The 455,951-nt window shown below is 72.3% G+C and carries 423 protein-coding genes, 3 tRNA genes, 2 pseudogenes and 1 riboswitch (1 of these 429 only partly in view); of the genes and pseudogenes, 176 read left to right on the top strand and 252 right to left on the bottom strand.

Annotation, left to right across the window (positions count from 1 at the left end; translation table 11 throughout):
• The 4 genes from CP980_RS10375 to CP980_RS36365 all read right to left on the bottom strand — a co-directional run.
• Positions 1-1,040 carry the 5' portion of a hypothetical protein gene (locus tag CP980_RS10375; protein ID WP_150528034.1) on the bottom strand. It extends 259 nt beyond the left edge of the window, so 1,040 of the gene's 1,299 nt are visible here — the first part of the coding sequence; it begins with the start codon at positions 1,038-1,040; its stop codon lies off the left edge, out of view.
• The gene (locus CP980_RS10380) at positions 1,030-1,587 is read right to left on the bottom strand and encodes a DUF6114 domain-containing protein (RefSeq protein ID WP_132756842.1); all 558 of its coding nucleotides are present in this window, start codon (positions 1,585-1,587) and stop codon (positions 1,030-1,032) included. Before CP980_RS10380 ends, CP980_RS10375 begins: the two co-directional genes overlap by 11 nt.
• A 107-nt stretch (positions 1,588-1,694) precedes the next feature.
• Positions 1,695-2,345, bottom strand: coding sequence for a DUF6230 family protein (locus CP980_RS10385; protein ID WP_132756840.1), 651 nt, complete (start codon positions 2,343-2,345; stop codon positions 1,695-1,697).
• A gap of 572 nt (positions 2,346-2,917) precedes the next feature.
• On the bottom strand, positions 2,918-3,925 hold the full coding sequence (locus CP980_RS36365) for a tetratricopeptide repeat protein (RefSeq protein WP_150528035.1): 1,008 nt from the start codon (positions 3,923-3,925) through the stop codon (positions 2,918-2,920).
• Positions 3,926-4,165: 240 nt separating this feature from the next.
• Between CP980_RS36365 and CP980_RS10395 the strand changes: the two genes are divergently transcribed.
• A complete protein-coding gene (locus CP980_RS10395; RefSeq protein WP_099895363.1) occupies positions 4,166-4,801 on the top strand; it encodes a TetR/AcrR family transcriptional regulator in 636 nt (211 codons plus the stop codon).
• A 62-nt stretch (positions 4,802-4,863) separates the two neighbouring features.
• On the opposite strand, the gene icmA is transcribed toward CP980_RS10395, so the two are convergent.
• The 4 genes from icmA to CP980_RS10415 all read right to left on the bottom strand — a co-directional run bounded on the left by icmA (position 4,864) and on the right by CP980_RS10415 (position 8,836).
• Positions 4,864-6,564 (bottom strand): coenzyme B12-dependent isobutyryl-CoA mutase large subunit, encoded by a 1,701-nt coding sequence (gene icmA, locus CP980_RS10400; protein WP_099889408.1) that lies wholly within the window; start codon positions 6,562-6,564, stop codon positions 4,864-4,866.
• Positions 6,565-6,650: 86 nt separating this feature from the next.
• Positions 6,651-6,980, bottom strand: coding sequence for a DUF3817 domain-containing protein (locus CP980_RS10405; protein ID WP_048474691.1), 330 nt, complete (start codon positions 6,978-6,980; stop codon positions 6,651-6,653).
• Between the two features lie 71 nt (positions 6,981-7,051).
• A complete protein-coding gene (locus tag CP980_RS10410) occupies positions 7,052-7,558 on the bottom strand; it encodes a MarR family winged helix-turn-helix transcriptional regulator (protein WP_030153818.1) in 507 nt (168 codons plus the stop codon).
• A 21-nt stretch (positions 7,559-7,579) separates the two neighbouring features.
• Complete coding sequence (locus CP980_RS10415; RefSeq protein WP_229906914.1) at positions 7,580-8,836, bottom strand: MFS transporter; 1,257 nt, start codon at positions 8,834-8,836, stop codon at positions 7,580-7,582.
• Between the two features lie 148 nt (positions 8,837-8,984).
• Here CP980_RS10415 and CP980_RS10420 point away from each other — a divergent pair, with 148 nt between their 5' ends.
• Both CP980_RS10420 and CP980_RS10425 read left to right on the top strand, forming a co-directional pair.
• Positions 8,985-9,983 (top strand): ArsR/SmtB family transcription factor, encoded by a 999-nt coding sequence (locus tag CP980_RS10420; RefSeq protein WP_150528037.1) that lies wholly within the window; start codon positions 8,985-8,987, stop codon positions 9,981-9,983.
• Between the two features lie 91 nt (positions 9,984-10,074).
• Positions 10,075-11,094 carry a glycoside hydrolase family 6 protein gene (locus CP980_RS10425; RefSeq protein WP_150528038.1) on the top strand — a complete coding sequence of 340 codons (1,020 nt, stop codon included), beginning with the start codon at positions 10,075-10,077 and terminating at the stop codon, positions 11,092-11,094.
• 10 nt (positions 11,095-11,104) lie between these two features.
• Here the strand turns inward: CP980_RS10425 and glxA are convergent, their stop codons facing one another.
• From glxA to CP980_RS10445, 4 genes are all read right to left on the bottom strand, one after another.
• Positions 11,105-13,117 carry a radical copper oxidase GlxA gene (gene glxA, locus CP980_RS10430; protein ID WP_150528039.1) on the bottom strand — a complete coding sequence of 671 codons (2,013 nt, stop codon included), beginning with the start codon at positions 13,115-13,117 and terminating at the stop codon, positions 11,105-11,107.
• A gap of 3 nt (positions 13,118-13,120) precedes the next feature.
• On the bottom strand, positions 13,121-14,920 hold the full coding sequence (locus CP980_RS10435; RefSeq protein ID WP_150528040.1) for a glycosyltransferase family 2 protein: 1,800 nt from the start codon (positions 14,918-14,920) through the stop codon (positions 13,121-13,123).
• 91 nt (positions 14,921-15,011) lie between these two features.
• Positions 15,012-15,302 carry an MTH1187 family thiamine-binding protein gene (locus CP980_RS10440; RefSeq protein WP_099889415.1) on the bottom strand — a complete coding sequence of 97 codons (291 nt, stop codon included), beginning with the start codon at positions 15,300-15,302 and terminating at the stop codon, positions 15,012-15,014.
• Entirely contained in the window at positions 15,299-15,649 is a 351-nt protein-coding gene (locus CP980_RS10445) for a DUF3817 domain-containing protein (RefSeq protein ID WP_150528041.1), read from the bottom strand. The genes CP980_RS10440 and CP980_RS10445 overlap by 4 nt, the downstream gene beginning before the upstream one ends.
• Positions 15,650-15,832: 183 nt before the next feature.
• Here CP980_RS10445 and CP980_RS10450 point away from each other — a divergent pair, with 183 nt between their 5' ends.
• The 6 genes from CP980_RS10450 to CP980_RS36710 all read left to right on the top strand — a co-directional run bounded on the left by CP980_RS10450 (position 15,833) and on the right by CP980_RS36710 (position 19,367).
• The gene (locus CP980_RS10450) at positions 15,833-16,471 is read left to right on the top strand and encodes an AIM24 family protein (protein WP_150528042.1); all 639 of its coding nucleotides are present in this window, start codon (positions 15,833-15,835) and stop codon (positions 16,469-16,471) included.
• Entirely contained in the window at positions 16,471-17,121 is a 651-nt protein-coding gene (locus tag CP980_RS10455; protein ID WP_099889418.1) for an AIM24 family protein, read from the top strand. Before CP980_RS10450 ends, CP980_RS10455 begins: the two co-directional genes overlap by 1 nt.
• A complete protein-coding gene (locus CP980_RS10460) occupies positions 17,118-17,948 on the top strand; it encodes an AIM24 family protein (protein ID WP_373312829.1) in 831 nt (276 codons plus the stop codon). Before CP980_RS10455 ends, CP980_RS10460 begins: the two co-directional genes overlap by 4 nt.
• A gap of 64 nt (positions 17,949-18,012) precedes the next feature.
• Positions 18,013-18,489, top strand: a complete 477-nt coding sequence (locus CP980_RS10465) for a MarR family winged helix-turn-helix transcriptional regulator (protein ID WP_099895365.1) — start codon at positions 18,013-18,015, stop codon at positions 18,487-18,489.
• 139 nt (positions 18,490-18,628) lie between these two features.
• Positions 18,629-19,198 carry a PepSY domain-containing protein gene (locus CP980_RS10475; protein ID WP_150528043.1) on the top strand — a complete coding sequence of 190 codons (570 nt, stop codon included), beginning with the start codon at positions 18,629-18,631 and terminating at the stop codon, positions 19,196-19,198.
• Between the two features lie 94 nt (positions 19,199-19,292).
• Positions 19,293-19,367 carry a 50S ribosomal protein bL37 gene (locus tag CP980_RS36710; protein ID WP_099895366.1) on the top strand — a complete coding sequence of 25 codons (75 nt, stop codon included), beginning with the start codon at positions 19,293-19,295 and terminating at the stop codon, positions 19,365-19,367.
• A gap of 74 nt (positions 19,368-19,441) precedes the next feature.
• Here the strand turns inward: CP980_RS36710 and meaB are convergent, their stop codons facing one another.
• Positions 19,442-20,401, bottom strand: a complete 960-nt coding sequence (meaB, locus tag CP980_RS10485; protein ID WP_099889421.1) for a methylmalonyl Co-A mutase-associated GTPase MeaB — start codon at positions 20,399-20,401, stop codon at positions 19,442-19,444.
• Positions 20,402-20,450: 49 nt separating this feature from the next.
• Complete coding sequence (locus CP980_RS10490) at positions 20,451-21,653, bottom strand: acetyl-CoA C-acetyltransferase (protein ID WP_099889422.1); 1,203 nt, start codon at positions 21,651-21,653, stop codon at positions 20,451-20,453.
• 136 nt (positions 21,654-21,789) lie between these two features.
• Here CP980_RS10490 and mce point away from each other — a divergent pair, with 136 nt between their 5' ends.
• The 7 genes from mce to CP980_RS10525 all read left to right on the top strand — a co-directional run bounded on the left by mce (position 21,790) and on the right by CP980_RS10525 (position 32,217).
• The gene (mce, locus tag CP980_RS10495) at positions 21,790-22,218 is read left to right on the top strand and encodes a methylmalonyl-CoA epimerase (RefSeq protein ID WP_150528044.1); all 429 of its coding nucleotides are present in this window, start codon (positions 21,790-21,792) and stop codon (positions 22,216-22,218) included.
• A gap of 192 nt (positions 22,219-22,410) precedes the next feature.
• A complete protein-coding gene (scy, locus tag CP980_RS10500; RefSeq protein WP_189998464.1) occupies positions 22,411-26,946 on the top strand; it encodes a polarized growth protein Scy in 4,536 nt (1,511 codons plus the stop codon).
• Positions 26,947-27,139: 193 nt separating this feature from the next.
• The gene (locus tag CP980_RS10505) at positions 27,140-28,078 is read left to right on the top strand and encodes a coiled-coil domain-containing protein (RefSeq protein WP_030153801.1); all 939 of its coding nucleotides are present in this window, start codon (positions 27,140-27,142) and stop codon (positions 28,076-28,078) included.
• Between the two features lie 149 nt (positions 28,079-28,227).
• Positions 28,228-29,250 (top strand): ABC transporter ATP-binding protein, encoded by a 1,023-nt coding sequence (locus CP980_RS10510; RefSeq protein WP_150530192.1) that lies wholly within the window; start codon positions 28,228-28,230, stop codon positions 29,248-29,250.
• A 2-nt stretch (positions 29,251-29,252) separates the two neighbouring features.
• A complete protein-coding gene (locus CP980_RS10515) occupies positions 29,253-30,029 on the top strand; it encodes an ABC transporter permease (protein WP_099889424.1) in 777 nt (258 codons plus the stop codon).
• A gap of 179 nt (positions 30,030-30,208) precedes the next feature.
• Positions 30,209-31,348, top strand: coding sequence for an ABC transporter ATP-binding protein (locus CP980_RS10520; RefSeq protein ID WP_132756821.1), 1,140 nt, complete (start codon positions 30,209-30,211; stop codon positions 31,346-31,348).
• A complete protein-coding gene (locus tag CP980_RS10525) occupies positions 31,345-32,217 on the top strand; it encodes an ABC transporter permease (protein ID WP_150528045.1) in 873 nt (290 codons plus the stop codon). The genes CP980_RS10520 and CP980_RS10525 overlap by 4 nt, the downstream gene beginning before the upstream one ends.
• Before the next feature lie 67 nt (positions 32,218-32,284).
• On the opposite strand, the gene CP980_RS10530 is transcribed toward CP980_RS10525, so the two are convergent.
• Entirely contained in the window at positions 32,285-32,611 is a 327-nt protein-coding gene (locus CP980_RS10530; protein ID WP_053784706.1) for a hypothetical protein, read from the bottom strand.
• A gap of 240 nt (positions 32,612-32,851) precedes the next feature.
• Here CP980_RS10530 and CP980_RS10535 point away from each other — a divergent pair, with 240 nt between their 5' ends.
• The gene (locus CP980_RS10535; RefSeq protein WP_150528046.1) at positions 32,852-33,871 is read left to right on the top strand and encodes an LLM class flavin-dependent oxidoreductase; all 1,020 of its coding nucleotides are present in this window, start codon (positions 32,852-32,854) and stop codon (positions 33,869-33,871) included.
• Between the two features lie 56 nt (positions 33,872-33,927).
• Here the strand turns inward: CP980_RS10535 and CP980_RS10540 are convergent, their stop codons facing one another.
• Positions 33,928-34,320 (bottom strand): SCO5389 family protein, encoded by a 393-nt coding sequence (locus CP980_RS10540; RefSeq protein ID WP_030153794.1) that lies wholly within the window; start codon positions 34,318-34,320, stop codon positions 33,928-33,930.
• Positions 34,321-34,540: 220 nt separating this feature from the next.
• Here CP980_RS10540 and nucS point away from each other — a divergent pair, with 220 nt between their 5' ends.
• Positions 34,541-35,212 (top strand): endonuclease NucS, encoded by a 672-nt coding sequence (gene nucS, locus CP980_RS10545; protein ID WP_030857179.1) that lies wholly within the window; start codon positions 34,541-34,543, stop codon positions 35,210-35,212.
• A gap of 25 nt (positions 35,213-35,237) precedes the next feature.
• Here nucS and CP980_RS10550 read toward each other — a convergent pair whose 3' ends face one another.
• The 3 genes from CP980_RS10550 to CP980_RS10565 all read right to left on the bottom strand — a co-directional run bounded on the left by CP980_RS10550 (position 35,238) and on the right by CP980_RS10565 (position 39,236).
• Positions 35,238-37,703 carry an ATP-binding protein gene (locus CP980_RS10550; RefSeq protein WP_167535819.1) on the bottom strand — a complete coding sequence of 822 codons (2,466 nt, stop codon included), beginning with the start codon at positions 37,701-37,703 and terminating at the stop codon, positions 35,238-35,240.
• Positions 37,704-37,891: 188 nt separating this feature from the next.
• Complete coding sequence (locus CP980_RS10560; protein ID WP_054224709.1) at positions 37,892-38,215, bottom strand: STAS domain-containing protein; 324 nt, start codon at positions 38,213-38,215, stop codon at positions 37,892-37,894.
• Between the two features lie 172 nt (positions 38,216-38,387).
• Entirely contained in the window at positions 38,388-39,236 is an 849-nt protein-coding gene (locus CP980_RS10565; RefSeq protein ID WP_099889430.1) for a 3-hydroxyacyl-CoA dehydrogenase family protein, read from the bottom strand.
• Positions 39,237-39,647: 411 nt separating this feature from the next.
• Here CP980_RS10565 and CP980_RS10570 point away from each other — a divergent pair, with 411 nt between their 5' ends.
• On the top strand, positions 39,648-40,220 hold the full coding sequence (locus CP980_RS10570) for a cob(I)yrinic acid a,c-diamide adenosyltransferase (RefSeq protein ID WP_132756811.1): 573 nt from the start codon (positions 39,648-39,650) through the stop codon (positions 40,218-40,220).
• A 15-nt stretch (positions 40,221-40,235) separates the two neighbouring features.
• Here CP980_RS10570 and CP980_RS10575 read toward each other — a convergent pair whose 3' ends face one another.
• A complete protein-coding gene (locus tag CP980_RS10575) occupies positions 40,236-40,805 on the bottom strand; it encodes a hypothetical protein (protein WP_150528048.1) in 570 nt (189 codons plus the stop codon).
• 187 nt (positions 40,806-40,992) lie between these two features.
• Between CP980_RS10575 and CP980_RS10580 the strand changes: the two genes are divergently transcribed.
• The 3 genes from CP980_RS10580 to CP980_RS10590 all read left to right on the top strand — a co-directional run bounded on the left by CP980_RS10580 (position 40,993) and on the right by CP980_RS10590 (position 44,894).
• Complete coding sequence (locus CP980_RS10580) at positions 40,993-42,210, top strand: sensor histidine kinase (RefSeq protein ID WP_229906915.1); 1,218 nt, start codon at positions 40,993-40,995, stop codon at positions 42,208-42,210.
• Complete coding sequence (locus CP980_RS10585) at positions 42,207-42,860, top strand: response regulator (protein ID WP_150528049.1); 654 nt, start codon at positions 42,207-42,209, stop codon at positions 42,858-42,860. The genes CP980_RS10580 and CP980_RS10585 overlap by 4 nt, the downstream gene beginning before the upstream one ends.
• Positions 42,861-43,028: 168 nt before the next feature.
• Positions 43,029-44,894 carry a glycosyl hydrolase family 18 protein gene (locus CP980_RS10590; protein WP_189998466.1) on the top strand — a complete coding sequence of 622 codons (1,866 nt, stop codon included), beginning with the start codon at positions 43,029-43,031 and terminating at the stop codon, positions 44,892-44,894.
• Between the two features lie 89 nt (positions 44,895-44,983).
• On the opposite strand, the gene CP980_RS10595 is transcribed toward CP980_RS10590, so the two are convergent.
• The 25 genes from CP980_RS10595 to CP980_RS10715 form a co-directional block, all read right to left on the bottom strand.
• Positions 44,984-45,430 carry a DUF2550 domain-containing protein gene (locus tag CP980_RS10595; protein WP_030153784.1) on the bottom strand — a complete coding sequence of 149 codons (447 nt, stop codon included), beginning with the start codon at positions 45,428-45,430 and terminating at the stop codon, positions 44,984-44,986.
• A gap of 129 nt (positions 45,431-45,559) precedes the next feature.
• Positions 45,560-45,934 (bottom strand): F0F1 ATP synthase subunit epsilon, encoded by a 375-nt coding sequence (locus CP980_RS10600; protein WP_008738187.1) that lies wholly within the window; start codon positions 45,932-45,934, stop codon positions 45,560-45,562.
• Between the two features lie 140 nt (positions 45,935-46,074).
• Positions 46,075-47,517 (bottom strand): F0F1 ATP synthase subunit beta, encoded by a 1,443-nt coding sequence (atpD, locus tag CP980_RS10605; RefSeq protein WP_030857157.1) that lies wholly within the window; start codon positions 47,515-47,517, stop codon positions 46,075-46,077.
• Positions 47,517-48,434, bottom strand: coding sequence for a F0F1 ATP synthase subunit gamma (locus tag CP980_RS10610; protein ID WP_132756805.1), 918 nt, complete (start codon positions 48,432-48,434; stop codon positions 47,517-47,519). The genes atpD and CP980_RS10610 overlap by 1 nt, the downstream gene beginning before the upstream one ends.
• Positions 48,435-48,454: 20 nt before the next feature.
• Positions 48,455-50,050, bottom strand: a complete 1,596-nt coding sequence (atpA, locus tag CP980_RS10615; RefSeq protein ID WP_132756803.1) for a F0F1 ATP synthase subunit alpha — start codon at positions 50,048-50,050, stop codon at positions 48,455-48,457.
• Between the two features lie 132 nt (positions 50,051-50,182).
• Positions 50,183-50,998 carry a F0F1 ATP synthase subunit delta gene (locus CP980_RS10620; RefSeq protein ID WP_123512516.1) on the bottom strand — a complete coding sequence of 272 codons (816 nt, stop codon included), beginning with the start codon at positions 50,996-50,998 and terminating at the stop codon, positions 50,183-50,185.
• Positions 50,995-51,534, bottom strand: a complete 540-nt coding sequence (locus CP980_RS10625; protein WP_030857149.1) for a F0F1 ATP synthase subunit B — start codon at positions 51,532-51,534, stop codon at positions 50,995-50,997. Before CP980_RS10625 ends, CP980_RS10620 begins: the two co-directional genes overlap by 4 nt.
• 43 nt (positions 51,535-51,577) lie before the next feature.
• On the bottom strand, positions 51,578-51,811 hold the full coding sequence (gene atpE, locus CP980_RS10630; protein ID WP_007266589.1) for an ATP synthase F0 subunit C: 234 nt from the start codon (positions 51,809-51,811) through the stop codon (positions 51,578-51,580).
• A gap of 80 nt (positions 51,812-51,891) precedes the next feature.
• Positions 51,892-52,716 (bottom strand): F0F1 ATP synthase subunit A, encoded by an 825-nt coding sequence (gene atpB / locus CP980_RS10635; protein WP_150528050.1) that lies wholly within the window; start codon positions 52,714-52,716, stop codon positions 51,892-51,894.
• Between the two features lie 225 nt (positions 52,717-52,941).
• A complete protein-coding gene (locus CP980_RS10640; protein WP_150528051.1) occupies positions 52,942-53,379 on the bottom strand; it encodes a Cg1360 family ATP-synthase-associated protein in 438 nt (145 codons plus the stop codon).
• Between the two features lie 299 nt (positions 53,380-53,678).
• A complete protein-coding gene (locus CP980_RS10645; RefSeq protein WP_185091912.1) occupies positions 53,679-55,001 on the bottom strand; it encodes an MraY family glycosyltransferase in 1,323 nt (440 codons plus the stop codon).
• Positions 55,002-55,117: 116 nt separating this feature from the next.
• Positions 55,118-56,347, bottom strand: a complete 1,230-nt coding sequence (locus CP980_RS10650; RefSeq protein ID WP_150528052.1) for a serine hydroxymethyltransferase — start codon at positions 56,345-56,347, stop codon at positions 55,118-55,120.
• A 104-nt stretch (positions 56,348-56,451) separates the two neighbouring features.
• Positions 56,452-57,141, bottom strand: coding sequence for an arsenate reductase/protein-tyrosine-phosphatase family protein (locus tag CP980_RS10655; protein WP_373312831.1), 690 nt, complete (start codon positions 57,139-57,141; stop codon positions 56,452-56,454).
• Positions 57,138-57,785, bottom strand: coding sequence for an L-threonylcarbamoyladenylate synthase (locus CP980_RS10660; RefSeq protein ID WP_030153769.1), 648 nt, complete (start codon positions 57,783-57,785; stop codon positions 57,138-57,140). The genes CP980_RS10655 and CP980_RS10660 overlap by 4 nt, the downstream gene beginning before the upstream one ends.
• Before the next feature lie 49 nt (positions 57,786-57,834).
• Positions 57,835-58,680 (bottom strand): peptide chain release factor N(5)-glutamine methyltransferase, encoded by an 846-nt coding sequence (gene prmC, locus CP980_RS10665; RefSeq protein ID WP_030153768.1) that lies wholly within the window; start codon positions 58,678-58,680, stop codon positions 57,835-57,837.
• Between the two features lie 73 nt (positions 58,681-58,753).
• Positions 58,754-59,833 (bottom strand): peptide chain release factor 1, encoded by a 1,080-nt coding sequence (gene prfA / locus CP980_RS10670; protein WP_099889439.1) that lies wholly within the window; start codon positions 59,831-59,833, stop codon positions 58,754-58,756.
• Positions 59,834-59,944: 111 nt separating this feature from the next.
• Complete coding sequence (gene rpmE / locus CP980_RS10675) at positions 59,945-60,163, bottom strand: 50S ribosomal protein L31 (RefSeq protein WP_030153765.1); 219 nt, start codon at positions 60,161-60,163, stop codon at positions 59,945-59,947.
• A gap of 190 nt (positions 60,164-60,353) precedes the next feature.
• Positions 60,354-61,454: an LCP family protein gene (locus CP980_RS10680; protein ID WP_132756800.1), complete on the bottom strand. Its 1,101-nt coding sequence runs from the start codon at positions 61,452-61,454 to the stop codon at positions 60,354-60,356.
• Between the two features lie 248 nt (positions 61,455-61,702).
• Positions 61,703-63,811 (bottom strand): transcription termination factor Rho, encoded by a 2,109-nt coding sequence (gene rho, locus CP980_RS10685; RefSeq protein WP_132756799.1) that lies wholly within the window; start codon positions 63,809-63,811, stop codon positions 61,703-61,705.
• Between the two features lie 431 nt (positions 63,812-64,242).
• The gene (gene thrB, locus CP980_RS10690; RefSeq protein WP_048476407.1) at positions 64,243-65,169 is read right to left on the bottom strand and encodes a homoserine kinase; all 927 of its coding nucleotides are present in this window, start codon (positions 65,167-65,169) and stop codon (positions 64,243-64,245) included.
• Between the two features lie 320 nt (positions 65,170-65,489).
• Positions 65,490-66,560 (bottom strand): threonine synthase, encoded by a 1,071-nt coding sequence (gene thrC, locus CP980_RS10695; protein ID WP_123512518.1) that lies wholly within the window; start codon positions 66,558-66,560, stop codon positions 65,490-65,492.
• A 6-nt stretch (positions 66,561-66,566) separates the two neighbouring features.
• Positions 66,567-67,859 (bottom strand): homoserine dehydrogenase, encoded by a 1,293-nt coding sequence (locus CP980_RS10700; protein WP_165937277.1) that lies wholly within the window; start codon positions 67,857-67,859, stop codon positions 66,567-66,569.
• Between the two features lie 158 nt (positions 67,860-68,017).
• The gene (lysA, locus tag CP980_RS10705) at positions 68,018-69,409 is read right to left on the bottom strand and encodes a diaminopimelate decarboxylase (RefSeq protein ID WP_150528053.1); all 1,392 of its coding nucleotides are present in this window, start codon (positions 69,407-69,409) and stop codon (positions 68,018-68,020) included.
• Positions 69,410-69,428: 19 nt separating this feature from the next.
• Positions 69,429-70,439 (bottom strand): ArgS-related anticodon-binding protein NrtL, encoded by a 1,011-nt coding sequence (gene nrtL, locus CP980_RS10710; protein WP_150528054.1) that lies wholly within the window; start codon positions 70,437-70,439, stop codon positions 69,429-69,431.
• Positions 70,440-70,516: 77 nt separating this feature from the next.
• Complete coding sequence (locus CP980_RS10715; RefSeq protein WP_373312832.1) at positions 70,517-70,918, bottom strand: response regulator; 402 nt, start codon at positions 70,916-70,918, stop codon at positions 70,517-70,519.
• 174 nt (positions 70,919-71,092) lie between these two features.
• Here CP980_RS10715 and CP980_RS10720 point away from each other — a divergent pair.
• Together CP980_RS10720 and CP980_RS35865 are read left to right on the top strand one after the other, a co-directional pair.
• A tRNA-Arg gene (locus tag CP980_RS10720) sits at positions 71,093-71,164 on the top strand.
• Positions 71,165-72,153: 989 nt separating this feature from the next.
• Positions 72,154-72,360: pseudogene (locus CP980_RS35865) on the top strand (NUDIX hydrolase); the annotation flags it as partial.
• Positions 72,361-73,347: 987 nt separating this feature from the next.
• Here CP980_RS35865 and CP980_RS10730 read toward each other — a convergent pair.
• From CP980_RS10730 to CP980_RS10750, 4 genes are all read right to left on the bottom strand, one after another.
• The gene (locus CP980_RS10730) at positions 73,348-73,812 is read right to left on the bottom strand and encodes a hypothetical protein (protein ID WP_150528055.1); all 465 of its coding nucleotides are present in this window, start codon (positions 73,810-73,812) and stop codon (positions 73,348-73,350) included.
• A 425-nt stretch (positions 73,813-74,237) separates the two neighbouring features.
• Positions 74,238-74,627, bottom strand: coding sequence for a hypothetical protein (locus tag CP980_RS10735; RefSeq protein ID WP_150528056.1), 390 nt, complete (start codon positions 74,625-74,627; stop codon positions 74,238-74,240).
• A gap of 133 nt (positions 74,628-74,760) precedes the next feature.
• Positions 74,761-75,216 (bottom strand): Panacea domain-containing protein, encoded by a 456-nt coding sequence (locus tag CP980_RS10740; RefSeq protein WP_150528057.1) that lies wholly within the window; start codon positions 75,214-75,216, stop codon positions 74,761-74,763.
• Positions 75,217-76,364: 1,148 nt separating this feature from the next.
• The gene (locus tag CP980_RS10750) at positions 76,365-76,700 is read right to left on the bottom strand and encodes a hypothetical protein (protein WP_150528059.1); all 336 of its coding nucleotides are present in this window, start codon (positions 76,698-76,700) and stop codon (positions 76,365-76,367) included.
• A 276-nt stretch (positions 76,701-76,976) separates the two neighbouring features.
• Here CP980_RS10750 and CP980_RS10755 point away from each other — a divergent pair, with 276 nt between their 5' ends.
• Entirely contained in the window at positions 76,977-77,246 is a 270-nt protein-coding gene (locus CP980_RS10755; RefSeq protein ID WP_150528060.1) for a hypothetical protein, read from the top strand.
• A gap of 1,223 nt (positions 77,247-78,469) precedes the next feature.
• Here the strand turns inward: CP980_RS10755 and CP980_RS10765 are convergent.
• From CP980_RS10765 to CP980_RS10800, 9 genes are all read right to left on the bottom strand, one after another.
• Positions 78,470-79,321, bottom strand: coding sequence for a M23 family metallopeptidase (locus CP980_RS10765; RefSeq protein ID WP_132756794.1), 852 nt, complete (start codon positions 79,319-79,321; stop codon positions 78,470-78,472).
• On the bottom strand, positions 79,318-80,781 hold the full coding sequence (locus tag CP980_RS10770) for a phytoene desaturase family protein (protein WP_150528062.1): 1,464 nt from the start codon (positions 80,779-80,781) through the stop codon (positions 79,318-79,320). The genes CP980_RS10765 and CP980_RS10770 overlap by 4 nt, the downstream gene beginning before the upstream one ends.
• Positions 80,778-82,574 (bottom strand): ABC transporter ATP-binding protein, encoded by a 1,797-nt coding sequence (locus CP980_RS10775; protein WP_229906917.1) that lies wholly within the window; start codon positions 82,572-82,574, stop codon positions 80,778-80,780. Before CP980_RS10775 ends, CP980_RS10770 begins: the two co-directional genes overlap by 4 nt.
• Positions 82,571-82,747, bottom strand: coding sequence for a hypothetical protein (locus tag CP980_RS35870; protein ID WP_229906918.1), 177 nt, complete (start codon positions 82,745-82,747; stop codon positions 82,571-82,573). Before CP980_RS35870 ends, CP980_RS10775 begins: the two co-directional genes overlap by 4 nt.
• 1 nt (position 82,748) lies before the next feature.
• On the bottom strand, positions 82,749-83,528 hold the full coding sequence (locus CP980_RS10780) for a class I SAM-dependent methyltransferase (RefSeq protein WP_150528064.1): 780 nt from the start codon (positions 83,526-83,528) through the stop codon (positions 82,749-82,751).
• Between the two features lie 49 nt (positions 83,529-83,577).
• Positions 83,578-84,165 (bottom strand): hypothetical protein, encoded by a 588-nt coding sequence (locus tag CP980_RS10785; protein WP_099889448.1) that lies wholly within the window; start codon positions 84,163-84,165, stop codon positions 83,578-83,580.
• Positions 84,162-85,964: an alpha/beta fold hydrolase gene (locus tag CP980_RS10790; RefSeq protein ID WP_132756788.1), complete on the bottom strand. Its 1,803-nt coding sequence runs from the start codon at positions 85,962-85,964 to the stop codon at positions 84,162-84,164. The genes CP980_RS10785 and CP980_RS10790 overlap by 4 nt, the downstream gene beginning before the upstream one ends.
• A gap of 321 nt (positions 85,965-86,285) precedes the next feature.
• On the bottom strand, positions 86,286-86,486 hold the full coding sequence (locus CP980_RS10795; protein WP_132756786.1) for a hypothetical protein: 201 nt from the start codon (positions 86,484-86,486) through the stop codon (positions 86,286-86,288).
• Positions 86,487-86,540: 54 nt separating this feature from the next.
• The gene (locus CP980_RS10800; protein ID WP_048476417.1) at positions 86,541-86,735 is read right to left on the bottom strand and encodes a hypothetical protein; all 195 of its coding nucleotides are present in this window, start codon (positions 86,733-86,735) and stop codon (positions 86,541-86,543) included.
• A 219-nt stretch (positions 86,736-86,954) separates the two neighbouring features.
• Here CP980_RS10800 and CP980_RS10805 point away from each other — a divergent pair, with 219 nt between their 5' ends.
• The 6 genes from CP980_RS10805 to CP980_RS10830 all read left to right on the top strand — a co-directional run bounded on the left by CP980_RS10805 (position 86,955) and on the right by CP980_RS10830 (position 92,675).
• Entirely contained in the window at positions 86,955-87,440 is a 486-nt protein-coding gene (locus tag CP980_RS10805; protein WP_229906919.1) for a helix-turn-helix domain-containing protein, read from the top strand.
• A gap of 273 nt (positions 87,441-87,713) precedes the next feature.
• Positions 87,714-88,184, top strand: a complete 471-nt coding sequence (locus CP980_RS35065; protein WP_165937276.1) for a hypothetical protein — start codon at positions 87,714-87,716, stop codon at positions 88,182-88,184.
• Positions 88,185-88,196: 12 nt separating this feature from the next.
• Positions 88,197-89,402, top strand: a complete 1,206-nt coding sequence (locus CP980_RS10815) for an MAB_1171c family putative transporter (protein ID WP_150528066.1) — start codon at positions 88,197-88,199, stop codon at positions 89,400-89,402.
• Positions 89,403-89,639: 237 nt separating this feature from the next.
• Complete coding sequence (locus tag CP980_RS10820; protein ID WP_150528067.1) at positions 89,640-90,746, top strand: acyl-CoA dehydrogenase family protein; 1,107 nt, start codon at positions 89,640-89,642, stop codon at positions 90,744-90,746.
• Entirely contained in the window at positions 90,743-91,729 is a 987-nt protein-coding gene (locus CP980_RS10825) for an aldo/keto reductase (protein ID WP_150528068.1), read from the top strand. The genes CP980_RS10820 and CP980_RS10825 overlap by 4 nt, the downstream gene beginning before the upstream one ends.
• A gap of 136 nt (positions 91,730-91,865) precedes the next feature.
• A complete protein-coding gene (locus CP980_RS10830) occupies positions 91,866-92,675 on the top strand; it encodes an AfsR/SARP family transcriptional regulator (protein WP_132756779.1) in 810 nt (269 codons plus the stop codon).
• Between the two features lie 114 nt (positions 92,676-92,789).
• On the opposite strand, the gene CP980_RS10835 is transcribed toward CP980_RS10830, so the two are convergent.
• The 3 genes from CP980_RS10835 to CP980_RS10845 all read right to left on the bottom strand — a co-directional run bounded on the left by CP980_RS10835 (position 92,790) and on the right by CP980_RS10845 (position 95,542).
• Positions 92,790-93,290: a flavin reductase family protein gene (locus tag CP980_RS10835; protein ID WP_132756777.1), complete on the bottom strand. Its 501-nt coding sequence runs from the start codon at positions 93,288-93,290 to the stop codon at positions 92,790-92,792.
• Positions 93,291-93,501: 211 nt separating this feature from the next.
• Complete coding sequence (locus tag CP980_RS10840; RefSeq protein WP_132756776.1) at positions 93,502-94,122, bottom strand: NADH oxidase; 621 nt, start codon at positions 94,120-94,122, stop codon at positions 93,502-93,504.
• Positions 94,123-94,276: 154 nt separating this feature from the next.
• Positions 94,277-95,542 (bottom strand): MFS transporter, encoded by a 1,266-nt coding sequence (locus CP980_RS10845; RefSeq protein WP_150528069.1) that lies wholly within the window; start codon positions 95,540-95,542, stop codon positions 94,277-94,279.
• 252 nt (positions 95,543-95,794) lie between these two features.
• Between CP980_RS10845 and CP980_RS10850 the strand changes: the two genes are divergently transcribed.
• On the top strand, positions 95,795-97,063 hold the full coding sequence (locus CP980_RS10850) for an acyltransferase family protein (RefSeq protein ID WP_229906920.1): 1,269 nt from the start codon (positions 95,795-95,797) through the stop codon (positions 97,061-97,063).
• An 89-nt stretch (positions 97,064-97,152) separates the two neighbouring features.
• On the opposite strand, the gene CP980_RS10855 is transcribed toward CP980_RS10850, so the two are convergent.
• The 4 genes from CP980_RS10855 to CP980_RS10870 all read right to left on the bottom strand — a co-directional run bounded on the left by CP980_RS10855 (position 97,153) and on the right by CP980_RS10870 (position 100,800).
• The gene (locus CP980_RS10855) at positions 97,153-97,803 is read right to left on the bottom strand and encodes an NADPH-dependent F420 reductase (RefSeq protein WP_150528070.1); all 651 of its coding nucleotides are present in this window, start codon (positions 97,801-97,803) and stop codon (positions 97,153-97,155) included.
• A gap of 102 nt (positions 97,804-97,905) precedes the next feature.
• Complete coding sequence (locus tag CP980_RS10860; protein WP_165937275.1) at positions 97,906-98,940, bottom strand: beta-ketoacyl-ACP synthase III; 1,035 nt, start codon at positions 98,938-98,940, stop codon at positions 97,906-97,908.
• Positions 98,941-99,106: 166 nt separating this feature from the next.
• A complete protein-coding gene (locus tag CP980_RS10865) occupies positions 99,107-99,934 on the bottom strand; it encodes a helix-turn-helix transcriptional regulator (protein WP_099889463.1) in 828 nt (275 codons plus the stop codon).
• Between the two features lie 47 nt (positions 99,935-99,981).
• The gene (locus CP980_RS10870) at positions 99,982-100,800 is read right to left on the bottom strand and encodes a thioesterase II family protein (protein WP_150528071.1); all 819 of its coding nucleotides are present in this window, start codon (positions 100,798-100,800) and stop codon (positions 99,982-99,984) included.
• A 137-nt stretch (positions 100,801-100,937) separates the two neighbouring features.
• Between CP980_RS10870 and CP980_RS10875 the strand changes: the two genes are divergently transcribed.
• From CP980_RS10875 to CP980_RS10980, 22 genes are all read left to right on the top strand, one after another.
• Entirely contained in the window at positions 100,938-101,798 is an 861-nt protein-coding gene (locus tag CP980_RS10875) for a helix-turn-helix transcriptional regulator (protein WP_132756770.1), read from the top strand.
• A gap of 203 nt (positions 101,799-102,001) precedes the next feature.
• Positions 102,002-102,244, top strand: coding sequence for an acyl carrier protein (locus CP980_RS10880; protein WP_099889465.1), 243 nt, complete (start codon positions 102,002-102,004; stop codon positions 102,242-102,244).
• A 118-nt stretch (positions 102,245-102,362) separates the two neighbouring features.
• Entirely contained in the window at positions 102,363-102,983 is a 621-nt protein-coding gene (locus CP980_RS10885) for a hypothetical protein (protein ID WP_150528072.1), read from the top strand.
• Complete coding sequence (locus CP980_RS10890) at positions 102,976-103,815, top strand: hypothetical protein (protein ID WP_099889467.1); 840 nt, start codon at positions 102,976-102,978, stop codon at positions 103,813-103,815. The genes CP980_RS10885 and CP980_RS10890 overlap by 8 nt, the downstream gene beginning before the upstream one ends.
• A 12-nt stretch (positions 103,816-103,827) precedes the next feature.
• The gene (locus CP980_RS10895; protein ID WP_099889468.1) at positions 103,828-104,046 is read left to right on the top strand and encodes a tautomerase family protein; all 219 of its coding nucleotides are present in this window, start codon (positions 103,828-103,830) and stop codon (positions 104,044-104,046) included.
• 41 nt (positions 104,047-104,087) lie between these two features.
• The gene (locus CP980_RS10900) at positions 104,088-104,948 is read left to right on the top strand and encodes an AfsA-related hotdog domain-containing protein (protein WP_229906922.1); all 861 of its coding nucleotides are present in this window, start codon (positions 104,088-104,090) and stop codon (positions 104,946-104,948) included.
• Positions 104,945-105,676 (top strand): HAD family hydrolase, encoded by a 732-nt coding sequence (locus tag CP980_RS10905; protein ID WP_229906923.1) that lies wholly within the window; start codon positions 104,945-104,947, stop codon positions 105,674-105,676. The genes CP980_RS10900 and CP980_RS10905 overlap by 4 nt, the downstream gene beginning before the upstream one ends.
• A complete protein-coding gene (locus CP980_RS10910; protein ID WP_150528074.1) occupies positions 105,673-106,302 on the top strand; it encodes a nucleoside/nucleotide kinase family protein in 630 nt (209 codons plus the stop codon). Before CP980_RS10905 ends, CP980_RS10910 begins: the two co-directional genes overlap by 4 nt.
• Complete coding sequence (locus CP980_RS10915) at positions 106,299-107,990, top strand: GH3 family acyl-acid amido synthetase (RefSeq protein ID WP_229906924.1); 1,692 nt, start codon at positions 106,299-106,301, stop codon at positions 107,988-107,990. The genes CP980_RS10910 and CP980_RS10915 overlap by 4 nt, the downstream gene beginning before the upstream one ends.
• A 99-nt stretch (positions 107,991-108,089) precedes the next feature.
• Entirely contained in the window at positions 108,090-108,944 is an 855-nt protein-coding gene (locus CP980_RS10920) for a class I SAM-dependent methyltransferase (RefSeq protein WP_099889472.1), read from the top strand.
• A 2-nt stretch (positions 108,945-108,946) separates the two neighbouring features.
• Positions 108,947-110,437 carry an NAD(P)/FAD-dependent oxidoreductase gene (locus CP980_RS35875; RefSeq protein ID WP_189998468.1) on the top strand — a complete coding sequence of 497 codons (1,491 nt, stop codon included), beginning with the start codon at positions 108,947-108,949 and terminating at the stop codon, positions 110,435-110,437.
• Positions 110,434-111,576 (top strand): hypothetical protein, encoded by a 1,143-nt coding sequence (locus CP980_RS10930; protein WP_132756764.1) that lies wholly within the window; start codon positions 110,434-110,436, stop codon positions 111,574-111,576. Before CP980_RS35875 ends, CP980_RS10930 begins: the two co-directional genes overlap by 4 nt.
• Positions 111,573-112,313 carry a DUF6182 family protein gene (locus tag CP980_RS10935; protein WP_132756762.1) on the top strand — a complete coding sequence of 247 codons (741 nt, stop codon included), beginning with the start codon at positions 111,573-111,575 and terminating at the stop codon, positions 112,311-112,313. Before CP980_RS10930 ends, CP980_RS10935 begins: the two co-directional genes overlap by 4 nt.
• Before the next feature lies 1 nt (position 112,314).
• On the top strand, positions 112,315-112,974 hold the full coding sequence (locus tag CP980_RS10940) for a LysR substrate-binding domain-containing protein (RefSeq protein WP_150528075.1): 660 nt from the start codon (positions 112,315-112,317) through the stop codon (positions 112,972-112,974).
• Positions 112,971-113,771, top strand: coding sequence for an alpha/beta fold hydrolase (locus tag CP980_RS10945; RefSeq protein ID WP_150528076.1), 801 nt, complete (start codon positions 112,971-112,973; stop codon positions 113,769-113,771). The genes CP980_RS10940 and CP980_RS10945 overlap by 4 nt, the downstream gene beginning before the upstream one ends.
• Positions 113,765-114,637 (top strand): methyltransferase domain-containing protein, encoded by an 873-nt coding sequence (locus CP980_RS10950; protein WP_150528077.1) that lies wholly within the window; start codon positions 113,765-113,767, stop codon positions 114,635-114,637. Before CP980_RS10945 ends, CP980_RS10950 begins: the two co-directional genes overlap by 7 nt.
• Positions 114,634-115,545 (top strand): carboxymuconolactone decarboxylase family protein, encoded by a 912-nt coding sequence (locus CP980_RS10955; protein ID WP_229906925.1) that lies wholly within the window; start codon positions 114,634-114,636, stop codon positions 115,543-115,545. Before CP980_RS10950 ends, CP980_RS10955 begins: the two co-directional genes overlap by 4 nt.
• 139 nt (positions 115,546-115,684) lie before the next feature.
• Positions 115,685-116,875: a cytochrome P450 family protein gene (locus tag CP980_RS10960; RefSeq protein ID WP_150530197.1), complete on the top strand. Its 1,191-nt coding sequence runs from the start codon at positions 115,685-115,687 to the stop codon at positions 116,873-116,875.
• Positions 116,876-117,025: 150 nt separating this feature from the next.
• On the top strand, positions 117,026-117,223 hold the full coding sequence (locus CP980_RS10965; RefSeq protein WP_150528078.1) for a hypothetical protein: 198 nt from the start codon (positions 117,026-117,028) through the stop codon (positions 117,221-117,223).
• A complete protein-coding gene (locus CP980_RS10970; protein ID WP_132756753.1) occupies positions 117,220-119,541 on the top strand; it encodes a TOMM precursor leader peptide-binding protein in 2,322 nt (773 codons plus the stop codon). Before CP980_RS10965 ends, CP980_RS10970 begins: the two co-directional genes overlap by 4 nt.
• A 177-nt stretch (positions 119,542-119,718) precedes the next feature.
• The gene (locus CP980_RS10975; protein ID WP_229906926.1) at positions 119,719-120,870 is read left to right on the top strand and encodes a sensor histidine kinase; all 1,152 of its coding nucleotides are present in this window, start codon (positions 119,719-119,721) and stop codon (positions 120,868-120,870) included.
• A gap of 99 nt (positions 120,871-120,969) precedes the next feature.
• Entirely contained in the window at positions 120,970-121,578 is a 609-nt protein-coding gene (locus CP980_RS10980) for a response regulator transcription factor (RefSeq protein ID WP_099889481.1), read from the top strand.
• Positions 121,579-121,587: 9 nt separating this feature from the next.
• Here CP980_RS10980 and CP980_RS10985 read toward each other — a convergent pair whose 3' ends face one another.
• A complete protein-coding gene (locus CP980_RS10985) occupies positions 121,588-122,889 on the bottom strand; it encodes a phosphoribosyltransferase family protein (RefSeq protein ID WP_150528079.1) in 1,302 nt (433 codons plus the stop codon).
• A 248-nt stretch (positions 122,890-123,137) separates the two neighbouring features.
• Between CP980_RS10985 and CP980_RS10990 the strand changes: the two genes are divergently transcribed.
• Complete coding sequence (locus tag CP980_RS10990; protein ID WP_150528080.1) at positions 123,138-124,118, top strand: XdhC family protein; 981 nt, start codon at positions 123,138-123,140, stop codon at positions 124,116-124,118.
• Between the two features lie 32 nt (positions 124,119-124,150).
• Here CP980_RS10990 and CP980_RS10995 read toward each other — a convergent pair whose 3' ends face one another.
• Positions 124,151-124,474, bottom strand: coding sequence for a plasmid stabilization protein (locus tag CP980_RS10995; protein WP_132756746.1), 324 nt, complete (start codon positions 124,472-124,474; stop codon positions 124,151-124,153).
• Positions 124,475-124,606: 132 nt separating this feature from the next.
• Between CP980_RS10995 and CP980_RS11000 the strand changes: the two genes are divergently transcribed.
• Positions 124,607-125,008 carry a DUF6479 family protein gene (locus CP980_RS11000; protein WP_229906927.1) on the top strand — a complete coding sequence of 134 codons (402 nt, stop codon included), beginning with the start codon at positions 124,607-124,609 and terminating at the stop codon, positions 125,006-125,008.
• Positions 125,009-125,074: 66 nt separating this feature from the next.
• Here CP980_RS11000 and CP980_RS11005 read toward each other — a convergent pair whose 3' ends face one another.
• Together CP980_RS11005 and ligD are read right to left on the bottom strand one after the other, a co-directional pair.
• Positions 125,075-125,971, bottom strand: coding sequence for an ATP-dependent DNA ligase (locus tag CP980_RS11005; RefSeq protein WP_150530198.1), 897 nt, complete (start codon positions 125,969-125,971; stop codon positions 125,075-125,077).
• Complete coding sequence (ligD, locus tag CP980_RS11010) at positions 125,971-126,876, bottom strand: non-homologous end-joining DNA ligase (protein ID WP_132756744.1); 906 nt, start codon at positions 126,874-126,876, stop codon at positions 125,971-125,973. Before ligD ends, CP980_RS11005 begins: the two co-directional genes overlap by 1 nt.
• Before the next feature lie 31 nt (positions 126,877-126,907).
• On the opposite strand from ligD, the gene ku reads away from it, so the two are divergent.
• Complete coding sequence (gene ku, locus CP980_RS11015) at positions 126,908-127,978, top strand: non-homologous end joining protein Ku (RefSeq protein ID WP_150528081.1); 1,071 nt, start codon at positions 126,908-126,910, stop codon at positions 127,976-127,978.
• A 27-nt stretch (positions 127,979-128,005) separates the two neighbouring features.
• On the opposite strand, the gene CP980_RS11020 is transcribed toward ku, so the two are convergent.
• A complete protein-coding gene (locus tag CP980_RS11020) occupies positions 128,006-128,536 on the bottom strand; it encodes a PaaI family thioesterase (RefSeq protein ID WP_132756740.1) in 531 nt (176 codons plus the stop codon).
• Positions 128,537-128,644: 108 nt separating this feature from the next.
• Between CP980_RS11020 and CP980_RS11025 the strand changes: the two genes are divergently transcribed.
• Positions 128,645-129,604 (top strand): GlxA family transcriptional regulator, encoded by a 960-nt coding sequence (locus tag CP980_RS11025; RefSeq protein WP_132756738.1) that lies wholly within the window; start codon positions 128,645-128,647, stop codon positions 129,602-129,604.
• A gap of 13 nt (positions 129,605-129,617) precedes the next feature.
• Here the strand turns inward: CP980_RS11025 and CP980_RS11030 are convergent, their stop codons facing one another.
• The gene (locus CP980_RS11030) at positions 129,618-130,475 is read right to left on the bottom strand and encodes a nuclease-related domain-containing protein (protein WP_150528082.1); all 858 of its coding nucleotides are present in this window, start codon (positions 130,473-130,475) and stop codon (positions 129,618-129,620) included.
• A 182-nt stretch (positions 130,476-130,657) separates the two neighbouring features.
• Here CP980_RS11030 and CP980_RS11035 point away from each other — a divergent pair, with 182 nt between their 5' ends.
• The 3 genes from CP980_RS11035 (at position 130,658) to CP980_RS11045 (ending at position 133,339) form a co-directional block, all read left to right on the top strand.
• On the top strand, positions 130,658-131,260 hold the full coding sequence (locus tag CP980_RS11035; protein WP_132756734.1) for a hypothetical protein: 603 nt from the start codon (positions 130,658-130,660) through the stop codon (positions 131,258-131,260).
• A 73-nt stretch (positions 131,261-131,333) separates the two neighbouring features.
• Complete coding sequence (locus CP980_RS11040) at positions 131,334-132,059, top strand: hypothetical protein (RefSeq protein WP_150528083.1); 726 nt, start codon at positions 131,334-131,336, stop codon at positions 132,057-132,059.
• Positions 132,056-133,339, top strand: coding sequence for a sensor histidine kinase (locus CP980_RS11045; protein ID WP_150528084.1), 1,284 nt, complete (start codon positions 132,056-132,058; stop codon positions 133,337-133,339). The genes CP980_RS11040 and CP980_RS11045 overlap by 4 nt, the downstream gene beginning before the upstream one ends.
• On the opposite strand, the gene CP980_RS11050 is transcribed toward CP980_RS11045, so the two are convergent.
• The 3 genes from CP980_RS11050 to CP980_RS11060 are packed head-to-tail and all read right to left on the bottom strand — an operon-like array spanning position 133,340 to position 135,349.
• Positions 133,340-133,663 (bottom strand): hypothetical protein, encoded by a 324-nt coding sequence (locus CP980_RS11050; protein WP_150528085.1) that lies wholly within the window; start codon positions 133,661-133,663, stop codon positions 133,340-133,342.
• A 10-nt stretch (positions 133,664-133,673) separates the two neighbouring features.
• The gene (locus CP980_RS11055; RefSeq protein WP_030153674.1) at positions 133,674-134,390 is read right to left on the bottom strand and encodes a TetR/AcrR family transcriptional regulator; all 717 of its coding nucleotides are present in this window, start codon (positions 134,388-134,390) and stop codon (positions 133,674-133,676) included.
• A 29-nt stretch (positions 134,391-134,419) separates the two neighbouring features.
• Positions 134,420-135,349: an AurF N-oxygenase family protein gene (locus CP980_RS11060; RefSeq protein ID WP_244328232.1), complete on the bottom strand. Its 930-nt coding sequence runs from the start codon at positions 135,347-135,349 to the stop codon at positions 134,420-134,422.
• A 169-nt stretch (positions 135,350-135,518) separates the two neighbouring features.
• Here CP980_RS11060 and CP980_RS11065 point away from each other — a divergent pair, with 169 nt between their 5' ends.
• The gene (locus tag CP980_RS11065; protein ID WP_150528086.1) at positions 135,519-136,649 is read left to right on the top strand and encodes a ferritin-like domain-containing protein; all 1,131 of its coding nucleotides are present in this window, start codon (positions 135,519-135,521) and stop codon (positions 136,647-136,649) included.
• 24 nt (positions 136,650-136,673) lie between these two features.
• Here the strand turns inward: CP980_RS11065 and CP980_RS11070 are convergent, their stop codons facing one another.
• Both CP980_RS11070 and CP980_RS11075 read right to left on the bottom strand, forming a co-directional pair.
• Entirely contained in the window at positions 136,674-138,143 is a 1,470-nt protein-coding gene (locus CP980_RS11070) for a penicillin-binding transpeptidase domain-containing protein (protein ID WP_150528087.1), read from the bottom strand.
• Entirely contained in the window at positions 138,140-139,513 is a 1,374-nt protein-coding gene (locus CP980_RS11075) for an FtsW/RodA/SpoVE family cell cycle protein (RefSeq protein WP_132756721.1), read from the bottom strand. The genes CP980_RS11070 and CP980_RS11075 overlap by 4 nt, the downstream gene beginning before the upstream one ends.
• A gap of 95 nt (positions 139,514-139,608) precedes the next feature.
• On the opposite strand from CP980_RS11075, the gene CP980_RS11080 reads away from it, so the two are divergent.
• From CP980_RS11080 to CP980_RS11090, 3 genes are all read left to right on the top strand, one after another.
• Positions 139,609-139,998: a DUF6325 family protein gene (locus CP980_RS11080; RefSeq protein ID WP_132756720.1), complete on the top strand. Its 390-nt coding sequence runs from the start codon at positions 139,609-139,611 to the stop codon at positions 139,996-139,998.
• Positions 139,998-140,354: a hypothetical protein gene (locus tag CP980_RS11085; protein WP_150528088.1), complete on the top strand. Its 357-nt coding sequence runs from the start codon at positions 139,998-140,000 to the stop codon at positions 140,352-140,354. The genes CP980_RS11080 and CP980_RS11085 overlap by 1 nt, the downstream gene beginning before the upstream one ends.
• Positions 140,355-141,175: 821 nt before the next feature.
• Positions 141,176-142,252 carry a C40 family peptidase gene (locus CP980_RS11090; RefSeq protein ID WP_229906928.1) on the top strand — a complete coding sequence of 359 codons (1,077 nt, stop codon included), beginning with the start codon at positions 141,176-141,178 and terminating at the stop codon, positions 142,250-142,252.
• On the opposite strand, the gene CP980_RS11095 is transcribed toward CP980_RS11090, so the two are convergent.
• The 5 genes from CP980_RS11095 to CP980_RS11115 form a co-directional block, all read right to left on the bottom strand.
• The gene (locus tag CP980_RS11095) at positions 142,213-143,463 is read right to left on the bottom strand and encodes a styrene monooxygenase/indole monooxygenase family protein (RefSeq protein ID WP_150528089.1); all 1,251 of its coding nucleotides are present in this window, start codon (positions 143,461-143,463) and stop codon (positions 142,213-142,215) included. The genes CP980_RS11090 and CP980_RS11095 overlap by 40 nt on opposite strands.
• Positions 143,464-143,510: 47 nt before the next feature.
• Entirely contained in the window at positions 143,511-144,161 is a 651-nt protein-coding gene (locus tag CP980_RS11100; protein WP_373312833.1) for a GTP-binding protein, read from the bottom strand.
• Positions 144,142-144,516 carry a DUF742 domain-containing protein gene (locus tag CP980_RS11105; RefSeq protein ID WP_132757242.1) on the bottom strand — a complete coding sequence of 125 codons (375 nt, stop codon included), beginning with the start codon at positions 144,514-144,516 and terminating at the stop codon, positions 144,142-144,144. The genes CP980_RS11100 and CP980_RS11105 overlap by 20 nt, the downstream gene beginning before the upstream one ends.
• 92 nt (positions 144,517-144,608) lie before the next feature.
• Positions 144,609-145,112, bottom strand: a complete 504-nt coding sequence (locus CP980_RS11110; protein ID WP_099889502.1) for a roadblock/LC7 domain-containing protein — start codon at positions 145,110-145,112, stop codon at positions 144,609-144,611.
• Entirely contained in the window at positions 145,109-148,159 is a 3,051-nt protein-coding gene (locus tag CP980_RS11115) for a nitrate- and nitrite sensing domain-containing protein (RefSeq protein ID WP_167535820.1), read from the bottom strand. The genes CP980_RS11110 and CP980_RS11115 overlap by 4 nt, the downstream gene beginning before the upstream one ends.
• 471 nt (positions 148,160-148,630) lie before the next feature.
• Between CP980_RS11115 and CP980_RS11120 the strand changes: the two genes are divergently transcribed.
• Positions 148,631-149,404 (top strand): protein phosphatase 2C domain-containing protein, encoded by a 774-nt coding sequence (locus tag CP980_RS11120; protein ID WP_132756710.1) that lies wholly within the window; start codon positions 148,631-148,633, stop codon positions 149,402-149,404.
• 3 nt (positions 149,405-149,407) lie between these two features.
• Here CP980_RS11120 and CP980_RS11125 read toward each other — a convergent pair whose 3' ends face one another.
• The 4 genes from CP980_RS11125 to CP980_RS11140 form a co-directional block, all read right to left on the bottom strand.
• Positions 149,408-149,860, bottom strand: coding sequence for a MarR family winged helix-turn-helix transcriptional regulator (locus CP980_RS11125; protein WP_054225493.1), 453 nt, complete (start codon positions 149,858-149,860; stop codon positions 149,408-149,410).
• 196 nt (positions 149,861-150,056) lie between these two features.
• Positions 150,057-152,456, bottom strand: a complete 2,400-nt coding sequence (lon, locus tag CP980_RS11130) for an endopeptidase La (RefSeq protein ID WP_150528091.1) — start codon at positions 152,454-152,456, stop codon at positions 150,057-150,059.
• A 108-nt stretch (positions 152,457-152,564) separates the two neighbouring features.
• Positions 152,565-153,443 carry a sulfurtransferase gene (locus CP980_RS11135; RefSeq protein WP_150528092.1) on the bottom strand — a complete coding sequence of 293 codons (879 nt, stop codon included), beginning with the start codon at positions 153,441-153,443 and terminating at the stop codon, positions 152,565-152,567.
• 123 nt (positions 153,444-153,566) lie between these two features.
• Positions 153,567-154,871, bottom strand: coding sequence for a glycosyltransferase family 39 protein (locus CP980_RS11140; protein WP_150528093.1), 1,305 nt, complete (start codon positions 154,869-154,871; stop codon positions 153,567-153,569).
• 182 nt (positions 154,872-155,053) lie between these two features.
• Here CP980_RS11140 and CP980_RS11145 point away from each other — a divergent pair, with 182 nt between their 5' ends.
• Positions 155,054-155,662: a hypothetical protein gene (locus CP980_RS11145; protein ID WP_150528094.1), complete on the top strand. Its 609-nt coding sequence runs from the start codon at positions 155,054-155,056 to the stop codon at positions 155,660-155,662.
• Between the two features lie 63 nt (positions 155,663-155,725).
• Here the strand turns inward: CP980_RS11145 and CP980_RS11150 are convergent, their stop codons facing one another.
• A complete protein-coding gene (locus tag CP980_RS11150; protein ID WP_132756701.1) occupies positions 155,726-156,382 on the bottom strand; it encodes a TetR/AcrR family transcriptional regulator in 657 nt (218 codons plus the stop codon).
• Positions 156,383-156,559: 177 nt separating this feature from the next.
• Here CP980_RS11150 and CP980_RS11155 point away from each other — a divergent pair, with 177 nt between their 5' ends.
• The 4 genes from CP980_RS11155 to CP980_RS11170 all read left to right on the top strand — a co-directional run bounded on the left by CP980_RS11155 (position 156,560) and on the right by CP980_RS11170 (position 164,579).
• Positions 156,560-158,332 carry a glycoside hydrolase family 3 protein gene (locus CP980_RS11155; RefSeq protein WP_150528095.1) on the top strand — a complete coding sequence of 591 codons (1,773 nt, stop codon included), beginning with the start codon at positions 156,560-156,562 and terminating at the stop codon, positions 158,330-158,332.
• Between the two features lie 226 nt (positions 158,333-158,558).
• Entirely contained in the window at positions 158,559-159,299 is a 741-nt protein-coding gene (locus tag CP980_RS11160) for a response regulator transcription factor (RefSeq protein ID WP_030153642.1), read from the top strand.
• Between the two features lie 65 nt (positions 159,300-159,364).
• A complete protein-coding gene (locus tag CP980_RS11165; protein ID WP_099895382.1) occupies positions 159,365-160,417 on the top strand; it encodes a HAMP domain-containing sensor histidine kinase in 1,053 nt (350 codons plus the stop codon).
• A 259-nt stretch (positions 160,418-160,676) separates the two neighbouring features.
• Positions 160,677-164,579, top strand: a complete 3,903-nt coding sequence (locus tag CP980_RS11170) for a multifunctional oxoglutarate decarboxylase/oxoglutarate dehydrogenase thiamine pyrophosphate-binding subunit/dihydrolipoyllysine-residue succinyltransferase subunit (protein WP_132756698.1) — start codon at positions 160,677-160,679, stop codon at positions 164,577-164,579.
• Between the two features lie 619 nt (positions 164,580-165,198).
• Here the strand turns inward: CP980_RS11170 and CP980_RS35070 are convergent.
• The 3 genes from CP980_RS35070 to CP980_RS11180 all read right to left on the bottom strand — a co-directional run bounded on the left by CP980_RS35070 (position 165,199) and on the right by CP980_RS11180 (position 166,890).
• Positions 165,199-165,372 (bottom strand): hypothetical protein, encoded by a 174-nt coding sequence (locus CP980_RS35070; RefSeq protein WP_167535821.1) that lies wholly within the window; start codon positions 165,370-165,372, stop codon positions 165,199-165,201.
• Positions 165,372-165,593 (bottom strand): hypothetical protein, encoded by a 222-nt coding sequence (locus CP980_RS11175; RefSeq protein WP_150528096.1) that lies wholly within the window; start codon positions 165,591-165,593, stop codon positions 165,372-165,374. The genes CP980_RS35070 and CP980_RS11175 overlap by 1 nt, the downstream gene beginning before the upstream one ends.
• Positions 165,594-165,705: 112 nt before the next feature.
• Entirely contained in the window at positions 165,706-166,890 is a 1,185-nt protein-coding gene (locus tag CP980_RS11180; RefSeq protein WP_150528097.1) for a helix-turn-helix domain-containing protein, read from the bottom strand.
• Between the two features lie 111 nt (positions 166,891-167,001).
• On the opposite strand from CP980_RS11180, the gene CP980_RS11185 reads away from it, so the two are divergent.
• The 3 genes from CP980_RS11185 (at position 167,002) to CP980_RS11195 (ending at position 169,059) form a co-directional block, all read left to right on the top strand.
• On the top strand, positions 167,002-167,451 hold the full coding sequence (locus CP980_RS11185; RefSeq protein ID WP_150528098.1) for a hypothetical protein: 450 nt from the start codon (positions 167,002-167,004) through the stop codon (positions 167,449-167,451).
• A gap of 428 nt (positions 167,452-167,879) precedes the next feature.
• Positions 167,880-168,554: a hypothetical protein gene (locus CP980_RS11190; RefSeq protein ID WP_132756690.1), complete on the top strand. Its 675-nt coding sequence runs from the start codon at positions 167,880-167,882 to the stop codon at positions 168,552-168,554.
• Between the two features lie 130 nt (positions 168,555-168,684).
• On the top strand, positions 168,685-169,059 hold the full coding sequence (locus CP980_RS11195) for a hypothetical protein (RefSeq protein ID WP_132756689.1): 375 nt from the start codon (positions 168,685-168,687) through the stop codon (positions 169,057-169,059).
• A 160-nt stretch (positions 169,060-169,219) separates the two neighbouring features.
• Here CP980_RS11195 and fxsT read toward each other — a convergent pair whose 3' ends face one another.
• From fxsT to CP980_RS11230, 7 genes are all read right to left on the bottom strand, one after another.
• Positions 169,220-172,228 carry an FxSxx-COOH system tetratricopeptide repeat protein gene (fxsT, locus tag CP980_RS11200; RefSeq protein ID WP_150528099.1) on the bottom strand — a complete coding sequence of 1,003 codons (3,009 nt, stop codon included), beginning with the start codon at positions 172,226-172,228 and terminating at the stop codon, positions 169,220-169,222.
• Positions 172,229-172,292: 64 nt separating this feature from the next.
• On the bottom strand, positions 172,293-173,549 hold the full coding sequence (locus CP980_RS11205; RefSeq protein WP_132756685.1) for an HEXXH motif domain-containing protein: 1,257 nt from the start codon (positions 173,547-173,549) through the stop codon (positions 172,293-172,295).
• The gene (locus CP980_RS11210; protein WP_150528100.1) at positions 173,546-174,811 is read right to left on the bottom strand and encodes an FxsB family cyclophane-forming radical SAM/SPASM peptide maturase; all 1,266 of its coding nucleotides are present in this window, start codon (positions 174,809-174,811) and stop codon (positions 173,546-173,548) included. The genes CP980_RS11205 and CP980_RS11210 overlap by 4 nt, the downstream gene beginning before the upstream one ends.
• Before the next feature lie 156 nt (positions 174,812-174,967).
• Positions 174,968-175,162, bottom strand: a complete 195-nt coding sequence (gene fxsA / locus CP980_RS11215; protein WP_099889521.1) for an FxSxx-COOH cyclophane-containing RiPP peptide — start codon at positions 175,160-175,162, stop codon at positions 174,968-174,970.
• A gap of 67 nt (positions 175,163-175,229) precedes the next feature.
• Positions 175,230-178,451 carry an SAV_2336 N-terminal domain-related protein gene (locus CP980_RS11220; protein ID WP_150528101.1) on the bottom strand — a complete coding sequence of 1,074 codons (3,222 nt, stop codon included), beginning with the start codon at positions 178,449-178,451 and terminating at the stop codon, positions 175,230-175,232.
• A gap of 6 nt (positions 178,452-178,457) precedes the next feature.
• Positions 178,458-179,552, bottom strand: a complete 1,095-nt coding sequence (locus tag CP980_RS11225; RefSeq protein ID WP_132756679.1) for an AAA family ATPase — start codon at positions 179,550-179,552, stop codon at positions 178,458-178,460.
• Between the two features lie 25 nt (positions 179,553-179,577).
• Positions 179,578-181,659, bottom strand: coding sequence for a VMAP-C domain-containing protein (locus CP980_RS11230; protein WP_150528102.1), 2,082 nt, complete (start codon positions 181,657-181,659; stop codon positions 179,578-179,580).
• Between the two features lie 133 nt (positions 181,660-181,792).
• Here CP980_RS11230 and CP980_RS11235 point away from each other — a divergent pair, with 133 nt between their 5' ends.
• From CP980_RS11235 to CP980_RS11245, 3 genes are all read left to right on the top strand, one after another.
• Entirely contained in the window at positions 181,793-181,978 is a 186-nt protein-coding gene (locus CP980_RS11235) for a DUF6104 family protein (protein ID WP_030190019.1), read from the top strand.
• Positions 181,979-182,203: 225 nt separating this feature from the next.
• The gene (locus CP980_RS11240) at positions 182,204-183,133 is read left to right on the top strand and encodes a DUF4097 family beta strand repeat-containing protein (RefSeq protein ID WP_150528103.1); all 930 of its coding nucleotides are present in this window, start codon (positions 182,204-182,206) and stop codon (positions 183,131-183,133) included.
• 1 nt (position 183,134) lies between these two features.
• Positions 183,135-184,118, top strand: coding sequence for a PadR family transcriptional regulator (locus CP980_RS11245; protein ID WP_150528104.1), 984 nt, complete (start codon positions 183,135-183,137; stop codon positions 184,116-184,118).
• Positions 184,119-184,154: 36 nt separating this feature from the next.
• On the opposite strand, the gene CP980_RS11250 is transcribed toward CP980_RS11245, so the two are convergent.
• The 4 genes from CP980_RS11250 to CP980_RS11265 all read right to left on the bottom strand — a co-directional run bounded on the left by CP980_RS11250 (position 184,155) and on the right by CP980_RS11265 (position 187,602).
• Positions 184,155-184,715, bottom strand: a complete 561-nt coding sequence (locus CP980_RS11250; protein WP_150528105.1) for a Clp protease N-terminal domain-containing protein — start codon at positions 184,713-184,715, stop codon at positions 184,155-184,157.
• A complete protein-coding gene (locus CP980_RS11255) occupies positions 184,715-184,924 on the bottom strand; it encodes a helix-turn-helix domain-containing protein (RefSeq protein WP_008741547.1) in 210 nt (69 codons plus the stop codon). Before CP980_RS11255 ends, CP980_RS11250 begins: the two co-directional genes overlap by 1 nt.
• Positions 184,925-184,982: 58 nt before the next feature.
• Positions 184,983-185,945 carry a zinc-binding dehydrogenase gene (locus CP980_RS11260; protein ID WP_123512629.1) on the bottom strand — a complete coding sequence of 321 codons (963 nt, stop codon included), beginning with the start codon at positions 185,943-185,945 and terminating at the stop codon, positions 184,983-184,985.
• A gap of 454 nt (positions 185,946-186,399) precedes the next feature.
• Entirely contained in the window at positions 186,400-187,602 is a 1,203-nt protein-coding gene (locus CP980_RS11265; RefSeq protein WP_123512631.1) for an NAD(P)-dependent malic enzyme, read from the bottom strand.
• A 524-nt stretch (positions 187,603-188,126) separates the two neighbouring features.
• On the opposite strand from CP980_RS11265, the gene CP980_RS11270 reads away from it, so the two are divergent.
• The 3 genes from CP980_RS11270 to CP980_RS11280 are packed head-to-tail and all read left to right on the top strand — an operon-like array spanning position 188,127 to position 190,847.
• Positions 188,127-189,086 (top strand): ABC transporter substrate-binding protein, encoded by a 960-nt coding sequence (locus tag CP980_RS11270; protein ID WP_099889530.1) that lies wholly within the window; start codon positions 188,127-188,129, stop codon positions 189,084-189,086.
• A gap of 46 nt (positions 189,087-189,132) precedes the next feature.
• Complete coding sequence (locus CP980_RS11275; RefSeq protein WP_132756666.1) at positions 189,133-190,083, top strand: amino acid ABC transporter permease; 951 nt, start codon at positions 189,133-189,135, stop codon at positions 190,081-190,083.
• Complete coding sequence (locus tag CP980_RS11280; RefSeq protein ID WP_053691788.1) at positions 190,080-190,847, top strand: amino acid ABC transporter ATP-binding protein; 768 nt, start codon at positions 190,080-190,082, stop codon at positions 190,845-190,847. Before CP980_RS11275 ends, CP980_RS11280 begins: the two co-directional genes overlap by 4 nt.
• Before the next feature lie 105 nt (positions 190,848-190,952).
• Here CP980_RS11280 and CP980_RS11285 read toward each other — a convergent pair whose 3' ends face one another.
• Positions 190,953-191,708 (bottom strand): class I SAM-dependent methyltransferase, encoded by a 756-nt coding sequence (locus CP980_RS11285; RefSeq protein WP_099889532.1) that lies wholly within the window; start codon positions 191,706-191,708, stop codon positions 190,953-190,955.
• An 82-nt stretch (positions 191,709-191,790) separates the two neighbouring features.
• Here CP980_RS11285 and CP980_RS11290 point away from each other — a divergent pair, with 82 nt between their 5' ends.
• On the top strand, positions 191,791-192,420 hold the full coding sequence (locus CP980_RS11290) for a CGNR zinc finger domain-containing protein (RefSeq protein WP_099889533.1): 630 nt from the start codon (positions 191,791-191,793) through the stop codon (positions 192,418-192,420).
• On the opposite strand, the gene sodX is transcribed toward CP980_RS11290, so the two are convergent.
• Positions 192,324-192,743 (bottom strand): nickel-type superoxide dismutase maturation protease, encoded by a 420-nt coding sequence (gene sodX / locus CP980_RS11295; protein ID WP_132756664.1) that lies wholly within the window; start codon positions 192,741-192,743, stop codon positions 192,324-192,326. The genes CP980_RS11290 and sodX overlap by 97 nt on opposite strands.
• Before the next feature lie 183 nt (positions 192,744-192,926).
• On the opposite strand from sodX, the gene sodN reads away from it, so the two are divergent.
• Positions 192,927-193,322, top strand: coding sequence for a superoxide dismutase, Ni (gene sodN / locus CP980_RS11300; protein WP_008741558.1), 396 nt, complete (start codon positions 192,927-192,929; stop codon positions 193,320-193,322).
• Between the two features lie 86 nt (positions 193,323-193,408).
• Here sodN and CP980_RS11305 read toward each other — a convergent pair whose 3' ends face one another.
• Positions 193,409-194,341 carry a LysR family transcriptional regulator gene (locus tag CP980_RS11305; RefSeq protein WP_189998477.1) on the bottom strand — a complete coding sequence of 311 codons (933 nt, stop codon included), beginning with the start codon at positions 194,339-194,341 and terminating at the stop codon, positions 193,409-193,411.
• Between the two features lie 207 nt (positions 194,342-194,548).
• Between CP980_RS11305 and snpA the strand changes: the two genes are divergently transcribed.
• Positions 194,549-195,220 (top strand): snapalysin, encoded by a 672-nt coding sequence (gene snpA / locus CP980_RS11310; RefSeq protein ID WP_132756663.1) that lies wholly within the window; start codon positions 194,549-194,551, stop codon positions 195,218-195,220.
• On the opposite strand, the gene CP980_RS11315 is transcribed toward snpA, so the two are convergent.
• The 4 genes from CP980_RS11315 to CP980_RS11330 all read right to left on the bottom strand — a co-directional run bounded on the left by CP980_RS11315 (position 195,221) and on the right by CP980_RS11330 (position 198,811).
• Positions 195,221-195,403, bottom strand: coding sequence for a hypothetical protein (locus CP980_RS11315; protein WP_229906930.1), 183 nt, complete (start codon positions 195,401-195,403; stop codon positions 195,221-195,223).
• Positions 195,404-195,552: 149 nt separating this feature from the next.
• On the bottom strand, positions 195,553-196,161 hold the full coding sequence (locus CP980_RS11320) for a GNAT family N-acetyltransferase (protein ID WP_150528106.1): 609 nt from the start codon (positions 196,159-196,161) through the stop codon (positions 195,553-195,555).
• 138 nt (positions 196,162-196,299) lie between these two features.
• Positions 196,300-197,355 carry a family 2 encapsulin nanocompartment cargo protein polyprenyl transferase gene (locus tag CP980_RS11325; protein WP_132756660.1) on the bottom strand — a complete coding sequence of 352 codons (1,056 nt, stop codon included), beginning with the start codon at positions 197,353-197,355 and terminating at the stop codon, positions 196,300-196,302.
• Positions 197,356-197,404: 49 nt separating this feature from the next.
• On the bottom strand, positions 197,405-198,811 hold the full coding sequence (locus CP980_RS11330) for a family 2B encapsulin nanocompartment shell protein (RefSeq protein ID WP_132756658.1): 1,407 nt from the start codon (positions 198,809-198,811) through the stop codon (positions 197,405-197,407).
• A gap of 237 nt (positions 198,812-199,048) precedes the next feature.
• Between CP980_RS11330 and CP980_RS11335 the strand changes: the two genes are divergently transcribed.
• The 5 genes from CP980_RS11335 (at position 199,049) to CP980_RS11355 (ending at position 203,026) form a co-directional block, all read left to right on the top strand.
• The gene (locus tag CP980_RS11335; protein WP_132756656.1) at positions 199,049-199,504 is read left to right on the top strand and encodes an RrF2 family transcriptional regulator; all 456 of its coding nucleotides are present in this window, start codon (positions 199,049-199,051) and stop codon (positions 199,502-199,504) included.
• A 132-nt stretch (positions 199,505-199,636) separates the two neighbouring features.
• Positions 199,637-200,833, top strand: a complete 1,197-nt coding sequence (locus CP980_RS11340; RefSeq protein WP_132756654.1) for a globin domain-containing protein — start codon at positions 199,637-199,639, stop codon at positions 200,831-200,833.
• Positions 200,834-200,985: 152 nt separating this feature from the next.
• The gene (locus tag CP980_RS11345; protein ID WP_189998479.1) at positions 200,986-201,576 is read left to right on the top strand and encodes a peptidoglycan recognition protein family protein; all 591 of its coding nucleotides are present in this window, start codon (positions 200,986-200,988) and stop codon (positions 201,574-201,576) included.
• Between the two features lie 41 nt (positions 201,577-201,617).
• Positions 201,618-202,100, top strand: coding sequence for a GNAT family N-acetyltransferase (locus CP980_RS11350; RefSeq protein WP_132756652.1), 483 nt, complete (start codon positions 201,618-201,620; stop codon positions 202,098-202,100).
• Complete coding sequence (locus CP980_RS11355) at positions 202,097-203,026, top strand: 1-aminocyclopropane-1-carboxylate deaminase/D-cysteine desulfhydrase (protein ID WP_150528107.1); 930 nt, start codon at positions 202,097-202,099, stop codon at positions 203,024-203,026. Before CP980_RS11350 ends, CP980_RS11355 begins: the two co-directional genes overlap by 4 nt.
• 7 nt (positions 203,027-203,033) lie before the next feature.
• On the opposite strand, the gene CP980_RS11360 is transcribed toward CP980_RS11355, so the two are convergent.
• On the bottom strand, positions 203,034-204,611 hold the full coding sequence (locus CP980_RS11360; RefSeq protein WP_132756648.1) for a Na+/H+ antiporter: 1,578 nt from the start codon (positions 204,609-204,611) through the stop codon (positions 203,034-203,036).
• Between the two features lie 76 nt (positions 204,612-204,687).
• Here CP980_RS11360 and CP980_RS11365 point away from each other — a divergent pair, with 76 nt between their 5' ends.
• The 3 genes from CP980_RS11365 to CP980_RS11375 all read left to right on the top strand — a co-directional run bounded on the left by CP980_RS11365 (position 204,688) and on the right by CP980_RS11375 (position 206,621).
• A complete protein-coding gene (locus tag CP980_RS11365; protein ID WP_132757237.1) occupies positions 204,688-204,948 on the top strand; it encodes a UBP-type zinc finger domain-containing protein in 261 nt (86 codons plus the stop codon).
• A 204-nt stretch (positions 204,949-205,152) separates the two neighbouring features.
• Positions 205,153-205,566, top strand: coding sequence for an ATP-binding protein (locus tag CP980_RS11370; protein ID WP_030153599.1), 414 nt, complete (start codon positions 205,153-205,155; stop codon positions 205,564-205,566).
• Positions 205,563-206,621: an RNA polymerase sigma factor SigF gene (locus CP980_RS11375; RefSeq protein ID WP_132756646.1), complete on the top strand. Its 1,059-nt coding sequence runs from the start codon at positions 205,563-205,565 to the stop codon at positions 206,619-206,621. The genes CP980_RS11370 and CP980_RS11375 overlap by 4 nt, the downstream gene beginning before the upstream one ends.
• A gap of 27 nt (positions 206,622-206,648) precedes the next feature.
• Here CP980_RS11375 and CP980_RS11380 read toward each other — a convergent pair whose 3' ends face one another.
• Positions 206,649-207,086: a hypothetical protein gene (locus CP980_RS11380; protein ID WP_132756645.1), complete on the bottom strand. Its 438-nt coding sequence runs from the start codon at positions 207,084-207,086 to the stop codon at positions 206,649-206,651.
• An 84-nt stretch (positions 207,087-207,170) separates the two neighbouring features.
• On the opposite strand from CP980_RS11380, the gene CP980_RS11385 reads away from it, so the two are divergent.
• Together CP980_RS11385 and CP980_RS11390 are read left to right on the top strand one after the other, a co-directional pair.
• Complete coding sequence (locus tag CP980_RS11385; RefSeq protein WP_099889547.1) at positions 207,171-208,136, top strand: diacylglycerol/lipid kinase family protein; 966 nt, start codon at positions 207,171-207,173, stop codon at positions 208,134-208,136.
• A gap of 322 nt (positions 208,137-208,458) precedes the next feature.
• Positions 208,459-208,716, top strand: coding sequence for a WhiB family transcriptional regulator (locus tag CP980_RS11390; RefSeq protein ID WP_004937597.1), 258 nt, complete (start codon positions 208,459-208,461; stop codon positions 208,714-208,716).
• A 159-nt stretch (positions 208,717-208,875) separates the two neighbouring features.
• Here CP980_RS11390 and CP980_RS11395 read toward each other — a convergent pair whose 3' ends face one another.
• Together CP980_RS11395 and CP980_RS11400 are read right to left on the bottom strand one after the other, a co-directional pair.
• Positions 208,876-210,345 carry a sensor histidine kinase gene (locus CP980_RS11395; RefSeq protein WP_053691844.1) on the bottom strand — a complete coding sequence of 490 codons (1,470 nt, stop codon included), beginning with the start codon at positions 210,343-210,345 and terminating at the stop codon, positions 208,876-208,878.
• Between the two features lie 391 nt (positions 210,346-210,736).
• A complete protein-coding gene (locus tag CP980_RS11400) occupies positions 210,737-211,330 on the bottom strand; it encodes a TetR/AcrR family transcriptional regulator (protein ID WP_150528108.1) in 594 nt (197 codons plus the stop codon).
• 85 nt (positions 211,331-211,415) lie between these two features.
• On the opposite strand from CP980_RS11400, the gene CP980_RS11405 reads away from it, so the two are divergent.
• Complete coding sequence (locus CP980_RS11405; protein WP_099889549.1) at positions 211,416-212,177, top strand: SDR family oxidoreductase; 762 nt, start codon at positions 211,416-211,418, stop codon at positions 212,175-212,177.
• Between the two features lie 163 nt (positions 212,178-212,340).
• The gene (gene nagB, locus CP980_RS11410) at positions 212,341-213,126 is read left to right on the top strand and encodes a glucosamine-6-phosphate deaminase (protein WP_099889550.1); all 786 of its coding nucleotides are present in this window, start codon (positions 212,341-212,343) and stop codon (positions 213,124-213,126) included.
• 194 nt (positions 213,127-213,320) lie between these two features.
• Here nagB and CP980_RS11415 read toward each other — a convergent pair whose 3' ends face one another.
• The 4 genes from CP980_RS11415 to CP980_RS11430 form a co-directional block, all read right to left on the bottom strand.
• A complete protein-coding gene (locus CP980_RS11415; RefSeq protein ID WP_150528109.1) occupies positions 213,321-214,829 on the bottom strand; it encodes a glycoside hydrolase family 3 protein in 1,509 nt (502 codons plus the stop codon).
• Between the two features lie 6 nt (positions 214,830-214,835).
• Entirely contained in the window at positions 214,836-215,654 is an 819-nt protein-coding gene (locus CP980_RS11420; RefSeq protein WP_132757236.1) for a carbohydrate ABC transporter permease, read from the bottom strand.
• Between the two features lie 80 nt (positions 215,655-215,734).
• A complete protein-coding gene (locus tag CP980_RS11425; RefSeq protein WP_132756640.1) occupies positions 215,735-216,751 on the bottom strand; it encodes a carbohydrate ABC transporter permease in 1,017 nt (338 codons plus the stop codon).
• Between the two features lie 104 nt (positions 216,752-216,855).
• Positions 216,856-218,142, bottom strand: coding sequence for an extracellular solute-binding protein (locus CP980_RS11430; protein WP_099889553.1), 1,287 nt, complete (start codon positions 218,140-218,142; stop codon positions 216,856-216,858).
• A 286-nt stretch (positions 218,143-218,428) separates the two neighbouring features.
• Here CP980_RS11430 and CP980_RS11435 point away from each other — a divergent pair, with 286 nt between their 5' ends.
• The 3 genes from CP980_RS11435 to CP980_RS11445 all read left to right on the top strand — a co-directional run bounded on the left by CP980_RS11435 (position 218,429) and on the right by CP980_RS11445 (position 221,747).
• The gene (locus CP980_RS11435; protein WP_099889554.1) at positions 218,429-219,193 is read left to right on the top strand and encodes a GntR family transcriptional regulator; all 765 of its coding nucleotides are present in this window, start codon (positions 218,429-218,431) and stop codon (positions 219,191-219,193) included.
• 206 nt (positions 219,194-219,399) lie between these two features.
• Entirely contained in the window at positions 219,400-221,553 is a 2,154-nt protein-coding gene (locus CP980_RS11440; protein WP_132756638.1) for a carbon starvation CstA family protein, read from the top strand.
• Positions 221,550-221,747: a CstA-like transporter-associated (seleno)protein gene (locus CP980_RS11445; RefSeq protein WP_150528110.1), complete on the top strand. Its 198-nt coding sequence runs from the start codon at positions 221,550-221,552 to the stop codon at positions 221,745-221,747. Before CP980_RS11440 ends, CP980_RS11445 begins: the two co-directional genes overlap by 4 nt.
• A 48-nt stretch (positions 221,748-221,795) precedes the next feature.
• Here CP980_RS11445 and CP980_RS11450 read toward each other — a convergent pair whose 3' ends face one another.
• On the bottom strand, positions 221,796-222,380 hold the full coding sequence (locus CP980_RS11450; protein WP_132757234.1) for a Uma2 family endonuclease: 585 nt from the start codon (positions 222,378-222,380) through the stop codon (positions 221,796-221,798).
• 78 nt (positions 222,381-222,458) lie between these two features.
• Between CP980_RS11450 and CP980_RS11455 the strand changes: the two genes are divergently transcribed.
• The 4 genes from CP980_RS11455 to CP980_RS11470 all read left to right on the top strand — a co-directional run bounded on the left by CP980_RS11455 (position 222,459) and on the right by CP980_RS11470 (position 228,001).
• Positions 222,459-222,959, top strand: a complete 501-nt coding sequence (locus tag CP980_RS11455; protein ID WP_132756635.1) for a GNAT family N-acetyltransferase — start codon at positions 222,459-222,461, stop codon at positions 222,957-222,959.
• 51 nt (positions 222,960-223,010) lie between these two features.
• Positions 223,011-223,134: riboswitch (cobalamin riboswitch) on the top strand.
• A gap of 140 nt (positions 223,135-223,274) precedes the next feature.
• A complete protein-coding gene (locus tag CP980_RS11460) occupies positions 223,275-225,671 on the top strand; it encodes a ribonucleoside-diphosphate reductase subunit alpha (RefSeq protein ID WP_132756634.1) in 2,397 nt (798 codons plus the stop codon).
• A complete protein-coding gene (locus CP980_RS11465) occupies positions 225,671-226,687 on the top strand; it encodes a ribonucleotide-diphosphate reductase subunit beta (protein WP_099889559.1) in 1,017 nt (338 codons plus the stop codon). Before CP980_RS11460 ends, CP980_RS11465 begins: the two co-directional genes overlap by 1 nt.
• Positions 226,688-227,032: 345 nt before the next feature.
• Complete coding sequence (locus tag CP980_RS11470; protein WP_099889561.1) at positions 227,033-228,001, top strand: helix-turn-helix domain-containing protein; 969 nt, start codon at positions 227,033-227,035, stop codon at positions 227,999-228,001.
• Here the strand turns inward: CP980_RS11470 and def are convergent.
• The 8 genes from def to CP980_RS11510 all read right to left on the bottom strand — a co-directional run bounded on the left by def (position 227,998) and on the right by CP980_RS11510 (position 235,673).
• Positions 227,998-228,633 carry a peptide deformylase gene (def, locus tag CP980_RS11475; RefSeq protein ID WP_099889562.1) on the bottom strand — a complete coding sequence of 212 codons (636 nt, stop codon included), beginning with the start codon at positions 228,631-228,633 and terminating at the stop codon, positions 227,998-228,000. The genes CP980_RS11470 and def overlap by 4 nt on opposite strands.
• A 65-nt stretch (positions 228,634-228,698) precedes the next feature.
• On the bottom strand, positions 228,699-229,709 hold the full coding sequence (locus CP980_RS11480) for a tetratricopeptide repeat protein (RefSeq protein ID WP_099895388.1): 1,011 nt from the start codon (positions 229,707-229,709) through the stop codon (positions 228,699-228,701).
• Positions 229,710-229,847: 138 nt separating this feature from the next.
• The gene (locus tag CP980_RS11485) at positions 229,848-231,185 is read right to left on the bottom strand and encodes an HD-GYP domain-containing protein (RefSeq protein ID WP_189998483.1); all 1,338 of its coding nucleotides are present in this window, start codon (positions 231,183-231,185) and stop codon (positions 229,848-229,850) included.
• Entirely contained in the window at positions 231,182-232,687 is a 1,506-nt protein-coding gene (locus tag CP980_RS11490; protein ID WP_150528111.1) for an HD-GYP domain-containing protein, read from the bottom strand. The genes CP980_RS11485 and CP980_RS11490 overlap by 4 nt, the downstream gene beginning before the upstream one ends.
• Before the next feature lie 151 nt (positions 232,688-232,838).
• Positions 232,839-233,141: a mycothiol system anti-sigma-R factor gene (rsrA, locus tag CP980_RS11495; RefSeq protein ID WP_048477498.1), complete on the bottom strand. Its 303-nt coding sequence runs from the start codon at positions 233,139-233,141 to the stop codon at positions 232,839-232,841.
• Positions 233,138-233,782 carry a sigma-70 family RNA polymerase sigma factor gene (locus CP980_RS11500; protein ID WP_008741505.1) on the bottom strand — a complete coding sequence of 215 codons (645 nt, stop codon included), beginning with the start codon at positions 233,780-233,782 and terminating at the stop codon, positions 233,138-233,140. The genes rsrA and CP980_RS11500 overlap by 4 nt, the downstream gene beginning before the upstream one ends.
• Positions 233,783-234,145: 363 nt before the next feature.
• Complete coding sequence (locus tag CP980_RS11505) at positions 234,146-234,811, bottom strand: alpha/beta hydrolase family protein (protein WP_189998485.1); 666 nt, start codon at positions 234,809-234,811, stop codon at positions 234,146-234,148.
• 46 nt (positions 234,812-234,857) lie between these two features.
• Entirely contained in the window at positions 234,858-235,673 is an 816-nt protein-coding gene (locus CP980_RS11510; RefSeq protein ID WP_150528113.1) for an SOS response-associated peptidase, read from the bottom strand.
• A 53-nt stretch (positions 235,674-235,726) separates the two neighbouring features.
• Between CP980_RS11510 and CP980_RS11515 the strand changes: the two genes are divergently transcribed.
• The 4 genes from CP980_RS11515 to CP980_RS11530 all read left to right on the top strand — a co-directional run bounded on the left by CP980_RS11515 (position 235,727) and on the right by CP980_RS11530 (position 239,331).
• A complete protein-coding gene (locus CP980_RS11515) occupies positions 235,727-236,452 on the top strand; it encodes a M50 family metallopeptidase (protein ID WP_165937272.1) in 726 nt (241 codons plus the stop codon).
• 94 nt (positions 236,453-236,546) lie between these two features.
• A complete protein-coding gene (gene aroA / locus CP980_RS11520; RefSeq protein ID WP_150528114.1) occupies positions 236,547-237,896 on the top strand; it encodes a 3-phosphoshikimate 1-carboxyvinyltransferase in 1,350 nt (449 codons plus the stop codon).
• Between the two features lie 9 nt (positions 237,897-237,905).
• On the top strand, positions 237,906-238,916 hold the full coding sequence (gene rsgA, locus CP980_RS11525; RefSeq protein ID WP_150528115.1) for a ribosome small subunit-dependent GTPase A: 1,011 nt from the start codon (positions 237,906-237,908) through the stop codon (positions 238,914-238,916).
• A 91-nt stretch (positions 238,917-239,007) separates the two neighbouring features.
• A complete protein-coding gene (locus CP980_RS11530) occupies positions 239,008-239,331 on the top strand; it encodes a DMT family transporter (protein WP_030225858.1) in 324 nt (107 codons plus the stop codon).
• On the opposite strand, the gene CP980_RS11535 is transcribed toward CP980_RS11530, so the two are convergent.
• Positions 239,325-239,882, bottom strand: a complete 558-nt coding sequence (locus CP980_RS11535) for a TetR/AcrR family transcriptional regulator (protein WP_132756626.1) — start codon at positions 239,880-239,882, stop codon at positions 239,325-239,327. The two genes, CP980_RS11530 and CP980_RS11535, sit on opposite strands and share 7 nt — an antisense overlap.
• Before the next feature lie 151 nt (positions 239,883-240,033).
• Between CP980_RS11535 and hisN the strand changes: the two genes are divergently transcribed.
• Complete coding sequence (hisN, locus tag CP980_RS11540) at positions 240,034-240,840, top strand: histidinol-phosphatase (protein ID WP_132756624.1); 807 nt, start codon at positions 240,034-240,036, stop codon at positions 240,838-240,840.
• 146 nt (positions 240,841-240,986) lie between these two features.
• Positions 240,987-241,382 carry a CBS domain-containing protein gene (locus CP980_RS11545; RefSeq protein ID WP_099889569.1) on the top strand — a complete coding sequence of 132 codons (396 nt, stop codon included), beginning with the start codon at positions 240,987-240,989 and terminating at the stop codon, positions 241,380-241,382.
• Between the two features lie 59 nt (positions 241,383-241,441).
• Here the strand turns inward: CP980_RS11545 and CP980_RS11550 are convergent, their stop codons facing one another.
• The gene (locus CP980_RS11550) at positions 241,442-242,911 is read right to left on the bottom strand and encodes a catalase (protein WP_150530202.1); all 1,470 of its coding nucleotides are present in this window, start codon (positions 242,909-242,911) and stop codon (positions 241,442-241,444) included.
• Between the two features lie 130 nt (positions 242,912-243,041).
• Between CP980_RS11550 and CP980_RS11555 the strand changes: the two genes are divergently transcribed.
• Positions 243,042-243,458, top strand: a complete 417-nt coding sequence (locus CP980_RS11555; protein ID WP_099889571.1) for a Fur family transcriptional regulator — start codon at positions 243,042-243,044, stop codon at positions 243,456-243,458.
• Between the two features lie 120 nt (positions 243,459-243,578).
• On the opposite strand, the gene CP980_RS11560 is transcribed toward CP980_RS11555, so the two are convergent.
• The 4 genes from CP980_RS11560 to CP980_RS11575 all read right to left on the bottom strand — a co-directional run bounded on the left by CP980_RS11560 (position 243,579) and on the right by CP980_RS11575 (position 248,829).
• Positions 243,579-243,652, bottom strand: a tRNA-Met gene (locus CP980_RS11560).
• A gap of 86 nt (positions 243,653-243,738) precedes the next feature.
• Positions 243,739-245,595 (bottom strand): SEL1-like repeat protein, encoded by a 1,857-nt coding sequence (locus tag CP980_RS11565; protein ID WP_132756618.1) that lies wholly within the window; start codon positions 245,593-245,595, stop codon positions 243,739-243,741.
• A gap of 229 nt (positions 245,596-245,824) precedes the next feature.
• A tRNA-Met gene (locus tag CP980_RS11570) sits at positions 245,825-245,898 on the bottom strand.
• A 45-nt stretch (positions 245,899-245,943) separates the two neighbouring features.
• Complete coding sequence (locus tag CP980_RS11575; protein ID WP_229906955.1) at positions 245,944-248,829, bottom strand: UPF0182 family membrane protein; 2,886 nt, start codon at positions 248,827-248,829, stop codon at positions 245,944-245,946.
• A gap of 140 nt (positions 248,830-248,969) precedes the next feature.
• Between CP980_RS11575 and CP980_RS11580 the strand changes: the two genes are divergently transcribed.
• Positions 248,970-249,545 carry a PPA1309 family protein gene (locus CP980_RS11580; RefSeq protein ID WP_030153531.1) on the top strand — a complete coding sequence of 192 codons (576 nt, stop codon included), beginning with the start codon at positions 248,970-248,972 and terminating at the stop codon, positions 249,543-249,545.
• 38 nt (positions 249,546-249,583) lie between these two features.
• Here CP980_RS11580 and CP980_RS11585 read toward each other — a convergent pair whose 3' ends face one another.
• The 4 genes from CP980_RS11585 to CP980_RS11600 all read right to left on the bottom strand — a co-directional run bounded on the left by CP980_RS11585 (position 249,584) and on the right by CP980_RS11600 (position 252,902).
• Complete coding sequence (locus CP980_RS11585) at positions 249,584-250,675, bottom strand: YlbL family protein (protein ID WP_150528117.1); 1,092 nt, start codon at positions 250,673-250,675, stop codon at positions 249,584-249,586.
• A gap of 118 nt (positions 250,676-250,793) precedes the next feature.
• Complete coding sequence (locus tag CP980_RS11590; RefSeq protein ID WP_099889576.1) at positions 250,794-250,991, bottom strand: hypothetical protein; 198 nt, start codon at positions 250,989-250,991, stop codon at positions 250,794-250,796.
• Positions 250,992-251,148: 157 nt separating this feature from the next.
• Positions 251,149-251,610 (bottom strand): molybdenum cofactor biosynthesis protein MoaE, encoded by a 462-nt coding sequence (locus tag CP980_RS11595; protein WP_132756613.1) that lies wholly within the window; start codon positions 251,608-251,610, stop codon positions 251,149-251,151.
• A 137-nt stretch (positions 251,611-251,747) separates the two neighbouring features.
• Positions 251,748-252,902: an SDR family oxidoreductase gene (locus tag CP980_RS11600; RefSeq protein WP_132756611.1), complete on the bottom strand. Its 1,155-nt coding sequence runs from the start codon at positions 252,900-252,902 to the stop codon at positions 251,748-251,750.
• A 192-nt stretch (positions 252,903-253,094) separates the two neighbouring features.
• On the opposite strand from CP980_RS11600, the gene CP980_RS11605 reads away from it, so the two are divergent.
• On the top strand, positions 253,095-254,597 hold the full coding sequence (locus CP980_RS11605; protein WP_132756609.1) for a zinc-dependent metalloprotease: 1,503 nt from the start codon (positions 253,095-253,097) through the stop codon (positions 254,595-254,597).
• Entirely contained in the window at positions 254,594-255,118 is a 525-nt protein-coding gene (locus tag CP980_RS11610; RefSeq protein ID WP_132756607.1) for an NUDIX hydrolase, read from the top strand. Before CP980_RS11605 ends, CP980_RS11610 begins: the two co-directional genes overlap by 4 nt.
• A 73-nt stretch (positions 255,119-255,191) precedes the next feature.
• On the opposite strand, the gene CP980_RS11615 is transcribed toward CP980_RS11610, so the two are convergent.
• From CP980_RS11615 to CP980_RS11630, 4 genes are all read right to left on the bottom strand, one after another.
• Complete coding sequence (locus CP980_RS11615) at positions 255,192-255,947, bottom strand: AIM24 family protein (protein WP_132756605.1); 756 nt, start codon at positions 255,945-255,947, stop codon at positions 255,192-255,194.
• Positions 255,948-255,966: 19 nt separating this feature from the next.
• Entirely contained in the window at positions 255,967-256,647 is a 681-nt protein-coding gene (locus CP980_RS11620; protein ID WP_099889582.1) for an AIM24 family protein, read from the bottom strand.
• 29 nt (positions 256,648-256,676) lie between these two features.
• Complete coding sequence (locus CP980_RS11625) at positions 256,677-258,383, bottom strand: TerD family protein (protein ID WP_150528118.1); 1,707 nt, start codon at positions 258,381-258,383, stop codon at positions 256,677-256,679.
• A 116-nt stretch (positions 258,384-258,499) separates the two neighbouring features.
• A complete protein-coding gene (locus CP980_RS11630) occupies positions 258,500-259,138 on the bottom strand; it encodes a M48 metallopeptidase family protein (RefSeq protein ID WP_132756602.1) in 639 nt (212 codons plus the stop codon).
• A gap of 110 nt (positions 259,139-259,248) precedes the next feature.
• Here CP980_RS11630 and CP980_RS11635 point away from each other — a divergent pair, with 110 nt between their 5' ends.
• Positions 259,249-260,355 (top strand): ThiF family adenylyltransferase, encoded by a 1,107-nt coding sequence (locus CP980_RS11635; RefSeq protein WP_150528119.1) that lies wholly within the window; start codon positions 259,249-259,251, stop codon positions 260,353-260,355.
• 5 nt (positions 260,356-260,360) lie between these two features.
• Here the strand turns inward: CP980_RS11635 and CP980_RS11640 are convergent, their stop codons facing one another.
• Complete coding sequence (locus CP980_RS11640) at positions 260,361-263,477, bottom strand: tetratricopeptide repeat protein (protein ID WP_167535822.1); 3,117 nt, start codon at positions 263,475-263,477, stop codon at positions 260,361-260,363.
• A gap of 209 nt (positions 263,478-263,686) precedes the next feature.
• Between CP980_RS11640 and CP980_RS11645 the strand changes: the two genes are divergently transcribed.
• A complete protein-coding gene (locus CP980_RS11645) occupies positions 263,687-265,015 on the top strand; it encodes an ABC1 kinase family protein (RefSeq protein ID WP_132756596.1) in 1,329 nt (442 codons plus the stop codon).
• Positions 265,016-265,046: 31 nt separating this feature from the next.
• Here CP980_RS11645 and CP980_RS11650 read toward each other — a convergent pair whose 3' ends face one another.
• The 5 genes from CP980_RS11650 to CP980_RS11670 all read right to left on the bottom strand — a co-directional run bounded on the left by CP980_RS11650 (position 265,047) and on the right by CP980_RS11670 (position 268,988).
• Positions 265,047-265,253, bottom strand: coding sequence for a hypothetical protein (locus CP980_RS11650; protein WP_132756595.1), 207 nt, complete (start codon positions 265,251-265,253; stop codon positions 265,047-265,049).
• 122 nt (positions 265,254-265,375) lie between these two features.
• Entirely contained in the window at positions 265,376-265,705 is a 330-nt protein-coding gene (locus tag CP980_RS11655; protein ID WP_132756593.1) for a hypothetical protein, read from the bottom strand.
• Positions 265,702-266,073, bottom strand: coding sequence for a WhiB family transcriptional regulator (locus tag CP980_RS11660; protein WP_030153506.1), 372 nt, complete (start codon positions 266,071-266,073; stop codon positions 265,702-265,704). The genes CP980_RS11655 and CP980_RS11660 overlap by 4 nt, the downstream gene beginning before the upstream one ends.
• A gap of 185 nt (positions 266,074-266,258) precedes the next feature.
• The gene (locus CP980_RS11665) at positions 266,259-266,594 is read right to left on the bottom strand and encodes a hypothetical protein (protein WP_099889589.1); all 336 of its coding nucleotides are present in this window, start codon (positions 266,592-266,594) and stop codon (positions 266,259-266,261) included.
• Positions 266,595-266,762: 168 nt separating this feature from the next.
• A complete protein-coding gene (locus CP980_RS11670; protein WP_150528121.1) occupies positions 266,763-268,988 on the bottom strand; it encodes an ATP-dependent DNA helicase UvrD2 in 2,226 nt (741 codons plus the stop codon).
• Positions 268,989-269,111: 123 nt separating this feature from the next.
• Here CP980_RS11670 and CP980_RS11675 point away from each other — a divergent pair, with 123 nt between their 5' ends.
• Positions 269,112-269,372, top strand: coding sequence for a mycoredoxin (locus CP980_RS11675; protein ID WP_030153502.1), 261 nt, complete (start codon positions 269,112-269,114; stop codon positions 269,370-269,372).
• Positions 269,373-269,490: 118 nt separating this feature from the next.
• Here the strand turns inward: CP980_RS11675 and nudC are convergent, their stop codons facing one another.
• From nudC to CP980_RS11700, 5 genes are all read right to left on the bottom strand, one after another.
• Positions 269,491-270,432: an NAD(+) diphosphatase gene (gene nudC / locus CP980_RS11680; RefSeq protein ID WP_099889591.1), complete on the bottom strand. Its 942-nt coding sequence runs from the start codon at positions 270,430-270,432 to the stop codon at positions 269,491-269,493.
• A 108-nt stretch (positions 270,433-270,540) separates the two neighbouring features.
• The gene (locus CP980_RS11685; protein WP_150528122.1) at positions 270,541-271,956 is read right to left on the bottom strand and encodes a dipeptidase; all 1,416 of its coding nucleotides are present in this window, start codon (positions 271,954-271,956) and stop codon (positions 270,541-270,543) included.
• A gap of 10 nt (positions 271,957-271,966) precedes the next feature.
• Positions 271,967-275,569, bottom strand: coding sequence for an ATP-dependent helicase (locus CP980_RS11690; RefSeq protein WP_150528123.1), 3,603 nt, complete (start codon positions 275,567-275,569; stop codon positions 271,967-271,969).
• A gap of 82 nt (positions 275,570-275,651) precedes the next feature.
• On the bottom strand, positions 275,652-279,143 hold the full coding sequence (locus tag CP980_RS11695) for a UvrD-helicase domain-containing protein (protein ID WP_308439344.1): 3,492 nt from the start codon (positions 279,141-279,143) through the stop codon (positions 275,652-275,654).
• Positions 279,144-279,356: 213 nt separating this feature from the next.
• A complete protein-coding gene (locus CP980_RS11700) occupies positions 279,357-279,713 on the bottom strand; it encodes an MGMT family protein (protein ID WP_280116532.1) in 357 nt (118 codons plus the stop codon).
• 110 nt (positions 279,714-279,823) lie between these two features.
• Between CP980_RS11700 and CP980_RS11705 the strand changes: the two genes are divergently transcribed.
• Entirely contained in the window at positions 279,824-282,724 is a 2,901-nt protein-coding gene (locus CP980_RS11705; protein ID WP_229906932.1) for a lysylphosphatidylglycerol synthase transmembrane domain-containing protein, read from the top strand.
• Between the two features lie 210 nt (positions 282,725-282,934).
• Positions 282,935-284,515, top strand: coding sequence for an alpha/beta hydrolase (locus tag CP980_RS11710; protein ID WP_132756580.1), 1,581 nt, complete (start codon positions 282,935-282,937; stop codon positions 284,513-284,515).
• Between the two features lie 31 nt (positions 284,516-284,546).
• Here CP980_RS11710 and moeZ read toward each other — a convergent pair whose 3' ends face one another.
• The 12 genes from moeZ to CP980_RS11765 form a co-directional block, all read right to left on the bottom strand.
• Complete coding sequence (moeZ, locus tag CP980_RS11715) at positions 284,547-285,725, bottom strand: adenylyltransferase/sulfurtransferase MoeZ (RefSeq protein ID WP_132756579.1); 1,179 nt, start codon at positions 285,723-285,725, stop codon at positions 284,547-284,549.
• A 63-nt stretch (positions 285,726-285,788) separates the two neighbouring features.
• Positions 285,789-286,538, bottom strand: a complete 750-nt coding sequence (locus CP980_RS11720; protein WP_150528126.1) for a spherulation-specific family 4 protein — start codon at positions 286,536-286,538, stop codon at positions 285,789-285,791.
• Positions 286,526-287,587, bottom strand: coding sequence for an SDR family oxidoreductase (locus CP980_RS11725; RefSeq protein ID WP_132756575.1), 1,062 nt, complete (start codon positions 287,585-287,587; stop codon positions 286,526-286,528). Before CP980_RS11725 ends, CP980_RS11720 begins: the two co-directional genes overlap by 13 nt.
• 157 nt (positions 287,588-287,744) lie before the next feature.
• Complete coding sequence (locus CP980_RS11730; protein ID WP_150528127.1) at positions 287,745-288,641, bottom strand: hypothetical protein; 897 nt, start codon at positions 288,639-288,641, stop codon at positions 287,745-287,747.
• Positions 288,638-290,557, bottom strand: coding sequence for a GT4 family glycosyltransferase PelF (gene pelF, locus CP980_RS11735; protein ID WP_150528128.1), 1,920 nt, complete (start codon positions 290,555-290,557; stop codon positions 288,638-288,640). The genes CP980_RS11730 and pelF overlap by 4 nt, the downstream gene beginning before the upstream one ends.
• 189 nt (positions 290,558-290,746) lie before the next feature.
• Positions 290,747-292,396: a dipeptide ABC transporter ATP-binding protein gene (locus tag CP980_RS11740; protein WP_150528129.1), complete on the bottom strand. Its 1,650-nt coding sequence runs from the start codon at positions 292,394-292,396 to the stop codon at positions 290,747-290,749.
• Positions 292,393-293,385 (bottom strand): ABC transporter permease, encoded by a 993-nt coding sequence (locus CP980_RS11745; RefSeq protein ID WP_132756569.1) that lies wholly within the window; start codon positions 293,383-293,385, stop codon positions 292,393-292,395. The genes CP980_RS11740 and CP980_RS11745 overlap by 4 nt, the downstream gene beginning before the upstream one ends.
• Entirely contained in the window at positions 293,382-294,371 is a 990-nt protein-coding gene (locus tag CP980_RS11750; RefSeq protein ID WP_150528130.1) for an ABC transporter permease, read from the bottom strand. The genes CP980_RS11745 and CP980_RS11750 overlap by 4 nt, the downstream gene beginning before the upstream one ends.
• Positions 294,368-296,110: an ABC transporter substrate-binding protein gene (locus CP980_RS11755; RefSeq protein ID WP_132756565.1), complete on the bottom strand. Its 1,743-nt coding sequence runs from the start codon at positions 296,108-296,110 to the stop codon at positions 294,368-294,370. The genes CP980_RS11750 and CP980_RS11755 overlap by 4 nt, the downstream gene beginning before the upstream one ends.
• A 226-nt stretch (positions 296,111-296,336) precedes the next feature.
• Entirely contained in the window at positions 296,337-296,432 is a 96-nt protein-coding gene (locus CP980_RS36550) for an Ms4533A family Cys-rich leader peptide (protein ID WP_311318607.1), read from the bottom strand.
• Positions 296,433-296,502: 70 nt separating this feature from the next.
• Complete coding sequence (locus tag CP980_RS11760; RefSeq protein ID WP_150528131.1) at positions 296,503-297,960, bottom strand: DUF3152 domain-containing protein; 1,458 nt, start codon at positions 297,958-297,960, stop codon at positions 296,503-296,505.
• A gap of 5 nt (positions 297,961-297,965) precedes the next feature.
• Positions 297,966-298,982, bottom strand: a complete 1,017-nt coding sequence (locus tag CP980_RS11765) for an alpha/beta fold hydrolase (protein WP_150528132.1) — start codon at positions 298,980-298,982, stop codon at positions 297,966-297,968.
• A gap of 162 nt (positions 298,983-299,144) precedes the next feature.
• Between CP980_RS11765 and CP980_RS11770 the strand changes: the two genes are divergently transcribed.
• The 4 genes from CP980_RS11770 to CP980_RS11785 all read left to right on the top strand — a co-directional run bounded on the left by CP980_RS11770 (position 299,145) and on the right by CP980_RS11785 (position 301,000).
• Entirely contained in the window at positions 299,145-299,360 is a 216-nt protein-coding gene (locus CP980_RS11770; protein WP_132756562.1) for a hypothetical protein, read from the top strand.
• A gap of 136 nt (positions 299,361-299,496) precedes the next feature.
• Positions 299,497-300,153 (top strand): TetR/AcrR family transcriptional regulator, encoded by a 657-nt coding sequence (locus tag CP980_RS11775; RefSeq protein ID WP_030153469.1) that lies wholly within the window; start codon positions 299,497-299,499, stop codon positions 300,151-300,153.
• Between the two features lie 184 nt (positions 300,154-300,337).
• Positions 300,338-300,565 carry a DUF3107 domain-containing protein gene (locus tag CP980_RS11780; protein WP_099889612.1) on the top strand — a complete coding sequence of 76 codons (228 nt, stop codon included), beginning with the start codon at positions 300,338-300,340 and terminating at the stop codon, positions 300,563-300,565.
• Between the two features lie 132 nt (positions 300,566-300,697).
• The gene (locus tag CP980_RS11785) at positions 300,698-301,000 is read left to right on the top strand and encodes a hypothetical protein (protein ID WP_373312834.1); all 303 of its coding nucleotides are present in this window, start codon (positions 300,698-300,700) and stop codon (positions 300,998-301,000) included.
• A gap of 115 nt (positions 301,001-301,115) precedes the next feature.
• Here CP980_RS11785 and CP980_RS11790 read toward each other — a convergent pair whose 3' ends face one another.
• Positions 301,116-301,874 (bottom strand): ferritin-like fold-containing protein, encoded by a 759-nt coding sequence (locus CP980_RS11790; protein WP_099889613.1) that lies wholly within the window; start codon positions 301,872-301,874, stop codon positions 301,116-301,118.
• A gap of 476 nt (positions 301,875-302,350) precedes the next feature.
• Here CP980_RS11790 and CP980_RS11795 point away from each other — a divergent pair, with 476 nt between their 5' ends.
• The 3 genes from CP980_RS11795 to CP980_RS35075 all read left to right on the top strand — a co-directional run bounded on the left by CP980_RS11795 (position 302,351) and on the right by CP980_RS35075 (position 305,697).
• Positions 302,351-304,474, top strand: coding sequence for a DEAD/DEAH box helicase (locus tag CP980_RS11795; RefSeq protein WP_229906933.1), 2,124 nt, complete (start codon positions 302,351-302,353; stop codon positions 304,472-304,474).
• A gap of 117 nt (positions 304,475-304,591) precedes the next feature.
• Complete coding sequence (locus CP980_RS11800; protein WP_132756559.1) at positions 304,592-305,449, top strand: alpha/beta fold hydrolase; 858 nt, start codon at positions 304,592-304,594, stop codon at positions 305,447-305,449.
• A gap of 95 nt (positions 305,450-305,544) precedes the next feature.
• A complete protein-coding gene (locus tag CP980_RS35075) occupies positions 305,545-305,697 on the top strand; it encodes a hypothetical protein (protein WP_099889616.1) in 153 nt (50 codons plus the stop codon).
• A gap of 88 nt (positions 305,698-305,785) precedes the next feature.
• Here the strand turns inward: CP980_RS35075 and CP980_RS11805 are convergent, their stop codons facing one another.
• The 4 genes from CP980_RS11805 to CP980_RS11820 form a co-directional block, all read right to left on the bottom strand.
• Positions 305,786-306,391: a MarC family protein gene (locus CP980_RS11805; protein ID WP_132756557.1), complete on the bottom strand. Its 606-nt coding sequence runs from the start codon at positions 306,389-306,391 to the stop codon at positions 305,786-305,788.
• Between the two features lie 81 nt (positions 306,392-306,472).
• The gene (locus tag CP980_RS11810) at positions 306,473-307,339 is read right to left on the bottom strand and encodes a PHP domain-containing protein (RefSeq protein WP_099889618.1); all 867 of its coding nucleotides are present in this window, start codon (positions 307,337-307,339) and stop codon (positions 306,473-306,475) included.
• Positions 307,340-307,483: 144 nt separating this feature from the next.
• Positions 307,484-308,125 carry a DUF6758 family protein gene (locus CP980_RS11815; RefSeq protein WP_132756555.1) on the bottom strand — a complete coding sequence of 214 codons (642 nt, stop codon included), beginning with the start codon at positions 308,123-308,125 and terminating at the stop codon, positions 307,484-307,486.
• A gap of 75 nt (positions 308,126-308,200) precedes the next feature.
• The gene (locus tag CP980_RS11820; protein ID WP_150528134.1) at positions 308,201-308,785 is read right to left on the bottom strand and encodes a suppressor of fused domain protein; all 585 of its coding nucleotides are present in this window, start codon (positions 308,783-308,785) and stop codon (positions 308,201-308,203) included.
• Between the two features lie 395 nt (positions 308,786-309,180).
• Between CP980_RS11820 and CP980_RS11825 the strand changes: the two genes are divergently transcribed.
• Both CP980_RS11825 and CP980_RS11830 read left to right on the top strand, forming a co-directional pair.
• Positions 309,181-310,296, top strand: a complete 1,116-nt coding sequence (locus CP980_RS11825; protein WP_099889621.1) for a magnesium and cobalt transport protein CorA — start codon at positions 309,181-309,183, stop codon at positions 310,294-310,296.
• A 56-nt stretch (positions 310,297-310,352) separates the two neighbouring features.
• Positions 310,353-310,865 carry a hypothetical protein gene (locus CP980_RS11830; RefSeq protein ID WP_099889622.1) on the top strand — a complete coding sequence of 171 codons (513 nt, stop codon included), beginning with the start codon at positions 310,353-310,355 and terminating at the stop codon, positions 310,863-310,865.
• 17 nt (positions 310,866-310,882) lie between these two features.
• On the opposite strand, the gene CP980_RS11835 is transcribed toward CP980_RS11830, so the two are convergent.
• Positions 310,883-311,680 (bottom strand): hypothetical protein, encoded by a 798-nt coding sequence (locus CP980_RS11835; RefSeq protein ID WP_229906934.1) that lies wholly within the window; start codon positions 311,678-311,680, stop codon positions 310,883-310,885.
• A gap of 194 nt (positions 311,681-311,874) precedes the next feature.
• On the opposite strand from CP980_RS11835, the gene CP980_RS11840 reads away from it, so the two are divergent.
• The 3 genes from CP980_RS11840 (at position 311,875) to CP980_RS11850 (ending at position 315,040) form a co-directional block, all read left to right on the top strand.
• Positions 311,875-313,146, top strand: a complete 1,272-nt coding sequence (locus CP980_RS11840; protein WP_132756553.1) for a magnesium transporter MgtE N-terminal domain-containing protein — start codon at positions 311,875-311,877, stop codon at positions 313,144-313,146.
• A 139-nt stretch (positions 313,147-313,285) separates the two neighbouring features.
• Positions 313,286-313,837, top strand: a complete 552-nt coding sequence (locus CP980_RS11845) for a DUF1003 domain-containing protein (protein ID WP_132757226.1) — start codon at positions 313,286-313,288, stop codon at positions 313,835-313,837.
• An 87-nt stretch (positions 313,838-313,924) separates the two neighbouring features.
• On the top strand, positions 313,925-315,040 hold the full coding sequence (locus CP980_RS11850) for an Mrp/NBP35 family ATP-binding protein (RefSeq protein ID WP_099895398.1): 1,116 nt from the start codon (positions 313,925-313,927) through the stop codon (positions 315,038-315,040).
• A gap of 80 nt (positions 315,041-315,120) precedes the next feature.
• On the opposite strand, the gene CP980_RS11855 is transcribed toward CP980_RS11850, so the two are convergent.
• From CP980_RS11855 to sigE, 5 genes and pseudogenes are all read right to left on the bottom strand, one after another.
• The gene (locus tag CP980_RS11855) at positions 315,121-315,903 is read right to left on the bottom strand and encodes a hypothetical protein (protein WP_150528135.1); all 783 of its coding nucleotides are present in this window, start codon (positions 315,901-315,903) and stop codon (positions 315,121-315,123) included.
• A gap of 150 nt (positions 315,904-316,053) precedes the next feature.
• Positions 316,054-316,491, bottom strand: coding sequence for a sec-independent translocase (locus tag CP980_RS11860; protein ID WP_132756551.1), 438 nt, complete (start codon positions 316,489-316,491; stop codon positions 316,054-316,056).
• A gap of 106 nt (positions 316,492-316,597) precedes the next feature.
• A complete protein-coding gene (locus tag CP980_RS11865; RefSeq protein ID WP_229906956.1) occupies positions 316,598-318,217 on the bottom strand; it encodes a S1C family serine protease in 1,620 nt (539 codons plus the stop codon).
• A 383-nt stretch (positions 318,218-318,600) separates the two neighbouring features.
• Positions 318,601-318,690, bottom strand: a pseudogene (locus CP980_RS36715) (hypothetical protein); the annotation flags it as partial.
• The gene (gene sigE / locus CP980_RS11875) at positions 318,687-319,466 is read right to left on the bottom strand and encodes an RNA polymerase sigma factor SigE (RefSeq protein WP_078864465.1); all 780 of its coding nucleotides are present in this window, start codon (positions 319,464-319,466) and stop codon (positions 318,687-318,689) included. The gene sigE and the pseudogene CP980_RS36715, both read right to left, overlap by 4 nt.
• A gap of 216 nt (positions 319,467-319,682) precedes the next feature.
• Here sigE and CP980_RS11880 point away from each other — a divergent pair, with 216 nt between their 5' ends.
• Positions 319,683-320,345 (top strand): O-methyltransferase, encoded by a 663-nt coding sequence (locus CP980_RS11880; protein WP_132756547.1) that lies wholly within the window; start codon positions 319,683-319,685, stop codon positions 320,343-320,345.
• Between the two features lie 28 nt (positions 320,346-320,373).
• Here CP980_RS11880 and CP980_RS11885 read toward each other — a convergent pair whose 3' ends face one another.
• Positions 320,374-320,991 carry a phosphatase PAP2 family protein gene (locus CP980_RS11885; RefSeq protein WP_229906935.1) on the bottom strand — a complete coding sequence of 206 codons (618 nt, stop codon included), beginning with the start codon at positions 320,989-320,991 and terminating at the stop codon, positions 320,374-320,376.
• Positions 320,992-321,126: 135 nt separating this feature from the next.
• On the bottom strand, positions 321,127-321,294 hold the full coding sequence (locus tag CP980_RS11890; protein WP_003966491.1) for a DUF3117 domain-containing protein: 168 nt from the start codon (positions 321,292-321,294) through the stop codon (positions 321,127-321,129).
• A gap of 333 nt (positions 321,295-321,627) precedes the next feature.
• Here CP980_RS11890 and chcB point away from each other — a divergent pair, with 333 nt between their 5' ends.
• Complete coding sequence (chcB, locus tag CP980_RS11895; RefSeq protein ID WP_132756543.1) at positions 321,628-322,431, top strand: 2-cyclohexenylcarbonyl CoA isomerase; 804 nt, start codon at positions 321,628-321,630, stop codon at positions 322,429-322,431.
• A 23-nt stretch (positions 322,432-322,454) separates the two neighbouring features.
• Here the strand turns inward: chcB and CP980_RS11900 are convergent, their stop codons facing one another.
• Together CP980_RS11900 and CP980_RS11905 are read right to left on the bottom strand one after the other, a co-directional pair.
• A complete protein-coding gene (locus tag CP980_RS11900) occupies positions 322,455-323,030 on the bottom strand; it encodes a DNA-3-methyladenine glycosylase I (protein WP_132756541.1) in 576 nt (191 codons plus the stop codon).
• Positions 323,027-323,386, bottom strand: a complete 360-nt coding sequence (locus CP980_RS11905; protein WP_132757224.1) for a DivIVA domain-containing protein — start codon at positions 323,384-323,386, stop codon at positions 323,027-323,029. The genes CP980_RS11900 and CP980_RS11905 overlap by 4 nt, the downstream gene beginning before the upstream one ends.
• Before the next feature lie 85 nt (positions 323,387-323,471).
• Between CP980_RS11905 and folP the strand changes: the two genes are divergently transcribed.
• Positions 323,472-324,332, top strand: a complete 861-nt coding sequence (folP, locus tag CP980_RS11910; protein ID WP_099889633.1) for a dihydropteroate synthase — start codon at positions 323,472-323,474, stop codon at positions 324,330-324,332.
• Positions 324,333-324,382: 50 nt separating this feature from the next.
• Here the strand turns inward: folP and CP980_RS11915 are convergent, their stop codons facing one another.
• Together CP980_RS11915 and dapE are read right to left on the bottom strand one after the other, a co-directional pair.
• Complete coding sequence (locus CP980_RS11915) at positions 324,383-325,141, bottom strand: LOG family protein (protein ID WP_132756539.1); 759 nt, start codon at positions 325,139-325,141, stop codon at positions 324,383-324,385.
• Between the two features lie 64 nt (positions 325,142-325,205).
• Positions 325,206-326,285 (bottom strand): succinyl-diaminopimelate desuccinylase, encoded by a 1,080-nt coding sequence (gene dapE / locus CP980_RS11920; RefSeq protein WP_132756537.1) that lies wholly within the window; start codon positions 326,283-326,285, stop codon positions 325,206-325,208.
• Positions 326,286-326,363: 78 nt separating this feature from the next.
• Between dapE and CP980_RS11925 the strand changes: the two genes are divergently transcribed.
• Positions 326,364-327,344 (top strand): hypothetical protein, encoded by a 981-nt coding sequence (locus CP980_RS11925; RefSeq protein ID WP_444545606.1) that lies wholly within the window; start codon positions 326,364-326,366, stop codon positions 327,342-327,344.
• Positions 327,345-327,583: 239 nt separating this feature from the next.
• The gene (locus CP980_RS11930; protein ID WP_150528139.1) at positions 327,584-328,015 is read left to right on the top strand and encodes an ATP-binding protein; all 432 of its coding nucleotides are present in this window, start codon (positions 327,584-327,586) and stop codon (positions 328,013-328,015) included.
• A gap of 81 nt (positions 328,016-328,096) precedes the next feature.
• Here CP980_RS11930 and dapC read toward each other — a convergent pair whose 3' ends face one another.
• Entirely contained in the window at positions 328,097-329,197 is a 1,101-nt protein-coding gene (gene dapC, locus CP980_RS11935) for a succinyldiaminopimelate transaminase (protein ID WP_150528140.1), read from the bottom strand.
• Between the two features lie 160 nt (positions 329,198-329,357).
• Positions 329,358-329,687, bottom strand: a complete 330-nt coding sequence (gene fdxA, locus CP980_RS11940) for a ferredoxin (protein ID WP_048475372.1) — start codon at positions 329,685-329,687, stop codon at positions 329,358-329,360.
• 117 nt (positions 329,688-329,804) lie between these two features.
• Here fdxA and CP980_RS11945 point away from each other — a divergent pair, with 117 nt between their 5' ends.
• Positions 329,805-330,803, top strand: a complete 999-nt coding sequence (locus tag CP980_RS11945; RefSeq protein ID WP_150528141.1) for a GNAT family N-acetyltransferase — start codon at positions 329,805-329,807, stop codon at positions 330,801-330,803.
• Entirely contained in the window at positions 330,800-331,591 is a 792-nt protein-coding gene (locus CP980_RS11950; protein WP_132756527.1) for a transglutaminase-like domain-containing protein, read from the top strand. Before CP980_RS11945 ends, CP980_RS11950 begins: the two co-directional genes overlap by 4 nt.
• A gap of 12 nt (positions 331,592-331,603) precedes the next feature.
• Here CP980_RS11950 and CP980_RS11955 read toward each other — a convergent pair whose 3' ends face one another.
• The 22 genes from CP980_RS11955 to CP980_RS12070 all read right to left on the bottom strand — a co-directional run bounded on the left by CP980_RS11955 (position 331,604) and on the right by CP980_RS12070 (position 358,497).
• Entirely contained in the window at positions 331,604-332,221 is a 618-nt protein-coding gene (locus CP980_RS11955; RefSeq protein WP_132756525.1) for a response regulator transcription factor, read from the bottom strand.
• Positions 332,218-333,309, bottom strand: coding sequence for a sensor histidine kinase (locus CP980_RS11960; protein ID WP_229906958.1), 1,092 nt, complete (start codon positions 333,307-333,309; stop codon positions 332,218-332,220). Before CP980_RS11960 ends, CP980_RS11955 begins: the two co-directional genes overlap by 4 nt.
• 134 nt (positions 333,310-333,443) lie before the next feature.
• Entirely contained in the window at positions 333,444-334,199 is a 756-nt protein-coding gene (locus CP980_RS11965) for an ABC transporter permease (protein WP_132756523.1), read from the bottom strand.
• On the bottom strand, positions 334,199-335,155 hold the full coding sequence (locus tag CP980_RS11970; protein WP_132756521.1) for an ABC transporter ATP-binding protein: 957 nt from the start codon (positions 335,153-335,155) through the stop codon (positions 334,199-334,201). Before CP980_RS11970 ends, CP980_RS11965 begins: the two co-directional genes overlap by 1 nt.
• A gap of 158 nt (positions 335,156-335,313) precedes the next feature.
• A complete protein-coding gene (locus CP980_RS35880) occupies positions 335,314-337,233 on the bottom strand; it encodes a peptidoglycan binding domain-containing protein (RefSeq protein WP_167535823.1) in 1,920 nt (639 codons plus the stop codon).
• Between the two features lie 205 nt (positions 337,234-337,438).
• Positions 337,439-337,822 (bottom strand): DUF6113 family protein, encoded by a 384-nt coding sequence (locus CP980_RS11990; RefSeq protein ID WP_150528142.1) that lies wholly within the window; start codon positions 337,820-337,822, stop codon positions 337,439-337,441.
• Positions 337,819-338,730, bottom strand: a complete 912-nt coding sequence (gene mshB / locus CP980_RS11995; protein WP_150528143.1) for an N-acetyl-1-D-myo-inositol-2-amino-2-deoxy-alpha-D-glucopyranoside deacetylase — start codon at positions 338,728-338,730, stop codon at positions 337,819-337,821. The genes CP980_RS11990 and mshB overlap by 4 nt, the downstream gene beginning before the upstream one ends.
• A 32-nt stretch (positions 338,731-338,762) precedes the next feature.
• The gene (locus tag CP980_RS12000; RefSeq protein ID WP_030153401.1) at positions 338,763-338,957 is read right to left on the bottom strand and encodes a hypothetical protein; all 195 of its coding nucleotides are present in this window, start codon (positions 338,955-338,957) and stop codon (positions 338,763-338,765) included.
• A 311-nt stretch (positions 338,958-339,268) separates the two neighbouring features.
• Complete coding sequence (locus tag CP980_RS12005) at positions 339,269-340,300, bottom strand: ABC transporter ATP-binding protein (protein WP_132756515.1); 1,032 nt, start codon at positions 340,298-340,300, stop codon at positions 339,269-339,271.
• Complete coding sequence (locus tag CP980_RS12010; protein WP_132756513.1) at positions 340,293-341,267, bottom strand: ABC transporter ATP-binding protein; 975 nt, start codon at positions 341,265-341,267, stop codon at positions 340,293-340,295. Before CP980_RS12010 ends, CP980_RS12005 begins: the two co-directional genes overlap by 8 nt.
• Positions 341,268-341,279: 12 nt before the next feature.
• Positions 341,280-342,305, bottom strand: coding sequence for an ABC transporter permease (locus CP980_RS12015; protein WP_373312835.1), 1,026 nt, complete (start codon positions 342,303-342,305; stop codon positions 341,280-341,282).
• Entirely contained in the window at positions 342,298-343,221 is a 924-nt protein-coding gene (locus CP980_RS12020; protein ID WP_132756511.1) for an ABC transporter permease, read from the bottom strand. The genes CP980_RS12015 and CP980_RS12020 overlap by 8 nt, the downstream gene beginning before the upstream one ends.
• A 30-nt stretch (positions 343,222-343,251) precedes the next feature.
• The gene (locus CP980_RS12025; RefSeq protein ID WP_132756509.1) at positions 343,252-344,880 is read right to left on the bottom strand and encodes a peptide ABC transporter substrate-binding protein; all 1,629 of its coding nucleotides are present in this window, start codon (positions 344,878-344,880) and stop codon (positions 343,252-343,254) included.
• A gap of 107 nt (positions 344,881-344,987) precedes the next feature.
• Complete coding sequence (locus tag CP980_RS12030) at positions 344,988-345,953, bottom strand: GNAT family N-acetyltransferase (protein ID WP_229906937.1); 966 nt, start codon at positions 345,951-345,953, stop codon at positions 344,988-344,990.
• A gap of 66 nt (positions 345,954-346,019) precedes the next feature.
• The gene (locus tag CP980_RS12035; protein ID WP_150528144.1) at positions 346,020-347,639 is read right to left on the bottom strand and encodes a peptide ABC transporter substrate-binding protein; all 1,620 of its coding nucleotides are present in this window, start codon (positions 347,637-347,639) and stop codon (positions 346,020-346,022) included.
• Positions 347,640-347,731: 92 nt separating this feature from the next.
• Positions 347,732-348,784 (bottom strand): ABC transporter ATP-binding protein, encoded by a 1,053-nt coding sequence (locus CP980_RS12040; RefSeq protein ID WP_132756505.1) that lies wholly within the window; start codon positions 348,782-348,784, stop codon positions 347,732-347,734.
• Entirely contained in the window at positions 348,777-349,823 is a 1,047-nt protein-coding gene (locus CP980_RS12045; protein WP_373312846.1) for an ABC transporter ATP-binding protein, read from the bottom strand. The genes CP980_RS12040 and CP980_RS12045 overlap by 8 nt, the downstream gene beginning before the upstream one ends.
• Before the next feature lie 20 nt (positions 349,824-349,843).
• Positions 349,844-350,791 (bottom strand): ABC transporter permease, encoded by a 948-nt coding sequence (locus CP980_RS12050; RefSeq protein WP_132756501.1) that lies wholly within the window; start codon positions 350,789-350,791, stop codon positions 349,844-349,846.
• Positions 350,784-351,716, bottom strand: a complete 933-nt coding sequence (locus CP980_RS12055; protein ID WP_132756499.1) for an ABC transporter permease — start codon at positions 351,714-351,716, stop codon at positions 350,784-350,786. The genes CP980_RS12050 and CP980_RS12055 overlap by 8 nt, the downstream gene beginning before the upstream one ends.
• 174 nt (positions 351,717-351,890) lie before the next feature.
• A complete protein-coding gene (locus CP980_RS12060; protein ID WP_132756497.1) occupies positions 351,891-353,528 on the bottom strand; it encodes a peptide ABC transporter substrate-binding protein in 1,638 nt (545 codons plus the stop codon).
• 429 nt (positions 353,529-353,957) lie between these two features.
• A complete protein-coding gene (gene typA / locus CP980_RS12065) occupies positions 353,958-355,862 on the bottom strand; it encodes a translational GTPase TypA (RefSeq protein ID WP_132756495.1) in 1,905 nt (634 codons plus the stop codon).
• A 331-nt stretch (positions 355,863-356,193) separates the two neighbouring features.
• On the bottom strand, positions 356,194-358,497 hold the full coding sequence (locus CP980_RS12070; RefSeq protein WP_132756493.1) for an ABC transporter family substrate-binding protein: 2,304 nt from the start codon (positions 358,495-358,497) through the stop codon (positions 356,194-356,196).
• 349 nt (positions 358,498-358,846) lie between these two features.
• Between CP980_RS12070 and CP980_RS12075 the strand changes: the two genes are divergently transcribed.
• The 7 genes from CP980_RS12075 (at position 358,847) to CP980_RS12105 (ending at position 369,048) form a co-directional block, all read left to right on the top strand.
• Positions 358,847-359,077, top strand: a complete 231-nt coding sequence (locus CP980_RS12075) for a hypothetical protein (protein ID WP_099889657.1) — start codon at positions 358,847-358,849, stop codon at positions 359,075-359,077.
• A 146-nt stretch (positions 359,078-359,223) separates the two neighbouring features.
• Positions 359,224-360,045, top strand: a complete 822-nt coding sequence (locus CP980_RS12080) for a hypothetical protein (RefSeq protein WP_132756489.1) — start codon at positions 359,224-359,226, stop codon at positions 360,043-360,045.
• A gap of 1 nt (position 360,046) precedes the next feature.
• The gene (locus tag CP980_RS12085; RefSeq protein WP_150528145.1) at positions 360,047-361,966 is read left to right on the top strand and encodes a fumarate reductase/succinate dehydrogenase flavoprotein subunit; all 1,920 of its coding nucleotides are present in this window, start codon (positions 360,047-360,049) and stop codon (positions 361,964-361,966) included.
• A complete protein-coding gene (locus CP980_RS12090; RefSeq protein ID WP_150528146.1) occupies positions 361,963-362,736 on the top strand; it encodes a succinate dehydrogenase/fumarate reductase iron-sulfur subunit in 774 nt (257 codons plus the stop codon). Before CP980_RS12085 ends, CP980_RS12090 begins: the two co-directional genes overlap by 4 nt.
• A gap of 60 nt (positions 362,737-362,796) precedes the next feature.
• Positions 362,797-366,078, top strand: a complete 3,282-nt coding sequence (locus CP980_RS12095; RefSeq protein WP_167535824.1) for a serine/threonine-protein kinase — start codon at positions 362,797-362,799, stop codon at positions 366,076-366,078.
• Between the two features lie 83 nt (positions 366,079-366,161).
• On the top strand, positions 366,162-368,300 hold the full coding sequence (locus CP980_RS12100; RefSeq protein ID WP_132757214.1) for a TPM domain-containing protein: 2,139 nt from the start codon (positions 366,162-366,164) through the stop codon (positions 368,298-368,300).
• Between the two features lie 31 nt (positions 368,301-368,331).
• Positions 368,332-369,048, top strand: coding sequence for a PspA/IM30 family protein (locus tag CP980_RS12105; RefSeq protein ID WP_150528148.1), 717 nt, complete (start codon positions 368,332-368,334; stop codon positions 369,046-369,048).
• Between the two features lie 51 nt (positions 369,049-369,099).
• Here CP980_RS12105 and CP980_RS12110 read toward each other — a convergent pair whose 3' ends face one another.
• The 7 genes from CP980_RS12110 to CP980_RS12140 form a co-directional block, all read right to left on the bottom strand.
• Positions 369,100-371,658, bottom strand: coding sequence for a SpoIIE family protein phosphatase (locus CP980_RS12110; RefSeq protein ID WP_150530205.1), 2,559 nt, complete (start codon positions 371,656-371,658; stop codon positions 369,100-369,102).
• Positions 371,659-371,870: 212 nt separating this feature from the next.
• Positions 371,871-372,299 carry an ATP-binding protein gene (locus CP980_RS12115; protein WP_099889665.1) on the bottom strand — a complete coding sequence of 143 codons (429 nt, stop codon included), beginning with the start codon at positions 372,297-372,299 and terminating at the stop codon, positions 371,871-371,873.
• Positions 372,300-372,462: 163 nt separating this feature from the next.
• A complete protein-coding gene (locus CP980_RS12120; protein WP_150528149.1) occupies positions 372,463-372,894 on the bottom strand; it encodes a (deoxy)nucleoside triphosphate pyrophosphohydrolase in 432 nt (143 codons plus the stop codon).
• 28 nt (positions 372,895-372,922) lie between these two features.
• Positions 372,923-373,108: an SPOR domain-containing protein gene (locus CP980_RS12125; RefSeq protein WP_132756477.1), complete on the bottom strand. Its 186-nt coding sequence runs from the start codon at positions 373,106-373,108 to the stop codon at positions 372,923-372,925.
• 470 nt (positions 373,109-373,578) lie between these two features.
• Positions 373,579-374,331 carry a GntR family transcriptional regulator gene (locus CP980_RS12130; RefSeq protein WP_150528150.1) on the bottom strand — a complete coding sequence of 251 codons (753 nt, stop codon included), beginning with the start codon at positions 374,329-374,331 and terminating at the stop codon, positions 373,579-373,581.
• Between the two features lie 227 nt (positions 374,332-374,558).
• Positions 374,559-375,662, bottom strand: a complete 1,104-nt coding sequence (locus CP980_RS12135; RefSeq protein WP_150528151.1) for a DUF4190 domain-containing protein — start codon at positions 375,660-375,662, stop codon at positions 374,559-374,561.
• Between the two features lie 148 nt (positions 375,663-375,810).
• Positions 375,811-377,394, bottom strand: coding sequence for a S8 family peptidase (locus CP980_RS12140; RefSeq protein ID WP_132756473.1), 1,584 nt, complete (start codon positions 377,392-377,394; stop codon positions 375,811-375,813).
• Positions 377,395-377,619: 225 nt separating this feature from the next.
• On the opposite strand from CP980_RS12140, the gene CP980_RS12145 reads away from it, so the two are divergent.
• From CP980_RS12145 to CP980_RS12155, 3 genes are all read left to right on the top strand, one after another.
• Complete coding sequence (locus CP980_RS12145; RefSeq protein WP_132756471.1) at positions 377,620-378,729, top strand: pyridoxal-phosphate dependent enzyme; 1,110 nt, start codon at positions 377,620-377,622, stop codon at positions 378,727-378,729.
• A 140-nt stretch (positions 378,730-378,869) separates the two neighbouring features.
• On the top strand, positions 378,870-379,679 hold the full coding sequence (locus tag CP980_RS12150; RefSeq protein ID WP_150528152.1) for an isocitrate lyase/PEP mutase family protein: 810 nt from the start codon (positions 378,870-378,872) through the stop codon (positions 379,677-379,679).
• A gap of 51 nt (positions 379,680-379,730) precedes the next feature.
• On the top strand, positions 379,731-380,669 hold the full coding sequence (locus CP980_RS12155) for an EamA family transporter (RefSeq protein WP_150528153.1): 939 nt from the start codon (positions 379,731-379,733) through the stop codon (positions 380,667-380,669).
• A 29-nt stretch (positions 380,670-380,698) separates the two neighbouring features.
• Here the strand turns inward: CP980_RS12155 and CP980_RS12160 are convergent, their stop codons facing one another.
• From CP980_RS12160 to CP980_RS12175, 4 genes are all read right to left on the bottom strand, one after another.
• The gene (locus tag CP980_RS12160) at positions 380,699-381,496 is read right to left on the bottom strand and encodes a trypsin-like serine peptidase (protein ID WP_132756465.1); all 798 of its coding nucleotides are present in this window, start codon (positions 381,494-381,496) and stop codon (positions 380,699-380,701) included.
• Positions 381,493-382,563 carry an alpha/beta hydrolase gene (locus CP980_RS12165; protein WP_229906938.1) on the bottom strand — a complete coding sequence of 357 codons (1,071 nt, stop codon included), beginning with the start codon at positions 382,561-382,563 and terminating at the stop codon, positions 381,493-381,495. The genes CP980_RS12160 and CP980_RS12165 overlap by 4 nt, the downstream gene beginning before the upstream one ends.
• Positions 382,564-382,761: 198 nt before the next feature.
• Positions 382,762-383,814, bottom strand: a complete 1,053-nt coding sequence (locus CP980_RS12170; protein WP_308439340.1) for an alpha/beta hydrolase — start codon at positions 383,812-383,814, stop codon at positions 382,762-382,764.
• A 165-nt stretch (positions 383,815-383,979) separates the two neighbouring features.
• Positions 383,980-384,417 (bottom strand): MarR family winged helix-turn-helix transcriptional regulator, encoded by a 438-nt coding sequence (locus CP980_RS12175; RefSeq protein ID WP_180291017.1) that lies wholly within the window; start codon positions 384,415-384,417, stop codon positions 383,980-383,982.
• A 79-nt stretch (positions 384,418-384,496) separates the two neighbouring features.
• Between CP980_RS12175 and CP980_RS12180 the strand changes: the two genes are divergently transcribed.
• Complete coding sequence (locus tag CP980_RS12180; protein ID WP_150528155.1) at positions 384,497-385,516, top strand: SMP-30/gluconolactonase/LRE family protein; 1,020 nt, start codon at positions 384,497-384,499, stop codon at positions 385,514-385,516.
• A 28-nt stretch (positions 385,517-385,544) separates the two neighbouring features.
• Here CP980_RS12180 and CP980_RS12185 read toward each other — a convergent pair whose 3' ends face one another.
• Complete coding sequence (locus tag CP980_RS12185) at positions 385,545-387,728, bottom strand: DEAD/DEAH box helicase (protein ID WP_150528156.1); 2,184 nt, start codon at positions 387,726-387,728, stop codon at positions 385,545-385,547.
• A 212-nt stretch (positions 387,729-387,940) separates the two neighbouring features.
• On the opposite strand from CP980_RS12185, the gene CP980_RS12190 reads away from it, so the two are divergent.
• Together CP980_RS12190 and CP980_RS12195 are read left to right on the top strand one after the other, a co-directional pair.
• A complete protein-coding gene (locus tag CP980_RS12190) occupies positions 387,941-388,510 on the top strand; it encodes an RNA polymerase sigma factor (protein WP_099889679.1) in 570 nt (189 codons plus the stop codon).
• Entirely contained in the window at positions 388,507-389,214 is a 708-nt protein-coding gene (locus tag CP980_RS12195; protein WP_132756457.1) for a hypothetical protein, read from the top strand. Before CP980_RS12190 ends, CP980_RS12195 begins: the two co-directional genes overlap by 4 nt.
• A gap of 3 nt (positions 389,215-389,217) precedes the next feature.
• Here the strand turns inward: CP980_RS12195 and CP980_RS12200 are convergent, their stop codons facing one another.
• The gene (locus tag CP980_RS12200) at positions 389,218-389,682 is read right to left on the bottom strand and encodes a hypothetical protein (protein WP_150528157.1); all 465 of its coding nucleotides are present in this window, start codon (positions 389,680-389,682) and stop codon (positions 389,218-389,220) included.
• A complete protein-coding gene (locus tag CP980_RS12205) occupies positions 389,675-392,917 on the bottom strand; it encodes a M36 family metallopeptidase (RefSeq protein WP_150528158.1) in 3,243 nt (1,080 codons plus the stop codon). Before CP980_RS12205 ends, CP980_RS12200 begins: the two co-directional genes overlap by 8 nt.
• A 312-nt stretch (positions 392,918-393,229) precedes the next feature.
• Between CP980_RS12205 and CP980_RS12210 the strand changes: the two genes are divergently transcribed.
• Positions 393,230-393,499: a type II toxin-antitoxin system Phd/YefM family antitoxin gene (locus CP980_RS12210; RefSeq protein WP_071271322.1), complete on the top strand. Its 270-nt coding sequence runs from the start codon at positions 393,230-393,232 to the stop codon at positions 393,497-393,499.
• Positions 393,492-393,755: a type II toxin-antitoxin system RelE family toxin gene (locus CP980_RS12215; protein ID WP_132756451.1), complete on the top strand. Its 264-nt coding sequence runs from the start codon at positions 393,492-393,494 to the stop codon at positions 393,753-393,755. The genes CP980_RS12210 and CP980_RS12215 overlap by 8 nt, the downstream gene beginning before the upstream one ends.
• A 134-nt stretch (positions 393,756-393,889) precedes the next feature.
• Here CP980_RS12215 and ychF read toward each other — a convergent pair whose 3' ends face one another.
• On the bottom strand, positions 393,890-394,978 hold the full coding sequence (gene ychF / locus CP980_RS12220; RefSeq protein WP_099889686.1) for a redox-regulated ATPase YchF: 1,089 nt from the start codon (positions 394,976-394,978) through the stop codon (positions 393,890-393,892).
• Positions 394,979-395,113: 135 nt separating this feature from the next.
• Between ychF and CP980_RS35085 the strand changes: the two genes are divergently transcribed.
• Positions 395,114-395,659: a DUF6542 domain-containing protein gene (locus CP980_RS35085; protein ID WP_165937266.1), complete on the top strand. Its 546-nt coding sequence runs from the start codon at positions 395,114-395,116 to the stop codon at positions 395,657-395,659.
• A gap of 5 nt (positions 395,660-395,664) precedes the next feature.
• Here the strand turns inward: CP980_RS35085 and ppgK are convergent, their stop codons facing one another.
• Together ppgK and CP980_RS12235 are read right to left on the bottom strand one after the other, a co-directional pair.
• The gene (ppgK, locus tag CP980_RS12230; RefSeq protein ID WP_132756449.1) at positions 395,665-396,411 is read right to left on the bottom strand and encodes a polyphosphate--glucose phosphotransferase; all 747 of its coding nucleotides are present in this window, start codon (positions 396,409-396,411) and stop codon (positions 395,665-395,667) included.
• 26 nt (positions 396,412-396,437) lie between these two features.
• Positions 396,438-397,442, bottom strand: a complete 1,005-nt coding sequence (locus tag CP980_RS12235) for a 4-hydroxy-3-methylbut-2-enyl diphosphate reductase (protein ID WP_189998493.1) — start codon at positions 397,440-397,442, stop codon at positions 396,438-396,440.
• Between the two features lie 86 nt (positions 397,443-397,528).
• Here CP980_RS12235 and CP980_RS12240 point away from each other — a divergent pair, with 86 nt between their 5' ends.
• The 4 genes from CP980_RS12240 (at position 397,529) to CP980_RS12255 (ending at position 401,215) form a co-directional block, all read left to right on the top strand.
• Positions 397,529-398,896: an APC family permease gene (locus CP980_RS12240; protein WP_150528159.1), complete on the top strand. Its 1,368-nt coding sequence runs from the start codon at positions 397,529-397,531 to the stop codon at positions 398,894-398,896.
• Between the two features lie 117 nt (positions 398,897-399,013).
• Positions 399,014-400,255 (top strand): exodeoxyribonuclease VII large subunit, encoded by a 1,242-nt coding sequence (xseA, locus tag CP980_RS12245; RefSeq protein ID WP_150528160.1) that lies wholly within the window; start codon positions 399,014-399,016, stop codon positions 400,253-400,255.
• A complete protein-coding gene (locus tag CP980_RS12250; protein ID WP_132756441.1) occupies positions 400,252-400,506 on the top strand; it encodes an exodeoxyribonuclease VII small subunit in 255 nt (84 codons plus the stop codon). The genes xseA and CP980_RS12250 overlap by 4 nt, the downstream gene beginning before the upstream one ends.
• Positions 400,507-400,624: 118 nt before the next feature.
• Entirely contained in the window at positions 400,625-401,215 is a 591-nt protein-coding gene (locus tag CP980_RS12255) for a malonic semialdehyde reductase (RefSeq protein WP_099889691.1), read from the top strand.
• Between the two features lie 141 nt (positions 401,216-401,356).
• On the opposite strand, the gene CP980_RS12260 is transcribed toward CP980_RS12255, so the two are convergent.
• Positions 401,357-401,881, bottom strand: coding sequence for a DUF4245 domain-containing protein (locus tag CP980_RS12260; protein WP_229906960.1), 525 nt, complete (start codon positions 401,879-401,881; stop codon positions 401,357-401,359).
• A gap of 224 nt (positions 401,882-402,105) precedes the next feature.
• Here CP980_RS12260 and glpX point away from each other — a divergent pair, with 224 nt between their 5' ends.
• On the top strand, positions 402,106-403,137 hold the full coding sequence (gene glpX / locus CP980_RS12265; RefSeq protein ID WP_132756439.1) for a class II fructose-bisphosphatase: 1,032 nt from the start codon (positions 402,106-402,108) through the stop codon (positions 403,135-403,137).
• A gap of 90 nt (positions 403,138-403,227) precedes the next feature.
• Here glpX and CP980_RS12270 read toward each other — a convergent pair whose 3' ends face one another.
• The 3 genes from CP980_RS12270 to CP980_RS12280 all read right to left on the bottom strand — a co-directional run bounded on the left by CP980_RS12270 (position 403,228) and on the right by CP980_RS12280 (position 405,180).
• On the bottom strand, positions 403,228-403,626 hold the full coding sequence (locus CP980_RS12270; protein WP_099889694.1) for a WhiB family transcriptional regulator: 399 nt from the start codon (positions 403,624-403,626) through the stop codon (positions 403,228-403,230).
• A 208-nt stretch (positions 403,627-403,834) separates the two neighbouring features.
• Positions 403,835-404,434 (bottom strand): TIGR03086 family metal-binding protein, encoded by a 600-nt coding sequence (locus CP980_RS12275; RefSeq protein WP_150528161.1) that lies wholly within the window; start codon positions 404,432-404,434, stop codon positions 403,835-403,837.
• 68 nt (positions 404,435-404,502) lie between these two features.
• Entirely contained in the window at positions 404,503-405,180 is a 678-nt protein-coding gene (locus CP980_RS12280) for a DUF1707 SHOCT-like domain-containing protein (RefSeq protein ID WP_150528162.1), read from the bottom strand.
• A gap of 160 nt (positions 405,181-405,340) precedes the next feature.
• On the opposite strand from CP980_RS12280, the gene CP980_RS12285 reads away from it, so the two are divergent.
• Together CP980_RS12285 and CP980_RS12290 are read left to right on the top strand one after the other, a co-directional pair.
• Entirely contained in the window at positions 405,341-407,008 is a 1,668-nt protein-coding gene (locus CP980_RS12285; protein ID WP_099889696.1) for a fumarate hydratase, read from the top strand.
• Positions 407,009-407,290: 282 nt separating this feature from the next.
• Positions 407,291-408,052, top strand: coding sequence for a glycerophosphodiester phosphodiesterase (locus CP980_RS12290; RefSeq protein ID WP_132756431.1), 762 nt, complete (start codon positions 407,291-407,293; stop codon positions 408,050-408,052).
• Between the two features lie 74 nt (positions 408,053-408,126).
• Here CP980_RS12290 and CP980_RS12295 read toward each other — a convergent pair whose 3' ends face one another.
• On the bottom strand, positions 408,127-409,662 hold the full coding sequence (locus CP980_RS12295; RefSeq protein ID WP_150528163.1) for a ricin-type beta-trefoil lectin domain protein: 1,536 nt from the start codon (positions 409,660-409,662) through the stop codon (positions 408,127-408,129).
• A gap of 104 nt (positions 409,663-409,766) precedes the next feature.
• Between CP980_RS12295 and CP980_RS12300 the strand changes: the two genes are divergently transcribed.
• The 3 genes from CP980_RS12300 (at position 409,767) to CP980_RS12310 (ending at position 414,575) form a co-directional block, all read left to right on the top strand.
• The gene (locus CP980_RS12300) at positions 409,767-411,170 is read left to right on the top strand and encodes a class II fumarate hydratase (protein WP_150528164.1); all 1,404 of its coding nucleotides are present in this window, start codon (positions 409,767-409,769) and stop codon (positions 411,168-411,170) included.
• A gap of 103 nt (positions 411,171-411,273) precedes the next feature.
• A complete protein-coding gene (gene fomD / locus CP980_RS12305; protein ID WP_150528165.1) occupies positions 411,274-411,969 on the top strand; it encodes a cytidylyl-2-hydroxypropylphosphonate hydrolase in 696 nt (231 codons plus the stop codon).
• 332 nt (positions 411,970-412,301) lie between these two features.
• The gene (locus tag CP980_RS12310) at positions 412,302-414,575 is read left to right on the top strand and encodes a SpoIIE family protein phosphatase (RefSeq protein WP_425281779.1); all 2,274 of its coding nucleotides are present in this window, start codon (positions 412,302-412,304) and stop codon (positions 414,573-414,575) included.
• A 140-nt stretch (positions 414,576-414,715) separates the two neighbouring features.
• On the opposite strand, the gene CP980_RS12315 is transcribed toward CP980_RS12310, so the two are convergent.
• Entirely contained in the window at positions 414,716-416,956 is a 2,241-nt protein-coding gene (locus CP980_RS12315; protein ID WP_132756423.1) for a transglycosylase domain-containing protein, read from the bottom strand.
• Between the two features lie 231 nt (positions 416,957-417,187).
• Between CP980_RS12315 and CP980_RS12320 the strand changes: the two genes are divergently transcribed.
• Positions 417,188-418,099, top strand: coding sequence for an SPFH domain-containing protein (locus CP980_RS12320; RefSeq protein ID WP_132756421.1), 912 nt, complete (start codon positions 417,188-417,190; stop codon positions 418,097-418,099).
• The gene (locus CP980_RS12325) at positions 418,096-418,371 is read left to right on the top strand and encodes a type II toxin-antitoxin system antitoxin (protein ID WP_132756419.1); all 276 of its coding nucleotides are present in this window, start codon (positions 418,096-418,098) and stop codon (positions 418,369-418,371) included. Before CP980_RS12320 ends, CP980_RS12325 begins: the two co-directional genes overlap by 4 nt.
• A 43-nt stretch (positions 418,372-418,414) precedes the next feature.
• Here CP980_RS12325 and CP980_RS12330 read toward each other — a convergent pair whose 3' ends face one another.
• Entirely contained in the window at positions 418,415-419,983 is a 1,569-nt protein-coding gene (locus tag CP980_RS12330; RefSeq protein ID WP_150528167.1) for a DUF2079 domain-containing protein, read from the bottom strand.
• Between the two features lie 213 nt (positions 419,984-420,196).
• Between CP980_RS12330 and CP980_RS12335 the strand changes: the two genes are divergently transcribed.
• From CP980_RS12335 to CP980_RS12345, 3 genes are read left to right on the top strand one after another with little or no spacing between them, the layout of a single operon-like run.
• The gene (locus CP980_RS12335) at positions 420,197-420,721 is read left to right on the top strand and encodes a PadR family transcriptional regulator (RefSeq protein ID WP_150528168.1); all 525 of its coding nucleotides are present in this window, start codon (positions 420,197-420,199) and stop codon (positions 420,719-420,721) included.
• Entirely contained in the window at positions 420,718-421,413 is a 696-nt protein-coding gene (locus CP980_RS12340; RefSeq protein WP_132756413.1) for an ABC transporter ATP-binding protein, read from the top strand. The genes CP980_RS12335 and CP980_RS12340 overlap by 4 nt, the downstream gene beginning before the upstream one ends.
• Positions 421,410-423,770: an ABC transporter permease gene (locus CP980_RS12345; protein ID WP_150528169.1), complete on the top strand. Its 2,361-nt coding sequence runs from the start codon at positions 421,410-421,412 to the stop codon at positions 423,768-423,770. The genes CP980_RS12340 and CP980_RS12345 overlap by 4 nt, the downstream gene beginning before the upstream one ends.
• Positions 423,771-423,782: 12 nt before the next feature.
• Here the strand turns inward: CP980_RS12345 and CP980_RS12350 are convergent, their stop codons facing one another.
• Positions 423,783-424,757 (bottom strand): hydrogen peroxide-inducible genes activator, encoded by a 975-nt coding sequence (locus CP980_RS12350; RefSeq protein WP_099889709.1) that lies wholly within the window; start codon positions 424,755-424,757, stop codon positions 423,783-423,785.
• A gap of 242 nt (positions 424,758-424,999) precedes the next feature.
• Between CP980_RS12350 and CP980_RS12355 the strand changes: the two genes are divergently transcribed.
• A complete protein-coding gene (locus CP980_RS12355; RefSeq protein ID WP_132756409.1) occupies positions 425,000-425,554 on the top strand; it encodes a peroxiredoxin in 555 nt (184 codons plus the stop codon).
• Between the two features lie 3 nt (positions 425,555-425,557).
• A complete protein-coding gene (locus tag CP980_RS12360; protein WP_099889710.1) occupies positions 425,558-426,106 on the top strand; it encodes an alkyl hydroperoxide reductase in 549 nt (182 codons plus the stop codon).
• 60 nt (positions 426,107-426,166) lie between these two features.
• Here CP980_RS12360 and CP980_RS12365 read toward each other — a convergent pair whose 3' ends face one another.
• From CP980_RS12365 to CP980_RS12385, 5 genes are all read right to left on the bottom strand, one after another.
• Positions 426,167-426,850: a hypothetical protein gene (locus CP980_RS12365; RefSeq protein ID WP_150528170.1), complete on the bottom strand. Its 684-nt coding sequence runs from the start codon at positions 426,848-426,850 to the stop codon at positions 426,167-426,169.
• Positions 426,834-428,234: an AI-2E family transporter gene (locus CP980_RS12370; protein ID WP_132756405.1), complete on the bottom strand. Its 1,401-nt coding sequence runs from the start codon at positions 428,232-428,234 to the stop codon at positions 426,834-426,836. The genes CP980_RS12365 and CP980_RS12370 overlap by 17 nt, the downstream gene beginning before the upstream one ends.
• A gap of 107 nt (positions 428,235-428,341) precedes the next feature.
• Positions 428,342-429,040, bottom strand: a complete 699-nt coding sequence (locus CP980_RS12375; RefSeq protein ID WP_483028301.1) for an aggregation-promoting factor C-terminal-like domain-containing protein — start codon at positions 429,038-429,040, stop codon at positions 428,342-428,344.
• Between the two features lie 426 nt (positions 429,041-429,466).
• Positions 429,467-430,783, bottom strand: a complete 1,317-nt coding sequence (gene phoH2, locus CP980_RS12380) for an RNA 5'-3' helicase PhoH2 (RefSeq protein ID WP_030159550.1) — start codon at positions 430,781-430,783, stop codon at positions 429,467-429,469.
• A gap of 318 nt (positions 430,784-431,101) precedes the next feature.
• Complete coding sequence (locus CP980_RS12385) at positions 431,102-431,863, bottom strand: isoprenyl transferase (protein WP_099889713.1); 762 nt, start codon at positions 431,861-431,863, stop codon at positions 431,102-431,104.
• A 129-nt stretch (positions 431,864-431,992) separates the two neighbouring features.
• Between CP980_RS12385 and mgrA the strand changes: the two genes are divergently transcribed.
• A complete protein-coding gene (gene mgrA, locus CP980_RS12390) occupies positions 431,993-433,030 on the top strand; it encodes an L-glyceraldehyde 3-phosphate reductase (protein WP_132756403.1) in 1,038 nt (345 codons plus the stop codon).
• 131 nt (positions 433,031-433,161) lie between these two features.
• Here mgrA and CP980_RS12395 read toward each other — a convergent pair whose 3' ends face one another.
• Positions 433,162-433,902, bottom strand: coding sequence for a prepilin peptidase (locus tag CP980_RS12395; protein ID WP_150528171.1), 741 nt, complete (start codon positions 433,900-433,902; stop codon positions 433,162-433,164).
• Between the two features lie 70 nt (positions 433,903-433,972).
• Between CP980_RS12395 and CP980_RS12400 the strand changes: the two genes are divergently transcribed.
• The 3 genes from CP980_RS12400 to CP980_RS12410 all read left to right on the top strand — a co-directional run bounded on the left by CP980_RS12400 (position 433,973) and on the right by CP980_RS12410 (position 436,616).
• On the top strand, positions 433,973-434,350 hold the full coding sequence (locus tag CP980_RS12400; protein ID WP_099889716.1) for a DUF192 domain-containing protein: 378 nt from the start codon (positions 433,973-433,975) through the stop codon (positions 434,348-434,350).
• A gap of 59 nt (positions 434,351-434,409) precedes the next feature.
• Positions 434,410-435,027 carry an SMI1/KNR4 family protein gene (locus CP980_RS12405; RefSeq protein WP_132756399.1) on the top strand — a complete coding sequence of 206 codons (618 nt, stop codon included), beginning with the start codon at positions 434,410-434,412 and terminating at the stop codon, positions 435,025-435,027.
• A gap of 302 nt (positions 435,028-435,329) precedes the next feature.
• Positions 435,330-436,616 carry an ABC transporter substrate-binding protein gene (locus CP980_RS12410; protein ID WP_165937265.1) on the top strand — a complete coding sequence of 429 codons (1,287 nt, stop codon included), beginning with the start codon at positions 435,330-435,332 and terminating at the stop codon, positions 436,614-436,616.
• A gap of 234 nt (positions 436,617-436,850) precedes the next feature.
• On the opposite strand, the gene CP980_RS12415 is transcribed toward CP980_RS12410, so the two are convergent.
• The 4 genes from CP980_RS12415 to CP980_RS12430 form a co-directional block, all read right to left on the bottom strand.
• Positions 436,851-437,477, bottom strand: a complete 627-nt coding sequence (locus CP980_RS12415; RefSeq protein ID WP_150528172.1) for a hypothetical protein — start codon at positions 437,475-437,477, stop codon at positions 436,851-436,853.
• A gap of 88 nt (positions 437,478-437,565) precedes the next feature.
• Positions 437,566-437,886: a nuclear transport factor 2 family protein gene (locus CP980_RS12420; protein WP_150528173.1), complete on the bottom strand. Its 321-nt coding sequence runs from the start codon at positions 437,884-437,886 to the stop codon at positions 437,566-437,568.
• A gap of 139 nt (positions 437,887-438,025) precedes the next feature.
• The gene (locus CP980_RS12425; RefSeq protein ID WP_150528174.1) at positions 438,026-438,880 is read right to left on the bottom strand and encodes a polysaccharide deacetylase family protein; all 855 of its coding nucleotides are present in this window, start codon (positions 438,878-438,880) and stop codon (positions 438,026-438,028) included.
• A 280-nt stretch (positions 438,881-439,160) separates the two neighbouring features.
• Positions 439,161-440,750: an MDR family MFS transporter gene (locus tag CP980_RS12430; RefSeq protein WP_150528175.1), complete on the bottom strand. Its 1,590-nt coding sequence runs from the start codon at positions 440,748-440,750 to the stop codon at positions 439,161-439,163.
• Positions 440,751-440,868: 118 nt separating this feature from the next.
• Here CP980_RS12430 and CP980_RS12435 point away from each other — a divergent pair, with 118 nt between their 5' ends.
• The gene (locus tag CP980_RS12435) at positions 440,869-441,447 is read left to right on the top strand and encodes a TetR/AcrR family transcriptional regulator (RefSeq protein ID WP_099889722.1); all 579 of its coding nucleotides are present in this window, start codon (positions 440,869-440,871) and stop codon (positions 441,445-441,447) included.
• 249 nt (positions 441,448-441,696) lie between these two features.
• Here CP980_RS12435 and CP980_RS12440 read toward each other — a convergent pair whose 3' ends face one another.
• Complete coding sequence (locus CP980_RS12440; RefSeq protein WP_150528176.1) at positions 441,697-442,122, bottom strand: nuclear transport factor 2 family protein; 426 nt, start codon at positions 442,120-442,122, stop codon at positions 441,697-441,699.
• 95 nt (positions 442,123-442,217) lie between these two features.
• On the opposite strand from CP980_RS12440, the gene CP980_RS12445 reads away from it, so the two are divergent.
• Positions 442,218-442,775: a TetR/AcrR family transcriptional regulator gene (locus CP980_RS12445; protein WP_132756387.1), complete on the top strand. Its 558-nt coding sequence runs from the start codon at positions 442,218-442,220 to the stop codon at positions 442,773-442,775.
• Here CP980_RS12445 and CP980_RS12450 read toward each other — a convergent pair.
• The 14 genes from CP980_RS12450 to CP980_RS12515 form a co-directional block, all read right to left on the bottom strand.
• On the bottom strand, positions 442,772-443,419 hold the full coding sequence (locus CP980_RS12450) for an OmpA family protein (RefSeq protein WP_132756385.1): 648 nt from the start codon (positions 443,417-443,419) through the stop codon (positions 442,772-442,774). The genes CP980_RS12445 and CP980_RS12450 overlap by 4 nt on opposite strands.
• A 4-nt stretch (positions 443,420-443,423) precedes the next feature.
• Positions 443,424-444,011, bottom strand: a complete 588-nt coding sequence (locus tag CP980_RS12455; protein ID WP_150528177.1) for a hypothetical protein — start codon at positions 444,009-444,011, stop codon at positions 443,424-443,426.
• A gap of 28 nt (positions 444,012-444,039) precedes the next feature.
• Entirely contained in the window at positions 444,040-444,669 is a 630-nt protein-coding gene (locus tag CP980_RS12460; RefSeq protein WP_229906940.1) for a pilus assembly protein TadG-related protein, read from the bottom strand.
• Positions 444,666-444,866, bottom strand: a complete 201-nt coding sequence (locus CP980_RS12465) for a hypothetical protein (protein WP_150528178.1) — start codon at positions 444,864-444,866, stop codon at positions 444,666-444,668. The genes CP980_RS12460 and CP980_RS12465 overlap by 4 nt, the downstream gene beginning before the upstream one ends.
• 110 nt (positions 444,867-444,976) lie before the next feature.
• Complete coding sequence (locus CP980_RS12470; protein ID WP_132756377.1) at positions 444,977-445,663, bottom strand: response regulator; 687 nt, start codon at positions 445,661-445,663, stop codon at positions 444,977-444,979.
• Positions 445,660-446,934 carry a sensor histidine kinase gene (locus CP980_RS12475; protein WP_150528179.1) on the bottom strand — a complete coding sequence of 425 codons (1,275 nt, stop codon included), beginning with the start codon at positions 446,932-446,934 and terminating at the stop codon, positions 445,660-445,662. The genes CP980_RS12470 and CP980_RS12475 overlap by 4 nt, the downstream gene beginning before the upstream one ends.
• 3 nt (positions 446,935-446,937) lie before the next feature.
• Positions 446,938-447,831, bottom strand: a complete 894-nt coding sequence (locus CP980_RS12480) for a DUF5936 domain-containing protein (RefSeq protein ID WP_132756373.1) — start codon at positions 447,829-447,831, stop codon at positions 446,938-446,940.
• 16 nt (positions 447,832-447,847) lie between these two features.
• A complete protein-coding gene (locus CP980_RS12485) occupies positions 447,848-448,786 on the bottom strand; it encodes a type II secretion system F family protein (RefSeq protein ID WP_150528180.1) in 939 nt (312 codons plus the stop codon).
• Positions 448,783-450,129, bottom strand: a complete 1,347-nt coding sequence (locus tag CP980_RS12490) for a TadA family conjugal transfer-associated ATPase (protein WP_132756369.1) — start codon at positions 450,127-450,129, stop codon at positions 448,783-448,785. The genes CP980_RS12485 and CP980_RS12490 overlap by 4 nt, the downstream gene beginning before the upstream one ends.
• Before the next feature lie 7 nt (positions 450,130-450,136).
• Positions 450,137-450,490 carry a TadE/TadG family type IV pilus assembly protein gene (locus CP980_RS12495; protein ID WP_132756367.1) on the bottom strand — a complete coding sequence of 118 codons (354 nt, stop codon included), beginning with the start codon at positions 450,488-450,490 and terminating at the stop codon, positions 450,137-450,139.
• A 1-nt stretch (position 450,491) separates the two neighbouring features.
• A complete protein-coding gene (locus tag CP980_RS12500; RefSeq protein WP_132756365.1) occupies positions 450,492-450,896 on the bottom strand; it encodes a TadE/TadG family type IV pilus assembly protein in 405 nt (134 codons plus the stop codon).
• 3 nt (positions 450,897-450,899) lie between these two features.
• On the bottom strand, positions 450,900-452,177 hold the full coding sequence (locus CP980_RS12505) for a CpaE/TadZ family protein (protein ID WP_150528181.1): 1,278 nt from the start codon (positions 452,175-452,177) through the stop codon (positions 450,900-450,902).
• 7 nt (positions 452,178-452,184) lie between these two features.
• Positions 452,185-452,886, bottom strand: coding sequence for a Flp pilus assembly protein CpaB (gene cpaB, locus CP980_RS12510; protein WP_099889739.1), 702 nt, complete (start codon positions 452,884-452,886; stop codon positions 452,185-452,187).
• A 39-nt stretch (positions 452,887-452,925) separates the two neighbouring features.
• Positions 452,926-453,843: a hypothetical protein gene (locus CP980_RS12515; RefSeq protein WP_132756361.1), complete on the bottom strand. Its 918-nt coding sequence runs from the start codon at positions 453,841-453,843 to the stop codon at positions 452,926-452,928.
• A gap of 383 nt (positions 453,844-454,226) precedes the next feature.
• On the opposite strand from CP980_RS12515, the gene CP980_RS12520 reads away from it, so the two are divergent.
• Entirely contained in the window at positions 454,227-455,921 is a 1,695-nt protein-coding gene (locus tag CP980_RS12520) for a chitinase (protein WP_150528182.1), read from the top strand.
• Positions 455,922-455,951: the final 30 nt, after the last annotated feature.

A 455,951-nucleotide genomic window follows, 5' to 3' on the forward strand; every position in this document is an offset into this window, starting at 1 on the left:
CCGACCGTCTGGTAGAGGTCCTTGATGTCCAGCGAGTCCGCCGTGAACTTCAGGACCTTCTTCGTCTTGCCGCCCGCCGTTTTCACCTCGACTATGCCGTGGTAATCCAGGCCGTAGAGGGTCAGGAGCGAGCTGTCGAGGTACCAGGGCTCGTCCGGCAGGAGCGGGATGCCCGGCTCCAGTTCGGCGTCGGCCAGCGCCTTGGCGTCGTACGTCGGGCAGGGGAAGGGTTGCTTCCCGTCCGCGTCCTTCGTCTCGTCCGCCTTGCCCGTCTCGTCCTTCGGGGTCTTCTCGGTGTCCTTGACGTCCTCGGACAGTTCCTTGACGTCGACGCCGGCCTTCTTCGCGGCGTCCCTGATCGCGTCCGCGGCCGGGTCCGGCTCGGGATCCGTCTTCGGGTCCGGCTTCGGGTCGGGCTTGGGGTCCGTCTTCGGATCGGGCTTCGTCGTCGGCGCGGACTTGGTCGGCGTGGGCGTGGGCGTCGGGGTCGCCGACGGATGAGCGCCCAGGATCGGGGTCGTGATGCCGTCGACGATGCCCTTGACCTTGTCGCCGATGCCCAGCGGGTCCAGCGGGTTCGGGGTCTTGGACGGGGACGGCGCGGCGGCCGGCCCGGCGGGGGCCGAGGGGGCCGTCTGCTTCGACGCGGCGGAGGACTGCGCCGACTTGCCGGCGTCCGGCTTCGGGGCCGTCTTCGGCGCCTTCGACGCACCCGGCGAGGGGCTCGCGGAGGGCGAGGAACCCGGCGAGGGCGACGTGAACGCCGACGGGCTGGGAGAAGCCGACTCCGCGGGTTCGTCGGACCGCGTCACGCACGGGCCGGGCGCGAAGGGGATCTCCTCGTCGGCGAGCGCCAGCTTCGGCGCCATGCCCATCCCGACGAAGACCGCGGTCGGCATAGCCGCCAGCGCCATCGTCTTGCCGACGGGTATCTGGATCTTGTTCAGCAGCGACTTCCGTGGCGCGGCGTGCCGCGGACCCCTTCGTTCACGGGACTCTGCGCTCGGGGTCACGGCCCGCTGCGTCTCGTCACCCCGCACTGTTCCTCCCGCCATCGGCGTGGGCAGTCGTTTCTGTCGCGTAAGCCGTATCCGTCTCCGTGTCGCGGGGGCCGGGAACGCCCAGGGGACCGCCCCCGTACGCCTCCGCCTTGTCCGCCGCGGCGTCGCCCTGCGCACCGTTGGCCTTGCCCGGCGCCCACGACAGCGCGAGGGCTCCGCCGACCAGGGCGAACAGGAAGCCGAGGAAGAAGCCGCCCAGGTTGGACACCGGCAGGGAGACCAGGGCCAGCAGGATCGACGCCACACCGGCGAAGACCCGGATGCCCTGCTGGAACCAGAGGGCGAGGCCCAGGGTGATCAGCAGGACGCCGATGATCAGCGAGCCCGCGCCCGCGGTCGTCGCCATGGCGATGGTGACGTTGCCCAGCCGGAGGTCCGCGTACGGGAAGTACGCGATGGGAATGCCTCCGATGAGAGTGAAGAGGCCCGCCCAGAAGGGCCGGCCACCACTCCAGGCGTGGAAGCGGTAGTACACCGCGGTGAGCCATGCGTCGTCTGCGGCGCGAACCGGGGCCTGGGGGTTCATGGACAACAGCTCCCTGGAAACGGTGGTACGGAGAACTGGGGGAGCCCGGCGGGACGGGCGGCGGCCACGGCCGCCACCCGCCTCCACCGGTCACGCCCCGGGACGGACTACTTCTCGTCCTGGTAGCACGGCTGGTCGCCGCTGAGCAGGCGCAGCTTGAGGTCGGGCAGCGTGAAGGTGCCCGCCGTCGTCGCCCAGGCCTTCTGACGCACGTTGGTCAGAACGGCCTTCTTGGCGCGCTGCGAGAACAGCGCGCCGTTCGCCACCGTGCCGGCCTGCGGCGCGGTGGGGTGCTTGTCGTCGGCCGCGGCGCCGACCGCGACACCGATGTCCAGGTCGGTGAACGTGGCGTCGGTGTCGAGCTCGGCGACATCCAGGTAGATGTTGTCCGCGACGGCCGGCTTGCCCTTGTTGCCCGTACGCAGCTGCATCGTGACGTTGCCGAGGCCGGGAATCGGGGTCACCAGCGACTGGCACATGTTGGTGATCTCGGCGTGGCGGAACCCGGAGATGGTGACCGGGTGCGCCGCGTCCTTGCCGTCCAGGCCCTTGCCCTTGGCGACGCTGCCGTACTGGAGCAGGTCGTCACCGTCGAGCTTGTCGGCCGAGACCTTGAAGTCCTGGCCGGAGACGCTGAAGGACGCCGCGAGGGCACCCTGCGCCAGACCCACACCGACCGCGGCGGTGGCCGCGATGCTCGGCACCATGACGAGCGCGAAGCGCTTCCATCTGGTCCCGCCACGAACCTGAGAACTCATTATTCGTTCCTCCTTCTCGGACGTACATCTCCGGTCCGGGCCGTACCCGTCCTGGGATGGGAGAAGTGCTACGTCCTCGGGAAGGAGCGCAGGCGGCCGAAGCGCGGCCGAGCCGCGTCCGGTACACCGGCGTTCACCCCCGAGCGACAACCACTGGGTCACGCGTTCGCGCAACCAGGAGGACAGGCTCCGCCGGTGCGGCGAAGACCCCCCTGTCCAGCAGCCGGCACCCCTGGCACCGGCCGGCCCGGTGGGGACCCTCCGCCGCGGCTCCGATGAGCGGGACTGCGGGAAGGACCGAGCGTCGCCGATCGTGGTCCATTCCAGGCCGGGACACAAGGGGGTTCGTTACTGGCGGGTAACGGGAAGATAACCGGGCATCGACCCGGCGCCATCGGGCGACGACGCTGGGTGTCACCAAGGGCCACGACAGAGCGGTGGATTCACGAACACACCGGACAGTTCACGGGGTTCTATTTACTGCGAGTAACAGCAGCCGCAATTGCCAAGTTTTGGCAAAGTGCGGCTGCTGTTTATCTACGTGTCAACAAATCGTCGGGCGGGGATCGGGGCTAGAACAGCACCCGCGCGAGCGCCGTACGGGCCGCCGCCACCCGGGGGTCGTCGGCCCCGATGACCTCGAACAGCTCCAGCAGCCGGACCCGTACGGCGTCCCGGTCCGCACCCGCCGTCACCCGGACCGTGTCCACCAGGCGCCCGAAGGCGTCCTCCACGTGACCGCCGACCAGATCCAGGTCGGCCGCGGCGATCTGGGCCGCCGGGTCCTTCGGGTCCTCGGCCGCCGCGGTGCGCACGGCCTGCGGGTTCATGTCCTTGACCCGGGCGAGCAGCTCGGCCTGGGCCAGGCCCAGCTTGGCCTCGGTGTTGGCCGGATCGTCGGCCAGTACGTTCTTGTACGCCTGCACCGCTCCGCCCAGGTCACCGGCGTCCAGCGCGACGACGGCCGCTTCGAGCAGCGCGTCGTACGGGCCCGCCGGGGCCTCGTACGCAGCGTCGGCCGCGGTGCCCGCGGGGACGCCCTCGGCGTTCGGGTCCACCTCGATGCCGATGATGCCGAAGCGCTCCTCGGCGACCTGGACCAGCTGGGCGAGGGTCGCGCGGATCTCCTGCTCGGGCGCCATTCCCTGGAACAGCGGCAGCACCTGGCCCGCGACCACGGCGAACACGGCCGGAATGCCCTGGATGCCGAACTGCTGCATCAGCATCTGGTTGGAATCGACGTCGACCTTGGCCAGCAGGAGGCGGCCGTTCGCCTCGACCGTCAGGCGCTCCAGGAGCGGGCTGAGCTGCTTGCACGGCTCGCACCACTCGGCCCAGAAGTCCAGGACGACCGGGACCTCGGCGGAGAGCTGGAGGACGTCGCGTTCGAAGCCGGCCTCGTCGACGTCGATCACGAGCGCGGACGGCGGCACGGCACCGGCGGACGCGGGCGCGCCGCCCTGGGCGGCCTGCCGGGCCGCTTCGGCACGGGCCTGCTCGGCCTTCGCCTTGGCCTCGCCGGCCGCCTTCACCGCGGCGAGGTCGACGACGCCGCTCATGGACATGTTTCTGGGCTGCATGCGTACATCCTCCCCCGTGTGCGCGCGCCGACGAAAAAGATCGGCCGAAATGCCTTCTTGAGTACCCTCGGTGGTGCGGTGTTGGCGCCGGGTCCCCACCTGGCGCCGGTAGCTTCGCGTGGTCGTCGCTCTTACGCTACGAGCCGTAGCGTAACTGCCCGCGGCCCTTCGCGCCCCGTGATCTGAACCACAGCGTTGCGGGGCCCGCCGCTTTGGCTACCGACGGGTATGGTCTCGGCCATGCGCAACCCCAGCCCCCCGCCCGGACGCACCGGCCGCCCCGGCCGCCCCCGCAGCGCCGCCGCGGACGCCGCGATCCTCGCCGCGACGCGGGACGCGCTGGTCGAGCTGGGCTGGTCGAAGCTGACGATGGGGGACGTCTCCACCCGGGCCGGGGTCGCCAAGACCACCCTCTACCGCCGCTGGGCGGGCAAGAACGAGCTGGTCGTGGACGCCGTCGCGGAACTCTTCGACTCACTCGAACTCCCCGACCGCGGCTCCCTCGAAGCCGACATCGAGGACGTGGTCCTCCAGTTCGCGGCGCTGCTGCGCCGGCCGGAGGCCCGTACGGCCCTGATGGCGGTCGTCGCCGAGTCCACCCGCGACGAGGCCCTGCGCGACCGGATCCGGTCGGCGATCGTGGACCGGCAGAAACGTCTCGTCGTACTGGGTCGCGAACGGGCGCAGGCCCGCGGCGAACTCCCGTACGAGGAGGACGAGGAGCTCGCCTGCCGCACGACGGACCTGATCTTCGACGTGATCGCGGGCACGGTGGTGCACCGGGCCCTGGTCAGCTCCGAGCCGGTGGACGAGCTCTGGGTGGCCACCTTCACGGCCCTGCTGATGCACGGCCTCCGCGGCCCGGCCCACGCCTGACACGCCGGAGGCCGGCCGCGGCCCCCGGCGGGGATGCCGCGACCGGCCTCCGGGCCGGCGGATCAGAAGCCGGGCGGCTCCGTGTACGTGCCCCACTCGTCGCGCAGCACGTTGCAGATCTCCCCGAGCGTGGCCTCGGCGCGCACCGCGTCGAGCATCGCCGGGATCATGTTCGACCCGTCGCGGGCCGCGGCCAGCATCGCGTCCAGCGAGGACTTCACCTTCGCGTCGTCGCGCCGCGCCTTGCGGGCCGCCAGGTGCTCCACCTGTACGCGCTCCACCTCGTGGCTGACGCGCAGGATCTCCAGGTCCCCGGTCACCGAGCCGTGGTGCACGTTGACGCCGACGACCCGCTTGTCACCCTTCTCCAGCGAGCGCTGGTACTGGAAGGCCGACTCGGCGATCTCCCCGGTGAACCAGCCGTCCTCGATGCCGCGCAGGATGCCCGAGGTGATCGGCCCGATCGGGTGCTGCCCGTCCGGGTGGGCGCGCAGGCCGCGCTCCTTGATCTGGTCGAAGATCTTCTCGGCGTCGGCCTCGATGCGGTCGGTCAGCTGCTCCACGTACCAGGAACCGCCCAGCGGGTCGGCCACATTGGCCACCCCGGTCTCCTCCATCAGCACCTGCTGGGTGCGCAGGGCGATCTCGGCGGCCTGCTCGCTCGGCAGCGCGAGGGTCTCGTCGAGGGCGTTGGTGTGCAGCGAGTTGGTGCCGCCGAGGACGGCGGCGAGGGCCTCGACCGCCGTGCGGACGACGTTGTTGTACGGCTGCTGCGCGGTCAGCGAGACGCCGGCCGTCTGGGTGTGGAAGCGCAGCCACATCGACTTCTCGCTCTGCGCCCCGTACACCTCCTTCATCCAGCGCGCCCAGATCCGGCGGGCGGCGCGGAACTTGGCGATCTCCTCGAAGAAGTCGAGGTGGGCGTCGAAGAAGAAGGAGAGGCCGGAGGCGAAGTGGTCCACGTCCAGACCGCGGGACAGGCCCAGCTCCACGTACCCGAAGCCGTCGGCGAGGGTGTACGCGAGCTCCTGCGCGGCCGTGGCCCCGGCCTCGCGGATGTGGTAGCCGGAGACGGACAGCGGCTTGTACGCCGGAATGCCCTTGGCGCAGTACTCCATGAGGTCGCCGATGAGGCGCAGGTGCGGCTCCGGTTCGAAGAGCCACTCCTTCTGGGCGATGTACTCCTTGAAGATGTCCGTCTGGAGCGTGCCGTTGAGCAGGGCCGGGTCCACGCCCTGGCGTTCGGCGGCGACCAGGTACATGCAGAAGGCGGGCACGGCCGGGCCCGAGATCGTCATCGAGGTGGTCACGTCGCCCAGCGGGATGTCCCGGAACAGGACCTCCATGTCGGCGGCGGAGTCGATGGCGACCCCGCAGTGGCCGACCTCGCCGAGCGAGCGCGGGTCGTCGGAGTCACGGCCCATGAGGGTCGGCATGTCGAAGGCCACGGAGAGCCCGCCGCCGCCGGCGGCCAGGATCATCTTGTAGCGCTCGTTGGTCTGCTCCGCGTTGCCGAAGCCGGCGAACTGGCGGATGGTCCAGGTCCGGCCGCGATACCCGGTGGCGTGCAGACCGCGGGTGTAGGGGTACTCCCCCGGCCAGCCAATGCGCTCGAATCCCTCGTACGCGTCGCCGGGGCGGGGCCCGTAGACGGGATCGACGTCATCCCCGGAGAGCGTGGTGAAATCGGCCTCGCGCTTGCGGGCCTTGTCGTAACGGGCCTGCCAGCGACGGCGGCCCTCCTCGATGGCGTCAGCGTCCATACCCACGAATTTACTAGGACGTCCTAGTAAATGTCGATGGGAAACCCCGGGGAGTATCCCCGGGGCAGCCGGACGCGAGCCGCGCTCTAGGCGTCGGCGGGCGCCAGGGCGCCCTCGACCAGCGGCTCGATCTCGGCGCGGACCTTGCGCTCGACGAAGAAGGCGGCCAGCGGGATCGTGCCGGAGACCAGGACCCACAGCAGCTTCGGGAACGGCCAGCGGGCCTTGGAGCCGAGGTCGAAGGCGAACACCAGGTAGATCATGAACAGCACGCCGTGCACCTGCGAGACCGCGAGGGTCAGGTCGGCGCCGGTGTCGAAGCCGTACTTGAAAACCATGCAGGTGCAGAGGATCAACAGCATGACCGCGGTCAGGTAGGCCATGACCCGGTAGCGGGTCAGCACGCTCTTCTTCATGCCGACGAGCCTAACCGTCCGTTTTGCTCGATCTTGACGGGGGCCCGGCGAGCGCGATCCGCGGGCGCCCGCTACTCCTCGAAGTCCGCCGCGGCCACCCGCAGCGGGCGCAGGAGCGCGAAGATCTCCTGGCATTCCTCGGCGTCGTACGCGCGCAGCCCGAAGTCGACGGCCATCAGGTCCTTCGTCGCCGCCTCGACGACCTCGCGGCCCTTGTCCGTGATGGACGCGAGCGTGCCGCGGCCGTCGTTCGGGTTGGGCCGCTTGGCCACGAGCCCGGAGCGCACCAGCCGGTCCACCGTGTTCGTCACCGACGTCGGGTGGACCATCAGCCGCTCGCCGATCTTCGACATCGGCAGCTCGCCGGCCTTGGAGAAGGTGAGCAGCACCAGCGCCTCGTACCGCGCGAAGGTCAGCCCGTACGGCTTGACCACCGCGTCGACCTCGCCGAGCAGGATCTGGTGCGCGCGCATGATCGAGGTGATGGCGGCCATCGAGGGCACCGGTCCCCAGCGGCGCTGCCAGAGCTCGTCGGCGCGGGCGATGGGGTCGAAGGGGAGGCTGAGCGGCTTGGACACGCACCCGACCCTACCGGGCGGTCATTTGGCAGCGGGCCCCGTCTCATTCTTCGGTCGGCCGCCCTGCGGGCCCGCGGACCGCAGCGCGGCGAGGAGGCCCAGGACCACCGCCGTACCGAGCACGCCCGCGCCCGCGACCACCACGTGCACCGGCAGGAACTCGGCGGCCAGCCCGGCCAGGGCCATGCCGACGCCCTGGAGGGTCATCAGCCCGGTGCTCAGCAGGGTCATCGCCCGGCCGCGCAGCGCGTCGGGGACGGCGTCCACGTACCACTGGTCGAGGCCGAGGGTGTACGCGTGCGCCAGCCCGGCGAGCAGCAGGGCGGCGAGTACGACGGGCACCCCCGGCCGGAAGGCGTACGCGAGCAGCGGCAGCAGGCCGGCCGCCGCGAGCGGGGCCACGAGCCGGGAGCGGGCGCGCGGCCCGAGCGCCGAGCCGGCCCACAGTTCACCCGCGATGGTGCCGACGGGCAGCGCGCACATCATCACTCCCAGGGCGGCGGTGCCGGCGCCGATGCCGTCGGCGTACGGGACGAGCAGCGCCTCGGGGGCGATGACGAAGACGGGCGGCAGCCAGAACAGCAGGGTCAGGGCGCGCAGCCGCCGGTCGCCGAGGACGGCCCGCAGCCCGGCCGGCGGGGAGGTGCGGACGGTGGCGGCGGCGCGGGCGGCGCGGGCCGGGCGGGAACGGGTGCCGAAGCGCAGCAGCAGGGCCGAGCACAGGAACCCGGCGGCGGTCAGCGCCACGGCGGCGCGCGGGGCGAGGACGGTGAGGAGCAGCCCGCCGAGGCCGAAGCCGATGAGCTGCGCGCTCTGGGCCACCATGCGCATCAGCGAGCGGCCGAGGACGAAGGCGTCGCCGGGGCCGAGGACGTCGGCGAGGGAGGCGTTGCGGGTGCCCTGGAACAGCGGGGCGACGAAGGCCATGGCGCAGCGCAGGGCGAGGAGCCCGGCGACGGGGGTGCCGGGCCGGACCATGGCCGCCGCGCAGGCGGCGCAGAGGAGGTCGCAGCCGACGAGCACCCGTCGGGCGGGGTGCCGGTCGGCGATCCCGGCGAGGAGGGTGCCGCCGAGGGCGTACGGGAGGAAGCCGAGCGCGAAGGTGAGCGCGCTCATCAGGGGCGAGCCGGTCGTGCGGAACACGAGGACGGTGAGGGCGATCTCGGCGACGACGACGCCGAGGACGGACAGCAGGTGGGCGGCGAAGACGGCCCGGAACTCCCGGACCCGGAACACGCCCCGGTAGCCGCCCGCGGCCTCGTTGACGGTGATGGACATGCGGCGACCCTGCCGGGCTACCGTGGGGGCACGGCAGTGATTCGTCCTGTGCCGAATCACTCGGCCGATCATGCCCGCTCACGCGACCGAGGACGTGCCCGAGCACCCGACCGATCGCCCACCCCGCACCGCACGCCCCCGGAGGGACATGGCGTACCACTTCCGGTTCGGAGCCGGGGACCTGCTCCGCTGCCGGTTCTCCCTCTCGCCCCTGTGGGAGACCCAGGAAGCGGTGCGGACCCTGCGGCGGCCGGCCCGGCAGCAGTACCACCTGCCCTGGCTGCGCCGTATCCGCGCGGCCGCCGACGGTCTCGACCTGCGCCCCCTGTGGCTGCTGATGCCGCGCGCCGGCCACCACCCCGACTTCCTGAGCCCGCCCCCGCTCGGCCCCAGCGTCACCTTCGAGGAGGAGGTGGACCGCGTCCGCTCCGCGGCGGCCGGTCCGGAGGCGGTACGGGAGGACCTGCGGCGCTCCCTGGTCTGCACGCCGGGCGCCGCCGAGAGCGACCTCGGGCGGCGGATGCTCGCCGATCCGGCGCGCGCCGTACGGGAGCTGGCCGACCTGTACGAGCAGGCCTGGGCCGCGCTGATCGCCCCGCACTGGCCCCGGCTGCGGGCCCTGCTGGAGGCCGACATCCTGTTCCACTCGCGGCGGCTCGCCGCCGGCGGGCTGGAGGCCCTCTTCGACGGCCTCCACCCGGACCTGCGCTGGTCGCGGGGGACGCTCACGATCGACCGCCCCACCCACCACGACCGCTCCCTCGACGGACAGGGCCTGCTCCTCATGCCGAGCGCGTTCGTGTGGCCGGAGGTGGTCGGGGGCTACGACCCTCCCTGGCAGCCGACGCTGGTGTACCCGGCCCGCGGCATCGGCGCGCTGTGGACGGCTTCGGCGGGCCCCACCCCGCAGGCGCTGGCGCGGCTGCTGGGCCGGGGCCGGGCCGACGTGCTGTGCGCGCTCGACGAGCCGGCTTCCACGACGGCGCTGGCCCACCGGCTGGGTCTCGCCCCGGCCACGGTCTCGGCGCACCTGAAGGCCCTGCACGGCGCGGGCCTGCTGATCTCGGCCCGGCACGGCCACCGGATCCTCTACGAGCGCACCCCGCTCGCCATCGCCCTGACGACGGGCGGTCAGCCCCGGACGTAGGCACGCCCGGTGTCGCGGAACGGGGGTAACTGACCGTCATGTCACGATATGCCGGTCGTGATTGCGTGCGTCGACCCTTCGAGGAAACCGGATGCCAGGCCGCCCCCGCCCCAGATCCCTCGCCGCCGCGCTCGGCGTCGCGGTGCTGATCGCCGCGGCCCCCGGCTGCGGGAGCGAGGAGTCCGCCCCCTCGCGCGCGCCCGCCGAGGCCCCGCCCGAGGCCCCGCCCGCCGGATCCCCGTACTGGGTGGACCCGGAGAGCGACGCGGCCCGGCAGGTCGCCGCCTGGGAGGCGCGGGGCCGCAACGGCGAGGCACAGCTGCTGCGCCGGATCTCGGAACGGCCCATGGCCCTGTGGGGGCCGGGCGACGACCCCGGTCCCGCGATCCGCCGCGCCGTGAAGGGCGCCAGGGCGGCGGGCCGGGTCCTCGTCCTCGCCGCGTACAACATCCCCCACCGCGACTGCGGCCGGCACTCGGCGGGCGGGGCCGCGGACGCCACCGCGTACCGCAACTGGATCGGCGCCTTCGCCGACGCCGTCGGCGACGCCCGGGCGGTGGTGGTCCTGGAGCCGGACGCCGTCCCGCACATCGTGGACGGCTGCACGCAGGCCGCCCACCACGAGGAGCGCCTGCGGCTGCTCTCCGAGGCCGTCACCCGGCTGAAGAGGAACCGGAACACCAAGGTCTACCTGGACGCCGGCAATCCGGCCTGGATCCCGGACCCGATGAAACTCGTCGAGCCCCTCTTCAAGGCCGGGCTCGGCCAGGCCGACGGGTTCTCCCTCAACGTGTCCAACTTCCAGCCGGACGCGGCCGGCCGGGAGTACGGCGCCCGCCTCTCCGAGGCCGCCCACGGCAAACACTTCGTCATCGACACCAGCCGCAACGGCCGGGGCCCGCTCCCGGGCGGCGGTCACGAGTCCTGGTGCAATCCCCCCGGCCGGGCCCTGGGCACCGCGCCGACCGACCGGACCGGCGACCCCCTCGTCGACGCGTACCTCTGGATCAAGCGGCCCGGCGAGTCCGACGGGCCCTGCCGCGGCGGCCCGGCGGCGGGCCGCTGGTGGCCGGAGTACGCGCTGGGGCTGGCGAGCCGCGCCACGCAGTGACGGCCCTCCCCTACTCGCCCGGCTCCCGCGCCTGCGCCGATGGCGGCTCCGCGGAAGGCCGCTCCGGCTCCCGTACCTGGATCCACTTCGCCCGCGAGGGCGTGCCGTCGGCGTCCGTCACGAACAGCATGTACCAGCCCGGCGGCACCAGCGACGGATCCTTCGGCACGTCCACCGTCACCGACCCCGCCCCCCGCGTCAGCCCGAGCTCGATCGAGCGCTGCTCCACGTCCGTGGTGTGCGTGACCGCGCTGGGCCGCATCAGCCGGGCCCGCCGGATCCGCTCCGGGTGCGCCGCCGCGAACGTGGCCCGCCCGTCCGGGCCCACCTGGGCCGGTCCGGAGCCCAGGGCCGGCCGCAGCCCCGGGTTCCGGTACAGGTAGGGCGGCGAGTACACCTCCAGCCGGTGCTCGAACTTGCCGAGCCGGGTGTTGTCCTTGTCCGCGAAGAGCGGGTCGGAGCCGAAGGTCGCGATCCGCCCGTCGGGCAGCAGCAGTGCCTCGGAGTGGTAGTTGCGGCCCACCGTCGGATCGGCGGCGGCCACGAAGGAGTCGGTGCGCGGGTAGTAGAACTGCGCCTTGTACACGTCGCTGGCGCCCCGGCCGCGGTAGTCGCGGGAGCCGCCCGTGGTGAACACGGAGTCGTCCGGCAGCAGCACGCTGCTCAGGTACCGGGTGCCCTGCGGCAGCCGCGCGGAGGACCGGAAGACCGGGGTGTCCTCCTTGAGGTCCACGATCGCCGTCCGGCTCGACGACAGCTTCGATTCGCCGACCCCTCCGCCGCCCAGCACCATCACCCGCTGGTCCTGGGCGGGTGGCAGCAGCACCGAGGAGGAGGTCTCCAGCCGGTCGGGCTCGGCCAGCCCCCCGACCTTCCGGAACGTGTTGGTCCGCAGGTCCCACACGCCGGGCTCGCGCCCCTTGTCCGCCGGCCCGTAGCCCGCGTTGGAGCCGGTGTAGAGCAGCTTGCCGCCCTGCATGAGGAAGAGCGCGGGGTAGGTCGGGAAGTAGCGGGAGGGGCCGCGGGTCCACTTCCTCGTCTTCGGGTCGTAGTACTCGTTGTCACCGGGGACCACGTCCCCCACGTCGTTGAGCCCGGAGACCGCGAGGACCCGCCCGTCCTGGAGGGCCACCAGCGTCGGGTACCAGCGGGCGTCCTTCATCGGGTCGACGGGGACGTACTTCTCGGCCCTCGGGTCGAACTCGTACGCCGACCTGATGCCCTGGAAGTCCTGTTTCTCGACGCTGAGGCGCTCCGCGAGCCCGTAGACGTTGTCGGCGTCCTTCCCCTTGAGGCCGAGGACCCGGTACTGGGCGGCCTCGGTCGTCAGTCCCCCGGCGCCCGCCTCCACCGCCTCGACGAAGACCCGCGCCTCCGAGGCGACCACCTTGCTGCGCCAGGGCTTCAGGTGCCCCTTCTTCCCGTACGTGATCTCGAACTCGCGCGTGGCCCTGGGCACGGTGACGTCGAACTTCGAGACGTATTCGACCCCGGACGGGGACCGGAACCGGGTGCCCTTCTTCAGCCGGGCCGCCTTGTCGGGGTTCTCGTTCTTGACCCGCATGCCGCCGCCCGCGCGGGTCACCTTGCCGTCGAGGACCTCGTACCGGGCGGTGCCGCCCGCCACCAGCAGCCGTCCGTCGGGCAGTTGGCCGTGGCCCGAGCAGAAGAAGTCCTCGGGCGTCGGGATCTTCTTGAAGCTGTCGTCCTTCGGGTCCCACAGGACGGTGTCGAAGGTGCCCTGGTCGAACTTCTTCTGGTTGTTGCCGGAACCGGCGATCAGCAGCACCTTGCCCGTGTGCAGCAGGGCCGCGTGCATCGCGTTGATCCGGTATTCCTCGGGGAGGCGGACCTGCCCCCACGAGCCGTACTGGATCTTGTAGCTGGACTGCCCGATCTTGTACGAGTGGTAGCGCTCCTGGGCGAAGGACAGCGCGGCGGGGGCGTTGAGCGCGGCCAGCACCACCACGGCCCCGGTGCCCAGCACGGTGTTCTTGAACTGCTTGGAGGGCCGGTAGCCCATGGGTCAGCTGCCTCCCGTCGGTGTCGCGAAGGCCGGCTCCGGCTCCTCGCCCGGCCCGTGGCCGAGCCCGAGGTCCAGCGGTCCGGCTGTCCGGGCGGGGGCGGCGGCCGCGGCCCGGCGTTCGCGCAGCAGGGTCCAGGCCCGTACGGCGACCGGCGCGAGGGCGATGAGCAGGGCGAGCACCGCCCAGGTGCGCATGGCCGCGTGCGTGTGGCCGAGGCGGACCGAGGCGGCGAGGGAGAGGGCCAGGACGGCGGCCCAGCCGAGGTGGATCCGGAAGGTCGCCACCCGGTCGGGGCTGGCGTCGCCGCCCTTGGGGGTGACGACGAAGGCTCCCCGGGTGCGCAGCAACGCCGAGGTGAGCGAGGCGAGGTAGACGGGGGCGCAGATCGCGGACATCGCCATGCCGGCCAGGCCGCCGGAGCCGTCGGGCTCGTGGGGGGAGACGTTGTGCCGGCGGTTCCAGAGGTAGAGCCCCACCTGGAGGGCGGCGGCGTCGGTGTAGAGCATGAGCCAGACCTCGGAGGAGACCTGGGTGCCGGAGGCGCCGAACCACAGGAACAGGACGCAGCTGAGGACGCCGAGGAGCCAGTTGACGGCCGTCATGGGGTAGTAGACGAGCATCAGCGTGTAGTTGAGGGCCCGCCCCGGGGGCATCCGGTGGAAGCCTTTCCAGTACTGGCGCAGCAAGGTCTCGTACGTCCCCCGCGACCAGCGCAGCTGCTGGGTGAAGAAGTCGGTCCACGAGGCCGGGCCCTCGCCGACGGCGAGCACGTCGGGGGTGTAGACGGACCTCCAGAACCGCCCGGTGGCCGGATTGCGCCGGCGGTGCAGCTCGAAGCCGGTGGCCATGTCCTCGGTGAGGGAGTCCTGGAGCCCGCCGATCTGCCGGAGGGCGCTGATCCGCACGGCGTTGTTGGTGCCGACGAACATGGGGGCGCCGTAGCGGTTGCCGGCGCGCTGGATCAGCGCGTGGAAGAGGTACTGCTGGGACTCGGCGGCCTTGGTGACGACCCCGGTGTAGTTGCCGTACACCTGCGGACCGACGACGAAGGCGATGTCCGGGTCGCGGAAGTAGCCCAGCATCCGCTCCAGGAAGTTCGGCAGCGGGACGTGGTCGGTGTCGACGGAGGCGAAGAACTCGTAGTCGTCCCCGTGCGCGACCAGCCAGGCGTTGTAGTTGCCGTGCTTGGTCCGCTCCCGGTGGGGGCCCTCGCGGGTGTTCCAGCCGGCGACGCCCTTGCGGGTGAAGTGCCGTACCCCGAGCTCCGCGCACAGGGCCCGGACCTCGGGATCGTCCCCCTCGTCGAGCAGCCATACGTCGAGCGGGCCGTCGTGGCGCAGGGCGACCGCCCCGAGGAGGGTGGCCCGCACCGTCTCCAGCGGTTCCTTGCCGGGGACGTACGTGGTCAGGAAGGCGACCTTGGTGCCGGGTTCGGGCGGGACCGGTACGGGATCGCGGGCGACCATCGTGGCGTGGGCCACCGACACGACGTTGACCAGCATGAAGAGCATGATCAGCGCGATGGAGCCGAGCATCACGGCGTCGAGGCGGATCAGCCAGCGCTCGCCGCCCTCGCGGACGGTCCGGTGCGTGGGCCAGACGAGGTAGAGCAGCAGCCCGGCCGCGGCGAGGGGGGCCAGGGCCATCAGGAGCACGGCGCGTATTCGGGCGCGCGGCTCCTCGCGCGACAACAGGGAGCGGTAGGCCACCCGGTAGGGGGCGGCGGCGGTGCGGTCCGGCTCCGCGAACGGGCCGGCGAGCAGGCTGTGGGTCTCGTAGTCGAAGCCTTCCGGCCGCACGGCCCCTCCAGTGCTCGAAGCCCAGGGTTTACATCACCACAAAAGGTGACAAACCCTGGGCGTGTCGAACGGGGCTCGGCCGAACGGGGGATCAGGCCAGGTGGCGCTCCACCGTCTCCACCTTGGACGTCAGCCCGTCGGCCACCCCGGGGCGGATGTCGGCCTTGAGGACCAGCGAGACCCGCGGCGCCCGCTCCTCCACGGCCGCCACCGCGCGCTTGACCACGTCCATCACCTCGTCCCACTCCCCCTCGACCGAGGTGAACATGGCGTCCGTGCGGTTCGGCAGCCCCGACTCCCGTACGACGCGCACCGCGTCGGCCACGTACTCGCCGACCTCTTCACCGACCCCCAGCGGGGTCACCGAGAACGCGACGATCACGCTGCGTTCGCCGCCTCGCGCCGGGCGCGGGCCGCCATGACGCTGTCGGCCTCCTCGCGCTTGAGGAGCCTGTCGCCGTAGAGGCCGCCGAAGGGCAGCAGCGCCAGCAGGAAGAACAGGGCGACCTTCTTGACCGGCCACTTCGCCTTGTTCCACACGTCCAGCAGGAAGAGCGCGTAGATCACGAACAGGATCCCGTGCAGGATGCCGAGCGGCATCATCAGGTAGTCGATGTCGGAGATCCGGCTCAGCACCGATCCGAAGATCAGCAGGGCCGGGAACGACAGCGCCTCCGGGACGGAGATGAGGCGCAGCCGGTGCAGGGCGGAAGCGGTCTTGATGTCCACGATGAGCCTTCGAGGTGGTGGCCGGGGGTCCGTTCCAGTCTCTCAGCCGCCCTGCCGGATCTTGCGGCGGGGCCGCCGCGGCGGGGTGGGCGGCGGGTGTCCGGGGTGTGCGGGATGCCGCAGTCGCCGGATATCGGCCACCGGGCCCTGTTCGCCTCCGCCCGGTGCCGATAACGTCATCCCGTGGCTCAGTTCCGACTCCAAGGCAGCAAGGTGCTCGCCGTCGACCTGACCGGGGATGCCGTGAAAGCGAAGAACGGCTCCATGGTCGCGTACGACGGTCAGATGGCCTTCAAGAAGATGACCGGCGGCGGCGAAGGTTTGCGCGGCATGGTGACCCGTCGGCTGACGGGTGAGCAGATGACCGTGATGGAAGTGCAGGGGCACGGCACCTGCTTCTTCGCCGACCGCGCGAGCGAAATCAATCTGGTCAACCTGCGCGGCGAGAAGCTGTACGTGGAGTCCAGCAACCTCCTGTGCACCGACGCCGGCCTGCGCACCGGCACCACCTTCACCGGCCTGCGCGGCGGGGCGACGGGCAACGGCCTGTTCACCACCACCGTCGAGGGCAACGGGCAGGCGGCGATCATGTCCGACGGGCCGGCGGTGGTGCTGCGCGTCAGCGCCCAGTACCCGCTCTCCGTCGACCCGGGGGCGTACATCGCGCACACCGGCAACCTCCAGCAGTCCTTCCAGTCCGGGATCACCTTCCGCACGCTGATCGGCGAGGGCTCGGGCGAGGCGTTCCAGATCCGCTTCGAGGGCGAGGGCCTGGTCTACGTGCAGCCCAGCGAGCGCAACACCATCGGGGGCGACATCTGATGCCGTTCCGCGAGATCAACTCGAAGATGGTCGAGGCCCAGGTGATCCCGGGGCAGAGGATGTTCAGCCAGCGCGGCGCGATGCTCGCCTACCGCGGGGACGTCTCCTTCACCCCGAGCCTGACCGGTGGTCAGGGCGGGGTGATGGGCATGATCGGGCGCCGCGTGGCGAACGAGCAGACCCCGCTGATGTCGGTCGAGGGCAGCGGCACCGTGATGTTCGGCCACGGCGGCCACCACATCCAGGTGATCAACCTGACCGGCGAGACCCTGTACGTCGAGGCCGACCGGCTGCTCGCCTTCGACGGCACGCTCCAGCAGGGCACGATGTTCATGGGCTCGCAGGGCGGTGTCATGGGCATGGTCCGCGGCCAGGTGACCGGCCAGGGCCTGTTCACCACCACCCTCAAGGGGCACGGCTCGGTGGCCGTGATGGCCCACGGCGGGGTCATCGAGCTCCCCATCACCCCGAACCGGCCGGTCCACGTCGACCCGCAGGCGTACGTGGCCCACCACGGGGACGTCAGGAACAAGCTCTCCACCGCGCTCGGCTGGCGGGACATGGTGGGGCGCGGCTCGGGCGAGGCGTTCCAGCTGGAGCTGTCGGGCCAGGGAGCGGTGTACGTGCAGGCCTCGGAGGAGAAGCTGTGAACTTTGGTCCCGTGATCGGCGGCCCGGGAGGCCCGACGGTCTTCGACCCGCACACCCTGCCCTCCGACGACAACGTGAACGCCTACACCTTCTGCGTGGAGCTCAAGGGGAGCCAGTGGTTCCTGCAGAAGGGCAAGATGATCGCCTACTACGGGCGCGTCGAGTTCAACGGCGTCGGCAACGGCCGCTTCGACCGGCTCCTGCGCACGAGCTTCCACTCGCCGATGCACGCCGCCGACTGGGTGGTGGCCGAGGGCTCGGGCAAGATGCTGCTGGCCGACCGGGCGTTCGACGTGAACTCGTACGACCTGGACAACGGGAACCTGACGATCAGGTCGGGCAACCTGCTGGCCTACCAGCCCTCGCTCGCCCTGAAGCAGTCGATCGTGCCGGGGTTCCTGACCCTGATCGGAACCGGGAAGTTCGTGGCGGCGTCCAACGGACCGGTGGTGTTCATGGAGCCGCCGCTGCGCGTGGACCCGCAGGCGCTGGTGGGCTGGGCGGACTGCCCCTCCCCCTGCCACCACTACGACCACGGCTACATGTCGGGTGTCATCGGCGGGCTGCGCTCGCTGACGGGCCTCGGCGGCAGCTCCGGCGAGGAACACCAGTTCGAGTTCGTCGGGGCCGGGACGGTGCTCCTGCAGTCCTCGGAGATGCTGATGGCGGAGCAGGCGATCGGGACCGTCGGCGCCGGCGCGGAGTCGGCGGGCGTACCCGGGGCCGGGTACGGCGGCGGCCACGGACAGCAGGGGCCGCTGGGCCAGCTGGGCGTGCCGAGGATGCCGGGGCAGCTGGGTGACATCCAGCGGCGCCTGGGACTCTGACGTATTCCGCCATCCATTTTTGTACGTAATTCAACTTCTTAGGTAGAGTTCAGTCATGGAGACCATGGAGACCGAGACGGCCACACGCTGGCTGACCGAGGCCGAGCAGTGCACCTGGCGCACCCATCTGGACGTCAGCCGGCTGCTGATGCACCAGCTGGAAAAGGATCTCCAGCCCTTCGGACTCACCAACAACGACTACGAGATCCTGGTGAACCTCTCGGAGTCCGAGGGCCACCGGATGCGGATGAGCGATCTCGCGACGTCGACGCTGCAGTCCAAGAGCCGGCTGTCCCACCAGATCACCCGCATGGAGACCGCGGGCCTGGTCGTCCGGGTGAACTGCGAATCCGACCGCCGGGGGCTGTACGCCGTCCTGACCGACGAGGGCATGGAGCTCATGCGGAAGGTCGCCCCGCACCACGTGGCGTCCGTCCGCCGGCACTTCATCGACCTGCTGCCGCCGGAGGCCCTGGCGGCGCTGCGCGCCTCGCTGGAGCCGGTCGCGAACCACCTGCGCGACGAGCGCGGCAAGGCCTGACCCGGGCGGGGCGGCGGTGCCGCGGCGGCCCGTCCGGGGTGCCGTCCGCCGCGGCCGCCCGGAGAATGGGTGGTAACGCTCGCTCGCCGGCCGCCCGCCGAGCAACCGTAAGCGCATGGCCGGCCAGAGGAGGTCAGCCATGCACCCCAAGCACAAGGCCTGCGTCGGCGCGGCCGCGGCCGCGCTCCTGATCGCCGGGGGCCCGGCGGCGGCCGCCGCCGCGCACACGGCCGACGCGGCGAGAACCGCCCCCGCGGCCGCCGCGGTCCGCGCCGACGTCGACGCCGCGGGCGCGGCCGCCGCCGCGCTGAAGAAGTACCCCGGCGTCGTGTCCTCCGTCGACAAGGACGGCGCCGTCTGGCACGTCGACGTCATCGGCAAGGACGGCAAGCACGCGGAGCTGACGGTCGACACCCGCAGCGGCAAGGTGTTCACCGAGAACGCGGACGACGACAGCGGCGACGACGGCCAGAACAAGGCCCTCGCCGCCGCGAAGGTCACCGCCCAGCAGGCGATGAAGGCGGCCGTCGCCGCCCACTCCGGCCAGGTCCGGTCCGTGGAATGGGACGACGATGACGACAACGGCTCCCGCTACTGGAACGTCGAGGTCCAGTCCGGGGACAAGACCACCAACGTGCACGTCGACGCCGCCTCGGGCAAGGCCACGGTGTCCACGTCGGACTCCGACGGCGACGACGACGGCAACTGACCCGCGCCGGTCCGCGGGTTCCCGTGCGGAGCGGATCGGGCGCCCCTAGACTGGCGAACGCCCGGATTACCCCGATCTTCGAGGGAGTGGCGTCATGGCCAAGCGCGGCAACAAGAAGCGAGCACGCAAGAAGAAGAAGGCGAACCACGGCAAGCGTCCCAACGCCTGACCGGTCCGCCCCGCAGACGTACGAGAGCCGCGCCCCGGTCTTCCGGGGCGCGGCTCTCGTACGTCGGACCTGCGTCAGGACTCCGTCAGCGTCGCCAGCAGGGTGTCCGAGGCCGCGTACGGGTCCAGCTCGCCCGCCGCGACCCGGGCCGCGAGGGCGTCCAGGTGCGCGTCCCCGCGCACGTCCGCCATCCGGGCCCGCAGGGCCGTCACCGCGATGGTCTCCACCTCGCGGGCGGCCCGGGCCGTACGCCGCTCGGCCAGCACCCCGCGCTCGTCCATCCACGCCCGGTGCTTCTCCAGGGCCTCGACCAGCTCGTCGATGCCCTGGCCGCGCGCCGCGACCGTCTTGACGATCGGCGGCCGCCAGTCGCCCGCGCCCCGGGACTCGCCCAGGCCCAGCATGTGGTTGAGCTCCCGGGCGGTGGCGTCGGCGCCGTCCCGGTCCGCCTTGTTCACCACGTACACGTCGCCGATCTCCAGGATGCCCGCCTTCGCGGCCTGGATCCCGTCGCCCATGCCCGGCGCCAGCAGCACCACCGAGGTGTCGGCCTGCGAGGCGATCTCCACCTCCGACTGGCCGACCCCGACCGTCTCGACCAGGATCACCTCGCAGCCGGCCGCGTCCAGCACCCGGATCGCCTGCGGGGCGGCCCAGGCCAGGCCGCCCAGGTGGCCGCGGGTGGCCATGGAGCGGATGTAGACCCCCGGGTCGGAGGCGTGGTCCGACATCCGGACCCGGTCGCCGAGCAGCGCGCCCCCGGAGAACGGCGAGGACGGGTCGACGGCGAGGACGCCGACCCGCTTGCCCGCCTTGCGGTACGCGGAGACCAGCGCCGAGGTGGAGGTGGACTTGCCGACGCCGGGCGAGCCGGTGAGGCCCACCACGTACGCCCCGCCCGTCAGCGGGGCCAGGGCCGCCATCACCTCGCGCAGCTGCGGGGACGCCCCCTCGACCAGGGAGATCAGCCGGGCCACCGCTCTCGGCCTGCCCTCACGCGCCTGGGCCACCAGCTGGGGGACGTCCACCGTCATACGTGCTGCGCTCCTCGGTTCGGGTAGGGAAGGTCCGGCGGGCCCGGGGCTACTTCTTCGGGACGCGGACGATCAGGGCGTCGCCCTGGCCGCCGCCGCCGCACAGCGCGGCCGCGCCGGTCCCGCCGCCCCGGCGCGCCAGCTCCAGGGCCAGGTGCAGCACCACGCGGGCGCCGGACATGCCGATCGGGTGGCCCAGGGCGATGGCGCCACCGTTGACGTTCACCCGTTCCGGGGTCACGCCGAGATCCTTCATTGACTGTACGGCGACCGCCGCGAAGGCCTCGTTGATCTCGATGAGGTCCAGGTCGGAGACCTGGAGCCCCTCCTTCTTCAGGGCGTGCAGGATCGCGTTCGACGGCTGCGACTGCAGCGAGTTGTCGGGACCGGCCACATTGCCGTGGGCGCCGATCTCGGCGATCCACTCCAGCCCGAGCTCCTCGGCCTTCGCCTTGCTCATCACGACGACGGCGGCGGCGCCGTCGGAGATCTGCGAGGAGGTGCCGGCGGTGATCGTGCCGTCCTTCGCGAACGCCGGGCGCAGCTTGCCGAGGGACTCGACCGTGGTCTCGGCGCGGATGCCCTCGTCCTGGGTGAACAGGACCGGGTCGCCCTTGCGCTGCGGGACCTCGACGGGGACGATCTCGGCCTCGAAGACGCCGTTCTTCTGCGCGGCGGCGGCCCGCTGGTGCGAGGCGGCCGCGAACTCGTCCTGCGGGGCGCGCTCGATGCCCAGGCGGCTGTTGTGCTTCTCGGTGGACTCGCCCATCGCGATGTGCTCGAAGGCGTCGGTGAGGCCGTCGTAGGCCATCGCGTCGAGCATCTCGATCGCGCCGTACTTGAAGCCCTCTCGGGACTTCGGCAGCAGGTGCGGGGCGTTGGTCATGGACTCCTGGCCGCCCGCGACCACGATGTCGAACTCGCCCGCGCGGATGAGCTGGTCGGCCAGCGCGATCGCGTCGAGGCCGGAGAGGCACACCTTGTTGATCGTGAGCGCCGGGACGTTCATGGGGATGCCGCCCTTGACCGCCGCCTGACGGGCAGGGATCTGGCCCGCACCGGCCTGGAGCACCTGCCCCATGATCACGTATTGCACCTGGTCACCGGCGATGCCCGCCCGCTCCAGCGCGGACTTGATGGCGAACCCGCCGAGATCGGCACCGGAGAAGGACTTCAGCGAGCCGAGCAGCCGCCCCATGGGCGTGCGGGCCCCGGCGACGATCACTGACGTGGTGTTGTTCGTTCCGGACATGGAGCACAGCCCCTTGAAGATGAGGGTGAACGAGGGTTTACATGAATGTACTGAGCAGTACCCGCGCCGTCACCGGGCAGTCGGTGTGATCGCTGGCACGTTGCGTGACCGCCCTCCGCAGCGGTGCACTGGTCCCATGCTGACAAGAATCGACCACATCGGGATCGCCTGCTTCGACCTGGACAAGACCGTCGAGTTCTACCGTGCCACGTACGGCTTCGAGGTGTTCCACACCGAGGTCAACGAGGAGCAGGGTGTCCGCGAGGCCATGCTCAAGATCAACGGGACCTCCGACGGCGGCGCCTCCTACCTCCAGCTCCTCGAACCCACCCGCGAGGACTCCGCGGTGGGCAAGTGGCTGGCCAAGAACGGCGAGGGCGTGCACCACATCGCCTTCGGCACCGAGGACGTCCTCGGCGACTCGGAGGCCATCCGCGGCAAGGGCGTCCGGGTCCTCTACGACCAGCCCCGCACGGGCTCGATGGGCTCCTCGATCACCTTCCTGCACCCCAAGGACTGCCACGGAGTCCTCACCGAACTGGTCACCTCGAACCCTGACCACTGACGGACCACTGATGGCCCGATTCCCCGGCCGGTAGAGTGGCCATGGCTCGGCCGGGGTTCGGTGCGGAGACGGGGTCGGGGCCTGTGACCCCTGCCCCGGTATCTGACACCATTCCCCGGGGGCGTCGTTCAGCGGGCGAGCGATGCTCAATTGGGAGTGAGCTTGCGACCAGGGGACGGATGGGACCGCGCTGTGCGGGGCTACGAAAGCCAGGAGAGCCATCAGGCTGAAGCCGACCATCTCTCGCGCTTCGAAGCCGAGATGGAGCGGCTGAAGAAGGAGCGCGGGAAGGCCGTCCAGCACGCCGAAGACCTCGGCTACCAAGTCGAGGTGCTGCGCGCCAAGCTCCACGAGGTGCGCCGCAATCTGGCGTCCCGCCCCGTCTACGACAGTGCGGACATGGGCTACCAGGCGGAGCAGCTGCTCCGTAATGCCCAGATCCAGGCCGACCAGATGCGTTCGGACGCCGAGCGCGAACTGCGCGACGCCCGGGCACAGACCCAGCGCATCCTCCAGGAGCACGCCGAGCACCAGGCGCGGCTCCAGGCCGAGCTGCACGCCGAGGCCGTCAACCGCCGCCAGCGGCTGGACCAGGAGCTCAACGAGCGCCGCCAGACCGTCGAGGCGCACGTCAACGAGAACGTGGCCTGGGCCGAGCAGCTGCGCGCCCGTACGGAGTCCCAGGCCCGCCGGCTCATGGACGAGTCCCGCGCCGAGGCCGAGCAGTCCCTGAACGCGGCCCGCGCCGAGGCCGCCCGCGTCGCCGAGGAGACCCGCCGCCGGCTGACCGCCGACGCCGAGGCCGCCCGCGCGGAGACCGAGGCGATCCTGCTGCGCGCCCGCAAGGAGGCCGAGCGGCTGCTGACCGCCGCCTCCGCGCAGGCCCAGGAGGCCACCGAGCACGCCGAACGGCTGCGCAGCAGCACCAGCGCCGAGGCCGAGCAGACCCGGCAGCAGACCCTCGACCTCGGCCGGGTGGCCGAGCAGCGGGTCCAGGAGGCCGACGGCGCCCTGCGCGCCGCGCGCGCCGAGGCCGAGAAGCTCCTCGCGGACGCCAAGGAGAGCGCCGCCCGGCAGCTCGCCTCGGCGGAGTCGGTGAACGAGCAGCGCACCCGCACCGCCAAGGAGCAGGTGGCCCGGCTGGTCGGCGAGGCCACCAAGGAGGCCGAGGTCCTCAAGGCCGAGGCCGAGCAGACCCTCGCCGACGCCCGCGCCGGCGTGGAGCGACTGCGCGCGGAGGCCGCGGAGCAGGCCCGCGCGGCGGCGGCCGAGGACACGGCCGCCCAGCTGGCGAAGGCGGCCCGCACCGCCGAGGACGTACTGAACAAGGCCTCGGAGGACGCGCGGGCCACCACCCGCGCCGCGTCCGAGGAGGCCGAGCGGATCCGCCGCGAGGCCGAGTCCGAGGCGGAGCGGCTGCGCGCCCAGGCGGCGGCCACGGCCGCCGAGCTCAAGGGCGCGGCGAAGGACGACACCGAGGAGTACCGGGCCCGGACCGTCGAACTCCAGGAGGAGGCCCGGCGGCTGCGCGGCGAGGCGGAGCAGCTGCGCGCCGAGGCCGTCGCCGAGGGCGAGCGGATCCGCGGCGAGGCGCGCCGCGAGGCCGTCCAGCAGATCGAGGAGGCGGCCCGGACCGCCGAGGAGCTGCTGGGCAAGGCCAAGTCGGACGCGGACGAGCTGCGCGGCGGCGCGAGCGCCGAGAGCGAGCGGGTCCGCGCCGAGGCCGTCGAGCGGGCCACCACCTTGCGCAAGCAGGCCGAGGAGACGCTGGAGCGCACCCGCGCCGAGGCGGAGCGGCTGCGCAGCGAGGCCGAGGAGCAGGCGGAGTCCGTACGGGCCGAGGCGGACGCGGCGGCGCGGGCGCGGCGCGAGGAGACCGAGCAGGCCCTCGCGGCGAAGCGCGCGGAGGCCGAGGAGGAGCTCGTACGGCTGCACGCCGAGGCCGAGAGCCGGCTGGGCACGGCCGAGCAGACGCTGCGCGACGCCCGCGGGGCGGCGGAGAACATCCGGCGGGAGACCGCCGAGGAGGCCGACCGGCTGCGCGCCGAGTCGGCCGAGCGGATCCGCAGCCTCCAGGCGCAGTCGCAGGCGGAGGCCGACCAGCTGCGCACGGACGCGGCGGACGACGCCGGGCGTACCCGCGCGGAGGCCGAGCAGGTCGCCGTACGGCTGCGCAGCGAGGCGGAGTCCGAGGCGGAGCGGGTGCGCGCGGAGGCCCAGGAGACCGCGGACCGGCTGCGCGCGGAGGCGAAGGCGGCCGCCGAGCGGGTCGCCGCGGAGGCCGCCGAGGCCTTGGCCGCCGCGCAGGAGGAGGCCGCGCGGCGCCGCCGGGAGGCCGAGGAGACCCTCGCGTCGGCCCGGACGGACGCGGACAGCGAGCGGGCCCAGGCCCGCGAGCAGAGCGAGGAACTGCTGGCCTCGGCCCGCAAGCGCTCCGAGGAGGCGCAGGCCGAGGCGGCCCGCCTGACCGAGGAGGCGGAGCGGCGCGCCGCGGAGCTGGTGTCGGCGGCGGAGGCCACCGCCCAGCAGGTGCGCGACTCCGTGGCCGGGCTGCGCGAGGAGGCCGACGAGGAGATCGCCGGGCTGCGCAGCGCCGCCGAGCACGTGGCGGAGCGTACGAGGACGGAGGCCGAGGAGGAGGCCGCGCGGGTCCGCGCGGACGCCTACGACGAGCGCGAGCGGGCCACCGAGGACGCCAACCGGATCCGTACCGAGGCGCGGGCCGAGACGGACGCGGCGAAGGCGCTGGCCGAGCGCACGGTCGGCGACGCGATCGCCGAGGCGGAGCAGCTGCGGGGCGACACCGCCGAGTACGCGCAGCGTGTGCGTACGGAGGCGACGGACGCGCTGGCCGCGGCCGAGCGCGACGCGGCCCGTACCCGGGCCGACGCCCGGGACGACGCGAACCGGATCCGCGGCGAGGCGGCGGAGTCCCTGGAGGCCGCGCGCGCCGAGGGCGGCCGGATCGTCGCGGAGGCGACGGCGGAGGCAGAGCGGCTGACCGGCGAGACCGAGGCGGCGAACGCCGTGACGCTCGGCGAGGCGGCGGCGGAGGCCGAGCGGCTCACCACCGAGGCGCAGGAGGCGGCGGACGCCACCCGTGCCGAGGCGGCGGGCACCCTGGACGAGGCGCGCTCGGAGGCCAATCGGCTGCGCAGCGAGGCCGCGGAGCAGGCGGACCGGCTCATCACCGAGGCCGCGTCGGAGGCGGAGCGGCTCACCGAGGAGACGCGCGCCGCGAACGAGGCGGCGGTCGAGCAGGCGACGGCGAAGGCCGAGCGGCTCACCCGGCAGGCGTCCGACATGCTGGCCGCGGCCGAGCGGGACGCGGCGCGGGTCCTGGTCGACGCCCGCAACGAGGGCGACCGGCTGGTCGACGAGACGCGTGCGGCCAACGAGGCCACGGTCGGCGAGGCCGCGGCCGAGGCCGAGCGGCTGCGCGCCGAGGCGGCGCGGACCCTGGACGACGCCCGCGCGGAGGGCGGCCGGATCATCGGCGAGGCCACCGCGGAGGCCGACCGGGTCACGGTCGCGGCGAACGAGACGCTGGCGAGCGCCGAGCGGGAGTCGCAGCAGACGCTCGACGACGCGCGCGCCGAGGCGGGCCGGCTGCGCAGTGAGGCGGCCGAGCAGGCGGACCGGCTCATCACGGAGGCGGCGGCCGAGGCGGACAAGCTCACCGAGCAGACCCGCAAGGACAACGAGCGCACGGTCGGCGAGGCCCGGTCCGAGGCCGAACGGCTGCGCGCGGAGGCCTCGGAGGCCCTGGCCTCGGCGCAGGAGCACGCGACCCGTACCCGCGCGGAGGCCGAGCGCGTCAAGGCCGAGGCGGCGACGCAGGCGGAGCGCACCCGTACGGAGGCCCGCGCGGAGTCCGAGCGGCTGCTCGACGAGGCCCGCGAGGAGGCCAACAAGCGGCGCAGCGAGGCCGCGGAGCAGGTGGACCGGCTCATCACCGAGGCGGCGGCCGAGGCGGACAAGCTCACCAGCGACGCGCAGGCGCAGGCCCTGGCGGCCACGACGGCGGCCGAGGAGCAGGCCGACGCGATGGTCGACGCGGCCCGCAAGGAGGCCGCGCGGATCTCCTCCGAGGCGACGGTCGAGGGCAACTCCCTGGTGGAGAAGGCCCGTACGGACGCGGACGAGCTGCTGGTCGGCGCGCGCCGCGACGCGGCGGCCATAAGGGAGCGGGCGGAGGAGCTGCGCTCCCGCGTCGAGGGCGAGGTCGAGGAGTTGCACGAGCGGGCCCGCCGGGAGTCCGCCGAGCAGATGAAGTCGGCCGGCGAGCGCGTGGACAAGCTGGTGCGCGCGGCGACCGAGCAGAGCGTCGAGGCCGAGGCGAAGGCCAAGGCGCTGGTGTCGGACGCGAGCAGCGAGGCGAGCAAGGTGCGCATCGCGGCGGTGCGCAAGGCGGAGGCGCTGCTCAAGGAGGCCGAGCAGAAGAAGGCCGAGCTGGCCCGGGAGGCGGAGAAGGCCCTGTCCGAGGCGAAGGCGGAGGCCGAGCGGCTGGTCGACGAGGGCCGCCGTGAGCTGGAGGTCCTGGTGCGCAGGCGCGAGGACATTCAGGCGGAGATCTCCCGTGTCCAGGACGTTCTTGAGGCGTTGGAATCATTCGAGGCGCCTTCGGGCGGCGGAAAGCCGGCGGTCGGCGGTCAGGGCGCGGGGGGCGTGAAGGCCGGAGCCACAGCCGGTTCCACCCGTTCGGGTGGCAAGGCGTCGGAGGGCTAGCAATCGATCAGGTTGTGTGTTCCTGATGAAGATTCAGCCGAACGAGTGACAAGCATTCTGTCGCCTTGCCACTCAAAAGGGGTGTCATTGTCCAGATCAAACGTGGATTGACTCGATGACACGCCGCTCGGGCGCCTAGGATTCCCCTAACACCTCACGTAGCACCTCATCGGTCTCATTCGACAGGAACCCCATGAGCGACACTTCCTCCCCCTTCGGCTTCGAGCTCGTGCGGCGTGGTTACGACCGCGGTCAGGTGGACGACCGCATTACCAAGCTGGTCTCCGACCGCGACAGCGCCCTTGGACGTATCAACTCTCTGGAAAAGCGGATCGAGGAGCTGCACCTCGAAACGCAGAACGCCCAGGCCCAGGTGAGCGACGCCGAGCCGTCGTACGCCGGCCTCGGTGCCCGGGTCGAGAAGATCCTGCGCCTGGCCGAGGAGGAGGCGAAGGACCTGCGCGAGGAGGCCCGTCGCGCGGCCGAGCAGCACCGCGAGCTCGCCGAGTCGGCTGCCCAGCAGGTGCGCAACGACGCCGAGTCGTTCGCCGCCGACCGCAAGTCGAAGGCGGAGGACGAGGGCGTCCGCATCGTCGAGAAGGCCAAGGGCGACGCCTCCACCCTGCGCGCCGAGGCCCAGAAGGACGCCGCCTCCAAGCGCGAGGAGGCCGACGCCCTGTTCGAGGAGACCCGCGCCAAGGCCGCCCAGGCCGCCGCGGACTTCGAGACCAACCTGGCCAAGCGCCGCGAGCAGTCCGAGCGCGACCTGGCCTCGCGTCAGGCCAAGGCCGAGAAGCGCCTCGCCGAGATCGAGCACCGCGCCGAGCAGCTGCGCCTGGAGGCCGAGAAGCTCCGTACGGACGCCGAGCGCCGCGCCCGCCAGACGGTGGAGACCGCCCAGCGCCAGGCCGAGGACATCGTCGCCGACGCCAACGCGAAGGCGGACCGTATCCGCAGCGAGTCCGAGCGCGAGCTGGCGGCGCTCACCAACCGCCGCGACTCGATCAACGCCCAGCTCACCAACGTCCGCGAGATGCTGGCGACGCTGACCGGTGCGGCCGTCGCCGCGGCCAACCCGATCGTCGACGACGAGCCGGTCACCCGCGGCGTTCCGGCGCAGCAGAGCCGCTAGTACGCCCGGTACCGCGCCCGGCAGTTCACCGGTGGTCGGCCGGCCGGACCGCCGCCGTCTACCGGTTCGTGGACGAACGTCCTGCCCGAGGGCCCTATGTCACCTGTTTGAGGTGGCGTGGGGCCCTCGGGCGTTCTAGCGTGAGCGGCATGATCGAGCTTGAGGGCCTTACCAAACGATTCGGCGCGAAGACCGCCGTGGACCACCTCAGCTTCCAGGTCAGACCGGGGGTGGTGACCGGCTTCCTCGGCCCCAACGGGGCGGGCAAGTCGACGACCATGCGCATGATGCTCGACCTCGACAACCCGACCAGTGGCACGGTCCGGATCGACGGGAAGCACTACCGGGACCTGCCGGAACCGCTGAAGCACATCGGGGCACTGCTGGACGCGAAAGCCATGCACGGCGGCCGCAGCGCGTACAACAACCTTCTCTGCCTTGCCCAGTCGAACCGGATCCCCGAGAGCCGGGTGGCCGAGGTACTGGATCTCGTCGGACTGACGGCCGTGGCGAAGAAGAAGTCGAAAGGATTTTCGCTGGGGATGTGCCAGCGGCTGGGAATCGCCGCCGCCCTGCTGGGCGATCCGGAGATCCTCATGTTCGACGAGCCCGTCAATGGTCTGGACCCGGAGGGAATTCTCTGGATCAGGAATCTTATGAAGGGGCTGGCGTCCGAGGGACGGACGATCTTCGTCTCGTCCCACTTGATGAGCGAAATGGCGCTGACCGCAGACCATTTGATCGTCATCGGCCAGGGAAAGCTGCTGGCCGACATGTCCATGGCTGATTTTATTCACGAGAACTCGCGCAGCTACGTCCGGGTCCGCTCGCCCCAGCAGGAGCGGCTCAAGGACGTCCTGCACGAAGCGGGCATCGACGCCATCAGCGTCCCGGCCACCGGCACGCTGGAGATCGACGGCGTGGCCTCGGAACAGCTCGGCGAGCTGGCCGCGCAGCACCAGATCGTGCTGCACGAACTCAGCCCGCAACGGGCGTCACTGGAGGAAGCGTTCATGCGCATGACGGCGGACTCCGTCGAGTACCACGCCCACGCACCGGGTTCCCCGGGCCTGCCGCCCGGCCCCGGCATGGCCGCCGACAACCCGGCCCGCCCCGCCGACGTCCCCGCCTGGGGCGCCGGTTACGAGGCGACGCGCAAGGGTGGTGAGTGACCATGGCGTTCTCCGCCGTCCTCAAGTCCGAGTGGACCAAGATCCGTACGGTCGCCTCGACCAGCTGGACCCTGGTCGCGGCGCTTGTGGTCACGGTCGGCGTGAGCGCCGGCCTGTGCGCCGCCTTCAACGCCACCTTCAAGGACATGCCGCAGGAGCAGCAGGCCACCTTCGACCCGACGCTGGCCAGCTTCGCGGGCATGACCCTCGGCCAGCTCGCGATGATCGTCTTCGGAGTGCTGGTCGTCGGTACCGAGTACAGCTCGGGCATGATCCGCACCTCGCTGGCCGCCGTACCGCGCCGGGCGAGCTTCCTGGCGGGCAAGCTCATCGTGGCCACCGGCCTCGCGCTGGTCGTGGGCCTCGTCACCAGCTTCCTGTCCTTCTTCCTGGGACAGGCCATCCTGGGTGAGCGCAGCATCGGCATCGACGAGCCGAACGTGCTGCGCGCCGTGATCGGCGCCGGACTCTACATGGCCATGATCGCCCTGTTCTCGATGGGGGTGGCGACGATCCTGCGCAGCTCGATGCTGTCGCTCGGCATCCTGATGCCGTTCTTCTTCCTGGTCTCGACGATCCTCGGGGCGGTCAGCGCCACCAGGAAGGTCGCCCAGTACTTCCCGGACCAGGCCGGCTCCAAGATCATGCAGGTGGTCCCGGGGGCGATGGACAGCGGGGAGACCCCCTACGGACCGTGGGGCGGCTTCGGGATCATGGCGCTGTGGGTGCTGGCCGCCGTGCTCGGCGGGTACCTGGTGCTGAAGAAGCGCGACGCCTGAGTGAGGCTCCGTCCCCCTCGGGACGGACGCCGCAGGTCGTACGGGTCATCCCCGGGTCGGATCAGGGACAGCTCAGGGATCCGGCCCGGGGTGGAACCGTAGGCGACTCGATATCCTCTTAACCCTTACGCGGACGAAAGTCGTCCGGTCCTGGCAAGGGGCAGAGCAGAGGCAGAGCAATGATCGAGGCTGTCGGCCTGACCAAGCGCTACGGCGCCAAGACCGCCGTCGACCAGCTGTCCTTCCAGGTCAGGCCGGGTCACGTGACGGGATTCCTGGGGCCGAACGGCTCCGGGAAGTCCACCACCATGCGCATGATCCTCGGCCTGGACCGTCCCACGGCGGGCAGCGTGACGATCAACGGCCTGCCCTTCCGGCAGCTGCCGAACGCCCAGCGGCACGTCGGGGCCCTGCTCGACGCCAAGGCCGTGCACGGCGGCCGCCGGGCCCGCAGGCACCTGCTCTCCCTCGCCCAGCTCTCCGGCATCCCGGAGAAGCGCGTGGACGAGGTGCTGGCCGTCGTCGGCCTCCAGGACGTCTCCCGGCAGCGTACGAAGGGCTTCTCGCTCGGCATGGGCCAGCGGCTCGGCATCGCCGCCGCCCTCCTCGGCGACCCCCAGGTCCTGCTCTTCGACGAGCCGGTCAACGGACTCGACCCCGAGGGCATCCTCTGGGTGCGCACCCTGATGCGCCGGCTCGCCGCCGAGGGCCGCACCGTGTTCGTCTCCTCACACCTGATGAGCGAGATGGCGCTGACCGCCGACCACCTCATCGTGATCGGCCGCGGCCGGCTGCTCGCCGACATGGGCACCCAGGAATTCATCGCGCACAACTCGGCCGGATTCGCGCGGGTGCGCGCGGCCGACAATGATCACGGTGGCCGGGATGCACTGGGTGAAGCCCTGACCAAAGCCGGCGGCCGGGTCCTCCAGGAGCCCGAGGGGACACTGCGCGTGACCGGGCTGGAGCTCCCCCGGATCTCCGACCTCGCCCACGAGGCCGGCGTACGGCTGTGGGAGCTGTCCCCGCACCGGGCCTCGCTGGAGGAGGCCTACATGCGGATGACCCAGGCCGACGTGGAGTACACCTCCACCGAGGACCCGCGCGCCGAGCTCTGGGAGCCGGAGCCGCTGACCGTCCCCGCCTGGGAGGACGAGCTCCGGACGCCGGAGGTGCCGCGGGGAGCCTTCTTCGCTCCCCCGCCGCCCGGCGCGGGCGGGCAGCCCTTCCTGATGCCCGCCGACCCCGGCGAGCTCGCCGGCGCCGACCGGACCGCCGCCCAGAACACCTCCAAGGACACCCGCGAGGACACCCGATGACCGGCCCCAAGAGCCCCGCGCGCCCCACGACCGGTACGAGCGCCGCGAGCTCCTCGGACAACCGCCCGAAGAGCTACAGCTCGCCGCTGGAGACCCCCCGGCCCCACCTCGGGCACGCCGTGGCCTCCGAGTGGACGAAGATGATCTCGGTGCGCTCGACCGTGTGGACGCTCGGCTCGCTGGTGCTGCTCGTCGTCGGCATCGGCGTGCTGGCCGTCGCCGAGACGCGCGCGACCGACTTCCAGGAGGTGCCGCTCACGGCGCCCGCGCTGTTCGGGCTGCTGGTGGGACAGATCTCCGTGATGGTGCTCGGCGTCCTGACCATCAGCTCCGAGTACGGCACGGGCATGATCCGTACGACGTTCACCGCCGCCCCCGACCGGGCGCGGGTGCTGACCGCGAAGTACCTCGTCTTCGCCGGCGTCGCCTTCGCCGCCGTCGCCGGGTCGGTGGCGGCCGTGGGCCTGGCCTCCGCGATCCTGCGGGGCGGCGCGGGCGCCGGTGCGCACGGCGGCGGCGAATGGGCCCGGGCACTGGCCGGCTGCGTCTACGTCACCCTGCTCGGGGTCCTCGCCCTCGCGGTCGGGGCCATGCTGCGGCACTCCGCCGGAGCGATCGCGGTGATGCTGGGGCTGGTCACGCTGCCGCCGGTGGTCGGGGGGATGCTCAGCATGTGGGAGACGCTGGCCCCGCTCGGCAGCGTCATCCTGCGGTACAACGCCCCGGTCGCCGTGATGGGGCTGTTCGGCCTGCCGAACGCCGACACCGGGAACGCGCCCGGAAGCGCCCTCCAGCTGCTGCTGATCGCGCTGGTGACGGGGGCCGCGGTGGCGGGCTCCTACGCGGTGGTCGGCCGCCGCGACGTGTGATCCGTACGCGGGAGCCGGTACCGGTGCCGGGCCGGTGCTGGTGCCGGTGCCGGTGCCCGTACCGGGGTCAGTACTTGGGGGCGTTCCTGGACCGCTGCACCCTGGAGGTGCGGCGGTCCTTCGCGTTCCAGCAGGCCTTGTGCCAGTGCCGGCGGTCGTCCACGCCGCCGTACTCGGGCCAGGCCACCAGGTGCGGGGTGCCCGAGGGGATCTCCTGGTCACAGCCGGGGCAGCGGTAGCGCTTGCCCGCCGCGCTCGCGCCCGCGACGTGCCGGACCTTCCACTCCTCGCCCTGGTACTCCTCCGTGCGCTCCAGCCCGAACCGGTCGAGGCCGGTGCTGGGGCGTTCGTCCGGGGTCTCGCCGCCCCTGGGGCGGTTGTGGCGCGGTGACACGTATACCTCACGTAGGGGCGAACGGAAGTGACTTTCTCCCAGACTACGCGCAGCGAGGCCGGGTACCCGCAGGGTGGCTGACAGAGGCGGCCGGAGGTGACGCGCCCGCAGTCGGGTGGCCTGACTATCCCAATAACTTTCGTGTCAGGCCGTGCCTTTGGCACGTGTCAGACGTTGTTGCCATCAGATGAACCGGTCCACCTGGGGGAGGCCGCGTCAGCCACGAGGAGGGTAAAGGCGATGCGTGTAGGAGCGTTTGTACTGGCGGCCCAGTTCCCGGGCCAGGGGCAGGGGGAGGCGCTGCACCGGGCGGTGCGGACCGCGGAGGTGGCCGAGGAGGCGGGGCTGGATTCGGTGTGGCTCGCCGAGCACCATTTCGTCCCGTACGGGGTGTGCCCCTCGGCGGTGACCCTGGCGGCCCTGCTGCTGGGGCGGACCCGGCGGCTGCGGGTGGGCACGGCGGTGAGCGTGCTGCCGAACACGCATCCGGTGACCCTCGGGGAGCAGGCGGCGCTGCTGCACCTGACCTCGGGCGGCCGGTTCACGCTCGGGGTGGGCCGGGGCGGGCCCTGGGTGGACCTGGAGGTGTTCGGCGGGGGCCTGGACTCCTACGAGAAGGAGTTCCCGGAGGGGCTGGACCTGCTGCGCCGCTGGCTGGCCGAGCCGCGGGTGGCGGCCGCCGGCGAGCGGTACGGGTTCCGCGAAGTGGCCGTCGTACCGCGCCCGTCGGAGGCGCTGGACGGGGACGGATCAGGGCCGGAAGTGATCGTCGCGTGCACCTCGCCCGCCTCGGTGCGCCTGGCCGCCGAGCGGGGGCTGCCCATGCTGCTGGGCATGCACTGCGGGGACGAGGACAAGGCGGAGATGGTGGCGCTGTACCGGCGTACGGCCGCGGCGGCCGGGCAGGACCCGCACGCCCCGCACGTGTCGGCGGGCGTGTGCCAGCTGGCGGACCGTACGGCGGACGCCCGCGAGGCCCTGCTGAAGGCGATGCCGGGCTGGTTGAAGCAGGGGCTGGACGCGCACGTCACGGTGGACGGCCGGGAGCGGGCGATGCGGGACCCCGTCGCCTACACGGAGCTGCTGTGCGCCCTGCACCCGGTGGGCACCCCGCGGATGGCGGCGAGCCGGCTGGCGGCCACCTCGGAACGGACGGGCATCACGCGGTTCGCACTGCTGGCGGAGGGCTCCGGGGACCTCGCCGCGACGGAGGAGAACGTACGGCGCCTCGGCGCCGAGGTCCTGCCCCGTCTCGGTTGAGGCTGCCGCCCCGGTATCACCTCCCCCGATACGGAGCGGCAGCGGAGTACGGTCGGTCAGCAGTCCCGGAGCTCGGGCGACTGGTTGAGCAGCTGGCCGCGGATCGAAGTGAACTTGGCGAGCCGGTCGTCCGACGAGGGATCCAGCGGGAACACGGCCACCCGGTGGCAGTTCTGGAACGCCAGGCGCACCCCGAAGTGGCGCTGCAGCGCACCACGTATCGCGTCACTCGCGAGAGCGCGCAGCAGCTGGCCACGCGCCTGCTCGTCGGGCGGCGGCGTCTGGTTGTCGGCGAACTCTCCGCCGTCCACCTTCAGCTGGGCCACCAGCGAGCTGATCATCTCCCATGCGAAGGGCAGGGAGGTCCGGACGCAGTCGACGAAAGCGGCTTCGTCGACCTCGCCTCGCTCGGCCTGTTCGAGTAGGGCCGGTGAGACGTCGAGCGACATGGGTTCTCCTCTCGCGACCCCGGCGGTTCGGGTTGCCGGAGTCTTACGGGCAGGGAAGGAGGCCGCGACGCAGAGTGCACGCTCCGCCACCTCCCGCTCACCACGGTAGGCGCCCCATGGGTGGCGCACCAGGAGAATGCGCATACAACGCGCCATCGGCGAACGGGGCTTTCGGGGGCGAATCGCGTGCAGGCCCGCTCGTCGAGTAGCGTTGCCGACCATGCGTCTCGTCATTGCCCGCTGCTCCGTCGACTACGCGGGCCGGCTCACCGCCCATCTGCCCTCGGCACCCCGTCTGATCCTCGTGAAGGCCGACGGCAGTGTCTCGATCCACGCGGACGACCGGGCGTACAAACCGCTCAACTGGATGTCGCCCCCCTGCACCCTCAAGGAGGGGAGCGGGGATGAGGCCGGCGTCTGGACGGTCGTCAACAAGGCGGGCGAGAAGCTCATCATCACCATGGAGGAAGTCCTCCACGACTCCTCCCACGAGCTGGGCATCGACCCGGGCCTGATCAAGGACGGCGTCGAAGCACACCTCCAGGAGCTCCTGGCGGACCGCATCGAAACGCTGGGCGACGGCTACACGCTGATCCGGCGGGAGTACATGACGGCGATCGGGCCGGTGGACATCCTGTGCCGGGACGCCTCCGGCGCGACGGTGGCCGTGGAGATCAAGCGGCGGGGCGAGATCGACGGCGTCGAGCAGCTGACCCGCTACCTGGAACTGCTGAACCGGGACCCGCATCTGGCGCCGGTGCGCGGCGTTTTCGCGGCCCAGGAGATCAAGCCCCAAGCCCGCGTTCTGGCCACGGACCGGGGCATGGACTGCGTGGTCCTGGACTACAACGCCCTGCGCGGCATCGAGGACGACAAGCTCCGCCTGTTCTGACGGACGGCCGCGGCCCCCGCCGGCGCTACAGCGTCGCCGTCGGGCTGGCCGGTGTGGTCGTCGTGGTGGGGGTCGGATCCGGCGTCGTGGGCGGCGTCGTCACCGGGTCCGGGGACGGCGGCTTCGGGTTGTCCGGGGACGGCGGCCTCGGACCGTCCGGGGACGGCTTCTGCGAAGGCGGCGGGGTGACCGGCTTGCGCGACGGGGGCCGCGGCGGCTGGTTCGGGTCCGGTGTCAGGGTCGACGCCGGGGAGCCCGGGGCCGGGTCTTCGGGGGCCACGGTTCCCGGGCCCGCTGCAGGATCGTTCCCGCTCTGGTCCGTCACGCCCGGCGCCGACGCCCCCGGAGTCGGCGTGGAGGACACCGCCGGGCCGTCCTCACCCGCCGGGCTCCGCGGATCGTCCGGGCCCGACATCGCCAGGGCCATCACCGTGCCCAGCGCCACCACCGTCAGCGCCCCCGCCGCGGCCAGCAGCGCGGGCTTGCGGCGCGGGCGCGGGCGGGTCGCCGGCGCGGTCGCGTAGGCGGTCGCGGGCGCCGCCTGCGGCGCGGGCTTCGGCGTGAGGGGGAAGGCCTCCTCGAACACCTCGGTGAGGCTCGTCGGGGAATCCGAGCGGCCGATCACCGCCGCCACGGGGGTCACGGCCGCCAAGGGCGTCGTGGGCGCCACGGGGGTCACGGGCGTCGTGGACGCCGTGGACGTCACGGGCGGCGCCCCGGGCGCGGCCACCGGCATCACGGTCGTGACGGCCTCGGCGGATCCACCGCCCGGCGCGGGCGCCGGCGGCTCCAGCCGCAGCGGCGGCGAGACCTCCACCCCCGCCTTCTCGCGGTCGGCGACCAGCGCGAGCGCCCTCCGCCCCGCCACCGTGCCCCGCTTGTCGGCGAGTGCGCCCTTCAGGCCTATGGAGGCCTCCAGTTCGGCCCGCGCCCGGTCCAGGCGTCCCTCGCACAGCGCGAGTACGCCGAGCTCGTGGTGGAAGTACGCCTGTTCCGCGACCTCCCCGGCCTTGCGCGCGGCCTCGGCGCCCGAGCGCAGCACCCGCTCCCACGCCTCCCAGTGCCGCGAGGCCGCGAACGCCGGGGCCGCGGTGCGGGCCAGCAGTACGGCGGCCACCACGTCCGCGCCGGCCAGCGCGGCCAGCACCGCGTCGGCCTCCGCCGCGACCCGCTCCGGGGTCACCGAGGCGTGCCCGGTCCACCAGGCGTAGTGGCGGGCGGCCGTACGGGCCTCCTCCGCGGCGGTGTCCCCGTACCCGGCCTCCTCCAGCTGCCGCAGCACCCCGGCGGCCAGCCGGTAGCGGGTGCCGACCGGGGTGAGCAGTCCGCAGCCCAGCAGTTCCGCGACCGCCGCGTCGGCGTGGGTGTCCCCCACCAGCGCCGGGAGGTGGGCGTGGTGCGGGAGCTCCCCGCCCAGCGCGCTCGCGATCCGCAGCGCCGCCCGCGCCGACTCGCTGACCCGGGAGGCCAGCAGCTCGGCGGGGGCCGCGCCCTCGGCCAGCGTGGGCAGCGCCACGAACTCGGCGTCGCGCGGCCGCTCGTCGAAGACCCCGGGCTCGTCGTGCTCGTCCTCGGCCCAGGTCCGGTTCCGCTCGTCGCGCTGGCGCAGCAGGGCCGCCGCCTGGACGAAGCGCAGCGGGAGCCCCTCGGAGGCGAACCGCAGGTCTCCCGCCCAGGCGGTCTCCTCCTCCGTCAGCGCCCGGCCCGTGCCCGCTTCCAGCAGCGCCACGCAGTCGGCCCGGTCGAGGCCGCCGAGGAAGACCTCTTCCAGGTGCGAATCGTCGGAGGGGGCGCGGGTCTCGGGGGTGGCGGCCAGCAGATAGGCGCACTCGGGGGTGGCGCGCAGCAGTTCGTCGAGGGCGGCGCCGCCCATCTCCAGGTCGTCGAGGAGCACGATGGCGCCGATGTCCCGTACGCGGGCGAGGAGTTGGGTCCGCTCGGGGCGCTCGCGGGGGGCCTCGTACACGGCGTCGTACAGCGCGTACAGCAGCTCGCCGGGCTGCTGGTGCCCGTACCCGCTCAGCCGGACGACGCCGTCGGGCGCCAGTCGCCCGCAGTCGGCGGCGACCGCGTCGAGCAGGGAGCTGCGGCCGGAGCCGGCGGGTCCGGTCAGCCGTACGGAGCGGCCGCGGCCCAGCAGTCGTACGAGGCGCTCCCGCTCCTCGTCGCGGGCCATGAGCGGCGGGAGGGGGGCGGCGGGGCCGGGCAGGACGGGCGGCCGCGCCGCGGCGTCCCGGGCGGCGCGGGCGGCGGCGTCGCGCTTGGCGGGGGCGCTGCCGCCGGTGCCCGGGCGGCGCGGCTCGATCTCGCTGCCGTCGACGGGGTTCACGGTGAGCGTGAAGTCCCCGGCGGTGAGGGTGACGATCCGCGCGACGGCGGCGGGCGCGGAGCCCGCGGCGGCCGGGGCGGGCGCCTCGGCAGCCGTCGCGGCGGGCACGGGCGCCGCCGCGGGCTGCTCCACCGGTTCGGGCTGCCCCTGCGTGCGGTCCATGACCTTGTCCCCCGATCGCGCCCTGCGCCGTAGCCGTCGTGTCGTACCGTCCGGCCTGCGCACATTCCGCTGTCGCTACGGGTCCGGTTTCCGCCCGACCCTAGACGGGCCCGGTCGCGCACGGAACCGCAGGGGTGCCATCACCACCGGACCGTTACGTTTCCGCAGAAGGGTAGACGGTGGCCGGTTCAGACCCGCGGGAGGGATTCCGCTTCCAGCCCGCCCTCGATCGCGAGGATGCGGTGCAACCGGGTGGCGACGAGGAGGCGCTGCATCTGCGGCGGCACTCCGCGCAGGACGAGGCGGCGGCCGGTCCGGCCGGCCCGCCGGTGGGCTCCCATGATCACGCCGAGTCCGGTCGCGTCCCAGGAGTCGAGCCCGGTGAGGTCCAGCACGAGGTCGCCGTGGCCGTCGTCGAGGGCGGAGTGGAGGGCCGTACGGGCGTCCGCCGCGCTGCGCACGTCGAGGCGGCCCCCGACAGCGAGTTCGGCGTGGTCGCCCCTGATGTGCATATGTGCTCCCGGCAGTCCTGGGTACGGGTACGTAGGGATCCGACTGGCCCGCGGTCGGCAACTCTCACTGCATCTGACTGCCGTTCCGGCAGCGAGGTTGCCGACCGTGAGCGAACCGATACCTAATTCACCCGTGCGGGTGCGGATATTCGAACTGGCGCTCAGTGTCGCCTCAGTGCTTGTAGAAGCCCTGACCGCTCTTGCGGCCGATGTCGCCGGCGTCCACCATGCGGCGCATGAGCTCCGGCGGCGCGAACTTCTCGTCCTGGGACTCGGTGTAGATGTTGCTGGTGGCGTGCAGCAGGATGTCGACGCCGGTGAGGTCGGCGGTGGCGAGCGGCCCCATGGCGTGACCGAAGCCCAGCTTGCAGGCGATGTCGATGTCCTCGGCGGAGGCCACGCCCGATTCGTAGAGCTTCGCGGCCTCGACGACCAGGGCGGAGATCAGACGGGTCGTCACGAAACCGGCGACGTCGCGGTTGACGACGATGCAGGTCTTGCCGACGGACTCGGCGAAGGCGCGGGTGGTGGCGAGGGTCTCGTCGCTCGTCTTGTAGCCGCGGACGAGCTCGCAGAGCTGCATCATCGGGACGGGCGAGAAGAAGTGCGCGCCGACGACGCGCTCCGGACGCTCCGTCACGGCCGCGATCTTGGTGATCGGGATGGCGGAGGTGTTGGACGCGAGGATCGCGTCGTCCCGTACGAGCTTGTCGAGCGCGCGGAAGATCTCGTGCTTGACCTCCAGCTTCTCGAAGACGGCCTCGACGACGATGTCGGAGTCGGCGACCGCGTCGAGGTCGGTGGTGGTCGTGATGCGGGCGAGCGCGGCCTCGGCGTCCTCGGCCGTCATCTTGCCCTTGGAGACGAACTTGTCGTACGAGGCCTTGATGCCGTCCGTGCCGCGGGTCAGCGCGGCGTCGGTGACATCACGCAGTACGACGTCCCACCCCGCCTGAGCGGAGACCTGAGCGATTCCGGAACCCATCAGTCCGGCACCGATGACGGCGAGCTTCCCAGCCACTGCACACCCCACGTTCTTCCATACGGCCCAGTCTCGTAGCCTCTCCGGCGGAGACTAGCGCCAGCGGGGGGTCGTGTGACCGCGAAGTAACACGCGTCACGTCTCAACTGACGGACATCACACCGTCCGGCCGAGAACCCGTGCACGGCCCGAGAGTTCACCCGCCGGTGGCGGCGCAGCGGCGGCCCGGCTCACGCAGCCCTTCCAGTTCCCGCCGCGCGCCGGGCAGATGGCCCAGGCCGACGGCCATGGCACCGCGCCCCGCGAGGTAGTGGGCGTCCGCCCGGCCGGCGGCGTCCGCACCCGGCAGCGCGCAGACCGCGGTCCTGCGCCGCGCCCCCGCAGGACGGTACGCCGTGCAGCGGCGGCCTCGCCCGGAATTTCTCCGGCGCGCCCGTCTACGCTGGCCGCATGGTGAACCTCACGCGCATCTACACCCGTACCGGCGACAAGGGCACGACCGCCCTCGGCGACATGAGCCGCACGGCCAAGACCGACCTGCGGATCTCCGCCTACGCCGACGCCAACGAGGCCAACGCGGCCATCGGCTCGGCGATCGCCCTCGGCGCGCTGCCGGAGGATGTCGTGAAGGTCCTGGTACGGGTACAGAACGACCTCTTCGACGTCGGCGCCGACCTCTGCACCCCGGTGGTCGAGAACCCCGAGTTCCCGCCGCTGCGCGTCGAGCAGTTCTACATCGACAAGCTCGAAGCGGACTGCGACACCTTCAACGAGCAGCTGGAGAAGCTGCGCAGTTTCATCCTCCCCGGCGGCACCCCCGGCGCGGCCCTCCTCCACCAGGCCTGCACGGTGGTCCGCCGCGCCGAGCGCTCCACCTGGGCGGCCCTGGAGGTGCACGGCGAGGTGATGAACCCGCTGACCGCCACCTACCTGAACCGTCTCTCCGACCTCCTCTTCATCCTGGCCCGTACGGCCAACAAGGAGGTCGGGGACGTCCTGTGGGTGCCGGGCGGCGAGCGCTAGGTCGAAGGACACGGCCTAGCGGTCGGCCCGCACGGACTCCTCCTGCGGCTGCCCGGCCGGGGCCTTGCGCGGCCACAGCGTGTAGGTGGCGGCGATCACGGCGTGGATGCCGAGCACCCGCAGGGCGGCGTACTGCCAGCTCTCCAGGGCCTCGGTGTCGGCCGCGCCGCCGGCGTACCAGATCGCGGCCTGGAGCAGTCCGAGCGCGACCGCCGCGCCGGCCAGCGTGCGCAGCCACAGCTTCCACTCGTGGACCGCCCTGGCCTTCCCGTACGCCGGGCCGGGCGGCTTGGGGCCCCCGGCGAGGCGGTACGCCGCGTGCCGGTCGAGCCACTTCACCGTGTAGTGGCCGTAGCCGACGGTGTAGCCGATGTAGAGCGCGGCCAGGCCGTGCGTCCAGCTCGGCTCGCCCCCGTTCCTGAGGTCCACGGCGGTGGCCACCAGCAGGGCCAGCTCCAGCAGCGGTTCGCACAGCAGGACCGCCGCCCCCAGCCTCGGCATCTTCGCCAGGTAGCGCAGCGCCAGTCCGCCGGCCAGCAGCACCCAGAAGCCGACCTCGCAGGCGATGATCAGTGCGACGAGCACCGGTTCCTCCCTTCCGTTGCCGTGAGCGACCTTCCGGCAACCACGGGATCCAGCCTCCCGCCCGATCCGCGCCGCTTCGTCGTCGCCGGTGACGAACCGTGACTGCATCCTTCGGTGTAGTGCCGCCCCGCCCGGCCTCCGCCCCGGCGGCGACGCCCCGCCCTCCTCCACCCTGTTGGATGGGACCGTGACCGTGACCCCGACCCAGCCGGACCCGGCCGAACGCGCCAAGACCTTCCGCCCGCACCGCGACGACGTCCTCCTCGCGGTGCTGAGCGTGCTCGCGGGCCTCCTGCTGTGGTCGCTCGGCCTCTACAGCACGAACAACCGGCACTTCTTCCCCCCGTGGGCCGCCCTGGTCCCCCTGCTCGCGCTCGGCCCGATGGAGCTGCTGCGGCGCACGGCGCCCCACACCACGCTGGCCGTCGGCACCGCGGGGGTGATGGCCGACCAGTTCACCGTGGGGAACCTGGGCACCGTCCTGATCTTCACCGACCTGATGTACGCGGCCGTCGTCTACGGAAAACCCGCCATGGCCCGGCGGCTCCCGGTCACGACCGGCCTGATCACCATCGCCGTCACCATCGCCTCGGTCGCCTGGCTGCGCACCCCGCAGGCCCTGATGATCGGCGTGATCACCGGAATCGTCAGCTTCGGCCCGGCCCTGACGGGCGCCACTCTGCGCAACCACCGCGAGGCCGCCGAGGCCGCCCGGCTGCGGGCCGAGCAGACCGCGCTGCTGGCCGAAATGGACCGCAGCCAGGCCGTCGTCGCCGAGCGCGCCCGGATGGCCCGCGAGCTGCACGACATGGTGGCCAACCACCTCTCGGCCATCGCCATCCACTCCACGGCCGCCCTCTCCATCGACACCGCCGAGACCAGCCGGGAGGCGCTCGGGGTGATCCGGGAGAACAGCGTGCAGGGGCTGGCCGAGATGCGCCGGCTGATCGGGCTGCTGCGGGACGCGGGCGCGGAGCAGGAGGCCGTCGCGACGCCCTCCCTGGACGGGCTCGACGCCCTCCTGGAGCAGGCCCGCGCGAGCGGCGCCGCGAGCGGTCTGGACTTCGCGCTCCGGGACGACCGGCCGCCCGGGGAGCCGCTGCCGGCCCCGGTGGAGCTGGCGGCGTACCGGATCGTCCAGGAGTCGCTGACGAACGCGCTCAAGCACGCCTGCCCCGGGACGGTCCGGGCCCGCGTGACGCGCGCGGACGGGCTGCTGACCGTACGGGTGGAGTCCCCGTACGGGGACCGGCCCGGCCCCCGCGCCCCGGGCTCGGGGGCCGGGCTGATCGGCATGCGGGAGCGGACGGAGCTGCTGGGCGGGGAGTTCTCGGCGGGCCGGACGGGATCGGTGTGGCTGGTGCGGGCGGAGCTGCCCGCGGAGGAGAAGGCGGTGACCGGATGAGCATCCGGGTGGTGGTGGCCGAGGACCAGAGCGCGGTACGGGCGGGGCTGGTGCTGATCCTGCGCAGCGCCGGCGACGTGGAGGTCGTGGGCGAGGCTGCCGACGGGGAGGAGGCGGTGCGCCTGGCGCGGGAGCTGAGGCCCGACCTCGTCCTCATGGACGTGCAGATGCCGCGGCTGGACGGGGTCTCGGCGACCCGGCAGGTGGTCGCGGAGGGGCTGGCCGACGTCCTCGTCCTGACCACCTTCGATCTGGACGAGTACGTCTTCGGGGCCCTGCGCGCGGGAGCGGCGGGCTTCCTGCTGAAGAACGCGGACGCGGCCGAGCTGATCGGGGCGGTACGGACGGTCGCGCGCGGGGAGGGCCTGATCGCCCCGGCGGTGACCCGGCGGCTGATCGCCGAGTTCGCGGCTCCGCGGCCCGTCAAGGCTGCGGTCGCCCCGGAGACGGCCGCGGCGGTGGCCTCGCTGACGCGGCGGGAGCGGGAGGTGTTCGGCGCCCTGGGCGAGGGGCTCTCGAACGCGGAGATCGCGGTGCGGCTGGAGATGGCGGAGGCGACGGTGAAGACGCACGTCAGCAGGTTGCTGGGGAAGCTTGAGCTGCGCAGCCGGGTCCAGGCGGCCGTGCTGGCCCAGGAGTTGGGCCTCTAGAGGCGCACCGGAGCGAAGGTCTGGACCTCTTGACGGTTGGTCCAGACCTTTCTACGCTCGCGGCAACTGTGGTGAGCGTGCCATGACAAGCGTGCTCACGGGCGGCGCAGGTCCCATCCCCAGTCCCGGTCGGCCCCACGACCGGGACGGACCTACGGAGGAGCACCCTTGAGCACAGCACGCGCAACCGGTACGGCACCCCCACCCCGCACGCGACTGCTGCGAAGGCTCGCCGCGAGCGTGGCCGCCTTCGCCCTGCCCATCGCCGGGCTCGTGGCCCTCGCCGGCCCGGCCGAGGCCGCCGCCTCCGCGACGGCCACGTACACGAAGGTCTCCGACTGGGGCACCGGCTTCGAGGGCAAGTGGACGGTGAAGAACACCGGCACCACCACCCTCACGAGCTGGACCGTGGAGTGGGACTACCCCTCCGGCACCACGGTCACCTCCGCCTGGGACGCCACCGTCACCAGCTCCGGAACCCACTGGACCGGCAAGAACGTCGGCTGGAACGGCACCCTCGCCCCCGGTGCCACGGTCAGCTTCGGCTTCAACGGCGCCGGCTCCGGCGCCCCCGGCGGCTGCAAGGTCAACGGCGGCTCCTGCGACGGCGGCTCCAACCCCACCGACAGCCCGCCGTCGGCCCCCGGCACCCCCACCGCCAGCGGGGTCACCGACACCTCGCTGACCATCGGCTGGGCCGCCGCCACCGACGACAAGGGCGTCAAGAACTACGACGTCTACCGCGGCGGCGCCAAGATCGCCACGGTCACCGGCACGAGCTACGGCGACTCCGGGCTGACCAAGGGCACGACGTACACCTACAGCGTCGTCGCCCGCGACACCGCCGACCAGACGGGCCCGGCCTCCGGCTCCGTCTCCGTCACCACGACCGGCGGCGGCACCACTCCCCCGGACCCGGGCGGCAAGGTCAAGCTCGGCTACTTCACCGAATGGGGCGTCTACGGGCGCAACTACCACGTGAAGAACCTGGACACCTCGGGGACCGCGAGCAAGATCACCCACATCAACTACGCGTTCGGCAACGTCCAGGGCGGCAAGTGCACCATCGGTGACGCCTACGCCGACTACGACAAGGCCTACACCGCCGACCAGAGCGTCGACGGCGTCGCCGACAACTGGGACCAGCCGCTGCGCGGCAACTTCAACCAGCTGCGCAAACTGAAGGCGAAGTACCCGAACATCAAGGTGCTGTGGTCCTTCGGCGGCTGGACCTGGTCCGGCGGCTTCGGCCAGGCCGCGGCCAACCCGGCCGCCTTCGCCGACTCCTGCTACAGCCTGGTCGAGGACCCGCGCTGGGCGGACGTCTTCGACGGCATCGACATCGACTGGGAGTACCCGAACGCCTGCGGGCTCTCCTGCGACACCAGCGGCGCCGCCTCCCTGAAGAACGTCCTGTCGGCGCTGCGCGCGAAGTTCGGCAGCAGCAACCTGGTCACCGCGGCGATCTCCGCCGACGGCTCCAACGGCGGCAAGCTCGACCTCGCCGACTACGCGGGCGCGGCGCAGTACGTCGACTTCTACAACGTCATGACGTACGACTTCTTCGGCGCCTGGGACGCCAAGGGCCCGACCGCCCCGCACTCCCCGCTCACCTCCTACACCGGCATCCCGATCGCCGGCTTCAGCTCCGAGGCCGCGATCACCAAGCTCAAGGGCAAGGGCATCGCCGGCTCGAAGCTCAACCTCGGCATCGGCTTCTACGGCCGCGGCTGGACCGGAGTCACGCAGGCCGCCCCCGGCGGCACCGCGACCGGGCCCGCCCCGGGCACGTACGAGCAGGGCATCGAGGACTACAAGGTCCTCAAGAACAACTGCCCGGCCACCGGCACCGTCGCCGGCACGGCCTACGCCAAGTGCGGGAGCAACTGGTGGAGCTACGACACCCCCGCCACCATCGCCGGGAAGATGAGCTGGACCAAGCAGCAGGGCCTCAGGGGCGCCTTCTACTGGGAGTTCAGCGGCGACACGGCCAACGGCGAGCTCGCGAACGCGGTCCACACCGGGCTCCAGTAGCCCCCGCCTGCCGGCCCCGGTGAACGACGAAGCCGGGGAGACGGGTCCGCCCCCCGTCTCCCCGGCTTCTGCGCGTCCGTGCCGAAGGCTCAGGCCACGTTCACCCTCTGCCCGGGGGGCGCCGCCTCCAGCCAGGCCAGGAAACCCGTCAGCGCGTCCTCGCTCATCGCCAGCTCCAGGCGGGTCCCCCGGTGGAGACAGCCGAGCACGACGGCGTCGGACAGCAGCGCCAGCTCCTCCTCGCCCTCGGGGGCACGGCGGGCGACGACCTCGATGGAGGACCGCTCCAGCAGCCGGCGCGGGCGCGGGGAGTACGAGAAGACGCGGAACCACTCGATGCGGTCACCGCTGTAGCGGGCGACCCCGTACACCCAGCCCTTGCCGGAGATGTCGGGCTCCTCGGAGACCCCCCAGCGCAGGCTGCAGTCGAAGGTGCCGCCGGAGCGCTGGATCAGTCTGCGGCGCAGCCCGAACACAAACAGCCCGATCACCACCAGGGCTACGACCAGGCCGCTCACAAGCAGAGCGAGGAGCATCTTCACCGACCTCCTCGCTCATCGAATACCGCAAAACGAAAAACGACCTGCATCGCCTCAGCCGCGACCCGGTCTGGAAAATTCCAGACCGGACCGCGGCTGAGGTCTCAAACCTGTTCGGTACGGGGCTCAGTGCCCCGTGACCGCGCGCAGCCGGACATCGGCGCGACGCTCGGCGGCCGCATCGGCCTCCGACTTCGCGCGCTCCAGTGCCCGCTCCGCCCGCTGGACGTCAATCTCGTCAGCGAGCTCGGCGATCTCGGCCAGCAGGGACAGCTTGTTGTCCGCGAACGAGATGAATCCGCCGTGCACCGCGGCGACGACAGTGTTGCCCTCGCTGGTACGGATGGTCACCGGGCCCGATTCCAGCACACCGAGAAGCGGCTGGTGACCGGGCATGACGCCGATGTCGCCGGACGTGGTGCGGGCGACGACCAGGGTGGCCTCGCCGGACCAGACATTGCGGTCCGCCGCGACCAGCTCGACGTGCAGCTCAGCAGCCAAGGTGGCTCCTCGGGTCACCACCCGGCGGGTCAGCCGGGTGTTGGGTCAAATTCTAATGGGCGTGGGGAGAGGGACGGGACACACCCGCCCCTCTCCATGGGTCCTTCGGACCCGGAGCGCTCCGCGGGGAGCGCGCCGGATCAGGAGACGCCCAGCTCCTTGGCGTTGGCCTTCAGGTCCTCGATGCCACCGCACAGGAAGAACGCCTGCTCGGGGAAGTGGTCGTAGTCACCGTCGCAGATCGCGTTGAACGCGGTGATCGACTCGTCGAGCGGAACGTCCGAACCGTCCACGCCGGTGAACTGCTTGGCGACGTGGGTGTTCTGCGACAGGAAGCGCTCGACGCGACGGGCACGGTGGACAACGAGCTTGTCCTCCTCGCCCAGCTCGTCGATACCGAGGATCGCGATGATGTCCTGGAGGTCCTTGTACTTCTGCAGGATCCCCTTGACGCGCATCGCCGTGGCGTAGTGGTCCGCCGCGATGTACCGCGGGTCGAGGATGCGGGACGTCGAGTCCAGCGGGTCCACGGCCGGGTAGATGCCCTTCTCGGAGATCGGACGGGAGAGAACCGTCGTCGCGTCGAGGTGGGCGAAGGTGGTGGCCGGCGCCGGGTCGGTCAGGTCGTCCGCGGGGACGTAGATCGCCTGCATCGAGGTGATCGAGTGACCGCGGGTCGAGGTGATGCGCTCCTGCAGCAGACCCATCTCGTCAGCCAGGTTCGGCTGGTAACCCACGGCGGACGGCATGCGGCCCAGAAGGGTCGACACCTCCGAACCGGCCTGGGTGTAACGGAAGATGTTGTCGATGAAGAAGAGCACGTCCTGCTTCTGCACATCGCGGAAGTACTCCGCCATGGTCAGACCGGCCAGGGCGACGCGCAGACGGGTGCCCGGGGGCTCGTCCATCTGGCCGAAGACGAGCGCCGTCTTGTCGATGACGCCGGAGTCGGCCATTTCCTCGATGAGGTCGTTGCCCTCACGGGTACGCTCACCGACGCCCGCGAAGACCGACACACCGTCGTGGTTGTTGGCGACGCGGTAGATCATTTCCTGGATCAGAACGGTCTTGCCGACACCGGCACCACCGAACAGACCGATCTTTCCACCCTTGACGTACGGGGTGAGAAGGTCGATGACCTTGACGCCGGTCTCGAACATCTCGGTCTTCGACTCGAGCTCGTCGAAGCGGGGCGCCTTGCGGTGGATCGGCCAGCGCTCGGTGACGTTGGCGTTCTCCTCCGGGTAGTTCAGCACCTCACCCAGGGTGTTGAAGACCTTGCCCTTGGTGAAGTCACCGACGGGGACGGTGATGCCCTCGCCCGTGTCGGTCACCGGGGCCTGGCGGACCAGGCCGTCGGTCGGCTGCATCGAGATGGTACGGACGAGGCCGTCACCCAGGTGCTGCGCGACCTCAAGGGTCAGGGTCTTCAGCGCGCCGTCCTCGGCCGGGTCGGCGACCTGGACCTTCAGCGCGTTGTAGATGTCGGGCATCGCGTCGACGGGGAACTCCACGTCGACGACCGGGCCGATGACCCGGGCGACGCGGCCCGAGGCGGCGGCCGTCTCAACAGAGGTCGTCATTACTTGTCACTCCCCGCGGTCGCGTCGGCCATGGCGCTGGCGCCACCGACGATCTCGCTGATTTCCTGGGTGATTTCGGCCTGGCGGGCCGCGTTGGCAAGCCGGGAGAGGCTCTTGATGAGGTCTCCGGCGTTATCGGTCGCCGCCTTCATCGCGCGGCGGCGGGCGGCGTGCTCGGAAGCGGCCGACTGCAGCAGTGCGTTGTAGATACGGCTTTCGACGTAGCGCGGCAGAAGGGCGTCGAGGACGTCCTCCGCCGACGGCTCGAAGTCGAACAGCGGAAGGATCTCGCCCTTCGTACCGCTCTCCTCCGCAGCCTCGTCGAGGCTGAGCGGCAGCATCCGGCCGTCGACCGGGTTCTGCGTCATCATCGACACGAATTCCGTGTAGACGATGTGCAGCTCGTCGACGCCACCCTCGGCCGTCTCCGTCTGGATGGCTTCGATCAGCGGCTCCGCGACGCGCTTGGCGTCGGCGTAGGCCGGGCTGTCGGTGAAGCCGGTCCACGAATCCGCGACCTTGCGCTCGCGGAAGGCGTAGTAGGCCAGACCCTTACGGCCGACGATGTAGGTGTCGACCTCCTTGCCCTCGCCGCGCAGCCGCTCGGTGAGCCGCTCCGCCTGCTTGATGGCGTTGGAGGAGTAGCCGCCGGCCAGACCGCGGTCGCTCGTGATGAGCACGATCGCGGCCCGGGTCGGCTGCTCGACCTCGGTCGTCAGGGCGTGCTTGGTGTTCGAACCGGTCGCCACCGCGGTCACCGCACGGGTGAGCTCGGTCGCGTACGGCATCGACGCCGCAACCTTGCGCTGCGCCTTGACGATGCGCGAGGCGGCGATCATCTCCATCGCCTTGGTGATCTTCTTGGTCGCCGTGATGGCACGGATGCGACGCTTGTAGACCCGGAGCTGCGCTCCCATGAGTCAGGTCCCTTCCGTCGTCACTTGGAGACGTTGACGGCCGGTGCGTCCTCGCCCAGGAGCTTGCCGTCCGAGGTCTCGAACTGGCGCTTGAAGCCGGCGATGGCGTCCGCGATGGAGGACAGGGTGTCGTCCGACATCTTGCCGCCGTCCGCGATGGAGGTCAGGAGGTCCTTGCGCTCACGGCGCAGGTGCTCCAGCAGCTCCGACTCGAAGCGACGGATGTCGTTCACCGGAACGTCGTCCATCTTGCCGGTGGTGCCGGCCCAGACGGAGACGACCTGCTCCTCGACGGGCATCGGCTGGTACTGGCCCTGCTTCAGCAGCTCGACCAGGCGCTTGCCGCGCTCCAGCGCGGCCTTCGACGCGGCGTCCAGGTCGGAACCGAAGGCGGCGAACGCCTCCAGCTCACGGTACTGGGCGAGGTCCAGACGCAGACGGCCGGAAACCTGCTTCATGGCCTTGTGCTGGGCCGAGCCACCGACGCGGGAGACCGAGATACCGACGTTCAGCGCCGGGCGCTGGCCCGCGTTGAACAGGTCGGACTCCAGGAAGCACTGGCCGTCGGTGATGGAGATGACGTTGGTCGGGATGAACGCCGACACGTCGTTCGCCTTGGTCTCGACGATCGGCAGACCGGTCATCGAACCGGCGCCCATGTCGTCGGAGAGCTTCGCGCAGCGCTCCAGCAGACGGGAGTGCAGGTAGAAGACGTCACCCGGGTAGGCCTCGCGGCCCGGCGGGCGGCGCAGCAGCAGCGACACGGCGCGGTAGGCGTCGGCCTGCTTCGACAGGTCGTCGAAGATGATCAGGACGTGCTTGCCGGCGTACATCCAGTGCTGGCCGATGGCGGAGCCGGTGTACGGCGCCAGGTACTTGAAGCCGGCCGGGTCGGACGCCGGGGCGGCGACGATCGTCGTGTACTCGAGCGCACCGGCGTCTTCCAGGGCGCCGCGAACGGACGCGATGGTCGAGCCCTTCTGGCCGATGGCGACGTAGATGCAGCGGACCTGCTTGTTCACGTCGCCGGAGCGCCAGTTGTCGCGCTGGTTGATGATCGTGTCGACGGCCAGAGCGGTCTTGCCGGTCTGACGGTCACCGATGATCAGCTGACGCTGGCCACGGCCGACGGGCACCATGGCGTCGATGGCCTTGTAGCCGGTCTGCATCGGCTCGTGCACCGACTTGCGGACCATGACGCCCGGAGCCTGAAGCTCCAGGGCGCGACGGCCTTCGGTCGCGATCTCGCCGAGACCGTCGATCGGGTTGCCGAGCGGGTCGACGACACGGCCGAGGTAGCCCTCGCCGACGCCGACGGAGAGCACCTCACCGGTGCGCTGCACCGGCTGGCCCTCCTCGATACCGCTGAACTCGCCGAGGACGACCGCACCGATCTCGCGCTCCTCGAGGTTGAGGGCGAGACCGAGGGTGCCGTCCTCGAACTTCAGCAGCTCGTTCGCCATGGCGGAGGGCAGGCCCTCCACCTTCGCGATGCCGTCGCCGGCAACGCTGACCGTTCCGACCTCCTCGCGCGAGGCCGCGTCCGGCTGGTACGACTGGACAAAGTTCTCCAGTGCGTCCCGGATCTCCTCCGGCCGGATCGTGAGCTCCGCCATCTGGGTTCCCTGCTCTCCTTGTTGGGCCTGAAGCTTCTTAGGGGTCTGGGGGCGACCCCCAGGAATCTTCTGCAAGTTCTGCACGGCCCAACCGGGCCGCTAGGAATGCTTTTGTTCTGTTGCTGGCTGAGGTCAGCCGGCCATGCGGCGGGTCGCCTCGGCGAGGCGGTCCGCGATGGTGCCGTCGATGACCTCGTCGCCGACCCGCACCGTGATCCCGCCGAGGACCGCGGGGTCCACGTCGAGGTTCAGGTGCATCTGGCGGCCGTACAGCTTGGCCAGCACCGCGCCGAGACGCTGCTTCTGCACGTCGCTGAGCGGAACCGCGGTGGTCACGGTGGCGACCATGCGGTCACGGCGCTCGGCGGCGAGCTTGGAAAGGGACTCCAGTCCCGCTTCCAGGCTACGTCCACGCGGGTGCGTGACGAGACGCGCGACCAGACGCTCGGTGACGGCGTTCGCCTTGCCGCCGAGCAGGCTGCGCAGCAGCTCGTTCTTGGCGGAGGCGGTGGCACCGCGGTCGGTCAGTGCGGCACGCAGCTCGGTGTTCGAGGCGACGATCCTGCCGAAGCGGAAGATCTCGTCCTCGACGTCGTCGAGCGCGCCACCCTGCTGGGCCGCCGTGAGGTCGGCGGTGGCCGCCAGCTCCTCCAGCGAGTCCACCAGGTCGCGGGACTGCGACCAGCGGGACCGGGCCATGCCCGACACCAGGTCGAGGGCCTCGCCGCCGACCTGGGAGCCCAGCAGCCGGCCGACCAGCTCGGCCTTGGCCTCGCCGGACTGCGCCGGGTCCGTGATGACCCGACGCAGCGAGACCTCACGGTCGAGCAGCGCGGTGACGGCTGCCAGCTCACCGGCGAGCTTCGCCGCGTCGACGGACGTGTTGTCCATCAGCGCGTCGAGACGCTCGCGCGCGGAGGCCAGCGCCTCGCGGCTCGCTCCGTTCATCGGGCCGCCTCGGCCTTCTCCTCAAGCTCGCTGAGGAAGCGGTCGATCGTGCGGCTCTGGCGGGCGGCGTCCTCAAGGGACTCGCCGACGAGCTTGCCGGCCAGGTCGGTGGCGAGCTTGCCGACGTCCTGGCGCAGCGCCTGAGAGGCGGCCTTGCGGTCGGCCTCGATCTGGGCGTGGCCGGCAGCGATGATCTCCTCACGCTGCCGCTGGCCCTCTGCGCGCAGTTCTTCCTTGAGCGCAGTGCCCTGCTCCAGCGCTTCCTGGCGCAGGCGCGCGGCCTCGTGCCGGGCTTCGGCGAGCTGGGCCTTGTACTGCTCCAGCACGCTCTGGGCCTCGGTCTGAGCGGCCTCAGCCTTCTCGATACCGCCCTCGATCTGCTCGCGACGCTCGTCCAGAACCTTGTTGATGTTCGGGAGGAGCTTCTTCGCGAGGAAACCGAAGACGATGACGAAGGCGATCAGACCGATGACGAGCTCGGGGATCGGCGGAACGAGCGGGTTTTCCGTCTCGGCCGCGAGAACCAGGAGGTTCACATCAGTGCCTTTCGTCTAATGGACTGTTCGTCGAGACCGAAGATCAGGAGCTCGGGTAGACGAACGGCATGACCAGACCGATGAGGGCAAGCGCCTCACAGAAGGCGAACCCGAGGATCTGGTTGGCGCGGATCAGACCGGCAGCCTCGGGCTGACGGGCGAGGGCCTGGGTGCCGTTACCGAAGATGATGCCGACGCCGACGCCGGGGCCGATGGCCGCGAGACCGTAACCAACAGAGCTGAGGGAGCCGGTGACGGCGGCAAGGGTCTGGGACATGCCAGTTCTTCCTTCTCTTTCACGGACCGGTGGGGGTTGGCCACCGGACGAATGGGGGCTGAGCGGGAGCGGGGCCTGGCTCAGTGGTGCTCGGCGAGCGCGCCCTGGATAAAGCTGCAGGCCAGTAGCACGAAGACGTACGCCTGAACCGCCTGGATGAAGAGTTCGAAAGCGGTCATGACGATGACCATGATGAACGAGACGCCCGCGTAGGCGATCCCGATCCCGTTCAGCAGGTACCAGCTGGCGATGGTGAACAGCAGCAGCAGGGTGTGACCAGCGAACATGTTCGCGAACAGTCGGACCGCGTGGGTGAACGGGCGCACCAGGACGTTCGAGAAGAACTCGATCACCATGATGAGCGGCAGGACGCCACCCAGGCTCTTGTCGTAGCCCGTCAGGTTCTTGAATCCGCCGACGAAGCCGTGACGCTTGAACGTCACCGACATCCAGATGAAGTAGACGATCAGCGCGAGCGCCGCCGGGTACGCGATGATCGCGGTCACCGGGAACTGGGCCACGGGAACGATCGACCAGACGTTCAGGACCCAGACGAAGAAGAACAGCGACACCATGAAGGGGACGTACTTCTCGCCCTCCTTCTTGCCCAGCGTCTCGTACACGATGCCGCGGCGCACGAAGTCGTAACCGGCCTCGGCGACCATCTGCAGCTTGCCCGGTACGACCTTCGGCTTCCGGAACGCGGCCCAGAAGAAGGCGACGATGATCACCGAGCCCAGGAGGGCCAGCAGCATCGGCTTGTTGAAGTACGCACTGGTGGTGCCGGCTTCGCCCCACAGCGGCTCGAAGAGGAACGAGTGCAGGCCCGGGCCGGGGAAGCCACATCCGTCGAAGATGTGACAGTCGGTCTCGAAAGCGAGCACCTGCGTCAGGTCAGCACTCACCGCGGGCTCCTTCAGCGTGGCGCATAGGTACGGCAACCTCGTTGTGTCGGCGCGGCGCACAGCCGCTGTTCGGCACTGGACTGGTGTTACGGGTGTGGGGGCGGCGATCAGGCATCGAGCCTCGCGATGGAACAGGCGTCAGCTCAGATGCCCGCGCCCGCAATGCCGCAGTTGGAACCGGACGATAGCAGCATCTCGAACGCGCGCTTATCCCGGCCCTACCCCTCACGACTTCGGCCCCGAATTTTCGGGCTTGTCGCCCTTCGTCGAGTCCGGTTCTACGTACAGGATCTTGGCCTTCATGTGAGCACGCGTCTGTGCGCCGATCCACACCAGGGTGGTGGCGACGAGCGTGATCGCGAATGCACGGGGGTTGAACAGCGTCGTGTTCTTGAACACGGCGAGAAAGACGAAGAGCAGCAGGATCTGGGCCGTGTAGAGCATGAGCCCCATGGCCTGGAACAGGTGCGGCAGCGATTTCGCGGTGCGTTGCAGAACCACGAATCCGATGCCCATGAACAGCATCACCAGCAGCGTGGCGATGACGGCCCCGAGAGCCCCCTTGCCGCCTGTCACCACCGCGCTGATGACGGCGGCGAGAGCGCCGGCGACAGCCGTGGGTACAGCGGCGTGCAGAAGGGATCGGACGTCATCAGACCGCATGGCGGGTTGCTCCGCGTGGTGGTGGGGGCACGGACTCGTACGGGACTCGTACTACGGGGACTCGTACGGGACGAGCGTAAGCCCGGTCCGAGATCGAACCTCGGGCCGATGGGCCGTCGCACTACGGTCCTTCGGCTCTGTCGCCGGGTTTAGTGAACGGTATCACAAACTATTTGATGAGAGCTTTACCCACCGAGTGTGCCGACTGTCACACATGAGAGCTAACCCGCCCGTGTGTGCGCGACAAGCCCTCATTGTGTGTGGTAAAGGCGGTTCATGTCCGACATGTACCGGGGGCGTCAGCGCGCCGACTCGGCCTTACGCCGGTCGGGGAAGCGCGAACGGGGGCCTACCGCGGTCGCTCCGTTGACGCCCGAGACTCCGACCCGGATCGGCCCGACGGACTCCGGCTCCCGGCCCGAGGCATCCAGCGCGGCCGCCTCGGCGGCGCGCTCGCGGTGCCGGTAGCGCGGAGGCACGAGGCCCTCGGCCCAGCGCGGGGCGCGCGGGGTGAAGCGCGGCAGGAGCAGCAGTACGAGGCCGGCCGCGCTCAGCCCGACGATGGCGAGCACGATCCACATCGAGGCGGAGTGCACCGAGTACGCCACCGCGCCGAAGGCGATCAGCCCCGACCAGAAATACATGATCAGCACCGCGCGGCTGTGCGAGTGCCCGAGCTCCAGCAGCCGGTGGTGCAGGTGCCCGCGGTCGGCCGCGAAGGGCGACTGGCCCTTCCAGGTGCGCCGCACGATGGCCAGGACCAGGTCCGCCATCGGGATCGCGATGATCGTCAGCGGGAGCAGAAGCGGAATGAAGACCGGGAGCATCGCGTGCGTCGCGTTGCGCTCACCGCCGGCGAACAGGGCCATGGTGTCCGGGTCCACCTGCCCGGTGATCGAAATCGCCGCGGCGGCCAGAACCAGGCCGATGAGCATCGATCCGGAATCGCCCATGAAGATCCGGGCCGGATGCATGTTGTGCGGCAGGAAGCCGAGGCACATCCCCATCAGGATCGCGGCGAACAGGGTCGCGGGGGCGGCCGCCTCGATCCCGTACCCGAACCAGATCCGGTACGCGTAGAGGAAGAACGCGGCGGAGGCGATGCAGACCATGCCGGCGGCCAGGCCGTCGAGTCCGTCCACGAAGTTCACCGCGTTGATGGTGATCACGACGAGCGCCACGGTCAGCAGGTTGCCCTGCCACTGGGTCAGCGACACGTTGCCGATGCCCGGGACGGGGATCCACAGGATGGTCAGCCCCTGGATGACCATCACACCGGCTGCGATCATCTGCGCGCCGAGCTTGATCAGGGCGTCGATCTCGAACTTGTCGTCGAGGACGCCGATCAGCCAGATCAGGGCGGCCCCGGAGAGCAGCGCCCGCGGCTCGTTCGACAGCTCGAAGACGCCGTTGAGGTTGTGCAGGTGGTCCGCGACCAGCAGCCCCGCGCACAGCCCGCCGAACATCGCGATGCCGCCGAGCCGCGGGGTGGGCTCGCGGTGCACGTCGCGGGCGCGGATCTCCGGCATCGCACCGGCCGCGATCGCGAACTTCCGCACGGGCCCGGTGAGCAGGTAGGTCACCGCGACCGTGACGCAAAGCGTCAGCAGATATTCACGCACGGGCTGCCCCAGATGTATCGCCGGCCATCTCAGCCCCACACATTAGCTGCGATGTACCCCTCACCGAGGACGCGAGGGGGCGCTATCCCGGTTGCGGTACGCCCCGCTTGTCCCCCTTACTCCCCGTACGGGGGAAATCCGCGCGTCAGCTCGGCCACCTCCGCGCGGGTGTTCGCGCCTTCCCCGCGCAGCGCGGCGGCAAACAGCGCGGCGATGCGGGTCATCTCGGGCTCCCCCATGCCCTGGGTGGTGACGGCCGCCGTGCCGAGCCGGATCCCGCGCTGGTCCCCGTACGGGAGGGCGCAGGTGTCCAGCACCACCCCGGCGGCGGCGAGCCGGCCGCGCGCGGTGGGGCCGTCCACGCCGAGCGGCGCCGGGTCGGCGGTGATCAGGTGGGTGTCGGTGCCGCCCGTCGTCACCGCGAAGCCGTGCGCGGCGAGGGCGTCGGCCAGCGCCCGCGCGTTGGCGACCACCCGGTGGGCGTACGTGGTGAACGCGGGGGCCGCGGCCTCGCCGAAGGCCACGGCCTTGGCGGCGATCGTGTGCATCTGGGCGCCGCCCTGGGTGAAGGGGAAGACGGCCCGGTCGATCCGCTCGGCGAACTCGGCCCCGCACAGGACCATCCCGCCGCGCGGACCGCGCAGCACCTTGTGCGTCGTCGCGCAGACGATGTCGGCGTACGGGACGGGGCTGGGGGCGGCCCCGCCGGCGACGAGCCCGATCGGATGCGCGGCGTCCACGATGAGGTGGGCCCCGACCTCGTCGGCGATCTCCCGGAACACCGAGTACTCGGGGTGGCGCGGGTAGGAGATCGAGCCGCAGACGATGGCCTTGGGGCGGTGCATCCGGGCGAGGCCCTGCACCTGCTGGTAGTCGATCAGGCCGGTCTCGGCGTCCACCCCGTACCCGACGAAGTCGAACCAGCGGCCGGAGAAATTGGCGGGCGAGCCGTGCGTGAGGTGGCCGCCGTACGGAAGGCCCATCGCGAGGACGGTGTCCCCGGGCCGCAGCAGGGCGGCGTACGCGGCCAGTACGGCGGCGGAACCGGAATGCGGCTGCACGTTGGCGTGCTCGACCCCGAACAGCGCGCGGGCCCGCTCGACGGCCAGCCCTTCGGCGAGATCGGCGTACTCGCAGCCGCCGTGGTAGCGGTGGCCCGGGTAGCCCTCGGCGTACTTGTTGGCGAGCGCCGAGCCGAGGGCCGCGAGCACGGCGGGCGAGGTGAAGTTCTCGGCGGCGCTCAGCTGCAGCGTGATCGCCTGGCGCTGCGCCTCCCCCGCGAGCACGTCGGCCATCTGCGGATCCTGCCGGCGCAGCAGGTCCGAGGGCGGGGTGATGACGCTCATGGCGCGGCTCCAGTGGGCTGTCCGGAATAGCCCCACTCTAGGGCGCCCAGTCCCGCTCTGCCCGATTTCGACCCCTTCGATGTGCGGGGCGCGGGGGATCCGGGTCAGTGCCGGGCGTTGACGCCCGTCAGGGCCGTGACGACCGGGTCCAGGGCCTGGTTGATCTCGTCGCCGATCGAGCGGAAGAAGGTGATCGGCGCCCCGTACGGGTCGTACACCTCGTCCGCGTCCGGCGACGGCGCGAGCAGCCAGCCCCGGAGGGCGGCGGCGGCCCGCACCAGGGCTCGGGCGCGCTCCGCGACCCCGCCGTCCAGCGGCGGCAGCGTGGCCGGATCTATCGCCCGCACCAGCCGCGTGAACTCCTTGAGCGTGAACGTCCGCAGCCCTGCCGAATGCCCCATCGAGATGACCTGGGCCCGGTGGTCCCGGGTGGCGGTGAGCACCAGGTCCGCCCGTATGACGTGCTCGTCCAGCAGCTCGCGCCCGGTGAAGCCGGTCGCGTCCGCCCCGAAGTCCGCGAGCACGGCCGCCGCGTTCGCCTCCATCGGGGCCCCCTCGTGGCCCCACGTCCCGGCGCTCTCCACGATCAGGTCGCCGGCCGGAATACCGCCCAGCCGGTGCGCCAGCGCATGCCGGGTCAGCCGCTCGGTGATCGGCGAGCGGCACACGTTGCCGGTGCTGACGTGGAGGATGCGGAAGGTGTCCCCGCCGGCGCCCGCCGGGTGGGGGTCCCCCCAGCCGTGGCTCGCGCCGGAGGTGTGCCCGCTTGCTATGCCACGCCCCTCAGGGCTCACGGGGCCACCTCGAGGTCGGGTACGACCTCCCGCAGCTGCTCGGCGGTCAGCGCCCCCTCGCGCAGCAGGACGGGAACCTTCCCGGTGACGTCGACGATCGACGACGGCTGGATCCCCGGGGTCGGGCCGCCGTCCAGGTACACGGACACGGAGTCGCCGAGCATCTCGCGCGCCGCGTCGCAGTCCTCCGGCGCCGGGTGGCCGGTCAGGTTCGCCGAGGACACGGCCATCGGGCCGACCTCGGTCAGCAGCTCGATCGCGACGGGGTGCAGGGGCATCCGTACGGCCACGGTGCCGCGGGTCTCCCCCAGGTCCCAGGCGAGCGAGGGCTGGTGCTTGGCCACCAGCGTCAGCGCGCCCGGCCAGAAGGCGTCGACGAGCTCCCAGGCCTGCTCGGAGAAGTCCGTGACGAGCCCGTGCAGGGTGTTCGGCGACCCGATGAGGACGGGGGTCGGCATGTTGCGGCCGCGCCCCTTGGCGGCGAGCAGGTCGCCGACGGCCTCCGCGCTGAAGGCGTCCGCGCCGATCCCGTAGAGGGTGTCGGTGGGCAGCACGACGAGCTCGCCGCGGCGCACGGCGGATGCGGCTTCACGCAGACCCGTCTTGCGGTCCGTCGCGTCGTTGCAGTCGTATCGCCGGGCCATCAGCGGGACTCCTCGTGCAGCAGGGGGGTGGAGGGGCGGGTCGGGGGCGTCACGGCATGGCCTTGCGGGCCGTGGCGAAGCGCGGGCGGTTGTTCAGGTCGGGGTGGTCGGCGGCATCCGCCCATCCCCGCTCCTCGGCGAAGATCCACGGCACCTGGCCGCCCTGGGTGTCGGCGTGCTCGATGACGACGATGCCGCCGGGCCTCAGCAGGCGGTGCGCGGTGCGCTCGATGCCGCGGATGGTGTCCAGGCCGTCCTCGCCGGAGAACAGGGCCATCTCCGGGTCGTGGTCCCGGGCCTCGGGGGCGACGTACTCCCACTCGGTGAGCGGGATGTACGGCGGGTTGGAGATCACCAGGTCGACCTGGCCGTCCAGCTCCGGCAGGGCGCTCAGCGCGTCGCCCTGGTGGACGGTGACCCGCGACCCCTCGGCGTTCTTGCGGGTCCACCGCAGGGCGTCCTCGGACAGCTCGACCGCGTGCACGCGCGAGCGCGGCACCTCCTGGGCCATGGCCAGCGCGATGGCGCCGGAGCCGGTGCACAGGTCCACGATCAGCGGCTCGACGACGTCCATCGCGCGGACGGCGTGTATGGCCCAGTCCACGACCGACTCGGTCTCGGGCCGGGGCACGAAGACCCCGGGCCCGACCTGGAGCTCCAGGTACCGGAAGAAGGCGCGGCCGGTGATGTGCTGGAGCGGCTCGCGCGCCTCGCGGCGGGCGACGGCCTCCCAGTAGCGGGCGTCGAAGTCCGCGTCCTTGACGTGGTGCAGTTCCCCCCGCTTGACGCCGTGCACGAAGGCCGCGAGCTCCTCCGCGTCGAAGCGCGGTGAGGGCACGCCGGCGGCGGCCAGCCGCTGGGTGGCCTGGGCCACCTCGGCAAGCAGCAAGTTCACGCTGGTCCTCCGGGCTGCTGTCGTACGGGGGTGGTGCGGGGGTCGTGCACGGTGAAGCGGGTCGAGCGGGGGATCAGTGCGCGGACGCCAGCTTGGCGGCCGAGTCCGCGTCGACGCAGGCCTGGATCATCGGATCGAGGTCGCCGTCGAGCACCTGGTCCAAGTTGTACGCCTTGAAGCCCGTCCGGTGGTCCGAGATCCGGTTTTCCGGGAAGTTGTACGTACGGATCTTCTCGGAGCGGTCCACGGAGCGCACCTGGCTGCGGCGCACGTCGGAGGCCTCCTGCTCGGCGGCCTCCTGGGCCGCGGCCAGCAGGCGCGACCGGAGGATGCGCATGGCCTGCTCCTTGTTCTGGAGCTGGCTCTTCTCGTTCTGGCAGGAGGCGACCACACCGGTGGGGATGTGCGTGATGCGCACTGCCGAGTCGGTGGTGTTGACGGACTGGCCGCCGGGGCCCGACGAGCGGTACACGTCGATGCGCAGGTCGTTCGGGTTGATCTCGACCTCGACCTCCTCGGCCTCCGGGGTGACGAGCACGCCCGCGGCGGAGGTGTGGATGCGGCCCTGGGACTCGGTGGCCGGAACGCGCTGCACGCGGTGGACGCCGCCCTCGTACTTCAGGCGGGCCCACACGCCCTGGCCGGGCTCGGTGGCGCCGTTGCCGCCCTTGGTGCGTACGGAGACCTGGACGTCCTTGTAGCCGCCGAGCTCGGACTCGGTGGCGTCGATGATCTCGGTCTTCCAGCCCACGCGCTCGGCGTAGCGCAGGTACATGCGCAGCAGGTCGCCGGCGAACAGGGCGGACTCGTCGCCGCCCGCGCCCGCCTTGACCTCCAAGAGCACGTCCTTGTCGTCGCTGGGGTCGCGCGGGACCAGCAGCAGGCGGAGCTTCTCGGTGAGCTCCTCGCGCTGGGCGCTCAGCTCCTTCACCTCGGCCGCGAAGTCCGGGTCGTCGACCGCGAACTCCTTCGCCGTCTCGATGTCCTCGGCGGACTGCTTCCAGGCACGGAAGGTCGCGACGATCGGGGTCAGCTCCGCGTAGCGCTTGTTGAGCTTGCGCGCGTTGGCCTGATCCGAGTGGACCGAAGGGTCGGCGAGCTTCTTCTCAAGATCGGCGTGCTCGCCGACCAGTTCCTCGACCGCCTCGAACATCGGGGGCTCCTGAAGTGAAAAGTGTGAAAAAGGGCTGCGGGACGACAAAGGCGCCGGTCCGGCTGCCCCCGTGTGGACAGGGTGCAGCCGGGGTCCGGCGCCGGGGGCTCGCTACTTCGAGCCGGCAGCCTTGCCGAAGCGGGCCTCGAAGCGGGCGACACGGCCACCGGTGTCGAGGATCTTCTGCTTGCCCGTGTAGAACGGGTGGCACTCGGAGCAGACCTCGGCACGGATGGTGCCCTCGGTCAGGGTGCTACGGGTGGTGAACGACGCGCCACAGGTGCAGCTGACCTGGGTCTCGACGTACTCGGGGTGAACATCGCGCTTCAAGGTGTCTCCTAGATTCGGGAGGGCGCCGGGTCGCAGGAGCCGAATTGCGCACTGCGTGAACCGGGGCCGACAGACCAGTCTGCCAGGACCGGGCTGCCTGTCAAAATTCTGAGGACGCCTCCCTCAACGAGGGGGGTCAGGCATCTATTCCGCTCCCCTACGGGAAGCCCCTGACCAGGCATTTCGCGGACTATTGGACGATCTGCCCGGCGCTGCCCTTGTCGCCCATGGAGTTCGCGGTCGCCTCGGCCGGGACCGGCTGCTCGGCCAGCAGGGCGTCCCAGACCATCTTGGACTCCTTGGCCAGCGGGGCGACCCGGTCGGGGTCGCGGGGGTCCGGGCCCACGGGCAGGGTGATCATCTTCATGTCCTGGGCGTCGATGCCCTGGAGGCTCTGCGCGAAGCCCATCAGGGACTTCACGTCGCCGAGGGACTTGTCGGTGGTCAGCGCCTTGGTGCCGGTGTCGGCGAGGTCGAGCAGCCGCTTGGGGTTGTCGAAGACGCCGATGCCCTTGACCTGCTTGATCAGGGCCTTCATGAACGCCTGCTGGAGCTGTATTCGGCCCAGGTCGGAGCCGTCGCCGACGGTCTTGCGGGTGCGTACGAGGCCGAGGGCCTGCTCGCCGTTGAGCTTGTTGGGGCCGGCCGGGAGGTCGAGGTGGCTCCCGTAGTCCTTGATCGGCTTGTTGGTGGTCACCTCGACGCCGCCGAGGTTGTCGATGATCTTCTTGAAGCCCGTGAAGTCGACCTCGATGTAGTGGTCCATGCGGATCCCCGACATCTTCTCGACGGTCTTGACCGCGCAGGCGGCCCCGCCGATGGTGAACGACTCGTTGAACTGGGAGCGCGAGCTGCCGCGGTCGGTCTTGCCGTTGGCCGTCGTGCAGGCCGGCCGGTTGACCATGGTGTCGCGCGGTATCGAGACGACGGTCGCCTTCTTGTGGCCGTCGTACAGGTGGACGATCATCGCGGTGTCGGAGCGGGCGGAGCCGCCGTCGTCCGGGCCGTACTCGGAATTGGCGCCGCCGCGGGAGTCGGAGCCGAGGACGAGGATGTCCATCGAGCCGTTGTCCACGTTCTGCGGGCGGTCGGTGCCCAGGGCCTGGTCGATGTCGACCGTCTTGAGGTTCCCGTTCAGGTGGAAGTAGAACCAGCCGAGACCCGCCCCGCCCAGCAGGACCACGCCGGCGGCGCTCCACGCGGCGATGACCAGGGCCCTGCGGCGCTTCGGCGGTTTCCGTCGGCGCCGGCCCGCGGCACGCCTGCCGCCGCCCCTGCTGTCCTCGCTCATGCTCTCCGCTCTCCTCGTCCTCCTGTGCTGCCTCTGACACAGACGGCCTAACATCCCCCAGGGTTCCACGACCCCTGGGGGACAGTACGGCGGCAAGGCAGGCAAACGCGGCATGTGTGGCGAAGCTCGCACGGTCCCCCTACCCTGCGCGGGGCTCGGAAACGGCGCGGGAAAACGCGGGACCGCCCCCGCCGCGGCTGCGGTGGGGGCGGTCCCGGTGATGCCGTGTACGGCGACGGATCGAGGGATCAGTCGTCGTTCTTGCCCGACGGGGTCGTCTTGGCGATCTGCATCAGGAACTCGGCGTTCGACTTCGTCTGCTTCATCTTGTCGAGGAGCAGCTCGATGGCCTGCTGCGAGTCGAGCGCGTGCAGCACCCGGCGCAGCTTCCAGACGATGGCGAGCTCCTCGCTGTTGAGGAGGATCTCCTCCTTGCGGGTGCCCGACGGGTCGACGTCGACGGCCGGGAAGATGCGCTTGTCGGCGAGCTTCCGGTCGAGCTTGAGCTCCATGTTGCCGGTGCCCTTGAACTCCTCGAAGATCACCTCGTCCATGCGCGAGCCGGTGTCGACCAGCGCGGTGGCCAGGATGGTCAGCGAGCCGCCGTCCTCGATGTTGCGCGCGGCACCGAAGAAGCGCTTCGGCGGGTACAGCGCGGTCGAGTCGACACCACCGGACAGGATGCGGCCGGAGGCGGGCGCCGCGAGGTTGTACGCGCGGCCCAGACGGGTGATGGAGTCCAGCAGGACGACCACGTCGTGACCCAGCTCGACGAGGCGCTTGGCGCGCTCGATGGCCAGTTCGGCGACGGTGGTGTGGTCCTCGGCCGGGCGGTCGAAGGTCGAGGAGATGACCTCGCCCTTGACCGACCGCTGCATGTCGGTGACCTCTTCCGGACGCTCGTCGACCAGGACGACCATCAGGTGGCACTCGGGGTTGTTCGTGGTGATCGCGTTGGCGATCGCCTGCATGATCATGGTCTTGCCGGTCTTCGGCGGGGCCACGATCAGGCCTCGCTGGCCCTTGCCGATCGGCGACACGAGGTCGATGATGCGGGTCGTCAGCACGCCCGGGTCGGTCTCCAGACGGAGCCGGTCCTGGGGGTACAGCGGGGTCAGCTTCTGGAACTCCGGGCGGCCGCGGCCGGATTCGGGCGCCATGCCGTTCACCGAGTCCAGGCGCACGAGGGCGTTGAACTTCTCGCGGCGCTCGCCGTCCTTGGGCTGGCGCACGGCACCGGTGGTGTGGTCGCCCTTGCGCAGACCGGCCTTGCGGACCTGGGCGAGGGAGACGTACACGTCGTTGGGGCCGGGCAGGTAGCCCGAGGTCCGGATGAACGCGTAGTTGTCGAGGATGTCCAGGATGCCCGCGACGGGGATCAGGACGTCGTCGTCGGCGACCTGCGGCTCGTTCGGCGCGAACTCGTCGCGGCCACGACGGCCGCGGCGGTCGCGGTAGCGTCCGCGACGGCCGCGACGGCCGCCCTCGTCGTCGAAGTCGTCCTCGGGACCGTTGCCCTGGGGGCCCTGGCGGTCCTGGCGGTCCTGACGGCCCTGCTGCTGGCGGTCCTGACGGCCGCCCTGCTGCTGGCGGTCCTGGCGGTCGCCCCGGCCACCGCCCTGGGCCTGGCCGCCCTGGCCGCCGCCCTGACCCTGGCCGGCCTGGCCCTGACCCTGGGCGCCCTGGCCCTGGTCGTCGGCCTTGGCGCCGCGGTCGCGGCGGTCACGGCGGCCGCCCTCGCGCTCGGCACGGTCACCGCGGTCGCGGCGGTCGCGCCGGCCGCGGCCCTCGCCCTCCTGGGCGGGAGCGGAGACGGCGGTGGCCGCCTCCGCCTTGACCTCGGCCGGAGCGGTCGCGGTGGTGGTGGCGGTCTCGGTCTTGGCCTCTACCTGCACGGCGGCGGGGGCCGCGGTCTCCGGGCTGCCGGAGGGGGCCGTGGCCCGACGGCGGCGGCGCTCGCCGGCCGGGGCGTCGTCGGAGGCCGGCTGGCCCGGGATCTCGATCTGCGCCTGCGCGGCAGGCTTCTCGGCGGGCGCCTCTGCGGCGGCCTCACCCGTACGGGCCTTGCTGGTGGCGCGGCGCTTCGGCTTGGCCTCGGCGGCGTCCGCGGCGGGAGCCGCGGCCTTGGGGGCGCCGCCACCCGCCTGCGCCTCCTTGATGACCTCGATCAGCTGGCTCTTGCGCATCCGCGCGGTGCCCCTGATACCGAGGCCCGACGCGACCTGCTGGAGCTCGGCCAGGACCATGCCCTCAAGGCCGGTGCCGGAGCGGCGACGCTTGGGGGCGGCGCCCGCGGCGGGGGCACTGGTGTCGACAGTGGTGTCGGCAGCGCCCATCAGATCGGTGGTGTCGCTCACGAAGGGTCCTTCCCTGGAGCGGACGTCGGCCTGTCTGGCTCGGCGACCGGTTGTGCTGTCCGGCGACGGTCCATGGCTTGGTGGGTCATGGGCCGCAGCCGGGGCGGTGGTCCGCCGAAAGAGGAACGGCGGAGAGAAACGTGCGTGGGTGGTTCCGGCGAGAAGCCCCCGAGCTGGAAGCGTGGGAATGTCACGCCGATTCCGGAGCGTGCTCGAAACTGCTGGCAGCGATCAAAGCAGTCGGGGAGGCTCCCGGAAGAAAGGTGGTCCCGGATGGGGACACTGAGCACCGAGCCATGGCGGCTTCGGCTGCGCACTTGAGACTAACACTACCGGATCCAACAGATATTCCCCCTCTCAATCACCGGCAATCGCGCCTTCAGCGCGGGCGGCCTGCCCTGGCCGCCCGCCCCTGGCGGGTATGCCCCGACCTAGCCGCCCTGGTTTCCCAGCGGCAGGACGCTCGCGCCCGCGGCGTCGAGGGCGAGCCGGTTCGCCGCCCACCCCTCGCCCGCGAGCTGCGCGACCTTGTCGGCCGCGCCGTTGTCGACCAGCGCGAGGACCGTGGGGCCCGCGCCGGAGATGACCGCGGGGATCCCGTCCGCCCGCAGCCGGTTGACGAGAGCGACGCTCTCCGGCATCGCCGGGGAGCGGTACTCCTGGTGGAGCCTGTCTTCGGTGGCGGGCAGCAGCAACTCGGGACGCCTGGTCAGGGCTTCGACGAGCAGGGCCGCACGGCCCGCGTTGACGGCCGCGTCCACGTGGGGGACGTTGCGCGGCAGCAGACCGCGCGCGGTTTCCGTCAGGACCGGCTTGGAGGGGACGAAGACCACCGGAACGATGGAATCGGCGGGCTCCATACGGATCGCCTTGGCGCTGCCGCCGTCCATCCAGGCGAGGGTGAAGCCGCCGAGGAGACAGGCGGCGACGTTGTCGGGGTGCCCCTCGATCTCGGTGGCGAGTTCGAGCAGGGCCGCGTCGTCCAGCTTCGCCTCTCCGCCTATGGTCACGGCGCGGGCGGCGACGATGCCGGCGCAGATGGCGGCGGAGGAGGACCCGAGGCCGCGGCCGTGCGGGATGCGGTTGGCGCAGACGACCTCAAGGCCGCGCGGCTGCCCGCCCAGCAGGTCGAAGGCGGTGCGCATGGAGCGTACGAGCAGGTGGCTCTCGTCCCGCGGGAGGGTGTCTGCACCCTCCCCCGCGATGTCGATGTTCAGACCCGAGTCGGCCACCCGGACGACGACGTCGTCGTAGAGCCCCAGGGCCAGGCCGAGGGCGTCGAAGCCCGGGCCGAGGTTGGCACTGCTGGCGGGGACGCGCACCCGTACGGCGGCGGCGCGGAACGCTGGACCGGCCATCGTCCGATGACACTCCTTGTGACTGTGCGAGACGAGATCTTCGCTGGCTCGCTGCGAATGTACTGGAGAACGTACGACACCCGAAGGCCCTCTGGGCAGCACCACGGTCATATGCGCGGTGGCGGATGTAAGTACAGCGTATCGAAGGAAGGTTCTCTCGCGACATAGGGCGCACAGGAGGCGCACGATGCGTGTCGGTGTCTTCCGGTGGATCTCGGCGAACGCCGTTGACTTTTGTGCCGTACGGCCTGAGTTGCCGGATTCCGTGAGCCTCCGGGAGGCTCACGGAATCCGGCAACCGGGTGACCGGGTGACCGGGGTCAGACCAGGCCGAGGCGGACGGCCGCGGCCTCCGCGTCCACCGGGACGGTGACCGGCTGCGGAGCGCCGGCGACGGCCCAGTCGGGGTCCTTGAGGCCGTTTCCGGTCACGGTGCACACGATCTTCTGGCCGGGGTCGACCAGACCCAGCTCGGCGGCCTTGAGCAGGCCGGCCACGGACGCGGCCGAGGCGGGCTCGACGAAGACGCCCTCCTGGGCGGCCAACAGGCGGTAGGCCGCCAGGATCTGGCGGTCCGTCACCTCGTCGATGAAACCGCCCGACTCGTCGCGCGCGGCCAGCGCGTAGTCCCAGGAGGCCGGGTTGCCGATCCGGATCGCGGTGGCGATGGTGTGCGGTTCCTTGACGATCTCGCCGCGCACGATCGGTGCGGAGCCGGAGGCCTGGAAACCCCACACGCGGGGCGTACGGGAGGCCAGGCCGTCGGCCTTGTACTCCTTGAAGCCCTTCCAGTACGCGGTGATGTTGCCGGCGTTGCCGACGGGCAGCACGTGGATGTCGGGGGCGTCGCCGAGCGCGTCGACGATCTCGAACGCGGCCGTCTTCTGACCCTCGATGCGCACCGGGTTGACCGAATTGACCAGCGCGACCGGGTAGTTGTCGGACAGCGCGCGGGCCAGGTCCAGGCAGTCGTCGAAGTTGCCGTCGACCTGGAGGATCTTGGCGCCGTGCACCAGCGCCTGGCCCATCTTGCCGAGCGCGATCTTGCCCCGGGGCACGAGGACGGCGGAGACCATCCCGGCGCGCACCGCGTACGCGGCTGCGGAGGCCGAGGTGTTGCCCGTCGAGGCGCAGATGACCGCCTTGGCACCCTCTTCCTTGGCCTTGGTGATGGCCATGGTCATGCCGCGGTCCTTGAAGGACCCGGTGGGGTTCGCGCCCTCGACCTTGAGGTGGACCTCGCAGCCGGTGCGCTCGGAGAGCACCTGCGCGGGCACGAGCGGCGTACCGCCCTCGCGGAGTGTGACCACGGGAGTCGTGTCCGTCACCGGCAGGCGGTCCCGGTACTCCTCGATGATGCCGCGCCACTGGTGGGTGCGATTGCTGCTCATGGGTCCTTACTCCCCTTCAACACGCATGATGCTGGCGACACCGCGCACGGTGTCCAGCTTCCGCAGTGCCTCGACGGTCCCGGAGAGGGCGGCGTCGGGCGCGCGGTGAGTGACGACGACGAGGGAGGCCTCGCCGTCCTTTCCCTGCTGGCGGACGGTGTCGATGCTGACCCCGTGCTCCGCGAACGTGGTCGCCACCTGGGCGAGGACGCCCGGCTTGTCGGCCACATCGAGGCTGATGTGGTACCGGGTGACGACGTCGCCCATGGGGCTGACCGGCAGCTGGGTGTACGCCGACTCGCCGGGCCCCGTTGCCTCGGCGAGCTTGTTGCGGCAGACGGCGACGAGGTCGCCCAGGACCGCCGAGGCGGTCGGAGAACCGCCCGCGCCGGGCCCGTAGAACATGAGCCGCCCCGCGGCCTCCGCCTCGACGAAGACGGCGTTGTACGCCTCGCGTACGGAGGCGAGCGGGTGGGTCAGCGGGATCATCGCCGGGTGCACGCGGGCGGTGACGGACTCGCCGTCGGCGGCGCGCTCCAGGATGGCGAGGAGCTTGATGGTGCAGCCCATGCGCTTGGCGGAGGCGAAGTCGGCGGAGCTGACCTCGGTCATGCCCTCGCGGTAGACGTCGTCGAGGCGGACCCGGGTGTGGAAGGCGATGCCGGCCAGGATCGCGGCCTTGGCGGCGGCGTCGTAGCCCTCGACGTCGGCGGTCGGGTCGGCCTCGGCGTACCCGAGGGCGGTGGCCTCGTCGAGCGCCTCCTGGTACCCGGCGCCGGTGGAGTCCATCTTGTCGAGGATGAAGTTCGTCGTGCCGTTGACGATGCCCATGACCCGGTTGATCTTGTCGCCGGCGAGGGACTCGCGCATCGGGCGGACCAGCGGGATGGCGCCGGCGACGGCGGCCTCGTAGTACAGGTCCAGCCCGTGCTGGTCGGCCGCGGCGTGCAGGGCCGCGCCGTCCTGGGCGAGCAGCGCCTTGTTCGCCGAGACGACGGAGATGCCGTGCTCGAAGGCGGTGGTGATCAGGGTGCGGGCGGGCTCGATGCCGCCGATGACCTCGATCGCGACGTCGATGTCGCCGCGTTTGAGGAGGGCGGTCGCATCGGTGGTGACCAGCGCGGGGTCGATGCCCTCGCGCACCTTGGAGGGGCGGCGCACGGCCACGCCGGCGAGCTCGACGGGCGCGCCGATGCGGGCCGTGAGGTCGTCGGCGTGCGTCGTCATGATGCGCGCCACCTCTGAGCCGACCACTCCACAGCCCAGCAGCGCCACCTTCAGCGGACGCGTACGCATCATTCGACCTACGCCTTTCGATCTTCCATCACCACCCGGCGTGCGGTATTGCCCGCCGGGTCTCAACCAGTCTCACTCAATGGACAGCACTTTCCATCCTCGGTCCATTGAGTGAGACACCTATTTTGGGGGTATGGGGGCTTCTCCCTGAAATAACCGGATCATCCGAGGTCGAGACGCAGGAGATCTTCCTCCGTCTCGCGCCGGACGATCACCCTGGCCCCTCCGTCGCGCACGGCGACGACGGGCGGGCGCAGGGCGTGGTTGTAGTTGCTGGCCATGGAGCGGCAGTACGCCCCGGTGGCGGGTACGGCGAGGAGGTCTCCCGGGGCCAGGTCGGCCGGCAGGAAGGCGTCCTTCACCACGATGTCGCCGCTCTCGCAGTGCTTGCCGACGACGCGGACGAGCATGGGCTCGGCGTCGGAGACGCGGGAGACGAGGGTGACGGCGTACTCGGCGTCGTAGAGGGCGGTGCGGATGTTGTCGGACATGCCGCCGTCGACGGAGACGTACGTGCGCAGCCCTTCGAGCGGCTTGATCGTGCCGACCTCGTACAGGGTGAAGGCGGTGGGGCCGACGATGGCGCGGCCGGGCTCGACGGAGATGCGGGGCGCGCGCAGACCGGCGGCCTCGCATTCGCGGGCGACGATCTCGTGCAGGGCCTTCGCGATCTCGTGGGGCTCGCGCGGGTCGTCGGAGGAGGTGTAGGCGATGCCGAGGCCGCCGCCGAGGTCGATCTCGGGCAGCTCGACGCCGTGCTCGTCCCGTACGGCGGCCAGCAGCCGCACCACGCGCTTGGCGGAGACCTCGAAGCCGGCCATGTCGAAGATCTGCGAGCCGATGTGGGAGTGGACGCCGAGCAGGTCGAGGCTGTCGTGCCCGAGGGCGCGCCGTACGGCCTCGGCGGCGGAGCCGTCGGCGACGGCGATGCCGAACTTCTGGTCCTCGTGGGCGGTCGCGATGAACTCGTGCGTGTGGGCCTCGACGCCGACCGTCACGCGGATCTGGACGGGCTGGCGCACGCCCAGCTCGCGGGCGATGTGCGCGACGCGGGCGATCTCCTGGAAGGAGTCGAGCACGATCCGGCCGACGCCGGCGGTGACGGCCCGGGTGATCTCGTCGACGGACTTGTTGTTCCCGTGGAAGGCGATCCGCTCGGCGGGCATGCCGGCGGCAAGGGCGGTGGCCAGCTCTCCGCCGGAGCAGACGTCGAGGTTGAGCCCTTCCTCCCGCAGCCACTTCACGACGGCCTTGGACAGGAACGCCTTGCCCGCGTAGAACACGTCGGCGTCGGGCCCGAAGGCGTGCGCCCAGGCCCGGCAGCGCGCCCGGAAGTCCTCCTCGTCGAGGAAGTAGGCCGGGGTTCCGAACTCCTGGGCGAGGGTGGTGACGGGGACGCCCCCCACGGTCACCACCCCGTCCTCGTCCCGCCGCACGGTCCGCGCCCAGACCTTCTCGTCGAGCGCGTTGAGGTCGGCGGGCGGCGGGGAGTAGTGGCCCTCGGGCAGGACGTCGGCGTGGCGGGGCCCGGCGGGGTGCGCGGAACGGCTCATCGGTATCTCTCTTCGCAGATCACAGGCAGTCAGGTGCGTCTATGCCGAGAAGGGCCAGGCCGCCGGCCAGCACCGTCCCGGCGGCTTCGGCAAGAGCCAGCCGGGCGCGGTGGGCGGCCGAGGGTTTCTCGTCCCCCTTGGGCAGGACGCAGTGCTGAAAATCGAGCAGCTCGTCGGCGAGGGCGACGAGGAACCGTACGAGCCGCTCCGGCGCCCGCCGGTGCGCGGCGGCCTCCAGTACGAGGGGGTACTCGGCGAGGAGGCGCAGCAGGGCGGGGGCGGGGGCGTCGGCGGGTCCGGGGGCGGGGGCGTCGACCTCGCCGGGCTCGGCGTGGAAGCCGAGGCGGGCGGCGCCGCGGCCCAGGGCCTTGGCGCGGGCGTGGGCGTACCGCACGAGGAAGAACTCGCTGGACTCGTCCTGGACCAGGAGCGCGGGCCCGAACTGGGGGGTCTCGCGGGCCGGAACGCAGAGCGCGGCCCAGGTGGCGGCGTCCCGCCCGTAGGCGGCGACCACGTCCCCGTCGCGGCGCGCGACGGGGGCGACGCCGGGCGCCGCTGCGCCGTCTTGCGGCCCTTCCCCTCCCTGGCTCCGCAGGATGCGTACGACGGCCTCGTGGACGGCGCGCTGCCGGAACCCGGCGGTGGGGGCCCAGCAGAAGGGCCCGGCTTCGAGGGCGTCGTCCGCGTACCCGTAGCGCGCTCCGCGCGCCAGCACTTCGGCGACGAGACCGGCGCCGCCGCGGGGGGCGAGGGTGAAGTTCAGGAACCCGGCGCCGGTGATCTCGACGCGGTCGAGCCCGGGCTCGACGGCCAACCGCCGAGCGAGCACCTCAGCGACGTGGCCGGGAGCACTTCCCCCGGTCTTGGCGACCTGGAAGGCGACGGGGGTGGCGTAGTCACCCACTCCGCCGGGCCGGGTCCGCTCGACGACGACCCGCTCGGGCACGCCCGCCCCGGCGGGCAGCTCCCCGTCCTCGACGGCGCGGCGCACGGCGCGTGCGACGGTGCTGGAGAGGTCGGCGGGGGTCACGGGACCAGCCTAGGGGAGAAGCCCTCCCATCCCGCGAACGGTTTCGCCATGTGAACAGGTGACCGCCGCCACCGCCGCTACCCTCTGCCCCGCCCGGCCGGCGTGCCCTTCCGCTCGCGCCGGTCATTGCGCTCGATGAGCCGGCGTACGACCCGTACGAGCTCGGCGGGCTCGAAGGGCTTGGCGAGGAACGCGTCCACCCCGGCGTCGATGCCCGCCTCCACCTCGTGCTGCGTACAGGCGCTCACGATGGCGAGGGGCAGATGGCGCGTACGCGGATCGGCACGCAGCTGCGCGGCGGTCCCGAACCCGTCCAGGCGGGGCATGACCACATCAAGGGTGATCACGTCGGGGCACACGCGGTGCACGATGTCCAGGCATTCGGCACCATCGTTCGCGGTCACGACCTCGAAGCCCTCCAGCTCGAGATTGACCTTGATCAGCTGCCGGATGACCTTGTTGTCGTCGACAACAAGCACCCGGCCCGAGGCGCCTGGCACAACTCGAGAGTAGGTCCGCCTAAGCCCCCGCGTCCGGGTTTTTGCCACTTCCACCCCCTCCGAGCGACCCGGGCCCCCCAGGGCCGTAATCGGTTCCTGATCACCCCGCGGAAGCTGGTAGTGTTCCACCCGTCGCCGCAACGCGAACGACACGCCCCCGTAGCTCAGGGGATAGAGCAACGGCCTCCGGAGCCGTGTGCGCAGGTTCGAATCCTGCCGGGGGCACTTCGCAGGAAGTGCCCAAAGACCCCGCCATCAGCGAGTTCGCTGAGACGGGGTCTTCGCGTATGTGCAGCCACATGCCAGGCCAAGCAGCCGTATGACAGCCTCTGCGGCCTATTCGCGGCCTGGAGTCGTCCACAACTCCCCAGGTCAGCCTGGGGAAACACGAAGGCCCCCAGGTTTCCCCAGGGGCCTCGGGCCGCAACGGCTCCCCTCTTACTCGTACTCGCGGAGCAACTCCTCGATCCGCCGGTTGCCGACCTCCTGCCGGCCGTCGGGGGCACTTGGCGTACCGGCCGAGCAGCACCTCCACGCTGTTGCCTGCTCGCGCCGCAATCTCGGTCGGGTCGACGCCCGCGTTGAGCCAGCCGAGCCAGGAGCCGAGCCTCCTGCCAGGCCGGTAGTACGTCGAGGACGACACCGCTCCCCCGTGCTCGCTGTAGAAGAGCCGACCGTGCGCCGCAGTCTCGAAGGTGTCGACGTGCCCCTGCAGGACGGAGACGAGCTCGGGCGGAATCGGCACGCGCCGCACTTCTTCGGCAAGCCGGCTCTTGAGCCCGCTGTCTTCATGGCTCAGGCTGGAGTCGGTCCACTGCTCCCCGACGCTCGACCGTGACCGGTTCAGCAAGGCCTCTCCCCAGCCCCGGTCAGGGAGGGTGAGATCGGAGAGGGACAGCCCCACCGCCTCGGCCGGCCGGAATCCCCCTAAGTACATTCCGGCGAAGAGCCCGACCAGGCTTCGGCCACGCGCCCGTTTGAAGCCGCCGACATAGGACACGGCACACAGCAGCGACCGCGCTTGCTCCAGATTCACCCCGACACGGGGGTCCACGTCGTTTGCGCCCTCCGGCTTCTGCCAGCCAACAGCAGACAGCGGGTTGTACTGAAACTCGCCGAGATCCCGCGTAGTGCATGGAATTGACCAAGGTCCGCCGCTTCCGGTGTACGGTCTCCGCGGCGGCAGCGGCCCCATCGGCTTGAGATCTCACCGGGTCTACGAGAACACCACCCGCGGCATCGCCGCCCTGGTCTTCCGCTGCCAGCCGCCCGGCGGTACGGAGCACACGTCGGAGGAGTCGACCGCGGTCGCCTGGCTCACCCCGGAAGAGGTGTCTGCTCAGATGTCCGAGGTCCACGTAATCCGCCTCCTGGACGCCCTGGACGAGGCCGGCCCCCACGTCCGCAGCCACGGCGGCCGAACCTGGTCCAAGCGCGCTGACCAAGCCGATCACATCGCGACCCACCGTGGGCTACGTTCCTGCCATGGTGGACCCCTTTCTGAGATCGACTCCGTCGAGGAGTTCATACGGCTGCGCCGAAGTGAGGATCCTGCGGAGCGCGACCGGTCGGCACGGGCCGCTATGCCACTGACGGTGTGGCGGCAGCTAGTCCGGAAGCATTCAGAGATGCGTTTCTGGGCAGCCCACAACCGCACGTGTCCACCGGAGATCATGACTGAGCTGAGCAAGGACGCAGACTGGCGGGTACGGCAGCGCGTACTCGGCAAACGTTCCTGCCCACCAGAAATCATGCGGCAGCTGGCGGACGATCCTCACGACGCAGTCCGTAACACTGTTGCCACCCACCCACGTTCGCCACGGTCCGCGGTCGCTCGGCTCGTCGACGACCCCTGGCCGGTAGTCGCTGAAGCGGCACGCGCCCGCCTGGCGAACTGGACCACCCAATAGCCCACCATCACGCTTTGGAGACCGCCCTCAAGGCCAAACCTCTCGGTGGTTGTTCGCCGCCCTGCCCTCTGAACCTCATGCGTGGTAAGAGTTTCCCTACTTCATCAAGCACCCGGCTGCGCTCCGCTCCGTTGGGCGGCCTTCCCGGCTCCGCTCGGGGCGACGCTCCTGCCTTCGGCCCGCTCCGCCCCCCGCTTCGCCGACGCCCGCCCCCGCGAGACGGGATAGGCCCAAGGGCATGAGTCGAGCCCCTACGGGCCGCCGGTTCCCTCTGTCACCGACATGCCTCCGGCGGGGGCGCTCAGACTCCGGGATGGCGGGGGCGCCGTACGCGGGTGCCGACCGAGTGGGGTTGAGGTGGGGAGCTCCCATCCCGTCTGCCATCGACCCGGGCAAGCCGAGCAGACACGGGCCCTGGCGGCCCGCGCCCGCTCCACATACGTGTGGGTCGACGGCAGACGGGATGGGAGCAGTGCTCAGTGTGGCTGGCCCAGCTATTTAGGCGGCAGCAGCGTCCAGCGGCGCATCTGCTGGAGGGCGGAATGTCTGATGAAGCCCGATGCCGCAGAGGATGAGCGTGAGAATCAACAAGAGCGTGAAGATCACCCATGACCACCATGAGCCAGGGAGAGTCAGGAGCCACAGCAGCGGGAGCGCGATGGACAAAACCATTAGGACTGCACCCAGATTGCTCCAGCTGCGCCGTTGCTCGACATAGGTCTTCTGGCGTGCGGCAGCCGCCGCCAGCTGAATGCGTACGAGAACGTCGAGCTGATGGACTTCGGCGTCCCACGTCCCAGCCTCGTATCCCCTGAGTTTCTCCAGAAGATCGAGGTTTCGTGTCAGATCTGCGGCCAATCTCGCGTCACGCCGGTTCTGGACGGCTCCTGTCACGAGAGGGCCAGCCGCTGCGGCTATCACTACGCCCGCCGTGCCTAGCAGTGGTGCAAGTTGGAGCGCCATGGGCCTCCCCTTCCTACGGTGGGGAGAGCGTAGGTCTGTTTCTGGCCATGCGTCTTCGTTTCAGCCAACCTAGTGACTGACTATTGATCGAAGGCTCCGTGGCCGGGCCGTCTATGGGCCGTGGGGCGGTGGGCGGAGGCAACCAAGGGCGACAACCGATGGCTGCTCGATCGCAGGTCAGAGGCTGTCCGTCCGATATCGGCCCAGGTCGGAGCAACAACTAGGGCAAGACGTAGCCCTGATGGTTGTAAAGCTCCGCCAGCCGCTCGATACAGATGCTGGCCTTCCCGACCATGCGCCGGTCCGAGCAGGTCGAACGTGGCCTCTGTGGCCCCATCGGCGACAGGTGATGCATCCGACGCTCTGACCTGCTGAGACGGGCGCGGTGCACGTGTCCTTCAGATCCACCGAAGGGCGGATCAGGGTTACTGGTCCTTGCTTGGACATACCTTGTGGTCGGGATCCCACCAGATCGGATAGAAGATCCGCGGACTGTCGCTAGAGAGCACTCCCCAGAGGCGCTCCATGTTGCCGGTGCGAAATCGGAACAACTCATCGAAGTCGTCGAGCTGGAGCTCAACTAGTCGATCCTGCGCTTCCTTGCACAGGTGATTGCGGGGGATCGTCTTGTGCTTAGGACCGCGGCGCCGGCCTCCAGTCTGCTGCTGTCGTATTTCCCGCCAGGTCAGACGTTCCATTTCCGACAGAAAGTTCACGATCTTCAATAGCGTCTGATCGGTGATCTTCCACGACCACGACCCGTCGTGCTCGCGATCCAGCAGCGCAGTCCGCCACACAGGGTGTTGCTCGTCCATTTCACCCGGCACGGCGACGCCCCGGACGCGACGGGGGACGCGCTCCGGAGCGGACGGTACAGCAGCCGTGGGGACCTGCTTGTTAGCAGGTCTCTTGTTGTTCCCTCCCACATGCCCCCCCTGATGTGGCCTATCAGACGCTCTCTGTGTCGTTTCGTTTGACCAGAGACGCATAGAAGGACTGCATCGATTCGGGCGGGATTTCTGCTTCGCTGCGCTCAGTCGGCGGTACGCCGTCGCGAGCGTCGATCCACGGGCGCTCACTATGTGTGAGGTCGCTTAGCTGCTGGGCAGTGAGCTTCGCGTAAGCGTCGATCACTGCGTCAACGGTGGCCTTCTGGTCGGCGCTGAGCTGGGCGGGATCACCGGAGGGCCAGTTATGGATCGTGAACTGACCTCGGTGCTGCGCATACAGGGCGCGTACCACCGGCCCATTCGCCCAAGCCTCGATGCGATCATCAAAGAGAGGCTGCTCGTCCCAGACGAGGGACCAAGCCTGGGAGTAGTAGCAGAGCTTCTGCAGCTTCATCGCGGACAGCGGACCGGTCTTCGTCAGGATGTACGCCGCCACGTCGTGCGCGTTCCCCATGGTGCCCCCCTTTCGTCTCGTCCCTTCCACGTTAGACCAAGCGCCTGCCTGTCGTGTTGGCGGGTGGCGTGGCGGACGAGGCTCTCCCCCAGACAGTCTCAGCGTATCCACCGGCACTGACACTCGTAAGTGGGCGGGTGAAGATGTGGACGCAATGCGACCCTTCGAACGTAGGATCGGACGGATTGCCGGTGTAATGACACGCGAGGCCTCTGACATGGGGCTTTCGCGGCAGGCTGACCAAAAATCCAAACGATCGACCGCGGCGAGAGGCGGTTCCAGGTCTCAGGCACTCAGAGCCATCGCTGTGCTGCCGGTGGTGCGGTTGACCTGCCGCCCCGATAGCGCACAGGCTTAGCCAGGACTGCTTGTGGACGGCTGGCGCGCTGCCCGTGACCCGCGCAGGCGCCGAGCCCCACAGACACTCCGAAGCCGTGTGCTGGCGGTGCCCCTGTCCGCCTTGTCTGCGCCTTCCCAGCGGCCCTCCTTGGCGAGACCATCCCGGGGTCCGATGGCCGACGACGCTGGAAGCAGGTGGGGGCGATGGCCCAAGGGGCGGTCGTGCACCAAGCCCGCGATCATGAACAGCTCTCGGTGCCAGTTACACGAGGGCGGCTGGTCGAGCTATGGAGTGGCACAGCGGAGGAAGAAGCAAGCCGAAGCCAAGATGCGGAAGCTTCGGAAGAGGAAGTAAGACGGTGAGCGGCTTGCCTCTGACATCCACGGGTGACATCAACGGGGGTGGACGCCAGCAGTGCAGGGCGGTCGTGGAGAGGTGTTGCTGCATGGGCTGAGTGGGCAACGGGCGTGGGCCGGGCGAGCTTACAAGGCAGATGTCGACGCCCTCAAGCCGTGTACGCCCCCGCCACCGGGCTCGAGCGGCTACGCCTTGAGGATGGACTGCGACGAGGCAGGCAGGTCGTCGGCCCTTGATCCAGTGAGGTGTCTCAAGGCTTGCGAGCCGAATCCCGGATTTCACGACGCTCGCCCGGAAGCTCAAGTTGGATAGATCCATGGATACCAAAGACCTCCTGGAGAGTGGCATAGCCGGCGCAGCCGCAATGTTCAGCGGGTGGGCGGCGTGGAGTGCCCGGCAAGCTGCTCGGTCCTCGGACAGCAACTCGCAGAGAGCGAACCAAATATCCGAGTCAGCTCACCGCACAGCAGAGGCCGCTCGAGCCACCGCCGATGCTGTAGCTCGGATCGAGGAGGGCCGCTTCCACCGCGAACTGACCCCAGAGATGACCGTCCAGATCCTTGTGCACGACCAGGGTGTGCCTCAGCGGCGCCTCAAGATCCACTGGCTCGGCCCTGCAGTGCTTCACCGCCTCGACTCTGTCAACATCTCGATTCGGGATGACTGGGACCGCACCACCGTCCCTGTTTTGGGAGACGGACGCGACGTCGAGGAACGCGACCGCACGATCTGGGGACCGTTGCGATTCCCGCCCCGCACCGACAATGCCGACGAGCTCGGTCGCCACCTCGGTAGCTTCCCTATGGAGCTCCACGATACGAGGGAGTTCCAGCTCGAAGGCTCGTTCCGCCCCTCTTGGTACGAGGGAGCGGAGGGTGAGGAGCGGTGGCAGAGGCAGTACTCCAGGAGTCCACTGCGCCTATGGATCACATGCACGTCGGGCAGCTACAGACCCTGGACGCTCAGCGCCGAGGTGGACAGGACCACTCTCACGTCTGCCCAGATCGGCGGCCCGGGGCGATAGATCTACCTCACGGCTCACACCGTACGCGGGGGTACCCGCATGGACGCGGAGCGAGAGGCTCGTATAGCCGAGGTGGCCGTGAAGGCGCGGCCCCTATGGGCGGAGCACCGCGATAGCGGGGTTCTGCAGGAGTTCCTGAAGGAGATCGGCTGTGACAGCGTGGACGCGGTCATGGTGACCAGGCAGGTGGTCAAGTGCAGCCTCGGCGAGGCTCAGGAAATGTTCCTCACCGCGCCCTGCCGGGCCACCGAGCTCGCCGCCCACAATGCGCTCATGGACGCCCTTGAGCGGTCTCAGGGCGCCACCTGACAGGCCACTCGTACTCCTTATTGGTCCGGGATCCTGTCCGCCCTGCGTACGCCAGCACAGGCCACGAGTTCGCGGCCGTCAGCGGTGAGGAAGAACGTATAGACCCACAACCTGTCGGACGCTGTGATCTGCCCGATCCGGATGGGCTGAGGGCGCTCACGGAGGAGTTCCTCTGCTCGTTCCCATCCCAGGGTCTCCGCACCCATCCGCTGCATGCACCGATGCCGGATCGCGAAGGTCCCTGCATGTCCGTCTGAGAGCCGCGTTCCTGCGTCCCAGACGTCGTACTCGGCGCCGTCGGCGAGGGCGGCCAAGGCAGCTGTGGACGCCGCGTCGTCACCAGCGAGCAGCCGCATCAATTCATGTCGCTCCATAGCTCCTCCCTGGGTGGCATCCTGCGATCGGCAGCCGATGCGGCGCAACCGCGTATAGCACCCGACAACACTGCCTCCAGAACTCAGAGAGCCGTGTCCCCCGCGTGCCCGAGCGGGCGGGGTTTCGCGGGGAACGTCGTGGAGCGTGTGGGAACGTGCAGGTCAGGGGGTTGGCTGGTGACTGGGTGGGCGCGTGCGCGATCTTCCAAACTAGGGCCCCAGGCGCCAGGGTGATTACTATTCCGAGGGCCTTGACTGAGAAGGGGGACCTTGTGGCCGACTATGCAGCGCATGCTCACAAAGCGCAGGAGCTGTTGGACGCGAGCGAGAAGTGGGCGAAGGGGCGGCTCAGTGCCGATCAGCTCATTGCCAGCGCTCAGGTTGAAGCCCTACTCGCCCTCGCTGCGGCAGTTGCCCGTCGGGATGACTCGTCGGGCTACATCGTTGATCAACTGAGGTAGCTGCCTCCGTGGTTTGCGGCCTATACGTGGACGGCAGTGGTCAGGCAAGGCGCTGGTAGTCGCTTGACCTGCGGGAACGCGTGAGACGCACGGGGCCTCCGGAGCCGTGTGCGCAGGTTCGAATCCTGCCGGGGGCACTTCGCAGGAAGTGCCCAAAGACCCCGCCATCAGCGAGTTCGCTGAGACGGGGTCTTCGCGTATGTGCAGCCGTACGTCGGCGGTCGTGGAAGCGGCACCCGACGGGCCTCCTCGGCGCAGCGGTTCTTCAGCCCGTGGTCAGCCGCCGGTGCAGGAGACCGCGGAGAGCAGCGACCGCGCCTGCCGCGGCGGCAGTTCCCTCCAGATTGATTCTCAGCCCCGTGCACCGCCGGTCCGGGCAGGACCGATGTCACGCCGTGAAGAGGGTGGTGTTGGAGGGGATGCCGGTTCGGGGTTCGCGGGTGCCGAGGTGGTAGTGCCAAGTGAAGGGGACGCCTTGGGCGGTGGTGGGGTCGGCGGTGGTCATGAGCTGGAAGTGGAGGTGGGGTTCGGAGGAGTTTCCGGAGTTCCCGCAGTCCGCCAGGTGCTGGCCGGCTCGGACGTGGTCTCCGGGGCGTACGCGCAGGGAGCCTCGGCGGAGGTGGGCGAAGCCGGCGACGACGTTGTCCCCGGTGTCCAGAAGGATGTAGTTGCCCCAGAGGTGGCAGGGCCAGCCGAGGCTGCGGACGAAGCCTTCGAGGTAGAGGTACGCGAAGGACGGGAGTGAGGAGCGGGTCCAGTGGTCGCGCATGCGGTGCGCGGTGGCGACGACCACCCCGTCGGCGGGGGCCAGGACCGGTTGGCCGAAGGTCGGGTAGTGCTCGGGGCGGCGGGCCAGTGGCCAGAGGTTGGTGAACGGGGGCGCCTCGGGGCCCTCGGCGGGGTGGTGGATCAGGTCGATGGCGTAGGTCTGGGCGTGGCTGTGGGTGTGGCTGGGGACCTTGTCGGCGGGGCTGTTGTGTGCGGTCCAGGGGCCTTCGACGGGGATCCGCATCGGGACCGGGGGGTGGTCGCCGGTCGGGCGCTGGCGGCGGGTCAGGGTCCAGCGCATGGTGCCGCCGACGGCGAGGAGGAACAGGCCGGTGAACCACAGGGGGCTCAGGCCGTCGGTGTTGGCGAGGACGCAGAGCGTGCCGGCGGCGAAGAGGAGGCCGTGGCGCTTCCAGAGGGTCGTCCGGAGGGTCGTCCGCGGCGGCGTCCGGACAGTCGGCCGAAGGGTCATGGTGTGGGCCTCGGGGGGGAGAGGGGCGGGGCCGTGCGCAGGCCGTGGTGGCGGCGGAGGGCTGTCCGGGCGGCGAGGTGGCCGCACATGCCGTGCACCGAGGGGCCGGGTGGGGTGGCCGCCGAGCAGAGGTAGACCCCGGGGAGCGGGGTGCGGTAGGGGTCGGCCTGGAGGGTGGGGCGGGCCAGGGACTGTTTGAGGGTGAGGGCTCCGGCGGCGATGTCGCCGCCCACGTAGTTCGGGTTGTACGCCTGCCAGTCCGCGGCGGCCCGGCCGCGGGAGGCCAGGACGGTGTCGGAGAAGCCCGGGGCGTACTCCTCGATGCGGCGGCGGACCAGGTCGACCGGGTCGCGGGTGTCGCCGTTGGGTACGTGGGCGTACGCCCAGACCGGGCGGCGGTCGCCGCGGGCACGTCCCGGGTCGGTGACCGCGGGGTCCACGACGAGGGTGAAGGGGGCGGCGCCGGGTCGGCCGGCCGCCACCTCCCGCTCCTGGCGGGTGACGGCCTCGGCGCTGCCGCCCAGGTGTACGGTGCCGGCCCGGCCGGTCAGGGGGTCCGCCCAGGGGATGGGGCCGGACACCAGGAAGTCGGCCTTCGCGGCGCCCGGTCCGTACCGGTAGCGGGTGAGGGCGCGCCGGTAGCGGGCGGGGAGCCGGTCGCCGGCCAGGCTGAGGAACTCGGTGGGGCCCACGTCCAGCAGGACCAGCGGGATGCCGGTGAGTTCGGCGAGGTCTCGGACGCGGTGGCCGGTGACGAACTCGCCGCCGTGCGCGGTGATGTCCTGCGCGAGAGCTTGGGCGATGCGGTCGCTGCCGCCTTCGGGGAGGGGCCAGCCGGTGCTGTGCGCGGTGTGGCCGAGCAGCATGGCGACGGCGGCGGAGGCGAGTGAGGGCAGCGGTCCGACGGCGTGCGCGGCCACGCCGGCGAGCAGGGCGCGGGCCTCCGGGGTGGTGAAGGGGCTGCGCGGGAGGGCGTGGGTGAGGACGCGGGTGGCCAGGCGGAGCGCCGCAACGGGGTCGCGGGGTGGATGGCGGAGATCGGAGAGGAGGAGTTCGACGACCGCGGCGGAGCGTTCCACCAAGGGGCCCATCAGCCTGGACCAGCGGGGGCCGTCCGGGCCGAGCTGTTCGGCGGTCCGGGTGAGGCTCCGCCAGGCGGCGACGGAGCGGCCGCCGGTCAGCGGGTGGGCGTACGGGATCTCGGGCTGGAGCAGCCGGACACCTCTGGAGGGGAGGTCGAAGGCGGTGAAGAAGGGGGAGGCGGCGGCCATCGGGTGGACGGCCGAGCAGGTGTCGTGGCGGATGTCGCTGTCGAACAGGGACCGGGTCCGCAGGCCGCCGCCGATGGTGTCGGCCTGTTCGTACAGGACCACTCGCAGGCCTGCACGGGCCAGGGTGACGGCGGCCGCCAGGCCGTTGGGACCGGTGCCGACGACGGCCGCGTCGGGGTGGCGGCTCATCGGGCCGGCCCTTCGGCTGCGGGGGCCAGTTGGCGGGTGGCGAGGCGGCGGTAGGTGGGATCCCGGTCCAGCAGATCGGCGTGGGAGCCGCGCGCGCGGAGGCGGCCGTCCTCGACCACCAGGATGCGGTCCGCGTCGATGGTGGCGGAGAGCCGGTGCGCGATGGTGAGGACGTGGCAGCGGGTGCCGACCTCGGCGATGGTCTGCCGGAGGGCGGCTTCGGCGTCGGCGTCCAGGTGGGCGGTGGCCTCGTCGAGGAGGAGCAGGTCGGGGCGGGTGAGCAGGGCGCGGGCGATCGCCAGCCGCTGGCGCTGGCCGCCGGAGAGTCCGGTGCCGCCTTCACCGAGGGGGGTGTCCAGGCCCTGCGGGAGGGCTTCGACGACCTGGTCGAGGTGGGCCGCGCGTATCGCATCGGCCATCTCGGCCTCGGTGGCATCGGGGCGGGCGTAGGTGAGGTTCTCCCGTACGGTGCCGCGCATCAGCGGGGACTCCTGCTCCACCAGGCCGATCCTGGCGCGGAGTTCGGCCAGGGGGAGGGCCGCGGTGTCGGTGCCGCCGAGGTGGATGCTGCCCCGGTCGGGGGCGTGGAACCGTTCGATCAGCTGGAAGAGGGTGGTCTTGCCGGCTCCGGAGGGACCGACGACCGCGGTGACGCCGGTCGGGGGGAGGCTGAAGGAGATGCCGTCGAGGGTGGGGGCGGCCGCCCTGTGGTGCCGGAACGACACCTCCCTGAATTCGATGGCTCCGGCCGCTTCCCGGCGCTGTCCCGGATCCGACCCCGGCTCCGCCCGCGGCACCGATCCCTGTTCCTGTGCCGAGCCCTGCTCCTGCTCCTGCTCCTGCTCCTGCTCCTGCTCCTGCTCCTGCTCTATGGCAGCCAGTTCCCGGACCCGGTCCACCGCGGCGCGGCCCTGCTGGAGTTCACCGAGCGACATGAAGAGCATGACCAGGGGGCTGACCAGGTAGAACAGGTACATGATGAAGGCCGTGAGGTCTTCGATGGGGAGTTCTCCGGTGGCCGTGCGGGCCATGCCCCAGGCGATGACCACGGCCAGGGAGACCTGGGTGCCCACGTTCATCGAGGGCATGAGCAGGGCCGTCAGCCGGGTCACCCGGATGCCGCTGCGGCGGGCGGCGTCGGCCAGTTCGCCGATGCGTTCGGCTTCGCGGGCTTCGGCGCGGGATGCCTTCACCGTGGTCAGGGCGCCCAGGACGCGCAGCAGACCGGAGCCGAAGTCGCTGGTGTCCTCCCGGTTGGTGACGGCGGCGGCCCGGACCGCGCGGGCCAGGCCGAGGGCGACGGCGGAGGCGACGCCGAGGCAGCCGGCGGTGACCAGGAGCATCTGCCAGTCGATCCAGGCCATCACGGCGACGCAGCCGATGGTGGTGAGGGCCGAGGTGATGATCTGGGAGAGCGAGGAGGACAGCGCGATCCGGGCCACCGAGGTGTCGGCGACGGTACGGGTGAACACGTCGCCGTGTTCGAGCCGGTGGAAGGCTCCCAGCCGGGAGTGCAGCAGCCGGCCGGTGAGGGTGGTCCGCATGTCGAGAACCATGTTCTCGCCGGCCCGCCCGATCAGGTAGAAGTGGCCGGCGGCCAAGGCCGCGTCGGCCGCGAACAGGCTCGCGATGAGGACGATCGGCCAGACCGGAGAGCGGTCCAGGGCGACGGCCTCGATCAGGTCGCCGATGAGCAGGGGCTGGATCAGGGTGGCGGCGGTGCCGGCCACGCCCAGCAGGATGCCGGTGGCCAGGAGCGTACGGTGCCGGGCCGCGATCGCCGCCGTGTTCACTGCCGGGCCCGGCCCGCGGCGATGGCGGCGACGACCGCGACGGCGGTGCCGAAGATCAACCCCTTGGTCCAGGACTGGCTGGTGAAACGGCCGTCCTCGCGGAACATCACGGCCATGACGGGTACCGCCACGGCGAGGGCGGCGACGAACCATACGGCCCGCTGGGTGCTCATCTCAGGCCCCTTTCAGATAGGTGGTGAGGAAGAGCGGGAACCGCTCGTCGTACGGGGAGAGGTCCCAGCCGCTGTGGCGGCCCTCCGGGGCCAGTCCGACGGCCAGAGCCTGGGCGTCCGCTTCGTCGGGGGTGATCGGCCGGGACAGTTCGGTGCCGACCCGGGTACTTCCGTCGGATTCGTACCAGATGTGGGAGCACTGCCAGAGGTCGGATCCGGGGGGAAGGGTGGAGTGGGTCTGGAGTCCGGTACCCGGCTCGGGGTACGGCGTGAAGAGGGTGATGCGTGACCGGCCCTCGTGGAGGGCTTCGACGGCCGGGCGGTTGCCCGTCTCGACGACCAGCCGGCCGCCTGGGGTGAGCAGGTCGGCCGCCCGACGGAACATGGCCTGCTGGTCCTGGGGGGTCAGCAGCATCGACAGGACTCCGCACACGGCGTAGACGAGGCCGTACCGGCGGTCGTCGGTGTAGGTGCGGATGTCCCCGTGAATTCCCGTGACTTCGGCACGGTTGCCGCCGGGGCCGGGGCCGGTGGTCCGGGCCAGCAGGTCGAGCATCTCCGGGGAGGAGTCCACCCCGGAGACCGGGCCGGTGCGGGCGGCCAGCGGGAGCGCGATCCGGCCGGTGCCCACGCCGAGTTCGAGGGTGCCGGACCCGGGGTCGGGGTGGAGGGCGGCGAGGGTGTCGGCGACGGCTGCCACGCTCGCGTCCGTGGGGAAGATGCGGTGGTACCAGGACGCGAACTGCGTTCCGTAGCCGATGTCCTCGACTGCGCCGGCCATGGCTGGGCACCTCTCTGTCGGTGGGTCGGACGGTGGGGTCGGACGGGGGTCAGACCGCGGTCGGGTGGCCGGCCCTCGCCGGCCGGTCCAGGGGGGTGTACGGGGAGAGGAACAGGGGTTCCGGATCCTCGCTGGTGTCGTGGCCGGAGGCGCGGACCACGGAGAACTGGAAGCCCTGGACGGTGCCTTCGGGGTGCCGTTCACGGATGGTGTGCCGGATGAAGCCGAGCAGCACCTGGTACGCCGAGTTGGTCTGGGCGGCGCCGGCGCCGCCCTTGGCGGCGAGCTGGAGCACGGCGGTGCAGATGTCGAAGACGGCCTTCTCGGGGCGGCGCGAGGCGAACCAGAACGCCTGGTGCAGCCGGCGCGGTTCGATCATCTCGATCTCCTGCCAGTCGCCGGTCACACCGGCCGGGTCGAGGGTCCGGTACACGTAGTGGAAGTCGTGGACCGCCGGGTTCGGGGCGAAGAACTTCCAGTTGGGGACGAGCGAGTACACGTCCCGGGTGCGGGGCCGGTCGAACGCCGGGTGCGGGTGCTGTGCGGCGACGGTGGCCACCAGCATTCCGGCGCCGAGCACCCGGGCCCACGCGCCCTCGCCGGTGAAGGCCGACTTCAGCAGGGCGCCGGGGTTCATCGGGCGGTTCCTTCCGTACGGGCCGCGTCCTGCGGCTGGTCCTGCAGCTCGCCCTGCCGGGCTTCGGCCGGGACACGGGCGTCCGGAACACGGGCGGCCCGGGCCTCGGCCAGGAAGGTGGCGATCAGGTCGGCGGCGCGGTGGGCGTGGGCGGCGTTGGTCAGCAGGGAGTCGTGGTCGGATCCCTCGACCACCTCGATGCCGCCGGTCTCGCCGTGGCCGGGGTGGGCGTGGGAGAGCTCGTTGTAGAGGAGCAGTTGCTCGGGGTCCTGGTCGACGGTCTGCTGCGCCGCGATGATCAGGCCGGGGACGGGCAGCGGCGCGATGGTGCCGTCGAAGGCGCGGAAGTCTTTCTCGACGGCTTCCCATTCACGTTTGCCGGCGGTCCACAGCCGGGCGTCGGTGTACTGGGCGAACACCCGCTGCCGGTATTCCTTGGGCAGCCGGTCCAGCCATTCGGGGCGGCTCATCAGGATTCCGCTACCCAGGCGGAGGTATCGGGATGCCTGCGCGATGGTCTCGCTGAGGGCCTTGGAGCCCTCGCTCTGCCGTTCCGAGCGCTGGAGTTCGGCGGGGTGGGCGGGGTCCAGGTAGACCAGGCCGGCCAGCCTGTCGGACAGCCGGTCGGCGGCCCGGCGGATGATCTCGCCGCCGAGGGAGTGGCCGACCAGGACCACCTTGCGGCCGGCCGGCAGGACCCCGCGGACCAGGTCCTCCAGGTCGTCCACGGACTCGGCGAGTTCGTACGGGGCGGTGGTGCGGCGGAGGCTGCCGCCGTAGCCGGCCCGCGCGTAGGAGACCACCGGGTGGTCGGTCTCGTTGACGAAGCGCTCCGTGATCCAGGCGAAGTGCTCGGAGGTGGAGGCCAGTCCGGCGGCGAAGACGAGGACGGGCTCTTCGCCGTGGCCGGTGCCGAAGGTGTCGCCGGTGCCGAACGCGTCGCCGGTACCGCCGCCGGTCTCGTAGAGCAGTTCGTTGCCGTGCCGGGTGACGAACCTGCGGGAGGTGGGCCAGCCCTCCAGGACGGTGGAGCGGCGCTGCGCGGCCAGCGCTGCGCTCGCCGCGACCCCGGCGGCCAGCAGCAGTCCGGCGGCCTTCACGGCCCGGTCGTCGCGGCCGGCGACGGCGGGGTGGGAGGCGGGGGTGGTGGTGTAGGCGACCATCGGGTGCATGGAGGGGAAGGCCGTCATGAAGCGGCCGAGGCCCATGATGAACCCGTTGGCGACGTGGAAGCTCGCGGCGGAGGCCAGGACGGGCCGGGTGAGCCGGCCGCCCGCGAGGTGGACCAGGGGGAAGAGGCATTCCAGGGCGAGCACGCTGTGCTGGACGTACTTGGAGGTCTTCGGGTGGCGCTGGGTCAGCTGGTAGATCTTCTCGGAGCCGTAGGTCCGTGTCCGCATGACTCCGGGGAGCGCGGAGGCGTCGCGCCAGCGTTCGCCGAGGAGCTTGACCCAGCCGGAAGCCGCGTACGAGAGGTTGGCCTGCAGGGCCACGTACCAGAGGAGGGCGTCCTGGGTCTGGGTGCTGCGGGAGAGCCGGGCGAGGCCGGTGGCGCCCTGGACGAGGGTGGCGACCTGGTCGGAGCCGTCGGTGCCGTAGCGGTGGCGGGCGGCCAGCAGGCAGGTGGTGCCGCCGAGGAAGAGGCTGCCGGCGCCGCGCCAACGGCTGTTGCCCGGCAGCAGCATGCCGACACCGACGGCCGCGCGGGCAGCGTGCAGTGCGAGGGTGACCTCGCGGTGCGCGACGGCATTGCTGATTTTCCTGATGACCGGGTTGGTGGATTCCGGGGACTTCTTCATGATGTCCCAGTCATTGAGCCCGCCGGGCTCCAGGTGTTTCCGCTGGTTCAGGTATTCCAGGGAGGAGGACAGCGTGGTGAGGGCGGACAGCCGCTCCGAAATCCCCAGGGCCCTATCCCGGGAAACCGGAACGGGCGAGAAAACCGCCGAGGCCAGTTTCCTTATGTACCGCAAAACGCGCCTACCTCTCGGCTCGGCAAATGGCTTCGATTGGCGTTCGGTTAGCATGGACGGGCTGTCCGGCCGCGATTCCAGCGCGGCCGGACAGCCCTCGTTCCCACGTGGGGAGCGATGGCGAATACTCCGCCGATCCGGCGGGGGTCAGCCCTTGGCGGCGGCCCGGCCGGCCTCGTAGGCGCCGACCGCCGCGGCACCGGCCGCCAGCCCGCCCGCGGCGTACGGCGTGGTGACCAGGACGGCCGGGGTGAAGGCCACCGGCATCATTCTGGTGGTCTGCTCGCCCGAGTCCTCGGACAGCGTCGCGCCCGCGATGACGCGGACGCTCTCGGTGATGCTGTGCATCTGTACCCCTCCCTGTTTTCTGGTGTCATCCGGCGCGACGGCCGGAATCCGGAATCAGTTGACGACGCGGCCGGTGACGTACGCACCGACCGGAATGGTGAAAGCGACGATTCCGGCCGTGATCTTCACGGAGGCCGGAACGGCGACGACGGCCGGGGTTGCCATGACGGGCGTACCGCCGACGGAGAGCTCGCTCTCCGCGATGGGGCCCATGTCCTGCTGGTTCATGAAGGCCGCAATCTTGGCCATGACATTCCTTTCGGTGGGGGTGGGTGAGATGGGGGCGGGTGAGAACAGCCCACATCGGCATCGACTGATGTTCGATCATTTCCTGCTTCATCGAAACCCCAGTCGATGGCGCGACTCTAGGCACGAGCCGATCAAGCCGTCAACTGACATTGATTGCGAGATTGTGAATCTGACACACCAGTGTGGTGATAGGGTGCGCGCCGGAGAGGGAGGTACGTCATGGCCGATCAGGCGGATCAGGCGGACGGGGCCGGGCAGGCGGACCCGGTGGGGCCGCCCGCAGCCCCGAAGTCACTGGCCGAGAAGTTGGAGCACCTCTTCGCCCACACGGCCCCCGCCGGCCGGGGCCCGTACAGCGTCGAGGAAGTGGCGCGAGCCATCACGGCGGAGCGGATCCCGATCTCGGGCAGCTACATCTGGCTGCTGCGCAAGGGGCAGCGCGACAACCCGACTTTGCGCCACCTGGAAGGGCTGGCCCAGTTCTTCGGGGTGCCGCCCGCCTACTTCTTCGACGACCGGGTCACCGACGCCGTCGACGCGGAACTGGGCCTGCTCGCCGCGCTGCGCGACGCGAAGGTGCAGCATGTGGCGCTGCGGACGGCCGGGCTGTCCGAGAAGAGCCTGAAGTCGATCACCGAGATGATCGAGCGGGTCCGCGAGCTGGAAGGCCTCGGCGACGCCGACAACGGGCCGATGGTGTCCTGAAATCCCCTATGCGTCGACCGAGTCGCCATGCTGCGATGGAACGTATGGCAAGCAACGGGGCTGATCCATCCATCACGAACAACGGCCGGGTGACCACTGCCGATGTTCTCTAAGCCGCACGTCAAGCCGGGATTCCGAGCCGCCGCACCGGAGTCGGACCGAAGAGCACGGCGCCTCAGTCGCCGGTTCGTGAAGGGGCTCGACCTCCCACCGGCCGCCGATGTCCGGGAACTGATCCCGGCCATCCAGAGAATTTCCGGCCATCCCATCCGCTTGGCGCCCGCACCCGCCGGCAGCTTCCAGGGCATCTGCGGCATGTGGATCCGCACGGCGGCCGGCATCGACTACATCTTCGTGCACGAGAACACCAGCCGGGTGCACCAGGACCACATCATCGCCCACGAGATCGGGCACATCATCCGGGGCCACGGTCTCACCCGCGGCCTCGCCACGGACCCGGGCGCGGGTACGGGCAGGGGCGCTGGTACGGGCGCTGGTACGGGTACGGGCGCTGGTGCCGCGCGGCAGCAGCCGCCGACGGCCGACCAGCTGGACCGGCTCGTCCCGCACCTGGACCCGGCGAAGGTCCGGGTGATGCTCGGCCGCACCGACTACGTGCACGAGGAGGAGCGGGAGGCCGAACTGATCGGCACCCACCTCCAGCACCTGCTCCACCGGCCGGCGCGCGGGCGGACCACCCGCCAGGACCGGGCCGCCCGGACGCTGCTCCGCGGGTGGCGGTGACCGGCCCGCACCATGCAGCAGCTACTCCATCCCCTCTGCCTGACGCTGGCCGTGGCAGGGTTCTGCCTCCTGCTGCGGCCGGCCCGCAGGCACCCCCGTGACACCGCGCTGACCGCGCTCGCCGGGGTGTACGGCTTCTGCGCGCTGTCCTTCCTGGTGTCCCTGGAACCCACCTGGATCCATCTCGGCGAGGTGACGAACAGTCATTCCATCGCCCTCCTGGCCTCGTTCGCCTGCGTGATCGCCCAGGTTTCCCTGCAGCCGGTCGTGCTCGCCTGCTGGATCCTGCCGCCGGACGCGGCCCGCCGGGCGGCCCGGACCTCCCTGCTGGCGGGTGCGGCCGTGATCGCGGGCCTGGTGCTGCTCTTCGCACTCCTCCCGACGACCGGGCCGACCACCCCCCAGACGTTCACGGCGCGCCACCTCGGTGTCGGCGTCTACCAGGCATATCTGGGGCTGTACATCTCGGCGTACGGTGCCGGCCAGGCACTCCTCGTCGTCGGCTGCCTGCGGGCCGCTCGCCGCACGGACGAGGTGTGGGTGGCGCGCGGCCTGCGGATCGTCGGGGCCGGCGCCCTTCTCACCCTCGGCTACTGCGCGATCCGGCTGACCGCGCTGCTGGCCGCGGTGCGCGGCGACGCCCGTATCCCGGCGGCCGTGGAACATCTCGCCTGGGCCTGCGCCGACGGCGGCACCCTCATGGTCCTCACCGGATTCCTGGTCCCCGCGCTCGGCGTGCATCTGGTCCCGGGCGTACGGGGCTGGCTGCGCGCACAGCAGCAGTACCGGACGCTGGGGCCGCTGTGGGAGGTGATGCACCGCTCCATGCCCGCGATCGCTCTCCAGCCGGGCCGCCGCCCCACCCGCGTCAACCTGCCTGTCTGGAACGTCAGCTGGCAGCTGTACCGGCGCTGCGTGGAGATCCGGGACGGCCAGTGGGCGCTGGCCGTCCATCTGGAACCCGCCGTCCGCGAGGCTTCCGGCACCCGGCACTGCGGCCACGGCCTCCGCGACGGCGAACTGGCCGCCGCGATCACCGCCGACCAACTGCACGCCGCCCTCGCCGCACGCCACGACGGCCGGCGGCCGGCCGTACCCGCCGAATACGCCGACTCCGTCCGGCACCCGGATCTGCGGACCCCGGAGGACGACGTCCGGGAACTGCTCCGGATCGCCGCCCACTTCACCGCCGCGGCGCAGCCGTCCCACCGTCACTGAACGACCTGGCGCCGGCCGGGTGGTGGACCGCCACGCGCATCTCCGGCCTACCGCCAGGCGCGGACGAACGGCTCGACGGCCCGGCCCCGCCAGGTCGTCCACGACTGTGCTCGATCTTCGCGCACCCGGGGGGCCGGGCGCCGTCAGCAGCCGTCGGGCTCTAGGGGGGTGCGAGTGGGGGTTGAGGGGGCTGTGGGATGGTCCGGGCCGCTTGTCGGTGGCTTTTGGGGAGGCAGGATGGTTACGGGGACCGGGCTCGTGGAGCGGGCCGGGGGGTTGGGTGAGGTGGCGCGGCGGCGGGCCGCCGATGCCGAGGAGCGGCGAAAGCTGACTCCCGATGTGGTGGCGGGGGTGCTGGAGAGCGGTTTCGCCCGGCATTTCGTGCCCGTCGGGTTCGGCGGGGCCGGGGGGACTTTCCGCGAGTTCGCCGACGCCGTGGCCGTCGTCGCCGAAGGGTGTGCCGCTGCCGCCTGGTGTGCTTCCGTGGCGTCCAGTCTGGCCCGGGTGGCCGCCTTTCTGCCCGCTCAGGGGCAGGAGGAGGTGTGGGCGGAGGGGGCCGACGCGTTCGTCGTCGGGTCGCTCTCGCCCGCGGGGAAGGCCGCGGCGGCGCCCGGCGGGTGGCGGGTGTCCGGGAGTTGGGCCTGCGTCAGCGGCGTCGACTTCTCCGACTGGGTCGTCGTCTGTGCCGTGCTTCCCGGGCAGGCCGGTGCGCGGCTGTTCGCCCTGCCCCGCGGGGCCTACGCCGTCAAGGACACCTGGAGCGCGTCCGGGATGCGGGGTACCGGGAGCAACACGGTCGTCGTCGACGACGTGTTCGTGCCCGAGTCGCGGAGCGTGGACCGGCAGCGGCTGTTCGACGGGCCCGCCGTGCCGATCCAGGCCGTGAACGGGCTGTCGTGCGCGCCCGCCGCCCTCGGGGCCGCGCGCGGCGCGCTCAAGCTGTGGACCGGCGACACCGCGCGGCGGCTCGCGCGGGGCGCCGGGAAGGCGGGGGGTCCCGGGCCCTCCCTCGGTACGTATGAGGCCGCCCTGGCCCGCAGCTCCGGCGAGATCGACGCCGCCGCGCTGCTGCTGGAGCGGGCCGCGGACGTCGCCGACCGGGGCGCGCGGATCACCGAGGCGGAGATCGCCCGCAACGTGCGCGACTACGCGCTGTCCACCGAACTCCTCGTCACCGCCGTGAACCGGATGTTCGCCACCGCCGGAACCTCGGGGCAGAGCCTGGAGAGCCCGTTGCAGCGCGCCTGGCGGGACGTGAACTCCATCGCCACCCACATCGCCTTGACCTTCGACCCGGCCGCCGTCCTCTTCGCGGCCCGTCCCTTCGCCCTGGAGGCAGCATGACCGACATCCCCACCCGGCCCCTGGGTGGACTGGCCGTTTCCGCGCAGGGCCTGGGCTGCATGGGCATGAGCCACGGCTACGGCGCCACCGACGACGCCGAGTCGGTGGCGACCCTGCACCGCGCCCTCGACCTCGGGGTGACCCTCCTCGACACCGCCGACTTCTACGGCAGCGGGCACAACGAGGAGCTCATCGGGCGGGCCGTCGCCGGCCGCCGTGACGAGGTCGTGCTGGCCACGAAGTTCGGCTTCGCGAACCGGCTCGGCGAGCCCACGCTCGTACGGGGCGACGCCGCCTACGTACGGCAGGCCTGCGAGGCCTCGCTGCGCCGGCTCGGGGTCGACCACATCGACCTCTACTACCAGCACCGGGTCGATCCGAAGGTGCCGATCGAGGAGACCGTCGGGGCCATGGCCGAGCTGGTGCGGGCCGGGAAGGTGCGCCACCTCGGCCTGTCCGAGGCGGGCGCGCAGACCGTCCGGCGGGCGCACGCGGTGCACCCGATCGCCGCGCTGCAGAGCGAGTGGTCGCTGTGGTCCCGGGACCTGGAGGCGGAGATCGTCCCGGTCTGCCGCGAGCTCGGTGTCGGCGTGGTCCCGTACGCCCCGCTCGGGCGCGGGTTCCTGACCGGCCGGTACGGCTCGGTGGAGAAGCTGGCGGACAGCGACGTACGGCGCGGGCACCCGCGCTTCGCCGACGGCAACCGCGAGCGGAACCAGGCGATCGTCGCGAAGCTGGACGAGCTCGCCGCCGCGAAGGGGATCACCGCCGGGCAGCTGGCCCTGGCCTGGGTGCAGCACCGGGGCGAGGACGTGGTGCCGATCCCGGGCACCCGGCGCACGCGCTACCTGGAGGAGAACCTCGCGGCCCTGGCCGTCGGGCTCTCGCCCGAGGACCTCACCGCGATCGAGGCCGCGGCGCCGCCCGAGGAGATCGCGGGCACCCGTTACGACCCGACCGGGCTCACCTTCGTCAACGGCTGAGCCCACGAAGCCGGTTCCGTTCGCCCTCCGCCCGCCCGCTGCCCGTCAGCAGGCGGGCGGAGGCGTATGAGAATTTCATGTCCGCTCGTGCCTTCGTCACTGGCCGCCCGCTCAAGCCGGCTGCGATGCTGAATCCATGGAATTCGGAGTTCTCGGACCGCTCGAAGCCCGTATGCACGGCATGTCCATCGCACCGACCGCAGGAAAACCCCGCCAGATCCTCGCGCTGCTCGCCATCCGCGCGGGACGTGTCGTACAAGTGGAAACGCTGATGGCGGAATTGTGGGGCAATGCCATTCCCCGCAGCGCCGCCACCACGCTCCAGACCTACATCCTCCAATTACGCCGGAAACTGACGCAGGCCGGCGTGCAGCAGCAATCCGGCCGGAGCGCCAAGGACGTACTGGCGACCTGTTACGGGGGCTACCGGCTCGCTCCCGAGGAGTTCTCCCTCGACCTGCTGGCGTTCCAGCAGCTGGTGCGCCTCGGCGGCCGGACGATGGCGGAGAACGACCCCAGGACGGCGTCCGAGCAGCTCGGCCGCGCCCTGGACCTGTGGCGCGGACCGGCCCTGACCGACGTACCGGTCGGTGAGGTCCTCGCCACGGAGGTCATCGGTATGCAGGAGGAACGCGACTGGGCGCTGGAGATGCGCCTCGAAGCCGACCTCAGCCTCGGCCGGCACGCGGAGATCCTCGGCGAGCTGCGGATGCTCGTGAGCCAACAGCCCCTGCACGAGACCCTGTCCGCCCAGCTGATGACCGCCCTGTACCGGGCCGGGCACCCCTGGCGCGCGCTCGACGCCTTCCAGTCGCTGCGCCACGCGCTGATCAGCGAGCTGGGGGTCGAACCGTCCCCGCGGCTCCAGCGGCTGCACCAGGCCATCCTGGCCAACGACACCGGTCTGCAGGTCCCTTCCTCCACCCTGCATGCACTCTCCGCCTAGCCGGCGCCGCCCCCCACACAGCGGTACGGCCGCCGCCCCGTACGAACGACGAAGCTCCCGGCAGACACCGCGTCCGCCGGGAGCTTCGCCGTTCCGCCGCCTGCGAGGGCCCCGTCAGTGCTGCACGGCCAGCTCGCGGTCCGGCTCCCACCGGCCGAACTCGCCCCGCTGGTACAGGGCGGCGGCGCCGGGGAAGGTCTCGCTCTCCTCGATCCGCCCGATCAGCAGCAGGTGGTCCCCCGCCTCCACGGTCTCCACGAGCGCGCAGCCGGCGTACGCCACCGCGTCCTCGGTCAGTACGGGAACCCCCGCCAGCCCGCCGCGCCAGGCCACGCCGTCGAACTTGCGCTCCGCCTTCCCGGCGAAGGCCCGGGCGGTGTCCCGGCCCCGGTGGGCCACGAAGTTCATCGCGAAGGCCCCCGAGGCGAGGATCGCGGGCAGGGTCCTGGACCCCTTTCCCACGCACACCAGGAGCAGGGGCGGGGCCGCCGACACGGCGGAGAACGCGTTGCAGGTGAAGCCGGCCGGTTCGCCGTCCCCGCCGAGCGCGGTGACGATCGCGACCGGGGTCGGAAAGGAACCGAAAACCTTGCGGAAGGTGTCCGTGTCCAGCATGGTGTCCACTCCGTCGAGTCAGATACGGGACGTTCCCGCTGCATGCGCCGCACTATCGGGCAAGTGGCTTGAAACCATCTGGACGGGAACTCGGCCGGAACCCAAGCGTCCCTTGAGCCGCCCGGGCGTGACGGCGGACGGGGACCGGCGGACGGGAAAGAGCAGACGGGGACGGGGAACGGCGGACGGGGAACGTCGGGCGACGGCGCCGCTACGCCGGTTCGTCCACGGACGTGACCAGCCCGGCGGCGGCCAGGTAGCCGACGATGTCCTCGGTCACCTGCGGCGGCAGCGGCAGGGCGGCCGAGACCGCGGTGAGCGTGGTCGGCCACGCGAGCGTCATCGCCACCCACGCCGCCTCCTGCCGGTGCAGGACGACGCGGTGCGGGGAGCGCTCCGACTCCAGGACGCATCCGGTACCCGACTCCGGCACGGTGAAGGCCACGTGCCGGGGCAGGCACACCCGGCGCTCGCCGGCCGGCCGGATCAGGACGAACGAAGCCGCCGACGACAGCGGGACCACGGACAGCAGCGGCCCTTTCAGGTCGTCCACTCCGAGGGTGCGCACCACGAGGTGCGACAGCTTGCTGAGCGCCGGCAGCGTGAAGGGGCACTGGTCCTCGGGCTCGCTGAGGGCGTTGGCCAGCAGGACCGGCCCGAGCTCCATCCTCCGCAGCACCTCGCGCACCGCCGGGCTGGGCCGGTCGAGCCGGTCCTCGCCCCAGCGGCTGGTGAGCAGGAGGACGTCGCCACCGGGCCCCTGATCGACGATCACGTCCTCGGACAGCGACCAGAGATGGAAGGTCTGGACACCCCCGGTCGTATACCGCATGTTGCACCTCTCTAGCCGGCGGAGGGTTTCACGAGTATGGCCGCGCGCCCGAGCCTGACGACAGGTCGTGCGCCATACGGCCACCATGAATTCCTCATGCCGCCGCCGCGGGCCCGTCACCCGGGCCGGATCGTGATGTGTGGACTCGTGGCGGTCAGGACCCGGCGCGCCGGGGCGCCTCTCCCCCGGCCCGGCCGAAGACGGCCGTCGTCAGCATCGCGGCGAGCGCGAAGGCCCCGGCCACGATCATCGCCAGGCGCGGCCCGTTGGAGTCGATGATCAGGCCTCCGATGAACGACCCGACGCCGATGGCCCCGTTGAAGGCGGCGACGTACAGGGACGAGGCGGCTTCGCTCTCCTCGGGGACGAGGCGCATGACCCAGGTCTGCAGGGCGACCGGGAGCGCCGCGTAGAGCACGCCCCAGCACACGAGCATGGTGATGACGAGCGGGCCGCTCGCCCCGCCCGCGTACATGACCCCCATGACGACGGCCAGCAGCCCGGTGCAGCCGATGATGCTCGCCCGCAGGGCCCGGCCGACGACGGCGCCCGCCGCGAAGTTGCCCGCCAGCCCGGCCGCGCCGAAGACCAGCAGCAGCGCGCCGACGAGGGAGGGCCGCACGCCGGTGACCTCTTCCAGGAAGGGGGCCACGTACGTGAAGGCGAGGAAGTGGCCGCTCATGATCAGCGCGGTGACGCCGACGGCGACGCGCAGCGCGCGGTGGCGCAGTACGTGCCGCAGCGCGGCCAGGCTCCCGCTGCCCTTGGCGGGCAGGGCGGGCATGAACAGCAGGCTGGCCGCCAGGACGAGGAAGCCGAGGAAGCCGACGCACACGAAGGCCGCGTGCCAGCCGGCGGACTGGCCGACGGCGGTGCCGAGCGGGGTGCCGGCGACGGAGGCGAGGGAGATGCCGCCGAGGACCACCGAGGTCGCGCGGACGGCGTGCCGCTCGGGGACCAGCCGTACGGCGATCGAGACGGCGATGGACCAGAACACCCCGTGCGCCAGGGCCACGATGAGGCGGGCGGTCAGCAGCAGCGCGTAACCGGAGACGGCGGCGGCCATGAAGTTGCCGGCGACGTAGAGGACCATGAGGCCGACCAGCAGCCATTTGCGGTCCACGCGCCCGGTGAGCGCGGTCAGGGGCGCGGCGGTCACGGCGGCGAGCACCGCGAAGCCGGTGACGAGGAAGCCGGCCGAGCCGAGCGAGACCTTCGTGCCCTCGGCGATGGAGGGGAGCAGGCCGATGGGCAGGGTCTCCGTGGTGACGAAGGAGAAGACGCCGAGGGCCAGTCCGATCACGGCCAGCCAGGACCGCCAGGGCGAGCCCGGTGGGGCGGTGGCCTCGGGGTCCGGGCGGTCCGTCACCGGGGGCGTCGTGCTGCTGGGGCTGGTCACGCTGGTCACGCTGGTGGACATGGTGGCTCCCGGGTCGAGGAATATGCGCGAAACGCGATACGCGAAAGGCGAAACGGCGCCATGCGATGGCGCCCGTATTTCACAGCGGAGAGTTCCGTCGGTGGAATTCTTCCGCGCCCGCACCCGGTGATGAAGTGCCTCCAACTGCTGGTGGTGGCACCAACTGGATAAGTACGCCCAGGCAATGGGGCCGCGGCTCGGGTAGCTTTCCTGGCGTCTTTCCCAGCATCCCTCTTCTGAAGGAGCAGCATCGTGTCGACGGACAGAATGCGTACCCGGGTGACCCGCCTCGACACGCTGACCGGGTTGCGATTCCCCGCCGCCTTCGTGGTGTTCCTGTACCACGCGGCACTTCTGGCCTTCCTCGGCGTCCCCTGGCTGAGCAGCGGCTCGGCCGTCACCACGTACTACGACGCCGTGGCCCACGTCGGCGCCCTCGGCGTGACGTTCTTCTTCGTGCTGAGCGGCTTCGTACTGACCTGGTCGGCCCGGGACACCGATACCGCGCCGCGCTTCTGGCGCCGGCGCTTCCTCAAGATCGTCCCGAACTACGTGATCGTCTGGGCGCTGGCCATGCTGGTGTTCGCGGCGCCCGTCACGGACATGACGATCGGCCTGCTCAACCTGTTCATGGTCCAGGTCTGGTACCCGGACTTCGCGATCAACTTCGGGGTGAACCCGGCCGGTTGGTCACTGGGTGTGGAGGCGGTCTTCTACCTCCTCTTCCCCGTCCTGCTCCACTGGATCAAGAAGATCCCGGCCCACCGCCTGAACTCATGGGTCGTCGGCGTCGTCGCCGGCATCATCGCGACCCCGCTGCTGTCGACCCTGCTGGTGCCGGCCGGGGCGATGATGGCCACCGAGCCCGACACCTCGGTCAACCAGTACTTCTTCTCCTACATCCTGCCGCTGCCCCGGGTGCTGGACTTCGCCCTCGGCATCCTCGTGGCCCGTTCGGTGATGGCGGGCCGCTGGCGCAACATCGGCATGGTCTGGTCGGGCGTCCTGCTCGCCGCCGCCTTCGTCCTCGGCTACTTCACTCCGCCGATCTACTCGACGCGCGCGGTCTGCGTCATCCCCGCCGCCCTGCTCATCGCGGCCGGCGCCATCGCGGACGACGAGGGCCGGTTCACGCCCTTCCGCAACCGCGTGATGGTCTGGCTCGGCGACATCTCCTTCGCCTTCTACCTGGTGCACTACACGGTGATGGTCGCGGTGTGGAAGCTGCTCGGCAGCCACGCCTACTCGAACGCGGCGGCCGTCGGGCTGATGGCGGTGGCCATGGCCGTGGCGATCCTGGCCTCGTGGGCGCTGTACACCCTGGTCGAGCGGCCGATCACGCGGCGCTGGTCGAATCCGGGGAAGAAGCGCGCGGCGGCCGCTCCCGTCACGGATGCCGCCGCCGCTCCCGCTCCCGCTCCCGCTCCCGCCGCCGCTGCCTCTGCCTCTGCCGCTGCCGAGCCGCGGCCCCTCGCGGCCCGAGTCGCGGGCGAGACGGTGGGCTCCGCCCCCGCCGGGTGACCGTACGGGCGCGCGGATCGGGGCCGCCCGGTCCCTCCGGCTACGGCCGGAGGGACCGGGCGGCCCCTCGCGTGCGTCGCACGCGTACGTCACAGGCCCGCCGCGGCGCGCAGGCCCGCGGGCGTGGACACGTAGCCGAAGAGCGCGCCGCCGGGATCCAGGGCGGACGACTCCTTCAGCCCGCCGAGGGGGACCGGTACGAAACCGGCGTCGCGCACCAGGGTTTCGGTGACCTTCCCGGCGCCGGGGTCGTCGGAGGCGGTGCCCACGCCCCAGAAGTGCGGCTGCCGGGTGCCGCGCGACCACAGCAGTTCGTCGGGGAAATGGCAGAACGCGCGGGCGACGGGGCTGTCGGGCAGCCGCCCGGCGGTCCAGCTGCCCTGCGTGAGGTCCGCCCCGATCACCGAGACGAACAGTCCGTCGTCCGAGACGCCGATCGGGCTGGTCGCGTCGATCACGGTCTTCCCGGCCAGCGCGCCCGCCAGCTGCCGCAGCAGTCCGTCGAGGGCCGGGTGCGGAACGGCCAGCAGGACGACCTCGCTCGCCTCGGCCGTCTCCGCGTACGCCGCGGCCCGCGCCCGCCCGCCCAGGGGTTCCACGAAGGACCCGAGCCGGCCCGGGTCCCGGGAGCCGAACGTCACGCGGTGCCCGGCGGCCGCCCAGTGCCGGCCGAGCGGGCGGCCGATGTTGCCCGCGCCCAGGATGCCGATGTCCATGTTCGTGTTCGTGTTCGTGTTCATGGCGGAACTCCTCGTTTCCGTGTCCGTGCGTACGTACGACGTCGGCCGCCGGTCATGGTGACCGGCGGCCGACTGAGGGGAATCGATGAAGGGACCGGTGGTTCAGTACGCGGTGATCTCCGGCCAGACCAGGGCGGTCGAACCCCAGGTCACGCCACCGCCGAAGGCGCTCATCAGCACGCGGTCGCCCGGGGTGACCTGACCGTCGGCCACGGCGTCGGCCAGGGCCAGCGGGATGGAGGCGGCCGAGGTGTTGCCGACGCGGTCGAGGTTGACGACCGTGCGCTCCCGCGCCATGCCGAGCTGGTCGGCGACGGCGTGCAGGATCCTTACGTTCGCCTGGTGGCCCACGAAGCGGTCCACCGAGTCCGCCGCCCAGCCCGCGCGGTCGAGCATGGCCCGGGAGGAGGCCGCCATCCGGGTCACGGCGTGCCGGAACACCGCCTTGCCCTGCATGGTGAAGTACGCGTCGGCGCGGTCCGGTTCGGGCGCGCCGGGCGCGGCGGCGGCCGAGCGCTGCCGCGAGCCCCCGCCCGGGACGATGATCAGGTCCTTCAGCGAGCCGTCGCTGCCGAGGTCGTACCCCAGCAGCGCACCGGGCTCGGTGGCATCGCCGGCCCGCAGCACCACGGCTCCGGCGCCGTCGCCGAAGATCACCGAGGTGGTGCGGTCCTCCGGGTCGAGGATCGTCGAGTACGTCTCCGCGCCGATGACCAGGACGCGCTCGGCGAGGCCCGCGGCGATGGCGCCGGCCGCGGAGGCCAGCCCGTAGACGAAGCCGCTGCACACCGCGGCCACGTCGTACGCCGCCACGCCCCGCAGGCCCAGCCGGGAGGCGACTTCGGGAGCCGTCGCCGGGCAGGGGTGGTCCGGGGTGGTCGTGGCCAGCACCACCAGGTCGGCCTCCCCGGAGCCGGCCGACTTCAGCGCCCGCTCGCCCGCTTCCACGGCGAGGTCGCTCGTGGCGGTCCCCGGGTCGGCCCAGTGCCGCTGGGTGATGCCCGTACGGGTGCGGATCCACTCGTCCGAGGTGTCCATGGTCCGGGACAGCTCCTCGTTGGTCACGACGCGGGGCGGGACGAACGTCCCGAGCCCGGTGAGGACCGCTGTCCGGCCGTGGGGCAAGGCATGAGTCAAGGGAGGCCTCCATGGTCGCCGGTGCGGAACGCCGCTACCGGGCTCGGTGGAAACGGGCCGCTCTCCACACGGGGGCCGGCCACCCGACGATTCTGCGGCGGCGGCCGGAGCCCAACCAGAGCGCGCCGCCGGTGGTGTTGGGACCACCACCCTCGCCGCGTCCCTCCTACGACCAGGCCGACACGGGCCCCGCGGCGCCCGGCGGCAGGTACACCAGGAGCCGGGTGCGCGCGGCCTCGTCCAGGTCCATGGTGAAGAGCACGAAGGAGACCCGCCCCTCGTGGGGGTGGTCCACCTCGACGCCCACCGGCGCGAACTCCTCGACCTCGTGGCGCTCCCACAGCTCGGCGAAGCGCGGGTCCCTCCCGGCCAGTTCGCCGGCGATCTCCTCGTACCGCTCGTCGTCGGCCCCGTACGAGGACTGCAGGCGGAACCGGGCCGTCATGCGGCGGGCCAGCTGGGGCCGGTTCACGTACCTCTCGCCGTGGGTCCCGGAGAACAGGCTGGTCAGGAAGTTGTCGTTGCCCTCGCGGCCCAGGCGCAGCACCTCGGCGGCCGCTTCGTTGGCCGCGAGGACGTCCCAGTACCGGTCGATCACGCAGGCGGGACCCGACAGCTGGGTGTCGACCATCCGCTGGTAGAGGCCGGAATCGGGGAGGCCCGGCGCCGCGAGCGGGAGCGGGGGGTTGGCGTCGGCGAGCCGGTACAGGTGCACGCGCTCGCGTTCGTCGAAGCGCAGGGCGCGGCTGATCGCGTCGAGTATCCCGTCCGAGACCTTGATGGGGCGGCCCTGTTCGAGCCAGGCGTACCAGGAAGCGCTCACCCCGGCGAGGACCGCGACCTCCTCACGGCGCAGCCCCACCCGGGGGCGCCGGGCGGCCGTCGCCAGTCCGACGTCCTCGGGGGAGAGTGCGGCGCGGCGGCTCCGCAGGAAGTGCGCCAGCTCGGTGCGCTTCCTCTTCGTACGGTCGGTCCCTAACGGCATGGCGTCCATACCGCCCGAAGGTAGGTCACACCACCACGCGGTGTCAGCGGCGGGAATCACACGGCTCGGTTTTCGACCGAGCCGAGGATGCGCCCCAACTCCGCGAAGAACAGGTCCTTGTGCTCCCGGTTGAAGAAATGGCCCCCCGGGAGGGTGCGGAAGGAGAACTGCGCGCTCGTGTGCAGGCGCCACGCCTCGGCGTCCGCCGCCGGGACCAGGGGGTCGTGGCGGCCGAGCAGGACGTGGACCGGGCAGGGCAGCGGCCGGCCGCCGCCCGCCGGATGCCGGTAGGTGGCGCATATCCGCAGGTCATCGCGGAGCCGTGCCACGACGGCCCGCATCCGTACCGGGTTCTCGCGCAGCAGTCTTCCGGCTCCACCCAGGCCCAGCATCAGCTCTAGGGAGGCTCGATCCGATAGCCCTACGGTCAGGTCGGGCGCAGCCTGGACATGCGGCGCGCGGTGGGCCCCGGCCACGAGAGCGGCGGGTGGACGCCGTCCCGCGGCGATGTGCCGCTGTGCCACGCCGTAGGAGACCAGCGCTCCCATGCTGTGTCCGTAGAAGGCGTAGGGCTCGTCGAGGAAGGGGGTCAGCTGACTTGTCACCTCGCGTACGAGGTCGTCCATCGTGCTGACGGCACCGGGGGCGCCGGCCGCGTGCACCGACCTGGGGGGCATGGACACCGGCACCACCTCCACGCCGCGGCCGAGCCATTGTCCCCAGCCCGAGAAGGACCAGGCGCTGCCGCCGGCGTGGTGGAAGCAGAACAGGCGCAGCCGGGCCGATTCGTCCTTCGCCGCAACGCTTTTCGCCGGAACGCTTTTCGCCGTACGCGCCGCCGTGGCGGCCGGGATGTTCGCCGCTGTGTGGAACATGCCGCCAGTGTGGCGGGCGGGCGCGGCGGAAGGGAGTGTCTGTCGAACGGGGTGGTGGCACCACCACCGGTGGGCCTGCCCGGCGGGGCGCGGTCCACGGAAGTTTTCTTCAGTCGGAGAGAGAAAGAGGTCGAGGAATGCAGACGACTGCGTCCCCTCCGGTATCGGGGCTTTTACGGCGGACGAGGCTGCGGCATTTCCTGCGGGCGCGCAGGGAGCAGATCACGCCGGAGGAGGTCGGTCTGGTGAACATCGAGCGCAGACGTACGCCGGGGCTGCGGCGCGAGGAGGTCGCGGCTCTGGCCGGGGTGGGGGTGTCCTGGTACACCTGGCTCGAACAGGGGCGGGACATCAACGTCTCCGAGGGCATCGTGAACGCGGTCAGCAATGCGCTGCGGCTCGGGGACGCGGAGCGCACGTATTTCTACCGGCTGGCCGGCCACAATCCGCCGCAGCCGACGGCGGGGCGCCGGTGGGACAGCGAGTACGCGCGGATGAACGCGCTCGTCGAGGGGTGGTCGCGCAATCCGGCGTACATCACCGACCGGTACGGGCGCATCGAACTGGCCAGCCGTTCGGCCCGGTCCCTGTTCCGCATCGAGGCCCGCGGGGACAACTGCGTGCTGAAGTTCTTCACCGAGGCGTCGACACGTGAGAAGTACCCGGAGGCGGAGGAGGTGGGGCGCGGGCTGGTCGCCCAGTTCCGGGCCCAGTCGGCGCGTTTCCCGGAGGACCGGGAATTCGGCCGGATCGCCGAGCGGCTGAGCGAGCGCAGCCCGCGCTTCGCCGCGCTGTGGGACTGTCACGAGGTGGTCGGCCCGAACCGGAGCCGGCGAAAGATCGCGCTGCCGCAGGCCGGGGTGCGGGTGTTCGACCGCGTGGAGATGAGCGTGCCGCAGAGCCCCGAGTCGTTGCTGACCCTGTACATCGCCCGGCCCGGAGTGGATTCGGTCGCGCGGGAGCGCGATGCGGTCGGCTGTCACGCCGAGGCCGCCTGATTCCGCCGCCTCCTGATTCCCCGGCCTCCTGATTCCCCTGCCGGTGGTGTTCGCACCACCATGATCGGGAGACACTTCCTCCGCCCGTTCCCGGATCCCATGATGAATCCGTGGGACGCGGAGGGCATTCGATCCGCTGAATTCACCAGCTCCGATCCCGCAACGCGAAAGTCGGCGTTCCAAGTGATTCACGGAGGATTCTCATGGATGTTTCGATCGTCAGCCGTATCGTCGTGGTCCTGGGCGAGCTGGACGTGCCGACGGCGGATGTCACGCCGGACACCACGTTCGAGGCGATGGAGATCGACTCGCTGCTGCTGGAGGAACTGGCGCTGCGGTTGCAGAAGACGTTCGGCGTCGAGATCGAGATGGGTGAACTCGTCCCCGAGCAGACCGTCGCGGAGGCGGCGGCGGTGATCGCCTCGAAGAGCGTCACGGTCGCCTGAGGCGTTCCCCCGTCCGCACCTTCCCGCATTCACACCTTCCCGTATTCGCGCATTCGCGGTCCGCGCGTCATGCATTCCCGTACTCACGTATTCACGTATTCATCGAAAGGGCACAGCCATGTCTTCGACCCTGCTCGTCCTCAATGAAGTCGCCGTCGCCCCCGGCCGCCTGGACCAGGTCCTCGCCGAGTGGAACCGGCTGCACCAGAAGGAGCCGGTGGCCGGCCGCGCGCTGTACGTCAGCGTGGACGACGGCAACGTCCTGGAGATCACGCCGGTCAAGGAGCTCTCCGAACTGGACGGCCTGAACGCGGGCTGGAAGCAGCTGTGGGAGGCCGTGTCGGCCGACCTCGTCACCGACTTCCGGCGCCACCTGCTGGAGTTCGTCGAAGCCCCCAAGGACACCGCCGACCCGCTGCCGCAGACCCCGTACGTCCAGCTGCGCTACATAGAGGTGAAGCCGCGCGAGTACGCCGCGTACCGCGAGTGGCGCGAGAACACCATCTTCGACGTGGTCCGGCGCGCGGAAGAGGTGCAGACCTTCCTCGCCTACCACTCGCTGATCAGCTCGCAGCCGGGCGTCATGTTCGTGTCCGGCTTCGAGGTCGAACCGGCCGCGTACCAGGCCGTCTTCACCTCGCCGGAGTACCAGGAGATCGTCCGCCAGGCGGGCGACCGCTACATCGTGGGCGGCGAGAGCGGTCTCTACACCCGCGTCTACAAGCGCGCCGATGTCTGAGAAGTACGAGCTCGCCCTGACGACCCAGGGTCCGCTGTACCCGCCGAGCGAGGTCATGGACGGCGACGGCAACTTCCTGGTGGTGGGCATGATCAACCGGCCCACCGCCGGCGGCGGGGCCGCGCCCGAGTGGGGCGCGGCCGTGGTCTCACCGGCCGGCCCGGTTCCCGAGTTCGGCCGGCTCGCCCCCTACACGGTGCTGCGCGAGCTGGACACCGACCCCGGCGGGGCGGACCGGGACCTCGTCCTGCACACCCTGCCGCTGCCCCTGCCCTGCAACAACTACCCGATGGTGTTCGCGCCGGAGCAGCTGCCGTACGCCGACCGGGTCCGGCGGCCGAGCCACGCCTTCCACGAGGTGCCGATCCCGGACCTGCGGCCCGAGGACGGCCCGAAGGTCACCGAGCCGGTGACCTTCGGCCGGTGGATGGAGGCGAGCGGGACCCTGGAGGTGGCCGTCACCCCCGACGGCCGGTCCGCGACGTTCGACTTCGACTTCTCGCGCCTCGTGCCGGACAGCGTCTACACGGTGATGTCGCTGCGCGCCCGTGACCTGGATCCGGCCGGCCCCACCCGGCCGGGCCCGCTCGGGGTGCCGAACGTCTTCACCACGGACGCGGACGGCTCCGGCCGCTACCACGCCACCATGCCGGACCCCTTCCCGGACCCGGAGCTGCCCGGCGCCAACCGGATCATCAACGTCGTCGTGCTGTGGATGAGCTACCAGCGCAGCTACGGCGGCGCCATCGGGGAGTTCGGCCTCGGCGGGGACATCCACGCCCACCTGAAACTGCGCGGCCCGTCCTTCCAGGACCTGCGCACCACACCCTGAGAGGCCCTTCCCATGCCCATCATCTCCGTCACCACCTGGGACGGCCAGGACGACGCCCAGAGCCGGGAGCTCATGGAGGAGCTGACCCGGACCGTCAGGAAGGTCACGGGAGCACCCCTGGACAAGATCACGGTCTACATCCAGGAGGTGCCGCGCAACCGCTGGGCCGAGGGCGGGGCCCTGGGCAGCGACCCGGAGTTCCCGGTGCTGAGCCGGCGCCTGACCGAATGACGCGACCCCCACCACCACCCGAACAGGAAAGGTCGAAAGCCATGTCCGTGCCCATGCCCCATGAGTCGTCCCAGGCGGCCGCCACCCATGCCAAGCCCGGCACGCTGTTCCTCGTGGGCGACGTGTTCGCCGAGTTCGCCCACCACGAAGGCGTGTTCACCGTCTCGCAGCTGGCCCGCCTGATCAGGAACGGGACGTTCCCCGAGAGCCCCGCCGGCCCCGGCGGGGTCCGCGTGAGCGTGGGGCAGGGCGTCTCCCTGTTCGACGTGCAGTACGTACGCGACACCCTGGCCCGGCGCGGGCTGACGGACCTGGTCGTCATCGACGACCAGGCACTGCACACCCGCGCCGGCCGGGAGATCGCCCACAAGCACCGCCCCGAGAACGTGCTGATCTCCGAGCCCCGCCCGGTCGGCGACGACTGGTACGAGGCGGACCTGCTGGTGGACGGCGACAACGAGGTGATGTCCGACCACCTCACCGGACAGCACATGCAGGGGATGCTGGCCACCGAGGCCGGCCGGCAGATGTTCATAGCGGTCGCCGAGCAGTTCTACCTGCCGCCCGAGGCGGTCGGGAGCAGCTACTTCGTCATCGATTCCTTCGCGACCCGGTACCGCAACTTCCTCTTCCCGCTGCCCGCGGTGGTGCGCTGCCGCGTCCTCGCCCACCGCACCCCGCACCGTACGCGGATGACCTTCCACTGCGAACTCTCCGTGAGCCAGGGCGGGTCGGAGACGGCGGGCATGGAGGTCCGCTTCACCGCCTTCGACACCCAGGTCTCGCACGCCAAGGAGACGCGTGCGGCGCAGCGTTCCCTCCAGGACGGGGTGGCGCTGGCCACGGCGGCGGCGGCCGCGGAGGCCGCGTCCCCCGTCCGCGCGGAGGTCCGTACGTCATGACCGACCACCTGCCCGGCTACATGGCCGAGTACGTCAGCGCCTCCCTGTCCGCGGCGGTCCGGCCCTACATCGTCTTCAGCGACGTCGACGAGACGCTGATCACCGTCAAGAGCATGTTCGACTTCCTCCACTACCAGCTGGTGCGCCGGCACGGCGCGGCCGGCGAGGAGGAGTACGAGCGGATCGCGGCGGTGATCGGCCGCCGGGCCGCCGCCGGCGCCCCCCGCTCGGAGATCAACCGCTTCTACTACAGCCATTACGCCGGCGAGTCCGTGGAGACGATCACGCGGCTGGCGGACGACTGGTTCACCGAACGCACCTCCTCCACCCGGGGCTTCTACATCGACTCGACGCGCCGGGCCCTGCGCGGGCACCGGGCCGCGGGGGCTCCCCTGGTCCTGGTCTCCGGTTCCTTCCCGCCCCTCCTGGAGCCGCTGGCGCGCGAGATCGGCGCGGAAACGGTTCTGTGCACCCGTCCGCTGACCGAGGACGGCCGCTACACCGGCGAGGTCGGCACCCCGGTCATCGGCGAGGGCAAGCGCGCCGCGGTCCTCGCCCACCTGGCGGCGCGGCCCGCCGTCGACCCGCGCGACTGCTTCGCGTACGGGGACCACCTCTCCGACCTGCCGATGCTCGAACTCGTGGGGCATCCGGTGGCCGTGGGCGAGGACCCCGAGCTGCGGGCCCACCTGGCGGCCCGCCGCCCCGAGACCACCGCCACGCGATGACCGGGCCCCGGTTCCACGTGCTGCTCGGTCCCGACGGGGCCGGCAAGTCCTCGGTCATGAAACGCCTGGTGTCGAAGCTGCCCGAGTGGCGGATGGTCTCGACGGACAGTGCTTTCGTCGCCCCCGAGCACGCCCTGATCCCCCGGCTGCGCCGGGACGTCCACGAGCACCTGCTGCCCGGTCTCGGCGCCGCATACTCCGCAGACTTCCTGGCCAGCGTCCTGCAGACCGCCGTGGTCCACCTCAGGGACCAGGTGCGGGAGGCGGACCCGTGCGTGCCGGTCCTCATGGACTCGTACTACTACAAGATCCTGGCGAAGTGCCGGATGGCCGGGGTCCAGGACCGCGCGATGTACAGCTGGTGGCGTTCCTTCCCGCGGCCGAGCTCGGTGGTCTTCCTCGACGTCTCGCCCGAGTCCGCCTGGCGCCGCAGGGGGGACGGCGCACGGCTCAACTCCCTGGAGTACGACGGGGAGGACGGGACCTGGGCCGAGTTCGAGCGCTACCAGCGCAGCCTGCGCAAGCTGCTGCTGGAGGAGGTGCGGGAGGTTCCGGTCACGATGCTGGCGGAGCAGCCCGACGCCGGCCGGGCGGCCGAGGCCGTACGGGAGGTGCTGACCTCGTGAACGCCGATTCCGTCTGGCACACCCCCGGCCACACCGGCCGCTACCGGGCGCGCGTGTTCGCGGCGCGCGAGCGGCTGGCCGCCGAGCACGCCGATCTGCGCGGGGCGCAGCAGCGCGTCCTCACCGACCTGGTGGGCTTCAACGCCTCCACCCATTTCGGCAGGCGGCACGGGTTCGGCCGTGTGCTCACCGTGGACGACTTCCGCGAGGCCGTCCCCGTACGGGACTACGCCGACCACGCCGACCTCATCGAGCGGACGGCCGCCGGGGAGCGCAACCTGCTGTCGGCCGACGCCCCCGCCGTCTACTTCACCAGCAGCGGCAGCACCGGAGCGCACAAGAAGGTGCCGGTCACCCCGCGCTTCATGCGGACCACCTTCATGCCGTTCTACCTCGCGGCCTGGGCCCCGCTGATCGAGCACTTCCCCGACGTGCTGGAGCGGCCCGACGCCGTGCTCAACCTCAAGCACGACCCGCTGAGCGCCCCGCCCACCACCGGCGACGGCCGCCCCCATGTGGGCGCCAGCCAGGTGGACTTCGGCGCCCGGTTCGGCGAACCCCTCTCGGCCGAGCCCGGTACGGGCGCACCGTGGGCGGCTCTGCCGGTGCCGACCGAGCCGGGCGACCACCTGGAGCGGGCGTACCTGCGGCTGCGGCTGGCGGTGCAGAGCGATCTGCGCGCGCTGATCGGCATCAACCCGGCGATGGTCGCCGCCGTTCCGTACCAGCTCAACCTGTGGTGGCCGAGGATCGTGAAGGAGGTACGGGACGGCACCCTCGGGGGTCTGCCGCACCGGGCGCCGGACCCCGAGCGGGCCGCCGAGCTCGAACACCTCGCGGAGTACTTCGGCACCGTACGGCCCGCGCAGGTGTGGCCCCGGCTGCGCGCGGTCTTCTGCTGGACGACCGGGGTGGCCTCGCTCTACCTGCCCGCGCTGCGGGAGGAGTTCGGCCCCGGGGTGAGCGTGCTGCCGGCGCCGGTGGCCGCCTCGGAGGGCCCGGTCGGCGTGGCGCTGGACCGGCACGCCTCGGCCGGCAGCCTGGTCGCCTCGGCCTCGGTGTACGAGTTCGTACCGGCCGACCGGGACCTCGCCCCGGACTCGGCCACGCTGCTGCCGCACGAGCTCGAAGCCGGCCGGGACTACCACGTGGTCTTCAGCCACGTGGGCGGCCTGTACCGGTACGCGGTCGGGGACGTGGTCCGCGTCGTGGACGTGTCCGGCGGGGTGCCGAGGCTGGAGTACGCGGGCCGCGGCGGCCGCTCCGACGCGGCCGGCGAGCGGCTGCGGGACGCGGAGGTGGTCCGGGCCCTGCACACGGCCCTGGCCGGCGGCGGACTCGCCCTGCGCAACGTGGCCTGCCGGGTCGAACCGGCGGGTCCGGCGCAGCTCGGGGCTCCGCACTACGTCTTCGCGATCGCCCCCCGCACCCCCTGGCACGAGGCCGAGACCGTACGTTTCACCGCCGCCCTGGACCGCTGCCTCGCGGAGCAGTCCGCCGGGTACGCCGGGGCCCGGGCGGCCGGCCGGCTGGGCGCCCCCGCCGTACGCCTGCTGGACGCCGAGGCGTTCGACCGCGACTGGCACGAGGCCGTCGGCGCGGGCATCCGCCCGACGCAGGTCAAGGACCGCCTCTTCCGGCAGGACGACGCCCTCTGGGAGCGCCTGACCCGGGCCCCGCTCGTCTGACCCGGTCCCTTTCCCGCCCGCCCCGGTCCCGCCCGCCCCGGTCCCGCTCGCCCGCCCCGGTCCCGCTCGCCCCGCCGCACCCCCGTACAAGGAGCCACCATGCCCGTGCTCAACCCCGTCGAACGGACCGCCCTGCTCACCGCCGCCCTGCGGGCCGCCGAGACCCGCCGCGAGGACCGGCTGTACGAGGACCCGTACGCCGCCGGACTCGTCGGCGAGGCGGGTCCCGGGCTGCTCGCCGAGATCCGGGCGGCGACGTTCCCGCCCGACCGGCCGCGGACCCTGCCCAGCACCCCCGACTACAACGCCATCCGCACCCGCTTCTTCGACGACCTGCTCCAGGAGGCCGCCCAGGATCCGGGGACCACCCAGCTCGTACTGGCCCCGGCCGGCATGGACTCGCGCGCCTACCGCCTCCCGTGGCCCGGGCACATCCGGTACTTCGAGGTCGACCGCCCGGCGGTGCTCGACTTCAAGGCCGGGCGGCTGCGGGGCGCCGAGCCCCGGGTCGACCACCGTACGGTCGCCGTCGACCTCACCGCCGACGACTGGGAGGAGCGCCTCGTCGCCTCCGGCTACGACCCTTCCGTCCCCTCGGCGTGGCTGCTGGAGGGACTGCTCTACTACATCCCCGAGGCCGACGCCCACCGGATGCTGGAGCGGGTCGCGGCGATCTCCGCACCCGGCAGCCGCATCGCGGCCGACATCGTCAACGCGGCCGCCCTGACCCTCCCCCACATGCGCGGCCTGCTGGACGTGTTCGCGGGCTGGGGGTGCCCCTGGGTGTTCGGCACCGACGAGCCGGAGGCCCTGTTCGAGCGGTACGGGTTCGACGTACGGGCCGTCCAGCCGGGCGAGCCCGGCGCCGACTTCGGGCGCTGGCCCGACCCGGTGCCGCCGCGATCGGTGGCGGACGTACGGCGGGTGTTCTTCGTGCACGGCCGGCGTCGCTGACCATGACGAGCACCGTGATCGCGGGCGGCGGCACCGCCGGCCTCGCCCTGGCCCTGGCACTCGGCGCGCGCGGCCACCGGGTGCGCGTCCTGGAGCGCGGCGGACCACCGCCGCAGGGGCCGGTCCTCAAGAGCGCCGGGCTGTGGGAACGGCCCGGCGTGCCCCAGGCCGGGCACGACCACATCCTGAACGCGCTCGGCGTGCGCATGCTGCGCACCCACGCGCCCGCCGTGCTCGACGCGGCGCTGGCGGAGGGGGCCCGGCTCGCCGACCTCACCGCCGCGGCGCCGCCGGGTGCCGCGGAGCCGGGGGACGAGGACCTCGTCACGCTGCTCGTCCGCCGGTCCGTCCTGGACCTCGTACTGCACCGCGCCGCCTCGGCCCTGCCCCGCGTGAGCGTCAGCCACCGCACCACGGTCAGGGGCGTGCTGACCGCGCCGACGGGCCGCCGCGTGACGGGCGTCGTCACGGACGGCGGCGAGCGGATCCAGGCCGGCCTGGTGGTGGACGCGTCCGGCCGCAGGGCGGCGTCCCGGTCCTGGCTGGCCGCGGCGGGCGTACCGGAGGCGGCCGACCTGACCGGCCCCAGCCGGCTGCACGCCTTCGGCCGCTTCTACCGGCTGCGCGACCCCGACGGCCCGCCGCCGGGCCCGCTCAACCGCGCCAACGCGGCCGGCGGGATCTGGGACCACTACTCCGCCGTCCTGCACCCGGCGGACAACGAGGTCTTCGCCGTCACCTTCGGCGCGCTGCCCGGCGACCGCGCCATGGCCGCCCTGCGCACGCCCGCCGCCTTCACCGCCGCCTGCCGCCTCTCCCCCTACCTGGCCGCCTGGGTCGACGAGGGCGCGGCGCGGCCGATCGGACCGGTACGCGCCATCGCCATGCCGCCGAACGTCCTTCGCGGCGCCGGGCCCGGCCTCCGGGCTCCGGTGGCCGGGCTGCTGCGGACCGGGGACGCCGCCTGCGTCACCGATCCGATGTTCGGCCGCGGCCTCTCCCTCGCCCTCGCGCACGCCTTCGGGCTCGCGGAGCTGATCGGGGAACACCCGGCGGCGGACGAACGGTTGGCCCTGGCCGCCGCGGACCTCGCCGACCGCCTGCTCCGCCCCTGGTACGAGGAGGGGGTCCACGACTCCCGGTCACGGGCCGAGCGGTGGCGGGCGGCGGCCGGACCGCCGCCGGACCCCGGGCCCGCGGCGCCCGCGGCGCCCGCAGCGCCCGAGGGCGGCCCGACCGTTGCGCCCGTGCCCGGGCCGGTCCGGACCGCCGCGCTCGCTGCGGCGGCCACCGACCGCACCGTCTGGCGGGGGATCACCCGGATCGGGACGAGCCTCGCCACCCCCGCCGAGGTCTTCGCCGACCCGGGTTTCACCGCCCGCGTACGGGCGGCCCGGGCGGGCGCCCCCGCACCCGGCGGTCCCCGCCCGCCCGCGTACGCCGAACTCCGCGGGGCGATCACCGCCCGCGTCCCGGACCGGAAGGAAGGATGAACGTGCTGACCCGCAAGAACGTCCTGCTGGCACCGGTCACGGTCACCCCCACCAAACCGCTGACCCCCAGCCACCTCAAGGGCCTGCTGTGGACCGACGTGATGTTCCGGGCCACCGCACCGCTCGCCACGGTGACGTACCGCTACAGCCACACCACCTACCACGTCACCGAGCAGACCGTCGGCTTCTGGGAGTACCTCGACCGCACCCACGGGGAGGCGGACTACGCGCAGCTCTCCGAGGAGGAGATCGGCGAGCTGTACGTCCACTACCGCTCCCGGGAGCCGCACCAGGACGCCGCCGTCCTGCGGCCCTACCGGGACGCCGTCGAGCACAACGGCTGGGTGCACCCGGCGAGCGAGCGGATGCTGCGGCTGTGGGCCGGCCACTACGAGCGGCTGGGCATGTACGACCCGGGTCTGCGCGAGCACCAGCCGCCCGGGCTCGGACTGGAGGAGATGGTCGAGCGGCTCGCCGCCGTGGGCCTGGTCCTCGACCAGCGGCACTGCGGGGGCCCCGTCTACCTGGACCTCACCCGCCACGGAATGCCGCTGCGCCGCATCGTCACGGCCGACGGCCGCCCCAACTACCTGGCCTGCGCCCTGCGCGAGCTGCTGCCGCTGGTGCCCTGGTACGACGAGGTGGTCCTGCTGTACGACCGCGAACTCGACGCGGACTACCGGCTGCTGCACCGGGTGCTGACCGCCTTCGGGCCGCCGGTGCGCCGGGTGCCCATCGGCCGGGTGCCCATCGGGGGAAAGATCACCTCGGCCCGGCACGGCGGCTGGCACGACCACACGGCCGGCGCGCTGCTGCGCGCCTCGGCCGAGGTCTGCGAGGGCCCGGACGGCCACGGCGAGGCCGCGCTCCGGCTCGGCATGCGGCTGTACTTCATCGCCACCCTCGGCCCGGGCGAGCAGCAGTCCTTCCGCCACGACCTGCTGCGCCACTGCCTGACCGTGGCCGCCCGGCTGCTGCGGCGCTCCGGGGCCGCGAGCGGCGGGGGCGACCTGCCCGGGGTGCTGGAGCGGCACCGGCGCGGCCACGCGTACGTCGACCCCTACCGGCTGGCCTGCTCGCTCCTCGGCAAGGGCCGCCCCGCTCCCGATCCCGTACTCCTGTCGGCGGTGTTCCTGTGAGTGCCCTTCCCCTGTCCTCCGCGGCCCTGCTCAAGTCGGCCGCGGACCGGGTCCGCTCCGCGCGGCCGGAGTTGGCGGACGGGCTCGACCTGTCCAGTACGCAGGCGCTGCGCGCCGTCCGGGCCGGGCTTCACGGCCGCCCCGCCCCGGCCGACGAGGCGCTGGCCGTGGTCGTCATCGGCCGGCTCGACCTGCCCCGGTGGGTGGGCGAGACCTGCGCCTTCGCCCTCGCGCTGGCTCCCGGGCGACGGGAGGCGTGGCGGCGCTCGTTCACCCGTACCGTCTACCTCGCCGGCAGTCCGTCCAACCTGCGCGAGCGGTTCGCCTTCGACCACGTCGCGGGCGACGACTCCATGGCCTGGGCGGGGCCCGCGCCGGGCACGGAGACGGCCACGCTGCGCCGACTGCTCAAGACCTTCGAGGCCGCGCACGAACTGACCGCGCAGCGGCCGGCCACCGTGACCGTGCCCGGCCGCCCGGGCGCCCGTACGCCGGTCCACCGCGAGCTGTACATCGCCACCGCCAGGGTGTCGGTCACCGCGGCGCTCGTGCACGTCAACCACCTGCTCGCCGAGGCCGTCCTGGACGGGCTGATCGGTCCCGGGGACCGCCTCACGCTGCGGTTCGTACCGCGGCTGACCGGCCTGGGCGCACGGCTCGCCGTGTTGCGGGTCGACACCGATGTCCACCGCCCCGACGAACTCCAGGCCTATGCCGGACTGACCACGGAGGTCTGAAATGCCCACCCCCGCCACCCTCACCCCCGCCACCCTCACCCCATCCGCCCCCGCCCCCGCCGTCCGCCTGGGCGTCCACGGTTCCACGCACCTGGCTTCCCGCCTGGTCGCGGCCGCCGGCCACGCCCCGGAGTCCGTGGAGTACGTCCCGTACGAGGTCACCGAGCCGTTCGGCCCGCTGCGGGCCGGTGACGCGGACATCATGATCGTCAAGTACGACCCGCTGGAGCCGGACCTCGCCCTGAGCCGCCCGGTCGGCTTCGACGGGCGGGCCGTGCTCGCCGGGGCCCACCACCCGCTGGCCGGGCGCGCCTCGGTGTCGGTCGAGGAGGTCGCCGAGTACGGGGGCTTCCGGTGCCCCGGCTCCTTCCCGGCGCACGTCTGGGACCTGGTGGTACCGCCGCGGACCCCGCTGGGCCGGCCGATCCGCCGCGTCCACGCCATGACCACGCTGACGGCGATGGCGGAGCTGCTCAGGAGCACGTACGCGGTCCACGTCTCGTTCCGGTCCCTGGACGCGGTGGTCCCCCCGGACATCAAGGTCGTACCCGTGCACGACCTGCCGCCCTCACCGGTCGCCTTCGCCCGGCTGCGTGGCGCCGAACCACCCGAGCACGTACGGCGGTTCGTCGCGGACGCGGAACGGGCGGCGCTGCGATGAGCCTTCCCCTCGCCCTGCTGCACGCCCTGCCCCTCGACTCGTCCATGTGGGAGGCGACGGCCCGGGAGCTGCGCGCCCGGGGCCGGCGGGTCCTCACCCCCGACCTGTGCGGTTTCGGTTCCGCGCCGCTCCCTCAGGGCCCGCCCTCCCTCGACGCCGTGGCCGACGCGCTGGCCCGCGAGCTCGACCGGCAGGGTGTCGGCGAAGTCGCCCTCGCCGGCTGCTCCATGGGCGGCTACGTGGCGATGGCCTTCCTGCGCCGCCACCCGGACCGCGTCCGCGCCCTGGCCCTGCTGGCGGCCAGGAGTACGGCCGACGGCGCGGAGGCGGCCGCGCAGCGCCTGCGCTTCGCCGAGGCGGTCCTCGACGACGCGGCGCGCCCCGCGCTCGTCTCCGCGACCACCCCTTCCCTGCTGGGCGCCACCACCAGGGCCCGGCGGCCGCGGCTGCCGGCCCGGGTCAGCGGCCTGGCGCTCGCGGCCCCGCCGCGGTCGGTCGCCTGGGCGCAGCGGGCCATCGCGGCCCGTACGGACTCCACGGCCGCCCTGCGCGCGGCGGACGTCCCCGCGGTGGTGGTGATCGGCGCCGAGGACGCGCTCGTCTCCCTCGACGAGGCCTGCCGGACGGCCGAGGCGCTGGGGCGCGGCCGGCTCCTCGTCCTCCCCGGGGTCGGCCATCTCGCCCCCCTGGAGGCACCGGAGGCGGTGGCGGGGATCCTCTCGGACCTGCTCGCACGGGCGCGGACCACGGCCGAGGGGGCCACCGTACGGACCGGGGCGCAGGCGGCGGCATGCTGACGGCCGGACACGCGGCATGGGGGTACACGACCTCCACCGGGCTGCCGTTCACCCACGAGGAGATCGTCGACCCGCACTTCGAGGCCTGCGCCGTCCCCTACCTGGACGCCCTGGACGGGGTCGGCATCCGGCCCGGCTGGCACGTGCTCGACGCGGGCTGCGGCAGCGGCGCGTTCCTGCCCCGGATCGCCGAACTCGTCGGCCCGGCGGGCCGGATCTCGGCCGTCGACCTGGCCGCGGAGAACGTGGAGCGCGCCGCCGGGCGGCTGCGGGACCGGCCGGACGCCCCGCCGCTGGTGGTGCGCCGGGCCGGTCTCCTGGATCTGCCTTACGCGGACGGCATGTTCGACGCCGTGTGGTGCGCGAACACGACGCAGTACCTGGACGACGCGGAGCTGGCGCGCGCACTGGCGGAGCTGCGCCGGGTCACCCGGCCCGGCGGCCTCGTCGCGGTCAAGGACGTGGACGGTTCGCTGAGCACGGTCCGCCCGGCGGACCCGTTCCTGATCACCGATTTCCTCCGGGCGTCCGCCGCCTCCCCCGGCTACGCCCGCCAGCTGCTGCGCGGCCGCGACCTGTACCGGTGGCTGCGGGCGGCCGGTCTGACGGACGTACGGCAGCGCACGATCCTCATGGAGCACCACGCTCCGCTCACCCTGGCCGCCCTGCGCTTCTACGCGAACGCCTGCGCGCGCTTCGCCCGCCAGGCGGCGGACGAAGGCATCGCGGGGGACTGGGCCCCCTTCCTCGACCCCGACGATCCGGCGGGCCCGCTGCGCGACCCGGACGGATACGTCAGCGAGGGCAACGTCATCGCGATCGGCACAGTGCCGTTCGCACCGATGGATGGAGACGACACACCATGAACGACGTACGGAGCACCGCCGAGATGACCCGCCGCGCCACCCTCACCGGGGGCGCCCTCGTCGGCATCGGCCTCGCCGAGGGCCTGCTGAACCCCGCGCCGGCGGCGGCCGCGGCCGCCTCCCGCGACGACTCCCGCTACGCGCGCGGGCTGGCCGTCCTGCACGAGACCTCGGGCGAGCGCGGCGCGGCGGTGATCGAGTCGCTGCGGGACATCGCCCCGGACCTCGGCCGCTTCGTGGTCGAGTTCGCGTACGGGGACGTCTACTCCCGCGCGGGGCTCGACCTGCGCGAGCGGGAGCTGTCCACGGTCGCCGCGCTCGCCGCCCAGGGGGACGCCGCCCCGCAGCTGGACTTCCACATCGACGCGGCGCTGCACGTCGGCGTGGAGCCCGAGGAGATCATCGAGGCCCTCATCCACATCGTCCCCTTCATGGGGTTCCCCCGGGCGCTCAACGCGGTCGCCGTCGCCCGGAAGGTCTTCGCCGACCGGGGCGTGGGCTTCGAACCGCCGGTCATGGACGATCCCCGCGACCGGTACATGCGCGGGACCGAGAAGCTGGTGGAGATCGACGGGCACCACGGGCTGGAGGTCATCGAGTCCCTCAAGGACATCGCCCCCGACCTGGGCCGGTTCATCGTCGAGTTCACCTTCGGCGACGTCTACCACCGGCCGTGGCTGTCGCCGCGGCGCCGCCAGCTGGTCACCGTCGCCGCCCTGACGGCCTTCGGCGACACCGCTCCCCAGCTGCGCGTGCACATCGGGGCCGCCCTGAACGTGGGCCTGAGCCCGGCCCAGGTCGTGGAGACGCTGATCCACGTGGTGCCGTACGCCGGGTTCCCGCGGGTGCTGAACGCGATCGGCGTGGCCCGGGAGGTGTTCGAGAAGCGGAACACCCCCGTGCGGTGAGGCGACAGGACCCATGACGAGCGGACGGCAGAAGGGCTGACCCGTGCGAACGGACACCACGGCCGACACCACGGCCGGCATCACGGCCGGCGTCTCGGCCGAGACCACGGCCGGCGGCGGGGCCGGCGTCTCGGCGGACATCGCGGCCGACTTCGGGGCGCTCGGGGAGGAGTTCGTCCGCGATCCCCACCCGGTGTACGCCGCGCTGCGCGCCCGCGGCCCGGTGCACCGCGTCCGCGTGCCGGAGGGAGCCGACGCCTGGCTCGTCGTCGGCTACGAGGCCTGCCGCTCCGCGCTCACCGAGCCCTCCCTGTCCAAGTCCTGGCGGGACGCCTCGCCCGCCCTCCCGCTCACCCGGCTCTCCGCGGGCGAGAACCTGCTGAGCTCGAATCCGCCCGACCACACGCGGCTGCGCAAGCTGGTGGCCAAGGAGTTCACCCCGCGCCGCGTCGGGGCGCTCGCCCCCCGGGTGCGGGCCCTGACCGGCGAGCTCCTCGACGCCATGCTCGCCCGGCCGGCCGGCTCGGCGGACCTCGTCGAGGCGCTCGCGTTCCCGCTGGCCATGGGCGTCATCTGCGAGCTGCTCGGCGTGCCCTCCCTCGACCGCGCCGCCTTCCGCGACTGGGCCGAACAGGCCCTGAGCAGCCCGGACCACGCCACCAGGACGGCGGCCACGGCGGCGATGACGCGCTACCTCGCCGGCATGCTCGACGCGATGCGCGCGCGGCCCCGGGACGATCTGATGAGCGCCCTCATCCGCGCCACCGACGAGGACGGCGGCCGGCTCTCCCCCGACGAACTCATCGGCATGGCCTGGCTGCTGCTCGTCACCGGCTTCGAGACCACCGTCCAGCTGATCTCCTCGGGCGTCCTCGCCCTGCTGCGCCACCCCGACCAGCTCGCCGCGCTGCGCGCCGACCCCTCGCTCGTCGACGACGCCGTGGAGGAGGTGCTGCGGTACGAGGGGCCGGTCGAGACCACCACGTACCGGTTCACCACCGGGCCCGTGGAGATCGCCGGCGCCGTGATCCCCGGGGGCGGCGAGCTGGTGCTGGTCGCGCTCGCCGACGCCGACCGGGACCCCGCGCGCTTCCCCGACCCGGACCGCTTCGACATCCGCCGGCCCGCGGGCGGGCACATCGCCTTCGGCCACGGCATCCACTACTGCCTGGGAGCGCCGCTGGCCCGCCTCCAGGCCCGTACGGCCGTCACCTCGCTCCTCGCGCGCTGCCCGGCCCTCTTCCTGGACGCCGGCCCCGGCGACCTCGTATGGCGCGCGGGGCTCCTCATCCGCGGCCCGCGGAAGCTGCCCGTCCGCTGGCGGGCCTGACCGTCCGGCCCCGCCGGCGGCGCCGGTCCATGTGAAAACTTCACCTCGCGCTGGTGACCGCGGCACTGTCCCGCGATCACCGGATCCTCGCAGAATCGTCAGTGAACGGACCGACCCGCGCCACGACGACGCAGAGGGAACTCCACCGCCATGACCAGCCTTTCGGCCAACGCCCGTATCAGCCCCAGCACCGGATCCGCACCGATACCCGTCCGCTCCACGAAGCCGGGCCTGGTGATCGAGAACCTCGACGCCCTGCCGGACACCGCGTACGCCCTGTTCACCGTCTGCAGCCGGACGCAGGTCACGGAATCGGCCGCGACGCCCGCCGGACGGCTGGGAGCATGAGCGCTGCCGGGCGCGAGCGGCCCGACCTGCCGCTCCCGGCCGCGCCGGCCGCCGCCGAGGCGCTGGTGGGCTTCAAGTCCCACCTGCGGCCCACCGTCGTCCCCGGCGACGCCGCCTACCTGGTGTCCCGGCGCGGGGTGACCGCCCTGGGCGGGAGCGGGGCGGAGGTCCTCGTGCCGCTGCTCGACGGGACCCGGACCGCGGGGGCGGTCCGCCGGGAGGCCGCGCGGATCCTGGGGGCCGAGGACGCCGAGGCGGCCCTCCTCTCGCTGGCCGACGCCGGGTTGATCCGCTCCACCACCCCGGCGGCGGAGGCCGAGGCCGAGGCGTACTGGGACCTGGCCGGGCTGGACGGCGGGGTGGCCGCCGCCGGGCTGGCCCGGGCCGCCGTCGCCGTCGAGGCGCTGCCCGGGCTGGATCCGGAGCCGGTGGCCCGGGCCTGCCGGGAGTCGGGGATCGCGGTCGTCGCGGACCCCGGCGCCGCCGACCTGGTCCTCGTCCTGTGCGAGGACTACCTCTCCCCCGGGCTGGCCGCCGTGGACGCCCGCCAACGCGCCTGCGGCCGGCCGTGGCTGCCGGTCAAGGTGTGCGGAACCGACCCCTGGGTGGGCCCGTTCTTCCGGCCCGGCTCCGGCCCCTGCTGGCACTGCCTGGCCGTACGGCTGCGCGGCCACCGCCACTCCGAGGTGCCCGTGCGGCGCGCGCTCGGCCTGGAGGGTCCCGTACCGCGGCCCGCCGCCGGGCTCGCCGCCGGGACCGCGCTCGCCGTGAACCTCGCCGTCCTGGAGGCCGCCAAGTGGCTGGCCGGGCTGCGCCGCCCCGAGCAGGCCCACATCCGCACCTTCGACACGCTGAGCCTGAGCACCGCCGGCCACCCGGTGGCCCGGCTCCCGCAGTGCGCGGCCTGCGGGGATCCCGGTCTGGTGGCCCGCCGGGCCGGCGCCCCCTTCGTCCCCGTCTCCCGGCCCAAGGCCGCCGCGACCGGGGGCGGGGACCGCGCCCTGACCCCGGCGCAGATGCTGCGTACGTACGGACACCTGGTGGACCCGGTGACCGGGGTGGTCAAGGAGATCCGGCAGGCCCCCGGCGCCCCGGAGTTCGTCCACGCGTACACCTCCGGGCACAACCTGGCCATGGAGTCGGCGTCCTTCGCCGGGCTCAGCTCGGGCCTGCGCGCGCTCAGCGGCGGCAAGGGCCGCACCGCCGAGGAAGCCCGTACGAGCGCGCTGTGCGAGGCGGTCGAGCGCTACAGCGGTACCCGGCACGGCGACGAGCCGGTGGTCCGCGACTCCCTGCGCGGCCTGGGCGGCGCGGCCGTGCACCCCAACGACTGCCAGCTCTACAGCGCCCGCCAGTTCGCGGAGCGGGAGGAGTGGAACGCGCGGCACTCCCGCTTCCACCACGTACCGGCGCCGTTCGACGAGACCCGGCCGACCGACTGGACCCCGGTGTGGTCGCTGACCGGCGGCGTCCGGCGGCTGCTCCCCACCTCGATGCTGTACTTCGGGCGGGCGACGGACGTCGCGGCGGACCCCGCGGCCGGGGAGCCGTGGGCCGACTCCAACGGCAACGCGGCGGGCAGCAGCCCCGAGGACGCGCTGGTCCAGGGCTTCCTGGAGCTGGTGGAGCGGGACGCGGTCGCCCTGTGGTGGTACAACCGCACCCGTCAGCCCGGGGTGGACCTGGGCTCCTTCGAGGACGAGTGGGTCGAGCGGACGCGCCACGGGCTGCGCCGGATGAACCGGGAGGTGTGGGCGCTCGACCTCACCTCCGACCTGGGGATCCCGGTGATCGCGGCGCTGTCGCGGCGCACCGACAAGCCGGCCGAGGACGTGCTCTTCGGCTTCGGCGCGCACTTCGACCCCCGGGTGGCGCTGTGCCGGGCCCTGTCGGAGCTGGGGCAGCTGCTGCCCGCCGTCGGCGCGGCGCGCGGGGACGGCGGCGGATACCGGATCACCGACCCGGAGCCGCTGTCCTGGTGGCGCGGGGCCACCATCGCCAACCAGCCATATCTGGCGGCCGATCCGATGGCGCAGACCCGTACGCCGGGCCACTGGACCGTGGCCGCGGGGGCCGATCTGCTCGACGACGTACGCATGATCACCGAGCTGGTCCGGAGCAAAGGACTGGACCTGCTCGTACTCGACCAGAGCCGACCTGACCTCGGACTTCCCGTGACGAAAGTGGTCGTACCGGGACTGCGCCACTTCTGGGCGCGGTACGGCCCGGGCCGCCTCTTCGACGTCCCCGTGGGCCTGGGCCGGCTGGCCGAACCCACACCGTACGACCAGCTCAACCCCGTCCCGCTGTTCGTATGAGGGATCGAATCCCGCCCCCGGTCCACGCCCCTCCCCTATGCTCACATCTGGCGTGTAACAGAGGAACGCTTAAGGGGGATTGACATGCCTGGCCGCCTCAAGTCCTCGGATGGACCGTCGGAGGCGGTCCTGGTCGAGGGCATTCTGCGACGGAGCCGGGACTTACCCGCACCCCGGATGGCGCAGGTCATCCTCATCGCCGCGCTCCTCTGCTACGTGGGCATCACCGCCCTGAACATCCTCAGCGCCGGAGTCGAAGGGCTCGCCCTGGCCGCCGCCTTCGGCTGCCTGGGCGCGGTCTTCGCCCTCCAGCTCCTGCACTCCCGGACGAGCACGCAGCGCGTCCCGACCGGACACCGGGCGCTGACGCTCGGCGCCCAGGCCGCCTTCACCTACCTGCCGCTCATCGCCCTGAAGTCGCAGTGGGGCGCCATGGCCGGCTTCCTCGCCGGGTCCCTGCTGCTGCTCCTGCCCCCGCGCCTGGGCTGGATCCTCTACGGGATCGTGGGCGTCAGCATGCTGGTGCCCCCGCTCCTGGAGGGGCGGCCCGTCATCGACAGCGTCTACCTGGTGCAGACCACCCTGCTGACCGGGCTCGTCACTTTCGGCCTGACCCGGCTGTCGGAGCTGGTCCGCGTCCTGCACGAGAGCCGCGGCGAACTCACCCGCGCCGCCGTCACCCGCGAACGGCTGCGCTTCGCGCGGGACCTGCACGACCTGCTCGGGTACAGCCTCTCGGCGATCCAGCTCAAGGGGGAGCTCATCCACCGCCTGATCCCGGCCCATCCGGCGCGGGCCATGGACGAGATCGAGGACGTGCTGGCCATCTCCCGCCAGTCGCTGGCCGACGTACGGCGGGTGGCGAGCGGGTACCGGGACATGTCGCTGGAGGAGGAGATCGCCTCGGCCAAGTCGGTGCTGGGCGCCGCCGAGGTCGACGCGGTGACCGACATCCGCATGGGGGAGGTCAGTCCGCCCGTGGACACGGTGCTCGCCACCGTCCTGCGGGAGGCCGTCACCAACGTCCTGCGCCACAGCAGGGCCGTGCACTGCGAGATCACCGCGGTCGAGGAGGACGGCCTCATGACCCTGTCGGTCACCAACGACGGGGTCACCGACGGCTACCGCGACACCTCGCCGCACAGCGGCAGCGGCCTGGGGAACCTGGGGCTGCGACTGCGGGCGGTGGGCGGGGAGCTGACGGCCGAGCGGGGCCCCGGCACCCTGTTCCGGCTGGTGGCACGGGTCCCGGCACACGGGGACGTCGACCCCGACCTCGACGAGGCGGACGAGGCGGCGGAGGGCGAGCGCTCATGGCTCCTCGCCTGACGTGAGCGCCCGCCACCGGCTGCCAACCGGTCGCCGGACCAGGCCGGTTGCTATGATCACAAGTACACGATCGACCGCGCGGACGGGGGGCTCGTCACGGTGATCAGAATCCTGCTGGCCGAGGACATGCACATGGTGCGCGGAGCGCTCGTCGCCCTGCTGGACCTGGAGGACGACCTGGAGGTCGTCAGCGAGTTGTCGCGCGGGGACGAGATCCTGGCCGCCGCCCTCGACGTCCGGCCGGACATCGCCATCATCGACATCGACCTCCCCGGACTCGACGGCCTGAGCGCGGCCGTGCAGATCCACGAGCACCTCCCGGAGTGCCGGACGCTGATGCTCACCAGCCTGGGCCGCCCCGGAACGCTGCGCCGGGCCCTGGCGGCCCAGGTCTCCGGCTACCTCCTCAAGGACGACTCCCCGAAGGAACTGGCCAGCGCCATCCGCCGGGTCGTGGCCGGGCACCGGGTCATCGACTCCAAGCTGGCCGTCGCCGCGTGGAACGGGCTGGAGAGCCCGCTGACCGACCGCGAGACCGAGGTGCTGCGCATGGCGGCGCAGGGCTCGGAGGCCGCCGAGATCGCCGGGGAGCTCCACCTGTCCACCGGGACGGTGCGGAACTACCTGACGACGGTCGTGATGAAGCTGAAGGCCCGCAACCGCGTGGACGCGATCCGCATCGCCCGCGACGCGGGCTGGCTGGTCTGAGCCCCGGGTTCACTCCCCCGCGAGGGAGCCCCCGGGGCGCGGACGGTGGGTGGTGAACCAGTGCTCGGCGAGGGCGGACACCTCGTGGAGGGCCCCGGGCTCCTCGAAGAGGTGGGTGGCGCCCTCCACGATCTCCAGGCGGCTCTCGCAGCGCAGCCGGGTCCGGGCCTCGCGGTTGAGGGCGAGGACCTGGTGGTCCTGCGAGCCGACGATCAGGAGGGTGGGCGCGCGGACCCCGGCGAGGAGGGATCCGGCCAGGTCCGGGCGGCCGCCGCGGGAGACCACGGCGTAGACCGGCGAGTCGGGCCCGGCCGCGGCCGCGAGGGCGGCCGCCGCCCCCGTCGAGGCGCCGAAGTAGGCGGGCGGGACCGGGGTGCGGGTGCCGAGCCAGGTCGTGGCGGCGGCGAGGCGGGCGGCCAGGGCGGCGATGTCGAAGACGTTCGTACGGTCCGCCTCCTCGGCCGGGGTGAGCAGGTCGAACAGCAGCGTGCCCAGACCGGCCCGGTTCAGGTCCGCGGCCACCCGGCGGTTGCGCGGGCTGCGCCGGCTGCTGCCCGAGCCGTGCGCGAACACGACCACCGCGCCGGCCCCCGGCGGGAGGGTGAGGTCTCCGGGAAGGCGCAGGCCCGCCGCCTCCACCGCCACCTCCACCCCGGCCTGCTCCGCTGGGGCCGGGCGCCGCGGCGACTGGGCGAGCAGGGCGACGACCTCCTCGTCCGGGGTCTGGGAGAAGTCCCGGTACCACTGGCCGACCGAGGAGAACCCCGGCGGCGAGCCCAGGCAGACCACCTCGTCGGCCACCGCCCCCACCCGGGCCAGCGCGTCCGGCGGGGCCACGGGGGCCGCCATGACGATGCGGGCCGCGCCCTGCGCCCGTACGACCTGGCAGGCCGCGGCCGCGGTGGCGCCGGTCGCGATGCCGTCGTCCACCACGATCACCGTCCGCCCGTGCAGGTCCTCCTGCGGCCGGCCCGCGCGGTAGCGGGCGGCCCGGCGGGTCAGCTCCGCCTGCTCCGCCTCCTCCACGGCGGCGATGTCCTGCGGGCGCAGCCGCCCGCGCCGGACGATGTCCTCGCTGATGACGCGTACGCCGCCCTCGCCGATCGCGCCGAACGCCAGCTCGGGCTGGTACGGCACCCCCAGCTTGCGGACGACGATCACGTCGAGCGGGGCGCCGAGGGCGTGGGCCACGTGGAAGGCGACCGGGACCCCGCCGCGCGGCAGCCCCAGCACCACGGGACGGTCCGGCGCGTACCTCGCCAGCTCGGCGCCGAGCCTTCGACCTGCGTCGTCGCGGTCCGTGAAGAGCATTGCGGGTCATCCCCAAGGGTCGTCCCCGGCGTTCCCTGCCGTACTTCGAAACAACGCCTCCCGGCGCCCGCGTGCAACTCGGGTGCGGCGGCCGGTGGGTGGTCCGTACGAGGGAGGCGGGTCCGGGTCTGTGGGTTTTGAGGGATGGGTAGGGGTGGGGTGCGTGCGTAGGTTGGCCGTCAGGCGGCGTCCGCGCCGCCGGCCTGGTGCTTTGGGGCGGGCTCTGACGACGAGGATGGGGCGGCGCGATGCGTGAGCTGGTGGAGACGGCGCGGCGGTGGACGGCGGAGGGGCGCACCGCGTTCCTGGCCCGGCCGGTGGCCGAGCAGGGCTTCGGGCCGCGGGACCCGGCGGGGGCCCTGCTCGTGGACGCGCGCGGGGAGTGCGTCGGGGCCCTGTACCGGGGGGTCTTCGACGCCGAGCTGGTGGCGGAGGCTGCGGCCGTGCCCGCCGGGGCCACCGCCCGGGTGTGCGAGGTCTCGGTCGGCGCCGACGAGGCCGTGGAGGCGAAGCTGACCTGCGGCGGGCGGGCCGAGATCCTGCTCCAACCGCTGTCGGCCGTGCCCGCCGCGTGGTGGGACCTGCTCGGCGAGGGCGTGGGCGTCGCGCTCGTGACCCGGCTCGACGAGCAGGCCGGGCACGCGCTGAGCGAGGTGGTACGGGCCGTCGACACCCCGGCCGACGACGCCGAGCGGCGGGCCGGGGAGCTGCTGGCCACGCGCCGGCCCGGGCGGGACGCGCTGTACGGGGAGCGCGGGCTGGTGTTCGTGGAGGCGTACCCTTCCGCCCCGTACGTGCTCATCGGCGGGGGCGGCGAGCTCGCCGAGATCATCGAGGCGCAGGCCCTGCTGCTGGGCTGGGGCGCCGGACTCGTCGATTCCGTCGCCGAGGCCGGGAAACTGCTGGAGGCCCGCCGGGACGCCGCCTGCCTGGTCATGCTGAGCCACGATCCGGAGTTCGACGTGCCGACCGTACGGACCGCGCTCGCGCTGGGGATCCCGTACGTCGGCGCACTCGGCTCCCGCAAGACGACGGCGCGGCGCCGCGAGGGGCTGCTGGCCTCGGGGGTCTCCGAGGCGGAGATCGCGCGGGTGCACGGGCCGATCGGCCTGGACCTCGGTGCCCGGACGCCCCCGGAGACGGCGCTGGCGATCTGCGCGGAGATCCTGGCCGTGCTCGGGGGGTACGAGGTCCGGGCGCTGCGGGATTCGGAAGGGCCGCTGCGCTAGGCCGCGCCGGGCGGTGCCCGTCCGGGGCCGGCTCAGCTGCCGAGGGCGCGCTTGAGCTGCGTCTTGTTCATCTCGGAGCGGCCGTGGATGTTGCGGCGCCTGGCCTCCGCGTAGAGCTGTTCGTACGTCGGCCCCTGCGCGCCCGAGTGGGAGTGCAGGCCGCCGCGCCGTCCGGAGGACATGTCCTCCAGGGACAGTTTGCTCGCGGTCTCGGACTCGCCGGCCCGGGCCCGTTCCTTGTTGACGGTCCGGGCGGCGATCTCCTTGGCCCGCTCCTCGGACTCGCCGCGCTGCTCGGCGCTCTCCTTGATGTGCTCGTACTGGCGTTCTCGTTTGGGTGAAGATCCGCGGGGCATTTTCAGGCTCCTTCCGGGGCGGGTCGCCGCTGCGCCTGCCCCCGATCCGGTGCGGTAGTCGCCCGGTCCTCTGATCAGAGGATCTCCCCGCGTTCAGGGTGAAACAGGCACCAATGCGGGAAAATAGTGCGTATGGACATGACCTTGAGTCTGGACCAGACCCTGAGCAACATCGCGTGGTTCCTGGTCGTCGGGATCATCGTGGTCGGCTTCCTGCTGGGCGCCTTCAAGCTCGGCCAGCGGGTCCGGGCCAAGGAGCCCCCGCCGCCGACCGCCGAGAGCCAGCCCCATCTGCCCGAGGGCGGCGCGGTCCACGAGCTCCGCGAGGAGCGCGAGAGCGTGGAGATCCCCGAAGGCGGTCTGCGCCCGCACGAGATGCAGGGCTACGGGAACTTCGGCTCCACCACGAGCAGCCACCAGGAGGAGGCCCGGGCCGAGCGGGAGGCCGGGTACCGGAACCCGCCGAGCTACCCCGGCCCGCAGCAGCCCCCGCACGGCGAGCCGCCGGTCTACAAGCCCAGCGGGAACGCCTGACCCGCCCGCCGGCCCGCGCCCCGCACCCGTGACCCGTGACCCGCGCCGCGGCGCGGGTCACGGGTGTCAGAGCTCCGTCCGCAGCCGGATCACCTCCGGCGGCGGGTGCCGGGCCGTCGAGGGGTGGCGGACCTCGGCCGTCAGCGGCGGATCGAGCGGCCGGTAGGGGACCTCGCCGAGCCCGATCGCGGTGACCGTGGCCCCGGCCGGGGTGCGGGAGGGCGCGTCCCGCTCCGCCACGGCCGCCACCACCTGCGCCCGCAGCGCCGCCGTCAGCGGGCTCGACACCAGGGGGGTCTCGTCCCCGACCGGCAGGACGAGGACCAGCGCGAGCGGGCGGCGCGGGGTGCCGGTGTACCCGACCACCGCCGCGTCCCGCACCTGCGTGTGCCGCAGCTTCTGCCAGCCGCGCCGGCCCGCCGGGTACGTCTGGTCCAGCCGCTTGACGACCAGGCCCTCGATACCGCTGGCGGGCAGGGTCTCGTACCAGGTGGCGGCCAGTTCCGGGTCGGTCGTCATCGGGACCGGCTGCAACGGCGGGCCCAGCGGGAGCAGCAGGTCGACGAGGAGCGCCCGGCGCCGCTCGTACGTGCGCCCGCGCAGGTCCAGCCCGGCCAGTTCGAGCACGTCGAAGGCGGCGTACGAGGCCGGCAGGCTCTGCGCCAGCACGGCGGCCCGGGCCGCCGTGGGCGCCGCCGCCCGGCGCTGGACGAGGGCGAAGTCCGTACGGCCCGCGTGCCAGATCACCACCTCGCCGTCGAGGACCGTCTCGGCGGGCAGCCTCCGGGCCGCGGCCGCCAGATCGGGGAAGGCCGCGGTCACGATGCGGCCGGAGCGCGCCTGGAGCACCACGTCCTCGGCGGTGCGCACGATGACCAGGCGGTGGCCGTCGAACTTCGGCTCGTACGCCAGGCCGTCCCCGCGCGGCAGGGTGCGTACGGTGGCGGCGAGCGCGACGCGGATCACGGTCGACCCCCGGGGGGTGCGGGCAGCCGGTGGGCGCGGTCGGGGTCGGTCAGCGGGGCGAAGAGGTCCCCGTCGCGCTCCAGCCGCGGCGGGATGTCGTCGGCGAGGAACACCAGGTCTTCGGGGGTGCGGCAGGCCGCGACCTCCTCCCAGGAGACGGGGGCCGAGACGGTGGGCCGGGCCCGCGCGCGCAGTGTGTAGGGGGCGGCGGTGGTCTTGGCTGCCGCGTTCTGGCTGTGGTCGACGAAGACCTTGCCGGGGCGCAGGGCCTTGGCCATGCGGTGCAGGGCGAGGTCGCCGAGTGCGCGCTCGGCCTCCTGTGCGAGGCCCTTGGCGTACGCCGACACCCGCTCGGACGGGGTCGGCTCCAGCGCCACGGCCAGGTGCATGCCCTTGGAACCGGAGGTCTTCGGGTACGCCTCCAGGCCGTCGGCGGCCAGGCGCTCGCGCAGCCACAGCGCGACGGCGCAGCACTCGACGGCGGTGGCGGGGGCGCCGGGGTCGAGGTCGATGATCAGCCGGTCGGCGACGGCCGGGCCGCCGGCCGGCCACTGGGGGGTGTGGAACTCGACGACGAGGTTGGCGGCCCACATGAGGGAGGCCAGGTCGGTGATGACCACCTGTTCGGCGGAGAGGTCCTCGGAGCGGGGCACGGGAGTGGTCTTCACCCAGTCGGGGGTGCCGGGCGGCGGGTTCTTCGTGAAGAAGAGCTGTCCGTCCGGGCCGTCGGGATAGCGCAGGAACGACACCGGCCGGTTGTGGATGTGGGCCAGCAGCGAAGGGGCGACGGTGGCGTAGTAGTGCAGCACCTCGCCCTTGGTGAATCCGGTCTCGGGGTACAGGACCTTGTCGAGGTTGGAGAGCGGGATGCGACGCCCCTCCACCATGGTGATCGGCGTCATACGATGAGATTGCCATGAATCGGGAGGAACCGTGCGATCCATCTGGAACGGGGCGATTTCCTTCGGCTTGGTCAGCATTCCGATCAAGCTGGTGAACGCCACCGAGAGCCACTCGATCTCCTTTCGCCAGATCCACCTGAGCGACGGCGGACGGATCCGCTACCGCAAGGTGTGCGAGCTGGACGGCGAGGAGGTGGCGACCGCCGAGATCGGCAAGGGGTACGAGGAGGCGGACGGGTCGATCATCCCGATCACGGACGAGGACCTGGCGCAGCTGCCGATCGCCACGGCGAAGACGATCGAGATCGTGTCGTTCGTCCCGGCGGACGAGATCGATCCGCTGCAGATGGACGCCGCCTACTACCTCGCGGCGAACGGGCCGACTGCCGCGAAGCCGTACACCCTGCTGCGGGAGGCGCTCAAGCGCAGCCGGAAGGTCGCGATCGCCAAGTACGCGCTGCGGGGGCGGGAGCGGCTCGGCATGCTGCGGGTGGTCGACGACGTGATCGCGATGCACGGGCTGCTGTGGCCGGACGAGATCCGGGTGCCGGAGGGCGTGGCTCCGGAGGGGAAGGTGTCGGTGCGGGAGGCCGAGCTGGACCTGGCGGACGCGCTGATGGCGACGTTGGGCGAGGTGGAGATGGACTCGCTGACGGACGAGTACCGGGAGGCCGTGGAGGCGATGATCTCGGCGAAGTCCGAGGGCGCGTTCGAGCCCGCGGCGGAGGCCGAGGTGGAACCGGCCGGCGGGAAGGTCATCGACCTGATGGCGGCGCTGGAGAAGAGCGTGAACGCGGCGAAGGCCTCGCGCGGGGAGGCGACGGCGACGGCGGAGAAGGCGGGGGTCACCCCGATCCGCCGCAAGGCGGCGGCGGCCGCGCCGAAGGCGGTGGGCGGGAAGAAGTCCACTGCCGCGACGAAGAAGACGGCCGGCGGTACGAAGAAGACCGCCTCGGCCAAGTCCACGGCGACCAAGTCGGCCTCGGCCAAGTCGACGGCCACCAAGTCGACCGCCACCAAGTCCACGTCGAAGGCGGCCTCGCCGAAGAAGGCGGCGGCCACGGCGAAGAAGGCGGCTCCGCGCAAGCGCGCCTCGGCCTGAACGCACACGCACCCGGACGCCCGCCGGTCAGGGGCGCAGGACCACGCAGGTGGTCGTGCCGTGCGCGTACAGCTTGCCGTCCTCGGCGCCGACCACCCGCGCCTCGGCCGTGGCGGTGGTGCGCCCCACGTGCAGGGCCCTCCCCTCGCACCGCAGCGTGGGCGTCTGCGCCAGCACCGGGCGGATCATGTGCACCCCCAACTGCACGGTCGTGTACGTGGTGCCCGCCGGGAGGCGGGTCATCACGGCCGAGCCGAGCGCGGAGTCGAGGAGCGTGGCGAGGAACCCGCCGTGCACCGTGCCCATCGGGTTGAGGAGGTGGTCGCCCGGATCCCCCTCGAAGACGACGAGGCCCTCCTCGGCCTCCGTCAGCCGGAAGCCCAGGGTGCTCATCATCGAGGCCCCGGGCAGCACGCCCTTCAGGCATGCCTGGAGGACTTCGAGCCCGCTCATGCCCAGGATCTCCGGGGTGGGTTCGGGGCGCGAATGCCACGTGTGGGTGCGGGAGCGGTCGGCGTCGGCGGAAGCGGCGTACGGGATGGTCCGGGGCGTCGTCATGATCCGAGCCTAGGCGGGGCCCGGCCCGCCGCGGGAGTGACGGATCCGGCGCCTTGCGCACCGATTCCGACACCCCCGCTCATCCGTCCCCGCCGCTAGGGTGGGCTGGTGAAAACCGCCGTCCTGGTCCTCGACGGGGTGTTCGACTCCGGAGTCTCGGCCGTCCTCGACGTCCTGCACACGGCCAACGCCCTGCGCGGACGGCTGCCGGGAGCCCCGCCGCCCGCCTTCGACATCCGTACCGTCGGCCTCAGGCGCACGGTCCGCACGGGCCTGGGCCACCGGATCGACACCGAGCCCGCGCGCACCGCCGAGGACGCCGACCTCCTCGTCGTGCCCGCCCTCATGGAGCGCCGCCCCGAGGCGCTGGTGGAGACGGTGGCCTCCGCCGGGCACCGCACCGCGCGCCGGCTGCTCGCCGAGGCCCGGGAACGGCGCACCCCCCTCGCCACGTCCTGCACCGGGACGTTCCTGCTGGCCGAGTCCGGGGTGCTCGACGGCCACCGGGCCACCACCAGCTGGTGGCTCGCCCCGGTCTTCCGGGACCGCTACCGCAAGGTCACCGTGGACGAGACGCGGATGGTCACCACCTCGGACGGGATCACCACCGCCGGGGCCGCGTTCAGCCACCTCGACCTCGCGCTGGCGATCGTGGGGACGCGCAGCCCCGCCCTCGCCGACCTGGTGCGGCACTACCTCGTCGTCGACGACCGGGCCTCGCAGGCCGCGTACGCCATTCCCAGCGCCCTGGCCCGCCACGATCCGCTGGTGGCCGCCTTCGAGCAGTGGGTCCGGGCCCGCATCGCGCAGCCGCTGTCCATCGCCGACGCGGCCCGCGAGCTCGGGGTCAGCGAGCGCACCCTGCAGCGCACGGTCTCCCGCACGCTCGGCCGCACGCCGATCCGGCTGGTGCAGGACCTGCGGGTGGAGCAGGCCGAGCACCTGCTGCGCACCACCGGCCTGCCGCTGGCGGCGGTCGCCCGCCGGGTCGGGTACGAGAGCCCGGGCGCCCTGCGGGCCCTGCTCCGCCGCCGCCTGGGCAAGGAACCCCGCGCGCTGCGCCCCTGAACGGCCCCGGGGCCTATCGGCCGTTCCTGGGCCTGCGGGCCGTGAAGGACCGCGACCGGGGCCGGTGCGGGAGCGGCGGGAGCCAGGTGCGGGTGTCCCGCGCCTGGGTGAACAGGGCCTCCGTGTCCGGGGGTTTGAGGGTGGTCGGGGCCGAGGCGAGGTGCGCCGCGGCGGTCGCCGGTTCCAGGATGCGGATGTCGCGGACCGTCGGGGCCACGTCCACGCGGGAGGCGTCGACCAGGGCCAAGGCCGGCTGGACCGGGGCCGCGAGCGCCCGGGTGGCCGCCGCGGCCGCCCGGCGTATCCAGCGCGGGTCCGGGCGGGGCTCGGCGCGGCCCACCGTCATCAGCAGGTCCCCGACGGCCGCGCGCTGCCGGCGGCCCGGGAGGGTACGGACGCAGAAGATCCCCGCCGGGCCCATGAGGAGGTGGTCGATGGGGCCGAGGCCCGGCAGCGGGACGCCGTGCAGGACCCGCCAGCCCTCCGGTTCCAGGGAGTCCAGGAGCTCGCCCATGCGCTGCTGGGCCGTCAGGTCCTGGCGGAGCCGGTGCCGGGTCCGGGTGCCCGCCGAGCCGTGTTCCAGTTCGCCCAGCAGGAGTTCGCCGGGGCGGTTCGGGGCCAGGTCCTCGTCCGGTGCGAGGGCGAGTCTGCGCAGGTCGGCCGGGGTGGGCACCGGCGGCGGACCGACCGTGAACGGGCCGGCGATGTACGGGCGCAACGCCGCCACGACCGCTTCGCGGTGCTGGTCGGCGAGCACGCTGATCCGGTTGGTCTGCCGGTCGTACCAGGCCACCGCCTGACCGTCGGGCAGGTTGACGTAGAGCCGGCCGCGGCCGGGGCGGCCGCTCGGCAGCACCCTGAGTCCCCGCATGGACCTCACCCCCCGCCGTACATGGGAGCAGCCCGGGCGGCTCCCGGCAATCCCCCGGCGGAGTTCTCGGTCGTGTAACAGCTTCTACGGAACTCCGCCGGGTGCCTGTTACATGCTCATCGCGGTACTGACACAGCGGACTCCTAGGTTGGTCGCACCTGGACCGGACCGAAGGATTTCCCGTGAGCACCGTCAGCCGCCGCACTCTCGTACGAGCCGCCGCAGTGACCGTCTGCGCCGGAACCCTCCTCGCCCTGCCCGCCGCGGCCGCGCTCGCCGAGGGGGTGCCCGCCGCGTCGGCGGCGCACTCCGCGGGTGCGCCCCGGACCCTGGTCAAGAGCCTCGCCCTCGCGGACGGCGTGTCCCGGGCGAACGTCTACCGGGTCGCGCGGGGCGGCTTCCAGGCCGACATCCTGGCCGCCGACGGCACCAAGGCCGCCACCCTGACCAGCCACGACGGCATCGCCGGCGTCGGCGGCGCCGGCCCGCTCCACGCGGCGCTGCGGCCCGACGGCCGGCTCTCCTCCTGGGTCGGCGAGACGGGCGGGGCGGACGGCCGCACCGCCACGCCGGTCTCCGACGGGTACAAGACCGGGGTCCGCGACGGCCGGGTCGTCCAGGCCTCGGCCGGGCACGCCCGTACGCCCGTCGGCGGGGCCCTGGACACGCTGGCCGACGGGCCGGGCGACGGCGTCCTGCTGCTCGCCGCGGGCGGCGGCATCGCGGCCGTGGGCGCGGCCGGGCTCGGTTTCGCCATGCTGCGCCGCGGCCGTACCGAGGGCTGACCGACCCGGGCCCGTCGGCGGCCCCGAAGCCTTCATAAACGGTCATATCTCCACATAAGGCTAAGATTCGCCGATGAAACGCGCCGCCCTGCTCGCCCTGCCCCTGCTCCCGCTGCTGCCCCTGCTCGCGGGCTGCGGCGACGCGGGCGGCCTGGTGGCCGCCGGTCCGACCGCGACCGCGAGCGGTCCCGTACACCTGTGGCCCTCGCACCGCGGGGCTTCCGTACCGCCCGCCGAGCCCGGGGGTGCGCCGCCGGAGTACGTGCAGGGGCTGGCGCCGGTGACCGACCAGAACGTGCACGGGGTGGATCCGGTGGCCCTCGTCCAGGCCGAGCTGGCCGCCCATCCGAACACCGACGTCGGCCCGGACGGGATGCCCCCGGAGACCGTCGCCGCGATCAAGGCCTGCGGGCGGGCGGGGCAGCCGCGCGAGAAGTGCCCGGTGCTGGCCCCCTACTACCGGGACCTGACGGGCAACGGCCGCGACGAGCTCGTCGTCGGCATCGAGATGCCCGACCGGATGATGTCCGTACGGGCCTACACGGCGGACCCGGACGGACGTCTCAACCGGATCATGGCGACGACGCAGACCGTCGTCGCTGTGGACCTGGCCGGGCAGGACGTGGTCCTGCGGGTGCCGAGCGGGAATCCCGGCTACGAGCTGATCACCGCGTGGTCCTGGGACGAGAAGCAGCGGACCATGCTGCCGGCGCGCGAGCAGATCGTACGGCTGCCGGGCACGGCGCAGAGCCCCGCCCCGTCCCCGCCGCTGAAGCCGTCCGTCGAGGGGGTCCGGTGAAGCGGGTACGGGGGCGGCTGCCCGCGTGGACGGCCACGCTGACGTGGAAGTCCGGGCTGTTCATCGTCGTGATGTGCTGCTCGCTCGCCGCCGTGCTCGGCGCGCTGGTGCACGTGCAGGTGACCCGGCAGACGGTCTCCGCGGCCCGGGACAAGGCGCTGGAGAAGCTGCACGACGTCTCCCGTGAGTACGAGGCCGGGGAGGCACTCCCGCCCGACGCGGGGATCGACCCGGCGGGGCTGCCCCCGCGGCTGCGGGCGCTGGCGGTGTCGGGGCAGCGCGCCACGATGGTCGCCGAGTACGAGGGCCGGCCGACGATGTGGGCGGCGGCCCCGGCGGACGGCAAGGCCCTGGCCACGGCCGTGGACTACGCGCAGAGCGCGCGGACGATCACCGGCCTGGACAACGCGATCATCGGCTCCTCCGTGCTGGCCATCTGCGGAACGCTGCTGGTGGGCGCCTTCGCGGTGACCCGGGTGACCCGGCGCCTGCACCAGACGGCGACCGTGGCCCGGCGGATCAGCCAGGGCGATCTGGACGCGCGGGTGGACGACCCGCGCACCAAGGACCCCTCCCGGCACCAGGACGAGGTGGCGACCGTGGCCGGCGCGCTCGACACGATGGCCGGGACCCTCCAGGCGAAGCTGCTGAGCGAGCAGCGGTTCACGGCGGACGTCGCCCACGAGCTGCGCACCCCGCTGACGGGGCTGCAGGCCGCGTCGGAGCTGCTGCCCGAGGGGCGGGCCACGCAGCTCGTGCAGGAGCGGGTACGGACCATGCGCGGGCTGACCGAGGACCTGCTGGAGATCTCACGGCTGGACTCGGGGCGCGAGGTGGTGGAGACGGATCTGCACCAGCTGGCGCGTCTGGCGCGACGGGTGGTCCGGGCGTCGGGGACCCCGACGGAGCTGGTGGTCGTCCGGGACGCGCACGTGGAGACGGACCGGCGCCGGCTGGAGCGGGTGCTGGGGAACCTGGTGGCCAACGCGCACAAGCACGGGCGGGCGCCGGTGGTGCTGACGGTGGACGGCCCGGTGGTCACCGTACGGGACCACGGCGACGGGTTCCCGGAGTACCTGATGGCGCACGGCCCGCAGCGGTTCCGGACCGGGGGCGTGGGCTCGGGCAAGGGGCACGGGCTGGGGCTGACCATCGCGATGGGGCAGGCCGAGGTCATCGGCGCGCGGCTGGAGTTCCGGGGCGCGGAGGGTGGCGGGGCGCTGGCCGTGCTGACGCTGCCGGAGCCCCCGCCCGCTCCTGCGCCCTGCCCTTCGGCCTGATCAGGCGGTGGGCGGGGCCGGCTTCTGCTCCGCCTCGGGCTCCGGTCGGGGCTCCGTCCGCGGCTTCGTCTTCGTCCAGGGCCAGCGGAGCGCGGGCTTGCGGCCGGAGGGGGTGTACGTGTACTTCCAGCCCTTCTGGAGGTGCAGCCGCTTCGAGTGGCCCGCCGGGACCCGCTCGTACAGCAGGACCGTCGGGGGGCCGCCGTCGGCCGCCGGGACCGGGATCTCGTACCACTTCGGCGGGTGGCCGGTCGGGCCGAGGAGGACCGGCAGGACCCGCCCGTCCATCGGGCCGCCCTCGAAGGGCGTGCGTTCGCTTCTCACCCCACCAGTGTCACAGCAGGTGGGCGGCCTCGGAGACCACCGGGATCACGCGGCGGGCCAGGACCCCGACCGGGCCGTCCGCCGATTCCAGGGCCAGTGCGGCGCGCGCCGCGGCGGCCGTCTCCGGATCGGTGGCCGCGGTCGCCGTCAGGAGGGCTATGAACTGGTCGACGAGCCAGTCGCGCAGGGCCGAGACCTCCGGCTGCTTGCCCTCGTCGATCCAGATGAGGGAGGCCGCCTCGACGGCGGTGATCCAGGTGCGGACCATCATCCGCAGCCGTGGCCCGGGGGCCGGGACGGCCAGGTGGTAGAGGATCTGCTGGGCGGCGGCCCGGCGGATGCCGTCCACCGTGGCCGTCGTACGGGAGGTCTCGACGACGCTGCCGCCCTGGAGGAGGGCCGAGAAGCCCGCGTCGTGCTCGTCCACGAAGGCCAGGTAGCGGTCCAGGGCCCGGGAGAGGCGCTGGGTGAGCGGCCCCGCCTGGGGTTCGGCGAAGCACTGCTCCAGCAGCTCCGCCGCCGAGCGCAGGGCGGCCTCGTACAGCTGCTGCTTGCCGCCCGGGAAGTAGCGGTAGACCAGGGGCCGCGAGACACCCGCCGCCTCGGCGACGTCGTCGAGCGAGACCTCCTCCGGGGCCCGGTGCGCGAACAGCGACAGGGCGGCGTCGAGGAGCTGGGCCCGCCGCTCCTCGACGCTCAGCCTGCGGTACGCGCGTACGGTCGTCATGCCCGCAGGGTAGCCCCGAAACAGCCGGTTCAGGCGAGGAGTCCCGAGCTCTTCCAGAGCTTGCGGCCGACCCCGCGCAGGACGCCGATGTCGTCGAGGAAGTCCGTGAGCCGCTTGGCGCCGGTCTGCATGACCTCGCGCCGGTGGCCGCTCGCCTGGACCTGGGCGAGGGCCTCGCGCCGGTCGAGCCCGACGTTCTCGTAGACCTTCGGGTTGACGAAGGCCAGCGAGAAGACGCGGGCGGCCTGCCCGCAGCTGACGCGGGTCAGTTCCTGCTCCCAGCGGGGGGCGGTCAGCATCTGGCGGCGCAGTTCCTCGCGGGCGTAGCGGACGTGCCGGGCCTCCTCGATGACGTGGATGCGGGTGACTCCGCGCACGAGGGGCTGGATGCGCTCGTCGGGGAAGGTGAGGCGCTGCATCCAGTCGAGGATCTCCTCGCCGAGGAGGGTGCAGGCGAAGGAACCGGGGGTGGTGGAGATGGTCTTGAGGATGCGCGCGAGGTTGTGGTTGGTGCGCGAGACCGGGTAGGCGGGGGCGCCGGCCTTCTGGATCATGCGGGCGAACATCATGGAGTGGCGGCACTCGTCGGCTATCTCGGTGAGCGCGTAGCGGACGTGGTTGCTGGTCAGGGACTTGTCGTAGATGTGCCGGACCATCAGCTGCATCAGGATGATCTCGAACCAGATGCCGAGCGAGCCGAGCGCCGCCGCCTCGTGGCGGGAGAGGTCGATGCGCTGCTCCTCGCCCATCTTCTTCCACAGGGGGGTGTCGTAGAGGGAGAGCAGCTCGGGCGGCCAGTAGTACGCGCCGTCGACGGGCGGGGCGTCCCAGTCGAGTTCCTTGTCCGGGTCGAAGGAGTGCTTGGCCGAGGATTCGAGCAGTCGTGCGGCGATCTCTTCGCGGTCCTTGAGGAGGCCGAGCGCGTCCTGCAGCACGCCTCGATCGGTCACGGTCGTCATGGCTTCGGATACCTCGCTCATCGGGTTACCGGCGGTCAGTAGTTATGAGACTGCTTGTCAGCAAGACCGTCAATCCCCTGCGCACGACTTGTTGACCCCGCGTCTACCAACGTGTGACGCTGCCAACCATCCAGTCCTGTAGGGAAGTACACGAGCCGAGGGGGCGTCAGTGTCGACGCACGAGCTCTACACCAAGGACCCGGGCGCGGACGTCTGGCAGGTCCCGGCCACCGGCGCGGCCCGCTTCAGCTGGGAGGCCATGTACGTCGGCCAGGAGGACGGCGCGGGCCGCGAGCGGCTCCTCGCCCTGTACCAGAAGGGCAAGGACAAGCAGTGGGACGGCGCCAAGCGCATCGACTGGGAGCTGGAGGTGGACCCGCACGACCCGCTCGGCACCCCGGACGAGGCACTGACCCTCTACGGCACCCGGCACTGGTCCAAGCTCACCGAGAAGGACAAGGGCGAACTGCGCCGGCACTACTCCGCCTGGAACTTCAGCCAGTTCCTCCACGGTGAGCAGGGCGCGATGGTCTGCGCGGCGCGCATCGTGGAATCGGTGCCCGACCTGGACGCGAAGTTCTACTCCGCCACCCAGACGATGGACGAGGCCCGGCACGCCGAGATCTTCGGCCGCTTCCTGCACGAGAAGGTCGGGATGCTCTACCCGATCAACGACAACCTCCAGGCGCTGCTCGGCGACACCCTGCGCGACTCCCGCTGGGACATGCCCTACCTCGGCATGCAGGTGCTCATCGAGGGACTGGCGCTGGCCGCCTTCGGGATGATCCGCGATACGACCGACAAACCGCTCCCCCAGCAGATCCTCGCGTACGTGATGCAGGACGAGGCCCGGCACGTGGCCTTCGGACGGATGGCGCTGCGGGACTACTACAAGCAGCTGACGGACGCCGAGCTGCGCGAGCGCGAGGAGTTCGTGATCGAGGGCTGCCACCTGATGCGGGACCGGCTGCGCGGGGTGGAGGTGCTGGAGAATTTCGGCATCTCCCGCAAGGAGGCCGAGGAGTTCAGCGAGCAGTCGGAGTTCCTGCACCTGTTCCGCAAGCTGCTGTTCAGCCGGATCGTGCCGTGCGTCAAGGACATCGGACTGTGGGGCGAGCGGCTGCAGAAGGCGTACCTGGACATGGGCGTCTTCGAGATGGGCAACTCCAACCTGGACCTGCTGATGGCCCAGGACGAGGAGATCGCCGAGGCACTGGACCGCGAACGCTTCGCCGCGGAGGAGGCGGACCGGGTGGCGGAGGTGGCGGAGGCGATCGCGCAGGGCGCCGACCCCGAGTAGGAGGGGCTGCGGAGGCCGGCCCCGTCAGCGTTTCGCCGGTGCGGACAGCACGGCCTCCATCACCGCCCGGGCGATCGGGGCCGCCGCGCCGTTGCCGCTGATGTCCCCGCGGCGCGCCTCGGCGTCCTCCACGACCACCGCCACCGCGACCCCCGGCAGCGGCGCGTCCTCGGCCTTGGCCCAGCCGATGAACCACGCGTACGGGGTCCCGGCGTTCCCGACCCCGTGCTGCGCGGTACCGGTCTTGCCGCCCACCACCGCGCCCGGGATCGCGGCGCCCGGTCCGGTCCCGCTCTCCACCACCTGCACCATCATCTCCTGCAGCCGCAGCGCCGTCGCCGGACTCATCGCCCGGCCCAGAGCGCGCTGCTGCCCGCGCCGGACCGGGTCCCCGTCGTCCTGGGTGGTCCGTTCGACCAGGTAGGGGTACTTGAGCTCGCCGCCGTTGGCCACCGCCGCCGCCACCATCGCCATCTGGAGCGGGGTGGCCCTCGTGTTGAACTGGCCGATCGAGGAGAGGGCCAGCTGGTCCGGGCTCATGTCGGTGTCGAAGTTCGACCGGGACACCCAGGCTGGCACCCTCAGCCCCTCCTCGTTGAACCCGAACCGGCGCGCCGCGTCCACCATCGCGCGCAGCCCGACCCGCACACCGATCTTCGCCATCACCGTGTTGCAGGACCACTGCACCGCCTCCGCCATCGAGGCGTCCTGGCAGCCGGTGCCCGCGTTCGGCAGCAGGGTGCTGGTGCCGGGCAGCGGGTAGGGGTCGGGGGTCTGCGTGGGCGCGTCCACATCGCTGACCACGCCCGTGTCCAGGGCAGCGGCCGCCGTCACGATCTTGAAGGTGGAGCCGGGCGGGTACGTCTCGCGCAGCGCCCGGTTCAGCATCGGCCGGGCGGGGTCCGCGTTCAGCCGGGCCCAGGCCGCCTTGACGGGCCCACCGGTGCCCGAGAGCGCCGCCGGATCGTACGAGGGGCTGCTGACCAGGGCGAGGATCCGCCCGGTGGCGGGCTCCAGGGCGACCGCGGCGCCGCGCCGGCCCGCGAGCCCTGCGTACGCGGCCCGTTGCGCGCCGGCCCGCACGGTCGTCTCCACGTTCCCGCCGGACGGGCGGCCGCGGGCGAGGTCGTACCAGAGCGGGAAGGCCGAGAGCCCCGGATCGGTGCCGGCGAGGAGGGCGTCCTCGGCGCGCTCCAGCAGGCTGGTCCCGTACGTCTGCGAGGAGAACCCGGTGACCGGCGCGTAGAGCGGGCCGTTCGCGTACGTCCGCTCGTAGCGCAGCAGTTGCCCGCTGTCCCGGGATCCGGTGACGGGCCGGCCGTCGACCAGGATGTCCCCGCGGGGCTCGGCGTAGCGCTCGATGGCGGGCCGCTTGTTGGCCGGGTTCGCCCCGTACGCGGCGGCCTCCCAGACCTGCACCCGGGCCACGTTGACGAGCAGGGCCGCGAGCAGCAGGGCGCAGAAGTACGCGCACCAGCGGATGTAGCGGATCACGCGGCGGCCTCCGCTCCGGCCGGGCGGGGCCGGCGGGCGCTGTCGCCGAGCCGGACGAGCAGCGCGACGATGACCCAGTTGGTGACGACGGAGGAGCCGCCCTGGGCGAGGAAGGGCATGGCCATGCCGGTGAGCGGGATCAGCCCCGTGACTCCCCCGGCGATGACGAACACCTGGAGCGCGACGATCGAGGCGAGTCCGGTGGCCAGGAGGCGCCCGAAGGGGTCGCGCAGCGCGAGCCCGGCGCGGAAGCCGCGGTGGACCAGCAGTCCGTAGAGCAGCAGGATCGCGGTGATGCCGACGAGGCCGAGCTCCTCCCCGGCGGTGGCGAGGATGAAGTCCGACTTGGCGGCGAAGCCGATGAGGAAGGACTGGCCGTGGCCGAGTCCGGAGCCGAGGAGTCCGCCAGCGGCGAAGGCGAAGAGGGACTGGGCGAGCTGGCCGGGCCCCTCGCCCCTCTCGATGGAGGCGAAAGGATTCAGCCAGTCCTCGACGCGGCTGTGCACGTGCGGCTCGAAGGTCCCGACGGCGTACGCGCCGACGGCGGCGAGCAGCAGCCCGATCGCGATCCACCCGATCCGGCCGGTGGCGGTGAACAGCATGATCACGAACAGCCCGAAGAACAGCAGCGAGGTCCCCAGATCCCTCTCCAGGACCAGCAGGCCGACGCTGAGCAGCCAGATCGCGAGGATCGGCCCGAGCACCCGGCCGGGCAGCAGCCGCAGCTTCCAGAACAGCCGTCGCCCGGTGAGCGCGAGGGCGGTGCGGTTGGCGGCGAGATACGAGGCGAAGAAGACGGCCAGCAGGATCTTGGCGAACTCGCCGGGCTGGAAGGAGAGTCCGGCGAACCGGATCCAGATGTGGGCGCCGTTGACGGCCGGGAAGAAGACGGGGACGAGCATCAGCGCGAGGGCCGCGGCGACGGAGAGGTACGCGTACCTCTGGAGCACGCGGTGGTCGCGCAGCGCGACCACGACGAGGACGAAGAGGGCCACGCCGAGGGCGGACCAGCGCAGTTGGCCGCCGGCGGTGAGCTGGGCGGGGGTGGTCGCGTCGAGGCGCTGGATGAGCACGAGGCCGAGTCCGTTGAGCAGGACGGCGATGGGCAGGACGAGCGGATCGGCGTACGGGGCCCGGAGGCGGACGGCGAGGTGCGCGAGCAGGGCGGCGCCCGCGAGCCCGGCGGCATAGGGGCCGACGGGCTCGGGGGTGCGGCCGGTGGTCGCGAGGCCGACGTAGAGGTGGCCGAGGACGCAGATGAGGACGGCGCCGGCGAGGAGCATCAGCTCGACGCCTCTGCGCGTGGGCGCGGAGCCGTCGGGGGGCGGGGGCGGCGCGGGCTCCGCCACCTCTGCCGTCAGAGCGGTCATATCGGAAACGTAGCAAGCGGACGGATGGTATGTCCGCTTATGTCATAGAGTGCCGAGGAGTAGTCAGAATCGGTCACGAGTGGGAGCGGCGAGACATGGGACCAGTGGAATTCATCGTCCTGGCGTTCCCGGAGGAGCAGCTGCGGGTGCCGGCGGTCGAGGCCGTGATGGGGCTGCGCAAGGCGGGGGTGGTACGGCTGATCGACGGGCTCGTGGTCACAAAGACGGCGGGGGGCGAGGTGCTGGCCGCGGAGTTCGACGCGTTCATGGAGCTGCAGGGGCTGCTGCGGCACCGGGAGGCGGCGCAGCTGATCGGGGACGAGGACGTCGAGGAGTCGGCGCAGCTGCTGGAACGGGGCAGCTGCGCGCTGCTGCTGCTGGTGGAGCACGTGTGGGCCGAGGACGCGGCGATCGCCGTACGGGCGGCGGGCGGCCGGATCGCGGGCTCGGTCCGGATCCCGCCGGAGCGGACGGAGGCGGCCTGATGTTCATCCGCCCGATCGGCGTGCGGGTGGAGCCGGCCCGCCGTCCCACCGGCCGCCCCCTGCTCCGAGGCCTCCTGACCCGGGCGGCGGGGGCCGCGTCGCCGTCCGGGTCCGGTGCGGCCGCGCGGGCGACGGGTGGACCGGAGTCCGATGCGGGGCGGCCGGGGGCGGCTTCCCCCGGGGCGGCTTCCCTGGGGGCGGCTTCCTCGGGGGCGGCTTCCCCCGGGGCGGCTTCCCCGGGGGCGCCGCAGCAGGGGCTGGCCTCGGAACTGGCGCAGCTCGCGAACCTGGCCCGGGAAGGCCTGCTCACTCCGCAGGAGTTCAAGGAGGCGAAGACCCGGCTGCTGCACTCCTGACCGCTCCCGCGCGCCGAACGGGGGCGATGCCTGGGCCGGGGGCCGGGTCGGCCGGGGCCGGGGGCCGGGGTCGGGGGCGGGGTGGGGTGCCGGCCGGGGCTAAAACGTGATTTGTGGCGCGAACCGCCAGCCCTTGTCCGACCCGGAAAGGGCGCCATAAATCATGCCCGCCCCGGACGGCACCCCACCCCGCCCCCGACCCCGGCCGGCGCGAAGCCGCCCCGGCAGGGCCCCGGACCGGCCCCTACCGGTTCGCAGGGCACCGGCGTACGCATCGGAAGTGGCCGCGTGGGGGAACGGCCGGCTCCGGAGCGAGCTCGGGGCGGGCTGGGCCGGACGGGTGGGTGTGGGGAACTGGCCGTTCCGGGTGGGGGATTTGTCATACCGGGCGTGGCAGCATCGGCCGCCTGGAGGTGATCACATTGTCACGCCGCGTGCTCCGTACCGTCTGTATCGCCGCCCTGTTCGTGTCGGCCGGGCCGCTCCCCGTCACTCACGCCGGATCCCTGCCCGGCTTCCTCTCGGAGCCGGCCGCTGCCACGAACCCCCGGACCCGCGCCACGGCAGAATCCCCCGCCCCCCGACACGCCGCCACGAGTGACACCGCCCTGAAGGAGCTCCGTTCGGCGGGCGTGGACCCCGGCGGTTCGGCGAGTTCCGGGGATGCGGGGGGAAGTCGCCCCGTGGGTGGATCCGGCGTGTCCATGCCCGGCCCCGCCGGTACCGGGCAGGAGCCCGCCTCGGGGAGTGCCGGCGAGGCGGCGGCCGGGGTGGGGAGTGGGGGTGCGGGGGGCAGCGGGGGTGCGGGGGGCAGCGGGGCCGTGGCTCAGGGCGGTGGGGCCGAGGCGCTCCAGGGGCTCGGGGTGGGGGAGTTGCTCGCCCGTTTGCAGGGGCTCTACCGGGAGGCCGAAGCCGCCGCCGAGGGGTACAAGGCCACCGAAGAGGCGCTCAAGGCCGGGCAGGAGGAGGAGGGCCGGCTCAGCGCCGAGCTCGCGAAGGCCCGTACCGCCCTCGGCGCCGAGAAGGCCGCCGCCGGCCGGGTGGCCCGGGCCCAGTACCAGGGTGTCGGCGGCTTCTCCCCGTACGCCCGCATGCTGCTCACCGGCGACCCCCGGGGCGCCCAGGACCAGCGGCGGCTCGCCGCCCGTGAGGGCGCCCGCCGGGCCGGGGTGCTGGCCCGCCTCACCCGTACCGAGCGCCGCGCCGACCTCCTCGCCACCGCCGCCCGCAAGTCCCTCGACGCCCGGCAGACGCTGACCGCACAGCGCATGCGGAACAAACAGCAGGTCGACCTCAAGCTCAAGCAGGTCGAGCGGGTCCTCGCCTCGCTCACCCCCGACCAGCTCACCCGGCTCGGCACCCGCGAGGCCGCGAACACCGCTGCCGCCCAGCGCGAGCTGCTGGAATCCGGCCGGCTCGCCGCCACCCCCCGTACGCCCACGGCCGCCGGCGGGGCCGCGCTGACCTACGCCACCGAGCAGATCGGCAAACCGTACGTCTGGGGCGCCGAGGGTCCGGGGGCCTTCGACTGCTCCGGGCTCACCTCGCAGGCATGGGCGCACGCCGGCCGCTCGATCCCCCGGACCAGCCAGGAGCAGTGGGCGCAGCTTCCCAAGGTGCCCCTGGACGAGCTGCGCCCCGGCGATCTGGTGGTCTACTTCCCCACCGCCACCCACGTGGCCCTGTACGTCGGCGACGGCAAGGTGATCCAGGCCCCCCGCCCCGGCGCGAAGGTCAAGGTGTCCCCCATCGCCGCGAACCCGCTGCTCGGCGCCGTACGGCCCGATCCCGGCGCGGCTCCGCTCGCCGAGTTCACCGCCCCGTCGCTTCCCGACGGCGAGGCCGGCGACGACACCGGCTACTCGGCCACCGAAGCGCCCGCGACCTCCGCCAGGTAGTCCTCCACGTCCTGCGCGTCGTAGAAGTACCCGTCGAAGTCGGCCGGCTGGTCGTAGCCGTTGGCGAATCGATCCGCCACCGCCTGGAACCGCCCGGCCGCGCCGATCAGCTTCCGCACGTGTTCCGGCAGGCCGCCCAGCATCGCGTTCGTCCACTGGGTCACCGGCTTGCCCGTCGTGAACCAGAACCTGTCGAACGTCGCCTTCATCCACGCCTCGTCGAACGGCTTGTCCCCGTGCATGAGGATCGACGACAGGTACGAGGCCGCGCACTTCGCGGCCGCGTTCGAGCCCTGGCTGGTGATCGGGTCGTTCGCGACGACCACGTCCGCGACGCCGAGCACGAGCCCGCCGCCCGGGAGCCGCCCGATCGGGTTGCGGACGACCGGCGGGTACCGGCCGGCCAGCACGGCGCCCGCGTCCGTGAGCTCCGCCTGCGCCGCCCGCGCGTACTCCCAGGGCGTGAAGGTCCTCATCAGCTCCAGCGTCAGCGCGAGGTGCTCCCCCGGCTCCCGCACGCCCTTGAAGGCGTCCAGCGGACCGCCCGGAACGCCCTCCCAGAACAGGACGTCCGCCCGCCCCGACGTCGTCAGCGTCGGCATGACGAACAGCTCGCCCACGCCCCGCACCAGGTTGCAGCGCACCGCCTCCGTCCCCGGGTGCTCCGGGCGCGGCTCCAGCCCGTGCACGTACGAGACGGCCAGCGTGCGCTGCGGCGCCTCGTACGGGGAGCGGGCCGCGTCCCGCCCGAACAGCGACACCAGCTCTCCCTTGCCCGCCGCGACCAGCACCAGGTCGTAGGTACGGGAGAAGAAGTCCAGGTCGGCGACGGACGCGCCGTGGACCACCAGCTGTCCGCCGCGCTGTACGAAGACGTCCAGCCAGCCCGCCATCTTCACCCGCTGGTCGACGGACTGCGCGTACGCCTTGAGGCGGCCGAGCCAGTCGATCGGGCGCGAACCGTCCCCGGCCGCCACCGAGAAGCCCAGGCCCTCGATCCGCGGCGCCTGGCGCTCCCAGAAGTTCAGGGCGAGGTCGCGCTCGTGGCGCAGCGCCGAGTCGAACATGACCTGCGTGGACATGACCCGCCCGGTGCGGATCTCGTCCGCGGTCCGGTTGGACATGAGGGTGATCTCGTACCCCTTGGCCTGGAGGCCGAGGGCGAGCTGGAGGCCCGACTGGCCGGCCCCCACGACGAGTATCTTGCGCATCTCACGTTCTCGATTCGGGTGTCCGGTGGGGCAGTTCTGCGGCGGTTCTAGGCTTCGGGCGTCTCGTCCAGCGCGTGGCCCACCAGGGTGAGCAGGGACTCGACGACCGTGTCCCGGCGCCGCGCGTCCATGATCAGGACCGGTACGTGGGGGCCGATGGTCAGCGCCTCGCGCACGTCCTCGGGTTCGTACGCGTGCGAGCCCTCGAAGTGGTTCACGGCGACGGCGTACGGGAGCCCGCAGCTCTCGAAGTAGTCGAGCGCCGGGAAGCAGTCGCGCAGCCTGCGCGTGTCGGCCAGGACGATGCCGCCGATCGCGCCGCGCACCAGGTCGTCCCACATGAACCAGAACCGCTCCTGGCCCGGGGTCCCGTACACGTACAGCACGAGGTCGTCGTCGAGGGTGATGCGGCCGAAGTCCATGGCGACGGTCGTGGTGCTCTTGTCCGGCGTGCCGGACAGGTCGTCCACCGGGACGCTGGCCTGCGTCATCACCGCCTCGGTGCGCAGCGGGGTGATCTCGGAGACGGAGGACACGAAGGTGGTCTTGCCGACGCCGAAGCCGCCCGCGACCAGCACCTTGACGGCGACGGGAGCGCGGGAGCGGTCGTACTGCCAGGGCTGGACGGGCTCGTCCGCCAGGGCCTCGGCGTAGGAGGGCGGCGCGCCGGCGGGCGGGTCAGAGACGGCGAAGACCACTGAGCACCCTTTCCAGCAGCGCGCGTTCGGGGCGGCCGGGGCCGTGCCCGGTCCCGTAGACGCGTATCCGCCCCTGGTCGGCGAGGTCGCTGACCAGGACGCGGACCACCCCGAGGGGCAGTTTCAGCAACGCGGATATCTCGGCGATGGTGCGCATGCGGCGGCAGACCTCGACGATGGCGGGCATCTCGGGCATGCGGTCCTCGGGCTCGGGCCGCCGGGGCTCCGACGCCCGGGTGTCGCAGGCGGCGACGAACGTCTCCACGTGCAGGATCTGCGCGAAGCGGGTGCGTCCGCCCGTGAGGGAGTACGGGCGGACGCGGGCGGGCCGGCGGTCGGCCCCGCGTATCGGCAGCCGGTCGGACGCGGACGCCTCACCCGAAGCGGACGCGGACGCCGCCGGGGGCGACGCCGGCTCCGACTCCGCCGACGCCGGGGCCGTACTCCTCACGGGGTCTTCTCCATCGACTGGCGCAGCTCGCTGCGGACTTCGGGGGTCAGGACGTGGCCGGCCCGGCCCACGAACAGGGCCATGTGGTACGCCACCACGCTCATGTCGCAGTCGGGGGTGGCGTGCACGCCGAGCAGCGAGCCGTCGCTGATGGCCATGACGAAGACGGAGCCGTGCTCCATCGCCACCATCGTCTGCTTGACCGCCCCGCCCTCCATCAGCTCGGCGGCGCCCGTGGTGAGGCTGCCGAGCCCGGAGACGATGGTGGCCAGGTCGGCGGAGGCACCGCGCGGGCCCTTGGTGCGCGCGGGGCCCTCGCCGGAGGGGGCGGCGGCCGCGGAGGCGGCCGCTCCGCCGGGGTCCGAGGACAGCAGCAGGAGCCCGTCCGAGGACACGACGGCGACGGAGTTGACGCCGGGCACCTCCTCGACCAGGTCGGTCAGCAGCCACTGCAGGTTGCGGGCCTGGGTGCTCAGTCCGTACGTACTGGGCGCGGTCATGTGCGTGCCTCCTGTGCGGTGTCCCCCTGGTCGGTGTCCTGTGCGAGTTCGGCGGCCACGACGCGCCGTCCGTCCCGCGTCCCCTGGTAGAAGCCGCCGAGCCGGCGGCGCAGCTCTTCCGCGTCGACGCGGCGCGGCGGCCGGGGCGGTGCCGCCTCGGGGCGCGGCGCGGCCACCGTGCGCGGGGTCCGCTTGGGCAGCCCCTTGTCGGTGACGGCCGCCGTCTCCGGTCCGGCGTCGGGGTGGCTGCCCTGGCGGGGGACCCAGTCGGCCCCGTCGGGCGCGTGCCGGTGGGGCTCCGCCGGGCCGTCGGGGGCGACGGCGGGGGCGGACCGCCCGGGCAGCGGCAGGCCTGCTTCCGGTACGTCGACCCGCGGGCCGGCATCGGGCAGCGGCTCGGGGGACGCCGGGTCGGGGCCGGGCTCCGCGAAGGCGTCCGGTCCCGTGTCGGGGACGACGCGCGCGAGGAGTTCCTCGCCGGGGCCGGGCTCGCCCGGCGCCGCTCCGGCGCTGCCGGCCGCGGTGAACACCTGGTCGGCGGGCGGCAGCTCCGGCTCGTCCGCCGGGGCGGCGTCCGGCACGACCCGGGCCAGGAGCTCCTCGGCGGGCTCGCCGAAGCCGTGCCCGGCGGTGAACACCTGGTCGGCGGGTGGCAGCGGGCCGTCCGCGCCCGGGCCGTACGCCTGCGCGTCCGGCTCCAGCCCGCCGGCCAGGTCGGGGCCGAGCACCGGCTCGGGGGCCGGGGTCGCGTGCGGGACGGGCGTCTCGTCGGCGGTGTCCGGCGCCGCCGGGTCCCATTCCATGCTCCGCAGGAGCTCCGCGTCCGCCTCCGGGCCCGGGTCCCGGAAGGGCTCGGCGGCCGGGGCGGGCTCGGCGGGCTGGGCCGGCTCGGCGGGCTCCGCGGCCGGTGCGGGCTGCGCCGAGGCCTCGGCCTCCCGCTCCACCGCCGGGGGCTGCGGCAGTCTGCGGCCGGGGATCGTGTTCTCGTTCGCCTCCGCGATCACACCCGGCAGCCGCAGCTCCGGCACGCCCTGTGCCGGCTTCGCGTAGGTGTGCACCGGCGAGCTCGGCGGCGTCGTCGGCAGCAGCGTGGCCGGGACGACCACGAGGGCCTCGGTGCCCGCGTGGGTGCCGGGGCGCAGTTCGGCCGTGACCCCGTGCCGGGCCGCGAGGCGGCCCGCCACGTACAGGCCGAGGCCGAGGCCGTGTTCGGACTCCGGCTCCTCGTCGTAGGCCTCCGGCGTGGCCAGGCGGGCGTTCAGCGCCTCCAGCCGGTCTCCGGTGACCCCGATGCCCTCGTCCACGACGGACAGCACCACGTCGCCCGAGTCGAGCAGCCATCCGGAGACCCGCACCTTGGCCTCGGGCGGCGAGAACGCCGTCGCGTTCTCCAGCAGTTCGGCGAGCACGTGCGAGATGTCGTCCGCCGCGTGCCCCGCGACCTGCGTGAACGGCGGCAGCGCCGCCAGGTCGACGCGCTCGTAGCGCTCTATCTCGCTGACCGCGGCCCGCATCACGTCGACCAGCGGGACGGGCGCGGACCCGGCGCCGTGACCGTGCTCCTGGCCGGCCAGGACCAGCAGGTTCTCGTTGTGGCGGCGCATGACCGTCGCCAGGTGGTCCAGCTTGAACAGGGTCGCCAGCCGGTCCGGGTCCTGCTCCTTGGACTCCAGCTCCTCGATGACCTGGAGCTGGCGCTCCACCAGCCCCAGCGTGCGCAGCGAGAGCGAGACCGAGGTCGTCGACATGATGCGGCGGTGCTCCTCCAGCCCCGCCCGCAGCTCCGTCAGCTCCTGCTCCAGCGTCTCGCGGGTGGAGGCCAGTTCCCGCTCCAGTGCCTCGCGGGCGGCGGAGAGCGCCTCGTTGCGGCCGATGAGGCGGCGCCCGTCGGCGTCGAGGCCCGCGATGCGGGTGTGCAGGGAGACGGTCTGGTCGCGGACGGCGTTGAGGTGGCGTACGACCTCGGCGAACTCGTCGTTGCGGCCGGTGAAGCGGACGGGCTCGACCGAGCCCTCCGGGGTCGCGAGCCGGGCCGCGCCGCGGCGCAGTACGGACAGCGGCCGGGTCAGCGAGCGCGCGACGCCGGTCGCGAAGCCGACGGCGACCAGGAACAGCAGGCCGAGGGCGGCGACCAGCATCTCCAGCCGGGTCACGTCGTCGTCGCGCAGGGTGGCGAGCGCGGTGGCCCGCTGCCCGGCGAGCGTGGCCTCGACGGAGCGCATGCGGTCGATGCGGGCGGTGAGCGGGGGGGCGACGGCCGCGCCGTCGAGGCGGCGGTCGGCCGTGGACAGCGTGGGCCGCTCGGTGAGCCGCTTGAGGTAGTCGTCGGCCGTCTTGACGTCGGGACCGGTGACGGTGGCGGCGAGGGTCTGGCGCACGTCGGGGCGCGCGACCCGGTTGAAGTCGTCGAGCGCGGCCTGCTCGCGTACGCGGGCCCGCTGGGCGGCGGTGGTCAGTTCGTCCACGGCGGCCGTGTTGGAGGACTGCTCGCCGCGGGGGACGGCCAGCGCGGCGAGCAGCAGTCCACGGGTGGCCGAGGCCTGTTCCACGGCCTGGCCGAGGGGGGCCAGCGGGCGGGTGGTGGCGAGGGCGGCGACGGCGCGCGGCGGGGTCCGCTCGGCGAGCAGGTCGCCGGGCGCGAGGAGTTCCGCGATGACGCCCGCGTACGCCTGGTGGGCGGCGAGGGCGGTGCCCTTGCCGTCGACGGCTTCGGCGCGGACGGCCTGGACGCGGCCGAGGGCGCGGGCGAGCGCCTCGTCGGCCTCGTTCTGGACCTCGGCGAGCTGGCGGTCGGTGAGGGCGGTGCGCTCCTGGACGGGGCCCTTCGCCTGGGCGCCCGGGCGCCCCTTGGCCACGTATTCGACGACGGCGTCGCGCTCGTCGCCGAGGAGGTGCGCGAGGGTGAGGGTGTGCTGGGTCTGCTCGGCGAGCGTGACCAGCTGCTGGGAGTCGTTCAGTTCCCGTGTCGCGGAGACCACGGCCGGGGCACCGGCCGCGAGGACGGTGAGGCCGGCGACGGCGACGCCGATGACGAGCCTGCTGCGCACGCGGACGGGGCGTCCTGCGGGGGCGGGTCCGTCGGTGGCGGTGCCGTTCTTCCGAGACCGCTTCTTCTGCACCGGTGCTCGCAATCCTGTACGTGTGCTCGTGCTCGTCTACTCGTGTGGCCGAGGTAACGGCCGGTCAACAAGTAAACGCCCCCTGCCCCCTCGTACCGCCTCAGACCTTTGCAGTGTGTTGGGGAGAGAGCCCGACATCGCCCACCCGGCCACTCGAACGAGTGAACATCACGGATGAGTTGGCGACCAACTCGGCGGTGCGCCTTCAGGGCGCCGTCATGGACGGGTGGTTGAAAGATCGGTGAGGGCTTTGGCACTATGCCCGCCCACATCCCCGGCGGGGCGGCTCCAGGCCCTGTCGGCCGGGGCGGCAGGGCGCGGGGGACGGACCCCAGATTGGTACGGACTTTTCATATCGGCGCCCCCGCCCCGGCGGGGCGGGGCGGGCAGAATGTCCGTATGCGCATCGACCTCGCCTCGGCCCCCGGCCACCCGGAACGCCCCAACGAGGACTGGCTATCGGCGGCGATACCCGCCGCGGGCGGCGGCGTCCTGGTCGCCCTGGACGGGGTCACCCCGCCGAGCGGTGAGGTGGGCTGTTCGCACGGCGTGCCCTGGTTCGCGGCCCGGCTCGGCGGCCGGCTGACCGAACTGTCCGGATCGCGGCGGGACATGCCGCTGGGCCGGATCCTGGCCGAGTCCATCCGCGACACCGCGGACGCGCACCGCGAAACCTGTGACCTTTCTCACGTACGGACCCCGCAGGCGACCGTGGTGATGGCGCGGTGGGACGAGGCCTACGTGGAGCACCTCGTGCTCTCGGATTCCGTACTGCTCCTCGAAGCGCCCGGCGGTGAGGTGACGCCGGTGCTCGACGACCGGCTGGACCGGATCCCGCGCGAACTGCTGCGGACGGCCGCCTCGGCGGACGCGCTGCGCAACGCGGAGGGCGGTTTCTTCACGGCGGCGGCGGACCCGGGGGTCGCGGCGCGGGCGGTGACGGGCCGGACCCCGCGCGAACGGGTCCGGGCGCTGGCGGCGCTCACCGACGGGGCGAGCCGGTGGACGGACACGTTCGGGGAGGGCGACTGGGCGCAGTGCCTGGCGGTGCTCCGCAAGGAGGGCGCGCAGTCCCTGATTTCCCGGGTCCGCACCCTGGAGTCGGACCCGGCCCGCGCGCACGGGCGCGGCAAACGCCACGACGACGCGTCGGCGGCCTACGCGGAGCTGTAGCGACTACTCCTCGCCCTGGTTCAACTGGTTCAGGAGCCGGGCGAGTTCGGCCACTTCGCCCCGGTCCCAGTCGGCGAGCTTGCGCATGTACTGCTCGCGCCGGGCCCCCCGTACGCGCAGGAACCGCTCCCGGCCCTCGTCCGTGAGGCCGACCAGGAAGGCCCGGCCGTCGGCGGGGTCCGGTTCGCGCGCCACCAGCCCCAGCAGCTCCAGGGCCCGCAGCTGGCGGCTCATGGTGGCCTTGCCGACGCCGAAGTAGGCGGCGAGCTCGGTGGCCCGCTGCCGGCCCGCCGCCTCCAGCCGCACGAGCAGCCCGTACGCCGCGGGCTCCAGCTCGGGGTGGAGCGCGCGGGCCATCTCCCCGGACGAGGCCCTGGCGCGCCGGAGGAAGACGGACAGCTCCCGCTCCAGGGCGAGGAACTCCTGGTCTTCGCTTCCGTGCACGTCCGCTCCCATCGGTGGTGTCCTGAGGCACCAGTATTTCGCAGCCCCCCGGCGGTGGCGGCGAGACCCCGCCGCACCGGTCCTCCGGGGAAAACGGCGAAGCCGGCCCCCCGGGACCCGATGGGTCCGGGGGGCCGGCTTCGCCGCCGGCGGGACGGGTCGGCGCGGCCGGTCCGCGGGACCGGCCGACGACCGGTCAGGCGGCCGGTCAGGCGGCCGCGGTCACCGCGACGGCCTCCGCCTGGCTGAGGGCCAGTTCCAGCACCTGGCGCACGTCCGTGACCGGGTGGACCTCCAGACCCTCCAGCACCTCGGACGGGACGTCGTCCAGGTCGGCCTCGTTCCGCTTCGGGATGATCACGGTGGTCAGACCCGCCCGGTGCGCGGCCAGCAGCTTCTGCTTGACCCCGCCGATGGGCAGGACGCGCCCGGTGAGGGAGACCTCGCCGGTCATGGCCACGTCGGTGCGCACCTGCCGCCCGGAGAGCAGCGAGGCGAGCGCCGTGGTCATCGTGATGCCCGCGCTCGGGCCGTCCTTGGGGACCGCGCCCGCCGGGAAGTGGATGTGCACGCCCCGGTCCTTCAGGTCGGCGACGGGAAGCTCCAGCTCCGCGCCGTGCGAGCGCAGGAAGCTGAGCGCGATCTGCGCCGACTCCTTCATCACGTCACCGAGCTGTCCGGTGAGGGTCAGTCCGGCGGCCCCGGTCTCGGGGTCGGCCAGCGAGGCCTCCACGAACAGGACGTCGCCTCCCGCGCCGGTGACCGCGAGCCCGGTGGCCACGCCGGGGACGGCCGTGCGCCTCTCGGCGGGGTCCTGCGCGGACTCCGGGACGTGGTGCGGGCGTCCGATCAGCCCGCGCAGGTCCTCGGCGCCGACGCGCAGCGGCAGCTCCCGCTCCCCCAGCTCGTGCTGGGAGGCCACCTTGCGCAGCAGCCGCGCGATGGACCGCTCCAGGGTGCGCACGCCCGCCTCGCGGGTGTACTCCCCGGCCAGCCTGCGCAGGGCGTCCTCCTCCAGCACCACCTCGTAGGCGCCGAGTCCGGCGCGCTCCAGCTGGCGGGGCAGCAGGTGGTCCCGGGCGATGACGACCTTCTCGTCCTCGGTGTAGCCGTCGAGGCGCACGAGCTCCATGCGGTCGGCGAGCGCCTCGGGGATGGCCTCCAGCACGTTGGCGGTGGCCAGGAAGACCACGTCGCTCAGGTCCAGCTCCACCTCCAGGTAGTGGTCCCGGAAGGTGTGGTTCTGCGCGGGGTCCAGGACCTCCAGCAGCGCGGCCGCCGGGTCCCCGCGGAAGTCCGACCCGACCTTGTCGATCTCGTCGAGCAGGACGACCGGGTTCATGGAACCCGCCTCCTTGATCGCCCGGACGATCCGGCCGGGCAGCGCGCCCACGTACGTGCGCCGGTGGCCGCGGACCTCGGCCTCGTCGCGGACGCCGCCGAGGGCGACGCGGACGAACTTGCGGCCCATGGCGTGCGCGACGGACTCGCCGAGAGAGGTCTTGCCGACGCCGGGCGGGCCGACGAGAGCCAGGACGGCGCCGCCGCGGCGGCCGCCGATGACGCCCATGCCGCGCTCGCCGCGCCGCTTGCGCACGGCGAGGTACTCGGTGATGCGGTCCTTGACGTCGCTCAGCCCGGCGTGCTCGGCGTCGAGGACGGCCCGGGCTCCGCGGATGTCGTACTCGTCCTCGGTCCGCTCGTTCCAGGGCAGTTCCAGGATGGTGTCGAGCCAGGTGCGGATCCAGGAGCCCTCGGGGGACTGGTCGCTGGAGCGCTCCAGCTTGTCGACCTCCTTGAGCGCGGCCTCCCGTACCTTCTCGGGCAGGTCGGCGCCCTCGACGCGGGCCCGGTAGTCGTCGGACTCCTCGCCTTCCTTCTCGCCGTTCAGCTCGCGCAGTTCCTTGCGGACGGCCTCCAGCTGGCGGCGCAGCAGGAACTCGCGCTGCTGCTTCTCGACGCCGTCCTGGACGTCCTTGGCGATGGACTCGGCGACGTCCTGCTCGGCGAGGTGGTCGCGGAGCCAGGTGATGGCCAGCTTGAGGCGGGCGACCGGGTCGGCGGTCTCCAGCAGCTCGACCTTCTGGGCGACGGTGAGGAACGGCGAGTACCCGGAGTTGTCGGCGAGCGCCGACACCCCTTCGATCTGCTGGACGCGGTCCACGACCTGCCAGGCGCCGCGCTTCTTGAGCCAGCTGGTGGCGAGCGCCTTGTACTCCTTGACGAGTTCGGTGACCGACCCCGGCAGCGGGTCGGGCAGTCTCTCGTCGACGCTTTCGCCCTCGACCCAGAGCGCGGCCCCGGGCCCGGTGGTCCCGGCCCCGATCCTGACGCGGCCGACACCGCGGATGAGCGCGCCGGGGTCCCCGTCGGAGAGCCGCCCCACCTGCTCGACGGTCCCGAGCACACCGGTGCCGGCGTACTTGCCGTCGACCCGCGGCACGAGGAGCACCCGGGGCTTCCCGCTGCGGACCGCCGCCTGGGCGGCCTCGACGGCCCCCCGCACCTCGGCATCGGACAGGTCCAGCGGAACGACCATCCCAGGCAGCACGACCTCGTCGTCGAGCGGCAGCACGGGCAGGGTGAGCGTTACGGACGTCGAAGCCATGATCTTCCCTCCGGCAGTGAAGTTGAGCTATGCCGACTCAATGCATGTGCGCCTCCCAATGTTCCCCAACTCCCGTTCGCCCCCGGCGAACACCGGGAGCACCCCCGCTCAAGGCCGTCGGTCCGAGACCGCCGGGAGCTCCGGGCGGGTGGCCCAGTCCGTCCAGGAGCCGTCGTAGACCGCCAGGGAGGAATAGCCGGCGAGGGTGGCGCCCAGGGCGAGGACGCAGGCCGTCACGCCCGAACCGCAGCTGAAGTAAAGCCGCTCCCGGTCACCCGTCAGCGCCGCGAAGGTCTCGCGGAGTTCCCCGGCGGGCCGCATCAGGCCCCCGGCCTGCTGGAGCTCCCCGAACGGCAGGTTCACCGCACCCGGCATGTGCCCCCCGCGCAGCCCCGGCCGAGGCTCCGGGGCCGCGCCGGTGAAGCGCTCGCGCGTACGGGCGTCCAGTACGAGCGCCCCCGGATCGGCGAGGGCCGCCCCGACGGCGGCGAAGTCCACCAGCAGGCCCGGCCGCGGCCGGGCCGTGAAGGAGCCGCGCGGGCCCTCGTACGCGGGTCCGCCCGCCTCGACGGGCAGTCCGGCGGCGGTCCAGGCGGGCAGCCCGCCGTCCAGGACGGCCGCCCGGTCGAAGCCCATGGCCCGCAGCATCCACCAGGCCCGCGCACTGGAGTAGACACCGGCGCCGTCGTAGACGACGACCGTGCTCGTGTCGTCCACCCCCAGCCCGCGCAGCGCCTCCTCGAAGGCCGCGGCTGCGGGCATGGTGTGCGGGGCGGGGGCCTCGTGGTCGGACAGGGCCCCGTCGAGGTCGAAGGGGCGCGCCCCGGGGATCCGCCGGCCGGCGCCGCGGTGGGCGCCGACGGAGGCGTCGAACACGACGAGCCCCGGCTCGCCGAGCCGGCCGGCCAGCCAGTCCGCCCCGACCAGCGGCCCGGGCGGCGGTCCGGGCAGCGCGGGAGCCTCTGCGGCGGGGCGGGTCTCGGTCATGGGGCACCTCCGGGTGGTCGGCGGGCCGAAGGCGGAGCGGCCCGTCACCCACATCCTGCTACGGGGGCGTGTTCGGATCGGCTGCTTTTCGCCGCTGCTCCGGGCTGATCCGTGAGGAACGCGCTAGCGATCGGCGCAGTGGCCCGGGCGGGCGTAGACGGCGATGCGGGCGCCCCTGACCTCGTCCACCGAGCAGCGCTCGAAGTGCGAGGCCAGCGTCTGGCGTTTGACCGCCTCGCGCGGGTACGGGTCCAGCGGCTGGTCCGCCGGGTCCATGAGGGCCACGACCCGGGGGGCGTCCACCAGCCGGGTCCAGATCCGCTCCGTCGGGAGCTCCGTGCCCTGGAGGCTGCGCGAAGCCGCCGGGGTGCGCTCCAGGGCCAGGTCGCCCAGGCTCCCGTACAGGTCCGGCGAGGACAGCAGCCACTCGCGGCGGCGCGCGGGCAGGAACAGTACGGCGTCTCCCGGCCGGGCCCGTTCCCGTACGGCGGCGGCCACCGCGAGCACGTCGTCCTTGCGGCTCTCGGGGGTGCGCAGCCACAGCGACCACCATCCGAACGGCACCAGCAGGGCGGCCACCAGCAGCCAGGGCCGCCATCCCCGCGCCGCCGCCAGCCGGGTCCCGGCCAGCAGGGCGAGTCCGGCGAGCGCATAGAGCACGTACCGGTCCACGTACCAGGGGTGGACGAGGGAGACCGCCATCAGCAAGCCCGGCGGCAGCAGGGCCAGCGGCAGGGCCACCCGGACCAGCTCGCGCGGCAGCGCCGGGCTCCGCGCGAGCAGCAGCGAGAGCGCCGCCAGCACCCCGTACGCCGCCCAGTCGCCCCAGCTCGGCCGGCCGAGCCAGCCCAGCTGCTGCTCCGCCTGCCGGGCGCTCACCACGGCCAGCGGCAGCAGCAGGGCCACCACCGCGGCGGCGCTCCACCGCCAGCCGCGCGAGCGCCGGGCACCGAAGCCGTGCGCGAGCAGGGCCAGTACGGCGAACTCGTGCAGCCAGCAGCCCACCAGCATGGCCGCGGTGTACGCGATCCAGCGCTCGCGCAGCATCAGGTACGTCGCCCAGACCACGGCGGCCGCGACGAGGGCGTACGAGCGGCCCTCCTGGGCGTACATCTGCACGGGCGGCAGCACCGCGTACGCCGCGCCGGACCACAGCGCGGCCCGCTCCCCCGCGAGCCGGTGCGCGATGGCGGCCACCCCGGCGGCGGCCAGCGCGGCGGCGGCGACGGAGGGCAGGCGCAGCGCCCACAGGCCGCCCGCACCCGGCCCGCCGCCCGCCCCGGCTCCGCCGCCGTCCCAGACGAGGAACACCGCGTGCATCAGCACGTAGTACAGCCCGTGCACGGCGTCGACCTGTCCGAGCAGCTCCCCGATCCCGCCGAGCGGCCGGTGCGCGACCTGCCAGGTGACGGACTCGTCGCGCCACATGCTGCCGCGGCCGTCCGCGCCGGCGCGCTCCAGGCCCCAGAGGCCGAGGAGGACGGCGAGCAGCGGCGGCAGCCAGCGCCAGGCGGCGGTGCGGCGGCGGATGTCGTCCTCCTGGTGCTATCCGTGCGGGCGGTGCCGACTCCATACTCGGGGATCGGTCCGAAAACCTCGGGGGTGGGAGTGTGCGCACCTTACGCGCGGTCGCGGCGGCACTGCTGGGTGCGGTGGTCCTGGCCGGGTGCGGTACGGGGGGCGGCGGGTCGGACGGGCCGTCCGGGAGTCCCCCGACGGGGTCCGCCGGCAGCGCCGCGGCGTCGGCCACCGCTCCGGCGCCGTCGTCATCCGGCTCCGCGTCCCCGGGGGCGACGGACCCCGCGCCGGGGAAGCCGTCCGGCGCCCCGAGCGCCTCCTCCGTGCCCGTCTCCCCCGGGCCCTCCTCCGCGCTGGAGCGCCTGGTCACCGTCACCCGCACCGGCGGCTACGCCGGGAAGTCGGCCACCCTGGCGGTCAAGGGCGACGGCTCGTGGACCCGGCTGGACCGGCAGCTGAACCCGGCCGGCACCGGGAAGCTGCCGGCGGACCGGGAGGCGAAGCTGCGCACGGCGCTCGCCCAGGCGGACCTCCCGCACCTGCCGCGGTTCCCGACGGGCGGCCCTGCGGTGTTCGACGGGTTCGTCTACACCTTCGTGCACGGCGGCCACGAGGTCACCATGGCCCAGGAGTCCCTGACCCCGGCCCTGCGCGCGGTCCTGGCCGAACTGCCCCCGTTCGAGGCGGACCCGTCACCCTGAACGGGCTGCCCTTGCGGGAAGGCGGCGCCCCGGACGCCGTACCGCGCCGAGGCGCGTGGCCCGTCAGGCCGCCCGCAGCCCCGTGCCGGACGTGGAGATCGCGCGCAGCTGGCGGTCCAGGTACGCGTGCAGCAGGGCCGGCATGTCCACGGCCCCGGGGGCCAGGACCCACTGGATCTGGAGGCCGTCCATCACGGCGAGGGTCTCGCGGGCGAGGGCCTCGCAGTCGGTGCCGGGCCGCAGCTCGCCCCGCGCGACGCCCGTCTCCAGCAGCCGGACGTTGTGGGCGAGCACCCGCGCGTAGCGCTGTGTGAAGTAGGCGTGGGCCGGGTGCCCGGGGTTCCCCGATTCGCCGACGAGCGTGTGGTACATCCGTACGAGGCCGGGTCGGCGGGCGTTGTCCGCGGCCAGGGCGACGACGGTGGCGTAGTACGCGGCGACGGACTCGGCCGGCTCGCTGAACAGCCGCTCCACGTCGTGCTGCTCGCTCTGTGCCAGCACCGACAGCAGCAGGTCCTCCTTGCCGCGGAAGTGGTGCAGGAGCCCGCCCTGGGTGATGCCGCAGTCCTGGGCGATGCGGGCGAGTGAGGAGGCGTTGAAGCCCCACTGCGCGAAGTGCTCCACCGCGGTGTCGAGGATCTTGCGGCGGCGGGCGTCGCCCACCGCGTAGGTGCCGCGGCCGGCGGCCTTCGGGGCGGCCGCCTCCTTGTGCTGTGCCATGCGGACCACCCTAGGCGGTCCCGTCACGGGCCCCGGAAGCGGTGACCCAGGTCACTTTTCCAAAACCTAGTGGGTACAAGGTTTTCGCGCTTACGGTGGTGCGCACCCTCCCCGGAACAGCCGTACTCCCCGCACCGCACCGCACCGCACCGCACCGCACCCAGGAGCCGTACGCCGATGAACGCCACGCCCCCCGCCGCCGTCCCCCCGTACAAGGACGCCGCGCTCCCCGTGGACGAGCGCGTGGCGGACCTGCTCTCCCGGATGACGCTGGAGGAGAAGGCCGGCCAGCTCTTCCACTCCATGCTGATGATGAATCCGGACGGCACCCCGGTCACCGAGACCGACGGCTCGATGCTGCCGTTCACCACCCCCGAGCTGATCGGGGAGAGGTTCATCAGCCACTTCAACCTGCTCGGCAGCCACGGCGCCCGCGAGATGGCGCAGTGGCAGAACGCGGTGCAGGAGATGGCCGCGGCCACCCGCCTCGGCATCCCGGTCACCCTCTCCACCGACCCGCGCCACGCCTTCACCGACAACGTGGGCGCCTCCTTCGACTCCGGCGCCTTCTCCGCCTGGCCGGAGGCGCTGGGCCTGGCCGCGATCGGCGACCCGGAGCTGGTCTTCCGCTTCGCCGACACCGTCCGCCGCGAGTACCTGGCGGTCGGCTTCCGGGTGGCCCTGCACCCGCAGATCGACCTGGCCACCGAGCCCCGCTGGGCCCGCCAGAGCGGCACGTTCGGCTCCGACGCGCGGCTCACCGCCGAGCTGGTGCGGGCGTACGTACGAGGGCTCCAGGGCCCGGAGCTCGGCCCCGGGTCCGTCTCGGCGATGGTCAAGCACTTCCCCGGCGGCGGCCCGCAGAAGGACGGCGAGGACCCGCACTTCGCGCACGGCAAGGAGCAGGTCTACCCGGGCGGGATGCGCGAGCACCACCTGGAGCCGTTCAGGGCGGCGATCGCCGCCGGCTGCGCGCAGATGATGCCGTACTACGGTCAGCCGATCGGCACCGACTGGGAGGAGGTCGGCTTCGGCTCCAACAAGGGCGTGGTCACGGGCCTGCTCCGGGAGGAGCTGGGCTTCGAGGGGATCGTCTGCACCGACTGGGGGCTGCTCAACGACTCGTCCGTCTTCGGCGAGACCCATCCGGCGTGCGCCTGGGGCGTGGAGCACCTGAGCGTCGCCGAGCGGGCGGCCCGCGCGCTGGACGCCGGATCGGACCAGTTCGGCGGGGAGCAGTGTCCCGATGTGGTCGTGGAGCTGGTCCGTTCGGGCCGGATCCCCCGGTCCCGGATCGACGCGTCGGTGGCGCGGCTGCTGCGGGAGAAGTTCGTCCTGGGCCTGTTCGAGAACCCGTACGTGGACCCGGACGAGGCGGCGCGGACCGTCGGCCGGGCCGACTTCGCGGCGGCGGGGGCGGCGGCCCAGCGCCGTTCGCTCACGGTGCTGACCAACCCCGGCGGCCTCCTGCCGCTCTCCGGGTGCCCGAAGCTGTACGTGGAGGGCGTGGACGAGGCCGTGGCCGCCGGCTACGGCGAGGTCGTCCCCGATCCGGGCGCGGCGGACCTGGCGGTGGTGCGGCTGCGCACCCCGTACGAGCCGCGCGAGAACGTCTTCGAGTCCTTCTTCCACTCGGGCTCGCTGGCCTTCCCGGAGCCGGAGCTGTCCCGGATCCTGGCGCTGCTGGCCCGTGTACCCACCCTGGTCTGCATCAACCTGGAGCGGGCGGCGGTGATCCCGGAGATCGCCGAGCGGGCCGCGGCGCTGATCGCGGACTACGGCGCCGAGGACCGCGCGCTGCTGGACGTGGCCTTCGGCCGGGCCGCGGCCGAGGGGCGGCTGCCCTTCGAGCTGCCGCGGTCGATGGCGGCGGTGGAGGCCTCGCGGCCGGACGTGCCCAACGACACGGTCGACCCTGTGTTCCCGTACGGCCACGGCCTGTCCCTGTAGGGGGTCGACAAAAGGGTCGTCACATGCGCGCGGTGGCAGACGATCACCGCGCGCCGGGTGGCCGTTCAGTGGGGGGACGGCCACCCGGCATCACCGCCCATATCCCCATTCCCGCCATAATCGGAACGACAGGTTCCGCACGTTTCCCTGTCCGAACCCCGCATAGCCGCAGGCCGGTGCCTCCTCTACGCTGCACCCCTACCACGCGGATCTTCAGGGGCGGGACATGGAACAGACACACACCACCCACGGCGGTGCCGCGGCGACCCCAGGGGCACAGCGGCGCGTGCTCGTGGTCGAGGACGACCGTACGATCGCCGACGCCATCGCCGCCCGGCTGCGCGCCGAGGGTTTCCAGGTGCAGGCCGCGTTCGACGGACCGGCCGCCGTGGCGGCGGCCGAGAGCTGGCAGCCCGAGCTGCTGGTCCTCGACGTGATGCTGCCGGGCTTCGACGGTCTGGAGGTCTGCCGCCGGGTCCAGGCGCAGCGGCCGGTGCCGGTGCTGATGCTCACCGCGCGGGACGACGAGACCGACATGCTGGTCGGCCTCGGGGTCGGCGCGGACGACTACATGACGAAGCCGTTCTCCATGCGCGAGCTCGCGGCGCGGGTCCACGTACTGCTGCGTCGCGTGGAGCGGGCCACCCTGGCCGCGACCGCCCCGCGCGGGGCCACCCTGCGCCTGGGCGACCTGGAGATCGACCACGCGCAGCGGCGGGTCCGGGTGCAGGCCGAGGACGTGCACCTGACGCCGACCGAGTTCGACCTGCTGGTCTGCCTGGCCGGGACCCCGCGGGCGGTGCTCTCGCGGGAGCAGCTGCTCGCCGAGGTCTGGGACTGGGCCGACGCCTCCGGCACCCGTACGGTCGACAGCCACATCAAGGCCCTGCGCCGCAAGATCGGGGCGGAGCGGATCCGTACGGTCCACGGCGTCGGGTACGCCCTGGAGACCCCGGCGCAGGCGTGAGCACCGGGCGCGATCGAGGGCGCGGCGCCGGCCGCTCCGGTGGAACCGGTGCCCGCACCGGGGGACTGCGGCCCTTCTCCCCGTTCTCGATCAAGACCAAGCTGGGCACGCTCGTCGTGGTCTCGGTCTTCATCACGACGGGGCTGCTGATGGTGGCGGTGCGCACCAGCACCGAGTTCCGGTTCATCACGGTCTTCTCGGTGATCGCCTCGATGCTGATCACGCAGTTCGTGGCGCACAGCCTGACCGCGCCGCTGGACGAGATGACCACGGTGGCCCGGGCGATATCCGACGGGGACTACACGCGCCGGGTGCGCGACGCCGGGCGCCGCGACGAACTGGGCGACCTGGCCTCCACCATCAACCTGATGGCGGACGACCTGGAGGCGGTGGACCGGCACCGCAAGGAGCTGGTCGCCAACGTCTCGCACGAGCTGCGCACGCCGATCGCGGCGCTGCGGGCCGTACTGGAGAACGTGGTGGACGGGGTCTCGGCCGCCGATCCCGAGACCATGCGCACGATGCTGAAGCAGACCGAGCGCCTGGGCCGGCTCGTGGAGACCCTGCTGGACCTGTCCCGGGTGGACAACGGGGTCGTGCCGCTGAAGGCGCGCCGCTTCGAGGTGTGGCCGTACCTGTCGGGCGTGCTGAAGGAATCGGGTCTCGCGGCCGCCGGCCGGCCGGGCCTGACCTCCGGCTCCGGCGGGCACACGCGCAACGACGTACACCTGCACCTGGACGTGTTCCCGCCCGAGCTGACGGCGTACGCGGACGCCGAGCGCCTGCACCAGGTGGTGGCGAACCTGATCGACAACGCGGTCAAGCACAGCCCGCCGCACGGCCGGGTCACCGTCCGGGCCCGGGAGGCCGACGCGCCCGGGAGCCTGGCGCTGGAGGTACGGGACGAGGGCCCGGGGATCCCGGAGGCCGAGCGGCACCGGGTCTTCGAGCGGTTCAACCGGGGCAGCGCGAACGGCGGCGACGGGGGCACCGGACTGGGCCTGGCGATCGCCCGCTGGGCCGTGGGCCTGCACGGAGGACGTATCGGGGTGGCCGAATCGTCACGCGGGTGCCGCATCCTCGTCACGCTTCCGGGCAGCTCCCCGGCGTCACATTGACGTAGGGTTCGAGTGCGTAGGACATGATCTCGGCCACACGTGCCCGGGGTCCGTCAGGGGTGCGAAGCCATGGGGGCCGCAACCACGCTGCCCCCTACCCGAACCAGGCTCGTTTCCCGCCATTCAGAGCGGCGAAACCCGCCGTTCGGTGTGACCTACATGACGTATCTCCCGCCCGGTCTGCATCCACCGGCCAGGGAGGCGTAGCCTTTATTCCCGCTGTCCATACCTTGTGAAGCGGAAGAGGGCGGTTGCCGCCGTGTCGCCACAGTCCCCCAGTAACCCGAGCACCACGACCGAAGCAGCAGAGGGCGGGAAGACCCCTGCCTCAGGCTTCGGTGCCAACGAGTGGCTCGTCGACGAGATCTATCAGCAGTACCTCCAGGACCCGAATTCGGTCGACCGGGCCTGGTGGGACTTCTTCGCCGACTACAAGCCGGGGGGCGCTGCGTCTCCGGTGAAGCCGGACGAGCCCAGGAAGTCCCCGACGACGGACGGCGCCTCCGCACAGGCCGCCGCCGCTGTCACCCCGCAGGTCTCCGACGCCGCCGCCACGGGGGCGGCGCGCGCCGCCGCCGCGCCCTCGCCTGCCGCCGCGCCCACGCCTGTGTCAGCTCCTGCCCCTGCTCCTGCCACCCCCTCTGGTGCCCCTGCTGTGACTGTCACCTCCCAGGCCCAGGCCGCCGCACCGGCCGCCGCAGCCCCTCAGGCCCCGGCTCCGGCCGCCGCGCCCGTCGCCGCCCCCGCCGCCGCCCAGAAGGCCGCGCCCGCCGCCGAGGCCCCCGCGGGCCCCGAGCTGGTGACGCTCCGCGGCCCGGCGGCCGCCGTTGCCAAGAACATGAACGCCTCCCTCGACGTCCCGACGGCCACGTCCGTCCGCGCCGTCCCGGTGAAGCTGCTGTTCGACAACCGCATCGTCATCAACAACCACCTCAAGCGCGCCCGGGGCGGGAAGATCTCCTTCACGCACCTGATCGGCTACGCCATGGTGCAGGCCATCAAGGCCATGCCGTCGATGAACTACTCCTTCGCGGAGAAGGACGGCAAGCCCACCCTGGTCAAGCCGGAGCACGTGAACTTCGGCCTCGCGATCGACCTGGTGAAGCCGAACGGCGACCGCCAGCTCGTCGTCGCCGGCATCAAGAAGGCCGAGACCCTCAACTTCTTCGAGTTCTGGCAGGCGTACGAGGACATCGTCCGCCGCGCCCGCGTCGGCAAGCTGACGATGGACGACTTCACCGGCGTCACCGTCTCGCTGACCAACCCCGGCGGCCTGGGCACCGTCCACTCCGTGCCCCGCCTGATGCCCGGGCAGTCGGTCATCATGGGCGTCGGCTCCATGGACTACCCCGCCGAGTTCCAGGGCACCTCGCAGGACACCCTGAACAAGCTGGGCATCTCCAAGGTCATGACCCTGACCTCGACCTACGACCACCGGGTCATCCAGGGCGCGGCCTCCGGCGAGTTCCTGCGCATCGTCGCGAACATGCTGCTCGGCGAGAGCGGCTTCTACGACGACGTCTTCGAGGCGCTGCGCATCCCGTACGAGCCGGTCCGCTGGCTCCGGGACATCGACGCCTCGCACGACGACGACGTCACGAAGGCCGCCCGCGTCTTCGAGCTGATCCACTCCTACCGGGTCCGCGGCCACGTCATGGCCGACACCGACCCGCTGGAGTACAAGCAGCGCAAGCACCCCGACCTCGACATCACCGAGCACGGCCTCACCCTGTGGGACCTGGAGCGCGAGTTCGCGGTCGGCGGCTTCTCCGGCAAGTCGATGATGAAGCTGCGCGACATCCTCGGCGTCCTGCGCGACTCGTACTGCCGCACCACCGGCGTCGAGTTCATGCACATCCAGGACCCGAAGCAGCGCCGCTGGATCCAGGACCGCATCGAGCGCCCGCACACCAAGCCGGAGCGCGAGGAGCAGCTGCGCATCCTGCGCCGCCTGAACGCGGCGGAGGCCTTCGAGACCTTCCTGCAGACGAAGTACGTCGGCCAGAAGCGCTTCTCGCTGGAGGGCGGCGAGTCCGTCATCCCGCTGCTCGACGCCGTCATCGACTCGGCCGCCGAGGCCCGCCTCGACGAGGTCGTCATCGGCATGGCCCACCGCGGCCGCCTGAACGTGCTGGCGAACATCGTCGGCAAGTCGTACGCGCAGATCTTCCGCGAGTTCGAGGGCAACCTCGACCCGAAGTCCATGCACGGCTCCGGCGACGTCAAGTACCACCTGGGCGCCGAGGGCACCTTCACGGGCCTGGACGGGGAGCAGATCAAGGTCTCGCTCGTCGCCAACCCCTCGCACCTGGAGGCCGTCGACCCGGTCCTGGAGGGCGTCGCCCGCGCCAAGCAGGACGTCATCAACAAGGGCGGCACGGACTTCACCGTCCTGCCCGTCGCCCTGCACGGTGACGCGGCCTTCGCCGGCCAGGGTGTCGTCGCCGAGACCCTGAACATGTCGCAGCTGCGCGGCTACCGCACCGGCGGCACCGTGCACGTGGTCATCAACAACCAGGTCGGCTTCACCGCCGCCCCGGAGTCCTCGCGTTCCTCGATGTACGCGACCGACGTGGCCCGCATGATCGAGGCGCCGATCTTCCACGTGAACGGCGACGACCCGGAGGCCGTGGTCCGCATCGCGCGGCTCGCCTTCGAGTTCCGCCAGGCGTTCAACAAGGACGTCGTGATCGACCTCATCTGCTACCGCCGCCGCGGTCACAACGAGTCGGACAACCCGGCGTTCACGCAGCCGCTGATGTACGACCTGATCGACAAGAAGCGCTCGGTGCGCAAGCTGTACACCGAGTCCCTCATCGGTCGCGGCGACATCACGCTGGAAGAGGCCGAGCAGGCGCTCCAGGACTTCCAGGGCCAGCTGGAGAAGGTCTTCGCGGAGGTCCGCGAGGCCGCGACCTCCCCCGCCGCCGGCACCCCGGTGACGCCCGCGCAGACCGCGCAGGAGTTCCCGGTCCCCGTGAACACCGCGATCTCGCAGGACGTGGTCAAGCGGATCGCCGAGTCCCAGGTCAACATCCCGGACCACGTCACCGTGCACCCGCGTCTGCTGCCGCAGCTGCAGCGCCGCGCGGCGATGATCGACGAGGGCACGATCGACTGGGGCATGGGCGAGACCCTGGCCTTCGGCTCGCTGCTGATGGAGGGCACCCCGGTCCGCCTGTCGGGCCAGGACTCCCGCCGCGGTACGTTCGGCCAGCGCCACGCGGTCCTCATCGACCGGGAGACGGGCGAGGACTACACCCCGCTCCAGTACCTGTCGGACGACCAGGCCCGCTACAACGTCTACGACTCGCTGCTCTCCGAGTACGCGGCCATGGGCTTCGAGTACGGCTACTCGCTGGCCCGCCCGGACGCGCTGGTGCTGTGGGAGGCCCAGTTCGGTGACTTCGTCAACGGCGCGCAGACCGTCGTCGACGAGTTCATCTCCTCGGCCGAGCAGAAGTGGGGCCAGACCAGCGGCGTCACGCTGCTGCTGCCGCACGGCTACGAGGGCCAGGGCCCGGACCACTCGTCCGCCCGCCCGGAGCGCTTCCTCCAGATGTGCGCGCAGGACAACATGACGGTGGCCATGCCCACGCTGCCGTCGAACTACTTCCACCTGCTGCGCTGGCAGGTCCACAACCCGCACCACAAGCCGCTCATCGTCTTCACCCCGAAGTCGATGCTGCGTCTGAAGGCGGCGGCGTCGAAGGCCGAGGAATTCACGAGCGGTTCGTTCCGCCCGGTCATCGGCGACTCGACGGTGGACCCGAACGCGGTCCGCAAGGTCGTCTTCTGCGCGGGCAAGGTCTACTACGACCTGGAGGCCGAGCGGGAGAAGCGCGGCATCACGGACACCGCGATCATCCGCATCGAGCGGCTGTACCCGCTGGCGGGTGAGGAACTCCAGGCGGAGATCGCCAAGTTCCCGAACGCGGCGAAGTACATCTGGGCGCAGGAGGAGCCGGCGAACCAGGGCGCGTGGCCCTTCATCGCCCTCAACCTGATCGACCACCTCGACCTGGCGGTCGGCGCGGACGTCCCGGCGGGCGAGCGCCTGCGGCGCATCTCGCGCCCGCACGGCTCCTCCCCGGCGGTCGGCTCGGCGAAGCGCCACCAGGCGGAGCAGCAGCTCCTCCTGAACGAGGTCTTCGAGGCGTAAACCTAGCCGCCCGACCGGAAGGCCCGGCCCCCTCACGGGGGCCGGGCCTTCCGGCTGTTCGGGGGGCTTCGCCGGGCGGGGCGGCGAGCGACGGCATCCCCTTGGGCAGGGTCGGCCTGCGAGGGCGGTGTCTCCGTGGGCGGCATCCCACCACCCCGCATCAGGGAGGGCTTGGGGGTTTCCCGTCAGTCTCATCGTCTCTCCGCGCCGAGCCGCCCTGTCAAGGGCGCTCCCTCCGGTCGCGTCGCTCCGCGATGGCCTTCGGCCACCCTGGACAGGCCGCCCCGGCCCGGACATACGAAGACTGCCGGGAACCCCCCAAAAGAACGGCACGGGGCGGAGAGCAATGCACGGGCAGATCAGGGAGCGACTGCCCGCTTCCCCGGGGCCGACCGGCCAAGGCCCACCACCCCGGCCGGGCAGGGTCGGGGGCGGCTCTACCTGCATGAAACGGCGAGCAGCAGCCCATCGGGAGCCGCCGATCGCGTCTGCTCGCTACACGCTCCTCACCGACGGCGTCCGACGGCCGTCGGTGGCTGGACATGGGCCGCCACGGATCGCCATGCGGCTGAGCCGGTCTGGCGGCGAGCAGCCCGCCATGGGCTGGTCGCCGGGGCGTTCACCGGCGGGCCCGGAGTTCGGGGTGGTGGCGCATGATCAGGACGTTCATGTCGCTCACGCGCGAGCGGTCACGGTCCACCTGGGCCTGGAAACGGGCCAAGACGAGGGCGGCGCACTCGGCGCAGGAGTCCGGAGGGACCGGCAGCCGCGGGAACAGGTCGGCGGCCTCCATCAGACGGCCTGGATGTTGGCCACGGCCGTGGAGATCTCCCGCCCGGACGGGCCACGGACGTACGCCAGCTTCACCCAGTGCTCACGGGCGGGGGTGTCCGAGACGTCCTCCCGGACCACCGCCATGAGCTCACCCTCGACACCGGACGCGATGTCACGCACCCGCTTGCGGAGCAGCTCGTGAGGGAGATCCTCGAAAGGACGGGGTACTGCTTCATGCATCACGGGGTATCACTCCCTGCCTCGTCTGCCGGTGGTGAGACGAGTGTGGGAGCAGGACAAGGCCCCGACTATCACGACATATTGATAGCCGGGGCGGATGGTTCACGCAGCGTTATGCGCCGAGCCAGGAGCCGTACGACAAGAAAGAATCAGGGAGTTGGCGGCGGGCTGCTTCCAAACCTGCGTACGTCTCACGGACGGTCTGGTGATATCGAGCCTGCTGGGGCGCGGACTTCCTCGCCCTCAGCAGGTTCTGGAACGAGGCGTCGAGGTCGCCAGTCCACATCTGCGCTCGGGCCAGCTCCGCATAGTGGTGCGATCTACGGGACTTCGGCCAGTCGGCCGGGATCGTCACGCTCCGGCCCGCTTGCGCGGCCTGACCGTACTCGTCGAGTTCGGCAAGCACACTCACCCTGTGCACGGCAACGTTCGTCGGCCCGAATGCCAGCCAGTACGTGCTGACGGCCTCCCCCGTGCCGGCGGCGATCCGCTCAGCTTCGGAGAGATGTCCCTCGGCGCGACCGCCGTCCTTCGACCGTCCGGCCATCACCGCCGCGCCGAGATGCAACTGTCCGGTGACGACCTCCCGTTCCCGGGACGGGTCCGCCTGCGCCAGGGTCCGCAGTCCGAGGTCTACCAGTCGCTCGCCGGTACGGTACTCGCCGTCCCTGAGGTAGGTGAGCGCACGCATGTACCGGTACATGCCGCCGAAGACGGCGTCGGATGCCCGCTCCGCCGCCCAGTCCATACGGGCCAGGGCCAGCGCGGCCAGGTCGTAGTACCCGAGCTTGCTGGCGACGTCATAGGAGGTGCGGTACAGGCTGGCCAGCAGCAGCCACCGTTCCCGGCCGGGCAGCGCGTGTGCTGCCGTGGTGGCCTCTTGGATGAGACCGGGGAGCCGGCTCGCAGTCTGCTTGATCTCCCCGGCGCGGACCGCGACGAGGAGCGCCTCGGCGTCATCGATGAGGAGCGGGTGGGCTCGCGGACGGATGTCCGGGTCGGCGCCGAGGTCGTACACATCGAGGGCCTGGCGGATCGGCCGGATCAAGATGTCCAGTTCGTCAGCACGCAGTTCGGTGGCGTACGGCTGCCCGGTGATCGTGTCGACGGACACCCGAAGAGCGCGGGCGACGGCGGCGATCAGGTGCGGACTGGCCGGAATGACGCCCTGTTCGGTCTTGGTGTACGTGCTGTACGGGACCTGGGAGAGGTCCGATACCGCCTGCTGGGTGAGGTGGCGTTCGAGACGCAGGCGCTTCATGCGCGCGCCGGTGTGGTCGTTCGATAGAGAGTGCATGCTGGCTCCCGTTCAGACTCGACACGTGAACGGTACCGGTACACGGCGAAATCTCCTTCTCGGTCCATGTGCTGGGCTTGGGACAGATGCCATTGGCAGGAGAGGAGCGGGGTGGGGACGATCCTCAAGGGCATAAGCCGCATACGGTGGTACCAGCTGACGCATGCCTATGGGTCCGCGCAGGACGTGCCGGGTCGGCTCTCGCGAGTGGCGTGGGGCGATGTGCGAACGAGCGTCGATGCACTGAGTGACCTGGGCTTGTGGCTCGGCGAGCTGGCGGTCTTCGATGCAACCGTCGCGGCTGTTCCGTTCCTCTGGGATCTCGCCACGGCCGACTCGGTCAACAACCGGGCCGCAGTGATCGAGCTGCTGCAAGCGATCCTCGAACATGGCAATCCTCCGCAGATCGAAGTGCAGCTAGCGGCTCACCGCGCCGTGCTCACCGGCAGGGACACCTTGGGCATGCTGGCCACCGGCTCGGATCCGGCGGTACGTGCGGCGGCCCATGCTCTGCGGGCAGCGATCGACGGCCATACCTGCGAGGCCTGCCGTCCAGCCTGACGGCCGTCGCGTGGACACACCCTTCGGGCGACCAGCCCCGGAAGGGCGTCGGACGCCGGCGATGAGGAGCGCGTAGCGATCGACGCGATCAGTGGCCCCTGATGGGCTGCTGGTCGCTGTTGCGTGCAGGTTGGGCCGTCGCCCGGGTCGGGGGGCGTCTGGTGGTGCGGCTTGGGTGGGTGCCGCCCACGGAACCACAGCCCGGCGGTGAAGACCCCGCGCGCGAAGCCCCGCGAGCTCCTCACGACCGGGCGCCCCCGGTCGTTGATGATCTTACCGATCCATGACGTGGCCCTTGCGGATCGTCCACAACTCCCTTTCCGCCCCTAGCGTGTTCGTACATCCCCGAGTGCGATCGGTCGGCGCGAGCCGCAGCCGATACCGGTTCGATCTCTGGGAAGCCCGAAATTTCACGAGAAGGCGGAACAATGACGGTCGAGACGCTTCCCCTCTGCGCCTACCCGGAGTGCACCAACCACCCCGAAGCGCCGACGCCCGGCAACCCCGAGCCCCGGTACTGCGCCCACCCCGACCACAACGCGCTGGGCGCGTTCCGCAAGTTCCGGGCCAAGCGGCAGCAGCGCAAGGACGAGAAGCGTCAGGCGGCCGAGGCCAAGAAGACCGCCGGAGCGGCCCCCGCCGCGGACGCCCTCCCCGCCTCGGACGTGTCCGGCCCCCGCGCCGACCTCGTGTCGCTCATCTCCCGGCTGTCCACGGACCTTCCCGGCTACATCGAGGAACTGGCCCTCATCACGGACTCGGCCGCCGCCGAGGAGCGCATCCGGACCGTGACCCAGGCCTCGGCCCAGCGGACCCTGGACGCCGAACAGCGCACCGCGCTGGCGGAGGAGGCCGCTGACATGGCCGTCGCCCAACTGGACTTGGCCAAGCACCGGTTCGAGGAGGAGGCGGACAAGATCCGCCAGGAGGCCGCGCAGCAGATGGCGGACGTGGCGTTCGTACGGGCCGAGCTGGAGCGCTACCGCGAGCGGGTCGCCCAGCTGGAGGAGCGGCTCGACGCGGTACGCGAGGAGGCGGACGCGGCGCGCCGGGAGCGCAGCGAGCTCGCACAGCAGGCCGAACAGCACCGGTGCGGGGTCTGAGATCCGGCAACTCCAATCGGACCGCAGGTCGATGCGACGACTCGCCAGAGGTCCCCCGACCCGACGTGCCCCATGTGTTCTCAGGCCCGTCCCACCACACCATCACTTCATCACCACCACCGGAGGAAACATGTCCAAGACCGTCAAGCGGAGCACCCGGCTGGCAACCGTCGCCGGGATGGTGGCGGCCGTCGGTGCGGGAATGCTCGTGACCGCGCCCGCGAGCCAGGCGGCTCCGGTGGCGGCCTTCCGCCTCAGCAACTTCTCGGCGACCATCGCGAACATCTGCGTCCACACGGACGTCGCGACGAAGTGCTCGGGAAACATAGCGGCAGGAAAGAGCGAGGTGTACAAGGTGGAGTACAAGGGGGCCGGCAACTGGTACTGCACTTCGACCGCGAAGGGGCTGACCGGCACCGCGAGCACCCCTTATTTCAGCCGGGCCAACGTCAAGGAATGCGCCGAGGTCGGCAATATTTTCGGTGCCAGCATCATGCTCAAGTGACCGTCACCGGGAGTTCTGGAATACCCCTTCGCCTCCTCTTACGGCTAAGCGGTCCGGAGGGCTCCGGCGCCGTCGTCGCGTCGCACGACGGTTGAGGGCCCCGCCCCGCCCGGTCTCGTGGCCGCCGCCACCGGACCGGGCGCCGGGCGCGACGCGGGCGCTACGGCTGCGGTTCGAAGTCCCAGTACGGGCGGTTCTGCTGGCGGGCCGAGACCGTGTGGACGTGTTGGGGGCCCAGGGTGCGGGTCAGGGCCTTCAGGGCCGCTTCCTCGTGTTTGCCCGCCTCCGCGTCCTCGCGGGCCGAGCGGAGGTCGGCCGCCAGGGCGATCTGGGCGCTCAGGGTCATCGGGTGGTCCGGGCCCAGGACCTGTTCGCAGTTCCGCAGGGTTTCACGGCTCAGGGAGACCGCGTCCTCGAAGTGCCCCGTGATGTTGCGGTGGCCCGTGGCGTTCAGGGCGCAGCCCAGGGTCCACGGGTGGCGGTCCCCGACCGCGCCGCGCATGCCGACCAGGGCCTGTTCCGCCAGGTTGAGGGCCTCGACCCGTTCGCCCTGCGCGCGCAGGACGAGGCCGAGGTTGCCGACCGTGCCGATGCTGTACGGGTGGGCGAGTCCGAGTTGGGTCTGGTAGCCGCGGACCACCTCCTCCGAGATCCGGCGGGCCTCGCCGATGTCCCCGTACTCCCGCAGGTAAGTGGCGTAGTCCGAGGCGACCATCAGGGTCCAGGGGAACTCGGCGCCGAAGACCCGGGTCGAGCGTTCCAGGACGCTGCGCAGGCGGGCCCCGGCGCCCGGGATGTCCCCGGAGCGGCGCAGGCACATGCCAAGGTTGTGCTCGGCGCGCAGGGTCTGGGGGTGGTTGGGGCCGAGGACCTGGGAGTTGAGCTTGAGCCCCTGTTCCTGGCGGGCGAGGGCCTCGCGGTAGCGGCCCATCAGGCGCAGTCCCATGGCGCAGCCGATGCCCGAGGAGAGGGTGGCGATGTGCCGTACGCGCAGCACCCGCTCGCGCCGGCGCAGGGTGTCGAGGTCGGCGTCGTAGGCCTCCTGGTAGCGGCCGAGCAGCCGCAGCGCGACCGCGACGTTGTTCTCGGCGTTCAGCGTCGTGGAGTCGTCCTCGCCCAGCAGTTCGCGGTAGCGGGCGAAGGCGTGCTCCAGCAGCTCGCGGGCCTGGTCGAACTTGGCGGTGCTGAGCAGCACCCCGGCGTACGTGCTGGTGGCGCGCAGGGTTTCCAGGTCCCGGTCGCCCCGCTCGGCCAGCAGCCGGTCGGCGACCGATTTGGCGAGGGTCTCGGCGCGCTTGAAGTGCCCGAGCATCCGCAGGGCGCCGCCGTAGTGGTAGCTGAGCTCGCGGACCTGGTCGTGGTCGTCGCCGAGCATCGCGCGCCACACGGAGTCGGTCTGCTCGGCGAGCCGCAGGCAGGTGCGGTACTCCCCGGCGAGGATCAGGTAACGCAGGCAGTGCAGCAGGAAGGTCTGGATCCGCGGGTTGCTGCTGGTCAGGACCCCGGCGCTCTCCAGGTGCGGGATCAGCTCGGCGTACCGCGGCCACAGGCGGGAGTCGGAGGGGCGGCCCGGGTCGGCCGCGGCGAGGACCTGCCGGACGGCGCGCGAGAGCGGTTCGGCCTCCTCCTCGGAGAGGTTCTCGCGGACGATCCCGTGCACCATGCGGTGCAGCTGCACGGTCTCCAGCCCACCGCCGCCCTCCTCCACCGACAGGTCGGAGTATTCGAGGCGGACGACGGAGAACTGCACGAGCTTGTTGAGGGCGGCGTTCCACCGGATCTGGTCGTTGATCAGCCCGGCGAGCTGCTCGGGGACGTCGGCGGCGGGGAACTCCCGCAGCAGCCGCAGCGGCACCGGTCCGGGCGCGAAGAACACGAACAGCCGCAGCAGGGCGAGCGCGTCGGGGAAGTTCTCGCGGACGTTGTTCAGCAGTATCGCGAGCGCCGTCGGGAAGGGCAGCGGGTAGTCGTCGGAGACGGTGACGGCCTCCCGGGTGTCCAGTCTGCGCTGGAGCAGGGCCAGGTAGTCGCCGACCGTCAGCGGGGAGTCGGCGAGCCAGCCCGCGGTCTGGTCGAGGGCCAGGGGGTAGTCCTCCAGCGCCTCGGCGAGCTGGTCGGCCTCCTCGCCGGTGAGCCGGCGGGCCCGGCGGCGGATGAAGGTGATCGACTCCGGCCGTGCGTACAGCGGGACTTCGAGGAGGCTGGTGTGCCGGGAGGCCCATTCGCGGTTGCGCGAGGTGATGATCACGTCGCCGGCGCCCGAGGGCAGCAGATCGGTGAGGTCGTCGGGGTTGTCGCAGCCGTCGAAGACCACCAGCCAGCGGCTGTACGGGGATCCGCGGCGCAGCGCCTCCAGGACGGTCCGGATCTGCTCGCCGTAGCTGCCCGCGCCGCGCGGCAGGCCCATCGCCGGGGCCAGGTCGGCGAGCCGCTCGCGCAGGGTGGGCCGGTCCTCGGCCGGGACCCACCACACGACGTCGTACTCGGAGGCGAAGCGGTACGCGTACTCGGTGGCGACCTGCGTCTTGCCCACCCCGGACAGCCCGAGCAGGGTGACGGTCGAGGCGCCGGGCGGGGCGTCGGCGAGGGCGGCGCGCAGCCGGCCGATGACGTCGTTGCGGCCGGTGAAGCGCGGGTTGCGGCGCGGGACCCGGCCCCAGATCTCGGGCGGGTCGTTGGGGAAGCGGGGGCCGCGCCGCCCGGTCTCGGCGCCGATCCGTTCGGTGGGCAGTTCGAGCCGGCGCAGCACCCGGTACTCGGCCTCGTACGCGTCCAGGCCCCACAGGTCGGTCTTCTCCAGTACGGCCACGGCGCTGGGCAGCGGCGCGTCGGTGAGGCAGACGGCCGCGAACCGGTCGGGGTGGGCGTCGGTGACCGTGCGCAGGGCGGTGTTCCACTCCTCGTCGGTGTGGGCCGCGGCGGAGAAGTAGCGCTCGCTGAGGATGAGCAGGACCCGGCTGCCGCTGCGGGCGAGGTCGTCGAGGGCGGGGGCGAGGCCGGGGGCGGACTGCGGGTCCCAGCGCGCGAGGGCGACCCGGTGGCCGTGCTCCTCCAGGCGGTGGGCGATCCACACGGCCCAGGGCCGGTTGAACCCGGCGAAGCTGATGACGAAGCGCTGCGGCTGCGCTGCTGCGTCGCGGTCTCGGTCCTGCCGAAGTCCGGTGGTCATGCGGCCGTCTCCCTGGCATCCGGGCGGTGGACGGGTTTGAAAAGGTACCGCAGCGGACGGCCCGTCAGCCCTCTGTGAACGGGGCGAGTTCGGGGTGCCGTGCGCACCAGTCGCGGCGCTCCCGCTCGACGGCGCGGCGGGCGACGGCGTGCTGGTCCCCGGGCGGCGGCAGATCGTCCATGGACCGTTCGGCCACGGCCATGGCGTCCGTGAACTGCCGTCCCGCGGTGGTCAGTCGGGGGTGCCGGCGGAGCGCGGGCAGGACGGCGGCGACCTGGGCCCGGATCCGGGCGTGCTGGGCCCAGGCCCCGCGGGCGCCGTAGAGGGCGGCGCGCTGCCAATAGCCGGCCAGGGCCAGGTGGGCGTACGCGCCGTGCAGGAGCCCCTCCAACGGGCGGGGGTCGCTGCGCCAGGGGGCCCAGTGCCGGGGGGTGCGGTCGGCGGTGTGCAGGGTCAGTACGTCGGCGAGGGCGGTGAGCTTGCCGTGCTGGACCTCGTGGACGAGGGTGGCGGCCAGCGCGGGCGGGGCCTGCGTACGCGCGAGCACGGAGCCGGCGGCCGCGGGCAGGGTGGCGCCGCTGGAGCGGGAGCCGCCGCCCAGCGGGACGACGGAGCGCAGCAGCAGGCCGATCTCCTCGGCGCGGGCGGTGTCGTACCGGTCGAGCAGGGTGAGCGCTCCGGACCACTGGGTGTCCCAGCGCTTGTGGCCCTTGGGAGTGAGCCGCCGGGCGGGGCGGACGGGCCCGGGGTGGGCGGGTCCGGGGGCCCGGTAGGGGTCGAGGTCGTCGAGGGCGGTACGGCCGCCGGGCAGGGCGTGCAGGAGGAGGGCTCCGGGGTCCTCGGGGTCCCAGCAGCGCTCGGTGAGGGCGAGCGGGCCGGGCCGGGCGGGGCGCAGCAGTCCGAGGGTGGGCAGGACGAGGCGGCCGTGGACGGGCCGGAGCGTGGCTTTGAAGGTGATGCCGGAGCGCAGGGCCGCGGCGACGGCGAGCGCACCGAGGTGGCCGAGGTCGGCCGGCGGCCCGTACGGGGCGTGCAGCCGGCGCAGGGTCTCCTCGGCCCAGACCCCGGTGGCCGGGTAGTGCAGTACGTCGCGGACGGCCTCGGGGTCGTGCCGTTCGGCCTCCTCCAGCAGGGCCCAGTGGTCGGCGGCCTCTCCGGCCCGGCCGCCGGGGGCGGCGTCGAGGACCCCGCGCAGCAGGACGAGCCGCTTGGAGCGGCGGATGTCGCGGACCAGGCGGGTGCCGTCGGCGGAGGGCTCGGTGGAGGCGAGGGCGCCCAGGGTGGCCGAGGTGACGGTGAACCCGGTCAGGGCCGCGCTCACGAGGCGGCCGCCCGGCCGGGCTCCCGTGCGGCGGCCCGGTGGAGGGCCGCCGCGATGTGACGGATGAGGACCTGGAGGTCGGCGCAGTACACGGAGGGCTGCCGGAAGCCTTCCGCGGCGCGGTAGCGGTGCGGGTAGTGGCCGCCGCCGCAGACCTCGACGAGCTCGCAGGCGCGGCAGGTTTCGGCCAGCGCCTCCCGCCCCAGCTGGCGGGCGGCGAGCCCGGGGTGGTCGAGGAACGCGTCGAAGCCGTGGCTCTCCACCGTCATCCCGGTGGCCGCGGCGCCCTCGTAGGCGGATTTGAGCGAGTCGGCCTGCTCGATGCCCCCGTCGGTCTCGATCACGGCGGTGGCGGCGGGGGCGAGGCCGAGGGTTTCGGTGGCGGCGGGCAGTCCGAGCAGCAGGGCGATGATCTCCTCGAAGATCCGGATCCGGGTCCGCAGCTCCGCCTCGTGCCACCAGCGCTCGAAGACGGCGACGAGCCAGTCGGCGTACGGGGTGCGGGGCGGCCGGTGGCCGGGCGGCGGGGTGTTCCAGTTGGCCAGCGGCAGCAGCAGCCCGATGACCGGCGGGGTGAAGGCGAGCAGGGACTCGTACGTCTCCACCGGGTCCTGGGCGAGGTCGACGACGCAGAGCACCCCGGCATAGCTCTCGGGGTGGCGGGCGAGCAGGCGCAGCCCCCGCGCCGCGGCCCCGAACCCCGGGCGCCCGGTGCGGTCCACCCGGCGCGCGTTGTGCGCGGGCAGCCCGCCGTCGAGGCTCACGCCGACCCGGATCCCGGCGGCGGCGAGGGCCCCCAGCCGGCCGCGGGTGAGCAGGGTGCCGTTGGTCTGGACGGTGGCGGTGACCCGGGTCCGCGGCGAGGTCCGGGCGAGGGCGGCCCGTACGGCGTCGACGGGCGCCGCCAGCTCGGCGGGGGCGGTCAGCAGGGGTTCCCCGCCGTGCAGGACCAGGTCGACGCGGGGCAGCTCGTGGGCGGCGGCGTGCTCGGCGATGCGCGCGGCGGCGCGGGCGGTGGTGGCCGGGGACATGGCGGCGGGCTGGCCGCGCCAGCCCTGGTCGGCCATCTCGTACACGTAGCAGTAGGTGCAGGCGAGGTTGCAGCGGCTGCGGGTCTTGAGGACGAACTGCCGTACCGGGTGCGGCCGGTGGCCGGCCGCGCGGAGCCCGGGCACGTCGAGGCGTGCGTACGGCCACGGGGCGTGGACCAGGTGGTTCCGTAAGGAGGGCAGCACGGCGCCGCTCGTGTCGGTCTGCCTCATCGCCTGCACCTCCCGCGCCGCGGACGGTCCATCCCTGCCCGGCGGACGGCACCGGCTAACGGCGGAAACGGGTCAACTGTGGGTGCGCTGCGTGGCCTTGGGACTGCGGTGCGTGAGGGGCCGGCGCCGCCCGCCACCGCCGCCCCGCCGCCGCGGTCAGGCGACGCCCGAGTCGAAGGCGTTGAGGATCTCGGCGGGGTGGGTGACCCGCTCCACCATGCCCTCGATGACCCGGGCCAGCACGGGGTGGTCGATCCCGCGCAGTGCGGCCAGATCGAAACCCGAGAGGTCCGGCAACTGCCCCGGGCAGGCCGAGGCCGCCGTTTCCGCTTCCTGCTGCCGAGTCACCATGGGCTGCCCGTCCCCCCGTTGAGTCGCGCGTCGCGATGTCCGATGGTCCCTTACCCGGCGGCCGGGATCACAGCCCCGCCTCCAGGGTGCGGACCCGGGATCCCAGTGCCTCCCGCCGGCCTGCGGCCGCGTCCCCCAGCCGGGTCCACAGCTCCAGCGCCGAGCGGTACGCGTCCAGCGCCGCCCGGGGCCGCGCCAGGCGCTCCAGTACTTCCCCTCTCAACTCCTGGACCCGGGCCCCCAGTTCCACCGCCACGTCCCGCCGGTCCTCGCGGTCGGCGGCGAGCGCGCAGCGCCAGGACCGCCGGTAGGAGTCGGCCGCCCGGTCGAGGCGGTCCGGTGCCCGGGTGTGCGCGTGGATCTCCTGCTGGACGTCGCCGTGCTCGCGCCAGGCGCGGGCCTGTTCCAGCGGGCTCCGGCTCTGCCGGACGGCCAGTTCCAGCAGGTACTCGGCTTCGCGCAGGTCCACCACGTCGCCCTCGTACGCGTGCCGCAGCCGCAGCCCCTCCGCCAGCCGCACCAGGCGCTCCGCCGAGCGCGGGTCGGACTGCGGGACCGCCGCCCGGCTGTCGCGCAGCACCCGTACGGCCGCCGAGGTGAAGCGCCGCCCGTCGGCCGCCCGCGCCCGCTCCAGCAGTACGTCGCCCCACTCGGGCAGCAGTTCCCCGTACGCCTCCGCATCGCGGGGGATCAGCCGGCGGGCCCGGCCGTACGCCTCGGCCGCGTCCTCCAGGGCCGCCGGGTCCGCGTCCCGCGCGGAGCGCGCCCGGTGGACCCGCGCCAGGCACACCAGGGCGGCCAGCCGCAGCTCGGCCTCGCCGGCGGCGGCCTCGGTCAGGGCCAGGCCGAGCTGCCCGGCCGCCTCCTCCAGCCGCCCGGGCAGGTACCGCAGGGCGGTGGCCAGCTCCACCCGGAGGCGGGCGGCGGCCGCCCCGGGGGGTCCGTCGGGCGGCGCGGCGGCCAGCGCGGCGGCGAGGCCGGCCGCCAGGTGCCCGGCGGCTTCCCCGGCCAGCGCCGTGCGCTCCGCCGGGTCGGGGGTGCGGGGCAGCAGCGCGAGCAGGACCCGTCCGAGGGCGGGCCGCAGCACCGGGTCGGAGGCGGGGGCTCCGCTGACCGCCTCCAGCGCGGAGCGGGCTTCGCGCAGCGCGCCCGTGTCCTCGCGGAGCTCGCCGAGGCGGACCAGGGTCTGCGCCCGGCGGACCACGCAGTCCAGGCGCAGCCCCGGGTCCAGCCCGGGGTCGGGGTCGCCCCCGACGGCGGCGAACTCCCGTTCCGCCGCGGCCAGCAGCTCCGGGTCCGGCTCGGCGGCCAGGGCCCGCTCGTACAGGATCCGGCCGAGTACGGCCCGGGCGGGCGGGGTGCCGAGTCCGGCCACCGCCCGCTCGGCCTCCGCCAGCAGTTCGGGGTCCCGCTGGCCGGCCCACAGCCGCAGCAGGACCGTGGCCAGCTCGCACTCGGCCTCGCCGGGTACGTCCCCGGGTCCGGCCGGTGCGGCGACGGCCCGGCGCAGTACGGCGACGGCCTCGTACAGCCCGCGCGGTCCGCCCTCGCCCCCCTGGCGGTCCTGGGCGGCGAGCCGGTCGCGGGCCGTGCGCACCGCCCAGGCCCGCCCGGGCGGGGGTGCGACCGGTTCGGGGACGCCCGCGTCCTCTGCGGGCGGCCCGGGCAGGTAGCGCCGTACGACGCGGGCCGAGACCTCGGCGAAGGCCTGCGGGAGCCGCCCGGCCGGGACCCGCTCCTCGCCGCCCTCCTCGATCAGCGGGGCGCCGGTGAGCTGGGAGACGGCCAGCGCCGGGAAGTTCCGTACGCCCCGCCCGAAGTGCGCGAGCACGTACTCGGAGCAGTGCTTGAGCACGAGCGCGGCCTCGTCCCGGCCGAGCGGCCCGAGCAGCACGTCCTGGACGCCGGGCACGAACTCGTACCACTGCCCGGCGGCCTGGCCGCGCCGCAGCAACCCGCTGAGCAGCACCTCCGCCAGGTCCGAGGGCTCCGAGTCGGGCAGCATCGTGCGCTGTACGAGGGCCATCACGGGCAGGGTCAGCGGCGCCGCCGACAGGTACACGGCGAGCTGGACGGCGCGCGGCGAGGCCGAGGCCCGGAAGCGGCGCACCAGTTCGCGCGGCGGACGCGCGGCGCGCGGCGGCGGCAGGGGCGCGGCGGGGTGGTCGGCGAGGACGCGGCCGACTTCGGCGGGGACGGGTCCGGTGCCGAGTCCGGCGACGAGGCGGGCCCAGGAGCCGAGGGCGACGGCGCTGGGCGGCAGGACGGGGACGATGAGCCCGCCGGCGGCCCGGCCGCCCCGGACCGGCCGGTCGGGGCGGAACCGCAGCTTCCCGGAGCCCCCCTCGGCCCGGGTGAGGGAACCCCGCTCGGTCGGCAGCCAGCTGCGGCTCCACAGCCGCTGCGGCAGCGGCTGGACGACGACGCAGGGGGTGCACTCGGCCCAGCGGTGCAGCAGCCGCTGGGCCTCGCCCTCGCGCCACAGCGGACCGGCGCAGTCGGAGACGACCATGGTCAGCGCCCGCCCGGTGGGGTCGCGCAGCTGGTCCCCGGAGCGCAGGCGGGTGCCGGGGCCGGGTCCGCGTCCGACGGCGGCCCGGCCGTCGCCGAGCCGGTGCAGGTAGTGGACCTGTACGTCGCGGAAGGCGCCGAGCCGCTCGCAGACGGAGCGCAGTTCCTCGAACATGTCGTGCCAGACGGCCATCGACGGGGAGGCGTCCATGACGAGCCGGACGGTCGCCTCGCGCCGGCTCTCGGGCCGCAGCACGGGGATGACCAGCCCCAGGGCGCGGGCGCTGGCCTCGGCGGTGGCGGGCTCGTCGAGGACCAGGCGGGTGGGCGGGCCGGGCGGCCGGTGCCGCTGGAGGGCGCGCAACGCCCGCTGGATCTCCAGGATCCGGGGCAGCGCGGCCGCGCCGGGGACCCGTACGGGCACTCCGGCGCCCCCCGGGAACTCGGCCGCCTCCTCCGCGACGGCCCCCAGGAGCCGGGAGGCGTAGAGCCGGACCGGATCCTCCGGATCGGGCTCGGGCCGTACGGGCTCCTCCTCGGCCGGAGCCGCCCCGCCGGGGGCCCGCGTCCGCCGGACCGGGGCGGTCCGCTCCCGCCCGGGCCCGGCGGGGCCCGCCGGGCCGATCCGCCCGGCCAGCCACAGCGCGTCGGCGAGCTCCTCGGCGGTGGGGTCGAGCCCGGCGGCGCGCAGCAGCCCGGCGAGGTCGCGCAGGGCGGCGGGGACGGGCGCCGGGCCGGGGGGCGCGGCAGCGGGCAGGGGCGGCCGTTCGGGGTGCACCGGCGCTCACCTCGGGCGGTCGAGGCGCTGGATGAGCAGGTCGGCGAGGTCCTCCCGGGTGGGCGGGGCGGCGTAGTGGGTGAGGTAGATGGCGTTCAGCAGCTGGTCGGCGGCGACGAGTTCGGACTGGGAGCGGGTGAGGAACTCCCGGATCAGGTCGGCCCCGAGCTGGGCGGCCTCCTCGCCGAGGTGCGCGCGGACCATGGTGGCGAGCCGTTTCTCGCCGGGCTGGCCGAGTTTGAGCTGGATGCAGCGGCGCAGCAGGGCGGCGGGGAAGTCCCGTTCGCCGTTGCTGGTCAGGATGATGAAGGGGAAGGCCCGGCAGCGCACGCGGCCGCCCCGGACGGTGACCTTCGCGCCGTCGTCGGTGAGCACCTGCACCTCGGGTTCGGTGTCGGCGACGCGTTCGAGCTCGGGGAGGGCGAACTCGCCTTCCTCCAAGACGTTCAGGAGGTCGTTGGGCAGGTCGATGTCGCTCTTGTCGAGCTCGTCGATGAGCAGGACGCGGGGGCGTTCGGTGGGCAGCAGGGCCGTTCCGAGGGGGCCGAGGCGGATGTACTTGCCGATGCCGGGGGGCGTGGCGGGGCCGGGCCCGGGTCGGGCGCCGGGTCCGCCGCCGGGGCCCGCGCCGGGTTCCCCGCCCGCTCCCCCGCCCGGCGGGCCGCCCGACAGGCCGCCGCTCGCGGCGATCTGCACGTCCTGGAGCCGGGCGATGGCGTCGTAGCGGTACAGGCCCTCCTGGAGCACGGTCCGCGAGACGACGGGCCAGCGCAGCACCCGGCCGAGCTTCAGCTCGTGGGCGACGGCGTGCGCGAGGGTGGACTTCCCGGTTCCGGGGTAGCCGGTCACCAGCAGCGGCCTGCGCAGGTACAGGGCCGCGTTGATGGCCTCCAGCTCCTCCGGTTCCGGCCGGTGCAGTTCGGCGGCCTGCCGGTGTGCGCCGAGGCGCCGCGTGACGTTGCCGTCGGCCGTGTCCGCCGGTCCGCCGGGCTCGCCGACGGGGCCGCCGTCGAAATCCCGCCACGGCGGCGGATCGGGCAGGGCCTCGATCCCGTCGTGGGGTTCGCCGACCCCCCGGTAGATGAGCCATTCCTCGTTCACGCCTGCTCCCTCCCCCTCCCGCCCGTCACAGGTCGCCCTGCAGCGGCTCGTCTTCGGGCAGCGCGCGGGCCGGGTCGTCCCATACGAGGGCCATCCCGTCCGCCCAGTACGCGTCCGGGTCGGCCCCGTGCGCGCGTGCCCGCAGTGCCTGGAGCCGGACCGGCAGCGGCGCTCCCCGCGCCGCCTCGGTCAGCTCCTCGCGCAGTCCGCGGTGGAACGGCGCGCAGTCGGCCGCCGGGTCGGCCGGGGGCCGCCGGGTGACGGCCACCCCGTACCCGGCGTCGCGGACCCCGTACAGGGAGCCGCGGGTGGGCTCCGCCTCGGCGGCCCGGCAGTGCACGGGCACGGTGTTGTCCGGCAGCGCGTCGAGCCATTCCGGCGCCGGTGCCCTGGGGCGGCCGCGGTCGCAGTCGGCCCGCTCGTCGGCCAGGGGTCCGGCCTGGACGCGGGTCCAGCGGTCGGCCCGGCGGTGGTCGGCCTCGTCGTCGGTGGGGATCGCCCCGGTGCCGGCCGGGTAGCGGAACACCACCGGCCGCTGGACGCCGAGCGGGGTACGGCCGGCCACCGTCCAGGTGTCCACGGGCAGGCCGAACAGCTCGGGGGCCACGGCGACTTCGAGGAGGGCCGCCGCCTCGTGGGTGTCGCAGCGGCGGAAGGCCTCGGCCAGCGGGACCCGCAGCGCTTCGGCGAGGCCGGCGCGGGTGGCCCGTACGCCCGAGTCCACCGGGGTCACCCGGCCGGGGTGGGCGGGCCCGTAGAGCACCGAGACGCGCCAGTCGTAGACGTCCTCCCAGCCGTGCGCCCACGCCTCCAGCAGCACGGAGGGCCCCTGGGGCAGGGCGCCGGACGGCCGGGTGTGCCCGTTCGGCCGGCTGTCGGCGCGGGCCCGGCGGCGCCGGTCGCGCTGCGCCAGGCCCCGTTCGTGGCGCTCGCCGAGCTCCCGCCGCAGGGGCCGCCACAGCCGCTCGGCGGTGGCCCGTACCCAGTCCCACAGCTCCTCGTCGGCGCCCGGGGCGGGGGGTTCGCGGTGGTCGGCGACGCTGACGTCGGTGGCGTAGCGCAGCATCGCGGCGGCCTCGCCGGCACCGCCCGGCGGGTCGTGCAGCATGCCGAGCCCGTCGCGCCAGCTGAGCGGGGCCGGCAGCCCGGGGTCCGGCTCCTCGCCGCGGGCCGCCTCGACCAGCGCCCGTACCTCCTCGGAGGAGCGCGGCGGGGGCAGTTCGGCGAGCAGCCCGCACAGGGTGGTGCGTTCGGCGGCGGTGAGGCGTCTGCGGCCCTCGTACGGGTCCTCGCGCGCCGGGAGTTCGTCGTGGACGTCGGTCCAGGTGCGGCGGCTGTTCAGGTCGCTGAGGTGCTGGTCGTAGTGGTAGAGGTCGTGTGCCTGCATGACGCGGCGGTAGAGCCCGACCTGGCCGGTGGCGGCCAGCGGCAGGGTCCGTAACTGCACGACGGACACGGCGAGTCCGCCGCCGCCGGTGTTGCGGCGGGCCTTGACCACGCCGACGACCTCGCCGCGGGCCAGGTCGACGACCGGGCCGCCGGACATGCCGGGCTCGATCTCGTCGTCGTCGCCGAGGCGCAGGGCGGCGCCGCCGGCGGCCGTGCCGCGCAGCCGGGTGGTGCGGCCGGTGATCTCGGGGGCGCCGAGGTCCTCCGTGCATCCGAAGTAGGCGACCTCGTCCAGGCGCGGTCTGCCGCGGTCGGTGAGCCGTACGCAGGCGTGCGTGACCGGGGCGAGGACCCGGACCAGCGCCAGGTCGGGCAGGTCCCACAGGGCGCGGCGGGCGGGGCGCCGCTCCTCCAGCCGCTCGGGCAGGACGCACTCGACGCGGCCGGTGACGGTGCCGGTGGCGCCGTCGGCGCCGGAGGAGAAGGTGATGCCGAGCTCACGCCCCACGAGACGCACCGCCGCACCCCCTTCGCCGATGACGTGCGCGCACGTCAGGACCCAGCCCGGGGCGATGAAGAACCCGCTCCCCCAGGTGGGACCGGTCCCAGGGGGTGCATACCCGTCCGGAGCCGCGTGGACGCGCACGGTGGCCGCCTGGACGAGGGGTTCGAGGAGCTCGTAGGCGCGCGCGGTGCCGCCCGTGCGCCCGTCCTGCATCCCCTGCCCCCTCAGGTGTGGAGGCCGTCCAGGCTAGCGCCGGGGCCCGCAAGAGGGGAGGTCTCGCCGGGTATGCGGATTATCCTGGCGGGAAACGTCCCCTGCACGCCTTCATCACGGCACGGAGCCCGACTTGTACTTCACCGATCGCGGCATCGAGGAGCTGGAGAAGCGGCGCGGCGAGGAGGAGGTCACCTTCGAGTGGCTCGCCGAGCAGCTCCGCACCTTCGTCGACCTCAACCCGGACTTCGAGGTCCCGGTGGAACGGCTGGCCACCTGGCTCGCCCGCCTGGACGACGAGGACGAGGACGAGGAGTGACCCCGAAGGGGCCCCGCCCACCCGGGCGGGGCCCCTTCCCACAGGCCTGAACCGAGCCCCCGCCGTGCGGCGGGGGCTTCCGTGTGCCGCCCTCCGGCGGCGGTGGACGGCCGCCGGTCCCGGGGCGGGCGGAGGCTTGACTTCGGGGATCCGCGATATATCGTGTTCCTCAGAAGACGCGATATGTTGCGTGCCGTGTCCGTACGCCGAGGAGGCTCAAGCACCATGGCAGAGCAGAAGACGTGGTCGATCGCCGAACCGCAGAAGCTCACCTTCGAGGAGCCGGTGACCGAGCTCCGCGTCCGCGTCGTCGGCGGCACGGTGAACGTGGTCGCCGACGAGGGTCCGGCCCGGCTGGAGGTGGCCGCCCTCGACGGGCCGCCGCTGTACGTCGTGCAGCACGGCGCCACCCTCACCGTCTCCTACGAGGACCTCCCCTGGAACGGCGCCCAGGGCTTCAAGGAGTGGTTCGAGACCAAGCCCTGGAAGTCCTGGTCCCGTACGGGCCTGGGCCGCAAGGCCTGGGAGCGCAGCGCCACCGTGACCCTGACCGTCCCCGCCGCTACCCGCGTGCAGCTCGCGGCCGTCAGCGCCGCCGCGGTCGTCTCCGGCATCGCCGCCGACACCGACGTCCACGGGGTCTCCGGCGACGTCACGCTGGTGGGCCTGTCCGGCAAGGTCGGCGCGAACACCGTGTCCGGCGGCGTCGAGGCCCAGTCCCTCACCGGAAAGCTCGGCTTCCACTCCGTCTCCGGCGGCCTGACCGTCGTCGACGGCGCCGGCGGCAGCGTACGGGCGGACTCGGTCAGCGGCGACATGCTCGTCGACCTCGCCCCCGACCCGGCCGCCCCGCGCCCGGTGGACATCTGCCTGAACTCCGTCTCCGGGCAGGTGGCGATCCGTCTCCCGCACCCCGCCGACGCCCGCGTGGAGGCCAACACCACCACCGGCAGCCTCTCCAACGCCTTCGAGGACCTGGTCGTCTCCGGCAATTTCGCCGCCAAGCACATCACCGGCACGCTCGGCTCCGGTTCCGGCACCCTGCGGGCCACCACCGTCTCGGGCTCCATCGCCCTGCTGCGCCGCCCGGCCGCCGAGTCCACGGCCGACGAAGGCGCCGCCGCCCCGCTCGTGCTCGACAAGAAGGTGCTCTGACATGCCGCCCGTCTTCGCCCACGGCCGCCTCCGCCTCTACCTGCTCAAGCTGCTGGACGAGGCCCCGCGGCACGGGTACGAGGTGATCCGCCTGCTGGAGGAGCGCTTCCAGGGCCTGTACGCGCCCTCCGCGGGCACGGTGTACCCCCGGCTGGCCAAGCTGGAGGCCGAGGGCCTGGTCACGTACGCCACCGAAGGCGGGCGCAAGGTGTACTCCATCACCGAGGCGGGCCGCGCCGAACTGGCCGACCGCGGCGGTGAACTCGCCGACCTGGAGCTGGAGATCCGCGAATCGGTCTCCGAACTGGCCGCCGAGATCCGTGACGACGTACGGGGCGCCGCGGGCGCGCTGCGGCGCGAGATGCGGGCCGCGGCCTCCGCGTCGGCGACCCCGGTCGAGGACGCGTCCTGGGCGGCGGCCAAGGAGGAGCTGCGCAAGGCCAGGCAGGAGTGGAAGGAGCAGGCCCGCCGGGCGAAGGACGAGAGCCGCCGGGCCCGCGAGGAGGCGCAGGCGGCCCGCCGCCAGGCCAAGGAGGCGCAGGAGCGGGCCCGCGAGGAGGTCATGCGGATCGCGAGCCAGTTCCAGGAGCAGTTCGCGAAGTCCGGCGGAATGCTGGGCAACCTGGCCGGAAGCTGGCTCGGCGGAAGCGGCGCGGGCACCGGCGCGGGCACGAGCACCGGCACGGCCACCGGCGCGGGCACGAGCACCGGCACCGGCACCAGCACCGGCAAGGCCGCCACGACCGCGGCCGATCCCGCCTCCGGCGCCGCGCCCTCGGCCCCCGCCGCCCCGCACTGGGCCGAGGACCTCGCCTCCACCGGCGACCCGGCGCGTGACCTGGACCGGCTGCTGGACCGCTTCCGCGACGACGTGCGCGACGCGGCCCGCGACCACGGGGTCACCCCGGCCAGGCTGGCCGAGGCCCGCGCCCACCTCGCGGCGGCCGCGGACCTGCTCGCCCGTACCCTCGGGCCGCGCCGCTGAGGCGGCCGCGGCCCCCTCGCGATACGTCGCGAGTGCTCAGGCCGCCAGGGCCGCCTCCGCCGCCGCGTACGTGACGCCGTGGTCCGCCAGGACCTCGGCGGCCGTGCCCGGGAGCGAGAGCAGCGCCAGCAGCAGGTGCAGGGTGGCGATGTGGCCGTCGTGGCGGCCCAGCGAGATGCGCAGGGACTTCTCCAGCGCCTTCTTCGCCCCCTGGGCGAAGGGGACGTGCCGGCTCTTCAGCTCCGGTCGGCCCAGCGCCGAGCGGAGCGAGGAGCCCAGGGTCCGCCGCCGCGGGGCCGCGGCGGCCAGGACGCCCTCGCCGTGGGCCTCCTCGACCCGGGAGACGATCGCGGTCAGGTCGATGCCGAGGCCCGCGAGGGCCTCCTCGTCCGCCCGCGACATGCCGCCCCGGCGGCGGGCCGCCGCGAGGTCCGCCGCCATCGCGGCGCGGTCCACGCCCAGCGGGTCCAGCGCTCCCCGGCCCAGCAGGGCGAGCAGCAGGTGCTCCTCGGTGACGGTGTCGGCCCCCGTACGCCGGGCCTCGGCCACGGCTCCCACCACGGTGTCCCGTGCGTCCTGCGTGAAGCGCTCGAACATCAGACCCTCCCGTGCTTCTTGTGTACGGCCTGCCGGCTGACGCCCAGCTCGGCCGCGATCTCCTGCCAGGACCACCCCTGCGCACGGGCGCTGCGTACCTGTACGGCCTCCAGCTGCTCCAGCAGCCTGCGGAGGGCGGCCACGGCTCGCAGGCCCACGCGCGGATCGCGGTCACCGGCCCGCTCGGCGAGATCGGTCGCTTCTGTCATGCCCGTCAATGTAGGTTGACAGACGAGCGGGTGTCAACAGCGGTTGACATCCGCGCGGCTACACCGTCAGGACGACCTTCCCGAACAGGTCGCCCGCCTCCAGCTTCTCGAACCCCTCCCGCGCCCGGTCCAGCGGCAGCACCTCGTCGATCACCGGCCGCACCCCGGTCGCCGCGCAGAAGGCCAGCAGGTCCTCCAGCTCGTCCTTGGACCCCATCGTCGAACCGACCACCTTGAGCTCCAGGAAGAAGATCCGCGTCAGCTCGGCGTGCGCCGGCCGGTCCCCGCTCGTGGCGCCGGAGATGACCAGGGTGCCGCCGGGGCGCAGCGATTTGACCGAGTGCGACCAGGTGGCCGCGCCGACCGTCTCGATCACCGCGTCCACCCGCTGCGGGAGCCGGGCGCCCGGCTCGTACGCCTCCACGGCGCCCAGTTCCACCGCCCGCTTGCGCTTGGCCCCGTCCCGGCTGGTGGCGAAGACCCGCAGGCCGGCCGCCTTGCCGAGGACGATCGCGGCGGTCGCGACCCCGCCGCCCGCACCCTGCACCAGTACCGAGTCGCCGGGGCGCACGCCCGCGTTGGTGAACAGCATCCGGTAGGCGGTCAGCCAGGCCGTCGGCAGGCACGCGGCCTCCTCGAACGACAGCTCGGCGGGCTTGCGCAGGACGTTCCAGGCGGGGACGGTCACCTGCTCGGCGAAGGTGCCCTGGTACCGCTCGGTCAGGATCGAGCGCGGCTCGTCGGGGCCGACGCCGTGGCCGCTCTGGCCGATCACGGAGTGCAGGACGACCTCGTTGCCGTCCTGGTCGGTACCGGCCGCGTCGCAGCCGAGGATCATCGGGAGTTTGTCCTCGCCGAGGCCGACCCCGCGCAGCGACCACAGGTCGTGGTGGTTGAGGGAGGCGGCCTTGACGTTCACGGTCACCCAGCCGGGGCGGGCCTCGGGGGCCGGGCGCTCGCCCAGCACGAGGCCGCTGAGCGGCTGGTCACGGTCGATTCGGGCGGCGTAGGCAGCGAACATGCCGCGACGCTACCGCTCGGTAGCGCCTCGGGCCAGACCTGTCGGGGCCGCGGCGGTGAGGTCTTCGTCGCACGGCCGCGCGTACGGACCGGTGCCGGCCGGCGGGAACCGCCCGGGGTGCCCCCGGCGTCCACATCAGAGTCTCCGGAACCCGAACGGAACCGTTCGTTGCGCGCTCAACCAAGCGCGCCACGTGCGGTCTTGTGCGAGGTGAAGGGTGAAGCGGAACGTCGGGAACAAGCCTCGTGGAGCGGTACTATTCACGCCATGCCGCCCGGCTCGCCATGAGCCTGCCACCCCGTGGCCGCACCCTCGTTGACGGAGCGTCGGCTTCCTCGGTGCGCCGAGGCGGAGCATCCCCTCCCGGCTCGGGGGCGGGGAGGGTGTGCCCCACGCAAAGAGGGGCCCGGCCGGATGTCCGTCCGGCCGGGCCCCTCTTTCGTACGTCCGCCGGTCAGGCGAGGCGGGCCACACCTTCGGCCTTGGCCGCCGCCGCGACCGCGGCCGCGACGGCCTCGGCCACGCGCGCGTCGAACGGCGACGGGATCACGTAGTCCGCGGCGAGCTCGTCACCCACGACACCGGCGATGGCGTCGGCGGCGGCGATCTTCATGCCCTCGGTGATCCGGCTGGCGCGGACCTTGAGGGCGCCCGCGAAGATGCCCGGGAAGGCCAGCACGTTGTTGATCTGGTTCGGGAAGTCGCTGCGGCCCGTGGCCACGACCGCCGCGTACTTGTGCGCGACGTCCGGGTGGACCTCCGGGTTCGGGTTGGCCATGGCGAAGACGAAGGCGTCCTTCGCCATCGAGGCCACCGCCTCCTCCGGCACGGTGCCGCCGGAGACGCCGATGAACACGTCGGCGCCGTTCAGGGCCGCTTCCAGGGAACCGGTCTGGCCGGTCTTGTTCGTCAGGCCCGCGATCTCCGCCTTGACGTCCGTCAGGTCGGAGCGGTCCGAGGAGACGACGCCCTTGCGGTCGGTGACGCACACGTCGCCGATGCCCGCGTCCACGAGGATCTTGGCGATGGCGATGCCCGCCGCGCCCGCGCCCGAGATCACCGCGCGCAGGTCGCCGAGCGTGCGCCCGGTCAGCTTCGCGGCGTTGCGCAGGGCGGCCAGGGTCACGATCGCCGTGCCGTGCTGGTCGTCGTGGAAGATCGGGATGTCCAGGGCTTCCTGGAGGCGCCGCTCGATCTCGAAGCAGCGGGGGGCGGAGATGTCCTCCAGGTTCACCCCGCCGAAGGACGGCGCCAGACGGATGACCGTCTCGACGATCTCGTCCGTGTCCTTGGTCGCGAGCGCGATCGGCACCGCGTCCACACCGCCGAACTGCTTGAACAGGATGGCCTTGCCCTCCATCACGGGGAGGGAGGCCTCGGGACCGATGTCACCGAGTCCGAGCACGGCCGTACCGTCGGTGACGACGGCGACCACGTTGGACTTCCAGGTGTACTCGTTCACCAGCTCGGGCTGCTCCGCGATGGCGCTGCAGACCTTCGCCACGCCCGGCGTGTACGCGAGGGACAGGTCGTCCTTGTTCTGGACCGGCACCGTGGCCTGGATGGCCATCTTGCCGCCCCGGTGCAGTGCGAACACCGCGTCCGGGTTGTTGTCCGTCGCGCTGTCGCTGCGAGGATTGACGATCTCCGCTGCCACTTTCTTGGCCCCTTAAGTCTTTGAATCGTTGAGGGTGACCACACCTGGTTAAGGGGTGGGCGGGCACCGCGTCCGTACTCCGCATCGACGGTTGGCCCGTCTCCGCGGAGGGGAGGTTCGTACGCGCGGGCGCGCCGCACGCGCGCCCTGAGCCCCGGATGAGGGGTGTAAGGATCCGTTGTACCCGAAGAACGCTCACCCAGACGAGTCGATTCCTGCTCGACTGTAGACCTCTTGTCCGGTTTTCGGCGAAAGGTCCAAACGACTCTGTCCAATGGACGAGACGGACCGCAAATACTCCGTCAAAAAGGCCAGGTCACAGCGGTTCCTCCGGCCGCGAACCCCCCATTCCGCAGTCCTGTTGGGTACCAGCGCCCACCCGTTATCCGATTTTGACCTGACGAACTGCCTGAATGCGTCAGTCCGAATGGCAAGATGCCGTAATCACACGAGGTCGCGACACTCGAAGGTGCGTGCTCGACCCGTTCTCGGATGCTCCCCCAGCCTGCCGGAGGAACCAGCTCATGACCGCAAGCACCACCCGTCGTACGACCGCCGCCCGGTCCCGGATCGCCGCGGTCGGCGCGATCGCGGTCGCCGGCGCCCTGATCCTCACCGGTTGCGGCGACCAGACGGAGAAGGGTTCCTCGTCGACCCCCTCCGGCGGCACCTCGAAGGACAGCAGCGCCCCGCTCTTCTCGGCCCTGCCGAAGAAGATCCAGGACGCCGGTGTCATCAAGATCGGCACGGACTCCGCCTACGCCCCGATGGAGTTCGTCGAGGGCGGCAAGATCGTCGGCGTCGACCCCGACATCGCCGAGGCGCTCGGCAAGCAGCTCGGCGTGAAGATGCAGTTCACCGCGGGCACCTTCGACGGCCTGATCACCTCGGTCTACACCGGCCGCGAGGACGCGATCATGTCGTCGATCACCGACAACAAGAAGCGCCAGGAGGGCCTGGACGACAAGGGCCAGAAGATCGGCAAGGGGATCGACTTCGTCGACTACTTCTCCTCCGGCCTCTCGCTCCTCGTCAAGAAGGGCAACCCCGAGGGCATCAAGTCGATGGACGACCTCTGCGGCAAGACCGTGGCCGTCCAGCGCGGCACGATCTACGAGGACACCTTCAAGGCGCAGGCCGAGAAGTGCGGTGACAAGAAGCTCACCATCCAGGCCTTCGACACCGACGCCGAGGCGCAGACCCGCGTCAAGGCCGGCGGCGCCGTGGCCGACCTGAACGACTACCCGGTCGCCGCCTACACGGTGAAGACCTCCGGCGGCGGCAACGACTTCGAGGTCGCCGGCCAGCAGAGCGATGTCGGCCTCTTCGGCATCGGCGTCAGCAAGGAGAACACCCAGCTCCGCGACGCCCTCAAGCAGGCCCTCGACGCCATCATCAAGGACGGCTCCTACGCCAAGGTCCTGGAGAAGTGGAACGTGCAGGACAGCGCCGTCAAGTCCGCGACGGTCAACGCAGGTCAGTAAGTCCGGCGAAGTCCCTCGCCCCACGCTCCACTGAAGGGCAGTCATTGTGACTGACAAGATCGAAAAGGGTCCGGCCGAGAACCCGCCGGCCGGACCCGGCGCCTCGGGCCTCCCGTACGAGGCCATCAAGGCCATTCCGGTGCGGCACTACGGCCGCTGGGTCAGCGGCGTCGTGGTCGTCGCGCTGCTCGCCTGGCTCGTCTACGCGTTCGCCAACGGCAACGTCATCTGGGCGACGGTCGGCGACAAGCTGTTCGACCCGGCCGTGCTGAGCGGTCTCGGCAACACCGTGATCATCAGCGTCTCGGCCATGGCGCTGGGCCTCGTGCTCGGCATCATCTTCGCGGTGATGCGGCTCTCGAAGAACCCGGTGACGGGCGCCGTCTCCTGGCTCTACATCTGGTTCTTCCGCGGTACCCCGGTGTACGTGCAGCTGCTGGTGTGGTTCAACCTGTCGCTGATCTTCCAGTACATCAACCTGGGTCCGATCTACAAGAACGAGACCGTCGACGTCATGACCCCGTTCATGGTCGCCCTCCTGGGCCTCGGCCTGAACGAGGGCGCGTACATGGCGGAGATCGTCCGGGCCGGCATCCAGTCGGTCGACGAGGGCCAGACCGAGGCCGCCCACGCGCTCGGCATGCCGCAGACGAAGACCATGCGCCGCATCGTGCTGCCGCAGGCGATGCGCGTGATCATCCCGCCGACCGGCAACGAGTTCATCAACATGCTGAAGACCTCCTCCCTGGTCTCGGCGGTGCAGTACACCGAACTCCTGCGGGCCTCGTCGAACATCGGCAACACGGCCGGTGCCATCATGGAGATGCTGTTCGTGGCCTCCTTCTGGTACCTGGCCCTGACCAGTGTGTTCAGCGTCGGCCAGTACTACCTGGAGCGCCGCTTCGCCCGTGGTTCCACGCGGAACCTGCCGCCGACGCCGTTCCAGCGCCTGAAGGCCAACCTGAACATGTTCCGCCGTACGGAGGTCGCGCGATGACCGCTCAGCCGATGGTCAAGGCCGAGGGCGTCCACAAGTCGTACGGCGCCGCCCACATCCTGCGCGGCATCGACCTGGAAGTCGCCCCCCGCGAGGTCTTCTGCCTGGTCGGCCCGTCCGGCTCCGGCAAGTCGACCTTCCTGCGCTGCATCAACCACCTGGAACGCATCAACTCCGGACGCCTGTCGGTGGACGGCCAGCTGGTCGGGTACAAGCAGAAGGGCGACAAGCTCTACGAGCTGAAGGACAGCGAGGTCGCCGCCCAGCGCCGCGAGATCGGCATGGTCTTCCAGCGCTTCAACCTCTTCCCGCACATGACGGCCATCGAGAACGTCATGGAAGCCCCCGTCATGGTCAAGGGCGAGAGCAAGGCCGTGGCGCGCGAGCGTGCCGTGCGCCTCCTGGACCGCGTGGGCCTGGGCGACAAGGGCGGGAACTACCCCTCCCAGCTCTCCGGCGGCCAGCAGCAGCGCGTGGCCATCGCCCGCGCGCTGGCCATGGAGCCGAAGCTGATGCTCTTCGACGAGCCCACCTCGGCGCTCGACCCGGAGCTCGTCGGCGACGTCCTCGACGTCATGCGGGACCTGGCCGAATCGGGCATGACCATGATCGTGGTCACCCACGAGATGGGCTTCGCCCGCGAGGTCGGCGACAACCTCGTCTTCATGGACGGCGGCGTCGTCGTCGAGTCGGGCCACCCCCGCGAGGTGCTCGGCAACCCCCAGCACGACCGCACGAAGGCGTTCCTGTCCAAGGTGCTGTAGCCCGGCGGGTGCGCTGAACGCACGAGAGGGGCGGTACGGGATTCCCGTACCGCCCCTCTCGCGCGTCCGTGCGGGGCGGAAAGTTCTCACTTTCCTACAAGGGCCCTACTTCAGGCCCAGGACCAGCGCGTCGGAGGGCGAGCGCCAGACCGTGCGGGCCTCCGCGAAGCCCGCCTCGCGCAGGGTCCGCACGTGCCAGGCGTCGTCCGGGGTGTCCCCGTCGGCGTGCTCGCCGTAGATCTCGTACCGGCGCTTCGTCGGCTCGGCGAGCACCGGGTCGGCGGCCGCGAGGGCCCACCAGTCGGCCCAGTCCAGCGCGCCGGCCGCGCGGGCCCGGTCCATCCCGGCGTGCCGGTGGGCGCGCTCGGCGGCGTTGATGCGCGGGGTCGCCGGATCGGGCATGTGGTCGGCGTTCATGAAGACCCCGCCCTCGCGCAGCAGCGGGGCGAGCTGCCCGTACAGGACGGCGAGCTGCGGGGAGTGCAGCCAGTGCAGGGCGGTGGCGGTGAGGACCGCGTCGTACGTGTCGTACGGGAGCGCCGAGGTCCAGTCGGGGTCCTTGAGGTCGGCCGTGACGAACGTGACGCGGCCGTCGCCGTCGAAGTGGCCCCGGGCGATGGTCAACAGCGCCGGGTCGAGATCGACGCCCGTACTGGTGGATTCCGGGAACCGGCGCAAGACGCGGTCCGTAATACTTCCCGTACCGCACGCCAGATCCAGTACCCGGGGGGTGGGTCCCACCAGTGCCTCGACCATGTCCAGCATCACCCGGAACCGCTCCTCGCGGTCGGGCATGTACCACTCCTGCTGCCGGTCCCAGCTCTCCTGCCAGGCCTGCCAGTCGGTCGTGGTCTCCGCCATCGTCCACCCTCCAGTCGTAATACCCTCGAATAAGTCTCGGCCGTTACTTCGAGACCCTAAACCGCAGCCGTAAGGACTACAAGTGGAACTGGCCCATTACTCGGACTATGCCGTGCGCTTGGTCAACACCGAGGAGCCGGCCCGCAACAAGGACTCGCTGACCTCGGTGGACGCCGTCCGGGCGCTGTTCGGTGCCAGCGCGCAGATGGCCCGCCGCGTCACCGAGACCGACGTCACCCGCTTCCGCAACGTCCGCGGCCGGCTGCGCTCCGTCTTCGAGGCGGCCGACGGCGGCGACCACGTCCTCGCCGTCGACCTGCTGAACTCCCTGCTCATGGAGTTCCCGGTCAGCCCGCAGGTCTCCGGCCACGAGTACCTCGACGACGAGGGCCGCCCCGACTGGCACATCCACCTCGCCGACCACCCCTCGAACGCCTCCGCCGGCTACGCCGCGCTCGCGTCCTTCGGGCTGGCCTTCCACCTCACCGAGCACGGCCCCGACCGCCTCGGCCTGTGCCAGGCCGCGCCCTGCCGCAACGCCTACCTCGACACCTCCACCAACCGCTCCCGGCGCTACTGCTCCGACCGCTGCGCCACCCGGGCCAACGTGGCCGCCTACCGCGCCCGCAAACGGCTGGAGGCCGAGGCGTCCGGCCACAGCGGCCGCAGCGCCGACACCGCCCAGGACAGCCGCGCCCTCAGCGAACTCTGATCCGCCGCGCGCGGCCTGAAGCGCAGCACCGCCGTCGCCAGCACCAGCTCCTCGGGGACCGTCCCGTAGTCGGTGCTGTCGCCGGTCTCGTTGTACGGGTTGTCCCCGAGCACCCACCAGCCGCCCGGCCGCCGCTCCACCGCCCGCTTGACGACCAGCAGGTCCTGCTGGAACGGGTGCCGCAGCACCACCACGTCACCCGGACGCACGACCGCCCCGTACCGGACCACCAGCCGGTCCCCGTGCAGCAGCGTCGGCACCATCGAGGGCCCCGCCACCTCCAGTACCTCGAACGCCGTCCGCGCGTGCCTTCTCTGCGCCATGCCCGACCTCCTCGCCCGCTCTCGCCTCACTGCGCATGCTGCCGCAGCCTCCCGTACATTCGCTCACCGGTCCGGACGCCACCCTGGACTTTTGTCCTAAGCCCACGGGGCCGCTCGCGAAATCCCCTTTCCCACGGAGTAATCTCCCCTCTTGAGAAGACGATCACGAGGAGGACAAACTCCATGCTTTCCCGCCTCTTCGCCCCCAAGGCGAAGGTCTCCGCCCACTGCGATCTTCCGTGCGGCGTGTACGACCCTGCCCAGGCCCGCATCGAGGCCGAGTCCGTCAAGGCCGTCCAGGAGAAGTACCAGGCCAACGAGGACGCCGACTTCCGCGCGCGCGCCATCACCATCAAGGAGCAGCGCGCCGAGCTCGCCAAGCACCACGTCTCGGTGCTGTGGAGCGACTACTTCAAGCCCCCGCACTTCGAGAAGTACCCGCAGCTGCACACGCTGGTCAACGACACCCTGAAGGCCCTCTCGGCCGCCAAGGCGTCCAACGACCCGGCGACCGGCCAGAAGGCGCTCGAACTCATCGCCGAGATCGACCGCATCTTCTGGGAGACCAAGGCCGCCTAGTCCGGCTCACGAGCGGGGGCCCGGCCGGCAGTCGGCCGGGCCCCCGTTCGGCTGTCCGGACCCCGTCCGGGCGCCGGGAAGGGCCCTCACACGGCCAGGAGCGGGCTTTCGTGGTGGTGGAGCCAGGCGCGGTACGGCGGGGTGCGCAGGGCGGCTTCGCGGTAGGCGGCGCGCAGGTCCTCGAAGACCTCGGCGTGCGCGCCCGGGCGCGAGGCCAGCAGCAGCCGGACCGCCAGGGGGTCGCCGGACAGCGGGCGGATCGCCATGTCGTCGCGCGGCCCCGACGTCGGCTGGCAGGGGGCCACCGCCTCGCCGGAGACGATCAGCGAGGTCGCGGTGTGGTAGTCGGCGTGCAGGACGGGCGGGTCCAGCCCGGCCCCGGCGAACACCCGGCGCAGGCCGTCCCATTCGCCGTCCACGGAGGGGTCGACCGTCCACCGGTCGGCCGCCAGGTCCTGTAACTCGACCACCGGCCGGCGCGCCGCCGGATGGTCGCGCGACATCGACACGAACTGCGGCTCCCGCTCCATCAGGACCCGCAGCTCCAGCCCGGCCGGCACCCGCAGCGGACTGCCCTCCACCTCGTGGACGAACGCCACGTCCAGCTGCCCCGACGCCACCATCCGCAGCAGGGCGTTGGCGGAGACGTCCACCACCAGCGAGGTCTCGGTGTCCGGCATCCGGCAGTGGATCCGGCGCAGCCACCCCGGTATCGCCCGGCTGGCCGTGGAGCCGATGCTCAGCCGCGGCCCGCGCGCCAGGGCCCTTGCCTCGGCGACGAGCGCGGCCATCTCGGCCAGCAGCGGCCGCGCCCGGCCGAGCACGCTGCGGCCGAACGGGGTGGGTCGGCAGCCGGTGCGCTCACGCAGGAACAACTCGCCGTCCAGGGCGCGTTCGATGCGGCGCAGCTGGGTCGTCAGGGAGGGCTGGCTCACGCCGAGCTGCCGCGCGGCCTTGTGCAGACTGCCGGCGTCGGCAATGGCGCACAGTGCGCGCAGGTGCCTCACCTCGAGCTCCATGACCCGAGGGTAGGCCGGTCCCAGCGGACCGCACCAGCCACTGATACCCCATCGAATCCCGCCATTCTCATGGAAGTTGACCTTCCGAAATCTTCCCGATAGGGCGGCGCTATCGGTGGCTGACATCATCCGCCGCCCGCTCCCGCTCCCGCAGACTCCGGTACCGAACGACCCACCCCCCGCACCGGATGAGTAGGAGCCCCCCACATGCGCCACTCCCGTACGTCCAGAAGGGCCGTCCTGGCCGCCACCATCGGCCTCGGCTTCGCCGCCGCGCTCGGCGCCGTCCCCACCGCCAGCGCCGCCCCCGCCCCCGCCCCCGCCGGCAACTCCGCGAGCTACGCGGCGTACGAGCGCTCGCAGGAGAACCAGGACGCGAACCGCGCCTTCTTCGAGGCCGTGCAGCGCTCGGTCGCCGAGCAGCGCGCCGCGAACCCGGGCGTCCTCGCGGTGACCGTCACGTACAACACGCGCAACGCGCCCAGCTTCCGCAGCCAGATAGCCAGCTCCACCCAGATATGGAACAGCTCGGTCTCGAACGTGAAGCTCCAGGAGGTCTCCTCCGGCGGGAACTTCTCGTACTACGAGGGCAACGACTCGCGCGGTTCGTACGCGAGCACGGACGGCCACGGCCGGGGCTACATCTTCCTCGACTACCGGCAGAACCAGCAGTACAACTCCACCCGGGTGACCGCGCACGAGACCGGACACGTGCTCGGCCTGCCGGACCACTACTCGGGCCCCTGCTCCGAGCTGATGTCGGGCGGCGGCCCCGGCACCTCCTGCCAGAACCCCTACCCGAACAGCACGGAGCGCTCGCGCGTGAACCAGCTCTGGGCCAACGGGCTGGTCGCGTCGGGCCTGGGGACGAAGGGCTAGTCAGACCTCGGGCAGTTTGGCCACCTCGGCTTCGTACTCGGGGCAGTCCGGGTTCCCGCAGGGACCCGGCACCCATTCCGGGACGAAGATCCCGAGTGCCTTGCGCCGCCGTACGAGGGTGTCGACGGAGCGACCGCAGACCGGGCACGTGTGCTGTTCGTGCCCGGCCTGCGGGGCCACCACGTCGTGCGGTCGCGGGTGGCGCCGATCCTTTTGTTGGTGCTGTTCACCGGCCATACCTCCACGGTAGGCCGGTTCCGCGCATCCGGCGGTCCCGGCCCCCGAGGGCGTACCGCGACCGCGCCCGTACCGCCCGTACGCGGGCCCGGCCCTTACGCCGCCGCCTGCGGCTTGCGCCACATGGGCCACATCAGCGGCCCCTGCGGCAGGCGGACCGCCTCGCCCGTGAACTCCCAGCCGAGCCGTTCGTACAGCCCCTTGCTGCGCTCGCTGCTCGCCTCCAGGTACGCCGGCACGCCCTCGCGGTCGCAGCGCTCCAGCACCGGCCGCATCAGCTCGGTCCCGAGCCCCCCGCCCTGGCGGTCCGGGGCGACCGCGATCATCAGCAGGTACTCGTGCTCCTCGGCGGTCGGGTGGACCTCCCCGGTCAGCCGGCCGACGAGCTCGCACCGCTCGTTGTCGGGGTCGGCGGCCTCCCGCATCCGCGCCGGGACCTCGTCCTCGGCGGCTTCGCCCGCCGGATCCCCCGCCGGGACGCGCAGCCACAGGGCGGCCGCCGAGCCGTCCACCGCGTAGTCGATCCGGCCCTCCTCCAGCGCCACGTCCACGAAGACGCCCAGGAACTTGGCGTGCACCGCCGCCCGGTGCGCCGGATCCGGGAAGACCCAGCTGCTCACGGGGTCGGTGCGGAAGGCCTCGTCGAGCAGGCGCGCCACCGCGTCCCGGTCCGACGGGCCGGCCTGACGTATCTCCAGCGCCACTGGTCACACCCTTCGCTCACGTCTCAACTACCGTGAGCGATCCTAGAGTTGGCCCACAGCGGCGGAAAGCCCTGTTCCGGCACCATGAGGTGCCGGAACAGGGCTTGCGCCGGGCGCGCGGCCGCCCCCGCTACGGGCTCACCGCGTACGCCGCGTCACGAACTCCGCCAGCGCCAGCAGCCCGCCCGCCGCCCCCAGGTCCGGCACGGCCCGGGACAGCAGCTGCACCGCCCGGCCCATCCGGTCCGCGGCATGGGCCTGCGCCCAGTCGCGCCCGCCGGCCCGGTCGACCGCCTCGGCGGCCTTGCGCACGTCGTCCCCGGTCATGGGGCCGGCGTACAGTGCAGCCAGCTCCTCGCCGGCCGCGGTGCCCGAGGTGAGGGCGGCCACGACCGGGAGGGACTTCTTGCGGGCGATCAGATCGGCCCCGGCGGGCTTGCCGGTGTGCCCCGGATCCCCCCAGATGCCGATCAGGTCGTCGATCAGCTGGAAGGCCAGCCCGGCCTCCCGCCCGAACGCGTCCATCGCGTCGACCTCGTCCGGTCCGGCGCCCGCGTAGAGCGCGCCGAGCGCGCAGGCGCAGCCCAGCAGGGCCCCTGTCTTGGCCGTCGCCATGGTCAGGCACTCGTCGAGGGAGACGTACGGGCGCTGCTCGAACGCGCAGTCCGCCTGCTGGCCGGCGCACAGCTCGATGACGCAGGCCGAGAGCCGCGCCGAGGCCGCCGCCGAAGCGGGGTGCGGATCCTGCGCCAGCAGCCGCAGCGCGAGCGCCATCATGGCGTCGCCGGTGATGATCGCGTCCGGTATCCCGAACACGGTCCAGGCGGTGGGCCTGCCCCGGCGTTTGGTGTCCTTGTCGATGACGTCGTCGTGCAGCAGCGTGAAGTTGTGCGCCAGCTCCACGGCCACCGCCGCCCGTACGGCGCCCTCGGCCTCCTTCTCCTCCCGGCCGCCCCGCAGGGCCCGTGCCGCGGCGAGCACGAGGGCGGGCCGGATCGCCTTGCCCCCGTTGCCGGCGGCCGCGGTGCCGTCCGCCCGCTCCCAGCCGAAGTGGTACATCGCCACGCGCCGCATGGAGCCGGGCAGGCTCTCCACCGTACGGCGCAGTTCCGGGTTGACCGTTTCTCTCGTGCGTTCCAGCAGGGCAGCGGCCTCGTGCCCCTCGCCGGTCGTGATCGCCTCAGTGGTGCCCATGGCGTCTCCCCGATCCCCGATCCCCGGTGGTCCCGCTCAGGCCGGCCGCTCAGCGCCAGCGGGCGATCTCGACGTTCTCCAGGATGCCGAGCGCGTCCGGCACCAGGACCGCCGCCGAGAAGTAGGCGGTGACCAGGTACGAGATGATCGCCTGCTCGCTGATCCCCATGAAGCGCACCGACATGCTCGGCTCGATCTCGTCCGGGATGCCGGGCTGGTGGAGGCCGATCACGCCGGACTCTTCCTCGCCGGTGCGCATGCAGAGGATGGACGTCGTCCGGGCGTCGCTGATCGGGATCTTGTTGCACGGGAAGATCGGGACGCCCCGCCAGGTCGTCACCCGGGTGCCGCCGACGTCGATCGTCTCGGGGACCAGGCCGCGCTTGTTGCACTCGCGGCCGAAGGCGGCGATGGCCTTGGGGTGGGCGAGGAACAGGTCGGAGCCGCGCCGCATGCTGAGCAGCTGGTCCAGGTCGTCGGGGCTGGGGCCGCCGTCGTGCGGCTGGATGCGCTGGTCGTACTCGGCGTTGTGGAGCAGGCCGAACTCCGGGTTGTTGAGCATCTCGTGCTCCTGGCGCTCGCGCAGCGCCTCGACCGTGAGCCGCAACTGCTGCTCGGTCTGGTTCATCGGCTGGTTGTAGAGGTCGGCGACGCGCGTGTGCACCCGCAGGACCGTTTGTGCAATGGAGAGCTCGTACTCGCGCGGCCTGGCCTCGTAGTCCACGAAGGTGCCGGGAAGGACGGCCTCGCCGTGGTGGCCGGCGGAGAGGTCGATCGCGGCCTCGCCGTACTGGTTGGAACGCTGGGCGGGCAGCGAGCGCTGGGCCTCCACGTGCGCGCGCAGCGAGTCGACGCGGTCGGCGAGCAGCTGGAAGTCTTGGCGGGACAGGACGAGCGCGGTGCCGGAGGTGACGGCGCGGGCGGTGTACTCCCAGATCGCCTCGTCGTCGACGAGGGAGTCCTCGCCGAAGTAGGCGCCGTCGGCGACGGTCCGCAGGACGGCGTCGTCGCCGTAGGGGCCGGGGCCGATCTGCTCGACGCGGCCGTGCGCGAGCAGGAACACGGTGTCGGAGGCGCTGCCGAAGGAGGTCAGCTCCTGGCCGGCCTCGAAGTCGATCTGGCGGCACCGCTGGGCGAGCTCGGTGAGCACGTCCAGGTCCTCGTAGGTGCGCAGCAGCGGGAGTTCACCGAGCTCGGCGGGGATGACCTGGACCTGGGTCCCGGTCTTGACGAACTCCACCCGTCCGTCGCCGACCGAGTAGCTCAGCCGCCGGTTGACCCGGTACGTGCCGCCCTGCACGGACACCCACGGGAGCATCTTCAGCAGCCACCGGGAGGTGATCTCCTGCATCTGCGGCGCGGACTTGGTCGTGGTTGCCAAGTTCCGCGCGGCCGCGGTCGCAAGACTCCTCTGCGGTGCCTGGACCTCGGATTCGGAACCTGCCTGGACCGACATGTGTATCCCTTTCGATCACTCCATGGATCTGCGGGATGCAGCCTTCCAGTACGGAACGTGGTGGGACCATTACACAAAAGGGTGGGACTACTCCGTGTGGGTGTGGGCACTCTTTGGAGTTCACCTCGTGCACACGAGGCCGCTTCCACCCCACGGGTTTCAGCCACCCCTCGCTCCGGGGCGGGCGGGAGGGCTCCTTAAATTGCATCACAGATGCGAGTTTTCTAGGGTGGGGGCATGCGGCTGACCCGATTCACCGACCTGGCGCTGCGCGTCCTGATGCGCCTCGCCGTCGCGGACGCGGACCTCCCGACCACGCGCGAGGTGGCGGCGACCATGGAGGTCCCGTACACGCACACGGCGAAGGTGGTCGCCCGGCTGCAGCACCTCGGCCTGGTCGAGGCGCGGCGCGGCCGCGGCGGCGGGCTCGCCCTGACCGCCGCCGGACGGGCCGCCCCGGTCGGCGGGGTGGTCCGCGAACTGGAGGGGGCGGGCGACGTCGTCGACTGCGAGGGCGCCGCCCCCTGCCCGCTGCGCGGGGCCTGCGTCCTGCGGGGCGCGCTGCGCCGGGCACAGGAGGCGTTCTTCGCCGCGCTGGACCCGCTGACGGTGGACGACCTCGTCGCGGCGCCGACCGGCCCGCTGCTGCTGGGCATCTCCGGCGGGCCGCCGGGACGGACGGCAAGCCCCTGATCCCCGGGGCCGGTTGGCCGGTTCCCGCCACCTGACATCAACGGTGCGAACGGGTGTACCCGGGCGCGCCCGCACCCAAAAATAAGCATCTCACATACCCATTAGCCGATGCGGCTGTGAAGAGGAGCCCCCATGCTGTCCGAGAAGTCGACCGACACCGTACGCGCCACCCTGCCCGCCGTCGGCGCGGCCATCGGCGACATCACGGACCTCTTCTACACGAAGCTGTTCGCGGCCCACCCGGAGCTGCTCCGCGACCTGTTCAACCGCGGCAACCAGAGCGCAGGCCTCCAGCAGCAGGCCCTCGCCGGATCCGTCGCCGCCTTCGCGACCCACCTCGTCGACCACCCCGACACCCGCCCCGACGTGATGCTGCGGCGCATCGCGCACAAGCACGCCTCGCTCGGCGTCACCCGCGAGCAGTACGCGGTGGTCCACCTCCACCTCTTCGCCGCGATCGCCGAAGTCCTCGGCGAGGCCGTCACCCCGGAGGTGGCCGAGGCCTGGGACGAGGTCTACTGGCTGATGGCCAACGCCCTCATCTCCCTGGAGGAGCGGCTCTACGCCGAGCAGCAGGTCCTCGCCGGCGACGTCTGGCGCACCTGGACGGTCGCCGCCCGGGTCGAGGAGACCGCGGACTGCACCACCTTCCACCTGGTCCCGGCGGACGGCGCCCCGGCCCCCTCCTTCACGCCCGGCCAGTACGTCTCGGTACAGGTGGAACTGGCCGACGGGGCCCGGCAGATACGCCAGTACAGCCTCTCCAGCGCCCCCGGCTCCCCGGTCCGCTCGATCACCGTCAAGCGCGTCCACGGGGCGGCGGCCGCCGGCCCCGACGGCGAGGTCTCGAACCACCTGCACGCCCGGATCGCGACCGGCGACGCCCTGCGGGTCTCGGCCCCGTACGGCGACCTCGTCCTGCGGGACTCCACCGCGCCGGTACTGCTCGCCTCGGCCGGGATCGGCTGCACCCCGATGCTGTCGATGCTGGAGCACCTCGCCGACACCGGCCACGCCGCCCCCGTGACCGTCCTGCACGCCGACCGCTCCCCCGCCGACCACGCGCTGCGGGCCGACCACCGGGCCCTGACCCACAAGCTCGCCGCCGCCTCGGCCCGCTTCTGGTACGAGGCCGCGGCCGAGCCGGGCGACGGCGAGGGCCGCCTCGACCTGGCGGAGGTCGCGGTGGCCCCCGGCACGACGGCGTACCTGTGCGGGCCGCTCCCCTTCATGCGGTCCGTGCGCGCGCAGCTGCTCGCCAAGGGCGTCCCGGCCGCGGACATCCACTACGAGGTGTTCGGCCCGGACCTGTGGCTGGCCTCCGCGTAACCCCCGTGGCGGGTGGGCCGATCGGGACGAGTGTCCGGATCGGCTCGCTCGCTGTACGAAGGCACTAGCCCGGAGGGGCCGCCTCCACTACACCGGAGAGCAACGAGGCGGACACGCAAGGTGACCGCCGCGCACCCGGAGAGGAGGCGGCCATGTCCGCACCCATGTCCGCGGACCGGTTCATCGGCGCACTGCGGACCGAGGGCCTGACCGTCGTCGAGGTCGGCGCCTGGCGCACCCACAACCGCAACCACAAGGGCCCGTGGGGCCCCGTGAACGGGGTGATGATCCACCACACCGTCACGCACGGCACGAAGTTCACCGTGGACCTGTGCCGCGACGGGGACGAGGACCTCCCCGGCCCCCTCTGCCACGGCGTGATCACCAAGGACGGCCGGGTCCACCTGGTCGGCTACGGCCGCGCCAACCACGCCGGGGCGGGCGACTCCGACGTCCTGGCGGCGGTGATCGCGGAGAAGCGGCTCCCGCCGGACCGCCGCGCGAACACCGACGGCAACCCGCACTTCTACGGCTTCGAGTGCGAGAACCTCGGCGACGGCCACGACCCCTGGCCGGAGGTCCAGCTCGACGCCATGGCCCGCGCGGCGGCGGCGGTGTGCCGGGTCCACGGCTGGACCGAGCGCTCGGTGATCGGCCACCTGGAGTGGCAGCCCGGCAAGATCGACCCGAAGGGCTTCACGATGGACGCCTTCCGCGCCCGGGTGGGAGAGCGCCTCGCATAAGAGGGTTGACGCCGAGAAGATCCACGGGCTTCCCTGACCCGGTGACCGATGATCTCCGCATAGAGCGGGTGGCGGACGAAGCCTCCCTCCAGGACTGGCGCCACGTCCACAACCTGATCGTCCCCCCGGACGCCCTCACCCTCGACCAGGTGCGCGAGCGGTCCGGGCGCCACCTCCTGGACGTCGCGTACCTCGGCGGCGTACTCGTGGGCTGCATGACGGTGCGCCGGCCCACGGCCGACGCACCGGCGGTGGCCACCGTGATCGCCCGGATCCTGCCCGCCCACCGCGGGCAGGGCCTCGGCGCCGCGCTCTACGAACACGGCGTCGCCGCCGCGCGGGCCCTCGCCCCGTCCCCCGACACGATCGAGACGATCGTCCTCGCCTCCAACGAGGCGGGCCTGCGCTTCGCCCTCCGCCGCGGCTTCACGGAGTCCGACCGCTACACCCTCGACGGCGCCGCGGTCCCCCACGTCCACCTGCGCCTGCCCGCGGAGGACGCACGGCGGACAATGGGCGGGTGAACCACTCCCCTGACCTCGGCGTCCTCCTCCGGCCCCGGCCCGCTTCGCCGCTCGCGGAGGTCCGGGACGAGCGGTTCGGGCGGTACGGGGTACGGCTGCTGGTGAAGCGGGACGACCTGGTCCATCCCGAGCTGCCCGGGAACAAGTGGCGCAAGCTGGCGCCGAATCTGCGGGCCGCCGTCGAAGGGGGATTCCCGGGGATCGTGACCTTCGGCGGGGCCTACTCGAACCACCTGCGGGCCACCGCGGCGGCCGGGCGGCTGCTGGGAATGGAGACCGTCGGAATCGTCCGCGGTGACGAGCTCGCCGGCCGGCCCCTCAACGACTCCCTGGCCCGGTGCGCGGCGGACGGGATGCGGCTGTGCTTCGTCACGCGTTCGGAGTACCGGCGCAAGGCCGAGCCGCAGGCCAGGGCACGGCTGCTGGCCGGTGCGGGGGCCTCCTCGCTGTACCCCGTCCCCGAGGGCGGCAGCAACGCGCTCGCCCTGGAGGGGTGCGCCGAGCTCGGGCGCGAGCTGCGGGGCGTGTCCGAGGTGGTCGCGGTGGCGTGCGGTACGGGCGGCACGCTGGCCGGGCTGGCGGCGGGGCTGGGCCCGGGGCAGCGCGCGCTGGGGGTTCCCGTACTGGCGGGAGGGTTCCTGGACGCGGAGATACGTTCCCTCCAGGAGGCGGCGTTCGGAGGGCCGGCCGGGGCGTGGAGCCTGGCCGAGGGGTTCCACCACGGCGGGTACGCGCGGGTGCCGGCGCGGCTGGAGGCGTTCGCCGCCGATTTCGAGGAGCGGCACGGATTCCCCGTCGAGCGGATCTACGTGGCCAAGCTGCTGTGGGCCCTGGCCGCGCTCGCGGAGTCGGGGGCGTTCCCGGCGGGCACGGCCGTGACCGCCGTCGTCACCGGCCGCCCGCAGGCCGTGCCCTCCGGGTCGTGACGGGCCCTCAGGCCGCGTCCTCGCGGTACGCCGCAGCCTCCTCCAGGTCCAGTCTGCGCAGCAGGCTGCGGAGCATTTCGTCGTCGATGCGGCGCTGGTCCCGCAGGGTCACGAAGACCTCCCGCTCGGAGGCGATCATCTCCCCCGCCAGGCGCCGGTAGACGTCGTCCGCCGATTCGCCGGTGACCGCGTTGACCTCCCCCAGCCGCTCCCACACCGCGTTGCGCCGCCGCTCCATGACCGTGCGCAGCCGCTCGGCCAGCGGCGGCGGCAGCGCGTTCTCCGGCTCCGCCAGCAGCTCCGCGAGCCGTTCCTCCGCCGCGCGCGAGGCCTCGCTCTGGGCCTGGGCCTCCGCCAGCGTCTCCGCCTGGGCGTCCCGCTGCGGCAGCCGCAGCAGCCGGATCAGCGGCGGCAGGGTCAGCCCCTGCACCACCAGCGTGCCGATCACCGTCGTGAAGGTCAGGAAGAGGATCAGGTTGCGGTGCGGCACGCTGATCGGCACCGAGAACGCGATGGCCAGCGAGACCACCCCCCGCATCCCGGCCCAGCCCACGATCACCGGCGACTTCCAGTCGGTGTCCGGTTCCCGCTCCCGGATCCGCTTCGAGAGCCGTGGCAGGAACGTGGCCGGGAACACCCACACGAAGCGGGCCACCACCACCGCGACGAACACCACCAGCGCGTAGGTGGCCGCGTGCCAGCCCTCGTACTCGCCGAGCCCCTTCAGCACGACCGGCAGCTGGAGGCCGATCAGCGCGAAGACCACCGACTCCAGGATGAAGGCGATCATCCGCCACACCGCCTCCTCCTGGAGCCGGGTCGCGAAGTCGACCTGCCAGTTCCGGTGTCCCAGGTACAGGGCGACCACGACCACCGCGAGCACGCCCGAGGCGTGCACCCGCTCGGCCGCCGCGTACGCCACGAAGGGGATCAGCAGCGACAGCGTGTTCTGCAGCAGCGGCTCCCGCAGCCGCTTGCGCAGGTGGTGGATCGGCACCATCAGCACCAGGCCCACGCCCACGCCGCCCACCGAGGCCAGCAGGAACTCCGCGATGCCGCCCGCCCAGCCGGCGCTCACCCCGACCGCCGCCGCCAGCGCCACCTTGTACGCGGTGATCGCGGTGGCGTCGTTCACCAGGGACTCGCCCTGCAGGATGGTCGTGATCCGGTGCGGCAGCCCCAGCTTCCGGGCGATCGCCGTCGCCGCCACCGCGTCGGGCGGCGCGATCACCGCGCCCAGCACCAGCGCCACCGGCAGCGACAGCCCCGGCACCGCCAGGTACGCCACGTATCCGACGGCGACCGTCGCGAAGAGCACGTACCCGACCGACAGCATCGCCACGGGCCGGATGTTCGCGCGCAGGTCCAGGTAGGAGCTGTCGACCGCGGCGGTGTACAGCAGCGGCGGGAGCAGCAGCGGCAGCACGATGTGCGGGTCGAGGGCGTACGAGGGCACGCCCGGGACGTACGAGGCGATCAGACCGGCGGCGACCAGCAGCAGGGGCGCGGACACCCGGGTCCAGCGGGCCGCCCCGGCCACGATCGCGCTGCCGGCCACCAGCGCCACCAGCGGCAATACCTCCATCGAAGATCCACCCTCGCTCGTCGTGGCTGATCGCCATATCGTCCTGCGGCGCCCGTACGTCAGTACGCTGGCCATCATGAGCGAGTGTTCCCACGTTGCCGAACTGCCGCGCCCCGAGCCCGTCCCGTCTGCCCTGACATGCTCTGAATGTCTTGCCCTCGGCAGCCATCCGGTGCAGTTGCGCATGTGCCTGGAGTGCGGGTACGTGGCATGCTGCGATTCTTCGCCGCACCGGCACGCCACCGCGCACCACCACAGCACAGGCCATCCGGTCATGCGGAGCTTCGAGCCGGGCGAGACCTGGCGGTGGTGTTATGTCGACGGTTCGATCGTCTGAGGCGGGGTAGGTCAACCCTCCGCCGGTTCCCCCGATTTGGGCCCGCAGACCCCTAGCCACTGTGCGTACCCGAGGGCATACCATCAGTCACTGGCCGTAGGCGGGGGTGCCTGAAACGGGTGCCATGAGGGGTGCCGCGACACGATCGCCCGGATCGCGATAGCGTCACCGGCGAACAGAGCTCGTACCACCTTGGAGGTGAGGGTGTCCCAGATCGCAGGCGAGCCCGGGACCCAGGACTTCGTGGAAGTCCGGCTGCCCGCTGCGGGTGCCTACCTGTCGGTGCTGCGAACGGCCACGGCCGGCCTCGCGGCACGTTTGGACTTCACCCTCGACGAGATCGAGGACCTCCGCATCGCGGTGGACGAGGCCTGCGCGATCCTGCTCCAACAGGCCGTGCCGGGTTCCGTCCTCAGCTGCGTGTTCCGGTTGGTCGACGACTCGCTGGAGGTGACGGTCTCCGCACCGACCACGGACGGACGTGCGCCCGAGCGCGACACGTTCGCCTGGACCGTCCTGTCGGCGCTGGCCGGCAAGGTCGAGTCCACGGTCGAGGAGGACCGGACGGTGAGCATCAGCCTCTACAAACAGCGCGGCGCGGGTCCAGGCCCGGCGTGAGCGGCGGGGAGATCCCGGTGCGGGGCGGGGATCGGCCCCGGGTACGGCACGAGGTCGACGGCGGCATCCCGGAGCAGCAGCACGCCCGGCCGCACCCGGCTGACGCGGATGCGGAAGACGGCTTTTTGGACTCGGCGGAGCGACGGGCGGGCCCTATGAGCGAGAACCAGCACGAAGAACCACACGTTTCACAGCCACCCGGGGCCGCTGCCACGGCCCCGGACACGGAACCGGAACCGGTGGGGGCACAGGTGGAGGCGGGGCCGCCGCTGCTGCCGGTGCCCCCGGTGCTGCCCGATCCGCGCGACCGCAGCGGCGCGCGGGCCCTGTTCATCGAGCTGCGGGCGCTGCCCGACGGCTCGGTGGAGAAGGCGGAGCTGCGCAACCGGCTCGTCCGGATGCACCTGCCGCTGGTCGAGCACCTCGCCCGGCGGTTCCGCAACCGCGGTGAGCCGCTGGACGACCTGACCCAGGTCGCCACCATCGGCCTGATCAAGTCGGTGGACCGGTTCGACCCGGACCGCGGGGTCGAGTTCTCCACGTACGCGACGCCCACCGTCGTCGGCGAGATCAAGCGGCACTTCCGCGACAAGGGCTGGGCCGTGCGCGTGCCGCGGCGCCTGCAGGAGCTGCGGCTCTCGCTGACCACGGCCACCGCCGAGCTCTCCCAGCAGCACGGCCGCTCCCCCACCGTCCACGAACTCGCGGAACGGCTCGGGATCTCCGAGGAGGAGGTGCTGGAGGGGCTGGAATCGGCCAATGCCTACAGCACGCTCTCCCTCGACGTCCCCGACACCGACGACGAGTCGCCGGCGGTGGCGGACACCCTGGGCGCGGAGGACGAGGCCCTGGAGGGGGTCGAGTACCGCGAGTCGCTCAAGCCGCTCCTGGAGGGACTGCCCCCGCGGGAGAAGCGGATCCTGCTGCTGCGGTTCTTCGGCAACATGACCCAGTCGCAGATCGCGCAGGAGGTCGGCATCTCACAGATGCACGTCTCGCGCCTGCTGGCCCGCACCCTGGCCCAGCTGCGCGAGAAGCTCCTCGTGGAGGAGTAGGGAGACCGCCGCGGACAGCGGTACGGGCTATCGGGTCTGCTCGCCGGGCCCGATCCCCAGCGCCTCGGTCGCCGTCGGGTTCACCAGCAGGGCCGCGACGGCCACCGCGGCCACGGCCAGCGCCACGGCGGCGGCGACCATCGCCCCGCCCGTGGAGTACAGGGTCCACGCCACCGGCAGCGCCATCAGCTGGGTGATCAGCGCGGGCCCGCGGCTCCAGCGGCGGCCCAGCCGCAGCCCCCGGGCCGCGGCCAGCGGCAGCGCCGCGAGCACCAGCAGGGTGATCCCGCCGGTCTCGGCCTGCTGCGGGGAGTCGGCGTCGCCGGCGATGCCCACGAACAGCAGGTACGCGCCGAGGCCGGCCAGCGCCAGGCCCTCCAGCGCGGTCAGCGCGGCGGCGGCGGTCAGCCGCCTGGGCAGCGGGGCGGTCGGCTGGGCCGGGGCGGGGGTGGGCTTCGTACTCACCCCAGCAGGGTAGCCGCGCCCGCGCGGCCCGGTACGGGACGGGCAGTATGGGCGGCCCCCGTACGGGTCGGTAGGCTGGCGGTCATGCGTGCACTTCTCGTGGCCAATCCAGCAGCAACGACCACCAGTGCGCGCACGCGCGACGTCCTGACCCACGCCCTGGCCAGCGAGATGAAGCTGGAGGCGGTGACCACCGAGTACCGCGGCCACGCCCGGGACCTGGGCCGCCGGGCCGCCGAGCACGGCATCGACCTCGTCGTGGCGCTCGGCGGCGACGGCACGGTCAACGAGGTGGTCAACGGACTGCTGCACAACGGTCCGGATCCGGAGCGGCTGCCCCGGCTCGCGGTGGTCCCCGGCGGGTCGACCAATGTGTTCGCCCGCGCGCTCGGACTGCCGAACGACGCCGTCGAGGCGACCGGCGCGCTGCTCGACGCGCTGCGCGAGCAGCGCGAGCGGACGGTGGGGCTGGGGCTGGCGGCCGGCACCCCGGGCACGGAGGACGAGTCGGTTCCGGCGCGCTGGTTCACCTTCTGCGCGGGCTTCGGTTTCGACGCCGGGGTGGTGGGCCGGGTCGAGCAGCAGCGGGAACGCGGCAAGCGTTCGACGCACGCCCTGTATGTACGACAGCTGATGCGCCAGTTCTGGGACGAGCCGAACCGGCGCCGCGGCGCGGTGACGCTGGAGCGTCCCGGCGCGGATCCCGTGACGGACCTGGTGCTGTCGATAGTCTGCAACACCTCGCCCTGGACGTATCTGGGGAATCGCCCGATTTACGCCTCACCGGAGGCCTCGTTCGATACTGCGCTTGACGTACTGGCACTCAACCGTTTGTCAACTCCGGCCGTCGCCCGCTACGCCACACAGCTCCTGACCTCGACTCCTGAGCGGGGCCCGCGCGGCAAGCATGCGGTGTCTCTGCACGATCTGACGGACTTCACCTTGCATTCGAAGGTTCCACTTCCGTTCCAGATGGATGGAGACCACCTCGGTCTGCGCACCAGCGTTCGGTTCACAGGCGTACGCCGTGCACTGCGTGTGATTGTGTGAGTGGAAGGGCCAAAAGTCCTTTCACTCGAACGTTTACACGCCGGTCCACCCTCACGATGTAGGGCTGTGACCTAGTAGACACCGACGAATCAAAAAAAACTTTCCGGAAGGGGTTGTATCCCCGTCCGAGGTTTGCGAATCTCTTCATGGCGATCGGGACAGCCCGCAGAACCCGGCACCCACACAGGCCGCCAGAACCCCTCCACGAGTCCCTGACGGACCTTCCAGGAAACTGGGCGGTCGCCCTTCCCTCACGGGGGGATTCGTGAAAGCGTTCACATTCACAAGCAACCTGCCCGCAATACAAGGAGATGGAGCAGCCATGGACTGGCGTCACAACGCCGTTTGCCGCGAGGAAGACCCGGAACTCTTCTTCCCCATCGGCAACACCGGTCCTGCGCTGCTGCAGATCGAGGAAGCCAAGGCCGTCTGCCGCCGCTGCCCCGTCATGGAGCAGTGCCTGCAGTGGGCGCTCGAGTCCGGTCAGGACTCCGGCGTCTGGGGCGGTCTCAGCGAGGACGAGCGCCGCGCGATGAAGCGCCGCGCCGCTCGCAATCGGGCGCGCAACGCCACCGCCTGACATCGACTTTCGAGCCTCGAGCCGCAGCGCGTAGTAACACCACACCAGCGCTCAGCAACGTGCTCTTGAGCCCCGGACCGAGAAGTCTTCGGTCCGGGGCTCAGTGCTGTCCGGGGTGGACCGCTGCGGCTTGCGTCACGCTGGGTGACCGAACGATCGTTACTTCTGCGGGCTGGCCGGGATGTCGAGGACGACCTTGGTGCCGCGCGGTTCGGCCCGGAGCATGTCGAACGTGCCGCCGAGCTCACCCTCGACCAGGGTCCGGACGATCTGGAGTCCGAGGTTCCCGGCGCGCTGCGGGTCGAAGCCCTCGGGCAGACCGGAGCCGTCGTCGAGCACCGTGATCAGCAGCCGGCCGTCGGCGCGGCCGGAGCCGGTGCGGGTCGCGGAGACCTCGACCCGGCCGCCCTCCCCCTGGGTGAAGGCGTGCTCCAGGGCGTTCTGCAGGATCTCGGTCAGCACCATCGACAGCGGAGTGGCGACCTCCGCGTCCAGGATCCCGAACCGGCCGGTGCGCCGGCACTCCACCTTGCCGGGCGAGATCTCCGCCACCATCGCGATCACGCGGTCGGCGATCTCGTCGAACTCGACGCGCTCGTCCAGGTTCTGAGAGAGCGTCTCGTGCACGATCGCGATCGACCCCACCCGGCGCACGGCCTCGTTGAGCGCCTCGCGGCCGCCCTCGGAATCCATCCGGCGGGCCTGCAGCCGCAGGAGGGCCGCCACGGTCTGGAGGTTGTTCTTCACCCGGTGGTGGATCTCCCGGATGGTCGCGTCCTTGGTGATCAATTCGCGTTCGCGACGGCGCAGTTCCGTGACGTCCCGGCACAGGACGAGGGAGCCGATGCGCACGCCCTTGGGCTTGAGCGGGATGGCGCGCAGCTGGATGACCCCGCCGTTGCCCTCGACCTCGGTCTCGCGCGGGGCCCAGCCGCTGGCCAGTTTGACGATGGCCTCGTCCACGGGGCCGCGGGTGGGGGCCAGTTCGGAGGTGGTCGTACCCAGGTGCTGGCCCACGAGGTCGGCGGCGAGGCCGAGCCGGTGGTACGCGGACAGCGCGTTCGGGGAGGCGTAGGTGACCACGCCGTCGGCGTCGAGCCGCATCAGGCCGTCGCCGGCGCGCGGCGAGGCGTCCATGTCGACCTGCTGGCCGGGGAAGGGGAAGGAGCCGGCCGCGATCATCTGGGCCAGGTCGGAGGCGGACTGGAGGTAGGTGAGCTCCAGCCGGCTCGGTGTACGCACAGTGAGCAGGTTGGTGTTCCGGGCGATCACTCCGAGTACCCGGCCCTCGCGGCGCACCGGGATCGACTCGACGCGCACCGGCACCTCCTCGCGCCACTCCGGGTCCCCCTCGCGCACGATCCGGCCCTCGTCGAGGGCGGCGTCCAGCAGCGGGCGCCGGCCGCGCGGCACCAAGTGCCCGACCATGTCGTCCTGGTACGAGGTGGGGCCGGTGTTGGGGCGCATCTGCGCGACCGAGACGTACCGGGTGCCGTCGAGGGTGGGGACCCACAGCACGAGGTCCGCGAAGGAGAGGTCGGAGAGCAGCTGCCACTCCGAGACCAGCAGGTGGAGCCACTCCAGGTCGGTTTCACTGAGAGCGGTGTGCTGGCGTACGAGGTCGTTCATGGAGGGCACGGGCCGAGCGTACCCCGGGTATGGGCCATGACTTTCCCCACGGCTACTACTCAGGAGTATCCAGGAGGCACTCGGGCCGCGTACTGTTGGATGAAGTGACGGGATCGTAGAGCCCGCCATTGGATGGACAGAACAGATTGGTCTAGTCCACAATTGCCTTATGCTTCCGCCCTCCCCGCACAGGAGGACGGATCGAGGTAAGCCGCGCGCTCTGCCCTGACCGCGCAGGCACCTCCCACCGGCCGCCGGGAACCGCACACCCGCCGGCCGTAAGTACTCCGGGCTACGGTGCCGGACGGGTTGAGGGTCCCGACCCGGCACCGTGGCCCAGAGGAATCCGGGTCTCGCGGCGCGATTCCAGTGGCCCTTTCCCTTACCGCGGCTACCGCGGCCAGGCCCCCATCGCCAGTTCCGCCACCGCTTCCAGTTCTTCCCGGCTCGCGCCGTCGCGCGACTGCTGGGACATCCCGACCAGCACCGCCAGCGCGTAGCGGGCCAGCGCGTGCGCATCCGTACCGGCGGGCAGGACTCCGGCGGCCACGTCGGCCCGGATCCGGCGCTCGAACATCTCCAGGTTGGCGTCACGGCGCTCGCGCAGGGCCTGCGCGACCTCCTGCGAGGTGGTGTTGACGGCCGCGCTGATCACCAGGCAGCCCGGCGGATGGGCCGGGTCGGTGTAGATCCCGGCCGCCTCGCGCAGGACGCGCCGCAGCCCCTCACCGGCGGTGGGCTCCTCCGCCAGGGCGGCGCGCGCGAAATCGGTGTACCGGCCGCCGTAGACCGCCACGACCTCGTCGAAGAGCTTGCGCTTGTCGCCGAAGGCCGCGTACAGGCTGGGCGCGCCGATGCCGAGCGAGGCGGTCAGGTCGGAGATCGAGGTCGCCTCGTAGCCGCGCTCCCAGAACGCCAGCATGGCCTTGTCGAGGGCGGCGTCGCGGTCGAAGGAGCGGGGCCTGCCGCGCTGTCCGGTCACCATGGGCAGATTCTATAGCGGGCGTTACGGAATCTGGTACGGTCCCTTTCTGTAGCGACCACTAGCGAATGCTGAAGGGGGGCGCGTCATGGGCGTGCTCAAGGGGAAGACGGCACTGGTCACGGGCGGCAGCCGGGGGATCGGGCGGGCGGTGGCGCAGCGGCTCGCCCGGGACGGGGCGCTGGTCGCCGTGCACTACGGGCGGAACGAGGCGGCGGCGAAGGAGACGGTCGCGGCCATCGAGGCGGCGGGCGGGCGGGCGTTCGCGATCGGGGCCGAGCTCGGGGTCCCGGGCGACGCACAGGCGCTGTGGGCGGCGTACGAGGCCCACCCGCTGCACACCGACGGGGTCGACGTCCTGGTCAACAACGCGGGCGCGGCCACCTTCGCCGGGATCGCCGACACCGACGAGGAGACGTACGACCGGGTGCACGCGCTCAACGCGAAGGCGCCCTTCTTCGTGATCCGGCACGGGCTGGCGCGGCTGCGGGACGGGGGCAGGATCGTGAACGTCACCGGCACCCCGGAGATCGCCCTGCCGGCGATCCTGGCCACCATCACCGCCAAGGGCGCCGTGAACGCGCTGACCAGGTCCCTGGCCGCCGAGCTGGCCCCGCGCGGGATCACCGTGAACTCGGTGGGCCCCGGCGTCACCGACACCGATCTCAGCGCGGGCTGGCTGGCCGACCCGGCGGCGCGGGCGCACGCGGCCTCACGCTCCGTGTTCGGGCGGGTGGGCACCGCGGAGGAGGTCGCCGACGTGGTGGGCTTCCTGGCCTCGGCGGACGCCCGCTGGGTGACGGGTCAGCACCTGGACGCGACGGGCGGCCTGCGGCTGTCCCTGTTCTGAGCGGCGGGGCCGGGGCTGCACGCCCCGGCGGGGAGGGCCACGATGGAATCGGGGGTGAGCCGGGGAAGACGGACGGGAATGGGCGAGGACCGGCCGGAGGCGGCCGGCCTCTGCTAGATTGGTCTATACCACACCGTCACCACTCCAGATCGGCAGGCCCCGCGTGGAAGTTGTCATCGTCCCGGACGCCAAGGCAGGCGGCGAGCTCATCGCGGAGGCCATGGCCGCCCTGGTCCGCCGCAAGCCCGACGCCCTGCTCGGCGTGGCGACCGGCTCTACCCCGCTGCCCGTCTACGAGGCCCTGGCCGCCAAGGTGCGGGCCGGCGAGGTCGACGCCTCCCGGGCGCGGATCTGCCAGCTCGACGAGTACGTCGGCCTGCCGGCCGGGCACCCGGAGTCCTACCGCGCGGTCGTGCTGCGCGAGGTCGTGGAGCCGCTGGGCCTGTCGGAGGCCTCCTTCATGGGGCCGGACGGCTCCGCGCAGGACATCGTGGCCGCGTGCGAGGCGTACGACCGCGCGCTGGCCGAGGCGGGCGGCGTGGACCTGCAGCTGCTCGGCATCGGTACGGACGGGCACATCGGCTTCAACGAGCCCTGCTCCTCCCTGGCCTCCCGCACCCGGATCAAGACGCTGACGCAGCAGACCCGGGTCGACAACGCGCGCTTCTTCGACGACGACATGGACCAGGTGCCGCACCACGTCATCACGCAGGGGATCGGCACCATCCTCGACGCCCGGCACCTGGTGCTGCTCGCGACGGGCGAGGGCAAGGCGGAGGCCGTCGCGCAGACCGTGGAGGGCCCGCTGTCGGCGCTCGTCCCCGCTTCGGCGCTCCAGCTGCACCGGCACGCGACCGTCGTCGTGGACGAGGCGGCGGCCTCGAAGCTGAAGCTCGCCGACTACTTCCGGCACACGTACGCCGACAAGCCCGCGTGGCAGGGGCTTTAGGCGGCGCCTCCCACGCGTACGAAGGGCCGGGCTCCCCCGAGGGAGCCCGGCCCTTGCGCGTCCGTACGGCTGCCCGGGGCCCCCACAGACCCCGGCAGCCGCGCGGAGTCCGTGCCCGCCCGGGTACGCCCGTGCCCCCGGGACGGGGTGTCCTGGGGGCACGGAACAGGGCGGACCGGGAGCTGCGGGGCTGGTCAGACCCCGGCGATCAGCTCCGCCGCCGCCCTGCCGCAGACCCGCGAGGCGCCGTGCGTGGCTATGTGCAGCGCCCCGCGGGGCTCGGCCCGCGGTACGCCCATCTCGACCACGACGGTCTCCGGGCGGGCCTCGACCAGCGCGGCCAGGGCCTGCGCCATCCACGGGTGCCGGTGCGCGTCGCGGACGACCAGCACGACGGTGCGCTCCCCCGCCGCCGCGAGCACGTCCGCGGCCGTGGCCCCCTCGGGGAAGACCCCCGAGGCGGTTCCCGGGAGCAGCGCGGCCAGTTCCGCCGCCACGCCCCACGGGGTCTCGTCGCCCACCGCGATGTTCGCGACGGGAGCCAGGGTGGCGACGTACGGGGCGGTCACGGGCGTGGCCGTGCCGGTCACGACCAGCGCTCGGCGGGCCGCCGCCAGGCCGATGCCGGGCGCGCTCCCCTCCTGCGGCGCGCCCGGCGCGGCGGCGGCCCGGGCCTGCCGGGTCCATGTGGCCAGCGCCCGTACCCGGGCGGCGGCGTCGGCGAGCCGCTCCGCCGGGAGCGCGCCCTCCCGTACGGCCGCGACCAGGGCGCCCTGCAGCCGCACCACGGTGGCCTCGTCGGCGAGCCCGCCGCCGACGCAGATCGCGTCGGCGCCGGCCGCGATGGCCAGCACCGAGCCGCGTTCGATGCCGTACGTCCCGGCGATGGCGTTCATCTCCATGCCGTCGGTGACGATCAGGCCCTCGTAGCCGAGCTCCTTGCGCAGCAGCCCGGTCAGGATCTGCGGGCTGAGCGTGGCCGGGCGGGTCGGGTCCAGGGCCGGCACCAGGATGTGCGCGCTCATCACGGCCTTGGTGCCGGCCGCGATGGCCGCCTTGAACGGGACCAGTTCGCGGGCGGCCAGCGTGTCCAGGTCCGCGTCGATGCGCGGCAGCGCGTGGTGCGAGTCGACGTTGGTGTCGCCGTGGCCCGGGAAGTGCTTGGTGCACGCGGCGACGCCGACGGCCTGGAGGCCCTCGACGTACGCGGCGGTGTGCCGGGCGGCGAGGTGGGTGTCGGCCCCGAAGGACCGTACGCCGATGACCGGGTTGTCCGGGTTGGAGTTGACGTCGGCGGACGGCGCCCAGTTGAGGTTGACCCCGCACTCGGCGAGGCGGCGGCCCAGCTCGCGGGCGACGTCCCGGGTGAGGCCGGTGTCGTCGACGGCGCCGAGGGCCAGGTTCCCGGGGAAGGAGGAACCGCCCCGGACCTCCAGGCGGGTGACGTCGCCGCCCTCCTCGTCGATGGCGACGAGGACGTCGTCGCGCTCGGCCCGCAGCTGCGCGGTGAGCGCGCGGAGCTGCTCGGGCGAGGCGATGTTGCGGCCGAAGAGGCCGACGGAGGTGAGGCCCCGGCCGATCTGGCGGAGCAGCCACGCGGGGGCGGTGGTGCCCTCGAAGCCGGGCTGGAGGACCGCGAGGGCGTCGCGGGTCAGCTCGTCGTCCGCGTCGGAAGAAGTCACGCCGTGCGCAAGGACGGTCATGGGGCGTTATCCCTTCACGGCGCCGGCGGTCATGCCGCCGACGGCCTTGCGCTGGAGGAAGACGAAGATCACCAGGACCGGGACCGCGAACAGGGAGGACGCGGCCATGGTGGCGCCCCAGTCGTTGCCGAAGGCGGTCTGGAACTGGGTCAGCCACAGGGGCAGGGTCTGGGCGGTCTTGTCCTTGTTGAGGATCAGGACCATCGCGAACTCGTTCCAGGCGGTGATGAAGCCGAAGAGCGAGGTGGACATCAGGCCGGGGGCCAGCAGCGGGAAGATCACCTTGCGGAAGGCCTGGCCGCGGGTGCAGCCGTCGATCTGGGCGGCCTCCTCCAGCGTCACCGGGACCGCGGCGATGAAGCCGCGCAGGGTCCAGATGGTGAAGGGCAGGACCATCACGAAGTAGATCGCGGTCAGCAGCGGGAGGCTGTTCAGCATCTCGGCGTCGCGGGCGATCATGTACATCGCGATGACCATGACCTCCCAGGGGGCCATCTGCGCCATCATCACGCCGAGTACGAGCCCCTTGCGGCCCTTGAACTTCATCCGCGCGATGGCGAAGCTCGCGGCGAGGGCCACGACCAGGGCCAGGGCCACGGCGCCGACGGTGACGACCAGGCTGTTCGTCACGTACGTCCAGAACAGGTCGACGCCGGTGGCCTTGGTGAAGTTGTCCAGCGTCGGGGTGAAGACGAAGACGGGGTCCTTGGAGAGGATCTGCCCGGACGGCTTGAGCGCCGAGGAGAACATCCAGTAGACCGGGAAGACGAAGACGACGGCCACGACGAGCGCGCCCAGGTTCTTCGCCACCGTGGCCGGGCGCAGCGGGCGGCGCCTGCGCAGCTGCTGCGCGGGCTTGACGGGCTTCGGCGCGGCGGGTGCGGGCTTCGGGGCGGTGGTGGTGCTCACTGCTCCTCCTCCTGCTTCAGGATCAGGCGGAAGTAGAAGGACATGACGATCACGAGCATCACGATCGTCAGGACGGAGATCGCCGCCGCGAGCGCGTAGTGGCCCTGGCTCTGGCCCTCGACGAAGGCGAAGACGGGCAGGGTCTCGGAGGCGCGGTCGGGGCCGCCGCGGTTCATCGCGTACACCTGGGTGAAGGCCTTGAAGACCCAGATCACCTCAAGGAACGTGGTGACGGTGAAGAACGGCTTGAGGTTCGGGAAGACGACCTGCCAGAAGGTCTGCCAGCCGTTCGCGCCGTCCATCCGCGCCGCCTCGTACAGCTCGCCGCTGACGGTGGTCAGGCCGGCGTACATGTTGAGGGCGACGAAGGGGACCGAGCCCCAGACCACCAGGACCGTGACGATGACCAGCGTGGAGAGGCCGGACTCGAACCAGTTGTGCTGGTCGTAGCCGGAGAAGCCGGCGGTGCGCATGACCCAGTTCATGACGCCGAACTGCTCGTCGAACAGCCACTGGAAGACGGTGACGGAGGCGACGATGGGCATCGCCCAGGCCATCACCAGGGCCATCGACAGGACCAGGCGCATCCACGTGCCGAGGCGGTTCAGCAGGATGCCGACGAGGCTGCCGATGAGCATGATCAGCGCGACGTTGGCGGCGGTGAAGGCGAAGGTGCGGACGACGACGGTCCAGAAGTGCGCGTCGCCCAGCAGCTGCGTGTAGTTCTCGACCCCGTTGAAGGGGGCCTTCCGCTGGATGAACTCGATCTTGTCGACCTTCTGGAACGACAGGATCACGTTCTTGGCGAGCGGGTACAGCAGCAGCGCGGCCAGGCTGAGGACCGCGGGCCCGATCAGGAGGTACGGCAGCCAGCCCGCGGGAAGCGGCTTTCTGCCCCGGCGCGGAGCCGACGGACCGGCCCCCTTGGTCGTGGGCGGCGTCTGCTGCCCTCCGGCGGACTTCGGTGGTGCGTCCTGTGGAGCGGTCACCGCTCCCTGGGAGTGCACGGTCATGTCTTGGTTACCTCGGCTGCGGTCGGGCGTCGCACAGGTCTGTCGATGCGCGACCGGGGGTGCGGCGGGCGCGTGGGCGCCGGCCGCACCCCCGGTGCTACGTGCTACTTGTTGATGCGGCTCGCGATTTCCTTGTCCGCGTCCGCGCCCGCCTTGGCGGCGTCCTCACCCTTCAGGACCTTGGTCATGAACTCCTTGAGCGGGTTGGGCTCGGTCTCGACGTTCGCCCAGCCCGGGGTGACCGGGGTGATGCGGCCGTTGACGCCGCCCTTGCCCATGGCCTCGGCGAAGGAGCCCGCGGCCGGGGTGAAGTTCGCGCCGGCCTGGTTCGGGAGCAGCGCGCCCTTGGTCTCGGCGGCGTACTTCGTCATCTGGTCCTTGCCGGCGGCCAGCGCCAGCCACTCCTTGGCGAGCTCCTTGTTCTTGGAGCGCTCGGCCACGGCGAGGTTCGAGCCGCCGAGGAAGACGGTGCCCGGCTTGTCGGCCGTCTTGCCCGGGATCGGGAAGTAGCCGAAGTCGGCTTCCTTGCCCGCGTCCTTCAGGGCCTTCTCCGCGCCGCCAGCCTCCCAGCCGAGACCGATCCAGGAGGAGACGCCGCCCTTGGGAACGACGTCGGTGGACTGCTGCGGGGTGGCCTCGTCCTTGTCCTTGGGGGCGGTGGAGTACGCCTGGAGCTTCTTGTAGAACTCCATCGCGGACGCGGCCTGGGGGGTGCCTAGGCCGCCCTTCCACTTGTCGCCGTCCTTGACGGCGAGCTCGCCGCCCTCGTCCCAGATGAAGCCGGCGAGGACGTACCAGCTCTGGCCCGGGAGGTAGATGGGCTGCGAGGCGGGGTCAGCGGCCTTGAGCTTGTCGAGGCCGGCGATCCACTCGTCGCGGGTGGTCGGCGGGGTGACGCCGGCCTTGGCGAAGGCCTTCTTGTCGTACACGACGACGCGGTTGGCCGCGTACCAGGGGGCGGAGTAGAGCTTGCCCTCGTACTCGGCCGAGGCGAGCATGCTCTTCTGCCAGGCGTCGGCGCCGAGCTTGGCCTTGTCCTTGGTGAGGTCGGCGAGGCCGCCGGTGACGGCGTAGCCCGCGGTCTGGGTGTTGCCGAGTTCGAGGACGTCCGGCGGGGTGTTCTCGGAGAGGGCGGTGGTGACCTTCTCCTGGATGCCCTTCCACTGCTGCTCTTCGACCTTTACGGTGACACCCGGGTGCTTGGCCGAGAACTCGGCGTTGACCGCGTCGATCCACGCCTTGGGCGCGGAGCCGTCCATCACCCAGACGGTGATCTCCTTGGCGCCGCCGGCGTCGGTCTTGCCCTTGTCGTCGCCGTCGTTGCCACCGCACGCCGCGAGGCCGATCACCATGCCCGCGACTCCGACCGCCGCGATGAGCTTGCGCTTCACGCCACCCTCCTCAGGGATGCTGTGCACTTCCCTCGCCCGCCGCGGTGACGTACCAAGTACTGCCCGTGGGGCCGGGATCCGATCCATATTGGTTTAGACCAGTAACCGGAGCTTGGCCTAGACCTTTAGGGGTGTCAAGGGTCTAATGAGCGGGTGATCGGTCCGTTACCGGACCGACACCTGGGGGAGGGAGGAGGCCTGTCCTCCCACCCGTGTCACGATGTGACCGCACATATCGGAGGAGCCGGTGACGGCAGCGAAACTGGAGTCGGGAAGGCGGGCGGCGATGTCCACCGAAGGGGCGACGACCGAGCCGGAAGGCGGGGCGGCCACTCGCACGGCGCGGGTGCCCAAGTACTACCGACTCAAGCGGCACTTGCTCGACATGACCGAAACGCTCCCCCCGGGCACGCCGGTGCCCCCGGAGCGGACGCTCGCGGCCGAATTCGACACGTCCCGCACCACCGTGCGCCAGGCCCTCCAGGAGCTCGTCGTCGAGGGCCGGCTGGAGCGCATCCAGGGCAAGGGCACCTTCGTCGCGAAACCGAAGGTCTCGCAGCCGCTCCAACTGTCCTCGTACACGGAGGACATGCGGGCCCAGGGGCTTGAGCCCACCTCCCAACTCCTCGACATCGGCTACGTGACGGCCGACGACACCCTCGCCGGGCTCCTCAAGATCTCCACGGGCGGGCGGGTGCTGCGCATCGAGCGGCTGCGCCTGGCCAGCGGCGAGCCGATGGCCATCGAGACCACCCACCTCTCGGCCAAGCGCTTCCCGGCGCTGCGCCGGTCGCTGGCGAAGTACACCTCCCTCTACACGGCCCTGGCCGAGGTGTACGACGTACGGCTCGCGGAGGCCGAGGAGACGATCGAGACCTCCCTGGCCACCCCCCGCGAGGCGGGCCTCCTGGGCACCGACGTCGGCCTGCCGATGCTGATGCTCTCCCGCCACTCCCTCGACGCCGACGGCGAACCGGTCGAGTGGGTCCGCTCGGTGTACCGCGGCGATCGTTACAAGTTCGTCGCCCGACTCCAGCGCCCCGCCGTCTGATTCGTAGTTGACTCTCGTTCCGCTATACGGACGGGGGCTTACGTTCACCGGGCGGCCCCCGTAGATTCCCTGCCTTTACGCAGATGATCAACGAGGGGACGAGGATCATGCCGGAACCGGAAGCAACTGGTACAGAACGGAACGCGGCGAGTCCGGGCACGGCCACGGGCTCGCCCTCCGCGTCGGGCGGTGGCGCGGCGGGCGGCATGAGCCCGAAGTCCGTCGCCGTATGGGTGCTCGTCGCCCTCGTCGGGGCCCTCGGCTGGGGCATCCTCGCCCTCTCGCGCGGGGAGGAGATCTCGGCCGCCTGGCTGCTCGCCGCCGCGCTGGGCTCGTACGCCATCGGCTACCGCTTCTACGCGCGCTTCATCGCCGACCGGGTCCTGAAGGTGGACAAGACCCGGGCCACCCCCGCCGAACGCCTTGACAACGGTGTCGACTTCCACCCCACCGACCGCCGCGTGCTGTTCGGCCACCACTTCGCCGCCGTGGCCGGCGCGGGCCCGCTGGTCGGCCCCGTGCTCGCCGCGCAGATGGGCTACCTGCCGGGCACCATCTGGATCGTCGCGGGCGTCATCTTCGCGGGCGCCGTCCAGGACATGGTCACCCTCTTCTTCTCCACCCGCCGCGACGGGCGCTCCCTCGGCCAGATGGCCCGCGACGAGATCGGCCCGGTGGGCGGGGCCGCCGCCCTGGTCGCCGTCTTCGCCATCATGATCATCCTGCTGGCCGTGCTCGCCCTGGTCATCGTCAACGCGCTCGCGCACTCCCCCTGGGGCGTCTTCTCCATCGGCATGACCATCCCGATCGCCCTCTTCATGGGCTTCTACCTGCGCGTGCTGCGCCCGGGCCGGGTCACCGAGATCTCCGTCATCGGCGTCGCGCTGCTGCTGCTCGCCATCGTGGCGGGCGGCTGGGTCGCCGATTCCTCGCTGGCGAGCACCTTCACGCTGGAGAAGGAGACGCTGGTCCTGTGGATGGTGGCGTACGGGTTCATCGCCTCGGTGCTGCCGGTGTGGATGCTCCTCGCCCCCCGCGACTACCTCTCCACCTTCATGAAGGTGGGCACCATCGCCCTGCTCGCCATCGGCGTGGTCGTCGCCATGCCCACCCTGAAGATGCCCGCGGTCACCGATTTCGCCGCCCGCGGGGACGGACCGGTCTTCGCCGGTTCGATGTTCCCGTTCGTCTTCATCACCATCGCCTGCGGGGCCCTGTCCGGGTTCCACGCGCTCGTCTCCTCGGGCACCACCCCCAAGATGATCCAGAAGGAGACCCAGGTCCGGGTCATCGGCTACGGCGCGATGCTGACCGAGTCCTTCGTCGCCGTCATGGCGATCATCGCGGCCTGCATCATCGAGCCCGGCCTGTTCTTCGCGGTCAACTCCCCCGCCGGTGTCGTCGGCACCACGGTGGAGACCGCCTCGCAGGCCGTGACGCACTTCGGCTTCGCCATCTCGCCCGAGTTCCTCGCGCAGGCCGCGAAGGACGTCGAGGAGACCAGCCTGCTGTCCCGTACCGGCGGCGCGCCGACGTTCGCACTCGGAATGTCGGAAATCTTCTCCTCCGTGGTCGGCGGGGCCGGGCTGAAGGCGTTCTGGTACCACTTCGCGATCATGTTCGAGGCCCTGTTCATCCTGACCACCCTCGACGCGGGCACCCGCGTCGGCCGCTTCATGCTCCAGGACACCCTGGGCAACGTGCACAAGTCCTTCAAGGACGTGAGCTGGAAGCCGGGCGTGTGGCTGGCCAGCGCGGTGGTCGTGGGCGGCTGGGGCTACTTCCTGTGGGTCGGCATCAAGGACCCGCTGGGCGGCATCAACCAGCTGTTCCCGCTGTTCGGTATCGCGAACCAGCTGCTCGCCGCGGTGGCGCTGGCCGTCTGCACCACGCTGCTGGTGAAGTCCGGTCGGCTCAAGTGGGCCTGGGTGACCGGGGTCCCGCTGGCCTGGGACGTTGCCGTCACGCTGACCGCGAGCTGGCAGAAGGTGTTCTCCGACGACGTGAAGGTCGGCTTCTTCGCGCAGCGCGACAAGTACCAGAGCGGGATCGACGCCGGGAAGGTCCTGCCGCCCGCCAAGAACATGGGCGAGATGCACACGATCGTCACGAACGCCACGGTCGACGGGGTGCTGTCGGCGCTCTTCGCGGTCCTGATCGTCATCGTGCTGCTGGACGCGGCGCGGACCTGCGTGAAGGCCGCCGGCAACCCGGAGGCGGTCAGGCTCTCCGAGGTCCCGTGGACCGAGTCGAAGATCGTCGCCCCGGCCGGGCTCATCGCCACGCCCGAGGAGCGGGCGGAGCTCGCCGCCGCCGGCCTGGACTCGGGCGGTGGCCGAGCGAAGGAGCCGGTGGCGTGAGCGGGGTCCGCGCGGCGCTGGCGAAGGCGCGGTACTTCGTACGGGAGTTCTCGGGCGAGGCGGCGTACGACCGCTACGTCGTGCACGCCCGTACGCACGACCCGGACGCGCAGGTCATGACCCGCCGCGCCTTCGAACGCGCCCGTACGGACGCGCGCGAGGCCGACCCCCGCGAGGGGTTCGGCTGCTGCTGACGCCCATGAAGGGCCCCGCCGCTGCATCGGCGGGGCCCTTCGGCACGCTCAGTGCACCCACTCCTTGAGGGGCTCGGTAGGCAGGGTGATGCCGACGGGTTCGGGAATTTCGATGTCCTTCCCGAACGGGACTGTGCGGACGCTCTCGTAACGACTGCCGTCCGGCTCACTGTGGACGGTGACCTCGCACTTCTCCCGGTCGATGAGCAGGTACACAGGAATGCCGGTCTCCGCGTAACCACGAGGCTTCTCGTGTCGGTCGCGGGCGTCCGTGTCGGTGTCGTACGACGTGACCTCCACGACCATCAGCACGGGGTCGGGGTCGGCCCATTCCCCATGTCCTGCGAGAGAGGCGGTCAACACCAGGACGCCATCGGGCCGAGCGCGGCCATTGCGATACCGCTGGACCTTGATCCCCTGCTCAGCGTAGAACCACAGGTCCGGCCGCGACTGCATGCACATGCGCGACAACCACACAATGATCGTCCCGTGGTCCCCGTCCGGCACCGCCTTGACCCCCAGCTTCCCGTTGATGAACTCGAACCGCAGCCCTTCGACCTCTCTGGCGGCTATCCGCGCCACGGTCTCGAACTCTTCGGTCAGCATCTGGGGCCGATCTGTCATCACGGTCATGCCTCGCTCGCCCTTCTCGACGGTGCTGTCACCGACGATAGCGCCGGGCACCGACAGCCGTCCGGCACACTCGACCGCATGGACATCGTGATCAGGGAAGCGCTGGCGGCGGAGTACGAGGCGCTCGGGGACCTCACCGCGCAGGCCTACCTCGGGGACGGGCTGCTGACGTTCGGCGAGGACGACCCGTACCTCGCGCGGCTGCGCGATGTGGCGGGGCGCGCCGCCGACGGGGTCATACTCGTCGCCGCGACGGGCGACGGCCGGCTCCTCGGCGGCGTGGCCTTCGCCGCGCCCGGGAGCCGGCTGTGCGACATCGCCGGGCCCGGCGAGGCCGAGTTCCGGATGCTGGCCGTCGCCCGGGAGGGCCGCGGGCGGGGCGCCGGGGAGGCCCTCGTACGGGCCTGCATCGACCGAGCCCGCGCCGTCGAGGGCGTACGGCGCCTCGTCCTGTCGACCACGCGGGACATGGTCGGCGCGCACCGGATCTACGAACGGCTCGGCTTCGTGCGGACGCCGGAACGGGACTGGGAGCCCGTTCCCGACCTCCCTCTGCTCACGTACGGTCTCGAACTGTAGCCACGCCGACACAACATCTAGGGGGTCGCACAGGAAGCGGCCCCCACATGTATGCTCGTGCTCGCTGTCGTCGCAGGGGAATCCGGTGCGAATCCGGAACTGTCCCGCAACGGTATGAAGTACACCCATTGGTGTCACCGCAAGTCCGATGACCTGCCGACAGTGCGCCCGGCTCGACCGAACCGGGTGTCGATACGTCCGGGCCTCGCGGTTGGGCCGGTGGACGCCGCGCGGTGCTGCCCCGTCATGCCCGCGCGCGCCCGCTCGAACCCGCGCCGCAGGTGTCCCGGAGCCGAGCGAGGGAGAGCTCCCCCCGTGACCATCGCGCCTTCCGCACCGCGCGCCGAGTCCGACCCGTCCGACACCGGAATCGAGACCGGGGGACCTGGGGCCGCGCTGCTGCGTACCCTCACCGAGCTGACGGCCGACCTCCCCGACACCGACCCGGGCCGGGTCGCCGCCGCCGCGCTCCGCGGGCGCAGCGCCGCCGCCGACGAGGCGGAACTGCGCGCTCTGGCCACGGAGGCCGCCGCCGGTCTGATCTCCGAGGACCCGGCGTACTCCCGGCTCGCCGCCCGGCTGCTGACGCTGGCCGTCGCCGAGGAAGCCGCGGGCCAGGGGGCCACCTCCTTCTCCGCCTCCGTCGCGGTCGGCCACCGCGAGGGCCTGATCGCGGACCGCACCGCCGAGTTCGTGGCGCTGCACGCGAGCCGCCTCGACGCGCTGGTCGAGCACACGCTCGCCGAGGGCGCCGACGACCGCTTCGGCTTCTTCGGCCTGCGCACCCTGCACAGCCGCTACCTGCTGCGCCACCCGATCACCCGCCAGGTGGTCGAGACCCCGCAGCACTTCATGCTGCGCGTGGCGTGCGGCCTCGCGGAGAACGACACCGTCCAGGCCGTCGAGGAAGTCGCCTCGCTCTACCGGCTGATGAGCCGCCTGGACTACCTGCCGTCCTCGCCCACGCTCTTCAACTCCGGCACCCGGCACCCGCAGATGTCCTCCTGCTACCTGCTGGACTCCCCGCTGGACGAGCTCGACTCGATCTACGACCGCTACCACCAGGTCGCGCGCCTCTCCAAGCACGCCGGCGGCATCGGCCTCTCGTACTCGCGCATCCGCGCCCGCGGTTCGCTGATCCGCGGTACGAACGGCCACTCCAACGGCATCGTGCCGTTCCTGAAGACCCTCGACGCCTCCGTCGCCGCAGTGAACCAGGGCGGTCGCCGCAAGGGCGCCGCCGCCGTCTACCTGGAGACCTGGCACGCGGACATCGAGGAGTTCCTGGAGCTCCGCGACAACACGGGCGAGGACCAGCGCCGTACGCACAACCTGAACCTCGCCCACTGGGTGCCGGACGAGTTCATGCGCCGCGTGAACGCCGACGCCGACTGGTCGCTGTTCTCCCCGGCCGACGTGCCCGAGCTGGTCGACCTGTGGGGCGACGAGTTCGACGCCGCGTACCGCAAGGCCGAGGCCGAGGGCCTGGCCCGCAAGACCATGCCCGCCCGCGACCTGTACGGCCGGATGATGCGCACCCTCGCGCAGACCGGCCAGGGCTGGATGACCTTCAAGGACGCCTCCAACCGCACGGCGAACCAGACCGCCGAGCCGGGCACGGTCGTCCACTCCTCCAACCTCTGCACCGAGATCATCGAGGTCACCAACGACGGCGAGACCGCCGTCTGCAACCTCGGCTCGGTCAACATGGGCGCGTTCGTGGTGGACGGGGAGATCGACTGGGAGCGCCTGGACGAGACCGTCCGCACCGCGGTCACCTTCCTCGACCGCGTCGTGGACATCAACTTCTACCCGACCGAGCAGGCGGGCCGCTCCAACGCCCGCTGGCGGCCGGTGGGCCTGGGCGCGATGGGCCTCCAGGACGTCTTCTTCAAGCTGAGGATGCCCTTCGACTCCCCCGAGGCGAAGGCCCTGTCCACCAAGCTCTCCGAGCGCATCATGCTGGCCGCGTACGAGGCCTCCTGCGACCTCGCCGAGCGCAGCGGCCCCCTGCCGGCCTGGGAGCAGACCCGCACCGCCCGCGGCGTCCTGCACCCCGACCACTTCGACGTCGAGCTCAACTGGCCCGAGCGCTGGGACGCCCTGCGCGCCCGGATCGCGAAGTCCGGCATGCGCAACTCCCTGCTCCTGGCCATCGCCCCGACGGCGACGATCGCCTCGATCGCCGGTGTGTACGAGTGCATCGAGCCGCAGGTCTCCAACCTGTTCAAGCGCGAGACGCTGAGCGGCGAGTTCCTCCAGGTCAACGCGTACCTGGTGGAGGAGCTGAAGAACCTCGGCGTGTGGGACGCGCAGACCCGCGAGGCGCTGCGCGAGTCCAGCGGCTCGGTGCAGGGCTTCGGCTGGATCCCGGCCGAGGTGCGCGAGTTGTACCGCACGGCGTGGGAGATCCCGCAGCGCGGTCTGATCGACATGGCGGCGGCCCGTACGCCGTTCCTCGACCAGGCGCAGTCGCTGAACCTGTTCCTGGAGACGCCCACCATCGGCAAGCTGTCGTCGATGTACGCGTACGCCTGGAAGCAGGGCCTGAAGACCACGTACTACCTGCGCTCGCGCCCGGCGACGAAGATCGCCCGCGCCGCGACCGGCAGCGCCGTGCCGGCCGCCGCCGCCCCACTCCCGCAGGCCGTCGACGCGGACGCCCTGGCCTGCTCCCTTGAGAACCCCGAGTCCTGCGAGGCCTGCCAGTAATGAGCTCCACCGACAACAAGAACCTCCTCGACCCGGGCTTCGAGCTGACGCTGCGCCCCATGCGCTACCCGGACTTCTACGAGCGCTACCGGGACGCGATCAAGAACACCTGGACCGTCGAGGAGGTCGACCTCCACTCGGACGTCGCCGACCTCGCGAAGCTGACGCCGGCCGAGCAGCACATGATCGGCCGTCTGGTCGCGTTCTTCGCGACGGGCGACTCGATCGTCTCGAACAACCTGGTGCTGACGCTCTACAAGCACATCAACTCCCCGGAGGCGCGCCTGTACCTGTCGCGCCAGCTGTTCGAGGAGGCCGTGCACGTCCAGTTCTACCTGACGCTGCTCGACACCTACCTGCCCGACCCGGACGACCGCGCGGCCGCCTTCGACGCCGTCGAGGAGATCCCGTCGATCCGCGAGAAGGCGCAGTTCTGCTTCAAGTGGATGGACTCGGTCGAGAAGATCGACCGGCTGGAGACGCAGGCCGACCGCCGCCGCTTCCTGCTGAACCTGATCTGCTTCGCGGCGTGCATCGAGGGCCTGTTCTTCTACGGCGCCTTCGCCTACGTGTACTGGTTCCGCTCGCGCGGTCTGCTGCACGGTCTGGCCACCGGCACCAACTGGGTGTTCCGCGACGAGACCATGCACATGAACTTCGCGTTCGAGGTCGTGGACACCGTCCGCAAGGAGGAGCCGGAGCTCTTCGACGACGCGCTCCAGCAGCAGGTCACGGACATGCTGAAGGAGGCCGTCGAGGCGGAGCTCCAGTTCGGCCGCGACCTGTGCGGTGACGGCCTGCCGGGCATGAACACCGAGTCGATGCGCGAGTACCTGGAGTGCGTCGCGGACCAGCGCCTGGTCCGCCTCGGCTTCCCCGCGGTGTACGGCTCCCAGAACCCGTTCTCCTTCATGGAGCTCCAGGGCGTCCAGGAGCTGACGAACTTCTTCGAGCGCCGCCCGTCGGCCTACCAGGTCGCGGTCGAGGGCACGGTCGACCTCGACGAGGACTTCTGAGTCCTCCGCTCCGGCGGCTCGACAGCGTCCCCGCCCATGGGGAGAACGACCCGGGTGACCGGGTTCCCGGGCGGGGGCGCTTCGCCATGTCCGCGAGCGGCTGGGCCGGGCGGGGCCGGCTGCGGCCCGGAGGTTAGCTGTAGCTGCTGGGCCGCGCGTAGCTGCCGGTCGATGCGGCGCTCGCGCAGCACTCCGTACAGGGCGGGGGCGAGGAGCAGGGCGGCGAGGACGAGAACGGTGAGGTAGTCGAGGAGCGTGTTCATGCCCTCCACTCTCGTCGGCGGCGGGAAAACCGGACAGTGGCAGGACTGTCATGGAAGTGCGAATTACTGCCACACTGGGTCCATGCTGAAGAACGTGGCCGTGGCCCTCGTCGACGGAGTGGCACCCTTCGAGTTCGGGATCTTCTGCGAGGTCTTCGGGCTCGACCGGAGCGAGCAGGGCCTGCCGGTGTACGACTTCGCCGTGTGCGCGGCCGAGGAGGGCCCGCTGGCCATGGCCGACGTCGGCTTCGCGATCGCGCCGGCGTACGGCCTGGACCGGCTGGAGGAGGCGGAGCTGATCTGCCTGCCCGCCGACCGGCAGGCTCCCGTACGCGCGTACCCCGAGCCCCTCCTCGACGCCCTGCGCCGCGCCGTGGACCGCGGCGCGCGCGTGCTCAGCGTGTGCAGCGGCGCCTTCGTGCTCGGCGCGGCCGGGCTGCTGGACGGGCGGCGCTGCACCACGCACTGGATGCACGCCCCGGCGCTGGCCCGCCGCTTCCCGCGGGCCGTGGTCGACCCGGACGTGCTCTACGTCGACGAGGGCCAGGTCATCACCTCGGCCGGGACCGCCTCGGGCATCGACGCGTGCCTGCACGTGGTCCGCCAGGAGCACGGGGCCGAGGTGGCGAACACGATCGCCCGGCGGATGGTCGTACCGCCCCACCGGGACGGCGGCCAGGCCCAGTTCATCCGGCGCCCGCTCCCGCGCACGGCGTGCGACACGGTCGGGGAGGTCATCGGGTGGATGGCCCGGCACCTGGACGAGGAGATCACCGTCGAGCAGCTCGCCGAGCGCGCGCACATGTCACCGCGCACCTTCGCGCGCCGCTTCCTCCAGGAGACCGGGACGACCCCGTACCAGTGGGTGCTGCGGCAGCGCGTCCTGCTGGCGCAGGAACTGCTGGAGGCCACGGACGAGACGGTCGACACGATCGCGGGCCGCTGCGGCTTCGGCAATGCGGCGGCCCTGCGCCACCACTTCCTGCGGGCCCTGGGAACCACCCCGAATGCCTTCAGGCGCGCCTTCCGGGGCCCGCAGGCCGCCGCTTAGGCGTTGGGGACCGTTTCGTAGCGCGGGGTGCCCTCTTCCATCTGGCGCAGGGCGTCCTTGCGGTCGCGCTTGGAGAGGCGGTCGATGTAGAGGTACCCGTGCAGGTGGTCCGTCTCGTGCTGGAGGCAGCGCGCGAAGTAGCCCGTGCCGCGCACCTTGATCGGGTTGCCCTGCGCGTCCTGGCCGGTCACCTCGGCGTAGTCCGGGCGGGCCAGCGAGGCGTAGGCGGTCGGGACCGAGAGGCAGCCCTCGTTGGAGTCGTCGAGCACGCGGGAGGCGGCCGGGAGCTCCACCAGCTTCGGGTTGACCACGACACCGGTGTGGCGCACGCCGTCGTCGTCCGGGCAGTCGTAGACGAAGACCTTGGCGTCCACGCCGATCTGGTTCGCGGCCAGGCCCACGCCCTCGGCGGCCTTCTGGCTGGCGAACATGTCGTCGATTAGCTGTGCCAGTTCGTCGCCGAACTCGGTGACGTCCTTGCACTCGCGGTGCAGGACGGGGTTGCCGACCACCGTGATCGGGCGGGCGGTGCCGCGCTCGCGGTGGGCGAGCTCGCGCGCCTCACAGTCCTCGGTGTCCACGACGTACCCGTCGTTGACGATCTCGACGACCTCGTTCTCCTGCTGCGCCATGTCCGCCGTACGCCTTCCGTAAGTCCACCCGTTCACGATGTGCCGGTACAGCCTACGGTGCCCGGTCAGCAGACCTCTTCGAGATCCCGCCATTCACGGGTGTCCGGGCTGTCCGCGACCCAGCCGTCGAGCAGTCCGCGCACCAGGCCGGCCGGCGCCGCGATCCCGCACTCCCGCTCCGGGACCCACAGCGGGCCGGACCCGTTCGTACGGTGGCCCAGCGGCCCGGGATGTCCCGGTTCGCTGTGGTCGTGCGGGTCCAGGTGCTCCCCGTCGCCCTCGCCGCTCGGCATCACGCTCTCCGAGCAGGTCCGGCACAGCAGCCGCACCGAGGACGACCAGTCCTCGGCGGCGAAGCCCGCGTCCGAGGCCAGCTGCTCCAGCGCGTCGCGGTCCTCCTCGGTGGCCGCCTCCAGCAGCACCACCCACGTCGGCACCGGCGAGGGCGCCCACAGCTCGATCTCGTCGAAGACCGGGTACGAGGGGCCGGCCGCGGTGACCCGCTCGCCGTGCGGGACCCCGTCGTGCAGGACGACCTCGCCCCAGCGCCGCCCCGAGGAGGGCAGCGGGATCGACAGGACCTCCATGCGGGCCGGGTCCAGCCTGCGGCCCCAGACCACCTCGGCCTCCCCCTCGGGAGACAGCCGCACGGCGGCGCTGCCGAGCTCCATGCCGACCGGTTCGCCGCTGCCCTTCGCGGGGTGGTTACCCGAGCCGTGCGGGTCACCGGGCACCTTCAGCCCGTACGCCTGCCAGGCCCGGCGGGCCAGCGGCCAGTCCTGCAGCGCGGTCGCGGCGATCCCGACGTTCCACCAGTCCGGGGCGCCGGTCTCGCGGTCCAGCAGGGCCACGGCGCGCAGCCCGGCGGCCCGCGCCTGCTCCCAGTCGTGCCGGAACTTGTGCAGCAGGGCGAGGTTGAACCACGACTCGGACAGCCAGGGCTCCAGGTCGGCGGCTCTGGTGAGCAGCGCGCCCGCGTCCTCGTACCGCCCGTCGCCGATCAGCGTGAACGCGCGGTCGGTGGCCTGCCGCCACGAGGCGGAGGGCCGATGCCGTACCTTCCCGAAGATCCTCACGATTCCCGCCTGCCGGTCCAACGGTGCAGCCTTGCGGACACCCTCACGGACACTCCTACTGGCATCCAACCATGCCCACTCGGACGGCCGCTCATTACCCATGGGTTACCCAGGTGGGACGGGAACAACTCTGTCACGTCAACCCCTGGCCAGAACCCTCGCCAGACACTCCACGACCTCCGGCTGGTAGTCCCGCCCCGTGCCCAGCCGCAGCTGTTCCAGGGCCGCGAGGGGGCCGCCCGGGTGACGGGTCCCGCCCAGCAGGTCCTCGTAGGCGTTGACCGCCCGGACGATGCGCGCCAGGGCGGGCTGCTCCCGGTACGGGTCGGCCTGCCGCTCCACGATGACGGCCACCTCGGCGGGCACCCCGGTCTGGCGGGCCACCTCCCCGCCCAGCTCGGCGATCCGGCGGGCCTCGGCGGGCGGCAGCCCGGCGGTGGCCCCGGCCCGGACCGGGTCGACGAGCGAGAGCTGGCCGATGTCGTGCATGAGGGCGGCGTACTCCAGCACCGTGAGCTCCCGCTCCGACAGGCCCAGCTCCCGGCCGACTGCGCAGCTCAGCGCGGCGACCCGACGGGAGTGCCCCGGGCGGGTGTACCCGGCGATCTCGGTGGCCCGGGCCAGGGAGGTGATGGTCTGGCGGTAGGTGGTGCGGATCGCGGCGATCCGGTGGAAGGACAGCTGGGTCAGCAGCAGCGGCACGCAGAAGACGGGCAGCGCCCACAGGCCGGCGACGGCCACGCCGAGGGCCATGACGACCCCGGTGGCGCAGATCGCCGAGCCGATCCCGAGCTGGGCGCGCAGCTCGTCGCGGAGCAGGGGCCCGTAGGGCCAGCCCGTGCGCGCGCCGGCCAGGGCGGCGGCGAGCACGGCGTCGCACAGGGCGGTGAGGCCGAGCAGGAGGAGCAGGTAGAGGACGAGGTACGGGCCCTGCCCGATCCCCCGCTCCAGCCGGCCGGAGTTGTAGAGCGGCTGGAAGCAGGCGGCGGCGAAGGCGACGGTGAGGACCCGGCGGGCCAGGTGGTCCGCGGCGGGGGCCCGGCCGCGGGCGATGTGCGGGACGATCCCGGCGAGGGCCGCGGCGACGACGACCGTGACGATCTGGAGCACCCCGTGGTGGGTGGGCGCGGCGGCGTCCGGGCCGAGCAGGGCGTACGCGAGGGCCCCGGCCGAGGCGAGCGGGGCGGGCTGGCGGTCGTCGGGAGCGGCGGCCCGGGGGGCACCGCCGCCGTCCGCGTCCCCGCCGGCCCGCGCCTCCCATCCGTCCCGGGCACCCGGCCCGCCCCTGGTGTCGCGTACGTCCCGGGTGTCGCGGCGGGCCAGCTCCCCGCAGGCGATCAGGGCGCCGAAGGCCAGCGCGGTACCGGGCTCGACGAGGCCGTTCCACAGGGTGTGCCCGAGGCCGGCCAGCACCAGCGCGACGGCGGCTCCGCGCACGCCGCCGACGACCGCGGCCCGCGCGACCGCGCCCCTCATGCCCCGCCCCCGCCGTCCGGGTCCTGGCCGCCGTGCGGGTCCACGGTCCGCACGCGGGTCCGGGCGCCCTGGGCCGGCAGCCCGGACAGCGCGGGTCCGCCGTGGTCGGGGGCGGCGGGGTGCGCCGTCGCCGCCGGGCCGGGGCCGGATCCGGCCGGGATCACCTGGAGGTCGTCCTCGTCCGCGGTGACCACCGGGTGCCACCCCTCCCGGCCGATCGCCTCGACCAGCGCGCGCACCATCACCGGATCGAAGTGGGCCCCCGCGCACCGCTCCAGCTCGGCCAGGGCCACCGGCACCGGCCGGGCCCTGCTGTACGAGCGGGTCGAGGTCATCGCGTCGAAGGCGTCGGCCACCGCCACCACCCGGGCCGGCACCGGGATCTGCTCCCCGGTCAGCCCGTACGGATACCCCGTGCCGTCGACCCGCTCGTGGTGGTGCAGGATCGCGGACCGGGCCTCGCCCAGGAAGCCGATGCCGCGCACCATCTCGTGCCCGTACTCGGGATGCAGCTCGATGACCCGCCGCTCCTCGGGGGTCAGCGGGCCGTCCTTGCGCAGCAGCCGGGTCGGGACGCCGATCTTGCCGACGTCGTGCAGGATCCCGGCGATGCGGACGACTTCGAGCCGGTCGGCGTCCATGCCCAGCTCGCGGGCGATCATCGCCGAGGCCTGGCCGACGCGCTCGCCGTGGCCGCTCGTGTACCGGTCCTTCAGTTCGACGGCCTGGACGAGGGCCCGGATCGTGGCCTGGTGGGCGGCCCGTTCACGGTGGTACTGGGCGAAGACCCAGCAGGAGATGTACATCGGCAGCAGGACGAGCAGCGCGGCCGGGAGCCCGTACGGGCTGCGCCACAGGACGGCCATCATCAGCCCGGCGAGGCCGTGCACGCAGTGCGGGACCAGGGACCGGGTGAGCGGCCCGCGCCATGCCGTGCGTACGGGCCGGCGTTCGGCGGCGGCCAGCACGCACCCGTCGAGGGCGGCCAGTACGAGGCAGAAGGCGGCGGCCGCGGCCGCCGCGGGCAGCAGCGCGTACGGGAAGTCCGCGAGCCGGCCGGGCACCCCGCTCCCGCCGGAGCGGCTGCCGCCGAGCGCGGCCGGACCGTCCAGCAGCCGGAACGCCCCCGCGGCGGCCCAGGCGGCGACGGCCTGCTGCGCGGCGTGCCATACGCGCCGGATCCAGGCGGGCCGCCCGGCCACCGCCTGGGCGAACCCGCCGGGCAGTGCGACGAGAGCGGCGGCGGCCGGGGGCAGCAGGAAGACGGCGGCGAGGAGCACGGGGAAGAAGGAGCCGATGCCCTCGGGGACGCGGATGCCCGGCAGCGGGCAGATCCGGACCAGCTCGCAGCCGAGGTAGAGGACCGCGAGCATCCCCACGGCGGGCCAGGGCGTACCGGATGCGGCGAAGGCCGGGGCGGCCGCGGCGAAGACCGCGAGGACGGTGCACAGGACGACGGCCCACAGGAGGAAGGGCCGCGCCGCCGGCGGACGTACCCGCATGGCGCTCTCCTCCCCTGTGCCGTGCACACCGTTTGGGGAGAATAAGTGGGCCCCCTTGCACAGGGGGCCTCATTTTCCTATTGCGCCGTACGAGGACCCCCGGATTAGCACCTTCGAGTGAACGATTCGGCTTCCGGGGGCAGTTGTTCGATCAGCCGGTGGCGGGGTCCGCGGTCACGTCGTGCTCGGGAACGGCCTGGCCGGAACGGATCAGCTCGATCCGTCCCATGACCTTCGAGCGCAGGTCGGTCGGCACGTCGTCCGAACCGCAGCAGCGCTTCACCAGCTTCTTGACGGCCTGCTCCAGGCCGTACTTCTCCAGGCAGGGATTGCATTCGCCGAAGTGCGTCTCGAACTTCGTGCAATCACTGTCCGGCATCTCGTGGTCCAGGAACTCGTACAGGTGGTCCAGGACCTCAGAGCAGTCCGTCTCGTGCGGCTCTCCGCAGCTCATGAGCCCGAGCCTTTCAGGTCGTTCGACTCTCCCGCGCCCGCGGGAACCAGCCCGCGCTCACGGGCATAGTCCTCCAGCATTCCGCGGAGTTGACGGCGGCCACGGTGCAGTCGCGACATGACCGTACCGATGGGTGTACCCATGATGTCCGCGATCTCCTTGTACGCAAAGCCCTCTACGTCGGCAAGATAGACCGCGATGCGGAACTCCTCCGGAATGGCCTGGAGCGCTTCCTTCACATCCGAATCGGGCAGGTGGTCGAGCGCCTGCGATTCGGCGGAGCGAAGTCCCGTCGACATGTGCGACTCGGCGCGCGCCAGCTGCCAGTCCTCGATCTCCTCGGCCGCGCTGCGCTGCGGTTCACGCTGCTTCTTGCGGTAGGAGTTGATGAACGTGTTGGTCAGAATGCGGTAGAGCCAGGCCTTGAGGTTGGTGCCCTCGCGGAACTGGTGGAAGGACGCGTATGCCTTCGCATACGTCTCCTGGACCAGGTCCTCGGCGTCGGCCGGGTTGCGCGTCATGCGCAGGGCGGCCGAGTACATCTGGTCGAGGTAGCCGAGGGCGTCCCTCTCGAAGCGCGCGTTGCGCTCCGGGGTCGTCTCCTCCGCGTGGCCTTCGTCGGTCCCAGCGACAGGACCCACCTCCTCCGACTGCGTGACGGCTCCGAAAGCGGACCCGCTCGAATCGGAGAATAGTCGACCATCCCGGCCCTCCGCCGCCTGAAGCGGGCGGCGCTTGGGCGCGGGCAGGACCGTCCAGTCCAGGCCTGCCGCCTGCGGACGGTGCTGGCTGATGACCTGGGTCATGCGGTCCCTCTCCTCCGACTGATCCCGTGCGTTCTGACATCCCGCACAACAGAAGGGTCGGGCCCCGCATTCCCGGGCGGGGCCCGGGAGCACCGCCTCTGTCAGGTGCCCGTCCGCCATGTGACACGGATCACGCGCACGATCGTCCCGGTCCTCGGACCGGGGCCGTCCGGGGACCGGGCGTCAGGGGATCAGGGGTCAGAGGGGTAGTCCGTCGAGCCAGGCGGCGACCGCCCCGGTGATCACCCCGAGGGCCTCGTCCTGGGTCAGGTCCGCCTTCTTCGGCACGGCGAAGCCGTGATCGGCGTACGGGACCTCCACCAGCTCGTACGGCTCCTGCGCGGCCGGCGCCGGGAACTCCCCGGGCCTCCCGAACGGGTCGCGGCCCCCCTGGACCACCAGGGTGGGCCGCCCGGCGCCGGTGAGCTCCCCGGCCCGGGACTTCTCCGGGCGCCCCGGCGGGTGCAGCGGGAACGCCAGGGCCAGCACCCCGGCCGCCCCCAGCTCGGCGGCCGTGCGGCAGGCGACCCGGGCGCCGGCGCTGCGGCCGCCCGCCACCACGGGCGGCCCGGGCTTCGCCAGTGCGGGCCACAGGCCCCGCCAGCCCTCGTCCAGCACCTTGGGTGCGGCGGCCACCTTCTTCCCGGCGACCCGCCACGGCTGCTCGACGAGGGCCACGGTGACCCCCTGCGCGGGCAGGACGGCGGCCAGGGCCTGGAGGTCGCGGGCCTCGATCCCGCCGCCGGCGCCGTGGCTGACGGCCAGCACGAGGCGGGCCGCCGTACGGGCGGGGACCGGGTGCCAGGTGATGCGGGCCTCGCCCGCCGGGGTGTCGACGCTCTCGGTGCGCGTACGCGTGGTCATGGCACCCATCCTGCCCGGGACGCCCCGCCTGGGGCGCGAGCCCCGGCTAGAAGAGCGTGGCCTCCTCCGGCGCGGCCAGCTCGTGCAGCAGCTCCGGTCCGTTGTTGCGCACGTTGCTGACGGCGGTGGACACCGGGTACGCGCGCATGAGCCCGCCGGGCGGCGGTGCCAGCAGGGCCTGGAGCTCGTCTGGGTCGGTACGGGCCGGGTCCAGCCAGGCGTCCCAGCGGTCCGGGGTCAGCATCAGCGGCATCCGCGGGTGGATCTCGGCGAGCGAGGCCGGCCCCTCGGCCGGGGCCACGCCCAGCGGCTCGGTCTCGGCCTCGGCGGTGATCACCGAGCAGGTCGCCCACCAGGCCTGCGGGTGGTCGGCGGGAAGGGCCGGGTCGCGCCAGAACTCGTATATCCCGGCCATCGCGAAGACGGAGCCGTCGGCGGGGAGGACGAAGTAGGGCTGCTTGCGTGCCCGCTTCTTCTTGCCCTCGACCTCCAGCTGCCGCTCGTCGTGGGCGGTGACCCACTCGTAGTAGCCGTCGGCGGGGACGATGCACCGGCGCTGTGCGAAGGGGCGGCGGAAGGAGGGCTTCTCGGCCACGGTCTCGGACCGGGCGTTGATCATCCGGGCGGCGCCGTCGGGGTTCTTCGCCCAGGAGGGGACGAGCCCCCACTTCACCGTGCGCAGCTGACGAACCGGACGCGGGTCCGCGGCGTCTTTCACGGGACGGTCGAGGACGACGTGGACCTCCTTGGTCGGGGCCACGTTCCAGTCGGGTGCCAGGGTCTCCTCGGGCTCCCACTTCTCGATGCCGAAGGCCTCCACCAGGTCCTCCGGCCCACGACTCGCTGCATACCGTCCGCACATGGCTGCCAGACTGCCATCCCACCCGCCCACCACCGCAAGGAGTCCGCCACTCCATGAACAGCTCTCCGGACAGCATCGCGACCGCCGGCCTGTGGGACCGGCTCACGGGTATACAGACCCCGCCGGCCCTGTGGCTGGTGATCGTGACGGGCGTCGTCGCCCTGGCCGCCGTGGGTCCGCGCCCCCTGTGGCGGCTGTCACGCAACGCCGTGACCATCGCCCACGAGGGCGGCCACGGGCTGCTGGCGCTCCTGACCGGGCGGCGTCTCGACGGGATCCGGCTGCACTCCGACACCAGCGGGGTCACCGTCAGCCGCGGCAAGCCGACCGGACTCGGGATGATCCTGACCGCCGCGGCCGGGTACACGGCGCCCTCGCTGCTCGGGCTCGGCGGGGCCGCGCTGCTGTCGGCGCACCGGATCACGCTGCTGCTGTGGGCGGCCACCGCCCTGCTGCTGGCGATGCTGGTGATGATCCGCAACGCGTACGGCGCCCTGACCGTGGTGGTGTCGGGCGCCGCGTTCGTACTGGTCTCCTGGCTGGCCCCGGCCGAGGTCCAGGCGGTCTTCGCGTACGTGGTGGTGTGGTTCCTGCTGCTGGGCGGGGTGCGGCCGGTCTTCGAGCTCGGGGCCAAGCGGCGGGGCGGCGGGGCGCCGGATTCCGACGCGGACCAGCTGGGGCGCCTCACCCACGTCCACCCGGTGGCCTGGCTGCTCCTCTTCCACGCCGTCGCGCTGTGCTCGCTGATCGGCGGCGGGCGCTGGCTCCTCGGCCTCTGACTCCCGAGGCCTGCGGCGCGGCCGCCGCGTCCAACCTCCGAGACCAGCGAGCGATCAAGATCTGCGCCCGGGGCGAGCCACTAAAGTGGTGGCCATGACCGAGACCCCCGCGCTCCCCGCCCTCTGGCCCGCTCCGCTCGCCGACGGCACCGTCCACGCCACCGTCACCGTGCCCGGGTCGAAGTCGGTCACCAACCGCGCCCTCGTCCTCGCGGCGCTCGCCGCCGAGCCGGGCTGGGTGCGCCGCCCGCTGCGCTCGCGCGACTCCCGGCTGATGTCCGACGCGCTGCGCGCGCTCGGCGTCGGCATCGAGGAGACCGCCTCCTCCAGCTCCGGCGACGGCGCCGGCGGCGAGGCCTGGCGGGTCATCCCGGCCGCCCTGCACGGCCCGGCCACCGTCGACGTCGGCAACGCGGGCACGGTCATGCGCTTCCTGCCGCCCGTCGCCACCCTGGCCTCCGGAGACATCCGCTTCGACGGCGACCCGCGCTCCTACGAGCGTCCGCTCGGCCAGGTCATCAGCGCCCTGCGCACCCTCGGCGCCCGGATCGACGACGACGGCCGGGGCGCGCTGCCGCTGACCGTCCAGGGCGGCGGGGCGCTGGAGGGCGGTGTCGTCGAGATCGACGCCTCCAACTCCTCCCAGTTCGTCTCGGCGCTGCTGCTGTCGGGCCCGCGCTTCAACCAGGGCGTCGAGGTCCGGCACACCGGTACGACGCTGCCGTCGATGCCGCACATCCGGATGACGGTGGAGATGCTGCGCGCGGCGGGCGCCCAGGTCGACACCCCCGAGGCGGGCGGCGAGCCGAACGTGTGGCGGGTGGCGCCGAGCGCGCTGCTGGGCCGTGACGTGATCGTGGAGCCGGACCTGTCGAACGCGCAGCCGTTCCTGGCGGCCGCGCTGATCACGGGCGGTACGGTCACGATCCCCGACTGGCCGCGCCGCACCACGCAGCCGGGCGACGAGCTGCGCCGCATCTTCACGGAGATGGGCGGCTCCTGCGAGCTGACCGACGCGGGCCTGGTCTTCACCGGCAGCGGCAAGATCCACGGCATCGACGTGGACCTGGGCGAGGTCGGCGAGCTGACCCCCGGCATCGCGGCCGTCGCGGCGCTGGCCGACTCCCCGTCCACGCTGCGCGGGGTGGCGCACCTGCGGCTGCACGAGACGGACCGGCTGGCGGCGCTCACCAAGGAGATCAACGAGCTGGGCGGCGACGTCACCGAGACCGCGGACGGTCTGCACATCCGCCCGCGCCCGCTGCACGGCGGGGTGTTCCACACCTACGACGACCACCGGATGGCCACCGCGGGCGCGGTGATCGGCCTGGCGGTGGAGGGCGTGCGGATCGAGAACGTGGCGACGACCGCGAAGACCCTGCCGGACTTCCCGAAGATGTGGACGGACATGCTGGGCGAAGCTCCGCGGGTTGCGGGAGCGTAGGGCCCCGACATGCGCAGGTACGGCAAGCACACCGACGAGGACGACATCCGCCAGCGGCCCAACCCCAAGGGCAACCGGCCCCGGACCACCATCCGGCCCAAACACGAGGACGCGGCCGAGGGCTTCGTCCTGACCGTCGACCGCGGCCGGCTGACCTGCCTGGTCGACGGCCGCACCATCCACGCGATGAAGGCCCGCGAGCTGGGCCGCAAGGCGGCGGTGGTCGGCGACCGGGTCTGGATCGTCGGCGATCTGACCGGCAAGAAGGACACCCTCGCGCGGATCGTGCGGATCGAGGAGCGCAAGTCCGTCCTGCGGCGCACCGCGGACGACGACGACCCGTACGAGCGGGTGGTCGTGGCCAACGCGGACCAGCTGGCCATCGTCACGGCACTGGCCGACCCGGAGCCGCGGCCCCGGATGATCGACCGCTGTCTGGTGGCCGCGTACGACGCGGGGCTGGAGCCGCTGCTCGTGCTCACGAAGTCGGACCTGACCTCCGCGGACAAGATCCTGGAGATCTACTCCACCTTCGGCCTGAACTACGTGGTGACCAACCGCGAGGAGCTCGCCGCGGGCGACGCCGCCGACCGGGTGCGCGAGCGCCTGAACGGCCGGATCACCGCGTTCGTCGGCCACTCCGGCGTCGGCAAGACCACGTTGGTGAACTCGCTGGTCGCCGAGGGCCGACAGCGCGCCACCGGGCACGTCAACGCCGTGACCGGCCGCGGCCGGCACACCACCACCTCGGCGCTCGCGCTGCCGCTGCCAGGCGGCGACGGCTGGGTCATCGACACCCCGGGCGTGCGCTCCTTCGGCCTGCACCACGTGGACCCGTCCCGGGTGATCCTGGCCTTCCCGGACCTCGTTCCCGGCACGGAGGGCTGCCCGCGGGCCTGCAGCCACGACGAGCAGGACTGCGCCCTCGACAAGTGGGTGGAGGACGGCCACGCCGATCCGGCGCGCCTGTACTCTCTGCGGCGGCTCCTGCAGACCCGCGAGCGTCGCGAAGGGGACTGATCGTCCGGCGGGGTTTGCCGCGCGCCGGGCCTGGTAAATGCATAATCGCACCACGTGACACGACGTCACCTGACGCGGGGAGGCATTCGCCATGGCCTGGCTGCTGGTGGTCGTCGCCGGAATCCTGGAGACCGGCTTCGCGGTCTGCCTCAAGCTCTCGCACGGGTTCACCCGGCTGTGGCCGACGATCGCCTTCGCCTGCTTCGCCCTCGGCAGCTTCGGGCTGCTGACCCTGGCCCTGAAGAAACTGGACGTCGGCCCGGCCTACGCGGTGTGGACGGGCATCGGGGCGGCCGGAACCGCCATCTACGGCATGGTCTTCCTCGGAGACCTCGTCTCGACCCTCAAACTCGTCTCGATCTCGCTGGTCATCCTGGGCGTCATCGGCCTGCAGCTGTCCGGTTCGGCTCACTGAGGGGGCGCGGCGAGCAGCCGCAGCAGCCGCATCAGCTCCCCGAGCCCCGGCTCCTCGCCCGGCGCTATCACGTACGACAGGGCCAGGCGTACGGCGAGTTCGCAGCGCTGCGCCCCCTCCCCCGGGCTGAGGCTGGCCGAGGCCCGGTCCCGGACGGCCCGGGCCAGCTCCCCCGGCCCGGGGGCCGGCACCCCGGGGCGCACTCCCTGCCCGGGCGGCACCGGTAAGTTCCCGTCCCAGCACCCCGTCAGCAGGGCCCGTACGAGGGGACGCGCGCGGGCTGCCCGTACGGTCCACTCCGCGACCGAGGCGATGCGCTCGGCGCTCGCGGCCGGGGAGCGCAGCACCCGGTCCACCCCTTCGAGGTACCAGTCGGCCTCGCGGCGCACCAGGGCCCGGCCCAGGCCCGCCTTGCCGCCGAACTCGTTGTAGAGGGTCTGGCGGGAGACCCCGGCGGTGGCGGCCACGTCGACCATCCGCACCGACGGCCAGGGGCGCGCCAAGAGCGCCGCTCCCGCCGCTTCCAGCAAGGACTCCCGGGCTGCCGGCATGCGCGCCTCCCCGCTCGACTTCCCCCGCTCCGATTCCCCGCTCGGCTCCCCCGCCAGAGTTGACGGGCCGACAGATCCTGTCAAGGGCGCCGCCCTGGTCGCACCGTGGACGCCGTTCGCCGCCCCCGGGCGGTCCGGATACTGTTCGGGCATGCCCGAGTATGACGATGACCTCCGCCTCGCCCTCGAACTCGCCGACGCGGCGGACGCCGCCACGATGCAGCGGTTCCGCGCCCTCGACCTGGTGGTCGAGACGAAGCCGGACATGACTCCGGTCAGCGAGGCGGACAAGGCCGCCGAGGAGATCGTCCGGGCCGGGATCGAGGCCGCGCGGCCCGCCGACGCCGTCCTGGGCGAGGAGTACGGGCTCAAGGGCAGCGGCCCGCGCCGCTGGGTCGTGGACCCGATCGACGGTACGAAGAACTACGTGCGCGGCGTCCCCGTCTGGGCGACGCTGATCTCGCTGATGGAGGAGGGCTCCGACGGGGTCTTCCGGCCGGTCGTCGGCGTGGTCTCGGCCCCGGCGCTGGGCCGCCGCTGGTGGGCGGCGCAGGGCGGGGGCGCGTACGCCGGCGGTGCGCTGGGCGGTGCGCCCGTACCGCTCCGGGTCTCGAAGGTGGCCGCCCTCGGCGACGCCTCGTTCGCGTACTCCTCGCTGAGCGGCTGGGAGGAGCAGGGCCGGCTCCCCGGGTTCCTGGAGCTGACCCGGCAGTGCTGGCGCACCCGCGGCTACGGCGACTTCTGGCCGTACATGATGGTCGCGGAGGGCTCGCTGGACCTGTGCGCCGAGCCGGAGCTGAACCTGTGGGACATGGCGGCCATCGCGGTCGTGGTCCAGGAGGCGGGCGGCCGGTTCACGAGCCTGGACGGCGTGGAGGGCGTACACGGCGGGAACGCGGCCGCTTCGAACGGGCTGTTGCACGAGGAGATGCTGGGACGTCTGCGCCCGCGCGCCTGAGCCGTACGGGTCCTGCACCCGGGCGACCGGGTGCGCCCTCTTGATGACCCTCCGTACCCATGGGAATCTGAGACTCCTCCGCTTGTGCGCTTGTGAAGACCTTCTCTAAGTGCGCGGAGGACTCTCCCCAGGAGGTGGCTCCTTTCATGCTCGTCCGCGACGCCATGAGCACCGTGATCCTCACCCTCGGACCAGCCCACACCCTCCGGCAGGCGGCCTGCCTGATGTCCGGCCGCCGGGTCGGCGCGGCCGTCGTCCTCGATCCCGACCACAGCGGCATCGGCATCCTGACCGAACGCGACATCCTCAACTCCATCGGCGCGGGCCACGATCCCGACCGGGAGTTCGTGGGCGCGCACACCACCAACAACGTGGTGTTCTGCACCCCGCAGGCCACCGTCCAGGAGGCCGCCGAGGCGATGGTCCGCGGGGGCTTCCGCCATCTGATCGTGCTGGAGCACGGCGGCCCCGTCGGCATCGTGTCCGTGCGCGACGTGATCCGCTGCTGGGTCCCGGCCCGGCGCAGCACCGTACCGGCGTAAAGCCGGAGGGCCGGACCCCGTCGGGGTCCGGCCCTTCAACTCTCGGCGAGCGGGTCGTGTCAGCCGCGCAGGGCCTGGACCGCGGCCTCCAGCCGCTTGCCGAAGTCGCCGTCCGCCTGGCGGAAGTTGTTGATCGCGCGCTCGGCTATGTCGTCACGGGAGACCTTGGCGATGAAGCCGGACAGGTTCTCGATCAGACGGGCCCGCTCGTCCTCCGACATCAGGCGGTACAGGTCGCCCGCCTGGACGAAGTCGTTGTCCTCGGCGTGGAGCGGGGCGGCGTGGTTGCCCGTGCCGCCGGTGACGGCGGTGGACTGCCACAGCGGGCGGTCCGTCTGGAAGGGGCCGCCGAAGCTGTTCGGCTCGTAGTTCTTCGCGCCCTTGTGGCGGCCGTCGTAGAGGAAGCCGTCGCGGGAGTGGGTGCGCGCCTCGGTGGCGTGCGGGCGGTTCACCGGCAGGTGGTCGGCGTTGATGCCGACTCGGTAGCGGTGGGCGTCGCCGTACGCGAAGAGACGGCCCTGGAGCATCTTGTCCGGGGACGGGCCGATGCCGGGGACGAAGTGCGCCGGGCTGAAGATGGACTGCTCGACCTCGGCGAACACGTTCTCCGGGTTGCGGTTGAGCTCCAGCTTGCCGATCTCGATCGGCGGGTAGTCCCCGTGCGGCCACACCTTGGTGAGGTCGAACGGGTTGAAGCGGTACTGCGCCGCGTCGGCCGCCGGCATGATCTGGACCTGCACGGTCCAGGTCGGGAAGTCGCCGCGCTCGATGGACTCGCGCAGGTCGCGCTGGTGCGAGTCGGGGTCCTCGCCGGCGAGCTTGTTGGCCTCGGCCTGGGTGAGGTTCTTGATGCCCTGGTCGGTCTTGAAGTGGTACTTGACCCAGAAGACCTCGCCGGCCTCGTTGTTCCACTGGAACGTGTGCGAGCCGAAGCCGTCCATGTGGCGGTAGGACGCCGGGATGCCGCGGTCGCCGAACAGCCAGGTCACCTGGTGGGTGGACTCGGGCGACAGGCCCCAGAAGTCCCAGACGTTGTCCGCCTCCTGCGAGCCGGTGTACGGGTCGCGCTTCTGGGTGTGGATGAAGTCCGGGAACTTGATGGCGTCCCTGATGAAGAACACCGGGGTGTTGTTGCCGACGAGGTCGTAGTTGCCCTCTTCGGTGTAGAACTTCAGCGCCCAGCCGCGGGGGTCGCGCACCGCGTCGGCAGCGCCGAGGTTGCCCGCGACGGTCGAGAAGCGCAGGAACGTTTCGGTCTGCTTGCCGACCTCGGACAGGAACTTCGCGCGGGTCCACTGCGAGACGTCACGGGTGAGCGTGAAGGTGCCGTACGCCCCGGCGCCGCGGGCGTGCACCACGCGCTCCGGGATGCGCTCGCGGTTGAAGTGGGCCAGCTTCTCCAGGAGGAGCTGGTCCTGGACCAGTACGGGGCCTCCGACGCCGGCCGTCTCGCTGTTCTGGTTGTCGGCGACCGGAGCCCCGGCCTCCGTGGTGAGCGGTCCCTGCGTCACGTGCGCCTCCTGCGTCATTCCTGCCATGTGCCTGTCCTCGGCCTTGCCGTACTCGATCCTACAATGGACTTTGTCTAGGTCAAGTAAGGTTCCAAGTCCGCACAGGTTCGGGAGTTACACCGAATCCCTCGCTGTTAGGCTGGTGTCCATGAGTGACCTGCTGGAACGACTTCGCGGACGCGGATGGCGCATGACCGCACAGCGGCGCGTCGTGGCGGAGGTGCTCGACGGTGACCACGTTCACCTGACGGCCGACGAGGTGCACGCGCGCGCGGTGGCCAAGCTGCCGGAGATCTCGCGCGCCACCGTCTACAACACCCTGGGCGAGCTGGTGACGCTCGGCGAGGTCCTGGAGGTCGCCACGGACCGCCGGGCCAAGCGGTACGACCCGAACGCGCACAAGCCCCACCAGCACCTGGTGTGCGCGCAGTGCGGGGCGATCCGCGACGTGCACCCGGCGGGCAACCCGCTGGCCGACCTGCCGGACGCGGAGCGCTTCGGCTTCGTGGTCTCGGCGGTCGAGGTGACGTACCGCGGGCTGTGCCCGTCCTGCGCGGGGGCGTGACGAACGGAAGAAAGAAAGAGGGGCCCGGGAGCGACGCTCCAGGGCCCCTCTTCTTTTGGTTCGTGCGCCGTGAAACGACTGAAGGCCCGGATCCAGAGGATCCGGGCCTTCAGCCTTCAGTAGCGGGGACAGGATTTGAACCTGCGACCTCTGGGTTATGAGCCCAGCGAGCTACCGAGCTGCTCCACCCCGCGTCGGTAAACACGACTTTACGCGACGCCACCCGACAGATGCAAATCGCTTAACGTTCCAGCTCAGCGGGGGCGTACGGAGCACGCCATCAGGCCGAGAGTTCCTCCGCCAGGGCGTCCCGGAGCCGGGCCGCGCGCTCGGAGACCTCCGCCGGTCCCAGCTCCATGGCGCGCACGCACCACTTCTGCGCCTCCGCCAGGTCCCCGTGGCGCGCGGCGAGCAGCCCCAGGCGCAGCGCCGCCCGCCCGTGGCCGGCCACCGCGGCCCGGGTCCACCACAACGCGGCCTCCGGCTCGTTCCCCTCGCGCGCCAGCAGCAGGCCGAGGTTGAACGCCCCGTTGCGGGAGCCGGCCTCGGCCGCCTCCCGGTACCACCGCGCCGCGACGGCGAGGTCGCCGCGCGCGGCGGCCAGCATCCCGACCCGCACCTGCGCGCGCCGGTGGCCCAGCTCCGCGGCCCGCTCGTACCACTCCTCGCTCTCGGTCTTGGGGGCGCCGCCCACCGGCTCGCCCAGCGCCACCGGCTCCGGCGGCGGAGCCAGCGATTCCAGCAGCGCGGCCAGCCGGAACGCCGCCTCCGCGCTGCCGCCGCCCGCGGCGCAGCGCAGGTGGCGCTCGGCCGCCCGGTCCTCGCCGTCGCGGACCAGCGCGATGCCGACCTGGAGCGCCGCGTCCGTGTGACCGGCCGACGCGGCCCGCTCGTACCACTTCAGCGCCGTGCGGTCATCGTCACGGCTCGCGAAGAGGATGCCGAGGTTGAACGCGGCGTCGACGCTGCCCGCCTCGGCCGCCTTCGAGAACCACGGCTCGGCGCCCGCCGCGTCGCCGACCTGGAGCAGCATGATCGCGAGGGCGTTGGCCGCCTCCCGGTGGCCGGCGTAGGCCGCCCGCCGGTACCACTGCTCGGCCTGCGCGGTCCGCTCCTGTGCGGCGCACAGCAAAGCAAGGTTGTACGCCCCGTTCTGGTCGCCCGCGTCCATGGCGGTGCGGTACCACTTCTCCGCGGTCTGGGTCTCGCCCCGCGCGGCGTGCAGGGCGCCCAGCGCGTTGGCGGCGTTGCCGTCGCCGTCCTGCGCGGCCCGGTTCCACCACGCGACGGCGCTCTCCTCGTCGCCGGCGTCGCGCAGCAGGAAGCCGAGCGCGCACGCCGCCCGTGCCTCGCCCTGCTTGGCGGAGGTCAGGTACCAGCGCCCGGCCTCCTTGAGCTCCCCGCGCGCCTCCAGGAGGGCGCCCAGGTGCAGCGCGGCACGCCGGTGCCCGCGCGCGGCGGCCTGCCGGTACCACTGCTCGGCCTCGGCGGGGTCGCCCTTGCGCAGGTGCCGGGCCAGCCGGTACGCGGCCTCGCGGTGGCCCTGCTCGGCTGCCTGGCGCAGCCAGCGCTCGACGCCCTTGTCACCGCGGTGCTCCAGCAGGTCCGCGAGTCCGTACGCGCCCAGGGCATGGCCGGATTCCGCCGCCTGGCGCAGCCAGTACTCGGCGGCGGGCTCGTCCCCGCGCTCGCGGAAGTGGCGGCCCAGGGCGTGGGCCGCCGGGGCGGATCCGGCCACGGCGGCCACCCGCCACCAGCCTGCGGCCTCCTCGGGGTAGCCGCGCTGGAGCAGCAGGACGCCGAGGTTGTTCGCGGCGGCGCGGTCCCCCTCCGCGGTGGCGCCGCGCAGGTACGGCTCGGCACCGGCCAGGTCGCCCCGGCGCAGCAGCAGGGCCCCGAGCACGCTCATCGCGCCCGGGTCGCCCCGGTCGGCCGCGACCCGGTGCCGTGCCTCCAGCTCGGTATCGCTCGCCGGGTCCGTCTCGGCGAACATTTCTTCCGCGAAATCCGCATCGGTCAGTGCGGTCTGCGCGTTAATGACCGGAGCCTCCTCGTTGGCCTCTGCGCCCGATTCGACTTCCGCCCTCACAAACCGCCCTGTCTCCAGCAGAGTTGACCTGTCCCCCATAAATCCCATCGTCGCATCACCTGCTACCCGCGTACACCTGGTATGTCGCAGCCTGTGAGGTCACTACAGCGTTTTGTCGACATGCCCACAGAGAGATAAGTCAAACACGCCCCCACCCCAACTCACCCGTCTCAGCTACCTCATGGCCCCCGCGTGTCCCCCTGGACATGACGAACGACCTGATGGACCAGGACATGACGAAGGCCCGGATCCCATGGATCCGGGCCTTCATCTTCAGTAGCGGGGACAGGATTTGAACCTGCGACCTCTGGGTTATGAGCCCAGCGAGCTACCGAGCTGCTCCACCCCGCGTCGGTGAAACCACAGTATCACGACGCGGGACCGAGCCATTACCGGTTATCCCCCGGGCTGGGGGGCCGTCAGCTTCGCCTCCGCGTCGATCGCCCGCTGGAGCGCCGCCTTGATGTCGTCCTGCGCCTTGCCGAAGGCCGCCCAGTCGCCGGCCTGGCGGGCCTTCTCGGCCGCGTCGATCGCCTTCTTCGCGTCGTCGAGGGCCGTCTTGACCGTCGGGTCCGTGGAGGTCGGGGGCGTGGTGGTGCCCTCGCCCGGCGGGGTCACCGGGGTCGTCGGCACCGTCGGCACCGTCGGCGCCTCCGCTCCGAAGACCACGTTCAGCGCCTTCTCCAGGCTGTCCTCGAACGCCGTCTGGTTCCCGTACGTCACCAGCACCTTGCGCAGCAGCGGGTACTTCAGCCCCGAACTGCGCACGTACACCGGCTCCACGTACAGCATCCCGCCGTCGAGCGGCACCGCGAGCAGGTTGCCGTACTCGACCTCGGAGTCGCCGCCGCGCAGCAGCCTGATCGACTCGGCGATCTTCGGCTCCGACTGGAACTTGCTCTGGACCTGCTTGGGGCCGTCCACGGGCTTGCTGGTCGGCAGCTTCAGGATTCTGATCTTGCCGTAGTCCGGGGTGCCCGGATCGGCGTTGACCGCCATGAAGGCGCTCAGGTTGTCCCGCTCGTTCGGAGTGAACGTCGTCGTGAGCGAGAAGACCTGGTCCTTCTCCTTCTGGCCCGGCATCTTCATCGACAGGTAGTACGGCGGGACCGCCGTACCGGCCTTGGTCGTCGGGTCGTCCGGGACGGCCCAGGCCTCGCTGCCGCTGAGGAAGGTCTGCGGGTCGGTCACGTGGTACCGGGTGAGCAGCTCGCGCTGGACCTTGAAGAGGTCCTGCGGGTAGCGCAGGTGGTCCATGAGCGGCTTGGAGATGTCGCTCTTGGGCTTGACCGTCCCCGGGAACGCCTTCATCCAGGTCTTGAGGACCGGGTCCTGGGTGTCCCACTGGTACAGGTTGACCGTGCCGTCGTAGGCGTCGACCGTGGCCTTGACCGAGTTGCGGATGTAGTTGACCTGGTTCTCCTGGGCCACCACGGCGCGCTGGCTGTTGGTGAGGGAGTCCGCGGTGCTCTGGCCCAGCGTGGTCCGCGAGGCGTACGGGTAGCCGTTGGTCGTCGTGTACGCGTCGACGATCCACTTGATCCGGCCCTCGACGACCGCCGGGTACGGGGCGCCGTCGATGGTCAGCCACGGGGCGACGGCCTCGACGCGCTCCTTGGGCGTGCGGTGGTAGAGGATCCGCGAGCCGTCGCCGATGGCGCCGGAGTAGAGGATCTGCGGCTCGCTGAACGCGAGCGCGTACGCCGCCCGGTTGACCGGGTTGTCGAGGTTGACGCCGGAGTCGCCCTGGTAGCTCGTCTCCTTCTCGCCCTTGTCGTCCGAGTAGTCGAGCTCCTTCTGCGGACCGCCGACGATCGAGTACTGCTTCGTCTGCTCGCCGTAGTAGATGCGCTGCTCGAAGTCCGTCCCGAACATGCCCTTCGAGGGCAGGTCGGACTGCGTGAAGTCGGGGGCGCCGTCCTTGACGGTGGTGCCCTTGGCCGCGACCACGCCGTAGCCGTGCGTGTACTTGAAGTGGTCGTTGATCCAGTTGTTCTTCGGGATGCCGCCGATGTTCAGCTCGCGCAGGCCGATGACCGTGTCCTGGCCGCTGTAGCGGTCCACGGCGAGCGTGGACGGGAAGGCGTAGTAGCCCTTGACCTGCTGGAGCTGCTGGAAGGCCGGGGAGACGATGTTCGGGTCGAGGAGGCGGACGCTGGCGGTGGTGTTGGCCGCCTCGCGCAGCTTGGTCTTGTCCTCGGTCTGCGGGACGCCCGGGTAGTCCTTGACGTCCGCCTGGTCGATCCCGTAGGCGTCGCGCGTCGCCTTGATGTTCTTCTCGACGTACGGCGATTCCTTGGCCTGCTCGTTCGGCTGGACCTGGAACTTCTGCACGATCGCCGGGTAGAGCCCGCCGATCAGGATCGCCGAGAGGACCATCAGGCCGAAGCCGATGACCGGCAGCTGCCAGGTGCGGCGCCACAGCGTCGCGAAGAAGAGCGCGGCGCAGATGGCGGCGATGGCGACCAGGATCGTCTTCGCCGGCAGGTACGCGTTCGCGTCGACGTAGCGCAGGCCGGTCCAGTTGTCCGCGGCCTTGAAGTCGCTGGACTTCACGGCGAGGCCGTACCGGTCGAGCCAGTACGCGATCGCCTTCAGCGTCACGAAGAGGCCGAGCAGCACCGACAGGTGCCCGGTCGCGGCGGCGGTGGCCCGGGCGCCCGGGCTCGTCACGCGCAGTCCGCCGTACAGGTAGTGGACGACGACCGCGGCGATCACCGACAGCACGACCGCGGCGAAGCCGAAGCCCAGCAGGAAGCGGTACCAGGGCAGGTCGAAGGTGTAGAACGACACGTCCAGGTGGAACTGGGGGTCCTTCTGCCCGAAGGGCACCCCGTTCACGTACATCAGCCAGGTCTTCCACTGGCCCGCCGCCGATGCGCCCGCGATCATGCCGACCAGCGCCGCGATCCCGAAGAGCAGCCACTTCTTGTACGGGGCGACGCTCATCCGGTAGCGGTCGAGGCTCTGCTGCTCCATCGACATCGCGGACAGCGGCGGCCGCAGCCGGTACGCCAGCCAGATGTTGAGCCCGACGGCACCGGCCATCAGCAGCCCGAAGACGGCGAAGAGGCCGATCTTGGTCCACAGGGTGGTGGTGAAGACGGTGGAGTACTTCACGGAGCGGAACCAGAGCCAGTCCGTCCAGAAGCCCGCGAACATGATGAACGCCATGGCCAGGACGGCCAGTACGCCCAAGGTCATCAGAAGAGTCCGGGCGCGCCGGGAGGGGCGGCCGACTCTCATCCGTGGCCCGGAGGGGCCTCCGCCGCGGTCCGGCATCTGGAAAGCCAAGGTGCGCACCTCGAAAGTCGCTGAGTCTCGTTGCGGAACATTTCAAAAGCTGGGCCGATGGTAGGGCCCACTCATGCAACTTACTGAGGCTTTAGTCAGTTCCCGGTATCGGGCGGAAAGGAGGCAGGATGTTGTCCATGTCCAACCTTTCGCCTTCCCCGGGCGGCACGCCGATGGCCGCCACCCCCCTGACGCGTGCCGTCCTAGAGATCGACGAGTACGCCTCCTCCCTCGGCTGGGACAAGCCCGCCCGGCTCTTCGCCCTCGTCGACACCGCCAGGCTGCGCAAGTCCGAGCCGCGGCTCGCGGGCCAGCTCGGCCTCGACCAGGACGACGCGGGCAAGAGCCAGCTGACCCCGATCGAGCAGGACGAGGTGCCGAAGGGCACCCCGCTGGACAAGTTCCTGGGAACCATCGCCTGGCCCCCGTCGATCGTGGGCTGCGCGCTGACGGTGGAGCGGCTGATGCTGCCGCCGTCCGCGGAGGCCTCCGTACCGGAGGGGCTCAGCGACAAGCAGCTGGCCAAGTGGGTCGCCGCGCACCCGGACCGGCAGGAGGTGCGCCTGACGGTGGGCGTGCTGCGCGACGGCTCGCGGGAGTCCGCGGTGCGGCTGCGCGAGAAGGACTCGTCGACCGAGGTGCTGACCGGCGCGAGCCTGGTCCCGGGGCTGGCCGAGGCACTGGCCGCGACGTTCCTGGACTGACCGGGGCGGGTGGCCCGGTCGGCGGGGCGGCGGATCCGTCAGGGCTTGCCGCACTGCGGCAGCCCGGCCTTGTCCCCCTTGCGGATCTTCTCCAGCGCCTTCGCGGCGTCGTCGATGGTGGAGACCTTCACGAGGGTCAGGCCGTCGGGGACGTGCTCGGAGGCGGAGCCGCAGTTCTCGGCGGGCGTCAGGAAGTACTCGGCGCCGGCCTGGCGGGCGCCGATCGTCTTCATCTGGATGCCGCCGATGGGGCCGACCTTGCCCGTGTCGTCGATGGTGCCGGTGCCGGCGACGAACTTGCCGCCGGTCAGATCGCCCGGGGTGAGCTTGTCGACGATGCCGAGCGCGAACATCAGCCCGGCGCTCGGGCCGCCGACGTCGGCCAGCTTGATGTCGATGTTGAACGGGAAGGTGTGGTCGGTGCCCGCCCGGATGCCGACGATGGCGTGCCCGTCGCCCTCCGCCTTGGCGGTGGTGAGCACGACCTTGGACGAGCCGGTGGGCTCGCGGTGCGCCTTCTCGGCCTCGGCCGCCTCGGCGGCGGGCACGATGGTGAACTCGACCTGCTCGCCGGCCTTGCGCTTGGTGACCAGCTTGGCCACGTCCTCCGGGGCGTTCACGGGACTGCCGTCGACCGCCCGGATCACGTCACCGGCGTGCAGCTTGCCCTCGGCGGGGCTGCCCTTGACCACGGTGGAGACCACGACGCGGGTGGTGACGCCCGGCGTCCCCAGCTGCTTGAGGGCGGCCACCTTGGCGCTCTCCTGCGACTGGCTGAACTCCTCCGCGTTCTCCTGGGTGGACTGCTCCTCCGTCTTCCCGTCCGGGTAGAGGTTCTCGTGCGGGACGACGATGTTGTCGTCGGACAGCCAGCCGTAGACGGCTTCCAGCAGGTTCATGTCGTAGTCGGCGCCGGTGACGCGGACCGTCGTCATGTTGAGGTGCCCACTCGCCGGGTACGTCTTGTGGTCCGCGATGCTGATGACGGGCTCGCCGCGCGAATCGCCGAGCGTGTTCACCGTGGGGCCCGGGCTCATTTCCGAGTACGGGACCTTGATGAACACCCCTGCGCAGAGCAGCGCGAACAGCATGAGGGTGGAGGCGAGCATCGTCGCAGTGCGGCGTGGCATGGATCGACAGTACGGGACGGCCCTGACGGGCGGCCGCCGGGGCCGGTCCGTACGGGCACCGTACGCGGAACTCTCAGCGGATTCTCAGGGCGCTCGGGGGGCCTCCGCCCGGGACGCGTCACACCGCGTCGGAACCGGAATGGGCCGCTGCCTTCGTCCTGGCCTGATCGGCCTTGTCCATGGCTTCACGGAACCTCGCGTATCCCGCGAGTTCGGATATGTCACCTTGAGTGCGGTCGCGAGCCGCCCAGCTGCCCCATATCGCCGCGCCGACGGCGGCGAACAGCGGAATCAGCAACCACGCCAATGACGCCATGGACGTGCCTCCCTGCCCCGAAAGTACGTGTCGTTGGTGGCTTCAACGCTCGTGCCCGGGAGGGGGTTACGCAAATCGAGGGCGTGTTGCGCGGCCGAACGGGTGGGACAGTACCCGTTCGCCCCACCCACCTCGCGCGCGGGGGTCGCCGCCGCCCTCAGCAGGCCCCGACCCACTCCTCCGTGCCGTCCGAGAACGTCTGGTGCTTCCAGATCGGGACCTCGTGCTTCAGGTCGTCGATCAGCATCCGGCAGGCTTCGAAGGCCTCGCCGCGGTGCGGGCAGGAGACGGCGACGACCACCGCGAGGTCCCCGACGGACAGGTCGCCGATGCGGTGGACCGCCGCCAGGGCACGGACCGGGTACTTGGCGATCACCCGCTCGGCGACGCGGCGCATCTCGGCCTCCGCCGTCGGGTGGCAGGAGTAGCCGAGCGCGTCGACGTCGGCCCCGCCGTCGTGGTTGCGCACCGTGCCGACGAAGAGCGTGGTGCCGCCCGTGGCGTCGTCGCCGACGGCCTGGAAGACCTCGTCTATCGAGAGCGGGGTCTCGCGGATGTCGAGCAGCCGGATCGGGTCCGGAGCGGCCTGCTCGCCGGGGTGGTCGAAGTGCGGTGCCATGCAGCCATCGTGCACCACGGGTCTCACATCGCGGTATAGCCGATTCGACCGGCTGTACGACCCACGCGTATGGAGCCTCCTACAGGACCGGCCTCCCGGTGGCCGCCCGTCGGGGCGGCCACCGGGAGGCCAGCGGGTCAGAGACCGCGGCGGCGGCGGGCCGCGCGGACCACCGCCGCGGCGCCGAGGAGGGCGACGGTGGCGCCGGCCGCGCCCGCGGCGGTGGCGTCCTTGCGGCCCAGCCGGCGCCCGGCGACCGTGTGCCGGCCGGCGACCTCCTGGAGGAGCTCGGCCAGCACCTCCTCGTTGGTCCAGCGCGGCCGCCAGCCCGCCGCGTGCAGCCCGCTGACGCTGACCACCCACGGATGCATCGTGTACGCGAGGTCGCCCGCCGGGGACGGCGTCAGGCCGATCCGGTGCAGCCGCGCGGCCGCGCCGAGCGCCACCGCCGAGGGGAGCTCCATGCGGCGGATGCCGCTCAGCTCCTCGACCTCCTCCTGCTCCAGCCAGCCCTCGCAGCCCACCGCGAGCTCGCCCTCGACCTTCTCCAGGGCGGCGTACTCCAGCGCGCTGACCAGGTCCTCCACGTGGCAGAACTGCCAGGTCGGCCGGGATCCGGCCACCACCAGCAGGCGCGGGGACTCGAAGTACCGGGTCAGCGCCGTGTCCGTACCGCCCACCAGGACCGCGGGGCGCACCACCGTCACGTTCAGGCCCGGGTGGGCGCGCGGGGCCCGCCGGCCCAACCGCTCGATCTCCAGCAGGTCGCCGACGCCCGTCGCCTCGGCCGTGGCCCGCAGCTCGGAGTCCTCCGACAGCGGGATGTCGTTGTCCGGCAGCGCCCCGTAGACCATCGCGGACGTGCACAGCACGACCCGGTGCACCCCGGCCGCGGCGGCCGCCGTCAGCACGGTCTGGGTCCCGCGTACGTTGTACGCGGTACGGGCCGCCGGATCCGTCTCCAGGTCGAGGTCGAGCGCCAGGTGGACGACCACGTCGGCCCCGCGCAGTCTGTCGGCGATCGCGGGGTCCCGTACGTCCAGGACGTGCCACTGCGCGGCAGCGCACTCGCCGCGCCGCTCGTCGATCGCCACGACCTGCTTGACCTCGTCGGATGCGGCCAGGCGGGCCACCAAGGCCGCCCCGACCCCGGAGGCGGCGCCGGTCACCGCGATCACGGGGCCTCGCGCTCCCTGGTTTCGCGGCCGGCGAACGCCGTGCGGGCTCTCTCCGTGCTCAGGGCGGTTTTCGGCGTCGTGGGGCGCGCGAACCTGTGGATCTGGGGAACTCACCAGGCGTCTCCAGCGGTTGTCTTCAGTAGGGACGCGCCGTGACGCGTACCTACCAGGTGATGTCCATCCTGCCGCAGCCCAGGAGTCGGCGGAGCACCGAGCCCGCAAGCGGGTCCGGTGTCTACGCTGGGTGGTGTTGTCGGACCATTTCCCGTCGGCCCCCGCCGGCGGCCCTACGAGCCGAGGAAACCCGTGAGCGACACCCCATTCGGATTCGGCCTTCCGCCGGAGGAGCCGGAGAACGGCGACGAAGGCAAGAAGAAGGGCAATCAGGGCGGTCAGGGCGGCCCGAATCCGTTCGGGTTCCCCGGCATGGGCCTGCCGGGCGGAGCCGGCGGCCCCGGCGGCGCGGACAACCCGTTCGCGGCGATGTTCGGCGCGATGAACCCGAACGACCTGGGTGCGGCCTTCCAGCAGCTCGGCCAGATGCTGAGCTACGAGGGCGGTGCCGTGAACTGGGACATGGCCAAGGACATCGCGCGCCAGACCGTGGCCCAGGGCACGGCGGACGGGGTCAAGGACGCCAGCGTCGGGGCCGCCGAGAAGTCCGCCGTCGAGGAGGCCGTACGCCTCGCCGACCACTGGCTGGACGGGGTGACCTCGCTGCCCTCGGGCGCCCCCACGGCCGTCGCCTGGAGCCGCGCCGAGTGGGTCGAGGCCACCCTCCCGGTGTGGAAGGAGCTCGTGGACCCGGTCGCCGAGCGCGTCGGCGCGGCCATGGGCGGCGTGCTGCCCGAGGAGATGCAGGCCATGGCGGGCCCGCTGCTCGGCATGATGCGCTCGATGGGCGGCGCCATGTTCGGCCAGCAGATCGGCCAGGCCGTGGGCACCCTCGCGGGCGAGGTCGTCGGCTCCACCGACATCGGGCTGCCGCTGGGCCCGGCGGGCAAGGCCGCGCTGCTGCCGCTGAACATCGAGGCCTTCGGCAAGGACCTGAGCGTCCCCGCCGAGGAGGTGCGGCTGTACCTGGCCCTGCGCGAGGCGGCCCACGCCCGGCTCTTCGCGCACGTGCCGTGGCTGCGCTCGCACCTGTTCGGCGCCGTCGAGGGGTACGCGCGCGGCATCAAGGTCGACACCTCGAAGCTGGAGGACGTGGTCGGCCAGCTCGACCCGACGAACCCGGAGCAGTTGCAGGAGGCCCTGCAGGGCGGCATGTTCCAGCCGCAGGACACCCCCGAGCAAAAGGCCGCCCTGGCCCGTCTGGAGACGGCGCTCGCGCTGGTCGAGGGCTGGGTGGACGCGGTCGTGCACGAGGCGGCCAAGCCCCGGCTCTCCTCGGCGGACGCCATGCGCGAGACCATGCGCCGGCGGCGCGCCTCGGGCGGCCCGGGCGAGCAGACCTTCGCGACGCTGGTCGGGCTGGAGCTGCGCCCGCGCCGGCTGCGGGACGCCTCGCGGCTGTGGGCCTCGCTGACCGACGCGCGCGGCGTGGACGGCCGCGACGGGCTGTGGGAGCACCCGGACATGCTGCCGACCGCCTCCGACCTGGACGACCCGGACGGGTTCGTGCACCGCGAGCAGCTGGACTTCTCCGAGATCGACAAGATGCTCGGCGAGGCGGCGCAGAAGCGCGACCAGGGCGGACAGGGCGGGCAGGGCCCGCAGGACGGCCCGGATCCGGCGTCCGCCGCCGACTCCGACTCCGACTCCGACTCCGACTCCGACTCCGACGGCGAGGGTGAAACGAAGAAGTGAGCCTGTACGACGACGCGCTGCTGGTCCTCAAGCGGTACGAGGACCAGCCCGAGCTGCGCGACCTCTACCTGGAGCACCTGGCCGCCCACCCGGACGGGATGTACAAGCCCTGCCAGGCCGGGCACCTCACCGGCAGCGCCCTGGTCATCGACCCGGCGGGCGGGCGCGTCCTGCTGACCCTGCACAAGAAGCTCGGCATCTGGCTCCAGATGGGCGGTCACTGCGAGCCCGAGGACACCACCCTGGCGGGTGCCGCGCTGCGCGAAGCCGTCGAGGAGTCGGGCATCGCCTCCGGGCTGACCCTGCTCCCGGGCGGCCCCGTACGGCTGGACCGGCACCCGATCCCGGCGCCGTGCAACTGGCACCTGGACGTGCAGTACGCGGCGCTGGCCCCGGCCGACGCGGTGGCGGAGATCAGCGAGGAGTCGCTGGACCTGCGCTGGTTCCCGTACGAGGAGGTGGCGGCGGCGGCCGACACCTCGGTCGTACGGCTGGTGGAGGCGACCCTGGCGCGGCTATGACACCCGCCGCACAGCCCGGAAGGGGCGGCCCCGCATCCTGCGGAGCCGCCCCTTCCGCGTGCTTCCGGGCGCGCTAGTTCCAGGCGTTGTTCTGGTTCTGGGCGTGGACCCCGTGCTGGCCCATCCCGTACTGCGCGGCCATTCCCTGGCCCAGCTGGGCGTTCTGCGGCGGCAGCACCTCGCTCGGCTGCACCAGCGCGAAGCCGGTGCCGAGGAAGCTGAGCTCCCAGCCCTCGCCGGTGTTGCCGCGCCGCCGCCAGACGCCGGTGGAGTGCGTCTGGGCCTGCATCTGCACCCGCAGCGAGGTGGACCAGGCGACGATCGCGTCCGCGTCGGCGTTGACGTACTTGTCCGGCGTGACCTGCATCATCAGCGGCTGCCCGGAGGTCATCAGAGCGACCTTGCCGCGGCCGGTGATGTTGAGCTGGTACTTGCCGGAGCCGGAGATGCCGTACTGGCTGTCGACCGCGATGGCCTCGGTGTGCAGGGTGGAGTCCATGGCCAGTACGTAGCTGCTGTCGACGGTGAGGCCGTCCTGGTCCACGTCCACGACGTGCACGTACTGGGCGAGGTTGGCGAAGTAGACCGTGCCCTGCCCGGAGCAGCGCATCAGGTCGAGGCCCTCGCCGGTGCGGGCGCGGGCGGTGCGCTGCGTGGTGCTCTGGTACTCGCCGTCGAAGTCGACGATCCCCTGGTAGGCGACCATGGCGCCCTTGCGGGCGAGGACGTCGTCGGAGCCGGCCAGGGTGACCCGCAGCAGCTGCGGGTTCTGGACGGCGTACCGCTCCTGGGACTGCTGCTCGGCGTGGCCGAAAAGTGAGCTCTGCATGATGTGTGTCCGCTCCCCCTCAGCCCCGGGTCCGGAGCCGGTCGGTGCTGTCCTCGCTGGGCTGTACGACGACGATGCCCTGGCCGGAGAAGGCCATCTGGTAGGCCTCCCCGCTGCCCCGGCCGATCATCGACGAGGCCTTGAAGCTGCGCTTGCCCTTCACCTTGAGGTTCGGGGACCAGGCGACGAGCGCGTCGGGGTCGACGTACGTCTCGTCCTCGCCGCGGCCGCAGTCGACCACGATCGGGGTGCCGCGGGAGGTGATGGCGACCCAGCCGGTGCCCGCGATCTGCACGTTGAACAGGCCCTGGCCGGCGAACTTCGCCATGCCCTTGACCCGTTCGACGCCCCACTGGAGGTGGGCGTCGAAGGCGAGCAGGTTGGTGCCGTTGACCGAGAGCGCGTCGTTGTTGAGGTTGATGACGACGACGTCCGCGCCGTAGTCGGCGAGGTAGAGCAGGCCGTCGCCGGTGGCCTTCATCAGCGGGGCGCCCTCGCCGGTGAGCCACTGGGAGGCCATCTGGCGCAGGGCCGGCGGGTTGGGCTCGTACTGGACGAAGCCCTCGTAGGCGACCATCGACCCGGTGCGCGCGAAGAGGTCCTGGCCGCTCTGCATGGCGACCTTGAGCATGGCCCTGCCGTGGTTCTCCATGCGGGCCGTGACGGGGGTGGGGGCGTAGCCCGCGAGCTGCTGGTTCATTGCGTTCATGGCATTCATGTGGGGCTCCCTCAGACCTCGTACGGCTGGACGACGATGAAGTTGCCGGGAGCGCCGCGGAACTGGAGGTTCACGGTCTCCCCGCTGTGGCCGGGGTAGGCGTTGCGCCGCAGCCGGACCTGGCTGGAGACGATCACCTGGGAGGCCGCCGACCACGCGACGATGGCGTTGCTGTCGGCGAAGGTGGTCGGGGTGACGGGCAGGACGACGGGCGTTCCGTGCGTCTTGACGATCACCGTGCCGGAGCCCTGGAACAGCATCGTGAACAGGGCGCCGCCGGGGATGCCGTGGCCCTCGATGCGGCGGACCTCGTGCTGGAGGGACTCGTCGAAGGCGAGGACGCTTTCGGCGGAGACGCAGATCCCGTCGCCCTGGAGCTCGATGGCGTGCAGGTGGGCGCCGTTCTCGGCGAGGAAGACCTGGCCGCGGCCGCTGCAGCGCATCAGCTGCATCTCCTGGCCGGTGGCGTTGCCGACGATGCGGCCGGCGAAGCCGGCGCCCTTGTAGCTGAAGTCGACCTTGCCCTGGTAGAGGACCATGCTGCCCTGGCGGGCGAGGACGGGCTGGCCGCCCATCGAGAGGTCCACCCGCATCAGCTGCTGGTTCTGCGCGGTCCAGCGGGTGCCGGTGGGGACTTCCTTGTACGGCTGGAGGGCGGCGGCGAGGCCGGCGCCGGCGGCCTGCGGGGCGCCGTGGCCGTAGCCGGGCTGCTGACCGGGCATCTGCTGGCCGTACGGGGGCGGCTGCTGGCCGGGGACCTGGCCGTAGGTCGCGGGGGCCGGGGGCGGGACCTGGCCGCCGTAGCCGGGCATCTGGCCGTACGAGGGCTGCGGCTGCTGGCCGTACGGGGGCGCGCCGGGCGGGCCGGGCGGCTGCGGGGCGTGCGGCGGCCGGCCGTACGGCGCGGGGGCCGGCGGGGTGGTGATCGGGCCGACCATGGTCGGGGCCGAGTGCACGGGGGCCGGCGGGGCCGGCTGCTGGTACTGCGGGGCGGGCGCGGGGGCCGGGGCGGGCGCGGGCTGCGGGACGTACGGGGCCTGGGGAGCCTGCGGGGCTTGCGGGGCCTGGACCGGGGCGCCGAAGGACGGCGCCGGGGCGGCGGTCTGCGGCGGCGGGGCGAATCCCGGCGCGGCGCCGGCCTGGGCCGGGGCGGCGGCCTGCGGCTGCTGCGGGGCCTGCTGCTCGTCCTCGTCGGCGACCTCGCCGCCGAAGTTCTTCAGCAGCGCGGCGAGCCCGCCGTCGAAGCCCTGGCCGACCGCGGCGAAGCGCCACACGTCCTTGAGGTAGAAGTCGCCGAGCATGACGGCGCGCTCGGTGCTGAACTCCGCGCCCGTGAAGGAGTACCGGACGACTTCCTCGCCGCCGGCCACGATCCGGATGTAGCCCGGTCCGATCTGCGACATCTGTCCGTCGCCGTCGATGGTGGCCGTGAAGGACAGCTTGTGGATGCTCGCCGGGACGCGGTCCAGCGTCACCCGGAAGGACTCGGTGTCGCCCGCCTGCGCGCCGAGCTGCTGGATCGACTCCTCCGGCGACTTCGGCTGGTTGTAGAAGACGAAGTACCGGTCGTCCGACAGCTGCTCGTTGGCGTCAAGGCCGAAGCAGCTGATGTCGAAGGCGAGTCCGGGGCCGGCGATCTGCACGCCCACGTACAGATCCGTGCCTGCCGTCAGATCGCTGATCCTGGCCTTGTGACCGCGTTGGAATTCCCTGGCCATACGTAACGACCGTCCCCCATCCCGACAGTGAATTGCGTGGCGCTCAGGCTAGCCGCATCCGCCGACATCCGGCCAAGTCGGTACCGACCCGGTACATACCGAGACGCCGGCGCGGGTCACTCCCCGCGGGCCGCCGGGACCTTGGGGAGGCGCTCGGCGGCGACCACTCCCTCCAGGTAGCCGCGGGCCCGCTCGGTGCGCGGGTAGGCCTCCAGCAGTTCCCAGAAGCGGGGACCGTGGCCGGGCACGAGGAGGTGGGCCAGCTCGTGCAGCAGCACGTAGTCGACGACGTACTCGGGCATGCCCTGGAGGCGGTGGGAGAGCCGGATGCTGCCCTCGGCCGGGGTGCAGGAGCCCCAGCGGGTGTTCTGGTTCGTGACCCAGCGCACCGAGCGGGGACGGGCGCGGGCGCCGAAGTACTGCTCGGACAGACGCTCGGCGCGCTCGGTGAGTTCCGCGTCCCCGAGGGTGCGCTTGCTCTCCTGGGCGGCCAGCTTGTCGAGCATGACCCCCACCCAGCGCCGCTCCTCGGCCTCGGACATCCGGGCAGGGATGAGGACGACCGTACGGTCACCCTCGCGGTAGGCGGATACGGTCCTGCGGCGGCGCGCGCTCCGGCGGACTTCGACGGCGCGCTGCTGTGGGTCGGCGGACACGCCCAAGACCGTACCCGCTCGCCTGGCCGAAGTCCCCCCGCTCCCCGGTTCGGACGCGATCGGTTCGAAGGCAGCACAGGAAGCACCCCCTTTCTTCATCTCATATGCCTTATAGGGCGTGCCTGTGGACAAAGGGACGCACGGAACGCGGCGGGCGGGCACTCTGCTGGGGACGGGAACGAGGCGGGGTTCGCAGGAGGGGGAAGGCCATGTATCCGAAGGTGAAGCCGGCGCTGGCGAGGGCCTGGCGGGATCTGCAGACGGTGCAGTTCGGGGTGACGCCCGCGCACGCGGTGGCGCTCGGGCCGGTGGACACGGCGACGGGATCGCTGATCGACCGGATCGACGGGACGCGGGGCATGGAGCTGCTGCGCGCGGAGGCGGTGCGGGTGGGGCTCGCGGAGGGGCAGGTGGAGGCGCTGGTCCGGCGGCTGGCGGCGGCCGGGCTGCTGGACGACGCCACGGCCGGCGGCCCGCGGGCCCAGGCCCTGCGCGAGCAGCCGGAGGTCCTGGAGCGGCTCGGGCCCGATCTGGGCTCGCTGTCACTGGTGCACCGCGAGCCGGGCGGTGATCTACGGGGTGTCGTGGCCCGGCGGGCCATACGGGTCCAGGTGCGCGGGAGCGGCCGGGTGGGCGGGGTGATCGCCGGGGTCCTGGCGGCGGCCGGCGTGGGCCGGGTGGAGGTGCTCGACGGGGGCCGGGTGGAGCCGGGCGACGTGGCGCCGGGCGGGCTGGGCCCCGACAGCGTGGGCCGGCTGCGGGCGGAGGCCGCGGCGGGGCTGGTGCGCGCATCGGCCCCGGGGCGCCCACCGCGGGCGGCGGAGCGGGAGGGGCCCGGGCCGGGGGTGTCCCTGGTGGTGGTCGCGCCCCGGGACGGCCTGCAGGCCTGGGCCCCGGATCCGGGCACCGCGGCCGACTGGGTCGCCGCCGGAACCCCCCATCTGTACGCCGGGGTGCTGGAGGGCACCGGGCTGGTGGGGCCACTGGTGCTGCCGGGGGCCACGGCGTGCGCGGGGTGTATGGAACGCGACCGGGTCGAGGCGGATCCGGCGTGGCCCCGGATGCTGGTGCAATGGCGCTCGGCGCACCGCCGCCGGACCACCGCAGCCTGCGATGTGGGACTGGCCACGGCGGTGGCGGGTCTCGCGGCCGCCCACGCCCTGTCCTTCCTCGACGGGGAGCTGCCCGCGTCCACGGCCTCCCGCTGGGAGGCCGCCCTCCCGGGCCTCCACTGGGAGCGGAGCCCGGTGCGCCCCCATCCCGACTGCCCGTGCGCGGCGGCCCGGGTCCCGGCGGAGCCGGCGGTGACGTCATGAGGCTCTCACGAGGGCGGGCCGAGCCGCTCCTGCACCGCGCGGCACAACTCCTCGATCCGGGGCTCGGCCGACGCGATCACCGGCGTCAGGCTGCGCAGGGCCATGAGCAGTTCGTGCACCGTGCCTCTGGTCGGGTCTCCGTCCAGAAAGTCCGCGAGGTACTGCCGGGCCTCGGCCCAGCGGAGCCGGAGGCACTGGGTGAGGAGGAGATTGCCGATGTCCGCGGCGGATCGGGGCGGGGCGTCCGGGCTCCCCGGGCCCACGATGTCGACGACGCGGGCCAGGTGCCGGTCCCGATCCGGTCGGTGGAGCGCATGCAGCACCACCGCCGTCTCGTAGTGCGCCCAGGTGTCGTCGGGTTCGAGTGCGATCGCGCGGGTGAGCTCGGCCAGAGCCTCCTCGTACCGGCCGAGCAGCCGCCGCACGACCCCGCGGCGGACCGATGTCATGAAGCTGCCGGGCCGGAGCTCATCGGCGCGGTCGTAGTCGCTCAGAGCCTCCTCGAATCGGCCGAGCATGCGAAAGACGTCACCCCGCTCGGCGAAGACCCGTGGCTCGTCGGATCCGAGTCCCAGAGCGCGGGTGTAGTCGACCAGGGCCTCCTCGTGCCTGCCGAGCAGCAGGAGCAGCCGTCCCCGACGGGTGAGGGCCCACTGATAGTCCCGACTGAGCTCGATGGCCCGGTCGAAGCCGTCCAGTGCCCGCCCGTACTCGCCCATCGCGGCGTGGATCTCGCCCCGGCTGGCGAGGGCCCAGGCGTAGTCCGCCTTGAGTTCGAGGGCCCGGTCGAGCGCGTCCAGGGCCTCCGGGTGCCGCTCCGTCAGCCGCAGGACCTCGCCCAGTCCCGCGAGCGCCACGGGGTCGTCGGGCTTCAGCTCCACGGCACGGGTGAAGTCGGTCAGCGCCTCCTCGTACCGGGCGAGGCCCCGGTGGCTCCGGCCCCTGATCAGGCGGGCCCAGGCGTAGTCCGGGGAGAAGCCGACCGCCTGGTCGAGGGCGGCCAGGGCCTCTTTGTGCCGGCCCGTGCTGTTGAGCACGAATCCCAGGTTCGCCAGGGCCCAGGCGCTGTCCGGCTTGATCTCGATGGCGCGCTCGAAATCGGCGAGAGCCTCGTCGTACCGCTCCGTGAGGCGGTGGAGCACACCGCGATGGGTGAGTGCCCAGTGGGCGTCCGGGTCGAGATCGAGGACACGTGCGAAGTCGGCCAGCGCCTCCTCGTACTGGCCGATGGCGCGGTGGCAGACCCCGCGGTTGCCGATGCTCCAGATGTAGGCGGGATCGAGCTCGATGGCGCGGGTGTAGTCCCCGATCGCCTCCTCGAAGCGTTCGGTGAGCTCGTGGGTGCGGCCCCGGCCGTAGTGGGCGCGCTCCGTCCCGGGGTCGAGGGCGAGCGCCCGCGCGTAGTCGGTCAGGGCCTGCGGGTACCGCTCGGCATTGCGGTGGTCCCGGCCGCGCAGGGTCAGCGCGAGGGCCTGGCCGGCGGCGTCGAGGGCACCTCGGGACAGCAGGAGCGTCAGGGTGGCCACGCCGGCATCCTGCTGCTCCAAGGCCGTGCGGAGGCGCTCACCCCAGTCGGCGAGTTCGGTTCCCTGGGTGTCCCGGCCGGCCTGGATCCAGACCTGGACCCAGCGGTGGAGAGTGGTGATGCCGTGGTCGTAGGCGTCGACGAGCTCCCGCGACGCGGCGGGAAGGGCTGCGCGCGGGTCGGCGCACAGCCGGTGGTAGGTCTCCTGGAGGCGGTGTCCGCGCCAGGTCTCGTCCGACCACCAGCCGTCGGCCGGGGTGACGGCCTCCTCCAGGCGCTCCCGGCGCACTTGGAAGGCGTCGGCCAGCCGAGTGTGCAGCCGCTCCCAGCCGGCCGGGGACTGCCTGCGCCGGAGCCGCAGCATCGCGCCGCGGACCACCTCGTGATAGCGGCAGTGGCCGGAGCGCTCGGTGACGAAAGGCATCGACCGCAGCCAGCCGAACAGCTCGGCGGCCTCCTCCTCCACGGCCGCCCGGTACACGTCCTCGTCCAGTTCCTGCGGGAACGCACAGGCCAGGGCAGCGGCCCTGCGGGCCGGATCCGTCTCCCACTTGAGGAAGCGCTCGACGGCGGTACCACTGGGGTCCCCGATCTCCTCCACGCTGCCCGGCTGGGCTTCGCCCAGCGTGGAGACCAGGACCGGAAGCCGTCCCGACAGCTGGAGGATCACCTCGACGACGCGCTCGTCCGTCACGCCCTTCCCCGCGAGGAGCCGGCGTGCCTCGGCTTCCGTGAACACCTCCAGCGGCCAGTCCGTGACCAGGTCGTACCAGTCCTCCCAGCAGCGGGCCGCCAGCCGCGACTGACCGGCCAGGACGACCAGCACGTTCGCCGGGAGCTCCCCGTAGCGGTCGCTGACCAGTACGTCCCGCAACCAGGTGTCCAGCATGGGTCCGGTGCGCTCGTAGGTGTCGAAGAACAGCGTGATCCACGGATGCTTGCGGGCCACTTCCCCGAGCTCTTCCAGAAACACCGGGGTCAGGATGTCCAGCGGGGACATCACCAGCTCGACATCGCCGTGGCTGCGGAGGCGGGTGCTGAGGAGCGCCTTCACCCGGTCCGCGCCGGCCGCCACGTGGTTCGGGTCCACCGCGCCGGTGAATGCGCCCACGCCCGGAAGCATGCCCAGCCCGACCAGGCCCAGCTGCGAGGCGATCAGGCTGGACGGCGATGGCGACGGCGACGGGGCGCTGCCGGCTGCCGCGTCGGCCCCGCCGGCAGCCGCCGCCATCCCGACGTCCGCCTCGTGGCGGCGCTGCCGATAGGTGGCCAGCAGCTTGTCGAAGCCCTTCAGCGCCACGCCCTGCTGGGAGAAGTGCGCGCTGACGACTTCCATCGTCTCGATGACGTCGGCGACCGACTCGTCGACGTACGCGGTGACCGCCTGCCCTTCGCGGGCGATCGTCTCCAGCTGGCGCACCAGGGTGGACTTGCCGACGCCGGCCGGGCCGCGGATGTGGAAGAGGAACTGCGCGGCCTCGTCCGGGGACTGCGCGAGGGCGTCCCGGAAGGCGGTGACCTCGCCCTGTCGTCCGATGAAGGTGTTGGAACGCCGTCGCCGGATCAGTTCCTGCCTCGAAGGCCCCCGCCCAGCCATCCACAGCCCTTTCCCCACCACGCGGCCCGCTCTCCCGCCATGCTGTCCCACGGGAGCGGGTGCTGTCCGGCAACGGGCGGATTCCTGCCACATCACGAGCGGACGCCTCGGCCGGGGCGGGGCGCGGGCGCCATGACAGGATGCGGTGGGCCGAGGGGCCATCCTGAACCGCCGCTTGCGGCACAGCTGTCTGGGAACTGGAGGGGCGCATGTCTGATCTTCCCCGGAAGGCGGTCACCCGTACCGTCAAGCTGGCCGCGCTGCCGCTCGGCTTCGCGGGCCGGGTCACCTGGGGGCTGGGCAAGCGGATCGGCGGCAAGTCGGCGGAGATCGTGGCGCGCGAGCTCCAGCAGCGCACCGCCGAGCAGCTGTTCCGCACCCTCGGGGAGCTGAAGGGCGGTGCCATGAAGTTCGGGCAGGCGCTCTCGGTCTTCGAGTCGGCCCTGCCCGAGGAGGTCGCCGGGCCGTACCGGGCGGCGCTGACCAAGCTCCAGGAGGCGGCTCCGCCGCTGCCCGCGCAGACGGTGCACCAGGTGCTGGCGGAGCGGCTGGGGGCCGACTGGCGGGACCTGTTCGAGGAGTTCGAGGACAAGCCGGCCGCGGCCGCCTCGATCGGGCAGGTGCACCGGGCGGTGTGGCACGACGGCCGGCAGGTCGCGGTGAAGGTCCAGTACCCGGGGGCCGGCGAGGCACTGCTGTCGGACCTGAAGCAACTGGGCCGGTTCGCGGGACTGCTGGGGCCGCTGGTTCCCGGCATGGACGTCAAGCCGCTGATCAAGGAGCTGCGCGACCGGGTCTCGGAGGAGCTGGACTACGAACTGGAGGCGGAGGCCCAGCGCACGCACGCGGACGCGTTCGAGGGCGACGAGGACGTGGTCGTACCGGATGTCGTGCACCAGGGCGACCAGGTGCTGGTGACCGAGTGGATGGAGGGGACCCCGCTGTCCGAGGTGATAGCGGACGGCACCCAGGAGGAGCGCGACCGCGCCGGACAGCTCTTGGCCCGCTTCCTCTTCTCGGGGCCCGCGCGCACCGGCCTGCTGCACGCCGATCCGCACCCGGGCAACTTCCGCCTGCTGGCCGGGGCGGACGGCCGGATACGGCTGGGCGTGCTGGACTTCGGCACCGTCGACCGGCTGCCCGGCGGCTGGCCCAAGCCCATCGGCACCTCACTGCGGATGACGCTGGAGGGGGACGCCGAAGGAATCTACGGACACCTGTGCGCCGAGGGGTTCGTGCGGGAGTCCATCGAACTGGATCCGGAAGCGGTGCTGGACTATCTGCTGCCCATCATCGAGCCCGCGCAGGCGGAGGAGTTCACCTTCACGCGGCCGTGGCTGCGCGGTCAGGCGGCTCGGATCGCCGATCCCCGCTCCCCCGCGCACCAGTTGGGCCGGCAGATCAATCTGCCGCCCTCGTATCTGCTGATCCACCGGGTGACTCTGAGCACCATCGGGGTGCTCTGCCAGCTGGGCGCGACGGTACGGCTGCGGGAGGAACTGGAGTCCTGGCTCCCGGGTTTCCTGCCCGAGGAGTGAGCGCGTAGGCGCTGGGGTCGAGGTGGCGCGGTCACCACCAGGACGAGTCGAGGCGGCCCTCGATCGCCCTGAGGTTGGCGCGCGCGCAGTCGACGCAGAAGTACTGTCTGGTCCCGTTCTCCACCGAGCAGGTCCAGGTGGGCGGGGCGCCGTCGGGGGCCTTCTTGCCGCAGCGCGCGCAGACGACGGGCTGGGCCTCGGGTCCGGACGGGGTGGGGTGGGGATTCGGCTGGTCCACCTCCAGACGATATCCCCACGAGGCGCGGAGAGCCGTCCGCAACGCACCGGGGGGACCGGTCCGTTCGGACCGGTCCCCCCATACGCTGCCGCGCCGCTGGTCAGCGGCGGTTCAGCCGTGGCTCAGTGCATGACGGCCATGGCGAGGGCCCGCCGGGCGCGCAGCGAGACGCGCTCGGCTCGCCGCTGCATGCGGCGGGCGGCGACCAGGCGCAGGGCGCGACGCTCGGCGTCGACCTCGCGCATGCGGTCGTCCATATGGGCACGGGCCAGGGCTTCTGGGATGAGTTGCATTTCTCGGGTCCTGTTCTGACGCGAGGTGATCGCGCCGGCGGTGATGAAGTCTGCGTGGGCGGAGCCGTGCGGCTGCTCGCTCGTCGTGTGGGCGGTCATGAGGGCCTGCTTCAAGGGGTCGTGCGTCAGGGGGCGGTCGATGGTTCCGATGGCGGTCATGCCGCGACAACCGGGTTCTTGCGCGGACGGCCACGGGGCCGCTTCCGGGCTACGACAACGCCCTGGACGAAGAGCTCGCCACCCCAGACACCCCAGGGCTCGCGGCGCTCCAGCGCACCGGCGAGGCAGGCCTCGACCAGCGGGCAGGTGGCGCACAGGGACTTCGCGTACTCGACGTCCGCCGGGGACTCGGCGAAGAAGACCTCGGGGTCGTAGGTACGGCAGGCGACGGGTACGCCGAGGTTCTCGATGGCGTCGTCGAGCGCGGTCAGCGCGGTGAGGGGAGTCAAGGTGGAGTCCTCCGGGACTGCGGGCGGGGAGATCGTCTGGGTCTGCGGTACGGACGGGGCGTGCGCTTCGAGTTGCACGGTGTTTTCTTCCTCGTCTTGGTTGGCTAGTCGTTCCGGCCGGGTTCGGCCGGGGGCGGCTGGTACCTGGTCTTGCCAGTCCCGAGGCTCCTTCGTGCTGTCGTCCCCCGGTCGGAGACAAACAGAAGGGCCGCGGATCCCGGGTGGGGTTCCGCGGCCCTGAAGGCGCCGGCCTGATCTTGAAATCAGGCTGGATCACTCCAGGGTTCGAGCCCACGGAAGGCCCACATCAGGTGGTGCTGCTGCTTCGTCTGCTTCGTCTGGACTCCGGCACCGGCTGCGGCAGCGAAGCCATAGGCGCCGTGCGCCTGGGCTTCCACTACTGCCACCGATGCCTGGGTCGGTCGCTCATTCCGCTCGCTCGCCAGGAGCGCGGAGGGCGCGGCCAGCAGGGCGCGGCTGTCAGCGGAAATCGCGGACAGACCGGTACCCAGGAGCGGGAGGAGCGAGGAGGAGCCGAGCGTGCAGGAAGCGGCGACCGAGCGATCGGTCATTTTGGTGGTGGTGATGAAGCTGGTCACTGGTCTCGCCTCCTCTCGGCGTCTCGGGGACGGTGGCCCGGGGGCCTGTCCCATACGTATTCGGATAAGTACAGCACGGATCCGGAGCTTCGGAGAAGCCACCGTTTCCGTTGCTAAGAACCTATGGGGATTCGCTGGGCATGTGCAAACTATTTTTCCGACGAGTTTCTACGCGTCGTCAGCATCCCCGGCCCCAGGGTCCTGACCTGCACAGATGGCCAGGACCTCGGCCCCGTACCGGTCGAGCTTGCGGCGGCCGACTCCAGAGATCATCGAGAGCTCGCCCTCCTCGGACGGCTGGGCCTCGGCGATCGCGACGAGCGTCTTGTCCGTGAACACGCAGTACGCGGGCAGTCCCTGCTCCTTCGCCTGGTCCGCCCGCCACTCGCGCAGGCGCTCGTAGATGCCCTCGTCCATGTCGGACGGGCAGTCCTCACAGCGCATCAGCTTCAGCTCGCCGGCCTCGGTGAGGGTCCTGCCGCAGACCCGGCACAGCGTCGGCCCGCGGTGCCCGCGCTTGCGGGCCCCTCTCTCGGCCGGGGCGCCCGGCCGGCTTCCCGGGGCCGCAGAGCCCGGCCGCAGGCCGTTCAGGAAGCGGCTGGGGCGTCGGGAGGGCCGGCCGCCCGGAGCCCGGGAGAGGGCCCAGGAGAGCGTCAGGTGCAGCCGCGCCCGGGTGACGCCGACATAGAGCAGCCGGCGCTCCTCCTCGACCTGCTCGTCGGTCTTGGCGTACGTGATCGGCAGCATGCCGTCGGTGAGCCCGGCCAGGAACACGGCGTCCCACTCCAGGCCCTTGGCGGCGTGCAGGGAGGCGAGGGTGACGCCCTGGACGGTCGGGGCGTGCTGGGCGGCCCTGCGCTCGTCCAGCTCGACGGTCAGGTCCGCCAGCGTCGCGCCCGGGCGGCCGCGGGCGAAGTCCTCGGCGAGCCGGACCAGGGCGGCCACCGACTCCCACTGGTCGCGCACGGCCCCCGAGCCGGCGGGCGGCTCGGTGGTCCAGCCGGTGGAGCTGAGCACGGCCCGCACCTGGGAGCCGAGCTCGACGACGTCGTCGAGCAGCGGGTCGTTGCCCCCGGAGCGGGCGGCGCCGCGCAGGGCCAGGATCGCCTTCTGCACCTCGGCGCGCTCGAAGAACCGCTCGGCGCCGCGCAGCTGGTACGGGACGCCGGCGTCGGCGAGGGCCTGCTCGTAGATCTCGGACTGGGCGTTGATGCGGTAGAGCACGGCGATCTCGCCGGCCGGAACGCCCGCCGCGATCAGGTCCCGGATGCGCAGGGCGACGCCCTCGGCCTCGGCGGGCTCGTCCGGGTACTCGGCGTAGACCGGGTCGGGGCCGGGCTCGCGCTGCGAGACCAGCTCCAGGCGGTGCTCGGCGGCGCGGCCCCTGGCCTGGGCCAGGAGCCCGTTGGCGAGGTGGACCACCTGGGGGGTGGAGCGGTAGTCGCGGACCAGCTTGACCAGGGTGGCCTGCGGATAGCGGGTGCGGAAGTTCAGCAGGTGGTCGGGGGTGGCCCCGGTGAAGGAGTAGATCGTCTGGCTGGCGTCGCCGACGACGCAGAGGCTGTCGCGCTCGCCGAGCCACAGGTCGAGCAGCCGCTGCTGGAGCGGGCTGACGTCCTGGTACTCGTCCACCACGAAGTGCTGGTACTGGGTGCGGATCTGCTCGGCGATGTCGTGGCGGTCCTGGAGGATGCCCACCGTGAGGAGCAGCACGTCCTCGAAGTCGATCATGCCGCGGTCGCGCTTGAGCTGCTCGTACGTCCCGTAGATCTGGGCGATCTCCGCCATGTCCCGGGGGGCCTCGCGGCCCGCCTTCAGGGCGGCCGCCGGATAGTCGGAGGGGACGGTCTGGGTGACCTTCGCCCACTCGATCTCACCGGTGACATCGCGCAGCTCGCCCCGGTCGAGCCGGATGCGGCAGCGGGCGCCGGCCTCGGCGACGAACTGGATCTTGCGTTCGAGGAGCCGGGGCACCTCGCCGCCGATCGCCTTGGGCCAGAAGTACTGGAGCTGGCGCAGGGCGGCGGAGTGGAACGTCCGCGCCTGCACCCCGCCCGCGCCCAGGGAGCGCAGGCGGCCGCGCATCTCGCCGGCGGCGCGGTTGGTGAACGTGACGGCCAGCACGCTGGCCGGCATGAGCTGGCCCGAACGCACCCCGTAGGCGATCCGGTGGGTGATCGCGCGGGTCTTGCCCGTGCCCGCGCCCGCCAGCACGCACACCGGCCCGCGCAGGGTCGTCGCGACCTCGCGCTGCTCGGGGTCCAGGCCCAGGAGCACCGCGTCGGCCGAGTCCGCGCCGGCGGGGAAGGAGGGGAGGTGCGTTGCTGATGTCACCCCGCCATGCTGCCAGGTCCCGAGGGGCGGACGGGAAACTTGTCCACAGGGTGCGCGCATTCGTCACACGGTCCCACTTGACGTACTGCGAGGTCCCGGCCGTAGCGCGGGTACGGGAATGGCCCCGGGGTCCCGTACGTTCGAGTACTCGGACCACCCAGACCCCACAGAGGAGAGCGCAGCATGCAGGACACGGGTTCCGTCACGATGTACAGCACGACCTGGTGCGGCTACTGCCGCCGGCTGAAGACCCAGCTGGACCGGGAAGGCATCGCGTACAACGAGATCAACATCGAGCTGGACCCGGAGTCCGCGGCGTTCGTCGAGAAGGCGAACGGCGGCAACCAGACGGTCCCGACCGTGCTCGTGAAGTCCGCCGCCGGCGCCGAGTCGGTCATGACGAACCCGAGCCTGGCCCAGGTCAAGCAGGCCCTGGCCGTCTGAGCCGCGTCCCGGCGCACTGCGCGACAGAGAGGCCCCCGCCGTGGCGGGGGCCTTCTGCATGCCGTCTGCGTGTCTTCTGCGGGCGCGGGCGGACCGGCGCCCCGCCGTGTGAGAAGCCTTACGCCGCCGCGCGCGGCAGCGGCTCCCCGTACCAGCGCTCGACAAGCCGGGCCGCGATCGAGATCCCCGACGGGGGCAGCATCTCGCCCGACTCGAACGCGGCGCGCAGCTCCTCGCGGGAGAACCAGCGGGCCTCCTGGATCTCCTCCCCGTCGACCGTGATCTCGGTGGTCGTGGCGCGCGCCGTGAAACCGAGCATGAGGCTGTACGGGAACGGCCAGGGCTGGCTGGCGACGTACTCGACCTCGCCGACCCTGATGCCCGCCTCCTCCCACACCTCGCGCACGACCGACTGCTCGATCGACTCGCCCGGCTCCACGAACCCGGCCAGCGTCGAGAAGCGCCCCTCCGGCCAGTGCACCTGGCGGCCCAGCAGCGCGCGGTCGTGCTCGTCGGTGACCAGCATGATCACCGCCGGGTCGGTGCGCGGGTAGTGCTCGGCGCCGCAGCCCGGGCAGCGGCGGATGTGCCCGGCGGCCGCGACCACCGTGCGCTCGCCGCAGCGCGAGCAGAAGCGGTGCATCCGCTGCCAGTTCTCCAGCGCCACGGCGTGCACCATCAGCCCGGCGTCGCGCGGGGACAGCAGCAGCCCGGCCTCGCGCAGGCCGGCCGGGCGGGCCGACTGGTCCATCCGGCCTGGCAGGGAGTCCTTCTGGAGCGCGAAGTACCGTACGCCGTCGTCGTCGGTGCCCAGGAAATAGCGGTGCGTCTCGGTGACCGGGGCCTCGAAGGCCGGGGTCATGACGATTCCGGTGCCGCCGTCGGGGGTGTCGTCGATCAGGACCTGACCGCCGGAGACCACGAAGACGCGGGTCGTCGGGTGGCTCCAGGCGGCCGCGAGCCAGGCCTCGTCGAGGCGGTGGTGCGCGGCCCGGTCGATTCCGCTGGGCGCGGCGAGCGAGATCGGGTGCTCGGTATGGGTGCTCACAGGTACTTCCAACTCCCCCGGTGGTGGGACAGGCAGGCTCGGTGACTCGGTACGTGTGGTGCGTGGTGCGTGGTGCTGGTGCTGTGCTCGGGGCGTGGTGCCCGGCGCGTGGTGCGTGCGTCAGGCGGGTCGGCCGTGGGAGGCGGCCAGGTCGCCCCACAGGTAGGCGGCCGTCTCGACCCCCTTGAGCAGCAGGTCCAGCTCGACCTTCTCGTTCGGCGAGTGCCAGCCGTCCGACGGCACGGAGATGCCGAGGAACAGGACGGGCGCCCCCAGGACGTCCTGGAGGTCGGCCGCCGGTCCGGAGCCACCCTCGCGGGTGAAGCGGACCTTCTCGCCGAACGCCCGCCCCATGGCCCGTACGACCGACTGCAGCGCCGGGTGGTCCAGCGGGGTCAGGCAGGGCCGGGTGGGGGCGCCGAAGACGATGGAGTGCCGGATCCCGTCCGGGACCCGCGCCGCGACCCAGTCCCGCACGGCCGCCTCGACCTCGTACGGGTCCTGCCCCGACACCAGGCGGAACGACAGCTTCAGGTGGGCGGAGGCGGGCACGATGGTCTTGCCGCCGGGGCCCTGGTAGCCGCCGCCGATGCCGTTGACCTCGGCGGTCGGCCGGGCCCAGACCCGCTCCAGGGTGGAGTAGCCCTTCTCGCCCGCCGCCGCGTGCGATTTGGCCGTGCGCAGCCACTCGGACTCGTCGAACGGGAGCTCGGCGATGAGCGCCCGCTCCTCGTCCGTGAGCTCGGCGATGTTGTCGTAGAAGCCGGGGATGGTGACCCGCTCGTCGGCGTCGTGCAGCGCCGCGACCAGGCGGGCGGCGACGGTGGCCGGGTTGGGCACGGCCCCGCCGAAGGCGCCGGAGTGGATGTCCTGGTCCGGCCCGTGCAGGTCGATCTCGCAGTCGGCGACGCCGCGCATGCCGGTGCAGACGGTGGGCGTGGTCTCGGACCACATGCCGGTGTCGGAGACGATCACCACGTCGGCGGCGAGGCGCCGCGCCTCGCGCTCGACGAGGGCGCGGAAGTTCGGGGAGCCGGACTCCTCCTCGCCCTCGACGATCAGCTTGAGGTGCACGGCCGGGGCCTCGGCGCCGGTGGCCGCCAGGTGGGCCCGTACGCCGAGGGTGTGGAAGAAGACCTGGCCCTTGTCGTCGGCGGCGCCGCGCGCGTACATGCGCCCTTCGCGGATCACCGGCTCGAAGGGGTCGGTGTGCCAGCCGTCGGCGACGGCGGCGGGCTGCACGTCGTGGTGCCCGTACACGAGCACGGTCGGGGCGTCCGGGTCCGAGCTCGGCCACTCGGCGAAGACGGCGGGCGCGCCGGCGGTCGGCCAGACCTCCGTGACGGGGAAGCCGGTCTCCTTGAGCTTGGCGGCGAGCCATTCGGCGCTGCGGCGTACGTCGTCCGCGTGCTCGGGCTGGGCCGAGACGGAGGGGATGCGCAGCCACTCGGCGAGGTCTTCGAGGAAGGCGGCGCGGTGGGCGTCGATGTACGTGCGGACGGTGCGGACGACGCTGTCCGCCGGGGTTTCGCTCATGCCTACGAGCCTAACTGCCGGGGTGCTGGTCACTGTCCGTGTCCGTTTTGCCTTGGAGGATCCGCTCAAGACGGTCCCGGCCGGGCAGGTCGCGAGGGCGGATCACGCGGCCGGAGCGGACGTGGAGGAAGGCGGCGGTGACCCGGTCGAGGGGCGTGCCGGTGGCTTCCGCCCAGGCGAGGCGGTACACGGCGAGCTGGAGCGGGTCGGCTTCGGTGGTGCGGCCGGTCTTCCAGTCGACGATCTCGTACGAGCCGTCCTCGCCGCGGTACACGGCGTCGATCCGGCCGCGGATGACGCGGCCGGCGAGCGTGAGCTGGACGGGCGCCTCCATCCGGTACGGGGTGCGGTCGGCGTACTCGCTGCGCTCGAAGGCCGCCTTGAGGGAGTCGAGGTCGGCCTCGTCGACGATGTCCTGGTCGGAGCCGGGCAGCTCGGTCGCGGGGTCGAGGACGTCGAGGAGCGGCAGCGGGAGCTCGTCGAAGCGGGACTCGACCCAGGCGTGGAAGCGCGTGCCCTGGCGCGCCGCGGGCTGCGGGGGCTTGGGCATGGGGCGGGCGAGGTCGCGTGCGAAGCCCTCCTCGTCGGCGGCGAGGCGCAGGAGCTGGCTGGCGGAGAGGGCGGCCGGCAGCTCGACGTCGCGCACGGCGACGCGGGCCCGCAGGAGCTCGCCCTCCAGCGCTTCGAGGTCCCGGTCCCAGGACGCGACGGCGCGGGCCTCTTCGGGGGTGAGGCCGCTGCGGGCGCCCGTACGGGGGGTGCGGGGCCGGTCGCCGGGCGGCGGACCGGGGCGGTGGCCGGCGCCGCCGTCGTACGGGGCGGGGACCCCGGGCGGCGGGGTCGGGCCGGACGCCGGCTCCTCGGCCCGGGGGTCCCCGGCCGTCGGGCCGGGCGTCGGCTCCTCGGCCCAGGGGTCCTCGGGCCACGGGTCCTCGCCCCACGGGTCCTCGGCCCAGGGCTCCTCGGCCCGGAGGCCTTCACCGGTGCGGGGGTGCGGGACGGTCGCCGCGTCCGCCGCCCAGAGGTCGCCTCCGTCCGGCTCCTCGGCGTACGACGGGTCCTCGCAGTGCGGGGGCCAGAGGTAGGCCTCCGGGGCCGGGGCCGGCCCGGGAGCGGCCAGGTGGGCTTCGACGAGGGCCGCCGCCTCGCGGCGCAGCCGGAGGGATTCCGGGTCCAGGGGCAGGGGCCAGGACCGGTCCGGGGTGGACTCCGTGGCGAGGGACGGGTTCTCCGCGTCGGCGTCCGGCTCGGGCGCCCAGACCTCGATCTCCCCGTTGCCCGCCGCGCAGTGGTCGTGGAGGGAGGTCAGGAACGGCGACGGACCCCGGCGCCTCTTCTGCGTCGGGCCCCACCAGTGCCCCGACGCCAGCAGGAGCGTGCGGGGGCGGGTGAACGTCACGTAGCCCAGGCGGAGTTCCTCCACCGCCTTGTGCTCCTTCAGGGCGGACTTGAACGCCTTCAGGCCCGCCGAGGTCCACGCCGGGTCGTCCGGGAGGGTCGCCGCGTCACCGCGCAGTCCGTACGGCAGGACCTTCGCGTACGAGGTCCACGGCTCCGGGGCCTTCTCCTTCGGGAACGAGCCGGCGCACAGGTCCGGGACCACCACCACGTCCCACTCCAGCCCCTTGGACTTGTGGGCGGTGAGCACCTTCACCGTGTTCTCCCCGCCGGGCAGCGCGTGGTCCAGGCCCTTCTCGTACTGGACCGCCGTGCGCAGGAAACCGAGGAAGGCCAGCAAGGACGCCTCCCCGTCCAGGGAGGCGAAGCCGGCCGCCACGTCCAGGAAGCCGGACAGCGATTCGCGGCGCCGGGCCGCCAGCGCGTGCGGCGAGGCCGACAGCTCCACCTCCAGGCCGGTCGCGGCCAGCACCCGGTGCAGTACGTCCATCAGCGGGTCCGCGAGCGAACGCCGCAGGTCGCGCAGTTCCTGGGCCAGGTGCGCGAAGCGGACCCGGGCCTCGGGGGAGAACGGGAGGTCGTCGGAGGCGGCCGCGGAACCGTCGAGGAACGTCTCCAGCGCGTCCGCCAGGGAGACGACCTCCGCCGGGTCCACGCCCTCCACCGCCGCCGCGAGCCGCTCGTCCGGATCCACCTCGCCCGGCGTACGGCCGATCAGCTGCCGTGCCCGGCGCCCCAGCAGGGCCAGGTCGCGCGCGCCGATCCGCCATCGCGGGCCGATGAGCAGCCGGACCAGCGAGGCGTTGGCCCCCGGGTCCTGGAGCACCTCGCACACCGCGACCAGGTCCGCGACCTCCGGCAGGTGCAGCAGTCCGGACAGCCCGACGACCTCCACCGGCACGTCCCGGGCCACCAGGACGGCCTGGATCTGCGCGAAGTCCCGGGCCGACCGGCACAGCACCGCGATCTCGCGCGGCTCGGTCCCCGTACGGACCAGGTGCGCGACCGAGTCCGCCAGCCACTCCAGCTCCTCGGCGTGGGTGTCCAGCAGCGCGCAGCGCACGGAGCCGGCCCGCTCCTCCCCCGGCGCCGCCCGCAGGGCCTCGACGCCCTCGTGCATCGAGCGCAGCGGCGCGGCCAGCTCGTTGGCCAGGTCGAGGAGGCGGCCGCCGCTGCGCCGGTTCTCGCTCAGCGAGAACCGCGTCGCCGGGCGCCCGTCGGCGTGCGGGAAGTGCTCGGGGAAGTCGTCCAGGTTGGCCACGGACGCGCCGCGCCAGCCGTAGATCGCCTGGCAGGGGTCGCCGACGGCGGTCACCGCGTGTCCGCTGCCCCCGCCGAACAGGCCGGACAGCAGCAGCCGCTGGGCCACCGAGGTGTCCTGGTACTCGTCGAGCAGGACCACCTTGAACTCCTCGCGCAGCAGCTCCCCCACCTCGGGCCGGGTGGTGGCGAGCTGCGCGGAGAGGGCTATCTGGTCGCTGAAGTCGAGCAGGTCGCGGGAGCGTTTGGCGGTGCGGTAGCGCTCGGTCAGCTCCAGCAGTTCGAGGCGGCCGCGCACGGCCTCGGGGACCTTGCGCAGGTCTTCGTTGGTGAGCTTGGCGCCCGCGAGGGTGTCGAGGAGCTCCGTGTCGTACGCGCGCAGCTCGGCCGGGGTCACCAGGTGCTCGGAGAGTTCCCCGTCGAGCGCGAGCAGGTCGCTGACCAGGTCGGGGACGGATTTGGTGAGCGCCGGGTACGGGCCGGGCGCCTCGCGGAGCACGCGCGCGGCCAGCTGGAAGCGGGTGGCGTCGGCGAGGAGGCGGGCGCTGGGCTCCAGCCCGATGCGCAGGCCGTGGTCGGCCAGGAGCTGGCCGGCGAAGGCGTGGTACGTGGAGATGCGCGGCTCGCCGCCGGCCGCGTCGGCCTCGGTCGGCGAAGGGTCCGGGTCCGTGATGCCGGCCCGCGCCAGGGCCTTGCGCACGCGCTCCGCGAGCTCGGCGGCGGCCTTGTTGGTGAACGTCAGGCCGAGGACCTGCTCGGGGGCGACCGCTCCGGTGCCGACCAGCCAGACGACGCGGGCGGCCATGACGGTGGTCTTGCCGGAGCCGGCGCCGGCCACGATGACCTGGGGGGCGGCGGGGGCGGTGATGCAGGCCAGCTGTTCGGGCGTGAAGGGGATGCCGAGGAGCTCCTTGAGCTGCTCGGGGTCGGTGAGGACGGACGGACGCGCGGACACGTGAAGAGGCTAACCCGACCCACCGACACTCCCGGCCGCCGTCTCACCGTCCGGTCGGTCGGTGGCCGGCGAGCGGAACGGCTCACTCCACGGTCTGGCGGCCCTCCGGCCGGGCGCTGCACGAGCTGCGGAACGAACAGTGGTCGCAGTGCTTGCCGGTGGCGGGCGCGAAGCGCTCGTCCAGGACCCGGCCGGCCGCGGTGGCGAGGAGGTCGCCGACCCATTCGCCCTCCAGCGGCCGCTGCGCCTGGATCCTGGGCACCGCGTCCCCGCCGTCCCGCTGGGGCGCTCCCTGGCGCAGCTGCACCAGCTCGGCGCCGCCCGCCTCGGGGCGGACCCCGTCGAAGACCTCGTCGACGGCGCCTTCGCGTACGGCCAGCTGGTACACGGCGAGCTGGGGGTGGCGCGCGACCTCGTCCTTCGTCGGGGCGCCCTTGCCGGTCTTGAAGTCGACGACGTACGCGCGGCCCTGCGGGTCGGCCTCGACGCGGTCCATGGAGCCGCGGATGCGGACGGCGTACTCGCCCGCTTCGAGGGTGACGTCGAAGTCGTGCTCGGTGGCCACGACCTCCCGGCCGCCGCGGTCGGTGGTGTGCCAGCGCAGGAAGCGCTCCAGTGCGGCGCGGGCGTTGTCCTTCTCCTGGCGGGACTTCCAGGGTGCGTCGAAGGCGAGCGCGTCCCAGACGGAGTCGAGGCGTTCCATCAGGACGGCGAGGTCGGCGGGGGTGCGGCCGGAGGCGACCTCGTCGGCGAGGACGTGGACGACGTTGCCGAAGCCCTGGGCGGCGGTGGAAGGCGCGTCGGCCTTGACCTCGCGGCCGAGGAACCACTGGAGGGAGCAGGTGTTGGCGAGCTGGTCCAGGGCGGAGCCGGAGAGGGCGACGGGCCGGTCGCGGTCGCGGAGCGGGACGCCGCTGCGGGTGGGCTCGTACAGCCCCCACCAGCGCTGCGGGTGGGCGGCGGGGACCAGGGGGCGGTCGTCCTCGTCGGTGAGCGCGGCGAGGCGGGCCAGGCGCCGGGCGGCGGCATCGCGCAGGGCGGGCGAGGCGTCGGGGTCGACGGTGGTGGCGCGCAGTTCGGCGACGAGCGCGGGGACGGCGAGGGGGCGGCGGGGGCGGCCGGTGACGTCCTTGGGGGTGACCCCGAGCTCGGTGAGGAACCGGGAGGGCTGGTCGCCGTCCTCGGCGGTGGCCTTGACGGCGGTGACGACGAGCCGCTCGCGGGCGCGGGTGGCGGCGACGTAGAAGAGCCGCCTCTCCTCCGCCAGGAGGGCGCCGGAGGGGAGTGGTTCGGCGAGGCCGTCCCGGCCGATGCGGTCGGCTTCCAGGAGGGAGCCGCGGCGGCGCAGGTCGGGCCAGAGCCCCTCCTGTACGCCGGCGACGACGACGAGGCGCCACTCCAGCCCCTTGGAGCGGTGGGCGGTCATGAGGCGGACGGCGTCGGTACGGGTGGCCTTGCCGGTCAGGGTGTCCCCGGCGATGTCCTCGGCTTCGAGCTGTTCGAGGAAGTTGAGGGCGCCGCGGCCGCCGGTGCGGTCCTCGGCGCGGGCGGCGGTGTCGAAGAGCGCGCAGACGGCGTCGAGGTCGCGGTCGGCGTTGCGGCCGCCCGCGCCGCCGCGGCGGGCCTGGCGCTCCAGGCGGTCGGGCCAGGAGGTGCCCTCCCACAGCGTCCACAGGGCCTCTTCGGCGGTGCCGCCGCCCTGGAGGAGCTCGCGGGCCTTGCGCAGGAGCATGCCCAGGCGCTGCGCTCCGCGGGCGTAGGCGGGGTCGTGGGCGGTGAGCCGTTCGGGCTCGGCGAGGGCGCGGGCGAGCAGGACGTCGGAGGGGGCGGGCACCTTGACGCCGGCGGCCCGCTCCTCGTCGCGCAGGGCGCGCCCGAGCCGCCGCAGGTCGGCTGCGTCCATGCCGCCGAGCGGCGAGCCGAGCAGCGTGAGCGCCGCCTCGACGCCGATCCACCCCGCGTCGTGCCGGTCGCCTGCGGCGGGCCCGGCCGCGGGCTCGGACTCGGGGCCGGGCTCGGCCTCGGGGCCGGGCTCGGCCTCGGACGTGGGCTCGGACACGAGCGCGGGCTCGGACTCGGTGACGGACGCGGGCTCGGTGACGGACGCGCGCTCGGGCTCGGTGACGGACGCGCGCTCGGCCTCGGTGACGGACGCGGGCTCGGACTCGGGCTCGGAAGCGAGCACGGACCCGGGCTCGGGGGCCGGGGCCGGGGCTTCTGCGGGCGGGGCCGGGGCCGGGGTGGCGGCGGTGCGCAGGGCCGTCAGGAGGGGGGCCGTCGCCGGTTCGTGGCGCAGGGGGGTGTCCGTACCGTCCGTCTCCGCCGGGACTCCCGCCGCGATCAGGGCCCGGCGCATCGCCGGGAGGGTGCGGCCGCCGGAGCGGACCAGGACGGCCATGTCCCGCCACGGCACGCCGTCCTCAAGGTGCGCCCGGCGCAGGATGTCGGCGATGTTGTCGAGCTCGGACCCGGCCGTGGGGTACGTGAACACCTCGACCCCGCCGCCCTCCCGGACCGGGGTCAGCCCGCGGTGGGCGCGGACCGCCTCGGCGGGCAGGCGGGGGACCGGCATGCGGGTGGTCAGGAGGCGGGTCGCCGCCAGGAGGTTCGCCCCCGAGCGGCGGCCCACGGTCAGGGCCCGCACCCGCGCGCCGGGGAAGGAGCCCTCGAAGTCCAGGATGTTGTTGATGTCGGCGCCGCGGAAGGCGTAGATCGACTGGTCCGGATCGCCGAAGGCGACCAGCGTGCCCGCAGGTCCCGCCAGGGCCCGCAGCAGCCGCAGCTGGGAGGCGTCCGTGTCCTGGTACTCGTCCACGTAGATCACGTCGTAGGACAGGGAGAGGGCCGGGGTGCGCTCCGCGAGGAGGACCGCCCGGTGGACGAGCTCGGCGTAGTCCAGCGTGCCCTGCATGTCCAGGACGTCCAGGTACTCCGACAGGAAGGCGGCCGCCGCCTTCCAGTCGGGGCGGCCCAGCCGGGTCGCGAACGCGTCGAGCGCCGACGGGCCGAGGCCCAGCTCGCGGGCGCGGGCGAGCACGGCGCGGACCTCGTCCGCGAAACCGCGCGTGGTGAGCGCGGCCCGCAGGTCGTCCGGCCAGCGGATGGAGCGGATCTGGCGCTGGCCGTCCAGGAGGGTGCGGACCATGACGTCCTGCTCGGGGCCGGACAGCAGCCGCAGCGGATCCGCGAACAGGTCGGTGTCCTGGTGGGCGCGGACCAGTCCGTAGCAGAAGGAGTGGAAGGTGGTGGCCTGCGGGGCGCGCGCCCCGCCGAGCCGCAGGGCGGCCCGGTCGCGCAGTTCCACGGCCGCCTTGCGGCTGAAGGTGAGGATGAGGATCCGGGCCGGGTCCACCCCCGCCTCGACCCGGGCGGCGGCCGCCTCGACCAGCGTGGTCGTCTTCCCGGTGCCCGGTCCGGCCAGGACGAGGAGCGGGCCGCCGGTGTGATCAACCACCGCGCGCTGCGCTGCGTCCAGAACAGGGGGATCCACCCGCTGCGGCCCGGTGCGCACGAGGCGGTACGCGTCAGGGGTCCGCGTACGCCGCCGCTCGGAGCGGTCGGATGGAGAGGTGATCACGTGGGGTGCCGGTCCAGGTCCTGGTGGGTCTGCGGTTGCCGCGGCCGCGACGGATGCCGCGCTCGCCGCCGCACCTGCCGAAGCCGAAGGGGCAACGCTACGGCAACCGCCGGGTCCGGCGCAGTTCCCCGAGGTCGCGGCCGGGGGCCCGCGGGACGTCGCCCGTACGGGCGCTCGACCGCCCGTCCCGGCCCCGCATGGCCGAAGCTGTCAGATGTGACCCTCGTCCCGTGCGGCGCGCTCCTCCCGCCCGTCCCAGCGCGCCCGCGGCATGTTCAGCCGGGCCTCGCCGCCGGCGGTCAGCCGCAGCGGTGTGGCCTCCGCGCGGTAGTGCTCCAGGGCCCGGAGCTCACTGCCGGGCAGCGGCCGGCCGTCCGCCCGGACCACGCGCCACCAGGGCACGGCTCCCCCGTACAGGGCCATCACGCGCCCGACTTGGCGGGGTCCGCCCTCGCCGAGCCACTCGGCGACGTCCCCGTACGTCATCACCCGGCCGGGCGGAATCCGCTCGGCCGCCTCCAGCACCCGCTCCGCGTACTCGGGCAGCTCTCCGCTCATTCCGCCCATGGTGCCGTACATCACGGACCGGTTCCCGGAAGGTTTCCTTCCGTACCGGCGCGCACCCTGATGCCCCGCCCGCACGTCGGTCCGTGCCACCATCTTCCGGGCGGTGACTGGTGATACGTGATCAAGAAGAGACGGAAGTGACGACGAAGGAGCAGGGTGTGAGCCCTCCGGACGGCGCGGCCGAAGACGACGGCACGCGCCCAGACCCGTACCCCGGGACCACGCCCGGGGCCGGAGGCGCACCCGAACCCGAACCCGGGTCCCGGACCGGGGCCGCCGGCGGACCCCGGGCCCGCGCCGGGTCCGCGGGCGCGAACGCGGGCGCGGCCAAGACCCCCGAGGGGCCCGAGCCCGGGTCCGCAGCCGCCGGGAAGCACGGTCACGCCTCCGCCTCCGCCGATCAGGTCGAGGTCGACGAACCGCTGCTCGCCGCCCGCGTGCACCGTCCCTCCGACCTCGTACGCCTGCTCGTCGGCGTCCTCGGCATCGCCGTCGTCCTCGCCATCGCCGCCTTCGCCCACCGCACCACCGCCGGCCTCGAAGCCGACATCTCCCAGGGCACCGGCGCCGCCCCCGATCTGCTGATCAAGGTCGCCGGACTGGTGTCCAGCATCGCCGTGCTGCTCGTACCCGTGGCCTTCGCCATCGAGCGGCTGATCAAGCGGGACGGGCTGCGCATCGCCGACGGTGTGCTCGCCGCCGTGCTCGCGCACGGCGTGACGCTGGCCACCGACCTGTGGGTGTCCCAGGCCGCCTCCGGCACCATCCAGGAGGCCCTCACCCGTCAGACCACCGTCGGCGGCCCGCTCACCGATCCGGTGCACGGCTACCTCGCGCCGGTCATCGCGTACATGACCGCCGTCGGCATGACCCGCAGGCCGCGCTGGCGGGTCGCGCTGTGGGTGGTCCTGCTGCTGGACGCCTTCGCGATGCTGGTCAGCGGGTACACCACCCCGTTCTCGATCATGCTGACCGTGCTGATCGGCTGGAGCGTCGCGTACGGGACCCTGTACGCCGTCGGCTCGCCGAACGTCCGCCCCACCGGACAGACCCTCCTCGCCGGCCTGCGCCGGGTCGGCTTCAAGCCGGTCAGCGCCATGCGCGCGGAGCTCCCGGACGGGGCCGACCCCTCGGAGGTCAGCGACCGCGGCCGGCGCTACCACGTCACCCTGGAGGACGGCCCGCCGCTCGACGTCACGGTCGTCGACCGCGAGCAGCAGGCGCACGGGTTCTTCTACCGGGTCTGGCGCCGGCTCACCCTGCGCGGCATCACGACGCGGCGCAGCCTCCAGTCGCTGCGCCAGGCGCTGGAGCAGGAGGCGCTGCTCGCGTACGCGGCCATCGCGGCCGGGGCGAACGCGCCGAAGCTGATCGCCACCTCCGAGCTCGGCCCGGACGCCGTGATGCTCGTGTACGAGCACCTGGACGGCCGGCCCCTCGACGCGCTCTCCGACGAGGAGATCACCGACGACCTGACCCTCAACACGTGGAAGCAGGTACGGGCCCTGCAGTCGCGGCGGATCGCCCACCGGCGGCTGACCGGCGACGCGATCGTGGTGGATCGTTCCGGCACGGTGGTCCTCACCGACCTGCGCGGCGGCGAGATCGCGGCCGGGGACCTGGTGCTCCGCATGGACATCGCGCAGCTGCTGACCACGCTCGGCCTGCGGATCGGCGCGGAGCGCTCGGTGGCCTCGGCGGTGTCGGTGCTCGGCCCGGACGCGGTGGCGGACTGTCTGCCGCTGCTCCAGCCGATCGCGCTGAGCCGCTCCACGCGGGCGACGCTGCGCCGGCTGGCCCGGGAGCGGGCCGACCGGCAGCGGGAGGCCGTACTGGAGTCCTCGCGGGCGGCGAAGGCGGCGCGCGAGGCAGCCGCGGAGGAGGCGAAGCCGGGCCGGGAGGCGGGGAAGGCCGGCAAGGCCGGGGCCAAGGCGTCGGCGGCCACGGCCGCGGAGAAGAAGGCCGAGAAGAAGGCGCTGGACGACGCCCTCGACGGGGCCCGCGAGGAGGATCTGCTGAGCCAGATCCGCCAGCAGGTGCTGCTGATCCGCCCGCAGGCGCCGGTGGAGCCGGCCCGGCTGGAGCGGATCCGGCCGCGCACGCTGGTGTCGTTCATCGCGGGCGCGTTCGGTGCGTACTTCCTGCTCACGCAGCTGGCGCACGTGGACTTCGCGACGATCGTCGGCGAGGCGCAGTGGGGCTGGGTGGGGGCCGCGCTGGCCTTCTCGGCGCTGACCTACTTCGCGGCGGCGATGAGCCTGCTGGGCTTCGTGCCCGAGCGGGTGTCCTTCCTGCGGACGGTGGTCGCGCAGGTCGCGGGGTCGTTCGTGAAGCTGGTGGCGCCGGCGGCGGTCGGCGGTGTCGCGCTGAACACCCGCTTCCTGCAGCGGGCCGGGATCCGGCCGGGGCTGGCGGTGGCGAGCGTGGGTGCCTCGCAGCTGTTCGGTCTGGCGAGCCACGTCCTGCTGCTGCTGGCCTTCGGCTATCTGACGGGCACCGAGAAGACCCCGGAGATGACCCCCTCCCGTACGGTCATCGCGGGTCTGCTGACGGTGGCGGTACTGGTCCTCGTGGTGACGGCCGTGCCGTTCCTGCGGAAGTTCGTGGCGACACGGGTGCGGGCGCTGTTCGCCGGTGTCGTGCCGCGCATGCTGGACGTGCTCCAGCGGCCGCAGAAGCTGATGACGGGCATCGGCGGCATGCTGCTGCTCACCGGCTGCTTCGTGATGTGCCTGGACGCGTCGATCCGGGCGTTCGGCGGCGGCCAGGCCATCAGCTACGCGAGCATCGCGGTGGTCTTCCTCGCGGGCAACGCGCTGGGCTCGGCGGCGCCGACGCCGGGCGGTATCGGCGCGGTGGAGACCACGCTGACGCTGGGTCTGATCGCGGCGGGGCTGGAGAAGGAGGTCGCCATCTCGGCGGTCCTGCTGTTCCGCCTGATGACGTTCTGGCTGCCGGTGCTGCCGGGCTGGCTGTCGTTCAACTACCTGACCCGTAAGGAAGCGATCTAGGAAGCTCCCGGCCCTTGCCGGGCATCCCAGTCCCTCGGCCGGGGCCCGGTCCCTCAGGTATCTCGGTGCGCTGCCCTCCGACGGCGTCAGGGATGACTGCCTGGCCGCCCTGGAGAGCTTCCGACTCGTTGCATCCGAGCGCTGAGACCAGCCTTACCCGAACGGGTCAGCGCGGGGGCGGGGTGGGGGTGGGGGTCGCAGGATGGGGGCATGGGTCGAAACTTGGTGCGGGGTGCCGTGGCCGTCGTCGTCGCCGTCGGGCTGGCCGGGGTCAGCGGCTGTTCCGACGGTGGCGAGGGCAAGCCCGAGGCCGGGGGGACTCCCGGGGCCGCGCCCCTCAAGTGGGGGGAGTGCGAGGCTCCGGACGTCGCCGAAGGCGGCGGGCAGGCGCCGCCCAAGGACTGGGAGTGCGCCACGCTCCACGTCCCCCTCGACTACGCCAAGCCCGAGGGCGAGACGATCCCCCTCGCGCTGATCCGGGCCAAGGCCCGGGACAAGAACAAGCGGCTCGGCTCCCTCGTGTTCAACTTCGGCGGGCCCGGCGGGTCCGGGATCAGCACGCTGCCCGGCGCCGCGAAGGAGTACGAGGCCCTGCGGGAGCGGTACGACCTCGTGAGCTTCGACCCGCGCGGCGTGGGGAGCAGCGCCCCCGTCCTGTGCGAGGACGACAAGCAGCTCGACGCCTACTACGCGCAGGACTCCTCGCCCGAGACGCCCCAGGAGGAAAAGGCCTTCCTCGGGAACCTCGAAAAGTACAAGAACGCCTGCAAGGACAGGTCCGGGCACCTGCTGCCCTACGTCGGCACCGAGAACGCCGCCCGCGACCTCGACCGGATCCGCCAGGCCCTCGGCGACGAGAAGCTGAACTACTTCGGGATCTCCTACGGCACCGAGCTCGGCGGGGTCTACGCCCACCTCTTCCCCAAGAACGTCGGCCGGGCCGTCTTCGACGCCGTCGTCGATCCCACCCAGAACTCCGAGGAGGGCGCGCTCGGCCAGGCCAAGGGGTTCCAGCTCGCCCTCGGCAACTTCGCGCAGGATTGCGTGAACCGGGGCGACGAGTGCCGGCTCCAGGGCAGCACCGCCAAGGAGATCGAGAACAACATCATCAAGCTCCAGAAGAGCCTGGCCGGCAAGCCGATCCCCGGCATCGGCGGCCGGATGCTCACCGACTCCGCCGCCACGAACGGCATCGCCCAGGCCCTGTACTCGCAGGAGCTGTGGCCGCTGCTGGAGCAGGGGCTCGACGAGGCCGAGGGCGGGCAGGGGCAGTTGCTGATGGCGTTGTCCGACGCGCTCAACGGCCGTGACCAGCAAGGGCGCTACAGCAACATCGGCGCGGCCAACACGGCGATCAACTGCGCCGACTCCAAGGGCCGGTACACGCTGGCGCAGACGAAGGAGAAGCTGCCCGCCTTCCGCGCGGCCTCCCCCGTCTTCGGGGACTTCCTCGGCTGGGCCATGATGAGTTGCACCGACTGGCCCGTCGCGGGCACCTGGGACACCCCGGACGTCTCCGCTCCCGGATCGGCGCCCATCCTGGTGATCGGCAACACCGGCGACCCCGCCACCCCGTACGAGGGCGCCCGCAAGATGGTCGAGCGGCTCGGGCCGGGCGTCGGCGTGGAGCTCACGTACAAGGGCGAGGGGCACGGCGCCTACAACAGCGGCGACAAGTGCGTGCAGGCCGCGGTGAACAGCTACCTGCTGGACGGGAAGGTGCCGCCCGCCAACACCGTCTGCACCAAGGCGCCCTCCAGCGAGGAGACCCCCGCCCCGGCCGCGGGATGAGGGTCTCCTGGACTGCTCGGTGCGCTCCGGTCTAGTAGACCGGCTTCTCGGGCTCGATCTGGTGGACCCAGCCGATCACGCCGCCGCCGACGTGGACGGCGTCGCTGAAGCCCGCGGACTTCAGGACCGCGAGGACTTCCGCACTGCGGACACCCGTCTTGCAGTGCAAGACGATGCGCTTGTCCTGCGGGAGGTCCTGGAGGGCGGTGCCCATCAGGAACTCGCCCTTGGGGATCAGCTTCGCGCCGGGGATCGAGACGATCTCGTACTCGTTGATCTCGCGGACGTCGATGATCTCGATCGGCTCCTCGTTGTCGATCCACTCCTTGAGCTGCTTGGGAGTGATCGTGGAGCCGAGCGCCGCCTCCTGGGCCTCCTCCGACACGACGCCGCAGAAGGCCTCGTAGTCGATGAGCTCGGTGACCGTCGCGTTCGGACCGCAGACCGCGCAGTCGGGGTCCTTGCGGACCTTGACCTGCCGGTACTGCATCTCCAGGGCGTCGTAGATCATCAGGCGGCCGACGAGCGGCTCGCCGACGCCGGTGAGGACCTTGATGGCCTCCGTCACCTGGATCGAGCCGATGGACGCGCAGAGCACGCCCAGCACGCCGCCCTCGGCGCAGCTCGGGACCATGCCCGGCGGCGGGGGCTCCGGGTACAGGCAGCGGTAGCACGGCCCGTGCTCGGACCAGAAGACCGAGGCCTGGCCGTCGAAGCGGTAGATCGAGCCCCACACGTACGGCTTGTTCAGCAGGACGCAGGCGTCGTTGACGAGGTAGCGCGTGGCGAAGTTGTCCGTGCCGTCGACGATGAGGTCGTACTGGCTGAAGATCTCCATCACGTTCTCGGCTTCGAGCCGCTCTTCGTGAAGGACCACGTTCACGTACGGGTTGATGCCCAGCACGCTGTCGCGCGCGGACTCGGCCTTGGAGCGGCCGATGTCCGACTGGCTGTGGATGATCTGGCGCTGGAGGTTCGACTCGTCGACCTCGTCGAACTCCACGATGCCCAGCGTGCCGACGCCGGCCGCGGCCAGGTACATGAGGGCGGGCGAGCCGAGGCCGCCCGCGCCCACGGCCAGCACCTTGGCGTTCTTCAGGCGCTTCTGGCCGTCCATCCCGACATCCGGGATGATCAGGTGGCGGGAGTACCGACGGACCTCGTCAACGGTGAGCTCAGCAGCTGGCTCGACCAGGGGTGGCAGCGACACGGGGACTCCGTAGATGGTTACGTCGTAACGGTGGTTCTCCCCGTAACACTGCCACGCCCTTCTTCATTCCGAGACACCCGGTCCGATCTGCGAGACGATTTCGTCCCAGTACGCGGGCATCGAGGCCCACGGATCGCGGCCTCCGCCGTCGCCCCGGTCGGTGAACCAGATCGTGCCGGCGCCCTGCCAGCGGGCGATCCGCACCGCCTCCTCCAGGTGCGAGCGCGGCACCCCGTGGACCAGGTGGCAGAAGCGCTCGGCCGGATACTCGGCGGTCCACTCCGCCACCTGCGACCAGCGGTAGTCGGCCCAGGCCCCGGAGAAGGTGACCAGCTGGTCGGCGGCTTCCGCGTAACCCTCGTACGGGTGCGTGCCGTGTCCCAGCACGATGTGCAGGTCCTCGCCGAGGCCGCGCAGGGTGTCCACGACCCGGCGCACCGCGGCCAGCTCGGTCCGGTCCGCCGGGGCCCCGGCCAGGTAGAACCCGCCGACCCGGTACCAGTCGAGGAAGCGGTGGGCGTCGGAGACCAGCTCGCCGAAGGAGCGGGCGCCGTCTCGCATCGCGAGATGGCCGAGCACGGCCCGGCCGGCTTCCCGCAGCTTGCCCGCGGCCTCGGTGCAGTGCGGGTCGGGCCGGCCTCCCGGCCCGTCCGTGACGTTGAGCACCGTCCAGTGCAGCGGGGTTCCGGGGCGGGTCAGCTCCGCCCATTCGACCGGTGCGAGCAGGGGGTGCGCGTACCCGGGGACGCCGAGGCCGAGGCGGCCCGCCTCGGTCGCGGCGGCCGCCGTGGCCGCGGTCGTCAGATGCGGCACGCCGCCTCCATCCAGATGTCCGCCAGGGACTCCTCCAGGCCGATCCGGGGCCGCCAGCCCAGCCGGTCGCGGGCCGTGCGCACGTCGGCCTGCTGCCAGGCGCCGCAGCCGTCCGGGTAGGGGTACGGGGGCGTCACGGCGCCGGAGGCGAGCTGCTCGGCCGTCGCCTCGGAGCGCGGGGAGCCGATGGCGGCGAGCGCCGGCCGGACGCCGCCCTGGTGACCGAGCCCGTGGCCGTGGCCGTGACCGCCGGCGGGACCGTGTCCCGGCCCGTGACCGTGCTGGCCCTGCTGCGGTACGTCCAGCTCGTGCAGGGCGCCTCCGTACCCGGCGACCCGGGCGAGCACCGCCGCCGCGTCGCGCAGCCGGACCGCGCGCCCGGTACCGATGTTGACGACGCCCTGGGCGGCGGAGAGCGAGGCGGCGTGCACGGCCCGCGCCACGTCCCGTACGTCCACGAAGTCGCGCTGGACTCCGAGGCCGCTGAGCTTGAGCTCGCCGTCCCCGTTCTGCATCGCGCGGCGCATCGCCTCGGCGAGCCGGCCGAGCGGGGATCCGGCGGGGGTGCCGGGCCCGACGGGCGAGAAGATCCGCAGGACGACGGCGTCCAGCCCCGACCCGAGCACCAGCTCGGTGGCGGCCAGCTTGCTGACGCCGTACGGGCCGCCCGGTCTCGGCACGGCGTCCTCGGCCGTGGAGGACCCGGGCTGGCTGGGCCCGTACTCGGCGGCGCAGCCGAGCTGGACGAGGCGGGCCCCGCAGCCGCTGCGGCGCAGGGATTCGCAGATGGTGGCCACGGCGACGGTGTTGTGCCGGGTCAGCTCCCGGGCCCCGCCGCGGGTGGCTCCGGCGCAGTTGATGACGACGCCCGGGTGGACGGCGTCGAGGAACCGGGTGAGGGCGCCGGGACTGCCGGTGGCGAGGTCGAAGCGGACGTCCGCGTCGTCGCCGCGGCCGAGCGCGGTGAGCTGGACGGCGGGGTCGGCGAGCAGCCGGTCGGCGACGTAGCGGCCGAGGTATCCGTTGGCTCCGATCAGCAGCACCCTCATCGCGCGGCCCCTTGGTTGGTTGGCTGGCCGGTCATCCTGTGTCTCCTTGGTCGATGGGCGGGGGGTCGGGGGTAAGGGGGGCAGGGACAGGGGGCGGGTACAGCGCCTCGGCGGCCGCTCCGAAGAGCCGCGGCGGACGGGCAGGGGCCGGCCGGGCTCAGGGCCGGGCGTGCGCGGACGCCCGGGACAGCGCGAGGACGGCGTGTACGAGGAGCCCCGACGCGACGGCCGGAACGGCCAGCGGGGTCGGGACCAGGGCGAGGGCCAGGGCTGCGGCGACGGGTCCGCGCGGAGCCCCGTGCCCGAGCAGCAGGCGGGTCAGGAAGAGCAGTACGGCGAGCGGTACGGCGAGGCCGAGCGGGGTCCCGGCGAGCGCGGCCGCCCCCGCGGCGGCCGCACCGAAGGCCAGGACGGCCGCGAAGAGCAGCGGCCGGGCCCGGTCGGCGAAGTCCTCCAGGGCCCGGCTCCCGGCGAGCCGGCTCCGGGCGCGGGCGGCGAACACCGCGCCGACCAGGTGCCCGGGGGCCGCGGCCAGGGCGAGGGCGACCCCGAGCGTGGTGCCGTGGCGGTACACCGCCCAGCCCACGGCGGCCGCGGCGAGCAGCAGCACGGCGTACGGGAACCGGCCGGCGGCGGCCCGCCCGGGCCTGCCGGGCCACACCAGGGCCGCGACGGTGACGAGCACGGCGGCGGGCCCGGCGAAGGGCATCCCGGCGGCGCCCGCCCCGAGCGCGAGGGCGCCGGGGAGCAGGGCGCAGCCGAAGCCCCGTAAGGCCCGGGCGTCGCAGGGCCGGGCGGCGGAGGGAGCGGCCGGCTCGTCGCCGCGCGGGGTACGGGCGTACAGCTCCTCGGCGAGCGAGAACACGTCCCGGTGCCGGAAGCGCGCGGCGGTGCGGTCGGTCATGCCCTGCGCCTCCAGCCCGGCGGCGATCTCCAGCGGGTCCACGGCCCGCTCGCAGAGCGCCCGGTGGCGGTGCAGCAGCGCCTTGACGGGGTCTCCGGCGGCCCTGCGGCGGGGCGCCGACGCGACGGGGGCGGCTTCGTCGAGGGTCATACGGTCGCCTCCGTGGCCGTGGTGGTGTTCGTACGAGGGGTCTTCGCGGCAGCCGCTCCCGGAGCCGGCGCCTCGGCGGAACCGGAACCGGACCCGGACACCGGCGCCGACGCCGACGCCGAACCGGAACCAGAAATGGACGCCGAACCGGAACCAGACGCAGACCCGGACCCGAACCCGGAAGCAGGCCCCGACCCGAACCCGGAAGCAGGCCCGGACCCGGATCCGGAACCCGACGCGGCATCCGGATCGGAAGCCGTACCCGCACCCGGCCCCGCTCCGGCACCCGCCCCCGGATCGGCCCACGTGGGGCTCGTCCAGTGCCCCGGAACCCTGGCCTCCAGGGGCTGTTCGAACGGGACCCCGCCCGCCGCCCGCCCCGGTCCGCGGGCCAGCAGCTGGAGGTATATCTCCCGGAAGGCGGCCACGTTCTGCTCGACGGTGAACAGTTCCAGGGCCCGCGCCCGGGCGGCCGCGCCCAGCCGGTGCGCCCGCTCCGGATCCCGCAGCAGCGCCAGGCAGGCGTCGGCCAGCGCCCGCGGGTTGCGCGGCGGGACGACCAGTCCCGTACCGCCGATGACCTCGTACACGGCGCCGACGTCGGTGGAGACGGTGGCCCGGCCGCAGAGCATCGCCTCGGCCAGCGTGATCGGGAAGCCCTCGATCACCGAGGACAGCACCACCACCCGTCCGGAGCCGTACGCGTGGGCCGGCGTGGGGACCTCGGGGCCGCCGATCTCCTCGAACGTGACGGGGTTCTCCCCGACCGTGACGGCGTCGGCGGCCTCGTCGGGGAAGAGCTGCGCGGCGAGCGAGCGGCAGTCGGCGAGGTAGCCGGGGACCACGGCGGTGGCGAAGATCCGCAGCCGGGCCTGCGGCGCGGCCCGGCGCACCTCGGCGAAGGCGTGCAGCAGTGCGATCAGGTCCTTGGCGGGCTCTATCCGGCCGACCCAGACCAGGGTGTCGGGGTCCCCGCAGTCGGGGTCCTCGCCGACGGTGGCGAATCGGTCCGCCTCCATCCCCGGGTACACCGTCCGCAGCCGGTCGCGGGTGGCGCCGCAGCGCTCCTGCCAGCGCCGGGCGTGCGCGTTGCCGGGGGTGAGGAGGTCGGCCTCGGCGTAGATCTCGCCGGCCAGCCGCATGTGGAAGGCCCCCAGCAGGGCCCGTACGGCCGGCCGCGGCGCCGCCCCGGGCCCGCCGGCGCCGGCTCTCCCGCCCACCGGCCCTGACGCCGCGGCCGGGTCGGCCGCGTGCTCCAGGTAGTGGGCCCGGAGTTGGACCCCGTACTCCGTCACCAGCAGCGGGACCCCGAAGAAGCGTTTGGCCAGCAGGCCGGGGAGTGCGGCGATCCCGCCCGCCGCCGCGTGACAGACGTCCACCTCGCGCAGGTCCTCGTACCAGTCGAGGGACAACGGCCGCAGCAGCCGCTCCAGTTCGTCGACGAAGTCCAGCAGGTCGGCCACCTGGGCGCGCTGTACGGAGCGGCGCGCGCCGGGGGCCCGGCAGCCGGACTCCACCGCCCGCACCGCGGTCTCGGAGCGCAGGGCCGCGTACATCCCGCCCTGTTCCCGGGCGAGTTCGGCCAGTCCGTACAGGCCTGAGGCGAAGGACTCGGGTTCCGGCTCGCCCGCGCAGATCCCGCGGACCAGTTCCTTGAAGCTGTCGGCGAAACGGCGGCGCTCACGCCGGGAGTACGTGCGCCCGTCGTCCGCCGGGGCCCAGAGCGGGGCGGTCCACACGCGGGTGACGTGCTCGGGCAGGACGACGCGGCCGCGCTCCTCCTGCTCGGCGCTGCGGCTCAGCGCGTAGAGCTCGAACTCGTGCTGCGGCAGACCGCGGACCAGCCGGTCGCACCACAGCCGCGCCTCCCCCGTCGCATACGGATAACCACCTTCCGTGAGCAGTCCGATCCGCACGAGTGGCACCCCCGATCTCCCGTTCAGGCGGTCGCCGTGGTCCGGTGACCCGCCGCGGGAAACTCAAGCGGATATGCCGAAGGCGCGACGGACGGTTGTCCGTCGCGCCACCGGAAGGGGTGAAGAGTCGTAACTTTCGCCCACGGTCCGCGTTCGAGCGCGCTAGAAAGGGCCTGCGGCCCTCGTGCCTCAGGCGCCCCGGGCGTCCCCCACATCCGGTACGGCGGCGAGCAGTTGGCGCGTGTACGCGTGCCGGGGGCGGTCGTACACCTCCTCGACTGGGCCCTCCTCGACCACCAGGCCGCCGCGCATGACGGCGACCCGGTCGCTGACCTGCCGGACCACGGCGAGGTCGTGCGCGATGAAGACCAGCGCGATCCCGAGCTCCCGCTGGAGCTCGGCCAGCAGGGCCGTGATCTGCGCCTGCGTGGTCACGTCGAGCGCGGAGACGGGCTCGTCGCAGACGATCAGCCGGGGCCGGGGCGCCAGGGCCCGGGCGATGCCGACCCGTTGGCGCTGGCCGCCGCTGAACTCGTGCGGGTAGCGGTCGTGGTGCCCGGCCTCCAGCCCGACGCGGACCAGGAGTTCCCCGACCCTGGCCCGGATCGCGGCCTCGTCGCGCTCCCCCGCGGCGCGCAGCGGGTCGGCGATGGACTCGCCGACCGAGCGGCGCGGGTTGAGGGAGGAGGCCGGGTCCTGGAACACCATCTGGACGCCGGGGACCACGCCCGCGGCGGCCCGGCCGTCGTGGCGGACCTGCCCGGAGCCGGGCTCCAGCAGGCCGACGAGCATCCGGCCGAGGGTGCTCTTGCCGCTGCCGCTCTCCCCCACGATGCCCAGCGTCTCCCCCGCCCGTACGGAGAGCGTGACCCCTCCGACGGCGACGACCTTGCGCCGGCCCCGGCCGAACTCCCGCCGCAGCGCGACGGCTTCGACGACGGGCCCGGCCGCGCCGGCACCGGCCCCGTCGGCACCGGCCCCGTCGGCACCGGCCGCAGCACCGGCCGGCCGCGTCAGCCGCGGGCCGTCCAGCCTCGGTACGGCCGCCAGCAGGTCCTTCGTGTACGCGTCGGCCGGCGCGGCCAGGACCCGGCCCACCGGACCGCGCTCCACGGTGGCGCCGCCCCGCATGACCAGCAGCTCGTCCACGCTGTGCGCCGCCACGCCGACATCGTGCGTGACCAGCACCAGGGCGAGCCCGCGCTCCTCGCGCAGGCCGTGCAGCAGCTCCAGGACCTGGGCCTGCACGGTGACGTCGAGTGCGGTGGTCGGCTCGTCGGCGATGAGCAGCCGGGGCTCGCAGGCCAGCGCCATAGCGATCAGCGTCCGCTGCCGCATGCCGCCGCTGAACTCGTGCGGCCGCGCCCGCGCGCGGCGTACCGCGTCGGGGATGCCCACCCGGTCCAGTACCTCGACCGCCCGCGCCCGCGCCGCGCGCCGCGAGACGTCCGCGTGGACCCGGTACACCTCGGCGATCTGGTCGCCGACGGCGTGGTACGGGTCGAGGGAGCTGAGCGGGTCCTGGAAGACCATGGCCGCGGTGCCTCCGCGCAGCGCGCGCAGTTCGGCGGCCGTGGCGGCGCCGACGTCCGTGCCGCCGACCCGGACCGAGCCGCCGAGCCGGGCGCCGGTCCCGCGGTGCAGCCCCAGCAGGGCCGCGGCCACGGTGGACTTGCCGCTGCCGGACTCTCCGACGATGCCGAGGGCTCCGCCCGGCGCCAGGGTGAAGGAGACACCGTCGACGGCCCGGACGTACTCCCGCGGTCCGCCGTCCGGCCCGTCCACCGGGAAGTCGACGGTGAGGCCGGCGACCTCCACCAGTACGTCGTCCACGCTCATGTCAGGGCCACCCTTCGGTCCGCGAGGGCGTACAGCAGGTCGGCGACGACTCCCGCGAGGACGACGGCCGCGCCGATGGCCAGGACCACTCCGACCACCACCGGCAGGTCCACGACCCGTACCCCGTCGATCAGTGTCTTGCCGAGTCCGGGGATCCCGAACAGCGACTCGGTGAGCACGGCTCCGCCGATCATCGTGCCGAAGTCCACGGCGCTGAGCGCGATCACCGGCGCCACCGCCCCGCGCAGCGCGTGGCGGGTGACGATCGCGCGCTCCCCCACCCCGTAGGCGCGGAAGGTGCGGATGTGGTCCTCGGCGAGCGTCTCCAGGGTGGCGCTCCGGGTGAGCCGGGCGTACTTGGCGGACTCGAAGACGCCGAGCGTGATCCAGGGCAGCAGCATGTTCCAGGCCCACTGTTCCGGGTCCTCGCCCAGCGGCACGTACGTCGGGAACGGCAGCCAGCGCAGGTACGCGCAGACCACCATGAGCAGCAGCAGTCCGAAGATGAAGACGGGCGTCCCGGTCCCGGCCAGGGTCAGCAGGGTCAGGGCCCGCTCCGTCGGCCCCCCGCGGCGCAGCGCGGACAGCAGTCCGGTGCCGACGCCGACGACGAGCCAGATGACCAGGGCGCCGAGCGCCAGCGACAGGGTGGCCGGGAGCCGGTCCAGCAGCAGCTCGGTGACCTGCTGGTCGTTCTGGTACGAGAAGCCCAGGCAGGGCGCGTCGCAGTGCAGGACCAGCCCGGCGCCGCCGGAGTAGTCCCGGCCGGTGAACAGCCCCTGAAGGAAGTGCAGGTACTGGACGACCACCGGGTCGTTCAGGCCGAGCTGCCCGCGCACCTGGGCGACCTGCACCGGATTGCAGCGCTCCCCGCAGGCGAGCCGGGCCGGGTCGCCGGGGGCGACGTAGAAGAGGAGGTAGACGGTGACGGACAGGGCGAGCAGCACGAAGAGCGCGCCGCCGATCCGGCCGAGCAGGAAGCGGGTCACGCCGCGGCCTCCTTCGCGGTGCCGATCCGCAGGCGGGAGCCTTCGCGCGGGTCGAGGGCCGTGCGGACGGCGTCGCCGAGCACGGTGAACGCGAGCACGGTGACGAAGAGCAGCCCGGCCGGGAGCAGGACGTACAGGGGGTCGGCGCGGAACCAGGTCTGCGCGCCGGACAGCATCTGTCCCCAGGAGGGCGTCGGCGGCTTCACGCCGACGCCGAGGAAGGAGAGCGAGGCCTCGGCGACGATGTTGGTGGGGACCTGGATCGCGGCGTAGGTGATGACGGGCGCGGCCAGGGAGGGCAGCAGTTCGCGGCGGGCGATGCGCAGGGTGCCGTTGCCCGACAGCCGGGCGGCGGAGACGAAGTCCAGGCCCCGCAGGGCCAGGGTCTGGGCGCGCACCATGCGGGCGGTGCCGCCCCAGCTGAGCAGTCCGATGACGAGGATCAGCAGCAGGGGCCGCGGGAAGTCGGCCGGGACGACGGCGGTCAGGGCGATGCCGAGCACCAGCATGGGCAGGGCGATCATCACGTCGGTGAGCCGGCCGATGAGGTGGCCCGTGAGGCGGTTGCCGAGGGCGGCGGCGAGTCCGGCGGCGACTCCGACGAGGATCTGCACGGAGGTGGCGCCGAGCGCGACGAGCAGGGAGACGCGGGCCCCGTACAGCAGCCGGACGAACAGGTCGCGGCCGGTGCCGGGTTCGACGCCGAGCCAGTGGTCGGCGGAGATCCCGCCGAGGGAGCCGAGCGGGACCCCGCCGCGCGCCGAGTCCACGAGGTCGTCGTGGTACGCGTCGGGGTCCTGGCCGCTGAGCCCGGCGAGCAGGGGCGCCGCGAGGGCGAGGAGGACGAGGAGCGCGAGGACGGCGACGGCGGCGCCGGCCGAGGGCCGGCGGCGCAGCCGCCGCCAGACCTGGCGCGCGGCGCCCGCGCCGGGAGCGGGAGCCCCGGTCGCGGGCGGCGCGGCGGACTGCTGGAGGAGCACGCTCACTTGACGGAGACCTGCGAGATGTCGAGGACGCCGGTCCAGTCGCTGATCACGACGTTCTTGACGTCCTTGCCGACCAGGCGCTTGTAGACCGGGTGGAAGAGCGGCACGTCCAGGGCCTGCTCACCGATCTTCTTGTCGAGGGCGCCCCAGCGCTTGGCCGCCTCGGCGAGGTCGGTCAGCTTGGCGATCTCGTCGATCTCGGCGTTCACGGCCGGGTCGTTCAGCTGCGCGTGGTTGTAGTTGGTGCCGTTGGTGACGATCTGCCGGCCGTCGAAGATCGGCGCGAGGAAGGGGCCGCCGGAGGGCCAGTCGGCGCCCCAGCGGGAGAGGAAGAAGCCGGGGGTGTTCTTGGCGTCCCAGCGCTTCTCGTTGAACGCGTTGTTCTCCAGGCCCTCCAGCTTGACCGTGATCCCGGCGGCGGCGAGCGCCTGCTGCACGGCGGTCGCGACCTCGGGGCTGGTCTGCCGGTTCTGCGCGGTGGAGTGGGTCAAGGTGATGCTCAGCCCGTCGGGGAACCCGGCCTCCTTCAGCAGCTCCTTGGCCTTGGCCGGGTCGCCCGCCTTCCCGGCCGGGAAGTGGTCGTACGGGGTGTGGCCGAAGGCCTTCTGCTCGGGCAGGAAGGTGGTGGCCGGCTCGGCGAGCGCGGAGCCGCCGGCCGCGTTGACCACGCTGGTGCGGTTGATCGCGTACGAGATGGCCTGGCGCACCTTCGGGTTGTCGAAGGGGGCCACCTTCGGGTTGAAGGCCAGGTAGTTGACGTAGCCGAAGTGGCCGGTGCCGACGCGGCCGGCCAGCTCGTTCTTCTCGGCGGAGTCGCCGATCTGGGCCAGTTCCGCCGGGCCCAGGTTGGTGTCGGTGGTGATGGCTGCCGCGTCGGCGCCCGAGCTGGTGGACAGCCGCTGGTTGATGACCGCGGCGTCGAGCCCGGAGCGGACGTCGATGCGGTCCGGGTAGGCCTTGCGCTCCTCGTCGGTCTTCGGGTCCCACTTCTCGTTGCGTTCGAGGGTGAGGTGCTCGCCGTCGTTCTCGTTCTTGACGACCTTGTACGGGCCGGAGGAGAGGGGGTGCTCCTCGTACTTCACCCCGGTGTCCTTGGCCTTGGGGACGGGCGCGAACTGGGTCTGCGTCGCGACGAAGGGGAACTCGCCCTCGGGCTTGCGCAGTTTGAAGACGATCGTCTTCGCGTCGGGCACGAGGATCGAGTCGAGGCCCTTGCCGCCGTCCTTGTACGGGCCCTCGTAGCTCTCCCCGCCGACGAGCCAGTCCCGCAGGTACGGGGCTCCGCCCGACAGCTCGGCGGCGAAGGACCGCTCGATGCCGTACTTGATGTCGGCGGTGGTGATCGGGGTGCCGTCCTCGTACGCCAGCCCGTCCTTGAGCGTGTACGTCCACTCGGTGGCGTCGGCGTTGGGCCGGCCGGTGTCGGTGGCCAGGTCGGGCACGACCTTGGTGCCGGCGGCGCCGTCCTCGCGGTTGCGGGTGGTGAGCGTACGGAAGACCAGCGAGGGGACGTTGCCGCCGCCGGAGGTGTAGAGGCGGGCCGGGTCGAAGTCGCTCTGCGGCTCGGAGTTGAGGACGGTGAGCGTGCCGCCCTTCTGCGGGGCGCCGCCCGCGGCGCCGGGCGCGGCACCGGACCGGTCCGCCGCGTCCTTGGGCCCGCACGCCGCGGCGCCCCCGGCCAGGACGAGGCTGACGGCGACCGCGGCCACGCGGTGCGATGTCTGGGACTGACGGAGCATGAGAAAAGGGACCTCTCGGCGTGAATCACGAATTGCCCGGCTCCGGGAGCCGGGCGAAGGGCGGAAAAGGCCACGCGAGGGGCAGCGGTCTGCGGTCGGGAACCGGCGGCGTGCCGGAACGGCCGCATGCCGGTGGAACGGGAAAGCCGCACCTGCGGGCGTGGATGCACCCGGGCGCGGCGAAGGACTGGGAAAAAGGCGGAGTCGCGGCGCGGACGGGTGGGCGTCAGCGACAGAGGATGTCGGCCACGCTGTGCGCGGTCACACCGAGCAGCGCCAGCTCGATGGCGGCGCTCGCGGCGGTGGTGTGGCGGTGCGACATGCGGAGAACAATTACCGATCATCGGACAAGTTGTCAACGCGCCATCCGGCCGTTCACCACCGCCCGCCGGTCAACTCCCGGGGAACACCCACGGGTTGGGCTTGCACTGGATCCCGCCGATGTCGAGGGACTTCGTCTGCTGCTGCATGATCGGCGCGAGCGCTCCCGGGGTCTGGCAGTTCACGTGCCCGTGCCCGAGCCGGTGGCCGACCTCGTGGTTGATGAGCATCTGCCGGTACGCGAACATCTGGTCCGCGCCGTACGTCACCGAGCCCTGCGCCCAGCGGTACGCGTTGATCATGACCCGCTCGGTGCTCGCGGAGTCACAGCTGACGTTGTCGACGGTGGTGTCCAGACCGGACTTCGCGCACCACACTCCGGTCGTCCCCGGGCTGGCCAGCGTGATGACGAAGTCGGCCTCGCCGCCCGGCACCCGCTCGAAGGTCTTCGTCCCGCCGTGGCCCCAGCTGCGGTCGTCGTTGAGCGTGCGGTGGACGGCCTCGGCGAACAGCTGCGCGTCCAGGCCGAGCCCCTGCTCCACGTCGACCCGGTAGCGGATCTTCTTTCCCTTGCCGGGCGCCGGAGCCACCCCGGGGACGGTGTCGAAGGTGCCGGGCCCCTTCAGCTTCTCGTCGATGGGGAACTGCTGGGCCATCTTCTGCTCGTACGACAGCTCCACCGCGGGTGCGGCCGGGGCGGCGGACGCCGGCGGGGTCGCCCGGCCGTCGGAGCGGGAGGCGGCGGACGCGCCGGAGTCGGCGCGCTTCTGGGCACCGCCGGCGGCGCTCGCGGTGGCGGAGGAGCCGCTGTCGCCGCCGGTGGCCATCTGCACGGCGACGACGACGGCGAACGCGGTGGTCACGGCCGCCGCGGCCATCCCGGCGTACGTACGGACCTTGCGCCCGCGCCCGGGGGCAGGCGGCTCCTCGGCGGGGGTTTCGGGAGTCTCGGGAGATTCGGGAGCGGCCGGCGCGAGGGGAGCGGCCGGGGCCGGCGCGGCCGCCGTCACCGGCGCGCGGGGCCCGGGCACCCGGCGGTGCGGGCCGGTGGAGGTCAGGGGGTCGGCCTCGGGCTGCGGGAGCGTCACCTGCGGGAAGCCGACCGCGGGGGTGCCGAAGGCCGGGGTGTCGGTGTCCAGTACGGCCGCGGTCGTACGCCCCTGCCGCGGTACGCCGCGCCAGTCCCCGTACACCGCACCGGACTCGGCGCCGGGCTGCGCGCCCCAGGCGCCGCCGGGCTCGCGCTGCTCGGGGTGGCCGCCGCGCGGCTCCTCGTACGCGGGGTACCCGCCGGAGGGCCACTGCTCCTCGTACGGCCGGTGCTCCTCGTACGGGCGGCGGCCGTCGTCGTGCGCCGGCCGCTGCGCGGGCGGCGGGTGCTCCTCGTTGGGGCGGCGTTCCGCGAAGACGGACCGCTCCTCGAAGACGGACCGCTCCTCGTACGGGAACGGGTCCGCGGGCTCCGCCTCCGGCGCCGGGCGGACAGGGGCGGGGGCCGGAGCGGGCCCCTTGCGACTATGTCGTCCCACGGTGCTCAGCCTCTGCCGTCTTCGCCATCTCGGATGTCAAGGGTGTCCGGCATGTCGCGCGTCGCCGGACCGGTGTCGTGCAGCAGCTCCCGGAAGGCCTGCGCCACCACATCGGGGTACTCCATCATCGCCACGTGCCCCGCCTGGGGCAGGGTCAGCAGCCGCGACCCCCGGAAGGAGGCCGCCGCCTTCTGCGCCATACGGTACGAGACCAGTTGGTCCCGGCCACCGTAGACCAGCAGGGTCGGGGCGAGCACCCGCTGCGCCTGGCGCCACAGTCCGTGCTGCCCGCCGAGGGTGTACGCGTCGACGATGCCCCGCGAGGAACGGCTCATCGCCTCCCAGAAGTACGGGAGGGCCATCCGCCGCTCCATCTCCGCGACGGCGTACGCGAAGCCCTCCGATGTCACCCGGGAGGGGTCTCCGTAACAGAGGGCCGTCACCCCGCGGGTGCGCTCCTCCGCGCTCAGCCCGCGGGTGAGCCGGCCGACCAGCGAGGCCATGCCGGGGACGGCGAGCAGGGCGGTCGGCACCGCCGACCTCTGCACGCGCAGCTCGGGCAGCGCGGGCGAGATCAGCGTCAGCGTGCGCACCAGGTCGGGGCGGACGGCCGCGACCCGGGTGGAGACGGCGCCCCCGAGGGAGTTCCCGAAGAGGTGGACGGGGCCGCGGCCGGCGGCGTCGAGGTGCCGGATGACCGCGCGGGCCAGCGCGGTGACCGAGTAGTCCCGGTCCGCGGGCGGCGGGGACCAGCCGAAGCCGGGCAGGTCGACGGCCTCGCCGTCGACGCTGTCCTCCAGCTGTGCCATGAGGTCCGTCCAATTCGTCGACGAACCGCCGAGTCCGTGGACGAACAGCGCGGGCGGCAGACCCGTACGCAGCGGGGGCCGGGACCGGACGGTGAGCTCCAGTCCGGGCAGCACCACGGTGCGCAGCTGCTCCCCCTCGGCGACGCGGACGGCTCCCACCTGGGGGGACGCTTCGGATGCGGATCGCACACCCGGCAGCTCGGTCGAAGACATGCGGCCAATGTTACGAGACGATCACGTCCGGACTCTTGTGTTCGGCGTCACAGATGCATGGGGATCCACGTAGCGGGGTATTCGCGATCCTCCTACGCTCATAGATGAGGCGGGCCACCGATACGGCCGGCCCACGAGGGGCGAGGGAAGAAGGGGAGCACCATGACCGTCGACCCCGCAGAGCCGGACACCTTCCAGGAGCACTTCCCGGAGACCCTCGACGCCGAGGCGCCCGAGGCCGATGCGGCGGAACAGCTGGCCGAGTTGCAGCCGGAGGACGACGACCGGATCACGGGGGTGGACCGTGACGAGGCCGCGGACGGGGACGCCGCAGAGCAGGCGCGGGTGGTGACCCTGGACGAGGACGACTACCGCTGACCAGCGTCTCCGGGCGGTCCCGGGCGGTCCGGCAAGCGAGAAAACTCGGCTTGGACCCTACAGATTCGGTTACCGAAAAGTACGATGGCCGCGCGGCGCAGAGCGCACTGTGTTCTTAGAGAAAGTGGGAGGCGGCGTGACAGCCATCGAGCAGACCGAGGCAGCGCGTCCCCGGGGCACGCGACTGCCGCGCCGAGCCCGACGCAATCAGCTCCTGGGCGCGGCCCAGGAGGTCTTCGTCGCGCAGGGTTACCACGCGGCGGCGATGGACGACATCGCGGAGCGGGCCGGCGTGAGCAAGCCCGTGCTGTACCAGCACTTCCCCGGCAAGCTCGACCTCTACCTGGCCCTGCTGGACCAGCACTGCGAGGCCCTGCTGCTCGCCGTGCGCACGGCGCTCGCGTCGACCACGGACAACAAGCTGCGCGTGGCCGCGACGATGGACGCCTACTTCGCGTACGTGGAGGACGAGGGCGGCGCGTTCCGGCTGGTCTTCGAGTCCGACCTGACGAACGAGCCGGCGGTGCGCGAGCGCGTCGACCGCGTCTCGCTCCAGTGCGCCGAAGCCATCTCCGACGTCATCGCCGAGGACACCGGCCTGTCCAAGGACGAGTCCATGCTGCTGGCCGTGGGCCTGGGCGGGGTGTCGCAGGTCGTGGCCCGGTACTGGCTCTCCAGCGAGAGCCCGGTCGCCCGCGATACGGCGGTGGGCCTCCTGACCTCGCTGGCCTGGCGCGGCATCGCCGGGTTCCCGCTGCACGGCACGGAGGGCGGCCAGGCACCGCAGGCCTGACCGGACGGGCCTGGCCAGGCGGGCCTGACCAGGCAGAGCCGACCGGGCTGACCCGGCCGGGCGGTGGTCCGGTGTTCGCTGCCAGCGTGTCCGGAGCGCCGCATCCGGGTCCCCTCTCCGGGCTAATGTGGACCGGGTACGGCGCGGCTGATCGCGCACAACCGACCATCGGAGGGACAAAGCCGTGGAGGTCAAGATCGGCGTGCAGCACGCACCCCGGGAGATCGTGCTGGAGAGCGACTTGGGCGCCGAGGAGCTGGAGCGCCTCGTCACCGCCGCGCTGACCGGTTCGGAGCCGCTGCTGAGCCTCACCGACAACAAGGGTCGCAAGGTCCTGGTGCCGGCCGACCGCCTGTCGTATGTCGACCTGGGCGAGCCGAGCGTGCGCAAGGTCGGTTTCGGCGCGCTCTGACGCATCGCGACCGGCATTCGGGAGAACTGGGTGCAACGGCCCGGTGGTTGATTCCACCGGGCCGTTTCCCTTTCCTCCGCTTCGGGTAGGACCGCAGTGAACCGGTTTGCCCCTGACCTGCGGGAGACCCCCATGCTGCTGTTGGAAGCGCTCGGCTCCGCCCTCCTGGGCCTCGCCCTGGCCGGAGCGGCCCTGAGAGCGCTGGCCCAGCGGCTGCCGTCCCCAAGGACGGTGCTGGTCAGCGGGGTGCTGGGCGCGCTGTTCGGGGCCTGGCTGACGCAGTTCGCGCTCGGCCCGGGACACAACACGCTCTTCGCGACCCTGATCGGCTCGGTGCTGGTCTCCGCGGTGGTGCTGTCGCTGCTGCTGCGCCCCGGGACCGGGCCCCGGCGTTCATCGCGCCGGGCTCCGTTTTCCCTTCCGTCGCAGGGCTGAGCGGCGCTCCGGCGAGCCCCGTCCCCCCGATTGAGCCCTGATCCGTCACCTCGTACGTCGGCCCCGGCGCGGAACACCGCGCCGGGGCCGACGTACGTACGGGCACGGGACCGGGTCAGGCGGCGAGGCCCAGGGCGGCCATGCGCTTGGTGTGCGCCTTGGTGATGCGGGTGAACATCTCTCCGACGGCCGCCAGGTCGAAGCCGGCCGCCATCCCGTCCACGCCGCCCACGAGCATCGTGGAGAGCGCGTCGCGCTCGGCGACCACGCGCTGCGCCTGCGAGAGCGCCTCGCCCATCAGCCGGCGGGCCCACAGCGCGAGCCGTCCGCCGCAGCGCGGGTCGGCCTCGATGGCGGCGCGCACCTTCTCGACGGCGAAGCCGCCGTGGCCGGTGTCGTCGAGCACGCCCACGACCAGGGCACGGGTGTCGGTGTCGAGGTGGGTGGCGACCTCGCGGTAGAAGTCGCTGGCGATCGAGTCACCGACGTAGGCCTTGACCAGGCCCTCCAGCCAGTCCGAGGGCGCGGTCTGGCGGTGGAAGTCGTCGACGCCCTTGGCGAAGGGCTCCATGGCGGCGGTCGGCTCCGCGTCGATCGCGGCGAGGCGGTCGCGCAGCTGCTCGAAGTGGTGGAACTCCGCGGAGGCCATCTTCGCGAGCTCGGCCTTGTCGTCGAGGGTGGGCGCGAGCTTCGCGTCCTCCGCGAGGCGCTCGAAGGCGGCGAGCTCTCCGTACGCGAGCGCTCCCAGCAGGTCCACGACGGCGGCCCGGTACTGCGGCGAGGCGGAGGCGGTCGCCCAGTCCTGAGCGGCGATCCCGGCCGCCTCGGCGGCGGTGCTGTCGTCGGAGGGCGATGCGTTTTCAACGGTCGGCATGCTCCGCACAATAGCCCGCCGGAACCCCGCTCAAGGCACCGCATCAGCTCACCGCTGACCCGCCTAAACGCGACTACCAGGTGAATTCACCCGACACACCTGCGCGATTCCGGGGTACAGTGGTAATGCGCCTGCCGGATACTCGGCGGGCCATCCGAATGAGGATGCCCGGTCGGTGGCCCGATCGGCTCCACCCGACCGCCCTCGGCGTGATGCGTACGCACATGCGTACCGCTTCTCCACGAGGGGCCCCCTCAGCGGCACAAGCGCTTGAGCGAAGGCCAGTGGTCCCGCGCAGCTTCGTATGTACGTCGTAGTACAGCAAGCCAGGCACGGTACGACCCCCCTCGCCGCCTCGCGCCGCGTCTCACAGAAGAGGCAGCACCCTGACTACGTTCCGAGACCTCGGGATTTTCCCCGAGACGGCCGAAGCCCTTGAGGCCGTCGGCATTGTGTCCCCCTTCCCGATCCAGGAGATGACCCTCCCCGTCGCCCTTTCCGGCACGGACGTCATCGGCCAGGCCAAGACCGGAACCGGCAAGACGCTCGGTTTCGGCCTTCCGCTGCTGGAGCGGGTCGTCGTCCCCGCGGACGTCGAGGCCGGCCGGGCCACGCCCGAGCAGCTCACCGACGCCCCGCAGGCCCTCGTCGTCGTACCGACGCGCGAGCTGTGCACCCAGGTCACCAACGACCTGCTGACCGCGGGCAAGGTCCGCAACGTCCGCGTCCTCGCCATATACGGCGGCCGCGCGTACGAGCCGCAGGTCGAGGCGCTCAAGAAGGGCGTCGACGTGATCGTCGGCACCCCGGGCCGCCTGCTCGACCTGGCCGGCCAGCGCAAGCTGGACCTGTCGCACGTCAAGGCGCTCGTCCTGGACGAGGCCGACGAGATGCTCGACCTGGGCTTCCTGCCCGACGTCGAGAAGATCATCAACTACCTCCCGGCCAAGCGCCAGACGATGCTGTTCTCGGCGACCATGCCGGGCGCGGTCATCGGCCTGGCCCGCCGGTACATGACGCAGCCGACGCACATCCGCGCCACCTCGCCCGAGGGCGAGGGCGTCACCGTCGCCAACATCAAGCAGCACGTCTTCCGTGCGCACAACATGGACAAGCCGGAGCTCGTCTCCCGCATCCTGCAGGCCGAGGGCCGCGGGCTGGCCATGATCTTCTGCCGTACGAAGCGCACGGCGGCCGACATCGCCGAGCAGCTGGAGAAGCGCGGCTTCGCGTCCGGCGCCGTCCACGGCGACCTGGGCCAGGGCGCGCGCGAGCAGGCGCTGCGCGCGTTCCGCAACGGCAAGGTCGACGTACTGGTGTGCACCGACGTCGCCGCGCGCGGTATCGATGTCGAGGGTGTCACCCACGTCATCAACTACCAGACGCCCGAGGACGAGAAGACCTTCCTGCACCGCGTGGGCCGCACCGGCCGCGCGGGCAACAAGGGCATCGCCGTCACGCTGGTCGACTGGGACGACATCCCGCGCTGGCAGCTGATCAACAAGGCGCTGGAGCTGGACTTCCACGACCCGGTCGAGACGTACTCCACGTCCCCGCACCTGTTCGAGGAAATGAACATCCCGGCCGGCACCAAGGGGATCCTGCCGCGCGCCGAGCGCACGCGGGCCGGCCTGAAGGCCGAGGACCTGGAAGACCTGGGCGAGACCGGCGGCCGCGGTGGCCGTGGCGGTCGCGGTGACCGCGGTGACCGCGGTCCGGCCGCGGCCGCGGCCCCGGCCGAGGAGCGTGCCCCCCGTACGCGCACCCCACGCCAGCGCCGCCGGACGCGCGGCGGCAGCGAGCTCGGCGCCGAGACCGCCGCCGTGACCCCGGTGGCCGAGGCCCCCGAGGCCCCGGCCGGTGACGAGGCGCGCAAGCCGCGCCGCCGCCGGACGCGCTCGGTGACCACCGCGGCCGCCGCGGCCGCCGTCGTGGCCGAGCAGGCTCCGGCCGCTCCGGCCGCCGCCGTCGCCCCGGTCGCCACCGTCGTCGAGGCGGCTCCGGTCGTCGAGGCCGCCCCCGTCGCCGTCGCTCCGGTCGCCGAGGCTCCGGCCGAGGAGGCCCCGGTCAAGGCCCGCCGTACGCGGACCCGCAAGGCCGCGGCGGCCGTGGTCTTCACGGAGCCCGACCTCGCGCAGGCCCCGTCGGCCGAGCCGGTCACGGCGGAGCCCGTCAAGACCGAGCCGGTCCGCGCCCGCCGGGTACCGACCCAGAAGCCCGTCCTCGCCCAGGTGACCCCGATCGCGGCGGCTCCGGCCGAGGAGGTCGTGGTCAAGGCCCGCCGGACCCGCGCCCGCAAGGTCGTCGACGCGGCCCCGGAGCCGGACTTCCAGGTGGCCCCGCCCGTGGAGCCCCCGGTCAAGGCCCGCCGCAGCGCCCCGACCACCCGGACCCGCAAGGTCGCGGCTGCCGCTCCGGTCGCCGAGGCCGTCGCGGTGGCCGAGGAGGCCCCTGCCAAGCCGAAGCGCACGCGGACCCGCAAGGCCGCCGCCGCCGTCGAGGCTCCGGCCGCGCCGGTGGCCGAGGAGGCCCCCGCGAAGCCGAAGCGCACCCGGGCCCGCAAGGCCGCCGCTCCCGTCGTGGAGACCACGGAGGCCTGATCCCGCTGCGTACGCCGGTGGCCCGGTCCCCTTCCCAGGGGGCCGGGCCACCGGCGTACCCGGGCCGTACACACCGCGCCTACGCGCCGGTAACCCCGGGCCGGTAGCCTCTGGCCCATGAGCAAGCCGCCCCGCCTCACGCTGCCCTCCGGTGCCCGCGCGTACCTCCTGTCCACCGCCCGCGGCGAGTTCGCCGTGCACGAGGCCGGCGAGCCGGTCCGCGGCACCGCCCTGCTGGTCCCCGGTTTCACGGGCAGCAAGGAGGACTTCATCGGCCTCCTGGAGCCGCTGTCCGCCGCCGGGTACCGGGTGCTCGCCATCGACGGGCGCGGGCAGCACGAGAGCCCCGGCCCGCGCGAGGAGTCGGCGTACGCGCTGGAGGAGCTGGCGCAGGACGTGCTCGCCCAGGCCGCCGCCGTGGACGGGGGGCCGGTCCACCTCGTCGGCCACTCGCTGGGCGGGCTGATCGCGCGGGCCGCCGTACTGCGCGACGCGGCGCCCTTCGCCTCCCTCACCCTGATGAGCAGCGGGCCGGCGGCGATCGCCGAGGACCAGCAGGAACGTACGAAGCTGCTGGTCGCGGCGTTGGAGGCGATGCGCGACGACATGCCGGGGGTCTGGACGGCGATGCGGTCCTTCGACCCCGAGGACGCGGCGCCGGACGGCCCCGAGCTCGCGGAGTTCCTCCGCGGGCGGTGGCTGTCCACGGTGCCGGAGCAGCTGATCGCCACGGGCCGGATCCTGGTCTCCGAGCCGGACCGGGTGGACGGGCTGAGCGCGGTGGAGCTGCCGAAGCTGGTGCTGTCCGGCGAGGTGGACTACGCGTGGCCGGTCCCGCTGATGGACGAGATGACGGAGCGGCTGGGCGCGGCCCGGGTGGTCGTGGCGGGTGCGGAGCACTCCCCCAATGCAGAGAATCCGCAGGTCACGGCGGGTGCACTGGCCTCGTTCTGGGACTCCCACCCACAGGGTTAGTTAGCGAGTGAAAAAATTTCCTTAGCGTAGGGAATGTTTGCCTCTTGCACTTCGTTGGAACAGTGCAAGGAGAACACTGACGAAGGGAGAAGCACATGCGCTTCGAGATTCTGCGCCTGGACGATGTCGACGGATCCGCCGTGGACAGCACCGTCGTGGACGCGGCCTCCGTCAACCGGATCGTGCAGCAGGCGGCCTCCGTAGGCCAGCGCATTCTGATCCGACCGGCCGAGAGTGCGTCCTCCTGACACCTCCGCACAGCACACGTCGAAAGCCCCCGCACCGATCCGGTGCGGGGGCTTTCGCGTGGGTGGGCGGGGGCGGCCCGGACGGCGGTCAGGCCGTGTGGATGACCTGGAGCACGCCGTTGATGATCTGCTGGACGGCGATCGCGGAGAGCATCATGCCGGCGAGGCGCGTCACGAGGACGACGCCGCCGTCCTTGATGATCCGGATGATCACCAGCGAGTAGCGCATGGCCGTCCACAGCACGAGGTGCATGGCCAGGATCGCGAGCCAGACCGAGACCTGCCCGGTGATCCCGTCCGCCTTCTGCACGGCGAGGATGACGGAGACGATCGCACCGGGGCCGGCGAGCAGCGGCATGCCGAGCGGCACGAGGGCGACGTTCACGTCCTTGGTCTGCTTGGGCTCGTCGTTCTTGCCGGTGAGCAGGTCGAGCGCGATGAGCAGGAGCAGCAGACCGCCCGCGATCATCAGCGCGGGAACGGAGACGTGCAGGTAGTCCAGGATCTGCTGGCCGCAGATGCCGAAGACGGCGATGACGCCGAAGGCCACGCAGACGGCCTGCCAGGCCATGCGGCGCTGCACCTTGGCGGGACGGCCCGAGGTCAGGGCGAGGAAGATCGGTGTGATGCCCGGGGGATCCATAATCACAAAAAGCGTGAGAAATAGGGATCCGAAGACGGCGAAGTCGAACACAGTGATGCCTTGCAGGAGAGAGGGGTGTTTCGAAGAGAGGAAGAAGGGGCGGGACGGCGCGCGTGCGCGCCGCGCGGCGCGTTACGCGCCGGTCGCTCCGCCGGCGCCGGGAACGGGGAAGGCCCCCGTCGCACGGCGCGTGATCTCGCCGTAGATCTCGGGGTCGGTCGTGTACTCCCCGAGGCGGCACGTCTTGCGGCTGCCGTGGTAGTCGCTGGACCCGGTCGTCAGGAGTCCGAGGTCGCCGGCCAGGGCGCGCAGCCGCCCGCGGGTGTCGGTGTCGTGGTCCATGTGGTCCACCTCGATCCCGTCCAGACCGGCGGAGGCGAGCTCGGCCACCACGGACTCGGGAACGCACCGGCCGCGCTTGACGGCGGCGGGGTGGGCGAAGACGGTGACCCCGCCGGCCGCCTTGACCAGGCGGATGGCGTCGAAGGGGTCGAGCTCGTGCTTCTGCGCGTGGGCGCGGCCGCCGTCGGCTATCCACTCCGGCGTGAACGCGTCGGACACGGTGGGGACGACGCCCAGCTCGACGAGCGCGGTCGCGATGTGCGGCCGCCCGACCGAGCCGTTGCCGGCGATCCGGGAGACCTGCTCCCAGGTGACGTCGACGCCGAGCTCCCGCAGCTTGCCGATCATGGCCTGGGCGCGAGGGGTGCGGTCGTCGCGGACGAGCTCCCGCTCGCGGGCGAGCTCGGGCTCTTCGGGGTCGAAGAGGTACGCGAGCATGTGCATCCCGATGCCGTCGAGGCGGCAGGACAGCTCCATGCCGGTGACGAGGGTGAGCCCGTCCGGAAGCGCGGCGAGGGCTTCGGCGTATCCCCCGACGGTGTCGTGGTCGGTCAGCGCGACCACGTCGAGCCCGGCGGCGGCCGCGCCCAGGACCAGCTCTGCCGGGGTGTCGGTCCCGTCGGAGGCCGTGGAGTGGGCGTGCAGATCGATGCGCACGGCCGGATCTCCAGGGGTCTCGCGGGTACGGGGGGACACCCCAGGATACCGCCCGGCCGCGGGGCGGGTGCCCACGCCGGCCGCCGCCCGCCCGGCTGCCCCGGTCCGGGCGCGGCCCGCGGGGGTGGTCGGACGGGGGGCCCGCTACGGGCCGAGGACGCGCGGGCTCAGCGCGCCGCACGGCAGGAGTTCGACCTCGGACCCCGCGTCCCGCAGGTCCGTCAGCACCAGTTCGTCGTACATCAGCAGGCCGGACTGCTCCGGCCAGACGACGGCCCACAGCCACAGTCCGCGCGCCTCGCCGGCGAACACGGCCCGGTCGTCCGGGGCCCCGTTCACGTGCCACAGCGGCGTCGGGCGTCCCGCCGCCACGACCTTGGCGTGCGGGGGCGCCGAGACGTCGATGTACGGGCCGGGGTCGGGTCCGTCGATCCCCGCGTACCGCGCGCCGAGGCCGACCCCCAACTCCTCAGCGACCAGCAGCAGCTCGCCGATCCCGCCGAGCGGTCCGGGGCCCGAGCAGGCCACCGCCGTCGCCCTGCCCCCGCTGCGGTCGTCACCGGCCGACGCCACCCCGGTGAACAGCCACCCCACGGGCAGCGGCCACGGCATCCACACCGGCACCTCCGCCCGGTTCACCACCACGCCCAGGCCTTCGACGCTGGGCGGGATGACGGGCTGCAGGGGGTGCACCGTGCCGTGCACCACACACTGCCAGGAATCGGCGAAGAGCCCGGGCGCCCTGACCCGGCCACCGCACTTCGGGCACGTAGGTTCGCCCCTCATAAGAAGCCACGCTCCTCCCCGCCCGGCGCCCCGTCAAGACACGATCACCCGTCCGGATGCCCCGGCCGGGAGGTATCAGTCCAGCGGCACTGCGCTGCGAAGAGGATCCCGCAGATCCGTGCCGTGCGACAGCCAGCGTTCCTGGAGGGCGGCCGCGCCGTGCACCCGCTTCCAGGCGGCCTCGTTCGAGGTCATCGGCAGCAGCGGGAGGAAGTGCACCGGGTCCATGGGCTCGTCGAGTTCGAGGTCCTCCACCAGCCCGCCCGGTTCCGCGACGAGCACGGAGGTGAACGGCGCCCCCTCCCACAGCGGCTCGCCCACGTCGAGCGAGGCACCGGGGGCCACCACCAGCCCCTCCACCTGCGGCGCGGCGCCCAGCACCGCGAGCGGCCGCAGCAGCTTGTCGGTGGGCGCGAGTCCCGCCCGTACGGTCAGCACGAGCTCGGCGCGCGGACCGCGCAGCGGGTCGGCGACGACGGCGGTCGGGTCGGTCATCGGATGCTCGGACATGCCGAGGGTCGCGTACCGCACGAGGTCGCCCTCGGAGAAGCGGAGGACCTCGATGCGGTCGGTGCCGAGGAAGGTGACGGCGGCGCGGGCGTCGGGTTCGCCGAGCGCGCTGCGCAACCGGGCTTCGACGAGAGCCAGAATTTGTGCCATGAACCGAGCATAGAACTCGTATGAGGCGGGTAAAGGGCGGGTCTTGACCACCCGTCGGCTGATAATGTTGACCGCTGGTCGGGGCCACACTCGTGAAGAGCTGTTTCGGGGCAGCCGACGACAGGACGTCCTCCACGGAGGACCGGCCGGAGGAGGTGGGGCTGCAATGGATCGAAGTCGATCGTGCAGTACCAATCGCTCTTCCACTCCCCGCACGGGCACCACGGGCACGTTCCCGCCCGTTTGATCATCTGATCAGTAGAAGAGCGACGGCGGAACTTTGTCCTCCCGTCCTGTTCCTTCCGTCCGCCCCGGGCCCGCCCGCCCGGCCGTCGCCCTCCGGAAGGGACCTCCCACCCGTACGGTCCGCAGCCGTGCGTGCGAAGGAGCCTGCCATGTCGATGCTGCCCTACCTGCGTGCCGCCGTACGTCCGGCCCTGCGCAGGTCCACCCCGTCCCAGCCCGGCTACGACGCCACCCGCGACCCCTCCGCGAGCAGCGCGGTCGTCGACTGCGCCGTGTACCGCGACGGCCGACGCGCCCTGGGATCCGCGTGTCTGACCCCCCGTGAGGCGATGGCCCGGGTACGCGAGAGCGGCGGGTTCGCCTGGATCGGCCTGCACGAGCCGACCGAGGCCGAGTTCGCGGGGATCGCCGCCACGTTCGGCCTGCACCCGCTCGCCGTGGAGGACGCGGTACACGCCCACCAGCGGCCGAAGCTGGAGCGCTACGACGACACCCTCTTCACGGTCTTCAAGACCATCCACTACGTGGAGCACGCCGAACTGACCGCCACCAGCGAGGTGGTGGAGACCGGCGAGGTGATGTGCTTCACCGGCCCGGACTTCGTCATCACGGTCCGGCACGGCGGCCAGGGCTCCCTGCGGTCCCTGCGCCACCGCCTCCAGGACGACCCCGAGCTGCTGGCCAAGGGCCCCTCGGCCGTCCTGCACTCCATCGCCGACCACGTGGTCGACGGGTACATCGCGGTCGCGGCGGCCGTCCAGGACGACATCGACGAGGTGGAGAGCGCCGTGTTCGCCGCGCCCGCCAAGGGCTCCGCGCGCGGCGGCGACGCGGGCCGCATCTACCAGCTCAAGCGCGAGGTGCTGGAGTTCAAGCGGGCCGTCTCGCCGCTGCTGCGGCCGATGGAGCTGCTGAGCGAGCGTCCGATGCGGCTGGTGGACCCGGACATCCAGAAGTACTTCCGCGACGTGGCCGACCACCTGGCGCGGGTGCACGAGCAGGTCATCGGCTTCGACGAGCTGCTGAACTCGATCCTCCAGGCCAACCTCGCGCAGGCGACGGTCGCCCAGAACGAGGACATGCGCAAGATCACCTCGTGGGCGGCGATCATCGCCGTCCCGACGATGATCTGCGGGGTCTACGGGATGAACTTCGAGCACATGCCGGAGCTGCACTGGCGCTACGGCTACCCCATGGTGATGGCCGCGATCGCCGGATCCTGCTTCACCATCCACCGCGCGCTGCGCCGCCACGGCTGGCTCTAGCCGGCCGCCTCCGGCCCGCTCCGGTCGGCGCGGGGCCACCCCCTACTCTGTTGCGCATGACTCTCAGCACGCTCGACCTGGCCCTCGTCGAGGAGGCCACCAAGAAGTCCGGCCTCATCTGGGTCCGCGGCTCCGGGGCCGACCGGGCCCTGTGGCACGCCTGGGTGGACGGCGCGGCCCACGTGCTGGGCGACGGGCCCGGGGAGCAGCCGTTCCCGGGGCTCGCGGACGGCGCCACCGCCGAGGTCACCGTACGCAGCAAGGACAAGGGCGGCCGGCTGGTCGCCTGGACCGCGGCCGTACGGGAGCTCGCGCCCCGCGGTGAGGAGTGGCAGGCCGCGGTGGCCGAGCTGAAGGGCAAGCGGCTGAACGCGCCCGACGCGGAGGAGATGACCGAGCGGTGGGCGCGCGAGTGCCGGCTGCTGCGCCTGGAGCCGGTGGCGGCGAGCACCGACCTGCCCGGCGGATCGCTGGCCGCGACCCCGCTGGGCTCGCCGGCGGTGACCCGCCGGCCGATCCCGGCCGCCCTGCCGAAGCTGCTGCTCAAGCGGAAGAAGGCGGCCCGCTAGGCCCCCCCCCCCCCCCGCTACTTCGTCGGGTTCGAGCCCTGCCCCGATCCCTTGCTCGGGGCCGGTGACGGGCCCGGGCCGCCGCTCTGGTCCTTGGTCGTCGGCATCTGGGTGCCGTAGTCGACGGTCTGGTCCTGCGCGGGCGCCTCCAGCGGAAACGTCTTGCCCCACTCCGCGAGCACGACCTGCCCGGCCCCGCCGGCCCGCTCCAGGCGCAGCGGGTACGGGGTCCCCTCCAGGGAGACCGACAGCTTGCCGCCCTTGCCCTTGTCGGCCGTCACGAGCACCGCCCGGGTGTGGCCGACCTTGGTGTAGTCGTCCTCCTTGGCCAGCTTGCCGTCGAGTCCGAGCAGCCCGTCGAGCAGCACGTGCATGTCGGTGAAGCCGCGGAACTGCTTGTACGTGGGGTCGCTCTCGGGCACCTTCACGTACTTGTCGCCCAGCTTGCCCGCCGAGTCGGACTTCCCCCAGAAGGCGGCGCTGGCCTTGAGGTAGAGCTGCTCCCCCACGCGCAGCACCTGGAAGGTGTCCTCCTGAGACTTCACCTCGCCGGAGCCGCCGTCCTTGCCCAGCCGCATGTCGAGCGCGAAGGACTTGCCGCCGCTCACGAGCGTGCCGGACAGGTGCACCGAGGCGGCGGCGCCGGCCGCGGCCTTCGCCTTGTCCTCGATCTGGTCGGCGGAGAGCTTGCCGACCCCGTTGGTGCCCTCGTCCTGATCCGCGCCGCAGCCCGTACCGGTGACGGCGAGGCCGGCGAACAGGACGCCGGCGAAGGCCGCCCGGCGCAGCCGAGCGGCGGGGAGGTAGGCGGTCACGGGCAGGTGCCTCTCGTCGTGCGGTTGCGTGGTGCGTGTGCGAGCAGCAGGCAGCGTACCCGCCCGTAGCTCCGGTGCCGGGCGGGTGGTCGCCCGTACCCACGGGCGGACCGCCCCACCAGGACGCTCTCCCGCGGCACGGGCTAGCCTGAGGGGCGGCAGGACTGAGGATCGACGCTCTAGGAGGCGCTCGCATGGCTGGTGGCGCCCCGCGGATCTTCGTCTCGCATCTGTCGGGTGTGCCCGTCTTCGACCCCAACGGCGACCAGGTCGGCCGCGTCCGCGACCTCGTCGCGATGCTGCGCGTCGGCGGGCGCCCGCCGCGGCTGCTGGGCCTGGTCGTCGAGGTGGTCAGCCGGCGCCGGATCTTCCTTCCGATGACCCGGGTGACGGGCGTGGAGTCCGGACAGGTCATCACCACCGGTGTCGTCAACATGCGGCGCTTCGAGCAGCGGCCCACCGAACGCCTGGTCCTGGGCGAACTGCTGGACCGCCGGGTGACGCTTGCGGCCACCGGCGAGGAGGTCACCGTCCTCGACGTGGCCATCCAGCAGCTGCCGGCCCGCCGCGACTGGGAGATCGACCGGATCTTCGTGCGCAAGGGCAAGAGCGGCGCGCTGCGCCGCCGCGGGGAGACCCTGACCGTGGAGTGGTCGGGGGTGACCGGCTTCTCGCTGGAGGAGGAGGGCCAGGGCGCCGAGAACCTGGTGGCCACCTTCGAGCAGATGCGCCCGGCCGACGTGGCGAACGTACTGCACCACCTGACGCCGAAGCGGCGCGCCGAGGTGGCCAACGCCCTCGACGACGACCGGCTCGCGGACGTCATGGAGGAGCTGCCCGAGGACGAGCAGGTGGAGATCCTGGGCAAGCTGAAGGAGGAGCGCGCCGCCGACGTCCTGGAGGCGATGGACCCCGACGACGCGGCCGACCTGCTCTCGGAGCTCCCGGAGGACGACAAGGAGCGGCTGCTGACGCTGATGCAGCCGGACGACGCGGCCGACGTGCGCCGCCTCCTGTCGTACGAGGAGAACACCGCGGGCGGTCTGATGACGACGGAGCCGATCGTGCTGCGGCCCGACGCGACGGTGGCCGACGCGCTGGCCCGCGTACGGCAGGCGGACCTGTCGCCGGCGCTGGCGGCCCAGGTGTACGTGTGCCGGCCGCCGGACGAGACGCCCACGGGCAAGTACCTGGGGACGGTGCACTTCCAGCGGCTGCTGCGGGACCCCCCGTTCACGCTGGTGAGCTCGATCGTGGACACGGACCTGCCGCCGCTGCGCCCGGACGCCTCGCTGCCGCAGGTGACGACCCATCTCGCCGCGTACAACATGGTCGCGGTGCCGGTGGTCGACGAGAGCGGCTCGCTGCTGGGCGCGGTGACCGTGGACGACGTGCTGGACCACCTGCTGCCCGACGACTGGCGGGAGACGGACTTCCACGCCGAGGAGGTCTCCGATGTCCGGTGAGCGGCGGGGCGGCGGCGAGCCGGCGCGCGACCGGCGCCGCGAGCAGATCCGCGTGCGGCGGGAGCTGGCGCGCGAGCACGCCCGCGAGTTCGCGCGCGAGCAGGGGCTGACCGGCCGGGAGGAAGAGGCCGCCGAGCGGATGCGGTCCAAGGCGGCCTCCGCCTCGACCGGGTCGACCGCGCTGAGCCGCTCGCCGCGGGTGCGCCTGGACCAGCCCCGGTCGGACCGGCGGCGGGTGCTCCCGGTGTACGACCCGGAGGCGTTCGGGCGGCTGTCGGAGCGGGTGGCGCGCTTCCTCGGCACGGGCCGGTTCATCGTCTACATGACGCTGGTCATCATCGTCTGGGTGCTGTGGAACATCTTCGCGCCCACGCACCTGCGGTTCGACGAGTACCCGTTCATCTTCCTGACGCTGATGCTGTCGCTGCAGGCCTCGTACGCGGCCCCGCTGATCCTGCTCGCGCAGAACCGGCAGGACGACCGCGACCGGGTCAACCTGGAGCAGGACCGCAAGCAGAACGAGCGCTCCATCGCCGACACCGAGTACCTGACCCGGGAGATCGCGGCGCTGCGGATGGGCCTGGGCGAGGTCGCGACCCGCGACTGGATCAGGTCGGAGTTCCAGGACCTGATCAAGGAGATGGACGAGCGCCGGCTGTTCCCGGCGGAGAGTGACGAAGGCGACCGCTAGCGGCCTTTCCGGAGGCAGGCTACCGAGCCGTACCATCGGGGCATGGCTACCGACACAAGCTCCGCCGCCGTGCCTGAGCAGGACGCGATCCTCGACGCGCTGGCGACGGTGAACGACCCCGAGATCCACCGGCCGATCACCGAGCTCGGCATGGTCAAATCGGTGGAGATCGGCGAGGGCGGCGAGGTCGCGGTCACGGTCTACCTGACGGTGTCGGGCTGCCCCATGCGCGAGACGATCACCAAGAACGTCACCGAGGCCGTCGAGCGGGTCGCGGGCGTCACCTCGGTCGCGGTCACGCTGGACGTGATGAGCGACGAGCAGCGCAAGGACCTGGCGGCCACGCTGCGCGGCGGCACCGCCGAGCGCGAGGTCCCCTTCGCCAAGCCGGGCTCGCTGACCCGCGTCTACGCGGTGGCCTCCGGCAAGGGCGGCGTCGGCAAGTCGTCGGTGACGGTGAACCTGGCCGCGGCGATGGCCGCGGACGGACTGAAGGTCGGCGTCGTCGACGCGGACATCTACGGCCACAGCGTGCCGCGCATGCTGGGCGTGGAGGGCCGCCCGACCCAGGTCGAGAACATGATCATGCCGCCCTCGGCCAACGGCGTGAAGGTCATCTCCATCGGCATGTTCACCCCGGGCAACGCGCCGGTGGTGTGGCGCGGACCGATGCTCCACCGGGCGCTCCAGCAGTTCCTGGCGGACGTGTTCTGGGGCGACCTGGACGTCCTGCTGCTGGACCTGCCGCCGGGTACGGGCGACATCGCGATCTCGGTGGCCCAGCTGGTGCCGAACGCGGAGATCCTCGTCGTGACCACGCCCCAGCAGGCGGCGGCCGAGGTCGCGGAGCGGGCCGGCTCGATCGCGGTGCAGACGCACCAGAAGATCGTCGGCGTCGTCGAGAACATGTCCGGGCTGCCGTGCCCGCACTGCGACGAGATGGTGGACGTGTTCGGCTCGGGCGGCGGCCAGAAGGTCGCCGACGGCCTGACGAAGACGGTCGGCGCGACGGTGCCGGTGCTCGGCTCGATCCCGATCGACGTACGGCTGCGCGAGGGCGGCGACGAGGGCAAGCCGGTCGTCCTCTCGGACCCCGACTCCCCGGCCGGTGCGGCGCTGCGCGCCATCGCGGGCAAGCTGGGCGGCCGCGCGCGCGGCCTGGCCGGCATGTCGCTGGGCATCACCCCGCGCAACAAGTTCTGAGCGCCGCGAACGGCGCCGGGAACAAACGCCGGGAACGAGGAGGGCACCGCCGGCCGGCGGTGCCCTTTCCCGTATCCGGACTACGCGTACGCGGCCAGATCGGCGATCACCGAGAAGCCGAGCCCGTACGCGCTCATCCCGCGCCCGTACGCGCCCACGTGCACGCCGCCCTTCGTCGACCCCGCCAGGACCCAGCCGAACTCCGACTCGCGGTAGTGGAACGGCGTCGGCTCCCCGTCGACCGGGAGCGAGAGCGTCGACCAGTCCGGGCCCGCGAGGTCGTCTGCGAGTTCCCAGGCGGCCTCGGTCTGCTGGTCGAGCCAGTCGTCGCGCAGGGTGTGGTCCATCTGGCCCGGCCAGCTGTAGGCCAGCAGCCCCGAGCCGGCCAGCCAGGCCGCCGAGGAGACCGAGGTGGCCTCCAGGACGCCGGTGCCGTCGCTGCTGCGGCGCAGCGGGTTGCTCGCGACGGTGACGACCACCGCGAAGCGCTCCTTCTCGCCGGTGGCGAGCTCCCCGCGCGCGGAGGGCTCGTCGCCGTGGCCGGTGGAACCGTGCTCGACGGTGCCGTCGGCCCCGGTGCCCACCTGCATGAGCCAGCGCGGGCCGGTGTAGGCCCCGTCCAGCCCGTACCAGGGGAATTCGGCCCGCAGGTACGCCTCCACCGCCCGGCGGGCCGCCGGGACGGGCACGGCGCCCTCCTCGGGCTGCTGGGGCTCGGGCTGCGCGGGCGCCGCCTGCGGGGACGCGGCGGCGGTCTCGGCCGGCCCGGGTTGCGGCTGCGCGGCTGGTGCAGCTGGTGCGGCAGCGGGAGCGGGCGCCTCGGCGGGCTGTACCCCTACCCGGCTACTGCTCGTCGTCTCCATCGATGCGGCCTCTCGTTCCGTGGGGTCCGGAACGCGCCCACCCCCACGTGTCGTCGGGGGGACCCCCACCCTGGGGCGTCCTGGGTCCGGACTCATGGAGGATAGCCACCGGACCCCGAATCGCCCGGAAGGCTCGAAACGAGGGGTGTCTCAGGTGGCGTCGGCGTCGTACGGGGTGCGCTGCTCGGCGGCCGGGGCGGCGGCCTTCTTCAGCAGGTCCGGGCCGGTGGCCGGGGGCGCGGCGGAGGCGGCCGGGGCGGAGTCGCCCTCGCGGCTGTTCACGGCGTCGGTGACGTCGTTCAGCTCCTTGCGGAGATCGAAGGTGCTGCGGATCTCCTTCAGGTCCTCGTTCTCGCTCAGCTGCTTGCGCAGGAACGTCTTCGGATTCAGGTCCTCGAACTCGAAGTCCTTGAACTCGGGACCGAGTTCGGAGCGGATGTCCTGCTTCGCGCTGTCGGAGAACGCGCGGATCTTCCGGATGACCCCGGAGACGTCCTGGATCACCTTGGGCAGCTTGTCCGGACCGAAGATGAGGATGGCGAGCACCACGATGGTGACCAGCTCGAGTGCGCCTATGTCGTTGAACACCTTGCCGCTCCTCGGCTCTTTTCACTTCGGGCCACGACACACGGTACCCGGCCTTGTCGGCGGGCCCATACATCGGTGCGGCATCGGCCCGGGATTCTCCATCTGGTCATGATCCGTTCGCCGAACCGAGGACCAGGTCCAGGGTGCGCTCCCGGCCGTCGCGCAGGACGGTCAGGGCGAGGGGGTCTCCCGGGCGGTGGGCGCGGATCTTGATGACGAGCTCGTCGCCGCCGTGCACCCGCACGCCGTCCACCTTGGTGATCACGTCGCCGCCCTGGATCCCGGCCCGGGCACCGGGGCCGTCCGGGGTGACGGCGGGCTTGCCGCCCTCGCCCTTGGTCCCGACGCGGGCCCCGTCCCCGGTGTACTCCATGTCGAGGGTGACGCCGATGACGGGGTGGGTGGCCCGGCCGGTGCGGATCAGCTCCTCGGCGACGCGCTTGCCCTGGTTGACCGGGATGGCGAAGCCGAGCCCGATGCTGCCGCTCTGCTTGGCGCGTTCTGCGCCATCGCCGCTTGCGTCGGCTCCCCGGATGGCGCTGTTGATGCCGATCACGCGGGCCTTGGCGTCCAGGAGCGGGCCGCCGGAGTTCCCCGGGTTGATCGGGGCGTCGGTCTGGAGGGCGTCGACGTAGCTGATGTCGCTGCCGTCGCCCTTGTCCCCGCCGGCGGTGATGGGGCGGCCGGTGGCGCTGATGATGCCGGCGGTGACGGTGTTGGAGAGGTCGAAGGGCGCGCCGATGGCCACGACCGGGTCGCCGACCTTCACGTTCTCGGAGTTGCCGAGGGAGAGCGGCTGCAGGCCCCGTACGCCGTCGACCTTGACCACGGCCAGGTCGTAGCCGCTGTCGCGCCCGACCAGCTGGGCGGTGACGCTCTCGCCGGTGCTGAAGGTGACCGTTATGTCCTTGGCGTCGGAGACGACGTGGTTGTTGGTGAGGATGTGGCCCTGCCCGTCGAGGACGAACCCGGTTCCGGTACCACTGCCGGCGCTGCCGCGTACGTGGAGGGTGACGACGCCGGGCAGGGCGGTGGCGGCGATGCCGGCCACGCTCTCGGGGGCGCGGTTCTTGCTCTCGACGGCGGCCTGGGGGAGTTCGAGGCGCGTGCTGCTCCGGCGCTCCGCGAGCACGCCGAGCCACCCGCCGACGCCTCCCGCGAGCAGGGCGATGCCGAGCCCGAGGGCGAGGGCGTGCCGCACCCGTACGACGGGCCCGCCGCCGGCCGCTTTGCCCCGGTCCGCGACCTGGAGTGGCTGCTCGCCCCAGGGGTCGTACCGGGGCGCGGGTACGGCTTCGGCGGGCAGGGGCTCCGTATCGGCCGCCGGTACGGAGTCCGGCTGCGCGGGCCGCTCCGCCGCGGCGGAGCCCGCCTCCGCTTGGGGTGCGGCGGGGCGGCTCCACCACTTCGGGGCCGTGTCGGACTGCGGCTGGTCGGCCATGGGCGCGCTCCCTGGGGGTCCCCCGGCGGAGACAGGGGGAAGTACCTGTAGCACCGCCGGGCGGCGCATCTGCCGCAGATTCAACCAGGTCCCGCGCCGACCGGGGGCTCCGCCCCCGGTACCCGTCCTCAGCGGGTCAGCGAGACCGGGCGGGGCGAGATCGAGGGGTGGACCGGAGGGAGCGGAGCCGTGGGACGGGGCCCCGCCACGAAGCCGGGACCGGGAGCGCGCTCGCGGTCGCGGACCACCGCGTCCGTCACCGACACCGCCGGGCCGGGACGCGATGCCGGGGCCTCGCCCCGTACGGCCGGATCCAGCGAGTCGACCGGCAGCGAGCCGCCCAGCGCGATCGCGGCCAGCGAGACCGCCCCGGCCGCCACGAACGCGAAACGGCGCCGCGGCCGGCCCACCTCGTGGATGCGGAAGCCCTGCTGCGGCGCGGCCGGGGCCACGTACCCGAAGAGCTCCGCGCCCGGCGGAGCCGGCGGACGGGAGGACGGACCCGACGGCCCGTCGGGACCGCCGCCCGGCAGCCCCTGCAACCGGGCCAGCAGCCCGGCCGACAGCGGCGGCGGCGCGCTCTCGACGAAAAGGCTCTTCAGGCGGCGCTGCGCATCGGCCTCGGCCTTGCACTTGGCACACGTGGCCAGATGCGCCAGGACCCGCTCGCGCGCGTCATGGCTCAGTTCCCCGTCGACCAGTGCGGCCAGCCGGTCACCCAGGTGCTGTTCGGCAGGAGAGGGACTGACTCCGCTCACTCGGTTCCGCCCTCTCCCCCGGCGCCCGGAGCGCCCACCGCCGCTCCCGCCAGCGCCCGCTGCTCGGCCCGGGCCTCGGGGGACCGGTGCTTGAGCGCCTTGCGCAGGTGCGAGCGGCCCCGGTGGATACGGCTGCGCACGGTGCCGAGCTTCACGCCCAGCGTCGCGGCGATCTCCTCGTACGACAGGCCCTCGATGTCACACAGCACCACGGCGGCGCGGAACTCGGGCGCGAGGGTGTCCAGCGCCTGCTGCACGTCCGCGTCGAAGTGGGTGTCGTGCAGGACCTGCTGCGGGGACGGCTCGCGGCTCGGCAGCCGCTCGGCGGCGTCGTCGGCGAGCGCGTCGAAGCGGATCCGCTGCTTGCGGCGGACCATGTCGAGGAAGAGGTTGGTGGTGATCCGGTGCAGCCAGCCCTCGAACGTGCCCGGCGTGTAGGTGGACAGCGAACGGAAGACGCGGACGAAGACCTCCTGCGTGAGGTCCTCGGCGTCGTGCTGGTTGCCCGTCAGACGGTAGGCGAGGCGGTAGACCCGCGCACTGTGCGTGCTGACGATCTCCTCCCATGAAGGAGGGGTCCACGCCTGGGTGCCCGCATCGGCGGCAAAGGTCGCGGTGGTTGCGGTGGCAGCGGTGTGGAAGCGGTCAGCAATGTCGGTCACGGATTTCGGCTCACCAGCCGACCAGAAGAGGCGTCTGAACACCCCTCCACGATCCACAGGCGCAGCCGCACCTCCCCTATCGGCTCTGGTGGTGTCCAGTGGAGTCCCTACCATAGCCACCCCTCCCGTCAGCTCCGGATAAGCGTTTTTGCAGTAACTTTGCACGGGTCCGCGACGGGCCGGGCCGTCGATCTGCCCACTGCCGCCCCATCTATCCCGGCCGCGGCCCGCCCATACGCCCCTTTTCGCCGCGCTGGTTCAGTCCGCCGCCGTTTTCTCCAACGCCCGGTCCCATCTGCGGGTTCCCGACGTCAACGGATACAGTCACCGTTGCGCCAACTATGGGGACAGGAGAGGGTCATTACCGGCAACCGGCAGACGAGCTGGGCGTTCGCCGACGCGTTTGTCGCCGAGGACGACGCTCTGCGGTGGGCCCGCGACCGGGCCAGGGAAGCGGGCCTTCGGTCCGTCTCCCCGGGCACCGGGGCCGCGCTGCGCCTGCTCGCCGCCACCGCGGACGCCAAGGCGGTGGCCGAGATCGGCACCGGCACCGGCGTCTCCGGCATCCACCTCCTGCACGGCATGCGCCCCGACGGGGTGCTGACCACCGTGGACCCCGAGGCCGACCGGCAGGCCTTCGCCCGCCAGGCCTTCCGCGCCGCCGGCTTCGCGGGCAACCGCGCCCGCTTCATCCCCGGCCGCGCACTCGACGTACTCCCCCGGCTCGCCGACGGCGGGTACGACCTCGTCTTCTGCGACGGGGACCCCTCCGAGTCCCTCGACTACCTCGCCGAATCGTTGCGCCTGCTGCGCCCCGGCGGGCTGGTCTGCTTCGAAGGGGTCTTCTCCGACGGCCGCACCGTCGACGGGTCGGCCCAGCAGACCGAGGTGCTGCGCGTACGGGAGCTGCTGCGCAGCGTCCGCGAGAGCCCGGCCCTGGAGGCGGCCCTGCTCCCGGTGGGCGACGGCCTGCTGTGCGCGGTCCGGCGCTGAGCCGACGGGCCCCGGCGACCGACCCCGCTCAGCTCAGCAGCACGAAGGTGAGGGCGGAGGTACCGCCCAGCGCCGTGCCGGCGAGGAGCTGGGCCGGGGTGTGCGCCCGAAGGACCAGCCGGGACCAGGCGACGGCGGCGGCGATCAGGACCGCCGGAAGCACCCGCGGCCCGAAGACGAGCAGCAGGATCATCACGGCGCCCGCGGCCACCGCCATGTGGATCGATATCTGCCAGACGACCGTCACCAGCAGCGAGGACACGAGGCCGACGAGCATCGCGACGACGAGCGCGAACACCTCTGCCGGAGCGCCGAGGGCGCGCAGCAGAACGACCCCGGCGAGCACGCAGAGCAGGCTCAGGGCCATCGGGACGATCCGCTGCCCGCGCACCCGTATGTGCGGGTCGGTCAGCGACCCCCGCCGCACCCCGACGACGATGATCGCGATCGGGGCCGCGCCGCAGAACAGGGCGGCGAGCAGACCCCAGCCGAGACCCGTCCACGACGCACCGCTGTGCCCTCCGATGAGCAGCAGCAGGGCGACGACCATGTTCGCCGGGGCGAGCCCGTCGGATACGAGGCGGGCGGCCTTCTGGCGGGGGGTGCAGTCGGCGAAGGCCGGCGGCGCGGGCGGGGAGAAGGTCACGGCTGGGCTCCGCGGGGCGCAGGGGTACGGCCGGGGGACCAGGTCCGCCCCGGACATGACACAACGCCGCCCCGGCCGCTGGTGGGCGGCCGGGGCGGCGCAGAGAATACGGGTACTGCGGTGCTGCCGACGGAGTTAGCCGACGACCTTCTTCAGGGCGTCACCCAGGGCGTCCGCTTCGTCCGGAGTCAGCTCGACGACAAGCCGACCGCCGCCCTCGAGCGGTACGCGCATGACGATGCCCCGCCCCTCCTTGGTGACCTCGAGCGGGCCGTCGCCCGTCCGCGGCTTCATGGCCGCCATGCTCGTTCCCCTTCCTGAAACCAGCTCATCGTCAGCCGACGGCCCCATTCAGGCGCCTGGAACCCGGCATCGAACACATTGCTTCTTGGCCATTATCCCGCATGTCAGGACCCGATGACCAACATCGGCAGGGAACGCTTGCGCAACGCGCTCGGCCAAAACCACTCATTTCGGGGACGTGCCTGCGATACTTCGCCGCCGCACCCGGCGTACGCCCTCCGCTTTCTTTGACGCACATCACATGCCCCGGAGCGGCCGGGTCCGCCATGCTGGCCCTTGCACCGGCCGGTACCGGCCGGTAGCCAAGCCCGCGACGAAGGGGGACCCCCTGCCATGGCCGACAGCGTGCTCTACGAAGTGACCGACGGACTCGCGAAGATCACGATCAACCGTCCCGACGCCATGAACGCGATGAACACCGAGGCCAAGGTCGCGCTCCGCGACGCGGTCCGGGCCGCGGCCGCCGATCCGGCCGTCCGCGCGGTGCTCCTGACGGCGGCCGGCAACCGGGCGTTCTGCGTCGGCCAGGACCTCAAGGAGCACATCGGGAACCTGGCGGCGGACCGCGAGAGCGGCTCCTCGCTGACCATGAACACGGTCGCGGAGCACTACAACCCGATCGTGCGCGCCCTGACCGAGATGCCCAAGCCGGTGGTGGCGGGCGTCAACGGCGTGGCGGCCGGAGCGGGCTTCGGATTCGCGCTGGCGGCGGATTTCCGGGTCGTCGCCGACACGGCCTCCTTCAACACCTCCTTCGCGGGGGTGGCGCTGACCGCCGACTCGGGCGTCTCCTGGACCCTGCCCCGGCTGATCGGCGCCTCCCGCGCCGCCGACCTGCTGCTCTTCCCGCGCTCGGTGAAGGCGCAGGAGGCGTACGAGCTCGGCATCGTGAACCGCCTGGTCCCCTCGGACTCCCTGCACGCCGAGGCGGAGGCGGTGGCCCGCACCCTGGCCGAGGGGCCGACGGTGGCCTACGCGGCCCTGAAGGAATCCCTGGCCTACGGGGCCTCGCACTCGCTGTCCGAGGCGCTGGACCACGAGGACACCCTGCAGGCGCGCGCCGGCGCCTCCGAGGACCACTCGATCGCCGTCCAGGCCTTCCTCGCGAAGCAGCCGCCGAAGTACCTGGGCCGCTGAGGCGGCCGCCCCCTGCCCCCGTCTCAGGCGGGGGTACGGGCGGCGCAGGCGGCCAGGTGGTCGTTGACCAGCCCGCAGGCCTGCATCAGCGCGTAGGCGGTCGTGGGTCCGACGAAGCGGATGCCGGCCTTCTTGAGCGCCTTGGACAGGGCCGTGGACTCGGGCGTCACCGCCGGCACCTCGGAGATCGTCGCGGGCGCCGGGCGCCCCGGCTCCGGCGCGTGCGACCAGATCAGCGCGTCCAGTTCGCCCGGCTCCCACTGCGCCAGCACCTTCGCGTTGGCGAGCGTGGCCTCGATCTTGGCCCGGTTGCGGATGATCCCCTCGTCGGCGAGCAGCCGCTCCGCGTCGGCCGGCCCGAAGGCGGCGACCTCGGCGATCACGAACCCCGAGAAGGCGCTGCGGAAGCCCTCCCGCCGGCGCAGGATCGTCAGCCAGGACAGCCCCGACTGGAAGGCCTCCAGGCACAGCCGCTCGTACAGGGCGTCGTCCCCGTGGACCGCGCGGCCCCACTCGGTGTCGTGGTAGGCGATGTAGTCCTCGGTGGCCAGCGCCCAGGGGCAGCGCAGACCCCCGTCCGGACCCGCGATCGCCGTCACCGTGCCTCCCCCGGGGCGTCCTTGTGCAGGTCGACCGCCGCGGCCGGCGCCTGCGCGCGCCCGTGCGCGGCCGCCGCCGTGAGCTCCGCGATCCGCGCGTCCCGCTCGGCGAGTTCCGCCGCGAGCCGCTCCAGTACGTCGTCCACCTCGGCCATCCGGTAGCCGCGCGGCGACACCGGCAGGCGCAGGGCGTCGATGTCAGCCCGTACGACCGGGCGGTTCTCCGGCAGCGCGTCGGCCACCCGGTCCGGCTCCGCCTCCGGCAGTACGGCCTCGGAACCACCGCCCACCACGGCCAGGGTGACCGCCGCGACGACCACGACCAGCGCGATCAGCAAGAACCAGAACACGAGCAACTCCCTGAGAGACATCATCGGGCCACCGGCCACCAGGTTAAGGTCGCAGCGAGGCGCGAGGGCCGCCGGAGGAGGAAAGAACGGGATGCTGCGACTGGGCAGGCGCGAGTTCGGGACCCACGAGCCGGTGATCATGGCCATCGTGAACCGGACTCCGGACTCCTTCTACGACCAGGGCGCGACGTTCCGCGACGAGCCCGCGCTGGACCGGGTCGAGCAGGCGGTCGCCGAGGGCGCCGCGATCATCGACATCGGCGGGGTCAAGGCGGGCCCGGGCGAGCACGTGGACGCGGCCGAGGAGGCCCGGCGCACGGTCGGCTTCGTGGCCGAGGTGCGGCGCCGCCACCCGGACGTGGTGATCAGCGTGGACACCTGGCGGCACGAGGTCGGCGAGGCCGTCTGCGAAGCCGGAGCCGACGTGCTGAACGACGCCTGGGGCGGGGTGGACCCGAAGCTGGCCGAGGTCGCGGCACGGCACGGGGCCGGCCTGGTCTGCACCCACGCGGGCGGCGCCCTGCCCCGCACCCGGCCGCACCGGATCGCGTACGAGGACGTGATGGAGGACATCCTGCGGGTCACGGTCGGGCTGGCCGAACGCGCCGCCGCACTCGGCGTCCGCCGGGACGCGATCATGATCGACCCGGGCCACGACTTCGGGAAGAACACCCGCCACTCGCTGGAGGCCACGCGCCGCCTGGGCGAGATGACGGACACCGGCTGGCCGGTGCTGGTCTCCCTGTCCAACAAGGACTTCGTCGGCGAGACCCTGGACAAGCCGGTCAAGGAGCGCCTGCTGGGCACCCTGGCCACGACGGCCGTCTCGGCCTGGCTCGGCGCCCAGGTCTACCGCGTCCACGAGGTCGCGGAGACGAAGCAGGTCCTGGACATGGTGCGCACCATCCAGGGCCACCGGCCGCCCGCGGTGGCCCGCCGCGGACTGGCCTGAGCCACGCGCCCCCGGCGGTGGGCCGCCGGGGGCTCGCGTAGCGGCTGCGGCTACTTGCCGACTTCCTTGGTCACCAGCGCGATCGCCTCGTCCACGTCGTCCGTGACGTGGAAGAGGTAGAGGTCGCGCTCCGAGGCCTTGCCCTGCGCGATCACCGTGTTCTTCAGCCAGTCGACCAGACCGGACCAGTACGCGGACCCGAACAGCACGATCGGGAACCGGGTGATCTTCTGGGTCTGGACCAGGGTCAGCGCCTCGAACAGCTCGTCCAGCGTGCCGAGTCCGCCCGGCAGGACCACGAAGCCCTGGCTGTACTTCACGAACATCGTCTTGCGGACGAAGAAGTACCGGAAGTTCAGCCCGAGGTCCACGTGCTGGTTGAGCCCCTGCTCGAAGGGCAGCTCGATGCCCAGGCCCACGGAGATGCCGTTGGCCTCCCGGGCGCCCTTGTTGGCCGCCTCCATCGCGCCCGGGCCGCCGCCCGTGATCACCGCGAAGCCCGCCTCGACGAGCGCGCCGCCGATCCGCACGCCGGCCTCGTACTCCGGCGAGCCGACGGGCGTACGGGCCGAACCGAACACGCTGATCGCCGGCGGCAGCTCCGCCAGCGTGCCGAAGCCCTCGATGAACTCCGACTGGATGCGCAGGACCCGCCAGGGATCGGTGTGCACCCACTCGGAGGGCCCGGCGGAATCCAGCAGCCGCTGGTCCGTCGTACTGCCCGCCTGTACCTGGCTCCGCCTGCGCAGCACCGGCCCGAGCTGCTGCTCCTCGGGCCGACGACGAGCGGACCCTTCGGAGTTGCCCATGATGTGCTCCCTCCTGCTGATCGTTGGATCAGATTAGGCGCACAAAGGTGACGACAAGCGGAATTCAGGAGGTCAGCCAGGCGCGGAGTCGTTCTTCGCAGTGGAGGATGGCCTTCGTCCCCACGTGCTCGTCCACCTTGTGGGCCAGCAGGGCGTCGCCCGGGCCGTAGTTCACCGCCGGGACGCCGAGGGCGCTGAAGCGGGACACGTCCGTCCAGCCGAACTTCGGCATGGCGCGGCCGCCGACCGCCTCCATGAACGCCGCCGCGGCGGGGTGGGAGAGGCCCGGCAGGGCGCCGCCCGAGAAGTCGTCGATCACGAACTCGTCGACGCCGCAGTCGGCGAAGACCTCCCGGACGTGGGCGATCGCCTCGTCCATGCTGCGGTCCGGGGCGAAGCGGAAGTTGACCGTGACCGTGCACGCGTCGGGGATGACGTTGTTGGCGACGCCGCCCTCGATGCGGACCGCGTTCAGGCCCTCGTGGTACTCCAGCCCGTCGATGACCGGCTTGCGGGGCTCGTAGGCCGCGAGTTTGGCGAGAATGGGGGCCGCCGCGTGGATGGCGTTGGAGCCCATCCAGCTGCGCGCGGAGTGGGCGCGCTCGCCGCTCGTGCGGAGCAGGACGCGCAGGGTGCCCTGGCAGCCGCCCTCGACCTCGGCGTTCGACGGCTCCAGCAGGACGGCGAAGTCACCGGTCAGCCAGTCGGGGTGGGCCTCGGCGACCTTGCCCAGGCCGTTGAGGTCGGCGGCGACCTCCTCCTGGTCGTAGAAGACGAAGGTGAGGTCGCGGTTGGGCTCGGGCACGGTCGCGGCGATGCGCAGCTGCACGGCGACGCCGGATTTCATGTCGGTCGTTCCGCAGCCCCACAGGACGTCGTTCTCGTCGAGGCGGGACGGGACGTTGCCGGCGATCGGCACGGTGTCGAGGTGGCCCGCGAGGACGACGCGCTCGGCCCTGCCGAGGTGCGTACGCGCCACGACGTTGTTGCCGTACCGGTCGACCGTGAGGTGCGGCAGGGCGCGCAGGGCGTGCTCCACCAGGTCGGCGAGGACCTTTTCGTCGCCGCTCACGGACGGGATGTCGACGAGCCGGGCGGTCAGCTCGGCGGCGTCCAGGGTGAGGTCCAGCTCGGATTCGGACATGGCTCAGACCCTAACGCCCAGGACTGCGGCGAAGCTCTCACGGTCCGGCCGGTGGACGCGTCGTATGGCTCAAGTACGGTGGGCGCCGTGACCCGGAACGATCCCCCCCGTCCTCGTCGCCGACGCCGGCCGCTGCTCACGTGCGCGGGTGTGTTGGTGCTGCTCGCACTGATCGGCTACTTCGCCGTGCAGTACAACTCGACGAACGGCGGTGGCGGGGCACCGCACTGCACCGCCAGCGCGCGGACGAGTGGGCAGGGGGTCGACATGACCCCGGAACAGGCGGGCAACGCGGCCACCATAGCCGCGGTCGGCGTGGCCAAGGGCCTGCCGGACCGGGCCCTGACCATCGCGCTGGCGACCGCGATGCAGGAGTCCGGGCTGCGCAACCTCCCCCACGGCGACCGTGATTCGCTGGGGCTGTTCCAGCAGCGGACCTCGATGGGCTGGGGCACCGAGGAGCAGATCATGGACCCGGTGTACTCGGCCGGGAAGTTCTACGACCACCTCGTCGAGGTCAAGGGGTACGCCGATCTCCCGCTGACGGAGGCCGCGCAGGAGGTCCAGCGCAGCGGCTACCCCGAGGCGTACGCGAAGCACGAGCCGGAAGCGGTCGTGATCGCGGCGGCCTTCGCCGGGGACGGCGAGCTGACCTGCGGCGGGCCCGCGCCGACCGCGCCGGGCGATCCGGAGAAGGTGCGCACGGAGCTGACCCGGATCTTCGCCAAGAGCAAGATGCACACCGCCCCGGCGGAGCCGCGCCGTACGCAGGACGCGGCCGGGAAGGTGAAGGAGGCCGAGGTGACCTTCGTCGAGAAGAAGGACGGCGGCGCCTCCGCGGCGCGCGGCAGCAAGGTGATGGCGGGCTGGGCGGTGGCCAACGCGCGCGGTATGGGGGTCGTCCGGGTCTCGTACGGCCCGGCGAGCTGGGTGGCCGGCCAGGCGAAGGGCGAGTGGCAGCAGTTGGGCCCGGCCGGGGCGCAGGGCAAGGGCAAGGCAGGGGCGTCCGACCCCCACCGGGCGGAGAACGGCTCGGTGCGGATCTTCGTGGCCCAGTGACGCGCCGCTCCCGCCGTGGGGTCGCGTGTACGAGGCTTCCCCCGCCCGGGGGTGACCGGACACCCGGCCCGGGCGGGCTCCGGGAGGACGGAACCCCTGGTCGGCGCGGTGCCAAGGTGGTTGGCGCGCAGGCCGATTAAACGATGCGTTACCGATCCTTTACCCGGGGTCTCCGCAACTCCACCCGCCCCCCGAGCGGTTGTACACGGCGTACTCAGCCGCTACCGCTTAGGAGCATCATGTCCCTCCCCCTGACCCGCCGGATCGCCCGTACCGCGCTGCTGCTCGCAGCCGGGGCAGCTCCCGTGGTCGGTGCGGCCGGCGCGGCGAACGCCGCGGGCCTGGAGTCCGTGCCGCAGCTGGGCGCGCTCACCAGCCCGGTCGCCTCGGACGCCACCGGCCCCGCGGGCGACGTGGTGGGCACCGGTGAGGCCGCCGCCACCACCGCGACGGACACCGCCGCCAAGGCCGTTCCCGGCGCGCCCGCCGGGGTCACCGACACCGCGACCGGCCTGATCGGCGGACTGCCGGCCAAGGGCCTGCCGACGGACACCCTGCCGACCGGCGGCCTGCCGACCGACGCCCTCACCACCGGCGGCCTGCCGACCGGGGACCTGCCGACCGGCGGTCTGACCAACTCGCTCCCCACCCAGGGGCTGCTGGGCGGCTGACCCGGCCGCACGCGCGGGAACACCGAGGGGCCGGGAGCACGAACTCCCGGCCCCTCGGGCCGTTCACGGCTGCGCGCCGGATCAGGAGGACGCGAGGCGCTTGACCGCCGCTTCGACCCGCTCGTCCGTCGCCGTGAAGGCGACGCGGACGAACTCCGCGCCCGCCTCACCGTAGAAATCGCCCGGTGCGACCAGGATGCCCAGCTCGGCGAGGTGGGCGACCGTGTCCCAGCAGGCCTCGTCCCGGGTCACCCACAGGTACAGGCTGGCCTCGCTGTGCTCGACCCGGAAGCCGTGCGCCACCAGCGCCGCCCGCAGCGCCTCGCGCCGCGCCGCGTAGCGCCCGCGCTGCTCCTCGACGTGCGCGTCGTCGCCGAGCGCGGCGACCGTGGCCGCCTGCACCGGCGCCGGGGTCATCATGCCGCCGTGCTTGCGGATCTCCAGCAGCTCGCCGAGCACCCCTGCGTCACCGGCGATGAACGCGGCCCGGTAGCCGGCCAGGTTGGAGCGCTTCGAGAGGGAGTGGACGGCGACGATGCCCTCGTACGATCCGCCGCAGACGTCGTCGTGCAGGACGGAGACGGGCTCGGCCTCCCAGCCGAGCTCCAGGTAGCACTCGTCGCTGAAGACCAGGATCCCGTGCTCGCGCGCCCAGGCCACGATCCGGACCAGTTCTTCCTTCGGGATGACCTTCCCGGTCGGGTTGGACGGGGAGTTGAGCCACAGCAGCTTCACGCCGGCCGGGTCGAGCTCCATCGGGTCGTCGTAGACCACCGCCTGCGCGCCGCACAGCCGCGCGCCCACCTCGTACGTCGGGTACGCGAGCCTGGGGTACGCCACCTTGTCCCCGGCGCCCAGGCCCAGCTGGGTCGGCAGCCAGGCCACCAGCTCCTTGGAGCCGACGACCGGCAGGACGTTGCGGTGTCCGGCGGCGCTCGCGCCGAGACGGCCCTTCAGCCAGCCGGTGATCGCGTCGCGCAGCGCGACCGTGCCCCACACCGTGGGGTAGCCCGGGGAGTCGGCGGCCGCGACGAGGGCGTCCTGGACCAGCTGCGGGACCGGGTCGACGGGCGTGCCGACGGAGAGGTCGACGATGCCGTCCGGGTGGGCCGCCGCCGTCTTCTTGTACGGCTCCAGCTTGTCCCAGGGGAAGGCGGGAAGACGTGCGGATACTGCGGCCACGGTGTTCTCTGCTCTCTACTGGTGCTGGACGTGCTGGACCTGCTGGACCTGCCGGCGGTACGGCGTACGGGGCGGGCCGGCCGTACGGGCAAACGGCTCGGTCCCGCGCGGCACGCGAGCCGGACGGGACCGAGGGGCGGATCTGGCGGTACGACCGTCGTCAGTGACTCGGGTTGATGTCCGCCGGAAGCGCCGCGACGAAGGGGTGATCGCGCTCGATCAGGCCCAGCTTGGAGGCACCACCGGGCGAACCGAGCTCGTCGAAGAACTCGACGTTCGCCTTGTAGTAGTCCTTCCACTCTTCCGGAGTGTCGTCCTCGTAGAAGATGGCCTCGACCGGGCAGACCGGCTCACACGCACCACAGTCGACGCACTCGTCCGGGTGGATGTACAAGGACCGCTGGCCCTCGTAGATGCAGTCGACGGGGCACTCTTCGATGCATGCCTTGTCCTTGACGTCGACACAAGGCTCCGCGATGACGTAGGTCACGCTCTCGTTCCTCCTCGGTAGGGCTTTCCATATCGCGCGGGAGCGCGGCGTCGTCGATGCCCACGCCTAGTATCTCCGTTCCCGGGCACGATCCGAACAGGAGGGGCGGACAGAGCTGTGGAAATCACTGCCGGTGGGCTGCTGGAGATCCGTATCACCCCGGCTGACGTGGGTAAACGAGTCTCTGTACGACGGGTGGAGAGCGGGGCGGACGGGGCGCCGTCGTTCACTGACACGGTAGGGGTTCTCACATCCTGGAACCAAGGTGTGCTGACGATCACACGAAAGAGCGGCGAGATCGTCCACATCCCGGAATCGTCGCTGGTGGCGGGCAAGATCGTGCCCCCGGCGCCGGCCCGGCGGCGGGGTCCCGCGGCCTCTTTCGAGGAGCTGGCGCGGGTCGGTGCGCGGGCCTGGCAGCCACTGGAGAGCGAGCCCCTGGGCGGGTGGACCCTGCGCGCGGCCGGCGGCTTCACCCGGCGGGCCAATTCCGTGCTGCCGCTCGGCGACCCGGGGCTTCCCCTGGACGAAGCACTCGCGCGGGTGACGGCCTGGTACGCGGAACGTGAACTTCCGGCGTACGTGCAGACGGCGACGGGCGCGGTCGGCACGCAGGAGCTGCTGGGCGCGGAGCTGGAGCGCCGGGGCTGGGTGAACGAGGTGTCGGCGCAGGTCCGGATCGGGGCGCTGGCGCCGGTCGCGGACGTGGACGCCGGTACGGATGCCGCCGAGGTACGGCTGACCCGGGCCCCGGACGAGGAGTGGCTCGGGAGGTACGGTCGGGTCGAGGACCCGGACGTGGCCCGGCGCGTCCTGGTGGCGGGGCCCTCGGTGTGGTTCGCGACGCTGCCCGGGCGGGCGATCGGGCGCCTCGTGGTGGACGGCCGGTGGGCGGGCTTCGCGGCGGTCGAGGTGGATCCGGAGCACCGGCGCGCGGGCCTGGGCACCGCGGTGATGGCGGTACTGGCCCGGCGGGCGCTGGAGGAGGGCGCCTCGGCGGCGTGGCTCCAGGTGGAGGCGGACAACGCGGGGGCACGGGCGCTGTACGACGGGCTGGGCTTCGCGACGCACCACTCCTACCACCACTTCCGCTTCCGGGCGGAGGCGGCGCGATGAGCGCGCAGTCCCGGGCGCGGTTCGCGCAGGAGGCCCGCTCGGAGCGGCCGGATCTGGCCCTGCTGTGCCTGCTGCTGGCCGCGGAGGCGGACCCGGAGCTGGACGAACGGGCCATGGACTGGGCCCAGATCGAGCTGGACCGGCTGGCGGGGATGCTCCCGTACGGGCTGCGCGGCGGGAAGGCGTGGGCCTCGGCGGTGACGGAGCTGCTGGGCGGACGGATGGGCTTCCACGGCACGCCCGCGGACTACGACCGGCTGTCGTCCTCGCTGCTGCACGAGGTGCTGCGGCGGCGCCGGGGCCTGCCGATCCTCCTGTCCGTGGTCTGGCTGGAGGTGGCCCGGCGCGCGGGTGCGCCGGTGTACGGGCTGGGGCTGCCGGGACACTTCGTGGTGGGGTTCGGGGACCCGGCCGAGGGACTGGTGGTGGACCCGTTCGCCGGGGGCGCCTCGCTGGGGGCCGGTCCGGCGGAGCAGGCGGCCGAGCCGCGGACACCCGCGCGGACCCTGGACATCGTGCTGCGGATCCTGAACAACATCAGGGCGTGGGCCTCGGCGCGGCCGGAGCAGTCGGGGGTGGCGCTGTGGGCGCTGGAGCTGTCACTGCTGCTGCCCTCGCACCCGGCGTCGTTGCGGTACGAGCGGGCGAAGCTCCTGGTCGAACGGGGCCAGTTCGCCTCGGGCGCCGCCGAGATGGAGTCCTATGCCGAGGTGGTCGACGCGATCGATCCGCCGGCCGCCGCGCGGATCCGGGGCGAGGCCCTGTCCGCCCGCGCGCTGCTGAACTAGGCCGGCCGGCCGCTACAGCCAGCCCTTTTCGCGGGCCACGCGTATGGCCTCGGCGCGATTGCGGGCGGCCAGCTTCTGGATGGCGGTCGAGAGGTAGTTGCGGACCGTGCCCTGGGAGAGGTGGAGGAGGGCCGCGAGCTCGGCGTTCGTGGATCCCGCCTCGGCCGCGCGCAGGACCTCCCGTTCGCGGTCCGTCAGCGGGTTCGCCCCCTCGGCCAGGGCCGCGGCCGCCAGGGTGGGGTCGATGACTCGCTCGCCCGCCAGGACCTTGCGTACCGCCGCGGCCAGTTGCGCGGCCGGGGCGTCCTTCACCAGGAAGGCCGAGGCCCCCGCCTCCATCGCCCCGCGCAGGTAGCCGGGGCGGCCGAAGGTGGTCAGGACGACGATCTTGAGGTCCGGTACCGCGGCGCGCAGGGCGGCCGCCGCCTCGATGCCCGTCATGCCCGGCATCTCGATGTCGAGCAGCGCGACGTTCACGTCGTGCGCCCGGGCCGCCGGCACCACCTCGTCGCCGCGGGCGACCTGGGCCAGCACCTCGATGTCCGGCTCCAGTCCGAGGAGGGCCGCGAGGGCCTCGCGGACCATGGACTGGTCCTCCGCCAGGAGGATCCGGATGGGGCGTGTGGTCATGATCCTGATCCTAGGGGGACACGGGCCAGCAGGCGGAAGCCCTTCTTGCCCGCCGGTCCTGCCGACAGGGTCCCGCCCACCGCCTCCAGGCGTTCCGTCAGGCCCGTCAGGCCGTTGCCCGCCACCGCCGGACCTCCCCCGCCGTCGTCGGTGACCGACAGCTCCGCGATCCGTCCGGCCAGGGTCTGGAGGACCTCCAGACGGACGGTGCACCGCTGCGCCCCGCTGTGCCGGACCACGTTCGTCACCGCCTCGCGCAGCGACCAGGCCAGCGCGGACTCCGCCTCCTCGGGCAGGTCCTCCACCGGCTCCGCCGGAAGGTCCGCCGCGACGCCCGCCGCCGTCAGCGCGGTGCGGGCGCCCGCCAGCTCGCCGGGCAGGGTCGGCCGCCGGTAGCCGCTCACGGCCTCCCGTACGTCGACCAGCGCCTGCCGGCTGACCTGCTCGATGTCCGCCACCTGCTGGGCGGCCTGTTCGGGGTGGCCGGGCAGCATCCGCCCCGCCAGCTCGCTCTTGAGCGTGATCAGGGACAGCGAGTGGCCGAGGAGGTCGTGCAGGTCCCGGGCCATCCTCAGCCGTTCCTCGTTGGCGGCGAGCTGCGCCACCGTGGCCCGCGCCTCGCGCAGTTCCATCGTCGTGCGGATCATCGCGCGGATGCCGACCATCGCGAATCCGCCCATCAGGGCCGGGATCAGCAGCCCGGCCAGGTACGCGTCGCCGCCCGGCACCGCGAAGGCGGTCAGTGCGAGCAGCGCGGTGGCGCCGGGCACCGTGAACCGGGAGATCTCCCCCGGCAGCGCGGCGCCGGAGGCGATCGCCACGTACACGAACAGGACGAGCCACTCGCGGCCCAGGGCCAGCGACAGGATCGTCGCCTGGGCGGAGAGGACCGCCACCGAGAGCAGCACGCGCCGGGTCTCGGTCTGGCGGGCGGTGCGGAAGACCAGGAGCAGGTACCAGGCGACGAAGGCCGCCAGCCCCAGGGCGCCGAGCAGCCGGGCCCCGAGGCTGTGTCCGCCGCTGACGAGGTCGGTGACGGGGGCGCTGAGGTAGAACAGCCAGACGCTGATCCACAGCGACTTCACCATCTTCTGCCGGCGGTTCTCGGGGCGGAGCCCGACCCGGGGGCCGCCCTTGGTTCCCAGCAGGCCGGTCTCGGCCACCGGCTCCGCGCCGGTCCCGCCGGTCGTCCCCGTCGCACCCATCACGCTCGTCACACCCGTCATGCCTTCAGCGAGTCCTTGCGGTACAGCCAGGCGGCGGCACCGGTGAAGAGTACGAAGTACACCGCGAGGATCGCCACGTCCTTCAGGTGGGGTGCGCCCCCGAGCTCGATGGCCTGGCCGAGGCCCGCGTACGCCCGGGTGGGCAGCCACTCGCAGACGTTCTGCAGCCACTGCGGGAAGTTCGCGGTGGGCATCCACAGGCCGCCGAGGATCGACAGGCCGAAGTAGAACAGCATCGTGATCGGGCGGACGGTGTCCCCGCTCGCCAGGTAGCCGATCGCCACGCCCAGGGCGGCGAAGACCAGGCTGCCGGCCCAGATGGAACCGGTCAGGGCGAGCCACTGCCAGGCGTCGAACCGTACGCCCTTGACGAGCGCGGCGACCGCGAACACGACCAGGATGGCGGGCAGCGAGAGCACGCCGGCGCTGGCGGTCTTGCCGAGGACGTAGCCGCGGCCGGGAAGGGCGGTCAGCCGCAACTGGCGGACCCAGCCCTTCTCGCGCTCCTTGGCGATGCGCTCGCTGTTGCCCATCAGGACGGCGGTCAGGGCCCCGAAGGAGGCCATGGCGACCATGTAGAAGGCCGGCATGGTCAGTTCGGTGCCCATGACCTTCGTGGTGCCGTTCAGGGTGCCGCCGAGCATCAGGAACAGCGCGGCCGGGTAGAGGACGGTGAAGAACAGGTACTTCTTGTTGCGCAGGGCGCGGCTGATCTCCAGCTTGATGAGCTGGAGCGTTCCGGTGGTCGGCATTACTCGGCCTCCTCGGCCTCGGTGAGGGCGAGGAAGGCCTGCTCCAGGCCCAGCCCGGCGACTTCCAGGTTCCGGGGGTAGAGCCCCAGCGCGTACACGGCGTGGACGGTGGCGTCGGCGTCGCGCGACTGGAGCCGGACCGTGTCGCCGCGGCGCTCGTAGGACGTCAGGTACGGCAGGGCGCGCAGCGCGCCCTCGTCCACCGGGGCGTCCGCGGCCAGGTCGAAGGCGATCCGGCGGGCCCCCGCCTTCGCCTTGATCTCGGCGGCGGTGCCGTCGGCGAGCAGCCGGCCCTTGTTGAGGACGAGGACGCGGTCGGCGATCGCGTCGGCCTCTTCCAGGTAGTGGGTGGCGAACAGGACCGTGCGGCCCTGCGCGGCCTGGTCCCGCATCGTGGCCCAGAAGGCCTGGCGGGAGGTGACGTCCATGCCGGTGGTCGGTTCGTCCAGGACGATCAGGTCGTTGTGCCCGGCGGTGGCGAGGGCGAAGCGGACGCGCTGCTCCTGGCCGCCGGAGAGCTTGTTGACCATGCGGTCGGCGATCTCGGCGATCCCGGCGCGGCGGAGCACCTCCTCTACCGGGTGGCGGCGGGGGTGCAGGGCGCAGCCGAGGGCGACGATCTCCCGTACGGTCACGTCCTCCATCAGGCCGCCGCTCTGGAGCATCGCGCCGACGCGGCCGGCCGCGATGGCCTCGCGGGGGGTGGTGCCGAAGAGCGTGACGGTGCCGGAGTCGGCGGGGCGCAGGCCCAGCAGCAGGTCGAGGGTGGAGGACTTGCCGGCGCCGTTGGGGCCGAGCAGGGCGACGGTCTCGCCGGGGTGGAGTTCGAGGGAGAGGCCGTCGACCGCGCGGACCGCGCCGTAGCTCTTGGTCACGTGTCGGAAGGCCACCACGGGCCCGGCGCCGGGGCCGGTGTCCGTCACGGCGGTGGTGTGCGCCGGGGTCGTCGTCGTCATGACCCAAGATTCCCCCGTACGGGGGTGCGGGCGGCAGTGTCTGCCGTCGTGAGCGGTGGATGACAGATGTCATGCGACCGGCGTGACGGAGCCGGCGGCGGACGTGCGGGAGCCCCCGCCCGAGGGTCGGACGGGGGCTCCTCAGGGCGCTCGTCCCGTCAGCCGGCGTTGGTGTCGATCGTGACGGTCCGCTCGGCGGCGGTCTTGCCCCGCAGCGCCTGGCGCAGGGCGCCGACGACGTCCTGCGGGGTGACCGCGGTCTTCTCGCCGGTGCCGCGGGTGATCAGGACACCGTCGAAGGTGTTCCCGTACGTCGCCTTGAGCGCTTCCAGGTCGTACTTCTCGGTCAGGTGCCCGTCCACGAGCTGCATGCTGAGGATCTTGGGCAGGGACTTGGCGCCGAACGGGAGGGACTTGCCGCCCGCCTTGACGGTGGCCACACCGGACATCGCGGGCTCGGCGAACTCCTTCATGGCCCGGTTCAGTTCGGCCTGGTCGACGACCGGGTTCTTGGTGGTGACCGGGAGTTCGACCGGGGCCGCCTTGCCGGTGGCGACGAGCTCGCGGAAGGCCTTCTTGACCAGTTCCGCGGAGGCGCCCGCGTCCAGGGTGGTGCCGGGCTTGCCGGGGACGGCGACCGCCTTGCCCGTGTCGAAGGTGATGGTGCCCTCGGTGGCGGTTCCGGCGGTCCCGGCCAGCTCCTGGAGCGCGACCTGGAGCTTCTCCTCGTCGACCGGCAACTCGGCTTCCGCGATGCGCTCCTTGCCGAGGAGGGAGCCGATGACCGTGACGGGGTTGTAGTCGCTGCCCGCCGCGTTGCGCACGGTGGTCTGCGCGTCCAGGCTCAGGCCCGCCTTCTCCGGCTTGAGCTCGACCTGCTTGCCGCCGACGGTGAGCGCGAGCGGGGACGCGGCGCGGTTGCCGAACGCCGTCTGGAGCTTGCCGACGGCCTCGTCGCGGCTGCCGCTGATGTCGACGCCCATGACGGTGGTGCCCTTGGGGACGTCGGAGTGGTTGAGCAGCAGCCCGGCGCCGTAGGCCACGCCGAGGAGGGCGATGAGGCCGCCGCCGAGGAGGACCAGCCTGGAGCGGCCCTTCTTCACCTTGGTCGGCGTCATGGAGGCCGGCTTCGGGCGCGCGGGGGCGGCCGCCGCCGGAGCCGGGACCGGCGTCGGGACCGGTGCGGGGCGCGGGCCCGGACCGCCCGGGGAGGGGACCGGCGGGAACGGGTCGTCCAGCTCGGGTCCGGGCCAGCGGGGGGCCTCTTCGCCGCGGGGCGCGCCGACGGGCACCGAGCCGAGCGCGGGGCCCGCGGTGGGGCCCGCGGGCGCGCCGGAGGCGACCGGGCCGCCGTACGCGGGGAACGCCTCGGTGACGGGTCCGGCGTCGGTGTCGCCGTAGCCGGCGTGGCCCACGGGCGTGCCGACGCCGGGGCCGCCGGGCATCCGGGGGGCGGGCGGCGCCTCGGGGCCCGGGCGGCGGGCGTCGAAGCCGGGGCCGGCCGGGGCGCCCGTACGGGGGCCGGGGCCGGCCGGGGCGCCGGGCGCGAAGCCGGCGCCGGGGCCGGGCGGCACCGGGCCGGGTCCGGCCGGCGTACGGGTGGGCAGTGCGGGCGCGGGGCCGGTCGCGGCCGGGGTACGGGTCGGCAGCGCCGGGGCCGGCGCGGGCGCCGGGGCGGGCGACTTGCGCGGGGCGAACCAGTTGCTGGTCGCCTCCTCGGGCTCGGCGGCGGGCTCGGGCTCCGCCACGGGCTGCTCGACGGCGGCCTCGGCCTCCGGCTCCGCTTCGGCGGCGGCCGCCACCGGCTTGCGTACGACCACCGGCGGGATCGGCCGCGAACCCGGGATGTTGATCCGGATCCGGGTCGTCAGGGTGGTCTCGGTCTTCGGCCCGTCGGTGTCGGGCGTGGACGGGTTCGAGGTCACAGGGTTCTCCTCCGAGGCAGTCGCCGCGCCAGGCCCAGGCGGCACAGGCAAGGACGGGTTCCGGCCGGTTCCGTACGGCGGTGTACCCGAGGGGTAGGCGGCTCCACCGCGCCCCTGGGGCCCGGAGGACGAACTGTCGGTTTCACGACTCAAGGCAGGTTCTCCCGGTTGGCTCCGCCGCCCGCGTGCCGTGCGCGGGCAGCTCGGCGGCCCGACCACCATACTGGCCGCCGCCCTCGCGCAACTGTCCTAGAGGAATCAGGGGTTCCTCTTCAACCCCCGCGCGCCCCCTCCGAGCAGCGCGCGGGCACCGCTCCAACCCCCGTGAAGGCACACCGCGACCGAGTTCAACGGCACGTCACTTGCCGGACCGCGCGGCCGAAACCGGCCCCTCGAACGGGCCGCGGAGCGTGGCGCACATCACAGCCAGCGCCGCCCCACCCAAAAGGTAGACGTACACGCCGATTCCGGACGAACCGAGCAGGAAGTCCCCCTCGGGGCGCGGAACACCGAGCACCACGTACGCGAGGAACCAGCCGAGCGCCCCCGCGCCCACCCCGAGCCCGCTCCCGACGGCGATCCGGCCGCCGAGGAACAGCCCGAGGAGCGCCAGCAGTCCCAGCAGCAGTCCGGCGGGGAACCACAGGTCCACGACCAGCCAGCCGGCCGCTCCGGTCAGCAGGCCGACGGCCAACAGACCGAGCAGGGTGGCGATCCGCCCGAGGGTCACGGCGGCGCTCACGCGTCCACCCCCGCGAACAGGTCGTGCTCGCGCGTGCCGGCCGCGGTGCCCGGCCGGCCCGCGGCCAGCTCGTAGTACTCGCGGGCGAACAGCGGCTGCGCCAGGTCGTTGGAGAGGGCGAAGAAGGGCCCGTCCACGGCGATCTGGGTGGCGTGGGCGCGCATCGCGGCCGCCTTGGCCGCCGCGAACGGCTCGTCGGCCCCCGTCCCGTCGTCCCCGATCTCGGCGGTGATCCGGTCGTCGGCGACGACACCGGGCACGTCGTCCGGCGAAGCGACCCCGGGGAAGGGGACCTCGGCGCCGGCCGCCTTCAGCCGGGCGAAGCCCTCCTCGACCACCGAGCGCGGCACCCGGTTCCAGTAGATCTTCCCGATCCGCCACGGATCGCCCAGGTCCCGGCGGTACGTGGCCTCCGCGGCCAGCTCCGCGCCGCGCATGGCGACCCGGTGGGCCTGGATGTGGTCGGGGTGCCCGTAGCCGCCGTCGGGGTCGTAGGTGACGAGCACCTGCGGGCGGACCTCGCGGATGACCTCGACGAGGTGGGCCGCGGCCTCGTCCAGGTCGGCGGACCAGAAGGACCCGGGCCGGCGGTTCTGCTCGGCGCCCATCATCCCGGAGTCGCGGAAGCGGCCCGGGCCGCCGAGGAACCGGTGGTCGGTGACGCCGAGTTCCGCCATCGCGGCGTCGAGCTCGCCGACGCGGTGGGGGCCCAGCGCGTCGTCCCGGTCGGGCGCCAGGTGGGCGAGGTCCGGCGGGATGACCTCGCCCTCTTCGCCGAGGGTGCAGGTCACGAGCGTGACGAGGGCACCCTCGGCCGCGTACTTGGCCATGGTGACGCCGTTGTTGATCGACTCGTCGTCCGGGTGCGCGTGCACGAGGAGCAGCCGACGGGCGGGAAGACCGTTCATGGGGCCAAGCCTACGATCAAGCGGCGGGCGTCCTACAGCTTGAGGCCGCTGATCATGCTGGCCACGTTGGTGGTCAGCTGGCTGAGGGTCGGGGCGATGGTCGAACTCGCCAGGTAGAAGCCGAGGAGCACACAGACAGCGGCGTGGCCCGCCTTCAGGCCCGACCGGCGGACCAGCAGGAAGACGACGATCGCCAGCAGCACCACGGCCGAGATCGAGAGTGCCACGGCGTTTCACCTCCACGTCGAGCGGACATCGGTACGCGTACTCGTACTCAGTGCTCGGCGGAGTACATACCCACCGTGCGCTACGGATCATAACTATCCGTACCAGCGCATCGATCGAATTCCGGCAGCACGAGGGGCGCACGCCGCGCATGCGCAGGGTCACGCGGGAGGCCGGCCGGGGAGTCTGTACGCCTCCCCGGCCGGCTGTCGGCACCCGCACGGCCGCACGCGACCCAGGCTGCACGCCCCGGATCTCGGGACAGAAACGGTCAAGTTGCCTGCGCGTAAACCGGGTTGGCGGGAAGGTGACCCTAACGGAGCGAATCCGCGCGGGGTGGCTGGATTTCGCCTGCGAAGTGACAGGCCGACGGGTGGGCCGCCGGGCCGGAGGTGAACGCCTCCGGAACGGCGAGCAACGGGACCTCGTCCGTGCAGCGCTGCTGGGCCTTCCAGCAGCGGGTGCGGAACGGGCAGCCGGACGGCGGGTTGGCCGGGGAGGGCACGTCGCCGGTCAGGATGATCCGCTCGCGGTGGGCGCGGGCCTGCGGGTCCGGCACGGGCACGGCGGAGAGCAGGGCCTGGGTGTACGGGTGGGTGGGGTGGTCGTAGATCTGGGTGTCGGTGCCGATCTCCACCACCCGCCCCAGGTACATCACGCCGACCCGGTCGGAGATGTGCCGCACGATCGAGAGGTCGTGCGCGATGAACACGTACGACAGGTCGAACTCGTTCTGGAGCCGCTCCAGCAGGTTGATCACCTGGGCCTGGACCGAGACGTCGAGCGCGGAGACCGGCTCGTCCGCCACGATCACCTCCGGCCGCAGGGCGAGCCCGCGGGCGATGCCGATGCGCTGGCGCTGACCGCCGGAGAACTGGTGCGGGTACCGGTTGATGTACTCCGGGTTGAGCCCGACCACGTCGAGGAGTTCCTGCACCTTGCGCCGCCGGTCGCCTTTGGGGGCCACCTCGGGGTGGATGTCGTACGGCTCCCCGATGATGTCGCCGACCGTCATGCGCGGGTTCAGCGAGGTGTACGGGTCCTGGAAGACCATCTGGATGTTGCGGCGGACGGCCTTCAGGGCCTTGCCGGACAGCTTGGTGATGTCCTCGCCCTTGTACGAGATCGCCCCGGCCGTCGGGCGTTCCAGGTTGACCAGCATCTTGGCGACGGTGGACTTGCCGCAGCCGGACTCGCCGACGATGCCGAGCGTCTCGCCGCGGGCGAGGCCGAAGGAGACCCCGTCGACGGCCTTGACCGCGCCGATCTGCTTCTTGAAGAGGATGCCCTGGGTGAGCGGGTAGTGCTTGACGAGGCCCTTGACCTCCAGGATGGTCTCAGCCATCGAGGCACTCCTTCCAGAAGAAGCACGCGCTCGCGCGGCCCGGGCCCACCTGCGCGAGCGGCGGCACGTCGGTGCGGCAGACCGCCTGCGCCATCGGGCAGCGCGGGTTGAAGGCGCAGCCGGGCGGGATGGCCAGCAGGTTCGGCGGCAGCCCCTTGATCGCGTACAGCTCCTGGCCCTTCTGGTCGAGGCGCGGGATGGAGTCGAGCAGGCCGCGGGTGTACGGATGGGCGGGTGCCTTGTAGATCTCGTGGACGGGAGCCGCCTCGACGATCCGGCCGGCGTACATGACGGCGATCTTGTCGGCGACGTCGGCGACGACGCCGAGGTCGTGGGTGATGAGGATGAGCCCCATGTTGAGCTCGCGCTGGAGCTCGGCGAGCAGGTCCATCACCTGCGCCTGCACGGTCACGTCGAGGGCCGTCGTCGGCTCGTCCGCGATGATCAGGGAGGGCTCCAGGGCCAGCGCCATCGCGATCATGATGCGCTGGCGCATGCCGCCCGAGAACTGGTGCGGGTAGTCCCCCACCCGTTCGCGGGCCGCGGGGATCCGGACCCGGTCCATCAGCTCGACGGCCTTGGCCTTGGCGTCCTTGCGGGACATCCCGCGGTGGACCTCGTACATCTCGCCGAGCTGCGCGCCCACGCTGAGTACGGGGTTCAGGGAGGACAGGGCGTCCTGGAAGATCATCGCCATCTCGGCCCCGCGGATCCTCCGCCGCTCGTCCTCCTTCATCTTGAGCAGGTCCTTGCCCTTGAAGAGGATCTCCCCGCCCGCGATCCGGCCCGGCGGGATGTCGAGGATGCCCATCACCGCCTGGGCGGTCACCGATTTGCCGGAGCCCGACTCGCCGAGCACGGCGAGCGTCTCGCCCTCGCCCACCGAGTAGTTGACGCCGTTGACGGCCTTGGCGACTCCGTCCCGCGTACGGAACTCCACATGGAGGTCGCGGACTTCGAGCAGCATGGTGCCCACTCCTCAGCGCAGTTTGGGGTCGAGGGCGTCGCGCACCGCGTCGCCGAGCATGATGAAGGCGAGCACCGTCACGCTCAGCGCGCCCGCCGGCCACAGCAGCATGTGCGGGGCGTTGCGGATCTGCGAGGCCGCGTTGGAGATGTCGATGCCCCAGGAGACGGTGGGCGGGCGCAGGCCGACGCCGAGGAAGGACAGGGTGGCCTCCAGGGCGATGTACGTGCCGAGCGCGATGGTGGCGACGACGATGACGGGCGCGATGGCGTTGGGGGCGACGTGCCGCAGCAGCATCCGCCCGTTGCCGGCGCCGAGCGCCCGGGCGGCCTGGACGTAGTCGTTCTGTTTGGCGGTGATGACGGAGCCGCGGCCGATGCGGGCGATCTGCGGCCAGCCGAGGAGCACGATGAAGCCGACGACCGGCCAGACGGTGGTGCTGGTGACCACGGAGAGGAAGACCAGCCCGCCCAGGACGACGGGGATGCCGAAGAAGATGTCGGCCACCCGGGAGAGCAGCGAGTCGCCCCAGCCGCCGAAGAACCCGGCGAGCCCGCCGAGCACCGAACCGAGCAGGGCGGCGCCGAGGGTGGCGCAGACGCCGACGGTGATGGAGGCGCGGGCGCCGTAGACGGTACGGGTGTAGACGTCGCAGCCCTGGGTGTCGTATCCGAAGGGGTGGCCGGGCGAGGAGCCCTGCTGGGACTTGGACAGGTCGCACTGGAGCGGGTCGCCGCTCGCGATGAGCTGCGGCCAGATCGCGATGACCACCAGGAACAGGATCATCAGCGAGGAGATGATGAAGACGGGGTTGCGGCGCAGCTGGTGCCAGGCGTCGGACCACAGGGAGCGGGCCTTCTCCTGCGGGCCGGGCCCGGTGGGGGCGTCCCCCAGGGGCCTTTCGAGGCTTTCGGCCTCGTCGAGCGCCAGATCCATGGGGCCGCCCTGGCCGGTGGGCGCGATGGCCTCCCCCTTTCCGGGCTGGAGTGGGTCGTACGCGGGGGATCGGCGGCCGGGCTCGGGCTCGGGCTCAGGCATAACGGATCCTCGGGTCCAGGACCGCGTAGAGCAGGTCGACGAGCAGGTTCGCCAGCAGGAAGACGATGACGAGGATGGTCACGAAGCCGACCACCGTCGGGGAGTTGTTGCGCAGGATGCCCTGGTAGAGCTGGTATCCGACGCCGTGGATGTTGAAGATGCGCTCGGTGACGATGGCGCCGCCCATCAGGGCGCCGATGTCGGTGCCGATGAAGGTGACGACGGGGATGAGCGAGTTGCGCAGCAGGTGGCGGGTGACGACCCGGCGGCGCGGCAGACCCTTGGCGACGGCGGTGCGCACGTAGTCGGCCTTCACGTTCTCGGCGATGGAGGTGCGCGAGAGGCGGGTGACGTACGCGAGGGAGACCAGCGCGAGCACGATGCCGGGCAGGATCAGCTCGTTGAAGGGGGCGTCCGGTGAGACGGTGGGGCGGACCCAGCCCCACTGGACGCCGAAGAGGTACTGGAGCAGGTAGCCCGTCACGAACGTCGGCACGGAGATGACGACGAGGGTGAGCACCAGTACGGAGGTGTCGACGGACTTGCCGCGGCGCAGGCCGCTGACCACGCCGAGGGTGATGCCGATGACGATCTCGAAGAAGATCGCGACGATGGTCAGGCGCAGGGTGACGGGGAAGGCCGAGGCCATCAGCTCGGTGACGGGCTGGCCGTTGAAGGCCGTGCCGAAGTCCCCCTGGAAGATCTGGCCCATGTAGTGCAGGTACTGCTCCCACAGGGGCCGGTCGAGGTAGAGGTCCTTGCGGATGCGCGCGGCGGTGGCGGGGTCGGGCGCCTTGTCGCCGAAGAGGGCGGCGACGGGGTCGCCCAGTGCGTACACCATGAAGAAGATCAGGAACGTGCTGCCGATGAACACCGGGATCATCTGGAGCAGCCGCCGGATCACATAACGTCCCATGGACTGCTCCAGGATCGATCCGACAGGGGGTCAGCTGACCTTGATCTCGTTGTAGACGGGGACGCTGAACTGGTTGAGCGCCACGTCCGAGAGCCGCTCGGCGTAGCCCGCGCTGCCGTTCTGGTACCAGAGCGGGATGGAGGGCATCTGCGCGGCGAGGATCTTCTCGGAGTCCTGGAACTTCGCGATGGCCTTGGCCGCGTCGCTCTCCTGGTTGGCCTCGTCGACGAGCTTGTCGAACTCCGGGTTGCTGAATTTCCCGTAGTTGGAGGAGGCGCCGGTGTAGTAGAGCGGCTGGAGGAAGTTCTGGATGAGCGGGTAGTCGGCCTGCCAGCCGGAGCGGAAGGGGCCGGTCAGCTTGAAGGCGCTCTGCTGGTTGCGGAAGTCCGCGAAGGTTCCGATCGGGTTGACCGTGCAGACCGGGCCCTCGCCGATCGCGTTGTTGATGCTGTTGCAGACGGCGTCCATCCACTCGCGGTGCGAGCCGGTGTCCACGTTGGAGGTCAGGGTGACCTTGCCGCCGGGGAGCCCGCCGGCGTCCTGGATGAGCTTCTTGGCGGCCGCCGGGTCGTACTTGCAGGCGTCGCCGCAGAGCGTGGCGCTGAAGCCGCCCTTCTCGCCGAGGGCCGGGGAGGTCCAGTCCTTGGCCGGGGTGCGGGTCTCGCGGAAGATCTGCTTGGTGATCTCGTCGCGGTTGATGGCCATCGAGATGCCGCGGCGGACGTTCTCCATGCCCTCCTTGCTCCACTGCGGGTCGTACAGCGGGAAGGTGAGGGTCTGGATGATGAGGGCCGGCTGGTTGATGTACCGGTCGCCGAGGTCGTTCTTGACGTTCTTCAGCTGCTGCGCGGGGACGTCGTCGACGAGGTCGAGGTTGCCGGAGATCAGGTCGGTGTAGGCGGTGTTGTTGTCGGTGTAGACCTTGAGGTCGACGCCGCTGTTCTGCGCCTTGTCCTCGCCCGGGTAGCCCTCCCAGGTGCGCAGCTTCATGCCGGTGCCCTTGGTGTACGAGTCCACCGTGTACGGGCCGTTGCCGACGGGCTTGTTCAGCCAGCCGCTGTGGTCGGTGAAGAAGGCCTTGGGCAGCGGGGAGAAGGCCTGGTAGCCGAGGGTCTCGGGCCAGGTGGAGAACTTGTTCTTCAGGGCGACGGTGAAGGTCTTGGGGTCCTTGACGACCAGCCCGGACATCGTCTTGGCCTTGGGCTCCCCGGAGGCGGGGTGGAGGGCCTCGTAGCCGACGATGTCGGAGAAGAACGGCGCGTTGTTCTGCTTGTTGCGCACGTCCGCGCCGTAGTTCCAGGCGTCCACGAAGGACTGCGCGGTGACCGGCTCGTCGTTGCTGAACTTCCAGCCGTCCTTCAGCGTGATGGTGAAGTTCTGGCTGTCGGTCGTCTCGATCTTCTCGGCGAGCATGTTCTTGGCCTCGCCGGTCTTCGGGTCGTACCGCTTGAGGCCCCGGAAGATCATGTCGAGGACCTTGCCGCCCTGCACCTCGTTGGTGTTGGCCGGCTCCAGCGGGTTCTGCGGGTCACCCCAGGAGGAGCTGACGACTCCCGCGCCACCGCCGCCTCCGCCGCTGTCGCTACCGCCGCAGGCCGTCGCCGCGAGGGCGACGGCCACCGCACATGCGGCCCACTTGGCGTGGGTGGCTCCGCGCATGGAGTGCCTCCTATGGCTCCCAAGACTCACTTAGGGCCCAATGTCACCCTATGTGGGGGCCGGAACACTCCTGGTTGGACCGATTGCACCCTCGCGTCCCGCGCCTGTCACCCGCGCGAGTGCATACTCAGCTCCCAGGTGTCCACCGCGTAGTGCAGGCGCATGCCGTGCGCCTCGTAGAGCCCGAGCGCGCCGGTTTCGTTGCGGGTGTCGACGCCGAGGCCGACGGTGTCACGGCCGCGGGCCGCGTACGCGGCGAAGGCGTGGCGCAGCAGGAAACCGCCGATGCCCCGGCCGCGCAGGTCGGCGCGGACGCCGAGGTGGCTGACCCAGGCCATGCTGGTGCGGTCGTCCCGGGTCAGCAGGACGCCCACGTCGCCGGAGCCCGGCAGGTTCGCGATCCAGACCAGCGACCAGTCGAGGGCGCGGGCGCCCAGGTGGTCGAGCCAGGCCTCGTACGGGCGGTCCACATGGCCGAAGTGGGCGGCGAAGGCGTCCTCCACCAGGGCGTGGGCCCGGCGGGGGTCGGCCGGGTCGGCGGCGCAGTCGCGCAGGACCAGCCCCTCGGAGGGGGCGGGCGGCGGGTCGGCGGCCGCGGAGACGGGCCGGGTCATCACCTGGTAGCGGCGTACGCGGCGGTAGCCTCGGGCGGGCAGCACGTCGGGGTCGAGGACGGGCTCGGCGGTGAGCTGGAGCCGCAGGACGGCGTCCCGCGCCCCGGCGGTGAGCTCCCGGGCGCGGATCTCCATCAGCTCCAGCAGCCGGACGCCCGCGGCGCGGTGGCCGGGCAGTACGGAGTGCTCGGAGTCGACCCTGCCGGGCCCGGAGTCGGCCCACACCTGGGCATGGGCGACGAGCCGGCCCCCTTCGAAGGCCAGCCAGGAGTCCTTGGCCAGGTCGATGCCGGGGTGGTGGAGGTCGGCCTCGACGGCGCAGAGGTCGGTCTCCGGTCTGCCGATCTCGATGACGTCGACGGCGTTGAGCAGGGCGCAGATGTCGGCCGCGTCCCCGGGCCCGGCGGGCCGTACGGTCAGCGTGCGCCGGCTCCGGCGGCCGTACGGGATGGCGGTCACCCGCTCACCCTCCCCCCGCCGAAGGCGCCCGCGCAACCGCCTTTCGGCGCGGCCCCCGCCGGGGTGTCAGTCGAGCTCGACGTGTGCCAGGTCGATGCGGCCCTGGGCGTCGACCCGGACGTTCTTCACGGCCTTGGAGTAGGCCACGGAGGACATGTAAGTGAAGAGCGGGATGTACGGGAGGTCCCTGATGACGATGTCGTCGGCCTGTTGGTAGAGCGTCAGGCTCTCGGCCGGGTCGGTCGCCCGGTCGGCCGCGGCGAGGACGGCCTCGAACTCGTCGTTCCCGTAGCGCCCGAAGTTGGAACCGTTGGCGATGGCCTCCTTCGAGAAGACCGGGCGCAGGTAGTTCTCCGCCGCCGGGTAGTCCATGGCCCAGCCCATGCGGAAGGCGCCCTTGAACTTCTGGGACTTGACGTCGTCGATGAGGGCCCCGGAGCTCGGGTACGGCTTCGCGGTCACCTCCAGGCCGAGGTTCGCCCTCAGCTGTGCGGCGACGGCCTCGATCCACTCCTTGTGGCCGCCGTCCTCGTTGTAGCCGAGCTCCAGTTCGTTGCCGGGTATGCCGCCGGCGTGCTCGAACAGCGCCTTCGCCTTGACCGGGTCGTAGAGGCCGGCCTCGCCCAGGGCGCCCCGGCGGTAGCCGGGGACGATCGGGCTGATGAAGTCGTCGGCGGGCTTGCGGGTGCCCTGGAAGACCTTCTTGGAGATGGCCTCCCGGTCGATGGCCATCGAGATCGCCCTGCGGATCTCGACCTTGCCGAAGGCCTCGGGATTGGCCTCCAGCGGGAGGCCGAGGTAGCCGACGGACGCTTCCGGCTTGTAGACGTAGCGGTCGCCGAACTCCTCGGCGACGGTGTCGAGCGCGGAGACCGGCAGCTTGTCGGTGATCTGCACGGCGTTCTTGTGCAGGTCGCCGTAGGCGGCGTCCAGGTCGTCGTAGATCTTGAAGGTCACGGAGTCCAGCTTGGCGCGGCCCTCCGCCGGGTACTTGTCGTACTTCTTGACCTTGATCTGCTTGCCGTGCTCCCAGGTGCCGTCCATGCGGAACGGACCGTTTCCGACCGGGGCCTCCCCGAAGCCCTTCGGGTCCGCCTCGAACGCCTTGGGCAGCGGGTAGAAGGCGTCGTACCCCAGCATGGTCCAGAACTGGGGGAACGGTGCCTTCAGGGTGACGGTGAAGGTCCTGTCGTCGAGGACCCGCAGGCCCCTGAGCTCCTTGGCGGCAGGCGTTCTCCCCTTGCCCGGGGCCAGTTCGTCAGAGCCCTCGATCTTCGAGAAGAAACCCATCGCCTCGGCGGTGTTCTCCTGGTCCGCGCCCCAGTTCCAGGCGCGGACGAAGGACTGTGCGTCGACCTTCTCGCCGTTGTGGAACGTGAACCCGTCCTTGATCCTGATCGTCCACGTCTTCGAGTCGGTGGTGTCGACGGACTCGGCGATCGCCAGCTTCGGCTCGCTGGTCTTCGGGTCGTACGTGACCAGGCCGGTGAACAGCGCGTGGAGGACCTCGGCGCCCTCGGACTCAGCCGTCTCCTGCCCCACCAGCCCGTGCTGCGGCTCACCGAGCACCACGGTGATGCGCCCGCCGGTCCTGGCGGTCCGCCCGTCCTCACCGGTACCGCAGGCCGTGGCGGCCATCGCCAGGACGAGGGCACCGACGATCCACTGGGCACTCGCTGTGCGCATGGGTGGTTGGCTCCTCGGCAGTCGCGTTCGGTGGGGCGGGAAACCGGAAGGGGCCCAGCCGATCCCGGCTGGGCCCCGTCCGTTTCCCGGGATCAGATGGCCAGGACGGCCTTCTCCTCCGCGAAGTGGCACGCCGACTCGTGCGCGGCCAGGGAGTTCACGCCCTGGAGGCGCGTCGGGATCGCCAGCAGCGGCTCCTCCGTGGCGCAGCGCTCCTCCGCCTTCCAGCAGCGGGTGCGGAAGCGGCAGCCCGACGGCGGGTTGGCCGGCGAGGGGACGTCACCGGTGAGGATGATCCGCTCGCGGCCCTCGCGGGCCTCCGGGTCGGGGACCGGGACGGCCGACAGCAGCGCCTGCGTGTACGGGTGCGTCGGGTGGTCGTAGATCTGGGTGTCGGTGCCGATCTCGGCCATCTTGCCCAGGTACATGACGCCGACGCGGTCCGAGATGTGCCGGACGATCGAGAGGTCGTGCGCGATGAAGATGTAGGAGAGGTCGAACTCGTCCTGAAGCTTCTCCATCAGGTTGATGACCTGCGCCTGCACCGACACGTCGAGCGCGGAGACCGGCTCGTCGCAGATGATGATCTCCGGGTTGAGCGCGAGGCCGCGGGCGATGCCGATGCGCTGGCGCTGACCGCCGGAGAACTGGTGCGGGTACCGGTTGATGTACTCCGGGTTGAGCCCGACGACGTCGAGGAGTTCCTGCACCTTGCGGCGCCGGTCGCCCTTGGGGGCCACCTCGGGGTGGATGTCGTAGGTCTCGCCGATGATGTCGCCGACCGTCATGCGCGGGTTCAGCGAGGTGTACGGGTCCTGGAAGACCATCTGGATGTTGCGGCGGACGGCCTTCAGCGCACGCCCGGACAGCTTGGTGATGTCCTGACCCTTGTAGAAGACCTCGCCGGCGCTGGCCCGCTCCAGGTTCATCAGCAGCTTGGCGACGGTGGACTTGCCACAGCCGGACTCGCCGACGATGCCCAGCGTCTCGCCCCTGTACAGGTCGAAGCTGATGCCGTCGACGGCCTTGACCGCGCCGACCTGCTTCTTGAACAGGATGCCCTGGGTCAGCGGGAAGTGCTTGACCAGATTGCGGACCTGGAGGATCGGCTCGCGCTCGGGGGCGTTCTTGGTGAGCTCAGCCATGGAGCTGCTCCTTCCAGAAGTGGCAGGCGCTGGCGCGGCCGGGCAGCTCGGAGCCGTCCTGCTCGCTGACCACCTGGAGCAGGGGCACGTCGGTACGGCAGACGTCCTGCGCGACGGTGCAGCGCGGGTTGAACGAGCAGCCGGTCGGCAGCCGCAGGAGGTTGGGCGGCAGGCCCTTGATCGCGAAGAGCTCCTGGCCCTTCTGGTCGAGGCGCGGGATCGAGTCCAGCAGACCACGGGTGTACGGGTGCGCGGGGCGCTTGTAGATCTCGTGCACCGGGGCCGTCTCGACGATCCGGCCGGCGTACATGACCGCGATCTTGTCCGCGACGTCGGCAACGACGCCGAGGTCGTGGGTGATCAGGATCAGACCCATGTTGAGCTCGCGCTGGAGCTCCGCGAGCAGGTCCATGACCTGGGCCTGGACGGTCACGTCGAGGGCCGTGGTCGGCTCGTCGGCGATGATCAGGTCCGGCTCCAGCGCGATCGCCATGGCGATCATGATGCGCTGGCGCATACCGCCGGAGAAGTGGTGCGGGTAGTCGTCCACTCGCTCCTTCGCCGCCGGGATCTTGACCTTGTCCATCAGCTCGATGGCCTTGAGGCGGGCCGCCTTCTTCGACAGGCCCTGGTGGACGCGGAACATCTCGCCCAGCTGGTAGCCGACGGAGAGTACCGGGTTCAGCGAGGAGAGGGCGTCCTGGAAGATCATGGCGATCTTCCGGCCGCGCAGCTTGCGCCGCTCCTCGAAGCTCATCTTGAGCATGTCCTGGCCGCGGAAGAGGATCTCGCCCTGCGGGATCTTGCCGGGAGGCATGTCGAGGATGCCCATGATGGCCTGTGCCGTCACGGACTTGCCCGAGCCGGACTCGCCGAGGACGGCGAGGGTCTCGCCGGCGCTCACGCTGTAGTTGACGCCGTTGACGGCCTTGGCCACGCCGTCGCGGGTGTGGAACTCGACGTGCAGGTCGCGCACCTCAAGGAGCGGGCTCTGCTGGTTCCCGTCACGCGGGGAGGGAACAGTGCTGGTGTTGTCCATGGTGATCACGTACGCCCTCCTCAGCGCAGCTTGGGGTCGAGGGCGTTGCGGACCGCTTCGCCGAGCATGATGAAGGCGAGAACGGTGATGCTCAGCATGATCGAGGGGTAGAGCAGGATGTGCTGGGCCACTCGGATCTGCGCGGCACCGGCGGAGATGTCCACACCCCACGAGATGGTCGGGGCCGCGAGACCCAGACCCAGGTAGGACAGGGTGGCCTCGGCCGCGATGTAGCCGCCGAGAGCGATCGTGGACACCACGATCACGGGCGCCATGGCGTTCGGCAGGATGTGTCGCAGCAGGATCCGGCTGGTGCCGGCGCCCAGTGCCTTGGCGGCGTGCACGTAGTCGGCCTGCTTCACGGTGATGACCGAACCGCGCATGACGCGGGTGATCTGTGTCCAGCCCAGGAAGGCCAGGGCGAAGACGACCGTCCACACCGTGCGCTTGGTGAAGGCCTGGAGGACGACCATCGAGCCGAGCAGGAAGGGGATACCGAAGAAGATGTTGGTGATCCCGGAGATGAGCGTGTCCGTGAGCCCGCCGAAGTAGCCGGCGATCATGCCCGTGATGCCGCCGACGAGGGTGACGATCGCGGTGACGCAGGTGGCGACGATGATCGAGGCCCTGGTGCCGTAGATGAGGCGCGCGTAGACACTGCGGCCTTGGCCGTCGTACCCGAGCCAGTCGGGCGTACCGACCTTAGAAAGCTCCGGCTTGCCCAGGAAGTGGTGGACCAGATCGCCCTTGGTGGGGTCGGCACTGGTGAACCAGCCCGGGAAGACCGCGATCACCAGGAGGACGAAGATCAGCGCTGCGGAGACGACGAAGTACGGGTTGCGACGCAGGTCGGCCCACGCGTCGCCCCACAGGCTGCGCGCCTTCTCGTGGGTGACGGGCGCGATCGCGTCGACGGGTGCCAGGGCGCCCTCGGTCGAAACGGCTTCGGTCTTGGTCATGTCAGGCATACCGGATCCTCGGGTCCATGACCGCGTAGAGGAGGTCGACGAGCAGGCTGGCTATGAGGTAGACGACGACCAGGACGGTGACGACACCGACCACGGTCAGTCCCTCGCGTCGGATGACCGAGTCGTAGATCAGCCCGCCGACGCCCTTGACGTTGAAGATGCCCTCGGTGACGACGGCGCCACCCATGAGGGCGCCGATGTCGGTACCCAGGAAGGTGACGACGGGGATCATCGAGTTGCGCATCAGGTGCACACCGATGACGCGGCGCTTCGGAAGACCCTTGGCGACGGCGGTGCGCATGTAGTCCGCGCGCAGGTTCTCGGCCATCGACGTGCGGGTCAGGCGGGCCACGTAGGCCAGCGACAGCGAGCCGAGCACGATGGACGGCGCGATGAGCTCGGCCCACGTCTCCTTGTTGCTGACGTTGGGGTCGATCCAGCCGAGCTGGAAGGCGAACACCGACTTGACGATGAAGCCGAGCACGAAGACCGGCATCGAGATGATCAGCAGCGTGAGGATCAGGACCAGGTTGTCCACCAGCTTGCCGGCCTTGAGGCCGGCGACGATCCCGAGGGCCAGGCCCAGGACGATCTCGATGGCGAAGGCCAGGAAGGCGAGCCGGAGGGTGACCGGGAAGGCGGAACCGATGACGTCCGTGATCTCACGTCCGCTGCGGATCTGCTGTCCGAAGTCGAAGTGGAACAGGATGCCGGTGATGTAGTTGTAGTACTGCTGCCACACCGGCAGGTCCAACCCGTGCTCGTGCCGGAGTGCGGCCAGCGTGGCGGGGTCGGCGCCCTTGTCACCGAAGAGTCCGGCCACGGGGTCGCCGGGCAGGCTGTAGACCATAAAGAAGATAAGCGCGGTCGTCCCGAAGAAGACCGGGATCATCTGGAGCAGTCGTCGTGCGACATAGCGCCCCATCATGCCTCCGTAGAAGATGCGGCAGAGGCAGCCGGACGGGCCCTTTCGCCACGCACGCACGTGACGGAACCGTCACTGCGTCGCGAAAGGGCCCCCCGGGCTCTGCATTTAGGCCCGGATGCGGGCCGGCTCCCCGCCGGCCCACATCCGTCGAGCGGAATTACGCTGTGGGACTTACTTCTTGACCTCGACGCCTTCGAGGATCGGGTCGCCGTCCTGGGCGTACTTCACGTTCTGGACCTTCTCCGAGAAGCCCGCGTTGACCTTGTAGTACCAGAGCGGGATCGACGGCATGTAGTTGACCAGGTCCTTCTCCACGGCCTGGTACGCCTTCACCGACTCGTCGAGCGACGCGGCCGTGTCGGCAGCGGCGATCTTGGCGTCCAGGTCGGGGTTGGAGAACCCACCCTGGTTGCCGCCCGCGCCCGTGCGGAACAGGTCGCTGATGAAGTTGGCGTTCACCGGGTAGTCGAGGACCCAGCCGGAGCGGTAGATCGACTTGACCTGCTTGGTCTTACGGGCCTGGAGGTCGGCCTGGAAGTCCGGCTTGGCGTCACCGGTGCACTTGACGCCGGTGGCCTGGGTGATGCTGTTGCAGACAGCGTCGACCCATTCCTTGTGACCGCCGTCCGAGTTGAACTGGATGGAGATCTCGTTGTTCGGAACGCCACCGCCCGCGGCGATGAGCTCCTTGGCCTTGGCCGGGTTGAACTTGGTGATGTCACCGGTGGCGTTCGGCGTGTAGCCGAGGACGCCCTTGGCGACCCAGCCCGTGGCCGGCTCGCGGGTGCCCTGGAGCACCGTCTTGGTGATGGTGTCGCGGTCGATCGCCATCGACAGGCCCTGGATGACCTTCGGGTCGACCGGCTTCGGGGTCTTCCACTGGTCGGCGTAGAAGGCGATGGCCAGGGTCTGGATCGCGGAGTACGCCTGGTCCACGGCGCGGTTGCCGAGGTCGTTGCGGTAGACCGGGAGGTCCTTCGGGCCGATCTGACGCAGGACGTCGACGTTGCCCGACTTCAGGTCCTCGTAGGCGGTTTCGAGGGTGGAGTAGTTCTTGAGGATCACACCACCGTTCTTCGCCTTGTTCTCGCCCTTGTAGTCGTCGAAGCGGGTGAGCTCGATCTGCTTCTTGTGCTCCCACGACTTGAACTTGTAGGGGCCGTTGCCGACCGGCTTCTCACCGGCGGCCTTCGGGTCCTTGTAGAAGGACTCGGGCAGCGGGGAGAAGACCTCGTAGCCGAGCTTGTACGCGAAGTACGGCACGGCGTTGGCGAGCTCGATGGTGAAGGTGTTCTCGTCGACGACCTTCAGACCCTCCAGCGCCTCGGCGGTGGGCTTGGCGCCCTCGGCCTCGGGGTGGAGCGCCTCGTAGCCCTTGATGTCCGCGAACCAGGACGCGTTGCCCTGCTTGTTGTTGATGTTCGCGGCCCAGTTCCAGGCCTTGACGTACGAGTCGGCGGTCACCTTGGTGCCGTCGTGGAAGGTCCAGCCCGGCTTGAGCTTGACGGTCCAGAGCTTGCTGTCCTTGGACTCGACGGACTCGGCGTTGACCATGGTCAGCTTGCCGTCGGCGTCGTAGTCGACGAGCTGCGAGAACAGCCCGGACATGACGATCGAGCCGTTGGACTCCATCGTGTCGGCCGGCTGGAGGAGCTTCTCGGGCTCGCCCACCTCGACGGAGTAGATGCCGTTCGGGTCAACCTCACCCTTGCCGGCGGCGTCGCCCTTGTCGTTGCCACCGCAGGCGGTCGCAGCCAGGGCGACGACAATCGCGCCCGCTACCCACTTGGCGCTCTTGGCACCGCGCATGGGTTTCCTCCTCATGAGTCCACTGTTTGATGTGCGGGACACATGAACGTTTCGCCGACACCCCTGACGGCGAGTTGAACAGTGCCCCGAGTGTGCTCGTGAGTCGACGCTCCCCACAGCGTGTGACCCATTGACCCGAGCTCAATGGAGCCATCCTCAGGGACGCCCTGACCGTAAACCACACTTAACTGGTCTCGTTTTCACAACATCACCGCATGGCGAAAACCCGAAATCCGGACAAACGGATAGGAGACAGACACGTGCGAAACGGACTGTTAGTTCATCTTCCGGATTGTCACGGTCGGTATGCGGACACCGTGGACACTGGAACGCAATAATCCGGTTGACAAACGCCAACAACCCCTCCCCCACGAAACCGTGGTGGAGGGGTTGCGGGTGGAACGACGGCCCGACCGGACCGACTTGCGGTTACTTCGCGGACTTGGCGCGCGAAGCGGTGCGCGAGCGCTCCTTCTGGTCCAGGACGACCTTGCGGATGCGGACGGCCTCCGGGGTCACCTCGACGCACTCGTCGTCGCGGCAGAACTCCAGGGACTGCTCCAGGGAGAGCTTGCGCGGCGGGATCACGTTCTCCGTGTTGTCCGCCGAAGCCGCACGCATGTTCGTGAGCTTCTTCTCCTTGGTGATGTTCACGTCCATGTCGTCGGAGCGCGAGTTCTCGCCGACGATCATGCCCTCGTACACCTCGGTGCCGGGGTCGGTGAACAGGACGCCGCGCTCCTGCAGGTTGATCATCGCGAACGGCGTGACCGCACCGGCGCGGTCGGCGACCAGGGAGCCGTTGTTACGGGTGACCAGCTGGCCGAACCACGGCTCGTGGCCCTCGTGGATCGAGTGGGCGATACCCGTACCGCGGGTGTTGGTCAGGAACTCCGTACGGAAGCCGATGAGGCCGCGCGACGGGACGACGAACTCCATGCGGACCCAGCCGGAGCCGTGGTTCGACATGTTGTCCATACGGCCCTTGCGGACGCCCATGAGCTGCGTGACGGCGCCCATGTGCTCCTCGGGCACGTCGATCGTCATGCGCTCGACCGGCTCGTGCACCTTGCCGTCGATCTCCTGCGTGACGACCTGCGGCTTGCCGATGGTCAGCTCGAAGCCCTCGCGGCGCATCTGCTCGACCAGGATGGCGAGCGCGAGCTCGCCGCGGCCCTGGACCTCCCAGGCGTCCGGGCGCTCGGTGTCGAGCACGCGGAGGGAGACGTTACCGATGAGCTCGCGGTCGAGGCGGTCCTTGACCTGGCGGGCGGTGACCTTGCGGTCCTTGACCGCGGACTTGGCGTCCGCGCCCTTGCCCGTGCCGCCGCGGCCGACCAGCGGCGAGGTGTTGGTGCCGATGGTCATGGAGATCGCCGGCTCGTCGACCGAGATCAGCGGCAGCGCGATCGGGTTCTCCGGGTCGGCCAGGGTCTCGCCGATCATGATGTCCGGGATACCGGCGACGGCGCAGATGTCACCGGGGCCGGCGACCTCCGCCGGCTTGCGGGTGAGCGCCTCGGTCATCATCAGTTCGGTGATGCGGACGTTCGACATGGTGCCGTCGCGCTTGATCCAGGCCACGGTCTGGCCCTTGCGCAGCTCGCCCTGCTCGACGCGCAGGAGCGCGATGCGGCCGAGGAAGTTGTCGGCGTCCAGGTTGGTGACGTGGGCCTGGAGCGGCGCCTCTTCGTCGTACACCGGGGCGGGGACGTGCTCCAGGATGGTGGAGAAGAACGGCTCCAGGCTGTCGCTGTCCGCGGGGACGGTGCCGTCCTCCGGCTTGGTCAGCGAGGCGATGCCGTCACGGCCGCAGGCGTAGACGATCGGGAACTCGATCTGCTCCTCGGTCGCGTCCAGGTCCAGGAAGAGGTCGTACGTCTCGTTGACGACGTCGTCGATCCGGGAGTCGGGGCGGTCGGTCTTGTTGATGCAGAGGATGACCGGCATCTTCGCCTGCAGGGCCTTGCGCAGGACGAAGCGGGTCTGCGGCAGCGGACCCTCGGAGGCGTCCACCAGCAGGACGACCGCGTCCACCATCGACAGACCGCGCTCGACCTCGCCACCGAAGTCGGCGTGGCCGGGGGTGTCGATGATGTTGATCGTGATCGGGGCCCCGCCGTCCTTGGGGTGGTACTTCACCGCCGTGTTCTTGGCGAGGATCGTGATGCCCTTCTCACGCTCCAGGTCGTTCGAGTCCATCATGCGGTCGTCGAGGTGCTGGTGGGCGGCGAAGGCACCGGCCTGCTTGAGCATGGCATCGACGATGGTCGTCTTGCCATGGTCGACGTGGGCGACGATGGCGACGTTACGGATGTCGTGGCGCGTGGGCACTTCGGCGCTTCTCCCGGGATCGTGGATGGCGGCGCGTACGGTCCGGCACGCGCGCCTCGACCGGGCGGAAAACCTGCCACGGCCTTACCCCATCGTACGTCGCGTGGCGGGAACCGCCCGCCGGGGGGTCTGTCAAGAGGCCGGACGGCTGAGCAGGGCCGGGTGCGGGGTGGGGGGTCCCGGCCGTGGGTGGTGCGGGTATCGCCGCGGGTCAACGGGCATGGTCAATGGGTATGCAACGACCTTGCCCGCCGGAAGTCCGGCGGGCAAGCGACTTGAGTCACATCTGAGCTTGGGGCCGGACATCAACCCGTCCGGCCCCGTTTCGTCACTACTTCTTCTTCAGGTTTTCCTTGGCGGTAGGCGGCTTCTTCCAGCCGATGTCCTGGAAGCGGGGGGTGCCGAGGCCGAAGGCGCCGGCGTTGGCCAGGTTCGGCTTGACGGCCACCAGCTCGGGGCGCTGGTAGAGCGGGATGGAGCCGGCGGCGGCCCAGATCCGGGCGTCCGCCTTGCGCATCAGCTCGCGCGAGGCCTCCTCGTCCAGCTCGCCGAGCGCCTGGTCGAAGAGCTGGTCGATGTGGTCGGTGCCGACGCGGGTGTAGTTCTGTTCGACGAGGAGCGAGCCGTCGGCGGCCGGTTCCGGCTTCGCGAAGATCGGGCGGGCGTCGGTGGCCGGGTAGGCCGTCGCGGGCCAGGAGTAGAGCGCCAGGTCGTACTGGCCCGAGGCGACGTGGTCCTTGAAGAAGCTCTCGTCGGCGACCTTGGTCACCTCGGTGTTGACGCCGACCTTCTTCAGCATCTGCGCGATCCGCTCACCGACGGTGCGCAGGGCCTCCGAGCCGGGGCCGGCCGGGAGGACGAAGCGCAGGTTGAGGGCCTTGCCGTCCTTGGCGAGCATGTTCCCGGAGGTACGGACCTGCTTGGCCGGGGCGGGCGCCGGGGAGGCGCTGGCCTTGCCGGGGCCGGGGGCCTCGCCGTCGCGGGCGGGGCCGCGCTTCGCGTCGTCCACGGCGTCCGGGTCGGCGGCCGCGCCGGCCTCGCCGTCCTGGCCCGAGGGGTCGACCCGCTCGCCGCGCACGCCCTGGGGAGACGTTTCCCCTCCGGTCCTGATCGCGGACTCCACCACCGGGAGCCCCCGGTCCAGGCCGTCCCCGTTGCGCCCGTCGGTCTCGCCCACGATGTAGAGCCCGTCGTTGCCGGTGCCCGGGCCCGAGGGGGTCTTCGAGTCGTCCTGGCCCTCCTCGCCCTCCGGGCCGGCCTTCGAGCCCGCCGGCTCGGTGATCTTGCCGCCCCGGCGCCAGCCCGCGTCGGCCAGCAGGGCCTCGGCGGCGTGCAGGTCCTTGCCGCCGAGCGCGTCGCTGTTGTCGGCGTACGCCCGCTGCCCGGCCAGCGCCACGTGGCTGCCGACGGGCTTCGCCGGGAGGCCGAGCGGCTTCAGTACGATCTCGGCCAGTTCCTTGCGGTCCAGGGCCCGGGCCACCGCCCGCCGGACCCGCTCGTCGGCCAGCGGGCCGGAGGCCCCGTTCATCGCCAGCTGCGTGTAGGCCGGCTCCAGGGACTTGCGGACGGTGAAGGTGCGCAGGGCCGACTGCTCGTCGGCGTAGTTCTTCGCCGCCTCGGCGTTCTGTGCCCGGGTCTCGCGCTCCGTCGCCGCCTTGCCCTCGTCGGCGCCGTACGCGATCGCCCACGACAGCGTGGCCTGCGCCGGGGTCATCGCCGCGCCGGGCCCGTGCGCCGGGGCCCCGCCGGTGCCCGGGGCGCGCTCCGCGTCCCGGTGGGCCAGGGCGATGCGCTCGGCGCCCGCGCGGTCGATCTCCGCCAGGTCCACCTTGCCGGCGGCCAGCGCGGCCGGCCGCTGGGCGCGGGGTACGGCGGTCAGGACCAGGGAGTCCAGCTTGGCCGGGCGGCCCCACCAGCGGGCGCTGCGGGTCAGGGCGACGGTGCCGGTCTTCTTGTCGACGGCCCCGAGGTTGAAGGGGCCCGCCGTGACCTTGAGGGTGCCGCGGGCTCCCTCGTTGAAGGCGTCCGGGGTGCCGGTGACCTGCTTGGGGTAGAGCGGGGAGAACAGGGAGCGCCAGTCGGTGTACGGCTTGGCGAAGGTGACCTTGACCTCCAGATCGGTCTTGCCGCGCTCGATCTTCTCGATCCGGTCGTACCCGGCGTTGCGGGCCGTCCAGTACGCCGAGTCCTTGCCGTTCAGGGCCCGCCACTGGGCCACGAAGTCGGCGGCGCCGATCTCGCGTCCGTCGCTCCACACCGCCTGCTGGTTCAGCTTGTACAGGACGACCTGCTTGGGCTCGCGCTCGACGACCTCGGCCTTCTCCAGGTAGTCCGGGTTGGCGACCGGCCGGCCCTTGTCGTCCAGGACGAACAGCTGCGGCAGCACCGCCCCGGCGATCCGGGTGGTGGTGGCGTCCGCGTCGGCCTGGAAGGTGTTCAGGGTGTCCGGCAGGGAGTCCACCGCCCAGCGCAGCACTCCGCCGTCGGCGACCTTGTCGCGGGCCGTGGCCGCGATGTCCTGTCCGGCGGCCACCGGGCCGCCCTCGTCGTCACCAGAGCCGCAGCCCGCGAGCAGCGGCAGTGCGAGGACTCCCGAGGTCAGGAGCGCCAAGGACCTGCGCCTTCTCTGGGACATGGGTGGTACCTCCGGGGCGGGGCGTGAAAGGGGCAGCTTGATCACGTTTGGCGGTATATGGAGCTGATCACACTGGGTGCCGCAACACACTGAAATCCACCGCCCGCCGCACCACTCGCAGCCGCCCCTCGCCACGCCGCGAACCCCACCCGTGCGGACCAATCCGGCTTGCGCCGCGAGCGGGCGTTCCCCCGGAAGAGGGATCGGACCCGGAGCGGGGAGGGGCGCACGGATCGAGCCTGCGCGCCCGCAATCGGTGCACGTCCCTTCACAACCGGGGACGGGAGGCGCGACACTCGCAGGCGCACATGAGCGTTGCCACCGCAACCAGCGGAAGTGAGGGCAAGTCATGTCCCTGCACGACGATTTGACCGCCGTACGACGCAATCTGAACGAGCTGGTCCGCTCGGTGGAACGGCTGGAGCGAGACGTCGAGGACGCGGCCCGGCAGGCTCCGGCCGCCCCGCGGGCCCCGCGGCAGGAGGGGATGGTCCAGGTCCCGGACACCCCGTACGACAGCTCGCTGTGGACGGACGCCGACGACGAGGGTCTCGGCTCCCGCGGCCGCCGGGCCCCCTGACCGGCGCCCGCACCCGCGCGCCGGGCACGGGCACCCGCCCGGAGTCCGGACCCCGCGCCCCCGCACACCCCCGGCACGCCACCCGGCCCGGCCGTCCGCGGCCGGGCCCCGTGGGTCACCCCTCATCACTCCACCCGGAGTCCCCTTTGGCCACAGGTACGGAACCACCCCGGCAGCTGACCGGTGTCCACGACGCCTCCCGGGCCGCGATCGCCGGCCGGCACCTGCGCACCGACCGGTGGTGGCTGGCCCCCGCCGTCACCGCGGCCGGGCTGCTCGCCTTCATCGTCTACTCGACGTGGCGGGCCTTCGCGAACGCCGACTACTACGCGGCCCCGTACGTCTCCCCGTTCTACTCCCCGTGTCTCGCGGAGAACTGCCGCGAGATGCGCGGCGGCCCGAACCTGGACCTGTTCGGCAGCTGGTGGGGCCTGTCCCCCGCCCTGCTGATCCTGGTCTTCCCGCTCGGCTTCCGGCTGACCTGCTACTACTACCGCAAGGCGTACTACCGGGGCTTCTGGGCCTCGCCGCCCGCCTGCGCCGTCGCCGAGCCGCACGCGAAGTACACCGGCGAGACGCGCTTCCCGCTGATCCTCCAGAACATGCACCGGTACTTCTTCTACGCGGCGCTGCCGGTCGCGGGCATCCTCACGTACGACACGGTGCTGACGTTCCGAAACGACCGGTACGAGTGGGGCCACATGGGCCTGGGAACGCTGCTGTTCCTCGTCAACATCGCGCTGATCTGGGCCTACACCCTGTCCTGCCACTCCTGTCGGCACATCATGGGCGGCCGCCTGCGGCACTTCTCCAAGCACCCGGTGCGCTACCGGATGTGGGGCTGGATCAGCCGGCTCAACACCCGCCACATGCAGCTGGCGTGGGCCTCCCTGATCAGCGTGGCCCTGTGCGACTTCTACGTGTACCTGCTGGCGAGCGGCGCCTTCAACGATCCGAGGTTCTTCTGACATGGCTCAAGTCGACCGGCAGCAGTGGGACGTGGTCGTGGTGGGCGCGGGAGGCGCCGGGCTGCGGGCCGCGATCGAGGCGCGCGAGCGGGGCATGCGTACGGCCGTGATCTGCAAGTCCCTCTTCGGCAAGGCCCATACGGTGATGGCCGAGGGCGGGATCGCCGCCTCCATGGGCAACGTCAACGAGGGCGACAACTGGCAGGTGCACTTCCGCGACACCATGCGCGGGGGCAAGTTCCTGAACCAGTGGCGGATGGCGGAGCTCCACGCGAAGGAGGCCCCGGAGCGGGTCTGGGAGCTGGAGACCTGGGGCGCGCTCTTCGACCGCACCCCGGACGGGAAGATCTCCCAGCGCAACTTCGGCGGCCACGAGTACCCGCGCCTCGCGCACGTGGGCGACCGGACCGGTCTGGAGCTGATCCGCACCCTCCAGCAGAAGATCGTCCAGCTCCAGCAGGAGGACTTCAAGGAGTACGGGGACCACGAGGCGCGGCTGAAGGTCTTCCAGGAGTGCACGGTCACCCGGGTCCTGAAGGATCGCGGCCCGAAGGACGGGGAGAGGGTCGCGGGCGCCTTCTGCTACGAGCGGGAGTCCGGCCGGTTCTTCGTCCTGGAGGCGCCCGCGGTGGTTCTGGCCACGGGCGGGATCGGCAAGTCCTTCAAGACGACCTCCAACTCCTGGGAGTACACGGGCGACGGCCACGCGCTGGCGCTGCTCGCCGGGGCGCCCCTGCTGAACATGGAGTTCGTGCAGTTCCACCCGACCGGCATGGTCTGGCCGCCCTCGGTCAAGGGCATCCTCGTCACCGAGTCGGTGCGCGGCGACGGCGGGGTGCTGCGCAACAGCGAGGGCAAGCGGTTCATGTTCGACTACGTCCCGGACGTCTTCAAGGAGAAGTACGCGGAGTCCGAGGACGAGGGCGACCGCTGGTACGAGGACCCGGACCACAACCGGCGCCCGCCCGAGCTGCTCCCCCGCGACGAGGTGGCCCGGGCCATCAACTCCGAGGTCAAGGCCGGCCGCGGCTCCCCGCACGGCGGGGTGTTCCTCGACGTGTCCACGCGGATGCCGGCCGAGAGGATCCGCCGACGCCTTCCGTCCATGTACCACCAGTTCAAAGAACTGGCGGACGTGGACATCACCGCCGAGCCGATGGAGGTCGGCCCGACCTGCCACTACGTGATGGGCGGGATCGCGGTGGACTCCGACACCGCCGCCACCGTCGGGGTGCCGGGCCTGTTCGCGGCCGGCGAGGTCGCGGGCGGCATGCACGGCTCGAACCGGCTCGGCGGGAACTCCCTTTCCGACCTGCTGGTGTTCGGCCGCCGGGCCGGGCTGCACGCGGCCGAGTACGCCGCTGGCCTCGCCGGGGCGCCGCCCGCGGTCTCCCAGGCGCAGATCGACGCGGCCGCGGCCGAGGCGCTGGCCCCGTTCCACGCCGCCGAGGGCGCGGAGAACCCGTACACGCTCCACCAGGAGCTCCAGACGACCATGAACGACCTGGTCGGGATCATCCGCCGCGAGGGCGAGATGGCCGAGGCCCTGGAGCGGCTGGCGGGTCTGCGCGTACGGGCGGCCCGGGCCGGGGTCGAGGGGCACCGGCAGTTCAACCCGGGCTGGCACCTCGCCCTGGACCTGCGCAACATGCTGCTGGTCAGCGAGTGCGTGGCCCGCGCCGCCCTGGAGCGCACCGAGAGCCGCGGCGGGCACACCCGGGAGGACTGCCCGGCGATGGAGCGCAGCTGGCGCCCGGTGAACCTGCTGTGCCGGCCGGTGGAGCCGGTCCCCGAGGACCCGGCCGCCGACCGCATCGCGCTGGAGCGCACCCGTACCGAACCCGTCCGCCCCGACCTGCTCGCGCTCTTCGAGAAGGAAGAGCTGGTCAAGTACCTCGCCGAAGAGGAGCTGTACGAATGAGTACGTACGACGCGAGCTTCCGGATCTGGCGCGGGGACGCGGAAGGCGGGGAACTGCGGGACTTCACCGTCGAGGTGAACGACGGCGAGGTCGTCCTGGACATCGTCCACCGGCTCCAGGCCACGCAGACCCCGGACCTCGCGGTGCGGTGGAACTGCAAGGCGGGCAAGTGCGGTTCGTGCAGTGCGGAGGTCAACGGGCGGCCGCGGCTGATGTGCATGACGCGCATGTCCACCTTCGAGCGGACCGAGACGATCACGGTCACGCCGCTGCGCGCGTTCCCGGTGGTCCGGGACCTGGTGACGAACGTGTCGTTCAACTACGAGAAGGCGCGCGAGGTCCCGGCCTTCGTGCCCCCGCCGGGCCTGGCTCCGGGCGCGTACCGGATGCAGCAGGTGGACGTGGACCGCTCGCAGGAGTTCAGGAAGTGCATCGAGTGCTTCCTGTGCCAGGACACCTGCCACGTGGTGCGCGACCACGAGGAGAACAAGACCGCCTTCGCCGGCCCCCGCTTCCTGATGCGGGTGGCCGAGCTGGACATGCACCCGCTGGACGCGGCCGCCGAGGCGGGCCTGGACCGCAAGCGCACGGCCCAGGAGGAGCACGGGCTCGGCTACTGCAACATCACCAAGTGCTGCACGGAAGTCTGCCCGGAGGGCATCAAGATCACCGACAATGCGCTGATCCCGCTGAAGGAGCGGGTGGTGGACCGCACGTACGACCCGCTGGTGTGGCTGGGCAACAAGATCCGCAGGCGCGGCGACACGTAGCACCCCCGGCCGTTCACTTCGCAGGACACAATGCCCCCTGGGAAAACGTCGCATGACGTGATGTCAGGGGGCTTTGCGGTGCGGGTGGGGGATCGACTGGCCGGCCGGTACCGGCTGGAGCAGAGGCTCGGCGCGGGCGGCATGGGCGAGGTGTGGCGCGGGCACGACCAGGAACTGGACCGGTCGGTGGCCGTCAAGGTGCTGCTGGACGCGGCCGTGAACGACGAGGTGGTCGCCCGGTTCAGACGCGAGGCGACGATCGGGGCGCGGCTCTCGCACCCCGGGATCACCGTGGTGCACGACGTGGGACAGCAGGACGGGCGGCTGTTCATCGTCATGGAGCTGCTGGCGGGCGAGGACCTGGCCAGGACGCTGGCGCGGGACGGCGCCCTGCCGGTGGACCTCGCCGTGGACCTGGCCGCGCAGACGGCGGAGGCGCTGGCCGTCGCGCACGGGCAGTCGGTGGTCCACCGGGACCTGAAGCCGGGCAACCTCTTCCTGCTGCCGGGCCGGCGGATCAAGATATGCGACTTCGGCATCGCGCACTCCGCGGAGGCGACGGCGGCCTGGACGGTCACGGGCCGGATCATCGGCACTCCCCCGTACATGGCGCCGGAGCAGTGGCGGGGCGAGCGGGTGGACGCGCGGTGCGATCTGTACGCGCTGGGGTGCGTCCTGTACGCGCTGGTGAGCGGGGCCCCGCCGTTCGGGCAGAACGAGTCGCCGTACGTGCTGATGCACCGGCACTGTGCGCAGGCGCCGCTCCCGCTGCGCGAGGCGGGGACGCCGGTTCCGGCGGAGCTGGACCGGCTGGTGCTGGCCCTGCTGGCGAAGGACCCGGCGGACCGGCCGGAGTCGGCGGAGGCGGTGGGCAAGGCCCTTCGCGCGATGCGCGGCGCCGGCGGCGGCTCCGGCGCGGCCCCGGGCCCGGGACACGCGCCGCCGCAGCCGATGCCGGCGGCGCAGCCGGGGGCCGGGACCGAGGCGACGCCGTGGCCGTGGCCGGAGCCCGGGGGCGGAAGGGCGCCGGAGGCGGAGTCCGGGGCCGGGGCCGGGCCGCCGCCGGGGGCCGCCGCGGGAGCCGCCGCGGATGCCGGGCAGCCGGGCGGCGCGGGGGCCGGCCCCGCTCCGGGCGCGGAAGTGTCCCCCGGTGTACGGGAGTTCGTACGGGCCCTGATCGGCGAGGCGGAGGACGCGCTGCGGGCACTGCCGCCCGGCGCCGACGCCGCCCGCGTCGAGGTGGCCGCCGTGGCCGCCGACGCCGCGGCCCGCTTCGACGCGGACCTCGCGCTCCGGCTGCTGGCCGACGCCGAGAGCGCGGCCTGGACCGGCGGCGGGGGCGACGGGGTCCGGGTGGCCCGGCTGCTGACGGGGCTCGCCCGGGCCACCGCCCCGCACGCCCCGGCCCGGGCCCTGCGTCTGCTGACCGACGCGCAGCAGGCACTGTTCACGGCCCCCGCCTCCCGGCGCGAGGCTCCGCTGCGCGCCCTGGCCGAGGAACTGATCAAGGTGGCCCCCGGGCAGGCGGCCCAGATCGCCCGGTACCACCTCAGCGGGCGCCCCGCCCCGGGCGGGCTCCGCGCCCGCGTCGAGGCGGCCCTCGCCGCGGAGCGCCCCGCGGAGGCCGAGAGCAGGCTGACCCGCATCCAGGATCCGGGCCGGCGCGCGGCCGCCACGTACGACATGGTGCTGGCCGTCGCCCCGCGGGACCTGGAGACCGCCCTTCGCCTGAGCGAGCGGATCGGCTCCGCCGGGGCCCGCCTGCTGGCGCTGTGCCAGGTGGCGACCGACCGCGCCGGGGCCGGGGACGCGGCGGGCGGGGCCCGGGCGCTGGAGCAGGCCGAGGAGGAGCTGCCGCGGTTCCTGGAGGAGCGCGCGGCCTGGCTGCGCGAGGAGGCGGTGCACGAAGCCGAGCAGGGGCGGCCCGTACGGTCCGAGCGGCTGCGCGCCCAGGCGGCGGACCTGCTGCGCCCCGACCCGGCGCAGGCCGGCGACGAGAAGGCCGGCCACGCGCTGGACTCGCTGGCGGGGGCCCGGGAGCAGGTCCGGCGGGCGGCCCTGCCGCCGCTGGACCCGGCGGCGGCCCGGGAGGGCGCGGACGCGGCCCGCGCCCTGCCGGAGCCGGCGGCGCGGGCCCGCGCGCTGGCCCGTACCGCGCGGGAGTGCCTGGCGGCGGACCGGATGCCCTGGCTGCCGGAGGCGGCCGCCTCCGTGGGGAGCCCGCCGCCGCCCGGCGCCACGGCCCTGCGCGGCCCGGACACCGGGCCCCCCGTGACCCCCGTGAATCCCGTGGCCCCCGGGGCCCGCACCTGGCACACGGGGGCGCGCCCGGACGCCCTGTACGCCGCCGGGGCACACGTGGTGTGGCGGTCGGGGGCCGAGGTGGGCTGCGTACGGGCCGACTCGGGCACGACCCGCTGGTCGGCCCACGCCGACGAGGGCGCGGCCGCACCGCCGCTGCCGGGGACCGGAGCGCTGCTGGTGTCCTGCGTGGCCGACGCCGCCACGGTGTACGTGGACGTACGCCGCGGTGAGCACCCGGGCGTACGGATCGTGGCGCGGGAGCCGCGCGACGGGCGGGTGCGGTGGTGGCGGGACCTGCCGCAGGCCGGCCCGCCGCTGCGCGGGGCCGGGCCGCTGCTGGTGCACGAGGCGGGGGGCGAGCTGACGGTGCTGCGGGCGACCACGGGTGAGGTGGAGTGGCGGCGCTCGCTGCCGGACGGTACCCGCTCCCTGGCCGCGGTCGGCGACTGCCTGGTCCTGGAGGACGACCGGTGGCTCCAGGCGCTGCACCTGCCGAGCGGGCGGCGGCTGTGGACGACGCGGCGGGGCTCCCGGCCGGGGGGTTCCGACCCGCTGGACCGCACGGCCGGAGCGCAGCCGCTGCACCTGGTGGACGGGACGGGGCTGCGCGCCGTGGAGCGTGGAACCGGCCGGGAGCTGTGGGAGTTCGCTCTGGGCGCCCCGGCGCAGCGGCTGCTGGTGGAGCACGGCACGGTGTACGCGGCGCACGGCGGCGCCCAGGGGGAGCTGGTGTCCGCGTTCGACGCCCGGACGGGGAAGCTGCGCTGGCAGCGCAGCGTGGTCCGCGGCGAGGGCGCCGGGTGCGCGCTGGAACTGCTGGGCCTGCGGCCGGGCGGGCTGTACGTGAGGGCCGCCCGCGGTGGCCGGCGCGGGCGGCTGGGCCGGGAGTCGGGGCCGTTCGTCGCCGTACTGGATCCGGCGACGGGCAAGCCGCGCCGCCAGTGGGAGCAGCCGGGGCTGGCCGACGGGGACGCCCTGCTGGTCGGCGACCGGCTCGTCCTCTCCCGCCCGGAGCTGTCGGCGTACGCGCTGCCTTAGACGGACCGTTGGACCGTGGACCGCCGGGACCGCGCCGACTCCGGGTGCGCGGGGCGGGAACCGCCCATAACCTCCCAAATGTGATGCCGCCCAGGAGCAGGTCGAAGCGACGCACCACCGCCGGGATATCCGTACGGGCCGGGCTCGTCCTGGCCGCCGCTCTGCTGGGGCTCGGCGGCTGGGGGGTGGCCGGGGCACCCGCCGCCCGGGCCGAGGACCCCGTCACACTGTCGCGGCAGGGGCAGATCACCGACCGCGTGGGCGCCCTCGGTGACCGGCGGGCGGCCGTCGCCGCCGCGCTGGAGAAGCTGTACGCCGGTCACCGGGTCCAGCTCTTCGTGACGTACGTGCACGATTTCTCGGGGCGTTCCGCGCAGGGCTGGGCGGACGCCACCGCGCAGAAGAACGGGCTCGGCCAGGACGACGTGCTGCTGGCGGTGGCGACCGGGGCCCGCCAGTACGCCTATTCGGCCGATGTCGACTCCGGTTTCACCCAGGCGCAGCTCGCGGACGTGGCCCGCACCGCCATCGAGCCCGCGCTGAGGCAGAACGACTGGGCGGGCGCGGCGATCGGCGCCGCCGACGGGTACGCGGCCGTGCTCTCCGGGAAACCGGTACCGGTGCCGGCCGTCACCCCCGGCGTCGCGGACCCCGGTGGCGGCGCGGACGAGGACGGCGGCGCCGGGGACTACGTGCTCCCGGTGGTGGTCGTCGGCGCGGCCGGCGCCCTGGGGGCGTACGCGTACACCCGCCGCAGGCGCAAGGGCGGGGGCGGCTCGGGAGGCGGCTCCGGTACCACCGGCTGGGGCGGGCAGCCCGCGACCACGACCGCCCTCCCGCTGCCCGAACTCGACGCCAAGGCCAAGGCCCTGCTGGTGGAGACCGACGACGCCGTCCGGACCAGCAACGAGGAGCTGGGCTTCGCCACCGCGCAGTTCGGCGACGCGGCGGTGGGCACCTTCACCGCGGCGGTGGCCTTCGCGCAGAGCGAGCTGACGGCCGCTTTCCGGCTCCGCCAGCAGCTCGACGACGCCTACCCCGAGGACGATCCCACCCGGCGGCGGATGCTGGACGAGATCGTGGCCCGCTGCACCGAGGCGAACCGGCGCCTGGACGCCGAGTCGGCGGACTTCGACCGGCTGCGGGACCTGGAGAAGAACGCCCCGCAGGCGCTGGCCACGGTGGAAGCGCACTTCCGCGCGCTGACGGGCCGTACGACGACGGCCGAGGCGACGCTGACGGCGCTGGCCGGGCGCTACGCGGACTCGGCGTCCGCTCCGGTGGCCTCCAACGCCGAACAGGCCAAGGACCGGCTGCTGTTCGCGACGGGCAGCCTCGGTGAGGCCCGGGCGGCGATCGACGGCGGCGACAACGGGAAGGCGGCCGTGCACGTACGGGCCGCGGAGGGCGCGGTGGACCAGGCGGCGACGCTGGTCGACGCGGTGGAGCGGCGGGCGCAGGAGCTGGCGGAGGCGGCCGGGAAGCTGCCGGGGGCGCTCACGGAGACGGACACCGACCTCGCCGACGCGCGCGGACTGCTGACCGGCACGGCGGAGGGGACCTCGACGGCGGACCTGCGCGGCCGGATCGGCCGGGCGGAGGCGGTGCTGGCCGTCGTACGGCGGGAACAGGAGGCCGGCCGGTACGACCCGATCGACGCCCTGCGCCGGGTGGAGGAGGCCGACGCGGCCCTCGACGAGGCGCTGGCCGGGGCGCGGGAGCGCGAGAGCGGGCGTCAACGGGCGGCCGCGCTGCTGGACCAGGCGACGCTTTCGGCCCGCAGCGCGATCGGCGCGGCCACGGACTACATCACCACCAGCCGGGGTGCGGTGGGCAGTCAGGCCCGGACGCGGCTGGCGGAGGCGCAGCGGCGCCTGGAGCGCTCGGCGGCCCTCGCGGGCACGGACCCGGCGGGCGCGCTGGCGCAGGCGCAGCAGGCGGACGGGCTGGCGCGGCAGGCGCAGGAGTTGGCGGAGCAGGACGTACGGGCGTACGAGAACCCGTACGGCGGGCAGCGGCAGCAGCGCGGGGGCATGGGCGGCGCGGTCCTCGGCGGGATCATCCTGGGCGAGATCCTGGGCGGCGGCCGGGGCCGGGGCGGCGGGTTCGGGGGCGGCGGCGGGGGCTTCGGGGGCGGCGGCTTCGGCGGCGGGGGGCCCGGCCCGGGCTCGTTCGGCGGCGGGGGCACCCGCGGCCGCATGGGCGGCGGCGGCCGTTTCTGACCCACTCCTCCCGTTCCACGAAGGGGCACCGATGAGCAAGCAGACCATCCTCGGCCGCGTCACCCAGCTCGCGAAGGCCAACATCAACGCGCTGCTGGACCAGGCGGAGGACCCGCAGAAGATGCTGGACCAGCTGATCCGCGACTACACGAACAACATCGCGGAGGCGGAGCAGGCGGTGGCCACCACGATCGGCAACCTGCGGATGCTGGAGGCGGACCACAAGGAGGACGTGGAGGCCGCCGCGGAGTGGGGCGGCAAGGCGCTGGCGGCGAGCCGGAAGGCGGACGAGCTGCGGGCGGCGGGTTCGACCGCGGACGCCGACAGGTTCGACAACCTGGCGAAGGTGGCCCTGGGCCGCCAGCTGCGGTCGGAGAAGGAGGCGAAGACGGCGGAGCCGGCGATCGCCGCCCAGACGGAGGTCGTGGACAAGCTCAAGTCCGGGCTGGACGCGATGAAGGACAAGCTGACGGAGCTGACGGCGAAGCGGGACGAGCTGGTGGCGCGGGCCAAGACCGCGCAGGAGCAGAACCAGATGCTGGACGCGGTCAAGAACATCGACGTCATGGACCCGACGAGCGACATCGCCCGCTTCGAGGACAAGGTCCGCAGGGAGGAGGCGAGGGCGCTGGGCCGGCAGGAACTGGCGGCCTCCTCCCTGGACGCCCAGTTCGAGGCGCTGGACGACCTCGACAGGTCCGCGGAGGTCGAGGCCCGCCTGGCGGCGCTGAAGTCCCGGGCGGCATGAGGCTCCCGCTGCACGGGGACCCCCGCGCAGCGGACCTCGCCCCGCCTTCGATCAGCCGTACATGCTCAGCAGCTGCTCCGCGGACAGCTCCGTCACGGACTCCGGCCCACCGCCGGGCAGCGGGAGCTCGAACCACACCGTCTTGCCCCGGTGGGTCCGCCGGGTGCCCCAGCCCGCCGACAGCAGGCCGACCAGTTGCAGGCCCCGGCCGCCCTCGTCGGTGTCCCGGGCCCGCCTGCGGCGCGGCTGGACCAGATTTCCGTCCCAGACCTCGCACACCAGCGTCCGGTCCAGCAGCAGCCGCAGCCGGATCTCGCCCTCGCCGTACCGCAGGGCGTTCGTCACCAGTTCGCTGACCAGCAGTTCGGTGGTGTCCAGCAGCCCTTCCAGGCCCCACGCCGGCAGCTTCGCCCGCGCCAGCTCCCGCGCCCGGCCCACCGAGCGGGCCTCGCGCGGCAGCTGCCAGTCCCCGACGGCGTCGATCGGCAGCCCCTGCACCCGCGCCATCAGCAGCGCGATGTCGTCCTCGCCGTGGCGGGTGTCCAGGGTGTTCAGGACGTGGTCGCAGACGTCCTCCAGCGGCCGCACCGGGTCGGCGAGCGCCTCCCGCAGCCCGCGCAGCCCCTCCTCCAGCGGGTGGTCGCGCGATTCGACCAGCCCGTCCGTGTACAGGGCCAGCAGCGCGCCCTCCGGAAGGTCCACCTCCACCTCCTCGAACGGCTCGCCGCCCACGCCGAGCGGCATACCCGGCGGGACCTCCAGCAGCAGCGCGGGCCGCGGCGGGGCACCCGGCTCGGCCGGTTCCACCAGCACCGGCGGCATGTGGCCGGCGTTGGCGATGGTGCAGCGCCGGGTGACCGGGTCGTAGACGGCGTACACGCAGGTCGCGAGGTAGACCTCCGAGCGGTCCGCGTCCCGCGAGTGCAGGGCCGCGCGGGAGGCCTGCTGGGCGCCGCCGGGCGCGCCGAGCCCGCGGGCGATCTCGTCGAGGGCGGTCAGCACCTCCGCCGGCTCCAGGTCCAGCAGGGCCAGGGTCCGTACGGCGGTGCGCAGTTCGCCCATCGCGACGGCGGCGCGCAGCCCGCGGCCCATCACGTCGCCGACGACCAGCGCGGTGCGGTGCCCGGGCAGTTCGATGACGTCGAACCAGTCCCCGCCGACCTCGGTGGCCGCGTTGCCGGGCAGGTACCGGCAGGCGATGTCCAGGCCGGCCGCCTCGGGGTCCCCGGGCGGCAGCAGGCTGCGCTGGAGGATCAGCGCCCGCTCGTGCTCGCGCCGGTAGAGGCGGGCGTTGTCGATGCAGACGGCGGCGCGGGCGGCGAGCTCGACGGCCACGGCCCGGTCCCGTTCCCCGAAGGGCTCGCTGCCCTTGGTACGGGAGAACTGGGCGAGCCCGACCACCGTGTCGTGCGCGACCATCGGCACGACGAGCGTCGACTGGACGAGGTCGTCGGCCCCGTCGCCCTCGATCAGCCGGGGCCGCGCGGTCCGCAGGGCCAGCGCCCCCGGCGAGGCCGCCGGATAGCGGTGGACCTCCCCCACGGAGACCGCCGCACCCGGATCGGACAGCGGTCCGTCCGACACGGCCGAGGCGAAGGCGACCCGCCGCAGCGGGGGCGAGGGGGCCCGGCCGGGTCCGCGCCCCTGCGGCAGCGGGGGTACGCCGGGGCCGTGCGGCCGTGCGGGCCGGTCGTCGTCGCCGAGGAGCAGCCCCTGGTAGAGGTCGACGGCGGCGAGGTCGCAGAAGCCCGGGACGGTCACGTCGAGCAGTTCGCGGGCGGTGGTCTCCAGGTCGAGGGAGGTCCCGATGCGGTGCCCGGCCTCGTTGAGCAGGGCGAGATTGCGCCGTACCCCGGCGGCCTCGCGGGCGGCGAGGTGGCGTCGGGTGACGTCCGTGCCCAGGCCCGCGACGCCGATGGGCCGGCCGGTGCCGCCGTGGACGCGGTAGAGGTTGATGGACCAGTGGCGGTGCTCCCGGCTGCCGGGGGCGGCGCCGGTGATCCGCAGGTCGGTGACGGAGTCACCGGTCTCCAGGACCCGCCGCAGGGCCTCGGTCATCCGGTCGGCCTCCTGGGCCGGCAGGTAGTCGTGGACGGTACGGCCGCGGTGTTCCTCCACGGCGCCGCCGAAGACGGTCGCGAAGCGGCGGTTGGCGCGCTGCACGGTGAGGTCCGTACCGAAGAGCAGGAAGCCGAAAGGAGATTGGCCGAATATGGCCTGCGAAGCGGCAAGGTCGGATTCGATGCAGCGCAGCGCGCGTACGTCGACGACGACGCAGAGCGCGGCCCGCTCGGCGGTCTCGGTCTGGGTGGGCATCACGTAGATCTCGGCGACGCCGTGCGCGCCGTCGCCGCCGGGGATGCGGAACGGGACGAGGCCGGTCCATTCCTTGCCGTCGAGGATCTCGGCCATTCTGCGGTGGCCGTCGGCGCGCAGCTCCGGCGGCATGAAGGCGTCCACCGGGTCCCGGCCCACGGCCTGGGCTGCGGTCAGCCCGAACAACTCCTCGGCGCGCAGGCTCCACTGGTCGACGAGCCCGTCGGGTCCGATGGAGAAGGACGCGACCTTTATGTAGTCATATATCGAGCCAGGCGGGCTGCTGTGCCACAGGGAGTCGTGCCATGTCTCCCCGGGCACACGGGCCTGATGTGCCTGCGCAGGTATCTCGCTCACGCGACCGTCCCCTCCAGCTCACCGCAACCGGACCGGCCATGACCGAAGTATTCAGCACCACGGCCCCGCACGGCACGGCGTTCACGATCACAAAAAGGTCCCGACTATTTCGAGCCATGCCCTGTGATCGACGGCCATCCGTCACCTTGTTACTCACCAGGAAGTGCCAACTCGAACCACACGGTCTTGCCCGATTTCCCGTGCCGGGTCCCCCAGCGCTGTGCCGAGACGGCGACCAGATGCAACCCCCTGCCGCCCTCGTCGTCCGGCTCCGCGACCCGTTCGCGGGGTGGATCCGGAAGCGGATCGGAAACCTCCACCAACAGCGCGGCGCCCCCCGCGGGACTCCCGCTGGCCGGATTCTGCCGCACCAGCCGGACCCCGATGGGGCCGGAGGCGTACCGCAGGGAATTGGTGACCAACTCGCTGACCAGCAGGACGGTGACGTCGCCGACGGAGTCGAGGCCCCAGGAGCTGAGCGCGCCGCGCACGGCGTGACGGGCGGTGCGGACGGCGCCGGGCTCTGCGGGGAAGGCCCACTCGGCGCATTCACCGTCTGTGTCGATCACGCCGATCACTTCCCGGGCCGGCAACGGCCCCAGTCCGATTCCGCAGGGACAGAGCCACGAGGGGCAGTACACGATAGGGACTAATAGCGACATACCCGATATTCGGGGCGTCGTACCACCCGATCCCTCACGCACCGGCGCACTGTGGCGCAGACGGCCCAGCGCACGCGCGTCACGCGCCCCCGTGCGACCTGGTGTGCCGTTCCCCGCGCCCGTCGCGCAGCCTGCGGCCGGCCTCGGCGACGGCCGGCCGGTCCTGGTCGAGCCAGTCCACGGAGTCCAGCTCCTCCGGCGCGAGCCAGCGCAGCTCGTCGTGGTCCTCCAGCGGCGCGGGCTCGCCGGACAGCAGCCGCGCGGTCCACACGTGCAGGACGAGTCCGGGCCTGATCTGCCATTCCCCCGGGATCCGCTCCAGCGGCTCGGTCTCCACGCCGAGCTCCTCGCGCAGTTCGCGTACGAGCGCGGCGGGTACGGACTCGCCCGGCTCGGTCTTGCCCCCGGGCAGCTCCCAGCGGCCGGCCACCTCGGGGGGTGCGCTGCGGCGGGCGGCCAGCAGGCGGCCCTCACGACAAAGGGCTCCGCCCACGACCACTCGTACCGTCATGGGGCGGAGCCTATGCCAGCGTGGATGCTCAGTTCGTCGTGGCCGTCTGGCCGATCCGCTCGACCCAGTAGAGCTGCTTGTGGGCCCTGTCCTCGAAGCCGTCGACGACCTTCTGGGCCTCGGCCCGGGTGGCGTAGCGCCCCACCCGGTAGCGGTTGCCGTTGTCGTCCTCACGTATGACCAGCCATGGGAGCAGGGCACCGCTGTCGTTCATCGCGTTTCACCCTCCGCCGATGTACCTGCCCGGGAAACCGCATTGCGCATATGCCCGAGCTTACGCCCGACCTTTACGGAGCGGATACGGTTTTTTACGAAGAGGTACCTCACAGGCGTACGCATCCGGCCATGCGTACGAGCGAGCCGTGCGCGCCGGTCCGGACCCGGCGCACCGCGGGGCGAACCGTACGGTCAACAGGCACGGAGCGAGGGCGAGTCCGGCCGCGGAGGGGGCGCGGAACCGGGGGCCGCGCTCGGCGCGGAGGGCGCACGGCGCCCAGAAGCCGAGGACCGGCGCGGCGGGGGCGATCACCATCGCGCCGAAACCCGCCGGGTCCATGACGCCCCGTCACACCCCGGCGGCCCCGGGGCCGGAGCACCGGGGGCCGCCGCTCACCGCGGCGCCGGGCGCCCCGGACCCGGCCGTGATCCGCCGGACCCCCTAGCCCCCCAGCCCCCTAGCCCCCCCTAGCGGACCGGCAGGTGGTAGGAGAGGCGGTAGCGGTCCGCGGGGACCACCACGTCGGCGGTCTCGACCGCCAGGCCGGAGGCGAAGTACGTCCGGCCGATCACCAGGACCACATGGCCCGGGACCCCGCCCAGCAGCATGTTCTCCTCCGCCAGGCCCGGCCGCGCACCGACCTCCTCCACCACGTTGTCCACGACGACGTCGATGGCGGCCATCCGGTCGACCACCCCCGAGCCGCCCAGCGGCCCTTCCTCCGGCAGCATCACCGGGGTCCGGCCGGTGACCGCGAGCGGCTCCCAGGAGGTGGACAGCATCATCGCCTCCCCCGCGTCGCGGAACACGTACCGCGTGCGCATCACGCGCTCGCCCGGCTCGATGCCGAGCCGGGCGGCGATGTCCGCCGGCGCGGCCGTCTGCTCGCTGCTGGACTCCCACGTGCCGCGCGCGCCGGCCTCCGCCTGCTCCTGCCGGAACGGCGTCGAGGCCCCGCCCGTGCGGTATCCGGAGCGGGCGACCCGTCTCGGGACGGGCTGCTCCCGTACGTACGTTCCCGACCCGGACCGGCCCTCGACCAGCCCCTCCGCCATGAGGACCTTGCGCGCCTCCAGCGCCACGGTGTCGGAGACCCCGTACTCCTCGCGGATCCGGGCCTGGGAGGGGAGCCGGGCGTGCGGGGGCAGGGACCCATCGACGATCTTCCGTCGCAGATCCCCGGCGACGCGCAGATAGGCCGGCTGCTCACCGAAAGTCACTGGCCACTCCCATCAGCTTGACAGACAGCTACACCCTGGCAACCGACGGTTGTACATCGCAAGCAAGGGCCAGAGTTTCACCCGAAGTGATGAAGCCAGGTCACTGAAACCGGTTACCCCGCGTTATGCCGCGCTATCCTCAACGGCTCGCCGAACTGCGATCGCGGACGCCCCGGAGGCGCCCCGGAGCCGCCGCGGAGGTGCCGCGGGAGGCACCCCGCCGGGGCTCAGTCCGAGTCCTCGGGGTCCCCGTCCGAGCCGTCCGACTGCCCCGCCAGCCACTCCGGCACCGTCGTCCCCAGCCCGTACGCCCCGCGCAGCGCCTTCTCGGTCTCCACGGAGAGCGCGGCCGAGGCTTCGTCCCACGCGGTCTGGAACTCCGCCGGCTTCGTCGCCCGCGCCGCCCGCTGCCACCCCGCGCGCGCCGCCTCGACCTCCTTGAGCTGCGCCCCGGCCGCAGCGGCCAGCTCCGGCCGCTCCCGCACGCCGTCCAGCAGTCCCGCCTCGACCCCCAGCGACCGGTCCACCGCGCCGGCCCACTCCCGGTACCGCGGCAGCTCCTCGTCGATCTCCGCGTCCGGCTGGCGGCCCAGCGCCAGATCCGCCTCGTTCATCACGCGCAGGAAGGCCACCTGTTCCGGCGTCAGCATCGTGGCGTCGCGGCGCAGGCTCCCCCGGTGCTCCTGTTCCGCCGTACCGATGACGCAGAGCAACCGGCGGTCCCCGCCGTCCCACGACTCGCGCGAGGGGACGAAGTAGAACGTCTCCGCGTACGAGGGCAGCGCCCACGTGTCCATCGCGTACGCGTCCTGCGCCTTCCAGCAGGCGTCCACGGCGAGCCCCTTCAGCTCGGACGCGCCGGGATAGACGCGCTGGGCGAGCCGGGTGGAGGAGGTGACCTCCCCCTCGTGCGGCGAGGAGCACGCGATCTTGTAGATGAACGGGCGCTCGGCGAGCAGGTCCCCGCCGGGGACGTTGAAGCAGTCGCCCCTGCGCATCTCGTCCATGGTGGTCAGCTCGCCCGCCACGTCCTCGTACCCGCCGGCCGTGTCCAGCCGGCCGAAGAGCCCGTCCGCCGCCCGGGCGGTGACGAGGGCCAGGGCCGCGGTCATCGTGAGCGACACCGCCAGGCCCGTGATCGCGAGCGCCTTGCCCCGCTCCCCCTTCCGGGCTATCTGGACGAGGGCCACGATCCCGAAGACGATGCCGAGCGGCGGCAGGCACACCAGCCCGACCAGCAGCGACACGAGCGCCAGACCGTTGAGCGCCGGCTCCGCGTCCGCCTGCTGCGCGGGCGGAGGGGGCCAGGAGGGCGGCGGCGGGGTGCTCACGGGGCGAGGGGCTCCATCACGGGGGGTGCGCGAACGAATGCCCGAAATAGTACGCAGCGGGGGCGGCCGCCGTAACGGTCGCCCCCGCAGATCCCGTGCGTCGGGAGTGGGTCGGTCAGGAGTGGGTCGGTAGTGGGTCAGGAGTGGGTCAGAACTGCAGCGCCCAGGCGTCGATCTTGCCGGTGTCCGCGTTCGCGTTGTCGTTCACGCGCAGCTTCCACACCCCGTTGGCGACCTCCGAGGAGGCGTTGACGGTGTAGGTCTTGACGATGTTGTCCGCGCTGCCGCCGCTGCGGTTGTGCAGGTTGTACACCGACCCGTCGGGGGCGACCAGGTCGACCTTGAGGTCACCGATGTACGTGTGCTTGATGTCGACCGAGACGCTCAGCGCCGCCGGGGCGTTGCCCGCCACCCCGCTGACGGTGACCGGCGATTCGACGGTCGCGTTGTCGTTGACCGCGTAGTCGGCGGTGTTCTCGAAGCGCTGGCCCGGGTTGGGCGGGGTGGTGGTGCCGCCCACGTAGAGCAGGCGGTTCGGCGAGCCGGAACCGGGACCGGTCACCACGTTCGGGGTGGCCGCGGCCACCAGGCCGTCGCGGACCTGCGCCGGGGTCCCGGCCGGGTTCTGGGAGAGGTACAGCGCGGCCGCGCCCACGACGTGCGGCGTGGCCATCGAGGTGCCCGAGATGGTGTTCGTGGCGGTGTCGCCGGTGCCCCACGAGGAGGTGATGGAGGAGCCGGGGGCGAAGAGGTCCAGGACGGAGCCGTAGTTGGAGTAGCTCGCCTTGGCGTCGGTGCTGGTGGTGGCGCCCACCGTGATGGCCTCGGCGACGCGCGCCGGGGACTTGGTGCTCGCGTCGGTGGACTCGTTGCCCGCGGCCACGCCGTACGTGATGCCGGAGGCGATGGAGTTGCGGACGGCCGTGTCGAGGGCCGAGTCGGCGCCGCCGCCGAGCGACATGTTCGCCACGGCCGGCTTGACGGCGTGCTGGGTCACCCAGTCGATGCCGGCGACGACCTGCTCCGTCGTGCCGGAGCCGTTGTTGTCGAGGACGCGGACGCCGACGATCTTGGCCTTCTTGGCCACGCCGTACGAGTTGCCCGCGACGGTGCCGGCGACGTGCGTGCCGTGTCCGTGGCCGTCCTGGGCGGTGTTGTCGTTGTCGATGGCGTCGAAGCCGTAGGAGGCGCGGCCGCCGAACTCGGTGTGGCTGATGCGGACGCCGGTGTCGATGATGTACGCCGTGACGCCCTCGCCGGCCTTGTCCGGGTAGGTGTAGCTGTTGTCGAGCGGGAGCGGGTGCTGGTCGATGCGGTCCAGGCCCCAGGACGGCGGGCTGGGCTGGGTGCCCTCGGCCCCGTCGACGGTGAACGTGCGGTTCTGCACGACGGACTTGACCGCCGGGTCGGCGGCGAGCTTCCTGGCCTGCGCCTCGGAGACCTTGACGGAGTAGCCGTTGAGGGCGGCGCTGTACGTACGCCCGATGGTGGCGCCGTAGCGCCGGGCGACGGCCTTTCCGCTGTCGGCGGTGGAACGGGCGGCCGAGTCCTTCAGGGTCACGATGTAGCTCTCGGCGACCGAGCCGGGGGCGCCGGCGTTCTCGATGACGCCCTGGGGGCCCGCGTCGGCGGCGGACGCGGGTAACGCGGCGGCGGCTCCGAGCGCGAGGGCGGCGACGGCGGTCGCGCCGAGGCCGGCGATCCTCCGGCGGGTGTGGCGTATCGCGGACATGTGGGGGGTCCTCCTCGTCGTGGCGTGAAGAGCGGACGCGGGCGGGCCGGAGGCCAGGGCTCACGAGCACGCAGAATTAGGCATGCCCATGACAATGACACCCATGTTCCGCCCGGCTGCCGCTGCCGAAAGGTTGACGCACCCCCTCGCAGTCCCACAAGAGGTCAACGAACGCTTAACATCCGTGCCATACAACGGCCATGAACGAGCAAAGGCGCTCCGCACATGACGCACGCACTGCCCGGTTACGTCTGTCCCGAGGACGCCACGCGCGCGGACGTCCGGACGGCTCCCTGGTGCTGCCCGCTGTGCGGCGGACCCTGGGACCTCGACTTCACACCGGATCCGGCCAGTCCGCTCGCCCCGGCCGGCGGGCCCAACTCGCTCTGGCGTTTCGGCTCCGCGCTGCCCCTGCCGGGGGCGTTCTCCGTGACGCTCTCGGAGGGGAACACCCCGCTGGTCCCGCTCGCTGAGCGCGTTCACGCCAAGCTGGACTTCCTGATGCCGACCCTGTCGTTCAAGGACAGGGGCGCGGTGATGCTGGCGGAACTGGCCCGGCGGCTGGCTCCGGAGCGGGTGGTCGCGGACAGCAGCGGCAACGCGGGGACGGCCGTGGCGGCGTACTGCGCGCGGGCCGGACTGCAATGTGAAGTTTTCGTGCCCGAGGGCACCTCGGAGAAGAAGACGGACCAGATGCGCGCGCACGGGGCGGCGGTCCGCCTCGTACCGGGCGGCCGCGAGGCCGCGGCGGTGGCGGCCCGGGAGGCCGCCGACCTCCCGGGGGTCTTCTACGCGAGCCACGTCTTCAACCCGTATTTCCTGCACGGGACGAAGACGTACGTGTACGAGGTGTGGGAGGAGCTCGGCGGCCGGCTCCCCGAGGCCCTCGTCCTCCCCGTCGGCAACGGCACCCTGCTGCTCGGGGCCGCGCTGGCGGTGGCGGAGCTCGTCCGGCGCGGAGTGAAGCCGCCCGCGCTGATCGCCGTACAGGCGGAGGCGGTGTCCCCGCTGGCCGCGGCCTTCGCGGCGGGGGCGCAGGACGCCGACCCGGTGGAGCAGCGGCCCACCCTGGCCGAGGGGATCGCGATCCCGGCCCCGCCGCGGGCCCGGCAGATCCTGGCGGCCGTACGCGCGTCCGGCGGCACCTTCCTGACGGTCCCGGACACGGCGCTGCGCGCGGCCCGGCGGGACCTGGCCGGGCGCGGGCTCTTCGTGGAGCCGACGGCCGCCGCCTGCTGGGCGGCGGTGGGCCCGACGGCTCCGGGCGACCCCCTCCGGGGCCGCACGGCGGTCCTCCCCCTGTGCGGGGCGGGCCTGAAGTCCGGCCCGGCGTAGCCGTTCCGGATCCGGCACCCGGCACACGGCAGCCGGCAGCCGGCAGCCGGCAGCCGGCAGCCTTCCGGAGTCTCCCGCCCGGCCGCTACACGTCGGAAAATCGCCAGCCCGAACCGCGCGCACTCTGATGAACTGGGCCGATGACCACCACCGTTGATCTCGCCCGCCGTTTCGCCGCCCTCCACACCCCCGCCGCGCCGCTGGCCCTGGCCAACGCCTGGGACGTCCTCAGCGCCCGCCTCGTCGAGGCCGCCGGCGCCCCCGCCGTCGCCACCACCAGCGCCGGGGTCGCCTGGAGCCTCGGCACCCCGGACGGGGACGCCCTGAGCCGGGACCGCGCCCTCGACCTCATCGCCCGCGTGGCCGGGGCCGTCTCCGTCCCGGTGACCGCCGACATCGAGGGCGGCTTCGGCGCCGACCCGGCCGGGGTCGCCGAGACCGTCACCGGGGTCCTCGAAGCCGGCGCCGTCGGCATCAACATCGAGGACGGCACGCGGGCCCCCGCGGACCACGCGGAGCGGGTGGCGGCGGCGCGGGCCGCCGCCGACACCGCCGGGGTTCCGCTGTTCATCAACGCCCGCATCGACACCTTCCTCTTCGGTCTCGGCGAGGAGGCGGGCCGCCTCGACGAGACGCTCTCCCGCGCCGCCGCCTGCCTGCGCGCCGGCGCCTCCGGCATCTTCGTCCCCGGCGTCGTCGACCCGGCCACCGTCACCGAGCTGGTCAAGGGCATCGACGCCCCGCTCAACCTCCTCGCCGGGCCCGGCGCCCCGCCCGTCGCCGAGCTCGGCTCCCTCGGCGTCGCCCGCGTCAGCCTCGGCTCCGGGGTCGCGTCGGCCGCGTACGACGTGGTCCGGCGCGCTGCCGAGGAGCTGATCGCGGGCGGTACGTACACCGCGCTCGACGGCGGGCTGCCGTACGGCGAGCTGAACACCCTGCTCAAGGGCTGAGAGGCGCGTACCGGGGAAGCGTGTACGCGGCAACGAACCTAGGATCCCGTCATGCGCACCTCGCAGACCGCCGGGGCCGGTCCGTCACCGCAATCCGCGCCCCGCGCGATCACCGGAGCCGTCTGGACCGCCCTCGCGCTCGTCTACGTCGTCTGGGGCTCCACGTACCTGGCCATCCGGATCGTGGTGCGGACCATGCCGCCGTTCCTCTCCGCCGGGGCCCGGTTCCTCGTGGCCGGCCTGCTGCTGCTCGGCCTCGTCGCCCTGCGGTACGGGCCGGGCGCGCTGCGGGCCACCCGCGGGCAGGCCGCATCCGCGGTGGTGGTGGGCCTGCTGCTGGTCCTCGGCGGCAACGGCCTCGTCGTGCTCGCCGAGACCTCGGTGCCTTCGGGCCTGGCCGCGCTGCTGATCGCGGCCGTGCCGATGTGGCTGGTGGTGCTGCGGACCGCCACCGGCGACCGGCCGCCGCTGCGCACCCTCGGCGGCGTGCTGCTGGGGTTCGCCGGGCTCGCGGTGCTGACCGCGCCGGGCGTCACCGGCGAGGTACGGCTCTCCGGGGTGGTGCTGGTGGTCGTGGCGTCCGTGCTGTGGTCGCTGGGATCGTTCTCCGCGTCGAAGCTGTCGCTGCCGGACAACCCGTTCACGGGCAGCGGGTACCAGATGCTCGCGGGCGGGGCGGGCGGGATCGTCGTCGCCCTGGTGCGCGGCGAGCACCGCTCGCTGGACCGGGCCTCGTTCTCCACCGCCTCCTGGCTGGCGCTGGGCTACCTCGTCCTCTTCGGCTCGCTGGTGGCGTTCACGGCGTACGTCTGGCTGCTCCGGGCGGCGCCGCTGTCGCTGGTGGCCACGTACGCCTACGTCAATCCGGTCGTGGCGGTCGCGCTGGGGGCGCTGATCCTGGACGAGGCGCTGACCGTACCGATCCTGGTCGGCGGCGCGATCGTGGTGGTGGCGGTGTGCGTGATCGTCAGCACCGAGCGCAGACAGTAGCCGGGGCGGCGCCCGGCCCCGAGTGCCCCTCAGTCCCGCGCGGCCCGCTCGTACAGCGCCTTCGCCTTCTCGTCGAACAGCGCCGCCGTGGAGTCCACGTCCGTGTCGCCGCCGCTGAGCACCCCGATCAGCCGACCCGGGCTCCCCGGGCCGCCGCGGTCGGCGATCCAGGGGCTGCCGCTGGTGCCCGACCAGAAGCCCGCGCAGCCGATGTAGAGCATCGCCGGGTCCTCCTGGTAGTGGCTGGTCTGGGTGGTGCAGGAGACCGGCTTGTTCTGCGGGTTGCGGTCCGACTCCGGGTAGCCGACGACCGTCACCTCGCGCTCGTACCCCGAGGTCCAGTCGGGCTTCGGGGCCTCGTCGGCGCCGCCGACGACCTGCTGGACCGTACGGCCGTCCTCGTCCGGCTCGATGCTGAGGAAGGCGAAGTCGGCGGTGTCCTCGCCCCACCGGGTCCAGCGCTCGTCCACGTGGACCGCCCGCACCTTCCACACCCCGAGGGGCTGGCGGCCCCCGCCCTCGCCGGTGAAGGCGGGGGCGAAGGAGAGCTCGCCGATGGCCATGCCGTCGTGCGCGACCGCTCCGGGCTCGCCGTTCTCGCCCGCCGGGGCCACGCAGTGCGCGGCGGTGGCGACGACGGTGCCCTTGGGGCTGTCGACGACGCTCGCCGTGCACCAGTGCTCGCCGTTGGCCATGAGCACGCCGACGCCGGGGAAGGCGTGCACGGCGTTCAGGTCCTCGTCCGTCGCCTTGACGAAGCCCACGGCCAAGGCCGCCGCCACGGTGGCGACGGCAGCCGCGAAGGCGCCCCGGACGACGGCCTTCATCGCACGGCGGGGTCGGGCGTCGGTGCCAGCATGACCTTGCTGATCCACTCCAGAGCGCCCTCCCTCATACCGCGGACGTACGACTTCCCATTGTGCTCACCATCCTGGATCACCTGGAGCGTGGTGTGCACGGGGCCCTTCCCGTACTCCTTCATGAACTTCTCGGCCTTCTCGCGGCCGGTCTCCTTGGTGCCGATCTGGAAGTTGATGTAGACGTCCGGACCGCCTTCCTTGATCAGCTTCTCGGCGAGCTTCTCCGGGTTGTTCTCGTCCATGGCCTGCGTGTTCCCCTTCCACAGCGGGGAATCGGGGACGATGTCGACCCCGCTCGCGATGGCCGCCTTGAACCGGTCGGGGTACTTCAGGACGTGCTTGAACGCGCCGAACCCGCCCGCGGAGGAGCCCATGAAGGCCCAGCCGTCACGGGAGGTGAAGGTGCGGAAATTGGCCCGCGTGAAATCCGGGATGTCCTCGGCCATCCAGGTGCCCATCTTGGGCTCGCCGGGGATGTCGGAGGCGTCGAAGTGGTGCTTGGTGTCCGCGTTGTGCACCGGCATGATCAGGATGAAGGGCAGGCTGGTGCCGGCCTTCGCCCCGTCGCTCACGGCCTTCTGGAGGCCGAGGCCGGGTCCCGTACCCCAGTAGTTCGTGGGGTAGCCGCGGCCGCCGGGCAGGGAGATCAGGACCGGGAAGGCGCTCTTGGCGTACTTCGGGTCGTCGTACTGCTTGGGGACCCACACCCACACGTCCCCGGTGAACCCGGATTTCGCGCCGGTCAGGGTCGTCCGGCCGATCTGCGTGCCGTCGGGCAGCCGGTACGTCCGGACGAACGAGGCCTTCGGGCCGGTCGGCATGGTCACCCCCGGCCGGATCTCCTCGGCCGCGGCCGCCGACTCCTGGACCTTCCCGAAGGAGACCGGATCCCCTATGTCGGTGAAGAGCTTGTACTTGTACGCCGCGGCGCCGCCCCCGGCGGCGAGCGTGAGAGCCAGCGCACCGCTGATCAGAAGCCTGCGCAGGCGCTTGGGACGGCGGCGGCCCGTGGTCTGCGGGCCTTCCTCGGTCATGAGGTCGCCATCACCCTGAAGCTGGTCATGCTGCACGGATTTGTCCCGTTCCTTCTCCGGCGCTCCCGAAGAGCGCGGGTCGGACCGATCGGTCCCCCTTCACCCCTTACAGAGGTGTCAACGATCGGATGGGTTGCCTGGGACCGGCGGGAGGTGGTGCGGGCCACGCCGGTCCGCGGCGCCGTGCGTACGGGCTGGTCAGCCGGTGGCGGGCCGGGGCCCCTTCAGGACCTTGCTGATCCATTCCAGGGAGCCTTCCTTCATGCCCCGGACGTAGTGCCAGCCGTTGTGTTCGCCGTTCTGGATCTCGCGGATGGTCGTCTTGACGGGACCCTTGCCGTACGACTGCTGGAACGCGGTCATCCGCTCCTTCCCGGTCTCCTTGGTGCCGACCTGGAAGTTGATGTAGACCTCGGGACCGCCCGACGCGATCAGCTTCTGGGCCAGCTTCTCGGGGTCGTTCGCGTCCATCTCCGCCTGGTGGCCCTTCCAGAGCGGGGAGTCGGGAACGATCTCGCCGCCGCTGGCGATCACGGCCTTGAAGCGGTCCGGGTACTGCAGGACGGTCTTCATGCCGACGAAGGCACCGGAGGAGGAGCCCATGAAGGCCCAGCCGTCGCGGGACGCGTACGTACGGAAGTTGGCCCGGGTGAATGCCGGGACGTCCTCGGCGATCCAGGTGCCCATCTTGGGCCGGCCCGGGATGTCGGAGCCGTCGTAGTAGTACGTACTGTCCGGGTTGAGCACGGGCATGATCACGATGAACGGCAGGCTGGTGCCGGCCTTCACGCCCTCACCGATGGCCTTCTGGAGGCCGAGGCTGCGGTCGGACCAGTAGTTGCTCGGGAAGCCGTTGCCGCCGGGAAGGGCGATGAGCACCGGGAAGGCGCTCTTCTCGTACCTCGCCTCCTTGTACTCCTTCGGCGTCCAGACCCAGACGTCGCCCTCGAAGCCCGACTTCGCGCCCGCGAGGCGGGCCTTCGCGATGACCGTGCCGTCGTCGAGCTCGGCGGTCTGCCGGAAGTCGGAGCGCGGGCCGGTCGGCAGCAGTACGTCCGGATCGCCGGCGGGCGCGGCGGAGGGCGAGGGGGCGCCCGGGGAGGACGCGGCCGCGCCCGGGGTGGCGGAGGGGGCTCCGGCCGGGGCGGAGGCGGGGGCCTTGCCGAAGCTGACGGAGCCTCCGTCGCCGGAGAGCCGGTCGAGCTTCCAGGCGACGAAGCCGGCTCCGCCGAGCAGGAGTGCGAAGACCACCGCGGCGGATGTCCATGGCGCGCGGCGGGAGCGCCCGGCGGGCGGGGACTGGTGCACGAACTTCGCTCCGAACGGTCGTCGCCGTCCCGGTCGGGACGGAACGGCTGGGTGTTTCCCTGGTCCTGATGTGCGCGTCGGGCGCGCCCCGCCACGGCGGGCCGCGCCTCACCTCTGCGCGTCGAGCACCTCGGCACAGCGCCCGAGCAGGCTGATCAGCTGGTCCCGCTCCTGCGTCGAGAACGCGGCGGCGAGCGCCCGCTCGACCCGTACGGCGCCGGCGTCGGCGAGCTCCATCGCGGCCCGCCCCTCCTCCGTCAGCCGGGTCTCCAGCACGTTGCGGTGCCATTCGTGCGGGGTGCGCTCGATGAGTGCGCGCTCTTGGAGGTTCTTCAGCACGGTGTTCATCGTCGGTGGCGTCACCCCGCACAGGCGGGCGAGGGCGGCGGCCGAGATCCCCGGCTTCTCGGAGAGCCAGAGCAGCGCGGCGTACTGCGGAACCGTGACCGCAGCGGGCTTGAGCGCGGCGTTCTTGGCCGCGAGCAGCGCCTGTTCGGCGCGCTTGACGTGCGAGCCGATGCGCTCCTCGGGAGGCATGGAGGTCATGGCTGCATCCTAAGGCCCTTGCATGCATTAGAGCTCTAACTTATCTTCGTGCTCACCTACACGGAAGAGGACACCTGCTGTGCTGAAGAAGCTCCTGCCCGCGACCCTCCTGACCCTGACCACGGCCACGGCGCTCACGCTGGGCGCGGTCCCGGCGGCGCAGGCGGCCCCGGCCGCGCCCGCGCCGTCCCCCGCGTACGCCTCGCCGGCCTCGGACAGCCGCGTCTCCACGGCCTTCACCCTCCCCGGCGCGAAGGTCTACCCCGAGGGCATCGCCACCGACCCGCGCACCCGTACCGTCTACGTGGGCTCGTACGCCGACGGCACCGTCTACCGGGCCCGCCCGGGCGCGCGCACCGCCGAGGTGTTCCTGCCCGCCGGCACCGACGGCCGCCACACGGCCAACGGCCTGCGCGTCGACGCCCGCGGCCGGCTGTGGGTGACCGACTCCACCTCCGGGGTGGCCGTCTACGACACGGACTCCGGCCGGCGCCTCGCCCACTTCGAGGTCGCCGGGGCCGGCGCGCTCTTCGTCAACGACCTGACCATCACCCCCGACGGCACCGCCTACCTGACGGACAGCGTGCGCTCGGTGATCTACCGGGTCACCCCGGCCCAGCTGGCGGCCGGCTCGGGCGCGCTGTTCCCCGCGTACGACCTGAAGGGCCACCTCACCCCGTCCCCGGCGGGCAGCTTCGCCCTCAACGGCATCGTCTCGGACCCGGCGGGCCGCTATCTGCTGGCCGTGGACATGACCGCGGGCGACCTCCACCGCATCGACCTGCGCACCGGCGCGATCTCCCGCGTCGCCCTCCGGGGCGGCGACCTCGTCCACGCCGACGGGCTGGACCTCGCGCCCGACGGCACCCTGCGCGTGGCCCACAACACCACGAACACCCTGACCCGGTGGCAGGTCAGCCCGGACGGCACCCGGGCCCGGCTGACCCGGACGATCACGGACCCCTCGCTTCAGATCCCGACCACGCTGACCCACACCCCGGGCCGCACGCTCGTGGTCCGGTCCCAGTTCGACAAGGGCGGCCCGATGGGCGAGGGCACGCCGACGACGTTCACGATCGCCTCCGTGCGGGGCTTCTAGGACGCGCGCCCGGCGCAGCCGCAGTCCCTCAGCCGGCGGCGCCCAGGCGGGCCTGTTCGTCCTCGACGATGCGCCGGGCCAGCGAGGTGTCCGAGACGTCGACCGCCTCGGGCGCCGCCTCCGCCACCACGCTGCGCCGGGCGTACGCGTCGAAGAGCCGCGCCTTGCGGTCCAGTACCTCCAGCATCCGCCGGTCCACCCCGTCCGTGGCGAGCAGCCGGTGCACCCGTACCGCGCGCACCTGGCCTATCCGGTGCGCGCGGGCCACGGCCTGCTGCTCCATGGTCGGCTTGACCTGCGGCTCGCACAGGATCACCACGGAGGCTGCCTGGAGGTTGATCCCGACGCCGCCCGCCTCGATCTGCGCGAGCAGCACCGCGTGCCCGGCCGCCGCGCCGAACCCGTCCACGAGCCGCTGGCGGCGGGCGGGCGGCACGCTCCCCGAGATCGGCCCGAAGAGGCGGCCGCTGCCCGCCTGCGCCGGCCGGCCGAGCGCGTCCTCGACCGCCCCGAGCACCTCGCGGAAGGCGGAGAACACCACGACCTTCAGTCCGCCCGCGGCGGCCTCCGCCACCAGCTCGCGCAGCCGCGCCAGCTTCGCCGACTTCTCCGGCCTCGCGTACGCGGCCCGGCGCATCGCCATGAAGTTGCCGGCCCGCACCGCCGACCGGTACGCCTCGCGGTCGGCGGAGCTCAGCTCCTCCCACTCGTCGGTCCACTGGAGCGCGGGCAGTTCGGCCAGTACGTCGCGCTGGTTGCGCCGCAGGTACGCGGGCGCCACCGCCTCGCGGAACGCCCTGGACCCGGCCACCGTGTCGACCTCGCCGATCCCGGAGGCCGCCTCGGGCCGCAGGATCCGTACGAGACTGCGGAACTCGGAGACCCGGTTCTCCATCGGGGTGCCGGTGAGGAAGAGGACGTACGCACAGCACTCGGCCCAGGCGGCCACGGCGAGGGAGCGCTGCGCCCGCGGGTTCTTCACGTGGTGGGCCTCGTCCACGACCAGCATCCCCAACTCCTGCGCCACGCCTCCGGGGAACCCGGCCAGCGCCTGGAAGGTCGTCACCGCCACCCCGCCCTCCGCCCGCCAGTCCGCGAAGGCGTCGTGCCGGCCGGGGCCGTGCAGGGGGACGGCGCGCAGGGCGCTGCGCCCCTCGATCTCGCGGATCCAGTTGATCAGGACGCCGGCCGGGCAGACCACGAGGAAGTGGCGGTGACCCTGGGCCGCGAGGTGCGCGAGGGCGGCGAGTGCCTGGATCGTCTTGCCCAGTCCCATCTCGTCGCCGAGGATCACCCGCCGCTGGGCGAGCGCGAAGCGGGCGCCGAAGGACTGGTACCCGCGCAGCGAGACCCTGCGGTACGTGCCGTCCAGGGCCTGGGCGCGGACGCGTTCGGCCAGCGCCTCGGGCAGGAACCCCTGGGCGGCGGCCGGGTCGGCGCCGCCGCCGTCCCGTTCGGTGATCTCCGCGAGGAGGCCGTAGTACTCGGCGGAGCGCAGTTCGAAGCCGACCCAGGCGGCCGCCTCGTCGGCGGGGCGGCGCAGCAGGTCCACCGAGGCCTGCCCGAGCAGGACGGGTACCCCGTCGGCGGCGGCGCGCTCCGTCCGCCGGCCGATCTCGGTGAGGGCGGCCAGCGCCCGCGCGCGCCGCTCGCGGCCCGCGAACCACCGGCTCACCCGGTCGGCGGCGGGCCGGGCGTCGGTGAGCAGCGGTCCGATCCCGGCGTCGAGGGCCGTGGCCGCCTCGACGGCGCGGCGGGCGTCGGGCCCGGCTTCGACGAGGGGGTGCAGGGCGGCGACCAGAGCGGTGGTCCGGGGCTCCGGGCGGTCCACGTCGAGGTGGACCGCGACGGTCTCCCAGGCGGCTTCGGCGAGCTGGCGGGCGGCGCCGAGCGCCTGGTCGGCGCTGCGCTGCCCGACCCCGGGGATCTGGCGCAGCCGGTGGCGCCCGGCGTCCAGTACGCGCTGCACGGTGTCGAACCCGGCCGCCTCGACGGCGGCCACGGTCTCCGCCCGCAGCCGGCCCTCGGTGACGTGGGCCAGCCGGTCGACGGGGATCCGCCGCAGCTCGGAGCGGGCGAGGCCGGCGTGGAGGGGGGCCCAGGCCTCCCGTACGGCCTCCACGGCCCGCCGGTGGTCGGCCAGCAGCGCCCCGGCCGCCGCGTGGAGCCGCTCGCCCGCGCCGATCACCTCGGCCGCCGCCTTGCGCCGCATGCCCCTCACCCCCCGACTGCTCCCGACCGCTCCGGGTAACGACTGCACGCAACCTACCGCCGCCGGCGGGGTCCCCCGCGACGTGCGCCCGGCGGCCGGAAGCCCGCGGACAGGAGCGCGAACGGGGACAGGAGCAGAATGAAGGGGTGTTTCCGCACGAACCCGAATCAATCCATTCGGGGAGGCCGAACGTATCCAATGACGTGCAGAGAATGGGCCTCCCGCTCGGGCGTGCGCCGGACGAAGCGTTGCTGTCGGGCCTGGCGACGGGCGATCCCGAGATCGCCGTCGCGTTCGTGCGCCGCTTCCAGCGCACGGTCTTCGGCGTGGCCATCGCCGTGGTCGGCGACGCCCAGCTCGCCGAGGACATAGCGCAGCAGACGTTCGAGCGGGCGTGGAAGCACGCGCAGGTCTACGACTCGCGCCGAGGGTCGGTACGGACCTGGCTGACGGCGATCGCGCACCATCTGGCGATCGACGCCGTCCGGGCCCGCCGGGCCAATCCCGTGGCCCCGGAGGACCTGGACGCCCTCCTCGACATCGTGACGGAGACCCCCGAGCAGCACGCCGTCGCGGCCGAGACCTCGGCCGGGGTACGGGCGGCCGTGGCGGCCCTGCCCCGGGAGCAGGCCCGCGCGCTGGTGATGGCGGGCATCTACGGGTTGACCGCACAGCAGATCGCCGACATGGAGCAGGTCCCGCTGGGGACCGCGAAGACGCGGATCCGGACGGCGATGCACAAGCTCCGCAGGACCCTGGGGAGCGAGGAGAGCCGGCGATGAGCGAGATGACCTGCGAGCAGCTGAGGGAACTCGACGCCGAGCTGGCGCTGGGCATCCTTCCGGCCCGCGAGCGCGCCCGTGCGGTCGCCCACCTGGACCACTGCCCCGGCTGCCGGGAGCACATCGAGCAGCTGGCCGTGGTCGGCGACGACCTGCTCGGCCTGCTGCCGGGGACGGAACCCCCCGTCGGCTTCGAGAGCCGGGTCACGGCCCTCCTCCAGCCGCCCTCCCCGGCGCCGGCCCCCACGCGGTCGCCCGGCCGGCGGTGGCTGCTGCGGCCCCGGGTCGCGGCCGTGGCCGCCGCCCTGGCCGTGGCCTGCGGCTTCGGCGGCTGGGCGGCGGGCACCGCGATCGAACAGGCCTCGGCGCCCGTCTCCCCGACGGCCCGCGCGGGCGTCCAGCTGCTCCAGGCCCCGCTGATCACGGGCGGCCGGGAGGTGGGCCGGGTCTTCGCCCACCCGGGCGCGCAGGGCTGGGTGTACATGTCGGTGGACCTGGAGAAGCCGATGCCCGAGATCTCCTGCGTCCTCGACCACAAGGACGGCACGATGACCCGCCTGGGCACGTTCTCCCTGGCCGACGGCTACGGCTACTGGGTCGCGACGACCGACGTCAACGCCACCACCCTCACCGGTGCCCGCCTCCTCACCCCGGAGGGCTCGCTCCTGGCATCGGCCCACTTCGCGCAGCCCGCCGCCGCGTGAGGGTCAGGTGACGGTCAGGGTCAGGGTGGCCGGGGCGGCGGTGGGCGTGCGGGGGATCCTGATGCGGGTGGTGCCCGGGTGGACCGCGCGGAGCTCCCATTCGCGGTGGCCGGTGCCCGTCACGTTGCTGACGCGGATCAGCAGGACGGCATCGCCCTCGGCGGTGGGTTCCGGTCCGCCTTCCGGGAGGGGCAGGCGGAGCCTGGCCGTCTGCCCGACGGTGAGCCGGCCCGCGAAGCCGTCGTCGGCCCCGGTCAGGACGCGGCCCTGCGCCGGGGGCTGCGTAGCGGCCGCCGTGGCCCGCGTACCGCCCTCCGGATCACCGGTGCCGCCCGTATCGCCCGTATCGCCCGTACCGCCCGCGCCCGACGCGTGCGTCCCCTTCTGCGGCGGACGCGCCCCGCCGCCCCCGCACCCCGTGAAAGCGAGGGCGAGGGCGGCGAGGCACACCAGGCGGCGGTCAGCCACCGTCACGCACGTTGAAGCGCAGCAGTACGTCGACCTGGTTCAGCAGCTGGTTCCGCGTCGACGCCGGGTTGTTGTGGACGGCCTCGGCGTTCGCCACCGCCGCCCCGAAGGTCGAGTCCGGCTGCCGGTCGCCGTCGGTGTCGACCGGCGTGGACAGGTCGTACGACCCGTTCGCGAAGTTGAGCCACGCCGCGAGCAGCTGCTGGGAGAGCAGCGGCCTCGGCTCCGGGGAGCCCGAGCCGAGGATCGCGTACGCCTGGGCGTCGGTGAGCGGCCCGTACACGGCGCTCATGAACGAGGCGACGCCCAGCAGGCAGGCCCGCTGCGCGGCCGTGAAGTGCTTCGGAGAGGGCCCGCCGAACTCCTTCATCCAGTACGCCTGGTTGTGCGCCCACTTCACATTGCCGGTGGTGATGACGGAGGCGGTGTCGGAGGCGGAGCCGCCGTCGTCGTCGGTGCTGGTCAGCGTCAGCGTGGACAGGCAGGCCGCCGGGTACGCGTGCGACCTCGTCGCCGTCACGTCGCGCGGCTGGACGGAGGGGCTCGGGTCCGGGTCGGTGGCCGGCGGGTTCACCAGCGAGACCAGGCCGTCCGAGGCGCCGTCGCCCCACAGCCAGTTCAGGGTCAGGTCGTCGCTGCCCGGGTCGGCCGAGGCGCCGGTGACGGCGACCGGGGTGCCGGCGTGGGCGATGAAGGCCTTCTGCCCGTTGTAGGCCGTCTGCCCGTCGCCCGAGATCGCCGCGGTCGGGGCGGTGTTGGAGACCGTCGCGTCGACGGTCCGGCAGGTCCTCGTGTCGTCGTCGCTGCCGCAGACCTCGACGGGGAAGGTCCCGTCGTCCCCGTACGTGTGCTCCGCGGTGAAGGTCAGCGTCGCGTCCGGGCGGTCGTTCTCCGGCGTGCCGGCGAGCTCCTGCGGGCCCGCGCCGTCCTTCCAGTCGACGGTGGCGGTCAGCGGGTCGAGCCAGCCCGCGTCGCTGATCCGGCCCGTGAGGGTGATCGGGCTGTTCTCCCCGGCCGGGGTGACCGGGTCGAGCGTCACGACCGGTGCGGCGTTCGCGACGGTGACCGTCGTCGCGTCGGTGTCGGTGTTGCCGGCGGCGTCGGTCACCTTCAGCCCGACGGGGAAGACGCCGTCCCGGCCCACCGCGCCGAAGGTGGCGGTGACCCCGGTGGCGTCGTCGTACTGGCCGTCGTTGTCGAGGTCCCAGGCGTAGGAGGCCGGGTTCCCGGCCGAGGGCGCGGTCCCCTTGGTGGAGCCGGCCGCGCTGAGGGTGACGTCCGTACCCTCGTTCGCCGTGTAGGGACCGCCCGCCTTCGCGGTCGGCAGACAGGCGGCCGGGACGGTCTCGTCGGCGGTCACGGTGGTCTGGTCGGTGCTGGACGCGGCGTTGGCGCCCATGCCGCGGCCGGCGAAGACCCGCCACAGCAGGCACTGGTTGGCGCCCGCGTTGTTGGTCATGTCGGCGGCCAGGATGCCGTCGCGCGCGTCGAGGTAGCTCGGGGTGCTGACGGTGTTCTTCATGCCGTCGACGACGAGCTGCTGGGTGAACGCGACGCCTTTCGCCTCGCGGATGTCGTACACCGTCGCGGCCCAGATCTCGCCGTTGCGGTGCACGCCGCGGGCGGGGTTGAAGGTGCCCCACTTCTCGGTGGACGTGTCGTAGGCCTGCGAACGGATGCCGGTGGAGGTGTTCCCGGTGACGTACTCTCCGACCGTCGCGTCGCCCCACTTGAGGAAGGAGATCGTATCGCTCCAGCCCTCCCCGAGGGCCCCGGTCTGGGGGCCGTCGCCGAGGTTGCCGCCGCCGACGAGGCGGCTGGAGACGCCGTGTCCGTACTCGTGCGCGATGACGTCTCCGTCGAGCGAACCGTCGCGGTACGGCCGGCCCGGCGGCTGCCACATGTACATCTGCATGCGCGGGCTGGTGCCGTCCCCGGGGGTGCCGAAGTTGGCGTTGTTCGTACAGCGGATCTTGTTCGGCGGCGTGGCGTCGTCGAGGCAGCCGAGGTCCCAGCCGTCCTGCGCCTCGGCAAGGACGGGGTCGTTGCCCGAGCCGCCGCGGCCGAAGTTGTTCACCTGGAAGTTGCGCGACGCCTCGTCGAACCCGAGGTCGTAGAGGTAGTCGTGCATCACGTTGGTGTAGTAGAAGAGCTGCGTGATGACCGGGTTGACGTCGGCGTCGAGGTTGGCCTGCGTGGCGCTGGCGTTGGTGCGCCAGGTGTCGTTGAACGTGTAGTCGAAGTGCTGGTGGTTCGGGTCGCCGCTCGCCGGGGACTGTGGGCGCAGCGCGTCGTTCCCGGTGTCCGGGACCGTGTTGTCGCCGTCCTCGTCCCGGTACGCGTTGGCGTTGTTGCCCTGGGTCAGGCGGTCCGCGACCCAGGAGCCGTCGCGGCCGGTGAACGGGGTGACGGTGCGGGTGGCGCCGGCGATGTCGGGGTGCTGGGCCGTGAAGACGGTGCCCTGGGGGCCGGCGTGGTGGTAGCGGCTCTGACGGCTGAGGACCCGGCCGTCGGCGGCGTCGACCACCGTCTCGTACCAGGAGGTGCCGGAGACCTCGATGTCGGTGAGCCAGGCGGGACGCAGCTCGCGGCCGGAGTCGGCGGGGAACCAGACCAGCTCGGCGGTGACGTCGTTGGGCTTCGTGAGGCGCTTGGCGTAGACGTTCTTGAACTTCTGCCGGCCCTTGTCGCGGTTGTCGGTGCCGGTCAGCGCGTGCTGGGGGCGGGCGCCCTGCGCCTCGGCCGCCTGGTCGAGGGCCTGCTGGGCCGTCAGCTCGACGGTGCCGGCGGGTTCGGCGGTGACGACGGCGCCGCCGAGGATCACGAGGCGGCCGCGCTTGTCGACGGTGGCGGTGAGGAGCCCGCCGTGGACGCGCATGCCGTCGATGCTCTGGCCGATGGTCACCTGGCGGGCCCCGTTGTGCCGGGTGGGGTACGAGGAGACGACGACGAGCTGCTCGGCCTGCCGGGCGGTGAGGCCGAACTCCCCGCGGTCGTCGCGTACGTAGGCGAGCGCGACGTGCTCGGGGGCCTGCCCGGACGGCGGGGTCAGGTACCCCCCGGAGTTGAAGATCATCCGGGCGTGGCCGGTGGCGGGGTCGCGCCGGACGGTCGGATCGGCAGGATCGGCGGCGCCCGGGGGCGCAGCAGCGGCCAGTCCGGGGGCGAGGGCCAACAACAGGCCGGTGGTGGTCACCGCGGTCCACAACCGCGTGCGCAATCGCCATCTGGTCACGGCCTGAGCCTCCCGAGCGCCCACGCTCCCCCCGGGTCTGCTGTCGAGACCGCGTGCGCTCCGTGACCCTACTCACCAAGATCCACCCGTCAACGAGCCCCGCCGCCCACCCGTCCGGCCCCACCCCGTTTGCGCGCGCCGAGCCCCCGTGCTCGGGCACCACCCCGAAGCGAGGCCTCTGCGGACTGTTGCGGACAACAGAAGGGCCTGACCTGCATCCGCGCACCGATCCAGCACGGTGCGGGTTCATCCAGCACATCCAGCACCACGGGAGAGTGGTGTACACATGGCACACTCGGTACGCTTGAGCGCATGACGCAGCCACTGCCCATAGAGTCCATCCGCGACGTGCGCGCCCACCTGGCGGAAGTCGTGGAGCGTGCGGACCGCGACGACGTACCCACGGTCATCACGCGCCGGGGCAAGGAAGTCGCCGCCGTCGTCTCCATCGAGGTGCTGCGCAAGTACCAGGAGTGGGAAGAGCGCGAGATCAACCGGATCATCGACGAGCGCATGGCCAACCCGGCACCCGGCATCCCGATCGAGGACGTCATGAGGGAGACGCTGGCGCGCGGTGAGTGAGTACCGGACCGTCTTCCGACCGGAGGCGCAGGCCGAGCTTCGGAAGATCCCTCGCGACGTGGCGCTGCGCATCCTGGCCAAGCTGACCGAGCTGGAGAGCGATCCCCTCGGGTTCAACACCACCGCACTCGTGTCGCAGCCGGAACGCCGTCGGCTGCGAGTCGGCGACTACCGGGTCGTCTACACGATCGACAACGGAGAGCTCGTGGTGTGGGTCGTCCATGTGGGACACAGGTCTACCGTTTACGAGACCTGATTGCCGCTGACCCCGCGTCAGAATATCCAGCACCCATCCAGCACGGTGACGGCGAAGGGGTCGGACTCGACAGAGTCCGACCCCTTCTGACCTGCATGTTTGCCACGTCAGCGACGTGGTGTTATTTCATCCGCTCAGACGTTGAAGCGGAATTCGACCACGTCGCCGTCCTGCATGACGTAGTCCTTGCCCTCCATGCGGGCCTTGCCCTTGGCGCGGGCTTCGGGGACCGAGCCGCATTCGACCAGGTCCGCGAAGGAGATGACCTCGGCCTTGATGAAGCCGCGCTGGAAGTCGGTGTGGATCACGCCGGCCGCCTCGGGGGCCGTGGCGCCCTGCTTGATCGTCCAGGCGCGGGTTTCCTTCGGGCCGGCCGTCAGGTAGGTCTGCAGGCCCAGCGTGGCGAAGCCGACGCGGCCGAGGGTGGCGAGGCCCGGCTCGTCCTGGCCGACCGACTGGAGGAGCTCCAGGGCCTCCTCGTCGTCCAGCTCCGAGAGGTCCTGCTCCAGCTTGGCGTTGAGGAAGATCGCCTCCGCCGGGGCCACCAGCGCGCTCTGCTCCGCCTTGAAGGCGTCGTCCACCAGCTCGTCCTCGTCCACGTTGAACACGTAGAGGAACGGCTTCGTCGTCAGCAGGTGCAGCTCGTGCAGCAGGTCGCCCTGCTCCGTGCCCTTCGTGATGCCGTGCGAGAAGAGGGTGTCGCCCGCTTCGAGGATCTTTTGGGCCTTCTCGACCGCCGCCAGGACCGCGACCTTGTCCTTCTGGAGGCGGGACTCCTTCGTCAGGCGCGGCACCGCCTTCTCGATGGACTGGAGGTCGGCGAGGATCAGCTCGGTGTTGATCGTCTCGATGTCGTCCTTCGGCGAGACCTTGCCGTCGACGTGCACGACGTTCTCGTCCTTGAAGGCACGGATGACCTGGCAGATCGCGTCCGACTCACGGATGTTCGCCAGGAACTTGTTGCCCAGGCCCTCACCCTCCGAGGCGCCGCGCACGATGCCCGCGATGTCGACGAAGTCGACCGTCGCCGGCAGGACGCGCTGCGAGCCGAAGATGCCGGCGAGGACGGCCAGGCGCGGGTCCGGGACGCCGACGACGCCGACGTTCGGCTCGATGGTGGCGAACGGGTAGTTGGCCGCCAGCACGTCGTTCTTGGTCAGGGCGTTGAACAGGGTCGACTTGCCGACATTCGGCAGGCCGACGATTCCGATCGTGAGCGACACGTTGGCGACTTCCCGTAGCTGGAGGGGGCGGCGGCCCGGGAGTGGGCCACCGGACAGTTTACTTTCCGATGAGTGGCACTCGTTGTACGCGTGTCCCCACACCGATACCGCGCTCGGCCCGCCTAGCGTGGTGGGGTGGAGCACTACAAGACGCGTTCGGTGGATCACCCGCAGCGACAGCAGCCGGAGCGGGCGCCGCTGCGGCGCCCGGACCGGCCCATCGGCGGCGTACCCGCCCAGGGCGGCGGCGGCCGGCCGCGGCCCGCGGCCGCCCGGGGGGTGCGCGTACGGATGCCCAGGCCCCGGCTGACCGGGCTCGGCGGCGGGCTGTTCGCCTGCGTCGCGATGACCCTGGCCGGCGGGGTCTCCTGGCTGCTCTTCGGCGGCTCGCTGCTCGCGTACGGGCTGCTCTTCCTGCCCGTCGCGGCCGCCACCGCCCTCTGGGTGCGCCCCGCCGACCTGATCACCGCGCCGATCTCCGCGCCGATCGCCTTCGCCGCCGGAGTCTGGCCGATCTCCGGCGGCTCCGGCGGCTTCGGCGCGGAGGTCATGGGCATCGTGTCCGCCCTGTCGCTGCACGCCGGCTGGCTGTACGGCGGGACCCTCGTCTCGGCGCTGATCGTCGTCGTGCGCAAGGCCGTGCTCATCTCCCGGCGCAGGCTCCCGCGCCGGACGGCCTGATCACCTCACTGCTTCAGGCCGCGCGCCGCCATTGCCGCCCCCACGATCCCCGCGTTGTTCTGGAGCTTCGCCGGCACGATCTCGGCCCGTACGTCCTCGATCAGCGGAAGGAACTTCTCCGGCTTGCGGCTGACGCCGCCGCCGATGATGAACAGGTCCGGGGAGAAGAGCATCTCCACGTGCTCCAGGTACCGCTGCACCCGGTGCGCCCAGCGCTCCCAGGTCAGGTCCCCGTCCTCCTTGGCCTTGACCGACGCCCGCTTCTCCGCGTCGTGGCCCTTGAGCTCCAGGTGGCCGAGCTCGGTGTTCGGCACGAGCCGGCCGTCCGTGAACAGCGCGCTGCCGATGCCCGTGCCCAGCGTCAGCATGATCACCGTCCCGCCGCGGCCCTTGCCCGCGCCGTAAGTCATCTCCGCGATCCCGGCCGCGTCCGCGTCGTTGAGCACCGTGACCGGCTGGCCTCCGAGCCGCTGCGAGAGCAGGGTGGCCGTGTCGACGCCGATCCAGCCCTTGTCCATGTTGGCCGCCGTCCGGGTCACCCCGCCGGTGACCACCCCCGGGAACGTCACCCCCACCGGTCCGTCCCAGTCGAAGTGGCGCACCACCTCGACGACACAGCCGGCCACCCCGTCGGGGGTGGCCGGCTGCGGTGTCAGTACCTTGTGGCGCTCCTGCGCCAGCTCGCCACGGTCCAGGTCCGCGGGAGCGCCCTTGATCCCGGAACCGCCGATGTCCACACCGAAGATCTGCATGGACACACCGTACGAAACGAAACGGCCTACTTCTCGGCGACCAGCGAGGCCGCTTCGGCGCGCAGGTCGCGGCGCAGCTCCTTCGGCAGGGAGAAGGTGATGGACTCCTCCGCCGTCTTGACGATCTCCACGTCCGCGTAGCCGCGGGCGGCCAGCCACTCCAGGACCTCCTCGACCAGCACCTCCGGCACCGAGGCGCCCGAGGTCAGGCCGACCGTGGTGACGCCCTCCAGCCAGGCCTCGTCGATCTCGCTCGCGAAGTCCACCAGGTGCGCGGCGCGGGCGCCGGCGTCCTTGGCCACCTCGACGAGGCGGATGGAGTTCGAGGAGTTCTTGGAGCCGACCACGATGACCAGGTCGGAGTCGGCGCCCATCACCTTCACCGCCGCCTGGCGGTTGGAGGTGGCGTAGCAGATGTCGTCGCTCGGCGGCGAGACCAGCAGCGGGAACTTGGTCTTCAGCGCGTCGACCGTCTCCATCGTCTCGTCGACCGAGAGAGTGGTCTGGGACAGCCAGACGACCTTCGACTCGTCCCGGACCTGGACCTTCTCCACGTCGTGCGGGCCGTCCACGATCGTGATGTGGTCCGGCGCCTCGCCCGAGGTGCCGATGACCTCCTCGTGGCCCTCGTGGCCGATGAGGAGGATGTCGAAGTCCTCGTTGGCGTACCGGATCGCTTCCTTGTGCACCTTGGTGACCAGCGGGCAGGTCGCGTCGATCGTCGCCAGCTTGCCGCGCGCCGCCTCCTCGTGCACCACCGGCGCCACGCCGTGGGCGGAGAACATCACGATGGAGCCCTCGGGGACCTCCTCCGTCCGCTCGACGAAGATGGCGCCCTTCTTCTCCAGGGTCTGCACGACGTACTTGTTGTGCACGATCTCGTGGCGCACGTAGACCGGCGCGCCGTACTGCTCAAGGGCCTTCTCGACGGCGATCACGGCTCGGTCCACGCCCGCGCAGTAGCCGCGCGGGGCGGCGAGCAGGACGCGTCGGGAAGCGGGAACAGGGGCGGCAGCAGTCATGCGGTCCATCGTACGGGGGTCTCCAGGAGGCCGGGCGTCGCCCGTTCGGCACAGACTGGGTCGAACGTACGAGCCGACCGCCCCTCGGAGGAATGATGGCGTCCGTGACGGATCCCGGTACGGCGCCGAGGGCGGCCCTCCGGCGGAGCCTCGGGTTCCGGGACCTGGTCGTGTACGGGCTCCTCTTCATCGCCCCCATGGCCCCGGTCGGGGTCTTCGGCACCCTCGACGCGAAATCGCACGGCGCCGTGGCGCTCGTCTACCTCTGCGCGACGGTGGCGATGGCCTTCACGGCCTTCAGTTACGCACAGATGGTCCGGGTGGCCCCGCAGGCCGGCTCGGTCTTCACGTACGCCCGCAAGGGACTCGGCGAGGGCGCGGGGCTGATCGCCGGCTGGATGGCGATGCTCGACTACCTGCTGATCCCGGCGGTCGCCTACCTCTTCTCCGGGATCGCGATGAACGCGCTGGTCCCGGAGGTCTCCCGGTGGGTGTGGACGGCGCTGGCCGTGCTGGTGACCACCGCGCTGAACCTGTGGGGCGTACGGGCGGCCGCGCGCGTGGGCTTCGCCGTGCTGACGATGGAGATCGCGGTACTGCTGGTGTTCGTGGTGTCCGCGGTGACGGTGCTGGTACGGGACGGGGCGCAGCGCGGCTGGCTGTCGCCGCTGACCGGGGACGGCTCGCTGGGCTTCTCCCTGGCGGCCGTGCTGGGCGCGGTGTCGGTGGCGGTGCTCTCGTACCTCGGCTTCGACGCGATCGCCTCGTTCGCGGAGGAGGTGACGGGGGGCTCGGCGCGGGTGGCGCGGGCGGTGCTCTTCTGTCTGGCGCTGGCCGGGGTGCTGTTCGTTGTGCAGAGCTACCTGGCGGCGCTGCTGATGCCGGTGTCCTCGGCGCAGCTGGCGGCCGATCCGGCGCAGCAGGGCCCGGCGTTCTACACCGCGGTGGAGTCCTCGGTCGGGACCTGGCTGCACGATCTGGTCGCGGTCAGCAAGGCGATCGGGGCGGCCTTCGCGGCGCTGGCCGGGCAGGCGGCGGCCGGGCGGCTGGTGTTCGCGATGGCCCGCGAGCGGCGGCTGCCAGGGGTGCTCGCGCGCACCTCGGACGGGACCCCGCGGCCGGCGCTGCTGGTGGCGGCGACGATCACGCTGGTCGCGGCGGTGTGGGCGGCGCGCCGCGACGACGGGCTGGACCAGCTGGTCTCGGTGGTGGACGTGGGCGCGCTGGTGGCGTTCACGCTGCTGCACGCCTCGGTGGTGGGCTGGTTCGTGGTCAAGCGGGGGGCGGGGCCCCCGGTCTGGTGGAAGCACCTGCTGCTGCCGGTGCTGGGTGCGGCCGTGACGATCGCGGTGATCGTGGAGGCGGCCTGGACGGCGCAGGTGGTCGGCGCGGTCTGGCTGGCGGTGGGGCTGGCGGTCCTGGCGCTCCAGGGAACGCGCCGCGACCCGGAGGACACGGCCTAGGGGTGTCGTGCCGGTCGGGCCGGGCGGCTTCGTTCGGACCGGACCGGTCCCGACACCGCGGCCGGCCCCTGAAGCCCTGTCAGTGTGGCTGTCGGCGCGGGCGGATAGCCTGCGTACATGGGTCTGAATACGTCGGCTGACGCGCCGCTGCCGGTCGGCCGGGTGTCCCGGCTCATCGGGGGCTGGATCGACCGGCTGGGCCAGGTGTGGGTGGAGGGGCAGATCACGCAGCTCTCGCGGCGGCCGGGGGCGGGGGTGGTCTTCCTGACGCTGCGCGACCCCTCGCACGACATCTCCCTCAGCGTCACCTGCTACCGCCAGGTCTTCGACGAGGTCGCGGACGTCGTGACGGAGGGCGCGCGGGTCGTCGTCCTGGCCAAGCCCGAGTGGTACGCGCCGCGCGGGCAGCTCTCGCTGCGGGCGACGGAGATACGGCCCGTCGGCATCGGCGAGCTGCTCGCCCGGCTGGAGAAGCTCAAGCGCTCGCTCGCCTCGGAGGGCCTGTTCGCGCCGGACCGCAAGAAGCCGCTGCCCTTCCTGCCCCAGCTCATCGGGCTGGTGGTCGGGCGGGCCTCGGCGGCCGAGCGGGACGTACTGGAGAACGCCCGGCGGCGCTGGCCGGCGGTCCGCTTCGAGGTGCGCAACGTCGCGGTCCAGGGGGTGAACGCGGTGCCCCAGGTGATCCGGGCGGTCAAGGAGCTCGACGCCCTCGACGAGGTCGACGTGATCATCGTGGCGCGCGGCGGGGGCAGCGTGGAGGACCTGCTGCCGTTCTCCGACGAGGAGGTCGTACGCACGGTCGCGGCGGCCCGTACGCCCGTGGTCTCGGCGATCGGGCACGAGCCCGACTCCCCGCTGCTGGACCTCGTCGCGGACCTGCGGGCCTCCACCCCCACGGACGCGGCGAAGAAGGTGGTCCCGGACGTGGGCGAGGAGCTGGAGCGGGTACGCCAGCTCCAGGGCCGGGGGCTGCGGGCCGTGCGCGGGCTGCTCGACCGGGAGGAGCGCGGGCTCGCGCACGCACTGGCCCGGCCGGTCTTCGTCCATCCCCAGCGGATGGTGGAGACGCGCGAGGCGGAGCTGGAGGCCCTGCTGGGGCGGACCCGGCGGACGCTGGGGCACCTGCTGGACCGGGCGGATTCGGAGCTGGCGCACACCCTGGCCCGGGTGGTGGCGCTCTCCCCGGCGGCGACGCTGGAGCGGGGGTACGCCGTGCTCCAGCGGGCGGACGGGCACGTGGTGCGCTCGCCGGAGGAGGTGTCCGGGGACGAGGTGCTGCGGGCGCGGGTCGCGCAGGGCGAGTTCTGCGTACGGGTGGATTCGATGGACGACGACACGGACAAGGCGGGACGGGAATGACGGAAACCGATACCTCGTTGGGGTACGAGCAGGCCCGGGACGAGCTCATCGAGGTCGTCCGCAAGCTGGAGGCCGGCGGCACCTCGCTGGAGGACTCGCTCGCGCTCTGGGAGCGCGGGGAAGAACTCGCCCAGGTCTGCCGGCGCTGGCTGGAGGGCGCCCGCGCCCGGCTCGACTCGGCGCTGGCGGCCCGGGAGGCGGGGGCCGACGGCGGCGGGACGAGCGGCGAGAGCGACGGGCGGGACGCCTGAGCAGCCCGTCAAACGTGATGTGAGTCATCCTCCAGCAGATTTAGTTGAAAGTTCTACCACTTTCGGCTTAGAGTCGGGGCATCGCTTCACCTCCGCATGTATGGAAGAAGGCTTTCCGATGTCTCTCGTTCTCGACTCCGCCGCCCAGGACCTGCTGTTCCGCGAGGCCCGCACCGCCAACTCGTTCTCCGACGAGCCGGTGACCGAGGAGCAGGTCCAGGCGATCTACGACCTGGTGAAGTTCGGCCCGACCGCTTTCAACGGCACCCCGCTGCGCATCACCCTGGTCCGTTCCCCCGAGGCACGCGAGCGCCTGGTGAAGCACATGGCCGAGGGCAACCAGGCCAAGACCGCCGCCGCGCCGCTCGTCGCGATCCTCTCCGCGGACAACGAGTTCCACGAGGAGCTGCCGCGCCTGCTGCCGCACTTCCCGCCGGCCAAGGACATGTTCTTCTCCGAGCGCCCGGTGCGTGAGCAGTCCGCGCTGGTGAACGCAGCCCTTCAGGCCGCCTACTTCATCGTGGGCGTCCGCGCCGCCGGCCTGGCCGCGGGCCCGATGACCGGCGCCGACCTCGCCGGCATCCAGAAGGAGTTCCTGGACGCCGACCACACCCCGATCATGGTCGTCAACATCGGCAAGCCGGGCGAGGCCGCCTGGTTCGACCGCTCCCCGCGCCTGAGCTTCGACGAGGTCATCACCACCGTCTGAGGCCGGGTCCGGCACGCGTACGCAGAAGGCCGCTCCCCCGGGGTTCCGGGGAGCGGCCTTCTCGTATGCCACGGGGACCTTGCGTCACTGCCTCACGGCGTCTCAGTGCCTCACGGCTCACTGCCTCACGGCGTCACGACGTCACTGCTGCGCGCCCTGCTTGAACTCCAGCGCCGCCACCATCGCACCCAGGTCCTCGAAGGAGGCCGTACCGGTCACGACCGTGGCGTAGCCCTGCTCCTGCCGGACGAGGGCGTCGTACTTCTCGCCCTCCCAGCGCTCCCACACCAGGTCGCCGATCTGCTGCGTCTGCCCGGTCGGCTCGGCCTTCTGGGTGACGGAGGCCAGGTGCTTGGCCGAGGCGTCGCTGGACTGCTCGATCGCGACGTACTGGCCCTTCGGGTCCAGGAACCCCAGGTGCCAGGCGTTCCCCGCCTTGCGGTCGTACGTCACCGAGGTCGCCCGCCACTGCGCGGGGAGCCCCACGGGCGCCGCCACCGGATACGGCGCCGCGCGCCGGGCGGTGATCGTCTCCACCCGGTAGTCGACCACGTGTGTCGGATCGGCCTTCTCGTCATGTGGGATGAAGATGTAGATCCCCGCCACGACGACACCGATCACCGCCAGCGACCGGACCATGTCCCAGACCGTCTGCTTGCCCTTCATACCTGCCACGCCACCATCGTCCCCCATGACCGGGAGTGATCTCCGCCGGGGTCGGCGCGTCGCCCGCCCGGGGCCGCGAGCCGTTCCGCAAGATGTCCGCTCACGCCAAACGCCTGACCGGTATTCCGCTCATACGTGACCCGGTCTGCTCAATTTGTCGACGTACCGATAGAGTTCCAGCACCCTCACTTCCCGGCCGTCGCCGTACAGAAAGGTGCGCTCCGATGACCGAGCACAACCTGCCGCCCCAGCTCGAAGTCTCTCCGGAGGCCCCCGACCGCAACCTGGCCCTGGAACTCGTCCGGGTGACCGAGGCCGCCGCCATGGCCGCGGGCCGGTGGGTCGGGCGCGGCGACAAGCTCGGCGCCGACGGCGCCGCGGTCAACGCGATGCGGACCCTGATCTCCACCGTCTCGATGAACGGCGTCGTCGTCATCGGCGAGGGCGAGAAGGACGAAGCCCCGATGCTGTTCAACGGCGAGCGCGTCGGCGACGGCACCGGTGCCGAGGTGGACATCGCGGTCGACCCGATCGACGGCACCACCCTGAACGCCAAGGGCATGCCGAACGCCATCGCCGTTCTGGCCGCCGCCGACCGCGGCACCATGTTCGACCCGTCCGCGGTCTTCTACATGGAGAAGCTGGTCACCGGCCCCGAGGCCGCCGACTTCGTCGACATCAACGCCCCGGTCTCGGTCAACATCCGCCGCGTCGCCAAGGCCAAGAGGATGGCCGTCGAGGACGTCACGGTGATCATCCTGGACCGCCCCCGCCACGAGGGCATCGTCAAGGAGATCCGCGAGACGGGCGCGCGCATCAAGTTCATCTCGGACGGCGACGTCGCGGGCTCGGTCATGGCCGTCCGCGAGGGCACCGGCGTGGACCTGCTCCTCGGCATCGGCGGCACCCCCGAGGGCATCATCTCGGCCTGCGCCATCAAGTGCCTCGGCGGCACGATCCAGGGCAAGCTGTGGCCGAAGGACGAGGCGGAGCGCCAGAAGGCCATCGACGCCGGCCACGACCTGGACCGGGTCCTGCACACCAACGACCTGGTCTCCGGCGAGAACGTCTTCTTCGTCGCCACCGGCATCACGGACGGCGAGCTTCTGCGCGGCGTGCACTACCGCTCGGAGACCGCGACCACGTCCTCGCTGGTCATGCGCTCGAAGTCCGGCACGATCCGGCAGATCGACTCGACCCACCGGCTGTCGAAGCTGCGCGCGTACAGCGCGATCGACTTCGACCGCGCCCAGTAGGAAGCCTGCGAACAGGGCAGCAGGTACGGCGAGAGGGGCGCCCACCGCGTGCGGCGGTGGGCGCCCCTCTCGCTCTCGTACGTACGGGACTCAGCCCGCGGCGGCTATGGACCCGGCCCCGGGCGCTTGGCGCAGCTCCGCCGCGCGGCGCCTGCGGCGGGCCAGCACCACGCGGCGCTCGGCCGCGGTGAGACCGCCCCACACCCCGTACGGCTCGGGCTGGAGCAGTGCGTGCTCGCGGCAGGCGACCATGACCGGGCAGCGCGCGCAGACCCGCTTCGCGGCCTCCTCGCGGGAGAGCCGGGCCGCCGTGGGCTCCTTGGAGGGGGCGAAGAACAGCCCCGCCTCGTCCCGGCGGCACACCGCCTCCGCGTGCCATGGGCCGTCATCTTCCCTCGCCGGCACCCGCGGCTTCGGTACGGCGGCCGGACGCGCCTGAAGGCTCGGTACGGCGGCTACCTGCAGGGACTGATGCGGCGGATGCGGCACGGCCTACTCCTGACGACGTATACGCAAGCGAGAGACGATGCACCTGTCCCTACCCGCTGTGCGCGCCCCTAAGCACTGCGTGGACCGAGGGCGCCACCCCGCCGAACTTCGACCGAAAGGCGACGCCGGCATGCGTCCGCGCACGCCCGCGCACGCCCGCGCGCGGGCCCGTTCACGCCCGGCGCCCCCGCACCCCTGAGCCCCCTCGTCACGCGTCCGGGGGCGTCCAGCCGGGCCGGCGGCCGAGGAAGGCGAGCAGCGAGGCGACCGGGTCGCCGGCCGCGCCGGGGGCGATCGGCAGCGCCGGGCCGTACGCGAAGCCGCGCAAGGGCTCGGCGAGCACCTGCGCAGCCGGGCGCAGGGCCGCGGCGAGGGCCGGGGTCAGCGGGGAGGGCAGGCCGGTGGCGACGGCGATGTCCCAGGCGTGGACGGCGGCGTCGAGCGCGGCCGCGCCGACGGCGGTCTCGGCGGGGAGGCTGAACGGGGGCAGCGGGACGGCGACCTCGGGCGTACCGGGCGCGACGCCGGCGAAGGCCCCGGCAGCGGCTTCGAGGGCCGGCTCCAGCAGCTGCGCGGGGGCGCCGGCCAGGGTGTCGGAGGGTGCGAACGGGTCCTCGGCCGGTCCGGGACCGCCGGTCAGGCGGGCGGCGTAGGCGAGCTGGTCGCCGGCCGCGTGCCGGAGCACTTGGCCGGCATTCCACCGTTCGCAGGGGGTCGGGCGGCCCCAGCCGTCGGCGGGCACCGCGTCCGCGACGGAGCGCAGCGCCGCGTGGGCGTGATCGAGCAGGTCCCACCCGGATGCGGTCATGGGCCGATCGTAGGACGGGCCCGGCATGCTCCGCGGGGCACGGCGCGGGGCACGGCGAAAGACACGCCCTAGCTCTGGAGGCGCTTGCGCAGCTTGAGTGCCAGGTCGACGAGGCGGGCGCCCAGCTTGGGCCGGGCCTCGATGTTGCCGAGCAGGGCGAAGCCGCGGATGATCACGACCGGCGCGCTCGGGTCGGTGGTCTCGGCGCGGCCCTCGCCGTGCACCTCGAAGTTGCCGAGGACGCCGCTGCCGTAGCCGCGGAGCGTCACGTTCTCCGGGACCGTGATCTCGACGTTCCCGAGGACGCTCGTCACCTCGATCTCGGTGACCTGCTGCTCGAAGACGGCCTCGGTCAGGTCGATGGTGACGTCGCCGAGGACCGAGACCACGCGGGTGTGCGGGCCCGGCCGCCAGCGGCCCTTGCGGGTGGAGCTGCTGCACACGGCGACCACGGTCTCCGAGACCGGCGCCCGGCCGGTGGCGGTCGGGCCGGGGTGCTGCCGCCCGTACGCGGGCGCCGCGGCGGGGCCGCCGGGCGCCGGGAGGTCCCGTACGAGCACCTCCAGCTCGCCGACGGTCTTCACGGTGTACAGCGAGTCCAGCCGCTCGGAGTGCTCGTCGGCGGTGAGCCGGCCCTCGGCGAGGGCATCGGCCAGGATGTGCGCGATCCGGTCGCGATCGGCATCGGAGGCCCGCAGTTCGGCGGGGGCGGCGGCAGGCGCGGCAGGCTTCTTTTCCAGGTCCACGTCAGCCAGCATAGCGATACGCGATAGATCGCGATAGTCGCCCGCAGTTGACAGTGAGCCTTACCTCACAGACGCGGCCCGGCACGGAGGTCCTACGCTGGATAGCCGCGCTGCCAAATGGTCGTCAGCGCCGTCTGCCGAGTGAGGAACGACTGCCGTCATGCCAGAGTTTGCCTACACCGACCTGCTGCCCCTGGGCGAGGACACCACCCCCTACCGGCTGGTGACCTCGGAGGGCGTCTCGACGTTCGAGGCCGACGGCCGTACGTTCCTCAAGGTCGAGCCCGAGGCGCTGCGCAAGCTCGCCGAAGAGGCCGTCCACGACATCCAGCACTTCCTGCGCCCCGCGCACCTCGCGCAGCTGCGCCGGATCATCGACGACCCCGAGGCCTCCTCGAACGACAAGTTCGTCGCGCTCGACCTCCTCAAGAACGCGAACATCGCGGCGGCCGGCGTCCTGCCGATGTGCCAGGACACGGGCACGGCGATCGTGATGGGCAAGCGCGGCCAGAACGTACTGACGGAGGGCGCCGACGAGGCGGCCCTGTCCCGCGGCATCTACGACGCCTACACGCGCCTGAACCTGCGCTACTCGCAGATGGCCCCCCTCACCATGTGGGAGGAGAAGAACACCGGCTCGAACCTGCCCGCGCAGATCGAGCTGTACGCGACGGACGGCGGCGCGTACAAGTTCCTCTTCATGGCCAAGGGCGGCGGCTCCGCCAACAAGTCCTTCCTCTACCAGGAGACGAAGGCGGTCCTCAACGAGGCCTCCATGATGAAGTTCCTGGAGGAGAAGATCCGTTCGCTGGGCACCGCGGCCTGCCCGCCGTACCACCTGGCGATCGTGGTCGGCGGCACGTCGGCGGAGCACGCGCTCAAGACCGCGAAGTACGCCTCGGCCCACTACCTCGACGAGCTCCCGCGCGAGGGCTCCCCCCTGGGCCACGGCTTCCGCGACGAGGCGCTGGAGCAGCAGGTCTTCGAGCTGACGCAGAAGATCGGCATCGGCGCGCAGTTCGGCGGCAAGTACTTCTGCCACGACGTGCGCGTCGTCCGCCTCCCGCGCCACGGCGCGTCGCTGCCGGTGGCCATCGCGGTGTCCTGCTCGGCGGACCGCCAGGCGACCGCGAAGATCACCGCGGAGGGCGTCTTCCTGGAGCAGCTGGAGCGCGACCCGGCCCGCTTCCTCCCGGAGACGACGGACGAGCACCTCTCCGAGTCCTCGGACGTGGTGTCGATCGACCTGAACCAGCCGATGGACGACATCCTCGCGGAGCTGACCAGGCACCCCGTGAAGACGCGGCTCTCCCTGACGGGCCCGCTGGTCGTGGCGCGCGACATCGCACACGCCAAGATCAAGGAACTGCTGGACTCGGGCGCGCCGATGCCGCAGTACCTGAAGGACCACCCGGTCTACTACGCCGGCCCGGCGAAGACCCCCGAGGGCTACGCCTCGGGCTCCTTCGGCCCGACGACGGCCGGCCGCATGGACTCGTACGTCGAGCAGTTCCAGGCGGCGGGCGGCTCGAAGGTCATGCTGGCCAAGGGCAACCGCTCGCAGCAGGTGACGGACGCGTGCGGTACGCACGGCGGCTTCTACCTCGGCTCGATCGGCGGCCCGGCGGCGCGCCTGGCCCAGGACTGCATCAAGAAGGTCGAGGTCCTGGAGTACGAGGAGCTCGGCATGGAGGCGGTCTGGAAGATCGAGGTCGAGGACTTCCCGGCCTTCATCGTCGTGGACGACAAGGGCAACGACTTCTTCCAGAACCCCGCCCCGGAGCCCACGTTCACCCACATCCCGGTCCGCGGCCCGGGCCTGGCGTAACCGGCGGGGCGCGATCGCCCCACCACGGCGGGCCCCGGGACGATCACCCCCGGGGCCCGCCGCGCAGCAGTTCCGCCTCCACCGGGGTCGCCTCCAGGCCGTCCTCCCGCGCCGCGCGCAGTTGCGAAAGCGTGAACCCGGCGCAGCCGGCCGGCGACGACGTGCTGCCACGCCTCGAACCGGCACGAGCCGCACGGTTCGCAGTGGAGCATCACCGTGTGTTCAGCCATCCGCGCAGCATCCCGTACCGGGACGGTCACCGCATCCGGATAACGTCGGGGCATGAGTTCACTCGCCACCGCCCGCGATGTACGGGTCATCGCCCACCGGGGAGCCTCGCACGAGCACCCCGAGCACACCCTCGCCGCCTACCGCCAGGCCATCGACGACGGCGCCGACGCGCTGGAGTGCGACGTACGGCTGAGTGCCGACGGGCGGCTCGTGTGCGTGCACGACCGGCGGGTCGAGCGGACCTCCGACGGGCGCGGGGTCGTCTCCGCCATGACGTACGAGGAGCTGGCCGGGCTCGACTTCGGCGGCTGGAAGGGCGAGGCGCACCGCGGGGCGCAGGTGCTGCTCTTCGAGGACCTGCTCAAGGAGGCGCTGGCCGCCGACCGGCCCGTCGGGCTGGCCGTCGAGACCAAGCACCCCACCCGCGCCGGCGGCCGGCTGGAGGCCGAGCTCGTACGGGTGCTCAAGGAGCACGGGCTCGCCGACGGCTCCGACGGCCGGGTCGAGGTGATGAGCTTCTCCCGCAACGCCCTGGTGCGGCTGAACCGGCTGGCTCCCGGGCTGCCCGCGGTGTACCTCATCGAGCGGCGGCTGCGGCCGGTGCGGCCGCCGTTCGCCGGGCACGCCGGTCCCGGTATCGACCTGGTGCGCAGGGACCCGGGGCTGGTGGCGCGGCTGAAGGCCAAGGGGCTGCGCGTGCGCGTCTGGACGGTCGACGAGCCGGAGGACGTCGAGCTGTGCGTGCGGCTGGGCGTGGACACCTTGATCACCAATCGGCCGCGCGAGGTGCGTGAGCATCTGCGCCGGCTGTGAGCCCTGCCGAGGACGTGGAGGACACCCGGTCGGCGCGGCCGACCGGGTGTGGGGGGCCGGGTGGTGCGGGGCGGTTACGCGAAGCGCTGCGTCGCCGCGCCGTTGCAGGTCTGCAGGCGCAGCTGGTCGTGGGCGGCGGCCACGGTCAGGCACATGCCCGGGGCGGCGGCGGGCCGCAGGGTGGCGCCGTCGCGGACCCACTGCTGGTTGGCGCCGCCGTGGCAGTTCCAGAGGATCAGGCCGGTCCCCGCGCCGTAGTTGGCGCCCGGGGCGTCCAGGCAGCGGTCGTGGGTGAGTTCGACGTGGACGGACTTGCGCGCGGAGTCGTACCACCAGCCCTGGTTGCGGCCGCCGTGGCAGTCCCAGCCGATGACCTTGGTGTCGTTGGCGCTGGAGCCGCCGTTGGAGTCGAGGCAGTTGCCGGTCGCCTCGTTCTTCAGCGGCGCGTAGAGGGAGTCCCAGGCTCCGGCCTGGAGTACGGGCGTGCCCGTGCTCGCCGGGTCGGCGCAGGAGGCCTCGCGCAGGCCCGAGGCGAAGAGTTGCGTGAGGCAGGACGCGAACGCGCCGTGGCCCCGGTAGTTGGGGTGGAAGGATTGGCGGGCGGTGTTCTCGTCCCACGGGAAGTGGTCCCCGAGGTCCAGGTAGAGGCCGCGGGCCCAGGTGTCCTCCATGCACACCTCGTGGCCCTGGAAGAGCCGCGAGTTGTCCAGGTACACGGCCCCCGAGGCCAGCGCCGCCGCGCGCATGCCCTTCTCGAAGGTGGGCACCGCGTAGTTGCGGCCCCAGGCGGCGTCGGAGTCGTAGCCGGCGCAGCCTCCGGGCAGCTTGCCGGGGAAGTTCGGGTTGTCGTAGAAGTCGGGGCCGATGGGGCTGGGGTAGCCCATCACGACGAGCTTGTAGTCGGAGTCGGCGTAGCCCGCGTCGCGCATGACCGTCTTGAGGTCGGCGACCGTCGCCTCGACCTTGGGCTTCAGGCCGTCCACGCGCGACTGCCAGCCCGGCCCGTACTTGGGCTCGCAGGTGCCCTGGCTGAGCACCCAGCGGGTCACGCAGTCGGTCATGACCGGGCCGAACTGGAGGTCGTCGTTGGCGCCGGCGACCAGCAGCACCATCTTGATCTTCGTGTTGCGCGCCTTGACGGCCAGGCTGTCGCTCTGCACCAGCTCGTCGGCGTACTGCTTGCTGCCGCCGATCCGGATGTTGCCGGTGTACCCGCCGGAGCAGGCGACGTTGAAGGTCAGGTCGGCCGGGATGCCGGTGCGGTGGATCGCGGAGTCCGGCGAGCGGTGGCACTGGTTGTTCGGGGTGTTGGTCGCCGGGTCGTAGTTGCCGACGCCCTCGCCCGAAATCTCGCTGTCCCCGAGCGAGATCAGGCCTGTCTTGCGTTCGTTCAGCGGGCGGATCGCCGGGTCGCCGTAGATCTGGGTGGCCTCCGCCGCGCGGATGGCCTCCAGCTCGGGCGAGAGCGGGGTGGCGGTCGCGCCGGACGCGGCGGAAGTGGCTGCCTGGGCCATGGGGGTGATGGCGGTGACGCCCCCGAGGGCGGCCGCGATCGCCGCGGCGGCGGCGACGGTAGATCTGAGCCCGGGTCTCGTACGTACACGTGTCATGAACGCTCCCCTGTCGGTGTTACCCACGGTATTTACTGGCCGGTAGGGGACTTGGGAACACTTCGAACAAGACAATTGCTCAACTTTTTGAGGAGGCAGTGAACATGACCGACGATCAGAATCAGGTCGCCCACCGGATCGAGCACGACTCGATGGGCGAGGTACGGGTCCCCGCGCACGCCAAATGGCGGGCCCAGACCCAACGGGCGGTGGAGAACTTCCCCATCTCCGGGCAGCGCCTGGAGCGCGCCCACATCGAGGCGCTCGCCCTCGTCAAGGCCGCGGCCGCCGCGGTCAACGCGAAGCTGGGCGTGGTGGACGAGGACATCGCCGACGCGATCCGCTCCGCCGCCTCCGAGGTGGCCGAGGGCCGCTGGGACGAGCACTTCCCGGTCGACGTGTTCCAGACCGGCTCCGGGACCTCGTCCAACATGAACGCCAACGAGGTCATCGCCACCCTGGCCGGTGAGCGGCTCGGCCGCGAGGTCCACCCCAACGACCACGTCAACGCCTCGCAGAGCTCCAACGACGTGTTTCCGTCGTCCATCCACATCGCCGCGACCGCCGCCGTCACCCGCGAGCTGATCCCGGCCCTGGAGCACCTCGCCGCCGCCCTGGAGCGCAAGGCCGCCGAGTTCGCGGACGTGGTCAAGGCGGGCCGCACCCACCTGATGGACGCCACTCCGGTGACCCTGGGCCAGGAGTTCGGCGGGTACGCCGCCCAGGTGCGCTACGGCGTCGAGCGGCTGCGCGCGGCCCTGCCCCGGCTGGCCGAACTTCCGCTGGGCGGGACCGCCGTGGGCACCGGGATCAACACCCCGCCGGGGTTCTCCGCCGCCGTGATCGCCGAAGTGGCCGCCGCGACCGGGCTGCCGCTGACCGAGGCCCGCAACCACTTCGAGGCCCAGGGTGCGCGGGACGCGCTGGTGGAGACCTCCGGGATGCTCCGTACGATCGCCGTCTCCCTGACCAAGATCTCCAACGATCTGCGCTGGATGGCCTCGGGGCCGCGCACGGGATTGGCCGAAATTAATCTGCCCGATCTCCAGCCGGGCTCGTCGATCATGCCCGGGAAGGTCAATCCGGTGGTGCCGGAGGCCGTACTGATGGTCGCCGCACAGGTGACCGGGAACGACACGACCGTCGCCGTCGCCGGCGCGGCCGGCAATTTCGAGCTCAATGTGATGCTCCCGGTGATGGCGAAGAACCTCCTGGAATCGATCCGGCTGCTCGGCAACGCGAGCCGCCTGCTGGCCGACCGCACGGTCGACGGGATCACCGCGAACGCGGCCCGGGCCAGGGAGTTCGCCGAGTCCTCCCCCTCCGTGGTGACCCCGCTGAACCGGTACATCGGCTATGAGGAGGCGGCCAAGGTCGCCAAGAAGTCCCTCGCCGAACGGAAGACGATCAGGGAGGTCGTCCTGGAGGGCGGGTACGTCGAACGCGGCGACCTGACGCTGGAACAGCTGGACGAGGCCCTCGACGTCCTGCGGATGACCCGGCCCTGAAAACGTCACTCCACGAGGGCCGGATTCGGTCGTTTCCCGTCCCCGCGCACCTCCGTGACCTGCAACGCAGCGGGCGCGGGGGGCCCCGCCCTAAGATCTGCGCATGACAGGTACCGGAGGCCGCGGGGGCGGCGACGCGCAGGGCACCCGCTGGCGGCCGGGCGAGCAGGTCCTGTGGCGCTACCGCGACCACGCCCCGGGGCTGAAGGGCGCGGTCCACATCTGCCGCCCCGTGACAGTGGTGCAGGACACCGCCGACCTGCTGGCGGTGTGGATGGCCCCCGGCACCGAGTGCGTCAAGCCGGTGCTGGCCGACGGCACCCCCGTCCACGAGGAGCCGCTCGCCACCCGGTACACCGCGCCGCGCACCACCGTGCGCTCGCGCTGGTTCGGCGCCGGCGTGCTCAAGCTCGCCCGGCCCGCGGACCCGTGGTCGGTGTGGCTGTTCTGGGACCACGGCTGGCGGTTCAAGAGCTGGTACGTGAACCTGGAGGAGCCGCGGACCAAGTGGTCCGGCGGGGTCGACTCCGTGGACCACTTCCTGGACATCTCCGTCTACCCGGACCGTACGTGGAAGTGGCGCGACGAGGACGAGTTCGCGCAGGCGCAGCGCTCCGGTCTGATGGACGCGGACCAGGCCCGCCAGGTGCGGGCGGCGGGGCGGGCGGCGGTGGACCTGATCAAGGCGTGGGGAGCGCCCTTCTCGGACGGCTGGCAGGACTGGCGGCCGGATCCCGCCTGGGGAGTTCCGGCCCTGCCCGAGGACTGGGACCGCACCCCGGCGCATATGACCTCATGAGACCCTTGATGCGCCCCCGGGGTCCAACCGTAAGATCTCCCTCCGCAAGGGTCGCGCGCGGGAGGTGCACGGGGCCCCGAATCCGTAAATGTCGTGCCGTACGCGGGACTTGACCGGAGGTCAAATCAGAGCGAGAGGTAACGAGCGGGACGCGGAACCGCGGGGCGGTGGTGTCCCCGCCGCTGAGCGGGTATACCGCGACTGACCGAGTTGAGTGCAGCGCACATCGAGCGCAAACGGACGGAATTCCACGCGTGACGGAGTACCCCACCTCGCAGGAGGGCCCGCAGCCTGCCGCGGCCGCCGCGACACCGGCGCCGGGCGGCCCCGGCATGCCTGCCGCCCCCGGCGGTTGCGCGGAGGAACTGGGCCACGGCAAGGCCCCCGTCCCGGCGGCCGAGGCCGTACGCGGCTCCGCCGCGCCCGGCGACGACCCGGTCCACTCGGACGTCCCGCGCCCGCGCGGCGAGGGCGTACCCGCGACCCCGCAGGACGGTACGCCCCGTCCGGCGCGCGGCCGCGCCCGCGGTACGGCGGCCCAGGGCGCGGCCGGCCGCCGCGGCCGCGACGGGGAGGCGGCGCGCAACGCCGCGCACGGGGCGCCCGCCCACGGCGAGGAGCCGGCCGACGTGTCCGCAGGACGGGCCCACGGGGCCCGCGGCGCGGGGGCCGAGGGCCTCCCGGCGGCGGTACCGGGCGCCTCCCGCCCCCGCGAGGCCCTGGCCGGAGCCGGCCCCGCCGGACAAGGCGGCGGCGCGGACGCGGCCGCCCCGGCGGCGTACGGGATCCAGGGCGCCGGTGCCGGCGAGGGCGCGGTCGGCGCGGCCGGGCCGGGGCCCGACGGCGGAGTGGCCCGGCGCGAGGGCGACCGGCTGCGGTTCGTCGGCGCCGCCACCCGGCGCATCGCCCGCGGCATCGACCTCGACGAGATCGTCCTCGGCCTGTGCCGGGCCACCGTGCCCACCTTCTCCGACGCCATCCTCGTCTACCTGCGGGACCCCCTCCCGGTCGGCGACGAGCGCCCCGTCGGCCCGGTCGTTTTAAGGCTGCGCCGCACCGACCGGCTCCGGCCGATCGACGACCTGACCGGAGCGGAGGGCGCCGGGGCCGCGGGGGGCGCCGGCGAGCTCGACTTCAGCCAGCTGCCGCTGGTCGGCCCGCAGGGTGACCTGCCCGCGGCCGAGCTCTGCGAGATCCGCCCCGGCGGCGCCCTCGCCGAGGTCCTGCGCGGCGTACGGCCCGTCTTCGGCTCCGCCGCCGGGGCCAAGGACGCGCTGCCGGAGCTGCTCGGCTCGGAGCACCCCGTACCGCGCGGCCAGCGGGCCATCCTCGCGCCGCTGCGCGGCCGCCGCCGGGTCATCGGCTCGGCGGTGTTCCTGCGCAGCCCCGAGCGGCCCGCGTTCGAGCAGAACGACCTCCTGGTCGCCGCCCAGCTGGCCACGCACACCGCGCTCGGCATCGACAAGGCGGTCCTGTACGGCCGCGAGGCGTACATCGCGGACGAGCTCCAGCGCACGATGCTGCCCGACAGCCTCCCCCAGCCCACCGGGGTCCGGCTCGCCTCCCGCTACCTGCCGGCCGCCGAGACGGCCCGGGTGGGCGGCGACTGGTACGACGCGATACCGCTGCCCGGCAGCCGCGTCGCACTCGTCGTCGGCGACGTCATGGGCCACTCCATGACCTCCGCCGCGATCATGGGCCAGCTCCGCACCACCGCCCAGACCCTGGCGCAGCTGGACCTGCCGCCCGCCGAGGTCCTGCACCACCTGGACGAGCAGGCCCAGCGCCTGGGCTCCGACCGGATGGCCACCTGCCTGTACGCGGTCTACGACCCCGTCTCGCACCGGATCACCATCGCCAACGCCGGCCACCCGCCGCCCGTCCTCCTGCACCTGGGCGGCCGCGCCGAGGTGCTCCGCGTACCCCCCGGCGCCCCCATCGGCGTCGGCGGCGTGGACTTCGAGGCGGTGGAGCTGGACGCGCCCGCCGGGGCCACCCTGCTGCTCTACACGGACGGCCTGGTGGAGTCGCGGCTGCGCGACGTGTGGACCGGCATCGAGCAGCTGCGCGAGCGCCTGGCCACCACGGCGCAGCTGACCGGCCTGGACCATCCGCCGCCGCTGGAGGCGCTCTGCGACGACGTCCTCGACATGCTCGGCCCGGGCGACCGGGACGACGACATCGCGCTGCTCGCGGCCCGCTTCGACGGGATCGCGCCGAGCGACGTCGCGTACTGGTTCCTGGACCCGGAGGAGACCGCTCCCGGGCGGGCCCGCCGCTTCGCCCGCCGGGCGCTGACCCGGTGGGGTCTGGAGGAGCTCCAGGACTCCCTGGAGCTCCTGGTCAGCGAGGTGGTCACGAACGCCGTGCGGTACGCCGAACGGCCCGTGACCCTGCGCCTGTTGCGCACGGACGTGCTGCGCTGCGAGGTCGGCGACGACTCCCCGCAGCTGCCGCGCCAGCGCCGGGCGCGGGAGACCGACGAGGGCGGCCGCGGGCTGTTCCTGGTCAACCGGATGGCCCGTCGCTGGGGCGCGACCCGGCTGAGCAGCGGAAAGGTGGTCTGGTTCGAGCTCCCGCTGCCGGGGCCGCCCGATCGCCGCTGACCGACCCGGTGATACGACACCGCCGCCCCGCAGCGTGGATGCTGCGGGGCGGCGGTGCGTTCGGGGCCGTACGGGCGCCACGGGCGCCACGGGCGCTACGGGCGCTACGGGCGCCAAGGGCGCTACGGGCGCCGCGGGCGCTACGGGATCGTGATCGGCGGGCTCTTCGTCGGGTCCGGGCTCTTCGTCGGGTCCGGGCTCTTGGTCGGGTCCGGGCTCTTGGTCGCGCTCTTGGTCGGGTCCGGCGACCCCTTGCCGGGATCCGGGGTGTTCTTCGACGGCGAGACCGGCGCCGACGGCGTGTTGGCGGAGGAGGAGCTCGACGAGGACGGGGAGCTGCTGCGGCTCGGCGCCTGCGAGGCGCCCATCTTCGCCTCGGAGAGGTCGAACTCGCCGGTGTCCACGCCCTTGAGCGCGGCCAGCGTGTACGCCTTCCAGATCTCGGCCGGGAAGCTGGAACCACCCGCTCGGCCACCGCCGGCGGTACCGGTCAGGGTGACCTGCTTGGCCGTTCCGGGCTCCTCGCCGAACATCGCGACGACGGTGACCAGTTCCGGCGTGTACGCGGTGAACCAGGCGGCGACGTTGGACTCGGTGGTACCGGTCTTGCCGGCGGCCTCGTACGCGGAGCTCTTGACGGCCTTGCCGGAACCGTCCTGGACGACGCCGGTGAGCACCTTGGTCACCGTGTCGGCGGTCTGGCGGGTGATGGCCTGGCCGCCCACGGACTCGACCGGCTTGAACTCGCGGGTGGCGTGCTTGGCGGCCTTGATGATCGTCGGCGTGGTCTTCTTGCCGTGGTTGTCGAAGGTGGCGTAGACGGCCGCCATCTCCAGCGTGTTGGCGCTCATGGTGCCGAGCGACATGGCCGGCTTGTCGGCCGGCCAGCCGTCGCGGTCCTTCATGCCGAGCTGCAGCGCCGTCTTCTTCACGTTCGGCGGGCCCACGTCCACGATCATCTGGGCGTAGACGGAGTTCACGGAGGAGTTGGTGGCGGCCTGGACGGTCAGGAAGGGGTCGCCGTAGTTCAGGTTGTCCTGGTTCTGCGGGGCGAACGGGGTGTCGCTGCCCACGACCGGGCGCTTGCTGGTGCCGTCGTAGAGCGCGTTCGGCGTGATCGGCTTGCCGTCGTGCGTCGTGGACTTGTTCTCCAGCGCGGAGGCGAGCACGATCGGCTTGAAGGTCGAGCCGGGCTGGAAGTCCTGGCGCAGGGCGTTGCTCGCCCAGTGGTCGGAGAGCCCGGTGCCGCCGTACATCGCGACGACCGCGCCGGTCTTCGGGTCCACGGAGGTGGCGCCGGCCTGCACGCTCGCGTCGACGGGGCGGTCCTTGCGGTTGAGCTGGGACTCCAGCTCGTCCTGGACGGCCTTCTCCAGCGCGGCCTGCTTCTTCGGGTCGATGTTGAGGGTGATCTCCCAGCCACCGGCCTGCAGTTCCTGGGTGGTCATGTTGGTCTGCCTGCGCAGTTCCGCGTCCGCGGCCTGCTTCAGGTAGCCCTTCTGGCCCTCCATGCCGGGGGCGGCCTTCGGCTTGATCGGCATCGGGAGCTGGAGCTGCTTGCGCTTCTCCGGGTCGAGCGCCTTCATCTCGACCATGTTGTCGAGCACGCCGTTGAAGCGGATCTTGACCAGGCGGGTGCCGTTGGGGCCCGCGGTGGCGAGGTCGTAGTCGCTGGGCGCCTGGAGGACGGCGGCGAGGTACGCGCCCTGCTCCAGGGTCAGCTTGTCGACGTCGACGCCGTAGTAGGCCTGGGCGGCGGCCTGGATGCCGTACGCACCGCGCCCGAAGTAGCTGGTGTTCAGGTAGCCGGCGAGGATGTCCGGCTTCTCCATGCGCTGGTCGACCTTGAGGGAGATCACGAGCTCCTTGAGCTTGCGCGTCGCCGTCTGGTCCTGGTTCAGGTAGAAGTTCTTGACGTACTGCTGGGTGATCGTCGAACCGCCGGCCTTGCCCTTGCCGGTGACCGTGTTGAACAGGCCTCGGGCGATGCCGAGGAAGTCGACGCCCTGGTCCTGGTAGAAGGACTTGTTCTCGATGGCGATGAAGCCGGTCTGAACGTCCTTGGGCACCCGGCTGAGCGGCACGATCTCGCGGTTCATCTTGCCGTCGCGCGCCATGATCGAGCCGTCCGCGTACTTGTAGACGTTGCTCTGCGTGATGGCGTCGGCGTTCGGGTCGGGCTCGTCCACGTAGAAGTAGAGGGCGACGAGTGCGCCCATGCCGAGCAGGATGATCCCGAAGAAGGCCCCGAGGATCTTCTTCCATGTGAAGAAGCGACGTATACCGGTCCGCTCGCCGGCGCGCCCCTTCCCGGTGGCGCGCCCGCGCGGCGCCCGTCGCGTACTGCGCTGCTGCGCCTTACGCGCTTCTGCTCGGCCCATCGCTCCCGCTCCGCTCGATTACCCCCCCGACGTCAGCTCAGAAAGCTAACACCGCAGGTTGTGACAAAGGTTGGCCAACCATGGCCAATATCGGTCAATTCGGACGTGAGAATCAGCACCCACATCCAAGGGAACCGACGCGCGACACGCCCGCAGGGTTGCCGTGGGCCAAAAAAGTGATATCACTTTGCTAAGCGGCCCGACCGGCCGCGACCAGGCGAATGGGGGCAGATGATGACGAACGCGACTGCTGCGGCAGGGGACGTACGGGAGTTCACGGCGCGCAGCCTGGGAGGTGGACTGGCCCTGCTGCTGGGGCTGTTGGGGGTCGTGGCCGGCGCCGGACTGATCGCGACGGGCGCGGCTTCGGACGCCTCCGCCGCGCACGTGCTCCTGATCGTGCTCGGCATCCTCCTCATCGTCGCCTCGGCCTTCGCGATGAGCGGGCTGAACATGGTGGCGCCGGGCGAGGCCCGGGTGGTCCAGCTGTTCGGCCGGTACCGGGGGACGGTCCGTACGGACGGCCTGCGTTGGGTCAACCCGCTGACCTCGCGGGAGAAGATCTCCACCCGGGTCCGCAACCACGAGACGGCCGTCCTGAAGGTCAACGACGCGTACGGCAACCCGATCGAGCTGGCGGCCGTCGTGGTGTGGCGGGTGGAGGACACCGCGCGGGCGACGTTCGAGGTGGAGGACTTCACCCAGTTCGTCGAGACCCAGACCGAGGCGGCGGTGCGGCACATCGCGATCGAGTACCCGTACGACGCCCACGACGAGGGCGGGCTCTCGCTGCGCGGCAACGCCGAGGAAATCACCGAGAAGCTGGCGCTCGAACTGCACGCACGGGTGGAGGCGGCCGGCGTCCGGATCATAGAGTCCCGCTTCACGCATCTCGCGTACGCTCCGGAGATCGCCTCCGCGATGCTCCAGCGCCAGCAGGCGGGCGCGGTCGTGGCGGCCCGCAAGCAGATCGTGGAAGGGGCGGTGGGCATGGTCGAACTGGCCCTGACCCGGCTGGCGGAGCAGGACATCGTGGACCTGGACCCGGAGCGCAAGGCCGCCATGGTGTCGAACCTGATGGTGGTCCTGTGCGGCGACCGGGCCGCCCAGCCGGTCGTCAACACGGGCACGCTCTACCAGTGAGCCCCGCCGGCGAGCCGCAGGACCCGGAGGCGGCCGAGGGCCGGGAGCGCCCGGCCGCCCGGCCGGGGCGGCAGGCGCGCAAGCAGGTGCTGCTGCGGCTCGACCCGCAGGTGTACGACGCGCTCGCGCGCTGGGCGGGCGAGGAACTGCGCAGCGCCAACGCGCAGATCGAGTTCCTGCTGCGGCGGGCCCTGTCCGAGGCCGGCCGCCTCCCGGGCGGGGCGGCCCCGATCCCGCCCCGCGGCCGCCCCCGCGTCCCGCCCGAGTCCTAGGCCGTGCCTTTCGGACGACCGGGCCGGGGTGGTTCAGGACCGCTCAGGACCGGCTCAGGAGGACGAACCCGCCCTCCTGGGCCACCTCCCGGTACCCGCTCGCCCGGGCCCCGGCGAGGGCGAGGGACTCGTCCCTCGCGGACAGCGGCCAGCGCCGCTGCTGCGGCACCTGGGTGTCCACCACGATCCACTCGGGATCCGGGCGGCCGGCGGGCCAGCCGTACAGGCTGACGCTCGTCCGGTCGGACAGGTGCGGCACCAGTCCGTCCGAGGCCTGCACCGTGGCCCCGTCCGGGATCAGGCCCATCACCCGGTGCGCCGCCGCGATCCGCGGATCGGCCCGCCAGGTGTCCGGATGCGCCACCTGCGCCAGGGAGTACACCGGCAGCAGCAGCGCGCAGACCCCGGCTGCGCCCGCCAGGTAGCGGCGCAGGCCGGCGCCGGTGGTCCCGCGCCGGCCCAGGGCGTCGACGAAGGCGGCGAAGACGATCGGCATCAGCGTGAGCGAGTAGTGGTAGCCGGTCCCCCAGTGGGCCGTGTAGTCCGAGACGCCCCGCCACACCAGCGTGGGCACGGCGACCAGGACCAGCGGCGAGCGCAGCGCGAGGAACAGGGTCGGCGCCAGCACCAGCACCAGCGTCGTCACCTTGGTCTCGGGGGTGACGAGTCCGATCGTGAGCTTGCGCAGCACCTCCCCGAGGCCGCCGCCCGCCCCGCCCCCGGGTCCGCCCGTGGAACCGCCCAGGAACGAGGCGTAGAAGTACGAGCCGCTCGGACTGAGCGCCGGCAGTACCACCAGCACCACCAGCAGCGTCCACACCAGACCGACCGCCGCGACCGCGATCCCGAGCCGCCGCCCCCGCCAGATGCCGCGCCAGTTGCCGCGCCCGATGCCGCGCCAGTTGCCGCGCAGGCCGCGCAGCCCGACCTCCCCGCCGCCGCGCCAGGCGATGAGCAGGCCGATCACCGCCACCGTGAGCCCCATGTCCTCCTTGACCAGCACCAGCGGCAGCGCCCAGCAGGCGGCGGCGCGCAGCCGCCCCTCGCCGAGCGCGGCCAGCGCGCACGTGAGGAGCGGGACGGCGAAGGCCCATTCGTGGAAGTCGAACCCGACCCCGTTCGCGATGCCCCAGGAGAGCCCGTAGCAGAGCGCGAGCACCAGGGCGGCGGTGGAGCCGAGTGACCGGCGCGCCCACTGGGCCAGCGGCAGGACGCTTGCGGCGACCAGCGCGGCCTGCGCCACGAGCAGGGTCCGCGCCGACGGCCACAGCCAGTACAGGGGCGCCAGCAGGGCGAGCACCGGGGAGAAGTGGTCCCCGAGGACCGGGAAGTCCGGCCCCTTGACCTCGGAGACGGGCAGGTGGCCCTCCGCGTAGGAGCGGACGGCCTGCTCGAAGATCGCCAGGTCGAAGCTGTGCGACAGCAGCCGCTCGTGGGTGCGCAGCGACACCAGCATGTAGAGGAGGAACAGCCCCGAGGCCGTGGCCCACATCCACCAGGCGGGGCCCGCCCCCGCCCCGGGGGAATCGGCGGACGGCTGCCCGGCCGTCCGCGCGGGCGCACCCGACTGCTGGGGCGGGAGCGCGGCGACGTCGGTGGGGGGTGCGTGCATGGCGCGCCTTTCGGGAGCTTCCGGGAACCTTCCGGGAACGGGGGCGTTCGCCTTTCGCCGTTCGCCCTCAAAGTGCCAGCCGCCCCCGGGCCGGGCCCCGAACCGTGGCGCTCGGGACGAAAGTCCCTACGAATGGCCGCTCGGGCAGGCCGAAAGTCATCTCTACACCATGGGTATACATCGAGCGTATACACCCGCTGTATAGTCCTCGGCATGTCCATCGGTCACACGCTCCTCGGCCTCCTTGAGGCCGGTCCACGCCACGGTTACGACCTCAAGCGCGCCTTCGACGAGAAGTTCGGCCACGACCGGCCGCTCGCCTACGGGCAGGTCTACTCGACCATGTCCCGCCTCCTGAAGAACGGCCTCGTCGAGGTCGAGGGGATAGAGAGCGGCGGCGGCCCCGACCGCAAGCGGTACGCCATCACCGACGCCGGCATCACCGACGTCGACCACTGGCTCGCCCAGCCCGAGAAGCCCGAGCCGTACCTCCAGTCGACCCTCTACACCAAGGTCGTCCTCGCCCTGCTCACCGGCCGCGGCGCCGCCGACCTGCTGGACACCCAGCGGGCCGAGCACCTGCGGCTCATGCGCATCCTGACCCAGCGCAAGCGCAAGGGCGACCTCGCCGACCAGCTGGTCTGCGACCACGCCCTGTTCCACCTCGAAGCGGATCTGCGGTGGCTGGAACTGACCGCTGCCCGTCTCGACCAGCTCGCCCGGGAGGTACGCCGATGACCACGACGCCCCCGGCCGGCACCCTGCTCTGCGCCACCGGCCTGCGCAAGACGTACGGGTCCACCGCCGCGCTCGACGGCGCGGACTTCTCCATCCACCCCGGCGAGGTCGTCGCCGTCATGGGCCCCTCCGGATCCGGCAAGTCGACGCTCCTGCACTGCCTCGCCGGGATCGTCCCGCCCGACTCCGGCACCATCACGTACGCGGGCCGCGAGCTGTCGGCCATGAACGACGCCGAGCGCAGCGCCCTGCGCCGCGGCGAGTTCGGCTTCGTGTTCCAGTTCGGCCAGCTCGTCCCCGAGCTGACCTGCGTGGAGAACGTCGCCCTGCCGCTGCGGCTGACCGGTGTGAAGCGCAAGCAGGCCGAGCGCACCGCCCTGGAGTGGATGGCCCGTCTGGAGGTCGCCGAGCTCGGGCGCAAGCGCCCCGGCGAGGTCTCCGGCGGGCAGGGGCAGCGCGTCGCCGTCGCCCGCGCCCTCGTCACCGGCCCCCGGGTCCTGTTCGCGGACGAGCCCACGGGCGCCCTCGACTCCCTCAACGGCGAGCTCGTCATGCAGCTGCTGACCGAGGCCGCCCGGTCCGCGAACGCCGCCGTCGTCCTCGTCACGCACGAGACCCGCGTGGCCGCGTACTCCGACCGCGAGATCGTCGTGCGCGACGGCAGGTCCCGCGACATGGAGCGCGCCGTATGAACCAGGGCGTCCTCCGGGTCTGGGCCCGCGATCTGGCCCTCGGCGCCCGCTTCGCCTTCGGCGGCGGCCGCGAGGGCTGGACCCGCACCCTGCTGACCGGCCTGGGCGTGGGCCTCGGCGTCGCGCTGCTGCTGGTCACCAGCGCGGTGCCGAGCGCCCTGTCCGCCCGCGACGGGCGCGGCGCGGCCCGCTCGGTGACCTTCGTCCCCGAGGCCGAGCGGCCGGGTCCGGGCACCGTGCTCACCGCCGGCGCGGACCAGTCGTACCGCTCGTACGGGGTCGACGGCCTGCTCGTGCAGCCCGAGGGGGCCTCGGCCCCGCTGCCGCCCGGCCTGAAGGAGTACCCGGGTCCGGGCGAACTGGCCGTCTCCCCCGCGCTCGACGCACTGATGAAGACCTCCGAGGGCACGCTCCTGCGCGAACGCCTCGACGGGCGGATCGTCTCGGTCATCGGCGAGGCGGGCCTGGTCGGCCCGGGCGACCTCTACTTCTACGAGGGCACCGACCGGCTCTCGCGGTACGCGGCCGACCCCGCCACCGCCTCGTACGTCCACCGGGTCGGCGGTTTCGGAGCGGAGCAGGAGAAGCGGCCCCTCGACCCGGTCCTCGCGCTCCTCGTGGTGCTGGTCTTCGTCGCCCTGCTGATGCCGGTCGCCGTCTTCATCGCGGCCGCCGTCCGCTTCGGCGGCGACCGCCGCGACCGCCGGCTCGCCGCCCTGCGCCTGGTCGGTGCCGACGCCCGGACGGTGCGCCGGATCGCGGCGGGCGAGGCCCTCGCCGGATCGCTGATCGGCCTGGTCCTCGGTACGGGCTTCTTCTTCCTCGCCCGGCAGCTCGCCCCGGCCGTCGACCTGTACCAGCGCAGCGTCTTCCCCGCCGATCTGGACCCGGCCCCCTGGCTCGCCGCCCTCGTCGCCGTCGCGGTGCCCGCCGCGGCCGTCGCCGTGACCCTGCTCGCGCTGCGCGGCGTGGTCATCGAGCCGCTGGGCGTGGTCCGTACGGCCACCCCGCGCCGGCGCCGGATCTGGTGGCGCCTGCTGTTCCCGCTGGCCGGCGCCGGCCTGATGGTCCCGATGGCGGGCCGCGGCAACGACGGCGGGCGGTTCAACACCTACCAGGTCTCCGCGGGCGTGGTCCTGCTGCTGATCGGCGTCACCGCCCTGCTCCCCTGGGTGCTGGAACGTTTCGTCGGCCGGCTCGGCGGCACCGGCCCGGTCTCCTGGCAACTGGCCGTCCGCAGGCTCCAGGTCGCGAGCGGCACCGGTGCGCGCCTGGTCAACGGCATCGCGGTCGCGGTGGCCGGCGCCATCGCCCTCCAGATGCTCTTCGCCGGTACCTCCGCCCTCTACACCGAGAGCACGGGCCAGGACCCGGAGCGGGCCTCGGTCTCGATCCTGACCCGCGGCAACGACCCCGCCCGGACCGAGGCCCTGGCGGCGAAGATCGCCACCACCGAGGGGGTCACGAAGGTCCTCCCGCTGCGCTCGACCTCGGCCTCGCCGGCCCCGGAGGCCGAGGGCCCCTCCGTCACGCTCACCATCGGAACCTGCTCCGCCCTGGCCGAGCTGGGCACCCTGCCCTCCTGCAAGGACGGCGACGTCTTCGTGCTGCCCGCCTCCGCCGACCGCGACCGCTACGGCAGCCTCGCCGCCAAGGCCGGTGACAAGCTGTTCGCCGGGAACGTCCACGGCAACACCGACGGCCCGGCGGCCGTCCCGTGGACCGTGCCCGCCGGCGCACCGACGGTGGCCCCCCGCAAGGACCCGAACGGCAGTCTGCGCGACGGTCTGCTGGTCACGCCCGCGGCCGCACCCCAGGGCCTCGGCGACTTCCAGTCCACGCAGATCTACGTCCAGCTCGACCCGAAGGCACCGGACGCGATCGAACGGGTGCGGACGGCCTCGTACAAGGCCGAGCCGCTGGCCGTGCCCATGACCCTTCAGCCGACCTCCACCGACGACCGCTTCGCCTCCATCCGCACCGGCCTGTTCGTCGGGGCCGCCTGCGTGCTCCTGCTGATCGGCGCGAGTCTGCTGGTCTCGCAGCTGGAGCAGCTGCGCGAGCGCAAGAAGCTGCTGGCCGCCCTGGTCGCCTTCGGTACGAAGCGCTCCCCGCTCAGCCTGTCGGTGCTGTGGCAGACCGCCATCCCGATCGGCCTGGGCCTGGGCCTGGCCACCGTGGTCGGGCTGACCCTGGGCACCGTGCTGATGCGGATGGCCGCCGTACCCGTGCGCGTCGACTGGATCTCGGTCGCCTCGATGATCGGCGTCGGCGCGGGAGTGGCCGTCGCGGTGACCCTGCTCAGCCTTCCGCCGCTGCTGCGGCTGATGCGCCCGGACGGGCTGCGCACGGAGTAGCGCCGGGCCCGCCTACTCGGCCGGCCACACCGGGAGCGGGCGTACGGCCTCGCGCAGTGCGCCCGCGATGGCCCGGAACTCCTCCTGGCGGGCCGTGCCCGTCCGCATGGCCAGCGCGATCCGCCGCGAGGGCGCCGGCTCGGCGAAGTACCCGGTGGCCAGGTACTCGTTGCGGGCGGTCTCCAGCCGCAGCGCGGTGCGCGGCAGCAGGGTCACGCCCAGTCCGCCGGCGACCAGCTGGACGAGGGTGGACAGCCCGGCGGCGGTGGTGGTGACGGCCGCCCCGTCGGGCCGGCCCGCCTCGCGGCAGATGTCCAGGGCCTGGTCGCGCAGGCAGTGCCCCTCGTCGAGCAGCAGCAGCCGCAGGCCCCGCAGTTCCTCGCGCGGGATGTCCCGGCGCCCGGCGAGCGGGTGCTCCCTGGGGGCGAGGAGGACGAAGTCCTCGTCGAAGACGGGCAGTTCGGTGACGCCGGGCACTCCGAGCGGCACCGCGAGCAGCAGCAGGTCGAGCCGGCCGCCGGCCAGTCCGTCCAGCAGCGAGGAGGTCTGCTCCTCGTGTACCTGGAGGTCCATCCGGGGGTAGCGGCGGTGGAACAGCCCGAGCACGGTCGGCAGCAGGTACGGGGCCACCGTGGGGATCACCCCCAGCCGCAGGATCCCGGTGAAGGGGGCCCGTACGGCCTCGGCCTCCTCCAGCAGCCCGCCCATGGCGTCGAGGACCGTCTTGGCCCGGGCCGCGATCCGCTCGCCCGCCGGGGAGAGCAGGACCTTGCGGGTGGTGCGCTCCAGCAGCTGGACGCCGAGGGCCTCCTCCAGCGCGGAGACGGCGCCCGAGAGGGCGGGCTGGCTCATGCCGATGGCCGCGGCGGCGTCCCGGAAGTGCAGGTGTTCGGCGACGGCGGCGAACGCGCGCAGCTGCGCGAGCGTCGCCTGCTTCGCTCCCCTGTTGCCGACGACCACTGACAGGTACCTCCGATCACCCGCCATCAGACTAGCCCGGGGTCTCGTGCCGGCGTCTCGCTGACGGAGTCCTGCTGAAAGCTGCCGCCGAACCGATCACCCTGCGTCGCTTCCTGTCCATACGAGGGCATTGATAAGGAAGCCTGATCAGCGCGACCACCGTTTGCGATTTCCGCGATCAATGCTGCTTGTGCCAGCATGTGAGACACGTCCAACCCCTCAGGGAAAGCCCCAAAAGGGACCACTTTCCCTTCTCGCAAGGAGAGCACGTGCTCACTGTCGGTGACAAGTTCCCCACCTACGATCTGACCGCTTGCGTCTCGCTCGAAGCCGGCAGCGAGTTCGCCCAGATCGACCACAAGACCTACGAGGGCAAGTGGCGCGTGGTGTTCTTCTGGCCGAAGGACTTCACCTTCGTCTGCCCGACCGAGATCGCCGCCTTCGGCAAGCTGAACGACGAGTTCCAGGACCGCGACGCCCAGATCCTCGGCGTCTCCGGCGACTCCGAGTTCGTCCACCACGCCTGGCGCAAGGACCACGCCGACCTGCGTGACCTGCCCTTCCCGATGCTGGCCGACTCCAAGCACGAGCTCATGCAGGCCTGTGGCGTGCAGGGCGAGGACGGCTTCGCGCAGCGCGCCGTGTTCATCGTCGACCAGAACAACGAGATCCAGTTCACGATGGTGACCGCCGGTTCCGTGGGCCGTAACCCCAAGGAGGTCCTGCGGGTCCTCGACGCCCTGCAGACCGACGAGCTGTGCCCCTGCAACTGGAACAAGGGCGAGGGCACCCTGGACGCCGGCGCGCTGCTGGCCGGTGAGTGACGGATGTCCCTCGACTCCCTCAAGTCCGCCATACCGGACTTCGCCAAGGACCTGAAGCTGAACCTCGGCTCGGTCATCGGCAACGCCGACAGCAACGGCACCCTCTCGCAGCAGCAGCTGTGGGGCACCGTCCTGTCCTGCGCGATCGCCGCCCGCTCCCCGCGCGTCCTGCGTGAGCTGGAGCCGGAGGCGAAGGCGGCCCTGTCGCCGGAGGCGTACACCGCCGCCAAGTCCGCGGCCGCGATCATGGGGATGAACAACGTCTTCTACCGCACCCGCCACCTGCTCTCCGACCCGGAGTACGGCACGCTGCGGGCCGGCCTGCGGATGAACGTCATCGGCAACCCGGGCGTGGAGAAGGTCGACTTCGAGCTGTGGTCGCTCGCCGTCTCCGCGATCAACGGCTGCGGCCAGTGCCTGGACTCGCACGAGCAGGTCCTGCGCAAGGCCGGCGTCGACCGCGAGACGATCCAGGAGGCCTTCAAGGTCGCCTCGGTGATCCAGGCCGTCGCGGTCACCCTCGACGCCGAGGCCGCCCTCGCCGCCGAGTAGCGGTCCGCGTACGCGCACCAGGGCCCCCGCAGCCGTTCCCGGCCGCGGGGGCCCTGTCGTTCACTTGCGCAGGGCCGCCATGAGGGTGCGCATGTCCTCGATCATCGCCGCCTCGACGGCGGCCTCGTCCGGCTCCGGGACGTCGGGCCCTCCGTACCACTGGACGGTGAGGCTGAAGGCGGCGCCCCCGTCGAGCACTTCGAGCCGTGAGCCGCCGACCCTGCGGGTGAGCAGCGACCGCTCGCCGAGCCCGGGCACCTGCTCCACCTCGCCGCCCGAACTCGCCATGGCCCCTCTGCCGCCGAGGACGGTGGGTCCGGCGCCGAACTCCGAGCGGGGGTCGGCCTTCTTGTGCAGCTCGACCAGCACCTCGGCCTCGTACGACAGGCGGTCGTCGACGTAGGGCGCGCCGTACGAGCAGTACGCCCAGTCGAGCGCGGGGTGCTCCTCGTGGCGCGCGTTGTCCCCCGCGAGCCGCGTGGTGGAGGCGGAGACCGCGGTCAGCTTCACCTTGCACAGGTCCTCGGCGTGCCGGTACGCGATCCGCGGCGGGCGGTCGCCGAAACGATCCTGCGCCACCAGGACACCGGCCCATACGGCCGAGGCCGCCACGGCCCCGCCGAGCGCCCATAACCAGGCCGTACGGGGCCTCCGTACGCGCTCGCGCGGGGCGCCGGGCTCCTCGGCCGCCGTGGCCGGCCCGTCGCCGCCCCACTCCCCCGCGAGCTCAGGCTCGCTGATCACGCCCGGCCTCCCGGGCGGCCTGCTCGACCGCCGTCGAGCCGTGCGGACCCGGGCCGATGGCGGCGGCGCCGTGCAGGAGCTGGTCCCGCGAGTAGGCCCTCAGGTAGACCACCACCGTATTGGTGACGGCGACCAGCGGGACCGCCACCACCGCCCCGCCGATGCCCGCCACCATCCCGCCCGCGGCCACCGCCAGCACCACCGCGAGCGGGTGCACCCGTACCGCCCGGCCCAGGATGAAGGGCTGGAGCACGTGCCCCTCGATCTGCTGCACGGCCAGTACGACCGCCAGCACCATCAGCGCGGTCCACGGCCCCTGGGTGACCAGGGCGACGACCACCGCGAGGGCGCCGGAGACCACCGCTCCGACGAGCGGGATGAACGCGAAGAGGAAGATGAAGACGGCCAGCGGCACCGCCATCGGCACCTTGAGGAAGTAGATGCCGAGGCCGATGAAGATGGCGTCGATCAGTGCGACGAGCACCGTTCCGCGCACGTATGCCGTCAGCGTGCGCCAGGCGCGCGGACCGGCGCCCGCGACGCCCGGGCGGGCGGCGGCGGGGACCAGGCCGAGCACCCAGGTCCAGATGCGCTTGCCGTCGTAGAGCAGGAACAGCGTCGAGAACATCGCGAGCAGCATGCCGGTGAGCACCTCGACCAGTACCGTCACGCCCTGGAGGCCGGCGGAGGTGATCTGCTCGGTGTTGGTGCCGATCGTCTCGCTGAGGTTCTTCGCGATGTCGTTGATCTGCTTCTCGGTCACGTGGAACGGGCTGTCCAGCGCCCAGGTCTTGAGCTCGTTGATGCCCTCGCGGACCCGGTTGGACAGGTCGTCGAGGTTCTCCATGACCTGCCACACCACGAACCAGCCGACCAGCCCGATGACCACGAACCCGAGGATCGCGGTCACGGCCGTGGCCAGCCCGCGCGGCAGCCCGAGGCGGCGCAGCCGGACCACGAAGGGCTGGAGCAGTGCGGTGACGAGGAGGGCGGCCGCGAAGGCGAGGACGACCAGCCGGACTTCGCTGATCACCTTCATCACGACCCAGAGCATCCCGGCGAGCAGCAGGAGCCGCCAGCTGACCTCGGCGGCGACCCGCATGCCCCACGGCACCACGCTCACGGGGTCGGGGCGCCCGCGCAGCGCGGGCGGGTGCGGGGTGTGCGCCGGGTGGCCGGCGTGCTCGTCGGCGGGTGTGCCGGGTGCCGGGTCCGGCGCGCCGGTGCCCGCACCCTCGGGGGCGGCGCCGGGAGCCGCCGTGCCCGGGACCGCGGCCGCGCCGATGCTCTCCGCCTCGACCTCGGCACGGCGCGCCTGGAGCCGCGCCTCCATACGGCTCAGCCTGTTCCCCAGCCGGCCGAGCCAGCCTGCCCTCTTCACCATGTGTTTCCCTTCCCCCGCCCGTGTACCCGCCTCGAAAGACCGTACACGCGAGGAGCCCCGCACCGTAGGACGGTGCGGGGCTCCTCGAAGTTGAGCGGAGGCGGGCTCTAGTACCAGCCGTTGGCCTGGTGGAAGCTCCAGGCGGCGCACGGGCTGTGGTAGCGCTCGTTCATGTAGTTGAGGCCCCACTGGATCTGGGTGGCCGGGTTGGTCCGCCAGTCGTCGGCGACCGAGGACATCTTCGAGCCCGGGAGCGCCTGGACCAGACCGTACGCGCCCGAGGACGAGTTCACGGCCTTGTAGTTCCAGGTGGACTCCTCGTTGATGATGTTCGAGAAGCACTGGAACTGACCGGCCGGGACGATCTGCCGGGCGATCTCCTTGACCTGGGCGACCGTGTAGGAGCTCTGGACCGCGAAGTCGCCGGCGCTGCGGGCCGCGGAGCGGGAGGCGATCTGCTCCTTCTCCTCGCGGTCCTTCTTCGCCTTCTCGTCGGCGGCCTTCTGCGCTTCGGCCTTCTTGGACTTGGCGTCCTCGGCGGCCTGGATGCGGGCGGCTTCCTCGGCGACACGCTTGGCGTCGGTGTCCGCGCCCTGGGCGATGGCGTCGGCCTGCTGCGTCAGGGACGCGCTCTGGACCTGCGCCTGCTCGCCGACCGGGATGTCGGTGAGGAGGGTCGCCCCGGACGCGGTGGTCTCGAGATCGTTCGAGGCGGGGTCGCCAGTGGCAACACCCACGACTGCGCCAACGGTGGTGACTGCGGTGGCCGAAGCCACTGCGAATCCCCGGACCGAGATCCGGCTCACACGGTGTCCTTCCAGCAGCGTCCGCAGTGACCGGGCGGGCGCAATAGTGCCCCTCGACACTGGCCTCCGTGGAACTGTGATCACTGGAAGCGCGGGCCCGTGGGCAACTCCCCTGCGGGGGCTGCCGCGTGAAGACTCGGGCGGCATACGGCGAACGACTCTGGAGTTGTGGTGCTGCACGTACCGCCCGTTGCAGTAACGGGAGATACACAAGTGCCGTATGCGGGGCCTGACGGAAAACAGACTCTGCCGGACCCCGACACCGCAAGGCAATTCTCCGTTGCGTGTGAAAGGTCACACCAGGCATGTTGCCGTTGGTTTCCGCAAAGGGCTGTGCAGCACGACGCCGCCCGGCTAGGCTCTCGTGCCTTTGCCGGGCGGCGCCAACTCACCTTGCCGCTATGGGGTTTTTGCCCCCGTGCGCGGTTACAGCGATTCGAGCATCTCGGTCACCAGCGCGGCGATCGGGGAGCGCTCGGAGCGGTTGAGCGTGACGTGCGCGAAGAGCGGATGCCCCTTCAGCTTCTCAACGACGGCGACCACTCCGTCGTACCGGCCGACCCGCAGGTTGTCCCGCTGGGCGACGTCATGGGTCAGAACGACCCGAGAATTCGCACCGATCCGGGACAGAACGGTCAGAAGGACATTGCGCTCCAGCGACTGCGCCTCGTCCACGATCACGAAGGCGTCGTGCAGCGAGCGCCCGCGGATGTGCGTGAGCGGCAGGACCTCCAGCATCCCCCGGTTCAGCACCTCCTCGATGACCTCGCGCCCGGCCACCGCCGAGAGGGTGTCGAAGACCGCCTGCGCCCAGGGGCTCATCTTCTCGGACGCGTCCCCGGGCAGGTAGCCGAGGTCCTGGCCGCCCACCGCGTACAGCGGCCGGAAGACCATCACCTTCTGGTGCTGCCTGCGCTCCAGCACCGCCTCCAGGCCCGCGCACAGCGCCAGCGCCGACTTTCCGGTGCCGGCCCGGCCGCCCATGGAGATGATGCCGATCTCCGGGTCGAGCAGGAGGTCCAGGGCGATGCGCTGCTCGGCGCTGCGGCCGTGCAGTCCGAAGGCCTCGCGGTCGCCCTTGACGAGCCGTACGTTCCCGTCGGGAGTGACCCGGCCCAGGGCCTTGCCGCGCTCGGACTGGATGACCAGCCCGGTGTGCACGGGCAGTTCCGCGGCCTCCGGTACGTACAGCCGCTCCTCGGAGTAGAGCAGGTCGACCTGCTCCCCGGAGAGTGCGAGCTCGCTCATGCCGGTCCAGCCGGCATCGGTGATCGCGAGCTCCGCCCGGTACTCCTCGGCGAGCAGCCCCACGGAGGAGGCCTTGATGCGCAGCGGGAGATCCTTCGAGACGACCGTGACGTCGTATCCCTCGGCCTGGAGGTTGCGGGCGACCGCGAGGATCCGCGAGTCGTTGTCCCCCAACCGGAAGCCGGCCGGCAGGACGCCCGGGTCGGAGTGGTTGAGCTCGACACGGAGGGTGCCGCCGAGATCGCCCAACGGGATGGGGGCGTCGAGGCGACCGTAGCGAACCCGGAAGTCGTCGAGCAGGCGCAGGGCCTGACGGGCGAAGTAGCCGAGTTCGGGATGGTGCCTCTTTGCCTCCAGCTCGGTGATCACCACGATCGGGAGCACGACCTCGTGCTCGTCGAAACGCGTGATCGCGTTGGGGTCTGCCAGCAGGACGCTGGTGTCGAGGACGTAGGTCCGCCTGTCGGGCAGGCGGCGCTTTGTGCTGGTCACCACGGAAGGACGTACCCCCTCGGAAGAGGTCGGGCCATGAAGACCGGACCGGTCATCGGCACCCCTGCGGGGCCGATTTCCGGCCCTCCCACTTCGTCCGTGCGAACCGCACGTGCGTCCTGGTGCAAAGGGCCTCCCGGGCGGACGACCCCATGTCGCCCGCTGAGACTCGACACCCGTGGATCGGGCATCGACCTGAAAGGGATATTCCCCGATCAGGCCCGGCCATGCCATGGCATATGACGGACGCTCGGTGAATCCCAGGTGAAGGCCTTGCCGGGGGGACGGCCGGGGCCGAGGGGGCGTCAGCCCGCCCGGCGGTCAGGCTCCGTAGCGCCGGTGGCGGGCGGCGTAATCGCGCAGGGCGCGGAGGAAGTCGACCTTGCGGAAGGCCGGCCAGAAGACCTCGCAGAAGTAGTACTCCGAGTGGGCGCTCTGCCACAGCATGAATCCGGACAGCCGCTGCTCGCCGCTGGTGCGGATCACGAGGTCCGGGTCGGGCTGGCCGCGCGTGTAGAGGTGCTCGGCGATGTGGTCGATGTCGAGGATCTCGGCGAGCTCTTCGAAGGAGGTGCCCTTCTCCGCGTGCTCCAGCAGCAGCGAGCGGACCGCGTCGGCGATCTCCTGGCGGCCGCCGTAGCCGACCGCGACGTTGACCAGTATCCCGTCCACGTCATGGGTGGCCTGCTCGGCCTCCTTGAGCACGGACTGGGTCTGCGCGGGGAGGATGTCGAGGTTGCCCACGTGGTGGACGCGCCAGCGGCCGTCCGAGGCGAGCCCCCGGACGGTGTTCTCGATGATGTTGAGCAGCGGGCGGAGCTCGACCTCCGGCCGGTCCAGGTTGTCCGTGGACAGCATCCACAGGGTGACGACCTCGACGTCCGTCTCGGTGCACCAGCCCAGCATCTCGGAGATCTTGTCGGCCCCCGCCTGGTGGCCCTGCTCCGTCGTACCTCCGGACGCCTTCGCCCAGCGCCTGTTCCCGTCCAGGATCACGCCGATGTGCTTGGGCGACGCGTCATGGTCGAGGCGGCCTTCCACCCGGCGTGCGTAGAGCCTGTACACCAGGTCGCGCAGCTTCACGATCTTCCAGCCCCTCCGTGCAATGCCCCCGTGCGAATTGCGGTCCCTCCCCCGAGTCCGCCACATTACTGCGCGTTGGGATCGGGTACCCAACTCGGTCTGTCACAAGTCCGTGATAGGGAGGACAACGTGACTGATAACAATCCCTATCGGGCAGAGCCCTCGCGCTACGACTCCATGGAGTACCGGCGCACCGGCCACAGCGGCCTCAAGCTCCCCGCCATCTCCCTCGGCCTCTGGCACAACTTCGGCGACGACAAGTCCCTGGAGTCCCAGCGGGCGATCCTGCGCCGGGCCTTCGACCTCGGGGTCACCCACTTCGACCTGGCGAACAACTACGGCCCGCCCCCCGGCTCGGCCGAGCTCAACTTCGGGAAGATCTTCGCGCAGGACTTCGCCTCCTACCGCGATCAGCTGATCCTCTCCACCAAGGCCGGCTACTTCATGCACGAAGGCCCCTACGGCGAGTGGGGCAGCCGCAAGTACCTGATGAGCTCGCTCGACGCCTCGCTCAAGCGGATGGGCGTGGACTACGTCGACATCTTCTACTCGCACCGCTTCGACCCGCAGACCCCGCTGGAGGAGACCATGGGCGCGCTCGCGTCCGCGGTCCAGCAGGGCAAGGCGCTGTACGTGGGCGTGTCCTCGTACACGGCCGCACAGACGGCCGAGGCCGCGCGGATCCTGCGCGAGATGGGCGTCCGCCCGCTCATCCACCAGCCCTCGTACTCCATGATCAACCGCTGGACGGAGGAGGACGGGCTGCTGGACACCCTGGAGGAGGCCGGCATGGGGTGCATCTCCTTCGCGCCGCTCGCCCAGGGGCTGCTGACCGGCAAGTACCTGAAGGGCATCCCGGAGGACTCCCGGGCCGCCGCGGGCAAGTCCCTCAACCCGGACCTGCTGTCCGAGGACGTGGTCCGCCGCCTGGCCGGCCTGAACGAGATCGCGGCGCGCCGCGGGCAGTCGCTGGCGCAGCTGGCGCTGAACTGGGTGCTCCGGGACGAGCGGATGACCTCGGCGCTGATCGGCGCTTCGAGCGTGTCCCAGCTGGAGCAGAACGTGGCCGCGCTGGGCGGTGCGCCGCTCTCCGAGGAGGAGTTGAAGGAGATCGACTCCTTCGCGGTGTCCACCCCCGGCACGAACATCTGGGCCCAGCGCGGCTGACCTGCGCTTTTCGGCGTGGGGTGGGGGAAAGAAAAAACGGGCCGGTCCGTGGGGGGGATACGGACCGGCCCGAGGGGGGGGTTCCACCATAACCCTTCGTAAAGCCTGATGCGTGCATCGGCGCAAGATGATTACGCTCCGAAACCACCCAGCAGCACTCCGGTGAGGGCTCCGGCCGCCATGAAGGGGCCGAACGGGAACGCCGTACGGCGGCCCGCGGAGCCCCGCAGCACAAGGGCGAGCCCGTACAGGGCGCCGTAGAGGAAGCCGAGGAAGGCTCCGGCGGCCCATACCCCCCAGCCGTACCACCCAATAGTGACCCCGAGCGCGAGCGCGAGCTTGACGTCGCCGAAGCCCATGCCGGCGGGGTTGAGGAGGAACAGCAGGAGGTACGCCCCCGCGAGCGCGCCGCCGCCGGTCAGCGCCCCGGTCCAGGAGCCGGCGGCGCCGGGTAGCAGCGCGGCCGCGCCGAGCCCGAGCGCGAGGGCCCCGGCCAGGGGCAGGGTCAGCACGTCGGGCAGCCGCTGTACGGCGAGGTCCACGAGGGCCAGCAGGAGCAGGACCGGCGCCGCGGCGACGAACACCGCCGCTTCGGGCCGCCCCCCGACGGCCGCCCCCAGCACCCCGCACAGCACCCCGGCGAGGGTGGCCGTCCCCGCGGGGGCCGTTCCGTACCGGTGGGCTGGGGTTGCGGCCCCGCCGCCGCGGCAGTGCGGCGGGCCCAGCCAGCCGGGAATCGGGTGGCCCTCGGGGCAGCGGTCCCGCCACCGGGCGTCCGGGTCGACCGACAGCCGGTACGCCGCCCGCGGCAGCAGCAGCCCCGCGGCCGCGCCGTAGGCGACCGCCGCGGCGGTGATCACGAGCAGACCCATCCGCCGACCGTAGGCGCGCAGTCCCCCGCCCGCATGGGCCCGGGGGCCCAACCGCCCCTACTCTGCCGCCATGAGCACCAGCAACGGCCTCCTCCGGCTCGGCCCGGACCTGCCGGCGGTACCCCTGGAGATCGCGGACACCTACCGGGCCCGCACCCGGGGGCTCCTCGGCCGCGACGGCATCCCCGGCGCCGCCCTGCTCCTGACCCCGGCCGGGAGCGTGCACACGTTCCGGATGCGGTTCGCGATCGACGTGGCGTACCTCGACCGCCGCCTGCGCGTCATCGCGCTGACCACCATGGCCCCGAACCGCCTGGGGCTGCCCCGACCGCGCTCCCGGCACGTCCTGGAGGCCGAGGCGGGCGCCATGGCCGCCTGGGGGCTGCGCGTCGGGACGCAGCTGTCCGTCGAGGGGCCGGCCGGTCCGACCCGTCTCGGCAGCGGCTAGGCCGTGGGCGGGGACGGCGGTAGGTTGGGGCGGTTGAGCTGGGGTCTCAGGGGAGCGGCATGACGGAGAACGCGCGGATCAAGGCGCTGGAGCAGATCATGCCGGCGACGCACGGCGCCGACGAGGACATCGACTGGCCGACCGCCGAAGCCGTTTGGCGCACCCGGTTCCCGGCCGACTTCATCGCCTTCATGGGCCGCTTCGGCGCCGGCTCCATCAACGGCGAGGCCAGCATCCTCCTCCCGCTGCCCAAGCCCGGCCTCCAGTGGGACCCGGCCGAGATGGCCGAGGAGACCGCCAACGCCCGCCAGCTCTGGGAGGCGGAGGGCGGCCGGGCCGCCTTCGGCGTCGACCCCGAGTCGATCATCGCGTGGGGGGTCACCGGCGGCTCCGACATCCTCTGCTGGCTCACGACCGACCCCGATCCGGACCGCTGGCCGGTCCTGGTGGCCGGCCGGCACACCGCCGACGCCTTCGCGGTGTACCCGTACGGCATGGCGGAGTTCCTGTACCGGCTCTGCTCCGACGAGTTCGACGTGAGCCCGGTCAGCATCACCTTCTGGGACGGCGGGCACCTCAGCTTCGTGCACTGGCGCAAGGCCCAGCGGCGCTGGCAGGAGGGCCGCAACCCCGAGACGGGCGAGCCCGACCCGTACGCGGGCGACTTCGCCGACTGAACCGGGGCCGCGGCCGCAGCCGGCCCCTGACCTGATCCGGCCCCTCCACCCGTTCCACCGCCCCAATGGGCCGGAACCGGGCGATTCGGCATGTCTACGCGCGTCCGATTTGTTGATCACATATCGGAAAACACCAGCCGGAAAAGCCGCACTTGGAGCATTGACCACAAGTTCCGCCCCAATGGAATCAACCGCCCGCGCACAGGAGAGAATTCCGGCCAACGGGCCACGGACGGACACCCCAGCCCGGAGCAACTCATAAGTAGTAACGGGACTCAAAAGAAATTCAGGGGAATACACCCGTGCAACGAAGAATTTTCGGCCCGAGTGCGACCGCGGTCGTGCTCGGTCTGCTGATCCCACTGTCCGGATGCGGCGGTTCAGGCAACAGTGCAGGTGACAGCGGTACGCTCCGTCTGGTCGCCGCGGAATACGGGGACAACCAGGCCACCAGTTCCAAGGCCTTCTGGGACAAGGTGACGGCGGATTTCACCAAGACGAACCCCGGCATCAAGGTCGAGGTCCAGCTCCTGCCCTGGGCGGACATCGACCGCGAGGTCTCCCGGATGGTCAAGTCCGGCAATGCGCCGGACATGGCCCTCATGGGCTCGTACTCGGACTTCGCGGCGCAGGACAAGCTCTATTCCGCGGACGAACTCCTCTCGGTCACCGCCGAGGCCAACTTCCTCCAGCCGCTGGCCGAGGCCGGCTCGGTCGGCAACACCCTCTACGGCCTGCCGTGGGTGGCGAGCAGCCGGCTCCTCTTCTACAACCAGGGCCTCTTCAAGCAGGCCGGCGTGAGCGAGCCCAAGACCTGGTCCGACCTGAAGTCCGCCGCCAAGGCGCTCAAGGAGAAGGGCGTCAAGTACCCGTACGCCCTCCCTCTGGGCCCCGAGGAGGCGCACGCCGAGGCGATGATCTGGGAGCTGAGCAACGGCGGCGGCTACGCCGACAGCAGCGGCAACTACAACCTGGCCTCCGACCAGAACATCCTGACCTTCCGCTGGCTCAAGGACAACCTGGTCGGCCCCGGCCTGACCGGGCCCGTCCCGCCGTCCCAGCTCAACCGCGCCGACGCCTTCGCCGCGTTCACCCGCGGCGAGGTCGGCATGCTGAACGGCTACCCGCAGCTCCTGCACGAGGCGCGTGCCAAGGGCATCGACGTGCGCACCGCGGCCATGCCGGTCGCGGACAACCTCGGTGCCGGGGAGAGCCCGCCGGCCGTGGGCGTCGCCGACTGGATGATGGCGTTCAAGCAGCACGGCAAGCGCGTGGAGATCGGCAAGTTCCTGGACTTCGTCTACCAGGACAAGAACCTGACGGACTTCGCGAACCGCTACCACTTGCTGCCCTCGACCGTCTCGGCCTCCCGCAACCCCTCCGGCGCCGGCCTCGACAGCAACGACCAGTTCTTCCTGACCGCCCTGCGCGGTGCGCAGTTGTACCCGGTGAACGACCCGTCGTGGGTGACGGTCAGCGACACCATCAAGCGCAACATCGGGCGCGCCGTGGAACCGAACGGCGACCCGAAGACCGTGCTGGACGAGATCGCCGCCACGGCGAACGAGGCGAGCAAGAAGCAGCACTGACCGCAAGAAACACCGAACTCCAGCTCCGACACAGGACTTTCGACCCTGCCGCACCCCATCCCATGCGACAGAATGACTGCGACGGCTCTTGATCCAAGGCCGCGGACCAGTCGCCGCCGACCACCCACAAGGTGTGCGGGGCGGCCGGCCCTCTCCCCCGTAGCCCCGCATCCCCGTGGTCCCGCATCCCCGTGGTCCCGCATCCCCCGTGGCCCCGCATGCCCCGTATCCGGGTCAGACCTTGCCGTTCTCCGTCGAGAACGCCGTCCGGTACTGCTCGCAGCTGGAGTCCCAGCGCAGCGTGCCCGTGAGCGTCCCGTAGCCCGAGCGCGTGACCGACCACTCCACCGTGTACTCACCGGTGTCGCAGGCGACCCGCTTCCCGCCCGGGACCTTGGCACGCCCCGTCGCCGGCCGGTCCGCCAGCTCCTGGTGCACCTCGACGGCCTTGGCGCGGTCCGAGGCGCGGCGCAGTACGGCGTGCACGACGATCGGGTGCTTGCCGTCCTTCGTGGTCACGGCCTTCTTCACCAGCGTCGAGTCCGACACCGCCCAGCCGAAGTCGAACGACGGCTGCCACGCGAGGGTCTTGGGGTCGGCGACGCGCCGCTCGTAGTCGGGGGCGCCCGACGGACCGGGGCGGGTGACCGTCTTGTACTGCACTCCGGGGTAGAAGCGGAACTGCCCTTCCACCTTGTGCATCTCGTCCTTGGTCCACTGCGACTTCATCGCCTTCTCGCCGCCGGACGGGTCCTGGAGGTACGAGCCGTCCGCGGCGGTGGCGGCCGCCTGGCCGAGGGCGGGGGCGAGGGCCGCCGCGGCGGCGGCGAGGGCGATGGCTGCGGTACGGGTGCGCTTCATGCCCGGTCCAACGGGGGCCAGCGGGGGCCGGAACGAGGCCGGGCGCGCTTTCACCCGTACGGGATGGACGTACGGGTGGCGCGTCGGCTCAGGCCTGGGCGGTCTCGAAGCGGGTGACGCGGCCGCCGTCGGTGACGAACCGCCAGGCGGTGCGCATCTCGCCCCAGGTGTCGTTGCGGTAGTCGACGACGAGGGCGAGGCCGTCGTCGGACTCGCTCGCGACGTCCATGTGCCCGTTGGAGGACCAGATCTCCTTCTCGGCCCACTGGGCGACGTCGCGGTCCGAGCCGTCGTCGGACATGGTGGCGTCCGGGGCGAGGACGGCGGAGAAGGCCTTCTGGTCGCCGGCGTTGACGGCGGTGACGAAGGCGCGGACGGTGGGGTCGGTCAGCTCGTTCGGCGCGATCACGGGGGCCTCCTGGGCGGTCGTACGGGCCGTCGCGCGGCCGGCGTGCGGCCGCCGTACGGGTGGGCTGTGTGCGCGACCAGGGAACACCGCGGGCGGCGGCGGGGCGGCGACCTTCACCCGTTCGCCGCCGGACGGCGTGTCAGGAGCCGTCCGGGGCCGTGCGGACGGGGAATCCGGTGGGGCGGCCCTGGTCCTTCAGCCAGGCCAGCACCTGGTCGAGGGCCTCGACGGTCTGGGCGCGGTTGCCGCCGCCGTCATGGAAGAGGACGGTCGGGCCGTTGCCGATCTCGCTCTTGACGGCCTTGACGATGGCGGCGGCGCCGGGCTTGCCGAAGTCCTTGGTGTCGACGTTCCAGCCGAGCGGGCGCATGCCGTTCTGGGCGGCGATGCGGCGGCTGTCGGGGGTGAACGCGCCGCCGGGGGCGCGGTAGTACTCCACCTCGGCGCCGCCGCCCGCCGCGTCCTCGATCATCTTCTTCGCCTCCAGGATCTGCCGCTCCTGGTACGCGACGGGCTTCTTGCCCATGCCCGTGTCGTGGTCCGTGGTGTGGTCGCAGAGCCGGTGGCCGGCGGCGACGACGCGCTTGACCAGGTCGGGGTGGGCCTTGGCCTGCGGCCCGATCATGCAGAAGGTCGCCTTGACGTCGTGCTTCTTCAGCACGGCGAGGACCTTGGGGGTCCACTGGGGGTCCGGGCCGTCGTCGATGGTGATGTTGACGGCGTCGCCTCCGCCCTCGGAGGCGTGGGCTATGTCCTCGGGTATCCGCGACTGCGGCGCGCCGCCCGCGCCTTGGGCATCGCCGCCCTTCGCCCCGCCGTCGGGGGTCCGGCGTGACGCGTTCTCGTGCGCGGGCTGCCGTCCGGCCCCGGCCCCTTGTCCCGGGCCGGCGAAGGTCGCCGCGCCCCACACCGTGCCCGCCACCGCTGCGGCTGCCGCCACCACGGCCACCCCGGCCCGGACGCCCTGCTTGTCCCCGCGCGCCTTGAAGCCCATGAACTGTCCCCTCCCGGTCCGTTCGCGTGTGCGCTCTCCTCTCCATGACGACCCGTGAGGCAGACGGGTTCCCGCCAATTCCCCCATAAAATCCGAATAACGGGACCTTGGTCCTTGATCCTCCCGATTTGGACCCCATCGGAAACGGGACGGAACCAGATCAACCTCCCCCGCATCACACGCGCTCACCCGCCCCGTGGGCCACTGCTTCAGCCCACGAAAAAGCCCGGCCCCGGCGGAAGATCCGCCGGGGCCGGGCCCGTGGTACTGGTGCGGTGCGTCAGTGGGCGAGCGACTGCGCCGGGGACTGGGCCGCGCTGCCGTCGGCCTCGTCGCCGGGCTTGGCCGGGCCCGCGCCCCGCAGCGGGACCTCCTTGACGAACCAGGCCGCGACGAAGCCCAGTACGGCGACACCCGCGCCGAGGAGGAACGCCGAGTGCGTACCGGCGGCGACCGCGTGCTGGTAGGCCTCGCGGATGACCGGCTTCAGCTTGGCAAGGCTGGCGGCGTCGAGCTGGGCCGAGCCCGCGGCGGTCGCGGCACCCGGGCCGAGGCGCTCGGTCATGGTCTGGGTGACCTGGCTGGTGAACAGCGAGCCCATCAGGGCCACGCCGAACGAGCCGCCGAGCGTACGGAAGAGGGTGGCCGAGGAGGAGGCGACGCCCATGTCCTTCATGTCCACGCTGTTCTGCGCGACCAGCATGGTGATCTGCATCAGGAAGCCGAGGCCGGCGCCGAGGATGGCCATGTAGACGCCGGACATCAGTCGGGTGGTGTCGGTGTCCATCTGCGCGAGCAGGAAGAGCCCCACGACCATGAGCGCGCCGCCGATGATCGGGAAGATCTTGTACTTGCCGCTGCTGGTGGTGACCCGGCCCGCGATCAGCGAGACGACCATCATCGAGAGGAGCATCGGCAGGAGCAGCAGACCCGAGTTGGTGGCGGAGGCGCCCTGGACCGACTGCTGGAAGAGCGGGAGGTAGAGCACGCCGCCGAACATCGCGAAGCCGACGAGGAAGCCGATGACCGACATGAGCGTGAAGTTGCGGCTGCGGAAGATGTGCAGCGGCATGACGGGCTCGGCGGCCTTGGTCTCGGCGAAGAGGAACGCGGCGATCGACACGATGCCGACGACGATCAGGCCGATGATCTGGCCGGAGCCCCAGGCGTACTCGGTGCCGCCCCAGGTCGTGACGAGCACGGTGGAGGTGATGGCCACGGTGAGGAGGGCCGCACCCAGGTAGTCGATCTTCGGGCGCTGCCCGCCGGTCTTCTTCGGCAGGTGCAGGACCGCGGTGACCATCGCGAGGGCGACGGCGCCGAGGGGCAGGTTGATGTAGAAGGACCAGCGCCAGCCGAGGTGGTCGGTGATGGTGCCGCCGACCAGCGGGCCGCCGATCATGGCGAGGGCCATCACGCCGGCCATCATGCCCTGGTACTTGCCGCGCTCACGCGGCGGGATCAGGTCGCCGATGATCGCCATGACGCCGACCATCAGACCGCCGGCGCCGAGGCCCTGGACGGCGCGGAAGCCGATCAGCTGGGCCATGTCCTGGGCCATGCCGCTGAGCGCGGAGCCGATCAGGAAGATCACGATGGAGGTGAGGAAGGAGCCCTTCCGCCCGTACATGTCGCCGATCTTCCCCCAGATGGGGGTCGAGGCGGCGGTGGCCAGCGTGTACGCGGTGACCACCCAGGAGAGGTGCTCCAGGCCGCCGAGCTCGCCGACGATCGTCGGCATCGCGGTACCGATGATCATGTTGTCGAGCATGGCGAGGAGCATTGCGATCATGAGAGCCATGAGGACGACACGGACGCTGCGTGGCTTCACCTCCTCGGAGATCTCCGCCGCACTTATGTTTTCAGCCATGTCACTCCCCGTTTACCCACGTGCTCCGGGCCCTTACTTGCCGCCCGGCTAGTTGACTACACTGGGGAAGGTAGACCCGCCACTAGCCGGGCGTCAAGTAAGTAGTTTGGGGAGAGCCATGTCCAGCAGCAGTCCGCAGGCGCGCCGCGGCAATACGCGCCAGCGCATCCAGGACATCGCACTGGAGCTCTTCGCCGAGCAGGGGTACGAGAAGACGTCGCTGCGCGAGATCGCGGAGCGGCTGGAGGTCACGAAGGCGGCGCTTTACTACCACTTCAAGACCAAGGAAGACATCATCATCAGCGTCTTCGAGGACCTGACCAGGCCGATCGACGAGCTGATCGAGTGGGCGGAGCAGCAGCCGCGGACGCTGGAGACGAAGCGCGAGGTGCTGCGCCGCTACAGCGAGGCGATGGCGGCGGGCTCGCCGCTGTACCGCTTCATGCAGGAGAACCAGGCGACGATGCGGGAGCTGAGCATCGGCGAGACGGTGAAGCGGCGGCTCTTCACCCTGGTGGAGCTGTTGCGCACGGAGGACGGGCCGCTGACGGACCAGGTGCGGTGCGTGAGCGCGCTGTTCACGCTGCACGCGGGGATGATGTTCCTCCAGCACGTGGAGGGCGACCCGGAGGAGACCCGGCAGGCGGCCCTGGAGGTCGCGACGGACCTGATCACCCAGGCCCACCAGGCGTCCTGAGGAGGGGGCCGGCGGTCGGGGGCCGGGGCGGGGCGCGGTTACCTGTCCCCGTCGCCCACGTCGCCCACGTCGTCCACGATGCCCATGAGCGGGGGGCTCATGCACGGTCGGGCTGCGCGGCAGCTCGGGGCGGCGCGTGGCGAGGCAGCGCGAGCCCGTGCCGCCGCGCCGGGCCTCCTCGCGGGGGAGGTGGCGAGTGCTCGCGCCGACACATACGGCGGTGCGGGACGCGGCACGCCCGGCGGCGGATCAGGTGAGTCGGCGCTCCTGCGCGGTGATCGGGATGTCGTTGATGCTGGCCTCGCGGCGGCGCATCAGTCCGTCCCCGTCGAACTCCCACTGCTCGTTGCCGTGGCTGCGCCACCACTGGCCGGAGGCGTCGTGCCACTCGTACTCGAAGCGTACGGAGATGCGGTTGCCGGTGTACGCCCACAGCTCCTTGCGGAGGCGGTAGTCGAGCTCGCGCTCCCACTTCTCTGCGAGGAACTCGCGGATCTCCTCGCGGCCGCTGAGGAAGCGGTCGCGATTGCGCCAGAACGAGTTCTCGGTGTACGCGAGGGCGACGCGCTCGGGGTCGCGGCTGTTCCAGGCGTCCTCGGCGGCCTGGACCTTGGCGCGGGCGGATTCCTCGGTGAAGGGCGGCAGGGGCGGGCGTACGGCGGCGGGGTCGGGCATGGCGGTCTCCTCGGTCGAGGGGGTGGAGAACGAACGTTCTCGACCATAGAGAACGGCCGTTCTCGAAGCAAGCGGTCCTGGGCTACGCTGCCTTCATGGACGACGAAGAGGCCCGGACCCGGCTGCTGGACGCGGCGGAGGCGCTGTTCTACGCCGAGGGCATCCAGGCCGTCGGCATGGACCGCATCCGCACGGAGTCCGGCGTCCCGCTCAAGCGGCTCTACAAGGTCTTCCCGGCCAAGGAAGCCCTGGTCACGGCCTATCTCGACCGCCGCGACCGGCGCTGGACGGCGAGCCTGCGCGGCGCGGTTTCGGGGGCCGCCGATCCGGTCGAGGCGGTCGGGGCGGTCTTCGAGTGGCTGGCGCGGTGGTTCTCGGAGCCGGACTTCCGGGGCTGCGCGTTCCTGAACGCGTACGGGGAGCTGGGCACCGGCCCCGCCGCGGTGTTGGACGTCGTACGCCGCCACAAGACGGAGCTGCGGGAACTGCTGGCGGACGCCGCCGGGCCGGGGCGGGGCGACCTGGCGGACCAGCTGCTGATCCTGGTCGAGGGCGCGACCGTGGTCGCCGCCCTCGACCCCGGCCCGGACCCGGCCCGCCGCGCCGCGGCAGCGGCGGCGACGCTGATGCGGGCGGGGGGCGGACGGGGTTAGCTGCCGCCGGCTGGGGTGGTGCGGGGGAAGGTGATCTCGACCCGGCGGTTCTTCTTGCGGCCTTCCTCGGTGCCGTTGTCGGCGATCGGGTAGTCCTCGCTGTAGCCGCGGACGTCGTAGACGACGCCGGGGCTGGTGACGGTCTTGGCGAGCTCGGCCTGAACGGCGTCGGCGCGCTGCTTGGAGAGCTCCTTGCCGTGCTCGTAGCTGCCCTGGTCGTCGGTGAACCCGAAGACCCGGACGCGGGTCGCCTTCTGCGTGTTGATCTCGTTGGCGATGGCCTGTATCCGGGCGGCGGCCTGGGCGTTGAAGACGGCACTGTTCTCGGGGAAGAGCACCTCGGACTGCAGGGCCATCATGACGGTCTGGTTGGTCTCCTGCCGCCGCTGCTCACCCCCGAGGTCCTCGACGACCTCGGCGATGTCCAGCACCTTGACCGGAGCCAGGGTCCCGCCCTGGGGGATCTTCAGGCCGGGCGCGTTGGAATCGATGGGCACCGGTGCGGCAGCGGAGGGTTCCGTGCCGGGGGGTGCGGACGGCTTCGCGTCGTCGGCGTAGGCGCTGGTCGCACCCAGCACATGGGCACCGGCGATGACGAGGCCGGCGACGGCTGTCGCTGCGGAGACGCGGTGGCGTTTATTCATGGGGTCACCCGGAGATTTTGATGGTGGCCGTGGCGAAGGTGGGGAGGTTGAAGTCCACCTGAGTGGTGTTGTTCGGAGGCACCGGGAACTGTGCAAAGAAGGGCACCGTCTGGCCGGCATCGATGACGGTCAGCCCGGTCGTGCACAGACATCTGCCGTCGGTGTCACGCAGCACGTAGTACCGCTTCTTGCCCGCCTTGTCGACCAATGTGACACCCGCGACCGAGGCTCCGCTGCTGTTGAGTTCGTTGCCCCGCCACGCCGCGGTACTGGCGAAGGCCTGGCTTCCCGTGTTCTTCAACTGGCCGCTGACCGTGAGGAAGCCGCCCGCGTCACGCACCGCCGAGTTGATGGTGAGGGTCATGCCGTTCTCACCGTTGACGGTGGCGAGCACTTCGGTCGGCGTGGGCGCGGGGCTGCCGCTCGGCTCCTGCGACCGAGGTGCGGCTCCCTGGGAGTTCGACGACGGGCTCTGGGCCGCCTTGGGCTTGCTGTCGTCACCCCCTCCGCATCCGGCCATCGTGATCGCCAGAACCGCCACAGACACGGCGGCCGCTCCCCCGCGGAACTTCGCCGAGTGCCGAATGCTCATCTATGCCGCTTCCTTCTCTCATTCACTGTCAATCGACCAAACGCACGTCAAACAGGGTCCTGGCGATCTTGCGCCAGGGGTCGGGCTTCGAAGGGTCCACCACCAGGTCTTTCCCGCCCTTGCACTTGAACGTCACCGGCAGCGCCGGAGTCGGGCCCTGGGTGGGCGTCGGGGACGGGGTGGGGGCAGGCGCCGGAGCGGCGTCCAGGGTGCAGCGCGGCTCGATCGCCGCGGTTGCCTTCGCCCGTCCATGCACGCTGCCGGTACCCGGAACGACGGACTTCCCGACCGTCCCGTTGGTCGTCGCCTCGACCGCGAACCCGCGAGCCCGTGGAGTGCAGGTCGCCGACGCGTCGTTCTTGGCTGCGAAGCTGCTCGCTTCCGCGCAGGAACCGGTCGAGTCCAGCAGTTCCCCACGAAGGATCCTCTCCCAGTCCTCGGGTTCGAACTTCGCGAAGTCCACGCCCGGGACCAGGTGGTCTCGGGCGTCCCGCGCGGCTGCGAGGGCGGCCGCGTCGGCGGCACCTTGCGCGTTGCTGCGCGTGAGTGCCGCCTGCCCGAAGACGAAGAAGGCGAACGCGGCGAAAAGCATCCCCGCCACCAGCACGATGTAGAGGGGGAATGCCTGTCCTCGTTCGTCGAACTTCGCCGAGATCACCGCCCCGCGGTGACCGCGGTGACCGCTGCGGCGATCCGGTTGGTGATGGCCTGGCCGATGCCCGTGCCCACGATCGCGCCGATGATCACTACGACCACCAGGATGATGCCCAGGTACTCGAAGGCCGTCTGGCCTCGGTCCTGGGTGGGCTTGGTGGCGTACCGCTTCCGCATCCTCGCCAGGGTGTTCTGCAACATGGGGGTTTCCTCCCGGGCCGGTGGCGCTGTTGGTTTGCGGACCGTACGGGGAGTCACCGGTGTTAACCAAGGGTCCCGGGGCCCAATTACGGACCCACTGCGCACTCCGTCTACCCATGGCCGCCCACTCCTGGACGGGCGGTTCCCAGCCAGCGGGCTATCGCCCCGCTGCGGCTCGTGCTCTGGAGCTTCGCGAAGATGCGGTTGATGTGGTTCTTCACCGTCTTCTCGCTGATGAAGCAGGTGGCGGCGATCTGCTGGTTGCTCATCCCGGACGCGATCAGATCCATGATCTCAACCTCCCTCGAACTCAGGCCGAAGAGAACCGAGTTGTGCAGCCGCTCAGGAGAGCGTGTCACATTTCGTTGCGGTTGCGAAGAGGCGCGGAGTTCCGCGAGGAGTGCGCTCGCCGCCGTCGTCGTGAAGTGGGCACGGCCCTCGCGGACGTCCCGGACCGCCCGGACCAGGTCTTCCGGCGTGAACTCCCCGTGGACCAGGTAGCCGCCCGCGCCCAGCAGGAGCGCTTCCCGGACCACCTCCGCCTCCTGGCTGTACGTCAGCATCAGTACGGGCGCCAGCTGTACGAGGTGCGGCAGCGCCGAGATGCCGTCGACGCCCGGCATGCGCACGTCCAGCAGGATCACGTCCGGGGCGTGGCTGCGGGTCAGGCTCAGGGCCTCGCGGCCGTCCGCGGCCTGGGCCACCACCTCCATGTCCTGGGCCGTCTCCAGGAGCGACGCCAGGCCCGCCCGTACGACCGGGTTGTCGTCCGCGATCAGGACGCGGAGCGCGGTCACGGGCCCCCCTCCCCCGTGGCCTCCGGGAGCGGGAGGTACAAGGCCACCGTCGTCCCGGGGCCGGGCCGTCGGGCCGCGACCGTCAGCCGGGCGCCGATCGCCTCCGCGCGTTCCTCCATGCCGAGCAGGCCGTAGCGGCCCGGGACGTGCCGGGCGTCCGGCGGGAGGCCGCGTCCGTCGTCCTCGACCGTCAGGGTGAGCTCCCGTCCGCTCGCCCGCGCCGTGACCGTCACCCGGGAGGCTCCCGCGTGGCGCCGGGCGTTCTCCAGGGCCTCCGAGGTGATCGACAGGATGTGGTGGGCGGTCCCGGCGGGAACCTCCGGAAGAGCGCCCCGCACCCGCAGCTCCGCGTCCGCGCCGGCCAGGCGGCGCAGTGCGGCCGGCAGGGAGAGCCCCGCGCCCTCCCCCCGCAGCTCCGTCAGCAGGTCCCGCGACTGCGCCGCCGCCGCGCGGGCCGCGCCCGAGAGGAAGAACGCCTGGCGGCGCACGGTCGCCGGGTCCGAGGTGCGGGCCAGGGCGTCCGCCGCCAGGGCCAGGCCGTGCAGGGTCTTCGCCACCGAGTCGTGCATCTCGCGGGCCAGGTGGTCACGTTCGGCGCGTACCGCCTCGGCCACCGCGAGCCGGGCCCGCGCCTCCGTCAGGGCCTGGCCGGCCGCGCCGAAGCGGAAGAGGAGGTCCCGCAGCGAGGCGCCGGCCGCGCCCGCCAGCAGGCACAGCGCGGGCAGCGTCGGGCCGCCGGCGAGGGCGGCCACGGCCACCGCCGCCGTCGCCGCGTACACCGCCGAGCCGCGCCACCCGTGGACCAGCCCGGCCAGCAGCGGAGTGCAGAGCACGGCGAAGCCGAGCGGGGACTGCGGCCTCGCCGTGACCAGCAGCAGCCCGCAGCACCCCAGGTCCGGGGCCAGCAGCCAGCGGTGGCGCAGCAGCAGCGGCCCGAAGCGCTCCCAGTCGCGGAAGAGCACGTACGAGAGCATGAAGGTGAGCAGGACCGCGCAGCCGACGAGGTACTTCGGCCCGCCGTCCGCCGTGCCGGCCAGCGCCAGCGGCGCGCCCAGGCCGATCATCACCATCCGGAACGCGAACACCCGGCGGCACAGCGCCCGGAGCGCATGGGACTGGAGAGCCGGGGACTGAAGTGCCGGGGGCTGGAGAGCCGGGGGCTGGAGAGCCGGGGACTGGAGTGCCGGGGAGGGCTCCCCCGACTCCCCCGCCTTCCCCGCCTTCTTTCCGCGTACGGACAGCCCCGCCAGGGGGACGTGGAGGACCGCCATGGTTCACCCGCCCCCGAGCAGCGCGCCGAAGTCCACGTCCGCGCCGTACACGAAGCCGCACACCAGCAGGATCAGCGTCCCGGGCAGCATGAACATGGTCACCGCGAAGGTGGCCTTGGGGACCGCCCGGGCCGCCCGCCGGCGGGCGTTCTGGGCGTCCGTACGGCGCATGTCCTCGGCGATCGCGATCAGCGTGTCGACGATCGGCGAGCCCAGCTCCTCGCCCTGCTGGAGCGCGGTCACGAACTGCGCGACCTGCTCGGAGTCGTTGCGCCGGCGCAGCTCGTCGAAGGCCTGGCGGCGGCTGACGCCCATGTCCATCTGTTGCAGGGTGATCCGGATCTCGTCGGACCAGGGGCCCTCGTACTTGGCCGCCACCCGCTCCAGCGCCTGCCGGAAGCCGAGCCCCGCGCTGACCACGACCGCGAGTACGTCCAGGAAGTCCGGCAGCGTCCGCTCGATGTGGTCGCGCCGGACCCGGATCGCCGACCACAGGCCGACCTCGATCCAGAACAGACCGAACGCGACCATCAGCAGGGCCGGTACGAGCTGCCCGTTGATCAGCATCGAGAAGGCGCCGAGCGCGCCGAGGAACCCGTACACCGCGCGGCGCGCCGCGTACCGGTCGATGGTCAGGCCCGCCGGATTGCCCGCCAGGTCGATCTGGCGGCGTTTGCGGGCGACCCGGTTCGGGCCCATCAGGCGCAGGACGAGCGGCGCCCAGCGGATGCCCAGCCGGTCGACGGCCGATCCGACGGCGGTCGTCCGGGTGGCGCCGACCTCCAGGGCGAGCGCGAGGTCGCTCGGCAGTTTGACCTCGGCGCGGTAGAGGCGGATGCCGTGGAACACGCCGAAGACCGATGCGCCCAGCAGTACGGCGAGCAGCAGAGCCGTCATGTGCGTCGTCGCCCCCTCATACGTCGATCTTGGAGAGCCGGCGGATCAGGACGAAGCCCAGCGTGAAGAGCCCGATCGCCACCAGCACGGCCGTCTGGCCGACGAACGCGCCGGTCATCCGGTCCAGCGCGCCCGGCATCATCGTGTTGACCAGCAGCAGCGAGCCGAGTCCGATCGCCGGTACCAGGTAGGCCGTCACGGTCACCTGGGAGAGCTGGGTGCGGACCTCGCGCCGCGTCTCCTTGCGCTGCTCCAGCGTCACGGTCAGGTTGCGCAGGCTGCCGACGATCGCGCCGCCCGCCCGCGCGGACAGCACGAGGGTGGAGACCAGGACGACGAGCTCGCGCGAGGGCAGCCGTTCGGCGATCTCGCCCAGCGCCTCGTCGATGGAGTGGCCGACGGCGAGGCGGTCGGCCACGCGTGAGAGTTCCTCGCCCGCCGGTGCCTCCAGCTCCTCCGCCGCTATGGCGATGGCCGTACGCAGGGCCAGCCCGGCCTGGGTGGCGTTGGCGAGGATGCGGGCGAGTTCGGGCAGCTGGTTGATGAACCGCTCGCTGCGCCGGGCCCGCTGCCAGTTGAGGAAGGCGTCGGCCGCCCACAGGCCGATCAGGGCGGCGACCGGGCCGAAGAACGGGGCCAGGAAGCTGGCCGCGACCAGCCACACCCCGGCCACCGACAGCAGCACGTAGACGAAGAACTCGCCGGGGGTGAGGTCCAGGCCGGTCACGGCCAGCTTCGTCTCGATCCGCTTGCCGAGCGCGGTCCGGCGCAGCCGCCGGTCCACCCCGGGGAAGCGGCGCCGGCGGCCCGACCGCTCCGGTGCGCCGTCGGCGGCGAGGCGCTCGATGAGGGCGGCGCGCTGGGCGCGGCCGGCGGCGTACGCCTGGACGCCCGCGACCACGAGGACGCAGGCCAGCAGGGTGGTGCCGAGGGTGAGGAGGATCAGTGGGTTCACAGGACGGTCCGGGTGATGCGGGTGGCGAGCTGGTCGTCGGACATGGCGACCCCGAAGGCCTGCGGGATCGGCTGGTTGTTCATGTAGAGGCGGTCCGCGATCCGGCGCGGCAGCGGGAAGTACTCGAAGTACCCGTGCACGCGGCCGTCGGCGCCCATCGGCTGGGCGGCGAAGCGGCAGACGGTGGTGATGCGGAAGGGTTCACGGCCGTGCGAGTCGAGGATGGCGATCTCGGTGAGGCGGCGCGAGCCGTCGCCGAAGCGGGTCAGCTGGACGACCACGTTCACGGCGCTGTTGATCTGGTCCTGGAGGGCCTCGAAGGGGACCTCCACCTCGGACATCGAGGCGAGGGTCTGCAGGCGCATGAGCGCGTCCTCGGCGCTGTTCGCGTGGACGGTGGCCAGGGAGCCGTCGTGGCCGGTGGACATCGCCTGGAGCATGTCGAGGGTCTCGCCGCCGCGGACCTCGCCGACGATGATGCGGTCGGGGCGCATGCGCAGGGAGTTGCGTACGAGGTCGCGGATGGTGATCCGGCCCTTGCCCTCCACGTTCGCCGGGCGGGATTCGAGGCGGATGACGTGCGCCTGCTGGAGCTGGAGCTCGGCCGAGTCCTCGATGGTGATGATCCGTTCGCCCTCCGGGATCAGGCCGGAGAGGGCGTTGAGGAGCGTGGTCTTCCCGGTGCCGGTGGCCCCGGAGACGATGACGTTCATCTTCGCCTGGACCAGCCCGGACAGCAGCAGGAGCATCTGCTCGTCCAGCGAGCCCAGGGCGATCATCTCGTGCAGGGTGAACGCGCGCGGGAAGCGGCGGATGGTGAGGGTGGCGCCGGTCAGGGACAGCGGCGGGATGATCACGTTGACGCGTTCGCCGCTGGGCAGGCGGGCGTCGACCATCGGATTGGCCTCGTCCACCCGCCGGTTGACGGTGGAGACGATGCGCTCGATGGTCTGCATCAGCTGCTCGTGCGAGGCGAAGCGCAGCGGCAGCTGCTCGACGCGGCCGGCGCGCTCGACGAAGATCTGGTCCGGTCCGTTGACCATGATCTCGGAGATCGAGGCGTCTTCGAGGAGCGGTTCGAGCACGCCGAGGCCGAGCGCCTCGTCCACGACCCGGCGGATCAGCTGCGCCCGCTCGACGGTGGACAGGACGGGGCCCTCACGGCTGATGATGTGTCCGAGTACGCGCTCCAGCCGGGCGCGGCGCTCGGCGGGCGCGAGCGCCGACATCTCGGCGAGGTCGATCTCCTCCAGCAGCTTCGCCCGGTACGCGGAGACCAGCCGGCCGTCCTCGCGGGGGCTGTGCCGGTCGTCCGGGGTGTTGACACGGGAACGCAGGCTCATGGTGCGCTCACCCCTCCGGATCGTCGTTGGGCATGACGGCCGTGGCCGTGGCCGGGTCGATGGAGAAGCCCGGCACGATGGACCTGATCGGGATGCTGACCTTCGCGGTCACCGCGTCGGAGCTCGACACCACGTCGACGGTCGCGTCGAGGCCCGAACTGATGGCCGCCGTTCCCGCCGCCGACCCGGCGCCCGGGTTGCGGGCCTCCACCCGGGCGGCGGTGCGCGCGGCGGTCTCGGCCTGCTGGTGGACGTAGCCCACCCAGCCGAGCTGGATCCCGCAGAGCGCGACGAACAGCAGGATCGGGATGAAGCCGATGTACTCCAGGGCCACTTGGCCCCGGTCCCGGTCTCGTCTCACCTCAGTCCTCCTCTTCCTTCGGGGAGCCGCCCTCGCCCGTGATCGGGATGCCGATGTCGAGGCCCGGGAAGAAGACCGGGAGGTTGAGCTTTACGGTCGCCTTGTAGACGTCGCCCGCCGCCCCGCACTCCACGCCCATGCTCCAGGCGCCCCCGACGTGCCGCCGGGCCGCGGCGTCACACGCCCCGCCGCCGTGCACCGCCCCCACCCGGGCCGCCTCGTCCGCCGCGTTGCCCGCCAGGGAGAACGCGTACCCGATCAGTACGCACTCCCACACCGCCGCCACGAGCAGCAGGATCAGCGGCACCATGCCGACGAACTCGACCGCCACCTGCCCGCGGTCCCGCCGCCCGGCAGGGGCGCCACGGGCGGCCCCGGCCCTCCCGGCGGGTCTGCGCGCGGGCATCCGTCAGCCCTCCCGGCCGCGGCGCAGCCGCGCCACCGGGCCCGCGGCCCGTACGGCCAGGGAAGCGCCCGGGGCCCCCGCGGCCGCGGCTTCGGGCTCCCCCTCGGACGGGGGTGTCAGCAGGCCGAGTTCGCCGGCCAGCGCCCACAGCGCCTGCTTCACGGTGGAGCGGTTGTCGAGGTCCTGCACCCGGCCCGCGTCCACCACCGCCTGGAGCTCCTTGAAGGCGGCCGGGACCGGGGTGCGCGTGACCCGCGTCTTGGTGATCTGCCCGATCAGGGCGGGCTGGATCTCCGTGTGCTTGCTCCAGCGGTTGACCACCATCGTGGTGTCCTCGGCCTTGCGCACCTGGAGCCGCTCCCACATCCGCACCAGCCGCTTGGCCGCCCGTACGCAGACCACGTCGGGCGTGGTGACGAGGACGGCCACGTCCGCCGTCTCCACGGCGGCCGCGTTCGCGCCGGTCACCTGGGAGCCGCAGTCGATGACGACGAGCTCGTACCGGCCGCGCAGGGCGCCGACGACGTGCCGGGCGGCGCGCTCGTCCACCTCCTCGCCCCGTTCGCCCTCCGCCGGGGCCAGCAGCAGCGCGAGGCCCGTGCGGTCCTCGTACACCGCGTCCTGGAGCACGCGCGGGGAGATGTCGTGGATCCCGGCGAGGTCGGCGATCGAGCGCCGGAACTGCACGTCGAGGTACGAGCCGACGTCGCCGGCCTGGAGGTCCATGTCGACCAGGGCGGTACGCCGCCCCGAGGCGGCCGCGGCCAGCGCGAACTGCACGGCGGTGAAGGTGGTGCCGACGCCGCCCTTGGCCCCGGTGACCGTGACCACCTTGCCGCCGGGCCCGGTGAACACGTCGGCCCCCCGCCCCAGGTGGCGGCGTACGCCCGCGGACCACTGGGCGGCGGCCTGGACGCGGGCGGCGAGCTCCTCGTACGCCAGCGGAAGCCCGATCACACCCCGCGCGCCCGAGTCCATGGCGGCGGAGAACACCGCGGGCCCGGCGTCCGAGGAGACCAGCACCACGCCCACCGCCGGGAAGCGCAGCGCGACCTCGCGGATGAGGTCGAGCGCGGGCACCGGCCCGATCCGCTCGTGTACGAGGACCACCTCGGGCAGCTCGTCGATCGACTCGGCGGCCAGCCGCCCCAGGGTGTCGAGCAGGGTCGTGGAGTCGGGGACCGGGGCGCCCGGCTCGGCGGCCGGGAGCTGGCTGAGGAGGGAGGAGATGGCGCGGGCGGCGTCCGGGTCGGCGGCCGCGGGGAGGATTCGGGTGGTCATCCGGGCCTCACTTGTCCCCGTCGAGGGTGTACGTACGGTCGCCCGGGCCGGGCGCGGAGTCGGTGCCGGGGGCCACCAGGGCCAGGCGTACGTGCTCCGCGAAGGACTCGGCGTACGCGACGCGCTGGGTGTCCTTGGTGTTCAGGGCGAAGGTGATCGGGACCGCCTCGGCGGGGCCCTTCTTGTCGCTGTCCTTGTCGAGCGCGGTGAGCTTGCCGACGTTCAGGACGCGGGCGTTGGCCACGATGATCACCGAGCGGGAGGGCTCGGTGTCCTTGGCGCCCTTGAAAGTGGCGATGATGTTGACCTTGGCGCCGGAGTAGATCTTGCCGGCCACGCCGGTGGCCGCGTCGATCATGATCGCGATCTCCTGCTCCCCGGGCTGGAGCTGCGGTTTGTCGACGAACATGCCCGCCTGGAGCAGGGAGCCCTTGCGCAGGGTGGTGAGCGTGATCTTGTCCTTGAGCTGTCCGAGGTCGGTGACGGCGGTGTCGGACAGCCAGCGCTTGGGGATGGAGACTTCCTCGAACTGGCCCGCCGACAGCGGGCTGTACGGCGCGATGTCGCCCTTGGCCCGATAGGCGGTGACCTCGGCCCCGACCTTGGAATTGACGTCGCCGATCACCACGAGGACCCCGCCGAACGCCGCGAGGGCGCACAGGACCGACAGGAGCAGCAGGATGACGCCGCGGCGCTGGCGTGAGTTCATGAGCCGTACTACCTCGCCGTTCTTCGATCGATCAGCCGGTCAGTGTCTAGGTCCGGGGACGCCGGCGAAGGCCGGCGGTGTCGTCCGCTCCCCGCTCCCGGCCGGCGGCGGGGCGGCCAGGGGTGCGGCGCAGAAGCCGCAGCGGTCGCCGATCAGTTCGAGGCCGCACCAGTGGCACTCCTCACGGCGGACGGAGGCGACCAGCTGGTAGAGCACGGACGGGTCCGGGATGGCGGCGGCGAACTCGACCAGCTTCGCCGTGGCCCACCACAGGGGCGAGTCGGCGGGGAGCGGGTTCTCCATCACGCCCTGGACCCGCCAGGCGGGGGCGAGTTCGGCCGCGACCCAGTCGGAGGAGAGCTGGCCGCGCGCGAAGGTCAGGTGGGTGGCGTACGCCGGGCCCGGCGGCAGCGCGGAACCCCCGGCGTGCGCGCCGCCCCCGCCGGAGCCGGTCAGCCTGGCCAGGTACGGGGTCGGGTGGGCCAGTACGGCGAACTGCGCGCCCGGCGACCAGGAGCGGGCGTGCGCCTTGAGGCCGACCGGGACCCGGTCCAGTTTGGCGACCGAGCCCAGCAGGGCCCCGGCGTGGATGTAGTGGGACAGCAACCGGGCGGCGGAGGCGATGACCCCGGGGCTGAAGTCGCAGACGCTGAGCTGGCGCAGCTGACGTACCAGCAGGGCCGTGGCCAGCGGCGGCAGGTCGATGTCGAGGAGGGCGATCCGGTCGGTCTCCAGGATGGCGCGCACGGTGTGCAGCCGCTGGACGGTGGCGGTCGGCAGCCAGGGCGGCACGAGGGCCACGAGGTGGCCGTGGCGCTCCAGCAGGGCGCTCGTCTCGGCGAGGGCGCCCGCGAGGTCGAGCTGTCCGGGCGGGTGCAGGACGACGGCCGGCGGTGTGTGCCGGTCGGGGGCCGGCAGCACCAGATCGGCGCTGGTGACGGCAATGGCGGTCGGCACGCGAATCCCCCTGTTCACCCCGTACGCCCCATACGTCGGCGCCGCCGTCGCGTACGCGCACCCCTGCGCGACCGCAAACGATCGGCGCCCTTCCCCCCTTGCCCCAGCACCATATCCGCGTCGTCCCTGGCAGGGCAGGGCCTTGGGAATTCCCGTACCGGCGGCCCCGGTCACAGGTGGCGGGAAACCCGGACATCCGGGATCGGAGGGCCAATCAATTCAAGCCACATTGCAAAGGGTCTTGACAGGGAGATTGGTCTGGACCAACTTGGGCCCCACGCCGCGACGTTCCCTCCGGGCCTCCCCCACCCACGGCCCCGGGTGCGTTCGTCCACCTGTTCCACCTCCCCCTTCACATCCCCTTCTCCCCCCACGGAGACCACGTGAACCGCATACGCTCGCTCGCCCTGCTGGGCGCCGCCACCCTGACCGCGGGCGGCCTGACCGCCCTCGCCGCCGGCACCGCGCAGGCCGCCGACGTCAACGTCGTCCGCAACGGAGGCTTCGAGTCCGGCCTTGCCAACTGGACCTGCACCTCGGGGAGCGGCTCCGTCGTCTCCTCGCCCGTCCACGGCGGGGCAGCCGCCCTCAAGGGCACTCCGGCGGGCCAGGACAGCGCGCAGTGCAGCCAGACCGTCACGGTCAAGCCGAACTCGACGTACACGCTCAGCGAGCAGGTGCAGGGCTCGTACGTCTACCTCGGCGTGACCGGGACCGGCACGCAGGACGTGTCCACCTGGACCCCCGGCTCGGGCGGCGGCTGGCAGCAGCTCTCCACCACCTTCACCACGGGCCCGAACACCACCCAGGTCACCGTGTGGACGCACGGCTGGTACGGGCAGCCGGCCTACGTCGTCGACGACTTCAGCGTCTTCGGCCCGGACGGGGGCGGCGGCACCGACCCCGGCCCGTCCGTCCCCGGCGCCCCGGGCGGGACCGCTGTTTCCGGCCAGAGCACGAACGGGCTCACCCTTTCGTGGAACGCGGTCAGCGGGGCGACCGGCTATTACGTCTATCAGGACGGCGTCCGCGTCAAGACCGTGACCGCGTCCCCCGCGCAGCTCACCGGGCTCGCCGCGGCCACCTCGTACTCCTTCCAGGTGAGCGCCTACAACGCGGCCGGCGAGGGCCCGAAGTCGGCGGCGGTGACCGGTACGACGACCGGCGGGGGCAACCCGGACCCGAACCCCTCGGTGCCCAGGCACGCGCTGACGGGCTACTGGCAGAACTTCAACAACGGCGCGACCGTCCAGAAGATCTCCGACGTCCCGTCCCAGTACGACATCATCGCGGTCTCCTTCGCCGACGCCACGGCCACGCCCGGCGCCATCACCTTCAACCTGGACTCGGCGGGCCTCGGCGGCTACACCGTCGCGCAGTTCAAGGCCGACGTCGCCGCGAAGAAGGCGGCCGGCAAGTCCGTCATCCTCTCCGTCGGCGGCGAGAAGGGCACCATCTCGGTGAACGACTCGGCCTCCGCGAACAACCTGGCGAACTCGGCGTACGCCCTGATGCAGGAGTACGGCTTCAGCGGGATCGACATCGACCTGGAGAACGGCCTCAACCCGACCTACATGACGCAGGCGCTGCGCTCCCTGTCCGCCAAGGCGGGCTCCTCGCTCGTCATCACGATGGCCCCGCAGACCATCGACATGCAGTCGACGGGGGGCGGCTACTTCAAGACGGCCCTGAACATCAAGGACATCCTGACCGTCGTCAACATGCAGTACTACAACAGCGGCTCGATGCTCGGCTGCGACGGCAAGGTCTACTCGCAGGGCTCGGTGGACTTCCTCACCGCACTGGCCTGCATCCAGCTGGAGGGCGGGCTCGACCCCTCGCAGGTGGGCATCGGCGTACCGGCCTCGCCGAGCGGCGCGGGCAGCGGGTACGTCTCCCCGACCATCGTGAACAACGCGCTGGACTGCCTGGCCAGGGGCACGAACTGCGGGTCCTTCAAGCCGTCGAAGACCTACCCGGGGCTGCGCGGCGCGATGACCTGGTCGACCAACTGGGACGCCAAGGCGGGTGGCGCTTGGTCCAACTCGGTGGGTCCGAAGGTTCACGCCCTGCCCTAGGCGGTACGTGTGGGGGTGGCCGTCCCGGAA

This window comes from Streptomyces vinaceus (assembly GCF_008704935.1).
Taxonomy (GTDB): Bacteria; Actinomycetota; Actinomycetes; order Streptomycetales; family Streptomycetaceae; genus Streptomyces; species Streptomyces vinaceus.

Coding starts and splice junctions, on each gene's coding strand:
- CP980_RS10380 (WP_132756842.1), bottom strand. CDS start 1,587: ATGAACCCCCAGGCCCCGGTTCGCGCCGCAGACGACGCATGGCTCACC.
- CP980_RS10385 (WP_132756840.1), bottom strand. CDS start 2,345: ATGAGTTCTCAGGTTCGTGGCGGGACCAGATGGAAGCGCTTCGCGCTC.
- CP980_RS36365 (WP_150528035.1), bottom strand. CDS start 3,925: ATGCAGCCCAGAAACATGTCCATGAGCGGCGTCGTCGACCTCGCCGCG.
- CP980_RS10395 (WP_099895363.1), top strand. CDS start 4,166: ATGCGCAACCCCAGCCCCCCGCCCGGACGCACCGGCCGCCCCGGCCGC.
- icmA (WP_099889408.1), bottom strand. CDS start 6,564: ATGGACGCTGACGCCATCGAGGAGGGCCGCCGTCGCTGGCAGGCCCGT.
- CP980_RS10405 (WP_048474691.1), bottom strand. CDS start 6,980: ATGAAGAAGAGCGTGCTGACCCGCTACCGGGTCATGGCCTACCTGACC.
- CP980_RS10415 (WP_229906914.1), bottom strand. CDS start 8,836: ATGTCCATCACCGTCAACGAGGCCGCGGGCGGCTACCGGGGCGTGTTC.
- CP980_RS10420 (WP_150528037.1), top strand. CDS start 8,985: ATGGCGTACCACTTCCGGTTCGGAGCCGGGGACCTGCTCCGCTGCCGG.
- CP980_RS10425 (WP_150528038.1), top strand. CDS start 10,075: ATGCCAGGCCGCCCCCGCCCCAGATCCCTCGCCGCCGCGCTCGGCGTC.
- glxA (WP_150528039.1), bottom strand. CDS start 13,117: ATGGGCTACCGGCCCTCCAAGCAGTTCAAGAACACCGTGCTGGGCACC.
- CP980_RS10455 (WP_099889418.1), top strand. CDS start 16,471: ATGCCGTTCCGCGAGATCAACTCGAAGATGGTCGAGGCCCAGGTGATC.
- CP980_RS10465 (WP_099895365.1), top strand. CDS start 18,013: ATGGAGACCGAGACGGCCACACGCTGGCTGACCGAGGCCGAGCAGTGC.
- CP980_RS10475 (WP_150528043.1), top strand. CDS start 18,629: ATGCACCCCAAGCACAAGGCCTGCGTCGGCGCGGCCGCGGCCGCGCTC.
- meaB (WP_099889421.1), bottom strand. CDS start 20,401: ATGACGGTGGACGTCCCCCAGCTGGTGGCCCAGGCGCGTGAGGGCAGG.
- CP980_RS10490 (WP_099889422.1), bottom strand. CDS start 21,653: ATGTCCGGAACGAACAACACCACGTCAGTGATCGTCGCCGGGGCCCGC.
- mce (WP_150528044.1), top strand. CDS start 21,790: ATGCTGACAAGAATCGACCACATCGGGATCGCCTGCTTCGACCTGGAC.
- CP980_RS10505 (WP_030153801.1), top strand. CDS start 27,140: ATGAGCGACACTTCCTCCCCCTTCGGCTTCGAGCTCGTGCGGCGTGGT.
- CP980_RS10510 (WP_150530192.1), top strand. CDS start 28,228: ATGATCGAGCTTGAGGGCCTTACCAAACGATTCGGCGCGAAGACCGCC.
- CP980_RS10515 (WP_099889424.1), top strand. CDS start 29,253: ATGGCGTTCTCCGCCGTCCTCAAGTCCGAGTGGACCAAGATCCGTACG.
- CP980_RS10520 (WP_132756821.1), top strand. CDS start 30,209: ATGATCGAGGCTGTCGGCCTGACCAAGCGCTACGGCGCCAAGACCGCC.
- CP980_RS10525 (WP_150528045.1), top strand. CDS start 31,345: ATGACCGGCCCCAAGAGCCCCGCGCGCCCCACGACCGGTACGAGCGCC.
- CP980_RS10535 (WP_150528046.1), top strand. CDS start 32,852: ATGCGTGTAGGAGCGTTTGTACTGGCGGCCCAGTTCCCGGGCCAGGGG.
- CP980_RS10540 (WP_030153794.1), bottom strand. CDS start 34,320: ATGTCGCTCGACGTCTCACCGGCCCTACTCGAACAGGCCGAGCGAGGC.
- nucS (WP_030857179.1), top strand. CDS start 34,541: ATGCGTCTCGTCATTGCCCGCTGCTCCGTCGACTACGCGGGCCGGCTC.
- CP980_RS10550 (WP_167535819.1), bottom strand. CDS start 37,703: ATGGACCGCACGCAGGGGCAGCCCGAACCGGTGGAGCAGCCCGCGGCG.
- CP980_RS10560 (WP_054224709.1), bottom strand. CDS start 38,215: ATGCACATCAGGGGCGACCACGCCGAACTCGCTGTCGGGGGCCGCCTC.
- CP980_RS10570 (WP_132756811.1), top strand. CDS start 39,648: ATGGTGAACCTCACGCGCATCTACACCCGTACCGGCGACAAGGGCACG.
- CP980_RS10585 (WP_150528049.1), top strand. CDS start 42,207: ATGAGCATCCGGGTGGTGGTGGCCGAGGACCAGAGCGCGGTACGGGCG.
- CP980_RS10595 (WP_030153784.1), bottom strand. CDS start 45,430: ATGCTCCTCGCTCTGCTTGTGAGCGGCCTGGTCGTAGCCCTGGTGGTG.
- atpD (WP_030857157.1), bottom strand. CDS start 47,517: ATGACGACCTCTGTTGAGACGGCCGCCGCCTCGGGCCGCGTCGCCCGG.
- CP980_RS10610 (WP_132756805.1), bottom strand. CDS start 48,434: ATGGGAGCGCAGCTCCGGGTCTACAAGCGTCGCATCCGTGCCATCACG.
- atpA (WP_132756803.1), bottom strand. CDS start 50,050: ATGGCGGAGCTCACGATCCGGCCGGAGGAGATCCGGGACGCACTGGAG.
- CP980_RS10620 (WP_123512516.1), bottom strand. CDS start 50,998: ATGAACGGAGCGAGCCGCGAGGCGCTGGCCTCCGCGCGCGAGCGTCTC.
- atpE (WP_007266589.1), bottom strand. CDS start 51,811: ATGTCCCAGACCCTTGCCGCCGTCACCGGCTCCCTCAGCTCTGTTGGT.
- CP980_RS10640 (WP_150528051.1), bottom strand. CDS start 53,379: ATGCGGTCTGATGACGTCCGATCCCTTCTGCACGCCGCTGTACCCACG.
- CP980_RS10650 (WP_150528052.1), bottom strand. CDS start 56,347: ATGAGCGTCATCACCCCGCCCTCGGACCTGCTGCGCCGGCAGGATCCG.
- CP980_RS10660 (WP_030153769.1), bottom strand. CDS start 57,785: ATGGCCCGGCGATACGACTGCAACGACGCGACGGACCGCAAGACGGGT.
- prfA (WP_099889439.1), bottom strand. CDS start 59,833: ATGTTCGAGGCGGTCGAGGAACTGGTCGGCGAGCACGCCGATCTTGAG.
- CP980_RS10680 (WP_132756800.1), bottom strand. CDS start 61,454: ATGAGCGAGGACAGCAGGGGCGGCGGCAGGCGTGCCGCGGGCCGGCGC.
- thrB (WP_048476407.1), bottom strand. CDS start 65,169: ATGGCCGGTCCAGCGTTCCGCGCCGCCGCCGTACGGGTGCGCGTCCCC.
- thrC (WP_123512518.1), bottom strand. CDS start 66,560: ATGAGCAGCAATCGCACCCACCAGTGGCGCGGCATCATCGAGGAGTAC.
- CP980_RS10700 (WP_165937277.1), bottom strand. CDS start 67,859: ATGATGCGTACGCGTCCGCTGAAGGTGGCGCTGCTGGGCTGTGGAGTG.
- lysA (WP_150528053.1), bottom strand. CDS start 69,409: ATGAGCCGTTCCGCGCACCCCGCCGGGCCCCGCCACGCCGACGTCCTG.
- CP980_RS10730 (WP_150528055.1), bottom strand. CDS start 73,812: ATGGCGCTCCAACTTGCACCACTGCTAGGCACGGCGGGCGTAGTGATA.
- CP980_RS10735 (WP_150528056.1), bottom strand. CDS start 74,627: ATGGACGAGCAACACCCTGTGTGGCGGACTGCGCTGCTGGATCGCGAG.
- CP980_RS10740 (WP_150528057.1), bottom strand. CDS start 75,216: ATGGGGAACGCGCACGACGTGGCGGCGTACATCCTGACGAAGACCGGT.
- CP980_RS10755 (WP_150528060.1), top strand. CDS start 76,977: ATGGACGCGGAGCGAGAGGCTCGTATAGCCGAGGTGGCCGTGAAGGCG.
- CP980_RS10765 (WP_132756794.1), bottom strand. CDS start 79,321: ATGACCCTTCGGCCGACTGTCCGGACGCCGCCGCGGACGACCCTCCGG.
- CP980_RS10770 (WP_150528062.1), bottom strand. CDS start 80,781: ATGAGCCGCCACCCCGACGCGGCCGTCGTCGGCACCGGTCCCAACGGC.
- CP980_RS35870 (WP_229906918.1), bottom strand. CDS start 82,747: ATGAGCACCCAGCGGGCCGTATGGTTCGTCGCCGCCCTCGCCGTGGCG.
- CP980_RS10780 (WP_150528064.1), bottom strand. CDS start 83,528: ATGGCCGGCGCAGTCGAGGACATCGGCTACGGAACGCAGTTCGCGTCC.
- CP980_RS10785 (WP_099889448.1), bottom strand. CDS start 84,165: ATGAACCCCGGCGCCCTGCTGAAGTCGGCCTTCACCGGCGAGGGCGCG.
- CP980_RS10790 (WP_132756788.1), bottom strand. CDS start 85,964: ATGAAGAAGTCCCCGGAATCCACCAACCCGGTCATCAGGAAAATCAGC.
- CP980_RS10795 (WP_132756786.1), bottom strand. CDS start 86,486: ATGCACAGCATCACCGAGAGCGTCCGCGTCATCGCGGGCGCGACGCTG.
- CP980_RS10800 (WP_048476417.1), bottom strand. CDS start 86,735: ATGGCCAAGATTGCGGCCTTCATGAACCAGCAGGACATGGGCCCCATC.
- CP980_RS10805 (WP_229906919.1), top strand. CDS start 86,955: ATGGCCGATCAGGCGGATCAGGCGGACGGGGCCGGGCAGGCGGACCCG.
- CP980_RS10815 (WP_150528066.1), top strand. CDS start 88,197: ATGCAGCAGCTACTCCATCCCCTCTGCCTGACGCTGGCCGTGGCAGGG.
- CP980_RS10820 (WP_150528067.1), top strand. CDS start 89,640: ATGGTTACGGGGACCGGGCTCGTGGAGCGGGCCGGGGGGTTGGGTGAG.
- CP980_RS10825 (WP_150528068.1), top strand. CDS start 90,743: ATGACCGACATCCCCACCCGGCCCCTGGGTGGACTGGCCGTTTCCGCG.
- CP980_RS10830 (WP_132756779.1), top strand. CDS start 91,866: ATGGAATTCGGAGTTCTCGGACCGCTCGAAGCCCGTATGCACGGCATG.
- CP980_RS10835 (WP_132756777.1), bottom strand. CDS start 93,290: ATGCTGGACACGGACACCTTCCGCAAGGTTTTCGGTTCCTTTCCGACC.
- CP980_RS10840 (WP_132756776.1), bottom strand. CDS start 94,122: ATGCGGTATACGACCGGGGGTGTCCAGACCTTCCATCTCTGGTCGCTG.
- CP980_RS10845 (WP_150528069.1), bottom strand. CDS start 95,542: ATGTCCACCAGCGTGACCAGCGTGACCAGCCCCAGCAGCACGACGCCC.
- CP980_RS10855 (WP_150528070.1), bottom strand. CDS start 97,803: ATGAACACGAACACGAACACGAACATGGACATCGGCATCCTGGGCGCG.
- CP980_RS10865 (WP_099889463.1), bottom strand. CDS start 99,934: ATGGACGCCATGCCGTTAGGGACCGACCGTACGAAGAGGAAGCGCACC.
- CP980_RS10870 (WP_150528071.1), bottom strand. CDS start 100,800: ATGTTCCACACAGCGGCGAACATCCCGGCCGCCACGGCGGCGCGTACG.
- CP980_RS10875 (WP_132756770.1), top strand. CDS start 100,938: ATGCAGACGACTGCGTCCCCTCCGGTATCGGGGCTTTTACGGCGGACG.
- CP980_RS10880 (WP_099889465.1), top strand. CDS start 102,002: ATGGATGTTTCGATCGTCAGCCGTATCGTCGTGGTCCTGGGCGAGCTG.
- CP980_RS10885 (WP_150528072.1), top strand. CDS start 102,363: ATGTCTTCGACCCTGCTCGTCCTCAATGAAGTCGCCGTCGCCCCCGGC.
- CP980_RS10890 (WP_099889467.1), top strand. CDS start 102,976: ATGTCTGAGAAGTACGAGCTCGCCCTGACGACCCAGGGTCCGCTGTAC.
- CP980_RS10895 (WP_099889468.1), top strand. CDS start 103,828: ATGCCCATCATCTCCGTCACCACCTGGGACGGCCAGGACGACGCCCAG.
- CP980_RS10900 (WP_229906922.1), top strand. CDS start 104,088: ATGTCCGTGCCCATGCCCCATGAGTCGTCCCAGGCGGCCGCCACCCAT.
- CP980_RS10905 (WP_229906923.1), top strand. CDS start 104,945: ATGACCGACCACCTGCCCGGCTACATGGCCGAGTACGTCAGCGCCTCC.
- CP980_RS10910 (WP_150528074.1), top strand. CDS start 105,673: ATGACCGGGCCCCGGTTCCACGTGCTGCTCGGTCCCGACGGGGCCGGC.
- CP980_RS10920 (WP_099889472.1), top strand. CDS start 108,090: ATGCCCGTGCTCAACCCCGTCGAACGGACCGCCCTGCTCACCGCCGCC.
- CP980_RS35875 (WP_189998468.1), top strand. CDS start 108,947: ATGACGAGCACCGTGATCGCGGGCGGCGGCACCGCCGGCCTCGCCCTG.
- CP980_RS10930 (WP_132756764.1), top strand. CDS start 110,434: ATGAACGTGCTGACCCGCAAGAACGTCCTGCTGGCACCGGTCACGGTC.
- CP980_RS10940 (WP_150528075.1), top strand. CDS start 112,315: ATGCCCACCCCCGCCACCCTCACCCCCGCCACCCTCACCCCATCCGCC.
- CP980_RS10945 (WP_150528076.1), top strand. CDS start 112,971: ATGAGCCTTCCCCTCGCCCTGCTGCACGCCCTGCCCCTCGACTCGTCC.
- CP980_RS10950 (WP_150528077.1), top strand. CDS start 113,765: ATGCTGACGGCCGGACACGCGGCATGGGGGTACACGACCTCCACCGGG.
- CP980_RS10955 (WP_229906925.1), top strand. CDS start 114,634: ATGAACGACGTACGGAGCACCGCCGAGATGACCCGCCGCGCCACCCTC.
- CP980_RS10965 (WP_150528078.1), top strand. CDS start 117,026: ATGACCAGCCTTTCGGCCAACGCCCGTATCAGCCCCAGCACCGGATCC.
- CP980_RS10970 (WP_132756753.1), top strand. CDS start 117,220: ATGAGCGCTGCCGGGCGCGAGCGGCCCGACCTGCCGCTCCCGGCCGCG.
- CP980_RS10975 (WP_229906926.1), top strand. CDS start 119,719: ATGGCGCAGGTCATCCTCATCGCCGCGCTCCTCTGCTACGTGGGCATC.
- CP980_RS10985 (WP_150528079.1), bottom strand. CDS start 122,889: ATGCTCTTCACGGACCGCGACGACGCAGGTCGAAGGCTCGGCGCCGAG.
- CP980_RS10990 (WP_150528080.1), top strand. CDS start 123,138: ATGCGTGAGCTGGTGGAGACGGCGCGGCGGTGGACGGCGGAGGGGCGC.
- CP980_RS10995 (WP_132756746.1), bottom strand. CDS start 124,474: ATGCCCCGCGGATCTTCACCCAAACGAGAACGCCAGTACGAGCACATC.
- CP980_RS11000 (WP_229906927.1), top strand. CDS start 124,607: ATGGACATGACCTTGAGTCTGGACCAGACCCTGAGCAACATCGCGTGG.
- ligD (WP_132756744.1), bottom strand. CDS start 126,876: ATGACGCCGATCACCATGGTGGAGGGGCGTCGCATCCCGCTCTCCAAC.
- CP980_RS11020 (WP_132756740.1), bottom strand. CDS start 128,536: ATGACGACGCCCCGGACCATCCCGTACGCCGCTTCCGCCGACGCCGAC.
- CP980_RS11030 (WP_150528082.1), bottom strand. CDS start 130,475: ATGCGGGGACTCAGGGTGCTGCCGAGCGGCCGCCCCGGCCGCGGCCGG.
- CP980_RS11040 (WP_150528083.1), top strand. CDS start 131,334: ATGAAACGCGCCGCCCTGCTCGCCCTGCCCCTGCTCCCGCTGCTGCCC.
- CP980_RS11055 (WP_030153674.1), bottom strand. CDS start 134,390: ATGACGACCGTACGCGCGTACCGCAGGCTGAGCGTCGAGGAGCGGCGG.
- CP980_RS11060 (WP_244328232.1), bottom strand. CDS start 135,349: ATGACGACCGTGACCGATCGAGGCGTGCTGCAGGACGCGCTCGGCCTC.
- CP980_RS11075 (WP_132756721.1), bottom strand. CDS start 139,513: ATGACCGCTCTGACGGCAGAGGTGGCGGAGCCCGCGCCGCCCCCGCCC.
- CP980_RS11080 (WP_132756720.1), top strand. CDS start 139,609: ATGGGACCAGTGGAATTCATCGTCCTGGCGTTCCCGGAGGAGCAGCTG.
- CP980_RS11085 (WP_150528088.1), top strand. CDS start 139,998: ATGTTCATCCGCCCGATCGGCGTGCGGGTGGAGCCGGCCCGCCGTCCC.
- CP980_RS11095 (WP_150528089.1), bottom strand. CDS start 143,463: ATGCGCAAGATACTCGTCGTGGGGGCCGGCCAGTCGGGCCTCCAGCTC.
- CP980_RS11110 (WP_099889502.1), bottom strand. CDS start 145,112: ATGACCGCGCCCAGTACGTACGGACTGAGCACCCAGGCCCGCAACCTG.
- CP980_RS11120 (WP_132756710.1), top strand. CDS start 148,631: ATGCGCATCGACCTCGCCTCGGCCCCCGGCCACCCGGAACGCCCCAAC.
- CP980_RS11125 (WP_054225493.1), bottom strand. CDS start 149,860: ATGGGAGCGGACGTGCACGGAAGCGAAGACCAGGAGTTCCTCGCCCTG.
- lon (WP_150528091.1), bottom strand. CDS start 152,456: ATGGCTTCGACGTCCGTAACGCTCACCCTGCCCGTGCTGCCGCTCGAC.
- CP980_RS11135 (WP_150528092.1), bottom strand. CDS start 153,443: ATGACCGAGACCCGCCCCGCCGCAGAGGCTCCCGCGCTGCCCGGACCG.
- CP980_RS11140 (WP_150528093.1), bottom strand. CDS start 154,871: ATGTGGCGCGACGAGTCCGTCACCTGGCAGGTCGCGCACCGGCCGCTC.
- CP980_RS11150 (WP_132756701.1), bottom strand. CDS start 156,382: ATGGCACAGCACAAGGAGGCGGCCGCCCCGAAGGCCGCCGGCCGCGGC.
- CP980_RS11155 (WP_150528095.1), top strand. CDS start 156,560: ATGAACGCCACGCCCCCCGCCGCCGTCCCCCCGTACAAGGACGCCGCG.
- CP980_RS11160 (WP_030153642.1), top strand. CDS start 158,559: ATGGAACAGACACACACCACCCACGGCGGTGCCGCGGCGACCCCAGGG.
- CP980_RS35070 (WP_167535821.1), bottom strand. CDS start 165,372: ATGGAGGCCGCCGACCTGTTCCCGCGGCTGCCGGTCCCTCCGGACTCC.
- CP980_RS11175 (WP_150528096.1), bottom strand. CDS start 165,593: ATGCATGAAGCAGTACCCCGTCCTTTCGAGGATCTCCCTCACGAGCTG.
- CP980_RS11180 (WP_150528097.1), bottom strand. CDS start 166,890: ATGCACTCTCTATCGAACGACCACACCGGCGCGCGCATGAAGCGCCTG.
- CP980_RS11190 (WP_132756690.1), top strand. CDS start 167,880: ATGACGGTCGAGACGCTTCCCCTCTGCGCCTACCCGGAGTGCACCAAC.
- CP980_RS11195 (WP_132756689.1), top strand. CDS start 168,685: ATGTCCAAGACCGTCAAGCGGAGCACCCGGCTGGCAACCGTCGCCGGG.
- fxsT (WP_150528099.1), bottom strand. CDS start 172,228: ATGACCACCGGACTTCGGCAGGACCGAGACCGCGACGCAGCAGCGCAG.
- CP980_RS11210 (WP_150528100.1), bottom strand. CDS start 174,811: ATGAGGCAGACCGACACGAGCGGCGCCGTGCTGCCCTCCTTACGGAAC.
- fxsA (WP_099889521.1), bottom strand. CDS start 175,162: ATGGTGACTCGGCAGCAGGAAGCGGAAACGGCGGCCTCGGCCTGCCCG.
- CP980_RS11230 (WP_150528102.1), bottom strand. CDS start 181,659: ATGCAGGACGGGCGCACGGGCGGCACCGCGCGCGCCTACGAGCTCCTC.
- CP980_RS11240 (WP_150528103.1), top strand. CDS start 182,204: ATGGCAGAGCAGAAGACGTGGTCGATCGCCGAACCGCAGAAGCTCACC.
- CP980_RS11245 (WP_150528104.1), top strand. CDS start 183,135: ATGCCGCCCGTCTTCGCCCACGGCCGCCTCCGCCTCTACCTGCTCAAG.
- CP980_RS11250 (WP_150528105.1), bottom strand. CDS start 184,715: ATGTTCGAGCGCTTCACGCAGGACGCACGGGACACCGTGGTGGGAGCC.
- CP980_RS11255 (WP_008741547.1), bottom strand. CDS start 184,924: ATGACAGAAGCGACCGATCTCGCCGAGCGGGCCGGTGACCGCGATCCG.
- CP980_RS11260 (WP_123512629.1), bottom strand. CDS start 185,945: ATGTTCGCTGCCTACGCCGCCCGAATCGACCGTGACCAGCCGCTCAGC.
- CP980_RS11270 (WP_099889530.1), top strand. CDS start 188,127: ATGACCGCAAGCACCACCCGTCGTACGACCGCCGCCCGGTCCCGGATC.
- CP980_RS11280 (WP_053691788.1), top strand. CDS start 190,080: ATGACCGCTCAGCCGATGGTCAAGGCCGAGGGCGTCCACAAGTCGTAC.
- CP980_RS11285 (WP_099889532.1), bottom strand. CDS start 191,708: ATGGCGGAGACCACGACCGACTGGCAGGCCTGGCAGGAGAGCTGGGAC.
- sodX (WP_132756664.1), bottom strand. CDS start 192,743: ATGGCGCAGAGAAGGCACGCGCGGACGGCGTTCGAGGTACTGGAGGTG.
- sodN (WP_008741558.1), top strand. CDS start 192,927: ATGCTTTCCCGCCTCTTCGCCCCCAAGGCGAAGGTCTCCGCCCACTGC.
- CP980_RS11305 (WP_189998477.1), bottom strand. CDS start 194,341: ATGGAGCTCGAGGTGAGGCACCTGCGCGCACTGTGCGCCATTGCCGAC.
- snpA (WP_132756663.1), top strand. CDS start 194,549: ATGCGCCACTCCCGTACGTCCAGAAGGGCCGTCCTGGCCGCCACCATC.
- CP980_RS11325 (WP_132756660.1), bottom strand. CDS start 197,355: ATGGGCACCACTGAGGCGATCACGACCGGCGAGGGGCACGAGGCCGCT.
- CP980_RS11330 (WP_132756658.1), bottom strand. CDS start 198,811: ATGTCGGTCCAGGCAGGTTCCGAATCCGAGGTCCAGGCACCGCAGAGG.
- CP980_RS11335 (WP_132756656.1), top strand. CDS start 199,049: ATGCGGCTGACCCGATTCACCGACCTGGCGCTGCGCGTCCTGATGCGC.
- CP980_RS11340 (WP_132756654.1), top strand. CDS start 199,637: ATGCTGTCCGAGAAGTCGACCGACACCGTACGCGCCACCCTGCCCGCC.
- CP980_RS11345 (WP_189998479.1), top strand. CDS start 200,986: ATGTCCGCACCCATGTCCGCGGACCGGTTCATCGGCGCACTGCGGACC.
- CP980_RS11360 (WP_132756648.1), bottom strand. CDS start 204,611: ATGGAGGTATTGCCGCTGGTGGCGCTGGTGGCCGGCAGCGCGATCGTG.
- CP980_RS11365 (WP_132757237.1), top strand. CDS start 204,688: ATGAGCGAGTGTTCCCACGTTGCCGAACTGCCGCGCCCCGAGCCCGTC.
- CP980_RS11385 (WP_099889547.1), top strand. CDS start 207,171: ATGCGTGCACTTCTCGTGGCCAATCCAGCAGCAACGACCACCAGTGCG.
- CP980_RS11390 (WP_004937597.1), top strand. CDS start 208,459: ATGGACTGGCGTCACAACGCCGTTTGCCGCGAGGAAGACCCGGAACTC.
- CP980_RS11395 (WP_053691844.1), bottom strand. CDS start 210,345: ATGAACGACCTCGTACGCCAGCACACCGCTCTCAGTGAAACCGACCTG.
- CP980_RS11400 (WP_150528108.1), bottom strand. CDS start 211,330: ATGGTGACCGGACAGCGCGGCAGGCCCCGCTCCTTCGACCGCGACGCC.
- CP980_RS11405 (WP_099889549.1), top strand. CDS start 211,416: ATGGGCGTGCTCAAGGGGAAGACGGCACTGGTCACGGGCGGCAGCCGG.
- CP980_RS11415 (WP_150528109.1), bottom strand. CDS start 214,829: ATGACCGTCCTTGCGCACGGCGTGACTTCTTCCGACGCGGACGACGAG.
- CP980_RS11425 (WP_132756640.1), bottom strand. CDS start 216,751: ATGACCGTGCACTCCCAGGGAGCGGTGACCGCTCCACAGGACGCACCA.
- CP980_RS11435 (WP_099889554.1), top strand. CDS start 218,429: ATGTCCACCGAAGGGGCGACGACCGAGCCGGAAGGCGGGGCGGCCACT.
- CP980_RS11440 (WP_132756638.1), top strand. CDS start 219,400: ATGAGCCCGAAGTCCGTCGCCGTATGGGTGCTCGTCGCCCTCGTCGGG.
- CP980_RS11450 (WP_132757234.1), bottom strand. CDS start 222,380: ATGACCGTGATGACAGATCGGCCCCAGATGCTGACCGAAGAGTTCGAG.
- CP980_RS11455 (WP_132756635.1), top strand. CDS start 222,459: ATGGACATCGTGATCAGGGAAGCGCTGGCGGCGGAGTACGAGGCGCTC.
- CP980_RS11465 (WP_099889559.1), top strand. CDS start 225,671: ATGAGCTCCACCGACAACAAGAACCTCCTCGACCCGGGCTTCGAGCTG.
- CP980_RS11470 (WP_099889561.1), top strand. CDS start 227,033: ATGCTGAAGAACGTGGCCGTGGCCCTCGTCGACGGAGTGGCACCCTTC.
- def (WP_099889562.1), bottom strand. CDS start 228,633: ATGGCGCAGCAGGAGAACGAGGTCGTCGAGATCGTCAACGACGGGTAC.
- CP980_RS11485 (WP_189998483.1), bottom strand. CDS start 231,185: ATGAGGGGCGCGGTCGCGCGGGCCGCGGTCGTCGGCGGCGTGCGCGGA.
- CP980_RS11490 (WP_150528111.1), bottom strand. CDS start 232,687: ATGCGGGTACGTCCGCCGGCGGCGCGGCCCTTCCTCCTGTGGGCCGTC.
- rsrA (WP_048477498.1), bottom strand. CDS start 233,141: ATGAGCTGCGGAGAGCCGCACGAGACGGACTGCTCTGAGGTCCTGGAC.
- CP980_RS11505 (WP_189998485.1), bottom strand. CDS start 234,811: ATGACCACGCGTACGCGCACCGAGAGCGTCGACACCCCGGCGGGCGAG.
- CP980_RS11510 (WP_150528113.1), bottom strand. CDS start 235,673: ATGTGCGGACGGTATGCAGCGAGTCGTGGGCCGGAGGACCTGGTGGAG.
- CP980_RS11515 (WP_165937272.1), top strand. CDS start 235,727: ATGAACAGCTCTCCGGACAGCATCGCGACCGCCGGCCTGTGGGACCGG.
- aroA (WP_150528114.1), top strand. CDS start 236,547: ATGACCGAGACCCCCGCGCTCCCCGCCCTCTGGCCCGCTCCGCTCGCC.
- rsgA (WP_150528115.1), top strand. CDS start 237,906: ATGCGCAGGTACGGCAAGCACACCGACGAGGACGACATCCGCCAGCGG.
- CP980_RS11530 (WP_030225858.1), top strand. CDS start 239,008: ATGGCCTGGCTGCTGGTGGTCGTCGCCGGAATCCTGGAGACCGGCTTC.
- CP980_RS11535 (WP_132756626.1), bottom strand. CDS start 239,882: ATGCCGGCAGCCCGGGAGTCCTTGCTGGAAGCGGCGGGAGCGGCGCTC.
- hisN (WP_132756624.1), top strand. CDS start 240,034: ATGCCCGAGTATGACGATGACCTCCGCCTCGCCCTCGAACTCGCCGAC.
- CP980_RS11545 (WP_099889569.1), top strand. CDS start 240,987: ATGCTCGTCCGCGACGCCATGAGCACCGTGATCCTCACCCTCGGACCA.
- CP980_RS11550 (WP_150530202.1), bottom strand. CDS start 242,911: ATGACGCAGGAGGCGCACGTGACGCAGGGACCGCTCACCACGGAGGCC.
- CP980_RS11555 (WP_099889571.1), top strand. CDS start 243,042: ATGAGTGACCTGCTGGAACGACTTCGCGGACGCGGATGGCGCATGACC.
- CP980_RS11565 (WP_132756618.1), bottom strand. CDS start 245,595: ATGGGATTTATGGGGGACAGGTCAACTCTGCTGGAGACAGGGCGGTTT.
- CP980_RS11575 (WP_229906955.1), bottom strand. CDS start 248,829: ATGCCGGACCGCGGCGGAGGCCCCTCCGGGCCACGGATGAGAGTCGGC.
- CP980_RS11580 (WP_030153531.1), top strand. CDS start 248,970: ATGTTGTCCATGTCCAACCTTTCGCCTTCCCCGGGCGGCACGCCGATG.
- CP980_RS11585 (WP_150528117.1), bottom strand. CDS start 250,675: ATGCCACGCCGCACTGCGACGATGCTCGCCTCCACCCTCATGCTGTTC.
- CP980_RS11590 (WP_099889576.1), bottom strand. CDS start 250,991: ATGGCGTCATTGGCGTGGTTGCTGATTCCGCTGTTCGCCGCCGTCGGC.
- CP980_RS11595 (WP_132756613.1), bottom strand. CDS start 251,610: ATGGCACCGCACTTCGACCACCCCGGCGAGCAGGCCGCTCCGGACCCG.
- CP980_RS11615 (WP_132756605.1), bottom strand. CDS start 255,947: ATGCAGAGCTCACTTTTCGGCCACGCCGAGCAGCAGTCCCAGGAGCGG.
- CP980_RS11620 (WP_099889582.1), bottom strand. CDS start 256,647: ATGAACCAGCAGCTCGCGGGCTACGCCCCCACCCCCGTCACGGCCCGC.
- CP980_RS11625 (WP_150528118.1), bottom strand. CDS start 258,383: ATGGCCAGGGAATTCCAACGCGGTCACAAGGCCAGGATCAGCGATCTG.
- CP980_RS11630 (WP_132756602.1), bottom strand. CDS start 259,138: ATGAAGAAAGGGGGTGCTTCCTGTGCTGCCTTCGAACCGATCGCGTCC.
- CP980_RS11635 (WP_150528119.1), top strand. CDS start 259,249: ATGTATCCGAAGGTGAAGCCGGCGCTGGCGAGGGCCTGGCGGGATCTG.
- CP980_RS11640 (WP_167535822.1), bottom strand. CDS start 263,477: ATGGCTGGGCGGGGGCCTTCGAGGCAGGAACTGATCCGGCGACGGCGT.
- CP980_RS11645 (WP_132756596.1), top strand. CDS start 263,687: ATGTCTGATCTTCCCCGGAAGGCGGTCACCCGTACCGTCAAGCTGGCC.
- CP980_RS11655 (WP_132756593.1), bottom strand. CDS start 265,705: ATGACCGCCATCGGAACCATCGACCGCCCCCTGACGCACGACCCCTTG.
- CP980_RS11670 (WP_150528121.1), bottom strand. CDS start 268,988: ATGCGCGCACCCTGTGGACAAGTTTCCCGTCCGCCCCTCGGGACCTGG.
- CP980_RS11675 (WP_030153502.1), top strand. CDS start 269,112: ATGCAGGACACGGGTTCCGTCACGATGTACAGCACGACCTGGTGCGGC.
- CP980_RS11685 (WP_150528122.1), bottom strand. CDS start 271,956: ATGAGCGAAACCCCGGCGGACAGCGTCGTCCGCACCGTCCGCACGTAC.
- CP980_RS11700 (WP_280116532.1), bottom strand. CDS start 279,713: ATGGGCGGAATGAGCGGAGAGCTGCCCGAGTACGCGGAGCGGGTGCTG.
- CP980_RS11710 (WP_132756580.1), top strand. CDS start 282,935: ATGGGTCGAAACTTGGTGCGGGGTGCCGTGGCCGTCGTCGTCGCCGTC.
- CP980_RS11725 (WP_132756575.1), bottom strand. CDS start 287,587: ATGAGGGTGCTGCTGATCGGAGCCAACGGATACCTCGGCCGCTACGTC.
- CP980_RS11730 (WP_150528127.1), bottom strand. CDS start 288,641: ATGACCCTCGACGAAGCCGCCCCCGTCGCGTCGGCGCCCCGCCGCAGG.
- CP980_RS11740 (WP_150528129.1), bottom strand. CDS start 292,396: ATGAGCGTGGACGACGTACTGGTGGAGGTCGCCGGCCTCACCGTCGAC.
- CP980_RS11755 (WP_132756565.1), bottom strand. CDS start 296,110: ATGCTCCGTCAGTCCCAGACATCGCACCGCGTGGCCGCGGTCGCCGTC.
- CP980_RS36550 (WP_311318607.1), bottom strand. CDS start 296,432: ATGTCGCACCGCCACACCACCGCCGCGAGCGCCGCCATCGAGCTGGCG.
- CP980_RS11765 (WP_150528132.1), bottom strand. CDS start 298,982: ATGTCTTCGACCGAGCTGCCGGGTGTGCGATCCGCATCCGAAGCGTCC.
- CP980_RS11770 (WP_132756562.1), top strand. CDS start 299,145: ATGACCGTCGACCCCGCAGAGCCGGACACCTTCCAGGAGCACTTCCCG.
- CP980_RS11785 (WP_373312834.1), top strand. CDS start 300,698: ATGCTGCTGTTGGAAGCGCTCGGCTCCGCCCTCCTGGGCCTCGCCCTG.
- CP980_RS11790 (WP_099889613.1), bottom strand. CDS start 301,874: ATGCCGACCGTTGAAAACGCATCGCCCTCCGACGACAGCACCGCCGCC.
- CP980_RS11795 (WP_229906933.1), top strand. CDS start 302,351: ATGACCCTCCCCGTCGCCCTTTCCGGCACGGACGTCATCGGCCAGGCC.
- CP980_RS11800 (WP_132756559.1), top strand. CDS start 304,592: ATGAGCAAGCCGCCCCGCCTCACGCTGCCCTCCGGTGCCCGCGCGTAC.
- CP980_RS35075 (WP_099889616.1), top strand. CDS start 305,545: ATGCGCTTCGAGATTCTGCGCCTGGACGATGTCGACGGATCCGCCGTG.
- CP980_RS11815 (WP_132756555.1), bottom strand. CDS start 308,125: ATGAGGGGCGAACCTACGTGCCCGAAGTGCGGTGGCCGGGTCAGGGCG.
- CP980_RS11820 (WP_150528134.1), bottom strand. CDS start 308,785: ATGGCACAAATTCTGGCTCTCGTCGAAGCCCGGTTGCGCAGCGCGCTC.
- CP980_RS11825 (WP_099889621.1), top strand. CDS start 309,181: ATGTCGATGCTGCCCTACCTGCGTGCCGCCGTACGTCCGGCCCTGCGC.
- CP980_RS11830 (WP_099889622.1), top strand. CDS start 310,353: ATGACTCTCAGCACGCTCGACCTGGCCCTCGTCGAGGAGGCCACCAAG.
- CP980_RS11840 (WP_132756553.1), top strand. CDS start 311,875: ATGGCTGGTGGCGCCCCGCGGATCTTCGTCTCGCATCTGTCGGGTGTG.
- CP980_RS11845 (WP_132757226.1), top strand. CDS start 313,286: ATGCGGTCCAAGGCGGCCTCCGCCTCGACCGGGTCGACCGCGCTGAGC.
- CP980_RS11855 (WP_150528135.1), bottom strand. CDS start 315,903: ATGGAGACGACGAGCAGTAGCCGGGTAGGGGTACAGCCCGCCGAGGCG.
- sigE (WP_078864465.1), bottom strand. CDS start 319,466: ATGGTAGGGACTCCACTGGACACCACCAGAGCCGATAGGGGAGGTGCG.
- CP980_RS11890 (WP_003966491.1), bottom strand. CDS start 321,294: ATGGCGGCCATGAAGCCGCGGACGGGCGACGGCCCGCTCGAGGTCACC.
- chcB (WP_132756543.1), top strand. CDS start 321,628: ATGGCCGACAGCGTGCTCTACGAAGTGACCGACGGACTCGCGAAGATC.
- folP (WP_099889633.1), top strand. CDS start 323,472: ATGCTGCGACTGGGCAGGCGCGAGTTCGGGACCCACGAGCCGGTGATC.
- CP980_RS11915 (WP_132756539.1), bottom strand. CDS start 325,141: ATGGGCAACTCCGAAGGGTCCGCTCGTCGTCGGCCCGAGGAGCAGCAG.
- dapE (WP_132756537.1), bottom strand. CDS start 326,285: ATGTCCGAATCCGAGCTGGACCTCACCCTGGACGCCGCCGAGCTGACC.
- CP980_RS11930 (WP_150528139.1), top strand. CDS start 327,584: ATGTCCCTCCCCCTGACCCGCCGGATCGCCCGTACCGCGCTGCTGCTC.
- CP980_RS11950 (WP_132756527.1), top strand. CDS start 330,800: ATGAGCGCGCAGTCCCGGGCGCGGTTCGCGCAGGAGGCCCGCTCGGAG.
- CP980_RS11955 (WP_132756525.1), bottom strand. CDS start 332,221: ATGACCACACGCCCCATCCGGATCCTCCTGGCGGAGGACCAGTCCATG.
- CP980_RS11960 (WP_229906958.1), bottom strand. CDS start 333,309: ATGGTGAAGTCGCTGTGGATCAGCGTCTGGCTGTTCTACCTCAGCGCC.
- CP980_RS11965 (WP_132756523.1), bottom strand. CDS start 334,199: ATGCCGACCACCGGAACGCTCCAGCTCATCAAGCTGGAGATCAGCCGC.
- CP980_RS11970 (WP_132756521.1), bottom strand. CDS start 335,155: ATGACGACGACGACCCCGGCGCACACCACCGCCGTGACGGACACCGGC.
- mshB (WP_150528143.1), bottom strand. CDS start 338,730: ATGAACGGTCTTCCCGCCCGTCGGCTGCTCCTCGTGCACGCGCACCCG.
- CP980_RS12005 (WP_132756515.1), bottom strand. CDS start 340,300: ATGGCTGAGACCATCCTGGAGGTCAAGGGCCTCGTCAAGCACTACCCG.
- CP980_RS12010 (WP_132756513.1), bottom strand. CDS start 341,267: ATGCTGCTCGAAGTCCGCGACCTCCATGTGGAGTTCCGTACGCGGGAC.
- CP980_RS12015 (WP_373312835.1), bottom strand. CDS start 342,305: ATGCCTGAGCCCGAGCCCGAGCCCGGCCGCCGATCCCCCGCGTACGAC.
- CP980_RS12020 (WP_132756511.1), bottom strand. CDS start 343,221: ATGGGACGTTATGTGATCCGGCGGCTGCTCCAGATGATCCCGGTGTTC.
- CP980_RS12025 (WP_132756509.1), bottom strand. CDS start 344,880: ATGCGCGGAGCCACCCACGCCAAGTGGGCCGCATGTGCGGTGGCCGTC.
- CP980_RS12035 (WP_150528144.1), bottom strand. CDS start 347,639: ATGCGCACAGCGAGTGCCCAGTGGATCGTCGGTGCCCTCGTCCTGGCG.
- CP980_RS12040 (WP_132756505.1), bottom strand. CDS start 348,784: ATGGCTGAGCTCACCAAGAACGCCCCCGAGCGCGAGCCGATCCTCCAG.
- CP980_RS12045 (WP_373312846.1), bottom strand. CDS start 349,823: ATGGACAACACCAGCACTGTTCCCTCCCCGCGTGACGGGAACCAGCAG.
- CP980_RS12050 (WP_132756501.1), bottom strand. CDS start 350,791: ATGCCTGACATGACCAAGACCGAAGCCGTTTCGACCGAGGGCGCCCTG.
- CP980_RS12055 (WP_132756499.1), bottom strand. CDS start 351,716: ATGGGGCGCTATGTCGCACGACGACTGCTCCAGATGATCCCGGTCTTC.
- CP980_RS12060 (WP_132756497.1), bottom strand. CDS start 353,528: ATGCGCGGTGCCAAGAGCGCCAAGTGGGTAGCGGGCGCGATTGTCGTC.
- CP980_RS12070 (WP_132756493.1), bottom strand. CDS start 358,497: ATGTCCCAGAGAAGGCGCAGGTCCTTGGCGCTCCTGACCTCGGGAGTC.
- CP980_RS12075 (WP_099889657.1), top strand. CDS start 358,847: ATGTCCCTGCACGACGATTTGACCGCCGTACGACGCAATCTGAACGAG.
- CP980_RS12085 (WP_150528145.1), top strand. CDS start 360,047: ATGGCTCAAGTCGACCGGCAGCAGTGGGACGTGGTCGTGGTGGGCGCG.
- CP980_RS12090 (WP_150528146.1), top strand. CDS start 361,963: ATGAGTACGTACGACGCGAGCTTCCGGATCTGGCGCGGGGACGCGGAA.
- CP980_RS12095 (WP_167535824.1), top strand. CDS start 362,797: ATGTCAGGGGGCTTTGCGGTGCGGGTGGGGGATCGACTGGCCGGCCGG.
- CP980_RS12100 (WP_132757214.1), top strand. CDS start 366,162: ATGCCGCCCAGGAGCAGGTCGAAGCGACGCACCACCGCCGGGATATCC.
- CP980_RS12105 (WP_150528148.1), top strand. CDS start 368,332: ATGAGCAAGCAGACCATCCTCGGCCGCGTCACCCAGCTCGCGAAGGCC.
- CP980_RS12120 (WP_150528149.1), bottom strand. CDS start 372,894: ATGACGGTACGAGTGGTCGTGGGCGGAGCCCTTTGTCGTGAGGGCCGC.
- CP980_RS12125 (WP_132756477.1), bottom strand. CDS start 373,108: ATGAACGACAGCGGTGCCCTGCTCCCATGGCTGGTCATACGTGAGGAC.
- CP980_RS12140 (WP_132756473.1), bottom strand. CDS start 377,394: ATGTCCGCGATACGCCACACCCGCCGGAGGATCGCCGGCCTCGGCGCG.
- CP980_RS12145 (WP_132756471.1), top strand. CDS start 377,620: ATGACGCACGCACTGCCCGGTTACGTCTGTCCCGAGGACGCCACGCGC.
- CP980_RS12150 (WP_150528152.1), top strand. CDS start 378,870: ATGACCACCACCGTTGATCTCGCCCGCCGTTTCGCCGCCCTCCACACC.
- CP980_RS12155 (WP_150528153.1), top strand. CDS start 379,731: ATGCGCACCTCGCAGACCGCCGGGGCCGGTCCGTCACCGCAATCCGCG.
- CP980_RS12160 (WP_132756465.1), bottom strand. CDS start 381,496: ATGAAGGCCGTCGTCCGGGGCGCCTTCGCGGCTGCCGTCGCCACCGTG.
- CP980_RS12165 (WP_229906938.1), bottom strand. CDS start 382,563: ATGACCGAGGAAGGCCCGCAGACCACGGGCCGCCGCCGTCCCAAGCGC.
- CP980_RS12175 (WP_180291017.1), bottom strand. CDS start 384,417: ATGACCTCCATGCCTCCCGAGGAGCGCATCGGCTCGCACGTCAAGCGC.
- CP980_RS12185 (WP_150528156.1), bottom strand. CDS start 387,728: ATGCGGCGCAAGGCGGCGGCCGAGGTGATCGGCGCGGGCGAGCGGCTC.
- CP980_RS12190 (WP_099889679.1), top strand. CDS start 387,941: ATGGGCCTCCCGCTCGGGCGTGCGCCGGACGAAGCGTTGCTGTCGGGC.
- CP980_RS12195 (WP_132756457.1), top strand. CDS start 388,507: ATGAGCGAGATGACCTGCGAGCAGCTGAGGGAACTCGACGCCGAGCTG.
- CP980_RS12210 (WP_071271322.1), top strand. CDS start 393,230: ATGACGCAGCCACTGCCCATAGAGTCCATCCGCGACGTGCGCGCCCAC.
- ppgK (WP_132756449.1), bottom strand. CDS start 396,411: ATGCAGATCTTCGGTGTGGACATCGGCGGTTCCGGGATCAAGGGCGCT.
- CP980_RS12235 (WP_189998493.1), bottom strand. CDS start 397,442: ATGGACCGCATGACTGCTGCCGCCCCTGTTCCCGCTTCCCGACGCGTC.
- CP980_RS12240 (WP_150528159.1), top strand. CDS start 397,529: ATGGCGTCCGTGACGGATCCCGGTACGGCGCCGAGGGCGGCCCTCCGG.
- xseA (WP_150528160.1), top strand. CDS start 399,014: ATGGGTCTGAATACGTCGGCTGACGCGCCGCTGCCGGTCGGCCGGGTG.
- CP980_RS12250 (WP_132756441.1), top strand. CDS start 400,252: ATGACGGAAACCGATACCTCGTTGGGGTACGAGCAGGCCCGGGACGAG.
- CP980_RS12255 (WP_099889691.1), top strand. CDS start 400,625: ATGTCTCTCGTTCTCGACTCCGCCGCCCAGGACCTGCTGTTCCGCGAG.
- CP980_RS12260 (WP_229906960.1), bottom strand. CDS start 401,881: ATGAAGGGCAAGCAGACGGTCTGGGACATGGTCCGGTCGCTGGCGGTG.
- glpX (WP_132756439.1), top strand. CDS start 402,106: ATGACCGAGCACAACCTGCCGCCCCAGCTCGAAGTCTCTCCGGAGGCC.
- CP980_RS12275 (WP_150528161.1), bottom strand. CDS start 404,434: ATGACCGCATCCGGGTGGGACCTGCTCGATCACGCCCACGCGGCGCTG.
- CP980_RS12285 (WP_099889696.1), top strand. CDS start 405,341: ATGCCAGAGTTTGCCTACACCGACCTGCTGCCCCTGGGCGAGGACACC.
- CP980_RS12290 (WP_132756431.1), top strand. CDS start 407,291: ATGAGTTCACTCGCCACCGCCCGCGATGTACGGGTCATCGCCCACCGG.
- CP980_RS12295 (WP_150528163.1), bottom strand. CDS start 409,662: ATGACACGTGTACGTACGAGACCCGGGCTCAGATCTACCGTCGCCGCC.
- CP980_RS12300 (WP_150528164.1), top strand. CDS start 409,767: ATGACCGACGATCAGAATCAGGTCGCCCACCGGATCGAGCACGACTCG.
- fomD (WP_150528165.1), top strand. CDS start 411,274: ATGACAGGTACCGGAGGCCGCGGGGGCGGCGACGCGCAGGGCACCCGC.
- CP980_RS12310 (WP_425281779.1), top strand. CDS start 412,302: ATGCCTGCCGCCCCCGGCGGTTGCGCGGAGGAACTGGGCCACGGCAAG.
- CP980_RS12315 (WP_132756423.1), bottom strand. CDS start 416,956: ATGGGCCGAGCAGAAGCGCGTAAGGCGCAGCAGCGCAGTACGCGACGG.
- CP980_RS12320 (WP_132756421.1), top strand. CDS start 417,188: ATGATGACGAACGCGACTGCTGCGGCAGGGGACGTACGGGAGTTCACG.
- CP980_RS12330 (WP_150528167.1), bottom strand. CDS start 419,983: ATGCACGCACCCCCCACCGACGTCGCCGCGCTCCCGCCCCAGCAGTCG.
- CP980_RS12335 (WP_150528168.1), top strand. CDS start 420,197: ATGTCCATCGGTCACACGCTCCTCGGCCTCCTTGAGGCCGGTCCACGC.
- CP980_RS12340 (WP_132756413.1), top strand. CDS start 420,718: ATGACCACGACGCCCCCGGCCGGCACCCTGCTCTGCGCCACCGGCCTG.
- CP980_RS12345 (WP_150528169.1), top strand. CDS start 421,410: ATGAACCAGGGCGTCCTCCGGGTCTGGGCCCGCGATCTGGCCCTCGGC.
- CP980_RS12350 (WP_099889709.1), bottom strand. CDS start 424,757: ATGGCGGGTGATCGGAGGTACCTGTCAGTGGTCGTCGGCAACAGGGGA.
- CP980_RS12360 (WP_099889710.1), top strand. CDS start 425,558: ATGTCCCTCGACTCCCTCAAGTCCGCCATACCGGACTTCGCCAAGGAC.
- CP980_RS12370 (WP_132756405.1), bottom strand. CDS start 428,234: ATGGTGAAGAGGGCAGGCTGGCTCGGCCGGCTGGGGAACAGGCTGAGC.
- CP980_RS12395 (WP_150528171.1), bottom strand. CDS start 433,902: ATGGGTCTGCTCGTGATCACCGCCGCGGCGGTCGCCTACGGCGCGGCC.
- CP980_RS12400 (WP_099889716.1), top strand. CDS start 433,973: ATGAGCACCAGCAACGGCCTCCTCCGGCTCGGCCCGGACCTGCCGGCG.
- CP980_RS12405 (WP_132756399.1), top strand. CDS start 434,410: ATGACGGAGAACGCGCGGATCAAGGCGCTGGAGCAGATCATGCCGGCG.
- CP980_RS12415 (WP_150528172.1), bottom strand. CDS start 437,477: ATGAAGCGCACCCGTACCGCAGCCATCGCCCTCGCCGCCGCCGCGGCG.
- CP980_RS12425 (WP_150528174.1), bottom strand. CDS start 438,880: ATGGGCTTCAAGGCGCGCGGGGACAAGCAGGGCGTCCGGGCCGGGGTG.
- CP980_RS12430 (WP_150528175.1), bottom strand. CDS start 440,750: ATGGCTGAAAACATAAGTGCGGCGGAGATCTCCGAGGAGGTGAAGCCA.
- CP980_RS12435 (WP_099889722.1), top strand. CDS start 440,869: ATGTCCAGCAGCAGTCCGCAGGCGCGCCGCGGCAATACGCGCCAGCGC.
- CP980_RS12440 (WP_150528176.1), bottom strand. CDS start 442,122: ATGCCCGACCCCGCCGCCGTACGCCCGCCCCTGCCGCCCTTCACCGAG.
- CP980_RS12445 (WP_132756387.1), top strand. CDS start 442,218: ATGGACGACGAAGAGGCCCGGACCCGGCTGCTGGACGCGGCGGAGGCG.
- CP980_RS12450 (WP_132756385.1), bottom strand. CDS start 443,419: ATGAATAAACGCCACCGCGTCTCCGCAGCGACAGCCGTCGCCGGCCTC.
- CP980_RS12455 (WP_150528177.1), bottom strand. CDS start 444,011: ATGAGCATTCGGCACTCGGCGAAGTTCCGCGGGGGAGCGGCCGCCGTG.
- CP980_RS12465 (WP_150528178.1), bottom strand. CDS start 444,866: ATGTTGCAGAACACCCTGGCGAGGATGCGGAAGCGGTACGCCACCAAG.
- CP980_RS12475 (WP_150528179.1), bottom strand. CDS start 446,934: ATGGCGGTCCTCCACGTCCCCCTGGCGGGGCTGTCCGTACGCGGAAAG.
- CP980_RS12480 (WP_132756373.1), bottom strand. CDS start 447,831: ATGACGGCTCTGCTGCTCGCCGTACTGCTGGGCGCATCGGTCTTCGGC.
- CP980_RS12490 (WP_132756369.1), bottom strand. CDS start 450,129: ATGAGCCTGCGTTCCCGTGTCAACACCCCGGACGACCGGCACAGCCCC.
- CP980_RS12500 (WP_132756365.1), bottom strand. CDS start 450,896: ATGCCCGCGCGCAGACCCGCCGGGAGGGCCGGGGCCGCCCGTGGCGCC.
- CP980_RS12505 (WP_150528181.1), bottom strand. CDS start 452,177: ATGACCACCCGAATCCTCCCCGCGGCCGCCGACCCGGACGCCGCCCGC.
- cpaB (WP_099889739.1), bottom strand. CDS start 452,886: ATGAACTCACGCCAGCGCCGCGGCGTCATCCTGCTGCTCCTGTCGGTC.